The sequence below is a fragment of the Burkholderia sp. AU38729 genome (genome assembly GCF_020419725.1).
Classification (GTDB): Bacteria; Pseudomonadota; Gammaproteobacteria; order Burkholderiales; family Burkholderiaceae; genus Burkholderia.
The window spans coordinates 339,305-740,969 of sequence record NZ_JAIZQO010000003.1 but is presented as its reverse complement, the minus strand read 5'-3'; the positions used below and the strand labels follow the sequence as shown (position 1 = coordinate 740,969).

The 401,665-nt window shown below is 66.8% G+C and carries 361 protein-coding genes, 13 tRNA genes, 1 other RNA gene, 3 pseudogenes and 1 riboswitch (1 of these 379 only partly in view); of the genes and pseudogenes, 168 read left to right on the top strand and 210 right to left on the bottom strand.

Annotated features, from left to right (window positions below; genetic code table 11):
* The 10 genes and pseudogenes from LGM56_RS12320 to LGM56_RS12275 form a co-directional block, all read right to left on the bottom strand.
* Positions 1-591, bottom strand: a pseudogene (locus tag LGM56_RS12320) (c-type cytochrome biogenesis protein CcsB); the annotation flags it as partial.
* A 152-nt stretch (positions 592-743) separates the two neighbouring features.
* On the bottom strand, positions 744-1,496 hold the full coding sequence (locus LGM56_RS12315; protein ID WP_226204753.1) for a c-type cytochrome: 753 nt from the start codon (positions 1,494-1,496) through the stop codon (positions 744-746).
* A 156-nt stretch (positions 1,497-1,652) separates the two neighbouring features.
* Positions 1,653-3,041, bottom strand: coding sequence for a cytochrome C (locus LGM56_RS12310; protein WP_226204752.1), 1,389 nt, complete (start codon positions 3,039-3,041; stop codon positions 1,653-1,655).
* A gap of 158 nt (positions 3,042-3,199) precedes the next feature.
* On the bottom strand, positions 3,200-4,888 hold the full coding sequence (locus tag LGM56_RS12305) for a c-type cytochrome (RefSeq protein ID WP_226204751.1): 1,689 nt from the start codon (positions 4,886-4,888) through the stop codon (positions 3,200-3,202).
* Positions 4,885-5,715 carry a hypothetical protein gene (locus LGM56_RS12300; RefSeq protein WP_089439602.1) on the bottom strand — a complete coding sequence of 277 codons (831 nt, stop codon included), beginning with the start codon at positions 5,713-5,715 and terminating at the stop codon, positions 4,885-4,887. The genes LGM56_RS12305 and LGM56_RS12300 overlap by 4 nt, the downstream gene beginning before the upstream one ends.
* A 5-nt stretch (positions 5,716-5,720) precedes the next feature.
* Positions 5,721-6,560, bottom strand: coding sequence for an outer membrane lipoprotein-sorting protein (locus tag LGM56_RS12295; RefSeq protein ID WP_226204750.1), 840 nt, complete (start codon positions 6,558-6,560; stop codon positions 5,721-5,723).
* Between the two features lie 63 nt (positions 6,561-6,623).
* Positions 6,624-7,127 (bottom strand): hypothetical protein, encoded by a 504-nt coding sequence (locus LGM56_RS12290; RefSeq protein ID WP_089494424.1) that lies wholly within the window; start codon positions 7,125-7,127, stop codon positions 6,624-6,626.
* A complete protein-coding gene (locus tag LGM56_RS12285) occupies positions 7,124-16,015 on the bottom strand; it encodes a choice-of-anchor Q domain-containing protein (RefSeq protein WP_226204749.1) in 8,892 nt (2,963 codons plus the stop codon). The genes LGM56_RS12290 and LGM56_RS12285 overlap by 4 nt, the downstream gene beginning before the upstream one ends.
* A 17-nt stretch (positions 16,016-16,032) precedes the next feature.
* Entirely contained in the window at positions 16,033-17,682 is a 1,650-nt protein-coding gene (locus LGM56_RS12280; protein WP_089455876.1) for a multicopper oxidase domain-containing protein, read from the bottom strand.
* Positions 17,683-17,748: 66 nt separating this feature from the next.
* Positions 17,749-19,332 carry a multicopper oxidase domain-containing protein gene (locus LGM56_RS12275; RefSeq protein WP_226204748.1) on the bottom strand — a complete coding sequence of 528 codons (1,584 nt, stop codon included), beginning with the start codon at positions 19,330-19,332 and terminating at the stop codon, positions 17,749-17,751.
* Between the two features lie 766 nt (positions 19,333-20,098).
* Here LGM56_RS12275 and LGM56_RS12270 point away from each other — a divergent pair.
* From LGM56_RS12270 to LGM56_RS12250, 5 genes are all read left to right on the top strand, one after another.
* Positions 20,099-20,923, top strand: a complete 825-nt coding sequence (locus LGM56_RS12270; protein ID WP_089494421.1) for an IclR family transcriptional regulator — start codon at positions 20,099-20,101, stop codon at positions 20,921-20,923.
* A 254-nt stretch (positions 20,924-21,177) separates the two neighbouring features.
* The gene (locus tag LGM56_RS12265; RefSeq protein ID WP_089494420.1) at positions 21,178-22,539 is read left to right on the top strand and encodes an MdtA/MuxA family multidrug efflux RND transporter periplasmic adaptor subunit; all 1,362 of its coding nucleotides are present in this window, start codon (positions 21,178-21,180) and stop codon (positions 22,537-22,539) included.
* Between the two features lie 15 nt (positions 22,540-22,554).
* Positions 22,555-25,668 carry an MdtB/MuxB family multidrug efflux RND transporter permease subunit gene (locus tag LGM56_RS12260; protein ID WP_226204746.1) on the top strand — a complete coding sequence of 1,038 codons (3,114 nt, stop codon included), beginning with the start codon at positions 22,555-22,557 and terminating at the stop codon, positions 25,666-25,668.
* Positions 25,669-25,674: 6 nt separating this feature from the next.
* On the top strand, positions 25,675-28,983 hold the full coding sequence (locus LGM56_RS12255) for an efflux RND transporter permease subunit (RefSeq protein WP_226204744.1): 3,309 nt from the start codon (positions 25,675-25,677) through the stop codon (positions 28,981-28,983).
* A gap of 103 nt (positions 28,984-29,086) precedes the next feature.
* Positions 29,087-29,470 (top strand): VOC family protein, encoded by a 384-nt coding sequence (locus LGM56_RS12250; protein WP_089494417.1) that lies wholly within the window; start codon positions 29,087-29,089, stop codon positions 29,468-29,470.
* A 78-nt stretch (positions 29,471-29,548) separates the two neighbouring features.
* Here LGM56_RS12250 and LGM56_RS12245 read toward each other — a convergent pair whose 3' ends face one another.
* Positions 29,549-31,048 (bottom strand): NYN domain-containing protein, encoded by a 1,500-nt coding sequence (locus LGM56_RS12245; RefSeq protein WP_226204742.1) that lies wholly within the window; start codon positions 31,046-31,048, stop codon positions 29,549-29,551.
* A gap of 268 nt (positions 31,049-31,316) precedes the next feature.
* Between LGM56_RS12245 and LGM56_RS12240 the strand changes: the two genes are divergently transcribed.
* A complete protein-coding gene (locus LGM56_RS12240) occupies positions 31,317-31,946 on the top strand; it encodes an NAD(P)H-binding protein (protein WP_089439591.1) in 630 nt (209 codons plus the stop codon).
* Positions 31,947-32,026: 80 nt separating this feature from the next.
* Here LGM56_RS12240 and LGM56_RS12235 read toward each other — a convergent pair whose 3' ends face one another.
* Positions 32,027-32,581 carry a peroxiredoxin gene (locus LGM56_RS12235; protein WP_089494415.1) on the bottom strand — a complete coding sequence of 185 codons (555 nt, stop codon included), beginning with the start codon at positions 32,579-32,581 and terminating at the stop codon, positions 32,027-32,029.
* Positions 32,582-32,860: 279 nt separating this feature from the next.
* Here LGM56_RS12235 and cdpA point away from each other — a divergent pair, with 279 nt between their 5' ends.
* Together cdpA and LGM56_RS12225 are read left to right on the top strand one after the other, a co-directional pair.
* Positions 32,861-34,603, top strand: coding sequence for a putative bifunctional diguanylate cyclase/phosphodiesterase (gene cdpA, locus LGM56_RS12230; RefSeq protein WP_206150870.1), 1,743 nt, complete (start codon positions 32,861-32,863; stop codon positions 34,601-34,603).
* Positions 34,604-34,630: 27 nt separating this feature from the next.
* Positions 34,631-36,130 (top strand): HDOD domain-containing protein, encoded by a 1,500-nt coding sequence (locus LGM56_RS12225; protein WP_226204741.1) that lies wholly within the window; start codon positions 34,631-34,633, stop codon positions 36,128-36,130.
* 123 nt (positions 36,131-36,253) lie between these two features.
* Here LGM56_RS12225 and LGM56_RS12220 read toward each other — a convergent pair whose 3' ends face one another.
* The 16 genes from LGM56_RS12220 to hpnI form a co-directional block, all read right to left on the bottom strand.
* Positions 36,254-37,048 carry an ABC transporter substrate-binding protein gene (locus LGM56_RS12220; protein WP_043182082.1) on the bottom strand — a complete coding sequence of 265 codons (795 nt, stop codon included), beginning with the start codon at positions 37,046-37,048 and terminating at the stop codon, positions 36,254-36,256.
* Between the two features lie 355 nt (positions 37,049-37,403).
* Positions 37,404-38,459: a succinylglutamate desuccinylase gene (astE, locus tag LGM56_RS12215; RefSeq protein ID WP_226204739.1), complete on the bottom strand. Its 1,056-nt coding sequence runs from the start codon at positions 38,457-38,459 to the stop codon at positions 37,404-37,406.
* Entirely contained in the window at positions 38,443-39,783 is a 1,341-nt protein-coding gene (astB, locus tag LGM56_RS12210) for an N-succinylarginine dihydrolase (RefSeq protein WP_047850485.1), read from the bottom strand. The genes astE and astB overlap by 17 nt, the downstream gene beginning before the upstream one ends.
* Positions 39,784-39,797: 14 nt before the next feature.
* Complete coding sequence (gene astD, locus LGM56_RS12205; RefSeq protein WP_226204737.1) at positions 39,798-41,261, bottom strand: succinylglutamate-semialdehyde dehydrogenase; 1,464 nt, start codon at positions 41,259-41,261, stop codon at positions 39,798-39,800.
* 7 nt (positions 41,262-41,268) lie between these two features.
* A complete protein-coding gene (gene astA / locus LGM56_RS12200; RefSeq protein ID WP_226204735.1) occupies positions 41,269-42,300 on the bottom strand; it encodes an arginine N-succinyltransferase in 1,032 nt (343 codons plus the stop codon).
* On the bottom strand, positions 42,297-43,349 hold the full coding sequence (gene aruF / locus LGM56_RS12195) for an arginine/ornithine succinyltransferase subunit alpha (RefSeq protein WP_089494410.1): 1,053 nt from the start codon (positions 43,347-43,349) through the stop codon (positions 42,297-42,299). Before aruF ends, astA begins: the two co-directional genes overlap by 4 nt.
* Before the next feature lie 30 nt (positions 43,350-43,379).
* Positions 43,380-44,612, bottom strand: coding sequence for an aspartate aminotransferase family protein (locus tag LGM56_RS12190; protein WP_226204733.1), 1,233 nt, complete (start codon positions 44,610-44,612; stop codon positions 43,380-43,382).
* Between the two features lie 1,036 nt (positions 44,613-45,648).
* Positions 45,649-46,692, bottom strand: coding sequence for a GlxA family transcriptional regulator (locus tag LGM56_RS12185; protein ID WP_089494408.1), 1,044 nt, complete (start codon positions 46,690-46,692; stop codon positions 45,649-45,651).
* Positions 46,693-46,714: 22 nt separating this feature from the next.
* Positions 46,715-47,515, bottom strand: coding sequence for an ABC transporter ATP-binding protein (locus tag LGM56_RS12180; protein WP_089494407.1), 801 nt, complete (start codon positions 47,513-47,515; stop codon positions 46,715-46,717).
* 20 nt (positions 47,516-47,535) lie between these two features.
* Positions 47,536-48,249 carry an ABC transporter permease gene (locus LGM56_RS12175; RefSeq protein WP_011351456.1) on the bottom strand — a complete coding sequence of 238 codons (714 nt, stop codon included), beginning with the start codon at positions 48,247-48,249 and terminating at the stop codon, positions 47,536-47,538.
* The gene (locus LGM56_RS12170) at positions 48,246-48,935 is read right to left on the bottom strand and encodes an ABC transporter permease (RefSeq protein WP_011351455.1); all 690 of its coding nucleotides are present in this window, start codon (positions 48,933-48,935) and stop codon (positions 48,246-48,248) included. The genes LGM56_RS12175 and LGM56_RS12170 overlap by 4 nt, the downstream gene beginning before the upstream one ends.
* 271 nt (positions 48,936-49,206) lie before the next feature.
* On the bottom strand, positions 49,207-49,764 hold the full coding sequence (locus LGM56_RS12165) for a hypothetical protein (RefSeq protein ID WP_011351454.1): 558 nt from the start codon (positions 49,762-49,764) through the stop codon (positions 49,207-49,209).
* Between the two features lie 87 nt (positions 49,765-49,851).
* Complete coding sequence (locus LGM56_RS12160) at positions 49,852-50,901, bottom strand: lysylphosphatidylglycerol synthase domain-containing protein (RefSeq protein WP_226204730.1); 1,050 nt, start codon at positions 50,899-50,901, stop codon at positions 49,852-49,854.
* On the bottom strand, positions 50,898-51,782 hold the full coding sequence (gene hpnK, locus LGM56_RS12155) for a hopanoid biosynthesis-associated protein HpnK (RefSeq protein WP_226204728.1): 885 nt from the start codon (positions 51,780-51,782) through the stop codon (positions 50,898-50,900). Before hpnK ends, LGM56_RS12160 begins: the two co-directional genes overlap by 4 nt.
* 3 nt (positions 51,783-51,785) lie before the next feature.
* Positions 51,786-53,228, bottom strand: a complete 1,443-nt coding sequence (gene hpnJ, locus LGM56_RS12150; protein WP_306426965.1) for a hopanoid biosynthesis associated radical SAM protein HpnJ — start codon at positions 53,226-53,228, stop codon at positions 51,786-51,788.
* A gap of 136 nt (positions 53,229-53,364) precedes the next feature.
* A complete protein-coding gene (gene hpnI / locus LGM56_RS12145; RefSeq protein ID WP_089460647.1) occupies positions 53,365-54,540 on the bottom strand; it encodes a bacteriohopanetetrol glucosamine biosynthesis glycosyltransferase HpnI in 1,176 nt (391 codons plus the stop codon).
* A gap of 641 nt (positions 54,541-55,181) precedes the next feature.
* Here hpnI and LGM56_RS12140 point away from each other — a divergent pair.
* Positions 55,182-56,180 carry an LLM class flavin-dependent oxidoreductase gene (locus tag LGM56_RS12140; RefSeq protein WP_226204726.1) on the top strand — a complete coding sequence of 333 codons (999 nt, stop codon included), beginning with the start codon at positions 55,182-55,184 and terminating at the stop codon, positions 56,178-56,180.
* A 36-nt stretch (positions 56,181-56,216) separates the two neighbouring features.
* Here LGM56_RS12140 and LGM56_RS12135 read toward each other — a convergent pair whose 3' ends face one another.
* Positions 56,217-57,278 (bottom strand): alpha/beta fold hydrolase, encoded by a 1,062-nt coding sequence (locus tag LGM56_RS12135; protein ID WP_089494403.1) that lies wholly within the window; start codon positions 57,276-57,278, stop codon positions 56,217-56,219.
* Between the two features lie 173 nt (positions 57,279-57,451).
* Between LGM56_RS12135 and pdxY the strand changes: the two genes are divergently transcribed.
* From pdxY to LGM56_RS12120, 3 genes are all read left to right on the top strand, one after another.
* Positions 57,452-58,312 carry a pyridoxal kinase PdxY gene (gene pdxY, locus LGM56_RS12130; RefSeq protein WP_039348286.1) on the top strand — a complete coding sequence of 287 codons (861 nt, stop codon included), beginning with the start codon at positions 57,452-57,454 and terminating at the stop codon, positions 58,310-58,312.
* A 278-nt stretch (positions 58,313-58,590) separates the two neighbouring features.
* On the top strand, positions 58,591-60,735 hold the full coding sequence (locus tag LGM56_RS12125; RefSeq protein ID WP_226204724.1) for a phosphocholine-specific phospholipase C: 2,145 nt from the start codon (positions 58,591-58,593) through the stop codon (positions 60,733-60,735).
* A gap of 364 nt (positions 60,736-61,099) precedes the next feature.
* Positions 61,100-62,248, top strand: coding sequence for a branched-chain amino acid ABC transporter substrate-binding protein (locus LGM56_RS12120; RefSeq protein ID WP_226204722.1), 1,149 nt, complete (start codon positions 61,100-61,102; stop codon positions 62,246-62,248).
* Positions 62,249-62,378: 130 nt separating this feature from the next.
* Here LGM56_RS12120 and LGM56_RS12115 read toward each other — a convergent pair whose 3' ends face one another.
* The gene (locus LGM56_RS12115; protein ID WP_089483607.1) at positions 62,379-63,128 is read right to left on the bottom strand and encodes a FadR/GntR family transcriptional regulator; all 750 of its coding nucleotides are present in this window, start codon (positions 63,126-63,128) and stop codon (positions 62,379-62,381) included.
* A 358-nt stretch (positions 63,129-63,486) separates the two neighbouring features.
* On the opposite strand from LGM56_RS12115, the gene gudD reads away from it, so the two are divergent.
* Positions 63,487-64,839, top strand: coding sequence for a glucarate dehydratase (gudD, locus tag LGM56_RS12110; RefSeq protein WP_226204720.1), 1,353 nt, complete (start codon positions 63,487-63,489; stop codon positions 64,837-64,839).
* A 78-nt stretch (positions 64,840-64,917) separates the two neighbouring features.
* Here gudD and LGM56_RS12105 read toward each other — a convergent pair whose 3' ends face one another.
* The 3 genes from LGM56_RS12105 to LGM56_RS12095 all read right to left on the bottom strand — a co-directional run bounded on the left by LGM56_RS12105 (position 64,918) and on the right by LGM56_RS12095 (position 67,530).
* Positions 64,918-65,382, bottom strand: coding sequence for a DUF2214 family protein (locus LGM56_RS12105; RefSeq protein WP_226204718.1), 465 nt, complete (start codon positions 65,380-65,382; stop codon positions 64,918-64,920).
* Positions 65,383-65,421: 39 nt separating this feature from the next.
* A complete protein-coding gene (locus LGM56_RS12100; protein ID WP_226204716.1) occupies positions 65,422-66,228 on the bottom strand; it encodes a hypothetical protein in 807 nt (268 codons plus the stop codon).
* Between the two features lie 237 nt (positions 66,229-66,465).
* The gene (locus LGM56_RS12095; RefSeq protein WP_006476459.1) at positions 66,466-67,530 is read right to left on the bottom strand and encodes a glycosyltransferase family 4 protein; all 1,065 of its coding nucleotides are present in this window, start codon (positions 67,528-67,530) and stop codon (positions 66,466-66,468) included.
* Positions 67,531-68,093: 563 nt separating this feature from the next.
* Between LGM56_RS12095 and LGM56_RS12090 the strand changes: the two genes are divergently transcribed.
* Entirely contained in the window at positions 68,094-69,926 is a 1,833-nt protein-coding gene (locus tag LGM56_RS12090; RefSeq protein WP_089494396.1) for an ABC transporter ATP-binding protein, read from the top strand.
* Between the two features lie 76 nt (positions 69,927-70,002).
* Here the strand turns inward: LGM56_RS12090 and otsA are convergent, their stop codons facing one another.
* Together otsA and otsB are read right to left on the bottom strand one after the other, a co-directional pair.
* Entirely contained in the window at positions 70,003-71,382 is a 1,380-nt protein-coding gene (gene otsA, locus LGM56_RS12085) for an alpha,alpha-trehalose-phosphate synthase (UDP-forming) (RefSeq protein ID WP_089494395.1), read from the bottom strand.
* On the bottom strand, positions 71,379-72,131 hold the full coding sequence (gene otsB, locus LGM56_RS12080) for a trehalose-phosphatase (RefSeq protein WP_089494394.1): 753 nt from the start codon (positions 72,129-72,131) through the stop codon (positions 71,379-71,381). The genes otsA and otsB overlap by 4 nt, the downstream gene beginning before the upstream one ends.
* A gap of 282 nt (positions 72,132-72,413) precedes the next feature.
* On the opposite strand from otsB, the gene LGM56_RS12075 reads away from it, so the two are divergent.
* The 3 genes from LGM56_RS12075 to LGM56_RS12065 are packed head-to-tail and all read left to right on the top strand — an operon-like array spanning position 72,414 to position 74,388.
* Positions 72,414-73,046: an SCO family protein gene (locus LGM56_RS12075; protein ID WP_226204714.1), complete on the top strand. Its 633-nt coding sequence runs from the start codon at positions 72,414-72,416 to the stop codon at positions 73,044-73,046.
* A 12-nt stretch (positions 73,047-73,058) separates the two neighbouring features.
* Complete coding sequence (locus LGM56_RS12070) at positions 73,059-73,505, top strand: copper chaperone PCu(A)C (protein ID WP_226204712.1); 447 nt, start codon at positions 73,059-73,061, stop codon at positions 73,503-73,505.
* Positions 73,506-73,515: 10 nt separating this feature from the next.
* A complete protein-coding gene (locus LGM56_RS12065; protein WP_089439565.1) occupies positions 73,516-74,388 on the top strand; it encodes a cytochrome c oxidase assembly protein in 873 nt (290 codons plus the stop codon).
* A gap of 22 nt (positions 74,389-74,410) precedes the next feature.
* On the opposite strand, the gene LGM56_RS12060 is transcribed toward LGM56_RS12065, so the two are convergent.
* Positions 74,411-74,896, bottom strand: coding sequence for a GNAT family N-acetyltransferase (locus LGM56_RS12060; protein WP_034186526.1), 486 nt, complete (start codon positions 74,894-74,896; stop codon positions 74,411-74,413).
* 126 nt (positions 74,897-75,022) lie between these two features.
* Positions 75,023-75,895: a pirin family protein gene (locus LGM56_RS12055; RefSeq protein WP_226204710.1), complete on the bottom strand. Its 873-nt coding sequence runs from the start codon at positions 75,893-75,895 to the stop codon at positions 75,023-75,025.
* Between the two features lie 109 nt (positions 75,896-76,004).
* Here LGM56_RS12055 and LGM56_RS12050 point away from each other — a divergent pair, with 109 nt between their 5' ends.
* Positions 76,005-76,922: a LysR family transcriptional regulator gene (locus LGM56_RS12050; RefSeq protein WP_069247501.1), complete on the top strand. Its 918-nt coding sequence runs from the start codon at positions 76,005-76,007 to the stop codon at positions 76,920-76,922.
* A gap of 102 nt (positions 76,923-77,024) precedes the next feature.
* Entirely contained in the window at positions 77,025-77,528 is a 504-nt protein-coding gene (locus LGM56_RS12045) for a GAF domain-containing protein (RefSeq protein WP_011351430.1), read from the top strand.
* Between the two features lie 158 nt (positions 77,529-77,686).
* Here the strand turns inward: LGM56_RS12045 and map are convergent, their stop codons facing one another.
* Positions 77,687-78,493 (bottom strand): type I methionyl aminopeptidase, encoded by an 807-nt coding sequence (gene map / locus LGM56_RS12040; protein WP_226204708.1) that lies wholly within the window; start codon positions 78,491-78,493, stop codon positions 77,687-77,689.
* Entirely contained in the window at positions 78,493-78,729 is a 237-nt protein-coding gene (locus tag LGM56_RS12035) for a ParD-like family protein (protein WP_089439561.1), read from the bottom strand. The genes map and LGM56_RS12035 overlap by 1 nt, the downstream gene beginning before the upstream one ends.
* Before the next feature lie 142 nt (positions 78,730-78,871).
* Between LGM56_RS12035 and LGM56_RS12030 the strand changes: the two genes are divergently transcribed.
* Positions 78,872-79,495 carry a helix-turn-helix domain-containing protein gene (locus LGM56_RS12030; RefSeq protein WP_226204706.1) on the top strand — a complete coding sequence of 208 codons (624 nt, stop codon included), beginning with the start codon at positions 78,872-78,874 and terminating at the stop codon, positions 79,493-79,495.
* Positions 79,496-79,551: 56 nt separating this feature from the next.
* Positions 79,552-80,100, top strand: a complete 549-nt coding sequence (locus LGM56_RS12025) for a GNAT family N-acetyltransferase (RefSeq protein WP_089494387.1) — start codon at positions 79,552-79,554, stop codon at positions 80,098-80,100.
* A gap of 102 nt (positions 80,101-80,202) precedes the next feature.
* On the opposite strand, the gene LGM56_RS12020 is transcribed toward LGM56_RS12025, so the two are convergent.
* From LGM56_RS12020 to uvrC, 9 genes are all read right to left on the bottom strand, one after another.
* Positions 80,203-80,766 (bottom strand): TlpA disulfide reductase family protein, encoded by a 564-nt coding sequence (locus LGM56_RS12020; RefSeq protein WP_226204704.1) that lies wholly within the window; start codon positions 80,764-80,766, stop codon positions 80,203-80,205.
* Positions 80,756-81,823, bottom strand: a complete 1,068-nt coding sequence (locus LGM56_RS12015) for a transporter (RefSeq protein WP_226204702.1) — start codon at positions 81,821-81,823, stop codon at positions 80,756-80,758. The genes LGM56_RS12020 and LGM56_RS12015 overlap by 11 nt, the downstream gene beginning before the upstream one ends.
* Positions 81,824-81,974: 151 nt before the next feature.
* Positions 81,975-82,286: a DUF2946 family protein gene (locus LGM56_RS36935; RefSeq protein WP_319000755.1), complete on the bottom strand. Its 312-nt coding sequence runs from the start codon at positions 82,284-82,286 to the stop codon at positions 81,975-81,977.
* Between the two features lie 817 nt (positions 82,287-83,103).
* Positions 83,104-83,177, bottom strand: a tRNA-Cys gene (locus LGM56_RS12005).
* 100 nt (positions 83,178-83,277) lie between these two features.
* Positions 83,278-83,353: transfer RNA gene (locus LGM56_RS12000), tRNA-Gly, on the bottom strand.
* 51 nt (positions 83,354-83,404) lie between these two features.
* Positions 83,405-83,480 (bottom strand) — tRNA-Gly (locus tag LGM56_RS11995).
* Positions 83,481-83,533: 53 nt separating this feature from the next.
* A tRNA-Gly gene (locus LGM56_RS11990) sits at positions 83,534-83,609 on the bottom strand.
* A gap of 135 nt (positions 83,610-83,744) precedes the next feature.
* Positions 83,745-84,332 carry a CDP-diacylglycerol--glycerol-3-phosphate 3-phosphatidyltransferase gene (pgsA, locus tag LGM56_RS11985; RefSeq protein WP_011351424.1) on the bottom strand — a complete coding sequence of 196 codons (588 nt, stop codon included), beginning with the start codon at positions 84,330-84,332 and terminating at the stop codon, positions 83,745-83,747.
* 82 nt (positions 84,333-84,414) lie between these two features.
* Positions 84,415-86,448: an excinuclease ABC subunit UvrC gene (gene uvrC, locus LGM56_RS11980; RefSeq protein WP_089494383.1), complete on the bottom strand. Its 2,034-nt coding sequence runs from the start codon at positions 86,446-86,448 to the stop codon at positions 84,415-84,417.
* Positions 86,449-86,524: 76 nt separating this feature from the next.
* Between uvrC and earP the strand changes: the two genes are divergently transcribed.
* The 3 genes from earP to LGM56_RS11965 all read left to right on the top strand — a co-directional run bounded on the left by earP (position 86,525) and on the right by LGM56_RS11965 (position 90,058).
* Positions 86,525-87,718 carry an elongation factor P maturation arginine rhamnosyltransferase EarP gene (earP, locus tag LGM56_RS11975; protein ID WP_226204700.1) on the top strand — a complete coding sequence of 398 codons (1,194 nt, stop codon included), beginning with the start codon at positions 86,525-86,527 and terminating at the stop codon, positions 87,716-87,718.
* Between the two features lie 127 nt (positions 87,719-87,845).
* The gene (efp, locus tag LGM56_RS11970) at positions 87,846-88,403 is read left to right on the top strand and encodes an elongation factor P (protein ID WP_011351421.1); all 558 of its coding nucleotides are present in this window, start codon (positions 87,846-87,848) and stop codon (positions 88,401-88,403) included.
* 269 nt (positions 88,404-88,672) lie between these two features.
* Complete coding sequence (locus LGM56_RS11965) at positions 88,673-90,058, top strand: sigma-54-dependent transcriptional regulator (RefSeq protein WP_089494381.1); 1,386 nt, start codon at positions 88,673-88,675, stop codon at positions 90,056-90,058.
* Positions 90,059-90,247: 189 nt separating this feature from the next.
* On the opposite strand, the gene nagZ is transcribed toward LGM56_RS11965, so the two are convergent.
* The 22 genes from nagZ to LGM56_RS11855 form a co-directional block, all read right to left on the bottom strand.
* Positions 90,248-91,276, bottom strand: coding sequence for a beta-N-acetylhexosaminidase (nagZ, locus tag LGM56_RS11960; RefSeq protein WP_226204698.1), 1,029 nt, complete (start codon positions 91,274-91,276; stop codon positions 90,248-90,250).
* Between the two features lie 16 nt (positions 91,277-91,292).
* Positions 91,293-91,721, bottom strand: coding sequence for a holo-ACP synthase (acpS, locus tag LGM56_RS11955; protein WP_011351418.1), 429 nt, complete (start codon positions 91,719-91,721; stop codon positions 91,293-91,295).
* A 72-nt stretch (positions 91,722-91,793) separates the two neighbouring features.
* The gene (gene pdxJ / locus LGM56_RS11950; RefSeq protein ID WP_046545252.1) at positions 91,794-92,570 is read right to left on the bottom strand and encodes a pyridoxine 5'-phosphate synthase; all 777 of its coding nucleotides are present in this window, start codon (positions 92,568-92,570) and stop codon (positions 91,794-91,796) included.
* Positions 92,567-93,403, bottom strand: coding sequence for a DNA repair protein RecO (gene recO / locus LGM56_RS11945; protein WP_011351416.1), 837 nt, complete (start codon positions 93,401-93,403; stop codon positions 92,567-92,569). The genes pdxJ and recO overlap by 4 nt, the downstream gene beginning before the upstream one ends.
* The gene (gene era / locus LGM56_RS11940; RefSeq protein ID WP_226204696.1) at positions 93,390-94,289 is read right to left on the bottom strand and encodes a GTPase Era; all 900 of its coding nucleotides are present in this window, start codon (positions 94,287-94,289) and stop codon (positions 93,390-93,392) included. Before era ends, recO begins: the two co-directional genes overlap by 14 nt.
* 60 nt (positions 94,290-94,349) lie before the next feature.
* Positions 94,350-95,576, bottom strand: a complete 1,227-nt coding sequence (gene rnc, locus LGM56_RS11935; protein WP_226204694.1) for a ribonuclease III — start codon at positions 95,574-95,576, stop codon at positions 94,350-94,352.
* Between the two features lie 154 nt (positions 95,577-95,730).
* Positions 95,731-96,624 (bottom strand): signal peptidase I, encoded by an 894-nt coding sequence (gene lepB, locus LGM56_RS11930; RefSeq protein WP_027788005.1) that lies wholly within the window; start codon positions 96,622-96,624, stop codon positions 95,731-95,733.
* Positions 96,625-96,640: 16 nt separating this feature from the next.
* A complete protein-coding gene (lepA, locus tag LGM56_RS11925) occupies positions 96,641-98,434 on the bottom strand; it encodes a translation elongation factor 4 (protein ID WP_089494377.1) in 1,794 nt (597 codons plus the stop codon).
* Between the two features lie 160 nt (positions 98,435-98,594).
* A complete protein-coding gene (locus LGM56_RS11920; RefSeq protein WP_089494376.1) occupies positions 98,595-98,837 on the bottom strand; it encodes a glutaredoxin family protein in 243 nt (80 codons plus the stop codon).
* A gap of 7 nt (positions 98,838-98,844) precedes the next feature.
* Positions 98,845-100,347, bottom strand: coding sequence for a DegQ family serine endoprotease (locus tag LGM56_RS11915; RefSeq protein WP_226204692.1), 1,503 nt, complete (start codon positions 100,345-100,347; stop codon positions 98,845-98,847).
* Between the two features lie 16 nt (positions 100,348-100,363).
* Positions 100,364-101,416, bottom strand: coding sequence for a MucB/RseB C-terminal domain-containing protein (locus tag LGM56_RS11910; RefSeq protein ID WP_059527587.1), 1,053 nt, complete (start codon positions 101,414-101,416; stop codon positions 100,364-100,366).
* A 5-nt stretch (positions 101,417-101,421) separates the two neighbouring features.
* Positions 101,422-102,039, bottom strand: a complete 618-nt coding sequence (locus LGM56_RS11905) for a sigma-E factor negative regulatory protein (protein WP_089494374.1) — start codon at positions 102,037-102,039, stop codon at positions 101,422-101,424.
* A gap of 86 nt (positions 102,040-102,125) precedes the next feature.
* Complete coding sequence (gene rpoE / locus LGM56_RS11900; RefSeq protein ID WP_006490873.1) at positions 102,126-102,725, bottom strand: RNA polymerase sigma factor RpoE; 600 nt, start codon at positions 102,723-102,725, stop codon at positions 102,126-102,128.
* A 91-nt stretch (positions 102,726-102,816) separates the two neighbouring features.
* A complete protein-coding gene (locus LGM56_RS11895) occupies positions 102,817-103,281 on the bottom strand; it encodes a hypothetical protein (RefSeq protein ID WP_089494373.1) in 465 nt (154 codons plus the stop codon).
* A gap of 12 nt (positions 103,282-103,293) precedes the next feature.
* The gene (gene fabF / locus LGM56_RS11890) at positions 103,294-104,526 is read right to left on the bottom strand and encodes a beta-ketoacyl-ACP synthase II (RefSeq protein WP_089494372.1); all 1,233 of its coding nucleotides are present in this window, start codon (positions 104,524-104,526) and stop codon (positions 103,294-103,296) included.
* 164 nt (positions 104,527-104,690) lie between these two features.
* Complete coding sequence (gene acpP / locus LGM56_RS11885; RefSeq protein WP_004197638.1) at positions 104,691-104,930, bottom strand: acyl carrier protein; 240 nt, start codon at positions 104,928-104,930, stop codon at positions 104,691-104,693.
* A gap of 144 nt (positions 104,931-105,074) precedes the next feature.
* The gene (gene fabG / locus LGM56_RS11880) at positions 105,075-105,824 is read right to left on the bottom strand and encodes a 3-oxoacyl-ACP reductase FabG (RefSeq protein WP_006476504.1); all 750 of its coding nucleotides are present in this window, start codon (positions 105,822-105,824) and stop codon (positions 105,075-105,077) included.
* Between the two features lie 36 nt (positions 105,825-105,860).
* Positions 105,861-106,793 carry an ACP S-malonyltransferase gene (gene fabD, locus LGM56_RS11875; RefSeq protein WP_226204690.1) on the bottom strand — a complete coding sequence of 311 codons (933 nt, stop codon included), beginning with the start codon at positions 106,791-106,793 and terminating at the stop codon, positions 105,861-105,863.
* An 83-nt stretch (positions 106,794-106,876) separates the two neighbouring features.
* Positions 106,877-107,866: a beta-ketoacyl-ACP synthase III gene (locus LGM56_RS11870; RefSeq protein ID WP_027788011.1), complete on the bottom strand. Its 990-nt coding sequence runs from the start codon at positions 107,864-107,866 to the stop codon at positions 106,877-106,879.
* On the bottom strand, positions 107,867-108,973 hold the full coding sequence (gene plsX, locus LGM56_RS11865) for a phosphate acyltransferase PlsX (RefSeq protein WP_089494370.1): 1,107 nt from the start codon (positions 108,971-108,973) through the stop codon (positions 107,867-107,869).
* A 129-nt stretch (positions 108,974-109,102) separates the two neighbouring features.
* Positions 109,103-109,282: a 50S ribosomal protein L32 gene (gene rpmF, locus LGM56_RS11860; protein ID WP_006051932.1), complete on the bottom strand. Its 180-nt coding sequence runs from the start codon at positions 109,280-109,282 to the stop codon at positions 109,103-109,105.
* Between the two features lie 98 nt (positions 109,283-109,380).
* On the bottom strand, positions 109,381-110,016 hold the full coding sequence (locus tag LGM56_RS11855) for a DUF177 domain-containing protein (protein WP_226204688.1): 636 nt from the start codon (positions 110,014-110,016) through the stop codon (positions 109,381-109,383).
* Positions 110,017-110,245: 229 nt separating this feature from the next.
* Here LGM56_RS11855 and LGM56_RS11850 point away from each other — a divergent pair, with 229 nt between their 5' ends.
* Complete coding sequence (locus LGM56_RS11850) at positions 110,246-110,878, top strand: Maf-like protein (protein WP_226204686.1); 633 nt, start codon at positions 110,246-110,248, stop codon at positions 110,876-110,878.
* Positions 110,875-111,597 (top strand): SAM-dependent methyltransferase, encoded by a 723-nt coding sequence (locus LGM56_RS11845; protein ID WP_226204683.1) that lies wholly within the window; start codon positions 110,875-110,877, stop codon positions 111,595-111,597. Before LGM56_RS11850 ends, LGM56_RS11845 begins: the two co-directional genes overlap by 4 nt.
* Before the next feature lie 57 nt (positions 111,598-111,654).
* Here the strand turns inward: LGM56_RS11845 and LGM56_RS11840 are convergent, their stop codons facing one another.
* Genes LGM56_RS11840 through LGM56_RS11825 form a run of 4 tightly spaced genes read right to left on the bottom strand, consistent with a single transcriptional unit; the run spans position 111,655 to position 114,727 of the window.
* Positions 111,655-112,647, bottom strand: coding sequence for a S49 family peptidase (locus tag LGM56_RS11840; RefSeq protein WP_089494366.1), 993 nt, complete (start codon positions 112,645-112,647; stop codon positions 111,655-111,657).
* A 12-nt stretch (positions 112,648-112,659) separates the two neighbouring features.
* Complete coding sequence (locus tag LGM56_RS11835; protein ID WP_226204681.1) at positions 112,660-113,061, bottom strand: Rieske (2Fe-2S) protein; 402 nt, start codon at positions 113,059-113,061, stop codon at positions 112,660-112,662.
* A complete protein-coding gene (locus LGM56_RS11830) occupies positions 113,058-113,717 on the bottom strand; it encodes an HAD-IA family hydrolase (protein ID WP_226204678.1) in 660 nt (219 codons plus the stop codon). Before LGM56_RS11830 ends, LGM56_RS11835 begins: the two co-directional genes overlap by 4 nt.
* 5 nt (positions 113,718-113,722) lie before the next feature.
* Positions 113,723-114,727 (bottom strand): RluA family pseudouridine synthase, encoded by a 1,005-nt coding sequence (locus tag LGM56_RS11825; protein ID WP_039348433.1) that lies wholly within the window; start codon positions 114,725-114,727, stop codon positions 113,723-113,725.
* A gap of 724 nt (positions 114,728-115,451) precedes the next feature.
* Between LGM56_RS11825 and LGM56_RS11820 the strand changes: the two genes are divergently transcribed.
* The 6 genes from LGM56_RS11820 to LGM56_RS11795 all read left to right on the top strand — a co-directional run bounded on the left by LGM56_RS11820 (position 115,452) and on the right by LGM56_RS11795 (position 122,675).
* Entirely contained in the window at positions 115,452-118,586 is a 3,135-nt protein-coding gene (locus LGM56_RS11820) for an Rne/Rng family ribonuclease (RefSeq protein WP_226204677.1), read from the top strand.
* 131 nt (positions 118,587-118,717) lie between these two features.
* A complete protein-coding gene (gene moaA, locus LGM56_RS11815) occupies positions 118,718-119,830 on the top strand; it encodes a GTP 3',8-cyclase MoaA (protein WP_071334146.1) in 1,113 nt (370 codons plus the stop codon).
* Between the two features lie 28 nt (positions 119,831-119,858).
* The gene (gene mobA, locus LGM56_RS11810; RefSeq protein WP_226204675.1) at positions 119,859-120,476 is read left to right on the top strand and encodes a molybdenum cofactor guanylyltransferase MobA; all 618 of its coding nucleotides are present in this window, start codon (positions 119,859-119,861) and stop codon (positions 120,474-120,476) included.
* 103 nt (positions 120,477-120,579) lie between these two features.
* A complete protein-coding gene (gene glp / locus LGM56_RS11805; RefSeq protein ID WP_226204674.1) occupies positions 120,580-121,878 on the top strand; it encodes a gephyrin-like molybdotransferase Glp in 1,299 nt (432 codons plus the stop codon).
* A gap of 39 nt (positions 121,879-121,917) precedes the next feature.
* Positions 121,918-122,193 (top strand): hypothetical protein, encoded by a 276-nt coding sequence (locus LGM56_RS11800; protein WP_006401288.1) that lies wholly within the window; start codon positions 121,918-121,920, stop codon positions 122,191-122,193.
* Positions 122,190-122,675, top strand: a complete 486-nt coding sequence (locus tag LGM56_RS11795; protein ID WP_089494359.1) for a GNAT family N-acetyltransferase — start codon at positions 122,190-122,192, stop codon at positions 122,673-122,675. Before LGM56_RS11800 ends, LGM56_RS11795 begins: the two co-directional genes overlap by 4 nt.
* 81 nt (positions 122,676-122,756) lie before the next feature.
* Here LGM56_RS11795 and rmuC read toward each other — a convergent pair whose 3' ends face one another.
* The 5 genes from rmuC to pncB all read right to left on the bottom strand — a co-directional run bounded on the left by rmuC (position 122,757) and on the right by pncB (position 128,727).
* A complete protein-coding gene (gene rmuC / locus LGM56_RS11790) occupies positions 122,757-124,235 on the bottom strand; it encodes a DNA recombination protein RmuC (protein ID WP_089430778.1) in 1,479 nt (492 codons plus the stop codon).
* On the bottom strand, positions 124,232-125,221 hold the full coding sequence (locus LGM56_RS11785; protein ID WP_226204672.1) for a 2-hydroxyacid dehydrogenase: 990 nt from the start codon (positions 125,219-125,221) through the stop codon (positions 124,232-124,234). Before LGM56_RS11785 ends, rmuC begins: the two co-directional genes overlap by 4 nt.
* Positions 125,222-125,302: 81 nt before the next feature.
* The gene (locus tag LGM56_RS11780; RefSeq protein WP_226204670.1) at positions 125,303-126,733 is read right to left on the bottom strand and encodes a sodium:proton antiporter; all 1,431 of its coding nucleotides are present in this window, start codon (positions 126,731-126,733) and stop codon (positions 125,303-125,305) included.
* A gap of 43 nt (positions 126,734-126,776) precedes the next feature.
* Complete coding sequence (locus LGM56_RS11775) at positions 126,777-127,439, bottom strand: LutC/YkgG family protein (RefSeq protein ID WP_089494357.1); 663 nt, start codon at positions 127,437-127,439, stop codon at positions 126,777-126,779.
* Between the two features lie 88 nt (positions 127,440-127,527).
* On the bottom strand, positions 127,528-128,727 hold the full coding sequence (gene pncB, locus LGM56_RS11770) for a nicotinate phosphoribosyltransferase (protein ID WP_089424832.1): 1,200 nt from the start codon (positions 128,725-128,727) through the stop codon (positions 127,528-127,530).
* 320 nt (positions 128,728-129,047) lie between these two features.
* On the opposite strand from pncB, the gene fdxA reads away from it, so the two are divergent.
* From fdxA to LGM56_RS11730, 8 genes are all read left to right on the top strand, one after another.
* A complete protein-coding gene (fdxA, locus tag LGM56_RS11765; RefSeq protein WP_011351384.1) occupies positions 129,048-129,371 on the top strand; it encodes a ferredoxin FdxA in 324 nt (107 codons plus the stop codon).
* A 103-nt stretch (positions 129,372-129,474) separates the two neighbouring features.
* Positions 129,475-129,550 (top strand) — tRNA-Asn (locus LGM56_RS11760).
* Positions 129,551-129,625: 75 nt separating this feature from the next.
* A tRNA-Asn gene (locus tag LGM56_RS11755) sits at positions 129,626-129,701 on the top strand.
* Positions 129,702-129,822: 121 nt separating this feature from the next.
* Complete coding sequence (locus tag LGM56_RS11750) at positions 129,823-130,308, top strand: CreA family protein (protein WP_226204668.1); 486 nt, start codon at positions 129,823-129,825, stop codon at positions 130,306-130,308.
* Between the two features lie 62 nt (positions 130,309-130,370).
* On the top strand, positions 130,371-131,270 hold the full coding sequence (locus LGM56_RS11745) for an AraC family transcriptional regulator (protein ID WP_226204666.1): 900 nt from the start codon (positions 130,371-130,373) through the stop codon (positions 131,268-131,270).
* Positions 131,271-131,363: 93 nt separating this feature from the next.
* On the top strand, positions 131,364-132,131 hold the full coding sequence (locus LGM56_RS11740; protein ID WP_226204664.1) for an AzlC family ABC transporter permease: 768 nt from the start codon (positions 131,364-131,366) through the stop codon (positions 132,129-132,131).
* On the top strand, positions 132,128-132,466 hold the full coding sequence (locus LGM56_RS11735) for an AzlD domain-containing protein (protein WP_226204662.1): 339 nt from the start codon (positions 132,128-132,130) through the stop codon (positions 132,464-132,466). The genes LGM56_RS11740 and LGM56_RS11735 overlap by 4 nt, the downstream gene beginning before the upstream one ends.
* A 161-nt stretch (positions 132,467-132,627) precedes the next feature.
* Positions 132,628-133,413, top strand: a complete 786-nt coding sequence (locus tag LGM56_RS11730; protein ID WP_226204660.1) for a DUF4088 family protein — start codon at positions 132,628-132,630, stop codon at positions 133,411-133,413.
* 123 nt (positions 133,414-133,536) lie between these two features.
* On the opposite strand, the gene LGM56_RS11725 is transcribed toward LGM56_RS11730, so the two are convergent.
* Positions 133,537-133,932 carry a hypothetical protein gene (locus LGM56_RS11725; RefSeq protein ID WP_226204657.1) on the bottom strand — a complete coding sequence of 132 codons (396 nt, stop codon included), beginning with the start codon at positions 133,930-133,932 and terminating at the stop codon, positions 133,537-133,539.
* Positions 133,933-134,202: 270 nt separating this feature from the next.
* Between LGM56_RS11725 and LGM56_RS11720 the strand changes: the two genes are divergently transcribed.
* The 3 genes from LGM56_RS11720 (at position 134,203) to fumC (ending at position 137,495) form a co-directional block, all read left to right on the top strand.
* Positions 134,203-134,421, top strand: coding sequence for an RNA-binding S4 domain-containing protein (locus tag LGM56_RS11720; RefSeq protein ID WP_006486208.1), 219 nt, complete (start codon positions 134,203-134,205; stop codon positions 134,419-134,421).
* Between the two features lie 135 nt (positions 134,422-134,556).
* Positions 134,557-135,945, top strand: a complete 1,389-nt coding sequence (gene norM, locus LGM56_RS11715; RefSeq protein ID WP_089494351.1) for a multidrug efflux MATE transporter NorM — start codon at positions 134,557-134,559, stop codon at positions 135,943-135,945.
* A gap of 155 nt (positions 135,946-136,100) precedes the next feature.
* Entirely contained in the window at positions 136,101-137,495 is a 1,395-nt protein-coding gene (fumC, locus tag LGM56_RS11710) for a class II fumarate hydratase (protein ID WP_226204655.1), read from the top strand.
* A 63-nt stretch (positions 137,496-137,558) separates the two neighbouring features.
* Here fumC and LGM56_RS11705 read toward each other — a convergent pair whose 3' ends face one another.
* Positions 137,559-138,071, bottom strand: a complete 513-nt coding sequence (locus tag LGM56_RS11705) for an acyl-CoA thioesterase (protein WP_039370920.1) — start codon at positions 138,069-138,071, stop codon at positions 137,559-137,561.
* 129 nt (positions 138,072-138,200) lie between these two features.
* Positions 138,201-138,344 carry a hypothetical protein gene (locus tag LGM56_RS11700; RefSeq protein WP_179254789.1) on the bottom strand — a complete coding sequence of 48 codons (144 nt, stop codon included), beginning with the start codon at positions 138,342-138,344 and terminating at the stop codon, positions 138,201-138,203.
* Between the two features lie 193 nt (positions 138,345-138,537).
* Between LGM56_RS11700 and LGM56_RS11695 the strand changes: the two genes are divergently transcribed.
* Both LGM56_RS11695 and LGM56_RS11690 read left to right on the top strand, forming a co-directional pair.
* Positions 138,538-139,245, top strand: coding sequence for an ArsR/SmtB family transcription factor (locus LGM56_RS11695; RefSeq protein WP_226204653.1), 708 nt, complete (start codon positions 138,538-138,540; stop codon positions 139,243-139,245).
* A gap of 162 nt (positions 139,246-139,407) precedes the next feature.
* Entirely contained in the window at positions 139,408-141,963 is a 2,556-nt protein-coding gene (locus LGM56_RS11690; RefSeq protein WP_226204651.1) for a DUF6600 domain-containing protein, read from the top strand.
* Between the two features lie 104 nt (positions 141,964-142,067).
* On the opposite strand, the gene LGM56_RS11685 is transcribed toward LGM56_RS11690, so the two are convergent.
* Positions 142,068-143,039, bottom strand: a complete 972-nt coding sequence (locus LGM56_RS11685) for a thymidylate synthase (protein WP_089494348.1) — start codon at positions 143,037-143,039, stop codon at positions 142,068-142,070.
* Positions 143,040-143,080: 41 nt separating this feature from the next.
* Positions 143,081-144,478: a sigma-54 dependent transcriptional regulator gene (locus LGM56_RS11680; RefSeq protein WP_089494347.1), complete on the bottom strand. Its 1,398-nt coding sequence runs from the start codon at positions 144,476-144,478 to the stop codon at positions 143,081-143,083.
* Between LGM56_RS11680 and LGM56_RS11675 the strand changes: the two genes are divergently transcribed.
* The 3 genes from LGM56_RS11675 (at position 144,479) to LGM56_RS11665 (ending at position 146,082) form a co-directional block, all read left to right on the top strand.
* Positions 144,479-144,697 carry a hypothetical protein gene (locus LGM56_RS11675; protein ID WP_089495254.1) on the top strand — a complete coding sequence of 73 codons (219 nt, stop codon included), beginning with the start codon at positions 144,479-144,481 and terminating at the stop codon, positions 144,695-144,697. It abuts the gene before it with no gap.
* Positions 144,698-144,981: 284 nt separating this feature from the next.
* Positions 144,982-145,308: a hypothetical protein gene (locus tag LGM56_RS11670; protein ID WP_226204649.1), complete on the top strand. Its 327-nt coding sequence runs from the start codon at positions 144,982-144,984 to the stop codon at positions 145,306-145,308.
* A 273-nt stretch (positions 145,309-145,581) separates the two neighbouring features.
* Positions 145,582-146,082 (top strand): dihydrofolate reductase, encoded by a 501-nt coding sequence (locus LGM56_RS11665; RefSeq protein WP_089494345.1) that lies wholly within the window; start codon positions 145,582-145,584, stop codon positions 146,080-146,082.
* 83 nt (positions 146,083-146,165) lie between these two features.
* Here the strand turns inward: LGM56_RS11665 and pmbA are convergent, their stop codons facing one another.
* On the bottom strand, positions 146,166-147,536 hold the full coding sequence (gene pmbA / locus LGM56_RS11660) for a metalloprotease PmbA (RefSeq protein ID WP_039370934.1): 1,371 nt from the start codon (positions 147,534-147,536) through the stop codon (positions 146,166-146,168).
* Positions 147,537-147,663: 127 nt separating this feature from the next.
* Between pmbA and yjgA the strand changes: the two genes are divergently transcribed.
* Together yjgA and mog are read left to right on the top strand one after the other, a co-directional pair.
* Complete coding sequence (yjgA, locus tag LGM56_RS11655) at positions 147,664-148,269, top strand: ribosome biogenesis factor YjgA (protein ID WP_272482667.1); 606 nt, start codon at positions 147,664-147,666, stop codon at positions 148,267-148,269.
* Entirely contained in the window at positions 148,250-148,870 is a 621-nt protein-coding gene (mog, locus tag LGM56_RS11650) for a molybdopterin adenylyltransferase (protein WP_011351366.1), read from the top strand. Before yjgA ends, mog begins: the two co-directional genes overlap by 20 nt.
* Positions 148,871-148,886: 16 nt before the next feature.
* On the opposite strand, the gene orn is transcribed toward mog, so the two are convergent.
* The gene (gene orn, locus LGM56_RS11645; protein WP_089494343.1) at positions 148,887-149,507 is read right to left on the bottom strand and encodes an oligoribonuclease; all 621 of its coding nucleotides are present in this window, start codon (positions 149,505-149,507) and stop codon (positions 148,887-148,889) included.
* A gap of 117 nt (positions 149,508-149,624) precedes the next feature.
* On the opposite strand from orn, the gene LGM56_RS11640 reads away from it, so the two are divergent.
* The 3 genes from LGM56_RS11640 to LGM56_RS11630 all read left to right on the top strand — a co-directional run bounded on the left by LGM56_RS11640 (position 149,625) and on the right by LGM56_RS11630 (position 152,209).
* The gene (locus tag LGM56_RS11640) at positions 149,625-150,884 is read left to right on the top strand and encodes a M48 family metallopeptidase (RefSeq protein ID WP_011351364.1); all 1,260 of its coding nucleotides are present in this window, start codon (positions 149,625-149,627) and stop codon (positions 150,882-150,884) included.
* Positions 150,881-151,822 carry a ribosome small subunit-dependent GTPase A gene (rsgA, locus tag LGM56_RS11635; protein ID WP_226204647.1) on the top strand — a complete coding sequence of 314 codons (942 nt, stop codon included), beginning with the start codon at positions 150,881-150,883 and terminating at the stop codon, positions 151,820-151,822. Before LGM56_RS11640 ends, rsgA begins: the two co-directional genes overlap by 4 nt.
* Positions 151,823-151,888: 66 nt before the next feature.
* The gene (locus tag LGM56_RS11630; protein WP_226204644.1) at positions 151,889-152,209 is read left to right on the top strand and encodes a DUF2007 domain-containing protein; all 321 of its coding nucleotides are present in this window, start codon (positions 151,889-151,891) and stop codon (positions 152,207-152,209) included.
* Positions 152,210-152,273: 64 nt separating this feature from the next.
* On the opposite strand, the gene LGM56_RS11625 is transcribed toward LGM56_RS11630, so the two are convergent.
* From LGM56_RS11625 to rpsP, 6 genes are all read right to left on the bottom strand, one after another.
* Positions 152,274-153,212 (bottom strand): CobD/CbiB family protein, encoded by a 939-nt coding sequence (locus LGM56_RS11625; RefSeq protein WP_011351361.1) that lies wholly within the window; start codon positions 153,210-153,212, stop codon positions 152,274-152,276.
* Positions 153,213-153,332: 120 nt separating this feature from the next.
* The gene (locus tag LGM56_RS11620; protein WP_069247448.1) at positions 153,333-154,019 is read right to left on the bottom strand and encodes a CoA pyrophosphatase; all 687 of its coding nucleotides are present in this window, start codon (positions 154,017-154,019) and stop codon (positions 153,333-153,335) included.
* Positions 154,020-154,106: 87 nt separating this feature from the next.
* Complete coding sequence (gene rplS, locus LGM56_RS11615) at positions 154,107-154,499, bottom strand: 50S ribosomal protein L19 (protein ID WP_006753174.1); 393 nt, start codon at positions 154,497-154,499, stop codon at positions 154,107-154,109.
* 133 nt (positions 154,500-154,632) lie between these two features.
* Positions 154,633-155,427 (bottom strand): tRNA (guanosine(37)-N1)-methyltransferase TrmD, encoded by a 795-nt coding sequence (trmD, locus tag LGM56_RS11610; protein ID WP_226204641.1) that lies wholly within the window; start codon positions 155,425-155,427, stop codon positions 154,633-154,635.
* A 1-nt stretch (position 155,428) separates the two neighbouring features.
* Positions 155,429-156,109 (bottom strand): ribosome maturation factor RimM, encoded by a 681-nt coding sequence (rimM, locus tag LGM56_RS11605; RefSeq protein WP_089424816.1) that lies wholly within the window; start codon positions 156,107-156,109, stop codon positions 155,429-155,431.
* A 42-nt stretch (positions 156,110-156,151) separates the two neighbouring features.
* Positions 156,152-156,406 carry a 30S ribosomal protein S16 gene (gene rpsP / locus LGM56_RS11600; RefSeq protein ID WP_006476550.1) on the bottom strand — a complete coding sequence of 85 codons (255 nt, stop codon included), beginning with the start codon at positions 156,404-156,406 and terminating at the stop codon, positions 156,152-156,154.
* Positions 156,407-156,559: 153 nt separating this feature from the next.
* Between rpsP and LGM56_RS11595 the strand changes: the two genes are divergently transcribed.
* On the top strand, positions 156,560-157,699 hold the full coding sequence (locus tag LGM56_RS11595) for a PQQ-dependent sugar dehydrogenase (RefSeq protein WP_226204639.1): 1,140 nt from the start codon (positions 156,560-156,562) through the stop codon (positions 157,697-157,699).
* Between the two features lie 109 nt (positions 157,700-157,808).
* The gene (locus LGM56_RS11590) at positions 157,809-158,276 is read left to right on the top strand and encodes an NINE protein (RefSeq protein WP_226204638.1); all 468 of its coding nucleotides are present in this window, start codon (positions 157,809-157,811) and stop codon (positions 158,274-158,276) included.
* A 49-nt stretch (positions 158,277-158,325) separates the two neighbouring features.
* On the opposite strand, the gene LGM56_RS11585 is transcribed toward LGM56_RS11590, so the two are convergent.
* Both LGM56_RS11585 and LGM56_RS11580 read right to left on the bottom strand, forming a co-directional pair.
* Positions 158,326-159,507 (bottom strand): PA0069 family radical SAM protein, encoded by a 1,182-nt coding sequence (locus tag LGM56_RS11585; RefSeq protein ID WP_226204637.1) that lies wholly within the window; start codon positions 159,505-159,507, stop codon positions 158,326-158,328.
* A 90-nt stretch (positions 159,508-159,597) separates the two neighbouring features.
* Positions 159,598-160,086, bottom strand: a complete 489-nt coding sequence (locus tag LGM56_RS11580; RefSeq protein WP_011351353.1) for an Lrp/AsnC ligand binding domain-containing protein — start codon at positions 160,084-160,086, stop codon at positions 159,598-159,600.
* Between the two features lie 145 nt (positions 160,087-160,231).
* On the opposite strand from LGM56_RS11580, the gene LGM56_RS11575 reads away from it, so the two are divergent.
* Positions 160,232-161,518 (top strand): D-amino acid dehydrogenase, encoded by a 1,287-nt coding sequence (locus tag LGM56_RS11575; protein WP_011351352.1) that lies wholly within the window; start codon positions 160,232-160,234, stop codon positions 161,516-161,518.
* Positions 161,519-161,725: 207 nt separating this feature from the next.
* On the opposite strand, the gene LGM56_RS11570 is transcribed toward LGM56_RS11575, so the two are convergent.
* From LGM56_RS11570 to LGM56_RS11550, 5 genes are all read right to left on the bottom strand, one after another.
* A complete protein-coding gene (locus tag LGM56_RS11570; protein WP_089494340.1) occupies positions 161,726-162,661 on the bottom strand; it encodes an electron transfer flavoprotein subunit alpha/FixB family protein in 936 nt (311 codons plus the stop codon).
* 16 nt (positions 162,662-162,677) lie between these two features.
* Positions 162,678-163,427: an electron transfer flavoprotein subunit beta/FixA family protein gene (locus LGM56_RS11565; RefSeq protein ID WP_226204636.1), complete on the bottom strand. Its 750-nt coding sequence runs from the start codon at positions 163,425-163,427 to the stop codon at positions 162,678-162,680.
* A 228-nt stretch (positions 163,428-163,655) separates the two neighbouring features.
* Positions 163,656-164,450: a MetQ/NlpA family ABC transporter substrate-binding protein gene (locus tag LGM56_RS11560; protein WP_226204635.1), complete on the bottom strand. Its 795-nt coding sequence runs from the start codon at positions 164,448-164,450 to the stop codon at positions 163,656-163,658.
* 29 nt (positions 164,451-164,479) lie between these two features.
* Entirely contained in the window at positions 164,480-165,133 is a 654-nt protein-coding gene (locus LGM56_RS11555; protein ID WP_011351347.1) for a methionine ABC transporter permease, read from the bottom strand.
* Positions 165,123-166,157 (bottom strand): methionine ABC transporter ATP-binding protein, encoded by a 1,035-nt coding sequence (locus LGM56_RS11550; protein WP_089430771.1) that lies wholly within the window; start codon positions 166,155-166,157, stop codon positions 165,123-165,125. The genes LGM56_RS11555 and LGM56_RS11550 overlap by 11 nt, the downstream gene beginning before the upstream one ends.
* Positions 166,158-166,376: 219 nt before the next feature.
* Here LGM56_RS11550 and LGM56_RS11545 point away from each other — a divergent pair, with 219 nt between their 5' ends.
* Positions 166,377-167,297, top strand: a complete 921-nt coding sequence (locus LGM56_RS11545; RefSeq protein WP_226204633.1) for an alpha/beta hydrolase — start codon at positions 166,377-166,379, stop codon at positions 167,295-167,297.
* Positions 167,298-167,327: 30 nt separating this feature from the next.
* Here LGM56_RS11545 and LGM56_RS11540 read toward each other — a convergent pair whose 3' ends face one another.
* On the bottom strand, positions 167,328-168,251 hold the full coding sequence (locus LGM56_RS11540) for a histone deacetylase family protein (RefSeq protein ID WP_011351344.1): 924 nt from the start codon (positions 168,249-168,251) through the stop codon (positions 167,328-167,330).
* Positions 168,252-168,294: 43 nt separating this feature from the next.
* On the opposite strand from LGM56_RS11540, the gene mltB reads away from it, so the two are divergent.
* Complete coding sequence (gene mltB, locus LGM56_RS11535; RefSeq protein ID WP_226204631.1) at positions 168,295-169,638, top strand: lytic murein transglycosylase B; 1,344 nt, start codon at positions 168,295-168,297, stop codon at positions 169,636-169,638.
* 79 nt (positions 169,639-169,717) lie between these two features.
* On the opposite strand, the gene cysM is transcribed toward mltB, so the two are convergent.
* The 16 genes from cysM to gyrA all read right to left on the bottom strand — a co-directional run bounded on the left by cysM (position 169,718) and on the right by gyrA (position 187,455).
* Positions 169,718-170,620 carry a cysteine synthase CysM gene (gene cysM, locus LGM56_RS11530; protein WP_089494336.1) on the bottom strand — a complete coding sequence of 301 codons (903 nt, stop codon included), beginning with the start codon at positions 170,618-170,620 and terminating at the stop codon, positions 169,718-169,720.
* Positions 170,621-170,832: 212 nt separating this feature from the next.
* Positions 170,833-171,174 carry a ComEA family DNA-binding protein gene (locus LGM56_RS11525; RefSeq protein WP_226204629.1) on the bottom strand — a complete coding sequence of 114 codons (342 nt, stop codon included), beginning with the start codon at positions 171,172-171,174 and terminating at the stop codon, positions 170,833-170,835.
* Positions 171,175-171,248: 74 nt separating this feature from the next.
* Positions 171,249-172,241, bottom strand: coding sequence for an ADP-glyceromanno-heptose 6-epimerase (gene rfaD / locus LGM56_RS11520; protein ID WP_226204627.1), 993 nt, complete (start codon positions 172,239-172,241; stop codon positions 171,249-171,251).
* 63 nt (positions 172,242-172,304) lie between these two features.
* Positions 172,305-173,255: a D-glycero-beta-D-manno-heptose-7-phosphate kinase gene (gene rfaE1, locus LGM56_RS11515; RefSeq protein ID WP_011351339.1), complete on the bottom strand. Its 951-nt coding sequence runs from the start codon at positions 173,253-173,255 to the stop codon at positions 172,305-172,307.
* A 7-nt stretch (positions 173,256-173,262) separates the two neighbouring features.
* The gene (locus LGM56_RS11510; protein ID WP_226204625.1) at positions 173,263-174,663 is read right to left on the bottom strand and encodes a UDP-glucose dehydrogenase family protein; all 1,401 of its coding nucleotides are present in this window, start codon (positions 174,661-174,663) and stop codon (positions 173,263-173,265) included.
* Positions 174,664-174,753: 90 nt separating this feature from the next.
* On the bottom strand, positions 174,754-175,926 hold the full coding sequence (lapB, locus tag LGM56_RS11505) for a lipopolysaccharide assembly protein LapB (RefSeq protein WP_089424802.1): 1,173 nt from the start codon (positions 175,924-175,926) through the stop codon (positions 174,754-174,756).
* A 53-nt stretch (positions 175,927-175,979) separates the two neighbouring features.
* Positions 175,980-176,273: a lipopolysaccharide assembly protein LapA domain-containing protein gene (locus tag LGM56_RS11500; RefSeq protein WP_021157458.1), complete on the bottom strand. Its 294-nt coding sequence runs from the start codon at positions 176,271-176,273 to the stop codon at positions 175,980-175,982.
* Between the two features lie 210 nt (positions 176,274-176,483).
* Entirely contained in the window at positions 176,484-176,807 is a 324-nt protein-coding gene (locus LGM56_RS11495; protein ID WP_006486894.1) for an integration host factor subunit beta, read from the bottom strand.
* 22 nt (positions 176,808-176,829) lie between these two features.
* On the bottom strand, positions 176,830-178,542 hold the full coding sequence (gene rpsA / locus LGM56_RS11490) for a 30S ribosomal protein S1 (protein WP_011544885.1): 1,713 nt from the start codon (positions 178,540-178,542) through the stop codon (positions 176,830-176,832).
* A 141-nt stretch (positions 178,543-178,683) separates the two neighbouring features.
* Positions 178,684-179,370: a (d)CMP kinase gene (gene cmk, locus LGM56_RS11485; RefSeq protein ID WP_039343267.1), complete on the bottom strand. Its 687-nt coding sequence runs from the start codon at positions 179,368-179,370 to the stop codon at positions 178,684-178,686.
* A gap of 13 nt (positions 179,371-179,383) precedes the next feature.
* Entirely contained in the window at positions 179,384-180,688 is a 1,305-nt protein-coding gene (gene aroA / locus LGM56_RS11480; RefSeq protein WP_089494332.1) for a 3-phosphoshikimate 1-carboxyvinyltransferase, read from the bottom strand.
* A 13-nt stretch (positions 180,689-180,701) separates the two neighbouring features.
* Entirely contained in the window at positions 180,702-181,628 is a 927-nt protein-coding gene (locus LGM56_RS11475) for a prephenate dehydrogenase/arogenate dehydrogenase family protein (protein WP_089494331.1), read from the bottom strand.
* A 186-nt stretch (positions 181,629-181,814) separates the two neighbouring features.
* Positions 181,815-182,897, bottom strand: a complete 1,083-nt coding sequence (gene pheA, locus LGM56_RS11470; protein ID WP_069247429.1) for a prephenate dehydratase — start codon at positions 182,895-182,897, stop codon at positions 181,815-181,817.
* Positions 182,898-182,930: 33 nt separating this feature from the next.
* On the bottom strand, positions 182,931-184,013 hold the full coding sequence (gene serC, locus LGM56_RS11465) for a 3-phosphoserine/phosphohydroxythreonine transaminase (RefSeq protein ID WP_089494330.1): 1,083 nt from the start codon (positions 184,011-184,013) through the stop codon (positions 182,931-182,933).
* A 155-nt stretch (positions 184,014-184,168) separates the two neighbouring features.
* Positions 184,169-184,768: a DUF2059 domain-containing protein gene (locus LGM56_RS11460; RefSeq protein ID WP_011351329.1), complete on the bottom strand. Its 600-nt coding sequence runs from the start codon at positions 184,766-184,768 to the stop codon at positions 184,169-184,171.
* Between the two features lie 83 nt (positions 184,769-184,851).
* Positions 184,852-187,455 carry a DNA gyrase subunit A gene (gene gyrA / locus LGM56_RS11455; RefSeq protein ID WP_089439493.1) on the bottom strand — a complete coding sequence of 868 codons (2,604 nt, stop codon included), beginning with the start codon at positions 187,453-187,455 and terminating at the stop codon, positions 184,852-184,854.
* Between the two features lie 539 nt (positions 187,456-187,994).
* Between gyrA and ompA the strand changes: the two genes are divergently transcribed.
* The 4 genes from ompA to ssrA all read left to right on the top strand — a co-directional run bounded on the left by ompA (position 187,995) and on the right by ssrA (position 190,637).
* Entirely contained in the window at positions 187,995-188,666 is a 672-nt protein-coding gene (gene ompA, locus LGM56_RS11450) for an outer membrane protein OmpA (RefSeq protein ID WP_039343284.1), read from the top strand.
* 155 nt (positions 188,667-188,821) lie between these two features.
* A complete protein-coding gene (gene ubiG, locus LGM56_RS11445; protein WP_089424797.1) occupies positions 188,822-189,520 on the top strand; it encodes a bifunctional 2-polyprenyl-6-hydroxyphenol methylase/3-demethylubiquinol 3-O-methyltransferase UbiG in 699 nt (232 codons plus the stop codon).
* Positions 189,521-189,533: 13 nt separating this feature from the next.
* Positions 189,534-190,250 carry a phosphoglycolate phosphatase gene (gene gph, locus LGM56_RS11440; RefSeq protein WP_089494329.1) on the top strand — a complete coding sequence of 239 codons (717 nt, stop codon included), beginning with the start codon at positions 189,534-189,536 and terminating at the stop codon, positions 190,248-190,250.
* Positions 190,251-190,267: 17 nt separating this feature from the next.
* Positions 190,268-190,637: a transfer-messenger RNA gene (gene ssrA / locus LGM56_RS11435) on the top strand.
* 274 nt (positions 190,638-190,911) lie between these two features.
* Here ssrA and LGM56_RS11430 read toward each other — a convergent pair.
* The 3 genes from LGM56_RS11430 to LGM56_RS11420 form a co-directional block, all read right to left on the bottom strand.
* Positions 190,912-191,265: a DUF4148 domain-containing protein gene (locus LGM56_RS11430; protein WP_069247423.1), complete on the bottom strand. Its 354-nt coding sequence runs from the start codon at positions 191,263-191,265 to the stop codon at positions 190,912-190,914.
* 378 nt (positions 191,266-191,643) lie between these two features.
* Positions 191,644-191,913 (bottom strand): hypothetical protein, encoded by a 270-nt coding sequence (locus LGM56_RS11425; RefSeq protein WP_089494314.1) that lies wholly within the window; start codon positions 191,911-191,913, stop codon positions 191,644-191,646.
* A 101-nt stretch (positions 191,914-192,014) separates the two neighbouring features.
* Positions 192,015-193,121 carry a substrate-binding domain-containing protein gene (locus LGM56_RS11420; RefSeq protein ID WP_089472358.1) on the bottom strand — a complete coding sequence of 369 codons (1,107 nt, stop codon included), beginning with the start codon at positions 193,119-193,121 and terminating at the stop codon, positions 192,015-192,017.
* Positions 193,122-193,252: 131 nt separating this feature from the next.
* Between LGM56_RS11420 and LGM56_RS11415 the strand changes: the two genes are divergently transcribed.
* Genes LGM56_RS11415 through LGM56_RS11400 form a run of 4 tightly spaced genes read left to right on the top strand, consistent with a single transcriptional unit; the run spans position 193,253 to position 198,555 of the window.
* Complete coding sequence (locus LGM56_RS11415; RefSeq protein WP_226204623.1) at positions 193,253-193,753, top strand: NAD(P)H-dependent oxidoreductase subunit E; 501 nt, start codon at positions 193,253-193,255, stop codon at positions 193,751-193,753.
* Positions 193,750-195,327, top strand: coding sequence for a formate dehydrogenase beta subunit (locus LGM56_RS11410; protein ID WP_226204621.1), 1,578 nt, complete (start codon positions 193,750-193,752; stop codon positions 195,325-195,327). Before LGM56_RS11415 ends, LGM56_RS11410 begins: the two co-directional genes overlap by 4 nt.
* Positions 195,328-195,344: 17 nt before the next feature.
* Positions 195,345-198,296 (top strand): formate dehydrogenase subunit alpha, encoded by a 2,952-nt coding sequence (gene fdhF, locus LGM56_RS11405; protein WP_226204619.1) that lies wholly within the window; start codon positions 195,345-195,347, stop codon positions 198,294-198,296.
* 7 nt (positions 198,297-198,303) lie between these two features.
* On the top strand, positions 198,304-198,555 hold the full coding sequence (locus LGM56_RS11400) for a formate dehydrogenase subunit delta (RefSeq protein ID WP_226204617.1): 252 nt from the start codon (positions 198,304-198,306) through the stop codon (positions 198,553-198,555).
* 8 nt (positions 198,556-198,563) lie between these two features.
* On the opposite strand, the gene LGM56_RS11395 is transcribed toward LGM56_RS11400, so the two are convergent.
* Entirely contained in the window at positions 198,564-200,207 is a 1,644-nt protein-coding gene (locus LGM56_RS11395; protein ID WP_226204614.1) for an FAD-dependent monooxygenase, read from the bottom strand.
* A 130-nt stretch (positions 200,208-200,337) separates the two neighbouring features.
* Here LGM56_RS11395 and LGM56_RS11390 point away from each other — a divergent pair, with 130 nt between their 5' ends.
* Positions 200,338-202,179 (top strand): tetratricopeptide repeat protein, encoded by a 1,842-nt coding sequence (locus tag LGM56_RS11390; RefSeq protein ID WP_413226772.1) that lies wholly within the window; start codon positions 200,338-200,340, stop codon positions 202,177-202,179.
* 84 nt (positions 202,180-202,263) lie between these two features.
* Here the strand turns inward: LGM56_RS11390 and LGM56_RS11385 are convergent, their stop codons facing one another.
* Positions 202,264-203,559: an MFS transporter gene (locus LGM56_RS11385; protein WP_089495251.1), complete on the bottom strand. Its 1,296-nt coding sequence runs from the start codon at positions 203,557-203,559 to the stop codon at positions 202,264-202,266.
* Between the two features lie 351 nt (positions 203,560-203,910).
* Between LGM56_RS11385 and LGM56_RS11380 the strand changes: the two genes are divergently transcribed.
* Complete coding sequence (locus LGM56_RS11380) at positions 203,911-204,867, top strand: hypothetical protein (RefSeq protein WP_089494308.1); 957 nt, start codon at positions 203,911-203,913, stop codon at positions 204,865-204,867.
* A gap of 76 nt (positions 204,868-204,943) precedes the next feature.
* Here LGM56_RS11380 and LGM56_RS11375 read toward each other — a convergent pair whose 3' ends face one another.
* Positions 204,944-205,636: a DUF2968 domain-containing protein gene (locus LGM56_RS11375; protein WP_089494307.1), complete on the bottom strand. Its 693-nt coding sequence runs from the start codon at positions 205,634-205,636 to the stop codon at positions 204,944-204,946.
* A gap of 115 nt (positions 205,637-205,751) precedes the next feature.
* Positions 205,752-206,942 (bottom strand): gamma-glutamyl-gamma-aminobutyrate hydrolase family protein, encoded by a 1,191-nt coding sequence (locus LGM56_RS11370; RefSeq protein WP_226204611.1) that lies wholly within the window; start codon positions 206,940-206,942, stop codon positions 205,752-205,754.
* 280 nt (positions 206,943-207,222) lie between these two features.
* Between LGM56_RS11370 and LGM56_RS11365 the strand changes: the two genes are divergently transcribed.
* The 8 genes from LGM56_RS11365 (at position 207,223) to LGM56_RS11330 (ending at position 215,252) form a co-directional block, all read left to right on the top strand.
* Positions 207,223-207,903 (top strand): GntR family transcriptional regulator, encoded by a 681-nt coding sequence (locus LGM56_RS11365; RefSeq protein WP_089494305.1) that lies wholly within the window; start codon positions 207,223-207,225, stop codon positions 207,901-207,903.
* Positions 207,904-207,910: 7 nt separating this feature from the next.
* Positions 207,911-209,287, top strand: coding sequence for an amidase (locus tag LGM56_RS11360; protein WP_226204608.1), 1,377 nt, complete (start codon positions 207,911-207,913; stop codon positions 209,285-209,287).
* A 138-nt stretch (positions 209,288-209,425) separates the two neighbouring features.
* A complete protein-coding gene (locus tag LGM56_RS11355) occupies positions 209,426-209,938 on the top strand; it encodes a disulfide bond formation protein B (protein WP_089424765.1) in 513 nt (170 codons plus the stop codon).
* A gap of 632 nt (positions 209,939-210,570) precedes the next feature.
* Positions 210,571-211,587, top strand: coding sequence for a xanthine dehydrogenase accessory protein XdhC (xdhC, locus tag LGM56_RS11350; protein WP_226204606.1), 1,017 nt, complete (start codon positions 210,571-210,573; stop codon positions 211,585-211,587).
* An 18-nt stretch (positions 211,588-211,605) separates the two neighbouring features.
* Positions 211,606-212,631, top strand: a complete 1,026-nt coding sequence (locus LGM56_RS11345) for an adenosine deaminase (protein WP_226204604.1) — start codon at positions 211,606-211,608, stop codon at positions 212,629-212,631.
* Between the two features lie 26 nt (positions 212,632-212,657).
* Positions 212,658-212,984, top strand: a complete 327-nt coding sequence (locus tag LGM56_RS11340) for a hypothetical protein (RefSeq protein WP_226204602.1) — start codon at positions 212,658-212,660, stop codon at positions 212,982-212,984.
* Positions 212,985-213,000: 16 nt separating this feature from the next.
* Positions 213,001-214,317, top strand: a complete 1,317-nt coding sequence (guaD, locus tag LGM56_RS11335) for a guanine deaminase (protein WP_226204600.1) — start codon at positions 213,001-213,003, stop codon at positions 214,315-214,317.
* A gap of 146 nt (positions 214,318-214,463) precedes the next feature.
* Positions 214,464-214,601, top strand: a riboswitch (yybP-ykoY riboswitch).
* A gap of 78 nt (positions 214,602-214,679) precedes the next feature.
* Positions 214,680-215,252: a TMEM165/GDT1 family protein gene (locus LGM56_RS11330; protein ID WP_089494301.1), complete on the top strand. Its 573-nt coding sequence runs from the start codon at positions 214,680-214,682 to the stop codon at positions 215,250-215,252.
* A 66-nt stretch (positions 215,253-215,318) separates the two neighbouring features.
* Here LGM56_RS11330 and LGM56_RS11325 read toward each other — a convergent pair whose 3' ends face one another.
* Positions 215,319-216,017, bottom strand: coding sequence for a DUF4136 domain-containing protein (locus LGM56_RS11325; protein ID WP_089424759.1), 699 nt, complete (start codon positions 216,015-216,017; stop codon positions 215,319-215,321).
* 187 nt (positions 216,018-216,204) lie between these two features.
* Between LGM56_RS11325 and pepN the strand changes: the two genes are divergently transcribed.
* The 7 genes from pepN to LGM56_RS11290 all read left to right on the top strand — a co-directional run bounded on the left by pepN (position 216,205) and on the right by LGM56_RS11290 (position 224,081).
* A complete protein-coding gene (gene pepN / locus LGM56_RS11320; RefSeq protein ID WP_226204598.1) occupies positions 216,205-218,898 on the top strand; it encodes an aminopeptidase N in 2,694 nt (897 codons plus the stop codon).
* A gap of 281 nt (positions 218,899-219,179) precedes the next feature.
* Positions 219,180-220,193: a class 1 fructose-bisphosphatase gene (locus LGM56_RS11315; protein ID WP_089439471.1), complete on the top strand. Its 1,014-nt coding sequence runs from the start codon at positions 219,180-219,182 to the stop codon at positions 220,191-220,193.
* Between the two features lie 208 nt (positions 220,194-220,401).
* Positions 220,402-220,477 (top strand) — tRNA-Thr (locus LGM56_RS11310).
* Between the two features lie 171 nt (positions 220,478-220,648).
* Complete coding sequence (locus LGM56_RS11305) at positions 220,649-221,458, top strand: helix-turn-helix transcriptional regulator (RefSeq protein ID WP_089494299.1); 810 nt, start codon at positions 220,649-220,651, stop codon at positions 221,456-221,458.
* Between the two features lie 165 nt (positions 221,459-221,623).
* Positions 221,624-223,357, top strand: coding sequence for an FAD-dependent oxidoreductase (locus LGM56_RS11300; protein ID WP_226204596.1), 1,734 nt, complete (start codon positions 221,624-221,626; stop codon positions 223,355-223,357).
* Positions 223,354-223,572 (top strand): hypothetical protein, encoded by a 219-nt coding sequence (locus tag LGM56_RS11295; RefSeq protein ID WP_089494297.1) that lies wholly within the window; start codon positions 223,354-223,356, stop codon positions 223,570-223,572. Before LGM56_RS11300 ends, LGM56_RS11295 begins: the two co-directional genes overlap by 4 nt.
* Positions 223,573-223,826: 254 nt before the next feature.
* Positions 223,827-224,081, top strand: coding sequence for a GlsB/YeaQ/YmgE family stress response membrane protein (locus LGM56_RS11290; protein ID WP_089439467.1), 255 nt, complete (start codon positions 223,827-223,829; stop codon positions 224,079-224,081).
* Positions 224,082-224,160: 79 nt separating this feature from the next.
* Here the strand turns inward: LGM56_RS11290 and LGM56_RS11285 are convergent.
* From LGM56_RS11285 to LGM56_RS11275, 3 genes and pseudogenes are all read right to left on the bottom strand, one after another.
* Positions 224,161-224,319, bottom strand: a pseudogene (locus tag LGM56_RS11285) (TlpA family protein disulfide reductase); the annotation flags it as partial.
* Positions 224,320-224,364: 45 nt separating this feature from the next.
* Positions 224,365-226,731 (bottom strand): TonB-dependent receptor, encoded by a 2,367-nt coding sequence (locus LGM56_RS11280; protein WP_226204594.1) that lies wholly within the window; start codon positions 226,729-226,731, stop codon positions 224,365-224,367.
* A gap of 124 nt (positions 226,732-226,855) precedes the next feature.
* Positions 226,856-227,245 (bottom strand): DUF2946 domain-containing protein, encoded by a 390-nt coding sequence (locus LGM56_RS11275; protein ID WP_226204592.1) that lies wholly within the window; start codon positions 227,243-227,245, stop codon positions 226,856-226,858.
* Between the two features lie 197 nt (positions 227,246-227,442).
* Here LGM56_RS11275 and LGM56_RS11270 point away from each other — a divergent pair, with 197 nt between their 5' ends.
* Together LGM56_RS11270 and LGM56_RS11265 are read left to right on the top strand one after the other, a co-directional pair.
* On the top strand, positions 227,443-227,589 hold the full coding sequence (locus LGM56_RS11270) for a hypothetical protein (RefSeq protein ID WP_006756195.1): 147 nt from the start codon (positions 227,443-227,445) through the stop codon (positions 227,587-227,589).
* Positions 227,590-227,812: 223 nt separating this feature from the next.
* Complete coding sequence (locus LGM56_RS11265; protein WP_226204590.1) at positions 227,813-228,406, top strand: chorismate mutase; 594 nt, start codon at positions 227,813-227,815, stop codon at positions 228,404-228,406.
* A 35-nt stretch (positions 228,407-228,441) separates the two neighbouring features.
* Here LGM56_RS11265 and LGM56_RS11260 read toward each other — a convergent pair whose 3' ends face one another.
* Positions 228,442-229,578 carry an exonuclease domain-containing protein gene (locus LGM56_RS11260; protein WP_089494293.1) on the bottom strand — a complete coding sequence of 379 codons (1,137 nt, stop codon included), beginning with the start codon at positions 229,576-229,578 and terminating at the stop codon, positions 228,442-228,444.
* A gap of 141 nt (positions 229,579-229,719) precedes the next feature.
* The gene (locus tag LGM56_RS11255) at positions 229,720-229,923 is read right to left on the bottom strand and encodes a cold-shock protein (protein WP_011351289.1); all 204 of its coding nucleotides are present in this window, start codon (positions 229,921-229,923) and stop codon (positions 229,720-229,722) included.
* A gap of 394 nt (positions 229,924-230,317) precedes the next feature.
* Between LGM56_RS11255 and LGM56_RS11250 the strand changes: the two genes are divergently transcribed.
* Positions 230,318-230,590 (top strand): hypothetical protein, encoded by a 273-nt coding sequence (locus LGM56_RS11250; protein ID WP_089494292.1) that lies wholly within the window; start codon positions 230,318-230,320, stop codon positions 230,588-230,590.
* A 500-nt stretch (positions 230,591-231,090) separates the two neighbouring features.
* Positions 231,091-232,242: a porin gene (locus LGM56_RS11245; protein ID WP_089494291.1), complete on the top strand. Its 1,152-nt coding sequence runs from the start codon at positions 231,091-231,093 to the stop codon at positions 232,240-232,242.
* 83 nt (positions 232,243-232,325) lie between these two features.
* Here LGM56_RS11245 and greB read toward each other — a convergent pair whose 3' ends face one another.
* The gene (gene greB / locus LGM56_RS11240) at positions 232,326-232,889 is read right to left on the bottom strand and encodes a transcription elongation factor GreB (RefSeq protein ID WP_089439460.1); all 564 of its coding nucleotides are present in this window, start codon (positions 232,887-232,889) and stop codon (positions 232,326-232,328) included.
* 128 nt (positions 232,890-233,017) lie between these two features.
* Here greB and LGM56_RS11235 point away from each other — a divergent pair.
* The 3 genes from LGM56_RS11235 (at position 233,018) to LGM56_RS11225 (ending at position 233,375) form a co-directional block, all read left to right on the top strand.
* A tRNA-Arg gene (locus LGM56_RS11235) sits at positions 233,018-233,094 on the top strand.
* 67 nt (positions 233,095-233,161) lie between these two features.
* A tRNA-Arg gene (locus LGM56_RS11230) sits at positions 233,162-233,238 on the top strand.
* 60 nt (positions 233,239-233,298) lie between these two features.
* A tRNA-Arg gene (locus LGM56_RS11225) sits at positions 233,299-233,375 on the top strand.
* 205 nt (positions 233,376-233,580) lie between these two features.
* Here LGM56_RS11225 and LGM56_RS11220 read toward each other — a convergent pair.
* The 4 genes from LGM56_RS11220 to LGM56_RS11205 form a co-directional block, all read right to left on the bottom strand.
* Entirely contained in the window at positions 233,581-235,947 is a 2,367-nt protein-coding gene (locus LGM56_RS11220) for a RelA/SpoT family protein (protein WP_089494290.1), read from the bottom strand.
* A gap of 63 nt (positions 235,948-236,010) precedes the next feature.
* Positions 236,011-236,214 (bottom strand): DNA-directed RNA polymerase subunit omega, encoded by a 204-nt coding sequence (gene rpoZ, locus LGM56_RS11215; protein WP_006025620.1) that lies wholly within the window; start codon positions 236,212-236,214, stop codon positions 236,011-236,013.
* 58 nt (positions 236,215-236,272) lie between these two features.
* Entirely contained in the window at positions 236,273-236,956 is a 684-nt protein-coding gene (gmk, locus tag LGM56_RS11210) for a guanylate kinase (protein ID WP_089494289.1), read from the bottom strand.
* A gap of 6 nt (positions 236,957-236,962) precedes the next feature.
* On the bottom strand, positions 236,963-237,886 hold the full coding sequence (locus LGM56_RS11205) for a YicC/YloC family endoribonuclease (protein ID WP_011351283.1): 924 nt from the start codon (positions 237,884-237,886) through the stop codon (positions 236,963-236,965).
* 173 nt (positions 237,887-238,059) lie between these two features.
* Here LGM56_RS11205 and rph point away from each other — a divergent pair, with 173 nt between their 5' ends.
* The 9 genes from rph (at position 238,060) to LGM56_RS11160 (ending at position 244,583) form a co-directional block, all read left to right on the top strand.
* Entirely contained in the window at positions 238,060-238,791 is a 732-nt protein-coding gene (gene rph, locus LGM56_RS11200; protein ID WP_089472331.1) for a ribonuclease PH, read from the top strand.
* A 1-nt stretch (position 238,792) separates the two neighbouring features.
* Entirely contained in the window at positions 238,793-239,419 is a 627-nt protein-coding gene (rdgB, locus tag LGM56_RS11195; RefSeq protein WP_039343391.1) for an RdgB/HAM1 family non-canonical purine NTP pyrophosphatase, read from the top strand.
* 34 nt (positions 239,420-239,453) lie between these two features.
* A complete protein-coding gene (hemW, locus tag LGM56_RS11190) occupies positions 239,454-240,668 on the top strand; it encodes a radical SAM family heme chaperone HemW (RefSeq protein WP_226204588.1) in 1,215 nt (404 codons plus the stop codon).
* 44 nt (positions 240,669-240,712) lie between these two features.
* Positions 240,713-240,800: transfer RNA gene (locus tag LGM56_RS11185), tRNA-Ser, on the top strand.
* Positions 240,801-240,942: 142 nt separating this feature from the next.
* Positions 240,943-241,338 carry a hypothetical protein gene (locus LGM56_RS11180; RefSeq protein WP_226204586.1) on the top strand — a complete coding sequence of 132 codons (396 nt, stop codon included), beginning with the start codon at positions 240,943-240,945 and terminating at the stop codon, positions 241,336-241,338.
* A gap of 236 nt (positions 241,339-241,574) precedes the next feature.
* A complete protein-coding gene (locus LGM56_RS11175) occupies positions 241,575-241,868 on the top strand; it encodes a hypothetical protein (protein ID WP_089494286.1) in 294 nt (97 codons plus the stop codon).
* 335 nt (positions 241,869-242,203) lie between these two features.
* Positions 242,204-242,695: an energy transducer TonB gene (locus LGM56_RS11170; protein WP_089494285.1), complete on the top strand. Its 492-nt coding sequence runs from the start codon at positions 242,204-242,206 to the stop codon at positions 242,693-242,695.
* A 293-nt stretch (positions 242,696-242,988) separates the two neighbouring features.
* On the top strand, positions 242,989-244,299 hold the full coding sequence (locus LGM56_RS11165) for an MFS transporter (protein WP_089494284.1): 1,311 nt from the start codon (positions 242,989-242,991) through the stop codon (positions 244,297-244,299).
* A gap of 104 nt (positions 244,300-244,403) precedes the next feature.
* The gene (locus LGM56_RS11160; protein WP_089494283.1) at positions 244,404-244,583 is read left to right on the top strand and encodes a hypothetical protein; all 180 of its coding nucleotides are present in this window, start codon (positions 244,404-244,406) and stop codon (positions 244,581-244,583) included.
* Between the two features lie 19 nt (positions 244,584-244,602).
* On the opposite strand, the gene waaC (LGM56_RS11155) is transcribed toward LGM56_RS11160, so the two are convergent.
* A complete protein-coding gene (gene waaC / locus LGM56_RS11155) occupies positions 244,603-245,601 on the bottom strand; it encodes a lipopolysaccharide heptosyltransferase I (protein WP_226204584.1) in 999 nt (332 codons plus the stop codon).
* Positions 245,602-245,770: 169 nt separating this feature from the next.
* Between waaC (LGM56_RS11155) and LGM56_RS11150 the strand changes: the two genes are divergently transcribed.
* Positions 245,771-247,321, top strand: coding sequence for a chloride channel protein (locus LGM56_RS11150; protein WP_226204582.1), 1,551 nt, complete (start codon positions 245,771-245,773; stop codon positions 247,319-247,321).
* A 116-nt stretch (positions 247,322-247,437) separates the two neighbouring features.
* Here LGM56_RS11150 and LGM56_RS11145 read toward each other — a convergent pair whose 3' ends face one another.
* From LGM56_RS11145 to LGM56_RS11125, 5 genes are all read right to left on the bottom strand, one after another.
* Positions 247,438-247,839 carry a YXWGXW repeat-containing protein gene (locus LGM56_RS11145; RefSeq protein ID WP_089460559.1) on the bottom strand — a complete coding sequence of 134 codons (402 nt, stop codon included), beginning with the start codon at positions 247,837-247,839 and terminating at the stop codon, positions 247,438-247,440.
* A gap of 160 nt (positions 247,840-247,999) precedes the next feature.
* Complete coding sequence (gene minE / locus LGM56_RS11140; protein ID WP_006476634.1) at positions 248,000-248,254, bottom strand: cell division topological specificity factor MinE; 255 nt, start codon at positions 248,252-248,254, stop codon at positions 248,000-248,002.
* Positions 248,255-248,266: 12 nt separating this feature from the next.
* Positions 248,267-249,082 (bottom strand): septum site-determining protein MinD, encoded by an 816-nt coding sequence (gene minD, locus LGM56_RS11135; protein ID WP_046545140.1) that lies wholly within the window; start codon positions 249,080-249,082, stop codon positions 248,267-248,269.
* A gap of 59 nt (positions 249,083-249,141) precedes the next feature.
* Positions 249,142-249,927 carry a septum site-determining protein MinC gene (minC, locus tag LGM56_RS11130; protein ID WP_089472323.1) on the bottom strand — a complete coding sequence of 262 codons (786 nt, stop codon included), beginning with the start codon at positions 249,925-249,927 and terminating at the stop codon, positions 249,142-249,144.
* A 169-nt stretch (positions 249,928-250,096) separates the two neighbouring features.
* The gene (locus LGM56_RS11125; protein ID WP_174968547.1) at positions 250,097-250,609 is read right to left on the bottom strand and encodes a GNAT family N-acetyltransferase; all 513 of its coding nucleotides are present in this window, start codon (positions 250,607-250,609) and stop codon (positions 250,097-250,099) included.
* 669 nt (positions 250,610-251,278) lie between these two features.
* Here LGM56_RS11125 and LGM56_RS11120 point away from each other — a divergent pair.
* A complete protein-coding gene (locus tag LGM56_RS11120) occupies positions 251,279-252,439 on the top strand; it encodes an alkane 1-monooxygenase (protein ID WP_089494279.1) in 1,161 nt (386 codons plus the stop codon).
* Between the two features lie 102 nt (positions 252,440-252,541).
* Here LGM56_RS11120 and LGM56_RS11115 read toward each other — a convergent pair whose 3' ends face one another.
* From LGM56_RS11115 to serS, 3 genes are all read right to left on the bottom strand, one after another.
* Positions 252,542-254,077 carry a methyl-accepting chemotaxis protein gene (locus tag LGM56_RS11115; protein WP_089494278.1) on the bottom strand — a complete coding sequence of 512 codons (1,536 nt, stop codon included), beginning with the start codon at positions 254,075-254,077 and terminating at the stop codon, positions 252,542-252,544.
* Positions 254,078-254,591: 514 nt separating this feature from the next.
* Positions 254,592-254,682: transfer RNA gene (locus LGM56_RS11110), tRNA-Ser, on the bottom strand.
* Between the two features lie 115 nt (positions 254,683-254,797).
* The gene (gene serS / locus LGM56_RS11105; protein ID WP_226204578.1) at positions 254,798-256,099 is read right to left on the bottom strand and encodes a serine--tRNA ligase; all 1,302 of its coding nucleotides are present in this window, start codon (positions 256,097-256,099) and stop codon (positions 254,798-254,800) included.
* Positions 256,100-256,362: 263 nt separating this feature from the next.
* Between serS and LGM56_RS11100 the strand changes: the two genes are divergently transcribed.
* Positions 256,363-256,629, top strand: a complete 267-nt coding sequence (locus LGM56_RS11100) for a DUF2164 domain-containing protein (protein ID WP_047850576.1) — start codon at positions 256,363-256,365, stop codon at positions 256,627-256,629.
* Positions 256,630-256,672: 43 nt separating this feature from the next.
* On the opposite strand, the gene LGM56_RS11095 is transcribed toward LGM56_RS11100, so the two are convergent.
* The 3 genes from LGM56_RS11095 to LGM56_RS11085 form a co-directional block, all read right to left on the bottom strand.
* Positions 256,673-257,983 carry a replication-associated recombination protein A gene (locus LGM56_RS11095; RefSeq protein WP_046545133.1) on the bottom strand — a complete coding sequence of 437 codons (1,311 nt, stop codon included), beginning with the start codon at positions 257,981-257,983 and terminating at the stop codon, positions 256,673-256,675.
* A 178-nt stretch (positions 257,984-258,161) separates the two neighbouring features.
* Positions 258,162-258,851: an outer membrane lipoprotein chaperone LolA gene (lolA, locus tag LGM56_RS11090; RefSeq protein ID WP_089424729.1), complete on the bottom strand. Its 690-nt coding sequence runs from the start codon at positions 258,849-258,851 to the stop codon at positions 258,162-258,164.
* 46 nt (positions 258,852-258,897) lie between these two features.
* Positions 258,898-261,207: a DNA translocase FtsK gene (locus LGM56_RS11085; protein WP_226204576.1), complete on the bottom strand. Its 2,310-nt coding sequence runs from the start codon at positions 261,205-261,207 to the stop codon at positions 258,898-258,900.
* Between the two features lie 440 nt (positions 261,208-261,647).
* Here LGM56_RS11085 and trxB point away from each other — a divergent pair, with 440 nt between their 5' ends.
* The 5 genes from trxB to LGM56_RS11060 all read left to right on the top strand — a co-directional run bounded on the left by trxB (position 261,648) and on the right by LGM56_RS11060 (position 265,711).
* Positions 261,648-262,610 carry a thioredoxin-disulfide reductase gene (gene trxB, locus LGM56_RS11080; protein WP_226204574.1) on the top strand — a complete coding sequence of 321 codons (963 nt, stop codon included), beginning with the start codon at positions 261,648-261,650 and terminating at the stop codon, positions 262,608-262,610.
* Positions 262,611-262,747: 137 nt separating this feature from the next.
* A complete protein-coding gene (locus LGM56_RS11075; RefSeq protein WP_226204572.1) occupies positions 262,748-263,527 on the top strand; it encodes a Smr/MutS family protein in 780 nt (259 codons plus the stop codon).
* Positions 263,514-264,137 carry a trimeric intracellular cation channel family protein gene (locus LGM56_RS11070; RefSeq protein WP_039343458.1) on the top strand — a complete coding sequence of 208 codons (624 nt, stop codon included), beginning with the start codon at positions 263,514-263,516 and terminating at the stop codon, positions 264,135-264,137. The genes LGM56_RS11075 and LGM56_RS11070 overlap by 14 nt, the downstream gene beginning before the upstream one ends.
* Positions 264,138-264,314: 177 nt before the next feature.
* Positions 264,315-264,884: a PAAR domain-containing protein gene (locus LGM56_RS11065; RefSeq protein WP_226204569.1), complete on the top strand. Its 570-nt coding sequence runs from the start codon at positions 264,315-264,317 to the stop codon at positions 264,882-264,884.
* Between the two features lie 2 nt (positions 264,885-264,886).
* Positions 264,887-265,711, top strand: coding sequence for a hypothetical protein (locus tag LGM56_RS11060; RefSeq protein WP_226204567.1), 825 nt, complete (start codon positions 264,887-264,889; stop codon positions 265,709-265,711).
* Between the two features lie 359 nt (positions 265,712-266,070).
* On the opposite strand, the gene LGM56_RS11055 is transcribed toward LGM56_RS11060, so the two are convergent.
* The 4 genes from LGM56_RS11055 to LGM56_RS11040 all read right to left on the bottom strand — a co-directional run bounded on the left by LGM56_RS11055 (position 266,071) and on the right by LGM56_RS11040 (position 270,474).
* Positions 266,071-267,189 (bottom strand): ABC transporter ATP-binding protein, encoded by a 1,119-nt coding sequence (locus tag LGM56_RS11055; RefSeq protein ID WP_089472317.1) that lies wholly within the window; start codon positions 267,187-267,189, stop codon positions 266,071-266,073.
* A 112-nt stretch (positions 267,190-267,301) separates the two neighbouring features.
* Positions 267,302-268,159, bottom strand: a complete 858-nt coding sequence (locus LGM56_RS11050; RefSeq protein WP_011544828.1) for a carbohydrate ABC transporter permease — start codon at positions 268,157-268,159, stop codon at positions 267,302-267,304.
* The gene (locus LGM56_RS11045; protein ID WP_089439437.1) at positions 268,149-269,087 is read right to left on the bottom strand and encodes a carbohydrate ABC transporter permease; all 939 of its coding nucleotides are present in this window, start codon (positions 269,085-269,087) and stop codon (positions 268,149-268,151) included. The genes LGM56_RS11050 and LGM56_RS11045 overlap by 11 nt, the downstream gene beginning before the upstream one ends.
* 139 nt (positions 269,088-269,226) lie before the next feature.
* Complete coding sequence (locus tag LGM56_RS11040) at positions 269,227-270,474, bottom strand: ABC transporter substrate-binding protein (RefSeq protein WP_059485260.1); 1,248 nt, start codon at positions 270,472-270,474, stop codon at positions 269,227-269,229.
* A gap of 431 nt (positions 270,475-270,905) precedes the next feature.
* Between LGM56_RS11040 and zwf the strand changes: the two genes are divergently transcribed.
* The 3 genes from zwf (at position 270,906) to LGM56_RS11025 (ending at position 275,050) form a co-directional block, all read left to right on the top strand.
* Positions 270,906-272,375, top strand: coding sequence for a glucose-6-phosphate dehydrogenase (gene zwf, locus LGM56_RS11035; RefSeq protein WP_089439436.1), 1,470 nt, complete (start codon positions 270,906-270,908; stop codon positions 272,373-272,375).
* Between the two features lie 88 nt (positions 272,376-272,463).
* Positions 272,464-273,144, top strand: coding sequence for a 6-phosphogluconolactonase (gene pgl, locus LGM56_RS11030; protein ID WP_226204565.1), 681 nt, complete (start codon positions 272,464-272,466; stop codon positions 273,142-273,144).
* Entirely contained in the window at positions 273,122-275,050 is a 1,929-nt protein-coding gene (locus LGM56_RS11025) for a bifunctional transcriptional regulator/glucokinase (RefSeq protein ID WP_226204563.1), read from the top strand. The genes pgl and LGM56_RS11025 overlap by 23 nt, the downstream gene beginning before the upstream one ends.
* Before the next feature lie 96 nt (positions 275,051-275,146).
* On the opposite strand, the gene LGM56_RS11020 is transcribed toward LGM56_RS11025, so the two are convergent.
* Positions 275,147-276,364 carry a Bcr/CflA family multidrug efflux MFS transporter gene (locus tag LGM56_RS11020; protein ID WP_089494268.1) on the bottom strand — a complete coding sequence of 406 codons (1,218 nt, stop codon included), beginning with the start codon at positions 276,362-276,364 and terminating at the stop codon, positions 275,147-275,149.
* 247 nt (positions 276,365-276,611) lie between these two features.
* Here LGM56_RS11020 and LGM56_RS11015 point away from each other — a divergent pair, with 247 nt between their 5' ends.
* The 9 genes and pseudogenes from LGM56_RS11015 (at position 276,612) to LGM56_RS10975 (ending at position 284,099) form a co-directional block, all read left to right on the top strand.
* Complete coding sequence (locus LGM56_RS11015; protein ID WP_011351244.1) at positions 276,612-277,076, top strand: hypothetical protein; 465 nt, start codon at positions 276,612-276,614, stop codon at positions 277,074-277,076.
* A gap of 177 nt (positions 277,077-277,253) precedes the next feature.
* On the top strand, positions 277,254-278,537 hold the full coding sequence (hemL, locus tag LGM56_RS11010; RefSeq protein ID WP_226204562.1) for a glutamate-1-semialdehyde 2,1-aminomutase: 1,284 nt from the start codon (positions 277,254-277,256) through the stop codon (positions 278,535-278,537).
* Between the two features lie 15 nt (positions 278,538-278,552).
* Positions 278,553-279,674: a bifunctional diaminohydroxyphosphoribosylaminopyrimidine deaminase/5-amino-6-(5-phosphoribosylamino)uracil reductase RibD gene (ribD, locus tag LGM56_RS11005; protein WP_226204560.1), complete on the top strand. Its 1,122-nt coding sequence runs from the start codon at positions 278,553-278,555 to the stop codon at positions 279,672-279,674.
* Between the two features lie 3 nt (positions 279,675-279,677).
* Positions 279,678-279,776, top strand: a pseudogene (locus tag LGM56_RS11000) (riboflavin synthase); the annotation flags it as partial.
* 193 nt (positions 279,777-279,969) lie between these two features.
* The gene (locus tag LGM56_RS10995) at positions 279,970-280,488 is read left to right on the top strand and encodes a DUF1993 family protein (protein ID WP_069247362.1); all 519 of its coding nucleotides are present in this window, start codon (positions 279,970-279,972) and stop codon (positions 280,486-280,488) included.
* Between the two features lie 195 nt (positions 280,489-280,683).
* Positions 280,684-281,826 carry a bifunctional 3,4-dihydroxy-2-butanone-4-phosphate synthase/GTP cyclohydrolase II gene (gene ribBA, locus LGM56_RS10990; RefSeq protein WP_089439431.1) on the top strand — a complete coding sequence of 381 codons (1,143 nt, stop codon included), beginning with the start codon at positions 280,684-280,686 and terminating at the stop codon, positions 281,824-281,826.
* 53 nt (positions 281,827-281,879) lie between these two features.
* On the top strand, positions 281,880-282,395 hold the full coding sequence (gene ribH / locus LGM56_RS10985) for a 6,7-dimethyl-8-ribityllumazine synthase (RefSeq protein ID WP_039371042.1): 516 nt from the start codon (positions 281,880-281,882) through the stop codon (positions 282,393-282,395).
* Complete coding sequence (gene nusB, locus LGM56_RS10980) at positions 282,392-282,829, top strand: transcription antitermination factor NusB (RefSeq protein ID WP_021157083.1); 438 nt, start codon at positions 282,392-282,394, stop codon at positions 282,827-282,829. The genes ribH and nusB overlap by 4 nt, the downstream gene beginning before the upstream one ends.
* 73 nt (positions 282,830-282,902) lie before the next feature.
* Positions 282,903-284,099: a pyridoxal phosphate-dependent aminotransferase gene (locus tag LGM56_RS10975; protein ID WP_226204559.1), complete on the top strand. Its 1,197-nt coding sequence runs from the start codon at positions 282,903-282,905 to the stop codon at positions 284,097-284,099.
* Between the two features lie 100 nt (positions 284,100-284,199).
* Here LGM56_RS10975 and LGM56_RS10970 read toward each other — a convergent pair whose 3' ends face one another.
* Positions 284,200-285,312 carry a transglycosylase SLT domain-containing protein gene (locus LGM56_RS10970; protein WP_226204557.1) on the bottom strand — a complete coding sequence of 371 codons (1,113 nt, stop codon included), beginning with the start codon at positions 285,310-285,312 and terminating at the stop codon, positions 284,200-284,202.
* Positions 285,313-285,908: 596 nt separating this feature from the next.
* Here LGM56_RS10970 and LGM56_RS10965 point away from each other — a divergent pair.
* Both LGM56_RS10965 and LGM56_RS10960 read left to right on the top strand, forming a co-directional pair.
* Positions 285,909-287,465, top strand: coding sequence for a UbiD family decarboxylase (locus tag LGM56_RS10965; RefSeq protein ID WP_089472310.1), 1,557 nt, complete (start codon positions 285,909-285,911; stop codon positions 287,463-287,465).
* A gap of 58 nt (positions 287,466-287,523) precedes the next feature.
* Complete coding sequence (locus LGM56_RS10960; protein WP_089494262.1) at positions 287,524-288,192, top strand: LysE family translocator; 669 nt, start codon at positions 287,524-287,526, stop codon at positions 288,190-288,192.
* A 111-nt stretch (positions 288,193-288,303) separates the two neighbouring features.
* Here the strand turns inward: LGM56_RS10960 and LGM56_RS10955 are convergent, their stop codons facing one another.
* Positions 288,304-288,603: a hypothetical protein gene (locus LGM56_RS10955; RefSeq protein ID WP_089494261.1), complete on the bottom strand. Its 300-nt coding sequence runs from the start codon at positions 288,601-288,603 to the stop codon at positions 288,304-288,306.
* Between the two features lie 515 nt (positions 288,604-289,118).
* On the opposite strand from LGM56_RS10955, the gene LGM56_RS10950 reads away from it, so the two are divergent.
* Positions 289,119-290,048 (top strand): Rossmann-like and DUF2520 domain-containing protein, encoded by a 930-nt coding sequence (locus LGM56_RS10950; protein WP_226204555.1) that lies wholly within the window; start codon positions 289,119-289,121, stop codon positions 290,046-290,048.
* A gap of 71 nt (positions 290,049-290,119) precedes the next feature.
* Entirely contained in the window at positions 290,120-290,683 is a 564-nt protein-coding gene (locus tag LGM56_RS10945) for a YggT family protein (RefSeq protein WP_006488584.1), read from the top strand.
* A 22-nt stretch (positions 290,684-290,705) separates the two neighbouring features.
* Here LGM56_RS10945 and LGM56_RS10940 read toward each other — a convergent pair whose 3' ends face one another.
* The 5 genes from LGM56_RS10940 to LGM56_RS10920 all read right to left on the bottom strand — a co-directional run bounded on the left by LGM56_RS10940 (position 290,706) and on the right by LGM56_RS10920 (position 293,709).
* Complete coding sequence (locus tag LGM56_RS10940; RefSeq protein ID WP_089495250.1) at positions 290,706-291,056, bottom strand: DUF190 domain-containing protein; 351 nt, start codon at positions 291,054-291,056, stop codon at positions 290,706-290,708.
* A gap of 23 nt (positions 291,057-291,079) precedes the next feature.
* Positions 291,080-291,466 carry a fluoride efflux transporter CrcB gene (crcB, locus tag LGM56_RS10935; protein ID WP_011351225.1) on the bottom strand — a complete coding sequence of 129 codons (387 nt, stop codon included), beginning with the start codon at positions 291,464-291,466 and terminating at the stop codon, positions 291,080-291,082.
* Positions 291,467-291,667: 201 nt separating this feature from the next.
* The gene (locus LGM56_RS10930; protein ID WP_089494258.1) at positions 291,668-292,540 is read right to left on the bottom strand and encodes an SIR2 family NAD-dependent protein deacylase; all 873 of its coding nucleotides are present in this window, start codon (positions 292,538-292,540) and stop codon (positions 291,668-291,670) included.
* Between the two features lie 192 nt (positions 292,541-292,732).
* On the bottom strand, positions 292,733-293,113 hold the full coding sequence (locus LGM56_RS10925; RefSeq protein WP_226204553.1) for a DUF4406 domain-containing protein: 381 nt from the start codon (positions 293,111-293,113) through the stop codon (positions 292,733-292,735).
* Positions 293,110-293,709 (bottom strand): NUDIX domain-containing protein, encoded by a 600-nt coding sequence (locus LGM56_RS10920; RefSeq protein ID WP_089439421.1) that lies wholly within the window; start codon positions 293,707-293,709, stop codon positions 293,110-293,112. Before LGM56_RS10920 ends, LGM56_RS10925 begins: the two co-directional genes overlap by 4 nt.
* Positions 293,710-293,790: 81 nt before the next feature.
* On the opposite strand from LGM56_RS10920, the gene LGM56_RS10915 reads away from it, so the two are divergent.
* The 3 genes from LGM56_RS10915 (at position 293,791) to LGM56_RS10905 (ending at position 296,144) form a co-directional block, all read left to right on the top strand.
* Entirely contained in the window at positions 293,791-294,546 is a 756-nt protein-coding gene (locus LGM56_RS10915) for a DeoR/GlpR family DNA-binding transcription regulator (RefSeq protein WP_089494256.1), read from the top strand.
* Positions 294,547-294,948: 402 nt separating this feature from the next.
* Positions 294,949-295,608, top strand: coding sequence for a chromate transporter (locus LGM56_RS10910; RefSeq protein WP_226204551.1), 660 nt, complete (start codon positions 294,949-294,951; stop codon positions 295,606-295,608).
* Entirely contained in the window at positions 295,605-296,144 is a 540-nt protein-coding gene (locus LGM56_RS10905; protein ID WP_089494254.1) for a chromate transporter, read from the top strand. Before LGM56_RS10910 ends, LGM56_RS10905 begins: the two co-directional genes overlap by 4 nt.
* A gap of 118 nt (positions 296,145-296,262) precedes the next feature.
* Here LGM56_RS10905 and scpB read toward each other — a convergent pair whose 3' ends face one another.
* From scpB to LGM56_RS10890, 3 genes are all read right to left on the bottom strand, one after another.
* Positions 296,263-297,072 carry a methylmalonyl-CoA decarboxylase gene (gene scpB, locus LGM56_RS10900; RefSeq protein WP_226204549.1) on the bottom strand — a complete coding sequence of 270 codons (810 nt, stop codon included), beginning with the start codon at positions 297,070-297,072 and terminating at the stop codon, positions 296,263-296,265.
* Complete coding sequence (locus LGM56_RS10895; protein ID WP_226204547.1) at positions 297,069-298,292, bottom strand: CaiB/BaiF CoA transferase family protein; 1,224 nt, start codon at positions 298,290-298,292, stop codon at positions 297,069-297,071. The genes scpB and LGM56_RS10895 overlap by 4 nt, the downstream gene beginning before the upstream one ends.
* A 61-nt stretch (positions 298,293-298,353) precedes the next feature.
* Entirely contained in the window at positions 298,354-299,676 is a 1,323-nt protein-coding gene (locus LGM56_RS10890; RefSeq protein ID WP_226204545.1) for an MFS transporter, read from the bottom strand.
* Positions 299,677-299,843: 167 nt separating this feature from the next.
* Here LGM56_RS10890 and LGM56_RS10885 point away from each other — a divergent pair, with 167 nt between their 5' ends.
* On the top strand, positions 299,844-300,776 hold the full coding sequence (locus LGM56_RS10885) for a LysR substrate-binding domain-containing protein (RefSeq protein ID WP_226204543.1): 933 nt from the start codon (positions 299,844-299,846) through the stop codon (positions 300,774-300,776).
* A 55-nt stretch (positions 300,777-300,831) separates the two neighbouring features.
* Complete coding sequence (locus tag LGM56_RS10880) at positions 300,832-301,476, top strand: LysE/ArgO family amino acid transporter (RefSeq protein WP_226204541.1); 645 nt, start codon at positions 300,832-300,834, stop codon at positions 301,474-301,476.
* On the opposite strand, the gene LGM56_RS10875 is transcribed toward LGM56_RS10880, so the two are convergent.
* The 3 genes from LGM56_RS10875 to LGM56_RS10865 all read right to left on the bottom strand — a co-directional run bounded on the left by LGM56_RS10875 (position 301,462) and on the right by LGM56_RS10865 (position 303,891).
* Positions 301,462-302,622, bottom strand: coding sequence for a mandelate racemase/muconate lactonizing enzyme family protein (locus tag LGM56_RS10875; protein ID WP_226204539.1), 1,161 nt, complete (start codon positions 302,620-302,622; stop codon positions 301,462-301,464). The genes LGM56_RS10880 and LGM56_RS10875 overlap by 15 nt on opposite strands.
* Positions 302,623-302,738: 116 nt before the next feature.
* Positions 302,739-303,203 carry an ion channel gene (locus tag LGM56_RS10870; protein WP_089494248.1) on the bottom strand — a complete coding sequence of 155 codons (465 nt, stop codon included), beginning with the start codon at positions 303,201-303,203 and terminating at the stop codon, positions 302,739-302,741.
* 343 nt (positions 303,204-303,546) lie between these two features.
* Complete coding sequence (locus LGM56_RS10865; RefSeq protein ID WP_226204537.1) at positions 303,547-303,891, bottom strand: cupin domain-containing protein; 345 nt, start codon at positions 303,889-303,891, stop codon at positions 303,547-303,549.
* Positions 303,892-304,184: 293 nt separating this feature from the next.
* On the opposite strand from LGM56_RS10865, the gene LGM56_RS10860 reads away from it, so the two are divergent.
* A tRNA-Gly gene (locus LGM56_RS10860) sits at positions 304,185-304,259 on the top strand.
* Between the two features lie 135 nt (positions 304,260-304,394).
* Complete coding sequence (trmB, locus tag LGM56_RS10855) at positions 304,395-305,162, top strand: tRNA (guanosine(46)-N7)-methyltransferase TrmB (protein WP_089439409.1); 768 nt, start codon at positions 304,395-304,397, stop codon at positions 305,160-305,162.
* Positions 305,163-305,278: 116 nt separating this feature from the next.
* On the opposite strand, the gene LGM56_RS10850 is transcribed toward trmB, so the two are convergent.
* The 3 genes from LGM56_RS10850 to LGM56_RS10840 all read right to left on the bottom strand — a co-directional run bounded on the left by LGM56_RS10850 (position 305,279) and on the right by LGM56_RS10840 (position 307,094).
* Positions 305,279-306,109 (bottom strand): undecaprenyl-diphosphate phosphatase, encoded by an 831-nt coding sequence (locus LGM56_RS10850; RefSeq protein ID WP_046545097.1) that lies wholly within the window; start codon positions 306,107-306,109, stop codon positions 305,279-305,281.
* 80 nt (positions 306,110-306,189) lie between these two features.
* Positions 306,190-306,771, bottom strand: coding sequence for a DUF1439 domain-containing protein (locus tag LGM56_RS10845; RefSeq protein WP_011351198.1), 582 nt, complete (start codon positions 306,769-306,771; stop codon positions 306,190-306,192).
* The gene (locus LGM56_RS10840) at positions 306,768-307,094 is read right to left on the bottom strand and encodes a YkgJ family cysteine cluster protein (RefSeq protein WP_226204536.1); all 327 of its coding nucleotides are present in this window, start codon (positions 307,092-307,094) and stop codon (positions 306,768-306,770) included. Before LGM56_RS10840 ends, LGM56_RS10845 begins: the two co-directional genes overlap by 4 nt.
* 160 nt (positions 307,095-307,254) lie before the next feature.
* Here LGM56_RS10840 and hemN point away from each other — a divergent pair, with 160 nt between their 5' ends.
* The 16 genes from hemN to ureG all read left to right on the top strand — a co-directional run bounded on the left by hemN (position 307,255) and on the right by ureG (position 322,068).
* On the top strand, positions 307,255-308,646 hold the full coding sequence (gene hemN / locus LGM56_RS10835) for an oxygen-independent coproporphyrinogen III oxidase (protein ID WP_226204534.1): 1,392 nt from the start codon (positions 307,255-307,257) through the stop codon (positions 308,644-308,646).
* Positions 308,647-308,726: 80 nt separating this feature from the next.
* Positions 308,727-308,984 carry a hypothetical protein gene (locus LGM56_RS10830; protein WP_006488573.1) on the top strand — a complete coding sequence of 86 codons (258 nt, stop codon included), beginning with the start codon at positions 308,727-308,729 and terminating at the stop codon, positions 308,982-308,984.
* 104 nt (positions 308,985-309,088) lie between these two features.
* Entirely contained in the window at positions 309,089-309,742 is a 654-nt protein-coding gene (locus LGM56_RS10825) for a protein-L-isoaspartate O-methyltransferase family protein (protein ID WP_039367744.1), read from the top strand.
* A gap of 14 nt (positions 309,743-309,756) precedes the next feature.
* Positions 309,757-310,080, top strand: coding sequence for a rhodanese-like domain-containing protein (locus tag LGM56_RS10820; protein ID WP_226204532.1), 324 nt, complete (start codon positions 309,757-309,759; stop codon positions 310,078-310,080).
* A 423-nt stretch (positions 310,081-310,503) separates the two neighbouring features.
* Positions 310,504-311,811, top strand: coding sequence for an urea ABC transporter substrate-binding protein (gene urtA, locus LGM56_RS10815; RefSeq protein ID WP_166957188.1), 1,308 nt, complete (start codon positions 310,504-310,506; stop codon positions 311,809-311,811).
* A gap of 149 nt (positions 311,812-311,960) precedes the next feature.
* On the top strand, positions 311,961-313,580 hold the full coding sequence (gene urtB / locus LGM56_RS10810; RefSeq protein ID WP_089494244.1) for an urea ABC transporter permease subunit UrtB: 1,620 nt from the start codon (positions 311,961-311,963) through the stop codon (positions 313,578-313,580).
* A 1-nt stretch (position 313,581) separates the two neighbouring features.
* Positions 313,582-314,769 carry an urea ABC transporter permease subunit UrtC gene (gene urtC / locus LGM56_RS10805; protein ID WP_089494243.1) on the top strand — a complete coding sequence of 396 codons (1,188 nt, stop codon included), beginning with the start codon at positions 313,582-313,584 and terminating at the stop codon, positions 314,767-314,769.
* Complete coding sequence (urtD, locus tag LGM56_RS10800) at positions 314,766-315,623, top strand: urea ABC transporter ATP-binding protein UrtD (protein WP_089494242.1); 858 nt, start codon at positions 314,766-314,768, stop codon at positions 315,621-315,623. Before urtC ends, urtD begins: the two co-directional genes overlap by 4 nt.
* 4 nt (positions 315,624-315,627) lie before the next feature.
* Positions 315,628-316,320 carry an urea ABC transporter ATP-binding subunit UrtE gene (urtE, locus tag LGM56_RS10795; protein WP_175240613.1) on the top strand — a complete coding sequence of 231 codons (693 nt, stop codon included), beginning with the start codon at positions 315,628-315,630 and terminating at the stop codon, positions 316,318-316,320.
* Between the two features lie 312 nt (positions 316,321-316,632).
* Positions 316,633-317,508, top strand: coding sequence for an urease accessory protein UreD (locus tag LGM56_RS10790; protein WP_226204530.1), 876 nt, complete (start codon positions 316,633-316,635; stop codon positions 317,506-317,508).
* Positions 317,509-317,744: 236 nt separating this feature from the next.
* Complete coding sequence (gene ureA, locus LGM56_RS10785; RefSeq protein WP_006406310.1) at positions 317,745-318,047, top strand: urease subunit gamma; 303 nt, start codon at positions 317,745-317,747, stop codon at positions 318,045-318,047.
* Positions 318,048-318,055: 8 nt separating this feature from the next.
* Entirely contained in the window at positions 318,056-318,361 is a 306-nt protein-coding gene (locus LGM56_RS10780) for an urease subunit beta (RefSeq protein ID WP_046545089.1), read from the top strand.
* A 28-nt stretch (positions 318,362-318,389) separates the two neighbouring features.
* Entirely contained in the window at positions 318,390-320,096 is a 1,707-nt protein-coding gene (ureC, locus tag LGM56_RS10775) for an urease subunit alpha (protein WP_226204528.1), read from the top strand.
* 22 nt (positions 320,097-320,118) lie between these two features.
* Entirely contained in the window at positions 320,119-320,736 is a 618-nt protein-coding gene (ureE, locus tag LGM56_RS10770) for an urease accessory protein UreE (RefSeq protein WP_226204526.1), read from the top strand.
* The gene (locus LGM56_RS10765; protein WP_089495247.1) at positions 320,723-321,403 is read left to right on the top strand and encodes an urease accessory protein UreF; all 681 of its coding nucleotides are present in this window, start codon (positions 320,723-320,725) and stop codon (positions 321,401-321,403) included. The genes ureE and LGM56_RS10765 overlap by 14 nt, the downstream gene beginning before the upstream one ends.
* A 17-nt stretch (positions 321,404-321,420) precedes the next feature.
* Complete coding sequence (gene ureG / locus LGM56_RS10760; protein ID WP_046196649.1) at positions 321,421-322,068, top strand: urease accessory protein UreG; 648 nt, start codon at positions 321,421-321,423, stop codon at positions 322,066-322,068.
* A gap of 63 nt (positions 322,069-322,131) precedes the next feature.
* Here the strand turns inward: ureG and waaA are convergent, their stop codons facing one another.
* From waaA to LGM56_RS10740, 4 genes are all read right to left on the bottom strand, one after another.
* Positions 322,132-323,487, bottom strand: a complete 1,356-nt coding sequence (gene waaA / locus LGM56_RS10755) for a lipid IV(A) 3-deoxy-D-manno-octulosonic acid transferase (RefSeq protein ID WP_089494238.1) — start codon at positions 323,485-323,487, stop codon at positions 322,132-322,134.
* A gap of 37 nt (positions 323,488-323,524) precedes the next feature.
* Positions 323,525-324,409 (bottom strand): Kdo hydroxylase family protein, encoded by an 885-nt coding sequence (locus LGM56_RS10750; protein ID WP_089494237.1) that lies wholly within the window; start codon positions 324,407-324,409, stop codon positions 323,525-323,527.
* Between the two features lie 34 nt (positions 324,410-324,443).
* Entirely contained in the window at positions 324,444-325,439 is a 996-nt protein-coding gene (gene waaC / locus LGM56_RS10745; RefSeq protein ID WP_089494236.1) for a lipopolysaccharide heptosyltransferase I, read from the bottom strand.
* Between the two features lie 175 nt (positions 325,440-325,614).
* Complete coding sequence (locus LGM56_RS10740; protein WP_089445078.1) at positions 325,615-327,009, bottom strand: phosphomannomutase/phosphoglucomutase; 1,395 nt, start codon at positions 327,007-327,009, stop codon at positions 325,615-325,617.
* Positions 327,010-327,272: 263 nt separating this feature from the next.
* Between LGM56_RS10740 and LGM56_RS10735 the strand changes: the two genes are divergently transcribed.
* Genes LGM56_RS10735 through LGM56_RS10715 form a run of 5 tightly spaced genes read left to right on the top strand, consistent with a single transcriptional unit; the run spans position 327,273 to position 332,710 of the window.
* On the top strand, positions 327,273-328,529 hold the full coding sequence (locus tag LGM56_RS10735; protein WP_089494234.1) for a lipopolysaccharide biosynthesis protein: 1,257 nt from the start codon (positions 327,273-327,275) through the stop codon (positions 328,527-328,529).
* Positions 328,526-329,350 (top strand): glycosyltransferase, encoded by an 825-nt coding sequence (locus tag LGM56_RS10730; RefSeq protein WP_089494233.1) that lies wholly within the window; start codon positions 328,526-328,528, stop codon positions 329,348-329,350. The genes LGM56_RS10735 and LGM56_RS10730 overlap by 4 nt, the downstream gene beginning before the upstream one ends.
* Before the next feature lie 51 nt (positions 329,351-329,401).
* Positions 329,402-330,538, top strand: a complete 1,137-nt coding sequence (locus tag LGM56_RS10725) for a glycosyltransferase family 4 protein (protein ID WP_089494232.1) — start codon at positions 329,402-329,404, stop codon at positions 330,536-330,538.
* Between the two features lie 15 nt (positions 330,539-330,553).
* On the top strand, positions 330,554-331,576 hold the full coding sequence (gene galE / locus LGM56_RS10720; protein ID WP_089494231.1) for a UDP-glucose 4-epimerase GalE: 1,023 nt from the start codon (positions 330,554-330,556) through the stop codon (positions 331,574-331,576).
* Between the two features lie 27 nt (positions 331,577-331,603).
* Positions 331,604-332,710, top strand: a complete 1,107-nt coding sequence (locus LGM56_RS10715; protein WP_089494230.1) for an MraY family glycosyltransferase — start codon at positions 331,604-331,606, stop codon at positions 332,708-332,710.
* A gap of 100 nt (positions 332,711-332,810) precedes the next feature.
* Here LGM56_RS10715 and LGM56_RS10710 read toward each other — a convergent pair whose 3' ends face one another.
* The 12 genes from LGM56_RS10710 to LGM56_RS10655 all read right to left on the bottom strand — a co-directional run bounded on the left by LGM56_RS10710 (position 332,811) and on the right by LGM56_RS10655 (position 351,695).
* Positions 332,811-334,685, bottom strand: a complete 1,875-nt coding sequence (locus LGM56_RS10710; RefSeq protein ID WP_089494229.1) for a polysaccharide biosynthesis protein — start codon at positions 334,683-334,685, stop codon at positions 332,811-332,813.
* Between the two features lie 12 nt (positions 334,686-334,697).
* Positions 334,698-335,714: an MraY family glycosyltransferase gene (locus LGM56_RS10705; protein WP_226204524.1), complete on the bottom strand. Its 1,017-nt coding sequence runs from the start codon at positions 335,712-335,714 to the stop codon at positions 334,698-334,700.
* Between the two features lie 5 nt (positions 335,715-335,719).
* Complete coding sequence (locus tag LGM56_RS10700) at positions 335,720-336,685, bottom strand: UDP-glucose 4-epimerase family protein (RefSeq protein ID WP_089494227.1); 966 nt, start codon at positions 336,683-336,685, stop codon at positions 335,720-335,722.
* Positions 336,682-337,527 (bottom strand): glycosyltransferase, encoded by an 846-nt coding sequence (locus tag LGM56_RS10695; protein WP_226204522.1) that lies wholly within the window; start codon positions 337,525-337,527, stop codon positions 336,682-336,684. The genes LGM56_RS10700 and LGM56_RS10695 overlap by 4 nt, the downstream gene beginning before the upstream one ends.
* A gap of 112 nt (positions 337,528-337,639) precedes the next feature.
* Positions 337,640-338,413 carry a glycosyltransferase family 2 protein gene (locus tag LGM56_RS10690; protein WP_089494225.1) on the bottom strand — a complete coding sequence of 258 codons (774 nt, stop codon included), beginning with the start codon at positions 338,411-338,413 and terminating at the stop codon, positions 337,640-337,642.
* 2 nt (positions 338,414-338,415) lie between these two features.
* Entirely contained in the window at positions 338,416-341,583 is a 3,168-nt protein-coding gene (locus LGM56_RS10685; protein WP_226204519.1) for a glycosyltransferase, read from the bottom strand.
* A gap of 18 nt (positions 341,584-341,601) precedes the next feature.
* A complete protein-coding gene (locus tag LGM56_RS10680; RefSeq protein WP_226204517.1) occupies positions 341,602-342,540 on the bottom strand; it encodes an NAD-dependent epimerase/dehydratase family protein in 939 nt (312 codons plus the stop codon).
* A gap of 1,025 nt (positions 342,541-343,565) precedes the next feature.
* Positions 343,566-345,740 (bottom strand): glycosyltransferase, encoded by a 2,175-nt coding sequence (locus LGM56_RS10675; RefSeq protein WP_226204515.1) that lies wholly within the window; start codon positions 345,738-345,740, stop codon positions 343,566-343,568.
* A gap of 13 nt (positions 345,741-345,753) precedes the next feature.
* Positions 345,754-347,808 carry a class I SAM-dependent methyltransferase gene (locus tag LGM56_RS10670; protein WP_089494221.1) on the bottom strand — a complete coding sequence of 685 codons (2,055 nt, stop codon included), beginning with the start codon at positions 347,806-347,808 and terminating at the stop codon, positions 345,754-345,756.
* Positions 347,809-347,820: 12 nt separating this feature from the next.
* A complete protein-coding gene (locus LGM56_RS10665) occupies positions 347,821-350,043 on the bottom strand; it encodes a glycosyltransferase (RefSeq protein ID WP_226204513.1) in 2,223 nt (740 codons plus the stop codon).
* Between the two features lie 179 nt (positions 350,044-350,222).
* On the bottom strand, positions 350,223-350,936 hold the full coding sequence (locus LGM56_RS10660; RefSeq protein WP_089494220.1) for an ABC transporter ATP-binding protein: 714 nt from the start codon (positions 350,934-350,936) through the stop codon (positions 350,223-350,225).
* Between the two features lie 3 nt (positions 350,937-350,939).
* Positions 350,940-351,695 carry an ABC transporter permease gene (locus LGM56_RS10655; RefSeq protein ID WP_226204511.1) on the bottom strand — a complete coding sequence of 252 codons (756 nt, stop codon included), beginning with the start codon at positions 351,693-351,695 and terminating at the stop codon, positions 350,940-350,942.
* 461 nt (positions 351,696-352,156) lie between these two features.
* On the opposite strand from LGM56_RS10655, the gene LGM56_RS10650 reads away from it, so the two are divergent.
* The gene (locus tag LGM56_RS10650) at positions 352,157-354,322 is read left to right on the top strand and encodes a glycosyltransferase family 2 protein (protein WP_226204509.1); all 2,166 of its coding nucleotides are present in this window, start codon (positions 352,157-352,159) and stop codon (positions 354,320-354,322) included.
* A gap of 35 nt (positions 354,323-354,357) precedes the next feature.
* Here the strand turns inward: LGM56_RS10650 and LGM56_RS10645 are convergent, their stop codons facing one another.
* From LGM56_RS10645 to rfbB, 5 genes are read right to left on the bottom strand one after another with little or no spacing between them, the layout of a single operon-like run.
* The gene (locus LGM56_RS10645; protein ID WP_089494217.1) at positions 354,358-355,260 is read right to left on the bottom strand and encodes a glycosyltransferase family 2 protein; all 903 of its coding nucleotides are present in this window, start codon (positions 355,258-355,260) and stop codon (positions 354,358-354,360) included.
* Complete coding sequence (rfbD, locus tag LGM56_RS10640; protein ID WP_089495245.1) at positions 355,254-356,159, bottom strand: dTDP-4-dehydrorhamnose reductase; 906 nt, start codon at positions 356,157-356,159, stop codon at positions 355,254-355,256. The genes LGM56_RS10645 and rfbD overlap by 7 nt, the downstream gene beginning before the upstream one ends.
* A 21-nt stretch (positions 356,160-356,180) precedes the next feature.
* Positions 356,181-356,732, bottom strand: coding sequence for a dTDP-4-dehydrorhamnose 3,5-epimerase (rfbC, locus tag LGM56_RS10635; protein ID WP_089494216.1), 552 nt, complete (start codon positions 356,730-356,732; stop codon positions 356,181-356,183).
* Positions 356,717-357,610 carry a glucose-1-phosphate thymidylyltransferase RfbA gene (gene rfbA / locus LGM56_RS10630; RefSeq protein WP_089494215.1) on the bottom strand — a complete coding sequence of 298 codons (894 nt, stop codon included), beginning with the start codon at positions 357,608-357,610 and terminating at the stop codon, positions 356,717-356,719. The genes rfbC and rfbA overlap by 16 nt, the downstream gene beginning before the upstream one ends.
* 11 nt (positions 357,611-357,621) lie before the next feature.
* Positions 357,622-358,683, bottom strand: a complete 1,062-nt coding sequence (gene rfbB, locus LGM56_RS10625; RefSeq protein WP_089494214.1) for a dTDP-glucose 4,6-dehydratase — start codon at positions 358,681-358,683, stop codon at positions 357,622-357,624.
* 353 nt (positions 358,684-359,036) lie between these two features.
* Here rfbB and LGM56_RS10620 point away from each other — a divergent pair, with 353 nt between their 5' ends.
* The gene (locus LGM56_RS10620; protein WP_089494213.1) at positions 359,037-359,876 is read left to right on the top strand and encodes a symmetrical bis(5'-nucleosyl)-tetraphosphatase; all 840 of its coding nucleotides are present in this window, start codon (positions 359,037-359,039) and stop codon (positions 359,874-359,876) included.
* Between the two features lie 32 nt (positions 359,877-359,908).
* Here LGM56_RS10620 and LGM56_RS10615 read toward each other — a convergent pair whose 3' ends face one another.
* The 8 genes from LGM56_RS10615 to LGM56_RS10580 form a co-directional block, all read right to left on the bottom strand.
* Positions 359,909-360,766, bottom strand: a complete 858-nt coding sequence (locus LGM56_RS10615) for a lysophospholipid acyltransferase family protein (RefSeq protein WP_226204507.1) — start codon at positions 360,764-360,766, stop codon at positions 359,909-359,911.
* Positions 360,767-360,785: 19 nt separating this feature from the next.
* Complete coding sequence (locus tag LGM56_RS10610) at positions 360,786-362,066, bottom strand: dihydroorotase (RefSeq protein ID WP_226204505.1); 1,281 nt, start codon at positions 362,064-362,066, stop codon at positions 360,786-360,788.
* A 52-nt stretch (positions 362,067-362,118) separates the two neighbouring features.
* On the bottom strand, positions 362,119-363,150 hold the full coding sequence (locus tag LGM56_RS10605) for an aspartate carbamoyltransferase catalytic subunit (protein WP_006476735.1): 1,032 nt from the start codon (positions 363,148-363,150) through the stop codon (positions 362,119-362,121).
* Between the two features lie 73 nt (positions 363,151-363,223).
* Positions 363,224-363,736 carry a bifunctional pyr operon transcriptional regulator/uracil phosphoribosyltransferase PyrR gene (gene pyrR, locus LGM56_RS10600; RefSeq protein WP_039361132.1) on the bottom strand — a complete coding sequence of 171 codons (513 nt, stop codon included), beginning with the start codon at positions 363,734-363,736 and terminating at the stop codon, positions 363,224-363,226.
* On the bottom strand, positions 363,723-364,172 hold the full coding sequence (gene ruvX / locus LGM56_RS10595; RefSeq protein WP_011351144.1) for a Holliday junction resolvase RuvX: 450 nt from the start codon (positions 364,170-364,172) through the stop codon (positions 363,723-363,725). The genes pyrR and ruvX overlap by 14 nt, the downstream gene beginning before the upstream one ends.
* On the bottom strand, positions 364,169-364,747 hold the full coding sequence (locus tag LGM56_RS10590) for a YqgE/AlgH family protein (RefSeq protein ID WP_011351143.1): 579 nt from the start codon (positions 364,745-364,747) through the stop codon (positions 364,169-364,171). The genes ruvX and LGM56_RS10590 overlap by 4 nt, the downstream gene beginning before the upstream one ends.
* 182 nt (positions 364,748-364,929) lie before the next feature.
* Positions 364,930-366,231 (bottom strand): hypothetical protein, encoded by a 1,302-nt coding sequence (locus tag LGM56_RS10585; RefSeq protein ID WP_226204503.1) that lies wholly within the window; start codon positions 366,229-366,231, stop codon positions 364,930-364,932.
* 104 nt (positions 366,232-366,335) lie between these two features.
* Complete coding sequence (locus LGM56_RS10580) at positions 366,336-366,506, bottom strand: rubredoxin (RefSeq protein WP_004186709.1); 171 nt, start codon at positions 366,504-366,506, stop codon at positions 366,336-366,338.
* 255 nt (positions 366,507-366,761) lie between these two features.
* On the opposite strand from LGM56_RS10580, the gene LGM56_RS10575 reads away from it, so the two are divergent.
* The gene (locus LGM56_RS10575; RefSeq protein ID WP_089439368.1) at positions 366,762-367,628 is read left to right on the top strand and encodes a hydroxymethylpyrimidine/phosphomethylpyrimidine kinase; all 867 of its coding nucleotides are present in this window, start codon (positions 366,762-366,764) and stop codon (positions 367,626-367,628) included.
* Between the two features lie 188 nt (positions 367,629-367,816).
* Here the strand turns inward: LGM56_RS10575 and groL are convergent, their stop codons facing one another.
* Both groL and groES read right to left on the bottom strand, forming a co-directional pair.
* A complete protein-coding gene (gene groL / locus LGM56_RS10570; protein ID WP_039361154.1) occupies positions 367,817-369,457 on the bottom strand; it encodes a chaperonin GroEL in 1,641 nt (546 codons plus the stop codon).
* 46 nt (positions 369,458-369,503) lie between these two features.
* Positions 369,504-369,797 carry a co-chaperone GroES gene (groES, locus tag LGM56_RS10565; protein WP_039361157.1) on the bottom strand — a complete coding sequence of 98 codons (294 nt, stop codon included), beginning with the start codon at positions 369,795-369,797 and terminating at the stop codon, positions 369,504-369,506.
* A gap of 679 nt (positions 369,798-370,476) precedes the next feature.
* Between groES and LGM56_RS10560 the strand changes: the two genes are divergently transcribed.
* The 6 genes from LGM56_RS10560 (at position 370,477) to LGM56_RS10535 (ending at position 378,241) form a co-directional block, all read left to right on the top strand.
* The gene (locus LGM56_RS10560; protein ID WP_226204501.1) at positions 370,477-371,943 is read left to right on the top strand and encodes a carbohydrate porin; all 1,467 of its coding nucleotides are present in this window, start codon (positions 370,477-370,479) and stop codon (positions 371,941-371,943) included.
* A gap of 64 nt (positions 371,944-372,007) precedes the next feature.
* Complete coding sequence (locus tag LGM56_RS10555) at positions 372,008-373,141, top strand: hypothetical protein (protein WP_226204499.1); 1,134 nt, start codon at positions 372,008-372,010, stop codon at positions 373,139-373,141.
* Positions 373,142-373,152: 11 nt separating this feature from the next.
* Positions 373,153-374,463, top strand: coding sequence for an iron uptake transporter deferrochelatase/peroxidase subunit (efeB, locus tag LGM56_RS10550; RefSeq protein WP_226204496.1), 1,311 nt, complete (start codon positions 373,153-373,155; stop codon positions 374,461-374,463).
* 65 nt (positions 374,464-374,528) lie between these two features.
* On the top strand, positions 374,529-375,563 hold the full coding sequence (locus tag LGM56_RS10545; RefSeq protein WP_089494206.1) for an iron ABC transporter substrate-binding protein: 1,035 nt from the start codon (positions 374,529-374,531) through the stop codon (positions 375,561-375,563).
* Positions 375,564-375,565: 2 nt separating this feature from the next.
* Complete coding sequence (locus tag LGM56_RS10540) at positions 375,566-377,164, top strand: ABC transporter permease (RefSeq protein WP_089494205.1); 1,599 nt, start codon at positions 375,566-375,568, stop codon at positions 377,162-377,164.
* A gap of 27 nt (positions 377,165-377,191) precedes the next feature.
* Positions 377,192-378,241 (top strand): ABC transporter ATP-binding protein, encoded by a 1,050-nt coding sequence (locus LGM56_RS10535; protein WP_226204494.1) that lies wholly within the window; start codon positions 377,192-377,194, stop codon positions 378,239-378,241.
* Positions 378,242-378,327: 86 nt separating this feature from the next.
* Here the strand turns inward: LGM56_RS10535 and LGM56_RS10530 are convergent, their stop codons facing one another.
* The 9 genes from LGM56_RS10530 to LGM56_RS10490 all read right to left on the bottom strand — a co-directional run bounded on the left by LGM56_RS10530 (position 378,328) and on the right by LGM56_RS10490 (position 387,434).
* Positions 378,328-378,843, bottom strand: a complete 516-nt coding sequence (locus tag LGM56_RS10530; RefSeq protein WP_226204492.1) for an SRPBCC family protein — start codon at positions 378,841-378,843, stop codon at positions 378,328-378,330.
* A 44-nt stretch (positions 378,844-378,887) separates the two neighbouring features.
* Positions 378,888-379,520 (bottom strand): LolA family protein, encoded by a 633-nt coding sequence (locus LGM56_RS10525; RefSeq protein WP_226204490.1) that lies wholly within the window; start codon positions 379,518-379,520, stop codon positions 378,888-378,890.
* Positions 379,517-379,948 carry a quinol oxidase gene (locus tag LGM56_RS10520; protein ID WP_413226771.1) on the bottom strand — a complete coding sequence of 144 codons (432 nt, stop codon included), beginning with the start codon at positions 379,946-379,948 and terminating at the stop codon, positions 379,517-379,519. Before LGM56_RS10520 ends, LGM56_RS10525 begins: the two co-directional genes overlap by 4 nt.
* Before the next feature lie 31 nt (positions 379,949-379,979).
* Positions 379,980-380,762: an anti-sigma factor family protein gene (locus LGM56_RS10515; RefSeq protein WP_226204488.1), complete on the bottom strand. Its 783-nt coding sequence runs from the start codon at positions 380,760-380,762 to the stop codon at positions 379,980-379,982.
* Positions 380,759-381,274, bottom strand: coding sequence for a sigma-70 family RNA polymerase sigma factor (locus LGM56_RS10510; protein ID WP_089472250.1), 516 nt, complete (start codon positions 381,272-381,274; stop codon positions 380,759-380,761). Before LGM56_RS10510 ends, LGM56_RS10515 begins: the two co-directional genes overlap by 4 nt.
* A gap of 34 nt (positions 381,275-381,308) precedes the next feature.
* Positions 381,309-381,668, bottom strand: coding sequence for a hypothetical protein (locus LGM56_RS10505; protein WP_226204486.1), 360 nt, complete (start codon positions 381,666-381,668; stop codon positions 381,309-381,311).
* A 295-nt stretch (positions 381,669-381,963) separates the two neighbouring features.
* Positions 381,964-384,852: a beta strand repeat-containing protein gene (locus LGM56_RS10500; RefSeq protein WP_226204484.1), complete on the bottom strand. Its 2,889-nt coding sequence runs from the start codon at positions 384,850-384,852 to the stop codon at positions 381,964-381,966.
* A 484-nt stretch (positions 384,853-385,336) separates the two neighbouring features.
* Positions 385,337-386,581: an NAD(P)/FAD-dependent oxidoreductase gene (locus tag LGM56_RS10495; RefSeq protein WP_226204482.1), complete on the bottom strand. Its 1,245-nt coding sequence runs from the start codon at positions 386,579-386,581 to the stop codon at positions 385,337-385,339.
* A gap of 73 nt (positions 386,582-386,654) precedes the next feature.
* The gene (locus LGM56_RS10490; RefSeq protein ID WP_226204480.1) at positions 386,655-387,434 is read right to left on the bottom strand and encodes an ABC transporter substrate-binding protein; all 780 of its coding nucleotides are present in this window, start codon (positions 387,432-387,434) and stop codon (positions 386,655-386,657) included.
* 379 nt (positions 387,435-387,813) lie between these two features.
* On the opposite strand from LGM56_RS10490, the gene LGM56_RS10485 reads away from it, so the two are divergent.
* From LGM56_RS10485 to LGM56_RS10465, 5 genes are all read left to right on the top strand, one after another.
* Positions 387,814-388,788 carry an ornithine cyclodeaminase family protein gene (locus tag LGM56_RS10485; RefSeq protein WP_089494198.1) on the top strand — a complete coding sequence of 325 codons (975 nt, stop codon included), beginning with the start codon at positions 387,814-387,816 and terminating at the stop codon, positions 388,786-388,788.
* Positions 388,785-389,579, top strand: a complete 795-nt coding sequence (locus LGM56_RS10480; RefSeq protein WP_069247283.1) for a transcriptional regulator — start codon at positions 388,785-388,787, stop codon at positions 389,577-389,579. Before LGM56_RS10485 ends, LGM56_RS10480 begins: the two co-directional genes overlap by 4 nt.
* A gap of 206 nt (positions 389,580-389,785) precedes the next feature.
* Positions 389,786-390,517, top strand: coding sequence for a DsbA family oxidoreductase (locus tag LGM56_RS10475; RefSeq protein ID WP_089494197.1), 732 nt, complete (start codon positions 389,786-389,788; stop codon positions 390,515-390,517).
* Between the two features lie 136 nt (positions 390,518-390,653).
* Positions 390,654-392,090: a DHA2 family efflux MFS transporter permease subunit gene (locus LGM56_RS10470; RefSeq protein WP_226204478.1), complete on the top strand. Its 1,437-nt coding sequence runs from the start codon at positions 390,654-390,656 to the stop codon at positions 392,088-392,090.
* Positions 392,091-392,432: 342 nt separating this feature from the next.
* Positions 392,433-393,221, top strand: coding sequence for a sulfite exporter TauE/SafE family protein (locus LGM56_RS10465; protein WP_226204476.1), 789 nt, complete (start codon positions 392,433-392,435; stop codon positions 393,219-393,221).
* 329 nt (positions 393,222-393,550) lie between these two features.
* On the opposite strand, the gene LGM56_RS10460 is transcribed toward LGM56_RS10465, so the two are convergent.
* From LGM56_RS10460 to LGM56_RS10450, 3 genes are all read right to left on the bottom strand, one after another.
* Complete coding sequence (locus tag LGM56_RS10460; RefSeq protein ID WP_089494194.1) at positions 393,551-395,386, bottom strand: S10 family peptidase; 1,836 nt, start codon at positions 395,384-395,386, stop codon at positions 393,551-393,553.
* Between the two features lie 616 nt (positions 395,387-396,002).
* Entirely contained in the window at positions 396,003-398,093 is a 2,091-nt protein-coding gene (locus tag LGM56_RS10455) for a D-(-)-3-hydroxybutyrate oligomer hydrolase (protein WP_226204474.1), read from the bottom strand.
* Between the two features lie 136 nt (positions 398,094-398,229).
* Complete coding sequence (locus LGM56_RS10450) at positions 398,230-398,595, bottom strand: BON domain-containing protein (RefSeq protein ID WP_089424630.1); 366 nt, start codon at positions 398,593-398,595, stop codon at positions 398,230-398,232.
* Positions 398,596-399,032: 437 nt separating this feature from the next.
* Between LGM56_RS10450 and LGM56_RS10445 the strand changes: the two genes are divergently transcribed.
* The 3 genes from LGM56_RS10445 to LGM56_RS10435 form a co-directional block, all read left to right on the top strand.
* Positions 399,033-400,475, top strand: coding sequence for a TAXI family TRAP transporter solute-binding subunit (locus LGM56_RS10445; RefSeq protein ID WP_226204472.1), 1,443 nt, complete (start codon positions 399,033-399,035; stop codon positions 400,473-400,475).
* A 94-nt stretch (positions 400,476-400,569) separates the two neighbouring features.
* Complete coding sequence (locus tag LGM56_RS10440; protein WP_089439342.1) at positions 400,570-401,208, top strand: 2-hydroxychromene-2-carboxylate isomerase; 639 nt, start codon at positions 400,570-400,572, stop codon at positions 401,206-401,208.
* A 68-nt stretch (positions 401,209-401,276) separates the two neighbouring features.
* Positions 401,277-401,665: the 5' portion of a LysR family transcriptional regulator gene (locus LGM56_RS10435; RefSeq protein WP_011351110.1), read on the top strand. It continues 559 nt past the right edge of the window; the window shows 389 of its 948 coding nt (coding positions 1-389); it begins with the start codon at positions 401,277-401,279; the stop codon falls past the right edge of the window.

Here is a 401,665-nt window from a genome sequence, read left to right as displayed (position 1 = left end):
GTTCGATACCGGAATGTGCCCGACGTCCGCCCCGATCAGGTAGGACTCGTACCAGCGCACCATCAGGCCGGTGAAGCCCATCAGCACGGCGACCCACGTGAGCTTCTGGCCGATCGCGGAGCCCGACGCCGAGCGCGCGAGCAAGCCGATCCAGTAGAAAATCGTTGCGAGCACGAACAGCGCGCTCATCCACAGGATCGCCGACTGGCTCGACAGCAAGTACTTGAGGAAGAACGCCGAATCGGCGCGCGCGAGTTCGCCCTGGTAGATCTGGATCGACAGCAACGCCAGCACGGCGATCGACGCCATCATCAGCCGCGCGGGCTTCCAGCGCCAGCCGAGCGCGATGAGCGCCGGCACGGTGCCGATCATCACCGCCTTGTCGTAGTCATCCATGCGCGCGTGGTAATGCACGAGCGCATGGCCCGCGCCCACCACGAGCGCCAGGGCGAACAGCCAGTCGATGACCGACAGGCGCGCGAGGAACGAACGGTCGTGGTCCGGCTCGCATGCACGCACCGCGGCGGACACGCGTTGTCGCAGATACGACAGCCTGGCGACCGAGGCCGTGCCGCCGCGTGAGGATTGCATCGCTTTCATGGCATTCACCGGAATGGAACTGCGCAGGGTTGGAAGAAAAAGAGGCGCCCCGCCCCGGGGGAGACGAGACACCTAAATGATCACGGTCAGCGCCGGTCGCCTGCCTGCCGCGGCACGTGCGCCGCCGATCAGGCGGGGCGTGCTCATTGGTCGGACGGCGGGCTCGCCGATGGGCCGGCTTCCGGCGGGTTCGCCGATGCGCCGGCTTCCGGCGGGTTCACCGATGCGCCGGCTTTCGCCGGGCTCGCCGGTACGCCGGTTTCAGCCGGAAATGCCTCGACGAATGCCGCGACCGCGCGCATGTCCTGCTCCGTCATGTTCGCGCATACGCTCTTCATGATCGCGCCGCGAGGCCGTGTGTCGGTTTCCCGGAAAATCGCGAGCTGCTTCCGAACGTAATCCGCATGCTGGCCGGCGAGGCGAGGAAAACCGCTCGCGCCTTCTCCATGCTGGCCGTGACATCCGATACACGCCGCAACGCCCTTGTCCGGCAGGCCCCCCACGAAAATCGCCCGGCCCGCGTCGATGAGCGCGCGATCGTCGGCTTCGCCGAGCACGGCGGGCTGACTCGAAAAATAGGTGGCGAGTTCGTCGATCTGCGCGTCGGTCAGGTGCGTGAAGCCCCACATGAACCGCTTCGCGTTCGGGTCGGCACGCGCGTGACTCTTGAAGTCGGTCAACTGATCGACGAGGTATTCCTTGCGCTGTCCGGCGAGCTTCGGAAACATCGGCGACACCGACACACCGGTCGCGCCGTGACAGTTCGAGCACACCTGCAGCGCGATGGTCTTGCCCGATACGGCCGGGTTGTCGACTTGCCGCGACCGCTCCAGGTCGTGGCAACCCGCCCCGGTCAGCACCATCGCGAGCGAGACGATATGGGCCACTTTGTTCATGTCACCGACCTCCCTGCCGCCTTTTCTGCCACCTTCCGATGCGATCCCGTTCGGCGCCGCCGCGCATTCTCATCGACACGCGATGCGAAATGCGCGCTCCTCTCCCATCGCGCGGGGTCCAATCAGCCGGATGCGCGGGAGAGGCCGAACGGGAGGTCAGAAGGAAGCGAGCCATAGATAGAGAAACAACGTATCGTTATCCCTCGCATTGCGCCCGTTGCCGTCGTAGTTGGTCGTCGCGCCGAGGTACTTGGTGAAGTGCGTGTACTGGATGCCGATGCGCACGTGTTGATCCGGCATCCAGAATATTTCCGGCGTCCAGCCCTGGGTATTCGGATGGAAGTTCGCGCTCGCCGCGTAGGCCGTGCTGTCGGCCGTACCCGTCGTATTGAAGAACGACAGGCTGACGCCGTACTTGGCCTGGTAGACGTACGACGCCTTGAGCCGCAGCGAATTCAGGTTCGCGGAGGTGTTGTCGCTCACGACGAAATTGTTCGGATCGTGAATGTTCTCCCGCACGTAGCGCGCCTGCGCGGTGATCGTGTGCGGCTCGAGCAAGTATTCGTATTGCGCGTCGAGACCATAGTCGCGAAAACGCGTGACGCCGGTCCCGAAAATCGGGAAATTGTTCGCGTCGTTCGGGTAGACGTCGACGCTGAAGCCGAATGCGCCGACCATCACGCTATGCGGCCCCCAGTCGTGGGTCAGCGCGATGCGCGCATACGGGTTGTAGCCGCGCAGATAGATTTGCGGGTGATTCGGGTTCCCTTCGTTGTTCCCGTGGCTCAGGAACGACCAGATGCCGTCCGCGGTGCTGTAGGTGGTCAGCTCCGCGTACAGCAGGCTGTTCCAGTACAGGTAGGCGCCGGTGCCGACCGCCTGCGTCGCGAGCGCCCCGCTTTCGAGCAAGGGCAGGTTCGGGATCTTCGCCACCGGGCTGATGGTCGACGAGACGTACGGGTAACCCCATGCCGGCGCGGTGTTGAATACGTCCTGCACGGTCGGGTTGTTGTGCACCGTCAAGCCGACGATCAGGTCGTTCGCCGACGTCATGATCCGGTCGACGAAGCGGAAGTCGGTATTGTCCGACGTCCAGTGGCCTTTCCATCGCCCGTCGCCGTCCTGATGATCGTGGGCGATGTAGGTGAACTGCGCGAAGCCGCCGAGATGGTCGGTGATCTTCCCGGCGAGGAACACGCTCGCGAAGTCGAAGATCGGCAGGCCGTCCTTGGGGTTGATCGGCGCGCCGCTGGAGTCGCTGTTGTAGCGGGTCTTGCTCAGGTCGCCAATCGCCATCGCGGCAAGCGGAATCGTTCGTTCGCCGAACGTGTAGCCGTTCAGCTTGAACATGCGCCCGTACGGCGTGAGTTCCGGAAACTGTCCGCCGGCATGGCACGCGACGCAGCTCTGCCCGGTCTGGCGCGCGAAGATCGGCAACGCGTGCGCGACCGGCAATTGCAGCAACGCGAGCACCGCGAGCGCGGCCAGCCAGCCGCGACGTGCCCGGCGATGTCGAACACCATGGCCGGCCAGGAACGTTGTCATGACGGTTTCCCTCCCCGCATCGTATGCCGCGATGCTCCGGCGCGACATCGCCATGTCGCACGATGTCTTCAGTGTGCGATGCACGCGTCGAAACCGACATGGGGCGACTCCCTCCATACGCGGCCTGTTTCCTACTCCATCCGAAGGCGCGCGACGGCTCAGGGAACGATCCAGTCTCCGTCGGCGGAGATCTTCGTGCGGTCCGGCCCGGCGAACCGGACGATATAGCCGCCCTTCGACGCGAAGCGCTGCCCGGTCGCGAGCGTCAGGCGCGGGTAGTAGCCGGTCAGGATGCGGCGTTCGAGCATGTCCTGGATGCGCTCGACGAGATACTCGCGCACGAACGCGTCGACCATGTGGCTCAGCGTCTCGGCGAGCAGGCCGCACGCGAGATAGGTATCCGCCTGCACCTGCGGCGCGACCATCGGAATCTTGCGGATCGTGAACCAGCCGAACGCGTAGTCGACGCGCACGCGCCGCCCTTCGGGCAAGTCGAACGGATAGGCCACGCGCGTGACGGCGCGCCAGCTCGTCGGCAGCGGCGTGCCGTCGAGCCCGCCGAGCAGCCCCGACATGAACACGGTGTCCACCGTCGGCGGCACATGCTCGAGCGCCGCGAGATCGGGCGGCCTCAGCCACAGCACGAGCACATCGTCGCGCGGCATCCCGCGCAACGCGCGCGCGACGCCGTCGCGCGGTGCGAGCGCATGATTCGACACCGCGATGCCGCGTGCCTTCAGCGCGGCGGCGAGCGCCTGAGCACCGCGCTCGCCGTTGTCGCCCGCGCGATAGACTTGCCTGACCGTCTTCACCGGCCGCGCGCCGACTTCGTCCAGCACGCGCTTCGCGATCAGGTCCGACTCGAGCAGCACGCCGCGCGAGAAGTACACCGAGTAGAAATCGTGCTCGGCTTCGACCGGCACCTCGACGTTCGGAAAGAGGCAGGGCACGGCCTGCGCCTCGCAGAAGTCGTGAACGGGCGCCCAGTTCCTGCCGCCGAGCCCCGACACCACGGCCAGCACCGGCTGTCGGGCGAGCAACTGCGTCAACTGCGCGCGCCACGTGTCCGGCGGACCGTTCAGTTCCCACACGTGCAGTTCCCAGCGGCGATTGACCATGAACATCATTTTTCGCGTGGAACGCAGCGGCGGCGTCGTGCCGAACGGAAACGCGTTCTTGTCCGCGAAGTAATGCTGCAGGACGTCGAGCATGCCCGCCCGTTTCACCGGGTCCGCGTCCGGCGTGACGATCGTCGCGAAATGCAGCACCGTGTCCGTCACGCCCGACGGCGGGCGGCGATCGAGACGCTTCAGATAGCCCGTCAGCGCGGCCATGTCGGCGTCGCCGAGCGCGTATTGCGGCATCAGTCCGCCGAGCGGCCTGCCCTCCGGGTCGATCCCGTCGCGCACGGCGCGCGCGAGCCGCTCTTCCGTGTACGGCTCGCGATCGGTGCGCATGCCGGGAACGTACGGGATGTCGAGATCCTCGGCGGTCTGCGCGCGCGGATGCACCAGGTAGCGCCACGTGATCGGCGGAATGATGTTGCTGCCCTCCTTCGAGCCCAGCCCGCTGCGCCGATGGCAATTGACGCAGGCGGCAGCGGCGCCTTGCAGGCGCACGCCGTCCTGATGCACGGCTTCGAGCGGCGCACCGGAGCCGAGGATGCCACGCTGGAAGAGGGCCTCTCCCGCGTCCGCGGGCACGACGGGTGCCGCCGGCTCGCCGCCGATCGCGTGGCCCGCGCTTGCGCACAGCGCGGCCAGCACCAGCCACCGCGCCAGCCGCCCGCGCGAGACCGGCGGCCACGCCGCCGCGAGGGCGCGCGCTCGCCCCCGGATGCCGTTCATGGCCGTGCCGTCGGCCGGGCCACGCCCGGCGGGGCCGCCGACACGCGCGCATCGATCGACGCCGCCCGGCGTCCGCCCGGCGATACGGGCCGGCCGAAGAGCGCATCGTCGAGCGGCGGATTCAGCGACACCTTGTCGATGATCAGCGTGTCCTTGGTCGGCGAGGCTGCCGTTCCGCTCTCGATCCTGAGCGGGATTTGCAGGCCGTCGATGAGCTTGAAGTTGCCGTAGTTCACCTCCACCGTGAGCGGGCCGCTCGGCCCGCGCACCTGGCGGTCGGCCTTCACGTCCAGGAAGCTCCGCCCGTCGATCCACACATGCCGGACCGCGCCGGACGGCAGCTTCACCGCCAGGCGGTATGCATCGTGCCCGCCGATCGGGTCGACGCCCTCCAGCGTCACGCCGATGCCCTTCGCATCGTGGTCGAACAGCGGGCCGTCGATCACCTGCTCGTCGCGCGCGGACAGCAGCTCGCCCGGCGTATACGGCCGCACGCCGGCGCTGCCGCTCGCGGCCTGTTTCCAGCCTTCGCGGCCATCGAACACCCGCACGGCCTTCTGGTTGAGCACGGTGATCTCGAAGCGCGTCTTGTTCGGGCGCTTCATCGCCAGGACGAACGGCATGTTGCGCACCGGCGCGTTCGGGCTGTCCACATGGCCCGACCAGACCATCGTCTGGACCTTGCGCCACGCGTCGAGCCCGCCTCTCGCCGCGATGTTCTTCTCGACGATCTGGTCCACGCCGAGGCCCTGCCCCGGCAATTGCTCGCACCCGCACAAGGCCGCCATCGCGCAGCCGGCGAGCACCCACGATCCGATCCGTCCCATGGTGGTCACCTCGTCCGGGTCTCGGCGGGGTGACTCGGCGCCTTCGCGAAGGTAAGCGGCGGCTTGCCGAACATCGCATCGTCGGCCGGCTCGTTGAGCGCGACATGCTCGATCGTGATCCGGTGCGCTCCCTTGACGCCGCTCACGACGGTCTCGAGCGTGTGCGGCAAGACGAGGCCGTTCTCCTTCCGGTAGTCGCGATAGAACACGGCGACGCTGTGCGTCTTGCCGTCCAGCACGCGCGGCTCGCCGTCGATCTTCAGTTCGAGAAAGCTCGACGCGTCGACCCACAGGCGGCGCGTCGCGCCCTCCTTCGACGTCAGCTTCAGCACATACGCGCGGTGCCCTTCCACCTGCTCCGTGCCGAGCACCTGGATCGTGGTGCCCTTGGCCGCGTAATCGATCAGCGGCCCGTCGAGTTCGGCCGATGACGCGGCGGACTTGAGTTGCGCCGGCGTATACGGCTCGACATCGTTGCGGCCGAGGTACGGCCGGACCAGCCAGCCCTGCGAGCCGTCGTACACCTGCAGCGCCGTTTGCTGCTCGAACTGGATTTCGAGCCGGCTCTTGCGCGGACGCTTCAACGTCAGCGTGAACGGCAGCCTGACGTTCTTCGTGCCGCCCGCATCGAGCTGCCCCGTCATCCTGATCGACGACACCGCCCGCCACGCCTGCAGCCCGCCACGGGCCGCCGCATTGCGCTCGGCGATCTGCGCGGCGTCCATGTGCGACGCCGACGCCTCCTGCGCATTCCCCGCCGCCGAGGCCGCGGATGCGACCTGGCCGCAAGTCAACAAGCCGGCGGCACATGCCGCCGAAATCGACTTGAAAAGAAACCGGTTCATGACTGCTCTCCCCGCATGCAGGCCGCCCGTTGCCGATGCGCGGCGGCATGCGCATGTATGTGATTACTCGACCACCAGCCCGTCGATGTGCAGCGAATCGATCAGGATGCTGACCCGTTCGCCGCGCTTGATCGGCCCTCCCTTGTTGGAAAACACCATCCAGTATTCGCGTCCGGTCTCGAGCTGACCGGTCTGCCGCAGCGCGCCGATCTGGTCCATCACCGGAATCACGAGCATGGCGTGGCTCGTTTCGCCGTACAGATAGACGGTCGCTTTCGTGTCGCCGAGCAGCCGCGCCTTGTCGGGATCGGTCACGCGGTAGCTGAAACGGATCAGGTTGCCGGACGCGGTGCTGCGCACGTGCAAGTTGTCGATGCCCTTCGCCATCTGGTAGTAGGCCTTCGCCTGCCGCGGCAGGCTCACCGGCAGGTACGGCGAGTGCCGGATGGCCGCGGGCCCGGCCGGCGCATCCTGCCCGGCCGCGGCCGGCTGAGGCCGGACCGCGGCAAGGCAGGCAGCGCCCGCGAGCAGCAGCATCGATGCCGCACGGACGGCCGCCCGTTTCATTGCATCGCTCCCGTGAGCGGCGCGGGTAGCGCCTGCGCCGGGGTCGGCGCCGGCAGCCGCACGGGCGGCTGCGCGCGTGTCTGCGCAGGCAACTGCCCAGGCGTCTGCGTGCGGGCGCGCGGCGTCGTCCGGGCCGGGGCCTGCAGCAGCGCAGCCGATTGCGGCCGCGCCAGCGCCGGAGACTGCGCCAACGCGCCGGCCGGCAGCGGCCGGGTCACCGGCGGAGCCAGCCGCGCCCCTGCCTGCGGCCGCCTCAGCGCCGGCGCCTTGATCGGCGGCAGCGGCACGTTACGGCTGAAGATGGCCGGGATTCCGCCGATCCCCGGGATGCCGCCGATGCCCGGGATACCTCCACCGCCCGGGATACCTCCACCGCCCGGGATGCCACCGACACCCGGAATACCACCACCGCCCGGGATGCCACCGACACCCGGAATACCGCCGCCGCCCGGAATTCCACCGCCGCCCGGGATGCCACCGACACCCGGAATTCCACCGCCGCCCGGAATACCGCCGACACCCGGGATGCCTCCGCCGCCCGGAATTCCGCCGCCTCCGGGGATCAGCGCGGCCAGGCCGGTCGGCTGGCTCCCCAATGCGAGCGGGTCGATCGGCGTACCGCCGCCGAGCAGGCCGCCGAGCAGGCCAGGCGCGACGTACTCGACCGCGCCGATGTCGTAGCCGTTGGCTTGCGGCCGCGGCGTGCCGAAGATGTCGTGATTCGGCGCGCCGTTCGCGGTGGCCGCCCCGATCGCCGGCGACGTGCCCTTGATCGAGTAGTTGCCCATCATCACGTTGTAGCCGGCGCTGCCCGGCTGCAGCGCCTCGTTGGACAGCGACAGCGGCCCGTACGACATGTTGATCCACTGGTTGCCTTCATCGGGCGTGGCCGACGGCATCAGCCCGAACAACGGGTTCGGCAACACCGCGTCGGCGATCCCGGGCGGTACGGCAAAGCCGTTCCCGCCGGCTTCCGGCGGCACCCGCGAGCCGTTGCAGTACTGGCTGGTTGTCTGCGGGTCCGCTGCCTTGTTGGTCGCGGCGTAGCCGGCCGTGCTGGTCATGATCGAGTACTGCGGGTTCATGGTCAGCCCGGACTGGTGATTGGCCGGCCCGGTGTCGCCGTACGCGCCGATATCCCAGTAGAACGGCGGGGTCGCGCCGCCCGTCACGCAGAAGCCTGTCGATTGCCCCTTCTGGTTCAGGACCGGGTTCAGCGTGACCGCGTTCTGCAAGCCGGGTATGTTCGGGTTCGGCTGCGCACTCACCGAGATGTAGAACGAGCGGTTTTGCCAGAACAGGTTGTTGCTCAGCACCGGATTCGAGAACTTCGTGCAGTTCGGCGCGTTCGCGGGACAGGTGACTTGCCCCGTGAAACCCGCGGGCGGAACGAACGCCGCCATCAGGTTCTGCGTATGCGTCGTCGTCTCCAGCCCGGCCGGCTGCTGCGTCGATGTCTCGATGAAACTCGTGCAGGTCGAGTCCGCGCTGGTCGTGCTGCTCGTGCATCCCGGCGGCGCCACGTTCGACTGCGACGCGGCCGGCGTATTGAAGAGCACGCCCGCCGACGCCGTCGCATCGTTCGCGATCACCGTGTTGTTGATGAAGCTGACGCGCACCGCATCCTGCAGCGACACGCCGCCGCCCGACCAGCCGGCCACGTTGTTCGCGATGATGTTGTTGATCACGCGCACCTGGTACCAGTTGTTCGGATTGCCGAGATTGCGTTGCACGTCCGTGCCGTTGACGTTCTGCAGCCGCAGGCCGCCGCCCTTCCCGCTTTCCGCCGTGTTGCCCATGATCAGGTTGCCGTCGATCACGAGATTCGGGCCGATGCCGTCGGACAGCTGCGGCGCGCAATCGACGTCGACGGTCGAGTTCTCGCAGAACGTGCCGTCGGGCGGCACCCCCTGCGCGATGATCCCGCCGCCATACGTCGGCAACGTCGGGTTGTTGCTCTGGTTGAACAACACCACGTTGTGCGACAGGTCGCCGTTGTAGCTGAACCCGAAGTGCGAAACGCCGCCGCCGTCACCGCTGCTCATGTTGCCGCAGACCCAGTTGTAGTTGAAGCGGTAGTAGTCGGCGCCCGAGCACAGGGTCACGCCGCCGGCCGAGGATGGCGTGGTCGAGTTGATCTCGTCGCCATACGACGCGTTTGCCGTGACGGCGTTGTGGTGAACGTTGACGAACGTGTTGTACATGAACGGCAACTGCGTCACGCCGTCCGCGGCGATGTTGCCGTCCGGCACTTCCACCTGGCCGACCGTGATGCCGCCCGACAGCGTGCCGGCATTGCCGGTCACGCGGTTGTTCGATACCTCCGTGTAATGGTTCCAGCCGTGCAGGAAGATCCCGCCGCCGCCCTGCGAGCTGTTGGTGACCGTGACCCCGTCGATGCGCGACGGGTTGCACAGGAAGTTGCCGTAGTTCGGGTTGTTCGGGTCCGTCGTGCAGTCGTGCGCCGTGAGCATCGTGCAGATGCCGTTCGCGGTGCAGTTCGTGCTCGGCTGCACACCCTTGGCCAGTACCGTGATGCCCGCGCCTTCATACGCGCCCAGCAGCGACGGCTCGATCAGCAGCTCGCCCAGGTTGCCGTTCTGCGTGCTGTCCCAACCGACGGTCGGCTCGAACGGAATCGGATCCACGTGCCCCTGCATCTGCACCGGGCACTGGTAGGTGCCTGACGGATCGTACGGGTTGTTGGTCGACGAGATCGGCTTCGTCGGGTCGTACGTGGCCGAAATCACCCCGCCGTTCAGCGACGTGCCGAACAGGCACGCGATCAGCCTGCGCCACGGATCGAGCTTGCCGGACGGATGCGTATTCGCATTGATCGTCACCGACGCTGCGCCCACGCCTTGCAGCCGCACCGGCTTCCACATCACCAGCATCTCGTTGTACGTGCCCGGACCGACGACGATCATGTCGCCCGCGCTCGCATTGTTGATCGCCGTCTGGAGCGCATTGCTCGCGCCGTTCTCGCCGCTCACGTAGGTCGGCGCCTTGCCGCCGATCGTCACCGTGACCGCATCGATCGACCGCTTGCCGTTGCCGGCCGTGATCACGAGCTCGCCGCACTGCGTCGCGGGCGCGCCCATCTGCTGGATCGTGCAGGTCGACGGCACCTTCAGCGACGGGAGCGACGGAAGGCTCAGGTCGGGCGCGAGCACCACGATCTTCGAGTCGCTCCACGACACGACCGTCGCATTGACGCCCGCGATCGTGACCGTGCCGGTGCCCTGCGTCGCGCCGAAGCCGTAGTGGCGCGTGATGAACTTCTGGTTGAACGGTGCCGTGGTCTGGCTCGGTCCGGTATACGCGTGGTTCACCACCTGCTGGTCGCCCAGCGCGTTGATCGTCAGTTGCTTGCCGGGCGCGCTGACCCACGGGCCCGCGCCGGCGCCGATCGCATCGCCGGTCACGCTCGAGATCGCCGGCGTCGCATCCGGATACGCGCAGTCGGGCTGGTTATAGCCGTCCGCGAAGGACTGCACCGGCACCACCGGCGTATCCATGTACTGCGTCTGTCCGGGCATGAACGGAATCTCGTAACAGAACTGGCTGTATGCCGGGTTGTACAGCGGATCGGCAATCGTCTTGCCGGGGTGCTGCGGATCGGGGATCGGGCCCGGATCGTTCATGCAGGCGACCATCATCGTCGGCGCATACCCGGTCGGGTTCGGGGGGTTCACTTCCCAGGTCGAGAACGTCAGCCCGTTGTAGATGCCCCATTGATCCGTATAGGTGCGCGAGGTTTCGTTGCCGGAGAAATCCTTGAACGAGATCGGCACGTTCGGCACGGCGAACTTCTCGCCGAACTGCGGCGAATACGGGTCGAACTCCGACGAGAAGTCGTCAAGCATGAAGCCCGTGTAGTGCGCCGCGACGTGCGTCGAGCTGAAAATCCAGAACTTCGCGAGCACCGATTCCTCGTCGGTCAGCATCACCTCCTTGCGATCGCACAGATGCCGCGATGCACCGGCGAACGGCGCGACTTCCTTCGATCCCGGGAACAGGCTGATGTAGTCCGGCACGATGCGCAGCTCGCCGACGCACGGCCAGAACCGCTCGACGCTGCCGGTGTCGCCTTCGGCATGCGGCGTCGAACCGAGGTTCGTGGTCGGGTTCTGCGGGTTGTTCTTGTTGTACGTCGAGTTCACCGCGGCCTGGTCGGGCAGGATGAAGATCGCGCCGATGCCGGCGAACTGCTGCGTCACCGGAGCGATGTAGTTGTCGCCGATCAGGATGTTCTTGTCTTCCTCCTTCACCAGCTCGTAGCCCGGCGGCACGATGATCTCGACCACGTACTTGCCGGCCGGCAGCATCGGCGTGCCGTCGACGGGGTTCTTCCCGACGCAGATCGTGCAGTTCGACGCGACCGGCTTGCCGTTCGCATCCGTCGCGGTCACGCTCGGGAACTTGTACATCCCGTCATACGGCGCCGGCTGGATCTGGTTGAACGCGTGCATGCCGTCGTAGCACTTGTACTGTGCGTTCGCAGGCAGCTGGCGATGTTGCGGATCGAGCCAGTTGGTGCTGTTCTTCAGCGTGAAGTAGAACGGGTCGTTCGGATCCTGGCCCGGGCAGTTCATGTTCGGCGTCACGCCGTCCGCGCGGAAGCCCTGCGCCCAGTCGTCCCAGCTCGCCGTCTTGGTCGTGTCCACCAGCGTCAGGTTGGTCGTGCCGTCCGTGGCCGTGCCCTCCTGGTACAGGTTGACCGTGACGTTCGGCACGTCGGGGGTCCACTTCGTGTGGATCAGCAGCGTCGGATCGTCGAACGGCCGCGTCGACGCGTAGATCACCTCGCCGCGTATCCCGCCGTTCTCGCCCTTCGCGAACGGCGTCTTGCCGTACTCGATGAACGAGTTCTGGCCGGAGAAGCCCTGCCATGCCTCCGTGCCCGTCCAGGGCGGATCGACCCGCCCGGTCGAACCGCTGCCGGTCGACGCGCAATCCGCGTCCGCGCAATACCGGGCGCCCGGCACATGCAGGTTCGACGGCAGCGGCACGGTTTCGGCCGTGTTCGCGAAGTTCGCGGCCACCGTCGAGTGCCCGCTGCCGGCAGCGCCGGTGCCGTCCACCGGACCGCCCGCGTCGTACACCACGTGCGTGCCGGTCGACTTGAAGCGCGTCAGGTCGTCGTCGACCACGTACCAGTTGAACAGCGGAAACACTTCGTTGAACGGCGCGTAACCATTGCCGTCCGTGTTGTTGAAGTTCGAGAAGCTGCCGTCGCGGAACCGCATGTTGACCGATGCCAGCGCGATGCCGGGGTCGTCCGGATGCGAGATGCCGTCGCCGTGCAGGTCGATGAAGGTCCGCGTATAGAGGTTCGTATGCCACTGCAGCACGGACAGGTCGCCGACGTCGACCGTCGTGCTCCCGTTGGCCGCGGGCAACTGGACCGCCTTGGCCAGCCCGTCGACGATCTGGTCGTTCCATTGATCGAACACGGTGATGCGGGTCGTGCCGCTCGGCAAGCCGCTGATCGTGAACCGCCCCTGGCTATCGCATTTCGTGAAGCCGTAGTCCTCGCTGTCCGGATCGCCGACGCTCACATAGCATTGCGAGAACGCCAGCGAATCGCGCGATCCGCTGCTGTACAGGTTCTCGTTCGGCGGGCGGCTGTAGTGCAGGTTCGTCACGCGGCCCGTGAGCGTGTTCGGGCACGGACCGGTGTCGCATATCCCGGTCTTGGCCGCGTTGGTCCTGCGCGCGTTGATGATCTTCGGATTCGCGAAGCCGATCGACACGTGATAGCCGGCCGGCCCGAACTCCTGGAAGTACGCGGGGCCGCCGACCTTGATGAACGCGTCGTGCGCCTTCTGTCCGTCGAGCGTGTTGGTCTGCAGCCACTCCTCGCCGCGGCCGATCCGGTCGGCCGCCGGTGTCGCGATCACACCGTAGCGGCCCGGCATCAGGTTGGCGATGATGGCCTGGCCGACGAGCGGCGACAGCGTCTTGCCGTCCGATTCGTATTTCGGGCAGGTCGGAATCATGCCGACCAGGCCGTCGGTCGCCGTCGAGATCGGGCACGCATTGAGCCCGGTGAGCGGATCGACGGTGCCTTGCAGCGAATTCGACAGCGGCATGTTGAACATGTCGTAGGTCATCTGTCCGGTCGGGTCGCCGGTGCCGCCCGCATCGTCCCAGAGCTTGATCTCGAATCCGCCGAGCCCCGGCTCGCGTGCGGTGCCGAATCCGTCGGACCCGCCGCTGACATCCACTTCGCCGTTCAGCGGCGCATCGTCCTCGAACACGAACACCGACAGCTTCGCGGTCTGGTACGGCGTTTCCGTCAACAGCACGTTGAGCTGCCCGGCCTGTCCCGCGCCGGTCTGTCCGGCCTTCGCCGCCGCGACCTGCGCGGGCGCAATCGGCGCGCCGCCCATGCTGTGGCCGCACTTGCCGGTGCCCGGCGCGAAATCCGCGCCGCTCGGGCCCGACGGGCAGTCGAGCGCGATGCTGAATGGCCGCTTGCCGTCCGGCGACACGCCGCCGCCGTTCGTGAACGTGTTACCGGCATCGCCCGGCAGGATCGAGATGTAGTAATGCTTGGTCGGATCGAGCGCCACGTACTTCGGATCGACCGGCGCCTGTTGCGAGACGTTCGGGCCGGTACGGCACACGCCGTTGCCGACGTCGCATACGGTCGCCACGTGCGTGTTGGACACCGGGTCGTACACGGTCTGGCCGGATTCGCATGCGACGGTGCCGACGCAGCCCGACGCCACCACCGGCATGTAGCTCGTATGGAAGTTCGTGCCGAGGCTCGGGACCGGCAGCGGCGGGCAGTTCGCCGGCCTTCCCGTCGCGGAATTCACCTGGCAGGCCGGATCGATCTGCATCGTGCGGTCTTCCTCGATGATCCAGCGATAGTCGGCGAGCTTGACCGCCTTGTTCGGCGCGGTCGCATCCGGCGCCATGCTCGGCGCGTCCATCACGTTCACGACCAGCCCGCTGCCGGGATTGAAGGTCACGGTCACCGTCCCTGCATTCGCGCTCGTCTGCATCTGCGTATTGGTGACCTTGTACTGGAACGTCATCGTCTGCGCGGCCGCGCCGTTGCCGACCCGCGGCGTCGACGGCACCGCGGTAAACGAGCCGTCCGGATTCAGCGTCACGGTGCCGTTCGTCGCGCTCGACGCGACGATTTGCGCGGTGAGCGGCAACCCGGCCGGATCGTTCGCGCTGGCGAGCACGCCCGGTGCGCCGACCTGGATCTGCGACGCGATGTTGCTCGCGAAACTCGCATTGCCGGCCGTCGGGACCGACAGGCACTTGTTGCTCGTGGTGCAGGCGGTCAACGTCACTTTCGCCGTCACCGGCGGCGTGCCGTTGGTCGACTGATAGACGAAACTGTCGTTCGCAGTGCTACTCGATAGATACGTGAACGTACCGTCGGTATTCAACGTGAGCGTGCCGCTCGCGGGCGGCGTCTGGACCTTCACGCCGTACACGCCGGAGTCGCTCGCGATCACGCCCTTGGCCGGATCCGACACGGTCAGCGTCGTGCCCGGCACGAAGTAATAGTTCGCGCCCGCGGCGGTCGGCGTTTCGCCGATGCCGGCAGTCGCCGACGGTTGGGCGTTGTTGACCGCGATGTAGCCTTGCATCCCGCCATCGCGCATGTTGTTGGTCGACAGGCTCAACTGCCGGTCGTATACCGGCATCGCACCGGCGGCCGGCGCGTTCAGCATCAGGTCGTAGGTCTTGCCGGCCGCCATGAACACGGCGTTCTGGATGCGCGCGGCGCCGGGAATCACGTTGCCGTCCTCGGCGATCAGCGTGAAGCCGGGAGCGGACGGATTGCCCGTTTGCGCGCCGACCACCGCCGGAACGTGCATGCGCAGCCCGGCATTCACCAGGCGCACGAGCACCTGCCCGGTCGACGGCGGCACCATCGCGCTCGGCGGGAAGGCCGACGCGTTCGGGTTGGTGCGATCGAAGGCCACGCCGTTGATCAGGTAGTAGCGCGGATCGTAGTTCACCACCGGCGGATAGCAGGTGCCGAACGTGACCGACTTCGAGTCGCCGCATCCGCCGGGCTGCCCCGACCACGCGGCGGTTTCGCTGAAGCCCTTGGTCGCGACGGCCGCGGCGACCGCGGCGTTCTGCACCGGATCGATCTCGCTCATCACGAGCGGCACGTCGGCGTCATAGCAGGACACCGAATTCGGATAGGCCTGTTTCGTCGATGCGCACGTCGAGCTGGGGACGCTCGGGCTCTTCACCACCAGCACCCCGTAGAGGCCCATCGGCCCCTGGATCGACGGGTGCGTGCCCGACTCGAGCAGGTAGGTGCCGGGCTTGAGATTGGTCCAGGTGAGCGTCGTGTGCGATTTCGGATCGGTCGACGGCGCCACCTCGGTCCCGAACGACTGGACGCGCGGCCCTTGCGCGGGCGGCACGAACGACGCCATCGGCGCGGTCGAGGTCGCCGTGACGATCGGCCAGGTCGTGGCGGTCTGCGTCGGATGGACCGGGCTCGGCGTGGTCGTCGGCTTGTCGCCCAGACCGCCGCCCAGCTGGCCGACGATGACGAGCGAGGTCGGCACGGGCGCGGGCAGGTTGTTCGTCAGGTTGATCTGCAGTTGCCCGGCCGGCACGGTGACGACCACCGGCGACCAGTTCGCGCCGGCGGCCGGATTCGCCGCCGCGCAGGTCGCATTCGCGGCCGGCACCGTCGCCACGGCAGCCGGCGTGCAGCTGTAGCCCCACATCGGCACGGCCTGCCCGTCCGGCATCAACGCCGTGGACGCCTTCGCCGTCAGATTGACGACCGCTTGCGCGAAACAGGCTTCGCCTGCCGTCAGCAAGATGGATGCCGCGACCCCCGCCTTGAACAGATCAAGGAGCGTCGCCGTGAGCTTGGTGGATCTCATCGTCTTTCTCCCCACCCCTAATTGGATTCGTCGATCGGAAATACCGGAGGATCAACGAGCATCATCATCATCATTCCGCCCGGGAAGATGTTGTTCGTCGTGATCTCGCGCTCGTTATGCGAGTGCCACATGAACGCGAAGCCTGCTTCCGTCGCCGGCGGGTTCAGGATCGTGTTGCTGGGTGGCGACGTGCCGGTCGGCGCCGTCGCACGCACGGTCGCGTCCGGCCCGAGATAAGGACTGCCGCCATACCAGAAACCGTTCGTCAGGATGTTCGAGTCCGGCAACGTGACCGGCCCGCCGCTGGCGACCTTGCCGAACGGCGCCTTCTCGAGCGCCTTGCCGTGGTCCTGGCACCACTCGTAGTAGTTCGGCGCGTTGCGCGGCGCCGGCGGGTTCGACGCCGTCGTGTAGTAGCCGTTCGCGTCGGGCACGCAGACGGAGCCGTCGCCCGGGTAGTGCGCGTAGACGTCCCAGTTCAGGCCCTTGCCGGTCCAGTAGAAAATCCCGTCCATCGTCGCGCCCGGCGTCGTGGTGGTCGTGAACAGCAGCGGGCCGGCCGGCAGCCGCGGGTTCGCCGGGTGGCTCGGGTCGACCGGGCTGAGCAACAGGTTGCCGTCGCGCGCCAGCACGCGCACGTGGTTGCCGTGCTCGTGGAACGGATGCTGCCAGCGGCCGGTGCCGATGATCCGCAGCAGCACCAGTTCGCCCGGATGCATGTGCGGATTGCCGTTGTACGGCTGGTGCGGGTACTGCGGCGCGTAGTTCGGATCCATGTCGTCCGGCATCGAGCGGCCGTTGACCATGAAATAGGCCGGGTGATAAGGCTCGGTCTCGACCGTCATGCAGCCGGTCGGCCTGGTGCACGACGTATTCGCCGCGACCTGCTGCTCCGCCTGCTGATGGATGCGCGGATCCATTTCGGAGAACTGAAAAAGATACTCACGGTCATAGCAGGCGGCGCTGTTGTCGAATGCCGCCGCCGCGTTGCGGAAATCGCGCTGGCCGAACGGCCGGCCCGAATCCGGCAGCGCCATGCAGCCCGCCGTGTTGACCGCCGTATTCGGCAGCACGATGATCGCGCCGTACATCCCCATCTCGATCTGCAGATCGCCCTGCGTGCCGCTGTAGTACGCATGCGTACCCGGCGTCGCCGCGACGAACGTGTAGGTGACCGTCGCGCCGTGCTGCGCCTCCTGCGCCAGCAGCCCGGCAACGCCGGAGGTGCCGGTGCAGGTCTTGCCGTCCGGGCTCAGGGTGCCGGTGCACACGACGAAGCCGGGAAACAGCATCGACGTGTTGCCGGCTGCCGCCGGCAGGTTGTTGGTGAGTGTCACGGTGATGATGTCGCCCTGCCTGACGATCAGCGTCGGACCGGGGATCTGCATCGTCGGACAGGTCGCGCCGGTGATCGTCGACGGCGAGAAGACGAGCGGCGTCGCGCTGGTCGCCGCGCAGCCGTAGCCCCACGAATAGACGCTCGTGCCGTCCGGCTGGGTGATGCGCGCTTCCTGGGCCGTGAGGTTGAAGACCTTGCCGGTGATGCCCGGCGCGGCGGCGTGCGCGTGCACCGACAGCAACGCGGCGAGCGTCGCGACGCCGACGCGTGCGAGCCGTCCGAGACGGGCGAGCGTCGCGGTCCACGCATGATGAGTGATGTGTCCCACGGCTTTTCTCCTCAGGGCAGGACTTCCCGGCCGGGGCCGCCCGATGATGCGGGCGGCCCCTGGTCATCAAAGAGTGCAATGCTTCGTGACCGGGTCCACGGCGCTGCAGATGTGGACCTCGGTCATCAGGCCGCCGAAGTTCTCCTGATCGTTCGACAGGTGATCGAGGTTCGGCGTGTACAGGTAGAAAATCTGGCCGGAGTGGTACTTCGTCTTGTCGCTGGCGTCGAGAATCAGGTCGAGCGACTCGCCGCCCGCGAGCGTGATCGAGTTCGTGTCGTAGGCCATGTTGTTGCCGGCCATGTCGCGCAACATGCGGGCATTGAGCGCGATCACGTGCATCGGGATGCCGAGCGACGCCAGCGTCTGGTATTCGGTCACGTCGAGATCCGAGATCCGCAACAGCGCGCGGCCGCCGGCCGGAATGTTGACCAGCGTCGGCAGCGGTTGCGACGGATGCATCGAGCTGTCCGAAGCGGGCGTCGACATCGCCCCTTCGGTCACCGTGTCCGGATAGCTGCGGCCGTTCAGCAGGAAGAACTTGTCCTTCATGTCGGTGAACGGTTCGGGATTGAACGTCATGCCGACGAAGTGGAAGTTCGGATCGAAGCCATGGATCTGGATCGGATACTCGACGTCGTACGCGGTCGAGCCGTCGCCGTCGTTGTATGCGTAGAGCGACAGCGTCTCCGGCGTGGTCGGCGGAATGTTGACGTTGGCCGCCCGCACGAGGCCGTTGTTCTGCGGCGGCAGCGGCGTCGAGCACAGGATGTCGTTGCCGCAGCGCGTGCGCAGGTCCGACTGCTGCGTCATGAGCGCGTCGTACAGCGACACGCCCTTCGGCACCCGGTCCTGGCGCGGCCGCACGTAGATCTGGCCGACCATGCCCATCTGCAGGTGCTCCGGCGGCGTGATGTGGCAGTGCCAGAAATAGGTGCCCGCATCCGGCGCGAGATAGTAGTACGTGAAGCTCGCGCCGATGTTGATCGCGACCGACGCGTCCGGCACGCCGTCATAGAACGACGACGCGTTCGGATAGCCGTGGAAGTGCACCGTATGCTTCTCGAACAGGTCGGGGCGCATGATCATCCCGACGTTCGTGAGCGTGAGGAAGAACTCGTCGTCCTCGTCGATCGCCATCATCGGCGCGGGCTGGTTGCCGTTCATCACGCCGATGTCCATGATCGGGCGCGGATCGACGTGGCCGGTCAGCGCGCCGCCGGCATCCGGATCGGGCGCGAGCCCGACCGCGCCGTTGTAGGTCGGGTCCGTCCTCGGGTCGCCGACGGTGTTGAACACCGACGCGAGCTCCGTGCCGGGCAGGCCGGCCTTGATGTCCGCGAGCCCGGACAGCGGGCCGAACGCGAACAGATAGGTCTGCACGCCGTTGGCCATCGTGGCATAGCCGTCGCCGCCCGAGATCTGCTGGCACTTGATCGCGCCGTTCACGGTGCCGGTCGACGTGGAATTCTGGCCGGTATAGGTCGGCTTCGTGTAAGCGGGTTCGCCGACACCGGGCGCCAGCGCGGTCGGGTGCGACGGCGTGGTGAACGGGCACTGGACCCGGAACGACTGGGCGAATGAGGGAACGGCGCACATCAGGAGCAACAGTGCCGCCACACTGCTGCAACACGCGCGGGTACTGAACATATGACCTCCATCCAAGGGGTCAACCAGCGATACGGGCTGGGCGTCATGCTGTGCTGCGGACGCGGGCCGGCGAAGTGTTCGCATCGGCCCGTATCTGGATTCTGCAGATGTGCGCGGCTGGCCGGGATGGGTCACCCCCCTACTTTTGCATAGGAGGGCTCCGGCACACGGAGGGGCGACATGCTCCGCACGGATGGGACGTGCGACGTTCGGGCAGACGCGTCGTGGCACTGGATTTGTCCGATGCAAGACGCACGACGACCGGCGACGTATTGCCGAAATTTTCCCGATAGCAGAAATTAATTAAAATCGCGGGGGGTGGCGGTGGATCGTGCAGGACGCGGCAAGCGGTGCCGGCCCCGCTCCAACGAAGCGGACCTTCGATCGCGGCAAACCGGGCGGTCGCCGGAAAACGGGCAAAAAAAAGCGCCACGGAGACCGTGGCGCTAAAAAAGTTCTAGCCATTCCGAGGGCCGTGCTAGAACCTGAGAGACTGCGCGAAACATCGTTGCCGGTTAAACTCTTGAAACGATGTTTCGAAAACGTGAGACATTCTTTCCGTTTCCGCCCGACAAGTCAAGCGGTATTTGCACCGGTTCATGCACTTTCTGGCAACGCTCATTTGAGCGTTTTCCTAATAAACCAAGGGTGAACCCGTAAAATCTCATCCGATGACCGGTTCGCCCGCAGAACATGCATCCTTTGACAATAGTCCTACAATACCAACAAAATTGAAATCGAGTTTCGGAATTAGAGAGAATCCCTCGTGTCGACAACTGTAACCCCTCCCGCGTCGCGGGACCGTGAATCGTCGCCCGACGAGATCACCGCCCTGGCCCGCGGCCTCGCCGTGCTACGCCGCATCGCGGCGGCCGACGCCCCCGTCAGCAACCGCGAGCTGACCGAACTGACCGGCATCCCGAAGCCGACCGTCTCGCGCATCACCGCGACGCTCGTCAGCGCCGGCTTCCTGTTCCAGTTGCCCGACAGCGAGCGCTTCGTGCTAACCGCGTCGGTGCTCGAACTGAGCCACGGCTTCCTGCGCAACTTCGACATCCGCGCGCGTTCGCGGCCGTTCATGATCGAGCTGGCCGAACGCACGTCGCTGTCCGTGCACCTCGCGGTGCGCGACCGGCTCGACATGGTCGCGATCGACGTGATCCGTCCACGCTCGGCCGTCCTCGTCACGCGCCTCGAAATCGGCTCGCGGATGGACATCGCGCGCACCGCGGTCGGCCGCGCGTATCTCGCCGCACTCGAGGACGACGAACGCCGCCTGCTGCTCGAGTCGCTGCGCACCACGGCGGGCGACGACTGGCCGCATGTGTCGGCCCGCCTGACCCCCGCGCTGGACGACGCGATGCGCGACGGCCACGCGATCGCGATCGGCGAATGGCGCGAGGGCCTGAATGCCGTCGCGGCCGGTTTCGTCGGTCCGTCGGGCCAGCGCTATTCGGTGAATTGCGGTGGCGCGTCGCACCAGTGCCCGCCCGAATGGCTGCACGAACACGTGGTGCCCGCGCTGCACGAATGTATCGCGAAAATCACCCGCGAGATCGGCGGCGCACCGGCCCGTCGCATCAGCGTGTAAGCGTTCCGTCATCGCACTGTCGCGTTCTGTAACGACCGTAACCCGTTGAAAGATAGACCACTGGACTGTAACGGGGACGGGACGTAGGATCATGCCCATCGTCGCGCCGCACTCGCGGTGCGCACCGCTCTTTTCCCGCGCAGACCGGCGGGGGCCCGGACCGAGCCGGGCGCCCCCTCCCCGGCACCGCTCGCCCACGCGCAGCCCAGCAGTCCGATTTCCGGCCCGCCGCGCCGTCTTCCTGACAGATCACGATGGATAACGAACAAAAGCCCACGCCCCCTTCGAAAGACCCCGCGTCCCCCGCCGCGCGGCGCCCGCGCCGCACGCTGATGGCCGGCGCGCTCGCGGTCGTCGTCATCGGCGGCCTGCTGTGGTGGCATCCGTGGAACCGCACGCCGGCGGCCGGCAGCACGGCGCAAGGTACCGCGGCCAGCGCCGGCAGCGCAAAGCGCGGCCGCGGCGGCCCCGCCGCGATGGCGAATATTCCGCAGCCCGTGCAGGTCGCGACCGCGACCCAGGGCGAAATGCCGATCGTGCTGTCCGCGCTCGGCACCGTCACGCCGCTCGCGAACGTGACGGTCAAGACGCAGTTGTCCGGCTACCTGCAGTCGGTCGCGTTCCAGGAAGGCCAGATCGTCAAGAAAGGCGACCTGCTCGCGCAGATCGACCCGCGCCCGTACCAGGTCGCGCTCGAGAACGCCGAAGGCACGCACGCGCGCGACTCGGCGCTGCTCGCGACGGCCCGCCTCGACCTGAAGCGTTACCAGACGCTGCTGTCGCAGGACTCGATCGCGTCGCAGACCGTCGATACGCAGGCCTCCCTCGTCAAGCAATACGAAGGCGCGGTGAAGACCGACCAGGCCGCGATCGATTCCGCGAAGCTGAACCTCACGTACGCGCGCATCACCGCGCCGGTGTCGGGCCGCGTCGGCCTGCGCCAGGTCGACCCCGGCAACTACGTGACGCCCGGCGATGCCAACGGCCTCGTCGTGATCACGCAGCTGCAGCCGATGAGCGTGATCTTCACGACGTCGGAAGACAACCTGCCGCAGATCCTCAAGCAGGTGAACGCGGGCCAGAAGCTGTCGGTCACCGCGTACAACCGCAACAACACGGTGCCGCTCGAGACGGGCTCGCTCGCGACGCTCGACAACCAGATCGACACGAGCACGGGCACGGTCAAGCTGCGCGCGAACTTCGATAACAAGGAAGGCATGCTGTTCCCGAATCAGTTCGTGAACACGCGCCTGCTCGTCGACGTGCTGCGCAATGCGACGATCGTGCCGACCTCGGCCGTGCTGACCGGCTCGATCGGCCAGTTCGTCTACGTCGTGAAACCCGACAACACGGTGACCGTGCGCAAGGTCACGATCGGCCCGGTCGACGGCGAACGCACGAGCATCGTCAGCGGCGTGTCGCTCGGCGAGCGCGTGGTGACCGACGGCTCCGACCGCCTGCGCGAAGGCGCGAAGATCTCGATCCCGGCCGACAAGCCGAAAGGCGCGTCGGGCGCACGCGGCGCCGGTGCGGCGTCGGGCGCATCGGGCGCCGGCGGCCATCGCGGCGGGCACAAGCACGGCGCGTCGCAGGCAGCGGCCTCCGCGGCCCAGTAACGCGCGGGCCGCTCGATGAATCCATCCCGCCTCTTCATTCTCCGGCCGGTCGGCACCGCCCTCCTGATGGCGGCGATCATGCTGGCCGGTCTCGTCGCGCTGCGCTTCCTGCCGCTCGCCGCGCTGCCGGAAGTCGACTATCCGACGATCCAGGTCCAGACCTTCTACCCGGGCGCGAGCCCGGAAGTGATGACCTCGTCGGTCACCGCGCCGCTCGAACGGCAGTTCGGGCAGATGCCGTCGCTGAACCAGATGTCGTCGCAGAGTTCGGCCGGCTCGTCCGTGATCACGCTGCAGTTCTCGCTCGACCTGCCGCTCGACATCGCCGAACAGGAAGTGCAGGCCGCGATCAACGCGGCCGGCAACCTGCTGCCGTCCGACCTCCCTGCCCCGCCGATCTACGCGAAGGTCAACCCGGCCGATGCGCCGGTGCTGACGCTCGCCGTCAAGTCGAAGACGCTGCCGCTCACGCAGGTGCAGGATCTCGCCGACACGCGCCTCGCGATGAAGATCTCGCAGGTCGCGGGCGTCGGTCTCGTCAGCCTGTCGGGCGGCAACCGCCCGGCCGTGCGGATCCAGGCGAACCCCACCGCGCTCGCGAAGTACGGGATGAACCTCGACGACCTGCGCACGACGATCTCGAACCTGAACGTGAACACGCCGAAGGGCAACTTCGACGGCCCGACGCGCGCGTACACGATCAACGCGAACGACCAGCTGACGAGCGCCGACCAGTACAACAGCGCGGTCGTCGCCTACAAGAACGGCCGCCCGGTGATGCTCACCGACGTCGCGACGGTCGTCGCCGGCTCGGAGAACACCAAGCTCGGCGCGTGGGTGAATTCGGACCCGGCCATCATCCTGAACGTGCAGCGCCAGCCGGGCGCGAACGTGATCGCGACCGTCGACGCGATCAAGGCGCAATTGCCGAAGCTGCAGGAAACGCTGCCGGCCGCGCTCGACGTGGAGATCGTCACCGACCGCACGACGATGATCCGCGCCGCCGTGCGCGACGTGCAGTTCGAACTGATGCTCGCGGTCGCGCTGGTCGTGCTCGTGATGTACCTGTTCCTCGCGAACGTCTACGCGACGATCATCCCGAGCCTGTCGGTGCCGCTGTCGCTGATCGGCACGCTCGCGGTGATGTACATGGCCGGCTTCTCGCTGAACAACCTGTCGCTGATGGCGCTCACCATCGCGACCGGCTTCGTCGTCGACGACGCGATCGTGATGATCGAGAACATCGCACGCTACGTCGAGGAAGGCGAAACGGGGCTCGAGGCCGCGCTGAAGGGCTCGAGGCAGATCGGCTTCACGATCATCTCGCTGACGGTGTCGCTGATCGCGGTGCTGATCCCGCTGCTGTTCATGGGCGACGTGGTCGGACGCCTGTTCCACGAATTCGCGATCACGCTCGCGGTGACGATCGTGATCTCGGCGATCGTGTCGCTCACGCTCGTGCCGATGATGTGCGCGAAGCTGCTGCGCCATTCGCCGCCGCCCGAGAGCCATCGCTTCGAGGCACGCGTGCACCGGGCGATCGACTGGGTGATCGCGCGCTACGCGGTCGCGCTCGAATGGGTGCTGAACCGCCAGCGCTCGACGCTCGTCGTCGCGCTGCTGACGCTCGCGCTGACCGGCCTGCTGTACGTCTACGTGCCGAAGGGCTTCTTCCCCGCGCAGGATACCGGCGTGATCCAGGCGATCACGCAGGCGCCGCAGTCGATCTCGTACGGCGCGATGGCGGAGCGCCAGCAGGCGCTCGCGGCCGAGATCCTGAAGGATCCGAACGTCGAGAGCCTCACGTCGTTCATCGGCGTCGACGGCAGCAACATCACGCTGAACAGCGGCCGGATGCTGATCAACCTGAAGGCGCGCGACGAACGCACCGAGACGGCCGCGCAGATCATCCGCGACCTGCAGCACCGCGTCGCCAACATCACCGGCATCTCGCTGTTCATGCAGTCGGTGCAGGACCTGACGATCGACTCGACCGTCAGCCCGACGCAGTACCAGTTCATGCTGACGAGCCCGAACTCGGAAGAATTCGCGACCTGGGTGCCGAAGCTCGTGGCCCGGCTGCAGCAGGAGCCGTCGCTCGCCGACGTCGCGACCGACCTGCAGAGCAACGGCCAGTCCGTCTACATCGAGATCGACCGCCCGAGCGCCGCGCGCTTCGGCATCACGCCGGCGACCGTCGACAACGCGCTGTACGACGCGTTCGGCCAGCGCATCGTGTCGACGATCTTCACGCAGTCGAACCAGTACCGCGTGATTCTCGAGTCCGAGCCGAAGGAGCAGCACTATGCGCAATCGCTGAACGACATCTACCTGCCGTCGGCGGGCGGCGGCCAGGTGCCGCTGGCGTCGATCGCGTCGTTCCACGAGCGGCCGTCGCCGCTCTTGGTCGCGCACCTGTCGCAGTTCCCGTCGACCACCATCTCGTTCAACCTCGCGCCGGGCGCGTCGCTCGGCGAGGCGGTCAAGGCGATCGGCGCCGCGGAGAAGGACATCGGGCTGCCCGCGTCGTTCCAGACGCGCTTCCAGGGCGCGGCGCTCGCGTTCCAGGCATCGCTGTCGAACCAGCTGTTCCTGATCCTCGCCGCGGTCATCACGATGTACATCGTGCTCGGCGTGCTGTACGAGAGCTACATCCACCCGATCACGATCCTGTCGACGCTGCCGTCGGCCGGCGTCGGCGCGCTGCTCGCGCTGATGATCACCGGGCACGACCTCGACATCATCGGGATCATCGGCATCGTGCTGCTGATCGGCATCGTGAAGAAGAACGCGATCATGATGATCGACTTCGCGCTCGAGGCCGAGCGCGTCGAAGGCAAGCCGCCGCGCGAGGCGATCTACCAGGCGTGCCTGCTGCGCTTCCGGCCGATCCTGATGACCACGCTCGCCGCGCTGCTCGGCGCGGTGCCGCTGATCGTCGGCTCCGGCGCGGGCTCCGAGCTGCGCCAGCCGCTCGGGATCGCGATCGCCGGCGGCCTGATCGTGTCGCAGGTGCTGACGCTGTTCACGACGCCCGTGATCTACCTCGGCTTCGATTCGCTCGCGCGCCGCGTGCGCGGCTGGTTCGAACGCCACGGCCCGCAAGCCGGCCCGCGCACGGATGCGTAGCAAGCAATGAACCTGTCACGCCCCTTCATCACCCGCCCCGTCGCGACGACGCTGCTCGCGATCGGCGTCGCGCTCGCGGGCCTGTTCGCGTTCGTCAAGCTGCCGGTGTCGCCGCTGCCGCAGGTCGACTTCCCGACCATCTCGGTGCAGGCGTCGCTGCCGGGCGCGAGCCCGGAAACGGTCGCGACCAGCGTGACGAGCCCGCTCGAGCGGCACCTCGGCTCGATCGCCGACGTGTCCGAAATGACGTCGACGAGCACGGTCGGCAACGCGCGGATCATCCTGCAGTTCGGGCTGAACCGCGACATCGACGGCGCCGCGCGCGACGTGCAGGCCGCGATCAACGCGGCGCGCGCCGACCTGCCCGCCGCGCTGAAGAGCAACCCGACCTACCGCAAGGTCAACCCGGCCGATTCGCCGATCATGATCGTGTCGCTGACGTCGGAGACCTCGTCGCCCGCGAAGCTGTACGACGCCGCGTCGACGGTGCTGCAGCAGTCGCTGTCGCAGATCGACGGGATCGGCCAGGTGTCGGTCAGCGGCTCCGCGAACCCGGCCGTGCGCGTCGAGCTCGAGCCGCAGGCGCTGTTCCACTACGGGATCGGCCTCGAGGACGTGCGCGCGGCGCTGGCCTCCGCGAACGCCAACGCGCCGAAGGGCGCGATCGAATTCGGCCCGCAGCGCTACCAGCTCTATACGAACGACCAGGCATCCCAGGCGTCGCAATACCGCGACCTCGTCGTGGCCTACCGCAACGGCTCGGCCGTGCGGCTGTCCGACCTGTCGGACGTCGTCGATTCGGTCGAGGATCTCCGCAACCTCGGCCTGTCGAACGGCAAGCGCGCGGTGCTCGTGATCCTCTACCGCTCGCCCGGCGCGAACATCATCGACACGATCGACCGCGTGCGCGCGGCGCTGCCGCAGCTCACCGCGTCGCTGCCGGCCGACATCACCGTCACGCCCGTGCTCGACCGCTCGACCACGATTCGCGCGTCGCTGAAGGACACCGAGCACACGCTGCTGATCGCGGTCAGCCTCGTCGTGATGGTCGTGTTCCTGTTCCTGCGCAACTGGCGCGCGACGTTGATCCCGAGCGTCGCGGTGCCGATCTCGATCATCGGCACGTTCGGCGCGATGTACCTGCTCGGCTTCTCGATCGACAACCTGTCGCTGATGGCGCTGATCGTCGCGACCGGCTTCGTCGTCGACGATGCGATCGTCGTGCTCGAGAACATCTCGCGGCATATCGAGAACGGCAAGTCGCGCATGCAGGCCGCGTTCGACGGCGCGCGCGAGGTCGGCTTCACGGTGTTGTCGATGAGCATTTCGCTCGTCGCGGTGTTCCTGCCGATCCTGCTGATGGGCGGCATCGTCGGGCGGCTGTTCCGCGAGTTCGCGCTGACGCTGTCGCTCGCGATCGCCGTCTCGCTCGCGGTGTCGCTCACGGTCACGCCGATGATGTGCGCGCGCCTGCTGCCCGAGTCGCACGACCCGCAAAACGAAGGCCGCTTCGGGCGTTTCCTGGAACGCTGTTTCAGCCGCATGCAGCGCGGCTACGAGCGCTCGCTGTCGTGGGCGCTGCGCCGGCCGCTCCTGATCCTGCTGACCCTGTTCGCAACCATCGGGCTGAACGTCTACCTGTACATCGTCGTGCCGAAGGGTTTCTTCCCGCAGCAGGACACCGGGCTGATGATCGGCGGCATCCGGGCCGACCAGTCGACGTCGTTCCAGGCGATGAAGCTGAAGTTCTCCGAGATGATGCGCATCGTGCAGAGCAACCCGAACGTGAAGAGCGTCGCGGGCTTCACCGGCGGCACGCAGACCAACTCGGGCTTCATGTTCGTCACGCTGAAGGATCGCACCGAGCGCAAGCTGTCGGCCGACCAGGTGATCCAGCAACTGCGCGTCCCGCTGTCGGATGTCGCCGGCGCGAGCACGTTCCTGCAGGCGGCGCAGGACATTCGCGTCGGGGGCCGGCAGAGCAACGCGCAGTACCAGTTCACGCTGCTCGGCGATTCGAGCGCCGACCTGTACAAGTGGGGGCCGATCCTGACCGAGGCGCTGCAGAAGCGCCCCGAGCTGACCGACGTGAACTCCGACCAGCAGCAAGGCGGCATGGAAGCCATGGTGACGATCGACCGGGCGACGGCCGCGCGGTTCGGCATCAAGCCCGCGCAGATCGACAATACGCTGTACGACGCATTCGGCCAGCGCCAGGTCTCGACGATCTACAACCCGCTGAACCAGTACCACGTGGTGATGGAAGTCGCGCCGAAGTACTGGCAGAGCCCCGAGATGCTGAACCAGGTGTGGATCAGCACGTCGGGCGGCAGCGCGAACGGCTCGCAGACCACCAACGCGGCGGCCGGCACCTACGTCGCGACCTCCGCCGGCACATCGAGCGCCGGCACGGCCACGCAAAGCGCCGCGGCGATCGCGTCCGACTCCGCACGCAACCAGGCGCTCAACTCGATCGCGGCGAGCGGCAAGTCGAGCGCGTCGTCGGGTGCGTCGGTGTCGACGTCGAAGTCGACGATGATCCCGCTGTCGGCGATCGCGACGTTCGGGCCGAGCACGACGCCGCTGTCGGTCAACCACCAGGGGCTGTTCGTCGCGACGACGATCTCGTTCAACCTGCCGCCCGGCGTGTCGCTGTCGCAGGCGACGCAGGTGATCTACCAGACGATGGCGCAGGTCGGCGTCCCGCCGACCATCGTCGGCAGCTTCCAGGGCACCGCGCAGGCGTTCCAGCAGTCGACGAACGACCAGCCGATCCTGATCCTCGCGGCGCTGCTGGCCGTCTACATCGTGCTCGGGATCCTGTACGAGAGCTACATCCATCCGATCACGATCCTGTCGACGCTGCCGTCAGCCGGCGTCGGCGCGCTGCTCGCGCTGCTGCTGTTCAAGACCGAGTTCAGCATCATCGCGCTGATCGGCGTGATCCTGCTGATCGGGATCGTGAAGAAGAACGCGATCATGATGGTCGACTTCGCGATCGACCAGACGCGCAACCACCAGAAGTCGTCGTTCGACGCGATCCACGAGGCGTGCCTGCTGCGCTTCCGCCCGATCATGATGACGACGATGGCCGCGCTGCTCGGCGCGCTGCCGCTCGCGTTCGGCCACGGCGACGGCGCCGAGCTGCGCGCGCCGCTCGGGATCGCGATCGCCGGCGGCCTGATCGTGTCGCAGGTGCTGACGCTCTATACGACGCCGGTCGTCTACCTGTACATGGACCGCTTCCGCGTGTGGGCCGAGAAGCGACGCAACCGCCGCGGGAATAACGGCGGGCCGGCCGTCGCCGGCGAGTGATGAAGCGGCCGCCTTGTGCGGCCGTTTTTTTGCGCTTGAACCGCGGCGACGATCGGCTATCGTGAGTCCATGCCCACCGCTGCGCCCTTCCCGGGAACCCGCCATGAACGTCCAGCTCAACCACACGATCGTCTGGTGCCGCGACAAGCGCGCGTCGAGCCGCTTCCTCACCGAGCTGCTGGAATTGCCGCCGCCGACCCCGTTCGGCGCGATGCTGGTCGTCCCGCTCGGCAACGGCGTGTCGCTCGATTTTTATGAACGGTCGGGAGCGATCGCGTCGCAGCATTACGCGTTCCTGCTCGACGAAGCAGGCTTCGATCGCGTACTCGCGCGCATTCGCGAGCGCGGGCTGCCGCACTGGGCGGATCCGGCCAAGCGGCAGCCCGATGACATCTACCGCCACAACGGCGGCCGAGGCGTGTACTTCGACGATCCGGACGGCCACTTCCTCGAAGTGATGACGCAGCCTTATGTGCTGAACGGCTAGCTCGACGGGCCGGCGTTGCACCGGCCGGATCCGTGGCGCGGCTGCCGCCCCGCTCGGGACGGCATCCGGCCGACCGGGTTACTCGGCAGCGTCCGCCGCCGTCTTGCGCGGACGTCGCGCGCGCGGGGCGGCCTTGCGGGCCGGCTTCTTCGGCTTGGCAGCGGCCGGCGCTTGCGCAACCGCGTCGGCATGGGCTTCAGCCGGCGCCGCGTCGTGCGATGGCTGCGCGGCGGCACGCTCGCCGCCGGCATCGCCTGCCGCCGGCCCGGCGTGCGTCATCGTGACATGCCGCTCGTCGCCCTGCGCCGCGTCGCGATGCGCGTCGTCGGCATGCTTGCCGTGCGCGTGCTTGTCGTCGCCGTGCTGCGGCGCGCCATGCCCGGCAGCGTCCGGCTTCCCGGCTGCGCTCTTCGCGGCGGTGCCCTTCTTCGCGCCTGCCTTCTTCGCCGCGGTCTTGCGCGCGCGCTTGCGGCCATCCTTCGCGTCGCCATGCGCATCGGCCACTTCGGCCGTCTCCGCCGGCGACATCATCGGTGCAGCGTCCGCCACCTCGGCGACCTCGGCCACTTCCGTCTCGTCCGCTTCGACCGGCACGCTTTCGTGCATGACCGCCTCCGCCCGCTGCCCGCGACGTTGCGCATTGCGTCCGGCCCGCGCCGGCTCGGCCGCGCGCGTACCGTGGTGCGCGCCGCCGTGTCCGCCGCCGTGTCCGCCGCCTTCACCGCCCGCCGTGACGTGCTCCGCGGCCGCCTGCTGGCGTGCCCGCGACACGAACGCGCCCGACTTGTCGTCACGCCCCACTTCGAGCAGGCCGCGCGCCTGCGCCTCGTCGAGCAGGTTGCCGAACGCGCGGAATCCGTAGTACGACTCGTTGAAATCCGGCTTGCGGCGCTTGATCGCGCTCTTGAGCACCGACGCCCAGATCTTGCCGACGTCGTCCCGCTCCGATGCCAACGCGTCGAACGTCTCGACGGCCAGCGCGATCGCCTCGGCCTTGCGCGCGTCCATGTCGTGCTTGCGCGACGACGGCTCGTCGGGTCGCTTCGCGCCGCCGTTGCCCGCGCGCTGCTGCTGTTCGCGCTTCGCGAGCGCGCGCTGCTGCTCGCGCACCAGGTCGTCGTAGAAGATGAATTCGTCGCAGTTCGCGACCAGCAGGTCCGACGTCGATTTCTTCACGCCGACGCCGATCACCTTTTTCGCGTTCTCGCGCAGCTTCGACACCAGCGGCGAAAAATCCGAGTCGCCGCTGATGATCACGAACGTATCGACGTGCGACTTCGTGTAGCAAAGGTCGAGCGCATCGACGACGAGCCGGATGTCGGCCGAATTCTTGCCCGACTGGCGCACGTGCGGAATCTCGATCAGCTCGAAGCTCGCCTCGTGCATCGACGCCTTGAAGCCCTTGTAGCGATCCCAGTCGCAATAGGCCTTCTTCACGACGATGCTGCCCTTCAGCAGCAGGCGCTCCAGCACAGGCTTGATGTCGAACTTCTCGTACTTCGCGTCGCGCACGCCGAGCGCGACGTTCTCGAAGTCGCAGAACACGGCCATGCTGACGTTGTCCAGGGGTATTGCCATGTGTACTCCAACCAGTGGGCCGATGCGTTGTATGACGTAACGGCGAAAAATGCATCGCGCACATGATAGCCGGTCGGCGCGTCATTCCCGCATCCGTGTGAATGAATGGCCGCCGGGATGTCGCTGCCAGTACGCCCGATGCCGGTACGCCCGAAGCCGGTACGTCCCTTAATACACACCCGCCGCATCGGCAAATCGACATTACACTTGAGTTATCGGTCGTCCGTCCCTATCTGGAAGGATGACGCATCGAGCAAGGAGCGGTTTCATGACGACGAAGGTACTGCTGATTGGCGCGACCGGCCGAACGGGCCAGGCCTGCGCGGATCTGCTGCTCAAGCAGCCGGAGTTCGAGGTCACGGCGCTCGTGCGCCGCCACGGCTATGCGCTGGCAGGCGCACGGGTGGTCGAAGCCGACCTGACGAACGATTTCTCGCACGCATTCCAGGGCATCTCGCACGTGATCTACGCGGCCGGCTCGGCCGAATCGGAGGGCGCGGCCGAAGAGGAGCAGGTCGACCGCGACGCGGTCGCCCGCGCGGCCGAATACGCGCTGGCTTACAACGCGCAGAAGCTGGTGGTGATCAGCTCGCTGTCCGCGTACCGGCCCGAGCTCGGCCCGGACGCGCTGCGCCACTATTCGCAGATGAAGCGCGAAGGCGACGATCGCGTGATCGCGTCGGGCGTCGACTACGCGATCCTGCGCCCCGGCCCGCTCACGGACGATCCGGGTGTCGGCAAGATCGCGCTCACCGACGCATGGTTCGATGGCGCCCCACCCGTGTCGCGCCAGGATGTCGCCTGGGCCGCGATCGAGGCGATCAAGCTGGGCATCTCGCGCAAGATCGTCGGCTTCGTCGGCGGCAGCGTGCCGATCGAACAGGCATTGCGCGCATAACGGCCTCTCACGCGCGGCGGCTGCGTCGCTCCGTACCGGCGGCCCGCACGACGGGCCGCTTTGCCGTGCGGGCCGCCCGCTTACTGCTTCTTCGGATGCGCGTCCGCCCACGCCTTCACGGCGGCGAGCGTGTTCTCGACGTGCTTGTCGGGCGACAGGCTCGTGTATTCGTAGAGCACCTTCCCTTCCGGCGAAATCACGTAGGACACGCGGTTCGCCTTGTCGATCGCCGGCAGCTTCGCGTCATATTCCCGGATGATCTTCGCGTCCGGATCGGCCGCGACCGGGAACTTGCTCCGGCACTCGCTCACCGAGAACTTCGTCAGCGTGTCGATCTTGTCAGCCGAGACGCCGATCACCGTCGCACCGTAAGCCTTGTAACGGTCGACCGCGTCCGCGAACGCATGCGCCTCGATCGTGCAGCCCTTCGTGAACGCGGCCGGATAGAAATACAGCACGACCGGCCCCTGCTTCAGCGCGTCCGCGAGCGAGTATGTGTAAGTCTTGCCGCCCAGCGACGCCTGCGTCGTGAAATCGGGCGCCGCGGCACCCGGCTTCAATTCCGCCCGCGCCATCAGCGCATGGCCGGCCACCAGCGCCGCCACGGCGGCGCCCAGCAACAGTTTTCGCTTCATCTGCGTCCTCATTTCTTATAAAGTCAGCCTCAATGTAGGCCCCGCCGGCGTTCGCCTGTCGAACACCCGCGTGGCCGATCCGGTCCAGCGGCAACGCCATCCGCGGCCGGTTCGTTAAAGATTCCGCACAGTCTGCCGTTATTCCTTCCGGACAACCGGTTCCAGCCCTTCACGTCAGCGAGAAACATGGAAGCCAACAGGAAACAGACGTCACGCAAGGGCTCCTGGCGCAGCGCCTTGCATACGCTGCGCCGCTTCGCCTGGTCGGGCGGCGCGCTGATGCCCGCGCGCGCCGGTGCGCCGCGACGCGACGACTCCGTGCGCAACTGGCTGGAACAGACGGTCGGCACGGTGGATTTCCTCGCCCATGTCGACCGCGAGCTGCGCTTTCTGTACGTGTCGGACGCAAGCCTGCGCTTCATCGGCTACCACCGCGACTACCTGCACACGCTGACGCTGCGCGACCTGATCGCCGAACAGGATACCGCGGCGCTCGAAGGCCTGCTTGCACGCGCCGCGCGTTCCGGCCAGGTCGAGAAGGCGACGATGTGCATCGTCAAGTCGCTCACCTACCCGCTGGACGTCGAGATCCGCGCGTTCAAGAGCCGCCATCACGGGGTCGACGGATTCGCGATCGCGGCGTTCGACGTGTCGTCGTGGCGCGCGCTCGAGGCGCGCCTGACTTACGAGATGCACCACGACCCGATGACGGGGCTCGACAACCTGTCCGCGCTCGTGCCAGCGCTGATGCGCGCGCAGCAGGCCGCCGACGGGGACGGCTCGTGCGCGGCGCTGCTGCTGCTCGACCTCGACGACTACCAGCGGATCAACCGCGCGCTCGGCTACGACGCGGGCGATACGCTGCTGCGCGAGACCGCGCAGCGGCTGAAGGCGCTCGTCACGCCGAACGAGCAGCTCGCGCGCGTCGCGAGCGACAAGTTCGCGGTCGTGCTCGGCGCACCGAACCGTACGCAGGCGAGCAATGCGGCGGACGCACTCGCCCGCCGGCTGCAGGCCGCGGTGCGCGAGCCCTACGTGTACCAGGGGCAGACCGTGCACCTGTCCGCGAGCATCGGCATCGCGCTCTACCCTGACGAGCGCTCGGCGCCGCACCGCGCGCAGCACCACAGCCCGCTGCTGCGCCGCGCCGACCACGCGCTCGCGCAGGCGAAGGCGTCGGGCGGCAATGCGCTCGCGTTCCACGCCCCCGTCGACGATCCCGCCGACGCCGAACGGCTGAAGCTCGAGGCCGACCTGTACGACGGCGTGCGCAACGGCGAGTTTTCGCTCCATTTCCAGCCGATCACGCGCAGCCAGTCGGGCGCGGTGGTCGGGGTCGAGGCGCTGATCCGCTGGCGCCATCCGGTGCACGGCCTCGTGCCGCCGGCGACCTTCATTCCGCTCGCCGAATCGATCGGCCTGATCAACTATCTCGGCAACTGGGTGCTCAAGGCCGCGTGCATGCAGCTCGTCGCCTGGGATCGCCAGGGGCTCGCGCTGCAGTACGTGGCGGTCAACGTGTCGCCGCAGCAGTTCCGCGACCCGCGCTTCACGCAGAGCGTGCGCGAGGCGATCGCGCTGACGGGCATCGACCCGCGCCGCATCGTGCTCGAAATCACCGAAAGCCTGCTGATGCACGATCCCGCGCAGGCCAAGGGGCTGCTCGAGGAGCTGACCGATCTCGGCATCCGCTTCGCGATCGACGATTTCGGCACCGGCTATTCGAGCCTCGCGTACCTGCAGCGCTTCCCGCTCGCGAAGCTGAAGATCGACCGCAGTTTCGTCGAGAACCTGCTGACCTCGCGCAACGATCGCGCGATCGTGTCGGCGGTGGTCGGCCTCGCGCAGACGCTCGATCTCGAACTCGTCGCCGAAGGCGTCGAGACCGAGGCGCAGCGCGAATTGCTGACGGAGATGGGCTGCAACCATATCCAGGGCTGGCTCGTCTGCCAGGCGCTGCCGTCCGAGGAGCTCGCGCGGCGCTTCGAGGCGCAGCAGCTGCACCTGCACGCCGCCGCCTGACGCGCGCGGCGAACCGGACAGATCCGTATGTCAATCACCGAACACCTGCCCCGCACCGCATTGCTCGACAAGCTGTGGGCGCGGATGAACGAACGGGGCGATTTCCCGCTGCTGTCGGAATCGCTGCGTGCGACGATGGCCGCGATGAAGAACGACGACCTCGACTTCACCGCGCTCGTGCGCGTCGTGCTGTCGGACTTCGCGCTCACGCAGAAAGTGCTGCGGCTCGCGAACTCCGCGATGTACATGGCGTTCGGCGGCAACATCACGACCGTGACCCGCGCCCTGATGGTGCTCGGCATGGACGCCGTCGGCCACCTGGTCGTCGGGCTCAAGCTCGTCGACCATTTCCACCACAGCACACCGCGGCGCATCGACGCGAAGCTCGAGCTGAACCGCGCGCTGCTGTCCGGCTGCGTCGCGCGCAAGCTCACCGAGCGCGCCGAGCTGCGCTCGGGCGAGGAAGCCGTCGTCTGCACGCTGATGCGCCAGGTCGGCAAGCTGCTCGTGGTCTGCTACCTCGACAGCGAATGGGACCGGATCCGCCGTCGCGCGGCCGAGCTGAATGGCGACGAAGCGGCCGCCTGCATCGATGTGCTCGGCGTCGGCTTCGACGAGATCGGGCTCGAGGCGGCTGCGCGCTGGCGCTTGCCGGACGTGATTCGCGCGGGGATGGCCGATCACGACCACGTGGCCCACGCCGGCGCGTTCGGCAACGACGATGACGATCACGATGCGGGCCGTGCGAGCGATGACGGCCCGGCCGACCGCGTCCGCTGGCTGCGCGCGATCAGCCGCTGCTCGACCGACGTCGCGGGTGCGCTGGTGATGCCCTCGAGCCCGCAGCGCGACGCGCGTATCGCGGCGCTCGCGCAGCACTACGGCGCGGAGCTCGACATGGAATCCGACGCGCTCGTCGAGATCGCCGAGCGGCTCGCACGCGAGGAAGCGAGCGACACCGTGATGCGCGAGATCGTCGAGCTGCGCGCGAACGCCGATGCGATCGCGCGCGCCCAGGCCGCGCCCGAGGCGTGCCTCGAAGCCGGCCTCGCGGACCTGCGTGCGCTGCCGTCCGAGCACGTGCTGACGCCGGTGCTCGCGCTGGCGTCGGAAAGCCTGCTGGCCGGCCTCGCGTTCACGCGCACCGTGATGTTCGTGCGCCACGACGACGGCATGTTCGCCGCGCGCCTCGGCTTCGGCCCCGGCGTCGATACGACGCTCGACCGGCTACGCTTCGACGAGCGCTTCGAGCCGGACGTGTTCCATCTCGCGATCTCGAACTCGGTCGGCATCTTCATCGAGCAGGCGCAGGAGCCGAAGATGCTCAAGCGCCTGCCCGCTTGGTATCTCGACGCATTCGACGACACGCGCGCGTTCGTGCTGCTGCCGGTACGCGTCGGCACGACGACCGTCGCGCTGCTGTACGGCGACTGGGCCGGCGCGCAGCCCGCGCGCAAGATCACGCAGCAGGAGATGGCCGTGCTCAACGAGCTGGCGCGCGAACTGGGCCGGTTCTTTCCGGCCTGACGCCGCCGCCGGCCGCTGCTGCGCGGTTTCCCGTCCGCGGTTTCCCGCCAATTTCCGCCCCAAAAAAACAAACCGGCCGCATCAGCGGCCGGTTTGCTTGCATCGTGCGATCGAACGCCGCGCTTACTTGAGCGTCACGGGCACGCTGAAGTACTTCTTCGCGAGGTTGTCGATCGTGCCGTCGGCCTTCAGTTCCTTCAGCGCCTGATCGAGCGCGGTCTTCAGCGCCGCGTCGTTCTTGCGCAGGCCGAAGCCGACGCCCGAGCCGAGGATCTCGGCGTCGCTCACGGTACCGCCCGCGAACGCGAAGCCCTGGCCTTGCGGCTTCGTCAGGAAGCCCTTCGAACCGGCTTCCGCGTCCTGGAACGTCGCGTCGAGACGGCCCGACTTCAGGTCGGCGTAGGCCAGGTCCTGCGTCTGGTACGGCACGACTTCGACGCCGGCCGGCGCCCACTTCTTCTTCGCGTACGCTTCCTGGATCGTGCCCTGCAGCACGCCCACGCGCTTGCCCTTCAGCGATTGCGGGGTCGGCAGCAGGCCGCTGCCCTGCTTCGCGATCAGCTGGTTCGGGATCGTGTAGATCGCATCGGTGAACGCGATCGCGTGCTTGCGCTGGTCGGTGATCGTCATGTCCGAGTTGATCGCGTCGAACTTGCGCGCCTGCAGCGCCGGGATCAGGCCGTCGAAGTCGTTCTCGACCCACACGCACTTCGTCTTCAGCTTCGCGCACACCGCGTTGCCGATATCGATGTCGAAGCCGGTCAGCTTGCCGTCGGGCGTCTTGTATTCGAACGGCGCGTACGAAGCCTCGACGCCGAAACGGATCTCTTTCAGATCCGCTGCCATCGCGCTGCCTGCCGCCACGGCCGATGCCGCCACCACCGCATGCGCGGCCACTTTACGCCAATCCAACTTCATCAGGTGTTCTCCTCGATACTCGAATGTTCCGGAACTACGGGCGCATGCATCATTGCAGGGTCGGATGACCACGGCAATGCTGCCGCCGCGCCGTGATGCGGCGCAACAGCCGCAAGGCCGCGATTGTACCAATCCGCGCGGCCCGATATGGCAAAGCAGCCGCCGGCCCGCGATGCTGCGCTGCGGGCGCCGACGCCAGCCGGGCGGCCCGTCGAACTTGCAAGACGATGTCGCAAATACGCAAGCGCGACCCGCGGGCCTTCCGCGCGGCGGGTGGGCATTATCTCGAAACAGGAATGGTAGCCGGGCGAGGCGCGGGCCGCGGGCTGCCGCGGCCACGCGCAGTCGGGCACCGTCAGACGAGCGCCGCGACCGTCTCGCGGGTCGTATCGACGACGAGCAGGCCCGCGCGCAACCCCGGCTTCACCGACGGATTCGGGAACACGATGCGCTCCTCGTCGTGCGTCACCGTGTAGCGGTAATCGCCGTCCTGCGCGAGCACCGTGCCGCGTGCGAACGCGGTGAAGTTCGCCACGTCGGCCGCGACGAACAGCTCGAGCGCATCGCTCCGCTTCGTGATCTGGTCGATCACCGTGAACACGCGCGGCAACGGAACGTCGACCTCACGAGCGGCGCCCGACACGAGCTTGCGCACCGCGCGGTCGGCCGGCGCGAAGCGCGCCAGGTCGTTCTGGCCGAACGGGCGCACCTTGCCGAGTTCCAGCGTGCACGCGAGCGCGCCGCAATGCTCGGCCGTGAAATGCGAGTACGTGTTGCCCTTCGCGGTATGCAGCAGCACGGCCGCGATGCGCGCGTCGCCGAGCCATTCGAACATCGCGCGCGTCGGCGGCATGCCCGTGTGCGGCAGCAGCGCGAACTGCTCGAACACCGACGCGCGGATCGCCGTGTGCATGTCGATGTGCCAGCGCGCGGCACCGGCCGGCGCCGCCGCGAAGAATGCAGCGGCGGCCGCTTCGAGCTGCACGGCGCGCGGTGCTTCGCGGCTGTCGGGCACCTGCGCGTGACGGCCGCTGAACAGGCGGTTCAGGTCGTCGTCGAGATAGCGTTCGCCGGCACGCATCGCCGGCACGTTGCCGAGCACGACGAGCAGCCGGCACGCGAGCGGCAGCGCGCCCGAGGCGAGATCGCGCACGAGCATCGACAGCAGCTCGATCGGCGCCGTCTCGTCGCCGTGCACGCCAGCCGACACGAGCACGCTCGCGCGCACCGTGCCGGCGGCCTCGGCCGCCACCGGTTCGAGCGCGAGCAGCCCGTCGCCGCGCCATTGCCAGCGCACGGCGCCGGCGGCGCAGGTGCCGTCCACCGCGGACGGTGCGCGGCCGCCCAGCGTGAACGCGAGGAAGTCGTCGAGCAATGCGCCGGCCATGCGGGAATCAGCGCTGGAAGTCATACAGCGAACCGACGCGCAGGATCTGCGTGAGCTCGTCGAGCGCGGTGCGCGATTCGTCGAGCAGTGCCGGATCGGCGAGGTCTTCCGGTGCGAGGCGGTCGCGATAGTGCCGGTCGATCCACGTGTCGAGCGACGCGAACAGCGTGTCGTTGATCCACACGTTCGACGTGACGGCCGCGCGCTCCGCTTCGTTCAGCACGACGCGCAGGCGCAGGCACGCAGGGCCGCCGCCGTTCTTCATGCTTTCGCGCAGGTCGAACACGAGCACGTCGTGGATCGGGCCGTTGCCGGCCGCGAGTTCGTCGAGATAGGCCGCGACGTTGCCGTTCTCGCGGCATTCCTGCGGCACGACGAGCACCTGCGAGCCGTCCGCGCGCGACAGCAGCTGGCTGTTGAACAGGTACGACGTCACCGCGTCGTTCACGCTCACGGCGGCCTCGGGCACCTCGATCACGTTCAGGCGCGCACCGCGTGCGTCGAGCGCGGCGGTCAGCGTGTCGTAGATCGCCTGCTTGTTGACGAACGCGCGCTCGTGCGTGAACAGCGTGTCGCGGTTGCCGACCGAGATCACGTCGTTGTGGAACACGCCCGCGTCGATCACGTCCGGATCCTGCTGTGCATAGACCGTCGCTTCTTCGGCGAGCCCGTGGCGATGCGCGACCGCGCGGCTCGCCTCGAAGGTCTGGCGCGCCGGGAAGCGCTTCGGCTCGGGGCCGCGGCGGTATTCCGCGCGGCCGTACACGAAGAACTCGATGCCCGGCTTGCCGTATTCGGCGCAAAAGCGCGTGTGGTTCGCCGCGCCTTCGTCGCCGAGTGCCGGCGTGCCGGTCAGCGCTTCGTGCACCGCGAAATGCGCGGGATCGGCGAACAGCGTCGACAGCGTGCGGCGCGTCGCTTCGTGCTCGATCGCGCGATGCAGCTTGCTGCACAGGTTGGCCGGCGTGAAGTGCACGCGGCCGTCGCTCGTGTCGGCCGACGGGCTGACGGTGGCCGCGTTCGCGGTCCACATCGCCGATGCCGAGCTCGCCGCGGCGAGCAGTTCGGGCGCCTGCTTCGCGGCCTTCGCGATCACGTCCGCGTCCTTGCCGGAGAAGCCGAGCTCGCGCAGCAGGCGCAGCGACGGCCGCTCCTGCGGCGGCAGCACGCCTTGCGCGAAGCCGAGATCCGCGAGCTGCTTCATCTTGCGCAGCCCCTGCTTCGCGGCGGCCTTCGGGTTCGCGGCCGACTTTTCGTTGTTGAGCGACGCCACGTTGCCGAACGACAGCCCGGCGTAGTTGTGGGTCGGGCCGACGAGCCCGTCGAAATTGGCTTCTTGTGCGTTCATCGTCGTTCCCTCGATCAGAAATGCAGGCCCGGCGACAGGCTCGCGGGCAAGGTCAGTTGCGTGCTTTCCACCGACGCCATCGGATACGCGCAATAGTCGGCCGCGTAGTACGCGCTCGGGCGATGGTTGCCCGAGCGGCCGGTGCCGCCGAACGGCGCGGCGGACGACGCGCCGTTGGTCGGCCGGTTCCAGTTGACGATCCCGGCGCGAATCGTGCGACGGAAGTGTTCCCATGCGTTCGCGTCGTCGGCCAGCAGGCCGGCGGACAGGCCGAACGCCGTGTCGTTCGCGCGCTCGATCGCTTCGTCGAACGTCGCGTAGCGGACGATCTGCGCGAGCGGGCCGAAATGTTCTTCGTCCGGCAGGTTCGCGACGCCCGTGACGTCGACGATCGCCGCGTTCACGAAGCCGAGGCGCGGATCGCGCTGCGTCATCGCGATGACCGGCTTCGCGCCCTGCTCGATCAGGCGCGACTGTGCGTCGACGAGCTTCGCCGCGGCACGCGCCGAGATCACCGCGCCCATGAACGGCTGCGGATCGGCGTCGAACACGTCGGCCGTGATCTTCGACGTGACGTCGGCGAAGCGCGCGAGGAAGCGGTCGCCGAACGCGCCCTGCGGCACGAAGATGCGACGCGCGCACGTGCAGCGCTGGCCGGCCGACAGGAACGCCGACTGGATCGTGTGATGGACGGCCGCGTCGATATCCTCGACTTCGCCGATCACGAGCGGGTTGTTGCCGCCCATCTCGAGCGCGAGCACGATTTCAGGACGGCCGCCGAACTGCTTGTGCAGCAGCGTGCCGGTATCCGAGCTGCCGGTGAAGAACAGCCCGTCGATCTGCCGATGATTCGCGAGCGCGATGCCCGTGTCCTTCTCGCCCTGCACGAGGTTCAGCACGCCGTCCGGCAGGCCGGCGTCCTTCCACACCTCGACCGTCGCGCGCGCGACGCCCGGTGCGAGTTCGGACGGCTTGAACACGACCGCATTGCCGGCGATCAGCGCGGGCACGATATGGCCGTTCGGCAAGTGGCCGGGGAAGTTGTACGGGCCGAACACCGCGACGACGCCGTGTGGGCGATGGCGCAGCACCGCGACGCCATCGGCCATGTCCTGACGCTTCTCGCCGGTGCGTTCCTGGTAAGCCTGGATCGAAATGCCGACCTTCGCGGCCATCGACGCGACTTCCGTGCGCGCTTCCCACAGCGGCTTGCCCGTCTCGCGGCCGATCGCGGTCGCGATCGCTTCCTTGCGTTCGGCGAGCAACGCGGCGAAACGCTTGACGATCGCGCAGCGCGATTCGAAGTCGAGCGCCGACCAGCCGGCGAAGGCGCGGCGCGCGCTTGCGACCGCGCGATCGACGTCCGCTGCCGACGCGCTTTCACCCTGCCATGCGATCTCGTCGGTGCCGGGGTTGCGCGAAGCGAACACGGGGCCCGAGCCTGCGACCCAGGCGCCGTCGATGAAGAGTTCCGTCATGATTCGTTTATCCCTGTTTGACTTTGAGCGGCAGCACGCGGACCGGATCGCCGGCCTTCACGTCGAGCGCGACGGCATCGTCGGCCGACAGCACGAACGAGCCGTTCGCGACCACGCCCGGCGCGACGCCGACGCGGAAGTCGGTGAGCGACGTGTTCGACACGAGCGACTTCGGGGCGTCTTCCCGCGCATCCGGCACACCGATCGCGACCGGCACGACGGCGCTCTCGCGCACCGTGCGCAGGTCGTTGACGTGGCATTCGAGCACGGGGCCCGCGTCGAAGATGTCGACGTGATTCTGGTAACGCAGCCCTTCCGCTTCGAGCATCTTGCGGGCCGGCAGCGTGTCGCGGTGCGTGAGGCCGACCGCATCCTGCGCGTCCTGCGGCAGCAGGTCGACATACACCGGGTAGCGCGGCATCAGTTCCGCGAGGAACGACTTGCGGCCGTGCGAGCTGAGGTAATCGGCCGCGTTGAAATCGATCTGGTAGAAGTGCGAACCGACCGCGCGCCAGAACGGCGACGTGCCGTCCTCGTCGAAGTGGCCGCGCAGTTCCGCGCAGATGCGTTCCGGAAAGCGCTCGCGGAACTGCGCGATGAACATGAAGCGCGAGCGCGACAGCAGGCCGCCCACGCCGCCCGTGCGATAGCGCGGGCTCAGGAACAGCGAGCACACTTCCGCGTAACCGGTCAGGTCGTGCGAGATGTTCAGCGCGGACATCCGCGTCCACACGCCGAGCTCCTGGCTCGCGTGCACGACCGTGCTCACGCGATAGTTGTAGAACGGCTGTTCGAGGCCGACCTGCGTCTCGATCCCGCACACGCCCGCGATGTCGCCCGTCTTCGATTCTTCCATCACGAAGAAGTAGCCGGCCTCGCCGGCCGCCGCCTCGCCCGCGAGCGTGCGGCGCGTGCGCTCGATGCGCGCGGCGAGCGCGTCGCGGTCGGGCTTGAACGTGGTCAGGCCCGGCCCGGTTTCCTTCGCGAGCGACACGAGCGCGTCGACGTCGCCCGTTTGTACGACCCGAACGACGATCATGCTGCGTCTCCCTTCAAATCTTCATCGTCGCGGCGGTGCAGCGGCACGCAGCGCACGACATCGCCATCCTTCACATCGAGCGCCGCGCGCACGTCGCCGGCCAGTGGCGCGTCACCCGCGTCGCCCGGCAGGTCGGCCAGCACGCAGCGGAACGATTCGCCGCTGCCCGTCGACACCATGTAGGCGACATCGCCCTGCTGGTGCGCGGCCTCGCGCACGGTGCGCTCGGCGCCGTGCTTCACGCACGCGGTGCGGTCGACCTGCGCGGTCAGCACCGGGCCCGCGTCGAAGATGTCGACGAAGCGGTCGGGCTCGAAGCCTTCCTCGAGATGGATGTCGTACGCGAGCAGCGCCGATTCGTTCGGCTCGCCGAGCACGCGCTGCGCGGCTTCCGGCAGCAGCGGCACGTAGAGCGGATACGCCGGCATCACTTCCGCGATGAAGGTCCGGCTGCGGCCGCCCGACGCGATGTCGACGTCGGTGAAGTCGCGGCCGAAGAACTTGCGGCCCACCGCTTCCCAGAACGGCGATGCGCCGTTGCCGTCGCTCACGCCGAGCAGCAGCGTGAACACTTCCGGCGTGAAGCGGCGGCGGTTCGCGGCGATGTACATCATCCGCGCACGCGAGATCAGGTGCGCGGCCGCGTCGCCGCGCAGCGACGGATCGACGTAGAAGCCCGCCAGCCGGCTCTTGCCGGTCAGCTCGTGCGACATCGTGAGCGCGTGGATCTTGCGGTTCACGTGCAGCTCGCGCGACGCGTGGATCAATGCGTCGTTGCGGAACGCGTAGAACGGTTCCGAGTAGCCGGCCGCGGCCACGATGCTCGCCGTGCCGAGCAGCTTGCCGGTCGACGAATCCTCGAGCACGAAGAGGTAGAACTCCTCGCCGGCGAAGTCGACGTCCGCGCGAAACGAATCCTCGGAGAGCGCCACACGCGCTTCGAGCGCCGCGCGGTCGTGCGGCAGCGAGTGCAGGACCGGCTGCGCGGTGCGCGCCATGTGCGCGAGCGCATCGAGATCCGTGAGTTTGCCGGGGCGAACAAATAGCATCGTCGTTCCTGTCTGCGATGGGTGCGCCGATCAGCGCGCGGTGGCTTCCTGGGCGGCGAGCACTTGCTCGACTGCCTTCTCGAAGCGCTTCATGCCTTCGTCGAGCAGGTCGAACGGGATCACCAGCGACGGCACGAAGCGCAGCACGTTCGGGCCGGCGATCAGCATGATCAGGCCGTTTTCCGCGGCGGCGGTGACGAAGTCCTTCGCGCGGCCGTCGAATGCCGCGGTGAGTTCCGCGCCGACGAGCAGGCCCTTGCCGCGTACGTCCTTGAAGATGCCGAAGCGCGCGTTGATGCGCTCGAGCGCGCCTTTCAGGCGCACGCTGCGTTCGCGCACGCCTTCGAGCAGTGCCGGGTCGCTGATCAGTTCGACGACCTTGTCGCCGATCGCCGATGCGAGCGGGTTGCCGCCGTACGTCGTGCCGTGCACGCCGACCTTGAAGTGCGCAGCGAGTTCGTTCGTCGTCAGCATCGCGCCGATCGGGAAGCCGTTGCCGAGCGCCTTGGCGGTCGTCAGGATGTCCGGCGTGACGCCGGAATCCATGTAAGCGTAAAACTGGCCCGTCCGGCCGACGCCCGTTTGCACTTCATCGAAAATCAGCAGCGCGCCGTGCGCATCGCACGCTTCGCGCAGCGCCTTCAGGAAGGCCGGATCGGCCGGGATCACGCCGCCTTCGCCTTGCACGGGTTCGACGATCACGGCACAGGTTTGCGGGCCGATCGCGGCCTTCGCGGCTTCGATGTCGTTGTACGGCAGGTGCTTGATGCCTTCCGGCACGGGGCCGAAGCCTTCCGAGTATTTCGGCTGGCCGCCGACGCTGACCGTGAAGAACGTGCGGCCGTGGAACGACTGGACGAACGACACGATTTCATATTTGTCGGCGCCGTGGCGGTCGAATGCGACGCGGCGCGCGAGTTTCAGGGCGGCTTCGTTCGCTTCCGCGCCGGAGTTCGCGAAGAACGCGCGGTCGGCGAAAGTCAGCGATTCGAGACGCTTCGCGAGGCGCAGCACCGGCTCGTTCGTGTAGCCGTTGCCGATGTGCCAGAGCTTGCGGCCTTGTTCGTCCAGGACTTTCAGCAGTTCCGGGTGGCCGTGGCCGAGCGACGTCACGGCGATGCCGCACGCGAAGTCGATGTACTCGCGGCCGGCCGTGTCCCACACGCGGGAGCCCTCTGCGCGATCCGGCACGAACGGCGCGGGGGAAAATACCGGCACCATCACTTCATCGAATGTCTGGCGGTTCACGGTCGAGGTCGTCATGGTCGTTCCTTTCGGTTTCGTAAGAGGGTTCAACAGGATCAAGTTTAGGTAAGGGTGACGCAAGCGTCTTGCGGAATTGCGACGGGTTCTATCGGAAGCGGATAGTGCGGTTTGTTTTTGCCCTTCCGGGCGGGCGGGGGTTCGGTTTCGGTGGGCGTATTTTGAGGCTTTTTGGGTGGGTCGCTTGCGGTTGGCGTGAAGCACCTGTTGTCTTAGCGGTCTATTAGCGTCGCCCCTGCGCGGGGCGGCGGTTACTTTTCTTTGTCTTGCCAAAGAAAAGTAACCAAAAGAAAGGCGCTCGGAGAACGCATGACCTCCCGGTGCCGTGGCACTCGGAGTGGATCGCGCCTAAGTGTCCGCGCCAGTCCAGAACACGGAGTGGTTCGAGCAATGGTTCTGACACCCTCCACTACCCAACAGAGCGGTATACCGCCCGCTAGCTCCGCCCTCGCTGCGCTCGGCCGACAGGGACACCCCCGCCAGTAACGCTCCAGGTCAATCAGTTCCAGCAATCGCTCGCGAGCCCCCGAATTCAGCGAATCAAGGCATGCCCTCATTCGCCACGAAAAAGGGACGCAGCACGCACTTACGTGCTCACGCCGTTATCCAACACTCACCGATGGCAAGCAGTCCGATCGGGTACGAATGGTGTGAGAAAAGAGGGTTGCGTGCTTTGCTGATGCAGCGCTGGCAGAAGCATGTGAGCGCATGCAACGCGACGTGAAGTACCTTGCAGCCGAGCGTAGCGAGGATGGAGCTAGCGGGCGGTATACCGCTCTGTCGGGTAGTGGGGGGTGTCAGAACCATTGCTCGAACCACTCCGTGTTCGTGACTGGCGCGGACACTTAGGCGCGGTCCACTCCGAGTGCCATGGCACCGGGAGGTCTTGCGTTCTCACAGCGCCTTTCTTTTGGTTACTTTTCTTTGGCAAGACAAAGAAAAGTAACCGCCGCCCCGCGCAGGGGCGACGCTAATAGACCGACAAGATCACAGGTGCTTCACGAAACCCGCAAGCGAACCGCCAAAAAAACCAAAATCAATCCTTCCCCCCGCGCTCGACAAGCGCGCCCCCGCGAGGCTCGCCGCCGCCCCCGGTTTGCTTCTCGAGCCAGGCTCTCCGATCCTCCCGAGGCGTGACTCCAAACCTTTCGCGGTAAGCGTTAGAAAAGTGCGCAGCAGAAGAGAACCCACAGGCAAGGCTAACCTGAACAACCGACTTGCTAGTCCGCTGCAACTGAGTCCGAGCCTTGAGCAACCGAAGATTGAGGTAATACTTGGAGGGCATCGCCCCGAGATACTGTCGAAAGAGCCGCTCCAGTTGCCGGCGTGACACGCCAACGAGCTCGGCGATCTCATCGGTGGTCAACGGATCCTCGACATTGGCTTCCATCAAAAGCAAAGCATCATTCAACCGAGGATGCCGCTCGCCCGGCGCAGTAACAAAAGGAATCCGCTGCCGCTCCTCGCCGCTGCGCAAAGTCCCGGCGCCGAGCGCATCGGCGATCCTCTCCGCGAGATCCGGCCCATGTTCCCGGCCAATCATGGCCAGCATGAAATCAACGGTAGCCTGCCCACCCGCACAGGTAGCCCGATCGCGATCGATCTCGAAGATCTGCTGCGTGACGATCGACCGCTCGAACTGTTCGGCGAACTGCTGATACGTCTCCCAGTTCACGCTCACGCGATACCCGGAAAGCTGCCCGGCCATCGCAAGCCACCACACGCCATGATGAATCCCGGTCACGACAGGCGTGCGCTGCCCCACCCTCGCGAGGCTCGCGAGAAACAACCGATAGTCGGCAAACTGCTGAAACCGCTCCGACACGACGATGACCCAGTCACACGCGATCGCATCGTTGAACGCCGCATCGGCATGCCACTGCGCGCCGCCGGCGAGCGGCACCGGCCGCCCGTCCCACGAACACACCTGCCACCGATACAGCAGCCGCCCGTCGATCTCGTTCGCGAGATTCAGCGCATCGACGATCGGACCCACGCCCGACATCGACACGGGCGGCAATGCAACGATCGCCACCTGCGTCGTGCGGGTGGCGCCTGCGGGACGAGACACCGGTACCACGGTCGAAACCTGCCCTGTCGCGTTACTTGAGACTGCCCGACAGGAACTGCTTCAGCCGCTCGCTCTGCGGGCGGACCAGCACTTCCTTCGGATCGCCCTCTTCCTCGGTCCGCCCCTGATGCAGGAACATCACGTGGTTCGACACGTTGCGCGCAAAGCCCATCTCGTGCGTGACGACGATCATCGTGCGGCCTTCCTCGGCCAGCTTCTGCATCACCTTCAGCACTTCACCGACGAGTTCCGGGTCGAGCGCCGACGTCGGCTCGTCGAACAGCATCACGTCCGGATGCATCGCGAGCGCCCGCGCAATCGCCACGCGCTGCTGCTGGCCACCCGACAGATGCGACGGATACTGCTTCTCGACGCGCGGCGGCAAGCCGACCTTCTCCAGGTACTCGCGCGCCCGCTCCTCGGCTTCCTTCTTCGAAATGCCGAGCACGTGCACCGGCGCTTCCATCACGTTCTCGAGCACGTTCATGTGCGCCCAGAGGTTGAAGTGCTGGAACACCATCGCGAGCTTCGTGCGAATGCGCTGCAGCTGCTTGTGATCGGCGACTTCGAGCGCGCCGGCGCGGTCGGTCTTCGTGCGCACGGCCTCGCCGTCGACGACGATCTGCCCCGCATTCGGCCGCTCGAGAAAATTGATGCAGCGCAGGAACGTGCTCTTGCCCGAGCCGCTCGCGCCGATGATGCTGATGACGTCGCCGGCCTTCGCGTTCAGCGACACGCCCTTGAGCACTTCGTTGTCACCGTAGCGCTTGTGAATGTCGACCGCGGCAAGCTTGGTGGAAGCGGCAGCGCTCGGTTGAGTGATCTCGGCCAACTGGCTCTCCTCGAAGTGATTCAATGACGGGCGGCCGCGAGATACGCAAGCCAGTGGCGCTCCGCGCGGCGAAACGCCGCGACGAGTGCGAACGATACCGCAAGATAGATCAGCGCGGCGATCCCGAACGACTGGAACGCCATGTAGGTCGCCGAATTCGCGTCGCGCGCGACCTTCAGGATGTCCGGCACGGTCGCGGTGAACGCAACGGTCGTCGCGTGCAGCATCAGGATCACCTCGTTGCTGTACAGCGGCAGCGCGCGGCGCAGCGCCGACGGCAGGATCACGCGGCGATACATCGTGAACGGCGACATCCCGTACGCCCGCGCAGCCTCCACTTCACCGTGCGGAATCGCGCGGATCGCACCCGCGAAGATCTCCGTGGTGTACGCGCAGGTGTTCAGCGCGAACGCGAGAATCGCGCAGTTGAAGCCGCTGCGGAAGAACGCGTCGAGCAACGAGTGCGAACGCACGAACTCGAGGCTGTACATGCCCGTGTACAGCAGCAGCAACTGCACGTAGAGCGGCGTGCCGCGGAACACGTACGTGTAGAACCGCACCGGCGTCGACACCCACTTGTTCTTCGACACGCGTGCGACCGCGAGCGGCACCGCGCACACGAAGCCGAGCGAAATCGACGCGACGAGCAGCCACAGCGTCACCGCGAGGCCGGAGAGGCGCTGGCCGTCCCAGTAAAGGAACGCCTGGCCGAATTCCTGGAGAATTTCGATCATAGATCTGCGTGCCGCACGCCCATGGAATAACGCTTCTCGAGCTGGATCAGCACGAGGTTGGAAACGGTCGTGATCGCGAGATAGATCAGCGCCGCGACGAGGATGAAGAAGAACATGTTGAACGTGCTCTTGCCGGCGTCCTGCGCGGCCTTCACGACGTCCGCGAGGCCGATGATCGACACCAGCGCGGTGGCCTTCACGAGCACCTGCCAGTTGTTCCCGATCCCCGGCAGCGCGAAGCGCATCATCTGCGGAAACATGATCCGCGCGAACACCCGGGCGCCGCTCATCCCGTACGCCGCGCCGGCTTCGAGCTGGCCGCGCGGCACCGACAGGAACGCGCCGCGGAACGTCTCGGTGAAGTACGCGCCGTAGATGAAGCCGAGCGTCAGCACGCCGGCCACGAACGGGTCGATGTCGATCTGGTCCCAGCCGACGAAGTCGGTGAACTGGTTCAGCCAGATCTGGATGCTGTAGAACAACAGCAGCATCAGGACGAGATCGGGCACCGAGCGGATCAGCGTCGTATAGCCGGTCGCGATCGCTCGCAGCACCCGGTTGTGCGACAACTTCGCCACCGCGCCGATCAGCCCCAGCGCCACCGCAGTGGCGAGCGACAGCACCGACAGCTCGATGGTCTGCACGGTGCCGGCCCAGAGGACAGGACCAAAGCCGTAAAGGAACACGCGCGTCTCCAGAGTTGGAATGGATGCCGACGCGTCTGCCTGTCCCGCGCCGGGCTGACGCGGATAGTCGCAAGCGAAATTGATTGCCTCAAACCACCTTGCATGTGATTGCTGCGTCGCAACAATCCGTCCCATCATTTGCAACTACGGCCTACGCCGCTGTTTCAAAAGGGAAAAAGCCGCTTCCTGACAACCGGATAACCGGCGGGGAAGCGGACTTTTTGCAATTTTCCGGTCGCTTTTTCGATATAGCGCCGAAGACGGGTTGCGCCTACCGCCCTTTCAGGATGTCGGAGCGCGAAGTCGTATAGACAAGCCCGTCCGGGCCGAAATGGACGTTGAAGAATGCGTCGGTGTTGACGCCGTCCTCGAGCCAGCGCCAGCTCCAGACGATCTCGGGCTTGAGCGGATATTGCGCGATGTCGCCGGGCTTGCCGAGCAGGCGCCGCACCTCGTCCTCGTTCATCCCGGGGCGCACCTTCGCGAAATTCTCGGCGGTCAGCACCTGCGTCGCGCCCGTGTAGCGGCCGTTCGCATCGAGATCGACGAACCACGTCTGGTTGCCCATCGGGCCGCGCGGGTATTCGAGCCGCTTCGAGCCGTCGGTGAAGTCGCGCTCGGTCTCGGGCTTGCCCATCGTGCCGCGCACGTCGGCCTCGGTCGATTCGCCGACCTTCAGCCCCTTCAGCAGCAGCGGCGCGGGCTTGATCGCGTTGAAGAAATCCCTGATACGTTGCACGTCGAGATTGCCTTGCTTGTCGTCGCAGCCGGTCAGCGCCAGCGCGGCGGCCAGCATCGTCACGGGAAGCAGCCGGAAACGGAAATTCATTGGAAGAAATGCGCGTCGAGAAAACACGCGGCAAGGATACCCGCGCAATGCCAAAAGCGCGAGACGGGCGCGCGGCCCGTCTCGTGTTCAATGCATCGTTTCGGTTTCAGTCTCGGCCCGGGTCGTGCGGCTCGTCGCTTGCGGCGCGCGCGGCACGGCCGGCGGCACGCCGATACGGCGGCGTGTGCGCACGAGTTCGGCCAGCTGCCACGAACCGAGCGCCAGGCAGCCGAACAGCACCTCGCGGCCGCGCTTGACCAGCGCGAGCGACAACGCCGTCTCGCGATCGACGCCGAACATCTGCGCGAGCAGCACGACGGTCGCCTCCTGCACGCCAAGGCCGCCCGGCACCATGAACGCCGCATGGCGCACGGCCTGCGCCATCGCCTCGATCGCGATCGCGCCGCCGATCGACACCGGATGGCCGAGCAGCGCGAGCGCCCAGTAGATCTCGAGCGCGCCGAGCACGTAGCCGGCCAGCTGCCAGAAGAATGCGCTGAACAGCAGCCCCGTGCGCGACATCAGCCCGTCGATATCGGCGTCGAGCCGCTTGCCGTCGACGCCCTGCAGCAGCCGGTGCGAATCGCCGAGCAGGCGGCCCGCGAAACGCTCGATGGCATGGAAGATGCCGCCACGGCGCATCAGCACGACGCCGAGCACCGGCAGCGGCAGCGTGAGCAGCAACGCGAGTCCGATCGTGCCGCCGCCCATGCTGTCCGTTGTCGCAAGCAGCAGCACGAGGCCGAGCGCGGCGAACGCATACTGGACGACGATCGTCACGAGCAACTCGACGATCACCGATGCCGTCACGCGGCTCGCGTCGGGCACCTGCCAGCGCGCGAGGCGGATGCCGACGATCTCGCCGCCGATCCCGACCACCGGCAGCAGCCGGTTCACGGCCTCGCGCACGGTCGCGATCCACCACAGGAAGGGCAGCGACGAGCGCTTGTCGAGCAGCAGGTGCCACGCGTAGGCGTCGAGCAGCAGCGGCAGCGCATGGAACGGCACGAGCCACAGCAACGCGTAACCGGCGCGCGCGAGCATCTGCGATACGTCGCCGATGCCCTCGTGCAGCCCCAGCGCGAGCAGGATGCCGATGCCGAGCGGCCAGCCGAGCCATTTGATCCACTTGGTCATGACGGCTGCGCTCCCGGTGCGCGCGACGCCGGCACGGCGCGCCGTGCGGCGGGCTGGCCGAACACGTCGGCAAAGCCGCCGGTCGCGACGCCCGCCGCCTTCAGCGCGGCCGCGACGCGCGGCGACAGCAGCGCATCGAGTTCGTCCACCGGACGGTAGCCGGCCATCGTCGGCGTGATCGGGCCGTCGCCGGCCTCGGCCGGATGGCAGTAGATCTCGCCGACACCCGGCGGCAGCTTGGCGAGCGCATCGAGCAGCACGGCCTCGTCCATCGCGCCCGTATGCTCGATCCCGACCACGTAGTCGTTGTGTGCAAGCCCCGCGCGGTCGAGCCGCGCGCGCACGAGCGCGATCCACGGCTTGAGCAGCGCGGGTGCGCTCGTCTCGTAGGGCAGCCGCACCGCGCGCAACCCGTAGTCGCGGCCGATCTCGATGATCAGCGACAGGACGGTCGGATGCAGGTGGAAATGCTTGTGCGCGTTCACGTGGTCGAGCGGCAAGCCGCTCGCCGCGAACGCGTCGAACTGCGCGCGAATCTCGCGGCGCAGCTGCGCCCGCACGTGCGGCAGGAAGAAGAAGCGGCAGCCGTCCTTCGCCATCGCATCGCCGAACCGCCCGTCGGGGCCGACGAGCGCGGGAATCTCATGGGCGGGCAGCGTGGCCGGCCCGTCCGCGAGGACGAGATGCAGGCCGACCGCGAGCGACGGCAGCCGCCGCGCGCGCTCGATCGCATCTTGCGCGGCGGGCGCACCGACCATCAGGCTGGCGGCGTTCAGCACGCCGTCGCGGTGCGCGCGCTCGACCGCCGCGTTGACACGCGGGTGCAGCCCGAAGTCGTCCGCGGTGAAGATCAGCGCCCGCGCCGCCGGCTGTGTCGCCATGCATCAGGCCTCGTGTGCGCGCAGGAAGCGGAAGAACTCGACACCTTCGCGCAGGCGGCGCTTCATCATGTCCCAGCTCGTCAGCATCTCGCGGACGATCTCCCAGATCTTCGACGGACGGAAGTAGAACTGGCGATAGAACTGCTCGAGGTGGTGATAGATCTCGTCGCGCGACAGGTGCGCATAGCCGATCGCCGCGAGCTGCACGCCTTCCTTGCTCACCAGGTTGATGGTCTTGTTCTCTTCCATCCAGCCGTTTTCCACGGCCTGCTTGTAGAGCGTCGTGCCCGGATACGGTGCGGCGAGCGAGACCTGGATCGTGTGCGGATTGATTTCCTTCGCGTACTCGATCGTCTTCTTGATGGTCTCCTGCGTCTCGCCCGGCAGGCCGAGGATGAAGGTGCCGTGGATCTTGATGCCGAGCTTCTTGCAGTCCGCGCTGAAGCGGCGCGCGAAATCGGTGCGCACGCCCTTCTTGATGTTCACGAGGATCTGGTCGTCGCCGGATTCGAAGCCGACCAGCAGCAGGCGCAGGCCGTTTTCCTTCATGACCTTCAGCGTCTTGTACGGCACGTTCGCCTTCGCGTTGCACGACCACGTCATGCCCAGCTTGCCCAGGCCGATGGCGATGGCTTCCGCGCGCGGCAGGTCGTCGGTGAAGGTGTCGTCGTCGAACATCAGTTCCTTCACTTCCGGCATGTTGTCGCGGATCCACTTCGCTTCCGCGAGCACGTTCTCGACCGAGCGCGTGCGGTAGCGATGGCCGCTGACCGTCTGCGGCCACAGGCAGAAGGTACAGCGCGACTTGCAGCCGCGGCCCGTGTAGATCGACACGTACGGATAGTTGAGGTAGCCGATGAAGTAGTTGTCGATCTTCAGGTCGCGCTTGTAGACGGGCGCGACGAACGGCAGTTCGTCCATGTTCTCGAGGATCGGACGCGCTTCGTTGTGCTCGATCGAGCCGTCCTTCGCGCGCCAGCTCAAGCCCTTGATCTCCGGGAACGGCTTGCCTTCGGCGATTTCCTTGCAGGTGTAGTCGAATTCCTCGCGGCACACGAAGTCGATGGCCTCGCTCGCCGTGAGCGAGTTGTGCGGATCGACCATCACCTTCGCGCCGACCATGCCGACCAGCATCGACGGCTTCATCTTCTTCAGGTCCTGCGCGAACATCGCGTCGGTCGGGAACGACGGCGTGCTCGTGTGGATGATCACGAGGTCATAGTCGTTCGCGATCTTCAGCGTTTCCTCGACCGACAGGCCGTCGGCCGGCGCGTCGACGACGCGGCTGCCCGGCACGAGCGCGGCCGGCTGCGCGAGCCACGTCGGATACCAGAAGGAACGGATTTCGCGCTTCGCCTGGTAGCGCGAGCCGGCTCCGCCGTCGAAGCCGTCATACGAAGGGGCCTGCAAGAACAGCGTTTTCATGAATGCTCCGGTAGCCTGCATAGTTCGATTCGTCACAACGATTCAGTCAAAAAACCGCGGGCCGCCCTGCCGGCGCCCGCCTCTCTGTCATGTCGCGCCGCGCGGCCTCGCCGCGCAGCGCGTCTCGGCCCTCGGGCCGGGTTCGGTCGGAACGGCCCTAGCGGCCGTCCACTGCTTCCACTGCCGCCGTCGCGCGCTCGCCGCCGACGACCGTCATCCTCGCGCCGCGCCACACCACGTGCGTGCCGAACGCGGCCGCGAGCCATTCGAGCGCGAGCAGCGTATCGCGCACCGCGACGAGCGGCAGGTCGCGCCAGAACGCGCGCCAGCCGTCCTCGCCGCGCGCGTGCAGCACCAGCCGCCCGAACGCGCCCACCACGGCCGCCCAGCCCGCCAGCGCGCCGGCGAAGGTGCCGTCGAGGCGCAGCGCGAGCGCCGCGCCGATCGCGAGCCACGGCACGGTAAACGTAATGAACAGGAACGCGAAGCCGGCCGGGTTCAGCGAACGGATCGTGCGCAGCCAGCGGGTCTCGCGGTGCCACAGCGGCCCGAACGACGGTTCGATCACGTCGGTCGCGACCTCGACCTCCGACAGCACGGTGCGTCGCCCGAGGCGGCGCGGCAGCTCGGCCAGCCAGAAATCGTCGGCCAGTTCGTCCTTCAGCGCGGGAAAGCCGCCGATCCGGTCGAGCGTGTCGCGCGTCAGCGCGAGCGTCGCGCCGAAGCCGAAGCGGCTCGAGCGCCCGAGGTGCGTGATCCGCACCGACGGGGCGAACCATGCGTCGACGAATTGCGCGCCGATCCGCGTCCAGAACCCGCCGACGCTGCGCGCATGATACAGGCACGTGACGACACCGACCGACACGTCGGCGAGCGGCGCCGTCACGCGCTCCAGATAGTCGGGCTTCACCGCGATGTCGCTGTCCGCGATCACGATGCGGCCGTACTTCGCGCGCTCGGCGAGGTTGATCAGGTTGCTGACCTTCAGGTTCTTGCCATGCACGCGCGCGTCGATCACGAGCGTGATGTCGCACTCGGGATAATCGGCGCGCAGCCGTTCGACCACGGCAATCGCCGGATCGACCGCCGATGCGACGCCGAACAGCACTTCATACCGCGGATGGCGCTGCTCGCAGAACGTCGCGAGGTTTTCGTACAGGTGCGGCTCCGCGCCGCACAGCGGCTTGAGCACGCTGACCGGCTCGAAGCCGTCGCGCACGGCCGTGCGCGGCGTACGCGGCCGCGGCGCGAACGCGGCGACGAGCGCATAGCCGGCCGCGGCCAGCGTGAATACGATCAGGAGCCAGTCGAGCATCGTTGCGGTGGCCGTCATGCGCGACGCCTCCCGGCGAACTGAACGCCATGGAGAACGCTTGCACATGATTGAGCGTGATTCGGTATTCCGACAACGACGAACGCGGGCACGACCCGACTCCTTGTTCCAGCAGCGCCTGTATATAGGGGGAGGCTCGACCCATCCTTCGGATACGGCCATGCCCGGCTTCGCGTGGTGCATCTCCGCGCGACGCCCGGACGGGATGCGGGAAGATTCGTATGGCTACCTTCGGCACAACATGGGTAGGCGCCGGATTTTAGCAGCCTGCGGCACCCCGCGCTCGGCACTACGAGAAACGGACTGGTGCAATTCCGGCAAAGCTGTGCTGTCGGCGAACCATTTGGGCGCACCCGCGTTCACATTAGCGTAAGCGGTTTGCAGGCGTATTGCAGTCTTGAAAATCATACGTTTCGTGCAAATTTGTACGTCGATGCGGATTCACGTCCAATCGCCGTAAAGATCGGTAATTAATCGGCGATTAGATTGATTTTTGCAACGATCGCCGAATTCGACCCTGCGCCCCTGAAACGCGCATGGGTATCGGGCCACCGCCAGCACGTTCCGGAACCCTTTGGCAAAATCCTTGGCATTTGTTGCGTCAGCGCATCACCGCGCGCGCCCCTTTCGAAGGCCATCCGATGACTCCGTTTTCCGTACTCGATCTCGCCCCCATTCCGGCCGGCGCCGACGCCGCCCAGGCATTCCGCAACACCGTCGATCTCGCGCAGCATGCGGAACGCTGGGGTTACCAGCGCTACTGGCTCGCCGAGCATCACAACATGCCCGGCATCGCGAGCGCGGCCACGGCCGTCGTGATCGGCCATGTCGCGGGCGCCACGCGGACGATCCGGGTCGGGTCGGGCGGCATCATGCTGCCGAACCACGCGCCGCTGGTGATCGCCGAGCAGTTCGGCACGCTCGCGTCGCTGTATCCGGGGCGCATCGACCTCGGCCTCGGCCGCGCGCCCGGCACCGACCAGACCACGTCGCGCGCGCTGCGCCGCGACCTGATCGGCGGCGCCGACTCGTTTCCGGATGATGTCGCCGAGCTGCAGCGCTACTTCGCCGAGCCGGTGCCCGGCCAGCGCGTGCGCGCGGTGCCCGGCGCAGGGCTTGACGTGCCCGTGTGGCTGCTCGGCTCGAGCCTGTTCAGCGCCCAGCTCGCCGCGATGCTCGGGCTGCCGTTCGCGTTCGCGTCGCACTTCGCGCCGGATTACCTGATGCGCGCGCTCGAGATCTATCGCGCGCAGTACCGGCCGTCGGCCGCGTGGCCGAAGCCGCATGCGATGGTCGGCGTCAACGTGTTCGTCGCCGATACCGACGACGAGGCGCGGCGCCTGTTCACGTCGCTGCAGCAGCAGTTCATCAATCTGCGGCGCGGCACGCCGGGCAAGCTGCCCCCGCCGGTCGACGTGCTCGAGGCAAACGAGCTCGAACTCGCGACCGTTGCGCATTCGCTGTCGTTCGCGGCCGTCGGTTCGCGCGACACGGTGCGCGACAAGCTGCGCGACCGCATCGCGCAGACGGGGGCCGACGAGCTGATCGTCACCGCGCAGATCTACGACCACGCGGCACGGCTGCGCTCGTTCGAACTGACCGCGCAGATTCGCGACGAGCTCGCGAGCGAAGCGCGCTGACGGCACGCGCCCGGGCCGCCCGCGGCCGGCCCCGCATCACTGCGGGTGCACGGCCTCCAGCCCGTCGAGCAGCGCCTTGTGGAACGCGTCCGGATCCTGGATCTGCGGCGCATGGCCGAGCGCCGGGAACTCGACGAGCTGCGCGCCGGGAATCGCCGCCTGCGTGCGCTTCGCGAGTTCCGGGTAGCGGCCGAGCTTCGCATGCACGTCGGGCGGCGAAACGTCCTTGCCGATCGCGGTCGTGTCCTTGTCGCCGATCATCAGCAGCGTCGGCACGCGGATCGCGCCGAGTTCGTAGACCACCGGTTGCGTGAGGATCATGTCGTAGATCAGCGCGGAGTTCCACGCGACCGCGTCGCGACCGGCGCCACGGTACATCCCGGCCAGCATCTGCACCCAGCGCTCGTACGACGGCGACCACTTGCCCGCGTAGTACGTGCCCTGCTCGTAGCGGCGAATGCCGTCGGCCGTGGTCTTCAGCTCGCGCGCATACCAGTAGTCGACCGGCAAAGGCGGCACGCCGAGCGCCTTCCAGTCCTCGAGGCCGATCGGGTTCACGAGCACGAGCTGGTCGGTCGCCTTCGGATACATCAGCGCGTAGCGCATCGCGAGCATCCCGCCCGTCGAGTGGCCGACGATCGTCGCCGACTTCACCCCCACCGATTCGAGCAGCGCATGCGTATTGCGTGCGAGCTGCTGGAAGCTGTACTGGTAGCGATCGGGCTTCGACGACTTGCAGAAGCCGATCTGGTCCGGTGCGATCACGCGATAGCCGGCGCGGCTCAGCACGCCGATCGTGTCCTCCCAGGTCGCCGCGCAGAAGTTCTTCCCGTGCAGCAGCACGACGGTGCGGCCGTTCGGGTGGGCCGGCTGCACGTCGAGGTAGGCCATCTCGAGGGTTTCGCGCTGCGACACGAACGTGTAGAGATGCACGGGCGCCGGATAGGTGAACCCTTCCAGGCGCGGGCCATACACGGGCCCGTCGTTGCCGGCGGGCGATGCGGCGGCGGCCATGGCAGGCACGGCGCACGCGACGGCGACACCCGCGCCGAGCACGGCGGCGCGCACGGCAAACAACATCTTGCGAATCGAAAGCATGGCGATCACGGTGATTGGAGACGCACGCGGGCGGCCGGGCCGTCTCGCGCCCCGCGATTCTACGCGGTCGCGCTGACGACGGCGCGCAACACTCCGGCGCCGCGCGACTTCCGCGCGCGCGACGAACTCGGGTATCGTGTGACGTGACCCTGAAACGCGTGCAGGCGCTTCCCATGAAAAACGTCCTCAGCATTCAGTCGCACGTCATCTACGGCCATGCCGGCAACAGTGCGGCCGTGTTCCCGATGCAGCGCCTCGGCGTCAACGTCTGGCCGCTCAATACCGTCCAGTTGTCGAATCACATGCAGTACGGTCACTGGGCCGGCAGCGCGATCGATGCCGCGAAGATGGAGCAGCTCGTCGACGGCATCGCCGCGATCGGCGCACTCAAGCGCTGCGACGCCGTGCTGTCCGGCTTCCTCGGTTCGCCGCCGCAGGCGCGTGCGGCCGTCGAAATCGTCCGCTCGGTGAAGGCGATGAACCCGAACGCGTGGTACTTCTGCGATCCGGCGATGGGCCAGACGGGCGGCATCCGGCCCGAGCCCGGCGTCGAGGAGTTCATCGTCCAGGAGATGCCGGCGCTCGCGGACGGCATGTCGCCGAACCACACCGAACTGCAGAAGCTCGCCGGGCGGCGCATCGAAACCGTCGCCGAAGCCGTCGAAGCCTGCCGCTCGCTGATCCGTCGCGGCCCGCAGATCATCCTCGTCAAGCACCTGCACGACCGCAACAGCCCCGCCGATCGTTTCAACATGCTCGCGGTCACCGAAACCGAAGCGTGGATCGGCCAGCGCCCGCTGTACGCGTTTCCGCGCCATCCGGTCGGCGTCGGCGACCTGACCAGCGCGATCTTCGTCGCGTGCCGGCTGCGCGGCGACTCCGTGCGCGCGGCGTTCGAGCACACGCTCGCGGCCGTGCATGCGGTCGTGAAGGCGACCTACGATGCGCGCCGCTACGAGCTCGAACTCGTCGCCGCGCAGGACGAAATCGCGCGCCCGAGCGAATGGTTCGGCGCGTGGGTCACGGACGCCTGACACGCCGGCATCGCCTCCGCTTCACCGGTGCGCATCCCGCGCCGCATTGCTTTCCCGCCTCGTCCCTGCCGCACCGCGACCACTGGCGACATTCGCCCGACGCCGCTTCGAGATCGCTTCGATGCGGATGCAAACGTTTCCGGACTTCACATGAATGACACCGATTCCCCGCTATGCTCGCGGCGGCACCACCCGGCGCAGCCGCATCCTGCGACCCGGGTGCGCCCTTCCAGCAGATCCCGCCAATCGGCTCCCCCCTTTACCGCACGATAACGACCATGACCCGATCGAACCGTCGTGACTTCCTGCGCGTCGCTGCCGGCACCGCCGGCGCCGCCGCGCTGAACCTGTTCCCCCCCGTGATTCGCGATGCGCTTGCGATTCCCGCGAACCGCCGCACCGGCACCATCCGCGACATCGAACACATCGTGATCCTGATGCAGGAGAACCGCTCGTTCGACCACTACTTCGGCACGATGCGCGGTGTCCGCGGCTTCGGCGACCCGCGTCCGCTGCGCCTCGCGAACGGCAAGTCGGTGTTCCACCAGCCGGTCGGCCCGGCCGAGCTGCTGCCGTTCCATCCGGGCGCGGACAAGCTCGGCCTGCAGTTCCTGCAGGACCTGCCGCACGGCTGGCAGGACATGCACGCCGCGTGGAACAAGGGCCGCTACGACCAGTGGGTGCCGAACAAGGGCACCACGACGATGGCGTACCTGAAGCGCGACGACATCCCGTTCCACTACCAGCTCGCCGACGCGTTCACGATCTGCGACGCGTACCACTGCGCGATCCCGAGCTCGACCGACCCGAACCGCTACTACATGTGGACGGGTTACGTCGGCAACGACGGCACGGGCGGCGGCCCGGTGCTCGGCAACGAGGAAGCGGGCTACGGCTGGACGACCTATCCGGAAGTGCTGGAAAACGCCGGCGTGTCGTGGAAGATCTACCAGGACGTCGGCACCGGCCTGAACGCCGCCGGGTCGTGGGGCTGGACGCAGAACCCGTACATCGGCAACTACGGCGACAACTCGCTGCTCTACTTCAACCAGTACCGCAACGCGCTGCCCGGCACGCCGCTGTACGACAAGGCGCGCACCGGCACCAACATCAGCGCGGGCGGCACGCTGTTCGACATCCTGCAGCAGGACGTGAAGAACGGCACGCTGCCGCAGGTGTCGTGGATCTGCGCGCCGGAAGCATATTCCGAGCATCCGAACTGGCCGGCGAACTACGGCGCGTGGTACATCGAACAGGTGCTGCAGGCGCTCGTGTCGAATCCGGAGGTATGGAGCAAGACCGCGCTCTTCATCACGTACGACGAAAACGACGGCTTCTTCGACCACGTGCAGCCGCCGTTCGCACCGCAGTCGCGCGACAACGGGCTGTCGACGGTCGCGACGACCAACGAGGTGTTCCCCGGCGACGCATCGCACATGGCCGGCCCGTACGGGCTCGGGCCGCGGGTGCCGATGCTCGTCGTGTCGCCGTGGACGAAGGGCGGCTGGGTCTGCTCGCAGACCTACGATCACACGTCGCTGCTGCAATTCATCGAGGCACGTTTCGGCGCGCAATACCCGGTCAAGGCCGGCAACATCTCGCCGTGGCGCCGCGCGGTGTGCGGCGATCTGACCGCCGCGTTCGATTTCGCGACGGCCGATGCCGGCTGGCCGACGCTGCCTGACACGAGCGGCTACGCGCCGCCCGACCGCCTGCGCCATCCCGACTACATCCCCGTGCCGCCGGTACTGCAGAAGCTGCCGAAGCAGGAGGCCGGGCTGCGGCCGGCGCGCGCGCTGCCGTACGAGCTGTTCGTGCACGGCCGCGTCGAATCGGTGAACGGCCTGTTCCGGCTGACCTTCGCGAACACGGGCCGGGCAGGCGCCGCGTTCCAGGTGCAGTCGCGCAATCGCCTCGACGGCCCGTGGGCGTACACGGTCGAAGCCGGCAAGCGGATCGCCGACACGTGGAGCGCCGCGGCGTCGCTCGGCCTGTACGACCTCGACGTGTACGGCCCGAACGGCTTCTACTGCCATTTCCGCGGCCCGTTCGCGACCGGCGTCGGCAGCGCGAACGTGAATCCCGAGGTGATCTACGGCTACGACGTCGCGAACGGCAACATCACGCTGCGCCTGATGAACCGCGGCCACAAGGCCGTGCGGCTCAAGGTCACGAACGCGTACGGCCACGGGCGCGCGCGCACGTTCGACCTCGCACCGGGCCAGCACGTCGACGACTACTGGGATCTGCGCGGCAGCCACGGCTGGTACGACCTGACCGTCAGCGACGGCCGCCTGCTCGGCTTCCTGCGCCGCTTCGCGGGTCACGTCGAAACCGGCCGCCCGAGCACCAGCGATCCGCTGATCCGCACGCACGCATCGCACGACGATGCCGAAGCCGCATCGGACGCCCTGTCCGACTGACGGCATCCCGTGCGCGGCGCGGCCCCGGCGGGCCGCGCCGCCTCCCTGTCTCCCCCTCCTCTCCGCCCGCTCCGTTCGCGACGGGAAACTCCCGATACCGGCTGCCGCCGCACGCGCGGAAGCTATGCGCAAATCCGCACCGAATGCGCGGCGAATCGCCAAGACCCGGGCATATCGGCGACCTATAAATCGAGGCGATCGGGGCGCTTCTTCGCGGCGCCTGACGGGAGATTCTTCCGAGGATAACGATGCCGACCTCCCTGCCCGATTCCGAGAAGCGGTCGAACCGCCCGCCCGTCGCACGCACCCGGCCCGCCCGGGCGCATGCGGTACTCACTCGCAGGTGTCGAACAAGAGGAACAACATGAAATTCCGTCATTCCCTGCTGTCGGTGTCGATTGCATCCGCGCTTGCCCTCCTCTCGCAACAGGCCGCCCAGGCCGCCGATACGACCGACGTGAAGGTCGGCTTCGCCGCGCCGCTCACCGGCGTGAACGCCGGTTACGGCAAGGACCTGCAGAACGGCGTGCAGCTCGCGCTCGATGACGCCGCCGCGCAAAAGGTGCAGATCGCCGGCAAGCCGGCCCACTTCAACCTCGTCGTGCAGGACGACCAGGCCGACCCGCGCATCGGCGTGCAGGCCGCGCAGGCGCTCGTCGACCAGAACGTGTCGGTCGTGGTCGGCCACTTCAACTCGGGGACGACGATTCCGGCATCGGTCGTCTACGACAAGGCCGGCATCCCGGTGATCGATCCGGCCGCGACCAACCCGACGCTCACCGCGCGCGGGCTCGCGAACATGTTCATGGTGATCGCGACCGACGGCCAGAACGCGGGCAACGCGGGCAAGTACGCGGTCGACGTGACGAAGGCGAAGCGCATCGCGATCATCGACGACCGCACCGCGTTCGGCCAGGGCGAGGCCGACGAGTTCGAGAAGGCCGTGAAGGCAGCGGGCGGCAACCTCATCGGCCGCGAATTCACCAGCAACCAGGCGGTCGACTTCCGCGCGCAGATCACGAGCCTGAAGGCGAAGAATCCCGACCTGATCTTCTTCGGCGGCCTCGATTCGCTCGCCGCGAACTTCATCAAGCAGATGCGCCAGCTTGGGCTGAACGCGCAGTTCGTCGGCGGCGGCGGCGTGAAGGACAACGAGTTCATCAAGATCGCGGGCCCGGCCGCCGAAGGCGCGATGGCGTGGGAGTACGGCCGGCCGCTCGACGAGCTGCCGCAAGGGAAGGATTTCGAGGCGCGCTTCAAGAAGCGCTTCGGCGTCGACGTGCTGTCGTACGCGCAGTTCGGCTACGACGCGGCGTGGGCGGCGATCAAGGCGATGCAGGCGGCCGCCTCGACCGACCCGAAGGTCTATCGCCCGGCGCTGAAGAAGATCGACTTCGAAGGCGTGACCGGCCGCATCTCGTTCGCGAACGACGGCTCGCTGAAGAGCGGGATGTCGACGCTGTACCAGGTGAAGAGCGGCGCGTGGAAGACGATCACGACGAAGGGAGGCTGATCGGCGGTGCCGGCGGCGGCAACGCCGCCCGCCCCCGGCGATCGATGAACGGATATCGATCTTGTATGACGACTGATGTTGAGGCGATTCGACCGGGCCGGCGGCACTGTAGGCCGCGCCGCCCGGTGCGTCAGCCGGCCTCGGCCTCGGCCGCCTCGTGCGCGCGGCGCAGCCGCTCGCGGCTGTTGGTGAGGTGCGTGCGCATCGCCGCGCGTGCCGCTTCCGGGTCGTGGCGCGCGATCGCCTCGTAGATATCCTCGTGCTCGTGGTTCAGCCGGCCGACGTAGCGCTCCAGATCGTCGCCGGCAAAGCGGGCCGAATTCACGCGCGTGCGCGGAATGATCGACGTGCCGAGCTGCGTCATGATGTCGACGAAATAGCGGTTGCCGGTGGACTGCGCGATCTGCAGGTGGAACTGGAAGTCGAGCTGCGCCGTGTCGCGGCCGCCGCCCGCCCCCGATGCGATCGCGTCGAGCGCGCGCCGCAGCGCGGCCAGGTCGGTATCGTTCGCGCGTTGCGCGGCCAGGCTCGCGCATTCGCTTTCGAGGCTGATGCGCAGTTCCAGCACCGCGAGCACGTCGCGCAGCGTCGTGATCGTCGCCGGGTCGATGCCGAGCGTCTGGCGGCGCGACGGCTCCAGCACGAAGCTGCCGATGCCGTGGCGCGTCTCGACGAGGCCGCTCGCCTGCATCCGCGAGATCGCCTCGCGCACGACCGTCCGGCTCACTCCCTGCGCCGCCATGACTTCGGTTTCGGTCGGCAGCTTGTCGCCGGGACGCAGCGTGCCGTTTTCGATCTGCGCGGTCAGCGCGTCGACGACATCTTGTGCGAGGCTGCGTGCGCGACGGCGCGGCGCTGCGGGAAGCGTAGGCACGGACATGAGGCCGGTTCCTTTTTGAATGATCGTAATGTGAGCCGAGGGTTTACGCGGGGTTTGAGCGAAAGCCGATGATTCATTATACTGCGTCACAAGTCATCCGACGACTGATGATCGAAACACGGATCTCCTGTCGACTCAAGCGAGCAGTCCTGCGCCGCCTGGTCCCATGTCTTACGATCAGCCAGCGTTCGCGTTCTGTGCTCCGCTGGTCAGGTTGTCGCTCCCACCCCGTTTCGGGTTGCGTCGACCTGCGGGGCTTGCGCGCCGCGCATGTCGGTTGTCGAATGATCGCACCTCCCGTCGCGCGCGGCAAAGCTTTTGCCGCACGGCATTGCCCACCCTTTCGCCATCGCCGCCCATGAACGCCGTCACTGCCTCGCCCTCCCACGACACGCCGCGTATCGTCGACCTGCAAGCGATTCCGGTCGCCGGCCACGACAGCATGCTGCTCAACCTGAGCGGCGCACACGGCCCGTTCTTCACCCGCAACCTCGTGATCCTGAAGGACAGCGCGGGCCGCACCGGCGTCGGCGAAGTCCCGGGCGGCGAAAGCATCCGCCGCACGCTCGACGATGCGCGCGCGCTCGTCGTCGGCCAGCCGGTCGGCAATTACCACGCGGTGCTCAACGACGTGCGGCGCACCTTCGCCGACCGCGACGCGAGCGGCCGCGGGCTGCAGACCTTCGACCTGCGCACGACGATCCACGCGGTCACCGCGCTCGAAGCCGCGCTGCTCGACCTGCTCGGCCAGCATCTCGGCGTGCCGGTCGCCGCGCTGCTCGGCGAGGGCCAGCAGCGCGAGCGCGTCGAAATGCTCGGCTACCTGTTCTACATCGGCGACCGCACGAAGACCGCGCTCGCCTACCGCGACGGCAGCGGCGCGACCGACGACTGGACGCGCGTGCGAGACGAAGCCGCGCTGACGCCCGAGGCCGTCGTGCGGCTGGCCGAGGCCGCGCATGCGCGCTACGGCTTCAACGACTTCAAGCTGAAGGGCGGCGTATTCGAAGGCGCGAGCGAGATCGAGGCCGTGACGGCGCTCGCCGAGCGCTTCCCCGACGCGCGCGTGACGCTCGACCCGAATGGCGCGTGGTCGCTCGACGAGGCCGTGCGGCTGTGCCGCGACCAGCATCACGTGCTCGCCTACGCGGAAGATCCGTGCGGCGCGGAGAACGGCTACTCGGGCCGCGAGGTGATGGCGGAATTCCGCCGCGCGACGGGGCTGCCGACGGCCACCAACATGATTGCGACCGACTGGCGGCAAATGGGTCACGCGGTGCAGCTGCAGGCCGTCGACATCCCGCTCGCCGATCCGCACTTCTGGACGATGCAGGGTTCGGTGCGCGTCGCGCAGATGTGCCGCGACTGGGGCCTCACATGGGGCTCGCATTCGAACAATCACTTCGACGTGTCGCTCGCGATGTTCACGCACGTCGCGGCCGCCGCGCCGGGCCAGGTCACCGCGATCGACACGCACTGGATCTGGCAGGACGGCGAGCGGCTGACGCGCGAACCGCTGAAGATCGAGAACGGGCTGGTGGAAGTGCCGAAACGGCCGGGGCTCGGCATCGATATCGACATGGATGCCGTCGCGGTCGCGCACAAGCTGTACAAGCAGCACGGGCTCGGTGCCCGCGACGACGCGGCGGCGATGCAGTATCTGATTCCGGGCTGGACCTTCAACAACAAGCGCCCCTGCCTCGTGCGCTGAGTGCGGGTGCGGCCGGGCGGCAGGGTCGCCCGGTCGAACTTGGGCCGGGCCTACTCGGCCAGCCCTGGCCGGCCGCACCTACCCGGCCAGCCCAATCCCCCTCGCCATCCCCGACGCGGCGAACACGATGACGATCACCAGCACCGCCTGCCAATGGCCGATCCGCACATAGGTGCGCGCACGGCCGAGATCGGGCATCTGCTGCTGCCGCGCGGCGATGCGCCACCGGATCAGCCCGAGCATCGGCACGACCTCGAGCAGCAGGATCACCACGAGCGCGGTCATCTTCAAGTGAAAGAGCGGTTCGTGCAGGTAATACGCGGCGCCCTTCTCGAAACCGCCGAACGCGCGCATCAGGCCCGTCACGATCAGCACGAGCGCCGCTAGCCCCCACGCGGCATCCGCCTTGAATACGCCGGGCAAGTCGGCCGCCTGCGCCGACGCGATGAGCCGGCGCAACGCGCGGTTACGCCCCGCGATCGCGGCAAACGCGACGCCGAACGCACTCAGGTGAACGGCAGCCAGCAACCAGCGGACGATCATCACGCCTCCTTGTCGCCCGCACGCCGTGCGCGGGACTTGTCAGACGATCTGCTTGAGCGCGGCGTCGAGCGCGAGCACCGCGACGCGGTCGCCCTCGGTCGCGAGCGGCGCACGCATGACGATCTGCCGGTTATGGCCGACGGCCGCCGGGGAATCCCACAGCAGTTCGACCTTCGGTCGATTGAAGAAGCTGCCGCGGCGCGGCGGCACGACGGCCGGCTGCGCGTCCGCTGCACCGTCGCCTGCGGCAGGCGCCGCGCGGCCGGGCCAGCGCACCGACAGTTCGCGCGCATCGTACTGGCCGACCTTGCGGCTTTCCATCCACACGATCGCGGTGCGCGTCAGCACGTCGAGCGAAATCGCATAACGGCCGACCGCGAAGCGGCGCGCGGCCACGTTGGTCCGCCACAGCGGCCGCGGGCGGCAGATCCAGACGATCGCCGCATAAAGTGCCGGTGCGGCGACGAGCCAGCCGTTGGTCGCCGTCACCGCATGCAGCGCGAGGCGCCAGCCGTCCACCCAGACGAACATGCCGATCGACCAGACCGCGAACAGGAAACCGATCAGCGCGAAGACGCGTAGCGCCTGGCGCAGCCACTGCGGCAGCGGATGAAACGGCCGTTCGGCGCGCGCGACGGCGCCCGGCAGCGCGAGCAGCAGGAAGATCAGCAGCAGGTAGATGAACGCCCAGGGCGACGACACCATCGCCGACAGCGACGAGCGATAGCCCATCTGGGACATCGAGAACAGCCAGCGCGCGAGCAGCACGAGACCGATCGCACGCAACGCGAAGATCACACCGGCGCCGGGGGCCGGCGCTGCGCGCGTGGATTTCGTTCTCGCCAAGACTGCTCTCCTCTGGATATTCGTGCGGGGCCGGATTTCACGGCACGGCCATTATAGGGACATTACCGTCTGGACAGACGGACGGATGCCCTGCCGGGCCGCTTCGGGGGCCGTTCGCGGCGTCGGGCGCGGCGAGAATACAACAGATCCGCGCCGTGGATGTGACAACGCCCCGCCGGGAACCCGGACGGGGCGTCGATGGCAAGCCGCGCGCCGCAGCGCGGCGGCGGCCCGCAATCAGCTTGCGTTGACTTCGCGCAGCACCGTGCGGCGCTTCTGGCGCAGCAGTTCCTCGTAGCCCTTCACGTAGTTCTGCGCCATCACCTTCGACGAGAAGCGGGCTTCGAACGCGGCGCGGACCTTCTCGCGCGGCAGCGTATCGAGGCGCTTGAGCGCGGCAACCGCCGACAGCTCGTCTTCGACGACGAAGCCCGACACGCCGTTGTCGATCACTTCCGGCACCGAGCCGCGCTTGAACGCGATCACCGGCGTGCCGCAAGCCATCGCCTCGATCATCACCAGGCCGAAGGGCTCCGGCCAGTCGATCGGGAACAGCAGCGCGTGCGCGTTGCCGAGGAATTCGGTCTTTTCGGACTCGCTGATTTCGCCGATGTACTCGACGTGCGGCAGCGCGAACAGCGGCTTGATCTTCTCTTCGTAGTACGCGCGGTCAGCCTTGTCGAGCTTCGCGGCGATCTTGATCGGCAGGCCGGCCTGCTCGGCGATGCGGATCGCCGTGTCGACGCGCTTCTCCGGCGAGATGCGGCCCAGGAACGCGAGGTAGCTCGGCTTGACGTTCGGGATCGGCGTCAGCAGGTTTTCCGGCAGGCCGTGGTAGACGGTCGACAGCCAGTTCGCCTGCGGCAGCGGGATGCGCTGGTTGTCGGAGATCGACACGACCGGCACGTCGCTGAATGCGTTGAAGATCGGCTGCAGTTCCGGCAGGTCGAGACGGCCGTGCATCGTCGTCAGATGCGGGACCGGCTGGCGCGAGAACAGCGAGAACGGGTAGTAGTCGATGTGGCAGTGCAGGACATCGAACTCTTCCGCGCGACGGCGCACCTGCTCGAGGAGCAGCATGTGCGGGGCCATCACGTCGCGGATCGTCGGGTCGAGGCGCAGCGCCTGCGGCCAGCAGGCTTCGAGCTTCGCGGAGGTTTGCGAATCGCCGCTCGCGAAGAGCGTGACGTCATGCCCCATCTCGACGAGTGCTTCGGTGAGGTAGGACACCACTCGCTCGGTGCCACCGTACAGTTTCGGGGGCACCGCTTCGTGCAACGGAGCGATTTGGGCGATTCGCATGCGTAACTCCTAAAAAATCGGCTAAAAACCAGGTATGGGTCGGCAACCTGCCGGCGGTCCGGGCTGGATGCAGGTCGTCCGAAGATCGGACGAATCAGCCTGCCGGGGGCGTCGAACCCGCGCTGCTCAAGGAGCGTCGGCGACGCGACAGGCATAGAACGTTTGAAACGAAGACCCGTTGACAGGGGTTCGTAAAAAACCTGGAATCGAACCCGGAGCCGATTATCTAGGGTTAATCCCGATACGGCGCACAACATTTCAAACACTTTACTTTGTTACAAAGGTGCAACACTTTGCAACCCGCGGACTTGGGTGTCCGTTCTAGAGTGGAAGGCCCTTTTGGCATTCCTTGACCCCGTGACCGCCGGCAGCGTGATTCCGGCACATGAGGCAGGACGGGATGCCGGATTTTATCTCAAAATCGACCGCGAGCCCCTGGCCAAGGCAAGATTCGCGCAGCGCGACACGCGGGCTTGTTTACAATGCCGGATTATTCAGTCCGGGCGAACGCCGGCCTGCGATCCAGCCGCCACGCTCACTCACCGAATCACCGCACGCATATTTTGGAATCTCTCACCCCTGCCCAGCGCAACGCCCACAACGCGAAGCTGTCGAGCTACGCGCATCGACCGATCGCGTTCCTGTTCCGCTACATCCGCCTGCATCCCGTCGCCCACCTGATCGTGCTCTGCAGCGTGCTGGCCGCCGTCGGCTGCGCGCTCGGCTCGCAATACGCGATCAAGCACCTGATCGACGTGCTGGCGACCGGGCGGCATCACCCCGGCCCGCTGTGGAGCGCGTTCGCGCTGCTCGTCGGGCTGATCGCGGCCGACAACCTGCTGTGGCGCGTCGGCGGCTGGTTCGCCGCGCACACGTTCGTCGCGGTCACCGGCGATCTGCGGCGCGACTTGTTCCAGTACCTGATCGGCCATTCGCCCACCTACTACGCCGAAAAGCAGCCCGGCACGCTGGCGAGCCGCATCACGGCCACGTCGAACGCGGTCTACACGTCGGAGAACACGATGGCGTGGAACGTACTGCCGCCGTGCATCGCGGTGATGGGCGCGATCCTGATGATCATCGTCGTCAATCCGATGATGGCCGCCGGCCTGCTCGGCTGTTCGGCCGTGCTGTCCGTCATCCTGTTCAAGCTCGCCGGGCGCGGCTCGGCCCGCCACCACGCGTTCGCGGCGAAGGCCGCGGCGGTCGACGGCGAGCTCGTCGACGTGATCGGCAACATGGGCCTCGTGCGTGCGTTCGGGATGACGCTGCGCGAGCAGAAGCGCTTCGGCGCGACGGTCAAGGCCGAGATGGATGCGCGCCAGCAGAGCCTGCTCTATCTCGAGAAGCTGCGCCTGCTGCACGCGGTGATCACCGCGATGCTGTCCGCCGGCCTGCTCGGCTGGGCGCTGTGGCTGTGGGACCAGGGCCGCGCGACGTCGGGCGACATCGTGCTCGTCAGCTCGCTCGGCTTCACGATCCTGCACGGCACGCGCGATCTCGCGGTCGCACTCGTCGACGTCACGCAACACATCGCGCGCCTGTCCGAAGCCGTCAAGACGCTGCTCGAGCCGCACGGGATGCCGGACCGCTCCGACGCGCAGCCGCTGTCGGCCACGGGCGGCCGTGTCGATTTCGAGCGCGTGACGTTCGCGTATCCGCACCGCCGCGCGATCCTCGACCACTTCGACCTCCGTATCGAGCCGGGCCAGCGCGTCGGCCTGATCGGCAAGTCGGGCGCCGGCAAGTCGACCGTGCTTGCGCTGCTGCAACGCTTCTACGACACGCAGGACGGCGCCGTGAAGGTCGACGGCCAGGACGTGAAGACAATCACGCAGGACAGCCTGCGCCACGCGATCGCGCTCGTGCCGCAGGACATCTCGCTGCTGCACCGGACGATCTACGACAACATCGCGTACGGCCGCCCCGACGCGACCCGCGACGAAGTGCTCGCCGCCGCGCGCGACGCGCGCTGCGCGGAATTCATCGAAGCGATGCCGGAAGGCTATGACACGATCGTCGGCGACCGCGGCGTCAAGCTGTCGGGCGGCCAGCGCCAGCGCATCGCGATCGCGCGCGCGATCCTGAAGGATGCGCCGATCCTGCTGCTCGACGAAGCGACGTCCGCACTCGACAGCGCGTCCGAGGAAGCGATCCAGAGCGCGCTCGACCGCCTGATGGTCGGCCGCACGGTGATCGCGATCGCCCACCGCCTGTCGACGCTGCGCAACTTCGACCGGATCATCGTGATGAACAACGGCAAGGTGATCGACGACGGCCCGCCCGACGTGCTGCGCAACCGTCCGGGCCTGTACCGCGACCTGCTCGCGAAACAGCACGGCCGGCATCACTCCGCACCGGACGGCAGCACGCCGACCGGCGAACGCGTGGCCTGACACCTCGGCTGCAGCCGACAAAAAAGCCGCAGTGCTTCAGGCACTGCGGCTTTTTTATCGCTCGATGAACCGCCGTTTACGCGTGCTGCAGATCGCGCAGGAAGTTGTCGCGCCACACCGACACGTTGTTCTCGCGAAGCTGCGCGATCATGTCCGTATAACGCGCGCGCCGCTCGGCGAGCGGCATCGTCAGCGCCTGCGACAGCGCATCGGCCATCCCGTCGATATCGATCGGATTGACGATCAGCGCCCCCGTCAGCTCGCGCGCGGCGCCGGCGAAGCGCGACAGCACGAGCACGCCCGGATCGTCCGGATTCTGCGCGGACACGTACTCCTTCGCGACGAGGTTCATCCCGTCGCGCAGCGGCGTCACATAGCCGACCCGCGCGAGCCGGTACAGCGCAGCGAGTAGCTGGCGGTCGTACTGGCGATGGATATAGAGGATCGGCGCCCAGTCGAGCTCGGCGAAGCGTCCGTTGATGCGCCCCGACTCCCCTTCGAGCTGCAGGCGGATGTCCTGGTACGCGCGCAGTTCCGCCCGGGTCGACGGCGCGATCTGCAGGAACGACACGCGATTGCGATGCGACGGCTCGTGCTCGAGCAGCTTCTCGAACGCGCGAAAGCGCTCGACGAGCCCCTTCGAGTAATCGAGCCGGTCGACGCTCATGATCAGCTTGCGGCCGCGCAGCGACGTCGCGAGCGTGCGCACCGCCTTGCCGTGCTCGCCGGCCTGCGCGAGCGACGCGATCTCGTCCGGATGCACGCCGATCGGATAGGCGGCCGCGCGCAGCGTCCGGCCGAATGCGCGCACCGTCGCCAGGTGGCCGTCGCGCTCGATCGTGCCGCCCGCTTCCGACTCGACGTAGTCGCAGAACGCGCGCAGGTCGGGTTCGGTCTGGAAGCCGAGCAGGTCGAACGCACACAGCGACTCGACGAGATCGCGATGCGGCGGCACGCTGACGAGCACCTGCGCAGCCGGAAACGGAATGTGCAGGAAGAAGCCGATGCGGTTCTTCACGCCGGCCGCGCGCAGCGCGCGCGCGAACGGGATCAGGTGATAGTCGTGCACCCAGATCACGTCGTCGTCCTGCAGCAGCGGCACGAGCTGCTGGGCAAGCCACACGTTCACGCGGCCATAGCCTTCGAACTCGTGACGGTCGTACTGGATCAGGTCGGTGCGGTAGTGAAACGCGGGCCACAGCGTCGCGTTCGAGAAGCCGCGGTAATACTGGTCGTAGTCGCGCCGCGACAGGCCGATGGTCGCGAACGTGACCGGCCCGTGCTCCTCGACGCGGATCTGCGGCGCACCGGACGCGACGACCTCGCCGCTCCAGCCGAACCACATGCCGCCCGTCTCCTTCAGCGCATCGTAGACGCCGATCGCGAGGCCGCCCGCTGCCGGTTCGCCTTCCGAAATCGGCGCGACGCGGTTTGAAACAATGATGAGGCGACTCATGCGTCAGGCTGCTCCGCACCGAGCCAGCGCGCGATCTGCTCATGCAGCGCGTCGACCGAATCGAGCCGCGCGCGGGCAGACGTCTCGCCCGCGCCGACCTTGATCGACAGGCCGCCGCGCGCGTTGACCACCGCGAAGCCCTTCTCGTCGGTCAGGTCGTCGCCCGCGAACACCGGCACACGCCCCGCGAACGGCGGCTCGTCGAGGAACGCAGCGAGCGCGCGCCCCTTGTCGACGCCTTTCGGCTTGATCTCGAACACCATCTTGCCGGGCTGCAGCACATACGCATCGGCATAGTCGGCGACGAGGCGCTCGGTGGCCGCGCGTGCAGCCGCCTCGCGCTCGGGCGCGTTGCGGTAGTGCAGCGCGACGGCCGCGCCCTTGATTTCGAGCAGCATGCCCGGATGACGGTCGACGACGGCCGCCAGCTCGCGCTCGATGCGCAGCAGGCGTTCGTCGTTGAAGCCGATGCGCTGCGTGTCGCCGTTCGCATCGCGGCGCTCCGCGCCGTGCAGGCCGGCGATCGGCATGCCGGGCATCTTCAGGAACGTGTCGATATTGTCGATGCCGCGCCCGGACACGATCGCGACCGCGCCGTGCGAGCGGCGCCGCAACTCGTCGAGCAGCGTCAGCAGCGACGGCGGAACATGAATGCTGTCGGGCGTCGGCGCCAGTTCGACGAGCGTGCCGTCGAAGTCGAAGAAGAACGCGGTATCGGTCAGGGACAGGGAAGCCGGAACGGATTGCATCGATTCGATAGTGTGAGGGCCGGCGGGCAAACGCCGGGCGGCCGCTGCGCGAATGGAATTGTGCGCATCTTACCGCGCCTGCGCATCGAGATGGGCGAAACCGGTGCGGCGCCGGCTTCGCGCCGCCGCGCGCGTCAACTGCGACATATTGCCCCGCTCGCCCGCGGCGTACGGGTTTCGAAAGGACGCGGGCGCGCGAATTGCGCTACAGTCGCAACCGCCTGCCGCGCGACGCATGGCGCCGCGCCGGCCGGCCCACCTTCCGTCCGATCGAGCCCCAGGATGTCGTCTCGCACCACGCCGCACCGGCGCTTCTCCCGCCTCATCCGCACGGCCGCGGCTCTCGCCGCCGCCGTGGCGCTCGCCGCGTGCACGCACGACGAGCCGCGCTGGAACCTGACCAACGTCACCGGCCACCTGCCCGACCTGTCGTTCACGCTGACGGGCGGCGACGGCCATCCCGTCGACGCCGATGCGTTCCACGGCCAGGTCGCGCTCGTCTACTTCGGCTACACGCACTGCCCCGATGTCTGCCCCGAAACGATGGCGCGGCTGATGGAAGTGCTGGCGAAGCTCGGCGCGCAGGCCAACAACGTGCGCATCCTGTTCGTCTCGGTCGATCCTGCACGCGACACGCCGCAGGCAATGCAATCGTATGTCGCCGCGTTCGACGCCGCGCATGCGCGCGGCCTGACCGGCACCGACCGCCAGATCGAATCGCTCGCGAAGCGCTACCGCGTCGCCTACCAGATGGAAAAGCGCGATCCGTCCGGCGGCTACGAAGTCACGCACAGCTCGGCCGTCTATATCTTCGACGCGAGCGGCCGCGCCCGCCTGCTGGCGACCGACCGCGACTCGCCCGACGCCATCGCCGCCGATCTGCGCCGGATCATCGACACCGCCTCCACGACCTGAATTCATCCCGACATGAAAACGACAACGACCCTCAAGACGCTCGCCCTCCTCGCCGCGCTGTGTGCCGGCGCCCACGCGTATGCCGCCGGCGCGGTCACCGCGCAGGACGCCTGGGTGCGCTGGCTGCCGAACAAGCTGCCGGCCGGCGGCTACGTGACGCTCGTGAACACGAGCGACAAGCCGGTCGATCTCGTCGACGTCGACAGCCCCGACTACGGGATGGCGATGCTGCACCAGACCGTCTCGAACGGCTCCACGCAGAAAATGGAAATGGTCGACAAGCTGACGATCCCCGCGCGCGGCAAGGTCGACATCGCGCCGGGCGGCTACCACTTCATGCTCGAGGAGCCGAAGCACGCGATCAAGCCAGGCGACACCGTACACCTGCGCCTGAAGTTCTCCGACGGCGAAACGGTCGATGCGCCGTTCGCCGTGAAATCGCCGGCCCAGGCGAAGTGATGCGCGCGCGATGAACCTCCTGTACTGGCTCGATCCGTGGGAACCGTCGCCCACCGTGGTGATCGCGGTGCTGACCGCCGCCGTGCTGTTCGCACGCGGCGTGAAGAAGGCGAAGGTGTCGCCGCTGCGGCAGTTCTCGTTCTGGTTCGGGCTGACGGCGCTCTACATCGCGCTGCATACGCGGCTCGACTATTTCTTCGAGCACGAATTCTTCCTGCACCGCGCGCAGCATCTGGTGCTGCACCACCTCGGGCCGTTCTTCATCGCGCTGTCGTATCCGGGCGCCGCGATGCGCGCGGGCATTCCGTTCCGCTGGCGGCAGCGTTTCGTGCGCCCCGCGCTCGCGTGGGCGCCCGTGCGCGCGACGCTCGACGTGGTGTTCCATCCCGTCGTCGCGGTCGTGCTGTTCGTCGGGCTGATCTATTTCTGGCTGCTGTCGCCGATTCACTTCATCGCGATGCTCGACTGGCGTCTCTATCGCGTGATGAACTGGAGCATGGTGATCGACGGGCTGCTGTTCTGGTGGCTCGTCGTCGATCCGCGTCCCGCGCCGCCCGCGCGGTTGTCGCCGGGCCGCCGGATCCTGATCGTCGTCGCGGCGATCCCGCCGCAGATCGCGCTCGGCGCGCTGATCTTCTTCACGCCGCACGAGCTGTATCCGATCTATTCGATCTGCGGCCGTGCGTTCACATGGCTGAGCCCGCTGCGTGACCAGCAGATCGGCGGCCTGCTGCTGTGGATTCCCGGCTCGATGATGAGCGTGATCGGCGCGCTGATCGCGCTGCGCCACTGGCTGCGGCTGTCCGCGCGCGGCCGCCTGATCGATGAACGTGCCGCGGCACAGCGCGCAGCCCGGCCGCCGGTCGCGCACGCCGCGCACTGACGGCGGCGCGTCGCATCGCGCATTACGCGCGTGCGCTGCTCATCCACACGTGCGGGATGCCGTCCTCGTCGTGCACGTCCGAACTCGGCGTGAAGCCGAATGCGCCGTAAAAACGCTGCAAGTGGGCCTGCGCATGCAGGCTCACCGGCGTATCCGGCCACTGCGCGCGGATATGCTCGAGCGCGCGCGACAGCAGCCCGTTGCCGAGGCCCGCGCCGCGAAACGCGGCGGTCGTCAGCACGCGGCCGATGCGAACATCGGTGTGCTGCGCATCGGGCAGCAGCACGCGCAGATAGCCGGCCAGGCGACCGGCCGGATCGAAGGCGGCCAGGTGCCATGCGGCCTGGTCCGCGTCGTCGATGTCGCGATACACGCAGTTCTGCTCGACGACGAACACCGCGCTGCGTGCTTCGAGGATCGAATAGACTTCGCGCGCCGTCAGCGCGTCGAAGGATTTCCAGCGCCAGTCGAGATCGGCGGCGCTCGGGGATGCAGCGGATGCGTTCATGGTCGGTCCTGATTCGGGCGCGCCGGCCGGCGCGCGGCAATCGACGATTATGCCTCGAAGCGCACGCGCCGCGCGACCGACTGCCCGCGCATATAAACAGGCCCCGCATTGCGCGGGGCCTGTCCGTCATGCCGGCATCTGGCCGAAGCGGCCGCTGTTGAAGTCCTCGATCGCGGTACGAATCTCCGCTTGCGAGTTCATCACGAACGGCCCGTAACCGACGACGGGTTCGTCGATCGGTTCGCCGCTCAGGATCAGCAGCTTCGCGTCGCCGTTCGCTTCGATCTCGACATCGCTGCCATCGCGGCCAAGTTGCACGAACTGCGCTTCGCGGGCGACCGTCTCGCCATTCACCTGCACGGTGCCGCTCAGCACGACCACCGCGAGCGTACGCCCGTCGGCGATCGGGAACCGCGCATGGCCACCGGCCACGAGCCGCACGTCCCACACGTCGATCGGCGTATGCGTGCGGGCCGGGCCGCGCCGCCCGTCGAGCTCACCCGCGATGATCCGCGCGCGCCCCGCGCCGTCCGGCAGCTCCACCACGGGGATGTCGGCGTTCAGCAGCGTCTGGTAGCCGGGCGCGCCCATCTTGTCCGCGGCGGGCAAGTTCACCCACAGCTGCACCATCTCGAGCGGGCCACCGCGCTGCGTGAACCCTTCCGAGTGGAATTCCTCATGCAGGATCCCGCTCGCGGCCGTCATCCACTGCACGTCGCCCGGGCCAATCACGCCGCCCGCGCCGGTCGAGTCGCGGTGCGCAACTTCGCCGTCATAGACGATCGTCACCGTTTCGAACCCGCGGTGCGGATGCTGGCCGACACCGCGCGGTACCGAGGCCGAGCCAGGCTCGAACGTGGTCGGGCCGGCGTAATCGAGCAGCAGGAACGGGCTCAGGTGCGCGCCGTGGGACTGGTAGCTGAACATCGAACGCACCGGGAAACCGTCGCCGACCCAATGGCCGCGCGGCGCACTGTACACACCCTGGATCTTCTTCATTGCCTTCTCCGAATTGCGGCGAAACACGTGTTTCGCATCCTGGGTAGAAATATAGTGGTGGAACGATCGATCCGGTAGACTGCCAAAATCGCACGCAGCGTTCCATTTCATGAACGATAAAGCGCGGGATCTGAACGATCTCTATTACTTCGTACAAGTCGTCGAACACGGCGGCTTCGCGCCAGCCGGGCGGGCGCTGGACATGCCGAAATCGAAGCTGAGCCGCCGCATCGCGCTGCTCGAGGCGCGGCTCGGGATGCGGCTGATTCAGCGCTCGACGCGCCGCTTCACGGTCACCGACGTCGGTCAGACCTATTACGCGCATTGCCGCGCGATGCTCGTCGAGGCCGATGCCGCCGACGAGGCGATCGCGCTGCTGCACGAGGAGCCGCGCGGCATCGTGCGCGTCAGTTGCCCGATCGTGCTGCTCGATTCGCTGGTCGGCACGATGATCGCCGCGTTCATGGTCGCGTGCCCGCGCGTCGAGATTCATCTGGAAGCGACCAACCGGCGCGTCGACGTGGTCGGCGAAGGCATCGACGTCGCGATCCGCGTGCGCCCACCCCCGCTCGAAGACAGCGATCTCGCGCTGCGCGTGCTGGCCGAGCGCGGCCAGTGCCTCGTCGCGAGCCCGGCGCTGCTGCGCGAGCACGGCGCCCCGGCCGTTCCCGCCGATCTCGCGCGCCTGCCGAGCCTCGATCACGGCGCCCCGCAGTCCGCGCACGTGTGGCGGCTGCGCGGGCCCGACGGCGCTCACGCGGAAATTCATCACCAGCCGCGCTTCGTGACGGGCGGCATGCTCGCGCTGCGTGCGGCAGCCGTCGCGGGCGTCGGCATCGTGCAGTTGCCGACGATGATGGTGCGCGATGAGGTTGCGCGCGGCGAGCTGGTGACCGTGCTGCCCGACTGGGCGCCGCGCCGCGAAATCGTGCATGCGGTGTTCGCGTCGCGCCGGGGATTGCTGCCAGCGGTGCGCGCCCTGCTCGATTTTCTCGCGGAGCGGTTTGCCGAACTCGAACCCGATTGAGCGCGCCGCTTCACGCGTGACCGGGCGCTGCAAACCCTGCGCGCGTGCCGTAGACTGCGGTACGCGCATCGCGCATTCCACAACCCTGATCGCTTTCCCGCCATGTTCACGCTGTCCAACGACCCCAACGCCTCCAAGGCCGATCAATACGCGACGCTCGTCGAGCAGGCACGCGCGCTCGTCGAGTCCGAACGCGACCTGACCGCGAACGCGGCCAACTTCTCCGCGCTGGTCTACCACTCGCTCGACCGTCTCAACTGGGCCGGCTTCTACTTCTTCGACGGGACGGAACTCGTGGTCGGGCCGTTCCAGGGCAAGCCGGCCTGCGTGCGGATCGCGCTCGGCAAGGGCGTGTGCGGCACGGCCGCGCAGACGCGCGAGACGCAGGTCGTGCGCGATGTGCATGACTTCCCCGGCCATATCGCGTGCGACGCCGCCTCGGAATCGGAAATCGTCGTGCCGCTGGTGGCCGCCGACGGCACGCTGATCGGCGTGTGGGACGTCGACAGCCCGGTCGCCGCGCGCTTCGACGACGAAGACCGCAAGGGGATGGAAGCGCTGTGCCGCGTGTTCGTCGAATCCGCGTGGCAGAAGGCACGCGGTTGAGGGGCGGCTAAGCCGCGCTCCGCCACCGAGCAGCTGGTCACCGCGTTCACGCGTAAATCGCGCCGCGCTTCGCGACCTCGAACGAAAACGAAACGGGCCCCGCAAAGGGGCCCGCTCCACTATGCCACCGCACCACCGTTCGTGGCGCACTGCAGGTATCAGGCGGCGTGCGTGCCCGACAACACCGGGAACGCCTGAGGCTTCGCGTCCTCGGTCAGCACCTCGAAGCCCGTTTCCGTCACGACGACCATGTGCTCCCATTGTGCCGACAGCGAATGGTCCTTCGTGACCACCGTCCAGCCGTCCGCCAGCATGCGCGTGTCGCGCTTGCCCGCGTTGAGCATCGGCTCGATCGTGAAGATCATCCCCGGCCGGAGCGGCACGCCGGTGCCCGGGCGGCCGTAGTGCAGCACCTGCGGCTCGTCGTGATAGACGTCGCCGATGCCGTGCCCGCAGTACTCGCGAACCACGCTGAATCCTTCGCGATGCGCGACCTGCTGGATCGCGTAGCCGACGTCGCCGAGCGTCGCTCCCGGACGCACCGCGCGAATGCCCGCGTGCATCGCCTCATAGGTCGTCGCGACGAGGCGCCGCGCGAGTTCGTTCGGTTCGCCGACGAAATACATGCGGCTCGTATCGCCGAACCAGCCGTCCTTGATCACCGCGATGTCGAGGTTCACGATGTCGCCGTCGCGCAGCGGCCGCGACGTCGGAATGCCGTGGCACACGACATGATTGACCGACGCGCACACGGTCTTCGGATAGCCGTGATAGCCGATGTTCGCCGGGACCGCGCCGAGCACGTCGACGATGTAGTTGCGGCAGAGCACGTCCAGCTCGTCGGTGGTGACACCCGGCTTCACGTGCTCGGTGATCATCGTCAGCACCTGCGACGCGAGCTTCGCCGCTTCACGCGACTTGGCGATTTCCGCGGCGCCGCGGATCGGGATGTCTCGTTTCGCCATTACGCCACCTGCTCGATGCGGTGCTCGACCGGTTCCGCCGGCCCCGTCTCGCCGCCCCGTGCCTCGGCCTCGATCAGCATTCGGCAGATGTCGCCGTAGGACAGCGCCGGATTGAGTTCCGCCAGCATCCCGACGCGCAGCCAGTGTTCGGCCTGCGCATTGATCGAGCGGCTCAGCGCCGTGCTGGTCGAGCGCAGCCGCTCGTGCATGTGCTCGGAAATCTTGATGATGCCCATATATCCCCAATTAAACGAAACGTAGTCGATTCGTATATTACGCCGCGCACGACTGCCGAGCAAGCCGTTCGAATTCCATCGAGCCGCCTGAGGTCAAACCCCGTTGACATCGAATTCCAGTTTGCTGGAAAATAAATCCATCATGAAAGAATCAGCAACCGCCGTTGCCGACGACACCGGCATCAACGAACGCATCGCCCGGCGCGTACGCGACCTGCGCACCGTGCGAGGCTACACGCTCGATGCGCTGGCCGCGCGCTCCGGCGTCAGTCGTTCGATGATCTCGCTCATCGAACGCGCTTCGGCCAGCCCGACGGCGGTCGTGCTCGACAAGCTCGCGGCCGGGCTCGGCGTGTCGCTGGCCGGCCTGTTCGGCGGCGATCAGGACGACACGCCCGTGCAGCCGCTGGCCCGCCGCGCGCAGCAGGCCGAATGGCGAGATCCGGCGTCCGGCTACGTGCGGCGCAACCTCTCCCCGGCCGGCTGGCCGTCGCCGATCCAGCTCGTCGAGGTGGATTTCCCGCCCGGTGCACGCGTCGCGTACGACAGCGGCGGGCGCGAAAGCGCGCTGCATCAGCAGGTGTGGGTCATCAGCGGCCGCGTCGACGTCACGTTCGGCGACGCGCTTCACGAACTTCACGAAGGTGACTGCCTGGCCATGCGGCTCGACCAGCCGCTGATTTTCAGCAATCCGTCGTCGCAGGCCGCGCGTTATGTCGTCGCGATCTGCGATGCGTCTGCCGCCGCCGGCGTGCGGAATCCCTGATGAACGCGTCGCCGCAATGGCCGCGCGCGCCCTATCCATTGCCCACAGGAGCCGGTATGAATTCCCCGAAACAGCGCGACGACGTGCGCCTGATCGATTGCAGCGAGGCCGAGCATGCGCCGGCCATCCTCGAGATCCTGAACGACGCGATCGCGAACTCGACCGCGCTGTACGACTACAAGCCGCGTCCGCCGGAAGCGATGGTCGCGTGGTTCGCGGCGAAGCGCGCGGGCGGCTTCCCGGTCATCGGCGCGGTCGATGCATCGGGCACCCTGCTGGGCTTTGCGAGCTGGGGCACGTTCCGCGCGTTTCCCGCCTTCAAGTACACGGTCGAACACAGTGTGTACGTGCATCGCGACCAGCGCGGCCGCGGGCTGGGCGAGGTGCTGCTGCGCGAAGTGGTCCGGCGCGCGCGCGAAGCGCAGGTGCACGTGGTGATCGGCTGTATCGATGCGACCAATGCGGGAAGCATCGCACTGCATACGAAACTGGGCTTCGTGCACTCGGGCACGATCACGCAGGCCGGCTTCAAGTTCGGCCGCTGGCTCGATGCGGCGTTCTATCAGCTGACGCTCGACACGCCGGCGCAGCCGGTGGATGGTTGAGCCGAATGATGTCGCGCACAACCCGTGTGCGCGACATGCTGCCGCTCGGCCGGACCGACAGCGGCGTTCACTTCGTTCGCACGCTGCCGGACCTTGGGCCCGCTATTTCCGCAAGCGCGGCGCAACGACGCGCTCGAGGCGCTCGGCAGTCCACGACGGTTGCGGATCGTCCCAGCCATTGTCGACGAGGAGCCCGTTCCGGTCGATCGTGAAGTTCACCGGGATCCGCCACATGCGCCCGTAGCCTCCGGCATAGGCACTACCCAACAGCCCCACCGGAAAGCTCAGGCCGGCCGCCACCTGCCGCACCTCCGCGAGGTTGTCCGCCCCGTCCAGGCTGAAGCCGAGCACGCGCAGGCCGTCCGCCGCATGGCGCGCGGCATACGCCGACAACAGCGGCAGTTCGGTCCGGCAGGGCTCGCACCATGTGGCCCAGAAGGTCAGGATGACGACATAACCCCGCCAATCCTCGCTGGCGATACTTTGTCCGTCGAGCGTATACAGGACGAGGCCGGGCGCCGGACGGCCGACCGTCAGACTGCCGGCCTGCGCCGCCGGCAGCCATCCGCCGACGCCGGCGCCCAGTGCAAGCCCTCCGGCCATGCGCAGCCAGTCGCGCCTCGCCCGGCGACGCCTGCTGCTTCGGCCAAAACCGTCAGAACGCATAGCTCGCCCCCACCGTGCCCGACCAGCGCGGAAACAGCTGATAGCCGCTGAGCCTGCTATACAGCGCCTTCTGGACGAACGCATAGACGTTCAGGTTCTTCACGACGTTCACCGTCACGCCGGGCGACAGATAAACGACCGTGCCGGCCGTGTTGCCGGTGTCGGCGAGCGCCCCCTGGTCCGAACTCTTGCGCGTCACGTTGACCTGGAGCTGCGGCACGATCCTCGGGTTCTCCTCGTAACGCAGGCCGACGCTGACCGTCGCCTGGTTACCGGGCCGGAAGTCCTCGCCGAGGCCGCGAAGATTCTCGACCACCGCAGCCTGGAATTGACCGTTGATGAACGCGTCGAAATTCTGGCTGATCGGCTGATAGTAGTACGCACCGACGATCAGATCGGTACTGCCCGTCCCGGGCTGCAGGCTCGTATCGAGGGCCTGGCCGTTCGCGCTGTTCGGGCCTGACGAGAAAAACACCGGGCTACGCCCGACGTTGGCGCCCGTCAGCACGTTCTGGCCGCCGTACTTTCCCGTCGGCAGCTTGACCCCCAGTTGCACGCCGAGATTGCGGGTCGGCAGGAAGCCCTGATAGCTGGCGATCAGCTTGATGTCGCCCAGCCCCTTGCTGGTGACGCCGCTCAGATTGTCGGATGTGAGCTGGTCCGGCGTGGCATTCCCGTACGTCGAGTGGCCACGATCGACGAACGGCACGATCGCGCTGAAGTTCCACTTGGGATTCGGGCTGTAGCTGATGCCCAGGTTCCAGTAGCGGTTGATCGTCTGGTTCTCGACCTCCTGGCTGCCGCCTGCCGCATTGATCGCCGCCGGTACGACGGCCGAAACCGCATGCGATCCGCTGCGCAACTGGTTCTGCGGGATGAAAGTGTAGTCCAGGCTGATACGCCAGCCCGGCATGGCCGAATACCCCGTCGCGGCATCCGTGCTCAGCGAGCAGCCACAGGTCGCGCAGGCGTGGGCGGCCCCCGGCAGGGTCAAGCCCGTCAGACAGGCGAACGCGGCCAACGCCGCGCCGACGGTCTGCTTCGATTCGATTCGCATCTCGTTCCCCTCTCATGTCGTGTGCATGCACGCGCGTGATCCGCAACATGGCGGACGCGCGGTGCGAGATGACCCGATTGCCGGCTCGTGGCCGCGGGCGTTTCACGCGCCGCGGGGGAGCCTGTCCGGATCAACTGCTGGAGTGCCTACGTCAGAGATAGAACGGCGAATCGCGGGGCCGGCCCGCCCGGGGGATATCCCGAAGGACGAACGGGCGTGAAGCCGCTGGATATGCGACGGCATAGCCGGGAACCGCCAGCCATTGCGGCAAGGACGGTGACGGTGCAGCCGCATGATGCACGAGCAGGTCGCAATACCCGCAAGCCGCGAAATGGTCAGCGGCAAGGGCGTGATTGTCTGCGTCGGGCTGTCCATCGGCCGAACAGATCGATGCGACTGGCGCATTCTGGTCATGGGAGACCAGGCCATGGCTCACGAGCGGCGCAATGACGACGAGCAGCATGGCAAACATGCCAAGCCACGCTGCCAGACGATTGCGGGAACGTGCGGTCATGATGAGCGGCATCGGGACGGTGGCTGGATCTTAGCCGAAGCGAGCCGCGGCAACCGGACAATCGTCGTCGGCACGATGCGGCCCAGCCCTGGACGGTTCTCGTGACGGCGCGCGTTCGAAACCGGCCGCCGGGATCCGGCAGCCGGTTTCGATGACGATCGTGCTGCGGATCGATACGCGCGCACTGTCCGCTCGTCGATTTGACTTCATTGAACTGTCCCCCGCCTGGTCGATTGGCTAGGTGGCGCCGAAGTCGCATGGCGCGCGTTGAGCCTTTCGATTTCTGAATTCGATCATGCAAACGGCGTGCCATATGAAGCAAGCGCCCGCTGTCATTACACGTCAGGCGTATGCCAAAAAAAACGCCACCGTGTTGATCGCATGAAGTGTTTCAGACCTGCAACGCTGTCGTCGACATCGTGACGAACGTGTCGGGCACGACGCGTCATACGGACGTTCTTCCAAGCTGACGTCGAACGGATACGGCCACTTGCCTGCTTTGCGCGAGACACTCAATCGAAGTCGCGCAACACCATCGGTACGATGCGCGCTGTCGCAGACAATTTCGCGTACGACAGGTCATTCTGTCGCATCAAAGAATGCGTTCGTTTCAGCCTCGTAACGCATACGTGAATTTCGCTCCAGACGACTCATGTTCAATCCGCGCGTCGAACGTCGGACGCTTGGCGGTTGCAACGTCGGGGAGTCGGGGAAAGTGGCTCCAGGCGCAGAAAAAAGAAAAGCCCCGCCGAAGCGGGGCTTTATCTGGAGGCGCGAGCCGGAGTCGAACCGGCCTAAACGGCTTTGCAGGCCGCTGCATAACCGCTTTGCTATCGCGCCAAAAGCGGACTGTGCGAATGCCGTGAGGCAAGCGACAGATTTTTTATTCGAGGACGGAAAGTCCATCAAATAAAAAGGGAAGCGTGGCTTCCCCATTACTTGGAGCGGGAGACGAGTCTCGAACTCGCGACCTCAACCTTGGCAAGGTTGCGCTCTACCAACTGAGCTACTCCCGCATTGTCCTGCATCTGCAGCGCTTCGCCGACCAACACGCTGCCAGAAAAATCTGGAGCGGGAGACGAGTCTCGAACTCGCGACCTCAACCTTGGCAAGGTTGCGCTCTACCAACTGAGCTACTCCCGCATGTGTCCTGCATCTGCAGCGCTTTGCCGACCAACACGCTGCCAGAAAAAATCTGGAGCGGGAGACGAGTCTCGAACTCGCGACCTCAACCTTGGCAAGGTTGCGCTCTACCAACTGAGCTACTCCCGCGTATTGCTGCGTTACTGCTTCCCCGTCACACACTTACTTCGTCGTGCAGCGGAGAAGCGAGATTATGTCGAAGGCACATTCGTGTGTCAAGGGCTTTTCCAGCCCTTTTTCCAAAAACCTGCTCGACCGGACGCATCACGCGCCGCCGCGCTCGCGAATCTGCGGCCACGCGAGCTTCATGTAGTACAGCATCGACCAGATCGTCAGCACCGCGGCGAGATACATCAGCCATTCGCCCCACACGCGCGTGTCGATCGTCGCGACGCCGAGCGGCAGCGGCCCGTAGAACAGCAGCATCGGAATCGCGACCATCTGGCATGCCGTCTTGAACTTGCCGAGCTGGTTCACCGCGACGCTCTTCGACGCGCCGATCTGCGCCATCCACTCGCGCAGCGCCGAAATCGCGATCTCGCGGCCGACGATCACGAGTGCGATTGCCGCGTCGACCCGCGAAATCTGCACGAGGATCAGCAGCGCGGCCGTCACCATCAGCTTGTCCGCCACCGGATCGAGAAATGCACCGAACGACGACGTCTGGTTCCACTTGCGGGCCAGATAGCCGTCGAACCAGTCGGTCAGCGCCGCAAGAATGAAGATCGCCGCCGCCGCGAGATTGCGGTGCGCGCCGCCCATCACCGTGTCCGGCAGATAGAACACGCCGACGACGAGCGGAATCAGCACGATCCGTACCCACGTCAGGAAAATCGGGAAATTGAACGGCATGGCATGCGGGACAGTAAAGGATTCGCAATTGTGCCGTGTCGACCGGCCTGCCACAAGAACGGCGGCCGGCCGCACGGCCGCGTCAGTGAAGCTGCTTGTAGATCTGCTCGGCGAGCGCGTGCGAGATGCCCTCGACGCTCGCGAGCTCCTCGACGCTCGCGGCCACCACGCCGCGCAACCCGCCGAACCGCGCGAGCAGCCGCTGCCGGCGCTTCGCGCCGACGCCCTCGAGTTCCTCGAGCCGCGATGTCTGGCGCGCCTTCGCCCGCTTGGCACGCATGCCGGTGATCGCGAAGCGGTGCGCCTCGTCGCGGATCTGCGCGACGAGCATGAGCGCGGCGCTTTCCTTGCCGAGTTCGAGCGGCGTGCGGCCGTCCGCGAACACGAGCGTCTCGAGGCCGACCTTGCGCCCCTCGCCTTTCGCGACGCCAACCAGCATCGACGTGTCGAGACCGAGCTCGGTGAACACCTGGCGCGCGATTTCGACCTGACCCTTGCCGCCGTCGATCAGCACGATGTTCGGCAGCAGGCTCGACGCCTCGGCCTGGCGCGTCGACTCGCCGTCGATGCCGGCCGCATCGTCGGCGGCAGCCGCCTGCGCGGCCTGCTCGACCATCTTCTCGTAGCGGCGCGTAAGCACCTGCCGCATCGCCGCGTAGTCGTCGCCGGGCGTGATCCCGGTGATGTTGTAGCGGCGGTATTCGCCCGACTGCATCTTGTGATGGTGGTAGACCACGCACGACGCCTGCGTCGCCTCGCCCATCGTGTGGCTGATGTCGAAGCATTCGATCCGCAGCGTCGCGAGATCGTCGCATTCGTAGCTGAGCGTCTCCGCGAGCGCACGCGTGCGCGCCTGCTGCGAGCCCTGCTCGGACAGCAGACGCATGAGCGCGATCTGCGCATTCTGCTCGGCCATCGACAGCCACGCGCGCCGCTGCCCCTGCGGCTGCCGCACCAGCGACACCTTGTGGCCGGCCTGCTCGGACAGCAGCTCGAGCAGGTCGCGGCTCGCGGGCGCATGACTCACGACCAGCACCGGCGGCACGCGGTTGCCGAGATAGTGCTGCGCGATGAACGCGTCGAGCACTTCGGCCTCGACCGACGCCCCCGCGTCACCGCCCGTGCGGCCGGGTTCTTCCGCGGGCAGGTCCGGCAATGTATCGGCGGACGCATCGGCCGCCTCCGCCAGCTCGGACTCGTCGCCGATCCCGCCCTCGGCGAGCGTCAGCGCGCTTTCGACGTGCGTCGGGAAATACGCCTTGTCGCCGAGATGCCGGCCGCCGCGCACCATCGCGAGGTTCACGCACACGCGCCCGCCTTGCGCGACGACGGCCAGGATGTCGACGTCGCTGTCGCTGCCGACCTCGATCGCCTGCTGATGCAGCACCGTCGCGAGCGAGCTCATCTGGTTGCGCACGGCCGCCGCCTGCTCGAATTTCAGTTCGGCCGCGAACGCGTGCATCTTCTGCTCGAGTTCCTTCATCACTTCGGACTGCCGGCCGAGCAGGAAACGCGCGGCGTTCGATACGTCGATCGCGTAATCCTCGTCGGAGATCGCGCCGACGCACGGCGCCGTGCAGCGCCCGATCTGGTGCAGCAGGCACGGCCGCGTACGGTTGTTGAAGACCGAATCCTCGCAGGTGCGCAGCTGGAACACGCGCTGCAGGATCTGGATGCTCTCGCGCACGGCCCAGGCGCTCGGGAACGGCCCGAAATACTGGTTCTGCTTGTCGACCGAGCCGCGGTAGTAGGCCATCCGCGGAAAACGGTGCGCGGTGAGCTTCAGGTACGGATACGACTTGTCGTCGCGAAACAGGATGTTGTAGCGCGGCGCGAGCGCCTTGATCAGGTTGTTCTCGAGCAGCAGCGCCTCGGCCTCCGAGCGCGTGACGGTCGTCTCGATGCGCGCGATGCGCGTGACCATCATCGCGATGCGCGGCGACAGCTGCGTCTTCGTGAAATAGCTCGATACGCGCTTCTTCAGGTCGCGCGCCTTGCCGACATAGAGCACGGCGCCCGCCGTGTCGTAATAGCGATAGACGCCCGGCATGTGCGGCAACTGCGCAAGGATCTTCTTCGGTTCGAACGGGGTATCGGAAGCTTCAGGGGATGTCATGCGTGATCCGGGCGCCTTGTAACGCGGAACGGGTCTATTAGAATCGCCAGTTTAGAGCATTCACCGGCCCGCTTCGATGCCCCGCACCACCGCTGCCCCCCGGCCCGCCGCGCCGCTCGCGCCGGGCGAACCGATCGCCTGCGACCTCTTCTGTACGGTGATCGACAATTTCGGCGACATCGGCGTCTGCTGGCGCGTCGCGCGCCAGCTCGCGCACGAGCACGGCTGGCAGGTTCGCCTGTTCGTCGACGACCTGCGCACGTTCGCGCGCCTGCTGCCCGGGGTCGATCCCGACGCGGGGCGGCAGACGGTCGACGCGATCGTGATCGAGCACTGGCATGCGCAAGCCGGCGACGCGCTGGAGATCGCCGATGTCGTCATCGAAGCGTTTGCGTGCGAGCTGCCCGGCGCGTATCTCGCGGCGATGGCGCGGCGCGAACGGCGCCCGGTGTGGATCAACCTCGAATACCTGAGCGCCGAAGACTGGGTCGCCGATTTCCATCTGCGGCCGTCGCCGCATCCGCGCTACCCGCTGCTGAAGACGTTTTTCTTCCCCGGCCTGTCGGCCGGCACCGGCGGCGTCCTGAAGGAACACGACCTCGATGCGCGCCGCACCGCCTTCGACGCCGATGCGGCGGCGCGCGACGCCTGGTGGCAGCGCGCGACCGGCGGCGCGCCGCCGGCCGCCGGCACGACGGTCGTCAGCCTGTTCGCGTACGAGAATCCGGCCGTCGACGCGCTGCTCGCGCAGTGGCGCGACGGCCCGACACCGGTCGTCGCGCTCGTGCCGGCCGGCCGCGTGTCGCCTGCCGTTGCGCGTTTTTTCGGGGTCGAGTCGTTCGGCGCGGGCACGCATGCGCGCAGCGGCAACCTGACTGCCCACGGGCTCGCGTTCGTCCCCCAGGCCGAATTCGATCCGTTGCTGTGGGTGGCCGACCTCAATTTCGTGCGCGGCGAGGATTCGTTCGTCCGGGCGCAGTGGGCCCGCAAACCGTTCGTGTGGCACATCTACCCGCAGGCCGACGACGTCCACCTGCCGAAGCTCGACGCCGCGCTCGCGCACCTGTCGGCCGGCCTCGCCGACGCGCCGCGCGCGGCGCTCGAACGGTTCTGGCATGCATGGAACGGCGTCGGCACGCCCGACTGGGCCGATTTCTGGCAGCACCGCGCCGCACTGGACGCCAACGCGGCCCGCTGGGCCGATGCGCTCGCGGCCGTCGGCGATCTCGCCGGAAAGCTGGCGGAATACGCAAAATCTCAGTTAAAATAAGCGGTTATCCGACGGCTGACCAGGCAAGCGCTCGCTTTTGGCGTCCACCGGAACGCACCGCTTGCGCCGTCAGCCGTTGCGCAACGCTCAGGCACCTATTTATTTGATTTGATCAGGACAGTTTTTTATGAAAACCGCACAGGAACTCCGCGTAGGCAACGTCGTGCAGATCGGCAGCGACGCATGGGTCATCGCCAAGGCTGAATACAACAAGTCGGGCCGCAACTCCGCCGTCGTCAAGATGAAGATGAAGAACCTGCTGACGAACGCAGGCCAGGAAGCGGTCTACAAGGCTGACGACAAGTTCGACGTCGTCGTGCTCGACCGCAAGGAAGTGACGTACTCGTACTTCGCCGATCCGATGTACGTGTTCATGGACGCCGACTACAACCAGTTCGAAGTCGAAGCGGAAATGATGGGCGAAGCCCTGAACTACCTCGAAGACGGCATGGCTTGCGAAGTCGTGTTCTACAACGAGAAGGCAATCTCGGTCGAACTGCCGACGGTCCTGGTTCGCGAGATCACCTACACGGAACCGGCAGTCAAGGGCGACACGTCGTCGGGCAAGGTGCTGAAGAACGCCAAGCTCGCAACGGGCTTCGAACTGCAAGTGCCGCTGTTCTGCAACACCGGCGACAAGATCGAAATCGATACGCGTACGAACGAATACCGCAGCCGCGCGTAATCGCCAGCGATACCCGCATCGAACAAAGCGCCCTTCGGGGCGCTTTTTGTTTGTCCGGCGCCAACAACCGGGCGAGAGTCAGGCTCATGTAAAGCACAAAAGCCACCGGTAAAGATATTCAATTTGTATCATCGGTAACTGTTTTATAGCGCCGGAGAAATATTGCTCGTTACGCGTTCAGCGGGGCATAAAATCAGTTTTTAATCTGACATGCGGCTGCGGTCACGATGGCCGACAGCCCGCCTCTCTTGACTCGACTTGCGTCCACCATGCCACACGCCCTGATTGTCGAAGACGATCCCAACAGTCTGTCCGGCCTCACCGCGCTGCTCGCCGCGGACGGCTTCTCGGTCGACACGGCCACGTCGCTCGCGGAAGCGCGCACGGCGCTCGGCCGCTCGATTCCCGATGTCGTTCTGGTCGACCTGAACCTGCCGGACGGCAGCGGGTTCGACCTGCTCCAGCACCTGCCGCAGCAACAGCCGAACGGCTCGCTGCCCGTCATCGTGCTGACCGGCAATGCGACGGTCGAGAGCGCCATCGAGGGGCTGCGTCACGGCATCTGGGACTACCTGCTGAAGCCGATCAACATCCCGCGCCTGCGCAGCCTGCTCGCGCGGATCCCGCGTCCGTACGAACTGATCGACGAAGTGCAGTCGCTGCGCGCGTCGCTGCGCCATCTCGGCCGCTTCGGCGCGCTGGTCGGCCGCAGCGACGCGATGCAGCACGTGTACGACATGATCGAGCACAACGCGCGCACCGAAACGGCGGTGCTGTTCTCGGGCGAAGCCGGTACCGGCAAGAAGCTGGCGGCGCGCACGCTGCACGACCTGAGCCGGCGCCGCAAGGGGCCGTTCGTGTCGTTCGACTGCCGGACGATCGCACAGGCCGGCCGGCACGGTGCGTCGCTCGACAGCGTGCTGTTCGGCCATGAGCGCGGTGCGTTCGATGGCGCCGAGCGCCGCGAATCGGGCCTGTTCGAACAGGCCGGCGGCGGCACGCTGTTCCTCGACGAAATCACCGCACTGCCGCTCGTGCTGCAGGAAGCGCTACTGCATGCGCTCGATTCGCAGAACTTCATGCGGATCGGCGGCACGAGCTCGATCACGAGCGATTTCCGGCTGATCGCGACCACGCGCCGCCCGGCGCGCGAAGCGGTCGCGAACGGCACGCTGCGCGAGGATCTGTGGCTGCGCCTCGATGCGGCATCGATCACGATGCCGCCGCTGCGCGATCGCGACGGCGATGCGCTCGCGATCGCGGATGCGCTGATCGACGAACTGAATCGCGACGCGCGCGCAACCGGCCGCAGCACGACCGACAAGCGCACGGCGCCGGGCTTCGTCCGTGAATGCCTGTCCTACGAATGGCCGGGCAACGTGCGCGAGTTGCAGGAGCGCGTGCGCTTCGCGTACGACGCATCGGGCGATTTCATCGAGACGCTGCGCGCGGGCGAGCCGAGCTTCTCGGCCGGCGCCGCACTGAACGGCAGCAGCGTGCAGATCAAGGTCGGCACGCCGCTGTCCGACGTCGAGGATCTGCTGATCCGCGCGACGCTCGACGCCGTCGGCGGCACGCGCCACCGTGCGGCAACGCTGCTCGGCATCAGTCCGAAGACGCTGTACAACAAGCTGCAGCGGATGAAGGTGAACTGAGCAGGCGGCGATGCTTGGGGGCTCTGGTAGGGCTTGACCGTTAGTTGCACCAAAGCACACTGCGTCGACCTGCCTGACTCCAGAAGCTGCCGGGTTCGCACCGGCGGGAAGGCATAAAAAAGCCGCGCGATTGCGCGGCTTTCTGTTTTGGTAACCGGAATGGCGCGGGGCGCGCCATTCCCTCCCCGCTCAGGCCAGTGCGCTGCTCAACAGCGCCTGCGCCTGCAGATACTCGGGCTGCGCGATCAGCTTGTCCCACTTGAGCGCCTTGCCGCGCCCACGCATCCGCTTGATGCGTCGCAACGACTCGTCCGTGGCCCGCGCTTTCAGCCCGTTCAGCACGACCTCGGCCGCGTCCGGCTGGTTGCAGACGAGCACCATGTCGCAACCGGCCGCGAGTGCGGCGTCGGCCGCCTGCGTGAGCGTGCCGCCTTCGCGCGCGGCTTCCATCGACAGGTCGTCGCTGAAGATCGCGCCCGTGAAGCCGAGCCGTCCGCGCAGAATGTCCTGCAGCCACACGCGCGAGAAACCGGCCGGCCGCTTGTCGACCTGCGTGTAGATCACGTGCGCGGGAATCACCGCGGACAGCGACAAACCGAGCCAGTCGTACGGTGCGACGTCCTGCTTGAGGATCGCGTCGAGCGTACGGTCGTCGGTCGGCAGCGCGACGTGCGAGTCGGCCTCCGCGAAGCCGTGCCCCGGGAAATGCTTGCCGCAGTTCGCCATCCCGGCGAGCGACAGCCCGTGGTTCAGGCTCTTCGCGAGCAGCGTGACGACGCGCGGATCTCGATGGAACGCGCGATCGCCGATCACTTTCGAGTGCCCGTAGTCGAGGTCGAGCACGGGCGTGAAGCTCATGTCGATCCCGCACGCGCGCAGCTCGGCGGCCAGGACGTAGCCGACGGCCGTGGCGACCTTCGTCGCGAGCAGCACGTCGCGATCCCACAGCTCGCCCAGGCGGCGCATCGCGGGCAGCACCGTGAAGCCGTCGGTGCGGAAACGCTGCACGCGCCCGCCTTCGTGATCGACGGCGATCAGGATGTCTTCGCGCACCGCGCGGATCGAGTCGGTCAGCGCGGTCAGTTGCGCGCGGTTCTGGAAGTGCCGCGCGAACAGGATCACGCCGCCGGTATTCGGATGCGCGAGGCGCCGCGCATCGTCGCGCGACAGGGCCGTGCCGACGACGTCGAGCATGACCGGGCCGGGAGTCGTTTTCATCGAATCGGGAATTCCGTCAGGAGGAGGTTCGGGAAACAGGTGCAGGCGCGGCGTCCGTCTCGGCGACCACGAACGACACCGCGTAGTCGCGTTCGTCGCTGACCGTCACGCGCGCCGTGATGCCACGGGCCGCCAGCCAGTCGGCCAGCTCGCCCGACGCGACCACGTACGGCTCGCCGCTCGGGTGGTTGAGGGTCTGCAGCGCACGCCACGTCATCGGCCAGTGCATGCCGAGCCCGATCGCCTTCGAGAACGCTTCCTTCGCGGAAAAGCGCGTCGCGAGGAACGCGATGCCGCGCGCCTCGGAGCGGGCGCGGCGCGCATGGAACACGCGCAGCTCGTCGGGACCCAGCACCTTCTCGGCAAACCGGCCGCCCGTGCGTTCGAGCACGGCCGCGATGCGGCTCACCTGGGCGATGTCGGTACCGATGCCGTAGATCGCCATGTCAGTACGCGCCGGTACGACCCGGCCGGGCCGGGTCAGGCATGACGCGCGACGCGCGGCGGCATGCCATCTTCAGCGCGCGCCGCCATGCAGCGCGGCAACGCGTGCGGCGACCATGATCGCCTTCATTTCGCGCACCGCGTTGTCCCAGCCCGCGAAAATCGCGTGCGCGACGATCGCGTGGCCGATGTTCAGTTCGACGATGCCGTCGATCGCGGCGATCTGCTGCACGTTCGTGTAGTGCAGGCCATGACCGGCATTGACCTTCAGGCCGAGCTGCGCGCCGGCCTGAACGCCCGCGACGATGCGCTCGTATTCGCGCTGCTGCTCGGCTTCGTCGTGCGCTTCGGCGTAACGGCCCGTATGCAGCTCGATCACCGGCGCGCCCGCTTCGTGCGCGGCACGGATCTGCGTCTCGTCCGGATCGATGAACAGCGACACGCGCACGCCCACGTCGGCAAGCTGCTTGCATGCCGCACGCACGGCCTCGAAGTGGCCGGCGACATCGAGACCGCCTTCGGTCGTCAGTTCCTCGCGCTTCTCGGGCACGAGGCACGCGTCGTGCGGACGCACTTCGCAGGCGATATCGAGCATCTCGGCCGTCACCGCGCATTCGAGGTTCATGCGCGTCTTCAGCAGCGGACGCAGCTTGCGCACATCCGCATCGACGATGTGGCGGCGATCCTCGCGCAGGTGCAGCGTGATCGCATCCGCACCGGCTTCTTCGGCGGCGAGCGCCGCGCGGATCGGATCGGGATAGGTCGTGCCGCGCACATTGCGCAGCGTCGCGACGTGGTCGATGTTGACGCCGAGGTCGATGGCGGTGGGCGTGGTCAGGAAGAAGCTCATAGGTTTTGCAGGTCGATCAGGATCTGACGCGTGGCAAGCGGCGTGCCGCCGAGATAGGTGTTCAGCAGGAAGCGCATCAGCGTCTTGCTTTGCGCAACCGTCTGGGCTCGATGGTAATCGTCCTGCTCCATATCGAGCAACGTCTGTCCGGAAATGACCGGCCAGTGCGACGGGACTTCGTCGTCCGCATTGCGCACGCCACGCTCGGGATCGAACACGTAGCGACGATCAGGCTCGACCGCGCGGCGCGCGACCGTGCGGTTCAACGCCATCGCGTAGCCGGTCTCGCGCAGCAGCACGCGCTCGAACGAGCGCAGCACCTGCACCGCGGGTTCGCCGTGCGCGAGGCGCGTGAGGGTCAGCACGTAATGATTGAAGAGCGGCGGCTGGGGATCTTCGCGTGCGCAGAATTTCACGAGCAGCTCGTTCGCGTAGAAGCCGCACAAGAGCCCGTCGCCGCCGAGCGGCAGCATCCCGCCGACCCACTCGGCGCCCGTCAGCGTGCGCACCTCGGATTTGCCCGACCAGGACAACAGCAGCGGCTGGAAGGTCTGCAGTACGCCGCGCAGCGCGGAGTGCGGGCGCTTCGCGCCCTTCGCGACGAGCGCGAGCCGCCCATGATCACGCGTCAGCACGTCGATGATCAGGCTCGTTTCCCGATACGGATAACTGTGCAGCACGTACGCCGGCTGCTCGGCGACACGGAAATCGGACGTGCGTGACGTCGCGCGCCGCGCCTTGCGCGGCGGTTCAGGCGGTGCCGGCAGCGGCGCGTCGTTCGCGCCGGCCGTCACCGCGTCTTCAGTCGACGTCAGCGCGTCATTCGTACCCATAGGCGCGCAGCCCCGCCTCGTTGTCGGCCCAGCCGCTCTTCACCTTCACGAAGGTCTCGAGGTACACGGGGCCGTCGAACAGCTTCTCCATGTCCATCCGCGCTTCGGTGCTGATCTGCTTGAGCTTCTCGCCCTTCTTGCCGATCACCATCGCCTTGTGCGAATCACGCTCGACGAGGATCGTCGCGAAGATGCGCTTCAGGCGCCCTTCTTCCTCGAACTTGTCGATCAGCACGGTGCTCGTGTACGGCAGTTCGTCGCCGGTCCAGCGGAACACCTTCTCGCGCAGGATTTCGGCTGCGAGGAAACGCGAGCTGCGGTCGGTCAGCTCGTCCTCGCCGTAGATCGGATCGCCTTCCGGCAGGTACGGCTTGATCGTGTCCAGCAGGCGCTTGATGTCTTCCGGCTTCTGCGCCGACAGCGGCACGAGCTCGGTGAATTCGCGCAGCTCGCTCACCTTCTGCATGAACGGGAACAGCGTCGCCTTGTCGTTCACGCGGTCGATCTTGTTCGCGATCAGCAGCGTCGGCATGCCGGGCGGAATCAGGTCGAGCACCTTCTGGTCGTCGGGGCCGAAGCGGCCGGCCTCGATCACGAACAGGATCACGTCGACCGACGTGAGCGTCGACGTGACCGCACGGTTCAGCGAACGGTTCAGCGCGGTGCTGTGACGGGTCTGGAAACCCGGCGTGTCGACGAACACGAATTGCGCGTCGTCGAACGTATTGATGCCGGTGATGCGGTGGCGGGTCGTCTGCGCCTTGCGCGACGTGATGCTGATCTTCTGGCCGACGAGTGCGTTCATCAACGTCGACTTGCCGACGTTCGGGCGGCCCACGATCGCGATCATGCCGCAACGGAAACCGGTAGGAGCGGGAGTGTTCATATCGTTTGGGAGACAGGTTCGGAAACGGCCGCGCGGCGCGCGGCACGATCGATGGGCAATTCAGTGGTCGGCATCGGCCACGCGCGCCTGCGCGGCGGCGAGGCTCGCGCCGCCCGGCGGCGTCTCGGCATCCGGTGCCGCGGCGTCGCGTGTGCGCGCAGCCGCACGCGAAGCGGGGTCGGTACCGGCGGAAGACTTGTCGGCGGACGACGATGCCGGATCGGCGGCCTGGCCAGCCGGCTTGTCGGCTGCGCGTGCACCGGGCGCGGCTTCCGCGGGCTTCTCCGCGGCCTTGTCGGCTCGCTCGGCCGGCTTGTCGACAGCCTTGTCGGCCGCCGGCTTCGCCGCCCGTTCGCCCTTTTCCGCCGCCGCGTCGACATGCGCCGCGCGAATCGCGGCCATCGGCGCCGCGGCCGTCTCGGTGCCGGCCAGAGCGGTTGCCGCAGGCGCCGCACCGGCCGCCCTCGCCTCGCGCGCCGCCGCGCGTTCCTTCCGCTCCGGCGAGCGCAGGTCGAGCGCTTCCTGCACGCCCTTCACGCCCGGCACGATTTCAGGTTCGACGTGTTTCGACCCGCGCGCGTTTTTCGAGCGCTTCGGCTTCGCGGCCAACATCGGCGCGGCCGCCATCACTTCATCGAGCGCCTTCTTCGCGGCAGCCTGCTCGGCTGCGCGCCGGCTCGCACCGGAGCCCGACACCTTCACGTCGAGCTTCGGCACCGTGCATTCGACTTCGAATTGCTGATTGTGCGCCGCACCATGCGTCGCGACCACCGTGTAGGTCGGCAGCGCGATCTTGTGCCCCTGCAGGTATTCCTGCAGCAGCGTCTTCGCGTCCTTGCCGAGCGTGCGCGGATCGATATGGTCGAGAATCGGGATATAGAGGCGCTTGATGACCCCTTGGGCGGCTTCGAAGCCGCCATCGAGGAATACGGCCCCGATGATGGCTTCGAACGCGTCCGCGAGGATCGACGGGCGGCGGAACCCGCCGCTGCGCAGCTCGCCCTCGCCGAGCCGCAGTCCGTCCGAGATATTCAGGGCCTGAGCAATTTCGTACAGCGACTGCTGTTTGACGAGATTGGCGCGGACGCGCGACAGATCGCCTTCGTCCAGCTTGCTGAAACGCTGGAACAAAAGGGCAGCCACCGCGCAATTCAGAACGGAATCGCCGAGAAACTCGAGCCGTTCGTTGTGCGTGGCACTGTGACTACGATGGGTCAAAGCCTGGCGCAACAATTCCGCATTGCGAAATTCGTAGCGCAGCCGGCTTTCCAACTGGGATGAGGGCATGTGCAGGAGTATAACGCGGGCGCCCGGTCGGGCCGAAACGGCACGGCCGGACCCGAAAAGGCGTGACGAGGCGGTGTTACCGCCGGTTCTTAAAGTAGTTCGGCACTACGCGACGCGGCCCGTGCGTCGCGTAGTGCGAGTGAGTCGATTGCGATCAGTTGAAGGAACCGATGCGCTTGAGGTCGCTGAAGTTCATCCAGATGAAGAACGCGCGGCCGACGATGTTCTGGTCCGGCACGAAACCCCAGTAGCGGCTGTCCGCACTGTTGTCGCGGTTGTCGCCCATCATGAAGTAGTGACCGGGCGGCACCTTGCAGATCACGCCGCGGCTGTTGTACGTGCAGTTGTCGCGAAACGGATAGTCGTATGCGCCCATCACGAACGGCGGCACGGCCGGGTTGTTGAGGATCGCGTTCTTCTTGTTGCCGATCGTCTCCTCGAACTGCTTCGCGTAGTTCTGGCGCTCGTCGTCGAAGAAATCGGGCAGCGGCGTTTCGGGCACCGGCTGGCCGTTGATCGTGAGCTGCTTGTCCTGGTACGCGACGGTATCGCCCGGCAGGCCGATCACACGCTTGATGTAGTCGACCGACTCGTCCTTCGGATAACGGAACACGACGACGTCGCCGCGCGACAGCGGGCTGCCCTGCGTGATCTTCGTGTTCGTGACCGGCAGGCGCAGCCCGTATTCGAACTTGTTGACGAGGATGAAATCGCCGACGAGCAGCGTCGGCACCATCGAGCCCGACGGAATCTTGAACGGCTCGACGACGAACGAACGCACGACGAACACCGCCAGGATCACCGGAAAGAAGCTCGCCGTGTACTCGAGCCACCACGGCTGGCGCAGCTTCTCGTCACGCAGCTTCGAACGCGTCTGCACCGCGTTTTCATCCGCGAAGCGCTTGTCGATGCGCGACTGCTGGCGATCGAACTCCTCGATCGCCGAGTCGGCCGCCTTGCGACGCTGCGGCAGGAACACCAGTTTGTCCAGCACCCACGCTACGCCCGTCAAGATGACGAGCACAAAAAGAATCAGCGCAAAATTCATAAAAGGATCAGTCCTGTTATTTGTCTTCGACGCGCAAGATCGCAAGGAACGCTTCCTGCGGGATCTCGACCGAGCCCACCTGCTTCATTCGTTTCTTGCCTTCCTTCTGCTTCTCGAGCAGCTTCTTCTTTCGCGTGATGTCGCCGCCGTAGCACTTCGCGAGCACGTTCTTGCGCAGCGCCTTGATGTTCTCGCGCGCGACGATGTGCGCGCCGATCGCGGCCTGGATCGCCACGTCGTACATCTGGCGCGGGATGATCTCGCGCATCTTCGCGGCCACTTCGCGGCCTCGGTATTGCGACTGCGAACGGTGCACGATGATCGACAGCGCATCGACCTTGTCGCCGTTGATCAGCATGTCGACCTTCACGACGTCCGACGAACGGTACTCCTTGAACTCGTAGTCCATCGACGCATAGCCGCGCGATACCGACTTCAGGCGATCGAAGAAGTCGAGCACGATCTCGGCCATCGGGATCTCGTACGTGAGCTGCACCTGGCGGCCGTGATACTGCATGTTGATCTGCGAGCCGCGCTTCTGCTCGCACAGCGTGATCACCGAGCCCACGTAATCCTGCGGCATGTACAGGTTCACGGTGACGATCGGCTCGCGGACTTCGGCGATGCGGCCCGGCTCCGGCATCTTCGCCGGGTTCTCGACCATGATCGTCGAGCCGTCGCTCTGCACGACCTCGTAGACGACCGTCGGTGCGGTCGTGATGAGATCCATGTCGAACTCGCGCTCGAGCCGCTCCTGCACGATTTCCATGTGCAGCAGCCCGAGGAAGCCGCAACGGAAACCGAAACCGAGCGCCTGCGACACTTCCGGCTCGTACTGCAGCGAGGCATCGTTCAGCTTCAGCTTCTCGAGCGATTCGCGCAGCGCGTCGTACTGGTTCGCCTCGACCGGATACAGCCCCGCGAACACCTGCGGCTTCACTTCCTTGAAGCCCGGCAGCGGCTCGGCGGCGGCCTTGGTTGCGTGCGTGACGGTGTCGCCCACCTTCGCGGCCGTCAGCTCCTTGATGCCGGCGATGATGAAGCCCACCTGCCCTGCCGACAGCGAGTCGAGATTGCGCGACTTCGGCGTGAACACGCCAACGTGCTCGACCGGATACTGCGCGCCGGTCGCCATCATCTTGATTTTGTCCTTCGGGCGCAGCGTGCCGTTGACGATGCGCACCAGCATCACGACGCCGACGTAGTTGTCGAACCACGAATCGATGATGAGCGCCTGCAGCGGCGCGGCCGGGTCGCCCTTCGGCGGCGGCACCTTCGCGATCAGCGACTCGAGCACGTCCTCGACGCCGAGGCCCGTCTTCGCGCTGCAACGCGTCGCGTCGGTCGCGTCGATGCCGATCACGTCCTCGATCTCCTCGATCGCGTTCTCGGGGTTCGCGGCCGGCAGGTCGATCTTGTTCAGCACGGGAACGACCTCGACGCCGAGCTCGATCGCCGTATAGCAGTTCGCGACGGTTTGCGCCTCGACGCCCTGGCTCGCATCGACGACCAGCAGTGCGCCTTCGCACGCGGACAGCGAACGGCTGACTTCGTACGAGAAGTCGACGTGCCCCGGCGTGTCGATCAGGTTCAGGTTGTAGACCTTGCCGTCGCGCGCGCGATAGGACAGCGCGGCAGTCTGCGCCTTGATCGTGATGCCGCGCTCGCGCTCGATATCCATCGAGTCGAGCACCTGCGCTTCCATTTCACGGTCGGCGAGGCCGCCGCATACCTGGATGATGCGATCCGCGAGCGTCGACTTGCCATGGTCGATGTGCGCGATGATCGAGAAATTGCGAATATGATCCATTCAGTGCCGATCAAGCGAAAAAGGCGCGCTCGACGACTGCAGAGCACGCCTTGTGTAAGTCGGTGAAAAAACAGCTTATTTTAGCCGAAAAGGCCTTTGCCGGGCGGTATTTCCAACGCCGGGCCAAGCCCCGTGCGAAACGACGCCCGCCGGCGGCAAGTCAGGCTCGGCGCCGGGCCGCCAGCGCGTCGCGCACCCGCGCGTCGTCGAACCGGTGGCGGCATACCTCCGCCCCGTCCAGCAACAGTACGGGCACGTCCTCGTCGTAGCGGGCGACGAGTGTCGGATCGGTGTCGATGTCGACGTAATCGACCGCGACGCCGAATTCGGCCGCCACCGGCGCCAGTGCGTCGCGCAGGTCGTCGCACAGGTGGCACCAGCCGCGGCCGTAGAGCGTGAACATCGGCGCGTTACTTCTGGCGCGGCCGCACGGGCACGAACTGCGTGTTGTCGCCACGCCGCACCAGCACCGCGACCGCCTTCTGCGGATCGAGCTGCGCGGTCACGTCGGCGAACTGCTTCGCGTTCGTGATGTCGGTGTCGCCGACGCGCAGCACGATATCACCGCGCTGCAGGCCCGCACGGGCGGCCGGGCCGTCGACGCCGTCGATCTGCACGCCGTTCTTCAGCTTCAGCGTCTTCATCTGCTCCGCCGTCAGGTCGCTGACCGTCAGACCGAGCGAATTGGTCTGGCGCGGCTTCTGCGGCGCGTTCTTGCGCTGCTCGGCCTTTGCCGTCGTTTCGGCCGGCGTTTCCGCGATCGTGATCGGCAGATCGCGTGCCTGACCCTTGCGCCATACGCTGACCGTCGCCTTCGTGCCGGGCTTCGTGTCGCCGACCATGCGCGGCAGATCCGAAGCCGTATCGACAGAACGGCCATTGAACTTCAGGATGATGTCGCCCGGCTGGATACCCGCCTTGTCGGCCGGGCCACCCGGCTCGACGCTGCTGACGAGCGCGCCCTCGGCCTTCGGCAACCCGATCGAATCGGCCACGTCCTTCGTCACCTCGCCGATCGCCACCGCGATCCGGCCGCGCGTGACCTTGCCCGTCGCCTTCAGCTGGTCGGCCACGCGCATCGCCTCGTCGATCGGAATCGCGAACGAGATGCCCATGAAGCCGCCGGTACGGCTGTAGATCTGCGAGTTGATGCCGATCACCTCGCCCTGCATGTTGATCAGCGGGCCGCCCGAGTTGCCGGGGTTCACGGCGACGTCGGTCTGGATGAACGGCAGGTAGTCACCCGTATTGCGGCTCTTCGAGCTGACGATGCCGGCCGTGACCGTGTTGTCGAGGCCGAACGGCGAACCGATCGCGACGACCCACTCGCCAACGCGCACCTTGTTCGAATCGCCGATCGCGACGACCGGCAGGTTCGACGCCTGGATCTTCACGACCGCGACGTCCGTGCGATCGTCGACGCCGATCAGCTTCGCCTTGAATTCGCGCTTGTCGGTCAGCGTCACGTAGATGGTGTCCGCATCGTCGACGACGTGCGCATTGGTCATCACGTAGCCGTCGGCCGACACGATGAAGCCCGAGCCGACGCCGCGATTCTGTTCGGTGTCGGGCGGATTGTCCGGCGTCGGCGCGTTCTTCGGATTGCCGCCGCCATTGCCGCTACCGTTGCCCGGCGCCTGCGGCAAAGGAATGCCGAAGAAGCGGCGGAAGAATTCCGACATGTCGCCGTTGTCGAAGCCCGGCGGGAGCATGCCGCGCGGGCCGCTGCTCGTCGGCACGTTGGCGGTGGTCCGGATGTTCACGACGGCCGGCCCGACCTTTTCGACCAGATCGGCGAAGTCGGGCAGACTGGCAGCGGGAGCCGTCACCGCAAACGCGGTATGCGGCACGAGCGGCAGGCAGGCAGACAGCGCCGCCGCCGCGAGCCATTTGCGCAGCGCGAGTTTCATCATGTCGGAAGCCGTAGCGTTACTTGGAAGCCTTGTATTCTATGGCAGACGCGAACTGCTGCAACGTAGCCGGCGGCACTTCTCCGAGTACGGTGATCCAGTAGTCGCCACGGCGCTTCACGAGCACGTTCGTTGCGCCGGTGCTGCCCGCGCCTTCCTTGCGCGTATTCTTTTCGGCCGGCTCGATGAAAACCGAGATCGTCGCGAGACCGTCGGTGAAGACGGCCTGATCGACCGGGATCGGCGGCTCGCCCGCGTCGCGCGCGGCCATCGGCCGGCGCACTTCACGAATCTTCTGGAAACCGGCCACGCTCGGGGCAAGCTGCCAGCCCTGCGCTTCCATGTCGACCGTCGCGACCGGCGGCCGCACGACCGTCCAGCCGCTCAGGTTGCGCATGCCGGCCGCGATCGCGGCCTTGTCGCCGCTTGCACCGCCCGTCTGCAGTTGCGAGAACGCGATCTGCTCGAGCACGTGATCGTTCGCATCGAGCGTCTGCGAGCGCAGCAGCAGCCCCGTGCGCGCGTCCGCCCACAGCTTGTACGTGAAACGGTACGCATCCTTCGGCACGAGTTCGACGACCTGCGCGTCGATCCCTGCCACGCGGTCCTTGCCGAGCGACTTCGCATCGTAGACGGACATCACGTGCTCGCCGCTCGCGCCGAGCAGCGCGGGGAACGAGTCACGCGTCTGACGGCGCTCGACCACGCACAGCTTGCGCTCGGGCACGAACGTGTACAGCTCGTCGTTATGTCGCAGCAGCTTGCGCGGCTTGCCGTCGAGCGTCTCGATGCGCTCGAACTCGCCGTCGCGGGACGCGACGTGCGCGATGCGCGACGACTGCACATACCCGCCGCGCTGGTAGACGAACGTGCCTTCGTAGCTCTGCTGCTGCGCCGCTTGCTGGACGCGGTCGAGCCAGTCGGCGGCACCCTTGCGGGTCGCGACGGGATCGTCCGGTTGCTGGGCGCTGGCAGGAAGGGATTGAACGGACAACAGGGCGGCTGCGCAAAGCAGGAGGGCCGGCAGCCGCTTCCATCCGGAGATGGCGTGATTCAACTGCAATGTCCGCATCGGGTTTATTGGCCTGGCGTGGTGGTCACGGCAGCGCGGATCAGCGGCATCGAACCCGTGACGACGGGCTGCTGCGCGAATTGCTGGTGCGCTTCAAGATATTGGTCGAGGCTGGCGTCGCGGATGATGTTGACGTCCTGCAGGCCCGGCTGGGCCGATGCCTGCGCAACCGTCACGCGCTGCAGGTTGCCGCCTTGCGGCGCACCGGCCGACGCGACCTGGACGGCGCCCGGGGCACCGGCCGTCTGCATTTGCGGGACGACGATCCACGTCAGCGTGGCCGCTGCGGCAGCGACCGCGAACGCGGGCACGACGCGCCGGCGCAGCGACAGAAGCTTGCGCGCAACGGGTGCGGCCGCCGGCGCGAGCAGGTGCGGCTCGCTTTCGAGCGCAGCCGACATGCGCGCGGTGAACGCCACGCTCAGCGCGGGCGACAGCGCGAGTTCGTCCGAGCGCAGCGCATCGCCGATCAGGTGGTAATGGGCCCACGTGGCGCGATCCGCGCGGTTGAGCTCAGCTAGAAACTGCCCGTTGTCCGGGCCCTCGAACATTTCGCCGTCGACCAGCGCGGAAAGGCGCTCGCCGCGCGAGCACGCTTGCGACTGCGTATTGACCGACCCCATGATGCTCCCCATCTTGCACACCCCGTCGTGACATCACGACTCTAACCGTAACTAGACCCCGACCCGCGTCGCTCCGCCTGTCGCGCTTACCAGCGCTTGCCTTCGGGCGTATCGAGCAGCGGACGCAATTTGGCAGCGATTGCCTCGCGTGCGCGGAAGATCCGCGACCGGACCGTCCCGATCGGACAGCCCATCATTTCCGCGATCTCTTCGTAGCTCAGGCCCTCGATCTCGCGCAGCGTAATTGCCTGGCGCAGTTCTTCGGGCAGCAGCGCCATGGCAGCGTTGACCGTCTCGGCAATCTGCTTGCTCATCAACATCGACTCAGGCGTGTTGATATCCCTTAGTTGGTCTGCGTCGGAGAAAGTTTCCGCTTCCTCCGCATCGGCCTCCGTCGAAGTCGGCGCCCGGCGGCCTTGCGTCGCAAGGTAGTTCTTCGCCGTGTTGACGGCAATTCGGTACAACCACGTATAGAACGCCGACTCGCCGCGGAATTGCGGCAGCGCACGATACGCCTTGATGAACGCGTCCTGGGCCACATCCTCGACCTCGGCGGGATCCCGCACGAGGCGCGAAATCAGCCGAATGATCTTGCGGTGGTATTTGGAGACCAGGAGTTCGAACGCTGCCTTGTCGCCCTTCTGTACGCGCTCGACCAGAGCCTGATCGATTTCTTTTTCACTCACCTGACAAATCCGTTAACTAGGGATGCAACGCGGAGCGCTATTGTAGCGTTCCCGCGCCGGCCGCTGGTTACGGTAGGTAACCGTGCCGCCGTCAAACCCGCCCCGCCGCGCCCGCCGTTCTCGCCAGCACGGACAGCGCGCTGAACGATGCGGCGTCGAGCGCATCGGCCGGAATCAGCAGCGGCCGGGCCCGCCGGGCGCCCTGCCCGACCGACAGCACCAGCAGCAGGCTGCTCCAGTGCGCATGCCCCGTCACGCGGCCGCGTGCCAGCAGGCGCCCGGTGCGGCCAAACGCCGCGACTTCCCCGAATGCATCGATCTGCAACTCGGCCGGCAACCGGCGGGCACAGGCCCGCGCAGCGCACACGGCCAGCAGCGCGGCCGTCACGGCCGACACGCCTGCGCCGACGGCCGCGCCCGCGCGCGGCGCCCAGAACAGATAGGCCGACGCGGTAGCCGACGCGACGAACACGGCCAGCACGAAATACGACACGGCCGAGGCCCGCAACGCAAAGCGTTGCGGGCGCCCGGCCGGAGCATCGAATGGACTCGTCAAGCGATTGCGGCGTCAGACGCGCTTGAACACCAGCGTGCCGTTGGTACCGCCGAAGCCGAAGTTGTTCTTCACGGCAACGTCGATCTTCATGTCACGCGCTGTGTTCGCGCAGTAGTCGAGATCGCACTCCGGGTCCTGGTTGAAGATGTTGATGGTCGGCGGCGACACGTTGTTGTGCAGCGCCAGCACCGTGAACACCGATTCGAGGCCGCCCGCGCCGCCCAGCAGGTGGCCCGTCATCGACTTCGTCGAGTTCACGATGAGCTTGTACGCATGCTCGCCGAAGGCCGCCTTCACCGCGTCGGACTCGTTCTTGTCGCCCAGCGGCGTCGACGTGCCGTGCGCGTTCAGGTACTGGACCTCGTCCGCGTTCACGCCGGCGTCGCGCAGTGCCGCGACCATGCAGCGGCGCGGGCCGTCCATGTTCGGCGCGGTCATGTGGTATGCGTCGCCCGTCATGCCGAAGCCCGAGACTTCCGCGTAGATCTTCGCGCCGCGCGCCTTCGCCGCTTCGTACTCCTCGAGCACCATCACGCCGGCACCCTCGCCCAGCACGAAGCCGTCGCGGTCCTTGTCCCACGGACGGGATGCGCTGGCCGGATCGTCGTTGCGGGTCGACAGCGCACGCGCTGCCGCGAAACCGCCGATGCCGAGCGGCGACACGGTCGATTCGGCGCCGCCCGCAACCATCACGTCGGCGTCGCCGGCCTGGATCAGGCGCGCTGCGAGGCCGATGCTGTGCAGGCCGGTCGTGCAGGCCGTCACGGCCGCGAGGTTCGGGCCCTTCAGGCCGAACATGATGCTCAGGTGACCCGAGATCATGTTGATGATCGAACCCGGCACGAAGAATGGCGAAATCCGGCGCGGGCCGCGATCGACGTAGGTCTGGTGCGTATCTTCGATCATCGGCAGGCCGCCGATGCCGGAACCGACCATCACGCCGATGCGTTCCGCATTGGCTTCGTTCACTTCCAGCCCGCTGTCCTTGATGGCCTGGACGCCGGCGGCGATGCCGTAATGGATGAACGTATCCATGCTCCGGGCTTCCTTCGCCGGGATGTACTCCTCGGCGCTGAAACCCTTCACTTCGCCCGCGAAATGGCAGGCGAGGTTCGACGCATCGAACTTCGTGACGGTGGCGATACCGGACTTGCCGGCGACGAGATTGGCCCAGCCGTCGGCAACATTATTGCCAACAGGCGAAATCAGCCCCAGGCCTGTAACAACAACACGACGGCGGCTCACGGTAACCTCTTTTCCATTATTGGATGACAAAAACAAAAGCCACAGAGGCCACAGGAACCAGCCCTGCGAGCCCTGTGGCTGTTAGTCCGTCCGGCGCGAAGCCGGCAGGATGGCGCGTCAATCGCGAAGATCGCGGCGACGTGGCGGACAAGCGCGAAAGGCGCTTACGCCTTGACGTTTGCGCGAGCGTAGTCGATCGCTTGCTGAACGGTCGTGATCTTCTCTGCTTCTTCGTCCGGGATTTCCATGCCGAACTCGTCTTCCAGAGCCATCACCAGCTCGACCGTGTCGAGCGAGTCGGCGCCCAGGTCGTTCACGAACGAAGCTTCGTTCTTGATCTCGGCTTCCGCGACGCCCAGTTGTTCAGCGACGATCTTCTTGACACGTTGTTCGATGTTGTCCATTACCCCTCCGAGGGAAAGTTCAGATTTACAAGTGCGCGCATTTTATCAGGTTTGCTGACGCCAAAACGCGCGGTGGCTTGATGGTCGATCAAGCGCCGATCCGCCTGAAAAACGGGATACGGCGCGGATGGTAAACGAAAATCGTTACGACATGTACATGCCGCCGTTCACGTGCAGCGTCGTACCGGTGATGTAACCGGCTTGCGGCGATGCGAGGAACGCGACGGCATGGGCGATGTCTTCCGGGCTGCCGAGGCGGCCGAGCGGAATCTGGGTCTTGAGCGCGGCCTGCTGTTCTTCCGGCAGCGTCTTCGTCATGTCGGTGTCGATGAAGCCCGGCGCCACGCAGTTCACGGTGATGCCGCGGCTGCCGATTTCACGCGCAAGCGCACGCGTCATGCCCGCCACGCCGGCCTTCGCAGCCGCGTAGTTGACCTGACCCGGGTTGCCGGCCGAGCCGACCACCGACGTGATGTTGATGATGCGGCCGCCACGCGCCTTCATCATCGGGCGGAGCACCGCACGCGACAGGCGGAACACCGACTTCAGGTTGGTGTCGATCACCGCGTCCCAGTCCTCGTCCTTCATCCGCATCGCGAGCTGGTCCTGCGTGATGCCCGCGTTGTTGACGAGCACGTTCAGCGCGCCGAATTCCTTCACGGTCGCATCGATCAGCGCCTCGGCGGCTGCCGCGTCGTTGACGTTCAGCACCGCGCCGCGGCCCGTGACGCCCGCTTCCGCGAACGCCGCGGTAATCGCAGCGGCGCCCGATTCGCTCGTCGCCGTGCCGATCACCGTCGCGCCCAGGCGCGCGAGTTCGAGCGCGATCGAACGGCCGATGCCGCGCGATGCGCCGGTGACGATCGCAACCTGTTTATCGAGAGTCTTGTCCATGAATCGAATATCCGTCTCTTGAGAAAAGGCGCCGCGTCAGGCGGTCACCAGCTTGAGTGCTTCGTCGAGCGAAGCCGGATCGAATACCGACGCGCCCGTCAGGTTGACGTCGATGCGTTTCGTCAGGCCGGCGAGCACCTTGCCCGGGCCGCATTCGATCACGTGCGTGACGCCCGTGCCGGCGATGTGCTGCACGCACTCGACCCAGCGCACCGGGCCCGCGGCCTGGCGCACCAGCGCATCCTTGATCGCAGCCGGATCGCTGACCACGGCGACGTCGATGTTGTTGACGACGGGAATCTGCGGCGCCTTGACGTCGACGTTCGCAAGATAGTCGCGCAGTTGATCCGATGCCGGCTTGAGCAGCGACGAATGGAACGGCGCCGACACCGGCAGCGGCAGTGCGCGCTTCGCGCCCTTCGCCTTCGCGATCTCGCAGGCCTTTTCGACCGCGGCCTTGTTGCCTGCGATAACGACCTGCGCGGGCGCATTGAAGTTCACCGCTTCGACGACGCCCGCTTCCGCTGCTTCGGCGCAGACCGCGCGCACCGTGTCGTCATCGAGACCCAGGATCGCGGCCATGCCGCCCTGGCCGACCGGCACGGCCGTCTGCATCGCCTGCGCACGGAAGCGCACGAGCGGCACCGCGTCCTTGAACGCGAGCGCGCCGGCAGCGACGAGCGCCGTGTATTCGCCGAGGCTGTGGCCGGCGACGATCGCCGGCGCCGGGCCGCCTGCCTGCTGCCACGCGCGATAGCACGCATAGGCTGCGGTCAGCATCACGGGCTGCGTGTTGGTGGTGAGGCTCAGCTCTTCGGCCGGGCCTTCGGCGATCAGCTTGCCGAGATCCTGATTGAGTGCATCGGACGCTTCCTGGAGCGTCTCGCGCACGACGGCCAGATCGGCGAATGCGTTGAGCATGCCGACCGCCTGCGAGCCCTGCCCCGGAAATACGAATGCAAATTTCATATCGTCCCCAATTGAATCGATTCGGACGGCGCGCACGAATGGCGCGCCGATGGGATCCGCGCGCAGCAGTCGCGCGCCGCGGATCAGTAGCGGAAGACCGACGCGCCCCAGGTGAAGCCGCCGCCGACGCCTTCGATCAGCACGTGCTGGCCGCGCTGGATACGACCGTCGCGCACTGCGGTATCGAGCGCCAGCGGGATCGACGCGGCCGACGTGTTGCCGTGCTGGTCGACCGTCACGACCATGCGCTCCTGCGGCAGGCCGAGCTTGCGGCAGGTACTGGTCATGATGCGGATGTTGGCCTGGTGCGGAATCAGCCAGTCGATCTGCTCGGGCGCGAGATTCGCCTTCGCGAGCGCCTCGATCGCGACCTTCTCGAGCACGTTGACCGCGAGCTTGAACACGGCCTGACCGTCCATGTACAGGAACGCGCTGCCTTCGATCACGCCGCGATTGACGTTGCCTGGCGTGCAGAGGATGTGCGAATAGCTGCCGTCCGCGTGCAGCGCGCTGCCGAGCACGCCCGGCTCTTCCGATGCGGACAGGATCACCGCGCCCGCGCCGTCACCGAACAGCACGCAGGTCGTGCGGTCCTTGAAGTCGAGAATGCGCGAAAACGTCTCCGCGCCGACGACGAGCGCCGTGCGGTGCTGGCCGCTGCGGATGAAGCTGTCGGCCGTCGCCATCGCGTACGCGAAGCCCGAACACACGGCCTGCACGTCGAATGCCGCGCCGCCGTTCTTGATGCCGAGCTTGTTCTGCAGCAGGCACGCGGTGCTCGGGAACACGAAATCGGGGGTCGAAGTCGCGACGATGATCAGGTCGATCGACTGCGGATCGATGCCGGCGGCTTCGATCGCGCGACGCGACGCCTCGAGCGCGAGATCGCTGGTCGTGACGTCGGGTGCGGCGAAATGGCGCGCATGGATACCCGTGCGCGCAACGATCCATTCATCGCTCGTCTCGATGCCTTCCTTCGCAAGGCGATCGGTCAACTGCTGGTTCGTGACGCGGTCAGGCGGCAGGTAGCTGCCCGTGCCGAGCACGCGGGAATAGAGAGTCGATTGGGCCATTTATGCTTTAGAGGATTGCGCAGCGGAAGGGTCGGCGTGATGGCCTGCGGCGGGGCTTGCATGGCCCGCACCGCCCGCGTCGTGTTCGCCTTCGCCGAGCGACACTGAATTATCCGCCATCGCGCGCGCGAGGCGCTCCAGCACGCCGTTTTTGACGGCATCATACCCGCGTTTGATCGCCCACTCAAACGCGTAGGCATCGGCCGAACCGTGGCTCTTGATCACGAGGCTTTTCAGCCCCAGCAGCGCCGCACCGTTGTACTGGCGGTGGTCGACGCGCTTCTTGAAACGCATCAGGACCGGCAGCGCGAGCAGCGCCATCAGCTTCGACATCAGCGAACGGCCGAACTCCTCGCGGATGATGTCCGACAGCATCTGCGCGAGCCCCTCGGACGTCTTCAGCGCGACGTTGCCGACGAAGCCGTCGCACACGATCACGTCGACCGTGCCCTTGTAGATGTCGTTGCCTTCGACGTTGCCGCGGAAATTGAGCGTGCTGGCACGCAGCAGTTCGCCTGCGCGCTTGATCGTCTCGTTGCCCTTGATCATCTCTTCGCCGATGTTCAGCAGGCCGATCGTCGGACGCTCCTTGCCTTCGAGCGCCGCTACGAGTGCGTGCCCCATTTCCGCGAACTGCAGCAGGTGCTGCGGCTCGCAGTCGACGTTCGCGCCGAGGTCCAGCATCATCGTGTAGCCGGTCGGGTTCGGCAGCGCGAACGCGATCGCGGGCCGCTCGATGCCGGGCAGCGTCTTGAGGACGTAACGGGAAACGGCCATCAGCGCGCCGGTATTGCCGGCGGAGATGCAGGCCTGTGCCGCGCCTTCCTTGACGTGGTTGAGTGCGACGCGCATCGAAGAATCCTTCTTCTTGCGCAGCGCCACTTCGACAGGGTCGTCCATCGCCACGACTTCGGTGGCGGGAACGATGGTCAGCGCGGGATCGTCGAGGGCTTTCAGCTTTTTCAACTGAGCGCGGATCGCGCTTTCGATGCCGACGAGCATCAGGTGCGCATCGGGATGCGCGCGGACGAACTTGACTGCTGCGGGAACGGTCACGGACGGGCCGTGGTCGCCTCCCATGCAATCGATTGTGAGCTTTACGGTCATGGAATGCGACGAATTTCAGGCACAAAAAAGCGGCAGTTGAATGCCGCCTTTTTGTTGAGCCAGGAAAGTGTCAAGCGAACCAGTTGTCACGCGAACGGCAAGCGTAGCGCGCAACGCGTGACTTGACGCTTAGTCGTTCTTCGTCTTGACGACTTTCTTGCCGCGGTAGTAGCCGTTCGGGCTGACGTGGTGACGCAGATGCACTTCACCCGTGCTCGGCTCGACTGCCAGCGGCGCTGCCGTCAGGAAATCGTGCGAACGATGCATGCCGCGCTTCGACGGCGACTTCTTGTTTTGCTGGACTGCCATGACTAACTCCTAAATAATTTTCCGGATTCTAACACAGCCCGATCCGGCGCTTAACTACCCTGGCCCAAAGCCTTTACGCCTTCCCGCGCCACAACTGCTTAGTGTTTCTTGGTGCCGTCACCGTCCTTCTTCAGCGCTTCCAGCGCTGCGAACGGATTCGGCCGTTTGCCTTCGTCCCCGGCTTCGTCGGACTCTTCGTCCGCCTCTTCCGCGGGACCGCTCGCACCCGACACGAGGCTTTCGTGAACTGCCGGGCAAACCTCGTGCTTGGGCACGAGCGGCAACGAAAGCAGCAATTCCTCTTCGATCAAGTCGACGAGATCGAACTGGCGTGAGCCCACGATCACATCGGCTTCATCGTCGTCGAGCGGAAATTCTTCAGCTTCTTCTTCGGTCGCGACGACCCGGTACGTCATGTCGACGTCGAACGTCTGGTCGTACGAGGTCATGCAGCGCTGGCACGTGAGCCACGCATCGCCGTGCACCGCAAGGCGCAGATACGGCTGCTGCCCGTCGGCGCCGTCGTCCTGCAATTCCTTCTGGGTGAACCCTTCCGCCTGCCATGTGAAGACCGTGTCGCGATCTGGCGCGTCCGCGGGCACTTCGTTTAACATGCGCGGCAGTTGCGAGAGGCGCACCGCACCCGCTGCCTGCCGCCCGCTGCGGGCGAACTCGAACAGGTCGATTGCATGCGGATCAAGCGCCGCAGCCGGCTTGCCAGAAGAAGTGTTCATATGCGCTCCTGCCTACAGGCTGACTTGCGAATCCGGCTTGGTACCGCTCGCGTACGGCTCATCCGCGGATGACGTACTTTACTTCCGAAGACCCGGCAGGCGCCACCACACGGAAGCCTGCCGACGAAAAGCGGGAAAGCATACCTGTTTTACCTTTTGCGGTCAATCACTTAAGCTTGCGTCCGCGCAACGCCGCACAACACCTGACGACTCACCGATCCAACCGACCATGCCGGATACCGTTTGCCGCCCGCCGCGGCTGATTCTTGCCTCCAGTTCACGCTACCGCCGCGCGCTCCTCGAGCGCCTCGGCCTCCCCTTCGACGTCGTGTCGCCCGACCTCGACGAAACCCCGCACGACGGCGAAACGCCGGCCGCGACCGCCCTCCGGCTCGCCAGCGCGAAAGCGCGCGCCGTCGCCGCGACGATCGACGCGCCCGACGGCGTGCTCGTGATCGGGTCGGATCAGGTCGCGACCTTCGACGGGCTCCAGATCGGCAAGCCCGGCACCCATGAGCGCGCGCTCGCGCAACTCGTGTCGATGCAGGGCCGCGCAGTCGAGTTCCACAGCGCGCTCTGCCTGTACGACAGCCGGACGGGCGAAGCGCAGGTCGAGGACGTCGTCACGCACGTGCGCTTCCGCTCGCTGCCCGAGGCCGAACTCGACGCGTACCTGCGCGCCGAAACGCCGTACGACGTCGCCGGCAGCGCGAAGTCCGAGGGACTCGGCATCGCGCTGCTCGACGCGATCGACTCGAATGACCCGACCGCGCTCGTCGGCCTGCCGCTGATCGCGCTCACGCGCATGCTGCGCGCCGCCGACTATCCGTTGTTTGCAACCACCCGTGGAGACCGCGCATGACCGCCGGCACGCTTTACCTCGTCCCGAACACGCTCGGCGAAGGCGACGAATCGATGCTCGCGGCCGTCCTGCCCGCGGCCGTGCAGGCGCGCGCCGGCACGCTCGGCTATTACATCGGCGAGAACGCGAAGACGACGCGTGCATTTCTGAAGAAGATCGGCACGACGCGCCCGATCCAGGAAATCGAGATCAGCGAACTGAACGTCAACACGCCGGCCGGCGCCATCGACCGGCTGCTTGCGCCCGTGCTGGCCGGTGCGGACGCCGGCCTCGTGTCCGAAGCCGGCTGCCCGGCCGTCGCCGATCCCGGTGCGTTGCTGGTGCGCCGCGCGCACGAGCGCGGCGTGAAGGTGGTGCCGCTCGTCGGGCCGAGTTCGATCCTGCTTGCGCTGATGGCATCGGGCCTGAACGGCCAGAGCTTCGCGTTCAACGGCTACCTGCCGGTCGACGCGGCCGCGCGCGCCAAACGCCTGCGCGAACTCGAACAACTGTCACGCAAGGCGCGGCAGACGCAGATCTTCATCGAAACGCCGTACCGGAATCAGGCGATGCTCGACACGCTCGTCGCGACCTGCGCACCGTCGACGCAGATCTGCGTCGCGGCCGACCTGACCCTCCCGACCGAGACGATCGCGAGCCGCACCGTCACGGACTGGAAAAAGGCGCCTGCACCGAATCTGCACAAGCGCCCTGCGATCTTCCTGCTGCTGGCGAACTGAACGCGGCAGGCGAGCCGCCGAGTGAACAGCGGGCCATCGCGGCCCGCCCGCCTCCGGTCAGCGCAGGCTGACCGACGCGCCGCCGGCGGTCAGTGCCTTCATCGCGGCGCCGCCGACGGCCGCGCCGAACTTGCGCGCAACGCGGTTCGTCAGGCTTTCCTTCACCGTATAGTCGACGAGATCCGGCGCCTTCAGGACGTCGCGCGCGACCGTGTCGGTCGTGCCGTAACCATCCGCCAGCCCGAGCTCGACGCTCTTCTCGCCGGTCCAGAACAGCCCCGAGAACATGTCGGGCGTCTCGTGCAGCCGCTTGCCGCGGCCATCCTTCACGGCCTTGATGAACTGCGCGTGCACCTGGTCGAGCAATGCCTGCGCATGCGCGTCCATCTTCGGCGTTTCCGGCGAGAACGGGTCGTAGAAGCCCTTGTTTTCACCCGACGTATGCAGGCGCCGCTCGACACCGAGCTTGCCCATCAGCCCGGTAAAGCCGAACCCGTCCATCAGCACGCCGATCGACCCGACGATGCTCGCCTTGTCGACGAAAATCTTGTCGGCCGCAGACGCGATGTAATAGCCGCCCGATGCGCACATGTCGGTCACGACGACATACAACGGCTTGTCCGGATGCTTCGCGCGCAGCCGGCGGATCTCGTCGTAGACCATCCCGGCCTGCACCGGGCTGCCGCCCGGGCTGTTGATCCGCAGCACGACCCCGGCCGTGCCGTCGTCGTCGAACGCGGCGTCGAGCGCCGTGTTGATGTCGTCGGCGTTTGCATTGACGCCGGCCGCGATCTCGCCGTCGATCGTCACGAGCGCCGTATGCCGCCCGCTCGACGAGAACTTCGAATCGCTCGAGAAATCGATCAGCGCGAACGCGAACAGCACGAATACGGCGAGGAACGCGAAGCGGAAGAAGATCTTCCAGCGCCGCGCCGCGCGCTGCTCCTTGACGGCCGCGAGCGCGATCCGCTCGAGCGCCGCACGCTCCCAGTTCGGTTCACGGCTATCGGGACGGGAGGAAGAATCCGGGGAATTCGGTTGGTCGGCCATGCAGGGTTGTCGTTAGTCGGTCGTGGCGGGAATGGCGGGACGCAGGTCGGCGTCGGGCACCCAGAATACCGCACGCCCGTCGGACGTGTCGCGCTCGTCGACCTCGACCGGCCGCAGGCGGCCACCGCGGCACGGCCCGCCGACGCACTTGCCGGTGTTCGGCGCGTAGATCGCGCCATGCGTCGCGCACATCAGATAGAGGCCCGACGATTCGAAGAACTGCCCTTCGGCCCAGTCGAGCTCCATCGGCACATGCGCGCAGCGATTCAGGTAACCGTATGCCTGGCCCTCGTAGCGCACGAAGAACACGACGGCCTGCTCGCCGCGCAGCGTCGCGTCGACGCGCACGCCGGCGCCGCCGTCGGCCAGCGCATCCGATGCGCACACGCGCACGGCGTCCGGCGCCGCGCTCATGCGTATTCCCGCAGCCACGCGGCCAGCGCGCCGACGTCCGGCGCGACGAAGCGTGGCGCGAGCGCGGCCAGTGCGTCGGCCGTGTGCGCGCCGTACGCGACGCCGACGCCAGCGGCCCCGGCACTCGCGGCCATCTGCAGGTCGTGGGTCGTGTCGCCGATCATCACGGTGCGCGACAGGTCCTGCCCCAATTCCCGCGACAGTTCGTGCAGCATCGCCGGATGCGGTTTCGAGAAGGTTTCGTCGGCGCAGCGCGTCGCATCGAACAGGCTCGTCAGCTTCGACTGGTCGAGCACGCGGTTCAACCCGACCCGACCCTTGCCGGTTGCAACGGCGAGCAGATAGCCCGTGTCGCGCAGTTCGGCGAGCAGTTCGCGCACGCCGGCGAACAACTCGATGCGCTGGTCGTCGAGCAGATAGTGATAGCGGTAGCGCTCGGCGAGCCGCGAATAGTCGGACGGATCGAGGGTCGGAGCCGTAATCTGCAGCGCATCGCGCAAGCCGAGGCCGATCACGTAGCGTGACGCCTCGTCGGACGGCGTGGGCAGGCCGAGATCGCGGCATGCGGCCTGGATGCTGTGCGCGATGTGCGCAGTCGAATCCATCAGCGTGCCGTCCCAGTCGAAGACGATCAGGTCAAATTGCTGTCGAGCCATGCGGTTCAGGCGGTATCGCGCAGTGCGCTGAGTTGATCGAGGAAGCGCCGGCATTCGTCCGGCAGCGGCGCATCGAACTGCAGTGCCTCGCCGGTCAGCGGATGAGCGAGCCGCAGCCGGTACGCATGCAGGAACATCCGTTTCAACGACGGCTGCGCATTCGCGCGCGCCAGCGCCTTGTTCAGTGCGAAATCGCCATACTTGGCGTCGCCGGCGATCGGCAGGCCGAGATGCGCGAGGTGCACACGGATCTGATGGGTCCGACCCGTTTTGAGTTCCGCTTCGAGAAGCGCGTACTCGGGCCACAGGTCGACGAGGTTGAACACCGTATGCGACGGGAGCCCGTCGTCCTGCACTCGCACGCGGCGCTCCCCTTCCGGGGTCGAATACTTGAACAGCGGCGCCTTCACGGCGCGGCGACGCCCCCAGTCGGACTGCCATTCACCGTGGACGCACGCGAAGTAGCGCTTGTCCATCTTGTTCTCGCGAATCTGTTCGTGCAGGCCCACCAGCGCCGTGCGCTTCTTCGCGAGCATCAGGATCCCGGACGTCTCGCGGTCGAGCCGATGCACGAGTTCGAGGAATTTCGCGCGCGGGCGCGCCTGGCGCATCTGCTCGATCACGCCGAACGCGACGCCGCTGCCGCCGTGGACCGCCACCCCGGCCGGCTTGTTGATGACGAGCATCGCGTCGTCCTCGAACAGCACGTCGAAGTGCGCGGGCGGCACGATGGTGGCTTCGGCACGCGCGAGGTCGGCGGCGGCCACGCGCACGGGCGGCACGCGGACGATGTCGCCGAACGCGAGCCGGTACTGCGCATCGACCCGGCCCTTGTTCACGCGCACTTCGCCGCTGCGCAGGATCCGGTAAATATGGCTTTTCGGCACGCCTTTACAGACGCGCAACAGGAAGTTGTCGATACGCTGACCGGCCGAGTTTTCGTCGATCTCGATCATCGATACCTGGCCGCTTGCGACCGAATTCTGGGATATTTTGCCTAACTCGTTCATACTGAATATAATTTTGCCCAGCCTGACGTTGCGGGCGGCCTCACCGGCCGGCCCGGACCAACCGGGCAAGGCGCAAGCGCAAACCGTTATTTTACTTGCGCCGGGGGTCTGCTGCTCGCCCCTAATCAAAGAGATGCAGCAAGTTGCACGCACGGCGCCGCCCGTCGGCAAGGATCGCGCCCACAGGCGGATTCGGTCGGCAAGGCGCCGCGGTAACGGAAAGTTGGTTGAAAAGAATTTGATCGGCAGCCCGACGGCGCGAAGTGCGTCCCGCAGGCTGCCGGTTGCGAAAATTACGGCGTTGCGCCCGATTTGGCTCCGCGAAGCGTGCGGGGCCTGGCGACGTCAAACCAGGGAAGTACACCCCAGGCGGGAAAGTCGGGCTGGATTCGATACTCCCCGCTGCGGCCCGAGCCGCAGCATCTGCCGCCCGTTGGCACGCGCGTCGCATGGCGACGCGCCCCGCGGCAGTGCCCGGCCTCAGGCTTAGCGCGCTTTGACAGCGTGCGGTGTGTGGACGCCGTGCTTTGAAGCCGTGTTCGCAGGTGCCCTATGGCCGCCGGCCCCGTCTTACGGGCCCAAGCGCCTCTTCAGGCAATTCTCCCCGCCATCGTTCCCGCTCCAGCGTGCTCGTGACAACACAACAAGGCGCGGCCTGCCGTCGTTCCCGCCCTCGCGACTGACAACCGCGAGGCGCCGCCAGCAGAGCCGCCTGGAGTCGTTCATGAAACGCATGCTGTTCAATGCGACGCAGCAGGAGGAGCTGCGCGTCGCCATCGTCGATGGGCAGAAGCTCATCGACATCGACATCGAGACAGCCGGGCGCGAACAGCGCAAAGGCAATATCTACAAAGGTGTCATCACCCGTATCGAGCCGTCGCTCGAAGCGTGCTTCGTCAACTACGGCGAGGACCGCCACGGCTTCCTGCCGTTCAAGGAAGTCGCCCGCCAGTACTTCAAGGAAGGCATCGACATGCGCTCCGCGCGCATCCAGGATGCCCTGCGCGAAGGCCAGGAACTGATCGTCCAGGTCGAGAAGGAAGAGCGCGGCAACAAGGGCGCCGCCCTCACCACGTTCATCTCGCTCGCCGGCCGCTACCTGGTGCTGATGCCGAACAATCCGCGCGGCGGCGGCGTGTCGCGCCGGATCGAAGGCGACGAGCGTCAGGAACTGCGCGAGACGATGGCGCAACTGCAGATCCCGGACGGCATGAGCATGATCGCCCGTACCGCGGGCATCGGCCGCAGCGCCGAGGAACTGCAGTGGGACCTGAACTACCTGCTGCAACTGTGGCGCGCGATCGAAGCGGCGTCGCAAAGCGGCAACCCCGGCCAGCCGATGCTGATCTATCTGGAATCGAGCCTCGTGATCCGCGCGATCCGGGACTATTTCCAGCCCGACATCGGCGAAATCCTGATCGATACGAACGAAATCCACGATCAGGCCCGCGCATTCATGGACATCGTGATGCCGGACAACGTCGCGAAGGTGAAGCGCTACCACGACGACGTGCCGCTGTTCTCCCGCTTCCAGATCGAACACCAGATCGAAACCGCGTACTCGCGCACGGTGCCGCTGCCGTCGGGTGGCGCGATCGTGATCGACCACACCGAAGCGCTCGTCGCGATCGACGTGAACTCGGCGCGTGCGACCAAGGGCGCGGACATCGAGGAAACGGCGACCCGCACGAACCTCGAAGCGGCCGACGAAGTCGCCCGTCAGCTCCGCCTGCGCGACCTCGGCGGCCTGATCGTGATCGATTTCATCGACATGGAATCGGCGAAGAGCCAGCGCGAAGTCGAGCAGCGCCTGAAAGACGCGCTCAAGCATGACCGCGCACGCGTCCAGATGGGCAAGATCTCCCGTTTCGGCCTGATGGAACTGTCGCGCCAGCGCCTGCGTCCGGCCCTGTCGGAAGGCAGCCACGTGACCTGCCCGCGTTGTAACGGCACCGGCCACATTCGCGATACCGAATCGTCCGCGCTGCAGGTCCTGCGGATCATTCAGGAAGAAGCGATGAAGGAAAACACCGCGGCGATCCACTGCCAGGTGCCGGTCGAGGTGACCGCCTTCCTGCTCAACGAAAAGCGTCAGGAAATCAACAAGATCGAGTCGCGCTTCAAGGTCGGCATCGTGCTGATCCCGAACAAGCACCTCGATACGCCGCACTATAAGCTCGAGCGCCTGCGCCACGACGACGCCCGTCTCGACGACCCGCGCGCGTCCTGGAAGATGGCCGAGGAAGCCGCCCGCGAACTCGAGTCGGAAACCGGCTACAGCAAGCGCGCGGCGGAAGTGAAGCCGAAGCAGGAAGCCGCGGTCAAGGGCATCACGCCCGAGCGTCCGGCACCGAGCCCGGCACCGCAGCGCCCGGTCGAACCCGTTGCAGCGCCCGCGCCTGTCGCGCCGGCAACCGGCGGCTTCATCGGCTGGCTGAAGGGCCTGTTCGGCGTATCGCCGGCGCCCGCAGCCGCACCGGTTGCTCCGGCCCCGGCGAAGGAGCAGACAGCCCGTCCGGCTCGCGGCGAACGCGCCGAGAAGTCCGAGCAACGCGGCGAACGCGGCGGCGATCGCAACCGCAACCGTCGCGGCGGCGCCCAGCAGGCGCAAGGCGGCCGCGACCAGGTCGCGGCAGGCCGTGGCCAGCCGCAACGCCAGGAGCGCGAAGGCAAGGAAGTGCGCGAACCGCGTGAGGCTCGTGAGCCGCGTGAAGGCCGCGAACCGCGCGAGGGTCGTGAACCGCGTGAAGGTCGCGAGAACCGCGAAGGTCGCGAGGGCCGTAGCCCGCGCGAAGGCCGCGAGCCGCGTGAAAGCCGTGAGCCGCGCGAACCGCGCGAGAACCGCGAACCGCGTGAACCGCGCGAGCGTGTCGAGCAGCCGGACGGCGTTGAAGCTGCGGGTCGTGGCGAGCGCCAGGAACGTCGCGAGCGCCGCAAGCCGACTCAGCATGCGGCCACGCTGGAAACCGTCACCCGCGGCGAAACCCATCCGGACCCGGAAGCCGACAAGGCCGTCGCAGAAGCCCTGCCCGGCGCCGAACTGGCAGCCGACGCGGAAGCCGGCGCGCGTGATGGCGAGGAACGTCGCCGTCGCCGTCGCGGCCGCCGTGGCGGTCGTCGCGAGCGCGAGGAAGACGGCGCAGTCGTCGACCACGCCGAGCAAGGCGCAGAGGGTGAAGTGACGGTGCAAGCCGTGACGCCGGAAGCACCGGCTGCTGCCGAACCGGCCCAAACGGCCGCACCGGCAGTCGTCGTGGCAGCCGCCGCGGCAAGCGCCGTCGTCGCCGAAGCCGTGGTCGAGCACCATGCCGAACCGGCAGCACCGGCCGCTGTCGAGCCGCAGCCGGCACCGGTACACGTCGAAGCAGCGCCGGTCGAAGCAGCAGTGGTCGCCCAGGCAGAGGAAGCGGCACCGGTCGCCGCGGCCGTCGATACGGAAGCCGGTCCGGCTCCGGTCGCGGTTTCGCCGACCGACGCGTTCGAAGTGCCGGCAGCACCTGTCGCCGTCGAGGCGCCGCAGCCGGCCCCCGTCGAGCAAGCCGCACCGGCCGTGACGACCGAAGCCGCTCCGGTGGCTGCGGAGCCGGCCCATGTCGAAGCCGCGCCGGTCGAGGCCGTCGCCGCACCGGCACCGACTCCGGCCCCCGCCCAACCGGCAGCCGCGCCCGCTTCGGCGAGCCTGGATACCGTGCTGGAGCAGGCTGGTCTCGTCTGGGTGAACACGGACGCCGGCAAGTTCGCCGCTGCGCAGGAAGCCGCGTCGCGCCTCCCGCGTCCGGCTCGCGTGCCGCGCGAACGCAAGGCGCTGCCGCCGGTCGATACGGCCCCGATGCAGCAGGTCGAAACGACGCATCACTGATCGACGCATCGTCCGACCAGGAAAAGCCCGCCTCCGGCGGGCTTTTTCATGTCCGCGCTGCGGGTTTCCGCCCACCGGACCGACCCGCCGCTTGCGGCTAAAATAGAGGTCTGGTTCGCACTTCTTTCAACATGTCCCGACGCATCATTCCTCTCGCCGACGTCAGCGGGATGCCGGACGTCTCCGGCGTCGCGCACGCCCCGGACGGCACGCTGGCCGACACGTTCGCCAGGCCGCTGCGCGACCTGCGCATTTCGGTGACGGATCGCTGCAACTTCCGCTGCGTGTACTGCATGCCGCGCGCCGTCTTCGACAAGGACTACCCGTTCCTGCCGCACAGCGCGCTGCTCACGCACGAGGAAATCGAACGCGTGGCGCGACTCTTTGTCGCACACGGCGTCGAGAAGATCCGCATCACGGGTGGCGAGCCGCTGCTGCGCAAGAATCTCGAATTCCTGATCGAGCGCCTCGCCCGCCTGACCACGCACGACGGCCGCCCGCTCGACCTGACGCTCACGACCAACGGTTCGCTGCTCGCACGCAAGGCGCGCGCGCTGAAGGACGCCGGGCTCACGCGCGTGACGGTCAGCCTCGACGCGCTCGACGATACGTTGTTCAAGCGCATGAACGATGCCGAGTTCGCGAGCGCCGACGTGCTCGACGGCATCTTCGCGGCCCAGGCCGCGGGTCTCGCGCCGGTCAAGGTCAACATGGTCGTGAAGCGCGGCACCAACGACAGCGAGATCCTGCCGATGGCCGAGCGTTTCCGCGGCACCGGCGTGATCCTGCGCTTCATCGAATACATGGACGTCGGCACGTCGAACGGCTGGAACATGACCGAGGTGCTGCCATCGGCCGACGTCATCGCACGGATCGCCGAACACTTCCCCCTCGTGCCGCTCGATCCGCACACGGCGGCCGAAACCGCGCAGCGCTGGGGCTATGCGGACGGCGGCGGCGAGATCGGCGTGATTTCCAGCGTCACGCAGGCCTTCTGCGGCGACTGCACGCGCGCGCGGCTGTCGACCGAAGGCAAGCTGTACCTGTGCCTGTTCGCGTCGGCCGGCCACGATCTGCGCGCGCTCGTGCGCGGCGGCGCGAGCGACGCCGAGATCGCGACCGCGATCGCCCGCATCTGGCAGGCCCGCACCGACCGTTATTCGCAACTGCGCGGCAGCGCGTCGGCCGACGCCGTGCCCGACGGCGCCGGCAAGCGGGTCGAGATGTCGTATATCGGCGGCTGACGCACGCCGCCCATCCCGCCCGCTTACCATGCCCGCCTCCGCCTCTCCCTCGATTGCCGGCCTGCTGCTCGCAGGCGGGCGCGCCACACGCATGGACGGCGTCGACAAGGGCCTGCAGTTGCTCGACGGCATGCCGCTCGCGCTGCGCGTGCTGCGCCGGCTCTCGCCGCAGGTCGACGAGACGCTGATCAGCGCGAATCGCCATGCCGATCGCTATGCCGAACTCGGTGCGCCATTCGATGCGCGCATCGTCGCGGACGAAACACCCGACTTCCCCGGCCCGCTCGCGGGCCTGCTCGCCGGCATGCGGGCGGCACGCGCGCCGCTCGTCGCGTGCTCGCCATGCGATACACCCTATCTGCCGGCCGACCTCGTCGCACGGCTACAGGCGGCGCTCGACGCGCAGCAGGCCGACATCGCCATGGCGGTGACCGTCGATGCACAACAAGTGCGCTCGCCGCAGCCGACGTTCGCGCTGCTGCGCACGTCGCTGGCCGACGATCTCGCCGCCCGGCTCGCCGCCGGCGACCGCAAGGTGCGTGCGTGGTACGCACGCCACAAGACGGTCGAAGTCGAGTTTCACGACGAGCGTGCGTTTTACAATGCCAACTCCTGGCAGGAACTCGCCGCGCTGGCCCGCCGCTGACGGCACCCGCGCGGTTCCCGCCCGCCGCGCGCAACCCGCGCCCAGGCACCCTCCTCGCGCCACCGGCCACGAACCCGATACGCCTTGCGGCGCAGTCCGACTGATGATCACGCAATCCTCGCCCGCCCCCCGAACCGCACCCGATTCCGATGCCCCGCTGTCGCTCGCCGACGTGCAGGCGCTCGCGTGCCGCTTCGCGGTGCCGGTCGACGCGTGTGACACGGTGGCGCTGCGCGAGGCACTCGATCGCGTGCTCGCGGCCGACGTGAACGCCCCGTTCGACATTCCCGCGTACGACAACTCGGCGATGGACGGCTACGCGTTCGACGGCAGTACGGGCACGCACGCATCGCCGCAAGCGGAGGTCACGCTGGCGGTCGCCGGCACGGCGCTCGCCGGCCATCCGTTCGACGGCGCCGTGGCGGCCGGATCATGCGTGCGCATCATGACGGGCGCGCCGATGCCGGCCGGCTGCGACACGGTGATTCCGCAGGAACGCGTGCGCGTCGACGGCGACACGATCGACTTCGCCGCGCACGACATCGCGCGCGGCGCGAACTGCCGCAAGGCCGGCGAGGATCTCGCGCGCGGCGCGTGCGCGCTTGCCGCAGGCCGCATCCTGCGGCCGTCCGATCTCGGCCTGCTCGCGTCATTCGGTGTCACCGAGGTTTCGGTGCGCCGACGCGTGCGCGTCGCCGTCTTCTCCACCGGCGACGAACTGCGCGAGCCCGGCGAGCCGCTCGGCCCCGGCACCCTGTACGACAGCAATCGCGGGATGCTGATCGCGATGCTCGAAAGGCTGCATGTCGACGTTGTCGATCTCGGGATCGTCCGCGACGACCCGGCCGCACTCGAAGCCGCGTTGCGCGGCGCGGTCGCCGCGCAGGCCGACGCAGTGATCACGTCGGGCGGCGTATCGGTCGGCGAAGCCGACTTCACGCGTGACGTCATGGCACGGCTCGGCGACGTGACGTTCGCCAGCGTCGCGCTGCGTCCCGGCCGGCCGCTCGCGTGCGGCACGCTCGCTCGCGCGGCCGAAGGCGCCGGTTACGCACTGTTCTTCGGGCTGCCCGGCAACCCGGTCGCGTCTGCCGTAACGTTCTACGCGATCGTGCGCCCCGCGCTGCTGACGCTGGCCGGCGCGCAGGCCCAGCCGCCGGCGATGCATTCCGCACTCAGCACGCAAGCGCTGAAGACGCGCCCGGGCCGCACCGACTACCTGCGCGGCGTCGCGACGCGCGCCGCCGACGGCCGCTGGCACGTCGCACCGGCCGGCTCGCAGAGTTCCGCGTCGCTGAGCGGCCTCGCGGCCGCCAACTGTTTCATCGTCCTGGGCCACGATACCGCGGCAGTCGACGCGGGCACCCCGGTCGACATCCTGCCGCTCGACGGCCTGATCTGAATTCCACTATCGGTATATCTCTACGGGGGCAATCCGCACATGAAGAAACAAATTTCGTCGATCGCAGCGGGGCAGACCGCAAAAGCGCTGATCCTCGTCTACCTGACGTTCAGCGTGCCGATCGTGCTGCTCGGCATTCTCGTCGCCTACGTCCGCTACGGGATGGTCGAACTGAGCACGATCCTGAGCGCGCTGCTGCTGAACGCCATCCTCGGCTTCGTGCTGCTGTGGATCGCATGCCACGCGTACAACTGGGTCGCATCGCGCTTCGGCGGCATCGAGATCGTGCTGTCCGACCCGCCGGAAGAAGCGTGAGCGGCACACCGCTGATCCGCGCGGCTCAGGCACGCGACGTCGGCGCGATCCTCGCGCTGATGCGCGAGCTGGCCGAGTTCGAGAAACTTGCGCACCTGTTCGTCGCGACCGAGGCCAATCTCGCCGACGCGCTGTTCGGCGAGCAGCCTGCCGCCGAGGCAAGGGTGGCCGAGCACGACGGCGCGATCGTCGCGTATGCGCTGTTCTTCCACAATTATTCGACGTTCCTCGGCCGTCGCGGCCTCTATCTCGAGGACCTGTACGTGCAGCCGTCGCAGCGCGGCACGGGCCTCGGCACCGCGATGCTGCGTCAACTCGCTGCCTTGGCCGTCGAGCGCCGTTGCGGACGCTTCGAATGGTCGGTCCTCGACTGGAACCAGCCGGCGATCGATTTCTACGAAAAGATGGGCGCAACCGTGCTGCCCGACTGGCGCATCGTTCGCGTCACGGGCGACGCACTGGATACGCTCGCCGGGCATTGACTGCGAGCCGGCCATCGCGTCAAACGAAAACGGGCGCCGCGGCGCCCGTTTTTACTTTCCAGCCGATCTCGGCCATGTGCGTCATGCGTCGTCCGCATCGGCACCGTCGGCCCCTTCCGCACCCAGCAGCCCTGCCGCCGTATCGCCCGGCAGCGCCTCGACCTGCTTCAGCTTGCGATTCATCACGCGCGTGCGCTGCTCGGCGGCCTCGATCGAGCGCGTGACCGTTTCGAGCTGCGACTTCGTTCGCGCGAGCACGTCGCCGAACTTGCCGAACTCCGTCTTCACCGCCCCGAGCACCTGCCACACCTCGCTCGACCGCTGTTCGATCGCGAGCGTACGGAACCCCATCTGCAGGCTGTTCAACAGTGCGGTGAGCGTCGTCGGGCCGGCGACCGTCACGCGATAGTCGCGCTGCAACAGGTCGGTCAGCCCCGGGCGGCGCAGGATCTCCGCATAGAGCCCTTCGGTCGGCAGGAACAGCAGCGCGAAATCAGTCGTGTGCGGCGGCGCGACGTACTTCTCGGCGATCGTGCGCGCCTCCAGCCGCACGCGCGCCTCGAGCGCGCGGGCCGCTTCCTCGACCGCCACCGCATCGGCACGCTCCTGCGCGTCAATCAGCCGCTCGTAGTCCTCGCGCGGGAATTTCGCGTCGATCGGCAACCATACGGGTGGCGCGTCGCGGGTGCCGGCCTCGCGCCCCGGCAGCCGGATCGCGAACTCGACGCGCTCGCTGCTCTTCGGCACCGTCGCGACGTTCTTCGCGTATTGCTCGGGCGTCAGCATCTGTTCGAGCAGCGCCTCGAGCTGCACTTCACCCCAGGTGCCGCGCGTCTTCACGTTGGTCAGCACCTTCTTCAGGTCGCCAACGCCCGCCGCGAGCGTCTGCATCTCGCCGAGCCCGCGATGCACCTGCTCGAGCCGGTCCGACACGAGCTTGAACGATTCGCCGAGCCGCTGCTCGAGCGTCGCGTGCAGTTTCTCGTCGACGGTGCGGCGCATCTCCTCGAGCTTCGCCGCGTTGTTCGTCTCGATTTCCTTCAGCCGCTGTTCGAGCGTCGCGCGCACCTCGCCGATCCGGCGGTCGTTCGCTTCGGTCAGTTGCGTGAGCTGCCGGTTCAACGTGTCGCCGAACAGCCTGAGCGCGCCTGTCTGCTCTTCGCGCGCCTGCTGCGCCTGGCGCTGCACGCTTTCGCGCATCGCGTCGAACTGCTGCGCGTTGCCGGCGACGAGCTTGCCGAGCTGCTGTGCAAAACCTTCGATCTGGTTGTTCTGCACGGTCGCGACGCTCGTCAGTTGCGCGGCGAGCGTCTGCTGAAGCTGCGCGAAGCTGCCGGCCAGCTCGGTGCGCGAGCCGCGCGCGTTCTCGACGATCTCGCCGCGCAATTCGCGTTCGAGCCGCTCGACTGCGCGCGCCTGCGCATGCGCGGCGTCCTCGATCTGGTCGCCGAGTATCGCCGCATCGTCGTGGCGGCCACCGCCACGCACGAGCGCGACGATCGCCACCGCAAGCGCGACGGCCAGCACGACGACCGCCGCAAGCAACAACGTCATCGTCATGCGCGCGACTTCCCGATCACGTCGGGGTTGATCGGATTCGGCGGCTGCCCAGCGCGCGGCCCTTCGCCCAGCGCGGCGATCAGGTTGTCGGCGGCGAGGTTCGCCATCGCGCGGCGCGTCTTTTCGGTCGCGCTCGCGATATGCGGCGTCAGCACGACGTTCGGCACCTCGAGCAGCGCCGGATGGACCGTCGGCTCGCCTTCGTACACGTCGAGGCCGGCCGCGGCAATCGTCCCAGCGCGCAGCGCGACGGCCAGCGCCGCGTCGTCGACGATCCCGCCGCGCGCGATGTTGGTCAGCGTCGCGGTGGGCTTCATCTTCGCGAGCTCGGCCGCGCCGATCGTGTGATGGTTCTCCTTCGTATACGGCAGCACGAGCACGACGTGATCGGCGCGGGCGAGCAGCGCGTCCTTCGACACGTACTCGGCATTGAGCTCGGCCTCGATCTCGGGCGCGACCCGCGACCGGTTGTGATAGATCACCTGCATCCCGAAGCCACGCGCGCGGCGCGCGAGCGCCTGGCCGATGCGCCCCATCCCGATGACGCCGAGCGTCGAGCCGTAGATGTCGCTGCCGAGGAAACCGTCGTACGCCCACTTCTGCCAGAGGCCGGCCCGCAGCCAGTGCTCGGATTCGGCGATCCGGCGGGCCGCGGCCATCATCAGCGCCCAGCCGAAATCGGCGGTCGACTCGTTCAGCACGTCAGGGGTGTTGGTGCCGAGCACGTTCGCCGCATTGAACGCGGCCATGTCGAAATTGTTGTAGCCGACCGCCATGTTCGCCACGACGCGCAGGCGCGGCGCTGCCGCGAGCTCCGCCGCACCGACCGGATCGCCGGCCGTCAGCGCGCCGTCCTTGTCGGCCAGACGCGCGGCGAGCGCGTCGGGCGCGAGTGCGTCGCCGTTGTTCCAGTCGACGTCGAAATACTGCTTGAGCCGCTCGATCACGTCCGGAAAGATCGGACGCGCGACCAGGATCTTCTGCATCGCCATCTCCGCATGCCACGGACGGATCGCCGCGCGCCATGCGCCGCCGGGACCGCCCGTTCTAGGTTGAAAATCGTCAGCTTACGCCGTGAAGAAGATCCACGACGTGAGCAGGAATACCGGTATCAGCACGACCAGCGCCCAGCCGAGATACGCGAAGAAGCTCGGCATCTTCACGCCGCGCGATTCGGCGATCGCTTTCACCATGAAGTTCGGCGCGTTGCCGATATAGCTGTTCGCGCCCATGAACACCGCGCCTGCGGAAATCGCGGCCAGCGTCGACGCGCCGGTCGTCATCAGCGACTGCGCATCGCCGCCCGCGAGGTTGAAGAACACGAGATAGGTCGGCGCGTTGTCGAGGAACGACGACAGGATGCCGGTCGCCCAGAAGTACATCGCGTCGATCGGCTTGCCGTCCGGCCCCGTGACGAGATGGACGATCTGCGCGAATGCGCCGTCGGCACCGGCGCGCAGGATCACGATCACCGGCGCGATCGTCACGAAGATCCCCGCGAACAGCTTTGCGACTTCCTCGATCGGCGCCCAGTTGAACGCGTTGCCCTCGCGCGCGGAACGCGGCGTCAGCGCGAGCGACGCGAGCGTCACGCCCACGAGCGCGACGTCGCGCACGAAATTCTGCAACGCGACGTGCGTGCCCCACACGTCGAACGTGACGCCCGGCTTCCAGATGCCGCTCATCAGCACCAGGCCGATCACGGCCGCGAGCAGCACGAAATTGATCTTGCCGTCGATCGACAGCCGGTCGCTGTCGGGCGTCGGGTCGAGCGCGACCGGCCGCTCCTCGCCGCCCTTCCGGTAGAAGTACGTATCGAGCGCGAAGAACAGCGTCAGCAGCACCGCGCAGATGAACAGCATCGGCAGCGCAAGGTGCGTGGTCGTCCAGAAGAAGCTCACGCCATTCAGGAAACCGAGGAACAGCGGCGGATCGCCGAGCGGCGACAGCGAGCCGCCCGCGTTCGCGACGAGGAAGATGAAGAAGATCACGACGTGCACGACATGCTTGCGGTTGTCGTTGGCGCGCAGCAACGGCCGGATCAGCAGCATCGCGGCGCCCGTCGTGCCCATCACGCTGGCGAGCACCGTGCCGAGCGCGAGGATCGCGGTGTTCAGCTTCGGCGTGCCGTGCAGGTTGCCGTTCACGCAGATGCCGCCCGCGACCGTATAGAGCGCGGTGAGCAGCACGATGAAGGGGATATATTCCTCGAGCAGCGCATGCACGAGCGTACCGAACGCGGTGCCCGCGCCGAACGCGAACGCGAACGGGACCAGGAACAAGACTGCCCACCCGGCCGCGATCTTGCCGAAGTGGTGATGCCAGAACACGGGGGCGACGAGCGGGAACAGTGCGATGGACAGCAGGATCCCGGCGAACGGGATGCCCCAGAGAGCGGACAGCGTGGCACCGTCGAGCGTTGCGGCCGATGCAAGCGCGGGGACGGCGCCAAGCGCGATCCCCGACGCCATGCCCGCCCAGGCGGCATGTCGTTTCATGCAGAACTTCCTTGTTCGAGTGGTAGTGGATGCAGCGGGCGCGTCATGCGCCCCGTACGACGATCACGTGAACGCGGTACGGGCCATGCGCGCCCAGTACGATGGTCTGCTCGATATCGCCCGTGCGCGACGGGCCCGATACGAAGTTGACCGCGCGCGGCAATTCGCCGCGCTCCGAGCGGATCAGCGCAAAGGCGTCTTCGTGACCGGCGACGATCCGCGACGCGGGAACGATCGCGATGTGCGTTTCCGGCAGCAGGCCGGCCGACGCATAGGTGTCAGGGCCGGACAGCAGCACCAGCGAGCCCGTTTCGGCCGTCGCGCAAAAGCAGCCGGTGAGGCCGACCAGATCGCCGTCGCGCGGCTTGCGGCATTCGACCGACAGGCCTGCGCCCGCCCAGTCGAAATCGGCCAGCGTGCGCCACGCGACGGCCTGCGTCGGCAGGCCGTGGGCGCAAAGGTAGCGAGCCGCGGCGGCCGGTACGTCGGCAAGCGTCGCGACTTCGTCGACCGTCGTCGACAGGCGTACCGCTTCGTCGACGAAGGCCGCGACGAGATCGGCCGGCGCCGGCGGGCGCGGGCCTTCCGGATGACGGGCGAGATAATCGGTAACGCCGTCGCGCTCGGCCGCATCGGGTTCGGCCGCACGCCCCTGCGCCGCGCGAATGCGCGCGAGGATCTGGCGACGGGCAGCGGAAGTGTCCATGAACGGTCCTCGTGACGTTGGCGGGCGATACCGTCGGATTATACCGGCCGACCTCGCCGCCACGCAGTTTTGGCCGTTCGGCCGACGCTTACTTCGACGCGTCTTCCTCGACTGGCTGCGCGATGCCGAACACCTGGCGCAGGTAGGCGAGATACGCCTTGTCGTCGCACATGCTCTTGCCCGGCGAATCCGACAGCTTCGCGACCGGCTGGCCGTTGCAGCGGACCATCTTGATCACGATCTGCAGCGGCACGTAGCCGAGATCGTTGGTGAGGTTCGTGCCGACGCCGAACGCAAGCTTGCAGCGGCCGCGGAAACGTTCGTACAACTGCATGACCTTCGGGATGTCGAGTGCGTCCGAGAACACGAGCACCTTGGTCCGCGGGTCGCAACGGTTCATCTCGTAATGACGCAGCATCCGCTCGCCCCATTCGAACGGATCGCCCGAATCGTGGCGCGCGCCGTCGAACAGCTTGCAGAAGTACATGTCGAAGTCGTTCAGGAATGCATCCATCCCGTAGACGTCCGACAGCGCGATCCCGAGGTCGCCGCGGTATTCCTTCGCCCACATCTCGAAGCCGTAGATCTGCGAATCGCGCAGCCGCGGGCCGAGGGCCTGGCAGGCCTGCAGGTACTCGTGCGCCATCGTGCCGAGCGGCGTGATGCCGTGCTTCATCGCATACAGCACGTTGCTGGTGCCCGCGAACTGCGGGCCGAGGCCGTCGCGCAGCGTGAGCGCGACCTCCTCGTGCCAGACCTTCGAGAAGCGCCGGCGCGTGCCGTAGTCGGCGATCTTGCAGTCGGCGAATTCGGGCTTCGCACCGAGCAGCTTGATCTTCTCGCGCAGCCGCTCGCGGCCCTCGCGATAATCGGGCTCGCGCTGGGTATTGCGGAAATACACTTCGTTGACGATCGCGAGCACCGGGATCTCGAACAGGATCGTGTGCAGCCACGGCCCCGTGATCTCGATGTCGATTTCACCGTTGCCCTTCGGCGACGGCGTGATCGAGATGTACTTCTCGTTCAGGTGGAACAGCGCGAGGAAGTCGACGAAATCGCTCTTGATGAAACGCATCCGCCGCAGGTAGTCGAGTTCGACGTCGGAAAAACGCAGCGCGCACAGGCCGCGCACCTCGTCGCGGATCTCGTCGATGTACGGCACGAGATCGACGCCGGGCGTGCGGCACCGGAAACGGTATTCGACGCTTGCAGCGGGGAAGTGATGCAGGACGACCTGCATCATCGTGAACTTGTAGAGATCCGTGTCGAGCAGCGAAGTGATGATCATGATGACGGCAGCGCCAATATCGTGACAGGGCCCCGGCGCACCGCGCGCCGCCCGGTCTGCCGGCCATGTTACCCGAATGCGGGCCCGACCATCGTGAAACCGCCTGCCGCCACGCTCCGGCCGCACTGCCCGTTCCGGCGTATCGGACACGCACTGCCGCCGGGGCGTCCCTTCAGCGCCCCGTGGACGGCCCCATAAACTAATCACGAAACGATATAAGCCGGATAGCCGACCACGCCATGCGGGTTTTGCGCTTCAGTTACAATGCCGGTTTTGGCGCAAACGCCACCCCATATATACCGCCAAGCAGGAGCGTTTTAATGACTCACGTTGTGACCGAAGGCTGCATCAAGTGCAAATACACGGACTGCGTGGATGTGTGCCCGGTGGATTGCTTCCGTGAAGGTCCCAACTTTCTCGCCATCGATCCGGACGAGTGCATCGACTGCGCCGTGTGCGTCGCCGAGTGCCCGACCAATGCGATCTATGCCGAAGAAGACGTTCCGGGCGACCAGCAGCAGTTCACCGCGCTGAACGCCGAGCTGGCGAAGGACTGGCCGTCGATCACGAAGACCAAGCCGGCACCCGCCGACGCGGACGAGTGGAAGGACGTGCAGGACAAGCTGCACCTGCTCGAGCGCTGATCGCGCAGCGGCCGCAGAAATTTTTTTATGCGCCGCGGCTCAAAAGTATTGACGACCTGATCAACGCTCCATATAATCTCGTTTCTCTGCTGTTGTTGTTTGTTCCCCGATAGCTCAGTCGGTAGAGCGCCGGACTGTTAATCCGTAGGTCCCTGGTTCGAGCCCAGGTCGGGGAGCCAAAAACGCAAAGGCCCGTTGAAAGTGGACGGGCTTTTTGCTGGTAGACAAACACGCATGCAGATGTACCGATTTATTCCCCGATAGCTCAGTCGGTAGAGCGCCGGACTGTTAATCCGTAGGTCCCTGGTTCGAGCCCAGGTCGGGGAGCCAAATAGCGAAAGGCCCGTCATTCGACGGGCCTTTTGTTTTTCCGGCCCACCATTCGGCTTTCGTCGTCCGGTCGCGCGCGCATGCTAGAGTTTCTGTCCCGCATTCGCATCCGGTTCCGTCGATGAAGCACCGCCTCCTCCGCTCAGCCCCCTACGCCCTCCTGCTTTCCGCGTTCGCCGCGGCGCCGCTCGCGCACGCGGAGGAAGTCGGCAGCGTCAACACCCATTTCCGCGTCACGGGCTCCGATCGCGTGGTCGTCGAGGCGTATGACGATCCGATCGTGAACGGCGTGACCTGCTACGTGTCGCGCGCCCGCACCGGCGGGATCAAGGGCACGCTCGGCGTCGCCGAGGATCCAAGCGAAGCGTCGATCGCATGCCGGCAGGTCGGCCCGATCAGCTTCAAGGAGCCGCTCAAGCAGCAGACCGACGTGTTCAGCGAGCGCATGTCGTTCATCTTCAAGACCCTGCATGTCGTGCGCGTGGTCGACACCAAGCGCAACACGATCGTCTACCTGACCTACAGCGACCGCATCGTGAGCGGCAGCCCGAAGAACGCCGTCACCGCGGTACCGATGCCGGCCGGCACGACGATTCCGGTCAAGTAAAGCCCGCGCCTGCCGGGCGCGCGAGCGATACACTGTCGATTCGACCGCTCCCGCGCCCGATCATGTCCGCCACCCGCCTTCCCGACTCCGCACGCTACTGGCGCACGCCGCTGCTGCCGGACGCGGATCTCCTCACGGCCACCTATCGCGATCATGCGTTCGCCCCCCATTGGCACGACGCGTACACGATCCCCGTGATTCTCGAGGGGGCGGAACGCTTCACCTATCGCGGCAGCGGCTATGTCGCCGAAACCGGCTCCGTGCCCGTCATCAATCCCGGCGAGGTGCATACGGGGTCGCGCGCGGCCGATGAAGGCTGGTGCTATCGCGTCAGCTACATGCCGGTCGAATTCATTCGCGAACTCACCTGTTCGATCGCCGGCCGCCCGCAGGACGCGCCGTGGTTTGCGCCCGACGTGATTCGCGACGCCGATCTTGCGGCCCGGCTCACGCTGGCGCACCGGATGATGGAGGCCGGCAGCGAGCGCGCATTGCCGTTGCAGGCTCATGGGCAGCCGGCTCATGATCCGGCGAGCGGCGCACCGCGCGCCTACGATCCGCTCGCCGCCGAAACGGCGATGCTCGATGCGTTGTCGACGCTGATCGTGCGCCATGCTGACGCACAGCCGCGACCGGCGCCGCTCGCGGCGGACGAACCGCGCGTCGACGTCATGCGCGAGCGGCTCGCCGCCGACCTCGTGTGCACGGTGACACTCGACGAAGTCGCGCAGGCGGCCGGCCTGTCGCCGTTCCATGCGGCGCGCCTGTTCACCCGCACGACCGGCATGCCGCCGCATGCGTGGCGCAACCAGTTGCGCTTGCAGCGCGCGCTGGCGCCGCTGCGCGCGGGCGTGCCCGTCGCCGACGTCGCGGCGGCCAGCGGCTTCGTCGACCAAAGCCACTTCACCCGGCATTTCAAACGCATGTTCGGCGTGCCGCCCGGGCGCTGGCAGGCGAGCTGACGCGCAGCGTCCGGCCCGCCACCGCGATACCGCGCTCCCGCAAGCGCAAGAACATACAAGCCGGCACACTCCCTGCCCGCTATCCTCCCGTTCATGGAGGAGCACCCTTTGAATCCGATACCCGCATCGCCTGCCCGCCGCCCATTGAACGAATGGCTCGACGGTGCGCGCGACACGATCCCGATGATGATCGGCGCCGCCCCGTTCGGCGTGATTTTCGGCACGCTCGTGGGCGGCGGCCCGCTCGCCGCATGGCATGGCGCGCTGATGTCGCTCGTCGTGTTCGCGGGCTCCGCGCAGTTCATCGCGCTCGGCCTGATCGCGGGCAGCGCGAGCTTCATCGTCGTGCTCGCGACCACGCTGATCGTGAACCTGCGTCACCTGCTGTACAGCGCGACGCTCGCACCCTATGTCGCCCACCTGCCGCTGCGCTGGCGTGCGACGCTCGGCGCGCTGATGACCGACGAGGTGTTCGCGGTCGCCTATGCGCACTACCGGCATTTCCCGCCGGGCGCGATCGGCCCCCACTACTTCTTCGGCTCGGGGCTCGCGATGTACCTGAACTGGCAGGTCTGGACGCTCGCGGGCATCGGCTTCGGCGCGGCATTCCCGGGCCTGCAGTCGCTTGGCCTCGATTTCGCGATGGCGGCAACCTTCATCGCGATCGTCGTCCCGCAACTCGGCACCCTGCGCTATTTCGCGGCAGCCGTGACGGCCGGCACGCTCGCGTACTTCTGGCAGGGCTGGCCGTACAAGCTCGGGCTGCTCGGCGCGGTCGCCGCCGGCGTCGCGGTCGGTGTCGCGCTCACGTTGCTGCACGAACGCACGCGCGCCGGCTCGCGCACGGAGGCAGCATCGTGAGCTACGCGCTGCTGATCCTCGGGATGGCCGTCATCACTTACGCGATCCGCTCGACGCTGTTCCTGTTCGGCGAACGGCTGACCTTCCCGCCGCTCGTGCGGACCGCGCTCGGCTTCGTGCCCGTCACCGTGCTGACCGCGATCATCGTGCCGATGGTCGTCTCGCCGCACGGCGGCACCGCCGAGCTGACCTGGCGCAATCCACAGCTCGTCGGCGCGCTCGCCGCCGTGCTCGTGTCGGCCGCCACCCGCCGCCCGCTCGTGACGATCGCGGCGGGGCTCGCGGTGTTCTTTTTCTGGCAAGGGGTCGTGCTGCCCCACTGGCTGCCCGCCTGAGTACTCACTCGGTCATTCGTACTCAAGTTTCCGCCCGGCGCGCCGATATAGGGAATGAATACCCGCCACCGGCCTCGGCGCGCACCGGTCAGTCGACGCTGCGCCCGTCCCGGTGCGCCGTGCCGGCCGCCGGCTGGCACGGGCCGCCATCGAGACGATTCATGGGCCAGATCACCCTTTTCCTCAAGGACGACACGCTCGAGTCCCTGCGCAAGGACTATGACGCGTTCGTCCGCGTGTCGCTGAAACTCGACCCGCAGTTCGCGACGCCGTCGTTCGAGGATTTCCTGCGCGCCAAGCTGCTCGACAACATGGTGCCGCTGACCGAGCACGCGGTGCAGCGGATGCTGCAGGGCGGCCAGTACGCGTGGGCAAAACGCACGCTCGACAAAGAATTTCCGGACGTCGTCGCGATCCTGATGCGACAGGCCGGTGAATTCGGCTTCGGCTTCGCGTCACGCTCCGAATGGACCCCCGACGAACTCGCGAAGGCTTGCCGCGACTGGGCGAAAGCGATCGTCGCCGAAGCGCAGGGCGACCCGTCGCTGATCGATCCGCTCGCCTCGCAGATCAAGGGGGCCGCGCAAGATATCCAGACGCTCGAGGAACTGATGCAGACGCCTGCGTGGCGGCTCGCGGAATCGCTGCGACAACGGGTCTACGAGGCCAAGCTCGCATGCGAGATGAGCGTCGGCAGCACCGCGCGCGACAAGCTCGGCGAACTGCGCGGGCTGCTGCGGCTCGGGCTCGCGCACGGCTCGTTCCAGAAGCAGGAAGCGCAGCAGATCATGGAGTACCTGCGGCTGCTGAAGCCGGAGATCTTCGTCGAGGAACCGTACGACGTCTTCGCCCGGCTCGCCGCGTGGCTGCGCAACGTCTTCACCCCGACGGCCGCGCGGCCGGCGCAGGGTCAGCCGGGCCAAGGGCAAAGCCAACGGCGGCCGTAACGGCGCGCCCGATCGCACCGACCAATGAAAGCAGCCCGGTTCGCGCAACGCGAACCGGGCCGTCGGATGGCCGCCGTCGCGACGCGCCGTCGAGGGCGAGCGTCGCGCGGCGCCTGCCGCGCCTTACTGCGTGGCGCCCTGGGCCGATGCACCGCCCTCGGCACCGACCGACGCACCGCCTTCGGTCGCTTCGCCGGCCTTCGCCTTGGCCGAGCCGACATGGCTCTTGGCCGACTTCGCGGCATGCTTCGTGTGCTTCTTGGCCGAGTGGACAGCCGACGACGTCGACTCCTTCGCGCCATCGGCTGCCGCGCCGACCGCATCGGTTGCGCCGCCGACCGCATTACCCGACGCGTTCGCGCCCGCACCGCCCTGCACGCCGGCACCGGCCGCCGGCGTCTGCGCCTGTACGCCGACACCGGCTGCACCCTGCACCGCCGTACCCGTCTGGGCAAATGCGGCCGAAGTGGCGAACGCCGTCAACGCGGCACCGATCAGCATCGTACGAATCTTGGACATGGCAATTCTCCTCAGGAAGTTGTGCGCCCGAACCGCAGCGATGCGGTCCGTTGCGTCCCCCGCCGCAACACGCAGCAGGTACGACAAAAGACCCGCGGCCCGCGCGGCCGGTTCTCGAATCTCTCAGACTGTTACCCACCGTTTCATTTGCTGACGAATGGCTCACACTCCCTCACAACTGAGGGCCGCAGCCGGCCGCGCTCGCGCGCCGGCCCGCGGTGCCGTATGATGCGAGGCGATTCCTCCCGCGCAATGCGCACCTCCTTCGTCATGCCCAATCTGGATTTCACGCTGACCGGCGAATACGTCGAGCTGCACAACCTCCTCAAGATCACCGGCCTCGCGGATAGCGGCGGCACCGCGAAGCTGATCGTCGCGTCCGGCGCGGTGAAAGTCGACGGCGCTGTCGAGCTGCGCAAGACCTGCAAGATCCGCGCGGGCCAGGTCGTCCTGCTCGGCGACACGCGCATTGCAGTGCGCGAAGCCTAGTGCCGACGGTTCCCCCTGCCTGCGACATGGCCATCGGCGCGCGCGTTCGACACCGTTCGAATAAAGCCGTAAGCTAGCCGTCTCTCAAAATAAATACATATAGCGCGGGCCCGCACCCGCGCGAGCGCCCATTCCATGTCGCATTCCGGTCTTACGCGGACGGCCGCCGCGCCGCCGTCCCTGTCCAGTCATGCCGCCGATACCGCGCGCCTCGCCGCGCCGCTCGCGATCGCGCAGCTCTCGCAGATGGCGATGAGCGTCACCGACACGGTGCTGCTCGGCTCGCTCGGCCCCGATTCGCTCGCGGCGGGCGGGCTCGGCGCGAACTTCTTCTTCGTCATCGTGACCGTGCTGCAAGGCGTGCTGTCGTCGGTCAGCGTCAGCGTCGCGCATGCGCGTGGCGCCAAGGCCGACGAGCGCGTCCCGCACATCTACTGGACCGGCTTCGCGCTGTCCGTGCTGCTCGCGATTCCGGCCGTCATCGCGCTGTCGCTGTCCGAACCGATCCTGCTGATGTTCCACGAGCCGCCGCTGCTCGCCCATCACGTCGGCGAATACACCGGCATCCTGCGCTTCGCCGCGCTCGGCAGCCTGATCGGCGTCGGGCTGATGCGCGCGTTCCTGCCGGCGATCGGCGCGGCGCGCCGGCTGCTGTGGGTGTCGATCGGCGGCGTCGGCGTGAACGGCGTGCTGAACTACGGGCTGATCCACGGCGCGTTCGGGCTGCCGCGCCTGGGTTTCCTCGGTTCAGCGGTCGCGACGACGATCACGATCTGGCTCACCGCATTCGCCCTGATCTGGCTGCTGCACGGCCGGCAACGCTTCCGTCATTTCGTCACGGCCGCCCGCCCGAAGCTGCCGATGATGGGCGAGCTGATCGGCATCGGCTGGCCCGTCGCGATCACGTACGGGGTCGAGTCGACGCTGTTTCTCGCGACCGGCCTGACGATCGGCGTGCTCGGCGCGACGTCGCTGGCCGCGCACCAGATCGCGCTGAACGTCGCATCGGTGGCGTTCATGGTGCCGCTCGCGATCGGTCAGGCCGCCAACGTGCGGGTCGGTTACTGGGTCGGCGCAGGGGCGCCCGTCGCCGCGCGGCATGCCGGCTTCGTCGCGCTCGGCCTCGGTGTAGCGTTCATGACGCTGTCGGGCATCGTGCTGATCGTCGCGCCGCATGCGATCGTCGGCCTGTACCTGAACCTCGACGATCCGGCCAACGCGGCCACCGTGTCGCTCGCCGCGTCACTGCTCGGCATCGCCGCGGTGTTCCAGATCGTCGACGGCGCGCAGACCGTCGCGTCGGGTGCGCTGCGTGGCCTGAAGGACACGCGCATCCCGATGCTCGCGGCCACCCTCGGCTACTGGGGCATCGGTTTTCCGACCGGCTACTGGTTCGCGTTCCATGTGGGCCTCGGCGCCCGCGGCCTCTGGTGGGGCCTCGCGGCCGGCCTCGCCAGCGTGGCCGTGCTGATGGCGTGGCGCTTTCATCTGAAGAGCGCGTCGCTCGTGACGTCGCCGCACTGAACGCGACAAGACGCGAAATCCGGGCCGGCGCTATGCTAGTCGGCTGAAGATCTCGAGACGCCGCGCAAGCGGCGCGACTGCCTCACGATACGTCTGATTACGTCTGATGCCGCGCGACCACGCGCGGCCTTTCCCCTTTTCTGGAGGAGTGGATCATGAACGAAGCAGTTCGGATGGAACGCGATACGTTCGGCGAGATCGCCGTGCCGGCCGACCGGCTCTGGGGCGCGCAGACCGAGCGCTCGCTGCAGAATTTCCGGATCTCGACCGAGAAGCAGTCGCCCGAGCTGATCCACGCGCTCGCGATCGTCAAGCGCGCCGCGGCGGCCGTGAACCAGTCGCTCGGCGTGCTGGCCGACGACAAGGCGCGCGCGATCATCGACGCGGCCGACGAGATCATCGCCGGCAAGCATCCGCGCGAATTCCCGCTCGCCGTGTGGCAGACGGGCTCCGGCACGCAGACCAACATGAACCTCAACGAGGTGATCGCGAATCGCGCGAGCGAACTGATGGGCGGCGAGCGCGGCGAAGCGCGCAAGGTTCATCCGAACGACGACGTGAACCGCGGCCAGTCGTCGAACGACGTCTTTCCGACCGCGATGCACGTCGCGACCGCGTACGCGATCGTCAACCACCTGCTGCCGGCGCTGCGCACGCTGCGCACGACCCTCGACGCGAAGTCGAAGGCGTTCGCCGACATCGTGAAGATCGGCCGCACGCACCTGCAGGACGCGACGCCGCTCACGCTCGGCCAGGAGTTTTCCGGTTACGTCGCGCAGCTCGACCAGGGCATCCGTCACGTCGAATCGGCATTGCCGCACCTGTACGAACTCGCGCTCGGCGGCACCGCGGTCGGCACGGGGCTGAACGCGCATCCGGAGTTCGCGGTGCGCGTCGCCGATGAAATCGGCCGGCTCGCGAAGCTGCCGTTCGTGACGGCGCCGAGCAAGTTCGAGGTGATGGCAGCGGCCGATGCGCTGGTGTTCGCACACGGCGCGCTGAAGACGGTCGCGGCCGGCCTGATGAAGATCGCGAACGATGTCCGCTGGCTCGCGAGCGGGCCGCGCTGCGGGCTCGGGGAACTGTCGATTCCTGAAAACGAGCCGGGCAGCTCGATCATGCCGGGCAAGGTGAACCCGACGCAGTCCGAAGCCGTAACGATGCTCTGCTGTCAGGTGTTCGGCAACGACGTCGCGGTCAACGTCGGCGGCGCAAGCGGCAATTTCGAGCTGAACGTGTTCCGGCCGATGATCGCGCACAACGTGCTGCAGTCGGTGCGGCTGCTCGCCGACGGCGCGCAGAGCTTCAACGACCACTGCGCGGTGGGCATCGAGCCGAACCGCTCGCGGATCGACCTGCTGCTGAACGAATCACTGATGCTGGTGACGGCGCTCAATCCGCACATCGGCTACGACAAGTCGGCGCAGATCGCGAAGAAGGCGCACAAGGAAGGCACGACGCTGAAGGCGGCCGCGCTCGCGCTCGGCTACCTGACCGAGGCGGAATTCGATGCGTGGGTACGTCCCGAGCAGATGATCGGGACGCAGTAACGGCAGTTACGGCAGGAAGAGGCAGGATGACGGGCGCGGCGCGATGCGCGGCGCCCGCAGCGGTCAGACCGCGCCCTTCGCGACCTCTTCCGGCTTCATCTCGACGATCTTGTCGAGCGCGGCCCGCACGTCGGCCGCATATTTCGCGAGCACCTTCTGCTCGTCGGTCTCGGGCACGAACGGCGGCACCGGCACCGGGTTGCCGTTCTCGTCGACCGCGACGAACACGACGAGGCAATCGGTCGTCTGGCGCAGCATGCCGCCCTTCGGATCGCCGGCATGCACGGACACATGGATGTGCATGCTGGTGCGGCCCGTCGCGACGACGCGCGCCTTCAGCTCGACCAGATTGCCGACCATGATCGGACGCTGGAAACGGATGTTGCCGACGCTGACCGTCACGCAATAGCGGCTCGACCAGACGGCCGCGCACGCATATGCAACCTCGTCGATCCACTTCATCAGCGCGCCGCCGTGCACCTTGCCGCCGAAGTTCACGGACGACGGCTCGGCGAGGAAGCGGAAGACGGTTTCGGTGCGGTCGAGGGCGGCCGGTACGGGGGACGGTTGGGACATCTTGTTGGCTCCAGGCGGCAGGGGCGCTGTAATCGGGCCATTATACGTTGCACTGCGGCAACGCGTCGCGGGGCGCCCCGTGTGGCGCGGCTTCCGGCGATATGCCCAGCGCGCGCACGGCCGCCTCGGTCAGCGACGCACCGTGATGCCCTGATCGATCGTTCCGTACATCTCGATGCTGCCGCCGCGCTCGCCGGACGCGCCCGCACCGCCTTGCACACAGGCCGCGCAGACGAGCGCGGCCGCCAGCAAACAGAAAATCGTCTTCATCATTGCATCGTGTCCCGTGCGGCCGCCCGCTGCGGCCGCTTTCGGCCATTCTACGCGCGCGCCGCAAGCGGCCGCAGCCGGGGTCCGCCGCATCGCCGACGCCCGCGCTAGTGCATCCGACATTTCAGCCAAAAGCGAAACATCGCATGCGCGCGCCCACTACACTGAAGCTCATCCCGCCTGACGAGACACGACGATGACCGACCAAGACGACCACCACTTTCCGGGCCTGAGCCGCATCGGCTCGCTGATCGCCGACCCGGGGCGCGCCGCGATGCTGTGGGTGCTGATGGACGGCAGCGCGCGACCGGCAGGCGAGTTGACGATGATCGCGGGGCTGTCGCCGTCCGCCGCAAGCGCCCATCTCGCGCGCTTGACCGAGGGCGGCCTGCTCGCGCTCGACGTGCGCGGCCGGCACCGCTACTACCGCATCGCATCGGCCGACATCGCGGCATCGCTCGAGGCGCTCGCGAACGTCGCCCGCGCAGCCGCGCCGCATCGCCCGGTTCCGGCGCCGTCCCGCACGGTTCCGGCCGAGTTGCGCTATGCGCGCACCTGCTACGACCACATGGCTGGCGAACTGGCGGTGCGCATCTTCGACGGGCTCACCGCGCGCGGCTGGCTGCTTGCCGACGGCGATGCGATCGAAACCACCGAGCTCGGCACCCAGGCGCTCGCGCAATGGGGCATCGACGTCGCGCAGCAACGCACGCGCCGGCGCCGCTTCGCATGCGGCTGCCTCGACTGGAGCGAACGGCGCTCGCATCTCGGCGGCGCACTCGGTGCGGCGCTGCTCGATAGCTTCTGCGCGCACGGCTGGATCGAACGCGCCGCACGGCCGCGCGTGCTGCGCGTCACGGTGCCCGGACAGCAGGTTTTCGACGGGTGGCTTACGTCCGCTTGACGCCTGGATTGCGTCTGCACGACAACGGCGCGCGATGGACAGGTTTTGTTACATCGCGTGCCATTCGACTTACAAAACACCGAGCATTGAAACAGGCCGAGCGGATATTGTGAACTCAACGGCACGAATTGACGCGCCGCGACAAAGACGAAGACGCTCACCATGGCCACCCTGTTCACGCTCAAGCGAACCGCCCGCTGCACGCTGGTCGCGTTCGTCGCACTTGCGGCACTGCCCCCCGCATTCGCGCAATCGGCCGGCGCGCCGCCCTATGCGGCCGCAGCACGGCAACCGGGCGGCGATCCACCCAGCCGTGTCGCGCGGCTCAATTACCTGTCGGGCGCCGTGACGACCGAACCGGCCGGCACCGATACGTGGTCGTACGCCGCCGTGAACCGGCCGCTGACGACCGGCGACCAGCTCTGGAACGATGCCGGTGCGCGCTCGGAACTGCACATCGGCTCGACCGCGGTGCGGCTCGGTGAATCGACGAGTTTGTCGGTGCTGAACCTGGACGACACGACGACCCAGTTGAAAGTGGGGCTCGGCACCGTATCGACGCACGTGCGCGATCTGCCGGCCGGTGGATCGTACGAAATCGACACGCCTAATCTCGCGCTCGGCATCACGGGCCCCGGCGACTATCGCGTCGACGTCGCGCCGAACGGTGCGAGCACGACGGTCACGGTGCGCAGCGGCAGTGCGACCGTCTACGGCAGCAACGGCCAGTACCCGCTGTCGCCCGGGCAGCAGGTCGTGTTCACGGGCACCGACCTGCAGGTCGCGCAGCAATCCGCCGCCCCGGGCCCCGATCCGCTCGACCAGTGGGCCGCCAGCCGCGACGCGGCCGAGGAGCGCTCGGTATCGGCCCGCTATGTGTCCCGCGACATCCCCGGCTACCAGGATCTCGACGCGAACGGCACGTGGCGCGAAACCCCGAACTACGGCCAGGTCTGGGTGCCGAACGACACGCCGGCCGACTGGGCGCCGTATCACGACGGCCACTGGATCTGGCAGGCACCGTGGGGCTGGACGTGGGTCGACGACGCGCCGTGGGGTTTCGCACCGTATCACTACGGCCGCTGGGCATACGTGGACGATAGCTGGGCCTGGGTACCGGGCCCGATGGTCGTCAGCCAGCCGCCGGTCTATGCGCCGGCACTCGTCGCGTTCGTGGGCGGGGGCGGGGGCCCCGATTGGAGTGTCGCGCTCACGGTGGGCGGCGTCGCCGCGGCCGGCTGCGCGTGGTTCGCGCTCGGCCCGGGCGAACCGTGGCATCCGGGCTGGGGCGGCTGGAGCCCGCACTACTACGACCGCGTGAACCGCAACGTCGTGGTGAACAACGTCAACGTGAACAAGACCGTGAACGTGACGAACATCACCAATGTCACCAATATCACCAACATCAACAAGACGTACGTGAACTTCCGCGCGCCGCACGCGATCACGGCCGTACCGGCCTCCGCGTTCGTGCACGGCCAGCCGGTCGCGCACTTCTCGCAGCACATCGATCCGCAACAATGGCGCAACGCGCACGTCACGCCGGGGACACCGGGCATTGCACCGGTGCGCCAGAGCTTCACGGGCGGGCTGCGCAATGCGAGCTACCGTCCGCCTGCCGCGATTGCCCAGCACCCGTACGTCGCGACGCGCAATCCCGCCGTGCCGGCCGCGTATCGCGACCATGCGGCGGCCCACCTCGCGCAGCAAGGCGGGCGCGTACCGGGTGCCGGCGCACCTGTCGTGAAGACGAACGTGCCGGCCGACTATACGGCTCGCCCGGTCCGCATTCCGGGCAAGCCGGACGGCGGCGCATGGGCGATGCGCAACGTGCAGCTCGTGAATCCGCACGGCCCCGTCGTGCAACCGGCTCGCGCGCCTCGCGAAGGCCAGCCGGCCGCCGTGCAGGCCGGGCGGCCTGGCACACCGATGCCGGGCATGCCGAATGTCGCGCGGCCGGCGAACGGCGAAACCCCCAACGCAGCGCATTTCGCCAACGGCGGCATGCCGCAGGCGCCCGGCAACCCGGTGCCGCATCAGGCATTCGGCCCCGGTAACGGCGTCCCGCATCCGCCGGTCGCGAACAACGGTCCGGGGGGCATCGGCAATGCACACGCGGCCGAAACGCCGTCACCCGCGTGGATGCAGCCGCACACGCCGATGGAGCGTCAACGCCCTGCGCCGCCGACCGCGCTTCACGCGGCGGGCCAGAATGCGCTGCCGCCCGTGCGAAGCGCGGCGGTACCACATCCGGAAGGTGTGCCGACGCCGCAGGGCGCGCAGCCCGGCAGCCGGAACGAAGTGCCGCGCGCCCTGCCGCAACCGCGGCTCGACAACACCGCGCAGATTCCGCAGCCGCGTCCGCGCCCCGATTTCCAGTCGCCGGCCCAGCATGGGCAATCGCAACCGCACGCCGATTTCGCACAACCGGAGCCGCATCGCGAAGTCGCGCCACCCCGTGTGAACGAGTACCGTCCGCCGGCCCCCGCCGTGCACGACATGCCGCGCCCGCAACCGCAGGCGCCGCGCATGGAGCCTCGGCCGCAACCTGCACCGCGTATGGAGCCGCGACCGCAGCCGGCGCCACGCATGGAACCGCGTCCGTCGATGCCCGCTCCGCGCATGGAACCGCGGCCGCAACCGGCGCCGCACGTCGAGGCGCCCCACCCGAGCAACCCGCCGCCGCAAGGCGGTCACGAAGAGCGGCATCGCCAGTAAAAGCGCCGCAAACGTGAAACAAAAAGGCCCGACCGGGATCAGCCGGTCGGGCCTTTTTTCCACGGGGCGCGGCGCGATGCATCCGCGCGGCCCGGGTTGCTCGATCAGACCGCCATCGGTGCGGTCAGCGGCTCATGGTGGCGGTAGCCGACGAGCGAGAAATCGGACGGCTCGATCTGTTCCAGCCACTCGGGCGCGTAGACGCCCGTCTTCGCGTATTCCGGCACGCGCGCGGCAATCTCGAGCCGCGGGCTCTCGTAAGGCTCGCGCGTGAGCTGGCGCTGCAGCATGTCGAGCTGGTTCTCGTAGATGTGCGCGTCGCCGATGAAATACGTGAACCAGCGCGGCGTGTAGCCCGTCAGGCGGCCAACGAGTTCCAGCAGCGCGGCCCCTTCCGTCAGGTTGAACGGCGTACCGAGGCCGACGTCGTTGCTGCGGATGTACAGGCACAGCGAGATTTCGCGCTTCGTCGCATTCGGCAGGAACTGGTACAGCAGGTGGCACGCGGGTAGCGCGATCTGGTCGAGCACGGCCGGATTCCACGCGTGAAACAGGATGCGGCGGTCGGACGGATTCTCCATGATCGTGTCCAGGCACTGGCGCAACTGGTCGATCGCCTTGTACAGCAGCACCTTCGGCGCGCCGTCTTCGTCGAAACGCGTGACGATCCGGAAGCCGCGGCGCGTCGCATCGGCGATCTGCGCGTCGGCGCCCGCGTCGAGCACCTTGTAGCCCGGCCACTGGCGCCATTGCACGCCGTACACGTCACCGAGATCGTCGACGCCCTGGCGATACGGGTTCGCGAGCCATTGCGCGTTCTCGTTCGCATTCGCATCCCACACCTTGCAGCCGAGCGCGCGGAAATCGGCCGCACTGCGCGTCGCGCGCAGGAAGCCGACCAGTTCGCCGATCGCGGACTTGAATGCCAGCTTCTTGGTCGTCACGGCCGGGAAGCCTTGCTGCAGGTCGAAGCGCAGCATCGCGCCCGGCATGCTGATGGTGCGGATCCCCGTGCGGTTCTCCTGCCAGGTGCCGGTATCGAGAATGGTACGAACGAGATCGAGATACTGTTTCATGCGGGTTCCTTCGGCCGCGAGGGCGGCCGTACCCGCCAATTTTAGCAAGCGTGGTGAGGAAGCTCCGGCAACGGCGCCGAAAACCCTGCCAGCGTGTCGCCGCGATCGCGCATGCCGTGTGCGCACATCAGCCGGTAGAGCGTGACGCGCGACACACCGAGTTCGCGTGCGGCATCCGCGAAACGGCCGCGATGGCGCAGCAACGCCTGCTCGATCGCCTGCCGTTCGGCCGCCTCGCGCGCCTCCAGCAGCGACACGGGTGCGAGCGTCGCGAAGTCGTTCAGCTCGAGATCGGCCGCGGTGATCATCCGGCCTTCCGACATGACGATCGCACGGCGCACGCGATTGATCAGCTCGCGCACGTTGCCCGGCCACGAATAGCCGTACAGCGACGCGACCGCATCAGGGGAAAAGCCGCGCAGGCGACGATGCGCGTCGCCCTTGAAACGCTCGAGCATGTGGCGCGCGAGCACCTCGATGTCCTTGCCGCGCGCACGCAGCGGCGGCTCCTCGATCTTCAGCACGCACAGGCGATGGAACAGGTCCTCGCGGAACCGCCCTTCGCGCAGCGCCGCTTCCATGTCCACGTGCGTCGCGCAGATCACGCGCACGTCGACGGGCACCGACACATGGGCACCCAACCGCTCGATCTTGCCTTCCTGCAGGAAGCGCAGCAGGCTCGCCTGGCTTTCGAGCGGCAAGTCGCCGATTTCGTCGAGAAACAGCGTGCCGCCATTGGCGGCCTCGACGCGGCCGATCTTGCGCTGGTTCGCGCCGGTGAACGCGCCGCGCTCATAGCCGAACAGTTCGGCCTGCAGCAGCGTCGACGGAATCGCACCGCAATTGATCGCGATGAAAGGCGCCTGCGCGCGCGACGAACGTTCGTGAATCGCGACCGCGGTCAGTTCCTTGCCCGTACCCGATTCGCCGGAGATGAACACCGGCGCGTCGGTCGCCGCGACGCGGCGTATCGTCCTGAAGAGCCCGAGCATCGCATCGCAGGTCCCGACCATTTCGCCTTCGCTGCGTCCGGCGCCGACGGGCGGTGCAACGGTTTCGGTCAGCGCGATCATCCCGTGTGCATGGCCGACGGTCTCGACGATCCGCGCCGTCTCGTACGGCATCGTCACGTAGTCGAAACAGTAGTCGCGAATGAGATGGCGCAGCGTAGCGTCCTGCAACTGGCCGCGTCGCGTCGCCGCGATCCAGCCGATGTGCTGAATGCTTAGACATGATTCGAGTTCGCGCAGGTCGGAAGGCTTGAAGCCCGGCGAAAAATCGAGCAGCCCGGCCGTTGCGACACCATGCTGCACGACGCGCCGTACGTCTCGCACGGTCTCCGCGAGATCGACACGCCAACCGCATTCGTCGAAATGGCCGCGCAACGCATCGTTCGGTTCGCGCGAATAGTAGATCACGTGCCGCAGATCGGCGCCCATATGCTCACCCCGTTCATCAACCGTCTAACGATTGCCGTGCACGCCAGGTCACGTGCGAAAAGGATCGAATCGGGTCAGCCGAAGGCGGCTCGATTCGCCATGCCGATGCGTGGCGACGACAAAGCCTCGCATGATGGCGCTTATCTCGCGTCCAGTTATTTTGATCAAGACAGCTTAGTTATAGGCACTGAATACGACAATCCGATTTCAGCGCGGTGAGCGATGCGGCCGTATCGCTCAGGAGGTCGATGCATGTCAATCGTCTGCACATAGCCCCCGGCGCAGCGATACGCTCTGTCATCAACACTTGCGACGATTTTCATCCTTGAAGCGTATCGATTGAATCAGCAGTATTCCCGAGCCCCCTCGTTTCACGCCTGAAACATTTTCAGCGGTTTTTCGAGACAATTCGCAACGCTTGAGCACGAATCGCAGTCTCGACAACGGTCCCGGCGCGATGGCATGCATTTCGCTGAACATGGAAACCGTCGGAGACAGCGACCATGCGAAAACATCTTTTACTTTCTTTCGTGCCGATGGCCATTGCGGTCGCGGCCGCCGGCCCGCCCGCGCCCGCACGCGCAGACGAAAGCACGAATCCGGATCGCGCCATGCTGCTTGCGGCAAACACGCCGAGCATGCAGCACGGCAACGGGTTCGGCATCGTGACCGTGTCGTCACCGCAACCGTTGCCGGCCGGCAGGACGTCGGTGACCCTGTGGGACGAGATCCCGCCACCGCCTCAATTGCCGACGCCACTTCCGGCACCGCAGCAGGGCGATTTGCAGCACGCGATGGAAGGCACCACGCAAGGCAGTACCCACCAGTGATGCACGAGCCGATCCATTTGATCAGGATGACGTATTGATTTGAGCGAGCCGCCAGCCTCGACCCGATGCCGGCATCGTCGTGCTCGCAACACGAAACGGTTCTTGTGCTCCGTCCCCCGGCGGGCACTCTTTTTATTCATTCCGTCGCCGCGACGCCTTGCCTCGAGCGTCGCGGCGCGCAGTGAGGAGAGGCGGACGCGCGCACCCGGAACCGGCGCGTGCCGCCGTTCCGGTAGAATCGGCGCCATTCCGGTTTTCCTTTCCCCGACCTTCATGACGACGTTGACCCTGATCGTCGCGCGTGCCCGCAACGGCATCATCGGCCGCGACAACCAGTTGCCCTGGAAACTTCCCGAGGATCTCGCCTTCTTCAAGCGCACGACGATGGGCGCACCGATCGTGATGGGCCGCAAGACCCACGAGTCGATCGGCCGGCCGCTGCCGGGCCGCCGCAATATCGTGGTCACGCGCGACGCAACGCGTCGCTTCGACGGCTGCGACACGGTCACGTCGCTCGCCGATGCGCTGACGCTCGCCGCACGCGACGGCGTGCCCGAGGCGTTCCTGATCGGCGGCGCGCAGCTCTATACCGAAGGTCTCGCACTCGCCGACAAACTGGTCGTCACCGAGATCGATGCCGACTTCGACGGTGACGCCTCGTTCCCGGCACCCGACGCCGCGCAGTGGCAGGAAGTGTCGCGCGATGCGCACCAGGCGGCCGCGCCGAATACGTTCGGCTATGCGTTCGTCGTCTACGAACGCAAGCGCGGCTGACGCGTCACGCGCCATGAAAAAAGCCCGACCGGTTCATGCCGGTCGGGCTTTTTCGTTTGATGGCGGCCGATGCCGCGCGCCGCTTACTGCCCGGCGATCGTCATCTGCTCGATCAGCACCGAGCCCGTTTCCTTCGTGCCGCGCACGATCGAATCGGCACCGATCGCGACGATATGCCGGAACATTTCCTGCAGCGTGCTCGCGACGGTGATTTCCTCGACCGGATACTGGATCACGCCGTTCTCGACCCAGAAGCCCGCCGCACCGCGCGAATAGTCACCCGTCACGTAGTTCACGCCCTGTCCCATCAGCTCGGTCAGCAACAGGCCCGTGCCGAGCTTCTTCAGCATCGCGTCGAAATCGTCGCCCGCCTGCGTGTTCGAGCTGCGCAGCGCGAGGTTGTGCGAGCCACCCGCGTTGCCGGTGGTCTGCGTGCCGAGCTTGCGCGCCGAATAGGTCGACAGGAAGTAGCCTTCGACGACGCCGTCCTTGACGACGCTGCGCGCACGCGTGCGCACGCCTTCCTCGTCGAACGGCGCGCTGCCCATCGCGCGCGGCACGTGCGGATCCTCGACGACCTGGATGTGCGGCGCGAACACCGGCTTGCCGAGGCTGTCGACGAGGAACGACGTCTTGCGGTAGAGCGCGCCGCCGCTCACCGCCTGCACGAATGCGCCGAGCAGGCCGGCCGCGAGCGGCGCCTCGAACAGCACGGGCACCTTGCGGGTATCGAGGCGGCGCGCGCCCATCCGGGCAAGCGCACGCTCGGCCGCGTAACGGCCCACCGCTTCGGGCGCCGCGAGATCGATCGCGCTGCGCTTCGACGAATACCAGTCGTCGCGCTGCATGTGACGGCCGCTGCCCGCGATCGGCGCGCATGCGATGTAATGACGCGAGTACGGGTAGCCGGACAGGAAGCCGCGCGACGTGGCCAGCACGAACTGCGAATGCTGGGCCGACACGCTCGCGCCTTCCGAGTTGCGGATCTGCGGGCTGACCGCGAATGCGGCGTCTTCCGCGCGGCGGGCGAGCTCGACGGCCTCGTCGGCCGACAGCGCCCACGGGTGGTAGAGGTCGAGGTCACGCGGGTCGGTTTCGAGCAGCTCGGCTTCGGCCAGGCCGGCCGCCTCGTCCTCGGCCGTGAAGCGCGCGATGTTGTACGCCGCGGCGACGGTATCCTTGATCGCGCCCGGCGAGAAATCCGACGTGCTCGCGTTGCCGCGCTTCTTGCCGATGAACACGGTCACGCCGACCATCTTGTCGCGGTTGTGCTCGATCGTTTCGACTTCGCCGCGGCGCACCGACACCGACAGGCCATCGCCCTCGGAGATTTCGGTCGCGGCGTCCGTCGCGCCGAGCGCCTTCGCATGGCGAAGGATGTCCGAGGCGATTTCCTTGAGCTGGTCCTGCGTGTGCGGGAAATAGCGCGCTTGTACGTCGAGATTGGCTGCCATCGTCTTGGTATCCGGTGGCGGGCGGGCGCCCGCATGTTCAAAATGTTGCGTATCCCGCGATCATAGCAAGGTCCGGGGCCGGACACCGACAAGCTTGGGGTGTCCGCGGCGCGATACAATGCCGTCCATGACACGCAAAACCCGAATCCAGCCGATCGAGCATGCCGCCGAAGACGACGACAATGGCTACGATCGCCCCAGCAAATCCCAGTTGAAGCGCGAGATGCACGAGCTGCAGGTGCTCGGCCAGGCACTCGTCGATCTGCCGAAGGACGCGCTGAAACGCATGCCGATGCCCGAAAGCCTCGGCGACGCCGTGCGCGAGGCGCGCCGGATCACCGATCACGAAGGCAAGCGCCGCCAGCTCCAGTACGTCGGCCGCGTGATGCGCTCGCTGACCGACGACGAGACGGCCGCGCTGCGCACCGCGCTCGACGCGCAGCGCGGCGTGAACAAGGCCGCGACGGCCCGCCTGCACTGGATCGAACGCACCCGCGAACAGTTGCTCGCGAGCGACGACGCGCTGACCGAATTCCTGCGCCAGCATCCGGAAGCCGACATCCAGGAAGGCCGCACGCTGATTCGCAACGCACGCAAGGAAGCGCAGCAAGGCAAGCCGCCGCGCTATTTCCGCGAGCTGTTCCAGTGGATCAAGACCGCCGGCGGCACGTCCCATGCGGACGACGAAGCGGCGGACGATGCCGGAGACGACCATGACGACGACGAAGCGTAACCATCCGGACGAGCTCGTCGTCGGCCTCGTGTCGATCAGCGACCGCGCGAGCACCGGTGTCTACGAGGACAAAGGCATTCCCGCGCTGCAGGAGTGGCTCGCCGGCGCGCTGGTGTCGCCGTGGCGCGCCGAAACGCGCCTGATCCAGGACGACGCGCCGACGATCTCCGCCACGCTCGCCGAACTCGTCGACGTCGCGGGGTGCGACCTCGTGCTGACGACGGGCGGCACGGGCCCGGCGCGCCGCGACGTGACGCCCGAGGCCACGCTGGCCGTGGCGACGAAGGAAATGCCGGGATTCGGCGAACAGATGCGGCAGATCAGCCTGAATTTCGTGCCGACCGCGATCCTGTCGCGGCAGGTCGCGGTGATCCGCGAGACGGCCGACCATGCGGCGCTGATTGTCAACCTGCCCGGCCAGCCGAAGTCGATCCGGGAAACGCTCGAAGGGCTCCGCGACGCCGACGGCAAGTCGACCGTGCCCGGCATCTTCGCCGCGGTGCCCTACTGCATCGACCTGATCGGCGGCCCTTACATCGAGACCGACGCCGCGGTGGTCGCGGCGTTCCGGCCGAAAAGCGCTCAGCGCGCACCGCGCTAGGCGCGTGCCGGATCGCTCAGGCGGCCGGCGCGGACTCGCCTGCCGAAGCCGATGCGGCCGGAATCAGGAAATGCTCGCGGTAGTACTTCAGCTCGTCGATCGACTCGTGGATGTCCGCGAGCGCCGTGTGCATTGCCCGCTTCTGGAAACCCTTGTAGATCGCGGGCTGCCAGCGACGGCACAGCTCCTTGAGCGTGCTGACGTCGAGGTTGCGGTAGTGAAAGAACCGCTCGAATTCGGGCATCCAGCGCGCCATGAAGCGGCGGTCCTGGCAGATCGAGTTGCCGCACATCGGCGACTTGCCGGGCGACACGTACTGCGCGAGGAAGGCCTGCAATTGCGCGGCGGCTTCCGCCTCGGTCACGGTCGACGCGCGCACGCGGTCGATCAGGCCCGAGCGGCCGTGCGTCGACTTGTTCCAGTCGTCCATCTTCGCGAGCGTTTCGTCGCTCTGGTGGATCGCGAACACGGGGCCTTCGACGGCGATGTCGAGCGTGGAATTGGTCACGACGACCGCGATCTCGATGATGCGGTCGTTATCCGGGTCGAGGCCCGTCATCTCCATGTCGAGCCAGACGAGGTTCAACTCGTTGCGCACGAGCGCGGGCTGGCTGGCGGAAGCGGCGGTATCGGTCATGAGTCATCCTGGAAAATGGCGGACGGCGCGCGGCGCCGCCCGGGCGGCCGGCATCGCATCAGCGGGGCCGGTCCGCTAGAACATATAATTCTCGCATAGAACCCTTTGGCGCCTTCGATGTCACCCTTTTCGTTCACCCTGCTGTTCGCGCTCGCCGTGCTCGCGATGGTCGTCACCAAGCTGTGGCTCGCGTCGCGGCAGATCCGCTTCGTCGCGGCGCACCGCAACGGCGTCCCCGCGCAGTTCAGCGCAACCATCCCGCTGACCGCCCACCAGCGCGCGGCCGACTATACGGTCGAGCGCACCCGGTTGACGATGCTCGAAATCGTCGTCAGCGCGGCCGTGCTGGTCGGCCTCACGCTGCTCGGCGGCGTCGGCGCACTCGACACGCTGCTCACCGGCTGGATCGGCCGCGGCTACGGGCAGCAGGTCGCGCTCGTCGCCGCCGTGCTCGTGATCACGAGCGTCATCGACGTCCCGTTCGAGTATTACCGCCAGTTCGGGATCGAACAGCGTTTCGGCTTCAACCGGATGACCAAGCGGCTGTTCTTCACCGACATGCTGAAAAACTCGCTGCTCGGCGCCGCGCTCGGCCTGCCTCTGCTGTTCGTCGTGCTGTGGCTGATGAACCAGGCCGGCAGCCTGTGGTGGCTGTGGACCTGGATCGTCTGGGTCGCGTTCCAGATGCTCGTGCTGCTGATCTACCCGACCTTCATCGCACCGATCTTCAACAAGTTCGAACCGCTGAAGGACGACGCGCTGCGCGCGCGCATCGAGTCGCTGATGAAGCGCTGCGGCTTTGCGGCGAAGGGGCTGTTCGTGATGGACGGCAGCCGCCGCTCCGCGCACGGCAACGCATACTTCACGGGCTTCGGCGCGTCGAAGCGGATCGTGTTCTTCGACACGCTGCTCGCGCGCCTGTCCGGCCAGGAAATCGAAGCCGTGCTCGCGCACGAACTCGGCCACTTCAAGCGTCGCCACGTGATGAAGCGGATGCTCGTGTCGTTCGTGCTGAGCCTCGTGCTGCTCGCGCTGCTCGGCTGGCTGGCGCAACGCACGTGGTTCTACACGGGGCTCGGCGTCACGCCATCGCTCGACACGAGCAACGCGGGCGCCGCGCTCGTGCTGTTCTTCCTCGCGATTCCCGTGTTCCTGTTCTTCGCAACGCCGTTCGGCAGCCTCACGTCGCGCAAGCACGAATTCGAGGCCGACGCATTCGCCGCCAGCCAGACCGACGCGCAGGATCTCGTCAGCGCGCTCGTGAAGCTCTATGAGGACAACGCGTCGACGCTGACGCCCGACCCCGTCTACACGGCCTTCTACTACTCGCATCCGCCTGCATCGCAGCGGATCGACCGCCTGATGCAGCACGCATGAGCCGGCCGACCTCCCGCAAGCCGGCCCCGCGCGCGTCGAATGCGCAACGGGTCGAAGGCCGCGTGATCGCGGCACACGGGCGCCACTACATCGTCGCGCCCGACGACGGCGGCCCGATGCTGCAGTGCTTCCCGCGCGGCAAGAAGAGCGACATCGCGGTCGGCGACCGCGTCGTGTACGAACTCGCATCGGCCGACCAGGGCGTCATCGTCGAGATCGGCAAGCGGCGCAACCTGCTGTATCGCTCCGACCAGTTCAAGTCGAAGCTGTTCGCGGCCAACCTCGATCAATTGCTGATCGTGCTCGCGACCGAACCCTACTTCAGCGAGGACCTGCTCGGCCGCGCGCTGATCGCCGCCGAGGCGAACGAGCTGAAGCCGCTCGTCGTGCTGAACAAGATCGACGTCGAAGCCGCGCTGCCGGTCGCGCGCGAGCGCCTCGCGCCCTACCGCGCCCTTGGCTACGACGTGCTCGAGCTGTCCGTGAAGGGCTCACCCGACGACGCGCGCGCACAACTGATGCCGCACCTCGCCGGGCATTCGACGATCCTGCTCGGCCAGTCCGGGATGGGCAAGTCGACGCTCGTGAACCTGCTCGTTCCCGATGCCGAAGCCGCCACGCGCGAGATTTCGGCCGCGCTCAACAGCGGCCGTCACACGACGACGTTCACGCGCCTCTACCCATTGGCGGGCGGCGGCGCGCTGATCGATTCGCCGGGCTTCCAGGAATTCGGCCTCTACCACCTGACGGAAGGCCGTCTCGAGCGCGCCTTTCCGGAGTTCCGGCCGCTGCTGGCCGACTGCCGTTTCTATAATTGCCATCATCTGCACGAACCCGGCTGCGCGATTCTCGACGCTGTCGCCGACGGCCGCATCGCACCGTCGCGGCATGCGCTGTATGCGCAGCTCGTGCACGAGGCGAGCCAGATCGTCCGCTGACCGCACGGCACGCGCGCGGCGGCCAGCCGGCGCCATGCGGGCCGGCGTTCACCGATAGGAGCCGCGATGCGTTTCAAGGCACCCGATCTCGCGACGGCACAGCACTGGGCCAACGTGCTTCAGGTAGCCGGCATCGGTTGCGAGCTGCATAACTGCTACGCGACCGGCGCGCTCGGCGGCCTGCCCGCCGACGCCTGCACGCCCGAACTGTGGCTCGACGACGAACGCGACGACGCGCTCGCGCGCAAGCTCCTCGATGCCGCGTCGCACGGCCCGTCGGCCGGCGCCGCGCCGTGGCGCTGCCGGCAGTGCGGCGAGGCGCTCGAAGCCCAGTTCACCGCGTGCTGGCAATGCGGCGCCGTGCGCGATCCGCTGGAGGACGACTGACCCACAGCAAAAAGGCCGGCTTCAAGCCGGCCTTCTGCCTTTCATCGGGTACCGCACTGCCCCGTCACGACACCCAGACGGCGAGCGTCAGCATCAGCAGCAGAATCATCCACAGGATCACCGCACGCCAGACGAGGCCCACCGCGGATTGCAGCGTCCGCGGCGTGCAATCGTCACCGACCGTCAGCGGGCCGCTGTCGCCGACGGCCAGCGCATCGAGGCTCGACGGTTCCGCGAGCGGCCCCGCGAGGCGTGCGCCGAGCGCGCCGCTGCCGGCTGCCAGCAGGACGCCATCGTTCGGATCGGGCCACTGGCGCGTGTGGTTGCGCCACGCATAGATCGCGTCCTCGAAATTGCCGACGATCGCGAAGCCGAGCGCGGTCAATCGCGCGGGAATCCAGTCGATCACGAAGAACGCACGCTGCGCGAACGTCGAGAACGCCGCCGTGCGGTCGTCGCCCGGCGTCGACCAGCTGCGCGCGAGGTATTCGGAAATCCGGTACAGCACGGCACCGGCCGGCCCGATCGGCAGCACGTACCAGAAGAACACGCCGAACACGTGGCGATGCGATGCGACCACGGCGTGAATCAGCGTATGGCGGACGATTTCGCCGACCGGCATGTCGACCGTGTCGATGCCTGTCCACTCGTGCAGGATTTCGCGCGCACGCGGCACGTCGTCGTTATTGAGCGCGAGGTGGATGTCGGTGAAGTAATGGCTGAACTGACGGAAACCGAGCGTGAAATACACGACGACGACGTTCCAGATGAATGCGAGCACGAAGCTCACCTTGAACAGCAGGAAATAGATCAGCGCGACGATCAGCACCCACGGCAGCACGACCGCGAGCCAGGCGAGGATGCCGTGCTTCTGCTTGCCCGCGTCGAGACCATGCGCGACGGTTTCCGCATGAAACTGGAACAGCGCGAACACCGGATTGTTCGGCGACAACGCGCGGACCTGTTCGATGATGAGAGCGAGGAGAACCGAAAAGAAAGTCATGCGTGGCGCCGTCTTCGGAGTTATGTCATTTTTTGCATAACGATAGCACAGCGTAAGCACCGGATGGCTGCCGGTGCAGTCGCCCGCCAGCCGGCCACGCACGCCGATAATCGTGCACGCCTAGCCGGCGGCCAAGAAGCGGTACAGATTGCGCAACATGCCGGCAGTTGCGCCCCAGATGAAGTAATGCCCGCCGGGTTCGCCATTCGGATAGGGCATCGCAAAAAAACGACGCTCGCCGCCTTCCCAGCGGAACACACGAACCTGATGGTTCGCGGGATTCATCAGGAACGCGAGCGGGACCTCGAAAATCTCGGCCACTTCGAACGTGTCGGCCTGCACGGTGAACGGCGGATGCACGAGGCCGACCACCGGTGTCACGCAAAAGCCCGTACCGGTCAGGTAGTCGGGCAGCGCGCCGAGGATCTCGACACGCTCGTCTGCCAGACCGATCTCTTCCTTCGCCTCGCGCAACGCGGTGGCGGTTGCATCGCGATCGAACGGCTCGCGACGACCGCCGGGGAAGCTGATTTGTCCGGCGTGGTCGTTCAGGTGGTCGGCGCGCTGGGTCAGCAGCATGGTGAGACCGGACTCGCGGACGACGAGCGGCACGAGGACGGCCGCGCTGCGTGGATCGACGCCCTCCTGCAGCCTCGCCTCGCCGGGCTCGACGCTCCATTCGAGCGTGCGCGCGAAACGGTCGCGCAGGCCGGACGGCGTCATCAGGCGGGAATCGATGGCCGGCAGGCCGGCGCCGGTGCCTTCGACCGGCAGGACTTCGGGATCGATGATGGGGCGGCGATTCAATGGGGCTCTCGGGTTCGTGTCGTATCGAGCATATTCTCGCGCCAGAATGAAAAAAGCACCCGGTTGGGTGCTTTTTCCTTACAGCTCTTACTCTTGGGAAGCTGCTGCGGCGCGATCCTTCGACACCAGCTTTTCCTTGATACGAGCCGACTTGCCCGAACGCTCGCGCAGGTAGTACAGCTTCGCACGACGCACATCACCGCGGCGCTTCACGACGATGCTTGCCAGCAGCGGCGAGTACGTCTGGAACGTACGCTCGACGCCTTCGCCCGACGAGATCTTGCGGACGATGAAGTTCGAGTTCAGACCACGGTTGCGAATCGCGATCACGACGCCTTCGTAAGCCTGAACGCGCTTGCGGTTACCTTCAACCACGTTCACGTTCACGATCACCGTGTCGCCCGGGGCGAATTCGGGGATCGTCTTGCCGGCGAGCGCGCGCTCGATTTCTTCCTGCTCAAGTTTTGCGATCAGATTCATTACTGACTCCTTATGCCATCGTGTCGGCGTTCACACCCGCCTGCTTCCAGGCCTGGCCCCGATAGAGGATGGATTCACATCAGGCGCCGCACACGTATGTACGGCACCGCCAATTCCCGCTCGCGCAGCCGCCTCAGGTGGCGTCCTTCGCTTCGCGTGCGAGGTTCGCGAGCCACGCCTCGTCGGCACGGCTCAACAACTTCTCGCGGCGCGCCCGGACGATCAGGTCCGGCCGCTTCCGCAACGTATTTCTCAATGCTTCCTGGCGCCGCCACTTCTCGATCTCGGCATGATGCCCGCCGAGCAGCACGTCCGGTACGCGCACGCCGTCGTATTCCTCGGGGCGCGTGTAGTGCGGACAATCGAGCAGGCCGTCAGCGAAACTGTCCTGCACGGCCGACAGCGAATCGTTCAGCACACCTGGCAGCAACCGTACGACAGCATCCATCATCGCCATCGCCGGCAATTCTCCGCCGGACAGGACGAAATCGCCGAGGCTGATTTCCTCGTCGACGCAACGATCGAGCAGGCGCTGGTCGATCGCTTCGTAGCGGCCGCACAGCACGACGACACCGGGTTCCTGCGCCATCCGCACCGCACGATCGTGCGTGAGCGGCGCGCCCTGCGGCGACATCATCACGACACGCGTGCTCGCGATGCCCTGCTCCGCCTGCGCCGCTTTCGCGGCATCGATTGCGGCTTCGAGCGGCCTGGCCAGCATCACCATGCCCGGACCACCCCCGTACGGACGATCGTCGACCGTGCGGTAGTTGTCCGTCGTGAAATCACGCGGATTCCAGGTGCGCAGCCCGAAGCGCCCTTGCTTGACGGCCCGGCTGGTGATCCCCCAGTCGGTCAGTGCACGGAACATCTCGGGAAAGAGCGTGACGACGTCGAACTGCACCGCGCTCTCGGTAACCTGGTTCATTTCAGTAATCGGCTTCCCAGTCGACGACGATGCGACGCGCCGCCTGATCCACCGTTTTGACGTATACGCCGACGAACGGAATCAACCGCTCGTCGGTAGTCGGCTGACCGTCTTTGCCGGTCGCCGGATACTCGACACGCATGATCGAATGCACGCCATTGTCGATCATCCCGCTCACCTTCCCGAGCGCCACCGATTGCTCGTTGACGACGTCGAGACCGATCAGGTCGACCCAATAGAATTCGTCCGCGGCCAATGCCGGGAAATCTTCCCGGCGCACGAACACGCGAAAGCCGCGCATCGCGTACGCGGCATCGCGGTCGCTGACGCCCGCGGGTTGCGCAACGACGGTGTCGCTGTGCGCCTTCGACTGCACGATGCGGACGGAAAGCCGCTCCGCACCGCGTTCCAGCCACCAGTGGCGCGCCTTGAGCAGCGCATCGCCACCGCGGCCGGCGTCGGCATGCGTCGCCACCTTGACCCAACCCTTCAGGCCATAGGCGTCGACCACCGCTCCGACCTCGACGGCATCGTCGGGCCAGGCTTGCGCCACTTCGAGACTGCCCTGCTGCTCGGCAGCCTGACCGGCGTTCGCGACAGCGTCGCGCTCGACCGGCTTGCGGACGAATGCGCCAAACGACGCACGCCCGCGCCTTGCATTACCGGAATCGTGACCCGCCATCAATGCACCTCACAGCCGGCACGACCGGCACACCGTGCCATGTTAGGCAGCCGGTTGCGCCTTTTGCGCTTCCTTCACGAGACGCTGGACGGTCGGCGACAGTTGCGCGCCAACACCTTGCCAGTACGTCAGACGATCCTGAGCGATACGCAGCGATTCGCCCTTCGTAGCGACCGGGTTGTAGAAGCCGACGCGCTCGATGAAGCGGCCGTCACGACGGTTGCGCGAATCGGTAGCAACGATGTTGTAGAACGGGCGCTTCTTCGAGCCGCCACGAGCCAGACGGATGATAACCATATGATGTCCTTCGGGAAAACCGGGTTCGAAACTACTGAAACACGCGATTATAGCCGGAAACTAGAGGTACAACAAACACTTACGCGGAAAAAATCCGGAGGCGGCCTGTCCGCCGGGCATACAATCGTCGTGTCCGGGAGGTTCCACACCGTCATGCCGCCCCTTCGCGCCGCCTCGATGCGCCGCGCGCAGCACCATTTCGCGGCGCTGCTTGCCGGCCTTGCCTGCCTCGTGTCCGCACTGGCGTTTGCCGCGCCGTTGCCGGTGGGCGAACTCGTCGTGCCGCCCGGCTTCCACGTCGAAGTGCTGGTCGACGCGGTACCGACCGCGCGCGAAATGGCGTGGTCGCCACGCGGCATCCTGTATGTCGGCACCCGGGAAGGCCGCGTTCACGCATTCGTCATGCACGAGGGCCGGATCAGTGCGCGCTATGTTGTAGCGTCCGGGCTCGACATGCCCGTCGGCGTCGCCTACCGTGGCGGCGCGCTCTATATATCCGCCGTCTCACGCATTCTGCGTCTGGATCGTATCGACGACCGGCTGGCCACGCCGCCCGCACCTGCCGTCGTCACCGACGCGCTGCCGACCGAACACCATCACGGCTGGAAATTCATCGCGTTCGGCCCCGACGGCAAGCTGTATGTCCCGACCGGCGCACCGTGCAACGTCTGTCTCGCCGATCGCAACCGCTACGCGATCATCGCACGCATGAAGGCGGACGGCAGCGGGAACGAGGTGGTCGCCCGCGGCGTACGCAATACGGTCGGCTTCGCGTGGCACCCCGATTCGGGCGAGCTTTGGTTTACCGACAACGGGCGCGACATGATGGGCGACGACGTGCCCGACGACAAGCTGAACCGCGCACCGCGCGCCGGCCTCGACTTCGGCTTCCCATACTGCCATGGCGGCGACACGCCCGACCCCGAATTCGGCGGCGCCGACGTATGCCGCCGTTATGTGCCGCCCGTATTGAAACTCGGGGCTCACGTCGCAGCACTCGGCATGCGCTTCTATACAGGGTCGATGTTTCCGGCGTCGTATCGCAATAACGTCTTCATCGCCGAACACGGCTCGTGGAATCGCAGCACGAAGGTCGGATACCGCGTGATGCGCGTCGTCGTCTCGGCGGATGGCAGCCAGTCGCGCCAGACCCCGTTCGTCACGGGCTGGCTACGACCCGACGGCACGGTATGGGGGCGCCCCGCCGACGTACTGCCGCTGCCGGACGGCTCGCTGCTTGTCAGCGACGACTACGCGGGTGCGATCTACCGCGTGACCTATGCGGCACCTTGACGCAGGACAGGGATGACCGGGCCCGACCGGGCATCGTAGAATGCGTGCCGGGCCGCGCGCCCGCGCCGGCCCGCCGGCCGCCCATGCCAACGACAATACGCCGCCATCCATGTCCAGCAGCACCGCACCGTCCCGCCGCTTTCGCTCCAAGACGCTCACCGCCGCCCTCGCGTTCCTGCTCGGATCGCTCGGCGCGCACCGCTTCTATCTGTATGGCTTTCGCGACGTGTTCGGCTGGGCGCACCTGCTCGCGACGATCGCCGGCATTCCGGGCTTCCTCCTGCTCGCCGCAACCCAGCGCAGCGCGGGCCTCGGCTGGTGGCTTGCCGTTCCCGGCGCGATCTCGCTGCTGGCGGCGTTCCTTGCCGCGCTCGTCTACGGGCTGCGCCCCGATGAAAAATGGGACGCGCAATTCAACGCGGAGACAGGCAAGCACAGCAAGTCGGGCTGGACCGTGATCTTCGTGGTGATCTTCTCGCTGCTGATCGGTGCCTTCCTGCTGATGACCGCGCTCGCGCTGTCGTTCCAGACGTACTTCGAGTCACAGGTCGAAGCGGCGAAGCAGATTTCGCAGTAAGCGTAACGGCCGCTACGCACAGGCGCCCTGCTTCGGTTTGGCACGCCGGTCAGAACAGGTTCAATTGCGAGTCGTCACGCGACTGCATCGACCGCGTCGCGGCTGAACGAACAGCAACGCGCGGCGCCGCGGCGGCCGGCGCACCGCGAAACTGCGACAGATCGAGAATCCCGTTCGTGCGCTCGTTCAACCCGAGCCGCTTGACGGCCTGGCGGAAACGCTGCCGCAGCAGGTCGGCCCAGATCCCCTCGCCCTTCATCCGTTTCGAGAAATCCGAGTCGTAGTCCTTCCCGCCGCGCATGTCGCGCACGCGGTTCATCACGCGCTCCGCGCGATCCGGAAAATGCGCGGCAAGCCAGTTCTTGAACAGCGGCGCGACTTCCCACGGCAGCCTCAAGATGATGTAGCTCGCATGCGTCGCGCCGGCTTGCGCGCACGCCTCGAGCACGCGCTCCATGTCGGGCTCGGTGACGAACGGAATCATCGGGGCAATGCTCACGCCGACCGGCACGCCCGCCTCGCTCAGCGCACGAATCGTACGCAACCTGCGCGCCGGTGTTGCCGCGCGCGGCTCGAGCGTGCGCGCGAGATCGGCATCGAGTGTCGTGATCGTGACCGCCGCCATCACCTGCCCGCGTTCGGCCATCGGCGCGAGCAGGTCGAGATCACGCTCGATCAGCGACGACTTCGTGATCGCGGCGAACGGCAACCCGCGATCGTGCATCACCTGGATCACGCTGCGCGTGATGCGCAGGTCGCGCTCGACCGGCTGGTAGGCGTCGGTGTTGACGCCGAGCGCGATCGGCTCCGGCACGTAGCGCTTGCGTGAAATCTCGCGCTCGAGCAGTTCGGCCGCATTGACCTTCGCATAGATGCGGCTTTCGAAATCGAGCCCCGGCGACAGGCCGAGATAACTGTGCGTCGGCCGTGCAAAACAATAGATGCAACCGTGCTCGCAGCCGCGATACGGATTGAGCGATACGCTGAATGGAATGTCGGGCGACTGGTTGCGCGTCAGGATGCTCTTCGCACGCTCCTCGAAGACCTGCGTGCGCAGCGGCGCGGGGAAATCGGTATCGTCCGACTCGTGTGTCCAGCCGTCGTCGACCGCTTCGCGCTGCGCGATCTCGTACCGCCCCTGCAAGTTGTCGACCGCACCGCGCCCCTTGCGGGGCACGGGCGGCGCTATCGGAAATTCGCTGTCGGATCGATCGTCCATGTGCCCACCCATTCGCCTGCACCCAATACTGTATATTTATACAGTATTGGGTGCAGGCTGCCAAGGGCGGGATAAAGGGCCCGACGGGCCGCCGCGGGCGCGTCAGTCGCCTACCGCGATCGTCAGCGTCTCCTTGATTTCTTCCATCACGACATAGCTCTTCGACTGCACGGCGCCGGGCAGCTGCAGCAGGATGTCGCCGAGCAGCTTCCGGTAGTCGGCCATCTCGCCGATCCGCGCCTTGATCAGGTAGTCGAAATCACCGGACACGAGGTGACACTCGAGCACCTCGTCGATCTTCATCACTTCGCGGCGGAACTGCTCGAACATGTTGCCGCCCTTGTGGCCGAGCGTGATCTCGACAAACACCAGCAGCGCGGCATCCAGCTGGTGCGGGTCGACCCGCGCGTGATAGCCGGTGATCACGCCATCGCGCTCCATACGCCGCACACGCTCGATACACGGCGTCACGGTCAGTCCAACCTGTTCCGCAAGGTCTTTCATCGCCATCCGGCCGTCGTCCTGCAGCAGTTTCAGGATGCGTCGGTCGAGCTTGTCGAGCGAGCGTACGGGCTGACGTTGCGTTCTCATTTGTTTATGCTGAAAACCTGAAAAATACGATAACAAAACCTACACATTCGACAATACCATAGCGCAAAAAACTAGATCAGCTAGAGGTTACACGGAGACGCAGGTGCGCCCGGCCTCGATCTGGTCCCTTCCATCTGGAGCAGCTATGCGAGTCGTCATTCTGGGCAGCGGTGTGGTGGGCGTGGCAAGCGCGTATTACCTCGCGCGCGCCGGCCATGAAGTCACGGTGATCGACCGGGAAGCCGGCCCGGCGCTCGAGACGAGCTTCGCGAACGCAGGCCAGATCTCCCCCGGCTATGCCGCGCCGTGGGCCGCACCCGGCGTACCGCTGAAGGCCGTCAAGTGGATGTTCGAAAAGCACGCGCCGCTCGCGATCCGCCTCGACGGCACGCGCTTCCAGCTCCAATGGATGTATCAGATGCTGCGCAACTGCACGGCCGAGCGCTACGCGGTCAACAAGGGCCGCATGGTCCGCCTCGCCGAATACAGCCGCGACTGCCTGCAGGCACTGCGCGCCGATACCGGCATCCAGTACGAAGGCCGCACGGGCGGCACGCTGCAACTGTTCCGCACGCAGCAGCAACTCGACGGCGCGGCGAAGGACATCGCCGTCCTGCAGGAAGCGAACGTGCCGTTCGAACTGCTTTCCCCGGCCGACCTGAAGAAAGCCGAGCCGGCGCTTGCCGCCGTCTCGCACAAGCTGACGGGCGGCCTGCGCCTGCCGGGTGACGAAACGGGCGACTGCCAGCTGTTCACGACGCGCCTTGCCGCGCTCGCCGAATCGCTTGGCGTGAAGTTCCGCTACAACACGCCGATCGATGCGCTCGCGATCGCGGGCGGCAAGATCGCCGGTGTGCAGTGCGGCAGCGAAACGGTGCGCGCGGACGCGTACGTCGTCGCGCTCGGCTCGTACTCGACGAGCTTCATCTCGAACCTGATGAAGATCCCCGTCTATCCGCTGAAGGGCTATTCGATCACCGCGCCGATCGTCAACGAAGCGGCCGCGCCCGTGTCGACCGTGCTCGACGAGACCTACAAGATCGCGATCACGCGTTTCGACCAGCGCATCCGCGTCGGCGGCATGGCGGAAATCGTCGGCTTCGACAAGAAGCTGCGTGCCGCACGCCGCGAAACGCTCGAAATGTGCGTGAACGACCTGTTCCCGGGCGGCGGCGACACGTCAAAGGCAACGTTCTGGACGGGCCTGCGCCCGATGACGCCGGACGGCACGCCGATCGTCGGCCGTACGCCGGTGTCGAACCTGTTCCTGAACACCGGCCACGGCACGCTCGGCTGGACGATGTCGTGCGGCTCGGGCCAGCTGCTCGCGGACCTGATCTCGGGCAAGATGCCTGCGATCCAGGCCGACGACCTGTCGGTGCATCGTTACCTGAAGGACGTGGCCGGCCAGACGCGCCCGGCATACGCATAAGCCGACACAGCCCGCGGCCGTGCAAACGGCCGGCATCAAAAAGAACGGCGCCCTTCGGGGCGCCGTTTTCATTTCATCGAATCGCGTTGTCATGCCGGGCAGCGGCGTGATGGTTCATGAGGTGTCACCCTCTTTCCCCGCTGCCGATGGCGAAAAAAGGGGCGCTCGTCGCGCCCCTCTTCTCGTGTGCTTACCGCTGAAGCGGCTTTAGCCTAGCTCGGCTACGAGCTCCGGCACGAGCGCGAACAGATCACCGACGAGGCCATAGTCGGCCACGCTGAAGATCGGTGCTTCCGGATCCTTGTTGATCGCGACGATCACCTTCGAATCCTTCATGCCGGCCAGATGCTGGATCGCACCCGAGATGCCGACCGCGATGTACAGCTGCGGTGCGACGATCTTGCCGGTCTGGCCGACCTGATAGTCGTTCGGCACGTAGCCTGCGTCGACTGCCGCGCGCGAAGCACCCAGTGCTGCCGACAGCTTGTCCGCCAGCGGCTCCAGCACCTTCGTGTAGTTCTCGCCGCTGCCCAGACCGCGGCCGCCCGACACGATGATGCTTGCGCTCGTCAGTTCCGGACGGTCCAGCTTCGTCACTTCACGGCTCACGAACTGCGACTTGCCGGCATCGGCTGCCGCGTCGATCTTCTCGACCGACCCGCTGCCGCCTTCCGCTGCCACCGGATCGAAACCCGTCGCACGCACCGTGATGACCTTGATCGGATCGCTCGACTGCACCGTCGCGATCGCGTTGCCTGCGTAGATCGGGCGCTCGAACGTGTCGGCCGAATCGACTGCCGTGATGTCCGAGATCTGCGCGACGTCCAGCTTCGCGGCGATGCGCGGCGCGATGTTCTTGCCGTAGGCCGTCGCCGGCGCGAGGATGTGCGAGTAGTCCTTCGCGATGTTCAGTGCGGTCGCTTCGACGTTTTCCGCGAGGCCCGCTTCGAGTTGCGGCGCGTCGGCCAGGAGGACCTTCGACACACCTGCGATCTTCGCTGCTGCGTCCGCAGCCGCTTGCGCGTTGTGGCCCGCGACCAGCACGTGAATGTCACCGCCGATCTTCGCTGCCGCCGCCACCGTGTTCAACGTCGCGGCCTTGATCGACGCGTTGTCGTGTTCTGCAATCACCAGAATCGTCATTTCTTTCCGCTCCCTCTTACAGCACCTTGGCTTCGGTCTTCAGCTTCTCGACCAGCGTCTTCACGTCCGGCACCTTCACGCCGGCGGCGCGCTTCGGCGGCTCGACCACTTTCAGCGTCTTCAGACGCGGCGTAACGTCGACGCCCAGGTCTTCCGGCTTCACGGTTTCCAGCGGCTTCTTCTTCGCCTTCATGATGTTCGGCAGCGTCACGTAACGCGGCTCGTTCAGGCGCAGGTCGGTCGTGATGACGGCCGGCAGCGACAGCGACAGCGTTTCCGCGCCGCCGTCCACTTCGCGGGCGACCGTTGCCTTACCGTCGGCCACCGTGACCTTCGATGCGAACGTCGCTTGCGGCAGGCCAGCCAGCGCAGCCAGCATCTGGCCGGTCTGGTTCGAATCGTCGTCGATCGCCTGCTTGCCGAGGATCACCAGTTGCGGCTGTTCCTTGTCCACCAGCGCCTTCAGGATCTTTGCGACGCCCAGCGGCTCGACGCCATCGTTCGATTCGACGAGGATCGCGCGATCCGCGCCGATCGCCAGCGCCGTACGCAGCGTTTCCTGCGCTTGCGTGACGCCCACCGACACGGCGATCACTTCGGTCGCCACGCCCGCTTCCTTCAGGCGCACGGCTTCTTCAACCGCGATTTCGTCGAACGGGTTCATCGACATCTTCACGTTCGCGATGTCGACACCCGTGTTGTCCGACTTCACGCGGACCTTCACGTTGTAATCGACCACTCTTTTCACTGGCACCAGGATTTTCATGCACACGCTCCAAAGTTACGAATACGACCAGAGGCCATTCTATAGCGAGGCCTCATGACTGCGCGGCCAAGCGGACCCAACCTTCGTGGTTGTCGAGGATACCGCTTCTTGGCGACGCGCCAATGATATCGAACGGTCGTTCTATTTTAAAAGAGAAAAAACCCGGACGCAAAGCCCGGGTTTTCGATCATCGACTCTAATCTCGCCGGGCGCCGCGTGCTTCACCTGTTACCAGGCGGCAATGACCGCGCCGCCGAACTTGCCTTCGATGAACTGCTTCACGTCGGCCGAATGATAGGCCGCGACCAGTTTCGCGACCCACGGCTTGTTCCGGTCCGCCTCGCGGATCGCGAGGATGTTCGCGTACGGGCCGTTCGGGCCCTCGATCGCGATCGCGTCCTGTTTCGGTTTCAACCCCGCTTCCATCGCGTAGTTGGTATTGATCGCAGCCGCGTCGACGTCACCGAGCGAGCGCGGAATCTGCGCCGCATCGAGTTCGACGATCTTCAGCTTGCGCGGATTGTCGACGATATCGAGCGGCGTCGCCTTCAGCCCCGCGTCCGCGCGCAGCTTCAGCAGGCCCTGCTTCTGCAGCAACAGCAGCGCACGGCCGCCGTTGGTCGGATCGTTCGGGACCGCGATGCGCGCGCCCGGCTTCAATTCGGCCAGCGACTTCACGCGCTTCGAATAGATGCCCATCGGGAACGTGACGGTATCCGCGACCTTGACCAGCTTGTAGCCGCGGTCCTTCACCTGCGCCTGCAGATACGGATCGTGCTGGTAGCTGTTCGCATCGAGGTCGCCCGACGCAAGCGCGGCGTTCGGCTGCACGTAATCGGAGAATTCGACGATGCGGATGTCGAGGCCGCTCTTCGCCGCGACCTTCTTCACCGCTTCCATGATCTGCGCGTGCGGCCCGCCCGTCACGCCCACCTTGATGGTTTCGGCCTGCGCGTGTGCGCCCGCGAACAGCGAGGCCGCGCCCAGTACCGCCGCGAATTTCAGCATGAAGCGTCGTTGCATCGTGTGTCCCCTGACGGATCAATCTTGTTTTACTTGTGGCTCAGCCGGCGGACGAGCCAGTCGCCGAACGACTGCACGATCTGCACGAACACGATCAGGATCGCGACCACCGTCCACATCACTTCGGGCAGATAGCGCTGGTAGCCGTAGCGGATCCCGAGATCGCCGAGGCCGCCGCCGCCGATCGCGCCCGCCATCGCCGAATAGCCGACCAGCGACACGAACGTGATCGTCAGGCCCGCGACGACGCCCGGCAGCGATTCGGGCAGCAGCACCTTGAAGACGATCTGCGACGTGGTCGCGCCCATCGATTGGGCAGCCTCGATCAGCCCGCGGTCGACTTCGCGCAACGCCGTCTCGACGAGACGCGCGATGAACGGCGCGGCCGCGAGCGTCAGCGGCACGACCGCCGCGGCCGTGCCGATCGACGACCCCGTGACGAGCCGCGTAAACGGAATCACCGCGACCAGCAGGATGATGAACGGCGTCGAGCGGACGGCATTCACAATGCCGCCGAGCACGCGATTCACCGCGAGGTTCTGCAGCACGCCCTGGCGGTCGGTCAGGTAGAGCAGCACACCGAGCGGCAGGCCGACGAGCGCGCCAACCACCCCGGAGATGCCGACCATGATCAGCGTCTCCCAGAACGACTGGACGAACATATCGAACATCTCACTCAACATACGAAAGCTCCTCTACCACCACACCTTGCTCGCGCAGGAACGCGAGCGCCTGGCCGACCTTGCCCGGCTCGCCGCCCGCGAGCACCGCGAGCGAACCGAATGCCTGCCCCTGGATCTCGTCGATCTGGCCGTGCAGGATGTTGAAATCGAGTTCGTACCGGCGGATCGTCTCGGACAGGATCGGCTGGTCGACACCCGAGCCCGTGAACGCGAGCCGCAGCAGATGCCCGCTGCCCGTCTTCAGCCGCTCGGCCACGCGCACCTTCAGCGCGGGCGGCAATTCCTGCGCGATCACGTCGCCGATCAGCGCGCGCGTCACTTCGTGATGCGGCTGCAAGAACACGTCGATCACGCGGCCTTCCTCGACCACGCGCCCCGCATCGAGTACCGCGACGCGATCGCACACCTGCTTGATCACTTCCATCTGGTGCGTGATCAGCACGATCGTCAGGCCGAGCTCACGGTTGATGCGCTTCAGCAGATCGAGAATCGAACGCGTGGTCTCGGGATCGAGCGCGGACGTCGCTTCGTCCGACAGCAGTACCTTCGGCCGGCTCGCGAGCGCGCGGGCGATGCCGACGCGCTGCTTCTGCCCGCCGCTGATCTGCGACGGATAGCGATCCTTCTGCGCGGACAACCCGACGAGGTCGAGCAGCGGCAGCACGGCGGCCTCGATCTCGGCACGGCTTGCGCCGGCCAGTTCGAGCGGCAGCGCGACGTTGTCGAACACCGTGCGCGACGACAGCAGGTTGAAGTGCTGGAAGATCATGCCGATCTCGCGGCGCGCCTCGCGCAGCGCGCCAGCCGGCAGCAGCGTGAGATCGCGCCCGCCGACGACGACATTGCCTTCGGTCGGCCGCGTGAGCAGGTTGATGGTGCGCACGAGCGTGCTCTTGCCGGCGCCGCTTCGGCCGATGATGCCGAACACCTCACCCTGCGGAATCGTCAGGTTGATGTTGCGCAGCGCCTCGACCCAGCCACCCGGCCCGGGAAATCGCTGCGAAAGATTGCGTAATTCGATCATGTAAACAAAACGGCGGCCCGGCTGGCGAGTTGGCCCGCCAGTCGGCCGCCGATGCATCTGGAATAGCCGTCGATTTTACCGCAAACCCCTCATTCCCCTTAATAATCGATTTCGATCTTTTCATAACCGCACGAAATTAGAGGAGCCCCGCTGGCGCGCCGCGACGGCGCCGCGACTATGATCCGGAACACACATGCCAACCGACAGGGGACACGCCAGATGACCGCCACCACTACGCCGGCCGCCGCACTCGCCACCGCCGGACCGGCGACTTCGTCGCCGCCCGCGCCGACCATGGGCCGGCTGCGTACCGCTGACGGGCTCGAACTGGCGTCGTACCGGTGGCCCGCCGGCGACGGCTCCACGCCGCCGCGCGCGACGATCGCGCTCGTTCACGGTCTTGCCGAACACGCGGGCCGCTATGCTGCGCTCGCCGGCCGGCTGAATGCGGCCGGCATCGACGTGCTCGCGATCGACCTGCGCGGGCACGGCCAGTCACCCGGCAAGCGCGCGTGGGTCGAGCGCTTCGACGGCTACCTGAACGATGCGGATGCGCTTGTCGCCGAAGCCGCGCGCGGCAATTCGCCGCTGTTCCTGATGGGGCACAGCATGGGCGGCGCGGTCGCGGCGCTGTACGCGATCGAACGCGCGCCGACGCGCGGCCACGTGCTGACGGGCCTCGTGCTGTCGAGCCCGGCGCTCGCGCCGGGACGCGACGTGCCGCGCTGGATGCTCGCGGTGAGCCGCGTCATCAGCCGCGTATGGCCGACCTTCCCTGCCATCAGGATCGATGCAGCACTGCTGTCGCGCGATCCGGCCATCGTCGCGGCCAATCGTGCCGATCCGCTCGTGCATCACGGCGCGGTGCCCGCGCGCACCGGCGCGGAGATTCTCGACGCGATGGCGCGCATCGAAAGCGGCCGCGGTGGGCTGCGCGTTCCGGTGCTCGTCTATCACGGGACCGAGGACAAGCTGACCGAGCCCGACGGCAGCCGGGCGTTCGGCGCACGCGTCGGCTCGCCCGATCGCACGCTGACGCTATACGAAGGTGGCTTTCACGAAACGATGAACGATCTCGAACGCGATCGCGTGATCGACGCGCTGATCGCGTGGGTTCACGCGCGCGTGCCGGCGCGCTGAGCACGCGCGACACTGGCGGTCAATCGATAATCAGATACCGGCCAGCACGCGCAGATGCGCGACGACGCTGCGCCCGAGCGCGGACAGGTTGTAGCCGCCTTCGAGGCAGCTCACGATGCGGCCCTGCGCATGCCGGCGCGCCACGTCGACGATCTGCGCGGTCAGCCATTCGAAGTCGGCTTCGACGAGGCCGAGGTTGCCGATATCGTCCTCGCGATGCGCATCGAAACCCGCCGACACGAACAGCATCTGCGGCTTGAACGCATCGAGGCGCGGCAGCCAGAACATGTCGACGGCTTCGCGGATCGCCATCCCGTTGCTGCGCGCTGGCATCGGCAGGTTGACCATGTTCGGCGCCTGGTGATCGACGCCCGAGAACGGGTACAGCGGATGCTGGAAGAAGCTGCACATCAGCACGCGCTCGTCATTCGCGAATGCGGCCTCGGTGCCGTTGCCGTGATGCACGTCGAAATCGATGATCGCGACACGCTCCAGACCGTGTACGTCGAGCGCGTGCCGCGCGGCGATCGCGACGTTGTTGAAGAAGCAGAAACCCATCGCACGCGCCGGCTCCGCATGGTGGCCAGGCGGGCGCACGCCGCAGAACGCATTCGCATAGCGACCTTCGATCACCGCGTCGGTCGCCGCGATCGCGGCACCGGCCGCGCGCAGCGCCGCACGCCACGTATCGCGGTTCATCAGCGTATCGGGATCGATCTCGACGTAGCCGTCGACCGGCGTCATGCTCCGGATGTAGTCGATGTGCGCCTGCGTATGCACCCGGCCCAGCGCCACCTCGCTCGCGAACGGCGCGGTTTCGTGCACGATCAGGTCGTCGATGCGGCTCGCGATCAGTTGATCCTGGATCGCCGACAGGCGGGCCGGGCATTCCGGATGCCATTCCCCCATCTCGTGCAGCATGCAGTCGGGGTGCGTATAGAAAGCGGTTGCCATAAGCTGTCATCCGCGGCGCACGGTGCGCCGCAGGTCTCCATCAATGATGTCCATCGTCTGCCGCGAATTCGCCGCTAACTTACCACAACGGGGGCCCGCCACGCCCCGGCGCGCCGGATCCGTCGGGTATACTGCGCCGAACCCAATCGCCTCGTCCGCCCGCTTCGACATGAATTCCAGCAAGCCTGCCGCCCTTCTCTCCGCGCTGTTCCGTGCTCGCGTGCCGCTCGTCGCGGCCGCTGTGGTCGCGGCCCTCGGCACCGCGCCTGCCGGCGCGCAGACGCAACCCGCGAAGTCCTCGGGCAAGCTCGTCGCACAGGCCCAGCCGCAGCAGCCGACACCGCAAGGCCAGACCTTCGAAGAGGAAATTGTTCCGCAGCGTTACGCGAACAACGCGAAGGTCGATGCGTTCATCGACGAGATGGTCAGCCGCAACGGCTTCGACTCCGCGAGCCTGCATGCGCTGTTCTCGCGCATCAGCTATTCGGCGACGGCCGTCAAGCTCGTGAAGCCGGCCCCGTCGCCGACGGTCAAGAACTGGCGGGTCTATCGCTCGCGCTTCATCGAGCCGATCCGCATCAACGCGGGCGTGAAATTCTGGAAGGCGAACCAGGCAACGCTGCAGCGCGCATCCGCGCAATTCGGCGTGCCGCCCGAGGTGATCGTCGGCATCATCGGCGTCGAGACGATCTACGGCCGCTACATGGGCAATTTCCGCGTGCTCGACGCGCTGACGACGCTCACGTTCGACTATCCGGATACGCCGAATCGCGACAGCCGCCAGGCGACGTTCCGCAAGAACCTCGAGGACTTCCTGGTCTGGACGCGCGACAACCAGCTCGACCCGACCACCGTGCTCGGCTCGTATACGGGCGCGATCGGGATTCCGCAGTTCCTGCCGAGCAGCATCCGCGAGTATGCGGTCGACTTCGACGGCACGGGCCATGTCGACCTGCGCAGCAGTCCTGTCGATGCGATCGGCAGCGTCGCGAACTACCTGAAGCAGCACGGCTGGGAAACCGACCGCCCGGTGGTCTGGCAGATCACGCCCGATACGGGCAGCCTGGGGATCGCACAGGCCGCCGCCGACGGCCAGCCCGAACCGCACTGGGCGCTGTCGCAACTGCTGCGCGCGGGCATGACGCTGAACGAGCCGACGGTCAACATCACGACCGAAGGCGGTACCCCTGTGACGGTGGTCGACCTGCCGTCGCCGGGGCGGGCGACCGAGTACATGCTCGGCCTCAAGAATTTCTATGTGCTGACGCGCTACAACCGCAGCTTCTTCTATGCGCTCACCGTGTACCAGCTTGGCGAGGCGGTGAAGGCGCAGATGGAAGCGAGCGGCGCACTTCAGCCGGCCACCGTCGACACCGAGTCGCAATAAGCACCAACCGCTCAAAGAAAAAGCGCCGCACAAGCGGCGCTTTTTTTATCGCACGCGCGTTGCGCGCACCTGCCTGCGTTCAGGCAGGGAACACGCCCGTGGACAGGTAGCGGTCGCCGCGATCGCAGATGATGAACACGATCGTCGCATTCTCGACCTGACGCGCGATGCGCATCGCGACTTCACATGCGCCGCCCGAGGAAATGCCCGCGAAGATGCCTTCGACCGACGCGAGCCGGCGCGCCATCGTTTCCGCCGCGGCCTGGCTCACGTTCTCGACGCGGTCGACCCGGCTGCGATCGAAGATGGTCGGCATGTACGCTTCCGGCCACTTGCGGATGCCCGGAATGCGCGAACCGTCTTCCGGCTGCGCACCGACGATCTCGATCGCCGGATTCTGTTCCTTCAGATAGTGCGACGTGCCCATGATCGTACCCGTCGTGCCCATGGCCGACACGAAGTGCGTGATGCGCCCTTCGGTATCGCGCCAGATTTCCGGGCCCGTCGCTTCGTAGTGCGCAATCGGATTGTCGGGGTTCGCGAACTGGTCGAGGATCACGCCCTTGCCTTCGCGCTGCATCTGGTCCGCGAGATCGCGTGCGAGCTCCATGCCGCCCTTCACCGGCGTCAGGATGATTTCGGCGCCGTAGGCAGCCATGCTCTGGCGGCGCTCGACCGACAGGTCCTCCGGCATGATCAGCACCATCTTGTAGCCGCGGATCGCCGCTGCCATTGCCAGTGCGATACCCGTATTGCCGCTCGTCGCCTCGATCAGCGTATCGCCCGGCTTGATGCGCCCGCGCGCCTCGGCCTTGCTGATCATCGACAGTGCCGGACGATCCTTCACGGAACCCGCCGGATTGTTGCCTTCGAGCTTCGCGAGCACCACGTTGTTGCGCGCGCGAATTTCATCGTCCGGCAAGCGGACCAGTTGGACGAGCGGCGTATTGCCGATCGTGTCTTCGATAGTTTTGTAAGCCATGGATATACCGTGAGTACGAGGCCGATCAATCGATCGATTGTAAACCAGCACCGCTGCTCACGCCGGCAACCCCATTGCGACGATGGAATACGCGTGCCGTGCAACCCGCCGCCACCTACACCGCGCCCACGCAAAAAAACCCGCGGCATGCCGCGGGAAGCCGTCGCAATGACGGCGACTGAAGGAGCTCGTTGTCGGTCGCGCGCGACGCGTTACTTCTGTGCGGTGCGGGCAGGTGGTGCCGCGGGCTTGCCGGGCGGCTTGCCCGGTGCCGGCGGCGTGGCACCCGTGCCGGCCGCGCCGACCGTCAGGCCTTCCTGCTGAAGCCGCTCGACGGTATGGCCGCCCATGCCGTTCACGCGCGACGCGAGATCTTCCGCATTCTTGAACGGACCGCGTGCGCCGCGTTCGTCGAGAATCGCCTTCGCCCGTGCCGGGCCGATGCCTTTGATGCCGACGAGCGCATCCTCGTTCGCGGTGTTGACGTCAACGGCCGCCCAGGCCGACGCGATCGTGCCGAGCATTACCGCTGCGGCCAACCATTTCCTGATCATGTACTGGATCTCCGATGAAAAACGGCCGGCGGCTGCCGACCGTGAGACCCAGTCTATCGATGCAACGCTTCCGCTTAAACCTGGCCAGATAGCCAACGCACATAGCGGTCGACGCCTTCCTGCACGGTCAGGAACGGTGCGTCGTAACCGGCCGCGCGCAGCTTCGTCTGATCGGCCTGCGTGAAGCACTGGTACTTGCCGCGCAGTGCATCGGGGAACGGCACGTATTCGATCAGCCCTTGCTCGACCTGCTGCGCAAGCGTCAGCGGCGGCTGGTTGTCGAGTGCACGTAGCGTGTTCACGACCGTCGACGCGATATCGTTGAACGGCTGCGCACGGCCCGTGCCGAGGTTGAAGATGCCCGACTTCTCCGGATGATCGAAGAAGAACAGGTTCACCTTCGTCACGTCCTCGACCGACACGAAGTCGCGCGTCTGCTCGCCCGGCGCATAGCCGTTGTACTCGCCGAACAGCTTCACCTTGCCCTCCGCACGGAACTGGTTGAAGTTGTGGAACGCGACTGACGCCATGCGCCCCTTGTGCGTCTCGCGCGGGCCGTACACGTTGAAATAGCGGAAGCCGGCGATCTGGCTCTTCGCGGTCGGCAGCACGCGACGGATCACCTGGTCGAACAGGAACTTCGAATAGCCGTAGATGTTCAGCGGCGCCTCGACCTCGCGCTCCTCGACGAAGCGCGTCGATCCGCCGTAGGTCGCGGCCGACGATGCGTACAGGAACTGCGTGCCCTGCGCGAGGCAGGCGTCGAGCACCGCGCGGCTGTAGCGGAAGTTGTTGTCCATCATGTAGCGGCCGTCGGTTTCCATCGTGTCCGAACAGGCGCCTTCGTGGAAAATCGCGCGTACCTTGCCGAAATTACCGCGCGCGAAACGTTCGACGAATTCCGTCTTGTCCAGATAGTCGTCGATCTCGCAATCGACGAGATTCCGGAACTTGTCCGCACGCGTCAGGTTGTCGACTGCGATGATGCGCGTTTCGCCGCGCTCGTTGAGCGCCTTGACGAGGTTCGCGCCGATAAAACCGGCTGCGCCGGTGACGATGAGGGTCATGATCGTCCTGCCTGAAAAGTGCGAGCCATGCGTGCGGCGCGCTCGTCGCGCCACCGCATGCGCTCAGTGAAACAGTTCGTCGTAGTCCACCGTGGCCGTGCCGAGCTTGCCGACCACGATGCCTGCCGCGCGATTCGCGAGCACGACGGCATCGACGAGCGGCACGCCCGCGCCGAGCATCGTCGCGACCGTTGCAATCACGGTATCGCCCGCGCCCGACACGTCGAACACCTCCCGCGCGAGCGCCGGTGCGTGCAGTTCGCCGGTGGCGGAAAACAGCGTCATCCCTTCTTCCGAACGCGTGAGCAGCAGCGCGTCGATGCCGAGTTCCGCGCGCAGCTTCGCGACGCGCGCGCGCAGATCGTCTTCCGACTTCCACTGCCCGACCACTTCGCGCAGTTCAGCGCGATTCGGCGTGATCAGCGACGCGCCGCGATAGCGTGCCCAGTCGTCGCCCTTCGGGTCGACGAGGACGGACTTGCCAGCCGCACGCGCCTTCTCGATCATCGTCGTGACGTGCGTCAGGCCGCCTTTCGCGTAATCCGACATCAGCACGACGTCGTGCTGCGGCAGCAACGCATCGAAGCGCGCGAGCCCCGCGAGCAGCACCTCGTGCGTCGGCATGGCCTCGAAGTCGACGCGCAGCAGTTGCTGCTGGCGCGCGAGCACGCGCAACTTGATCGTGGTAGGCAGCGCCGGGTCGCGCTCGAGATGCGGCGTCACGCCGCTGCTGCCGAGCAGCTCGACGATCCGCTCGCCGGGTTCGTCGCACCCGACGACGCACAGCAACCCGGCCTGGCCGCCGAGCGTCACGGCGTTGCGCGCGACGTTGGCCGCACCGCCGAGGCGCTCTTCCTGACGCTGCACGTGCACGACCGGCACCGGCGCTTCAGGCGAAATGCGATCGACGTTGCCGAACCAGTAACGGTCGAGCATCACGTCGCCGACGACAAGCACGCGCGAGCGCGCGAGCTGCTCGCGCGGCACCGGAACGACTTCGCGAAGAGTATTCATCGTGTGGTCAGCCACGGGTGGACGACTGGGGATCGACATACGGCCGGCCGATCGCGTAGTAGTCGATGCCCAGTTCGGCCATCGCATCCGGCTCATAGAGATTGCGACCGTCGAAGATCACCGGTGCCTTCAGTTCGGCCTTCAGGCGCGTGAAGTCGGGGCTCCGGAATTCCTTCCATTCGGTCACGATCACGAGCGCGTCCGCCCCCGTCACGGCGATGTCCTGCGTCTCGACGAGATGCAGCCGCGCCAGCGCGTCCGGATCGGCGCCGAAATCGAGCGCAAACACGCGCCGCGCCTCGTCGACCGCGACCGGATCGTACGCACGCACGGTCGCGCCGCGTTCGAGCAGCGCGGCGATCAGGCGACGGCTCGGCGCCTCGCGCATGTCGTCGGTGTTCGGCTTGAACGCCAGGCCCCAGACCGCGAACTCGCGGCCGCTCAGGTCGGCGCCGAAGCGCTGCTCGATCTTGCTGATCAGCACGTCCTTCTGCGCATAGTTGGCCGCCTCGACGGCCTCGAGGATACGCAGCGGCTGGCCATTCTCACCGGCCGTGCGAATCAGCGCCTGGACGTCCTTCGGAAAGCACGAGCCGCCGTAGCCGACGCCAGCGTACAGGAAGTGATAGCCGATGCGCGGATCGGAGCCGATCCCGCGGCGCACGGCCTCGATGTCGGCGCCGACCTTGTCGGCCAGATTCGACATCTCGTTCATGAACGAGATGCGCGTGGCGAGCATCGCGTTCGCCGCATATTTCGCGAATTCGGCCGAACGCACGTCCATGTAGATCGTGCGCTCGTGGTTGCGATTGAACGGCGCGTAAAGCTTCTTCATCTTCTCGCGCGCGATCGTGCCCGTCTCGTCGTCGTCGACGCCGATGATGATCCGGTCCGGACGCATGAAGTCTTCGACCGCGGCGCCTTCCTTCAGGAATTCCGGGTTCGACACGACCGAGAAGCGATGCGCGACGCTGCCTGCCAGACCGCGGGCGGCGAGCGCCTCATCGACCACGCCGCGCACGCGCTGCGCGGTGCCGACCGGCACCGTCGACTTGTCGACGATCACCTTGAAGCCCGTCATGTGGCGGCCGATGTTGCGTGCGGCTTCGAGCACGTACTGCAGGTCGGCCGAGCCGTCCTCGTCGGGCGGCGTGCCGACGGCGATGAACTGGATCTCGCCGTGCGCGACGCTCGCCTCGATATCGGTCGAGAAGCGCAGGCGCCCCGCCGCGCGGTTGCGCGCGATGATGTCCAGCAGCCCCGGTTCGTGAATCGGCATCCCGCCGTTGTTCAGGATGTCGATCTTGCGCTGATCGACGTCGAGACAGAAGACGTCGTGACCGATCTCCGCGAGGCACGCGCCCGTGACGAGACCGACATAGCCGGTGCCGATGATGGTGATTTTCATAGATGTTCCGGTACTTCCCGGTAATTGACTAACTTGGCCGCCGGGACGAGCCCGGCGACAACCGCAGCGCGTTGGCTCCGCGTGCCGGGATCAGCCCGGCATCGCAGGTTCGACGCGGCGCGGCGCATAGGTTTCCCAGCCGCTGCATCCGGGGCACTGCCAATAGAAGAGCCGTGCCCGGAAACCGCAATTCTGGCACGTATACCGTGGCAGATTCTTCGTGCGCTGCTTGATCAGCGCACGCATCATTTCAAGTTCCTTACGACGCGGTTCGTCGGCCGCCGCGATTTGCGCATCGAGCAGATGCAGCATCCCCGACAGGTTCGGTGACTTCTCCATCTGCGTGCGCGCGAGCGTGTGCGCCGCATCCTGGCCGCGCAACCCTGCGATGTGCTGGTATGCGATGTCGAGCAGGTCGTTCGACGGATAGCGGTCGATATACCCCATCAGCAGCTCGGCGCCTTCGGCATGCTTGCCGAGCGCGACATACGCCTTCATCAGCTTGTCGGCGACGAGCGGCAGATACGCGGGATTCTGCGCCTCGACGCGCTTCCAGTGCTCGATCGCGGCCGCGTGGTTGCCCTCCGCTTCCGCCGCGTCGCCGGACAGCACCGTCGCGCGCACGTTTTGCGGGTTCACGGCCAGCGCCAGGCGCAGCTGTTCGGCGGCCGCTGCCGCGTTCTTGCGCTGCAGCGCGTCCTGCGCGAGTTCGCAGTGGAACTGGGCAATTTCGACGCCAAGCGGCTTGTCGCTCATCGACTCGATGCGCTTTGCCGTATCGATCGACTTGTTCCAGTCCTTCTCGATCTCGTAGATCGTCAGCAGCGCCCGCTGCGCGCCGAGCGCGTAATCGCCGTCGGCGAGCTTGTGAAACGCCTCTTCGGCACGATCGAGCAGCCCGGCCTTCAGAAAATCCTGGCCGAGTTCGTACAGCGCGTGGTCGCGCTCGTTGACCGGCAGGTCCGTGCGGCTCAGCAGGTTCTGGTGAACGCGGATCGCGCGATCGGTCTCGCCGCGGCGGCGAAACAGGTTGCCGAGTGCGAAGTGCAGCTCGACCGTCTCGGGATCGAGCTTGGCGACCTCGATGAACGCATCGATCGCCTTGTCAGGTTGTTCGTTCAACAGAAAATTCAGGCCGCGAAAATACGATCGCGGCAGGTTGGCACTCTCCGACAGGAGATTCTTCAGGTCATAGCGTGACGCCGCCCAACCCAGCGCGAACGCGACCGGAATCGCGAGCAACCACCAGAAATCCAGATCCATGCGAAATATCGAAGCAGAGACGAAAACCGCGCGATGATCGCGCGGCGTCCGTGTTAAATGACGGGCGGCATCGGCGGCTGGTCGATGACGGCCGGCGTTTCGCGCGCCGCGCGCAGATCGCGCTTCAGGCGCCCGTTCTCGAGACGCAGGCGGAAGATCGAAGGCAGCGCGGACAGCAAGCCGGCCAGCAGCCCCACGGCGAAGAACGCCAGGCCGATCAGGATCAGCGGCGCTTGCCATGAATAGCCGGCAACGAAATTCAGCGTCGCGGTTTGCGTATTGGCCAGCGCAAGCACCAGCAGCAGTACGAACACCAATACCCGGATCAGCCAGACGATAAACTTCATGAAGCCCTCTCTTTGTTGAGGTTTGCCGCGGCGCGCGACTCCCCTTCGTCGCGCCGAATCGACCCGTATTGTAAAGGATGCGTTTCCGCGGCTGCGCAGATCCTGCGCGCCCCCGTTGCGCGGCGATCGCCGGAAATGAAAAAAGCGCCCGCAAGGGGCGCTTTTCTTTTCAGCCTTCGCCGGATGGGTTCCGGGCAAACCGGATGACGCTTAACGCTCGTCGTCCGGATCATCAGCCTTCAGCGGTTCACCGGCACGGCCGTCGACGCGTTCGCGCAATTCCTTGCCAGGCTTGAAGTGCGGCACGAACTTCTCGGGCACCTGCACTTTCTCCCCTGACTTCGGGTTGCGTCCGACGCGCGCCGGGCGACGGTTGAGGCCAAAGCTGCCGAAACCCCGAATTTCAATGCGATGCCCTTTCGCCAGGGCGTCAGACATCGCATCGAGCATCGTTTTCACCGCGAAATCCGCATCCTTGAGGACAAGTTGCGGAAATCGCGATGCCAGCTGCGCGACCAACTCGGATTTGGTCATACTTCAGCAGACCTCGTGAGGCTTACTGGTTCTGGCCGTCGAGCTTCGCCTTCAGCAGCGCGCCGAGGTTGGTCGTACCGGTCGCAGCAGCGCTGGAGTCCGACTGCAGGCCGCGGATCGCTTCCTGTTGTTCAGCCGAATCCTTCGCCTTGATCGACAGGTTGATGCCGCGCGACTTGCGATCGATGTTGATCACCATCGCGTTGACCTTGTCGCCTTCCTTCAGCACGTTGCGTGCGTCTTCGACGCGATCCTGCGAGATTTCCGACGCGCGCAGGTAGCCTTCGATGTCACCCGTCAGCGTAACGACCGCACCCTTCGCATCGACCGTCTTCACGACGCCGTCGACGATCGAGCCCTTGTCGTTCATTGCAACGTAGTTGCTGAACGGGTCGCCTTCGAGCTGCTTGATGCCGAGCGAAATACGTTCCTTCTCGACGTCGATACCGAGGACGATTGCTTCGACTTCGTCGCCCTTCTTGTACTTGCGAACCGCTTCTTCGCCAGCTTCGCTCCACGACAGGTCCGACAGGTGAACCAGGCCGTCGATGCCGCCCGGCAGACCGATGAACACGCCGAAGTCGGTGATCGACTTGATTGCGCCCGTGATCTTGTCGCCCTTCTTGAAGTTGCGGCTGAAGTCATCCCACGGATTCGGCTTGCACTGCTTCATGCCGAGGCTGATACGACGACGGTCTTCGTCGATCTCGAGGACCATGACTTCGACTTCGTCGCCCAGCTGGACAACCTTCGACGGAGCAACGTTCTTGTTGGTCCAGTCCATTTCCGACACGTGGACGAGGCCTTCGATGCCCGATTCCACTTCGACGAATGCGCCGTAGTCGGTGATGTTCGTGACCTTGCCGAACAGGCGCGTGCCCGACGGGTAACGGCGCGAGATGCCTTCCCACGGATCGTCGCCCAGTTGCTTGATGCCCAGCGAGACGCGGTTCTTCTCTTGGTCGAACTTGAGGATCTTCGCGGTGACTTCCTGGCCAACCGACAGGACTTCGCTCGGGTGACGCACACGACGCCATGCGATGTCGGTGATGTGCAGCAGGCCGTCGATGCCGCCGAGGTCGACGAACGCGCCGTAGTCGGTGATGTTCTTGACCACGCCGTTGACGATCGCGCCTTCCTTCAGCGTCTCGAGCAGCTTCGCGCGCTCTTCGCCTTGGGTTGCTTCGATCACTGCACGACGCGACAGCACGACGTTGTTACGCTTGCGATCGAGCTTGATCACGCGGAATTCGAGCGTCTTGCCTTCGTACGGGGTCGTGTCCTTGACCGGACGCGTGTCGACCAGCGAACCCGGCAGGAACGCGCGGATGCCGTTGACCATCACGGTCATGCCGCCCTTCACCTTGCCGGTGATCGTGCCGGTGACGAGTTCGTTGTTGTCGAGCGCCTTTTCCAGCGACAGCCACGATGCAAGGCGCTTCGCCTTGTCGCGCGACAGGATCGTGTCGCCATAGCCGTTTTCGAGTGCGTCGATCGCGACGGACACGAAATCGCCCGACTGCACCTCAACCTCGCCCTGATCGTTCAGGAATTCCTCGATCGGAATGTAAGCCTCGGACTTCAGGCCTGCATTGACGACCACGAAGTTGTGGTCGACGCGCACGACTTCGGCGGAAATCACTTCGCCGGCGCGCATGTCTTGGCGGGTCAGCGACTCTTCGAACAGAGCCGCGAAAGATTCAGTATTCGGGGTAGAGGTTTGCAGGTCGGACATAAAAATCTGATTGTGCATGGATCGCTGTGCCACGCCGGCCGGAATGGCAGACTGAAAGGGCCAGATCGAGGTCCACACGGGGTTAAGGGTTCGAAACACGCTCCGCACTTACGCACGGAGCACCTACCGCTGCCCGCCTTCTCAGGCCGGCTGGCCGAGCGCCCGGTACCACTGCAGCACCTGGTCGACCGCTTCATCGACCGACAGCGCCGACGTATCGAGCAGCTTGGCATCTGCTGCGGGCTTGAGCGGCGCGGCCGCGCGATTGCTGTCGCGCGCATCACGTTCACGAAGATCCCGGAGCAAGTCATCTATATTAGCAGAAAAACCTTTTTGCATCAATTGCTTATGCCGTCTGGTCGCGCGCGCCTCGGCGCTGGCCGTCAGGAACACCTTCAGCACGGCGTCCGGGAAGATCACGGTACCCATGTCGCGCCCGTCCGCAACGAGGCCCGGCGTCTTGCGGAACGCGCGCTGGCGCGCGACGAGCGCGGTGCGCACCGGCCCGTGCACGGCGATCGCCGATGCGCGGTTGCCGACCGCTTCGGCGCGGATGTCGTTCGACACATCGACGCCGTCGAGCTGCGCGCAGCCTTCGCGGAACGTGATGTGGAGATCGTCGATCAGCTTCACCAGCGCGTCGATGTCCTCAGCCTCGATGCCGTAGCGCACGCTCGCGAGCGCGGCGAGCCGGTACAGCGCGCCGCTGTCGAGCAAGTGGAAGCCAAGATGCGCGGCGACGAGCGCGGCGACGGTGCCCTTGCCGGAAGCAGTCGGGCCGTCGATCGTGATGACGGGAGTCGGGTGAAAGGGTCGGGTCGATTTCATCAGAACAGTGGGGTCAGGCTTTGGCGAGCGCGGCGAAGCGGTCGAAATAGTCGGGGAATGTCTTGCCGACGCACTTCGGATCGTTGATCCGCACGGGCACGCCGCCCAGGCTGACGAGCGAGAAGCACATCGCCATCCGGTGATCGTCGTACGTGTCGATCGCCGCGTTCGGCGTGAGCTTTTCCGGCGGCGTGACGACGAGGTAGTCCGGGCCTTCCTCGACGATCGCGCCGACCTTGCGCAGCTCGGTCGCCATCGCGGCGATGCGGTCGGTTTCCTTCACGCGCCAGCTCGCGATGTTGCGCAGCGTGCTCGTGCCGTTCGCGAACAGCGCCGCGACCGCGATGGTCATCGCCGCATCGGGGATCAGGTTGAAGTCCATGTCGATTGGCTCGAGCTTGCCGTGGTCGTGGCCGATGCCGCGCACGTCGATCCAGTCGTCGCCCATCGTCACGTTCGCGCCCATCTGCATCAGCGCGTTCGCGAAGCCGACATCGCCCTGGATGCTCGCCCGCCCCACGCCTTCGACGCGCAGCGGGCCGCCGCCGAGCGCGCCGGCCGCGAGGAAGTACGACGCGGACGACGCATCGCCCTCGACCATGATCCGCCCCGGCGAGCGGTAGCGGACGCCGGCCGGCACGACGAAGCGCTGCCAGCCGTCGCGCTCGACGGTCACGCCGAAGCGCTCCATCAGCCGGATCGTGATGTCGATGTACGGCTTCGAGATCAGCTCGCCATCGACCTCGACGACGATCTTGCCGTCCTTCGCCTTCACGAGCGGCAGCGTCATCAGCAACGCCGTGAGGAACTGGCTCGACACGTCACCGCGCACGCGGATCGGCGCGTCGACGGAAATGTTCGCCGGCTTGATCCGCAGCGGCGGGTAGCCTTCGTTCAGCTCGTAGTCGATCTGCGCGCCAATTTGCCTCAGGCCGTCGACGAGATCGCCGATCGGCCGCTCGTGCATGCGCGGCACGCCGTGCACGCGATAGTCGCCGCCGTTCACCGCGAGCGCGGCGGTCAGCGGCCGCACGGCCGTGCCCGCGTTGCCGAGGAACAGGTCGGCCGTCTTCGCGGTGAATGCGCCCCGCGTGCCCATCACGACGCAGGTGTCGCCATCGCGCGCTAGCTTCACGCCGAGCTTGCCGAGTGCGTCGAGCATCACGCGCGTGTCGTCGGAGTCGAGCAGGTTGGTGATCGTGGTTTCGCCTTCGGCAAGCGCCGCGAGCAGCAGCACGCGGTTCGAAATGCTTTTCGAGCCGGGCAGGCGCACGGTGCCCGATGCGCTGGAGTACGGGCCGAGATCGAGATAGTCCATGGGAATCGTCCTGTTATTTCTTGACCGGTTCGGCAGCGGGCGTACCGCCACGCTCCTGCCATGCCTTGCGCGCAGCGCGCGAGCGCGTGAACACCGCTTCGAGCGCGGCGCCGTCGCCGGCGTCGATCGCCGCGCGCAGCCGCGTGAGCACACGCGTGTAGCCATCGAGCTCATCGAGCAGCGCCGCGCGGTTCGCGACGCACACGTCGCGCCACATCTCCGGGCTCGACGCCGCGATGCGCGTGAAATCGCGGAAGCCGCCCGCCGCGTATGAAAATTTCAGTTCCGCATCGGCCTCGCCGAGGATCTGCTCGACGAGCGCGAACGACAGCACGTGCGGCAGATGGCTGATCGACGCGAACACGCGATCGTGCTGCTCCGTGCTCATCGTGCGCACGTCGGCGCCGGTCGCACGCCACATCGCGTCGATCCGCGCGACCGATTCGGGGGCGTTCTCCGGCAGCGGGCACAGCACGACGTTGCGGCCGACGTACAGATCCGGCAATGCGGCCTCGACGCCGCTCGACTCTCGACCGGCGATCGGATGCCCCGGCACGAACTGCGCGATCCGCGCGCCGAGCGCTTCGCGCGCGGCAGCGACGACATCGGACTTGGTGCTGCCCGCGTCGGTGACGATCGTCGCCGCTCCAAGCCACGGCGCAATGCGCGCGAGCAACGGGCCCGTCTGCGCGACAGGCGCCGCCAGCAGCACCAGATCGGCGCCAGTCAGCGCGTCGCGCAATTGCGCGTCGTCGTCGAGCGCTGCCGCACGGTCGATCACGCCGAGTGCGAGCGCACGCTCGACCGAAGCACGCGAACGGCCCACGCCGACAACCTCGCCCGCGCCGCCCGGCGCGCGCTCGCGCAGCGCGCGGGCCAGCGATCCGCCGATCAGGCCGACGCCGAAGATGACCAGTTTGTTGAATGCAAAGCCTGACACGACAAGAGCCAAGTTACGCGCACAGGACGACACCCCGCACGCGGAATTCCAGATTCCGGGCCACGGGCCCGCATCCGGCGCAACCTGCGCCGGATGCCGCCCGAACCCGCCTTCGGCAGCGCCGATCGGCCTGCCCTGCCCGCGTGGACCCAACGCCTGCGCGAACAGGCGACGGGCCGCCACGCATCAGCGTGCGCGCGGATACGAACCGAGTATCTTCAGGAACGCGGCCTTCTGGCCGAGTTCCGCGAGCGCGGCCGCAACCGACGCATCGTCCCGGTGCCCTTCGATGTCGATGTAGAAGTAGTACTCCCACGTGCCGACGCGCGCCGGACGCGACTCGAAGCGCGTCATCGACACGCCGTGCCGCGCGAGCGGCTCGAGCAGCTTGAACACGGCGCCCGGCTCGTTCTTCACCGACACGATCAGCGACGTCTGGTCGTGACCGCTCTGCCCGGCCGGCTGCTTGCCGATGATCACGAAGCGCGTGCGGTTGTGCGGATCGTCCTGGATCAGCGAGAACGCGATCTGCAAGCCGTAGTGTGCGGCCGCGCGGTCGCCCGCGATCGCCGCGACGGTCGGATCGGCCGCCGCGAGACGCGCAGCCTCCGCGTTGCTCGCCACCGCCTGCCGCTCGAGCTGCGGCGCATTCGCCGCGAGCCACTGCTGGCATTGCGCAAGCGCCTGCGCGTGTGCACAGACGCGCTTCACGCCGTCGAGCGTGCCGCTCTGCGTCAGCAGGTTGTGATGGATCGGCAGCGCGAGTTCGCCGCTGATCAGCAGTTGCGTCTGCAGCAGCAGGTCGAGCGTGCGCGACACGGCGCCTTCGGTCGAATTTTCGACCGGCGCGATACCGAACGCGGACGCACCGGCCTCGACCGAGCGGAACACCTCGTCGATCGACGGGCACGGCAGCCCTTCGATCGACTGGCCGAAATACTCGAGCATCGCCTGCTCGCTATACGTGCCGACCGGCCCGAGGAACGCGACGTGGATCGTCTGCTCGAGCGCGCGGCTCGCGGCCATGATCTCGCGCCAGATGGCGCTGATATGCTCGCTCGCGAGCGGCCCCGCGCTCATGTCCTGCAGCCGGGCGATCACTTGCAGCTCGCGCTCCGGCCGGAACACCGGCGCGTTGAAATGCTTCTTGACCTCGCCCACCTCCAGCGCCACCGCGGCGCGCTGGTTCAGGAGCGCGATCAGCTGCGCGTCGATCGCATCGATGCGATCGCGCAGCGGTTTCAGGCGGGAATTCAGTTCGTCGTCCATGCGTTTTGCCGTGCTGTTTGAACAGCGCCGCCGTCAGGCGCCGCGCTGCTCGAAGTCCTTCATGTACTCGACGAGCGCTTTCACGCCCTCGAGCGGCACCGCGTTGTAGATCGACGCCCGCATGCCGCCGACGGACTTGTGGCCCTTCAGCTGCAGCAGCCCGCGCGCCTTTGCGCCGGCAAGGAAGTCTTCGTTGCGCGTTTCGTCGGCCAGGAAAAACGGCACGTTCATCCGCGAACGTGCTGCCGGCTCGACCTTGTTCAGATAGAAACTGCTCGCATCGATCGTGTCGTAGAGTAGCTTCGCCTTTTCGATATTGCGGGCCTCGATCGCTTCGAGGCCACCCTGCCGCTTCAGCCACTGGAACACCAGGCCCGCGATGTAGATCGCGTAGGTGGGCGGCGTGTTGTACAGCGAGTTGTTCGCGGCGATGGTCTTCCATTCGAACGCGGACGGGCAGATCGACAGCGCACGGTCGAGCAGATCCTCGCGTACGATCACGAGCGTCACGCCGGCCATCCCGATGTTCTTCTGCGCGCCGCCGAACAGCACGCCGTACTTCGCGACGTCCATCGGACGCGACAGGATGTGCGACGAGACATCCGCGACCAGCGGCACGTCGCCGAGATCGGGAATCTCGAACGTCTCGACGCCGTCGATCGTCTCGTTGGTACACAGATGCACGTAGGCCGGATCATCCGACAGCTGCCATTCGGCGCGCGCGGGTGCGCGCGTGAAGCCGTCTTCCGTCTTGCCGGTCGCGGCGAGATGCGGCGTGCCGTATTTCTTCGCTTCGGTGAACGATTTCTGCGACCACGAGCCCGTGACGACGAAGTCGGCCGTCTTGCGCGACCCGAGCAGGTTCATCGGCACGATCGCGTTTTCCGCGATACCGCCGCCCTGCAGGAACAGGATCCGGTGGCTGGCCGGCACGCCGAGCAGGTCGCGCAGGTCGGCCAGCGCGGCCTCGTGGATCGACATGAATTCCTTGCCGCGATGGCTCATCTCCATCACGCTCATGCCGCTACCATGCCAGTCGAGCATTTCGTCGGCAGCTTGCCGCAGCACTTCCTCGGGCATCGCCGCAGGGCCGGCGGAGAAATTAAAGACGCGCATCGTGAAAACCTCGGAGGGACGCGACCGGCTCGCCGCCGGCAGAACGCGCCAGAAAAGAAATGGCCGCTTGCGCTCGCGCGCAAACGGCCATTATCGCACTGTCGTCAGGCTCCCGCCAAACCCGGCCGACCGGCCGGGGGCGTGCCCGGACGGCTTTACTTGCCCGGCTTGACTGCTGCGACTTCCTTGTCAGCCTGCGTGCGCGTTGCCTGGATAGCTTGCGGCATGTACTTCTGCATCAGGCCGTTGACCACGTCGCGACCGACCTGATCCTGAACCTGGATGAACTTGCGGCCCGTCGGGCTCTTGTAGAACGTCGTCAGATCCTTGATCTCCGACGTGCTGTAGTACTTCGCGTATGCGTCGTACTGAGCCGACATCGCGTCGTTCTGGAACTGCTGCGTACCGAACACCTTGCCTGCGCCGTCGACCAGCTTCGGCACCGCGTTCTTCTGCAGCGTCGGAACGGCAGCCTGCTTCTGCTTGTCGTTCAGCGTCTTGTTTTCCGACAGCGCGTCCGACAGGATCGCCGGAACGAGTTGCTTGGCCTGCATTTCGGCGCTGTTGCCGATTGCCGACACGAGCTTCGGCGCGTCGATCGCGTCGAGCAGATCCTTGATCGCTGCCTTCTTGTCGGCGTCGATCGGCGCAGCTGCTGCCGGAGCTGCCGGTGCGGAATTCGACAGCGCTTGCGCCATCGCGAACGTCGGCACCAGTGCAGCCAGCAGAACCAGTTGCTTGAATTGCTTTTGCATCATCACTCCCTTTTGGAAATATGAATGGTTGCTCGCCGGCCGCGGCGCTTCGCGCCTGCGGCGGCTAGAGTCTCATCCGTTCTTCAGGCTTCGCCGTCCGACGCCTCGTCGGCTTCGCCCTCTCCCTCTTCGGCCTCCGCGATCTGCTGCAGGCCAGAGAGCTTGGTACCCTCATCGAGACTGATGAGTGTAACACCTTGCGTGGCGCGCCCCATCTCGCGAATCTCCGAGACACGGGTGCGAATCAACACGCCGGCCGTCGTGATCAGCATGATCTGATCTTCGGCATCGACGAGCGTTGCAGCCACGACCTTGCCGTTACGCTCGGACGTCTGGATCGCGATCATACCCTTCGTGCCGCGGCCGTGACGCGTGTACTCGGTGATCGGCGTGCGCTTGCCGTAGCCGTTCTCGGTCGCGGTGAGCACCGTCTGCTCCTCGCTGCCGGCAACCAGCATCGCGATGACCTGCTGGCCATCCTCGAGCTGCATGCCGCGCACGCCGCGCGCCTCGCGCCCCATCGGACGCACGTCGTTCTCGTCGAAGCGCACGGCCTTGCCGGAGTCGGAGAACAGCATCACGTCGTGCGCGCCGTCGGTGATCGACGCACCGATCAGGAAATCGCCTTCGTCGAGGCCGACCGCGATGATGCCCTTCTTCATCGGACGGCTGAACGCCTCGAGCGGCGTCTTCTTCACGGTGCCGAGCGACGTTGCCATGAAGATGAACTTGTCGGCCGAGAATTCCTTGACCGGCAGCACGACGTTGATCTTCTCGCCTTCCTGCAGCGGGAACATATTGACGATCGGGCGGCCGCGCGAGTTGCGCGAGCCCTGCGGCACTTCGTAGACCTTGACCCAGTACACGCGGCCGCGGTTCGAGAAGCACAGGATGTAATCGTGCGTGTTCGCGATGAACAGCGTCTCGATCCAGTCGTCTTCCTTCATCTGCGTCGCCTGCTTGCCGCGACCGCCGCGCTTCTGCGCACGGTACTCGGACAGCGGCTGCGACTTCACGTAGCCCGCATGCGACATCGTGACGACCATGTCCTGCGGCGTGATCAGGTCTTCGGTGTTCAGCTCGGTCGCGTTCAGCTCGATCTTCGAGCGGCGCGCGTCGCCGAACTCGGCCTTCACCGAGGTCAGCTCCTCGCCGATCATCGTCGTGATCCGCTCGGGGCGCGCGAGGATGTCCAGCAGGTCGGCAATCTGGGCCATCACTTCGCGGTACTCGCCGATGATCTTGTCCTGCTCGAGGCCGGTCAGGCGCTGCAGACGCATCTGCAGGATTTCCTGGGCCTGCGTGTCGGACAGGCGGTACAGCCCGTCGGCCTGCATGCCGAACGCCGGGTTCAGGCCTTCCGGGCGGTACGCGGAGCGGCCGCCGGCCGCCGCGTTCTCGCTCTCGGCACGCGTGAGCATCTCGCGCACGAGCGACGAATCCCACGGCTTCGCCATCAACTCCGCCTTCGCGATCGGCGGCGTCGGCGCGGCCTTGATGATCGCGATGAACTCGTCGATATTCGCGAGCGCGACCGCGAGACCTTCGAGCACGTGGCCGCGTTCGCGGGCCTTGCGCAGTTCGTAGATCGTGCGGCGCGTCAGCACTTCGCGTCGATGCGACAGGAAGCACTGCAGGATTTCCTTCAGGTTCAGCAGCTTCGGCTGGCCGTCGACGAGCGCGACCATGTTCATGCCGAACGTATCCTGGAGCTGCGTCGCCTTGTACAGGTTGTTCAGCACCACTTCCGGCACTTCACCGCGCTTGAGCTCGATCACGACGCGCATGCCGCTCTTGTCGGACTCGTCGCGGATGTCGGAGATGCCCTCGAGCTTCTTCTCGTTGACGAGCTCGGCGATCCGCTCGAGCAGCGAGCGCTTGTTCACCTGGTACGGCAGTTCGTCGACGATGATCGCCATCCGCTGACCGCGGTCGATCTCCTCGAAGTGCGTGGCCGCTCGCATCACGACGCGGCCGCGCCCGGTGCGATAGCCGTCGCGCACGCCGGCGACGCCATAGATGATGCCGGCCGTCGGGAAATCCGGCGCCGGGATGATCTCGATCAGCTCGTCGATCGTCGCTTCCGGGTTGCCCAGCAGGTGCTGGCACGCGTCGACGACCTCGTTCAGGTTGTGCGGGGGGATGTTGGTCGCCATGCCGACCGCAATACCCGACGAGCCGTTGATCAGCAGGTTCGGGATGCGCGACGGCAGGACCGACGGCTGCATTTCGTTGCCGTCGTAGTTCGGCTCGAAATCGACCGTTTCCTTGTCGATGTCGGCGAGCAGCTCGTGACCGATCTTCGCCATGCGAATTTCGGTGTAACGCATCGCCGCGGCATTGTCGCCGTCGATCGAGCCGAAGTTGCCCTGCCCGTCGATCAGCATGTAGCGCAGCGAAAAGTCCTGCGCCATCCGCACGATCGTGTCGTAGACCGCGGTATCGCCGTGAGGGTGGTACTTACCGATCACGTCACCGACGATACGCGCCGACTTCTTGTACGCGCGGTTCCAGTCGTTGTTCAGTTCGTGCATCGCGAACAACACGCGCCGGTGCACGGGTTTCAGGCCATCGCGGACATCCGGGAGGGCACGTCCGACGATCACGCTCATCGCGTAATCGAGATACGAACGGCGCATTTCCTCTTCTAGGGAGGTGGGCAGGGTCTCTTTGGCGAATTGATCCATGTATCCGTATCGTTTCGGAGCGAAGACGGCGAACGCCTTTCGCGTGGGCGCTGCATGCGCAACGCAACGCGAGATTCTAACATGCGCCCATCAGCCGCCAATTCGCCCCCTCTATATATGAATAGCAAAAATCGCGGCGTCGGCGAATCGACCGCAATTGCACATCGCAATCCTCCCCGACTCGGCATCACAGACGATTGCCACGTCACGCGTTCTTCGCGCACGAGTAAACAACTGCATTCATCGGCGCAATTTCGCCGCCACACTCTTGACAATTTCTAAAAGTTACGGCAGGCCAGTGTTGCGCATGCACCACAAAGTTGAAGCGATCTTGGGGTGGGGAGGATTTTTTTTCGTAGGAAGGGAACGATATGGCAAAATGCCAACGCACTGAAAGTTAGACGCTGCTCGAAGTCTACACAGAGGCGGCGCCGCGTTTTTTGTGCCGCACCAATGTTATACTTCGAGCAATGTATGACTTGTCACCGTCAACAGGCTCGCAGTAAACCTGCGGTAATCTCAATTTCGAGAGGAGAAATATGAATAAACTTTCAAAGCTCGCGTTCATTGCAGCTACCGCAGTTATGGCTGCATCCGCTTCGGCACAGTCGGTGCCGGCGTCGCGCCAAGCCGTGAATGACAACTGGGTCAACGGCACGGGCGAATGGGTGTGGATGAACGGTACGAACGAGCTCTGCTGGCGCGATGCGTTCTGGACGCCGGCCACCGCCAACGCGAAGTGCGATGGCGCACTGGTCGCCCAGGCACCGGCACCGGCTCCGGTCGCTCCGGTCGCTCCGGCCATCACGAGCCAGAAGATCACGTATCAAGCTGACGCACTGTTCGACTTCGACAAGGCAACGCTCAAGCCGCTGGGCAAGCAAAAGCTGGACGAACTGTCGTCGAAGATCCAGGGCATGAACACGGAAGTGGTCGTCGCAACGGGCTACACGGACCGCATCGGTTCGGACAAGTACAACGACCGTCTGTCGCTGCGCCGTGCGCAAGCCGTGAAGTCGTACCTGGTCAGCAAGGGTGTGCCGGCCAACAAGATCTACACGGAAGGCAAGGGCAAGCGCAACCCGGTTACGACTGGCTGCAACCAGAAGAACCGCAAGCAACTCATCGCCTGCCTCGCACCGGATCGCCGCGTGGAAGTCGAAGTGGTTGGTACGCAAGAAGTCCAGAAGACGACCGTTCCGGCAAACTAAGCCGCGGTTTTCGACTGCTTCAAAGCCCCGCTCCGGCGGGGCTTTTTCTTTGACGCCCGCCCAAGGCGCTCGCCGCTTCGCCGCTCGTCCGCTTCTTATATACTCGGGGCTGACGAATCGCAGCACCGCCCTCCTTCCGTAGCCCGTTTGCCGACATGACCAACGCCGATCCGCACGAACTCCAGAAATTCAGCGACCTCGCCCATCGGTGGTGGGATCCGAATGCCGAATTCAAGCCGCTGCACGACCTGAACCCGGTCCGGCTCGGCTGGATCGATGCGCATGCGCACCTCGCCGGCAAGCGCGCACTCGACATTGGCTGCGGCGGCGGCATCCTGTCCGAATCGATGGCCGGACTCGGCGCGCAGGTGAAAGGCATCGACCTGTCGACCGAAGCACTCGGCGTCGCCGACCTGCACAGTCTCGAAAGCGGCATCTCGGTCGATTACGAGGCCATCGCGGCCGAAGCAATTGCCGCGCGCGAACCGGGCACCTACGATGTCGTCACGTGCATGGAAATGCTCGAGCACGTGCCGTCGCCCGGCGATATCGTCGCCGCCTGCGCGACGCTCGTGAAGCCGGGTGGCTGGGTGTTCTTCTCGACGTTGAACCGCAACCTGAAGGCATACCTGTTCGCCGTGATCGGCGCGGAGTACATCGCACAAATGCTGCCGAAGGGCACGCACGACTACGCGCGCTTCATCCGTCCGTCGGAACTGGCCAGCTTCGTGCGGGCAACGGACCTGCACATCGTGGAGATCAAGGGCATCACGTATCACCCGATCGGCAAGCGCTTCGCGCTGTCGAACGACGCCGACATCAACTACCTCGTCGCGTGCCGTCGCGGCGCGTGACCTTCCAACCGGCATGACGACTCCCCTCTCGACCGCGCGGGCGGCACTCGACGAACCGCGCCTGCTGCACTGCGATGCCGTGCTGTTCGACCTGGACGGCACGCTCGCCGACACGGCTCCCGATCTCGCGGCCGCCGTCAACAAGATGCAACGCGTGCGCGACCTGCCCGAGACACCGCTCGACGTGTTGCGGCCGCTAGCCTCGGCCGGCGCGCGCGGCCTGCTCGGCGGCGCGTTCGGCATCGATCCGCACACGCCCGGTTATGAAGCGATGCGCGACGAGTTCCTGGCCAACTACGCGACGGATCTATGCGTGCATACGACGCTGTTCCCCGGCATCGACGACGTGCTCGACGAACTCGACGCGCGCGGCGTGCGCTGGGGCATCGTCACGAACAAGGCCATGCGGCTCACGGCGCCGCTCGTCGACCTGCTCGGCCTCGCGCGGCGCGCCGCCTGCGTCGTCGGGGGCGACACAACGCCGCACCCGAAGCCGCACCCGGCCCCGCTACTGCATGCGGCCGACCAGTTGACGCTCGCGCCTGCGCGCATCGTCTACGTCGGCGACGACCTGCGCGACATTCAAGCCGGCAGCGCCGCCGGCATGGCGACGGTCGCGGCGGCGTACGGCTATTGCGGGGAGGGCGCCGCGCCGGCCGACTGGCAAGCGCAGCATCTCGTCGACACGACGCTGCAACTGCGCGAACTGCTGCGCGATGTTGGGCTATAATGGTCGATCTTATCCGCGGGGGCGACCTGGTTTCGACAGGGGTTGTGAAGCGGCTAGGGCATGTCGAGGACCCGTCACCTCGTTAATCAATGGGAAAATCGTAACTGCAAACGACGATACGTTCGCACTGGCAGCCTAAGGGCCGCCGTCCTCTGCCTAGTTCACTGACGGGCTAGTGTCGCAAGACCGGTAGCAATACCGCCAGAGGTCATTTACGTCAGTTAAGCCCTGTCGGCGTCGCGACGCCAGGGTCGAAAACCTAGCGAATCGCCGTAGTGCAGCGTGTTCGTCCGCGTCGCTGCGGTTAAATCAAATGACTGAACTAAACATGTAGAACTAGTCGTGGAGCGCTTCTGGACGCGGGTTCGATTCCCGCCGCCTCCACCATATTCCGCGCTCGCCGCACGAACCCCGCATGACGCAAGTCTGCGGGGTTTTTTGTTGCCGGCGAAACGCACTCGCCCTCTCCTTCCGAAAAAGCGCCCAGCCACGGGTGGGCCGGGCGGAATGCCACCGGACTTCCGGCGACAGGAGGTGACGGATAGCCTGCCGTGCCCGCGCACTCATCGATTGCGCCAGGCAGCGGCCCGCCCGGGTGCTGCGGCTCCAGGCGCGACGCGTCGTCGCACCCGGCATTCACGCACACCGGGCAATACACGGTTTAGCTGCCGCGATACAGCGACTTCATTTCTTCAGCGGTGGCCGGACGCACGCCCATCGCACGCGAACCCGATGCCGATGCGCCCTGTGCCTGTGCGCCGTAACCGCTGGCGTCGGCGCCTTGCGCTTGCGCCAGCGCAGCGCGCTGCTGCTCTGCAACACGCGCAGTGGCAGCCTGGATCGCTTCCGGGTAGTGCGGATCTTCACCGCGAGCGGAGTTGTAACCAGCTTGCTGCAGCTGGACCAGTTCGGCACGAACCTGCGCGCGGGTGATCGTCGAACCCGACTGGGCGAACGACACGACCGGGGCAACGAGAGCGGCAGCAACGACAACAGCTTGAACGAGCGATTTCATGATGACCTACCTCCAGATTTGTCTGTGTTCGCGGTGAACACCTTGTTCATCGCTGACAATCCGAAGTTTATGTAGGCGGATGCTTAAGAATAAGGCAGGTTTCTGGAAGACATCCTTCCTGATTTACGGGTTAACCCTAAATCACCGGCCGGGCCGGCAATGCACCTCCCCTTCATCGTCCGGCATCGAATCGCATGACGATTCGACGGAAAGCAAAAGCCCCGCGAAGCAGCAACGCATCGCGGGACTCGGACAAAGCCGGAATCGCACGGTAGTCCGGTTGTCGCCGGTCAGCCAGGTCGGCATGCGCGCGCAACCCCCGCCCGTCGAATCGGTGCTGCGGGCGGGCCCCTCGTTCGGACGCGCCCGTCAGCCAGGTTACCGGCTATCCATCGGACACTTCAGATTGCAGCCGTTGGGGTCCCCCAGGTCACCCTTGCGGCGCAAGGCCGACTTCTTGCCGCTCTGGTATTTCTGCGACGGCGCGGACGCTGCGAACGGCATCTGCGGATGCTCGTTCAGGCGAAACTGTTCGCTCAGGATACCGCCAGGCACACCGGGCGAATTCTGCGCGAGCGCAAACGGCGAAACAGCGGCCAGCAGCCCCGCGGTCAACACTGCCGCGGCGAGGGGAACGGAAAATTTCATGGCGGGATGACGCTTGAACGGCGTACTTGTTGGAACGTTGGTCAAGCGGCAAGCGTAGCGTAAATCCCCTGCTGCTGCATCGCGGTTCGATTGCGTCCGCGTTACCGGGCATTGCCCGCCGGCACGCTCGCGCCGTCGCCGCCGGCCAGCCCCGACGCGATGCTCGTCAGCGTTCCACACGCAGCCGGATCGTAGCCGTCGAGATGCGCGACGCGCTCGACGAAGCGCGCATCGCGCAGCAGCGCCAGCACGCCGGCAAGCGGCCGCGCATCGAGCCGCGCGCGCTCACATGCGAAGTAATAGTCTTCGTCGACGACCGGGATGAAATCGAGCCCGAAATGATGGGCGGCCGGTTCGACGCCGAAGCCGAGATCGGCCATCCCGCTCGCGACGAACGCCGCGATCGCCGAATGCGTGAGCTCGGCCGATGCGTAGCCGTCGATGCGCTCGGGATCGATGCCGATCGCGCGCAGCGCGAGATCCAGCAACATGCGCGTGCCCGACCCCGGCTGGCGGTTGACGAAGCGGATGTCATTGCGCGCGAGATCCGCGAGCCCGCGAACCTGCTTCGGGTTGCCGCGCGGAATGAATAACCCCTGCTGGCGCCGTGTCAGGTGGATCAGCACATGGCGCGTGTCGTCGAGCCACGGCCGGTAGATCTGCGCGCACTGCGCGCGAAACGCGCCGCGAGGCAGATGGAAGCCGGCCAGGTCGCACTCGCCGCGGGCAAGCGCCTGCACGGCCTCGACGCTCTCGCGATACTTGATGTCGACAGCCGCCTGCGCATCGACCAGCGCGGAGACGAGCGTCGCGACTGCGTAGCCGTGCGACGCATGGATACGCACGGCGCCGTCGCGCTGCGCGAGCCGCCGGTTCAGGTCGCTCGCCACTTCGGCGGCCAGCGTGCGCAGGTTCCCGTCGAGCCGGCTGCGCGCGAGGCGCTGCGCATCGACGACGGCCTGCCCGAGCGCCGACAGCGTCGAGCCCTTGCCGCGCGCGGTTTCGATCAGTTCCCCGCCGATGCACGCCTCGAGCGCGCGCAGCATGCCCCACGCGTGCCGATAAGACAGCCCTTTCGCTTGCGCGGCCTGCGCAATGCTGCCCGTGTCGGCCACGAGTTCGAGCAACGGCGCGACATCCGACAGGCTGGCCGCACGGCCTTCCGTGTCGCGCACGGTCAGATACGCGTCGCATTCGATGCGAATCAATTATGCACTCCGATTTCCTATTGCGACCGCCAAATCTTCCGCTTATCGTTGGTCAAAATCAATCTGAACGAAGTCGCGATGCGCACTATATGAACCTCGAGCGCATATGAGACTTTGGAGGAGCACAACCGATGTCCCCGAATTCCCAAGCGCCCGACGCGCTCGTCGAGCGCCATGCGCGCGCCGGCCGGTCGCTCGTGGCGATCCTGCACGCGATCCAGGACGACGCAGGTTACGTGCCGCCAGGCTGCGTCGCGCCGCTCGCCCGCGCACTCAACCTGTCTCGCGCGGAAGTGCACGGCGTCCTGACCTACTACCACCACTTCCGCACCGCGCCGCCCGCCCGCGTGACGATCCAGATGTGCCGCGCCGAAGCGTGCCGCAGCATGGGCTGCGAAGCGCTGGCCGCGCATGCGGAAGCCCGCACGGGTTGCCGGTTCGACACGGCGCACGGCGATGCCGCCGATGCGCATGCCCCCGGTGAAGTCGCACTCGAATCGGTCTACTGCCTCGGACTGTGTGCGCAGTCGCCGTCGCTGACGGTCAATGGCGTGCTGCATGCCAAGGTCACGCCGGAGAAATTCGACGCGCTGCTTGCCGACGCCGTCGCCCGCACCCCGGAGGCCGCATGACGACCCGCGTCTATGTCCCGCGCGATTCGTCCGCGCTGGCGCTCGGCGCCGACGCGCTCGCCGCCGCGATCGAGGCGGAAGCCGTACGCCGCGGCATCGCCATCGAACTGGTCCGCAACGGTTCGCGCGGGCTGCTGTGGCTCGAGCCGCTCGTCGAGGTCGGCACGGCCGCCGGCCGCGTCGGCTATGCGAACCTGTCGGCCACCGACGTGCCGGCCCTGTTCGACGCACACTGGCTCGACGGCGGCACGCATCCGAGCGGCGTCGGCCTCGTCGACGCGCTGCCCTATCTCGCGCGCCAGCAACGTCTCACGTTCGCCCGCATCGGCCTGACCGACCCGCTGTCGATCGACGACTACCTGCGATACGAAGGCCTCGCCGGCCTGAAGAACGCGCTCGCGCTCGACGGCGATGCCGCGTGCGAAACATTGATCGAATCGGGGCTGCGCGGCCGCGGAGGCGCAGCGTTCCCGGCCGGCATCAAGTGGCGCACGGTCCGGCAAGCACGCGCCACGCAGAAATACATCGTCTGCAATGCGGACGAAGGCGATTCGGGCACCTTCTCCGACCGCCTGCTCATGGAATGCGACCCGTACTGCCTGATCGAAGGGATGATCATCGCGGGCGTCGCGACCGGTGCGACGGTCGGCTACATCTACGTGCGCAGCGAATACCCGCACGCAATCGCCACGCTCGAAGCCGCGATCGTCCGCGCACGCGAAGCCGGCTGGCTCGGCGAGCACGTGCTCGGCTCCGCGCACGCGTTCGAGCTGCACGTCGCGAAAGGCGCGGGCTCGTACGTGTGCGGCGAGGAAACGGCGCTGCTCGAATCGCTCGAAGGCAAGCGCGGCGTCGTGCGCGCGAAACCGCCGCTGCCCGCGCTCGCTGGCCTGTACGGCCAGCCGACCGTCATCAACAACGTGATCACGCTCGCGACCGCGCCCGTGATCTTCGCGCGCGGCGCCGCGTTCTATCGCGATTACGGGATGGGCCGCTCGCGCGGCACGCTGCCGTTCCAGCTCGCCGGCAACATCCGCCACGGCGGCCTCGTCGAACTCGCGTTCGGGGTCACGCTGCGCGAGTTGCTGTTCGACTTCGGCGGCGGCACGGCCAGCGGCCGGCCCGCACGTGCCGCGCAGGTGGGCGGCCCGCTCGGCACCTACCTGCCCGACCAGCAGTGGGACGTGCCGCTCGACTACGAAGCGTATACGGCGATTGGCGCGGTGGTCGGCCACGGCGGCATCGTGCTGCACGACGACACGTCGAACCTCGCCGAGCTCGCCGAATACGCGATGAAGTTCTGTGCGATCGAGTCGTGCGGCAAGTGCACGCCGTGCCGGATCGGTTCGACGCGCGGCGTCGAGACCATCGCACGCATTCGCCACGGCGATACGTCGGAGCGGCAGGTCACGCTGCTGCGCGACCTGTGCGACACGATGCTGGCCGGTTCGCTGTGCGCCATGGGCGGCATGACACCCTACCCGGTGCTGTCCGCGCTCGACCATTTCCCCGAAGATTTCGGGCTCGCTGCCGGCAAACATGCCGCGTCGGGTCCGGTCAAGGCTGCGGCCTGACCCAGAAGGAGCCCTGCATGTCCCTCGACACGAACAACGTCCGCCAAGGCGGCTGCGGCTCAGGCCAATGCGCGTGCAAGCGCGCTGCGCAGGCGCGTGCCCTCGATCCGTTCGACGATACCGACTACGGCACGCCGCAACGGCATGCCGATACCGACGTCACGCTCGAAATCGACGGCCAGCCGGTCACGGTGCCGGCCGGCACGTCGGTGATGCGTGCGGCAATCGAAGCCGGCGTCAACGTCCCGAAGCTCTGCGCGACCGATTCGCTCGAACCGTTCGGCTCGTGCCGGCTGTGCCTCGTCGAAATCGAAGGCCGGCGCGGTTATCCGGCGTCGTGCACGACACCTGCGGAAGCGGGCATGAAGGTGCGCACGCAGTCGGACCGGCTGCAGTCGCTGCGTCGCAACGTGATGGAGCTGTACATCTCCGACCATCCGCTCGACTGCCTCACCTGCCCCGCCAACGGCGACTGCGAGCTGCAGGACATGGCCGGCGTCGTCGGGCTGCGCGAGGTGCGTTACGGCTTCGACGGTGCGAATCACCTGCGCGACAAGAAGGACGAATCGAATCCGTACTTCACGTACGACCCGTCGAAGTGCATCGTCTGCAACCGCTGCGTGCGCGCCTGCGAGGAAACGCAGGGCACGTTCGCGCTGACGATCGCCGCACGCGGCTTCGAATCGCGCGTCGCGGCCGGCGAAAGCGAATCGTTCATGGCGTCGGAATGCGTGTCGTGCGGCGCGTGCGTCGCCGCCTGCCCGACCGCCACGCTGCAGGAAAAATCGGTCGTGCAACTCGGGCAGGCCGAACACTCGGTCGTCACGACCTGCGCGTACTGCGGCGTCGGCTGCTCGTTCAAGGCCGAGATGAAAGGCACGCAGGTCGTGCGCATGACGCCGCACAAGAACGGCCTCGCGAACGAAGGTCACGCATGCGTGAAAGGACGCTTCGCGTGGGGCTATGCGACGCACAAGGATCGCATCACGAAGCCGATGATCCGCGAGAAGATCACCGACCCGTGGCGCGAAGTCAGCTGGGACGAAGCGCTCACCTACGCGGCAACGCAATTCCGCAAGCTGCAGGACAAGTACGGCCGCGATTCCATCGGCGGCATCACGTCGTCGCGCTGCACGAACGAGGAAACCTACCTCGTGCAGAAGCTGGTGCGCGCCGCGTTCGGCAACAACAACGTCGACACCTGCGCACGCGTGTGCCACTCGCCGACGGGCTATGGCCTCAAGACGACGCTCGGCGAATCGGCCGGCACGCAGACGTTCGCATCGGTCGGCCAGGCCGACGTGATCGTCGTGATGGGCGCGAACCCGACCGACGGCCATCCGGTGTTCGGCTCCCGGCTGAAGCGGCGCGTACGTGAAGGCGCGAAGCTGATCGTGATCGACCCGCGCCGCATCGACGTCGTCGACGGCCCGCATGTAAAGGCCACGCACCACCTGCAACTGCGCCCCGGCACCAACGTCGCGATCGTCAACGCGCTCGCGCACGTGATCGTCACCGAAGGGCTCGCCGCCGACGCATTTGTCGCCGAGCGCTGCGACACGCGCGCATTCGAGCAATGGCGCGAGTTCGTCTCGCGAGCCGACAACTCGCCCGAGGCGAGCGCCGACGTGACGGGCGTGCCGGCCGACCTGGTACGCGAAGCCGCGCGCCTCTATGCGACGGGCGGTAATGCCGCGATCTATTACGGCCTGGGCGTGACCGAACACGCGCAGGGCTCGACGACGGTGATGGGCATCGCGAACCTCGCGATGGCGACCGGCAACATCGGCCGCGAGGGCGTCGGCGTCAATCCGCTGCGCGGCCAGAACAACGTGCAGGGCTCATGCGACATGGGCTCGTTTCCGCACGAACTGCCCGGCTACCGACACATCGGCGACGAAGTCGTGCGCACGCAGTTCGAAGCGGCGTGGTCGGCGAAGCTGCAACCGGAACCGGGGCTGCGCATCCCGAACATGTTCGACGCGGCGCTCGACGGCAGCTTCAAGGGGCTTTACTGCCAGGGCGAGGACATCGTCCAGTCGGACCCGAATACGCAGCACGTCGCGGCCGCGCTGTCGGCAATGGAATGCATCGTCGTGCAGGACATCTTCCTGAACGAGACCGCGAAATACGCGCACGTGCTGCTGCCCGGCTCGTCGTTCCTCGAGAAGGACGGCACGTTCACGAACGCGGAGCGCCGCATCTCGCGCGTGCGCAAGGTGATGCCGCCGCTCGCGGGCTACGCGGACTGGGAAGTCACGCTGATGCTGTCGCGCGCGCTCGGCTACGAGATGGACTATGCGCATCCGTCGGAAATCATGGACGAGATCGCACGGCTCACGCCGACCTTCTCGGGTGTGTCGTACGCGAAGCTCGACACGCTCGGCAGCATTCAGTGGCCGTGCAACGAGCAAGCGCCGGAAGGCACGCCGACGATGCACATCGACGCATTCGTGCGCGGCAAGGGCAAGTTCGTGATCACGCAGTTCATCGCGTCGCCGGAGAAGGTCACGCAACGCTATCCGCTGATCCTGACGACGGGCCGCATCCTGTCGCAGTACAACGTCGGCGCGCAGACGCGCCGCACCGAGAACGTGCGGTGGCACGAAGAGGATCGCCTCGAGATCCATCCGCACGACGCGCAGGATCGCGGTATCCGCAGCGGCGACTGGGTGGGCATCGAATCGCGTGCGGGGCAGACGGTGCTGCGCGCGCTCGTGACCGAACGCATGCAACCGGGTGTCGTTTATACGACGTTCCACTTCCCGGAATCGGGCGCGAACGTGATCACGACGGACAGCTCGGACTGGGCGACGAACTGCCCCGAGTACAAGGTGACGGCCGTGCAGGTGCTGCCCGTCGCGCAGCCGTCCGACTGGCAGCAAGCGTATGCGCGCTTCAACGCGGAGCAGCTCGACCTGCTCGAGCGCCGCGCCGCCGCGACCGCCGGCGTGACGACAGGCAAGTGAGGAAGCGATGGACAACGGACACCTGATCGACATGGCCAACCAGATCGGCGCATTCTTCGAATCGATGCCCGATCAGGACGAAGCGCTGACCGGCATCGCCGACCATATCCGGCGCTTCTGGGAACCGCGGATGCGTCGCGCATTGCTCGCGGCGCTCGACGATCCGTCGAGCGAGGCCGGGCAACGTGCGGCACCGATCGTGCGCGACGCGATCGCCGTTCACCGCGCGTCGCTCGTACCCGCCGCGGCGAGCGCCTGACGGCACCGCTACGCGGACCGCGACATGCCCGCGAACCAGCTTTCGCAATGGCGCAGCAGCGCGTTCGCGTCGGTCGCCGTGCGCCCGCGCACGGCGACGTAACCATCCGGCCGCAGCAGGTAAAACGACGGCCGCGAGCGGCCGTATTCCTGCGCGAGCCCGGCATCGCCGCCTTCGGCATCGGTGACGCGCCAGACGCGCACCGCATCCGGCATGATCCGGTCGAGCCCCTGCACGAGCGCCTGCGCGTCGGTCGGCATCGGCGGCACCGCGCCGGTGTCGGCATTCACCGGCTCTTCCAGCAGCAGCAACGTGAAGCTCGCCGGATCGTGCAGATCGTATAGCCGCGCCGTTCCGGGCGCCTGACCGAGCGGCCCGTCGAGCACCCGCACGCGCGCGTCGGGGGCCCGCTCGCCTGCGCGCGGCCCGCCATCGAGCACGCGCTCGAGCGTCAGCGGGCTCTTCCGGTACTGCACGCCGAGCTCGCTGACCGTGCGCCGCACCGCGTCGCGCATCGGCCCGAACGACGCCAGCACCGGCACGACGTGATCGCGCAGCAGCTTCATCGCGCCGCGCTCGGCTTCAACGATCTGCGTGACGAAACCGGTCTGCCGCAACACGTCGCGCTCGATCGGATGACGCTCCGCGTGATACGTGTCGAGCAACCGCTCAGGCGTGCCCGCGCCGAGCACGCGCGCGAGCTTCCAGCCGAGATTGAACGCTTCCTGGATGCCGGTGTTCATGCCCTGCGCGCCGGCCGGGCTGTGGACGTGCGCGGCGTCGCCCGCGAAGAACACGCGGCCGTGACGCAGCCGGTCGACCATCCGGCTGTGCAGATGAAAATACGCCGACCACGCGAGATCGCTCGGCGAGATCGACGCGCCGGCTCGGGCACGCACGATCGCGTCGCATTCCGCGAGCGACGGGGTCGGCGCATCGGGCGACGCGTCGCTGCCGGGCGGCCGGTCGGCCACGAGCCGGTAACGGCCGCCGCCCATCGGAAACAGGCCGGCGATGCCTTCGGATGTCGTGAACAGGTGGATCTCTTCGTCCGGCCAGTCGGGTATCGCCGCGAAATCGGCGAGCAGGAAGGTCTGCTCGAACGCATGCCCGGCGAAGCCCAGGCCGAGCAGATGCCGGACCGTGCTGTGCGCGCCGTCGGCGGCGATCAGGTACGACGGCGCGAACGATTCGTCGCGGCCGTCGGCGCAGCGGATCGACACGTCGAGCGACGCACCGCCCGCCTCGCACGCGGTCAGCGTCGCACCGCGCTCGACCGTCACGCCGAGCCGGGCCAGATGTTCGGCAAGCAGGCGCTCGGTGACGGTCTGGTCGAGAAACAGCAGGTACGGATAGCGCGTTTGCAACGGATCGAAATCGAGCCGCGCGATCACGCGGCCGTCGGCATGCAGCGCGGCCGCATGGGCACGATGACCGAGCGCGAGAAATGGTTCGACCGCGCGATGCTGCTCCAGCAGTTCGAGCGTGCGCGCCTGGATGCCGATCGCGCGCGAATACGGCGCGGGCGCGGCGAGCCGATCGATGATGCGCACCGGCACGCGGGCTCGCGCGAGGCTCATCGCCGCGGCAAGGCCGGTCGGCCCCGCACCGACGATCAGCACGGGCGGGATATCGGGCAGTGTGTCAGCCATGAGAACCTCGATGACACGCGATCCTGCAAGTCTACGCTGCTCCGCGTGACGGGGCCATATGCCGATCGGCCGACGCGCGGCACCGCCGCGCGGTGTGGGAAAATACCCGCTTTCCGTCAGTTTTCGCGTTATGGATTCCGCATTCGACCGGGCGTATGCCGCACACCGCGCGGGCCGCCTCGCCGAGGCCGAGCACGGCTATCGCAACGCGCTCGCCTCCAATCCCGCCGACGCCGACGCGCTGCATCTGTTCGGCGTGCTGCGGCACCAGCAGGGCCAGCACGCCGAGGCAGCCGATCTCGTCGGCCGCGCCGTCGCGCTGCGGCCGGGCGACGCCGCGCTGCAGCTCAATCTGGGCAACGCGCTGAAGGCGCTCGGCCGGCTCGACGAAGCAGTCGACCGCTTTCGCAATGCGCTGACGCTCGCGCCCGAATTTCCGCTCGCGCACTACAACCTCGGCAACGCGTATGCGGCGCTGCAGCGCCACGACGATGCGATCGATGCATTCGGCCGCGCGCTGCGGCTCACGCCCGACGATGCATCGATCCACAACAATCTCGGCAACGCGCTGAACGCGCTCGGCCGCCACGACGATGCGCTCGCCGCGTTCCATCGTGCGCTCGAGCTGCGGCCCGGGCATGCGGGCGCGCACAACAACCTCGCGATGGCGCTGAACGCGATGGGCCGTGCCGACGACGCAATCGCGCATTTCCAGGCCGCGATCGCCGCGCAGCCGCGCTTCGTCGCCGCCCATTTCAATCTCGGCAACACGTTCGATGCGGTCGGCCGACATGCGGAGGCGGCCGCCGCGTTCGAGGCCGCGCTCGCGCTGCATCCGTCGTTTCCGCTCGCGCTGTTCGGGCTCGCGAACGCCCTGAGCGCGCAGGCCCGCCACCGCGACGCGCTGCCCTACTACGAGCGTGCCGTCGGGCTCGATCCGTCGTTCAGCCTGGCCTGGCTGAATCTCGGCAACGCCCATCACGCGCTCGGTGCGCACGAGATGGCGCTGCGCGCTTTCGACCAGGCACTGCGCGTCGCGCCCGATCTCACGCTGGCACGGCTGCACCGCGCGGTCACGCTGCTGACGCTCGGCGACTTCACGCGCGGCCTGCCCGCCTACGAAGCGCGCCACGACACGCCCGGCGCGACGCCGCTCGGCACGCTGCCCCGCTGGCAAGGCGAGCCGATTGCGTCGCGCACGCTGCTGATCCGCGCGGAACAGGGCTTCGGCGACACGCTGCAGTTCGTCCGTTTCGTGCCGCTCGCCCGCGCACGCTGCGCGCGCGTCGTGCTCGAAGTCCAGCCGGAACTGGTTACGCTGCTGGCGCCGGCCGCGGCGCGCTGGCGCGTGACGCTCGTCGCGCTGGGCGCGGCAAAACCGCCTGCCGCGGATGTCGCGTGCACGCTGATGAGCCTGCCGTTCCTGCTCGGGCTTCAGACGAAGGAGGACATCGTCGCGGGCGCGCGCTACCTCGACGCGCCCGACGGCGCCGGCCGGCGTTTTCGCGGCTCGCTCGGCGGGCAGTCGAAGCGCAAGTTCGGCCTTGCGTGGTCGGGGCGCCGGCAGGCGCAGGAAAACCGTTCGATGCCGTTCGACGCGCTCGCACCGCTGCTCGCGCTGCCGGACATCGACTGGATCGTGCTGCAGCCCGCACTCGACGACGACGAACGCGCGCGCGTCGACGCGCATCCGCGCGTGCATCGGCTCGACGGCCGGCTGAACGACTTTGCCGACACGGCCGCGCTGATCGATCGGCTCGACGGCATCGTCACGATCGATACGGCGGTCGCGCACCTGGCCGGCGCGCTCGGCAAGCCGCTGTGGGTGATGCTGCCGTTCGCGCCCGACTGGCGCTGGTTCACCGGCGACGACTGCCCGTGGTATCCGCAGGCCAGACTCGCCCGCCAGCCCGCGCCGGGCGAATGGCACGACGTGGCGGCCGCGGTCGCCGGCATGCTGCGCGAAGCCTGAACGCAGACGAAAAAAGGGAGCGCGCCGCGCTCCCTTTTTCATTGCATGGTATGCGGCCGGCGCCGCGCGTCATACCGCTGCCGGTCAGGCCGCCTTGTACTGGTTGCGCGCCTCGGTCGTGCGATACAGCACGAGTGTCGCGATCAGCCCGCAAATCGCGGCAACGCTCAGCCACAACCCCGGCGCCGCCTTGTTCCCGGTCTGATGAATCAGCAGCGTCGAGATCGCGGGCGTAAAGCCGCCGATCGTCGTCGCCAGGCTGTATGCAAGCGAGAAACCGGCCGTGCGCACGTCGGCCGGCATCACTTCGGTCAGCGCGACGACCATCGCCCCGTTGTACGACGCGTACAGGAACGACAGCCACAGCTCGACCGCGAGCAGCCGCAGGAACGACGGATCGCCGACGAGCCACAGCACGGCCGGGTAAGCCGTCAGCAGCGTCAGCACCGTGAACGCGATCAGCACCGGGCGGCGACCGACGCGGTCGGACAACGCACCGGACAGCGGCAGCCACACGAGATTGGAGATCCCCACGCAGACGGTCACGACGAGTGCATCGAGCGACGACAGGTGCAGCACTTCCTTGCCGAACGTCGGCGTATAGGCGGTGATCATGTAGAACGACACCGTCGTCATGATCACCATCCCCATGCCCGCCACCACGACGCCCCAGTTGTCGAGCATCGAACGCATGATCTCGCCCATCGTCGGACGATGACGCTTCGCGAGGAACTCGTCGGTCTCCTTCAGCGAGCGACGGATCAGGAACAGGAACGGCACGATCAGGCAGCCGATCAGGAACGGAATGCGCCAGCCCCACGCGGTCATCTCCTCGGCCGGCAGTGCGCGGTTCAGCAGCACGCCGACGAGCGCGGCGAACACGACGGCCACCTGCTGGCTGCCCGACTGCCACGACGTATAGAACCCCTTGTGCCCCTTCGTCGCGATCTCCGACAGGTAGACAGACACGCCGCCGAGTTCGACGCCGGCCGAGAAACCCTGCAGCAGCCGACCGAGCAATACGAGCACCGGCGCGAGCACGCCGATCGTCGCATAGCCGGGTATCGCGGCCACCGCGAGCGTGCCGATCGCCATCAGCCCGAGCGTCAGGATCAGCCCCTTGCGGCGGCCGTGATGGTCGATGTACGCGCCGAGCACGATTGCGCCGACCGGCCGCATCAGGAAGCCCGCGCCGAACACCGACAGCGACAGCATCAGCGACGCGAATGCATTGCCGCTCGGAAAGTAGGTTTTCGCGATGGCCGACGCGTAATAGCCGTAGACCATGAAGTCGTACATTTCCAGGAAGTTGCCGCTGACGACCCGGAACACGGTGCGGACTTTCGATTCCTGCGCGATGGCGTGTGACGCTGTGGACATGTTTTTCTCGCTCAGCTCGGATGGCGCGAATCCGCGCCGCATGGATCCGACGACGCACGCGGCGCCGGGCCGGCGCGCACGGGCATCGCTGCCCGCCGGCGGCGCACCGCGCAACGACGCGCGCACCGGCATGGTTCGCGCATCATGCCACGCCAACCCGACATTTGCCTTGTGTCGCCCCTGCCGGTGCGGCCGCGGCGTTCTCCTCGTACAAGTCGTCCCGAAACGGCAGCAAAAATCAGATTGATCTGATCGACCGGCCTTCGCTGGCTGACGACAATGTCTCGATTTGCGACGACATATCCGCGCCGCACCGGCACGGATGCCCGTGCCGCATGGCGCACCGCCCTCATGACTCCATCGTCCCTCGTCCCCGTTGCAGGCGCACTCGCCCGCCCCCGCGTCGCTCCGCTCGATCACGTGCCGTCGCTCGGCCGCGACTGGACCTTTCGCGGCGCCCCCGGTGCGCGGCCCGGCAAGCACTGCCTCGCGACACTGACGACATCCTGCATCGACGTGGACCGGCCGCACCGCGCATGCCAATGGCAGCCGCTGCCGATCATGGCGTCGGCACCGACACGTGCCGGGTCGCCGGTTGCACGGCCTGCCACTGCGGCCCCGTGCTCCCGCCATATCGCCGGCGGCTTTCGCGACCGGCGTGCGAAGTACGCGATCTGCTGGAGTATCGGCGCGCTCGGCATCATCGGCTGGCTGATTGCCGCATATGAACCGATTGCAGGGTTCGGGCCTCCCTACGCGATTCATGCGGCCGGTGGCGTACGGGATCACGCTACGTCGTCGTCCGGTGCCGTGCGGGTCGCTGCGGGTCAACCGAGTACGTCGACGAGCGCGCCATCGCAGCGCAAGATGGGCGCGCCCGTCGCGACAACGGCCGCATCACCGCCGGCCACGCACCAGGTCGCGCGTCCTCCAGCATCGCTTCGTCCAAAGGCAACATCCGGCGTGCCGCCGACCGCCACTGCCACTGCCGCGTCGCCTCGTTCGAGCGGCAAGCGCATGGCGACGGCGCCGGTCCGAACACCGACCGTGGTGCGAATGGCCACGCTGCCGCCGACCCGCGGCAGCACGGTCGACACCCGCACCCGCGACCGGCTCGCCGCATTGCCGCGTGCAACTGACGACATGCGCGACACGCTCGACGATCCGCTCACGCTGATCGCGATGGCGAGCGCGCTGCGCGCTACCGAGCCTGTCCCTGCAACGCACGCGCCCGCCACCGGCGTGGACTGGACGGCACAGCTGTCCCACCGCCGCCTGACCGATACGCCGGGCGCATTCTCGCGCTGACGGCCCGGCCATAAAAAAACCCGGCGAAGCTTGCTTTGCCGGGTTTTGCTCGTCTCTGCGTCCGTCGGACGATGCGTTACTTGTGCGCGGGCAGCCCCGTCTCGTTCTGCTTCTCGAGCTGTCGCACCTGCTCCTGCAGATCGCGCAGCTGCATCTGTGCAGCCCGCTTCTCGACCTGCAGCGCCTGCGCCTGCTCCTGCGCCGAGCGCTGCCGCTGCGCGACTTCAGCCTGCTGGCTGCGCGCCACGCTCAGGTCGGCCTGCAACTGCTGCGCACGATTCGCCTGCAACGCAATCACGCGCTCGAGAAACGCCTTCTGCGCGTCCAGCTCGGTACGGCGGATCTCGATATCGGCGAGTTGTACGGTTTGTTGAACGAAGTTCGCGTAGACCATCTCCGCGCGGGTCTTTTCCTGCGACCGGATCACGCGCCACAGATGCTTGTCCTGGAACAGCGCGACGTAGTACGTCATCTCGCGCGGGTCGAACATCAGGCTCGCACCGTAGCTGCCGTTGTACGTCGTGCGCATCTCGACGATCCGGCCGTCGTGCAGCATCTGCGTCAGCTCCGCGACGTTGCCTTGTGCGGCGGCATCCGTCGCAGCCGTGGCGGATGCCGCCGTGTCGCCGCGCAGGCTCGTGACCGCCGGACGCGTACCGGCGGTGGGCGCCGTCGCGTCGGCGGACCAGGCCACGCCCGCTTGCGCGCAGGCAGCCAGCGCAACGATCCACGTGGCGCATCGTGCAGGGGAAAAATTTCGGAAAGCCAACGTCAGACTCCGGCAAACGAATCGGAACTCGCGATTATCGTTCAAAACGAAACGGCCGCATCTCGAATTTGTCGGGATGCGGCCGGCCGTCGTACGACGCGAAGCATACGGCTTGCTACAGGCGGGTTTCGCGCGCCGCGCGCAGGAATGCATCGAGCAGCGGCGTGCAGTCGAGCAGCTCCGACCCGCCGGCACGATGGAACTCGGGGTGCCACTGCACGCCGACGACGAACGGCGAACGGCGATGGCGAATGCCTTCGATGATCCCGTCGCCGGCCGACACGGCCTCGATATTCAGATCGCGGCCGAGATCGCGGATCGCCTGATGGTGGATCGAGTTGACGATCGCTTCGCTGCGCCCCGGGAACATGCTCGCAAGCGTCGACGAATCCGGGAAGCGGATCGCGTGACGATGCTGGTCGTAATGCTCGCTCACGTGCGCATTCGCGGTCGGCACGTCGGTGGCGATGTCCTGGTACAGCGAGCCACCGAACGCGACGTTGATCAGCTGGCAGCCGCGGCACACGCCGAGCACGGGTTTGCCGGACTCGACGAACTCGTGCAGCAGCTCGAGCTCGTACATGTCGCGCACGCGATCGCCCGGCCATTCGGGGCGGGCGTCGGACGCGGCATAGGTTTGCGGCGATACGTCTGCACCGCCCTGCAGCAGCAGGCCGTCGAGATGCTTCGCGTAGTCGCGCAGGCGGATGTTGCTCGGATGAATCATGCCCTGATGGCCGACGGTCGGAATCATGAACACGAGCACGTCGCGCGACATCACCCAGTGCGCGATCGATTCCTCGAGGTACTGGAGCGTCTTGCCTCGCAGCCCCTTCGCCCCCGGTTCCGGATGGAAGATCCGCGCCGACACGCCGATGCGCAGCGTGCGCTGCGTGATGCGCTGGCCGGCACGGTCGAACAGCCGGCGGGCGCGGGCGGCCACGATCCGGCCGAATACCGACCACGGCGTGTCGCTCTGCTTCAGATAGGCCGGCGGCGCATTCTGCGCGCTCGCGGGCGGCGGGCGCGGCGTGTCGAAATCAGGCTGCGCGCCGAAACCGGGTGGCGGCGTGCCAGCCTTCGGCGGCGCGGCGGCGGCAGCGCCATCGATGGCAGCGCCGGTCGCCCCGGGCGCGCCCGGCTCGGACGCAGCCGTAACCGGTGACGCGCCGTCGGCAGCGACGTTGCGCGCGGCGGCCTGGGCGGCCGGCGCATCGGGCGCTTTCGCCGGATCGGTACGGGGTGAATCGGAAGAAACGGAGGAGGTGCCGGGCAGACCGGCCGGGGAAGGCGTGTTTTCGCTCATGACGATGGTCTGGTACGTCGCTCACGCGTATGGATAAACGAAGATTCATTATGCTTCAGCGCACGATCGAGCGGCAAACCTGCAACATCCTGTCGATATTGTTGCAAGTCGACGGCAAACTGCGTCGGGGGAGCGCCCCGCCCGCGGGCCGGCCAGGCGGATGCGGCACCGCCCATACTGGACATCAGTGATATATCACAATAATATCCACGCATCGTCCACGCTTCCCGACCGCCTGCGCCATGATCGCGCCCCGTCCGGCTGCCGCGCCGCACCCCGCATGAATGCCCTCGCCGACGTCACCCACGAGCACCCGGCCGCACCGACGGCCAGCCTCGCCGACCGCGCGTATGCGCTGATCCAGCACGACATCATCACGATGCGCCTGAAGCCCGGCGCCGCCCTTAACGAAGCCGATCTCGTCGCCCGCACCGGCATCGGCCGCACGCCGGTGCACCAGGCCGTGCATCGGCTCGTGCTCGAAGGGCTGCTGTCCGTGATGCCGCGCAAGGGATTGATGGTGCGGCCGCTGTCGCTCGACGACATCGTCGCGGTGATCGACGTGCGGCGCATCAACGAAGCGCACTGCGCGGAACTCGCCGCGCGCCATGCAACGCCCGACGATCTCGCGCGCCTCGCCGCGCTGCTCGACGACGGGCAGGCCTGCGTCGACACGCACGACGTCGAAGGCATGATGGAACTCGACCGCGCCTTCCACCAGGCGATCGCCGCGGCCGCGCGCAATGCCGTCCTCGCCGACATCCTGCGCGGGCTGCATGAGCGCTCGCTGCGATTCTGGTTCGTCACGCTGTCCGAACCTCACCATCTCGTCGACGTCCAGCGCGAGCATCGCGAGCTGTTCGATCGGCTGTCCGCGCGTGACGCCGCCGGCGCACGCGCGGCCGTTGAAAGTCATATCGATTCGTTCCGCTCCACGCTTCTTCAACATCTTCGCCCCTGAGCCGCCCATGACCACTTTCACGCCCTTCCCCCCGCTCGCCCAGCTCGCCGCCGACCTCGCCGCCGGCCGGACCACGAGCCGCGCGCTCGTCGACACCGCGCTCGACCGGATCGCCGATCCGTCGGGCCAGGGCGCAGTCGTCTTCACCGAAGTCGATGCCGACAACGCGCGCGCAGCCGCCGACGCGCACGACCGGCTGCGCGCCGCGGGCACCGTGCTGTCGCCGCTCGCGGGCATCCCGGTGTCGGTCAAGGACCTGTTCGACGTCGCGGGTCAGGTGACGCGCGCCGGTTCGCGCGTGCTCGACGGCGCGCCGGCCGCGCGCACCGACGCGGTCGCGGTCGCGCGGCTCAAGCGCGCAGGTGCGGTGCTGGTCGGCCGCACCAACATGAGCGAGTTCGCGTTCTCGGGGCTCGGGCTGAACCCGCACTTCGGCCATCCGCGCTCGCCGTACCACCGTGACGTGCCGGGCGACGCGCGGATTTCCGGCGGTTCGTCGTCCGGCGCGGCCGCGTCCGTCGCCGACGGGATGGCCGCCGTCGCGCTCGGCACCGACACGGGCGGCTCGATCCGCATTCCAGCCGCGCTGTGCGGGCTGACCGGCTTCAAGCCGACCGCGAGCCGGATCCCGACGCACGGCGGCGTGCCGCTGTCGACGACGCTCGACTCGTTCGGCCCGATCGGCCTGACGGTCGCCTGCTGCGCGCTCGTCGACCGGATGCTCGCGGGCCTCGAACCGCACGTGCCGGCCGCCCGGCCGCTCGAAGGCGTGCGGCTCGGCGTGCTGACGAACTACGTGACGGACGGCGTCGATGCCGACGTCGCGGCCGCGCTCGACGCCGCGCTCAAGCATCTCGAAGCCGCCGGCGCGATCGTCACGGAAGTGCGCTTCCCCGCGCTCGACCGGCTGCCGGACGTCAACCGCTTCGGCTTCTCGCCGATCGAGGCCTACGCGTGGCATCGCCCGCTGCTCGCCAAGCACAGCGACCAGTACGACCCGCGCGTGCTCACGCGGATCCTGAAGGGCGAACCCGCGAGCGCGGCCGACTATCTCGACCTGCTCGCCGCGCGCACGGCGATGCTCGACGAAGCTGCGCACACGGTCTGGTCGCGCTTCGATGCGCTCGTCGCGCCGACGGTGCCGGTCGTGCCGCCGCGTATCGCCGACCTCGAAGCGGATGACGATGCCTTCACGCGCACCAACGCGCTGATCCTGCGCAACCCGAGCGCGTTCAACTTCCTCGACGCCTGCGCGTTGTCGCTGCCCTGCCATCCGCGCGACGCGGCGCCGGTCGGCCTGATGCTCGCGGCCGCGCCGCACCGCGACGACGCGCTGCTCGCGATCGGCCAGGCGGTCGAGGCCGTGCTGAACACGATCCGCTAAGCGCCGCCAACCGGGCGCCGACGGGCAGGACGCGCGGTGCGGCAGGTTGCCGCACGCGCGCTGTCAGTTTCGTGCCAGACCGTTCGCGCTAAAATCGCGCGATTGTTTTCCGGACCGACCACGAGGAACCCCGCCGACATGAACGACTACACGCTCGCCATCCGCCGCGAACGCCGCCTGCTGATGCTGCTCGGATGGGTGTGCATCGCCCTGCTGGCCGGTGCGCTCTACCTGCAGTACGTGAAGAACGAAGATCCGTGCCCGCTGTGCATCATCCAGCGATACTTCTTCTGCGCGATCGGGATCTTCGCGTTCCTGGCCGCCGGGATCCGCAACTGGCGCGGGGTCTGGGTGCTCGAGCTGCTGATCGCGATCGCCGCGGCCGGCGGTGTCGGCACGGCCGCCCGGCATCTGTCGATCCAGATGAATCCGGGCTTCAGCTGCGGCTTCGACACGCTGCAGCCGATCGTCGACAGCCTGCCGCCCGCGCAGTGGTTCCCCGGCATGTTCAAGGTCGCCGGGCTGTGCGAGACGGTCTACCCGCCGATCTTCGGCATCCTGCTGCCCGGCTGGGCGCTGATCGCCTTCGCCGTGATCCTGGTCGCGGTCGCCGCGAGCCTCTGGCGCCATCGCCGCAAGCTCGTGGCCTGACCGGCCGGTTTCGCAACGACCTGCGCGCGGCCCGTTCGCCCGGGCCGCACACGACCGCCGGCCCGTGACCGCCCGGCTCCGGAGCGCCCGCCGGCCCAGCCCGGCGAGCCGCATCCGGCCCGTCAAGCGTAAACACCTACCCCGCCGCCGCCCGGGTCTCCGGGCGAACGCGCATCGCGCGAGTTCCGCGCCCAGCCCCGCCACGCCTGCGTTTCGGCCCGATGTGCACGCATCGGCGCCCCGATCCCGCGCGGCGGGCCTATGATCGACATGATCGCCTCCTGATAGCCCGGATCACCGCCCCGCGATGTTCCCGTCGCCTCGCGGTGCTATCTTCGTGACTGGATGGCGATCTACGTGCGCGAGGCCAGGCGGTCTCACCCCCCCTGCGTAACGCGCGCCCGATCCGCAATGTCGACTGGATTCATCATGACAACGCAAACCATCCGCATCCGTCACCCTCATGGCGTCCGCGCATCCGGCGGGGCCGTCCGCGCGCGCCGTTCGCGCGCTGCCGCCGCACTGCATCGGCCGTGCGGCCGGCCCGCCTCGCTCCCGTCCGTCATCGTTGCCGCCACGCCCGCCAGCCCGCGCCGCATGTCGTGCCGCGTCGTCCCGAACGGAGCGTGCTGATGGAAGCCTGGCTCGGCGATCTGCAGCAACTGCTCGCGCACGGCGAAGCGGCCGTGCTCGTGACGGTCGCGCACACCGACGGCTCCGCGCCGCGCGAAGCCGGCACCAAGATGCTCGTCACGCGCGACACGGCCCGCCATACGATCGGTGGCGGTCATCTGGAATGGAAGGCGATCGAGATCGCGCGGCATCTGCTGAAGGATGGCGCGCACGTGCCGCACGCGCGCCGGCTCGAACGGCTCGCGCTCGGCCCGAGTCTCGGCCAGTGCTGCGGCGGCGCCGTGGTACTCGCGTTCGAGCGGCTCGACGTGGGCGATCTCGGCTGGATCATGTCGCTCGCGAAGCGTGTCGCGGCCGGCGTCGCGACCGTGCGTAGCGTATCATTCGGCCCCTCGCCGGGCGCGCCGCTGTTGAGCGAGCCCGAATCGGAAGCCGCGCGTGCCGACTGCCTGCTGTGGGAAACCGGCGGCGTGTCGCTGATGACCGAAACGATCGCGCCGTATGCGTTCCCCGTCGTGCTGTTCGGCGCCGGGCACATCGGCACCGCGCTCGTGAAGGTACTGGCGACGCTGCCGTGCCACGTGCGCTGGATCGACGGGCCCGATGCGGTGTTCCCGCCGGCCGACGCGCTCGCCGGCATCGGCAACCTCGCGATCGAAGCGGCCGCTGCCCCGGCCGACGCGGTCGACGCCGCACCGCCGCAGTCCTACTTCGTCGTGATGACGCACGACCACGCACTCGATTTCGTGCTGGCCGAGCGCATCCTGCGTCGTGCCGACTACGCGTACTTCGGGATGACCGGCTCGCACGCGAAGCGCGCGCAGTTCGATCATCGCCTTGCAGCCATCGGCATCGACCCGGCCCAGGTCGCGCGGATGCACTGCCCGATCGGTGTCGACGGCATCATCGACAAGGCGCCCGAAGTGATCGCGATCTCGGTGGCTGCGCAATTGCTGCAGGCCGTCGAGGCAAACGCGAATGCGAACGCGTCCGCGCAGGCTTCCCCTACCTACTGACCGACCAAGAACGACGCCATGACCCCGACATTCAAGGACAAGATTGCCCGCGCGCCGAAAGCGGAGCTGCACATCCACATCGAAGGCTCGCTGGAGCCCGAACTGATTTTCGCGCTCGCGCAGCGCAACGGCGTGAAGCTCGCGTACGACTCGATCGACGCGCTGCGCGCCGCGTACGCGTTCACCGACCTGCAGTCGTTCCTCGACATCTATTACGCCGGCGCGAGCGTGCTGCTGACCGAGCAGGATTTCTACGACATGACGGCCGCGTACTGCGAACGCGCGCTCGCCGACAACGTCGTCCACACCGAGCTGTTCTTCGATCCGCAAACGCACACCGAGCGCGGCGTGCCGATCGAGACGGTGGTCGCGGGCATCGAGCGGGCACTCGCCGATGCCGAGCAACGCGGGCTGTCGAGCAAGCTGATCCTGTGCTTCCTGCGCCACCTGCCCGAAGAGGACGCGCTCGCGACGTTCGAATCCGCGCTGCCGCTGTTCGAGCGCTATCGCCATCGCCTGATCGGCGTCGGCCTCGACTCGTCCGAGCTCGGCCATCCGCCGAAGAAATTCGCACGCGTGTTCGAGAAGGCGCGCGCGCTCGGGCTGAAGCTCGTCGCGCACGCTGGCGAGGAAGGCCCGCCGGCATACATCTACGAAGCGCTCGACGTGCTGAAGGTCGACCGGATCGACCACGGCGTGCGCAGCATCGAGGACCCGGCACTCGTCGAGCGCCTCGCGAAATCGCGCACGGCGCTCACCGTCTGCCCGCTGTCGAACCTGAAGCTGTGCGTGTTCGACGACATGGCGAAGCACACGCTGAAGGCGCTGCTGGATCGCGGCGTCGCGGTGACGATCAACTCCGACGATCCGGCCTATTTCGGCGGCTACGTCAATGAAAACTACTTCGCGACGGCCGAAGGGCTGCAACTCACGGATGCCGAAGTCCATGCGGTGATCCGCAACGGCTTCGAGGCGTCGTTCATCGAACCGGCGCAGCGCGACGCACTGTACGCGCGCCTCGACGCGTACTGGCAGGCCGCGTGACGGCCGGCATCGAGGAACGCTGACAGATGAAACACGGCAACGGCATCCGCTTCGCGACCACCGGCCCGGCCTTGCGCCGGGACGACCGCGTGCGCGAGTGCGCGGCGACGGCGCTGTTCGTCGTCGCGCGCGCGTGCCTGCCGTCGCGATTTGCCGTTTCGCTCGCCACCGCATCGGCCGTGAGCGCAACGGCTGCGAGGCCCGCCGGCAATCACTCGCTGGCGGCTTCGGCCGCCACGTTCGCCCGCGCAATCGCATCCGCCGTGCCGCACGCAGCGTGCCGCACCCGCTCGCCAGGCACCGCCTTGCCGTCGTGCGGCGTCGCCCGTTTTCCTCTGTTCGCCTTACCTTGATGCAGGACCATTCGTCATGACGCAAACCGCTTTCCGTTCCCAGCTGCTGACCTTCAACGGCGACCCGGCCCAATCGAGCCAGGCCGCGAATTACGAGACCGACGGCCTCCTGATCGTCGACGACGGCAAGGTCGTCGCGGCCGGCCCGTACGCGCAACTCGCCGCGACGCTCGCGCGCGACGCGATCGTCCATGACCTGCGCGACAAGCTGATCGTGCCCGGCTTCATCGACACGCACATCCACTATCCGCAGACGGACATGATCGCGTCGCCGGCGCCGGGCCTGCTGCCGTGGCTGGACAAGTACACGTTCCCCACCGAGCGCCAGTTCGGCGATCCCGAGCATGCGCGCGAAGTCGCCGACTTCTTCGTCGACGAACTGCTCGCGTGCGGCACGACGAGCGCGCTCGTCTACTGCACGGTGCACAAGCAGTCGGCCGATGCACTGTTCGCGGCGAGCGACGCGCGTGACCTGCGGATGATCGCGGGCAAGGTGCTGATGGACCGCAACTGCCCCGAATTCCTGCGCGATACCGCGCAATCGGGTTATGACGACAGTGCCGAGCTGATCGACCGCTGGCACGGCAAGGGCCGCCAGATGTACGCGCTCACGCCGCGCTTCGCGCCGACGTCGACCGAGGCGCAGCTCGAAGCGTGCAGCGAACTCGCGCGCCGCCATCCGGACGTGTTCGTGCAGAGCCACGTCGCGGAAAACGTCGATGAAGTGAAATGGGTGGCCGAGCTGTTCCCCGGCCATCGCAGCTATCTCGACATCTACGACCGCTACGGGCTGCTGCGCCCGCGCGCGGTGTACGGCCACTGTATCCACCTCGACGACGAGGACCGCCGCCGGATGGCCGAGACACGCACCGTCGTCGCGCACTGCCCGACGTCGAACTTCTTCCTCGGCAGCGGGCTGTTCGATTTCGACAAGGCCGGCGAATACGACGTGCCGGTCACGCTCGCGACCGACGTCGGCGGCGGCACGTCGTTCTCGATGCTGCAGACGATGAACGAAGCGCACAAGGTCGCGCGGCTGTCGGGCCACCACCTGACCGCGACGCGGATGTTCTGGCTCGCAACGGCCGGCGCCGCGCAGGCACTCGACCTCGCCGATACGGTCGGCACGCTCGCCCCGCGCACCGAGGCCGACTTCGTCGTGCTCGATCCGCAGGCCACGCCGCTGCTCGCGCGCCGCACGAAGCACGCGGATTCGCTCGAGGAACTGCTGTTCGCGTTCGCGCTGCTCGGCGACGACCGTGCGGTGTACCGCACCTATGCCGCCGGCCAACTCGTCCACGAGCGCGGCGCGGCACGCCGCCCTGCCGCGTAACGACCTGCCGGGGTTCGCCCCGGCACGCGCGGGCCTCCACCGCTACGCGTGCCGGGCCGCCAAGATTGCCGTAGGCCGATCCCGCCCCGACGCCGGGCGCAGCGCCCGCCAACCGCTTTCCCGTGCGCAACGCACCGTGCTAGAATTCGCCGCTCATTGGGGAGTAGCCGCTCCGCTCGATGTCCCGCGCTCCCGGCGCGCATCGTGACGGAGGCGTCCGTCAACAGACTTGGCCGTACGGCCATGGCGGACGCAGCCACCTAGGCCTGGCGAGACCGATGGTTCACAGCGCGCCGCATCAGGGCCCGGCGCGCGGTGGATCGTCGCTCGCACGCACAACATCGGCCCGTGGAACCCCATCCGTGTCCCAAGCCTTCCTGATCTCCACCGGCGCCGTCGCCCTCGCTGAAATCGGCGACAAGACCCAACTGCTTTCCCTCGTACTGGCCGCGCGCTATCGCAAGCCGGTGCCGATCATCCTCGGCGTGCTCGTCGCGACGCTCGTGAACCACGGTTTCGCCGGCGCGCTCGGCGAGTGGCTCGGCGTGCTCGTCACGCCGTCGATCATGCGCTGGGCGCTCGCGTTCTCGTTCATCGCGATGGGGTTGTGGATCCTCGTGCCGGACAAGCTCGATGCCGACGAAGCCAATGCCAACCGCTCGCGGCTCGGCGTGTTCGGTGCGACCCTCGTCGCATTCTTCCTCGCGGAAATGGGCGACAAGACGCAGATCGCGACCGTCGCGCTGGCCGCGCGCTTCCAGGACTACCTCGGCGTCGTGGCCGGCACGACGTTCGGGATGATGCTCGCGAACGTGCCCGCGATCCTGCTCGGCGACCGCTTCGCGCACCGCCTGCCGACGAAGCTCGTGCACGCGATCGCGGCCGTGCTGTTCGTCGTGCTCGGCGCGCTGGCGCTGCTGGGTATCGGGGTCTGACTATCGGGGTCTGACGGAAGGGCATGGCCGGCGCGGCCGGACGGCCGCGCCGAGCGGGATCCCGCGTTATTTCGCGGCGGCGGCACCCGACGCGGGCGCGGCCGGCACCACGCGTTCGTTGGCAGCCGGCGCCGCCGGGCCGCCGCGCTTGTCGACCGGCAGCCGGACCGAGCGAACCGCGCCGTTGGACAGCGGGAAGTCGGCGAGCGCGCTGCGCGCGAGGAACGGCATCGCGTACAGCAGCGTGCCGTTGTCGCCGGTCGTGCGCGCGGACACGTTGTACACCTCCTTGCCCGTCGCGCGCTCAGTGATGCGGATGCCGAGCGTGTAGTCGAACACCTGGTACGTCTGCGCGACGTAGCCGGCCGGCATCGGCCCCCAGGGACCCCACGGGCCCCACGGCCCGCGCCGCCAGTACGGCCCGGGCGCGAACCACGGATCGTAATAGACCGGCTGCGGGACCGTCACGAGATCGCTGCCGACCGCATAGGTCAACCCGACGAGGTACCGCGCCTGCGCCTGCGGCACCTGCCGGAATGCATACGTCGACAGCTCGTTCGCGACGATCGGCTCGTAAGTCGACTGCTCGATGCTGTTCTTCTGCGCCTCGGTGCGCGTGAACGCATAGGTGCGTGTCGCGTCGCTGCCGCTCCAGTCGGAGAAGGCCGTGACCTGGGTCGTCACGTAGCTGGTGCAGCCGGTCAGCAGCGCCACGCACAGCACCGCCGCCCAGCCCGCACCGCGTTGAATCCATTCGCGTTTCATGTTGATCCTCTTCGATCCGTCACCCGTTCGTCGCACCGCGCGAACCGTAATGGGATGCCGATAATACGCGGACTCCCGGAACCGGTAAAAAGTTCGCCCGGCACGCGGCCGCCAGCCTTTGTACAATGGCCCGGTTCGCCCGGCCCGTGCCACGGGCCCGTCCCCCACTCCACCGATCTCGACGACCATGTCCGACAACGCCTCCTCCACCGTGATCCGCCGCGCCGACTACACGCCGCCGGCCTTCCTCATCGATGCCGTCGCGCTCGAATTCGATCTCGCGCCGGCCCGTACGATCGTCAGGAACACGATGCGCGTGCGCCGCAATCCGGACGCCGCGCCCGCGCCGCACCTGGAGCTGATGGGCGAAGCGCTCGAATTCGTCGGCGCCTGGCTGGATGGCGCGCCGCATGGCGCCGTGCGTGCGCACGAACACGGGCTGACGGTCGAGAACGTGCCCGAAGCCTTCGAACTGACGCTCGAAAGCGCATGCGCACCCGACCAGAATACGACGCTGTCCGGCCTCTACGTGTCGAGCGGCAACTTCTTCACGCAGTGCGAAGCCGAAGGCTTTCGCCGCATCACCTATTTCCTCGACCGTCCGGACGTGATGGCGTCGTACACGGTGACGCTGCGCGCCGACAAGGCCGCGTACCCGGTGCTGCTGTCGAACGGCAACCTCGTCGATTCCGGCGACCTGCCCGACGGCCGCCACTTCGCGAAATGGGAAGACCCGTTCCGCAAGCCGAGCTACCTGTTCGCGCTCGTCGCGGGCAAGCTCGTTGCGATCGAGGAAACGATCACGTCCGGCTCGGGCAAGGAGAAGCTGCTGCAGGTGTGGGTCGAGCCCGCCGATCTCGACAAGACGCGTCATGCGATGGACTCGCTGATCCACTCGATCCGCTGGGACGAGCAGCGCTTCGGCCTCGAGCTCGATCTCGACCGCTTCATGATCGTCGCGGTGGGCGACTTCAACATGGGCGCGATGGAGAACAAGGGGCTCAACATCTTCAACACGAAGTACGTGCTGGCGAACCCCGAGACCGCGACCGACACCGACTTCGCGAACATCGAATCGGTGGTCGGCCACGAGTACTTCCACAACTGGACCGGCAACCGCGTGACCTGCCGCGACTGGTTCCAGCTGAGCCTGAAGGAAGGCCTGACGGTATTCCGCGATCAGGAGTTCTCGGCCGACATGGCCGCGGGCGACGACCTCGAATCGGCGGCCCGCGCGGTCAAGCGCATCGAGGACGTGCGCGTGCTGCGCCAGCTGCAGTTCGCCGAGGACGCGGGCCCGATGGCGCATCCGGTGCGCCCGGAAAGCTACGTCGAGATCAACAACTTCTACACGATGACCGTCTACGAGAAAGGCTCGGAAGTCGTGCGGATGTATCAGACGCTGTTCGGCCGCGACGGCTTCCGCAAGGGGATGGACCTGTACTTCAAGCGCCACGACGGGCACGCGGTGACCTGCGACGACTTCCGTCACGCGATGGCCGACGCGAACGGGCGCGACCTCGCGCAGTTCGAACGCTGGTACAGTCAGGCGGGCACGCCGCGCGTGTCGGTGCGCACCGCGTACGACGCGGCCGCGCGCCGCTACACGGTGACGCTCGCGCAGGGCTACGGCGACGCGTCGCCGGCCGCGCGCGACACGCAGCAAGGGCCGCTGCTGATTCCGTTCGCGATCGGCCTGATCGGCCGCGACGGCCGCGACCTGCCGCTGCGTCTCGACGGCGAAGCCGCCGCCGCAGGCACGACGCGCGTGCTCGACTTCACCGACACCGAGCAGACCTTCACGTTCGTCGACGTGCCGGAACAGCCGCTGCCGTCGCTGCTGCGCAATTTCTCGTCGCCGGTGATCGTCGAGTACGACTACAGCGACGACGATCTCGCGTTCCTGCTCGCGCACGACAGCGATCCGTTCAACCGCTGGGAAGCCGGCCAGCGCCTCGCGACGCGCGCGCTGCTGACGCTCGCCGCGCGCGCGGCCGCGAACGAGCCGCTCACGCTCGGCGAGAACTTCGTCGCCGCATTCCGCCGCGTGCTGACCGATGAAAGCCTGTCGCCGGCGTTCCGCGAACTCGCGCTGACGCTGCCGTCGGAAACCTACCTCGCCGACCAGATGGCCGAAGCCGATCCGGCCGCCGTGCATCGCGCGCGCCAGTTCGTGCGCCGCCGGCTCGCCACCGCGCTGCGCGCGGAATGGCTCGCCGCCTACGCGCAGCACCAGACGCCCGGCGCCTACGAGCCGACGCCGGACGCCTCCGGCCGCCGCGCGCTGAAGAACCTCGCGCTCGCGTATCTCGCCGAACTCGAGGATCCGGCCGATGCGGTGCGCCTCGCCACTGCCCAGTACGACGCGGCGAACAACATGACCGATCGCGCGGCAGCGCTCGGTGCGTTGCTGTCCGCCGCGGCCTCCGGCGCGACCGAACCGGCCGAGCACGCGCTCGACGACTTCTATCGTCGCTTCGAGAAGGAAGCGCTCGTGATCGACAAGTGGTTCGCGATGCAGGCGGCACAACGCGGCACGCCCGCGCAGCCGACGCTCGCGAAGGTCCGCAAGCTGCTCGCGCACCCGGCGTTCAACCTGAAGAATCCGAACCGCGCGCGCTCGCTGATCTTCAGCTTCTGCGCGGCCAACCCCGCGCAATTCCACGCGGCGGACGGCTCGGGCTACGCGTTCTGGGCCGAACAGGTGCTCGCACTCGACGCGATCAACCCGCAGGTCGCGGCACGCCTCGCGCGCTCGCTGGAACTGTGGCGCCGCTTCACGCCGGCGCTGCGCGACCGGATGCGCGAAGCGCTCGAGCAGGTCGCCGTCGGTGCGAAATCACGCGACGTGCGCGAAATCGTCGAGAAGGCGCTCGCGTAACGCCATCGCCCGCGTCGCGCCTGCGCGATACAGCCGGTGCCGCCTGTCGCGGCACCGGCTTTTTTATGGTGTGAAGACTGCTGGAACCGCGCGCAATCGCGGAGGGCGACCGCGACGCCTGCCGTTGGCGTCAAGCGCGTCCCGCCGGTTTCCATCACCGGAAAACCGGGCCGGGCTGGCCGCCCGGCCATGTAACCGGACGAAAAAAGCCGGTGGCACGGGAGGCGCGGCGGGTAAAATTGCGGCTATTCAAGGATTCTTTTGGCCTTCTGGAGTCTGTCATGTCCATTGCCCGCCGCACCACGCTGTCGAAGTTCCTGATCGAACAGCAACGTGAGACCAACAACCTCCCCGCCGACCTGCGCCTGCTGATCGAAGTCGTCGCGCGCGCATGCAAGGCGATCAGCTACAACGTGTCGAAGGGCGCGCTCGGCGAAGCGCTCGGCACCGCCGGCAGCGAGAACGTCCAGGGCGAAGTGCAGAAGAAGCTCGACATCCTGTCGAACGAAATCCTGCTCGACGCGAACGAATGGGGCGGCAACCTCGCCGCGATGGCATCGGAAGAAATGGAAACGTTCTTCCCGATCCCGGCGAACTACCCGCGCGGCGAATACCTGCTCGTGTTCGATCCGCTCGACGGCTCGTCGAACATCGACGTGAACGTGTCGATCGGCACGATCTTCTCGGTGCTGCGCTGCCCGGACGGCAAGCAGGCGACCGAGGAATCGTTCCTGCAACCCGGCACGCAGCAGGTTGCGGCCGGCTATGCCGTGTACGGCCCGCAGACAGTGTTCGTGCTGACGACCGGCAACGGCGTGAACTGCTTCACGCTCGACCGCGAAGTCGGCTCGTGGGTGCTCACGCAGAGCAACATGCAGATCCCGGCCGACACGCGCGAATACGCGATCAACGCATCGAACGCGCGCCACTGGTACGACCCGGTCAAGCGCTACGTCGACGAACTGAATGCCGGCAAGGACGGCCCGCGCGGCGACAACTTCAACATGCGCTGGATCGCGTCGATGGTGGCCGACGTGCACCGGATCCTGAACCGCGGCGGCATCTTCATGTACCCGGCCGACAAGCGCACGCCCGATCGTCCGGGCAAGCTGCGCCTGATGTACGAAGCGAACCCGATGTCGTTCATCGTCGAACAGGCTGGCGGCGCCGCGACGACCGGCACGCAGCGCATCATGGAAGTGCAGCCGACGGGCCTGCATCAGCGCGTCCCGGTGTTCCTCGGTTCGAAGAACGAAGTCGAGCGCGTGACGGGTTACCATCAGGAAAAGCAATAAATTTGCACTGCAGCACTAGACAGTGTCGCGCGACGTACGTAGAATCGCGGCTCTCGATGTGACCCCAACGGGTCGCATCGCAGTGAAACGAAGCGGGGAAGTTTGCCGAGTCGATGTGTTTCGCGAAACAGCAGCAGCAAGCTAAAAAAAATTCGCAAAACCTATTGCCAAGGTCTCAGATTTCACCTTATAATTTCATTTCTCTGATGCCGGTGTAGCTCAGTTGGTAGAGCAGCGCATTCGTAATGCGAAGGTCGTAGGTTCGACTCCTATCTCCGGCACCAAGTTATAAAGGGCTGACAAGCAATGCTTGTCAGCCCTTTTCTCATTCCGGGTGCCCAATCGTGCGCTGCCCTTCTTCTCTCCGCGTCCGCTCCGCTTGCGGGCATCACCCGACTCCCGCGCCGCACGCCGCCGATTACAATCGCCGGACCCCTCCGCCCTTTCCGAGCATCATGCGCACCTGGCGTCTCGAGCGACAGAACCTCACCGGGCAACTGGACGTATCGCGTGCGACGCGCCTTGTCGCCGCGATCGGCGGCAACGAGCCCAACGCATTCGCAGCCGAAGTGCTGAAGCTGTTCGACGATGCGTTGTCGGTCACACAATGCACGATCTTCGCGTACGAGCTCGGCAACCGTCCGCGCACGCTATCCGTCGCCGACCACCGCGGCGGCCGCTACCTGCGCGACGTCGCCGACACCTACGCGCGACACTTCTACACGCTCGACGGCAACCAGAAGATCGTGTCGAGCGCACCTCGCGGCACGCGCCGCCACGACCTGGTGCTACACCAGCAGGCCGGCGACGAGATCGTTCATGAAGCGTATCGAGCGGCCTGCTACCGCGGCCCCGACGTGTCCGACCGGCTGTCGTTGCTGATGCAGCCCAACGATGCGAGCTGGCTGTCGATCAATTTGTACCGCGCGCATCGCAGCGGCGCGTTCCAGCCGCGCGAGATCGCGGAGATCGAAACGCTCGCACCGCTGATCGCGCAGGCCGCGAAGCATCACTACGCGCTCGCCGGTGCCGCGCAGATCGGAATCCCGCAACGGATGCTCGCGCGGCTGCGCAGCGCCTGCCCGGCGCTGTCCAAGCGTGAACTCGACGTGCTGCGCGGTGTGCTCGAAGGCCAGACCGCACAAGAGATCGGCGAGACGATCGGCGTGAAGGCGTCGAGCGTCGTCACGTACCAGAAACGCGCGTACCGGCGCCTGGGCATCTCGAGCCAGCGCCAGTTGTTCGCGCTCTGCCTGCAGCCCTGAACCGAACCGGCCTGCGATGACCGAACCGGGGTAAATCCCGGTCGGCTTGCTGTACCCGGAATGGGGACAGCGGACTTCCGCCCGGCTTCCATACTGCTTCGACTGCCTGCACGCGTTTGCCCCGGCGCGCGTGCACGTGGAACCGCCCTCCCCCGGAAGCCAACGATGAATATCGACTTCAAGCCCTACCCGTTCGTCGCCGAGCGCCATCCCGCGCATCTGCCGGCCTGCGACGACGGTATCGATACGCACCGGCATCGCGTAGCGATCGTCGGCGGCGGCCCCGTCGGCCTCGCCGTCGCGCTCGGCCTCGCGAACCATGGCATCCGCAGCGTGCTGATCGAGGCCGACGATGCGGTCTGCCATGGCAGCCGTGCGATCTGCATCTCGCGGCGCAGCCTCGAGATCATCGAGCGGCTCGGCGCGCTCGACGACTTCCTGCGCACGGGGTTGCCGTGGACCGGCGGACGCAGCTTCTACCGTCGCGACGAAGTGCTGCATTTCACGATGCCGCAGGACGAAAACCAGAAGCTGCCGCCGATGATCAATCTCGCGCAGTATCACATCGAGCAATTCCTGCTCGACGCCGCGCTGCGCCGCCCCGAACTCATCGAGATCCGCTGGCAGGCGAAAGTCACCGGCGTGACCCGGCAACCGGACGGTGTGCGCCTGGACGTCGACACATCGCTCGGCAGCTACGCACTCGACGCCGACTGGGTCGTCGCGTGCGACGGCGGTCGCAGCACGATGCGCGAAGCGCTCGGCCTGTCGCTGCAGGGCACGAGCTACGAGGGCCGCTACGTGATCGTCGACATCGCGCTCGACAGCGCCCGGCCGACCGAACGGCTCGCATACTTCGATCCGTCGTCGAACCCGGGCTCGACGGTACTCGTCCACAAGCAGCCCGACAACGTGTGGCGAATCGACTACCAGTTACGCGACGATGAGGATCCCGAAGCGGCCATCAAACCGGAGAACGTGATCCCCCGTGTGCAGAACCTGCTCGACATGATGGGCGAGCACGGCGACTGGTCGCCGATCTGGATCACGATCTACAAGGCGAATGCGCTGACGCTCGAACGCTATCGGCACGACCGCGTGCTGTTCTGCGGCGACGCCGCGCATCTCGTGCCGATCTTCGGCGTGCGCGGTGCGAATTCGGGCATCGACGATGCCGACAACCTTGCATGGAAACTCGCGTACGTGACTCGCGGGCTCGCATCGGACACGCTGCTCGACAACTACTCGGACGAACGCGTGTTCGCGACGCACGAGAACCTGCGCTACGGCACGAAGAGCACCGAGTTCATGGCGCCGCCGTCGTTTGCGTTCGAACTGATGCGCAAGGCCGTGCTGTCGCTCGCGGTCCGGCATCCGGCGCTGCGCTCGCTGATCAATCCGCGCCAGACGACGGCCATCGCGTATGCGACGTCGTCGCTCAACGCAGCCGAACGCGGCACGTTTTCAGCCGGCCCCGCGCCCGGCACGGTGCTCGCCGAATGTCCGCTGATGCGGTACACGGTCCACGGCAGCGACACGCGCCGCGGCCACCTGACCGATCTCGTCGCCCCGCGCTTCACCGCGCTCTGCTTCACGTCCGACGGCGTACCCGATCCGACGCTGGCCGATCTCGAACGACGCCTGCAGGCCAAGCGGATACCGTTCGCGCTCGTCACGCTCGCTCGGCATGCGGTGCCGCAGCAACCGGCCTGCGGCGGGCATGACGAAGGCGGCCGGCTGTTCGACATGTATGGCGCGCGTGAGGGCACCGTCTATCTCGTGCGCCCGGACGGCCATGTACTCGGGCGCTGGCACGACGCTCGCGCCGGCGACGTGGCCGCCGCGCTCGAACGCGCGCTCCATCCGCGCGCATCATGCGATCCTCAGGAGATCGCATGATGACGAATACCGAACGCGACACCCTCTACACCGACCTGTGCCGCGCGATGACGCAGATCGGCGAAGCCGATGCATCGCTCTTTCTCGCCCGCTTCGCACTGCTGTCGATCGAGGCGATCGGCGATGTCGCGACCGTGGCACGGCTGATCGCCGATGCAAGCGACGGATTGCCGGACGCGGGCAGGCAGGCATCGACGCACGAACGCCCATGCTGATGGCTGACCGGCTTCACCAGCGGCCATACATTACAACTTCATTTCACCATGCACCGTTCACGCACGGGCCTCGCCGTATGCAGACGAATTCCCTGGAAAATCCCGCTAAGGGTGCATAACATTACTTAACGATTCCGACCCGTCTATCGCGTTACATTGCGTGGGCGGCGCGGCAGGTCGCGTTGCCGCCTTCATTCAGCTTGCGGCAACGCTGCCGACGTCCGGTCATTCGACAACTCAAGGAGAGGACAACCATGGCTCATGGCTTGATTATGTGGCTCATCATCGGTGCGATCGCCGGCTGGCTCGCCGGCTTGCTCGTCAAGGGCGGCGGCTTCGGGCTGATCGTCGACATCATCGTCGGGATCGTCGGCGCGGTGATCGGCGGCTGGCTCGCCGGGATACTCGGCATCAGCGTCGGCAGCGGCTTCATCGGTTCGGTGATCGTCGCGGTCGTCGGCGCGGTGATCCTGCTGTTCGTGATCCGGCTATTCAAGCGAGCGGCCTGACGCTTCTCTTCACGCGCCTTCGGGCGCGTTTTCGCATCAGGCCGGCGCGCGGCACGCTCGCCGCGCGCCGCCGGCCCGTTCAGCACTTCGCGCGATGCAACCAGCCGTCGGGTATGTCGGCCGTCAGCAGTCCACTGCGCGCTTCGCGTGCATCATCGCGCCCGATCCATAGGGTGCGCGGCATTTCCCCTCCCCCTCCCGCATCGAGCGCCGCGCGCAAACGCTCGGGCATCGGCTGGCGACAGCAACGCGCACCACAGCGCACCGCCTGCCGCGAGCGATCTCACAGCGACCATTTCAGTTCTCCATAGAAAGTACGGCCCGGATACGGGTGGAACACGTAGTAGCGGCGGTCCGTCAGGTTGTCGATGCCGAGCGACGCGGTCCAGTGACGGTCGAAGCGGTAGCGCGCCTTCAGGTCGACGACCGTGAACGAGCTCGTGCCGCCGTAGACGTCCGGGTTCACGTCGCTGTTGTCGAGCGTGTTGAACTGACGGCCCGAGTAGCGCACACCGACGCTCGCGAGCCAGTGCTCGTCGAAGCGATACGACGCGAGCAGGTTCGCACGCATGCGCGGAATCCGCGGAAAGCGCGAGCCGACGTACGCGGGATTCGCGGCGTCGGCGAGGATCTGCGCGTTGCTCGCCGACACGTTCGCGTCGATCGCGAGCCCCTTCAAACCGACGTTCTCGCCGCTGAACGCGAGTTCGACGCCGCGCACGCGCACGCGATCGACGTTCGAGATGTTGGTCACCGTCGTCGCGCCCGACACCGTCGTCTGGCTGTAGATCGAATCGCGCAGGTCGCTCTGGAACACGCTGGCACGCACGACGCCGACACCCACGTCGCGTTCGGCCGTGAAATCCCAGTCGATCGCCTTTTCCGGCCGCAGGTTCGGGTTGTTGTTGACGATCGCGTTGTTCGAGATCGTGCCCTGGAACAGTTCGCCGACCGTCGGAAAACGCGTGCCGGTCGCGAACGACAGCCGGAAGCGCCAGACGTCGGTCGCATCCCATTGCAACGCAACCTTCGGCGACAGCGCATTCGCGCTGCGGTCCGCATAGCCGAGCGTGCCCGTTGCATTGCCGAGCGCACCGCCGTACGCCTCCCAGCGCTCGTAGCGCAGCCCCAGCGTCGCGAGCCAGCCCGGCGCGAAACGCCACGCGTCCTGCCCGAACAGCGCCTGCGTGCGCGTGTCGCCGCGATAGACGCTCGACAGCGACGTGGTCGGCCCCGCCAGCCAGTCGGCCGTGTTGTACGTGACGTTGCGCAGGAAGTAATTGTCGTAGTGATAGCCGAACGTGAACGTGTGGCCCTTCACTTCCGGCGCCTCGGCCTTCAGGTCGAGCGTGCGCCAGCCGGTGCCGTCGCCCTGGAACAGCGTGCCTGCGCCGCCCTGCACGGTCGACGCCGAGCGTTGCACGTCGCGCGACACGTCGTATGCGGATACGACGCCCGACAGGCGCCAGCCGGAATCGAGCCGGCCATTCAGGCCGAGCGCATATAGCCAGTTCTCCTGGTCGCCGCGCTGCGGCGCGAACGCGTTCGGCGCGACGGTCATGTTCCGGCCGCCGATCGACACGTTGCCGCCGTAGACTGGATTGCCGGCCGCATCGCGCAGGAAGGTTTCGCCGTGCTGCCGGTAATGGTTCTCCCAATGCCCGAGCGTGAGCGTTGCGTCGACGTGATCGGTGAACGCATAGCCCATCCGCACCGTCTCGTTGAGCTGCTCGGTCCGCTCGATCGTCTGCGCGCCGACGATCGTCCGCGGCTTGCCATTGGGCCCGATGTCGGTCGCGGCGCCCGTCACGGGCACGGCGGCGCCGAGCTTCGGGTTGTATGCCGAATTGGGGCTCGCATACTGCATCGGCTGACCGTTGTTCTCGAGCCGGTCGAGCGACAGCGCGAACCAGAACCGGCCGACCCGGTTAGCGATCCGCGCGGTCTGGTGATTGCCGCCGAAGCTGTCCGCGAATCCGTAGCCGTCGTGGTAGCGCTGCGTGAAGAACTGCGTCGACAGCGACGCCTCGAGCTTTTCCGGGCGGCGCGTCGTGAGCAGCACGGTCGAGCCGATCGAGTTGCCCGGATACAGCGCTGAAAAGGGGCCATAGAGCACGTCGACGCGCGCGATATCGTCCGGCGGAATCAGCGACCAGCGCGGCGGATACGCGTAGCTCGAGCCGAGCAGGTTCGACAGCAGCACGCCGTCGGCGTAGACGAGCCCGCGCGCGCTCTGCAGTTCGTTGAAGTCGCGGCCGGCGAACACGCTGTTGCGGTCGCCGATATAGCGCTTGCGGACCATCAGGTTCGGCGCGTACTTCAGCGCGTCCTCGGTGGTGACGTTGGTGTGCGACTCGATCTGCTCGCGCGTGATCGACGTGACGACGGTCGGGGTATCCGGATCGACCGGTTGCCGCTGCGCGGTCACGCTGACGGCGGTCAGCGTCTCGCCGGCCGCCGGCGCCGGCGGCGCGATTGCGACGGCCGAAGCGGGAGCGGCGGCATTGGCGGTACGCTCGACGCGACCGCGCGTGGTGGCGCTGCGTGAAGCGTCGGTCGAGGCCGCATGGGCGGCGGGCCACGCGAAAGCGGCCGCGCATGCGAGCGCGAGCCTGCCGCGCGACGGCCGCGCGGCGAAGAGAGAGGACATGAGTGAATTCCTGAAAACGTGATCGGACGCCGCCGGACACGAGTGCGCGCCGCGCACGAACGGCGCGGCACACGGCCCGGCCGCGGACGGCACGCGCGCCACCGGGGCGCGCGGACGACATCAATCAGATCGGAGCGTTTTCAGGCGGGGCGCGAGGCTGCGCGAGACGGATGCCCTTGCGGGGAAAATCGGGAATGGCGGGCGCGGCCGCGCGATAGGCGAACGTCCGCACGAAGCCCGGCAGTGCGGGCAGGCTCGACCCGAGCGCCACGTTCGCCGCAAAGCCGGGGCAGTACACGCAGTGTGGCACGCCGGCATGGTCGAACGACGACGTACCGTGATCGCCGCCCGCCTGCGCGAGCGCGACCTGGCGGGCGCCCGCTGCACTGCACAACTCGAGCGTGAGCTCGCCGGAGCCGCTCGATGCAAGACGCGCATAGCCGATGACAGGCGACAGTACGTTCAGTAACAGCGCCAGCCATACGAGGCCGATCCATCGCGTCGTTCGCTTCATCACGGTCCAAAAAAAGTGCGCGCAAGTATAACAAGCGGCCCGCTTCTTGCCGATTCCACACGACGCAATAGTCGGCATCGCAGCGCGCGCCAGAGCGCATGTGCCGTTAATACAACAGAGACAAAATCTAACGATTCGCCACTGGCATAAATCCAAGCACGAGGTTGATAATCATCGAACCTGCTGGAGAAATGACCATGGACGAAAGACCAACCCGCATGCCACCGCCGGAGCAAGTGATGAGCCCGGATCCGGAACCCGTCGGCGTGGAATTCCTCGCCGAATTGCCTGACCATGTGCGGGCATTCTTCGACGAGCAGCACAAGCTGTACTCGCCGAAGTGAACGCCTGTCCGGTTCTGTAACCGCCACGTGCCGATCCTCGCTATCGTGCGGTTCATCACTGCGCATCGCGCGCAATTCGCCTCGCACCCGGGCCGCAACAGCCTGACGGTGCCGGATCAGCTCGCCTGCTGATTCTCCGGTCGCTGCGCTACGCCGCGCGACTGTCTTCGTCTATCCTTCTGGTTTTCCACTTCCGGCCCGCCCGGCTCTCCCGATCGTTCCGATGAAGCAAGCCATTCGTGCCAGCCTCGCTGTCGCCGCGCTCGGCGTCGCCCTCTTTTTGTCCCCGCGCGTCGCCAATGCAGACGGTGACGACACCGCCCTCACCAATATCGTCGCGCTCGCGTCGCAGCGCCTCGCGCTCGCCGAACCGGTCGCTCGATGGAAATGGGCGAATCACAAGGCAATCGAGGACCGACCGCGCGAAGCGGAACTGCTCGTGTCAGTCGAGAAGCGCGCGGCACAGGCCGGCGTCGATCCCGCGTTCGCACGGACGTTCTTCGAGGATCAGATCGCCGCGAGCAAGGATGTGCAGAATGCGCTGTTCGCGACCTGGCGCACGACGCGGCCGCCGGAAGGCACGCCGCCCGATCTCGCGACCAGCACGCGCCCGGCGCTTGACCGGCTGACGCAGAAAATGCTCGCGGGGCTCGCGCAGGTTGCACCGCTGCGGGATGCGCCTGATTGCCAGGCGCGGCTCGCGCGCAGCATCGCCAACTGGAAGACGCTCACGCGCTACGACGCCACGCAAACGCAGGCACTCGACACCGCGCTGTCGCACGTCTGCTCGGCCGGCGGCGCAAGCGCGATCGGCTGACGGCAGCGGGCGCAGGGCGCGCGAGCTCGCGCTGATTAACCCGCCAGCCCCGCAGGCGTAAGCGCGGCGAGCGGAATCAGCTGCAGGCCGCGGGCGAGATGCGTCTGCAGCAGACGGTGGGTAAAGGGCTCGAACGCACCGTCCGTCCCGTCGGCCGCGAGTTGCGCGGCCGCGTCGAGCGACTCCGCCGCGCCGAGATAGCGCCAGCCGTCGATCACATGAAACAGGCTGCGCTCGCCGCTCGCCTCGAATGCGACCGCACCTTCGAACGGCCAGGGCGCAGCGCCGGCACGGGCATCGGCCGCGAGGCGCCGGTTGTATGACGGCCGCAGCCGGGCAATCCATTGCGCTTCGGCCAGCATCGCCCCCAACTCGTTGCCGGTCTCGCGCCATTCGATCCGCCGCACCTGCTGCGCCAATCGCATTTCCTTCGACGAACGGCGCTCGCCCGTCAGCAGCGCACGCAGCCGCTGCCGCACACGCACGCTGCGGCCGACATACAGCGGCACATCCTCCTCCCCGAACAGTGCGTACGCACCGCAGCCGGGCGGCGCGGTATCGAGCCAGGCTTCGGTCAGGTCGCCGCTCAGACGGAAGTGGCGCGTCGTGCGCGCGATCTGGTCACGCAGCCGCTCGAGCGGCACGATATCGTGCAACAGGCGCCAGAACTGCCACAGCAGGTCAGCATCCGCCAGCGCCCGGTGGCGGGCAGCCGGCACGAGGCCGTGGCGCTCGATCAACGCGTCGAGGCCGTGCCGCGACTCACGCGGGAACAGCGCTTTCGACAGCCGCACCGTACACAGCACATCGGGATTGAACGCGAAGCCGGCCCGCTCGAATTCGGCCCGCAGGAAGCCGCGGTCGAAGCTCGCGTTGTGCGCGACGAAAAGCTTGCCGTCGAGCCGCTCGAACAAACCCGGCGCCAGCGACGCAAATGACGGCGCCTCGCGCACCATCTCGTCCGAAATGCCTGTCAGTTGCTGGATGAACGGCGGAATCGGCTGCCCCGGATTGACGAGCGTCGTCCACGTCGACACGCCGAACGGGCCGATTTCGACCACGCCGATTTCGGTGATGCGGTGTTCGGCGGGCGAGCCGCCAGTGGTTTCAAGGTCGACGAAAACGAGCGGCTGTTCGCTGGCTGGATCGGACGGACGGGGGGAATCAGACATGAAAAGACTGGAAAACGATGCTTCCGTGAGTATGCACCGGCATACGGGTTCGCGGCCAGCCCGAACCGGAATGTTCCGCCCCCGTAAAACAAAAAGCCCCCGCAATGCGGGGGCCGGACGTGATCGGCAATGCGTGGCGCGTCAGACCGCCTGGATATTCGCTGCCTGCTTGCCTTTCGGCCCGACTTTCACGTCGAACGAAACACGCTGGTTTTCCTTCAGCGTCTTGAAGCCGTCCATCTTGATTTCGGAAAAGTGTGCAAACAAATCCTCACCGCCATTGTCCGACGTAATAAAGCCGAAACCTTTAGCATCGTTAAACCATTTCACGATACCGGTATCCATGTCTTCGTTCCCCACTCGATTAGATCCAAAAAAGCTATTTTTATAGCCGTTTCCCGAAATCCCGAAACATTGCGCCAGCACCCACACCAGCACGCCGCCCGAGGACGGAGTGCTGACTTTATAAATTGGACAATCCGGGTGCGTCAAGGAAATTTTTGACGATCGTTTTATCAAAAAAGAGCTAATACCACTGGAATCGGTACACCGACGCCTTTGATTAATTGATTCGCAACAAAAACCTGTCAATATTACCGGGATCAGAACATTAATAATCGCGGCCGTGAAATTCCTACCGGAGACAAATCGGTTCGGTAAATTCCTCGGGTTTTTTCCGGGTTGCGGAAATCCGGGGACATTGCGATGCTCACTTAACGTCGGAAGGAAGGAGAAGGTCATGTGGCTGGACGGAATCAAGCGCTTCGCGAGCCGGCTCGGACGCGTACACCGCAAGTCCCGCGCCCTGGCCGAGTCCGCGTCCTCGCGCGAAGCGCCGTGCGACACCGAATTCGATACGACCTGGCATGGCGATCACTGGCAGAACCTGCTCTCGTCGCCTCTCGATGCCCGTCACTATGTGATGGAAGACTGGACATACACGCCGCCGCCCAACGAAGCCAAGGAGGCCGCACCCGCGGCCAAGCGCAAGCGGCGTTCGTTCGCGCAATAGCGCGCGGACCAACGGGCAAAAAAAAAGCGCGACTGGGAAGTCGCGCCGACAAAGGTTTGGAGATCTTTTCCGTCAACGAAAAAGTCTGCTTCGGAAAGCAGAGATCGCAGTATAGCGAGAGAACAACCTTTCATTAGCCATGCTCCACACAAACCTCTATTGCCGATGTGTCAATAATCGGATGACGACGATCCCCGCCTCCTGCTGACCATCTGTCGCGATCGCGCAACGCCCGTTACGTAGTCCTGATCGCCATTTTTCTTCGCTGCACCGCCGCAAATCCTTGATGGTCAATCGTTTGCGCCATATCGCCGATCTTTGCGGATTCCAAAATATATTATTGCTTAAAGCGCATCCTTCCCCCGCTCCACGCACTCCGTACACTGCAGATGGCTTTTTGATAAGCGCACCGCCGCTCTGCCGGACCGGCCGCAACGTCAAGCACAACATGCCAGTCCGCAGCAGGTTCGATCGACATCATCCTGTTTGGAGACAGATCCATGAAAAAAACCCTGATCGTCACCGCGTTGTCGGGTGTATTCGTTACGGCAGCTCACGCCCAAAGCAGCGTGACGCTCTATGGCCTGATCGATGCAGGCATCACCTATACGAACAACCAGGGTGGCCACAGCTCATGGTCGGAACGCAGCGGCCAGATCAACGGCAGCCGCTGGGGCCTGCGCGGCACGGAAGATCTCGGTGGCGGCCTGAAAGCAATCTTCGTGTTGGAAAACGGCTTCAACATCGCCAATGGCACGCTCGGCCAGAATGGCCGCGAATTCGGCCGCCAGGCGTTCGTCGGCCTGTCTCATGACCAGTTCGGCGCCGTCACCCTCGGTCGCCAATACGATAGCGTCGTCGACTACATCGGGCCGCTGTCGTTGACCGGTACGCAATTCGGCGGCACCCAGTTTGCCCACCCGTTCGACAACGACAACCTGAACAATTCGTTCCGGATCAATAACGCTGTCAAGTACACGAGCGTCAATTACGGCGGACTGAAGTTCGGCGCGTTGTACGGCTTCTCGAACAGCAGCCAGTTCTCGAACAATCGCGCGTATAGCGCAGGCGTGTCGTACACCTACGCCGGCTTCAATATCGGCGCCGGCTACCTGCAGTTGAACAATGACATCTCGGGCCTCACGTCGGCGGCGGTCACCAACGGCGGCGGCGCGGTGGCAGGCGACAATACGTTCGTCGGCAAGCGTCAGCGCGTGTTCGGCGGCGGCCTGAACTACACGTTCGGTCCGGCAACGGCCGGCTTCGTGTTCACGCAATCGCGCGTGAACCGGGCGCTCGGTATCTCCGCGGGTGCGTCGGGCGTGTCGAACGGGCTGGGTCTCGACGGCACGTTTGCCCGCTTCAACAACTACGAAGTGAACGCGCGCTACGCGCTCACGCCGGCCTTGTCGCTGGCCGGGTCGTACACGTACACCGCCGGCTTCCTGGACGGCCGCCACCCGGGCTGGAACCAGTTCAACCTGCAGACCGACTATGCCCTGTCCAAGCGGACCGACGTGTATGTGCAAGGCGTGTATCAGCGCGTCAGCACGGACGGCCTGGGCATCGGCGCCTATGTCAATGGCCTCGGTGGTGCTTCATCGACCAACAAGCAGATCGCGGTCACGGCCGGCCTGCGCCATCGCTTCTGAGCGCCCGGCAGTTCCGCCGCGCGCCGGATGACGAAGCGCCCCATCGGGGCGCTTTTTCTTTGCCGGGTTGCGCCGTGCGCCGCTCAGGCGTTGCCCGGCGCCGGGTAACGGACGTCGAGCACGTCGATCGGCTGCGGGCCGGCCGGCGTCATCAACATGACGGTATCGCCGATCTTCGCCTTGATCAGTGCGCGCGCGACCGGCGAAATCCAGCTGACACAGCCGCGATCGAGATCGACCTCGTCGATCCCGACGATCGTGATCGTGTGATCCTCGCCGTCCGGTGTCTCGTAATCGACCGTTGCGCCGAAAAACACCTGGTCGACATTCTCCTGCCGGCTCGCATCGACGACTTCGGCCAGATCGAGCCGCTTCGTCAGGAAGCGGATGCGGCGATCGATCTCGCGAAGCCGCCGCTTGCCGTAGATGTAGTCGCCATTCTCCGACCGGTCACCATTCGACGCGGCCCAGGACACGAGCCGCACGACCTCGGGACGCTCGACGTCGATCAGGTTCAGCAATTCGTCCCTCAGCCGCTTGTGGCCGGCGGGCGTGATGTAGTTCTTCGAGCCCGCTGGAATCGCTGGCTGGGCCTGGTCCAGATCGTCGTCGTCGCCGTCCGACTCTTTGACAAACGCCTTGTTCATGATGCAGATTCAACATGGATGACTGATGCTCCAAGGGTACACGAAGGGCGCCCCGGTCAGGCCATGCACCTAATTTGCGAATAAGGCTTCCCTTTTTATACAACCCTGCTATAATTTCGCTTCTGCGTGCGGCTGTAGCTCAGTTGGATAGAGTACTTGGCTACGAACCAAGGGGTCGTGGGTTCGAATCCTGCCAGCCGCGCCACTTTTTTCGAGGGCCTTCTGAACCGAAGGCCCTTTCAGTTCGAAGCAGTAGAAGTTTTGTTTTGCGTGCGGCTGTAGCTCAGTTGGATAGAGTACTTGGCTACGAACCAAGGGGTCGTGGGTTCGAATCCTGCCAGCCGCGCCACTTTTTTGGGGACCTTCCCATCGCAGAAGGTTCCGACAGTTGAGAAGTACCGTTTTGCGTGCGGCTGTAGCTCAGTTGGATAGAGTACTTGGCTACGAACCAAGGGGTCGTGGGTTCGAATCCTGCCAGCCGCGCCACCTTAAAAGGGCTTTCCTCCGGGAAAGCCCTTTTTCTTTTCCGCCTCCCCCTCCTTCCCTTGCTCGACGCACGGCAACGTACGGTCGCGTCACGCCCCTTGTCGGAAGAACGCCGGCCACGACACCGCACGCGCTCGCCACCAAACAGCACAAATGAAAACGGCGGCCATTGGCCGCCGTCGATCGCTCGCGCACACGGGCCGCGTCAGTAATCCTGACGCTCGCGTTCGATGCGCATGCCGCCGTCGTGGCGCGCATGCGCACCGTCGTCGGTCGAACGCTCGCGCATGATCCGCATCACGTCCGGATTGGTTCGCACGCGTCGCATCACGTTCGCGAGATGCACGCGGTCGCTGACCTGGATCACGAAGCGCAGCACCGTCGACTCGTGCGTCAGATCCTCGTCCATCGCGATATGCACGATGTTCGCGTCGGCCGACGTGATGTCCGCCGCCACGCGCGCAAAGATGCCCTTCGTGTTCTTCACGAGCGCCTTCACCGCGACATCGAACAGGCGGCCCGGCTGCGGCGCCCATTCGACGTCGATCCAGCGGCCCGGATCGCGGCGATGGATACGCTGCGCCACGCGGCAATCGGTCGTATGAATCGCCATCCCCAGGCCGATGCCGATGTAACCCATGATCGCGTCGCCCGGAATCGGCCGGCAGCATGCGGACAACTGCACGGACATCCCTTCGGTGCCGGTGATCACGACCGGCGGCGCGTGGTGCGCGGAATGCCGCTCGGACTTCGGCAGATCGTCGTCCGCATCGCGGCCGCTCATCAGCACCTCGATGCGCTTGGCCATCACCGCGGCCACGCGGCGGCCAAGGCCGATGTCCGCGAAGATTTCCTGACGGCTCTTGTTGCCCGTCCACTGCACGAGCTTCTCCCACACTTCCGGCTCGACATCGGCCAGCGCGAGACCGTAGCCCTTCAGGCTCTGGTCGACCAGTCGCTCGCCCAGCTGCACCGATTCGTTCAGGCGCATCGTCTTCAGGTAGTGCCGGATCGCCGAGCGCGCCTTGCCGGTACGCACGAAGCCGAGCCACGCAGGGTTCGGCTTCGAATACGGCGCCGTGATCACCTCGACGATGTCGCCGCTCTTCAGCTCGGTGCGCAGCGGCAGCAACTCGTTGTTGATCTTCACGGCCACGCACTGGTTGCCGAGATCGCTGTGGATCGAATACGCGAAATCGAGTGCCGTCGCGCCGCGCGGCAGCGCCATGATCTTCGACTTCGGCGTGAACACGTAGACCGCATCCGGGAACAGGTCGATCTTCACGTGCTCGAGGAATTCGCTCGAATCGCCGGCTTCGCTCTGGATGTCGAGCAGCGACTTCAGCCACTGGTGCGCGCGCTTCTGCACGTCGCTGAGATCCGCGCTGCCGTTCTTGTACAGCCAGTGCGCGGCGACCCCCGCCTCGGCGATCTCGTGCATCTTGCGCGTGCGCACCTGGAACTCGATCGGCGCGCCGAACGGGCCGACCAGCGTGGTGTGCAGCGACTGATAGCCGTTGATCTTCGGGATCGCGATGTAGTCCTTGAACTTGCCGGGTACGGGCTTGTACAGCGCGTGCAGCGCGCCGATGCACGTGTAGCAGTCGAGCGGGCTGTCGACGACGACGCGAAAGCCGTACACGTCGAGCACCTGCGAGAACGACAGCTGCTTGTCGCGCATCTTGCGGTACACGCTGTAGATGGTCTTTTCGCGGCCGGTGATCTCGGCGTCGATCTTCGCATCGGCCATCGCGCGCTGCGCGGCTTCGAGGATCTTGCTGATCACTTCGCGGCGGTTGCCGCGCGCGGCCTTCACGGCCTTCTCGAGCGTCGCGTAGCGATGCGGGTTGAAGTTCGCGAAGCTCATGTCCTGCAGCTCGCGATACGTGTTGTTCAACCCGAGGCGGTGCGCGATCGGCGCGTAGATGTCGAGCGTTTCCCGCGCGACGCGGCGGCGCTTTTCCATCGGCACCGCGCCGAGCGTGCGCATGTTGTGCAGGCGGTCGGCGAGCTTGACGAGAATGACGCGCACGTCGCGTGCCATCGCGAGCAGCATCTTGCGGAAGTTTTCCGCCTGCGCTTCCTCGCGGCTGCGGAATTCCATCTTGTCGAGCTTCGACAGCCCATCGACCAGTTCGGCGACCTTCGGGCCGAACCGTTCGGCCAGCTCGCTCTTGGTCACGCCCTGGTCTTCCATCACGTCATGCAGCAGCGCGGCCATGACAGCCTGCGCGTCGAGCTTCCAGCCGGCGCAGATTTCCGCGACGGCGACGGGATGGGTGATGTAGGGTTCGCCGCTCTGGCGATATTGACCGAGGTGGGCTTCGTCACTGAAGTGGAACGCCGCCTTGACCTCTTTGATTTCTTCCGGAGGAAGATACTCGGCAAGCACGGCCGTCAGTTTCGCGATCGAAACGACGCCGTGCTTGCGGGGCTGCTCCGGTGTGGCGGTCGGCCCGAACAGATGCCGGAAGGACTGTTCGAGGACCGCGTCGATGTACTGGCGCGCAGGCGACTGGGCCGTGGCTTCGGTGGTCGAATCCGCGGAGGCGGACGATGGGGTGGTGCTCATATTCGCCTCCAGGTCGAGTCGTTGCGCGCGTGGATTACATGGCTGGAACGGGCCGGATGCGCGTTACACCGGCACCTTCTTCAGCATCTCGACGCCGACCTGGCCGGCAGCGATTTCGCGCAGCGCGACGACGGTCGGCTTGTCGCGGCTTTCGATCTTCGGCGTATGGCCTTGCGCGAGCTGCCGCGCGCGATAGGTGGCGGCGAGCGCCAGTTCGAAGCGGTTCGGGATTTGCTTCAGGCAGTCTTCGACGGTAATGCGAGCCATGTTGGTAATTCCTTCTGAATATAGTCCTTATTCTACCTTATGTCCCTCGTCCCCCGCGTCATTCCGCGTGGGGCAGATGGATGCCGAGCTCGATGAACAGCTCCGTGTGTCGCGCGTACTGCGAAGCAAAGCGCAGGCGCGTGGCCGCGACGATGCATTCGAGCTCCGCGAGCGCACGCTCGAAGTTCTCGTTGATCACCACGTATTCCGCTTCGGACGCGTGCGCGATCTCGCTGCCGGCGGCCAGCAGGCGGCGCGTGATCACGTTCGGCTCGTCCTGGCCGCGCTTCTTCAGGCGCTCCTCGAGCGCGTCGAGCGACGGCGGCAGGATGAAGATGCCGACCGCGTTGCGGAACTGCTTCTTCACCTGCAGCGCGCCTTGCCAGTCGATCTCGAGCAGCACGTCGTGGCCGTTCCTCATCTGCTCTTCGATCCAGACGCGCGACGTGCCGTAGTAGTTGCCGTGCACTTCCGCGCTCTCGAGGAATTCGTGCGCCGCGTGACGCGCGCGGAAATCCTCGACCGTCGTGAAGTGATAGTGCTGGCCGTCCTGCTCGCCCGGGCGCGGCTTGCGTGTCGTGTACGAGATCGACAGGCAGATGTCGCTGTCCTTCGACAGCAGCGCATTCACGAGCGTCGACTTGCCGGCGCCCGACGGCGCGACGACCATGAACAGGTTGCCGGGATAGACGCCGCCGTGCAGCGAATGCGACGCGTGCGCGTCGCGGGTAGATTCCGTCATGTTGCTTTACTCCAGGTTTTGCACTTGCTCGCGCATCTGCTCGATCAACAGCTTGAGCGCCATCGACGCGTCGGCGAGTTCCTTCGCCGCCGCCTTCGAGCCGAGCGTGTTCGCTTCGCGATTCAGTTCCTGCATCATGAAGTCGAGACGCTTGCCGACGCGGCCGCCCTTCTCGATCACATGGCGCGTTTCGTTCAGGTGCGCGGTGAGCCGCGACAGCTCTTCCGCGATGTCGATCCGGATCCCGTACATCGTCACTTCCTGACGAATGCGCTCCGCGGCTTCCTCGCGCGTGACGATCGTCGAGCTGCCTTCGGGCGCCGCGATGCCGAGCGCCTCCTGCAGCCGTTCGACGATCTTCTGCTGATGCTTCGCGATCAGCTCCGGCACGAGCGGCGTGATGCGCGCGACGATCGCTTCCATCTCGGTGACGTTCGACAGCAGCATCGTCGCCAGTTGCGCGCCTTCGCGCGAACGCACGACGACGAGCTCGCCGATCGCTTCCTTGCCGCACGCGAGCACCGCCTCGCGAATCGCGTCAGCCGACACGCCGCTCTCGGCGATCACGCCGGGCCAGCGCAGGATCTCGCCCGCGCGCAGGCGGCCAACGCCCGGGAACGAGTCGAGCACCGAGCGCTCGAGCTCGGCAAGCTGGCCGAGCGCGGACTGGTTCAGCGCGCCCGCGCCGATACTCTGCTCGCCGCGCTGCAGGTTGATGCGGATGTCGACCTTGCCGCGCGACAGCTTGTTCATCAGCATTTCGCGCAGCGCGGGTTCGCACGCGCGCACGTCGTCCGGCATCCGGAAATTCAGGTCGAGAAAGCGCGAGTTCACGGTGCGCAGTTCGACCGACACGCTGGTGCCGCCGTTACCGGTGGCCGTCGCGAGTTCGCGCGTCGCGCTCGCGTAGCCCGTCATGCTGTAGATCATGGTTCGTCTCGCCGTCTGGGTGCCCTCGCGGGCGGGGATATGTCGAGGCGCCCGGCGCATCGGAAAGCGCGGGGCGGGAAGCGCGCATTATCCCATTTTTGCGGACCACCCCGCCGGGCACGCCCGCCGTTCGGCGCTAAAATCGGGGTTTCCTCTCGTTCCGCGATTCCCACATGACGTCCTCCGTTTCCCGCCCGAGCGGCCGCCGCGCCGACGAACTGCGCAAGGTCGCCCTGACCCGCCACTACACGAAACATGCCGAAGGCTCGGTGCTGGTCGAGTTCGGCGACACCAAGGTGCTCTGCACCGCGAGCGTGTCCGAACGCGTGCCCGACTTCCTGCGCGACCGCGGGCAAGGCTGGCTGACCGCCGAATACGGGATGCTGCCGCGCGCGACGCATACGCGCAGCGACCGCGAAGCCGCCCGCGGCAAGCAGACCGGCCGCACGCAGGAAATTCAGCGCCTGATCGGCCGCGCACTGCGCGCGGTGTTCGACCTCGAAGCGCTCGGCCCGCGCACGATCCACATCGACTGCGACGTGATCCAGGCCGACGGCGGCACGCGCACGGCGAGCATCACCGGCGCGTTCGTCGCCGCGCACGACGCCGTGTCGAAGCTGATCGCGGCCGGCAAGCTCACCCGCTCGCCGATCACCGACCACGTCGCCGCGATCTCGGTCGGCGTGTACCAGGGCGCGCCCGTGCTCGACCTCGATTACGCGGAAGATTCGCAGTGCGACACCGACATGAACGTCGTGATGACGGGCGCCGGCGGTTTCGTCGAAGTCCAGGGCACGGCCGAAGGCGTGCCGTTCTCGCGCGCCGAGATGAACGCGCTGCTCGACCTCGCGCAAGGCGGGATCGCCGAACTCGTGCAGCTTCAGAAAGACGTGCTGGGCGCCTGACATGCCGGACGACCACACCACCGCGCCGCTGTCGCGCATCGTTCTCGCGTCGAACAACGCGGGCAAGCTGCGCGAATTCACCGCGCTGTTCTCGACGGTCGGCATCGAGATCGTCCCGCAGGGCGACCTTGCCGTGCCGGAAGCGGAGGAACCGTTCGGCACCTTCATCGAGAATGCGCTGACGAAGGCACGCCACGCGTCGCGGCTCACCGGGCTGCCGGCGATCGCTGACGATTCGGGCCTGTGCGTGCGCGTGCTGCGCGGCGCGCCGGGCGTCTATTCGGCACGCTACGCGCAGCGCGCGGGCCGTGACAAGGGCGACGCGGCGAACAACGCGTATCTCGTCGAGCAGCTGCGCGGCGTCGACGACCGGCGCGCATACTACTGCTGCGTGCTCGCGCTCGTGCGCCATGCGGACGACCCCGAGCCGCTGTTCGCCGAAGGACGCTGGGCGGGCGAGATCGTCGACACGCCGCGCGGCGAGCACGGATTCGGCTACGACCCGTATTTCTACCTGCCGTCGCTCGGCGCGACGGCCGCCGAACTCGAGCCGGCCGTGAAGAACACGCACAGCCATCGCGCGCTGGCGCTGAAGGCGCTGCTGGCGCGGCTCGCGGAGGAAGCATGAGCACGCCCGATACCCGTTCGCCAGCGGAGGTCGCATGAGCCAGGCCGCGCAAACCGGCGCGCGCGTCGTCGCGACCTTCACGTCGCCCGGCCAGGTGCGGCTCACGTCGCTGCCGCCGCTCGCGCTGTACGTGCATTTCCCGTGGTGCGTGCGCAAGTGCCCGTACTGCGATTTCAATTCGCACGAGTGGAAGGGCGAACGGTTTCCGGAAACCGAGTATCTCGACGCGCTGCGCGCCGATCTCGAGCAGGCGCTGCCGCTCGTATGGGGCCGCCAGGTGCATACGATATTCATCGGCGGCGGCACGCCGAGCCTGCTGTCGGCGGCCGGCCTCGACCGGATGCTGTCCGACGTGCGTGCGCTGCTGCCGCTCGACGCCGATGCCGAGATCACGCTCGAGGCAAATCCGGGCACGTTCGAGGCCGCGAAGTTCGCGCAGTTCCGCGCAAGCGGCGTGAATCGCCTGTCGGTCGGGATCCAGAGCTTCAACGAGACGCACCTGAAGGCGCTAGGCCGGATTCACGATACCTCGCAGGCACGCGCCGCGGTCGAGATCGCCGCGAAGAACTTCGACAACTTCAACCTCGACCTGATGTTCGCGCTGCCGAACCAGACGCTCGACGAATGCCGCACCGACATCGAGACCGCGCTGTCGTACGCGCCGCCGCATCTGTCGCTGTATCACCTGACGCTCGAGCCGAATACGCTGTTCGCGAAGTTCCCGCCGGTCGTGCCCGACGACGACGCGTCGGCGGACATGCAGGAATGGATTCACGCGCGCACGGCCGAGGCCGGTTACGGGCGCTACGAAGTGTCCGCGTATGCGAAGCCGAATCATCAGTGCAAGCACAACCTGAACTACTGGCGCTTCGGCGACTATCTCGGGATCGGTGCGGGCGCACACACGAAGCTGTCGTTCCCGAACCGGATCCTGCGGCAGGCACGCTACAAGCATCCGGCGACCTTCATCGAGCAGGCGATGGCGGGCACGGCCGTGCAGGAAGAGCGTGAAGTCGGCGCGCGCGACCTGCCGTTCGAGTTCATGCTGAACACGCTGCGGCTCGTCGAGGGCTTCCCCGTGCACAGCTTCGCCGAACGCACGGGCCTGCCGATGAGCACGATCGAGCCGGCGCTGCAGGAAGCGGAACGGCGCGGGCTGATCGCGCGCGATTTCGCGCAGATCGCGCCGACGCCGCTGGGCCAGCGTTTCCTCAACGACCTGCAGGAATTGTTCCTGCGCGACGATTGAAGGGATGAACCACGCGGCATTTCGGTTACAATGCCGCCTCGTGTGGAAGCGTGGCCGAGCGGTTTAAGGCACCGGTCTTGAAAACCGGCGACGGGAAACTGTCCGTGAGTTCGAATCTCACCGCTTCCGCCAGGAAGTTCGCCAAACCCCGTCCATTCACCGAATGACGGGGTTTTTTGTTGGTCCGCACACGCCCTTCCCTCACGTTCCGACGTGTCACGCCGGATGCCGTTACAATCCGGCGCTCCGATTCGCGAAACGGGAAACCCACGTCATGAAGCCCTTCATCGTCTCGTCGCTCGCCGCACTGCTGGTTGCCGTCAGCACGCCGGCGACGGCCGACACCGCCGCCGGCAGCGACGCGCAAGCGTCGTGCGCGATCGCCTACGTGACGGGCGTCGGCGGTTCGCCGCGCGGCCTGAGCGAATACCTCGCAAGCCCGTCGCCCTACAATTACGTGAAGGACAACGACCTCCAGTGCAAGGTGGGCGACGATGGACGCACGTCGAACTGCACCGGCGTGACCTACCTCAGGAACGAACAGGTCAGCGTGTACGACGATTCCGATCCGGCGACGCTGACCGTCGTGGCGCGCGTGGAGCTCGATCACGGCCAGAAATACCCGGTGATCATCGTCGTGCAGCGCAAGGACGCGCGCTGCAAGCAATGATGCAGCGCCGCGCGCGAGCCCGTCCGCCGAAACGGCACGGGCGTTCGCGCCGGCCCTCGCGCGGCCCCTGAGCTGCGGGCACCGGCAGCGGCCCGCCATCGCATCGCAGCGCGCCGGAAGCCACCCTCCCGGCCGGCCGCTCGATCACCTAGAATTCGATCATCACGGCGACACGACCGCCGCCGCGTACTCGATGCCGCGCGCGCCACCCCTGCGTGCGGTACACGGAGATCGCCATGACCGAACTGTCGACACCGGCGGAACACGTCGATTACGAAGGCTTCGAGATCCATGTCGTGCCGGCCGTCGTGCCCGGCAGCGACACGCGCTACACCTATACCGGTTACGTGTGCCATCCGGGCGCGAATCCCGCATTGCCCGGCCACGCGGTGCCCTTCCATGCGGACGGCGAGGAAAGCTTCGCGAGCCTCGATGAAGCCGTCCACGAAGCCGTGCACATCGGCAAGAGCATCATCGACGGCACGCACCCCGACCTGTCGATCCTGTCACTCGTCACGCACGGCTTCTGAACCGGGCCGCACGCATCGCCGAAGATGGCGCGGGCGCGCCCGTGGTGCTGCCTGCCGCGATCCGCTGCACACGCGCCGGCTCCTCGCCACGCGCCTGCGTGCCACTCGCGTTCCTCGCGTTTCTTTCAACCTTGCAACACGCACGCCGAGATGCACACGTGCGGCAGCCACGCGAGCGTGCTGTCATATGTCACGTCACACCGCGCTGCGCGAGCGCACGCCGTCTCGTCATCAGCGATCGCAACATCCGGCATCGCCCCTTATGCGTTTCTCCCGATATCGGCCCGCGTCCGTGCGCCTATCATTTTTTTATAGTCACTTCCGGCTAGCCTCCCATGCGCCCTCTTCCCCGTTTGCATGTCGACCGGCTGCGTGCAGTTGCGCTGGCCGTCGTCGCCATGCTCGCGGCGTGCACGATCACGCCGCCTCCGTCGCTGCACTCGATCCTGACGGTTCCGTCGATCACCCGCAGCGGCAGCCTCGACCAGTACCGCGTCGAAGTCGCGCAGCGTGTCGCCGAACGCAATCCGTCCGGCATGCTGCACGGCATACCACAGGCCATGCTCCGCTCGCTCGTCGTCGTGGCCTTCACCGTCGATGGCAGCGGCCGGCTCGTCAACGCGTCCGTCTATCGCAGCAACGGCGACAGCGAAGCGGAAGCACTCGCGCTCGCGTCGCTGCGCCGCTCGGCGCCGCTGCCACCGCCACCGTCGCGACTGCTCGACGGCAACGGCCGGCTCGAATTGATGGAAGGCTGGCTCTTCAACGACGACGGCCACTTCCAGTTGCAAAGCACCGCGTCGGCGCAGGCGCAATCGATCGACTGACCGGTCGCCGCCCCGCGATTGCCGGTGCGCGGCGGCGCTGGCTATAATTTTCCGCAATCGCGCGGCCATCACGCCGCGCGCGCGTTCGCGCGCCGCACCCGGCATGCGAGCCGACCACGCCGGCACCGGGCGGCGGCGACGTACCTGTCTCCATCGTCGACCGGCGGGTGACGTCCGCGCCACGGCGCGCGTCCACGCCGCCACCGCATCATCCGCTCGGCTGCCCCCGGCAGGCATCCGCCTGCCCGACCGCATGCTCAGCCGACCGCCCCAACGACAAAACGGAGACATCCATGTCCGCATCCCCCCCGACCGTTGCACACGCAACCGGTTCGGCCGGCGCCGTCAGCCACCGGCGCATCGTGTTCGCCAGCTTCATCGGCACCGCGATCGAGTTCTACGATTTCTACGTATACGCAACGGCCGCCGCGCTCGTCATCGGCCCCGTGTTCTTCCCGCACGGGTCCGCGACCGCCCAGGCGCTGTCCGCCTTCGTCACGTTCGGCATCGCGTTCATCGCTCGCCCGATCGGCTCGTTCCTGTTCGGGCACTTCGGCGACCGCATCGGCCGCAAGTCGACGCTCGTCGCATCGCTGCTCGTGATGGGCGTATCCACCACCGCCATCGGCTTCGTGCCCGGCTACGACGCGATCGGCGCGCTCGCGCCGGTGCTGCTGTGCGTGCTGCGCTTCGGCCAGGGGATCGGCCTTGGCGGCGAATGGGGCGGCGCCGCGCTGCTCGCGACCGAGCACGCGCCGCAGGGCAAGCGCGGCTGGTTCGGGATGTTCCCGCAGCTCGGGCCATCGGTTGGCTTCCTGATGTCGAACGGACTGTTCTTCGCGCTCGCGCTGTCGCTGTCGGACGAGCAGTTCCGCAGCTGGGGCTGGCGCATCCCGTTCCTGGTCAGTGCGGTGCTCGTCGCGCTCGGCCTGTACGTGCGGCTCAAGATCACCGAAACACCCGCATTCCAGGCCGCGCTCGATCGCAACGAGCGCGTGCGCGTGCCGGTCGCGACGCTGCTCACGCAACACTGGCGGCCGACGCTGCTCGGTGCGCTCGCCATGGTCGTCTGCTACACGCTGTTCTACATCTCGACGGTGTTCTCGCTGTCCTACGGCGTGTCGGCGCTGCATATTCCGCGCCAGAGTTTCCTCGGCCTGCTGTGTTTCGCGGTCGTGTTCATGGGACTCGCGACGCCGCTGTCCGCGTGGGCATCGGACCGCTTCGGCCGCAAGCCGGTGCTCGTCGTGGGCGCGATCGCCGCACTGCTGTCGGGTTTTGCGATGGAGCCGCTGCTTGGCAGCGGCTCCATGCCGCTCGTCGCGTTGTTCCTGACGATCGAGCTGTTCCTGATGGGCGTGACGTTCGCGCCGATGGGCGCGCTGCTGCCGGAGCTGTTCCCGACCAACGTCCGCTACACGGGCGCGGGCGTCGCGTACAACCTCGGCGGGATCCTCGGCGCGTCGATCGCGCCGTATATCGCGCAACTGCTGGCGGCGCGCGGCGGGCTGTCGTGGGTCGGCGGTTATGTATCGGTTGCGGCGGCAATCAGCCTGATCGGCGTGCTGCTGATGCGCGAGACGCGCGACGCATCGCTCGTCTGAGACTCCGGGGCGACCCGGGTTGTGCGCAGGCCGGCGCTGCCTATACTCGATCCTGGGTGCGCCGCTGCGCGCCCCCGGGATCCCGCCCCGAAGGAGCCGCCGCCATGCACATCCGCCTCGGCAATGCCGATCTCGTCCTGATCCTCGCACTCGCGCTGGGTGGCGCGATCCTGCTCGCGATGCGCTTCCGGCCGCAGACCTGGCGCGGCCTCGTGTTCGAGGCGCTGCTGGCGAATCTGGCGGCCGTCGCCGCCGTCCTCACGGTCGAGGCGCTGCTCGCCTGAACCACCGCGCCCCACCTCGTCAGGCGGTCAGCCGCGCGCGCAGCGCGCCATAGGCCGGGCTGACCGTATCGATCGCGTCCAGCGCCTCGTCGACCGACGGCATCGTGCCCGGCTCGCCGATCGACAGCGCATTCGGCGCGCCGCCGATGCCGCAATGATGGCGCGACGTCGCGACGAAAATCATCACGGTCGGCCGCTGCAGCGCGTGCGCCATATGTACGAACCCCGTATCGACCCCCACCACGAGCGCAGCCCGGCCGAGCGCCGCGCCGAGCTCGCGCACCGTCATCGCGGGCAGCACGACCGTACCCGGCGCGCGTGCGGCGATGTCCTGCGCATCGTCATGCTCGGCAGCCGATCCCCACGGCAACAGCACGCGTACGCCACGCGCCATCATCTGCGTGGCGAGCGCGGCCCAGTGGTCGGCCGGCCATTTCTTGTCGGGGTTGGACGTCGCATGGAACAGCAGCATGAATGGGGCGCCATCGGTCACGGCAGCCGGCAGGTTCACGTCCCGGGGCGGAACGATGCCGTACGTGGCGATACCTTCAGGCACATAGCCGAGCGCCTCGCCGGCGCTCACGCGCATCCCGTGCCACGCGTCGCAGTCCGGCCGCGGGCCGAAACGATGCGAATACGCGAAGCGTGCGCCCGTTTCGCCGAGATCCTGCGTCTGGTAGCCGACGCGGCGCGCGGCGCGCGCGAGCGCCGAAATGATCGCGCTCTTGTAGACGCCGTGCAGATCGATCACCGCATCGTAGCGATGCGCCCGCAGCGCGCCGATCGACGCCGTGATCGCCTTCAGGTCGCCACGATTGCGCATCTTCTTGAAACGGCGCAGCGGCGCGCACAGGACACGGCTGACGCCCGGATGCCAGCGCACGACCTCCGCGCACGATTCATCCACTGCCCAGTCGACCGTTACGCCGGGAAAGGCGCGATGCAGATCCGCGACGACGGGTAGCGTCTGGACAACGTCGCCGAGCGACGTCACTTTCACGATGAGAATACGTTTCACGATGTGTGGAGATAAGCCAGTCAATTTGGCATGCTCACGATGGTTACATGCGCAGACATTACGTGAAATTACTTTTGCAACAAAATGCATCTCCTTTCAGGAACATTCTCGCTCCCCGCCCGCATCCGGTTCTTTTTATAATTCGATCTTTGCCTCCCGGCCCGCGCCGATGCCACGCCCCGCTCTTCCCGCCCTGTTTCCCGCCCTCACCCGTCGTTCGCTGAGGATCTGGCGCCAGTATGGCGTTTTCTGGCTCGGTGCGATCGTCGTCGGCCTCGCGGCCGTACTTTACGCGCGTCTGATCGACTGGGGTTACGAAACCTTCCGCACGATGCGCGATCACGCCGCGTGGCTGCCGCTGCTGCTGACGCCGGCCATCGCCGCGCTGTCGGTATGGATCACGCGGCGCTTCTTCCGCGGCGCCGAGGGCAGCGGCATCCCGCAGGTGATCGCGACGCTGCATGCGCGCCCGAGCGCGTTCGGCTCCCGGCTGCTGACGCTGCGCATCCTGTTCGGCAAGGTGCTGGTGTCGTTCCTCGGCATTCTGGGCGGCTTCACGATCGGCCGCGAAGGGCCGACCGTACAGGTCGGCGCGGCGCTGATGTTCAACCTGCGACGCTTCTACCCGCGCTCGAACGCGCAGATCGAACGCCAACTGGTGCTCGCCGGCGCGGCGGCCGGGCTGTCGGCCGCGTTCAATACGCCGCTCGCCGGGATCGTGTTCGCGATCGAGGAGCTGACGCGCAGCTTCTCCGCGCGCGCGAGCGGCGTGCTGATCACCGCGATCATCCTCGCCGGCGTCGTCGCGCTCGGCCTGAACGGCAACTACACGTACTTCGGCACGATCGATGCCGGCCCCCATTTCCCGAAACTGCTCGCGCTCGCCGTGCTGGTCACCGCGATCGTCACGGGGATCGCAGGCGGCGTGTTCTGCTGGCTGCTGCTCAACACGGGACGCTGGCTGCCCGCGCAGTTGCTGGGCCTGTATCGCGAGCGGCCGATAACGTTCGCCGCACTGTGCGGCTTCGCAATCGCCGTCGTCGGCCTCGTATCGGGCGGCACGACCTTCGGCAGCGGCTATGCCGAGGCGCGCGGCCTGCTCGACGGCAGCCAGCACCTGTCGGTTTTCTATCCGTTCCTGAAGATGATTTCGATGGTGGCGTCGTACCTGCCGGGCATCCCGGGCGGGATCTTCGCGCCGTCGCTGTCAATCGGCGCCGGGTTCGGCAACCTGTTGCATATCGTGTTCAGCAACATGAGCCTGCCGATGCTGATCGCGCTCGCGATGGTCGGCTACATGGCGGCCGTCACGCAGTCGCCGATCACGTCGTTCGTGATCGTGATGGAGATGATCAACGGTCACGCGCTCGTGATTTCGCTGATGGCCACCGCGCTGGTGTCGAGCCGCGTGTCGCGCTTCTTCGCGCCGCCGCTCTACGAGACGCTCGCGCTGCGCTATCTCGCGCCGCCCGTCACAGCCGCCGAACCGGCTGCGGCGAGCGCGACGGCGGCAACCGGCATCACCGAGCCGCAGGATGCGGCCGCGGCGCCCGCCGATCCGCTCGACACGCTGCGCGACGAAGGCGGCAAGGGCGACGAAGCGCCCCCCGCCACCGCGCCGGCCGAGGACGCAGCCCATGCACCGGCGCTGCACGACGACGAGCCGGCCGCAGCCGGGACGCACGCCCCGGCACAGCCCGGCCCGCGCGACGCTCAATAGATCACGACGGGCGCCGGCCGGTAGTACACGGGCCGCGCCGGCACGACGATGCACCCGGCCAGCGTGATCGCGACGAGCGCGATGGCGATTGCGGTTCGTTTCATCGTCCGCCTCCATCACGCCCAGTGGCCACGAGTCCAGAACCAGTTCGGACCGCGCTGGTCCCAGTGGCCCGGCACCCATTGCATGCCGACGCGCTCGGCTTCCCAGTGGCCGCCGATCCACACGTAGCGGCCATGCTCCCAGTGCCAGTGCCCGCGATCCCACACGTAGCCCACGCGCGAGGCCGGCACGACCTCGTAGCGCACCGGCGGCGGTGCGTTCGGCGCGACGATCACGACTTCCTCGGTGCGCACGGCGACCGGCTCGGCGACGACCATGCGGCCCTGCGGCACGATCACGGGGGTGCCGACGAGAATCTCGTCCGCGTGTGCGGCAAGCGGCGCGACGACGGCTGACAGGCTCGCGGCAAGCAATGCGAGCGAAACGATACGACGTTGAACGGTAGAGACAGCCATCACAACCTCCTGGTTGAACAAGTTACGCGAGCGTATTCGTTCAATGCGGGAGGCGCGGTAACGGCCGACAGACGCCGTGTTACGGCATGCCCGAAAGTGCAACAGGGCGTAAGACGCGCACGGCGGCGAGTGCCGCCGTGCGGAGGGATACCCGCAACGGTCAGGCTTGCGGAATCTCGATCTTCACTTCGAGGACTTCGAGATCGTCCTGGCGCTCGAGGCTCACGCGGATGTCATCGTCCGAAATATGGACGTACTTCGAGATGACCGCGACCAGCTCCTTCTGCAGCGCCGGCAGATAATCGGCCGGCGGCCGGCCGCCGACGCGCTCGTGCGCGATGATGAGCTGCAGGCGCTCCTTCGCGACCGATGCGGACTTTTTCTTCTCGCCGAGGAGAAACGAAAGGATGGACATGGGCGGCCTCCGTTACTTGCTGCCGAAGAGGCGCTGCAGCAGGCCCGGCTTCTGGTAATCAGTGAAGCGCAGCGGCTTGTCTTCGCCGAGGAAACGCGCGACGACGTCCTTGTACGCTTCCGCCACGTCGGTACCGTCGATATGGACGGCCGGCAGACCCTGGTTCGATGCATGCAGCACGGCTTCCGACTCGGGCACCACGCCGATCAGCTTGATGCGCAGGATCTCGCTGATGTCCTCGAGCGACAGCATCTCGCCTTCGCTGACGCGCTTCGGGCTGTAGCGCGTGATCAGCAGGTGTTCCTTGATCGGATCCTTGCCTTCGGTCGCGCGCTTCGTCTTCGACGACAGGATGCCGAGAATGCGATCCGAGTCACGCACCGACGACACTTCCGGGTTCGTGACGATCAGCGCTTCGTCCGCGAAGTACATCGCGTGCAGTGCGCCCGCCTCGATACCGGCCGGCGAATCGCAGACGATGTATTCGAAGTCCATCGCGACCAGATCGTTCAGCACCTTCTCGACGCCGTCACGCGTGAGCGCATCCTTGTCGCGCGTCTGCGACGCGGGCAGGATGAACAGGTTCTCGCACTTCTTGTCCTTGATCAGCGCCTGGTTCAGGTTCGCTTCGCCCTGGATCACGTTCACGAGGTCGTACACCACGCGGCGCTCGCAGCCCATGATGAGATCGAGGTTGCGCAGGCCGACGTCGAAGTCGATCACGGCCGTCTTGTGGCCGCGCAGCGCGAGACCGGACGCAAAGCTCGCGCTCGTCGTCGTCTTGCCCACGCCGCCCTTGCCCGAGGTCACCACGATGATTTTTGCCATTTACCCAATACCCTGTGTTCGTCAATGAGAGCCGATCGATCCGGAGCGCTCCGCGTGTTTTACGTCAGGCGCAGCGGTTCGATCATCAGTTTTTCCTCTTCGAGCCGGATCTGCACCGATTTGCCCAGTACTTCGGCGGGCAACGGGTTCTCGGTTGTTCGATAGATACCCGCGATCGAAATCAGTTCCGGCTCGAGACACGTGCAGAAAATGCGCGCGTCGTGATTGCCGTGCACGCCCGCGAGTGCGCGGCCGCGCAACGGCGCGTAGATGTGGATATTGCCTTCCGCGATGATCTCCGCGCCGTGACTGACCGGCGCGAGCACCACGAGGTCTCCTTTCGCGTAAATCTGCTGCCCCGAACGCAACGGCCGGTCGATCACGAGCGTCTGGCCGCCGGCCTGCACGGGCGTCGGCGCGGGCTCCGACGGCTGTTCGGGCGCCGCTGCGGCTGCCGCAGCGGTGGCGGGCTCGACGGCTGGCACTGCCGCCGGTTCCGCTTCGTCGGCAGGTTTCGCGGCCGGCGCGCGGCGATCGCGCGCCTCCAGCAACGGCAGGCCGGCTTCCCCCGCCCAGCCCTGCGTTGCCAGTGCGACGACGCCCACCGGACGCATCCGCACGTCGTTCAGCATCTGGCGGATGTCCGCGAGCGCGACGCGTTCGCCGTCAGCCAGGCGGCGGACGTCGATCGCGACGACATCGTCGGCGAAAAACTCGGGAGTCGCTTCGAAGCGCTTGACCAGTTCGGTACGCAACGCATCGAGATCGGTCGTCTTCACGGTGAACAGCAACGTATCGACCGATCCGCTGCGCAGCTCGAAGAATGGCGATTTTTTAAGCGACATGGACACTCTGCAAAAATTTTTTGCGTATTTTACAGGCGTCCACGCGCGCGGCCATTATTTTTGGGGAACCGGGTGGCGGCGGCCCGGGCGGGCGCGCAACCGGCAGGCGGGCAGGCAAGCGGGCGCCCCGATCCTCATCGCGCCGAACGGCCCGCGTTCTGACGTCACGTCAGTGCTTCATCTGCGATACGTACAGCGATTTCATCGCGCCGGGCATCCGTGCGATCGGCGCGTGTTCGCCGGTATTGCCGAACCCCGCCCGCTCGTAGAAGCGGATCGCGTTGCGGTTCGCATCGGCAATCCACGCGTAGACGTCCTGGGCACCGCGCTCGGCGAGCCAGGCGGTGGCCGTCTCCAGCAGCAGCACGCCGCCGCGCAGATGACGCACCGCATGCGCCACCCACAGCTCGCTGACGAACGCGCGCCGATCGGGCGTATTGTCGAAATACGCGCCGATCATGCCGGCCGGATGGCCTTCGGTATACAGCAGGAAAGTCGTCGACTCGTCGGACACGGCGCGCTGCGCGGCAATCGCCGACGCCGCGTCCGTTTCGACGTTCAGCAATTCGGCCTCCGGCGCTTCGCCGGGCGCGTAGGGCTCGCGCAGCGATGCGGCGCGGAGTTCGCGATACACGCCGCCCTGGTCGGCAACGATACGACGAACGGTCAAGGTCGAACTCATGCAGGCACAGCCCCCTTCGGACAGCAAGCTACTAGCTTCAACCGAAAGCGGGGCATGAGTCAAATCGTTATTTTCAAATGACAGCGCGAATCGAAAGGCAGCCCGCACCGCCGGCGGCCAGTCGGCCCGTTCGTGTGCAGGTGCAGCATCGCCATGCCGACACGTGCCGCCGAAAGACGGTTGCGGCAGCCTCGTTCGACGCATGCCGGCACTCGCCTTGCGACATGCGGCAGTTGCCCGTCAGACCCCGTGGATTTCAACGCGAAAGCCGTAATGATCCGTAAGATTGGCGACCCCGGAAATAGATATCACGAGCACCTGCCGTCCTCTCAATATTGCATTGCAACATTTGTTGCGGACCCGTGGCGCCGACATCCGCACGCGTCACGACACGCCATCCGTCTGACGAACCGCTCGGCCGTACGGGTCGATCCGGCGTTCGCCGCATGTTTCAATCAGCGTGCGCGGGCCCTTCCCTGCCTGCGCCGCACACGCCCGTCCGTTTGGAGCCGCGCGCCTAGTGCCGGAGTTTGGCAAGCGTGCGCATGGGTCGTATAACAGGCAGAACCGGGTGACGATCCGGCTCGACCGCGCGTGCTTCGCGGGCCCACGAGAATTCGAACAACCGTACCGGCGGCCGCCCTCGGGCGGGCCGGCAGGAGGGAGACAATGGCAATGACCCACGGATCGGCTTCGGGCTGGTCGGATGGCAAGCGTTACCTGTGGCTGCTCGGCGCGCTGACGATCACGCTGCCGATCCTCGCCGCCCAGCTCGCGCTGTCGACGGGCCTGCACGTGTTCTGGTGGTTCGGCCCGCTGTTCGCGTTCGGCGTGATCCCGATCCTCGACACGCTGATCGGCGACGATCGCGACAACCCGCCCGAGGACGTCGTGCCGCACCTCGAACGGGAGCGCTACTACCGGTTGATCGTCTATCTCGCGACGCTCGTCGAATACGTCGCGTTCTTCGCGTGCGTCTGGATCGTCGGCACGCATGCGCTCGCCTGGTACGACTACGTCGGCTTCGCGCTGTCGCTCGGCGCCGCGACGGGCATCTCGATCAATACCGCGCACGAACTCGGGCACAAGACCAACCGCTTCGAGCGCTGGCTCGCGAAGATCACGCTCGCGCCGGTCGCATACGGCCACTTCTATGTCGAGCACAACCGCGGGCACCACGTCCGCGTCGCGACGGCGGAGGACCCGGCGAGCGCGCGCTACGGCGAATCGTTCTGGGCCTTCCTGCCGCGCACCGTGACCGGCAGTATCCGCTCGGCGTGGCGGCTCGAGAAGGCCCGCCTCGAACGGCTCGGGCATTCGCCGTGGACGTGGCGCAACGAGGTGCTGCACGCGTGGGCGATGACCGTCGTCGTGTGGGGCATCGCGATCGCGATGGCCGGCAAGGTCGTGATTCCGTTTCTCGTGATCCAGGCCGTCTACGGCGCGTCGCTGCTCGAAGTCGTGAACTACGTCGAGCATTACGGGCTCGGCCGCCGCAAGCTGCCGAACGGCCGCTACGAACGCTGCACGCCGCAGCATTCGTGGAACAGCAATCACGTCGTCACCAACCTGTTCCTGTACCAGTTGCAGCGGCACGCCGACCATCACGCGAATCCGACGCGCTCGTACCAGGCGCTGCGCCACTTCGACGATGCGCCGCAACTGCCGGCAGGCTACGCGACGATGATCCTGTTCGCGTACGTGCCGCCGCTCTGGTATCGCGTGATGAATCCGCGCGTCGTCGCGCACTATGGTGGCAACATGGCGCAATCGAACATCAAGCCGTCGATCCGCGCCCGCGTGCTCGCGCAATATCCGGCCGCGGCGTGACCGCGGGGGACGGGCCGCGGTCGATCGGCGCAGGTGCGCCGCTGAAAGCCGGCGCTGCGGCGGCCCCGGTTCCATCGAAGACCGGCGCGACGGCGGCCGCCGTCACGCCATTTCCGGCAGCCTGAACACGGCCACCGCATGCCGCAGCGCGCTCGCCTGCTCGGCCAGCGCCTGCGTCGCGGCCGAGGCCTGCTCGACGAGCGCCGCGTTGCGCTGCGTCGCTTCGTCCATCTGCGTCACCGCGATGTTCACCTGCTGGATGCCGCCGCTCTGCTCCTGCGACGCGGACGAGATCTCGCCGACGATCGTCGTGACGCGCTGCACCGCGCCGACGATCTCGTGAATCGATTCGCCCGCCCGGCCGATCAGCACGGCGCCCTCGTCGACCCGCCTCGTCGACTGCTCGATGAGCCCCTTGATCTCCTTCGCCGCGGCGGCGCTGCGCTGCGCGAGCGTGCGCACCTCCGCTGCGACGACCGCGAAGCCGCGCCCCTGTTCGCCCGCGCGAGCCGCCTCGACCGCTGCGTTCAGCGCGAGGATGTTGGTCTGGAACGCGATGCCGTCGATCACCGCGATGATCTCGCCGACCTTGGCGGAGCTGTCGGCGATGCCGTTCATCGTGCCGACGGCATCCGTCATCACGCCGCCGCCCGCCGCCGCGATGTTCGACGCATCGTGCGCCAGTTGCGCCGCGTGCTGCGCGTGCTCGGCCGACTGGCGGACGATGCCGGTGAGTTCGGTCATGCTGGCGGCCGTCTCCTCGAGCGACGCGGCCTGCGCCTCGGTCCGCGCCGACAGGTCGTGATTGCCCGACGCGATCTGGGCGCTCGCCGTCGCGACGGCTTCGGCATGCGTACGCACTTCGAGCACGACGCCCGACAGGCTCGTCTGCATCGTCTGCAACGCGCGCAGCAGATCGGCGATCTCGTCGCGGCCGGCCGCGTCGACGTCGCGCGTCAGGTCGCCTTCGGCGACGGCCTGCGCACACGCCACCGCACGGTCGAGCGGACGCAGGATCGCGCGGCTGAACAGGAATGCGCCGACCATCGCGACGCCGAGCACGACCAGCATCAGCACGAGGCTCGCGGTCGTGGCGTGCTGCGCATCGCGGCTTGCCTGCGCCGACACCGCGGCACTCTCGTCGGCGATCGACTTCGCGGCCCGCTCCAGCAGCGCCGCCGGCTCGCGGTCCACGCCCGCCACCGCGGCATCGCCCGCCGACGGCTCGAAGCCGGCCGCCTTGAACGCGTCGAACCCGCGCCGGTAGCCGTCGCCCATCGCCGTGTGCGCGCGCATGAACTGCTCGACGAGCGAGCGGCTCTCGCCAGGCGGCAACTGGTGAACGAGCTGCGCGGCGAGCGTATCGACCGTCCGCTCGCGCGTCTGGAAAGCCTGCCAATACTTGTCGAGCTTGTCGGGCTGCTTGCCGCGCAACAGCGTGTCCTTCCATTCCTGAACCTGCAGCTTGAACTGCACGAGCGTGGCCGACACGAGCCGTTCGTCGCCGACGTTCGTCTGCACGTCTTCGGCGAACGTATCGATCGATCGATTGAGAATGTGGATACCGTACAGCGCGCCACAGAACATCAGCAGCAGCGCGACGGCGAATGCGAGGGGAATCTTGTAGCTCAGCTTCATGGAACCTTGAATCGACGGGGAACGATGCGATCCGGCACGAGCGCCGGCCGCCGCCCCGTGTTAACGGCGCGGCAAGCGCGGGCTTAAAGCAGAGGAAAGCGGCAAAGGCCGGACGCACGTATCGTGGCCAGCCAGTGCGCTGAGATGCGTGGCGCGCGGCCCGATTGTCGCGCCCCTGCGCGGGCCCGCCATCCAGCGGCGCACGACGACGATCGACGGCACGCCGAGTACGATCCTCGCGATCACGTGGGACAGGTAGCGGAGCGGCCACCTCGGGTCGGCGTCGGCACGATCATCGCGGCATTCAGCACGATCGATGCTGCGTTTGCCATTCAGCGCGGCTGTATCGAGGACGTGGCACGATCATGCATGCGGTGGGCGCCCCCGCATCCGCACGATCCGAGTTGCCGAAGGTCGAGCTGTTGCCACTACAACGGCTTGCGACTCGACGCACGCACCGCGAGCCCAAAACGAAAAACCCCTTGATCCTTCCGGATCAAGGGGCTTCGTATTTTGGCGGAGAGGGTGGGATTCGAACCCACGGTACGGGGAAACCGTACGCCTGATTTCGAGTCAGGTACATTCGACCACTCTGCCACCTCTCCTTCCTTGCTGCATCTCGCGGCTGGTCGTTTCCGCGAGAAAAAGATTATAAGACGATCGCTTCGCAGCTGACAAGCCCTTTCTGCAATTTTTTTTGCGAGGGCTTTGAAGGCCGCGTTACGACGCCTGTGCCGGCGCGTCGATACGCTCGATGCCGCCCATGTACGGAAGCAGTGCTTCCGGCACCGTGACCGAGCCGTCCGCGTTCTGGTAGTTCTCCAGCACCGCGACGAGCGTACGGCCGACGGCGAGACCCGAACCGTTCAGCGTATGCACGAGCTCCGGCTTGCCCTGCGCGTTGCGGAAACGCGCCTGCATCCGGCGCGCCTGGAACGCTTCGGTATTCGAGCAGCTCGAGATCTCGCGATAGGTGTTCTGCGCAGGCAGCCACACTTCGAGGTCGAACGTCTTCGCGGCCGAGAAACCCATGTCGCCCGTGCACAGCGTGATCACGCGGTACGGCAGGCCGAGCTTCTGCAGGATCGCTTCCGCGTGGCCGACCATCTCGTCGAGCGCGGCGTACGACGTTTCCGGCGCGACGACCTGCACCATCTCGACCTTGTCGAACTGGTGCTGACGGATCATGCCGCGCGTGTCGCGTCCGTACGAACCGGCTTCCGAGCGGAAGCACGGGGAATGCGCGGTCAGCTTGATCGGCAGTGCGGACGCGTCGACGATCGACTCGCGCACGGTGTTCGTCAGCGAGATTTCCGACGTGGAGATCAGGTATTGCGTGACCGTGTTGTCCTCGCCGCCCTTCTCGACGCGGAACATGTCGTCCGCGAACTTCGGCAGCTGGCCCGTGCCATACAGGATCTCGGGGTTCACGATGTACGGCGTATACGTCTCGGTATAGCCGTGCTGCTGCGTGTGCGTGTCGATCATGAACTGCGCGAGCGCGCGGTGCAGGCGTGCGATCGAGCCGCGCAGCATCGTGAAGCGCGCGCCGGCGAGCTTCGCGCCGGTCTCGAAATCGAGGCCGAGCGGCGTGCCGACGTCGACGTGATCCTTCACCTCGAAATCGAACTGGCGCGGCGTGCCCCAGCGGCGCACCTCGACGTTGTCGGCTTCGTCCTTGCCGACCGGCACGCTTTCATGCGCGACGTTCGGCATGCCCAGCATCAGGTCGGACAGGCGCGCCTGGATCTCGCCGAGCTTGGCTTCTCCCGCCTTCATTTCATCACCGATCCCGCCGACCTCGGCCATCACGGCCGACGTGTCCTCGCCCTTCCCCTTCATCGCGCCGATCTGCTTCGACAGGCTGTTGCGGCGCGCCTGGAGCTCTTCGGTGCGGGTCTGGATCGCGCGGCGTTCCGCTTCGAGCGCGGAGAAGGCGGCGATGTCGAGGGTGTAGCCGCGATCGGCGAGGCGCTGGGCGACGCCGTCGAGGTCTTTGCGCAGCAACTGGATGTCGAGCATGGGAGGACTTGGAGAATCGTTGTGTAAGACGGGAATTCTAACGCACCGCGAGGCCGCCACGGCACTGGCCGGACGGACAATGCTGCAAACGGGCGATGACCGCGGCGCGACGGCCATGGCAGTATCGCATTGCCGGTCCGCCCGTCGGCGCCCGCGAAATCGCGCGGCATCGACGCGCCGCGGTTCGCGAAACACCCGGGCGTGCCCGCCGCAACGCATCGAACGCGGCACGCGCCCCCCGTCACAACGACTCAAGGACCCCGATGGCCATCGAACTGGAGAAGGACGTACGCGACCGCGCGATCGCGTCGCTGCAACGCTATTTCACGGAAAACATGGATGAGCCGATCGGCAACATCCAGGCGGGTGCCCTGCTGCACTTCTTCGTCGAGGAAATCGCGCCCGCGATCTACAACCTCGCGATCGCGGATGCGCAGCAGAGCCTGCACGCCCGCGTCACCGAACTCGACATCGAGTGCCATCAGGAGCCGTTCGGCTACTGGAAGAAGCAGCCGGCCCGCAAGCGCTGACGCGTTCGCGGCACCGGCGCAGGCCGCGCCGGACGGTGCCCGCTCAGTCCTTCTTGCCGGCCTCGCGGTCGAGTTCGCGCAGCCACGCGAGCTTGTCGGCGATCTTCGATTCGAGCCCGCGCGGCACCGGCTTGTACCAGCGCGGCTCGCGCATCCCGTCCGGCAGGTACGTCTCGCCGGCCGCATACGCATTCGGCTCGTCGTGCGCGTAACGGTAGGCGTGACCGTAGCCGAGCTCCTTCATCAGCTTGGTCGGCGCGTTGCGCAGATGCACGGGCACCTCGCGCGATTTGTCCTGTTTCACGAACGCCATCGCCTGGTTGAACGCGTTGTAGCCCGCGTTGCTCTTCGCCGCGCACGCGAGATAGATCACCGCCTGCCCGAGCGCGAGCTCGCCTTCCGGCGAGCCGAGGCGCTCGTAGGTTTCGGCCGCGTCGTTCGCCATCTGCAGCGCGCGCGGATCGGCGAGGCCGATGTCCTCCCACGCCATCCGCACGATCCGCCGCGCGAGATACTTCGGATCCGCGCCGCCGTCGATCATCCGGCAGAACCAGTACAACGCGCCGTCCGGGCTCGAACCGCGCACCGACTTGTGCAGCGCCGAGATCTGGTCGTAGAAGTTGTCGCCGCCCTTGTCGAAGCGCCGTGCGTTCAGCGTCATCGCGCTGCTGACGAATTCGGCGTCGATCGTCGCGGTGCCGGCCGACGTGGCCGCCGTCTGCGCCTGCTCGAGCAGGTTCAGGAAGCGCCGCGCGTCGCCGTCCGCATAGCCGACCAGCGTATCGACCGCCTTGTCGTCGAACGACAGGCCGTCGAGTGCGATTTCCTGTGCGCGCTTCAGCAATTGGCGCATCTCGTCGTCGTCCAGCGACTTCAGCACGTACACCTGCGCACGCGACAGCAACGCCGAGTTGACCTCGAAGCTCGGGTTCTCGGTCGTCGCGCCGATGAAGGTCACGAGCCCCGACTCGACGAACGGCAGCAACGCGTCCTGCTGCCCCTTGTTGAAGCGGTGGATCTCGTCGACGAACAGGATCGTGTGGCGGCCGGTGCGGTTCAGCGTGTCCTTCGCCTGCTCCATCGACTCGCGGATGTCCTTCACGCCGCCGAGCACCGCCGACAGCGCGATGAACTCGCAGTCGAACGCGAGCGCGGTGAGCCGTGCGAGCGTCGTCTTGCCGACGCCGGGCGGCCCCCACAGGATCATCGAATGCGGCTTGCCCGATTCGAACGCGAGCCGCAGCGGCTTGCCTTCGCCCAGCAAATGCGTCTGGCCGATCACCTCGGCGAGCGTCTTCGGCCGCAGCGCCTCGGCGAGCGGGCGGCGCGGCTCGACTTGAAACAGGTCGGACATGAACCCTCGCTCCACATCAAACAATGGCGGCCGAACCGGCCGCCGACCCGACATTATGACAGCCGCGCGAAAGCACCGCCGCGCCCGGTGCCCGGCGCCTGGTGCCCGCGCCCAGAAACAACAAGGGCCTGCCGTCGCCGGCAGGCCCTTCGGTGAAACAGCGGCGCGCGGACGCCGGTCAGCCGGTAATCACGTCGGCGCCCTTCGGCACGACGAACTTGAACGTATCGCCCTTCAGCGGCGGATTGGTCTGGATGTTCGTGAACGTCAGCAGCGTGACGTTGCCGAACACGTCGTGCAGTTCCATCGCGGCGAGCGTGCCGTTCTTGAAGCCGATGCCGATCCGCTGGAACTGCGTGTCCTGCGCCTTCGGCAGCATTTCGAGCCACTCGATGCCGCCCTTTTCACCGGCATCGCGCAGCGTGTAGTTCTTCTCCAGATCGTTGCTGCCGAACAGGATCGCGGCAGGGCTCGCGCCCAGCGCGCCGTTCAGCTTGCGCTCGGTGACCTGGTTCAGGTCGCGGTCGTACACGTAGAGCTTGTCGCCGTCGGCCTGCAGCACCTGCTGGTACGGCTTCTGGTACGTCCAGATGAACTTGCCCGGACGCGCGAACACGAACGTGCCGCTCGAATTGTCGGTGGGCTTCGGCACGGCCTGCGCAGCGCTCGCGCCCTTCGCCGGAGCCTTGACGATCTGCTGCGTGAAGTCGCCCTTCGCCGAACGCACCTGCGACACGAACGCCTTCAGTTGCTCGGTGCCGCCCGCGAACGCGTGCGTCGCCGCGAGCATCAGCGACGCGCCGGCGAGCGCCGCGCCGAGCCAGCGCCGCGTCGAACGAAGGGACATTGCGAACGAATGTTGCTGCATATTGCGGTTTTCTCCCTGGGTGGCCGGCGCTGCGAACGCCGCGGACTCATTCCGCGTCGCGCGCCGGCACAAGAATTTCGCGGTTGCCGCTCGACGACATCGCCGACACGAGCCCCGACTGCTCCATCTGCTCGAGCAGCCGCGCCGCGCGGTTGTAGCCGATCCGCAGGTGGCGCTGCACGAGCGAGATCGATGCGCGGCGGTTCTTGATGACGATCTCGACCGCCTGGTCGTACAGCGGATCAGACTCCTCGCCGCCTTCGCCGGTTCCCGTGCCGGCCGAGCCCTCGTCGCCGTCGGCGGTGCCGCCTTCGAGCAGGCCCTCGACATAGTTCGGCTCGCCCTGCTCCTTGAGCTTCTCGACGACGCGGTGCACTTCGTCATCCGCGACGAACGCGCCATGCACGCGCACCGGCAGCCCGGTGCCCGGCGCCAGATACAGCATGTCGCCCATCCCGAGCAGCGATTCGGCGCCCATCTGGTCGAGAATCGTGCGCGAGTCGATCTTCGACGACACCTGGAACGCGATCCGCGTCGGCACGTTCGCCTTGATCAGGCCCGTGATCACGTCGACCGACGGACGCTGCGTCGCGAGGATCAGGTGGATGCCGGCCGCGCGCGCCTTCTGCGCGATCCGTGCAATCAGTTCCTCGACCTTCTTGCCGACGACCATCATCAGGTCGGCCAGCTCGTCGATCACCACGACGATGTTCGGCAGGCGGCCGAGCGGCTCCGGATCGTCCGGCGTCAGGCTGAACGGATTCGGCAGCTTCTCCTCGCGCTTCGCGGCCTCGTCGATCTTGTTGTTGTAGCCCGCCAGGTTGCGCACGCCGAGCTTGCTCATCAGCTTGTAGCGGCGCTCCATCTCGGCGACCGTCCAGTTCAGCGCGTGGCCGGCCTGGCGCATGTCGGTGACGACCGGGCACAGCAGGTGCGGAATACCCTCGTAGACGCTCATTTCGAGCATCTTCGGATCGATCAGGATCAGGCGCACCTGGTCAGCCGTCGCCTTGTACAGCAGCGACAGGATCATCGCGTTGATCCCGACCGACTTGCCCGAACCGGTCGTGCCGGCCACCAGCAGGTGAGGCATCTTCGCGAGATCCGCGCACACCGGCTTGCCGCCGATGTCCTTGCCGAGGCTCAGCGTGAGCGCCGACGACGCGGCCGCGTACACCTCGGAACCGATGATCTCGGACAGGTGCACCGTCTGGCGGCGCTGGTTCGGCAGCTCGAGCGCCATGTAGTTCTTGCCGGGAATCGTCTCGACGACGCGGATCGACACGAGCGACAGCGAGCGTGCGAGATCCTTCGCGAGGTTGACGATCTGGCTGCCCTTCACGCCGGTGGCCGGTTCGATCTCGTAGCGTGTGACGACCGGCCCCGGATAGGCGGCGACGACGCTCGCCTCGACGCCGAAATCCTTCAGCTTCTTCTCGATCAGGCGCGACGTGAATTCGAGCGTGTCGGCCGAAATCGCCTCCTGCGCCTTTGGCGCGGGATCGAGCAGCGATACCGCGGGCAACGTCGAATCGCCCGGCAGGTCGGTGAAGAGCGGCACCTGGCGCTCACGCTCGACGCGCTCGGACTTCGCCGGCGTGACGACCGGCGGCACGATCGTCACCGGCTCGTGATCCTCGATGCGCACGCGCTCCTCTTCGACCTTGCCTTCGCGGCGCACGGCCGCGGCCTCGCCGAGCTTGCGGTCGCGCTCGGCCTCGCGGCGCAGCTTCGCGACGTTGACGGCGGACAGGATCGCGCCGCCGACACGCTCGGCGACCGACAGCCACGAGAAACGGAAATACAGCGACAGGCCGATCGCGAGCGCGATCAGCAGCAGCAGCGTGCCGCCCGTGAAGCCGAACGCGTGCGACATCGCACCCGCGACGGCCTCGCCGACGACGCCGCCCGGCGCGCGCGGCAACTGCACCTTCAGCGACCACATGCGCAGCGCCTCGATGCCGTCGCACGCCAGCACGACGAGCACGAACGCGAGGATTTCGGTGAGCCAGCCGATCGGCCGCTCGGGTTCGTCCGAGACCGCCTCGTGGCGCGTGATGCGGCGATAGTTGACGGCGATGCGCCGCGCGAGCGGCACGATCAGCCAGTAGGCCGACAGGCCGAACAGCAGCAGGATGATGTCGGCCGTCCACGCGCCGACGCGGCCGGCCCAGTTCGTGATGTGATCCACCTGGGCGGCGTGCGTCCAACTCGGATCGCGCCGGCTGTAGCTCAGCAGGGCCATCACCAGAAATGCGCAGAGCGCGACCTGGAGAATCCAGCGGATCTCCGTGAGGAGCTTCGACATCCGGTGCGGCAACGCCTGTGCCTGGGCGGAATAAGGAGCTTTTGCCATGAATCCGTATAAAGAGGACGGGCCGTGCGCCCGCCTGTCGTTCGATCCCGCTTATTGTAAACGCTGCACCGGGCCGCCAAGTGTAAATGACGGTTACATAACAGGGCCGGGGCGCCGACGCCCCCGCGGGTGCATTTCCCGGCAGACCTTTCGCCGTGGTACGGCCGCCCCCGTCGGGCACCGCCGCGACGCCCCTCGAGCCGGCGCCGGGCCCCGCTGCACACGTGCGGCAACGCGCCGCCGAGTGCCCTGCCCACCCCGCGTGCGCGGCCGTTGCACTGCCCGACACTATCGGGACGATTGAAACTCTCGTTCGGCAACGCAGCAACGGGGCCTTTATAATGCGCGTCTGATACCCATCTATGACGGCATCCCGGTCAACCCGGATCGTACGGCAAGCCCTACCCCGCCCGCCGCGGCCGCCTTTTACGGATTCGCACATGTCCACGCCCAAACACGCCAAAGTCCTGATTCTCGGTTCCGGCCCCGCCGGCTACACGGCTGCCGTCTACGCGGCACGCGCCAACCTGTCCCCGGTGCTGATCACCGGCATCGCGCAGGGCGGCCAACTGATGACCACGACCGACGTCGAAAACTGGCCGGCAGACGCGAAAGGCGTGCAGGGTCCGGAGCTGATGGCGCGCTTCCTCGAGCACGCCGAGCGCTTCAACACCGAAATCGTGTTCGACCACATCCACACCGCGAAGCTGCACGAGCAGCCGATCCGCCTGATCGGCGACTCGGGCGAATACACGTGCGACTCGCTGATCATCGCGACTGGCGCGTCCGCGCAGTATCTCGGCCTGCCGTCCGAAGAAGCGTTCATGGGCAAGGGCGTGTCGGCCTGCGCGACCTGCGACGGCTTCTTCTATCGCGGCCAGGAAGTCGCGGTGATCGGCGGCGGCAACACGGCCGTCGAGGAAGCGCTCTACCTGACGGGCATCGCGAAGAAGGTCACGGTGATCCACCGTCGCGACAAGTTCCGCGCGGAGCCGATCCTGATCGACCGCCTGCTGGAGAAGGAAAAGGAAGGCGCGGTCGTGATCAAGTGGGATCACGTGCTCGACGAAGTGACCGGCGAGGATTCGGGCGTCACCGGCCTGCGCATCAAGAACGTGAAGACCGGCTCGACCGAAGACCTCGCCGTGCAGGGCGTGTTCGTCGCGATCGGCCACAAGCCGAACACCGACCTGTTCCAGGGCCAGCTCGAGATGAAGGACGGCTACATCCTGACGAAGAGCGGCCTGCACGGCAACGCGACGTCGACGAGCGTGCCGGGCGTGTTCGCCGCGGGCGACGTGCAGGACAACGTGTACCGCCAGGCGATCACCAGCGCCGGCACGGGCTGCATGGCCGCGCTCGACGCGCAGCGCTACCTCGAAAGCCTGCACGACAAGAAGTAAGCCGCGAGACCTGTCGCGCCGGGCGCTACAATGGCGTCCGCTGCCGCGAAGCGGGTCTGGCCGGACAAGCCGCTGCCGCCGTGCAGCGGCTTTTTTTTGCCCGCGCGCCCGAACGCGCCTGCCCTGCGTACCGAATCATGGCGAAGAACCAGCCCCATCCGAGCGATCCCGCAAAGCGCCAGATCGCCGCCCGTCCCGCGAACCCCGCGCCCGTCGCGCCGGCGCCCGCGCCCGATCCCGCCGCGTTGCGCGGCCAGGGGCTCGCGGGCCTCGGCGCGCTGCGCAAGTCGCTGCAAGGCGAAGCCGATCGCCGCGACCGCGAGCGCATCGAAACGGCCAAGGCCGAGCGCAAGGCGGAAGCCGACGCGAACCTGTTCCGCAACGAGATCGGCGCGATCCGCCCGCTGAACGCACCGCCGCGCGCGGCGGCCGGCCGCACGCCGCCCGACCCGGTGCCGAAGCAGACGCAGCGCGACGAGGAGGCCGTGCTGAACGCGACGCTGTCCGACGAATTCGATCCCGAGACGCTGCTCGACAGCGACGACTCGCTGTACTACCACCGCCCCGGCATCAGCCGCGACGTCGTGCGCAAGCTGCGCCGCGGCGCGTGGATCGTGCAGGCGCAGATCGACCTGCACGGGATGCGGCGCGACGAGGCGCGCGACGCGCTCGCCGAGTTCATCCGCGAAGCCGGCAAGAAGGGGCTGCGCTGCCTGCGCGTGATCCACGGCAAGGGGCTCGGCTCGATCGGCAAGGAACCCGTGCTGAAAGGCAAGGTGCGCGCGTGGCTCGTGCAGAAGGAAGAAGTGATCGCGTTCTGCGAGGCGCGCGGCAACGACGGCGGCGCGGGCGCGGTGCTGGTGCTGCTGCAGCCGTTCGCGGCGCCGGGCGACCGGGGGCCGCGTGCCGCATCCTAGGCTGACGCTCGCGATCGCGGTACTGGAGGCGATCGCCACGCTGGCCTTTGCGATCTCGGGCTTCATCGAGGCGCGCAAAAACCGCCTCGACTCGGTCGGCACGTTCGTCGTCGCGCTCGCCACCGCGTTCGGCGGCGGCACGCTGCGCGACATCCTGCTCGAGCGCCGGCCGTTCTACTGGGTCGTGCACGACGACTACGTGATCGCGATCTTCGTGCTCGCGCTGTTCGCGCCGTTCGTGCTGCGGATGCTGTCGCGGCTGTCGGCCGAGCGATTGCTGCTCGTCGCCGATGCGATCGGGCTCGGGATCTTCAGCATCTCGGGCACGGCGATCGCGCTCGATGCCGAGATGCCGCGCTTCATCGCGGTGATGATGGGCGTGATCACGGGCGTGGTCGGCGGGATCGTCCGCGACGTGCTGTGCAACGACATCCCGCTGATCCTGCGCGATTCGCGGCCCTACGCGACCTGCGCGTTCGTCGGCTGCTGGTTCTACCTGCTGCTCGTGTGGCTGCAGTTCGATTCCGTCTACAGCGTGCTGCTCGCGACCGGCTTCATCCTCGTCGCGCGGCTCGCGACGTTCAAGTTCGACGTAAGGCTGCCGCACTGAGGCCAACGATTCCCGGAAACTCAAGGGGCTGCTGAAGCAACCCTTTGCCGTTGCCCGCCCGTGATTCAGGACCAAAGCGAGCTATTGCATACGGACACGATTTCTTACAATTGCCTTTCATTGCTCGACGAAGCCATGCTACGTTCCGCACCATGATTTCAAACGGATGGCAAGGGCATGGTCATCTTTTACGCGGTAGTCGAAGACGATCCGCTGGACAGTGGCGGCTACGTACTCGACGGAGGCGAATGCGGAACGATCGTCGGCGACGACGGCAAGCGCCGCAGAATCACATTCGTCGGACAGCGGGCTTGGTGCAGTACCTGCGAAAGCATCGGAACGATTGAAGCAGCGCCCGGTACGCCGAACAAAAGGCGACTGCGCGACTTCACCTCTGCAGGACGAGTTCAAGCCCTCAGTGGTGATTGGGTCCGATGCCGCTGTGAACGTCCTCCACGCATCAACTCGCGGTACGGGCGCAAATGGAAAATAGCCGAAACCGAGCTCGATACCGGGATACCGGCCGCAGTCGCTGCAATGCCCGGCACCCCGGCAACTGCGCTGCCCACCTATGACGATCGCTTCGTCCTTCGGGACGCTGACGGCAACCCTCTGAGCTACACCGGTTATGCGCTGCGGCGTGACACGGGAACATTCGAATACGGCAGAACAGATGCGTCCGGACAAACGCACCTGCTCGCCGCTACGCCGCATGCTGAAAATATCACGATCTATCTCGCCGAATAGCCATGCCGGAAAATACTCACGTCTCCCCTAACGGTAACCGATACAAGCTGGTCGCGGCACGCACGACCACGCCAACGAGTGATGCTTCACCTAAGCCGGTCACTGTCCGCTCCAAGACATTCTGGAAATCGATCCGTGAATGGACTGATACCGACATCGCTGAATATCACCGCACCGTCCCACAACTCGCAGCGCAGATCCAGGCCGAAACGTACTGGGATCGAAATGGAAGCACGCGCGCAAATCGATTTACGTGCGAGGACTTCGCGCTACGGTTGCTCATCCAGTTTTCCGCATTGCGAGGACTGCCGCTCAACGTGACAACCGGCGTGCGAAGCTATCGGAATGAGGAAATCTACGGCGAACCCGAGCACCGACAATACGATTCGACAATGTACGGTTTCGCCGACATGGTATCGCTGACTTTCGGTGCACCAGACGTACAGCGTACAGGTTCGAATACCACACAACTCCAAACACCGGAGTCGCTCCTGCCCGGAGACATGCTTGTACAGGCCAATGATCGTGCGGGTATTGGACACCACGTTCAAATGGTCACGAGGGTCTCACCGTCTTCCATTGCGATCATGCAGGGGAATTCGAGTGGCGTGATCGTTCGTCCGTTCACAACAATCATGCGAATATTCGGCCGCAATCGCGCGGACCCGCAAAGCGCCAGCTATGCAGGCATGGGCGTCGAAAACGGACATTACACGCCCGGCGAAGATGGGTGGGACTACAGAAACGAGACGACCGGAGCCGAGGTCAAAAACTTTCTGAAGCAGTTTCAGCTGTATCGCTGGAATTTCACTGCATTCAACCAGTAACCCGCGGAGCGGACATGCGTGCGTTTTTTTCAGTGATCGCGGACAGCGATCTATTTGGTGCACTCGCGACCGTATGCTTGCTTGTCGCAGTGGGCGGCTTGTTTCCCAGGGTGCGTCACTCGAAGCATTATTTTCCGGCCGTCTTCGCGTGTCTCCTGTTCATGCCGGTGCTACATGCAATCGGCTCGTATTTTTTGTCACTGCCGAGTCCATGACTGCAACCTCCGGCCGTCAGGCATCGAGGGAAAGGCGATAACTGCAGCGAATGCAGCGACCCCGCTTGCGCCGGAGCAATCGACGCGCCGCCAAAAGCCACGTGTGGCCCGGACACCTCATCGATCGCCCCAAGCGACTTTGCATCACGCGATCCGCTCCTCCGACGCCGGATCGAACAGCACCGCCTTCGACACGTCGAACAGCAGCGACAGCGTCTGGTCGGGCTGCGGGTTCGCGGCCGGATGCACGCGACTCACGATGCGCTTGCCGTTCACCTGCGCGAACACGTGCGTATCCGGCCCGGTCGGCTCGGTCACGTCGACGCGCACGTCGAACGGCTGCAGGTGCGACGCGTCGCCGTTGTGCGCGTGGCGCACGTCGGTGATGCGCTCCGGGCGCAGGCCGAGGATCACCTCGCGGCCGACGTGCGACTTCAGCTTCGCCGCATCGAACGGCAGGTTCAGCACGCCGCGCTTGACGCCCGTGTCGACTTCAAGCGCGATCCCGCTGCCCTGCTCGACCAGCTTGCCGTTGATGAAGTTCATCGGCGGCGCGCCGATGAAGCCCGCGACGAACAGGTTCGACGGCGAATCGTAGATCTCCTGCGGCGCGCCGAACTGCTGGACCACGCCGTCCTTCATCACCGCGATCCGGTCGCCGAGCGTCATCGCCTCGATCTGGTCGTGCGTCACGTAGACGATCGTCGTGCCGAGGCGCTGGTGCAGCAGCTTGATTTCCGCGCGCATCTCGATGCGCAGCTTCGCGTCGAGGTTCGACAGCGGCTCGTCGAACAGGAACAGCGACGGATCGCGCGCGAGTGCCCGGCCCATCGCGACACGCTGGCGCTGGCCGCCCGACAGCTGGCCCGGCTTGCGGTCGAGCAGGTGCTGGATCTGCAGCATCTGCGACACGCGGTCGACGATCTGCTGCTGTTCGCTCTTCGGCACCTTGCGGATGTTCAGGCCGAACGAGATGTTCTCGCGCACCGTCATCGACGGATACAGCGCGTACGACTGGAACACCATCGCGATGTCGCGATCCTTCGGCGACAGGTCGTTGACGACCTTGCCGTCGATGCAGATCTCCCCGCTCGTCACGGTCTCGAGCCCGGCGATCATGTTGAGCAGCGTCGACTTCCCGCAGCCCGACCCGCCGACCAGGATCAGGAACTGTCCGTCCTCGATCTCGATGTCGACACCCTTCAGGACCGGCACCCCGTTCGGGTAGGTCTTGTACACGTCACGGATGGAAAGGCTTGCCATGCTGTGAATCCTCTGTCTCGTCTCGCGCGGCGCACTCCGGCGCCGCGTCGGGTTCGTTTCGATGCGCCGCGCGCGAGGCGCGGCCGGTTCGTCGTATCGGATGAAGCCGCGCTTACCCCTTCACCGCGCCCGCCGTCAGCCCGCGCACGAAGTAGCGGCCGGCGACGATGTAGACGAGCAGCGTCGGCAGCGCGGCGATGATCGCGCCGGCCATGTCGACGTTGTATTCCTTCACGCCCGTCGACGTGTTGACGAGGTTGTTCAGCGCAACCGTGATCGGCATCGAATCGACGCCGGAGAACACGATCCCGAACAGGAAGTCGTTCCAGATCTGCGTGAATTGCCAGATCAGGCACACCATGAAGATCGGCAGCGACACGGGCAGCAGGATCTTCGTGAAGATCGTGAAGAAGCCCGCGCCGTCGATGCGCGCGGCCTTCACGAGCTCGGCCGGCACGCTCACGTAGAAGTTGCGGAAGAACATCGTCGTGAACGCGATGCCGTACACGACGTGCACGAACACGAGGCCCGGAATCGTGTTGGCGAGGCCGAGCATCCCCTGCAGGCGCGCCATCGGCAGCAGGATCACCTGGAACGGGATGAAGCAGCCGACCAGCATCATCGTGAACAGCGCGTCGGCGCCGCGAAAGCGCCAGTGCGTGAGCACGTAGCCGTTGAACGCGCCGATCAGCGACGAGATCAGCACGGCCGGGATCACCATCTGCAGCGAGTTCAGGAAGAACGGCTTCATGCCGTCGCAGCGCACGCCGGTGCATGCGCCGCTCCAGGCTTTCACCCACGGGTCGACGGTCCACGTGGTGGGCGGCGTCAGCAGGTTGCCGGTGCGCAGCTGGTCGAGATCCTTGAACGACGTCGACAGCATCACGTAGATCGGGAACAGGAAATACAGCGCGAACAGGATCAGTGCCGCATAGATCACTGCCCGGCTGATCGTCATCTTAGGCTGCATTGCGGGTGCTCCTCGATTCCATATACATCAGCGGCACCAGCACCGCGACCACGGTCGCGAGCATCATCACCGAGGACGCCGCGCCGAGCCCGAGCTGGCCGCGGTTGAACGAAAACGTGTACATGAACATGGCCGGCAGCGACGACGACGTGCCCGGGCCACCCGCCGTCAGCGCGACGACGAGGTCGAAGGTCTTGATCGTGATGTGGCAGAGGATCAGCAGCACCGAGAAGAACACCGGGCGCATGCTCGGGATCACGATCTTGCGGTAGATGGTCGGCAGCGTCGCGCCATCGACCTGCGCGGCCTTGAAGATCTCCGCGTCGACCCCGCGCAGCCCCGCGAGGAACAGCGCCATCACGAAGCCGGTCGACTGCCACACGGCCGCGATCACCACGCAGAAGATCGCCTTGTCCGGATCGTCGAGCCAGCCGAACGAGAAGCTCGTCCAGCCCCAGTCGTGCATCACCTTCTCGAGGCCGAGGCCCGGGTTCAGGATCCACTGCCACGCGGTGCCGGTGACGATGAACGACAGCGCCATCGGGTACAGGAAGACCGCGCGCAGCGCGCCTTCGTTGCGGATCCGCTGGTCGAGCAGGATCGCGAGGAACAGCCCGAGCGCGACGCAGATCACGATGAACGGAATCCCGAACCAGCCGAGGTTCGCGGCGGAGGTCCACCACACGTCGTTCTGGAACAGGTCCGAGTAACGGCCGAAGCCGTCGAATTCGTAGTTCGGCAACAGCCGCGAACGGGTCAGCGACAGATAGCCGGTAATCAGGATGAAGCCGTAGATGAACACCACGGCGATCGCGACGCTCGGCGCAAGCACGAGCTTCGGGATCCAGCGATCGGCGAAGGCCGACATCGGCGACGTACGCCGTGCGGCGGCAGCGCCGGATCCGTTTCCGCTAAGAGGGGCAGCCACTTGATTCGACTCCTGGAACGAGGGCGACGCAGGCCGGGCCGGCGCCGGGTACGGCACGGGCTTCGCGGGCGAGCCCGTTTGCTGCACATGCAAAAACGCCCGGCCGATGAAGCGTTTCCGGCCGGGCGCCTGGCGCGCGTTACTTGACCTTCGCGGCCTTCGCGAGCGCGGCGACCGCGCTCTTCGAATCCTGCTGCGAGTTCATGAACTTCGTCACGACGTCCGTGATCGCGCCGGCGGTCGCGTCGCTCTGCGCCATCCCGTGCGCGAGCGACGGCACGAAGCCGCCCGACTTGATCGCGGTCTGCTCGTCGGCATACGACTTCTTCGCGCAGTCGTCGAACTTGTCCATCTTCACGCCGAGGCGGACCGGCACCGAACCCTTCAGCAGGCTGAACTGCTCCTGGAAGTCCGGCGTCATGATCGTCTTCGCGAGCGCGAGCTGGCCCGGCGTCGCGTTCTTCTCGCCCTTCTGCTGGAAGAACACGAACGAATCGACGTTGAACGTATAGGCATTCGCCGTGCCCGGCACTGCCGCGCAGATGTAGTCCTTGCCCGCCTTCTTGCCGGCGTTCTCGAACTCGCCCTTCGCCCAGTCGCCCATGAACTGCATGCCGGCCTTGCCGTTGATCACCATCGCGGTCGCGAGGTTCCAGTCGCGGCCGTTACGGCCGGTATCGAAGTAGCCCTGGATCTTGCGCACCGTGTCGAACACGGACAGCATCTGCGGCGAGGTCAGCGTCGCCTGGTCGAGGTCGACCAGCGCCTTCTTGTAGAACGCCGGGCCCTGCGACAGCACGACGTCTTCCCACAGCGTCAGGTCCTGCCACGGCTGGCCGCCCATCGCGACCGGCTGGATGCCCGCGGCCTTCAGCTTGTCGGCCACCGCGAAGAATTCAGGCCAGGTGGTCGGCACCTTCGCGCCGACCTTGTCGAGCGCGGCCTTGTTGATGTACAGCCAGTTCACGCGGTGCACCGAGAACGGCGCCGCGACGGTGTGGCCCTTGTACTTGATGATCTTGTCGATTTCCGGCGGCAGGTTCTGCTTCCAGTCGCCGGCAGCGGAATCGATGTTGACGAGCACGCCCTGGTCGGCCCAGTCCTGGATCAGCGGGCCCTTGATCTGCGCGGCCGACGGTGCGTCGCCGCTGATCACCTTGGTCTTCAGCGCGGTCATGGCCGCGGCGCCGGCGCCGCCCGCGACCGCGAAGTCCTTCCACACGTAGCCCTGCTTCTGCACGTCGTCCTTCAGCACGCCGACGGCCTTCGACTCGCCACCCGAGGTCCACCAGTGCAGCACCGTCACATTCTCGGCTGCCTGCGCCGCCACGGCGCCGGCCATCAGACCTGCGGCGCAGAGCGCGCCCATGATCGAGCGAACTTTCATTACTTATCTCCTCCAGACTGAATCAACTCGTGAGGTTCCCTGACAGGGAACCGGCTTCTTGATAACGACGGGGAAATCGAGCCGCGGGACGCATGCAGCGTACGGGGCCGATGACCGGCCGGGCTCTTACAGAAAGCGTGAATCGAGATTCAACGGCGTGTCTCCTCTTGGTGTTTCTGGCCCGCCGCGATGATGCGGCGCGAGCCCGGGGCCGACGCCGCGCTGACGATGCGCGCCGTCAATGTCCGATAACATTCGGCACAAGGCGTTCCCGAAGATGAAGCTCGCGCAGTTCATCGACCGCACTTCTTTTTTTCTTCACCCAGGTGCTACCCCTTGCGGCGGATTGTAGTTAAACTACAATTCAGTGTCAAAAATATTTTTATCGCACTACGGATCGCTTCCGAGCACCCCAAACCCGGCGGAGACACATGCATACCGATTCCAGCTTTACCTTCGTACTTTTCGGCGGCACCGGCGATCTGTCGATGCGCAAGATCCTGCCTGCGCTGTTCGAAGCGCACCGTGCGAACATGCTGGCGGAGAGCGGCCGGATCGTCGCCGTGGCGCGTCATGAGTCGGATCGGGCGTCCTATCTCGAATGGGTCGACACGCACGTGAAGCCGCACGCGGCCAAGGCCGCCGGCAACGCGTTCGACGAAGCTGCGTGGAAGTCCTTCCTCGATCGCATCGAGTACGTGCACCTCGATCTCGGCCGCGCGGAAGACTACGTCGTGCTGCGCGACGCGGTGGCATCGCTGCCCGGCATCCGCGTGTTCTATCTCGCGACGGGCCCGTCGCTGTTCGTGCCGATCTGCAAGGCGCTCGCGTCGGTCGGCCTGAGCGAAGGCTCGCGCATCGTGCTCGAGAAGCCGCTCGGCTACGACCTGAAGTCGTCGAACGCGATCAACGACGCGGTCGGCGAGATCTTCGCGGAAGACCAGATCTACCGGATCGACCACTACCTCGGTAAAGAACCCGTGCAGAACCTGCTTGCGCTGCGCTTCGGCAATGCGCTGTTCGAGCCGCTGTGGCGCCGCGAATGGGTCGAGAGCATCCAGATCACGATCGCCGAGGAGCTCGGCGTCGAGGCACGCGGCGATTTCTACGACAATACCGGCGCACTGCGCGACATGGTGCAGAACCACCTGCTGCAGCTGCTGTCGATCGTCGCGATGGAGCCGCCGCATTCGATGGATTCGGATTCGGTGCGCGACGAAAAGCTGCGCGTACTGCGCGCGCTGAAGCCCGTCGATCCGCGCGACATCGGCAAGGTGGCCGTGCGCGGCCAGTATCATGCGGGCGTGATCAAGGGCGCGCAGGTGCCGGCCTACGCGACCGAACCGGGCGTGAAGCCCGACAGCCAGACCGAAACCTTCGTCGCATTGAAGGTCGAGATCGAGAACTGGCGCTGGGCCGGCGTGCCGTTCTTCCTGCGCACCGGCAAGCGGCTGGCCGATCGCGTCGCGGAGATCGTCGTCAATTTCCGCCCGGTGCCGCATTCGGCGCTCGGGCCCACCGCGCTGCGTCCCGGTTCGAACCGCCTCGTGATCCGGCTGCAGCCGAACGAGACGATCCGCCTGTACTGCCTCGCGAAGCAGCCCGGCGAAGGGATGAACCTCGCGAGCGTGCACCTCGACCTCGCGTTCGACCAGTTCTTCAAGGAAGGGCAGATGGAGGCGTACCAGCGCCTGCTGCTCGACGTGATCAACGGCCGTCTCGCCCTCTTCGTGCGACGCGACGAACAGGAAGCCGCATGGCGCTGGGTCGAGCCTATCCTGAACGAATGGGCGCGCACGCTGAAGCCGCCGAAGCCGTATGCGGCGGGCACGTGGGGGCCGGCCGCGGCGAGCGCGATGCTCGCGCAGCACGACACCTGTTGGCTCGAAGAAGAGAACTGATGCAAACCGTTGCCGCGCACGCCACCGTACGCGGCAACGTGCCCCACGATTCGTACGATTTGAACAGACAAAGCAGTCCGGAGGAGATGTGATCGAGATTCACGCTTTCGACACCCAGGAAGCGCAAAGCGAAGCGCTCGCGCGCGCCGTCGGCGATGCGCTGCGCGCCGCGCTCGCCGGCCCCGCGCGCCCGACGCTCGCGGTGTCCGGCGGCACGAGCCCGCGCCCGTTCCTGCACACGCTGTCGCACACGGCGCTCGACTGGGCCGGCGTCGACGTGACGCTGGTCGACGACCGCTGGGTGCCGGAGGACGATGCAGCCAGCAACGCGCACCTCGTGCGCGAGACGCTGCTGCAACACGCCGCCGCCCCTGCCCGCTTCCTGCCGCTCGTCGACACGCGCGCCGCGCTCGACGCGCACGTCGCCGCGCTGAACGCGAACGCCGACTACCGCGTGCCGAGCGTCGCGGTGCTCGGCATGGGCGAGGACGGCCATACCGCGTCGATCTTCGCCGATGCGCCCGAATGGGATCACGCGATCACGACGCCCGAGCGTTTCGTCGCCGTCCATCCCGGCACCGCGCCGCATGCGCGCGTGAGCTTCTCGCTCGATGCGCTCAAGCGCGTCGACCGGCTGTTCCTGCTGATCGCGGGCGAACGCAAACGCGCGGTGCTCGACGCCGCGGCCGCGTCGCTGCAGAAGAACGCGATTTCCCAACTGGCCAACGACAAGGGGACCCAGCTCGATGTCTACTGGTGCGCAAAGTAAGGCGGTCGTCGCGGGCCAGCATGCCGACGGCCCGCGCCTGCTCGCGGACGTCGGCGGCACCAACGCGCGCTTCGCGCTGGAAACCGGCCCGGGCGAGATCACGCAGATTCGCGTCTATCCCGGCGCCGACTATCCGACGATCACCGACGCGATCCGCAAGTATCTGAAGGATGTGAAGATCAGCCGCGTGAACCACGCGGCGATCGCGATCGCGAACCCGGTCGACGGCGATCAGGTCACGATGACCAACCACGACTGGAGCTTCTCGATCGAGGCGACGCGCCGCGCGCTCGGCTTCGACACGCTGCTCGTCGTCAACGATTTCACCGCGCTCGCGATGGCGCTGCCAGGCCTGACCGACGCGCAGCGCGTGCAGGTCGGCGGCGGCGCGCGCCGCCAGAACAGCGTGATCGGGCTGCTCGGGCCCGGCACCGGGCTCGGCGTGTCGGGGCTGATTCCGGCCGACGACCGCTGGATCGCGCTCGGCAGCGAAGGCGGCCACGCATCGTTCGCGCCGCAGGACGAGCGCGAGGATCTGGTGCTGCAGTACGCGCGCAAGAAGTTTCCGCACGTGTCGTTCGAACGCGTGTGCGCGGGCCCCGGCATGGAGATCATCTATCGCGCGCTCGCCGCGCGCGACAAGAAGCGCGTGGCCGCGACCGTCGACACGGTCGAGATCGTCGAGCGCGCCCATGCGGGCGACGCACTCGCGCTCGAGACGGTCGAATGCTTCTGCGGGATTCTCGGCGCGTTCGCGGGCAGCGTCGCGCTGACGCTCGGCGCGCTCGGCGGCGTGTACATCGGCGGCGGGGTCGCGCTGAAGCTCGGCGAACTGTTCACGCGCTCGTCGTTCCGCGCGCGCTTCGAGGCGAAGGGCCGCTTCACGCACTACCTCGAGAACATCCCGACCTACCTGATCACCGCCGAATACCCGGCGTTCCTCGGCGTATCGGCGATCCTCGCGGAGCAGTTGTCGAACCGCTCGGGCGGCGCGTCGTCGGCCGTGTTCGAACGGATCCGCCAGATGCGCGACGCGCTGACGCCGGCCGAGCGCCGCGTGGCCGATCTCGCGCTGAACCATCCGCGTTCGATCATCAACGATCCGATCGTCGACATCGCGCGCAAGGCCGACGTGAGCCAGCCGACCGTGATCCGCTTCTGCCGCTCGCTCGGCTGCCAGGGGCTGTCCGACTTCAAGCTGAAGCTCGCCACCGGCCTCACCGGCACGATCCCGATGAGCCACAGCCAGGTACATCTCGGCGACACGGCCACCGACTTCGGCGCGAAGGTGCTCGACAACACGGTGTCCGCGATCCTGCAGTTGCGCGAGCACCTGAATTTCGAGCATGTCGAGAACGCGATCGAGATCCTGAACGGCGCGCGGCGCATCGAGTTCTACGGGCTCGGCAACTCGAACATCGTCGCGCAGGACGCGCATTACAAGTTCTTCCGCTTCGGGATCCCGACGATCGCGTACGGCGACCTGTACATGCAGGCCGCATCGGCCGCGCTGCTCGGCAAGGGCGACGTGATCGTCGCGGTGTCGAAGTCGGGACGCGCGCCCGAGTTGCTGCGCGTGCTCGACGTCGCGATGCAGGCCGGCGCGAGGGTGATCGCGATCACGTCGAGCAACACGCCGCTCGCGAAGCGCGCGACCGTCGCGCTCGAAACCGACCACATCGAGATGCGCGAGTCGCAGCTGTCGATGATCTCGCGGATCCTGCATCTGCTGATGATCGACATCCTCGCGGTCGGCGTCGCGATTCGCCGTGCGTCGACGAACGGCGAACTGCCCGAGGCCGTCGCGCAGGCGAGGGCACGCGCGAGCGACGACGAAACGGCGGACGTGCTCGACTGGCTGAGCCACGGTGCGTCGCCGGCGGCGAAGGACGTCGCGCGGGATTGACTCGGTGCGGCGGCAGCCGCTTCCCGCGTTCGAAACGAAAACGCCACCGGCGCAGCGCGCGCGGTGGCGTTTTTCATGCTGCTGTCAGGCCGCGGATCAGGCGCCCGCCTTAACGGGCCGCCCGTGCCAGCGCAGCACGAGGTAGCGGCCGGCGAAACACAGCACGCCTGAAACGCCGATCGTCACGCCCATCGCGAACGGCGTGCCGTCCGCGAGTGCGCCGATCGCGACGCTCGCGAGCGCGCCGAGCGCCAGCTGCATCGCGCCGAACACGGCCGCCGACGCGCCCGCGTTGTGCGGATAGCGATGCATGAGGTCGGTCGTGCAGTTCGCCGACAGGATCCCGACCACGCCGACGACGAAGAACAGGCACACGACGATCGACCACAACCCGCCCCACCCCGTCAGCGCGACGAGCGCGACCGCGAGCGACGCGATGGAGCTCACGAGCGACGCGGCCGCGATGATGCGCAGCGAGCCGAGGCGGCCGACGAGCCGCGTGTTCGCGAAGTTGCCGATCATGATGCCGACGACGTTCAGGCCGAACAGCAGCCCGTAGTGCTGCGGCGACACGTGGAAATACTCGATGTACACGAACGGCGTGGCGGTGATGTACGAGAACATCGACGCGAACGCCATCCCGCCGCACAGCATGTGCCCCCAGGCGACGGGATCGGACAGGATGCGCCCGTACGACGCGAACGACGCGAGCACGGCCGCGCTCTTGCGTCGCTCCTTCGGCCAGGTTTCGGGCACGCGCAGGTACGCGGTCGCCGCGCATACCGCGCCGAACACGGCCAGCACGACGAACACGCCGCGCCAGCCGGAGAAGCGCAGGATCTGCCCGCCGATCAGCGGCGCGAGCAGCGGCCCGACCGCGGTGACGATCGCCACCATCGACAGCACCTTCGCCGCGTCGGTCGGCTCGTGCGCGTCGCGGGCGATCGCACGCGACAGCACCGACGCCGCGCCGGCGCCGAGCGCCTGCAGGAAGCGCACGAGGATCAGCATGTCGATCGATGTCGACACGAAGCAGCCGATGCTCGCGAGCGTGAACAGCGCGATGCCGCCGAGCAGCACGGGGCGGCGGCCCCACGTGTCGGACAGCGGGCCGTACAGCAGCATGCCGATCGAGAAGCCGGCCATGAAGCTCGTCAGCGTGCGCTGCGCGGCGCCGGCGCTGACGGAGAAGCCGGCGGCGATCGACGGCAGGCTCGGCAGGTACATGTCGGTAGCGATCGGCCCGCAGGCGGCGAGCGCGCCGAGCAACAGGATCAGCCGGGCATCGGGCCGGCGTCGGATGACGTGAGACATGGGTATCCGGAATGGAGCCCGCGCGCATCGGGGCGCGCGTGGCGGTGAAGACGGGAGGCCGCGCCGCGAACGGCACGCCCAGGCCCATGATTGTACGCGCAACTTTTTTACGTGCTGGCGGCGTGAATGTGCAGCGGGCCGAAAGGTACCGGCGTGGCGCCCGACACGCGGGATCGCACGCGGGAATTCGATTAAGCTTGCAGCGCCTCCCCTTCTTGTCTGACCAATCCGACGCCCGACCGAACCGATGACCGCTTTCCTGTTGATCTGGAGCCCCAAGAAATGGCCGTGGCCCGAACTGCCCGACGTCGCCGCGCGCGTGAAGGCCGGCGAGGCCGTGCATGACGTGTGGGGCTGCGGCTTCGCGCGCGGCATCCTGCCGGGCGACCGCGTGTTCCTGCATCGCGTCGCGAAGGAGCCCAAGGGCGTGTTCGGCTCCGGCTACGTGACGCGCGCGCCGTACGAGGTGCCCGATCCGTCGACGAAGCGCGGCTACCGGCTGTGCATCGACTTCGTGTACGACTGGCTGGTCGACGCGCACCAGGACGTCGTGATCGCGCGCGACGCGCTGCGGGTCCATCCGTACTCGGTGCAGACCTGGGATGCGCAGAGTTCCGGCACGGTGATCAAGCCGATGGTCGAAGGCCCGCTCGAGAAGCGCTGGGCCGAGCTGACCGGCAAGCGCAAGCCGCCCCCGTTGCCGGATCGATAACGGGGCCGAATCACCCCCTCTTCCTTCCCCGGCCCGCGCGATCCCGCGCGCGCCGATACGCCGCAGACCGCGCCGCGGGCTCGCCGCGCGCGTCTCCGGTACAATCGGACGATCGTTCCGCCCAGGCGCCGCGGCCCGTGCACAGGCCCCCGCGCCCTTCTCTCGCAGGTTTCGCTCATGTCCAACAATCAGATCCTCTTCGAACGCGCCCAGAAGACCATTCCCGGCGGCGTCAACTCGCCGGTGCGCGCATTCCGTTCGGTCGGCGGCACGCCGCGCTTCGTCGCACGCGCGCAAGGCCCGTATTTCTGGGATGCCGACGGCAAGCAGTACATCGACTACATCGGCTCGTGGGGCCCGATGATCGTCGGTCACGTCCATCCGGAAGTGCTGTCGGCCGTGCAGAACGTGCTCGCCGACGGCTTCTCGTTCGGCGCGCCGACCGAAGCCGAGATCGAGATCGCCGAGGAAATCTGCAAGCTCGTGCCGTCGATCGAGCAGGTGCGGATGGTGTCGAGCGGGACCGAGGCCACGATGAGCGCGCTGCGTCTCGCGCGCGGCTTCACGGGCCGCAGCCGCATCGTCAAGTTCGAGGGCTGCTACCACGGCCACGCGGACAGCCTGCTCGTGAAGGCTGGCTCGGGCCTGCTGACGTTCGGCAACCCGACGTCGGCCGGCGTGCCCGCCGACATCGCGAAGCACACGACCGTCCTCGAATACAACAACGTCGCCGCGCTCGAAGAAGCGTTCGGCGCGTTCGGCGACGAGATCGCCGCCGTGATCGTCGAACCGGTCGCGGGCAACATGAACCTCGTGCGCGGCACGCCGGAATTCCTGAACGCGCTGCGCGCGCTGTGCACGAAGCACGGCGCCGTGCTGATCTTCGACGAAGTGATGTGCGGGTTCCGCGTCGCGCTCGGCGGCGCACAGGCGTACTACGGGATCACGGCCGACCTCACCTGCCTCGGCAAGGTGATCGGCGGCGGGATGCCGGCTGCCGCGTTCGGCGGCCGCCGCGACATCATGGCTCACCTCGCGCCGCTCGGCGGCGTCTACCAGGCCGGCACGCTGTCGGGCAACCCGATCGCGGTCGCCGCGGGCCTGAAGACGCTGCAACTGATCCAGGCGCCCGGCTTCTACGACGCGCTCACCGCGCAGACCAAGCGCCTCGCCGACGGCCTCGCGGCCGAAGCGCGTGCGGCCGGCGTGCCGTTCGCGGCCGACTCGATCGGCGCGATGTTCGGCCTCTACTTCGCCGAACGCGTGCCGACCAGTTTCGCCGAAGTGACGAAGAGCGACGCCGAGCGCTTCAACCGCTTCTTCCACCTGATGCTCGACGAAGGCGTGTACTTCGCGCCGTCGGCGTATGAAGCCGGCTTCGTGTCGAGCACGCACGACGACGCGGTGATCGACGCGACGCTCGCGGCCGCGCGCCGCGCATTCGCGGCACTCGCTGCCTGACCCGGGGCCGCGCGCATGTTCTCGGACATCGATTTCGCCCACATGCAGCGCGCGCTCGCGCTCGCCGCGCGCGGCATGTATACGACGGCGCCGAACCCGCGTGTCGGCTGCGTGATCGTCAAGGACGGCGACGTGATCGGCGAAGGCTTCACGCAGCCGGCCGGCCAGGATCACGCGGAAGTGCAGGCGCTGAAAGATGCGCGCGCACGCGGCCACGACGTCGCGGGCTCGACCGTCTACGTGACGCTCGAGCCGTGCAGCCACTTCGGCCGCACGCCGCCGTGCGCGAACGCGCTGATTGAAGCGCGCGTCGCGAAGGTCGTCGCCGCGATGGAAGACCCGAACCCGCAGGTGTCGGGGCGCGGCCTCGGCATGCTGCGCGACGCGGGCATCGACGTGCGCTGCGGGCTGCTCGCGCATGAAGCGGGCGAACTGAACATCGGCTTCGTGTCGCGCATGACGCGCGGCCGCCCGTGGGTGCGGATGAAGACCGCCGCGTCGCTCGACGGCCGCACCGCACTGCCGTCCGGCGAAAGCCAGTGGATCACCGGCGAGCCCGCGCGCCTCGACGGGCACGCATGGCGTGCGCGCGCCTGCGCGATCCTCACCGGCATCGGCACCGTGCGTGAAGACAACCCGCTGCTGACCGTGCGCGGCATCGACACGCCGCGCCAGCCGCAGCGCATCCTGGTGGACAGCCGCCTCGACCTGCCGCTCGACGCGCGGCTGCTCGAAGGCGCGCCGCTGCTGATCTTCTGCGGCCAGCTCGACGCCGCCGGCGAAGTGCGCGCGAACGTGCTGAAGTCCCGTGGCGCGGAAATCGTGCCGATCGCGAATGCGCAAGGCAAGGTCGACCTGCCCGCGATGCTGGCGGCGCTCGGCGCGCGCGGCGTCAACGAGCTGCACGTCGAGGCCGGCCACAAGCTGAACGGCTCGCTGCTACGCGAGCAGTGCGTCGACGAATTGCTCGTCTACCTCGCGCCGAGCCTGCTGGGCGCCGATGCGGCCGGCATGTTCGACCTCGCCGCGCCGGCGAACCTCGACGCGCGTACGCGGCTGTCGTTCCACGGGTTCGAGCGGGTCGGCGACGATCTGCGGATCCTCGCGCGCTTCGCGCCACCCGACGCCGCGCACTGAACGGGATCGATCACGGTCGACGGCGTAAGCCTGACCGTCAACACGATCGACGATCGCGCGGGCGGCTGCGCGTTCTCGATCAACCTGATCCCCCATCCCATTTCGCGCCGCGCGTCGCCGGTCGAAGCCCCGACGCGTGCGCTCGTCGCGCGCCCACCTGCCCCGACAGCTGGCCGAATGGCCAACGACGCGCACGGGCCATGCCGCCGCGCTAAGATGCGACGACGGCGGTTCCGGCGCCGCAACGCACGGCGCGGCCGCTATTGGTCACCCTCTTCCTCAAGGAGTCGTCCCCATGTCCATTTCGATGTATCAGGCCTCGGTGCCTGTCCTGATTCGTGGCCTGACCAATCTTCAGCACATTCTCGGCAAGGCGCAGGCGCATGCGGCCGAAAAGCAGATCGATCCGTCCGTGTTCGTCGGCGCCCGCCTGTATCCGGACATGCTGCCGCTCGTCCGCCAGGTCTATATCGCGACCGACACGGCCAAAGGCTGCGCCGCGCGCCTCGCCGATGTCGAAATCCCGAGCTACCCGGACGTCGAGCAGACCTTCGACGAACTGCACGCCCGCATCCAGAAGACGATCGACTACCTGAAAAGCTTCGACGCCGCTCAGATCGACGGCAGCGAGGCGCGCCAGATCGTGCTGAAGATGCGCGTCGGCCCGATCGAGTTCACCGGCCAGTCGTACCTGCTGAACTTCGTGCTGCCCAACTTCTTCTTCCACGTGACGACCGCATACGACATCCTGCGCCACAGCGGCGTCGAGCTCGGCAAGCTCGACTACCTGGGCGGGCGCGACCAGCACGCGTGACGCGCGGCCGGGCAAAGCCCTGCCCGCGCCACCGTCCGCACGCGCATGCAGCCAATGCGCGGCGGCCCCGCCAGGCCTGACGCGCAGGCCGGCCGCAGCGCTTTCCGGAGCGCTCGCCGGGCGCGCGCGGTCCCCGCCAGCCGAAACGTCGTCCGGCTGGCGTAAAATACGCACTTTCCTCTTTCACGCCCCCTTATGACGCTCGCCTCCACGCTCGACATCATCGCCGAGCTGAAAGCCGGCCGGATGGTGATCCTGGTCGACGAAGAAGACCGCGAAAACGAGGGCGACCTCGTGATCGCCGCCGAATTCGTCACGCCGGAAGCGATCAACTTCATGGCCAAGTACGGCCGCGGCCTGGTTTGTCTGACGTTGACGCAGGAACGCTGCAAGCAGCTGCACCTGCCGCTGATGACCTACCGCAACGGCACGCAGTACGGCACCGCGTTCACGGTCAGCATCGAAGCGGCCGAAGGCGTGACGACCGGCATCTCGGCCGCCGACCGTGCGCACACGATCGCCACGGCGGTCGCGCATGACGTGCGCCCCGAGCACATCGTGCAGCCGGGCCACGTGTTCCCGATCATGGCGCAGCCGGGCGGCGTGCTCGTGCGCGCGGGCCACACCGAGGCCGGTTGCGACTTCACCGCGCTGGCGGGCCTCACGCCGGCCGCGGTGATCTGCGAGATCATCAAGGACGACGGCACGATGGCGCGCCTGCCCGACCTGATCGAGTTCGCGCAGGAACACAACCTGAAGATCGGCACGATCGCCGACCTGATCCAGTACCGCAGCCGCACCGAATCGATCATCGAGCGGATCGCCGAGCGCACGATGCAGACCGCGCACGGCACGTTCCGCGCGGTGCTGTACCGCGACCAGCCGAGCGGCTCGCCGCACATCGCGCTGGTGCGCGGCACGCCGTCGCCGGACGTCGATACGCCGGTGCGCGTGCACGAGCCGCTGTCGGTGCTCGACCTGCTCGAGACAGGCGTGTCGACGCACTCGTGGACGCTCGACGCCGCAATGCGCGAGATCGCGGAGCGCGACCTCGGCGTAATCGTGCTGCTCAACTGCGGCGACACGAAGGAACACCTGATCGACGTCTTCAAGGCGTTCGACGAGGAAGAAAAGGCCGCTGTGCTCAAGCGCCGGCCGGTTGATTTCAAGACGTTCGGCATCGGCGCGCAGATCCTGCGCGATGTCGGGGTCAGCAAGATGCAGGTGCTGTCGAATCCGCGCAAGCTGGGCAGCATGTCCGGCTACGGCCTGGAAGTCACGGGCTTCATTCCGATGCCCGGCGGCGAAGCCAAGTCCTGCCCGGCGTCCAACGCGTAACCCGCCACGGCGCTTTCGCCCTATAACCGTTCATCCACACCACGGACAAGATCATGGAAATCGGACAATACCAACCGAATCTCGAAGGCGACGGCCTGCGTATCGGCATCGTGCAATCGCGCTTCAACGAGCCCGTGTGCAACGGCCTCGCCGACGCGTGCGTCGAGGAACTGGAACGCCTCGGCGTCACCGGTGAAGACGTGCTGCTCGTGTCGGTGCCCGGCGCGCTGGAAATCCCGCTCGCGCTGCAGAAGCTCGCGGAAAGCGGCCAGTTCGACGCGCTGATCGCGCTCGGCGCGGTGATCCGCGGCGAGACCTACCACTTCGAACTCGTGTCGAACGAGAGCGGCGCGGGCATCACCCGCATCGGCCTCGACTTCAACCTGCCGATCGCGAACGCGGTCCTGACCACCGAAAACGACGAGCAGGCCGTCGCGCGCATGACCGAAAAGGGTCGTGACGCCGCACGCGTCGCCGTCGAGATGGCCAACCTGACGATGGCCCTCGACCAGCTCGGCGATGACGACGAGGACGAAGAAGAGGAAGACGACGAAGAGGAGCGCGCATGAAGAAGAGCGCCCGCCGACAATCGCGCGAGCTGGCGACGCAGGGGCTGTACCAGTGGCTGCTGTCGAACGCGTCCTCCGGTGAGATCGACGCGCAACTGCGCGGCGCGCTCGGTTACGACAAGGCCGACAAGGAGCTGCTCGACGCGATCCTGCACGGCGTGATCCGCGAGCACGCCACGCTCGTCGAAGCGCTGACGCCGTCGCTCGATCGCCCGATCGACCAGTTGTCGCCGGTCGAACGCGCCGTGCTGCTGATCGCCACGTTCGAGCTCACGCACCACGTCGAAACGCCGTACCGCGTGATCATCAACGAAGCTGTCGAACTCGCGAAGACGTTCGGCGGCTCCGACGGCTACAAGTACGTGAACGGCGTACTCGACAAGCTCGCCGCGAAGCTGCGCCCCGCCGAAACGCAGGCGCGCCGCAACGGCTGAACCCGTTGGTCCGGAACGGGCGCGCATGCGCCCGTTTTTTCTTTTGCCCCGCGTCCCTCGCCCTGCCCGCCCGATGAATACCGCCACCGATTCGCTCGTCAGACTCGCCGCACGCGTCGACGCGATCCAGCCCTTCTACGTGATGGAACTGATGAAGGAGGCACAGCGTCTCGAGTCCTCCGGGCGCGACGTTATCCACATGGGCATCGGCGAGCCGGATTTCACTGCGCCGGAGCCGGTCGTCGAAGCGGCCGCGGCCGCGCTGCGCCGTGGCGTCACCCAATATACGAGCGCGCTCGGCATCGCACCGCTGCGCGAGGCGATCGCCGCGCACTACGCACGCGCGTACGGCCTCACGATCAGTCCGGAACGGATCGTCGTGACGGCCGGCGCGTCGGCCGCGCTGCTGCTCGCGTGCCTCGCGCTCGTCGGGCGTGACGACGAGGTGCTGATGCCCGACCCGTCGTATCCGTGCAACCGGCACTTCGTCGCCGCGGCCGAAGGCCGCGCGGTGCTCGTGCCGAGCGGCCCGGATGCGCGCTTCCAGCTCACCGAGAACGACGTCCGCGCACGCTGGGGCGACCGCACGCGCGGCGTCCTGCTCGCGTCGCCGTCGAACCCGACCGGCACGTCGCTCGAACCCGACGAACTGAAACGGATCGTCGAAGCCGTGCGCGCACGCGGCGGCTTCACGATCGTCGACGAGATCTACCAGGGGCTCAGCTACGACGCGGCCCCCGTGTCGGCGCTGTCGTTCGGCGACGACGTCGTCACCGTGAACAGCTTTTCCAAGTATTTCAGCATGACGGGCTGGCGGCTCGGCTGGCTGGTGGTGCCGCCCGCGCTGGTCGGCACGTTCGAGAAGCTGGCGCAGAACCTGTTCATCTGCCCGTCCGCGCTCGCGCAGCACGCGGCGCTCGCGTGCTTCGAGCCGGCCGCGCTCGACATCTACGAAGCCCGCCGGCTCGAATTCAAGCGCCGCCGCGATTTCATCGCACCGGCGCTCGAACGGCTCGGCTTCACGGTGCCCGTGATGCCGGACGGCGCGTTCTACGTGTATGCGCACTGCGGCGGCGTCGCCCACCCGGCGGCCGGCGACAGCGCCGCGCTCACGACGGCGATGCTGCACGACGCGGGCGTCGTGCTGGTGCCCGGCATGGACTTCGGTGTCCATGCACCGCGTGACTATATCCGCCTGTCCTATGCGACGGCCTACTCGCGGCTCGAGGAAGCGGTCGACCGGCTCGCGACGCTGTTCGGGCAGCGCTGACACGCGGCCGGCGCGGCGGCCATTCCGCACCCCGCAAAAGCAAAAAGGCACCCGACTCGGGTGCCTCTTTCATGTCTTGCCGGCTGGAGCCGTGCGTGAGTTACGCGCCAAGCTCCGAACGATCGCCATGCGGCTGCTTCGCGGTATCGACGCTCGCGTCGTCCTGCGACGTGGCTTCCTTCGATGCCGTCGACTTCGCCGCCGTTTCGAGCGTCGCATGCACGCGCTTCGCGCCGCCTGCGGCTGCCGTCACGGCGGCGGCCGTGACGATCGGCTTCGCCGGCGCCTGCGGCGCATTGACGGGTACGCTACGACCCCGCGCGACGTCACGCAGACGACCGCGCTCGGCCATCACCTTCGAACCGTAGCCGTTGTCGTCGGGGTTCGTCGAGCCGTTGTACAGGCGCAGGCCGTTCGCAAGCGAGCCGCCGCGCGCGATGCAGTCCTTCAGCACGAGCGCGCCGACCTGGAGGTTCGCGAGCGGCTGCAGTGCGGTATCGGTGCCGCCGAAATACTCGAACTTGTCGGAATGAACCTTCGACATGACCTGCATCAGGCCCTTCGCACCGACGCCGCTCTCGGCGTACGGATTGAAGCCCGATTCGATCGCCATCACGGACAGCAGCAGCAGCGGATCGAGGCCGACGTCACGGCCGGTCTGGAACGCAGCCTTGACGAGCTGGCCGAGCGGCTCCTGCGCAACGCGGTAACGGCGCGACAGGTAGGTCGCGACGAGCGCCTGTTCGCGATTCGATGCGAGCGCACGGTCGTCACGCGCATCGGCCGCCACGCGTTGGGTCGGGATCAGCTTCGCCAGCGCGACGGGCGACGGGCCGTTGCGGGCCGGATCGGACGCATCGCCCTGCGCGGCGGCGGCTTCCGGTGCGACGTCGAGGCCGACCGCAAGTGCGTCCGTTTCGGGGCTGTTCTCTTCCTGCTGCGACTGCGCGCCGGCGGGCGCGAAGTTCGGCAGCGGATGGCCGGTCAGCAGACGGGCCGGGCCGGCTTGCACGGCGGCGGATACGACCGGCATCAGCTTCGCGGCGAGCGTGCCGCGGACGGTTGGCAGCAGCCACAGTGCAAGCGCAACTGCGACGGCGAGACAGCCGACAACGCTGAATAGATGGTGACTGACACGCGTCCCGCGACGCAGCATGCTGCGCACGAATTGCGCATGCTGCTCACTAGGACGCCACGATAACCAAGCGTTCATTCAGATCATCTCCCATGAACATGACTCGTGCGGCTCGCTCAGCTCGATGGCGAGACAGGTAACGCGCCGCGGAATCACGACGCCGCACGCTTTGGTTGGGGCGTGCAGACATCGGGGAAACGGTATAAGTACCGTTCGAGGCCACGGTGTAAGAGGGCCGGCACCTTCGCACATTGGGCGAGGCGGGCATACGCGGTGGCACCCACGCAAAAAACCAGCGTCTGGTGGCGCTGGCCGGGACTACGACTAAGGCCGTCGGATACGCCGTGCAGGATTCGGCGGACGGTGACGCGCTGCGTCAAAGATCGGTGATTGGCGGCTCGAAGCCTTTTACCCTGCAGCCAATGTGAGCGGATTCTAGCAGGGTTTTATAGATCGTCAACACTATAAAACATTGAAATCATAACAAAAAGTAATTTACCGGCACTCTTCAGAACGCAATCCCCGTGCCGTAGGGGGTTTGCGCGCGGTCGACTTTTTTCTCCGCCGGGCGGGCATGCGGCCGCGCGGGTAAAATCGTCGGTCGAATCGGGGTCGCAGCCGGCCGCTGCGCCCACCCATCGCTGCCCGCTTGGCGGGTGGCCCGGACCCTCTTCATGAAATACAAAGACTTACGCGATTTCATTCAGCGCCTCGAGGCGCTCGGCGAACTGCGGCGCGTCACGCAGCCCGTGTCGCCCGTGCTCGAAATGACCGAGCTGTGCGACCGCGTGCTGCGCGCCGGCGGCCCTGCGCTGCTGTTCAACGCGCCGACCGGCTACGACTTCCCCGTGCTCGGCAACCTGTTCGGCACGCCGCGCCGCGTCGCGCTCGGGATGGGCGTCGATGCGGGCGACGACGCCGCGCTCGATTCGCTGCGCGATCTCGGGCGCCTGCTGTCCGCATTGAAGGAACCCGATCCGCCGAAGAGCCTGAAGGACGCCGGCAAGCTGCTGTCGCTCGCGAAGGCCGTGTGGGACATGGCGCCGAAATCGGTGTCGTCGCCGCCGTGCCAGGAGATCGTCTGGGAAGGCGCCGACGTCGACCTGAACCGGCTGCCGATCCAGACCTGCTGGCCCGGCGACGCGGGGCCGCTCGTCACGTGGGGCCTGACGGTCACGCGCGGGCCGAACAAGTCGCGGCAGAACCTCGGAATCTACCGCCAGCAGCTGATCGGCCGCAACAAGCTGATCATGCGCTGGCTCGCGCATCGCGGCGGCGCGCTCGACTTCCGCGAATTTGCGCTGCAGAACCCCGGCAAGCCGTACCCGGTCGCGGTCGTGCTCGGCGCCGATCCGGCCACGACGCTCGGCGCCGTGACGCCAGTGCCCGATTCGCTGTCCGAATACCAGTTCGCCGGCCTGCTGCGCGGCAGCCGCACGGAACTCGCGAAGTGCCTGACGCCCGGCGTCGACACGCTGCAGGTGCCCGCGCGCGCGGAGATCGTGCTCGAGGGCTTCATTTATCCGCAGGAAGGCAGCCCTGCCCCGGCTCCGGCCGGCGCACCGCCGCGCCCGGCCGGCAATGCGTCCGCCAAGTACGAGCACGCGCTCGAAGGCCCGTACGGCGACCACACCGGTTATTACAACGAGCAGGAGTGGTTCCCGGTGTTCACCGTCGAGCGCATCACGATGCGCCGCGATGCGATCTACCACTCGACCTACACGGGCAAGCCGCCTGACGAGCCCGCAGTGCTCGGCGTCGCGCTCAACGAGGTGTTCGTGCCGCTGCTGCAGAAGCAGTTCACCGAGATCACCGACTTCTACCTGCCGCCCGAAGGCTGCAGCTACCGGATGGCCATCGTCCAGATGAAGAAGAGCTACGCGGGCCACGCGAAGCGCGTGATGTTCGGCGTGTGGAGCTTCCTGCGGCAGTTCATGTATACGAAGTTCATCGTGGTGGTCGACGAGGACGTGAACATCCGCGACTGGAAGGAAGTGATCTGGGCGATCACGACGCGCGTCGACCCCGTGCGCGACACCGTGATGGTCGACAGCACGCCGATCGACTATCTCGATTTCGCGTCGCCGGTGGCCGGCCTCGGGTCGAAGATGGGCCTCGACGCGACCAACAAGTGGCCCGGCGAGACCAGCCGCGAATGGGGTCGCCCGATCGAGATGGATGCGGCCGTGAAGGCGCGCGTCGACCGGCTCTGGCAGGAGATCGGTCTCTGACGCCCTGCGGCCGGCGCCTGCCGGCCCGTGGACTGTCGCCGCTACAAGAACAACGCAGATGACCTTTCCGCCCGCCTCCATGCTGTCCGACGGCTTCTTTCTGTCGCTGTCGCTGTGCCTCGACATCGGCCTCGTCAATGTCGCGATGCTGTCGCTGACGCTGTCGCACGGCTTCCGGCCGGGCTTCTGGCTCGGCATCGGCTCGTGCGTCGGCGATCTCGTCTATGCAGCGCTCGCGCTGGCGGGGATGGCCGTGCTGCTGCAGTTCGAGCCGGTGCGCTGGATCGTGTGGATCGGCGGCGGCGCCGTGCTGCTGTTCCTCACGTGGAAGATGGCGCGTGAAGCGCTCACGCCGACCAAGGCGGCCGGCGACGATGCCGCGGACACGCCGCCGCCGCGCGCCAGCGCACGGCGCAGTTTCCTGCGCGGGATGCTGCTCGCGATGTCGTCGCCGAGCGCGATCCTGTGGTTCGCGGCGGTCGGCGGCGCGCTGATCGCGAAGGCCGGCGCGACCACGCCGGCCACCGCATCGGTATTCCTGTCGGGCTTTTTCCTCGGCGGCCTCGCGTGGACACTCTTCATGTGCACGCTCGCAAGCCAGGGCCGCAAGCGCGCGGGCGCCGGGCTGATGCGCGCGTGTCACATCGCGTCGGCGCTGCTGTTCGCGTATTTCTCGTACAGCGTGATCGTCGGCGGCTACCGCGACCTGATCGTGCACGCGGTGTAATCGGAGTCGGCCTACCGACGTCTGGTGGCGGCTCCCAAGAAAAAACGGCGCAGCGTCCCTCGCGGGACGTTGCGCCGTTTTGCCACGCGCGGCCAGGCCGCGCGGCACGAATCAGCGACGCCAGCCGTGATGGCCCCAGCCGCCACCATAGTAGCCATGATGCCAGTACGGTCGGCCATAGTAGCCGCCGACGACCACGGCGGGCGGCGGCGCATAGTAGGCCGGCGCCGGAGCGTAATAGACGGGCGGAGGCGGCGGCGCGTAGTACACGGGCGGCGGCGGTGCATAGACGGGATACGCGGGCGCGACCGGGATACCGATGCCGACCCCGATCGACACGTGAGCCTGCGCAACGCTTGCGGCACCCAGGCCCAGCGCGGCGGCGGCGATGAACGGAATGAGCTTTTTCACTTCGATTCTCCTGCTGGAGCGGTAATTTATGCGCCCCTGTCGGCAACGGCGGGCGTGCACGTCGCATGGAAGCAATGTAGCGAAAACCCGCCCCGCGCGTGTCGTGCATTTGTTGCAAATTGCAATTGCACGCGGGCGAGGCCGCCGTGCGGCATGGCTCGCGGCGCCTGCGGCGACCCTTGCCGGTCGCGCGATTCCGTCCGACGAGTCGGGTCGCAACATCATCGCCGGTCAGTCTTACCGGATACGGCGCGCGCAGCGGGCACGCAACCGTAATGAACGATTACAAATTTGAGACAAGATGCCGACATTTCAAGCCGGATACAGGGACGATATGTTTCGGGGTCAGGTTCCGCGATCTTGAATCGACGGTGTGCCGGGCGGTGAAACACTTGCCGATATAGCGCGCATGCCGTTAAGCCAGCCACGTGCGCGCACAGAAACTGCCCTTTCGCGGCCCGGCTGTCATTCCTGCGATACTGGCGGCTGCTTCGTTTTCGCTTACACCCGCCGCCATGTCCGCTCCCGACACACCCCGCCTCGGCTTTATCGGCGCCGGCCGTCTCGCGCGCTGCGTCGCGCAGCGCTTCGCGCAGGCCGGCTTTCCGGTCGTCGCGATCGCGAGCCGCACGCCCGCGTCGGCCGCGGCGCTCGCCGCGCGCCTCGACGGCTGCCAGGCGGTCGACACCCCGCAGCAGGTTGCCGACGCCGCCGACCTGATCTTCCTGACCGTGCCCGACGACCATCTCGCGTCGGCCGCCGCGACGCTGCGCCTCGACGCGTCGCGCGCCGCGCAGCAGGCCGTCGTTCACTGCAGCGGCGCGTCGGCGGTCGCCCTGCTCGACCCGGCGAAGCGACAGGGCGCGGCCACCGGCGGCTTCCATCCGCTCTACCTGTTCGGCGGCACCGACGCCGACCTCGCCCGCATCGACGGCTGCTCGGTCACGATCGAAGCCGACGGCGCGTTGCACGCGACGCTGCTGCGACTTGCTGCCGCACTCGGCTGCCATCCGCTGTCGATTCCGGCCGGCGGCCGGATGCTCTATCACGCAGCCGCGCACTACGCGGCGAGCTTCGCGCTGTGCGGGCTGGCGGAAGCGGTCGAGCTGTGGCGCGGCCTCGGTTTCGACGAAGACGCCGCGCTGCGCGCGCTGCTGCCGATGCTGGCCGGCACGATCGAAACCGCGCGCGACAAGGGGCTCGCGAACGCGCTCTCCGGCCCGGTATCGCGCGGCGACACGGGCATCGTCGAACGCCAGTTGGCACTGCTTGAAACGCGCGGCGGCGATCACGCGACGCTGTACGCGCTGCTGACCCGCCGCGCGATCGCGCTCGCGGCGCAGCGCGCCACGCCGCCGGCATCGCTGCCGGCGCTCGCCGACGCCGTCGAAACGTCGCTCGCGCGCACCGCCGCACCCCCCTCCCCGTCGCAAGACGAGGCGTGATAATGTGTCGGCCGATGCGCCGCCATCCGGCGTTGGCGGCCGCACGCTACTGACTAAAAAGGATGCCAACGATGTTCGGCGAGATCGCCCGTTTTCTGCTCAATACCGTCTTCACGCTGTTCGGCGCCGCGCTGATCCTGCGCGTCTGGATGCAGGCCGTCCGCGTGCCACCGTACAACCCCGTCACGCAGGCCGTGCTGCAGGCGACCAACTGGCTCGTGCTGCCGCTGCGCCGCGTCATCGCGGGCGTGCGCGGCATCGACTGGGCCAGCGTCGTCGCCGCACTGCTCACCGCGCTCGTCTACGTCGTGCTGATGGTGGTGATGGCCGGCTTCGATCCGGCGGCGGTGATCGCGACGCTCGTCGTGGTCGCGCTGCTCACCGTCGTGAAGTGGGCGCTCAACCTCGTGATCTGGATGACGATCCTGATGGCACTGCTGTCGTGGCTCAACCCGCGCTCGCCGGCGATGCCGATCCTCTACCAGCTCACCGCGCCGTTCCTGAACCCGCTGCGCCGCGTCATTCCGAACCTCGGCGGCATCGACCTGTCGCCGATCCTGCTGTTCGTGATCGTGCAGGTGCTGCTGATGATCGTCACGCGCGCCGCCGTGTCGCTGACGATGTTCGGCATCTGACGCGAACGCTAGCGTCGCCCCCCTACGCCGCCGGCCCCTGCGCCGGCGGTCCGCCGAGCGTGTCGATCACGCCGAAGCGCGCCGGCATCATCGCGTAGCACACGCGCACCTTCTCGTGCGACAGCCGCTCGAGCAAGCGCTGCGCCTCGTCCTCGGTGACGATGAATTCGATCTCGATCGCGAGCGACCCCTGCAGTTCGAAGAAGCGGTCCTCGTGCAGCACGCGATGCTGGCCGAACCCGGCCATCGCGCGAAACGCGGAACCGCCCGCGACGCCCATCCGGTTCGCTTCCTCCAGCAGCCATTCCCACAGCGGCTTCCAGTGCAGCCGGTGCTTCTCGTGCACATAGAAGCGCAGGAAGATCTTGTCCATCGCACCCTCCGATGGCGGCGCGCTCAGGCCGCCGCGAGCCACGCGCGCGCGGTCCACATGCCGAGCGCCGTCAGCGCGAACGATCCAGTCAAGTGTAGGGCAGCCACCGCAAACGCCCATCCGAATTCGCCCTGCACCGCATGCGTCATCACTTCGACCGAATAGGTCGAGAACGTCGTGAGGCCGCCGAGAAAGCCCGTGATCACGAACAGCCGCCACTCGGGTGGCAACCCGACGCGGGTCGTGAACACGACGGCGGCGATGCCGATCACGTAGCCGCCGATCAGGTTCGCGGCGAGCGTGCCGAGCGGCACGGCGGGAAAGAATTCGTTGAGCGCGAGACTCAGGAACCAGCGCAGCAACGCGCCGAGCCCGGCGCCGACGAAGATCGCGACGATCGAATAGAACAAGGGCGCTCCGGGTCGAAGATGCGGCTGGAGTCAGCCGCCGGCCCCGGTTGCCCGGGGCGAGGTCCGCTCCCGGACGCCGATGGCGCGGGCGCGGGCGGCACACGCTGAACTGTATGCGGATTCGCCGCGCACCTGCAACGGCGACCACCTGCGGGACGCCGGCCCGTTCGGGACGTTCGGGTCGTGAGTCCGCCCGCAGGCTCACGCGCGTTGCCAGGCTGCGTCGAGCACGCTCAGCGTCGCCAGCGCACCGCCCTTCAGGCCGATCACGTCCGCCCGGCGGGCATGCGCTTCGCGTGCGTTGATGCGGATCACATCGGCGCCGAGTCGTTCGCTCAGCAGGCGCACGGTCGGAATCGCGGTGCCCGCACCGATCTCGACCACGGCGACGCGCCCGGCCTGCGCGAGCCAATCTTCCAGCGCACGCTCCTGCGCGTCGTAGCGCGCGCCGAGCCAGCCGGTGTCGCCGAACATCAGGATGTTCGGCCGCGCGAGGCCACCGCAATGCGGGCAGCGCGGCATGTCGCCGACGAGGCGGCAGGTGGCTTCGTCGACGTCCGGCACGAACGGCGCCGCCTCCCACGTGTCGTCCGAACAGGGGCGCAGGCACTGCATCGCGTGGATCGAACCGTGGATCTCGACGATCCGTGCCGGATCGAAGCCGGCTTTCTGGAACTGGCCGTCGACGTTGCTCGTCAGCACGAAGCCGCCGTTCGGCATCGCGTCGATCCAGCGGCGCAGGATCGCGAAGCCCGCATGCGGCTCCGTCGCGCGGTAAAGCGCGAGACGGTGCCCGTAGAAGCCCCACGCGAGCGGCGCGCGTGCGCGGAATGCGTGCGGCGAGGCGATCTCGTGGAATTCGAAACGCTCGTGGCGCAGCGCCGGATACGCACGCCAGAAGCCGTCCGTGCCGCGAAAATCGGGCAGCCCGGAATCGACGCCGATACCGGCGCCGGCCGTCACGAGCAAGGCATCGGCACGCGCGAGCGCGGCGACGGCGGCAGCGACGAGATCGGCGGGCAATTGCGCGGCGGCAGCCGCAGCGGTGGCGTCAGCGGAATCGGAGAACGGCATGATGGGGCGGCGGTAGCGTCGGGCGGTGCGCGGGTGGCGTCGCGATCATACGCCGGTTCGCGTGCGGCGCGGCGTGCGCAATGCAACGGCTTGACCTGCTGCTTGCCCCGCCGCGACGGATGCAGTCAGCCGGCCGATGCCGGGGGCGGCGGGCGGCGCTTCGGCTGGCCGCCTGCCCGCCTGCCCGCCTGTTCAGCTATCCGGATCGTCCTGCGCGACCGGAATGTCGTCGGCCGCGAAATAGACCGGCTTGGCGAGCTGCCGTGCAAGACCGACGTCCATGTCCGCCCCGCGCGACGCACCGTCGATGCGCAGCACCGCATCGCAGCGGCGCAGCAGCCGGTGCGCGGCCGGATACAGGAACGTCTCGCTGATCGCGTCGCCGACCTGTCGCGACCCGGCCGCGACGGCGAGCGGCAGCGACACCCATTCGCCGATCATCGGCACGTGCCCGCGGCGATACACGGCAAGCGCCGCTTCCTCCAGGCGGTGCAGGTTAGCGGCGATGCGCGCGGGGTCGCCGTCCGTGCCGCTGCGATAGGGGCCAGCGACCAGCACGAGCAGCGGCGTCATGCCGTGCGCGCGCCGGCGGTTTCCCGCAGCGCGACGTACTGGAGCAGCATGATGGTCTTCGCATCGACGATCTCGCCGCGCTCGATCGCGTCCAGCGCCGCCTGCAGCGGCATCTCGACGACCTCGAGATCCTCGCCCTCTTCCGCGACGCCGCCACCGTCGCCGGTGCGCAGCGACGCATCGTATTCGCCGACGAAGAAATGCAGCTTCTCCGTCACCGAGCCGGGGCTCATGAACGCCTCGAACACCTTGCGCACGCCGCGCACGCGGTAGCCGGTTTCCTCCTCGGCCTCCGCGCGGATGCGGGCTTCGGGCGTCGCGTCGTCGAGCAGGCCGGCGGCGGCCTCGAGCAGCATGCCGTCATGCCCGCTGACGAACGCCGGCATCCGGAACTGCCGCGTCAGCAGCACGTCGCCCGTCCCGGCATTGCGCAGCAGGATCGTCGCGCCATGGCCGCGATCGTAGGTCTCGCGGCTCAGGCGCTGCCACGTTCCGTCGCGGCGCAGGAAATCGAACGTCACCTTCTTCAGCACATACCAGTCATCGGACAGCACCGTCGTATCGACGATGCGGACACGGTCCCGCGTTGCAGCCATCCCAGCCTCCGGTTCGACAAAAGACGGCGCTCATGGTAACGTGCATATTCGTGCAACTTCAAGAAAATTCGTGCAAACGCGATGCTGACGACACAACGCAAGAAAGCGATCCTCGACACACTCGCGCGCGACGGCCAGGTGCTGGCGGTCGAACTGAGCACGCAATTCGGCGTGTCCGAAGACACGGTCCGCCGCGACCTGCGGGAACTCGCGTCCGAGGGGCTGCTGCAGCGCGTGCATGGCGGTGCGCTGCCGGCATCGCCCGCCGTTGCGCCGTTCGCGCAGCGCGAGGCGCTCGAGACGGCAGAGAAGCGGCGCATCGCGCGGCGGGCCGCGGAGATGATCGCGCCCGGGCAAGTGGCGATCGTCGACGGCGGCACCACCTCGGCGCTGCTCGTCAGCCAGTTACCGTCCGACCTGCGCGCGACGATCGTCACGCACAGTCCGAGTGTCGCGGTGGCGCTCGCCGCGCATCCGTCGATCGACGTGATCCTGATTGGCGGGCGGCTCTACAAGCATTCGATCGTGGCCGTCGGCGCGGCGGCGATGGAGGGCATCGCGCGCATCCATGCGGACCTGTACTTCATGGGCGTCACGGGCGTGCATCCGGTCGCGGGGCTCAGCACCGGCGATTTCGAGGAAGCGGCGATCAAGCGCGCGCTGGCCGAACGCGCGGCCGAGACGGTCGTGCTCGCGTCGCAGTCGAAGCTGCGCGCGGCGTCGCAGTTCGTGATCGGCGAGCTCACGCTGGCGCATACCGTCGTGGTCGAAAAGGAAACCGACGCCGCACTGACGAAGCCGATCGAGGCGGCGGGGGTGACGGTCGTGCGCGCGTAGCGGCGACGGGATGCACCCGCGAGGGGAGTTGCGGATCACGCTGACGCATATCGTGGCGATCGAAAAGGAAACCGACGCCACGTTGACGAAGCAGATCAAGGCGGCAGGGGTGACGATAGTACGCGCGTAGCGGCGACGGGGTGCGGATGTACGGCGGTGCCGGAAGTGCTGAAGGAATGCATCGGATGTGCCGGATGTCCCGGATGCGCGAATGTGGTGGATATGTGGCTGTGCCGGAACGCCGGAGCGCATCGGATGCGCGGGTACATCGATCGTGCCGGAACACCTCCGTCGACTCGGCCTCGAGCGCGGATCGTGTCACCACCGAGCCCCTGTCAGCGTGCTGACAGGGTCCGCTTGCTAACATGAGCGACCGCCCAACCGTCACGCGCCGCCCGCCCGATGCCCCCGCCCTCCGCCGCCCCCTCCGCCGCCCCCTCCGCCGCCCCCTCCGCCGCCCCCTCCGCCGCCCCCTCGCCGGCACCGCCTGCAGGCGCCGCGCCGCCGCCCGGCGTCCTCGCGCTGTTCATCGCGTTCTCGCAGATCGGCCTGACCAGCTTCGGCGGCGGGCTCAGCGGGCGAATGATGCGCGACTTCGTCTACGAGCGGCGCTGGCTCGACGAGGAAGCCTTCCTCAACGGCCTCGCGCTGTCGCAGGCACTGCCGGGCGTCAACGTGAAGAACCTCGCGATCTGGATCGGCTACCGGCTCGCCGGATGGCGCGGCGCGGTGGCCGGCTTCACCGGCATCATCGCGCCGCCGGCCGTGCTGATCGTGCTGTTCGGCATCGCGTTCTCGACCCTCACGCGCTTTCCGCTCACGCATGTCGCGCTCGCCGGCGCGGCAGCCGCGGCGATCGGGCTGTCGATCTCGATGGCGATCACGGCCGTGCGCCGGCTGCCGCGTCGCGCGCTGCCGTTCGCGGTGATGGCGCTCACGTTCATATCGGTCGCCGTGCTGCACTGGCCGCTCGTGTGGACCGTGCTGGTCGGCGGCACGCTGAGCGTCGCGCTCGAATACCGCCGCGCGGCCGCGACGCCGGCCGGGAGCGACACGCGATGACCGCATCGCAACGCTACGCCGCGCTGTTCGGCGTGTTCGCGCCGCTGTCGATCGCGACGATCGGCGGCGGACAGGCGATCATCGCCGACATCCAGCGCCAGGTCGTCGACGTGCATCACTGGATGACCGCCACGCAATTCTTGAACGACTTCGCGATCGCGCGGATGGCGCCGGGCCCCGGCTCGCTGCTCGCAACATTGATCGGCTGGCAGGTGGCCGGCTTCTGGGGCGCGGTGATCGCGACGCTCGCGCTGTTCGGCCCGACCGCGTTCCTGATCTACGGCGTCGCGCATCTGTGGCGGCGGCACCAGGGCGCACGCTGGCAGATCGCGCTCGAGGCCGGCCTGCGCCCGGTCGCGGCGGGCATGATCCTCGCGTCGGTGTGGGTGCTGTTGCAGGCGCTCGACGGCGGCTGGGCCGCGCGCGCGATCGCGGTTGCGTCGACGCTGTGCGTGATTTACACGCGCATTCACGCGCTGCTGCTGATCGCGATCGGCGCGCTGTTGCTCGTCGGCGTGCACGCACTCGGCATGTGATGCACGGCGACGCGGCACGCGACGGCGGCCGCGCCTGACACAACCGCTACCTGCACAACGACACGAGCGCGTCCGTACGCTTTTTACCGCTTGCGCGCCCGCTCGCACACCCCATCGCCTAGACGCCGCGGAACACCGGCGCGCGGCGTTCCGAAAACGCACGCAGCCCTTCGTCGAAATCCGCGCCTTCGCACGCTCGCCGGCGAAGCTCGGCAATCCGTTCGAACGCATCGGCCGGCAACGGCCGCGCGTCCTGCAGCACGCGCAATTGCTCCTTCACCGCGTACACCGCGAGCGGCGCCTTCGCGGCGATCGTGCGCGCGACGTCGAGCGCCGTATCGTCGACGCCGCCCGCGTCGGCCAGCCGGTTCACGAGCCCGTGATGCGCGGCGCACTCCGCATCGAGCGGCTGCGCGCAGAAGAACATCTCCTTCAGCACGTGGATCGGCAGGTTGTCGTAGAAGCGCAGCAGGCCGCTCGTCGAATACGGCAGGCCGATGTTCGCGGGCGTCATCGCGAAACGCGCGTCGCGCGCCGCTACCACCAGGTCGCAGCTCATCACGAGATCGACCGCCCCGCCCCACGCCGAACCCGACACCGCCGCGATCACCGCACCCGGATAGGTCCGCACGCGCCGCAGCGCCCGTTCGAGCGGCTTGCCGTAGGCGAGCGGATCGCGATCGTCGGCCAGCTCGCGCAGGTCATGCCCCGCGCTCCAGACATCGCCGCTGCCGTCGTTCGACAGGATCACCACGGGTGGCGGACGGTGTTCGGCCAGTGCATCGAGGTGCGCCACAAGTGCATCGAGCAACGGTGCGTCGAGCGCATGCCGTCGCGCCGGATTCGCGAACCGCACGCGCGCGATCCGCTCGCCGATCATGTCGACCGACACGTTCGACGCCCCTTCGTGTTTCGTCGTGTCGCTCATTGCACGGCCTCCGCCAGCGCTTCCGCCTGGAAGATCGCGCGCTCGGCCAGCAGCGCGTCGATTGCGTCGTCGCCGTAGCCCGCTTCGCGCAGCACGTCGACCGTATGCTCGCCGAGCAGCGGCGGCGCATGACGCGTGCGCGGCGCGGGCATGTCGTCGCCCATCCCGCCGAGCGGCGTGACGACCTGGCGCAGCGTGCCGAGCGTCGGATGCGCGACCGGCTCGACCAGCCCGCAATGCGCGAGCTGCGGGTCGTCGAACACTTCGTCGAGCGTGTTGATCGGCCCGGCCGGCAGCCCGGCGTCGACGAAACGCTGCGTCCATTCGCGCTTGCTGCGCGTGCGCAGCCGGCTTTCGAGCAACGCTTTCAGTGCGTCGCGGTGTGCGACGCGCGCATCGTTGGTCGCGAAGCGCGGATCGTTCGGCAGCTCGGGCAGGTCCAGCAACTGGCACAGCCGCAGCCACATGTCGGTCGTGATCGGCGCGAGGTTGAGCGGCCCGTCGGCCGTCTCGAACACGCCGTACGGCGCGATCACCGCATGCGCGTTGCCGGTGCGCCGCGGCACGTCGCCGAGGCTCAGGTAGCGTTGCCCGTGCACGCTCAGCAGCGAAACGAGGCTTTCGAGCAGCGACGTGCCGACATGCTGCCCGCGCCCGGTGCGCTCGCGCTCATAGAGCGCGGCCATCACGCCGGTCGCGACCCACATCCCCGAGCTGAGATCGCCGATCGCGGTGCCCGTGCGGATCGGCTCGCCGTCGGGAAAACCGGTGAGGCTCATCAGCCCCGCATAGCCCTGCGCGATCTGGTCGAAGCCCGGCCAGTCGCGCAACGGGCCGCGCGGGCCGAACGCGGTGACGCTGCCCATCACGAGCCGCGAATCGCGCGCACTCAGCGCGGCATAGCCGAGCCCCATCGCGTCCATCGTGCCCGCCTTGAAATTCTCGATCACGACGTCGGCCTGCGCGATCAGCCGGCGCACGACGTCGAGGCCGGCCGGCTGCCGAAAATCCACGCAGATGCCGCGCTTGTTGCGGTTGCAGGACAGGTAGTACGTGCTCACGCCGCGATCGAACGGCCCCCATGCGCGGCTCATGTCGCCGTGCGGCCCCGACTCGACCTTGATCACGTCGGCGCCGAGATCGGCGAGCACCATCGAGCAGAACGGCCCCGACAGCGCGCGGCTCAGATCGACGACCCTGATTCCTTGTAATGCCTGCATTCCGGACTCCTGATATTGATGACTGGGTGTGGCTGGATGGCGAGCGTTCGCGGCGCGCCGCTCATTCGGGCAGCGTCTGGTGACGCGTTTCGACCGCGAACGGCAGGATCAGGATGCCGAGCCCGAACACGGCCGCGGTCCATGCGACCGGCACGCCGAGCGATCCGTAGCCGTGTATCGCGGCGCCGAGCAGGAAGTTCACGCCCGCGCCGATGAAGCGGCCGACCGACGCGTTGAACGCGAACGCGGTGGCACGCACGCGCGTCGGGTACTGCTCGGGCAGCCACAGCGAGAAAATCGCGAAATTGCCGCCGAAGAAACCGAGGAACGCCAGCGACACCATGAACGCCGCGAGCCCGTTCGGCTGGTAGAACGCCCAGCCGAACGCGAACACGATCGATGCGGCCATGCCCGCGAAATACACGCCGAGCGCGGTGCGCCGGCCGAGCCGCTCGGACAGCCACGGCGCCACCAGGCAGCCGCCGATCGTCGCGCACGACAGGATCGCCGCGCCGATCGATGCAAGCCGCATCGCGCCGATGTGGTCGATGCCCGCACGCGCCGCCAGCGTGCTGACCGCACTCGCCTCGTAGACGGAGCCGGCCCACAGCCCGACGATCGCGACGCCGACGAGGCTCGCGCTCGTCAGCGTGCGGCGCAGAAAGGCCGGCGCGAAGATCTCGCGCAGCGGATGCGCGCGCCGCGCGTCGGCCACGTCGCCGTCGCGGGCGTCATGCCGGCGCCACTGGCCGGGCTCCTTCACGCGCATCACGGTGAACACCGCGAGCAACGCGGGCGCGAGGCCGCACAGGAACATCGCGCGCCAGCCGTAGGTCGCACCGATCGTGTAGTTCAGGCACGCCGCGATGAAGAAGCCGAAGTAGTAGCCCGTCTGCAGGTAGCCGGCGCCCATCTTGCGGCGGTCTTCCGGCCAGCTCTCCGCGACGTAGGTACCCGCCAGCGCCCATTCGCCACCGACGCCGATCCCGGCGATCAGCCGGCACGCGGCCAGCGCCCACACGTCGTGCACGAACGCGGCCGCGCCGGTGAACACCGAGTAGATCAGGATGCTCGCGGCAAGCGTACGAACGCGGCCGAAGCGGTCGGCGAGCGGCCCCCAGATGAACGACAGCCCCCAGCCGATCAGGAACAACGCGAACAGGATCGAGCCGTACATCCCGAGATTCGCGGGCGTCGCCGCGATGCCGGATGCCGGCAGCAACTCGGTCAACGCGGGAATCAGCACCAGTGCATAGATCACCGAATCCACGCCGTCGAGCACCCAGCCTGCATACACGGCCCAGAAGCCCTTGACCTGCTCGCGCGTGAGCGGCGTACGCCGCGGCTTCGCGCCGGCCGCCGGCGCGTCGATCGCCTTGAACATCTTCGTCTCCTTGCCGGCGGGGCCGGCGCTTTTGCCGCGTCCGGTCCGGGATGGCCGGGAGGCTGGCTCTTTTGTGAGACGAGTATAGAAACACCATCGATCGGGGAAAAATATGATATTCATCTTGCTCGATCGGATTGGCTTATGGCTCGAATCGGGAGACGGCGATGGACTTGAGGCAGTTGCGCTATTTCGTGAAGGTCGTCGAATGCGGCAACGTCACGCATGCGAGCGAGGCGCTGCATGTCGCGCAGCCGGCGGTCAGCCAGCAGATGCGCAATCTCGAACAGGATCTCGGGATGCAGCTGCTCGAACGCAGCGTGCGCGGCGTTGCGCCCACCGCCGCCGGCCGCACGCTGTACCAGCACGCGCTCGAGCTGCTGCGCCAGGCCGACGGCACGCGCGAGCTGCTGCGCCGCGATGCCGACACGCCGCAGGGCCGCGTGACGGTCGGCATGCCGTCGAGCACCGCGCGCGTGCTGGCCATCCCGCTCGCCCGCGCGGTGCGCGACCGCTACCCCGGCATCATGCTGGAACTGATCGAGGCGCCGAGCGCCGATCTCGACACGCTGCTCGAACGCACGCGGCTCGATCTCGCGATCGTCGTCGACGCGGTCGACACGCGCGGCATCGCGGTCCACCGGCTGCTGACGGAAACGCTGTACCTGATCACGTGGCCCGGGTTCCCGGTGCCGGACGATCCCGTGCCGCTCGACGCGATCGCGCGGATGCCGCTCGTGCTGCCGAGCGCGCCGAACACGATCCGCAACCGCGTCGACTGGGCGATGCGCGAGGCCGGGCTGTCGTACGAGATCAGCTTCGAGGCGAGCTCGACCGGGCTGCTGTTCGCGGCCGTGATGGCGCAGCTCGGCGTGACGATCCTGCCGTGGACGGCCGCGCACGTCGAGATCGAGGAGCGCAAGCTCAAGCTGTCGACGGTCGCGCACCGGCTGTTCGTGCGCGACCTGTCGCTGTGCTGGCACGATACGGCGCTCGTCAGCAACGCGGTGCAGAAGGTGAAAGCGGAGATCGTCCGGCTGTTCGACACGCTCGGGCAGCGGCCCGAGTGGGCATTGACAACGCCCCCGGGCGCCCCTTAACGTTTCGTTCATCGTAACCATCACCGGTTCAGCTTAAGAGGTTGTCGGCCCGCTCGTGCTCGACACCTCTGCCTTCACCGAAGGCCTGCTGCTTGGCGCCGGACTGTTCACGTCCGTCGGCCCCAAGGACGCTTTCGTCATCAAGCGCTCGATCTCGAGCCCCTATCTGCTTTCCATCGCCCTCGTCTGTGCAGGCAGCGACGCGCTGCTGATCGCGCTCGGCGCGCGCGGGTTGTCGTCGTTGCTGTCGCGACATCCTGGCGTGGTGTCGGCCGCGCTGTGGACGGGCATCGCGTATCTCGCCGGCTATGGCCTGCTCGCGCTGCGCTCGGCGATCCGGCGACGACGGCCCGAGCACGTCGACGGTCCGCGCACGGGCAGCGAACCCACGCGCTCGCGCACGGTGCTCGCGACCGCCGCCGTCTCGCTGCTCAATCCGTATGCGTGGATCGATACCGTACTGCTGCTCGGCACCGTGATCGTGAGCCACACGCCCGCCGCGCGCGCGCCGTTTGCGATCGGCGCGATGACGGCTTCGCTCGCCTGGTTCCTGATGCTTGCGTATGGCGCCCGCGCATGCCGCGCGTGGTTCGCCCGCACGCTCGCATGGCGCATGCTCGATTGCTTCGTCGCGGTGATGATGCTGGGCTTCGCGGTGCGTTTCGCGATCGATGCACTGCGGGCGTCAGCGGCTCGATAACGTGCGAAACACGTCGTGCGCGCCGGCGTGCAGCTCGAAGCCGATGCCCGGCGCTTGCGGCACGCGTGCGTATCCGGCGTCGACGCTTGCGCCATCGGCCAGTCCGCTGAACGGATGAAACGCGAACGGACTGACTTCCGCGCCGCCGAGCCCGAGCGCCGCGACGACGTGCAGCGAGAACAGGTGGCCGCCATGCGGCCAGAACGCATCGCGCCGCCAGCCGCGCGATGCGAAGTGGTCGACGATCTGCAGATAGCCCGGCAGCCCGTAGCCATGCACCGGATCGAATACGAGCACGTCGCGCTCGGGGCGCAGGCCGCCGTAGCGGTCGAGCAGCTTCGCTTCCGCGAGCGAGAACAGCGCCTCGCCAGCCGCGATCGGCGGTGCGTAGCGCGCGGCGATGTCCGCCTGGAGCGGCAGGTCGAGCGGATCGCAGATGTCCTCGAACCACCAGAGATCGAACGGCGCGAGCATCGCGGCGGCGGCTTCTACGGTCGTCGCGTCGTACGTGTTCATCGCGTCGACCGCGAGGTGCGAACTGTCCGCCAGTTGCGTGGCGGCCGCTTCGATGCGCCTGCGGTCCTGATCGAGATCCGCGCCACCGATCTTGATCTTCGCGTGCGTGTAGCCGAGATCGGCGATGCGGCGCATTTCGTCCGACAGACGCGCGAGATCGTCGTGCGGATAGCGGTAGCCGCCGCCGGCGTACACATGCACGCGTGGGGCGGCCGTGCGTTCAAGTCGGTCGGCGAGAAAGCGGGCGAGCGGCAGGTCGGCGATCTTCGCGGCGGCATCCCAGATCGCCATGTCGAGCGTGCCGACTGCGACGCATCGTTCTCCGTGCCCACCGGGCTTTTCGCCGGCCATCATCGCGCGCCACGCGCGGAACGGGTCGAGGTTCGTGCCGGCTTCGTCGGCGAGTGAGTCGGCGGCGGCCAGCAGGCGCGGCGCGAACCGCTCGCGAATCAGGCAGCCCTGCGCGAAACGGCCGATCGACGCGTAGCCGTAGCCTGTCACCGGGCGGCCATCGCGCACGACGTCGGTGGTGACCGCGACAACGCTCGTCGTCAGGCCGCCGGACGGGATCGCCGGATCGGCATAGCTGGACACGGGAATCGCTCGTTCGTGGATCGCGGTGATGCGCATGGTCGGGGTTCCGAAGGTGGCAGCCGACGCGCTGGCGCATGAGGCACGCGATGCGGCCGTAACAGTGGACGGACCGCTGCATCATAGGCGCTGTCGCCGCAGGCTGCAGGCGAGCGTTACCGTGGCGGACGATCGCGCTGCAGCCGCTGGGTGAGCGCCGAGAAGTCGGCCTGGATCACGGCAAAGATGAATGCAGTGGACATCCCGAACAGCAGCACGCCGCACGACGATTCGATCGCGCCGAGCATTCGCCAGTTCGCGGCGGGCACGATGCCTGACGCGCCCCGCGTCGACATCGTGTCGATCGAGAAGAACAGCGCATCGCTGAATGAACCGATCGCACCGACCTGCACGAACGTCGCGCCCCACGCGATCGCCTCCAGCGTATGCAGCAGCCCGAGCGCGATACAGATTAGCGCGATGATGCCCGTCACCTGGCGCAGTTGTTGGTGGATGTCGTCGCGGCGCACGTCGAGCGCTTCGCGAAGCCGGCGCGCGACGACCGCCAGGCCGACCATCGCCGCGGTGTGCACGAGGATCGTGGTCATGCCGAGCAGGATGCCGATCGTCCAGCTTTCCATGCGAGGCCTTTGGGGTCGGGGGCGGCAGCGGGGGATGGGCGGAAGATTAACACCGGCGCCGCGCAATGGCGCGGGCGGGTGGCAATGGGTTTCCGGTGGCGGCACCAAGCGCGACGTCAGGCCATGCAATCGGCACGCTCGGCACTTCCGACCCTTTCGGGAACGAAGCTTGATATGTGCGCGTGCTCAGCCTCGCTGAAAGAAACGCGATCACGCTCGGCGAGCTGTTTCCGAACCGGAACGCGTTCTATTGAGCCGAAATCCTCCGCCTGCCCTCCCGGCTCCGGGAACCGGGAAGGGATCCGGCGACGCAGGGATGCGTCGCTCGAATCGACCGGCCCGCTCAGGCAAAGACGAAGTACTTGCGCACCGTTTCCACCACTTCCCACGTGCCTTTCATGCCGGGTTCGATCACGAACACGTCGCCGGCCTTCAGGTGCACCGCCTCCTCGCCTTCCGGCGTGACGATGCAGTAGCCGTCGAGGAAGTGGCAGTACTCCCATTTTTCGTAGTTCACCTCGAACTTGCCCGGCGTGCAGATCCAGGTGCCCATGATCTTGCTGCCGTCCTTCGAGAGGTAGGCGTTCAGGTTCACGGTGTGCGGATCGCCGCCGATGCGCTTCCACTTGGTCGCATCGAGGACGGGGGTCGGGCAGGTTTCGCGCAGAACGGTGATGAAATCGGACATGTCGGCTCCAGACTAACGATCGTGTAAGAGGCCTGTCACGTTAGTTCGAAAGCGCCGTGGGGACTTGCATGCTTCCGACGCGGAGTCGTCTATTTTCGACACGGGCCTGCGGGCGGGCACGCCGTCGTTCGGTTCCGCGTTGCGCCGACGAACCGCTTCCAGCCGATCCCTTTCTGACGACCATTTTCAGCGGTGCCACCGCACCTCCGTCGAGCGTTACCGGCATCGAAGCCACCACCCAAAACACGCACACTTGCCACATCTCGGCCAAACCCTGTAGAATTGCGCGTTCTGCGGGCGTCGTATAATGGCCATTACCTCAGCTTCCCAAGCTGATGACGTGGGTTCGATTCCCATCGCCCGCTCCACTTTCCGGCTGCATCGCAGCCTGCGCATGAGCCGCCTCGTCGAAGGCGGCTTTTTTGTACCATGTGCCGGTTCCCCCGGCGCACTGCTGCGCGCAACGGGCCCCTCGCCCGCAACCGAGCCTTTCTCTGTCACCGATGATGCACGACGATCCGAACGAAGCCGGCCTGCCGCCGCACGACGACGCCATTCCCGATGAAGCCGCCGAAGGCGCCGACGCAGTCAATCCGCTGCACCACCGCCGCATCCGCAGCTTCGTGACGCGCGCCGGCCGCGTGTCGACCGGCCAGCGCCGCGCGATGGACGAACTCGGCCCGCGCTTCGTGGTGCCGTATGCGCCGGAACTGCCCGACTGGAACGCCGTGTTCGGCCGCAGCGCACCGCGCATCCTCGAGATCGGCTTCGGCATGGGCGCATCGACCGCGGAAATCGCCGCGAACCGCCCCGGCGACGACTTCCTCGGCGTCGAGGTGCACGAGCCGGGCGTCGGCGCGCTGCTGAAGCTGATCGGCGAGCAGGATCTGTCGAACATCCGCATCATCCAGCACGACGCGGTCGAAGTGCTCGAGCACATGCTCGCGCCGGAAAGCCTCGACGGCGTGCACATCTTCTTCCCCGACCCGTGGCACAAGGCGCGCCACCACAAGCGCCGGCTGATCCAGCCGCCGCTCGTCGCACATCTCGCGTCGCGCCTGAAGCCCGGCGCGTACATTCACTGCGCGACCGACTGGCAGAACTACGCGGAACAGATGCTCGACGTGCTCGGCGCGGAGCCGACGCTCGAAAACACGGCCGCCGACTACGCGCCGCGCCCCGACTACCGCCCGGTGACGAAGTTCGAACGGCGCGGGCTGCGGCTCGGCCACGGCGTGTGGGATCTGGTGTTCCGCAAGCGCGCTGGCTGAGCCCTCCCGCTGGGTCGGGCGCACGCCGCCCTGCTCCGGACAAGCAAAAGCCCGACCGGCCTACGCCGATCGGGCTTTTGCTTTTCATGCGAGGCGCGCCCGCCTTCGTGTTCGCGTCACGCCCAGTTCAGCCAGCCGCTGTACCCGACCAGCAGCACGAACAGCCCGAACGCGATCCGGTACCACGCGAACACCGTGAAATCGTGCGTCGCGACATAGCGCAGCAGCCAGCGCACGCACACGAACGCGCTGACGAACGCCGCGACGAGGCCAAGCGCGAACAGGCCGAGCGAATCGACGGTGAACGCCTGCCAGTCCTTGACGGTTTCATAGAGCGTCGCGCCGAAGATGATCGGGATCGCGAGGAAGAACGAGAATTCGGTGGCGACGCGCCGGTCGAGGCCGAACAACATCCCGCCGATGATCGTCGAGCCCGAGCGCGACATGCCGGGAATCAGCGCGAAGCACTGCGCGATGCCGACCTTGAGCGCGTCGAGCGGCGTCAGCGCATCGACCGACACCACGCGCGGCGGCTCGCTGCGTTCGCGCTGCCGCGCCTCGGCCCACAGGATGATCGCGCCGCCCACGACGAGCGCGAACGCAACGGGAACCGGCGAGAACAGCACGGCCTTGATCTTCTTCTCGAACAGAAGGCCGAGCGCAATGGCGGGAATCGTCGCGATCACGACGTTCAGCGTGAAGCGCCGCGCGTCGGGCCGGCTGGGCAGTCCGGACACGATGGACGCGATCCGTTGCCGGTATTCCCAGCAGACCGCGAGGATCGCGCCGAACTGGATCACGACGTCGAACGTCTTCGCGTGTGAATCGTTGAAATTCAGGAAGCTGCCCGCGACGATCAGGTGACCGGTGCTCGACACCGGCAGGAATTCCGTCAGCCCCTCGACGACGCCGAGGATCAAAGCCTTGCAGATCAGGATCCAGTCCATCCGTGGCCCAACTCCGAAATGGTCGAATGAATGAGCCACTCTTCCACGCGCGGCCCCCTCCGGCCGAGCGCGGTGCGTCGTCACTTTTCGACGATCGCCACGCGTATGCCGTTTGTAAGAATCGTAATTGTACCGGGTTCGTAGTTCACCCCGGCAAATTGCAGCTGTTCGGGCTTGAACGTGTAGATCGGATAGTTGGTCAGCAACTGCGTCGCGAGCAGGCCCGCGGCCGCGCCGACCTGCTGCGCGTACATCTGCGCGTCGCCGTCGAGCGCGAGGCTGTCGACGGCCGGCGACTTCAGCACGACCGAGCGGCTCGGCGCGTCGTAAGCCAGCTGGCCCGACACGGTGAACTTGCCGCTGACGGGCGCACGCAGGAACGGGCTCACGAAATGCGCGTCGAGCTGCACGGCCACGCGGTTCTGGTCGGGCAGCAGGTTGACGGCCGGGTTCGCGAGCGACACGTCGACGACCTGCGCGACCGTCTTCTGGTACGGGAACTTGCGCGCGACGGCTTTCTGCACGTCACCGCGCGAGAACGTGTAGTGATCGGGGATGAACGGGAACGTCGACGCGCACGCGGCGAGCGACAGCGTCACGCCGATGGCGCCGACGGTTGCGGCGAGAAAACGGCGCCGGCCGGGCGCGCAAGGTGCGGTCATACTGAACACTCTCCTGGTTGCGACGGCCGCGTCGCGGCCTCGAGACGCGTGAGCCACGCGAGCGCGTCGTCGCGCGACGCGCCGCACATGTCCGCGGCCGGCTGCAGCCCGGAGCAGCACGCGGGCCGCTCGGGTCGGCCGAAGATCCGGCAGCGCAGATCGTCGCCGAGCTGCACGCAGCGCACGCCGGCCGGCTTGCCGCCGGGCATGCCCGGAATCGGGCTGGAAATCGACGGCGCGATGCAGCACGCGCCGCAGCCCTCGCGGCACGCATGCGGCGGCGGGACGGCTGACGCCGGGCGGACAGGCAATTCGACGGACACTCGGCTCTCTCGAACGAACAACAAAAAACGGTGCGGCAACCGGACGCGGTGCCGGCAGCCCTACCCCGCATTGTGCCATCGCCTGCTGCGACGTTATTACACAATGCAGCCGAATCACGCGTTTATATACTCGAAAGCATCTAAAAAGCGCGAGACCGTCATGCATTCTGGTTCTGCCGACACACTGTTCCGTCCCGATTTGCTCGCGAAATACGGCGCGAACGGGCCGCGCTATACGTCGTACCCCACCGCGCTGCAGTTCCGCGACGATTTCGACCCGGCCGACTACGTGCGCGCGGCAACCGACCCCGGTGCATTGTCGAGCGAGCTGTCGCTGTACTTCCACATCCCGTTCTGCAACACCGCGTGCTTCTACTGCGGCTGCAACAAGATCGCGACCAACAACCACCGGCGCGCGCGCCCGTATCTCGACCAGCTCAAGCGCGAGATGGCGCTGCAGGCCGCATTGTTCGATCCCGCGCGCCCGGTCACGCAGCTGCACTGGGGCGGCGGCACGCCCACCTTCCTGTCCGATGACGAAACGGCCGAGCTGATGGCGGCCACCCGCGAGCACTTCGCGCTCGCGCCGGATGCCGACGCCGAATTCTCGATCGAGATCGACCCGCGCACGGTCACGCCCGCGACGCTCGTCCACCTGCGCAACATCGGCTTCAACCGGCTGAGCCTCGGCGTACAGGATTTCGATCCAGTCGTGCAGCAGGCGATCAACCGCATCCAGCCGCTGGCGATGACGGCCGACCTGCTCTCCGCCGCGCGCACGACGGGCTTTCATTCGGTGAGCGTCGACCTGATCTACGGGCTGCCGCACCAGACCGTGTCCGTGTTCGCGCGCACGCTGGAAACGATCATCGAACTCGCACCCGACCGGCTGTCGGTGTTCGGCTACGCGCACATGCCGCATCTGTTCAAGATGCAGCGGCAGATCGACGACGCGACGCTGCCGCCGCCGGAAACGCGCATCGCGCTGCTCGGCCTCGCGATCGACATGCTGACGTCGGCCGGCTACGTGTACATCGGGATGGACCACTTCGCGCGGCCGTCCGACGAACTCGTGCGGGCGCAGAAGAACGGCACGCTGCAGCGCAATTTCCAGGGCTACAGCACGCGCGCGGATACCGACCTCGTCGGCTTCGGCGTGTCGTCGATCGGCAAGATCGGCGACGTCTACGCGCAGAACGCGAAGGACCTGCCCGCGTACGGCGCCGCGCTCGACGCGGGCCGGCTGCCGATCGCGCGCGGCGTGCGGCTCACGCCCGACGACCGGCTGCGCCGCGACGTGATCACGCAGCTGATGTGCAACCTCGACCTGCCGTTCTCGCACGTCGAGGCCGCGCACGGCATCCGCTTCGCCGAACACTTCGCGCGCGAACTCGACGCGCTGCGCCCGTTCGAGCGCGACGGGCTGCTGACGGTCGCGGCCGACCGCCTGACGATCCATCCGGCCGGCCGGATGGTCGTGCGCAACATCGCGATGGCATTCGACGCGTATCTCGGCCAGACGCCGCAGCAGCGCTACTCGCGCACGGTCTGAGCCTGACGGGCCCGGCCGGCCGCATGCGGGCGGCCGGTTTGATACAGTGTGGGGCTTACCGCCCCGCCAGAATCCGCACGATGCGCACCACCAAAGCGACCCACGCGGTCGAACGCCTGAAGACCCGCTCCGGCAACCCGCAATTCGCGGCCGTCGCGATGGCGGGCGGCCTGTTTTATCTCGTCGACCGCTCCGGCGGCACCGCCGAGAAGCGCTGCGAGCCGCTGCCGCTCGACGAGTTCGTCAAGTTCGTCGACGAATTCGGCCCCAAAAAACCGCGCAAGGCGAGCAAGCTCGACCTCGCGTTCGAGGCGCAGATCAAGAAGAGCAAGGGGTAAAGGTCTGTTGCAGGCCGCCTGAAGGCTTCGCGGCCGCCCCGTTTGGTACAATTACGAAGTTTCTCTATCCCCGCTGATGGCCGACGAGGCTGCGTGACCACACCATGAATATCGAAAACGCGCGTTTCAACATGATCGAACAACAGATCCGGCCGTGGGACGTGCTGGATCTCGACGTCCTGGGCCTGCTGTCGATCGTCAAGCGTGAAAACTACGTTCAGGCCGAATACCGCGATCTCGCATTCGCCGATCTCGAACTGCCGCTGCCGGGTGGCGGCAAGATGCTGTTCCCGCGCGTCGAGGCACGCGTGCTGCAGGAGCTGACGGTCAAGAAGCACGAGAACGTGCTCGTGATCGGCGCCGGCTCGGGCTACCTGGCCGCGCTGTTCGCGCACCGCGCGCAGCACGTGACGGCCGTCGAAATCGACCCGACCAACGCGAAGTTCGCGGAAGACAACCTGCGCAACGACGGCGTGACCAACGCGGAAGTCGTCCTCGGCGACGGTTCGCGCGGCTGGGCCGGCAAGGCGCCGTATGACGTGATCTGCGTCGCGGGCGGCCTGCCCGTCGTGCCGCAGGAAATGCTCGAACAGCTGAAGGTCGGCGGCCGCCTCGCGGCATTCGTCGGCGGCCGTCCGGTGATGAAGGCGCAGATCATCACGCGCATCGACGACAAGCAGTACCGCGTCGCCGACGTGTTCGAAACGTACATCGACCACCTCGTCAACGCGATCGAGCCGTCGCGCTTCAAGTTCTGAGCGGCGGAGCCACCATGCAGATCCTGACGGCCGCGATGCTCGCGGAATGGCTCGGCGACAAGGCGCGCCCCGCGCCGGTCGTGCTCGACGTGCGCGAACCGTGGGAAATCGCGACCGCGCAGATCGCCGGCAGCGTATCGATCCCGATGCAGCAGATTCCCGCGCGCAGCGAAGAGCTCGACGACGAAGCGGAAATCGTCTGCGTGTGCCATCACGGGATGCGCAGCGCGCAGGTCGCGATGTTCCTCGAATCGCGCGGCTTCACGAAGCTGTACAACCTGCAAGGCGGGATCGACGCGTGGTCGCGCGACGTCGATCCGGCCGTGCCGCGCTACTGATCCTGCCCGCGGCGCATCACGCGCCGCCGCGCCGATCGGCACCCTGCCGCCGGCCGCACTGATCCCCCGAACGGGCACGCATCGCGTGCCCGTTGCTCTTTTCCGCTCCGGTCAGCCACCTCAACAGCGCTGCGCCCGCGCCCTGCCTGCGTGGTGCGAAGTCATGGTGCACGACGGCTCCCACACCGCGTGCAGGTGCAGGCACCGGAACGGGGAACCCTGACCGTGCACCATTTGCGCCCGTGAACCTGCACCGCGACGGACCGCGGATGCTGCACGACGCGTCATGCGCACCGCCCCGACGCCCCGCACCGCCCCGCGCAGGCACGCCGGACGTGCATCCGCACGACTGGCACATGCCTTGCGTTACTCGTTGGCCGACGCCTTCACGGCGCGCATATCCAACACGACAAGGGGATCCCGATGAAACGTCGCAGTCTGTTGAAGTTCGGTTCGATGGCCGGCGCACTCGCGCTCGCGGGCAAGAGCCCGTTCGCTCATGCGGCTGACGCGGGCACCGGCCCGATCAAGGTCGGCATCCTGCACTCGCTGTCGGGCACGATGGCGATCTCGGAGACGTCGCTGAAGGACACCGCGTTGATGACGATCGCCGACATCAACAAGAGCGGCGGCGTGATGGGCCGCAAACTCGAACCCGTGGTGGTCGATCCCGCGTCGAACTGGCCGCTGTTCGCGGAGAAGGCGCGCCAGCTGCTCACGCAGGACAAGGTTGCCTGCGTGTTCGGCTGCTGGACGTCGGTGTCGCGCAAGTCGGTGCTACCGGTGTTCGAGGAACTGAACGGCCTCCTCTACTACCCGGTGCAGTACGAAGGCGAGGAAATGTCGCGCAACGTGTTCTATACGGGCGCCGCGCCGAACCAGCAGGCGATCCCGGCCGTCGAGTACCTGATGGGCGCGGAAGGCGGCGGCGCGAAGCGCTTCTTCCTGCTCGGCACCGACTACGTGTATCCGCGCACGACCAACAAGATCCTGCGCGCGTTCCTGAAATCGAAGGGCGTGAAGGACGCGGATATTCAGGAGGTCTACACGCCGTTCGGCCATAGCGACTATCAGACCATCGTCGCGAACATCAAGAACTTCTCGCAAGGCGGCAAGACGACCGTGATCTCGACGATCAACGGCGACTCCAACGTGCCGTTCTACAAGGAACTCGGCAACCAGGGGATCAAGGCGACCGACGTGCCCGTCGTCGCGTTCTCGGTCGGCGAGGAAGAGCTGCGCGGGATCGACACGAAGCCGCTCGTCGGCCACCTCGCCGCGTGGAACTACTTCATGTCGGTGAAGAACCCGACCAACACGAAGTTCAAGGACCAGTTCGCCGCGTGGGTGAAGGCGAACAACCTGCCGGGCGGCGCGAAGCGCGTGACCAACGACCCGATGGAAGCGACCTACGTCGGCATCCATATGTGGAAGCAGGCCGTCGAGAAGGCGAAGAGCACCGACGTCGACAAGGTGCGCGTCGCGATGATCGGCCAGACGGTGGCCGCACCGTCGGGCTTCACGCTCGCGATGGACGGCAACCATCACCTGCACAAGCCGGTGATGATCGGCGAAATTCGCGGCGACGGGCAGTTCAACGTGGTGTGGAAGACCAAGACCGCGGTGCGCGCGCAACCGTGGAGCCCGTTCATCGCGGGCAACCAGGGCAAGCCGGACATCGTCACGTCGATCCCGGCCTTCCTGCGCCGGCAGCGCGCGGCGCTCGCCTGATGCAGCGCAGTACGTCGCGTGTCACGCGCGACGTACTGCTCGCACGCCGATGCCGACCCCGCTGCACGGGCCGCGCTTGCCGTGACGAACCGCACGCGCCCGCGCATCGCCGCACGCATCCGCTTTCCCACGCCCGACAGGATTTCCCGATGCCTACACGCTTTCGCCGAGCCGCCGCCGCGATCGTCGCGTGCGCTGCCCTCGCGGGCGGGTTGCCGCACACCGCGTTCGCGCTGACGGCCACCGATACCGCCGCGCTCGCCGGCGACGACTTCGATGCGAAGACGGCCGCGATCGAACGGCTCGCCGCCGACGCCGATCCGCGCGCCGTCGCACTGCTCAACGCGCTGTCGACCGGCGACGCGCTCGCGACCGGCGACGGCCGCCTGCTGATCCAGACCGGCGACACCGCACACGACGCGCTCACGCAAGCCGCGACGCCGGCCGGCGACGCGCAGCCCGTGATGCTGAACAACCTGCTGCGCACGAAGATTACGGGCGCGCTGTCGGGGCTCGCGCTCGCGTCGCCCGACGTCGCCGCACGCCGCGACGCGATCGATGCGTTGCTGAAATCGCCCGACCCGGCGCTCAAGCCGATGATCGACCGCGCCCGTGCAAAGGAAACCGATCCCGCACTGAAACGCCGTCTCGATGCGTTGTGGGCGATCGCCGCGCTGCACGACGCCGATCCGGCGAAGCGCCTCGAAGCCGCGCAGGTGGTGGCCGCGCGCCAGGACCTCGACATGATCGAGCAGTTGCGCCCGCTCGTCGCGAAGAACGCCGACGGCAGCTATGCGGAGCCCGACGCGCGCGTGCGCGACGCCGCGCAGCAAGGTCTCGACACGTTGCACGCGTTGCAGCGCCGCGGCGAGATCGTCGGCACGCTGTTCGCCGGACTGTCGCTCGGCAGCGTGCTGCTGCTCGCCGCGCTCGGCCTCGCGATCACGTACGGATTGATCGGCGTGATCAACATGGCGCACGGCGAATTCCTGATGATCGGTGCGTACGCAACCTATGTCGTGCAGACGCTGATCCAGCGCTATGCGCCCGGTGCATTCGACTGGTATCCGCTGGTCGCGGTGCCCGTGTCGTTCGTGACGGCCGCGCTCGTCGGCATCGTGCTCGAACGGCTCGTGCTGCGACACCTGTACGGGCGCCCGCTCGAGACGCTGCTTGCCACCTTCGGCGTGAGCCTGATCCTGATCCAGGCGACGCGGATGCTGTTCGGCGCGCAGAACGTGCAGGTCGTGAACCCGTCGTGGATGAGCGGCGGCGTGACCGTGATGCAGAACCTGATCCTGCCGTACAACCGGCTCGCGATCCTCGCGTTCGCGCTCGCCGTCGTATTCGTCGCGTGGGCCGTGCTGACGAAGACGCGGCTCGGCCTGTTCGTGCGCGCGGTCACGCAGAACCGCCGGATGGCCGCGTGCGTCGGCGTGAAGACCGCGCGCGTCGACGCGTATGCCTTCGCGTTCGGCGCGGGCATCGCGGGCCTCGGCGGCTGCGCGCTGTCGCAGATCGGCAACGTGGGCCCCGACCTCGGCCAGAACTACATCATCGATTCGTTCATGGCGGTCGTGCTCGGCGGCGTCGGGCAGATCGCCGGCACCGTGCTCGGCGGCTTCGGGCTCGGCCTCGCGAGCAAGGCGATCGAGCCGTTCTGGGGCGCCGTGCTCGCGAAGATCGCGGTACTCGTGATGATCGTGCTGTTCATCCAGAAACGTCCGCAGGGCATGTTCGCCCCGAAGGGCCGCAGTGCGGAGGCTTGACGTGACTTCATTCACCCACTCCCTGTCGAACCCGGCTGCCGACTCGCCGCAGCCGGCTGCCGCCGCACGCACGGCAGACGGTTTCGCGCTCGGCCTGCCGCCCCGCCCCGCCCTGCTGTCGCGGCGTGCGTGGCTCGCGCTGATCGCGCTATGCGTCGCGATCGGCATCGGCGTGCCGCTCGCCGCGCTCGTCGCGCCCGAGTCGAGCGCGTTCCATCTGTCCGCGTACGCGATGACGCTCACCGGCAAGCTGATGTGCTACGCGATCGCCGCGCTCGCGCTCGATCTCGTGTGGGGCTACTGCGGGATCCTGAGCCTCGGCCACGGGTTGTTCTTCGCGCTCGGCGGCTATGCGATCGGCATGTACCTGATGCGCGAGATCGGCCGCGACGGCAAGTACGGCAGCGACCTCCCCGACTTCATGGTGTTCCTCGACTGGCACCAGTTGCCGTGGTACTGGAGCGGCACGCAGCATCTCGCGTGGGCGCTCGCGCTCGTCGTGCTCGTGCCGGCCGTGCTCGCGTGGGTGTTCGGCTTCTTCACGTTCCGCTCGCGCGTGAAGGGCGTGTACCTGTCGATCATCACGCAGGCCATGACGTTCGCCGCGATGCTGCTGTTCTATCGCAACGAGACCGGCTTCGGCGGCAACAACGGCTTCACCGACTTCAAGCGCATCGCGGGCTTCGCGATCACGTCGCCCGGCACGCGCACGGTGCTGTTGCTGCTGACGTTCGCGACGCTCGTGCTCGCGTTCATCGCCGCGCGCGCGATCGTCACCAGCAAGCTCGGGCGTGTCGTCACCGCGGTGCGCGACGGCGAGACGCGGCTGATGTTCCTCGGCTACAGCCCGCTCGCGTACAAGCTGTTCGTGTGGACGGTGTCGGCCGTGCTGTGCGGCATCGCGGGCGCGCTGTACGTGCCGCAGGTCGGCATCATCAACCCCGGCGAGATGTCGCCCGGCAACTCGATCGAGATGGCGATCTGGGTCGCGGTGGGCGGACGCGGCACGCTGATCGGGCCGATCGTCGGCGCGTTCGCGGTGAACGGCGCGAAGAGCCTGTTCACCGCCTACTTCGCCGAATACTGGCTGTTCTTCCTCGGCCTGATCTTCGTGCTGGTGCCGCTGCTGCTGCCGCGCGGGATCATGGGCCTCGTCGAAACCGTGCTCGCGAAGGGGAAACGCGCATGAACGGAACGGCCCTCTACCAATTCACGCCGCCGCCCGAGGACGAAGGGCGGGCCGTCAGCGGCACCGCGTCGATGGGGCGCGTGGTGCCGGCCGGCATCGACACGTCGCACGGCACGATCCTCTACCTCGAGGATATCGAGGTGAGCTTCGACGGCTTCCGCGCGCTGAAGAAGCTGTCGCTCGCGATCGACGCGGGCGAGCTGCGCTGCGTGATCGGCCCGAACGGCGCGGGCAAGACGACGATGATGGACGTGATCACCGGCAAGACGCGCCCCGATGCGGGCAAGGTGTTTCTCGGCCAGACGATCGACCTCGCGCGGATGAACGAGCCCGAGATCGCGCGCGCGGGCATCGGCCGCAAGTTCCAGAAGCCGACCGTGTTCGAACAGCATCCGGTGTGGGAGAACCTCGAGCTCGCGATGCAGACCGACAAAGGCTGGCTCGCGTCGCTGCGTGCAAAGCTCGATCGCACCGCGCAGGCGAAGATCGAGGAGACGCTCGCGCTGATCGGCCTCGAAAGCCAGGCCTTTCGCGCGGCCGGCGAGCTGTCGCACGGGCAGAAGCAGCGGCTCGAGATCGGCATGCTGCTGATGCAGCGCCCCGCGCTGCTGCTGCTCGACGAGCCGGCGGCCGGGATGACCGACCACGAGACGATGGAGCTCGCCGAGCTGCTGAACACGCTGCGCGGCACCTGCTCGATGATGGTCGTCGAGCACGACATGGAATTCGTCGCGGCGCTCGCGGGCGACACGGGCCGCGTGACGGTGATGGCCGAAGGCGCGGTGCTCGCGCAAGGCACGCTCGACCAAGTCAAGCGCGACGACGCGGTGATCGAGTCTTACCTTGGACGATGATGCGATGCTGAAGATCGATGCACTGAACCAGTACTACGGCGGCAGCCACATCCTGCGCAACGTGAGCCTTGCCGCCGACGACGGCAAGCTCACCGTGCTGCTCGGCCGCAACGGCGTCGGCAAGAGCACGCTGCTGCGCTGCCTGATGGGCGTCGTCGCCGCGAAGAGCGGCAGCGTGTCGTGGCGCGGCACGGCGCTCGGCGCGATGCCGCCGTATGCGCGCGTCGCGGCCGGGCTCGCCTACGTGCCGCAGGGCCGCGACATCTTTCCGCGGCTGACCGTCGAGGAAAACCTGCTCGTCGGCGCGGCGAGCCGGAAGGCGCCGTCCAAGGTGCCCGATCGTATCTACGACCTGTTCCCGGTGTTGAAGGACATGCGCGCGCGACGCGGCGGCGACCTGTCGGGCGGCCAGCAGCAACAGCTCGCGATCGGCCGCGCACTGATGAGCGAGCCGCAGTTGCTGATCCTCGACGAGCCGACCGAAGGCATCCAGCCGTCGATCATCCAGGACATCGGTCGCACGCTGCGCCAGCTCGTCGACGAATCGAAGATGACCGTGCTGCTCGTCGAACAGTATTACGATTTCGCCCAATCGATCGCCGACCGCTACTGGGTGATGAGCCGCGGCGAGATCGTCGCGGGCGGCGACGCGCAGGACATGGAAGCGAACGGCGTGCGCGAGCTGATCGCGGTGTGACGTGCAGAGATTCCGACCTCGCGATCCTTGCGTTGATTCTTTGCGGAACATCAAATGAAGTCGCTATTTTCCGCAAACACTCAACGCGTATCCGACCAGGAACATGCGCCGGCTGACGCGGTGACCGACACCACGCCAACAAACCAGGTGTAGCGGCGCCAGCAACGTGGCGTCATTTCCACACCACTTCCCCGAGCGCGCACGGAGCGGATTCGCGGCTCTGCCGCATCTGGCGCTTTCACGGCGCGCGGCATCTGCATTATTGTTGCGGTAGCATCCTCGTTCCCCGCGCCCGCCCCCTGCTTCCCGCCGATGTCCGCCCCCGATTCCCACGCCCCGCTGTCCCGCCCCGCCGTCGCCAAGTCGTGGCGCGGCCGCCTCGAACTCGGCTTCGAGCGGCACGGCGCGCGCACGACGCTCGCGCACCGGCTGCACGACGGCCCGCTGCGCGTGCAGCGGCCGCTGTACCCGGAAGGCGAAGCGATCTGCCACGCGGTGATCGTCCACCCGCCGGGCGGCGTCGCGGGCGGCGACCGGCTCGACATCGACATCGCGCTCGGCGACGGCACGCACGCGGTGCTGACCACGCCCGGCGCGACCAAGTGGTACAAGTCGAACGGGCTGGACGCGACACAGCGCATCGGCATCACGGTCGGCGAACACGCGAAACTCGACTGGCTGCCGCAGAACAACCTGTTCTTCGACGCGGCGCATGCGTCGCTCGCTTTCACGGTCAAGCTCGGCGCGGGCGCCAGCGCGATCGGCTGGGACGCAACGCAGCTCGGCCGGCAGGCGGCCGGCGAAACCTGGTCGGCGGGCCGCATCGCGTCGACTTCGGCGCTCGTCGATGCCGACGGCCGGCCGCTGTGGACCGAACGCGCGCTGCTCGATGCGCACGACCCGCTGCGCGGCGCGCTGCAGGGTCTGGCCGGCTTTCCCGCGTACGGCACGCTGTGGGCCGCCGGCGCCGTGTGCGACGCCGCGCTCGCCGAATCGCTCGCCGCGCGGATGCCGTTCGACGGCACGCTGCGCGCGGGCGCAACCTGCGTGACGCCGGGCGTCGTGCTGATCCGCGCGCTGTCGACGTCGATGGAAGCGCTGCAACGGCACTTCACCGAGTGCTGGCTGCATCTGCGGCCGATCGTGCACGGCGTCGACGCACGGCCGCTGCGTCTCTGGCAAACCTGAGCACGGTCATACCACGCACCGTTTCGGCGCAGCGTCACGGCGGATGCTGCACGTTGCTCATGCATCGCGCACCACAAGCGCGCATTGCACTGCGTTCCATGCACATGGCACGCGCCTTGCTCCTTACATAACCGATACACGACGCACGCAAAACAGCGCGGTGCTACGATGAACCGCGCGTTCGCCCCGTTGCGCACGCACCGATAACAATTACGTTTTCCTGAACGTTTGCCTTCATGAAACTGACTCCCCGCGAGAAGGACAAGCTGCTGATCTTCACGGCGGCGCTGCTGGCCGAGCGCCGTCGCGCACGCGGCCTGAAGCTCAACTATCCGGAGGCGGTCGCCTTCATCACCGCCGCGCTGATGGAAGCCGCGCGCGACGGCAAGACGGTCGCCGAAGTGATGCATTACGGCACGACGCTGCTCACGCGCGACGACGTGATGGACGGCGTGCCGGAGATGATTCCCGACATCCAGGTCGAGGCGACCTTCCCCGACGGCACGAAGCTCGTGACCGTTCATCACCCGATTCCGTGAGGCCCCGCATGATCCCCGGCGAAATCCTCACCGACGACGGCGAACACGAACTGAACGCGGGCCGCGCGACGCTGACGCTCGTCGTCGCGAACACCGGCGACCGCCCGGTGCAGGTCGGTTCGCACTACCACTTCTTCGAGGTCAACGACGCACTGTCGTTCGATCGCGCGGCCGCGCGCGGCTTTCGCCTGAACATCGCGGCCGGCACCGCGGTGCGCTTCGAGCCGGGCCAGACGCGCACCGTCGAACTGGTCGCGCTCGCGGGCGATCGCGCCGTCTACGGTTTTCAAGGCAAGGTGATGGGGCCGCTGTAAGCCGCGCCCCGCTCTTCAGGAACAACACATGACACTACGCTTGAGCCGCCGCGCGTACGCGGAAATGTTCGGGCCGACGACGGGCGACCGCGTCCGGCTCGCCGATACCGAGCTGCTGATCGAGATCGAACACGACTTCACGACCTATGGCGAGGAAGTGAAATTCGGCGGCGGGAAAGTGATCCGCGACGGGATGGGCCAGTCGCAGCGCGTGGCCGCCGACGTGCCCGACACGATCATCACGAACGCGGTGATCCTCGATCACTGGGGCATCGTGAAGGCCGACATCGCGATCAAGCACGGCCGCATCGCCGCGATCGGCAAGGCCGGCAACCCGGACATCCAGCCGGGCGTGACGATCGCGATCGGCGCCGCGACCGAAGTGATCGCCGGCGAAGGGCTGATCGTGACGGCCGGCGGCATCGACACGCACATCCACTTCATCAGCCCGCAGCAGATCGACGAGGCGCTCGCCTCGGGCGTCACGACGATGCTCGGCGGCGGCACGGGGCCGGCCACCGGCACCAACGCGACGACCTGCACGCCGGGCCCGTGGCACATGGAGCGGATGCTGCAGGCCGCCGACGGCTGGCCGATCAATCTCGGCTTTCTCGGCAAGGGCAATGCGAGCCTGCCGCAGCCGCTCGTCGAGCAGATCGCGGCCGGCGCGATTGGGCTGAAGCTGCACGAGGACTGGGGCACGACGCCCGCGACGATCGACAACTGCCTGTCCGTCGCCGACGACACCGACACGCAGGTCGCGATCCACACCGACACGCTGAACGAAGGCGGCTTCGTCGAATCGACGGTCGCCGCGTTCAAGGGCCGCACGATCCACACGTACCACACCGAAGGCGCGGGCGGCGGCCATGCGCCCGACATCCTGAAGGTGTGCGGCGAGGCGAACGTGCTGCCGTCGTCGACCAACCCGACGCGCCCGTACACGATCAACACGCTCGACGAGCATCTCGACATGCTGATGGTGTGCCATCACCTCGATCCGTCGATCGCCGAGGATCTCGCGTTCGCCGAATCGCGGATCCGCCGCGAGACGATCGCGGCCGAGGACATCCTGCACGATCTCGGCGCGCTGTCGATGCTGTCGTCCGACTCGCAGGCGATGGGCCGCGTCGGCGAGGTGATCATCCGCACCTGGCAGACCGCGCACAAGATGAAGGTGCAGCGCGGCGCGCTGCCGGAAGACAGCACGCGCAACGACAATTTCCGCGCGAAGCGCTACGTCGCGAAGTACACGATCAACCCGGCGCTCACGCACGGCATCGCGCATGAAGTCGGCTCGATCGAGCCGGGCAAGTGGGCCGACCTCGTGCTGTGGGAACCGGCGTTCTTCGGGATCAAGCCGACGATGATCCTGAAGGGCGGGATGATCGCGATGGCACAGATGGGCGACCCGAACGCGTCGATTCCCACGCCGCAGCCGGTCCACTATCGCGAGATGTTCGCCACCCGCGGCGGTGCGCTCGCGCGCACGTCGCTGACCTTCGTGTCGCAGATGGCCGCCGACGCGGGCATCGCGGAGCGCTACGGGCTCGCGAAGCAGATCGTGCCGGTGCGCAACTGCCGCAACGTGACGAAGGCCGACATGATCCACAACGCGTGGCGCCCGTCGATCAGCGTCGACCCCGAAACCTACGACGTGATCGCCGACGGCCAGTTGCTCACCTGCGAGCCGGCCACGATGCTGCCGATGGCGCAGCGCTATTTCCTGTTCTGACCTGATTGCCTGCTTTCGATTCATGCGCACCCTCGACAAACGCATTGCCCCGAACGTGAAACTCGCCGCGTCGCTCGTCGCGCGCGCGCCGACGCTCACGCTCGCCTATGACGCCCGCTGCAAGAGCCGCCTCGCGGCGACGCTCGACACCGGCGAGGACGTCGCGGTCCTGCTGCCGCGCGGCACGATCCTGCGCGACGGCGACGTGCTCGTCGCCGACGACGGCGCGCTCGTGCGCGTTGCCGCGGCGCCCGAGACCGTGCTGCGCGTGCGCGCCGCCGACCCGCTCACGCTGATGCGCGCCGCGTACCACCTCGGCAACCGCCACACGCCGGTCGAGATCGGCGACGGCTACCTGAAGCTCGAAGCCGACCCGGTGCTCGCGGACATGCTGCGCCGGCTCGGCACGCAGGTCGAGGAGACCGTTGCGCCGTTCCAGCCGGAAGTCGGTGCGTACGGCGGCGGCCACAAGCACGGGCACGACGCGACCTTCGCCGAGGACTACGCGCTCGCGCAGCAGGTGTTCGGCGAGCATCACGGCCACGCGCATTCCCATTCGCACGACCACGACCACGACCACGACCACGACCATCAGCATGGTCCCGGTTGCGCGCACGGCCACGGCCATGACCACCACTGAACTCGTCGCGCTGCTGCACCTTGCATCGCCGGCGCTGCCGATCGGCGCGTTCAGCTATTCGCAGGGGCTCGAAGCGGCGCTCGACGCGAACCTGATCCACGACGCCGATACCGCGCGCGACTGGATCGCGAGCGGCCTGACCGACGTGCTCGCGCACGGCGAGCTGCCGTTCCTCGCGCATCAACTCGCGCGCTGGCACGCGCACGACGCGCCGGCGCTCGTCGCCGAGAATGCGTGGTTCATCGCGAGCCGCGAATCGGCGGAACTGCGCCGTGAAACCGAACAGATGGGCTGGTCGCTCGCGCAGCTCTGCGCGTCGCTCGAATGGGGCGATGGCGCGCGCCGCGCGACGCTCGCGGCGATTGCGCCGATCGCGCTGCCCACCGCATTCGCGTACGCGGCCGCCGCGCACGACGCGAGCGCCGACGCCGTGCTCGCCGCGTACGCATTCGGCTGGGTCGAGAACCAGACGTCCGCCGCGCTGAAGGCCGTGCCGCTCGGCCAGCTCGCCGGGCAACGCATCATCGTCGCGCTGCGCGACGCGATCGACGCGGCCGTGCGCCGCGCGCTCGCGACGCCGCCCGACGCCGTCAACACGTTCGCGCCGCAGCTCGGCATCCTGTCCGCGCGGCACGAAACCCAGTATTCGCGGTTGTTCCGCTCCTGAACCCGACGCTACCCGCCATGAACGCACCTGCTCCCTCCTCCGCCCGCCGCACGAAGAAACTGCCGCCGCTGCGCGTCGGCATCGGCGGCCCCGTCGGCTCCGGCAAGACCACGCTGCTCGAAATGCTGTGCAAGGCGATGCGCGACAAGTACGACCTCGTCGCGATCACCAACGACATCTATACGAAGGAGGATCAGCGGCTGCTGACGGTCGCGGGCGCGCTGCCCGAGGAGCGCATCATGGGCGTCGAGACGGGCGGCTGCCCGCATACGGCGATCCGCGAGGATGCGTCGATCAACCTCGAGGCCGTCGACCGGATGCTGTCGCGCTTTCCCGACGCCGATATCGTGTTCATCGAATCGGGCGGCGACAATCTCGCGGCGACCTTCAGCCCCGAGCTGTCGGACCTGACGATCTACGTGATCGACGTCGCGGGCGGCGAGAAGATTCCGCGCAAGGGCGGCCCCGGCATCACGAAGTCCGACCTGCTCGTGATCAACAAGACGGATCTCGCGCCGCTGGTCGGCGCGAACCTCGACGTGATGGCGTCCGACACGAAGAAGATGCGCGGCGAACGGCCTTACGTGATGACGAACCTGAAGGCGCTCGAAGGCGTCGCGGACGTGATCGCGTTCATCGAGAAGAAGGGTTTGCTGACGGTCTGAGCGACGCGGCGGCGCCTCCCGGTGCCGCCACGCGGGCTTCCGGCGGCATGGCGCCGCCTTCGTCTAGTCGTCGGACGGGTCCTGCACGTCCTGCAGCGCGCGCACGCCGCGTTCGGCGGGCGGCAACAGTGCCGCGAGCACGTCGACCGTGCGCGCGGTCGCGCCGCGGTGCCGCGATGCGAACGCCGCGCCGGCCGCGCCCATCGCGATGCGCCGCGCCTTGTCGGCGAACAGCGCGTCGAGCACGTGCGCGAGATCGAGCGGATCCTCGACCTGCAGCGCCGCGCCGGCCGCGACCGCGTCGGCGGTCGCCTGCGTGAAGTTGAACACGTGCTTGCCGATCAGCACCGGCACGCCGACCGCGCATGCTTCGATCAGGTTCTGGCCGCCGAGCGGCAGCAGGCTGCCGCCGATGAACGCGATGTCGGCCGCCGCGTAATATGCGCCGAGCTCGCCCATCGAATCGCCGAGCAGCACCGTCACGTCATCCGGCAGCGGCTCGGCCGCCGGCCGGCCGGACGCGAGCGCGGCCTTGTCTGCCGCCCACGCCGAGCGTCGCACGCACTTGAGGCCGCTGCGCTCGACGAGCGCCTCGACCTCGGCGAAACGCTGCGGATGACGCGGCACGAGCACCAGCAACGCGCCGGGCGTGCGCATCGCCGCGAATGCGTCGAGCACCAGCGCCTCCTCGTTCTCGCGCGTGCTCGCGGCCACCCACACGGGCCGCGTGCCGATCGCCTCGCGCCACGCATGGCCGCGCGCCGCGAGCTCCGGGGGCGTCGTCATGTCGAACTTCAGGTTGCCGAGCACGGTCACGTTGCGCGCGCCGAGCGACGTCAGCCGCTCCGCATCGGCCGGGCTCTGCGCGAGCACGCGCGAGAAGCCGCCGAACACGTCGTGGGTCGCCGCGCCGAACTTCGATGCCCGCCGGAACGAACGCGCGGACATGCGCGCATTGGTCAGCACCAGCGGCACGTCCGCACGGCGGCACTCGTCGATCAGCGTCGGCCACACCTCGGTTTCCATCACGAGGCCGAGCGTCGGCCGCCACGCGCGCAGGAAACGCCGCACCGCGCCGGGCATGTCGTACGGCAGGTAGCAGCGCAGCACGCGATCGCCGAAGATCTGTTCGCCGGTCGCGCGGCCGCTCGGCGTCATGTGCGTGAGCAGGATGCGCGCATCGGGACGCGCGTGCATCAGCGCGTCGATCAGCGGCTGCGCCGCGCGCGTCTCGCCGACCGATACCGCATGCACCCAGACCAGCGGCGCACGGTCGTCGCGCGAGCGGCCGGCCACGTGGCCGAAGCGTTCGCCGATATGTTCGCGATAGCCGCGCTCCTTGCGCGAACGCACGTATAGCCGGATGACGGCGATCGGGGCGACGAGCCACCACAGCGCGCGATAGATCACCCTCAGCATGCCGCGTCCCTTGTCTTGCTTCGACGAAAATGCGCGCTCAAACCAGCGCCCTGCCCGTCAGGCGTTCGAGAATGCCGAGCGGCGCGCATTCGCGGCGCACCATCGCGTCGACCGGCAGGAAGAAGGTCTGTTCGAGCATGAACTGGCCGGACATCACAGCGTGCGAAGTCTGATCGGAGAAACATATCCACACGCAGCCCGGCGGAAACGGCATCGTCTCCTGCGGGCTCGTCTTCTGGTAGTCGAGATCGGCCTTCATGCTGTCGTGCAGGTTCAGCATCAGGTGGTCGTACGCGCTGCGCGGCGACTTCGTCACGTGCAGCAGGTTCAGCAGCCACGCGGCGCCCGGCAACTGCGGCTTGATGTGCGGCAGGAAGCGCTTCGCGACGTCCTCGAACGGCTCGCCGACGCGCCACACGCGCGGCACGCCGGCCGGGTTCACGTTCGTGAACACGCGCAGGATGCGCTCGCCGTAGTTGGGCCGCGATGGGAACGCGTCGACGTGCAACCGGCTGTCGTCCTTGCGCCACGACGTCTGGCGCGTCTCGACCTGCATCAGCCGCAGGCTCGTCGGCGCGACGCGCAGCTTGCCGCGATACTCGGGAAAGAGGCCGTCGACGAGCGTGCCGGCCTGCTGCTGGAAGCGCGCGACGAGCGCGCGCACCGCCGACTGCGTGACGCTGTCGCCGAGCACGCCGGCGAGCGCGCCGCCGTTCGGCGCGAGGCTGATGTTCTTGCGTTTCGGGTCGGCGAGCGCCGGATCGAGCAGCGCTTCCTCGCCGCCCTCGATCGCGAAGCGCAGGTGCGGAAAATACAGCACCTTGCCTTCCTCGACGGCGGCCAGCAGCTGCTCGCGCGGCGCCGACAGGTTGTGTCCGCTCCAGTCGGCGGACGGGACTTCGATGATCTGGGATTCGCTCATGTTCGGTTCGCGTGGGTTCGCGCGTGTGACTGCGTTACAGGAGACCGAAGCCCGCGAGCGCCGACTTCACCTGCGCGATCGACGGGGGCTGCCCCGCCGTGCCGAGATTGACGACGTTCGGCGACCAGTAGCCGCCGGTCCGCCAGGCCGTCGCGAAATTGTACAGTTCGACCGTCGGACGCTTCAGCGCGGCCGCGATGTGAACCAGACCTGTATCAACCCCGACGGTGGCGGCCGCGCCGTCGATCAGCCCGACCACGGCCGGCAGCGACAGCCGCGGCGGTACGATCGCCGCCGCGCCGAACTCTTTCGCGAGGCGCTCGCTGGTCGCGCGCTCCGCATCGTTGCCCCACGGCAGCACGAGCGACGCGCCGCGCCGCACGAGCGCCTGGCCGAGTTCGATCCACGCGGCGTCCGGCCACTGTTTGTCGGCACGCGACGTCGCATGGACGAACACCACGTACGGCACCGGCAGGTTCAGCCCGAGCGCGGCCACCGCGAGCGCCGCCGCGCGCGTATCGAGGCCGAACTCGACCGGATCGGCCGGCGTCGGCACCGGGTCGCCCAGCGCGGCCGCGACGAGTTGCCGCGAGCGCTCGACGACGTGCGTGCGCGGCGCGATCGGCACGCGCTTGCGATAGAAGAAGCGCACGGGCCACTCGTAGCCGGCGCCGTCGGTGCGGTTGCCGAGCCCGACGAGCGGGCCACGCGCCCAGCTGGCGACCCACGCCGTCTTGATGAGGCCCTGGCAGTCGATCACGAGGTCGTACTGCTCGGCCGCGAGGCGCTGGCGGAACGCGCGGATCTCGCGCCACGTGGCGCCCGAGAACGGCTTCTTGCGCCAGCGGCGCAGCGAGAACGGCAGCACGTTGCGCACGCCGTCGACGAGCTTGACCAGGTCGACGAAGCTTTCCTCGACGAGCCAGTCGATCTGCGCATCGGGATGGCGCCGCCGGATATCGGCGATCACCGGCATGTTGTGCACGACGTCGCCCAGCGACGACACGCGTACGATCAGGATCTTTTGCACGCTGAAAAAACGCCGGCAGGCAGCCGGCGACAAGCAGAAAGGAGGGATTTTATCGCGCCCGGGGGGCCAGACAGACAAAAAGCGGCCGCACGCCGGTAGCGTGCGCCGCTTTTCGGGGATGGCGCGACGATCGGACTCACCGTCGCGCCGTGGGCGGCCGGCAGGCCGCCGACGCTCAGAACGGCAGCTTGACGTCCGGCTTCGCGGCCGTCAGCACACGGCGGAAGTCCTCCTGGATGCGCTTGAGCCCTTCCTGCGTCTCCGACTCGAAACGCATCACGACGACCGGCGTCGTGTTCGACGAACGCGCGAGGCCGAAGCCGTCCGGGTACTCGACACGCAGGCCGTCGATCGTCACGACTTCCTCGGCGCCGTCGAACTTCGCCTCTTTCTGCAGCTTGTCGATCAGGCGGAAGTTCTCGCCTTCGTCGAGCCACAGCTGCAGCTCGGGCGTGCTCATCGCGTCAGGCAGCCCGTTCAGCAGCGCGCTCGGGTCGGCCGTCTTCGCGAGGATCTCGAGCAGGCGCGCGCCCGTGTAGAGACCGTCGTCGAAGCCGTACCAGCGATCCTTGAAGAACACGTGGCCGCTCATTTCGCCGGCGAGCGGCGCACCCGTCTCGCGCAGCTTCGCCTTCACGAGCGAGTGGCCCGTCTTCCACATCAGCGGCTCGCCGCCCTTCGACTTCACCCATTGCGCGAGGTGGCGCGTGCACTTCACGTCATAGATGATCTGCGCGCCCGGGTTGCGCGACAGCACCTCTTCCGCGAACAGCATCAGCTGGCGGTCCGGATAGATGATCTTGCCGTCCTTCGTGACGACGCCGAGGCGGTCGCCGTCGCCGTCGAACGCGAAGCCGATCTCGGCGTCGGTGTCCTTCAGCGCCTGGATCACGTCCTGCAGGTTTTCCGGGTGGGCGGGATCGGGGTGGTGGTTCGGGAACGTGCCGTCGATGTCGGTGAAGCGCTCGACGAGCTCGCAGCCGAGCGCCTTGAACAGGCGCGTCGCGAGCGGGCCGGCCACGCCGTTGCCGGCGTCGACGACGAGCTTCATCGGGCGGGCCGGCTTGATGTCGCCGACGATGCGCGCGATGTATTGATCGGCCACGTCGAACTGTTCGTACGAGCCGCTGCCCGTCTCGAAACGCTCGTCGACGATGCGCTGGTACAGCGCCTGGATCTGCTCGCCGTAGATCGCGGCGCCGCGCAGCACCATCTTGAAGCCGTTGTAGTCGGGCGGGTTGTGGCTGCCCGTGACGACGATGCACGAATCGACGCGGCGCTCGCCGCCCTTCAGCGCGAGCGGGACGTTCGCCGCGAAATAGCCGACCGGCGTGGGCACCATGCCGACGTCGACGACGTCGACGCCCGCCGCCCGCAGGCCGTCGGCCAGCGCGCCGACGAGGTCCGGCCCGGACAGGCGGCCGTCGCGCGCGACGACCACAGCATCGCCGCCCTGCGCACGCACTTCGCTGCCGAATGCCCGGCCGATCCCGCGTGCGGTGTCGGTGTCGAGCGTCTTGCCGACCACGCCACGAATGTCATATGCCTTGAAGATGGATTGGGAGATCATCGATTCTCTTCTCTCAGTTGCGTGCATGGAAAATTGTCTGGCTTGCCTGGCCGCCGCTCGCCGGTGCCGCGCATGATACAGGCTGGCCCGGCACGGCGTGAAACCGCTGGTGCGGAACGGCGGGAGCGACCCCGATCCCACTTATAATCGCGGGTTTTGATGACGCGCATGCCGCCCATTTTAATGCCTAGCCGCCCCGTCGCCGCCAACCTGCAGCCCCCGGGCGCCCTGCCGGCCGCCTCGCGCGCGCGCCGCTGCCGCGCATGCTGAAGCGCTTCGGCAACCCGGATGTCGCGAAGGCCGTCGCGAATCTCGTCTGGCTGGGGCTCGAACGGCTCACGCAGATCGGCGTCGCGATCGCGATCAGCGGCCTGCTGGCCCGTTATTTCGGGCCAGATGTGTTCGGCAAATGGCAGTATGCGAATACGCTCCTCCTCGTACTGGCGCCGCTCACTTGGGTGTGCGGCGCGGAAATCCTCGTCCCGACCATCGTCCAGCGCCCGCCCGCCCAGCTCGGCGCGGTGCTCGGCAGCGCATTCGCGCTGCGCATCGCCGTCTCCGTCGCCGCGCTCGTCGCGACCTGGATCGCGATCGCCGCGGGCGCCTTCGATCCGCTGGTCGGCGCGATGCTCGCGGGCCTCGCGGTCACGATGGTGTTCCGCGAGCCGTTCGTCGGCGTCATCAACGCGTGGCTGCAGAGCATGACCTACAGCAAGCCGCAGCTCGTCACCAGCATGGTCACCGCGCTGGTGAAGGCGCTGCTCGTCTGGCTGCTGGTTCGGGCGGCCGCGGGCCCCGCCCGCTTCGCGTGGCTGTGGGCGCTCGAAGCCGCCGCCATCGGCTTCGCGCTGCTGCTGTACTACCGGCATCGTAACGGCGGCGCGCTCGGCTGGACGTTCGACAAACCGCTGTTCAGGCACTTTGCGACGGCCGGCACCGTGTTCTGGCTCGGCCTCATCTGCATGTACCTGTTCCTGAAGCTCGACCGCCTGATGCTCGAGCGTCACGTGTCGTTCGCCGATCTCGGCCGCTACTCGGCCGCGCAGCAGCTCAACGAGAACTGGATCACGCTCGCGCTGATGCTCGCGCAGACGATCGCGCCCGCCTTCGTCTACCGCGTGCAGGACGTCGTGCGGCTGCGCCGCAACATCGTCCGGCTGATCGCGATGACGGCCGGCCTGATGACGGCCGGCGCGCTCGTGCTCGACGCCGCCGCCCCGCTGATCGTCGGCAAGGTGTTCGGCCACGGCTACGAGGCCTCGGTCGACATCTTCCGCTGGGCGGTCTGGCTGTCGGTGCCCGCCGGCATCGAGGCGATAGGCAATCTTATCGTTCTCAAATATCAAGCAAAATTCGTGTTGCTGTCGAAATGGCTGCTCGCGCTCGCGATCGCGGCGCTCGTCAACCTGTTCGCGATCCCGCGGCTCGGCCTGTACGGCGCGCTCGTCGGGCTGGCGGCCGGCTACCTGGCCGCCGCCGCCGTCAATTTTTATTACATCCGTTTCAAGCTCCGACCATGACGTCCCCTGATTGCCCGACCCCGCTCGACGACGTGGCCGTGCTGATGCCGGCCTACAACGGGCACGACGACGTCGTTCGGACCCTCGCGTCGTTTCGCGAGGACACGCCCGTGCACGTGCTGATCGTCGATGACGGCAGCACGCCGCCGATCGTCGCGCCCGATCTGCCCGGCCTCACGATCGACGTGCTGCGCATGCCGCAGAACGGCGGCATCGAGCGTGCGCTCGCGGCCGGCATCGACGCGCTCGCCGCGCGCGGCTTCCGCTATGCGGCGCGCATCGACGCGGGCGATCTGGCCGCGCCGCAGCGCCTCGCGAAGGAGCGCGCGTATCTCGGCGCCCACCCGCGCGTGGCCTGCGTCGGCATGTGGACGCAAGTCGTGTCCCGCGCCGGCGAGCCGCGCTTCATGCTGACCCCGCCCGCCGATCCGCGCACGCTGCGCCGCACGCGCTTCCTGCGCTCGCCGCTCGTGCATCCGTCGGTGATGCTGCGCATCGACGCCGTGCGTGAAGTGGGGAACTATCGGGCGAAATACCGTGCGGCCGAGGATCTCGATCTTTTTTTACGGTTAATGCAACGCTACGATTGCGCGAACCTGCCGGAACTCGGTCTCTATTACGAACTGAACGAGGGCGGGATCAGTGCGACCAAGCGCCGGCGCCAGCTGGTGTCGACGCTCACGCTGCTGTTGAGCCACTTCAACGCGCTGAACCCGTACGACTGGGCCGGCCTCGCCAAGAACCTGCTGCATTTCGTGACGCCGTACCGAACGTTGCAGCGGATCAAGCAGACGCTGTTCGCCGGGCGGCCGTCCGCCTGACGCACATCCGGCCCTTTCGGCAATTTCGACGCTTTATTTATTCTTTTTTTCATGTCCGCCACCTCCCCGCTGCGCATCGCGCTCGTCTGCAACACGGCCTGGGCGATCTACACGTATCGCCACGGGCTGATCCGTGCGCTCGTCGCGCGCGGCGCCGAGGTCATCGTCATTGCGCCGCACGACCGCACGGTGCCCTTGCTCGAGCAGATGGGCTGCCGCTACGTGGCGCTCGCGGTTGCCTCGAAAGGCACGAGCCCGCGCGAGGATCTCGGCACGCTCGCGGCACTCGTGCGTCACTACCGTGCGCTGAAGCCCGATCTCGTGTTCCATTACACGATCAAGCCGAACATCTACGGCTCGGTCGCCGCGTGGCTCGCACGCGTGCCATCGATCGCGGTGACGACCGGGCTCGGCTACGTCTTCATCCAGAAGAGCCGCGCGGCAAGCGTCGCGAAGCGCCTGTACCGGTTCGCGTTCCGCTTCCCGCGTGAAGTGTGGTTCCTGAACCGCGACGATCTCGCGACCTTCACCGACGAACAGTTGCTCGCGCATCCCGATCGCGCGCGGCTGCTGCACGGCGAAGGCGTCGATCTCGAACAGTTCGCGCCGGTGCCGCTACCGGCCGGCGACGCACCCGTCTTCATCCTGATCGGCCGGCTGTTGTGGGACAAGGGCGTGCGCGAATACGTGGAAGCCGCGCGCATCGTGCGCGCGCGCTTCCCGAATGCGCGCTTCCAGTTGCTCGGGCCGCTCGGCGTCGACAATCCAAGCGCGATCGGCCACGCGGATGTCGATGCGTGGGCCGCCGAAGGCGTGATCGAATATCTCGGCGAAGCGCACGACGTGCGCCCGCACATCGCGGCGGCCGACTGCGTCGTGCTGCCGTCGTACCGCGAAGGCGTGCCGCGCACGCTGATGGAAGCGTCGGCGATGGGCCGCCCGATCGTCGCGACCGACGTGCCGGGCTGCCGCGACGTCGTCGCCGACGGCGAAACGGGGTTCCTGTGCCGCGTGCGCGACAGCGCGAGCCTCGCGGAGCAGTTGCTCCGCATGATCGAACTCGGAACGGCCGGACGCGACGCGATGGGCGCACGCGGCCGGCAAAAGGTCACGGCGGAATTCGACGAACAGCAGGTCGTCGAACGCTACCGGCGTACTATCCATTCGTTAACCGGTATCACCCTCTGAAGGAGCGCATCAGCAATGACCGCTAAAGGCACCATCCTCGTCACGGGCGGAGCGGGCTATATCGGCTCGCACACGACCGTCGAGTTGCTCGACAACGGCTACGACGTCGTGATCGTCGACAACCTCGTCAACAGCAACGCCGAATCCGTGCGGCGCATCACGCAGATCACGGGCAAGACGCCCGCGTTCCATCAGGTCGACGTGTGCGACGAAGCCGCGCTTGCAAAGGTGTTCGACGCGCACCCGATCACCGGCACGATCCATTTCGCGGCACTCAAGGCCGTCGGCGAATCGGTGGAGAAGCCGCTCGAGTACTACCAGAACAACATCGGCGGCCTGCTTGCCGTGCTCAAGGTGATGCGCGAGCGCAACGTCAGGCAGTTCGTGTTCAGCTCGTCCGCGACCGTATACGGCGTGCCAGAGCGCTCGCCGATCGACGAATCGTTCCCGCTGTCCGCGACGAACCCGTATGGCCAGTCGAAGCTGATCGCCGAGCAGATCCTGCGTGATCTTGAAGTCTCGGACCCGTCGTGGCGCATCGCCACGCTGCGCTACTTCAACCCGGTCGGCGCGCATTCGAGCGGGCTGATCGGCGAGGACCCGGCCGGCATCCCGAACAACCTGATGCCGTATGTCGCGCAGGTCGCGGTCGGCAAGCTGGAAAAGCTGCGCGTGTTCGGCTCCGACTACCCGACGCCGGACGGCACGGGCGTGCGCGACTACATCCACGTCGTCGATCTCGCGAAGGGGCACATCGCCGCGCTCGACGCGCTCGCGAAGCGCGACGCGAGCTTCGTCGTGAACCTCGGCACGGGCCAGGGCTACAGCGTGCTGGAAGTCGTGCGTGCGTTCGAGAAGGCGTCGGGCCGCCCGGTGCCGTACGAGCTCGTCGCGCGCCGCCCGGGCGACATCGGCGAGTGCTACGCGAACCCGCAGGCCGCGGCCGACATCATCGGCTGGCGCGCGACGCTCGGCATCGAAGAAATGTGTGCCGATCACTGGCGATGGCAGGAGGGGAACCCGCGCGGTTTTGTATAATCCGCTGTCCATTTTTCGAGCGATCCCATGCTCAGCTTCGCGTCCGGCTTCATCGTCTCCCTGCTCGTCACGCTGTTCATCGTGCGCTACGCGCACCTTCACGAGAAATTCTCGATCGACAGCGACCTGGCCGGCGTGCAGAAATTCCACGTGCGGCCCGTGCCGCGGGTCGGGGGCATCGGGATCCTCGCGGGCGTCGTCGTTGCCGCGCTGGTGCTGTCCCGGCGCTATCCGACGATCTCCGGCAGCATTCTCGGGATCGCTGCCTGCGGGCTGCCGGCCTTCCTGTCCGGCCTCGTCGAGGACCTGACCAAGCGCGTGTCGCCGCGCGCGCGGCTGCTCTGCACGATGGGCGCGGCCGCGCTGGCATTCTGGCTGCTGGGCATCGCGGTCAAGCGCATCAGCGTGCCGCCGCTCGATTTCCTGCTCGGCTACGTGGCCATCTCGGCGTTCATCACGGTGCTCGCGGTCGCGGCGCTTGCGAACGCGATCAACATCATCGACGGCTTCAACGGGCTCGCGTCGATGGTCAGCTTCATGATGTTCGCGTCGCTCGCGTATGTCGCGTTCCATGTGAACGACCCGGTCGTGATGTCCGCGTCGATCATCATGATGGGCGCCGTGCTCGGCTTCTTCCTGTGGAATTTCCCGGCCGGGCTGATCTTCCTCGGAGACGGCGGCGCGTATTTCATCGGCTTCATGCTCGCGGAGCTCGCGATCATGCTCGTGATGCGCAACCGCGAGGTGTCCGCGTGGTACCCGGTGCTGCTGTTCATGTACCCGATCTTCGAGACCTGCTTCTCGATCTACCGGAAGAAGTTCATTCGCGGGATGTCGCCCGGCATCCCGGACGGCGTGCACCTGCACATGCTCGTGTACAAGCGGCTGATGCGCTGGGCCGTCGGCACGAAGCACGCGCACGACCTGACGCGCCGCAATTCGCTGACGTCGCCGTACCTGTGGCTGCTGTGCCTCGTCGCGGTGATACCCGCGACGCTGTTCTGGCGGCACACGGTGCACCTGTTCGTGTTCGTCGTGCTGTTCGCGCTGACTTATGTGTGGCTGTATCTCAGCATCGTGCGGTTCCGCGTGCCGCGGTGGATGGTGGTGCGCAAACACCGGCCCAGTCGCTGAGCCGTTCTCGGCCCGGCATGAAAAAAGCGCCCTGCGGGGCGCTTTTCTTTTTGGCCGGCCGGCTGGTCGCTGCGTGGCGCAACCACACGGTTCTCAGCGTTCAGCGGTTCGACGCGACCCGTACGCTCTTCAGCGCCGGAACGGCAGCCGTTTGATACTCGGGCACCCAGCGGCGCAAGTCGCGCCGCACTTCGTCGTCGGGCAGGACACGATGCTGCATCAGCCACGGCAGCAGTTCGTCGAGGAAATTGTCCGGCACTTCTCGCGCCCGCGCGATCCGCAGCTTCGGATGCGGCGTGCGCGTCGTCGCCTCGTCGTCCGCCAGCAACTCCTCGTAGAGCTTCTCGCCGGGCCGCAGCCCGGTGAACTCGATCCGGATCTGCTCTTCCGAGAAACCGTACAGGCGGATCAGGTCGCACGCCAGATCGACGATCTTCACCGGCTCGCCCATGTCGAGAATGAAGATCTCGCCGCCATGCCCCATGCTCGACGCCTGTAGCACCAGCTGCGACGCTTCCGGGATCGTCATGAAGAAACGCGTGATCTCGGGGTGCGTGACCGTGACCGGGCCGCCCTTCGCGATCTGCTGCTGGAACTTCGGGATCACGCTGCCCGCGCTGCCGAGCACGTTGCCGAATCGCACGGTCTCGAACTGCGTACGCCCGCTCGTCTGCTGCAGCGCCTGACAGGCCATTTCGGCGAGACGCTTGCTCGCGCCCATCACGTTGGTCGGATTGACGGCCTTGTCGGTCGAGATCAGAACGAAGTGACGCACATCGTGGCGAATCGCCGCGCGGGCCACGCGATAGGTGCCGAGCACATTGTTGCGCAGCGCCTGCCACGCGTTGTGTTCCTCCATCAGCGGCACGTGCTTGTAGGCGGCCGCATGGAACACGATGTGCGGCGCATGACGCGACATCACCTGGTCGAGCAGCAGCGAATCCTTTGCATCTCCGATGATCGGCACGACCGGTAGGTCCGGGAAGCGCTCGTGCAACTCCTCGGTCAGCCGGTACATCGCATACTCGGACAGGTCGAACGCAACGAGTTGCGCGGGCGCGAAGCGCAGGATCTGCCGGCAAAGCTCAGAGCCGATCGAGCCGCCCGCGCCGGTCACCATCACGACGCGGCCGCGCAGCAGCGCCTCGACGTGCGGCGTGTCGATCGTCACGGCATCCCGGCCGAGCAGATCCTCGAGATCGATGTTCCGCACCTGCGACAGGAAGCCCTGCCCCGGCATCAGCGCGGTCAGCGACGGCAGCACCATCGCCTTCACGCCGGCCCGCACGCACAGCGTCGCGACGCGACGCTGCGTCTCGACCGACGCCGATGGAATCGCGATGATCGCGTATTCGACCTTCATTGCGTCGGTCCAGTGCTTGAGGTCGTTGAACGAGCCCAGTACCTTGTAGCCGTAGATTTCGCGACCCTGCTTCGTGACGTCGTCGTCGAGCAGGCCGACGAGGCGCCACTCGCCCGAGCGTGAAAGTTCGCGTGCGAGGCTCGCGCCTGCCGTGCCGGCGCCGAGCACCAGCACTGGTTTGCCCTTCCCGACGAGCCCGCCGTACAGGTAGTATTCCTTCGTCGCGCGATAAAGCGCACGTGCGCCGCCCATCGCGAGGAACAGCATCAGCGGCGACACGAGCAGCACCGAGCGCGGGATGATCGGGTGTGGCTGGAACATCACGGCGCCGATCATCACGATCACGCCGCCGCCCACTACTGCTTTCGAGATACGCATCAGATCGGGCAGGCTCGCGAATACCCACAGCCCGCGATACAGGCCGAACCCGCGAAACATCAACGCGTAGACGGGCAGCACCCACGTGAGCGCCATCAGTGCGCCGCTCAGGAAATCATGCGGAACGCTGCCATTGAATCGAACGAGATACGCGAACAACCATGCGGCGGCGACCGCCGTCAGGTCAAACAGGAAAGCGCTCAGCGAAAGCCATGATGCTTTGGATCGCAACATCGGCAGGAAACCTCAAGAGTTATTTTTGGCGGCCGACTGAAACCGACGCCAACGCATGTCGATCACCAGTCCGATACACGCCAGGACGCCGTACCACGCGAAAAACGACAGCCATTGCTGCAGTTCCGGGCGGCCCTTTGCCCACGCGGCGACAATTATGCCTGCGAGCATGACGAGGTACCAACAAAGAGCAGTCCGGCGGTGACCTACGCCCGCCCGAACCATCCTTTGATAATAGTGCTCCCGGTGGGCCTGCCAGAACTTTTCGCCTCGTAACAGACGTCTCAAAAGTGTTACAGATGCGTCGGCAATAAAGGGCGAGAACACCAGCGCCGGGAACCAGATCGGCCACACGCCCGCACTCCAGCCCCAGTAGCCAAGCGCTCCCGCCAGGAATCCGAGCGGAATCGAGCCGGCATCGCCAAGAAACAGCCTGGCCGGATGGAAATTCAGTAGCAGGAACCCGAGCGCGGCGCCTGCGACAGTCGAGCCGGCCACAACTAGATCCGGCGATGGCGTCGGGCTGGTCAGCGCGGCGATCGCATACGCGCCGAAGCCGAACAGCGCCATGCCGCCCGCGAGGCCGTCCGCACCGTCCATGAAGTTGTACAGGTTCGTCAGCCAGACCATCACGAAGCCAACGCCGACCAGGAGCCACCACGGTACGTCGGCCGGAAACGCGACGATCAGCCCGACGACCGCCGCAAGGTGTGCAGAAAACCGCACACGGGCGGGCAGCCCGCGCCGATCGTCGATCTGAGACATCGCTGCAAGCCCGGCTGCAGCGAAGACGATCAGCCACAAATGCGGCGCGAGCGCGAGCAGCGCGATGACGCAGACCGGTACGATGCCCCAGCCGCCGACGCGCGGCGTCGGCCGCGTATGGAGCGAACGGTCGTTCGGCATGTCGGTGGCGAGACGCCACGCAAGGCCGGTCGCGAGCAGTACACGCAGAATGGTCGTCGACGCGATGGCAGCGGCGAGCGCCACCGCAGCCGCTTGGGGCCACGTGGATATCGGGTAATGCATGTCGACTATTGTTGTGTATCGCGCGAACGATACCATGCGGCGGTCGCTTCGAGGCCCTGCCTTGTCGTATAAGGCGGATGCCAGCCGAGCACGCGCTTGATCCGGCCCGTATCGAGTTCGAGGCTGCCAGTCAGGCGGTCGATCGCCGCGCGGCGGCCGGTGAGCGTGCCGAGCGCGCGCAGCACGGGGGACGGAACAGCAATCAGCCGGGCCGGCTTGCCGAGCGCCTCGCCTACCAGGCGTAACAGGCCCGTAACCGAGGGCGCATCGTCGTCGGCAACGTGAAAACACTCGCCGGCCGCACGCGGAGCGACCGCGCATTGGAGCAGGGCGTCGGCCAGGTTATCGACGTAGACGATACTGCGGCGTGCCGTGATGGAGCGGAGCGGCAGCGGCATCCCGCGTGCAACCGCGTCCATCATGCGCAGGAAGTTGGCCCGAACGGCCGGACCGTAGACCAGCGGCGGGCGAACGACCACGACGTCGAGCCCGTTCGACGCACCGAATTGTGCGAGTTCGCGCTCCGCGCGCAGTTTCGAGCGACCGTAGGCGTCCTGCGGGTCGGGGCTCACCGCTTCCGACAACGGCACGCCGCCGTCACTCTCGCCGACCGCCTTGATGCTGCTTGCATAGACGATGCGGCACACGCCATGCTGGCGCGCGGCTTTGGCGAGACGCAAGGTACCAGCGACATTGGTCGCGTCGAACGCGGCGTCGGGATTCGGCGACTCATCGCGCATCACGTGCACGCGCGCTGCGAGATGGATCACGCAGTCGACCTCGAGGTCGTCAGGCCATGTGTCGCCCAGACCATCAAAATCGGGCGCATCGTGCACCCATTCGCGCACGCCTGAAATGCATCCGTGGGGCCGGCGCACTAGGCCGATGACGTCATGCCCCGCCGCGAGCGCGAGCCGGCACACCGCGCGGCCGACGAAGCCATTCGCGCCGGTCACGGCGATGCGGCTCACCACCACCTCCAGCCAAAGCGGTTGTAGAACTTGAAAGCCGATGCCGCGAACATCCGGATATGTGCGAAGCCCTTGCGGGACGCTCCACCGCCGTGGTGAACCACGCGAACCGACGGGACATATGCGACACGGGCGACGTCCCGCGTTCTCAGACTCAGATCGTAATCTTCGAAGTACAGGAAGTAACGGGGATCGAATCCACCCAGCTTTTTCAGGACATCGGTACGGAACAGCATGAAGCAGCCGCTGATGATCGGGGGGTCCCATACGATGTCGCGATCATTGATGACGTCGCGCATTTCGTAGCGGGCAAGGCGCTTCCTGAATGGCTGCCGGAACCGCGCCGGCAGGAAGCCACGCACGAGCAGGTCGAAGAGCGTTGGATAGCGGCGGCAGAGATATTGCGGGCCGCCGGATTCGTCGCCGATACGGGGCGCGAGCGCACCTGCATCGAAATGCGAATCGAAGAACTTGCGCGCGGCAACCAGGGCATGTGCGTCGAGATCGATATCTGGATTCAAGATCAGATGGAGCGGACGCGTCGATAGATCGATCGCGAGATTGTGCCCTCGTCCATAGCCGACATTGCCGTGCCCCGTCAGAACCCGGCATGTGACGCCCTGCGCTTCGAGCCCGCGCGTCACCGCGCCGACGTCGCCAAGGCCACCGTTATCGACCAGATACAGGTCGACCGGACACCCGGGAGACGCAGCGCGCAAATGCGCGCAGGCCGCGCCCAAGCTGACGAGCGTCTGCTCGAGTTGGACAGCGTCTGGACGGTATACAACGATGGAAACCGACAAGCCGTCGGCATTTCGAGACGGCACGCTTGTTACATTCATCCGTGGTTCGACATCGCGCTCGCATGACGAAGCGCCAGTTGTATAGGGCAGCCCATTCTGTGCATCTGGATACACAAAGGCTGTTGCAAGCGGATCGCGTTCATATCGTGCATTAATCCGCTTGCTCGGAACGCAGTCGCTCACTCTCCATGCCCGCCCGGTTTCGGATCGCATTGCGAAACAGGTCAGAGGGCCTCGGGATGCAGCCCGCAGCCGTCGTCTGCTTCACGAGCGACGTGTGCCGAGTCCGGATGGCATGCGACGTACCCGGAACGATCTTGTGGATACCGCCACTATTAATGACGGAAATGTTCCATCCCCAATCTTCATATCCGATGTTGTTCTTGAAATCGGTGCCCGTATAGGGCACCGACCTCAAAAAATCCGTGGACGTGAATACGAGGGACGTCCACGCATTGGTAAATGCCAGCTGCGCCACATGGAAGCTGGGATCTTCCATATCGACGTGCAGGTAGATGTTCGGGGTAGCGCCAAAGCACACATTTACTTCCGGGTGCCATGCGACGTTACGCGGATCGGCCTCGGCGGCCTTGTGCGCCGCGACGAGCCAGTCGGTACACCATATGTCGTCCGCATCGAGAAACCCGATCCATTTCCCGTTTGCTTCGTCCGCGGCGGAATTGCGCGCATAGCCGAGGTCGCCATGCTCGACCGTTACGATTCGCAAATCCTCGCGCCGCGACGCGTATTCTTCAAACACCTGCAGCGTCAGCGCGTTCGGCTTGTCGAGAACGGCGAGCATTTCGACACGTAGTCCGGCCGCAGCCGCGGCATCCGCGCTGCGCGACAAGCTGTTGAGCGAGGCGTGCGCAAGCAGCCCTTCGGCATGGCCATTGATGACTGCAGTAATATCGAACTTCGTCATGGTCAGTTGATAAACGACGGAGATACGCGGAGGGTTGTGCAGAACTGCTCCCACGAGTGCTCGCTTTGCACCCAGTCAATCATGCGCTCCGCACGCTGCCTGGCTTCATCGGGACGGCGGGCAATGTCTTGCAACGCTGCAACGTACGGATCGGCCTCCTTGTATGACTGGATCAGCCACCCTGTCTGTTCCGTCACGAGATCCGGAATCCCGCCCACTGCGGATGCAACCATGGGAATACCCGTGCACGCGATATCGGCCAGCGTCAGCGGCAAGCCATCCCAGAGCGAGGTATATAGAAATGCATTGTAATCGTTGATCGGCAGGCTCGCCGTCGATGGGAACGGTCCCTTGACGGTCAGGTTGTCGAGCACACGCTGCGCGTCCGCCAGCTTCGACGCGTATGCATCATCCCCGTAGCCGTAAACGTCGAAGTGGAAGTCTGGCGCACGACGAGCGATCTCGATCAGGAGATCGACATTCTTCTGCTTGCAGAAACGACCGGCCCACATCACCCGGTTGCCCTCTTTCGGGCCGCCCTTGTATGTCCCGACCGCCACGTTGCCGACTGGCTGGTGAAGCGTGACCAGCCTCGATCGCATGCTCTCAGGAACACCATAATCCGCCGCCAGTTCGTCCACAAAACCGGCGTTGTCGAAATAGACCTTCGTCAGATACGGTACGCTGTCCCGAAAGTGTGTATCGGCATAGCCAGCCGCGCGGCCGTCCGGCGTATAGTCGCGGCAGAACAGGCACGCATACAGCTCGGTCAACTTGCTCAATGCGGCGCCCTTCTTCGCGATGGCGTCCCAGCAAGCACCGCTATTGACGTTCATGACCGACTTCGGACGCAACGCCAAGATCAGTGACTCCACCAACTGGATTCGGTCCGCGCGTGTCAGTGATGGCTCAATTTCGGACAGCACCCGCACGTGCGTGCCGGCCGGCAGCCATTCGATTGCATCGGTACGGTCGTAATCGGTCAACACGATCAGTGTAGAGTCGATGCCGTTTTCCTGGATGCTCGCACGAACGACATTCGTCGCAGCGAGGTCGGCACCTCCGCGCACGAGCCATGGCACGAACACGATATGCTCGAACGCGCAGGGCAACGAATCGAAAAGCCTTTGCCATGCACCGATACCGGACCACGACTGTCCGCCGTAACTGATTCCGAGCAATGCCGGCTCCGCAAAAACGGAGTCGAGCAGAATTGTGGGCTCCAGTTCACCGGCTTCGGCGACCATTTTCTCGATGGTGCCAAGGACGTGAGCGGGCAACCCACCGTGGCGCCCTTGTGGTTGGCCAATCCTCATGTAATGGACGAGCGGATGCATTCCGCTCGCCGCAACGTCCGGGTAGGCCCACGTGTACCAGCGCCCGTCGAAGAAACGATGGGCACGCCGCCCCTCGAATCCCCCGTGCCTAACGTAGTGCTCGAGTGGGTCGGGCAGACTCGCCAGATCGGGATTGAGCCTGCAATAAAGTTCGAGGTCGAACAAGCCGGACTGCTCGATGATCTGCCGGGTTTCCTGCGGGGAATATTGCCCATTGCCCGCGACGGAATCGCGCGGCTCCACATCGGAATTCGCCAGACCCGTCGCGCGCCCCGTCACCGGCGTGAAATGGCGTCCCTCTTGCTTGCCGAATGCCAAGTAATGGACGAGCGGATTGACGCCGGCGGCCCGGACGTCAGGGTAGTCGTCGAGATAGCGGTTACCGTCGAACGACATGCTCGGCTGCCGCGCTTCCCTCCACCCGAACGTCAGGTAATGAACAACAGGATCGATGGCCGCATCCGCTACGTCAGGATAGGTCGCCAGATAGTATGCGCCATCGAACAATGGCGATGTGCGAAGCAATCCGCCTTCGTCTACCGATACGTCCGATGATTCAGTGAAGCGTCTTGCAAGCCTCCCAACGCGCCGACGCGCAGCCCGATATCGATCAATTAGCATAGTTGATGTACCGCGCCCCGACTGTGGAGACCGACGAGGGATGAGCCTGATCTCTGCCTTCTGTTGCGCGAGCGATACCGTCAGATTCTGATTGTCCCGCTCGGTGGCAGCATTGATTCTGCGACATTCGTCCAACCTTTTCTCTAGCCATTGCTTCCCGGTAGTGAGTTCACTGATATCGCTCTTGAGCTTGCGCGTCATTGCCTCGAGCCGTTCGATCTCCGACTGGTGGTCGGCAAGCGCTGCGCTCAGTTGTTGCTTGTCCTGCTCCATGGCGATGTTGGCCGCCTTATAGTTGCTCCACTGCTCTTCAAGCCACTGCTTGCCCCGCATCAGAGATCCGATATCGTCTTTGAGTTGGCAGACAATCCCTTCGAGACGCTCGATCTCCCGTTCGTGTTCCCGCTGCGATCCAATCAGGCGCAGCCGTTCCTGCTCGAGGGCGACATTAGTCGAGTAGATCTCCGCCGACGTCTGTATGAGCAATTGCATTGCGCCGGCCAGTTGTTGGGGAAACGCGGCCATGTTCTTCGCGAGCGTCGCCTCCGCCGTCGAGCGCATGTGCGCAGAATCCTTGCTCATCGACTGACCATGGAGCCGGTAGTAGCCGAGTTCTCGCGGCACGAATCGCGCCGTGAATCCAGATGCCACAATCCGGATCCACAAGTCCCAATCGCAGCACCCTCCGAGCGACTTATCAAATCCACCCACTGTGTCGAGGGCGGACGCGCGTACCATCACGCAGACCGGCGGGAAGTATCCGCCGAGCATGAGCGACGGCAAGATATTGCCATTCAGTTCGGCTCGCGCATGTGCAACTTTATGCGTATCTGCCACTTCACCCTGCTCATTGACGCGGACGATGTCGCCGTAAGCCAAACCGGCATCCTTGTCGCCGATAAGCGCCTGTGACAACTCTTCGATCATCGTGGGCGCAAGCCAGTCGTCGGCATCCAGGAAGACCAGAAACTCCCCGCTGCTGGCCGCAATCGCGTTATTACGTGCGATCGCAACCCCTGCATTCGCTTGCACGATCAACGTGATGCGAGGGTCACCCAATGCCCGCACGAGTTCCGCTGGATCTTCCGCAGAGCCATCGTTCACGAGCAGAACTTCGATGTCCTCAAACGTCTGCTTCAGTACACTCTCCAAGCATTGCCGGAGATACTTCGCCTGATTAAAAAAGGGGACAATAACCGAAACGGTAGCCATCGAAGTCCTTCAGTCTGATCACGGCTGCAGGGCCGTGTTCTTTGAAAAGCGAGCAATCGTCTCGCTCATGCCGTCCCGGAAAGAGGTCTTCGGCCCCCAGCCAAGCACCTGTTTGGCAAGCGATACATCGAGAATACTGACCGGTACGTCAAATGAGCGCGCAGCGTCGTACTTGACGCAAATTGGCGTACCGAGAATCCCCCCGATCGTCTCGACAATCTGCTTGAGCGACGTGCCTTCTCCTGAGCCAATGTTGAAGACGGGATCCACGTGCCCGAACGCTGCGCTCGGGGCGCCCATTGCCGCGACGAACGCGTCCACCGCATCGTCGATATACAGGTAGTCGCGGACGACCGAGCCATCGCCCCATATCTGAATGTCGAGACCGGCCAATGCGCGCCAGGCGAAGATCGATGCAGCTCCTAACTGGCCCTCGACATTCTGTCCGGGGCCGAATGGATTGCTGACACGCAAGATGCGCGCGTCCACATTGAACTGCCGGCGATAGAGCATCGCATAGCCTTCAACCGCCGCTTTCGACGCGCCATATACACCGAGAGGCCGCAGCGGATGCGATTCAGGGACCCGATCGGCTTCCGGCACCCCATAGACGGTCCCGCCCGACGAAGCAAAGACGAACGGAATACCCGGGTGCTGCCGCATCGCCTCGAGCAGCGCAACGGTACCCATGACGTTGGTGGCCACGTCGTCGAGCGGCGCACTATTGGCCGTTCGCGGCACGGTCGACCACGCAAGATGAAAAACACCGTCGACACCTTCGATGGCGTTGAGCCAGGTATCGACCGACGCGCCAAGCGGGCACTCGACGTCGTTTGCGCCATCAACAACCCTTCTCATTGCACATCGCACGACGTGGCCATTCGCTCGTAGCCGCTCGACGAGCGATCGACCGATAAATCCTGACGCACCGGTCACCAAATAAGTTTTCTTTTCCATTTACGCGCAGAAATCGCCTACCAAGCGCCGGCAACTGTAGGTGTGCCCGCAAGTGCTGTCAAACGCCGCCCCATACCTGCCCACATCGATCGATGCTTCGCCGAAACCGAACCGATCTGCCACGAAATTCGGGCTCCTCGTTAGCGACACGAATGTATCGCACCCACCCGATCATTACTCACGCTCGCCTCGGTCCGTCGGCATTCTCACCCGCCGCCTCAAAGGTCAGGCAAGCGCTGCGAAGGCGGGATAGTCGCCCGCGAGCTTGTCGTATCGAGTGAAGACGCGATCGAAATGTCCGATGCGTTTGAAGAAACGTCGACGATGCTTTGAGTTCGGTACAGCTCGTGGCTACGGCGACGCCTGGCCTTTCGATTCGAACGTGGCGAGATGGCAACCTTGGCGTGCGCTGCACGAGTTCTCGAGGGCATCCAAGCGTAGCATCTGTCAGCCCCCGCGCTTGCGCGCAGATGCTCGACCGATCCGTACGCGCAGGACCTTTGGACAACCCGTCCCTTGGCAATGCTCGTCCGCGGAGGACATCCGGCTTCATCGACAGCCACGTAGGTTGGCAGTTGGCACCGTCTTTTTCGAGCGTGAGCCGAATCCCGATGCTCATGCACGACGGTCAAGTACAAGTGAAGCAAGAAAAATTATCGCGACAGCATTGTAGCCGATGAGTTTGGCGTCAGGGTTCAAGGAAGGTCATACGCGCCTCGCAGATGAGAATGGAGCGCATCGGAAGTGCAACAAACAGTGTTCGAACACCTCGCGGCTTGGACAGAGACCGCGGACGCCGACATCCATGCTCATCCCGGGATACGGTGGATCGGATAAGGGTAACTGTGCAACCCAGGCCCTGCCTTTTATAGGGTCATATATAGAGCTGCCAGACCCAGAGACATGTCACGAGCCGGGTCCATCGGTCCCGCAACGAGGGTTGCTTCTCCCCTAGCCCCGTGCGGCCCTCCCCGTACTCCGCGATGGACCAATTTCTAACCCGGATGGTGGGCAACGGAAGGCCATTACGAGCGCAGCCGTCTGCGCGCACGCCATAGGGTTTGCAACCCTTGCCGCGCCAGTTTGATCGCCCACGGCGCCTTGGCCTTGAGGTACTCCACGATCTTCCGCGTCGCAAAAACGGCCCTGCTGTTCTGATAGAAGGCGAGCTGACTTCGCAATGCGTGGAGTTCCTCCTCCAACGCACCGGGCGCTGCATGTGCTGCCTGCCCTCCTTCAAGAACATACAGCGGGAGCCTCACCTCCCCCGCCTCGACCATCTTGCCCGTCAACAACGCGTGGTACAACTCACGATGGCGCGCGACACGCTCCGGCGTGTGATACATCGAATTCGCCCGACGCCGATAGAAGAAATGTATGCCGTTCGTCGCAATGAAGCGCTTCCCGGTGGCGAGTGCGCGGGAATAGATATCCCAATCCTCATACGCTTCGAGTTCTTCGCGATACTTCAGCTCGCGCATCACTGCCGTACGCGCCATGCAGGTTGCGGTCGAAAAGCGGTTTTCATACATGCCGAGCGCCCGCGCTTCACCATAGAACACCGCGTAGTCGGCAAATGCCGCCTGTCGACCGATCTGCCCTTCCTCCCGATCCAGGAAGAATCCGGTTTGCGGCACGACGAAATCGAATGCAGGATTCCATTGCAATGCATTTACCGCCAGTTCGATAAACTGGGGACCAATCAGATCGTCCGCATCAAGCGTGAGTATGAACTCTCCGCGCACGTGCTGAAGCGCGACATTTCTGGTTGCCGCCAGCCCGAGATTCATGGGATTCCGAATGATACGTATGCGCCCGCGCAACGTCTGAATGCGTTCGATCGTGAGGCAGCTCAACGCGTCAGTCGAACAGTCGTCAACGACGACGATTTCAACGTTCTCGTAAGTCGACGCCAGGATCGAATCAAGCGTGCGCGGAAGATACTCGCCCAGATTGAAATGCGGCACGACTACCGATACGAGCGGGCGACTCGCGACCGACTTCGGAGCAGGCCGTGCCTGCAGCATGTCCCACGGCGACGGATCGGCGGGCGTTTTCACGACTTCCCGTACGCCACGCGCATAAGCAACGGCAAGTGCGGCGGCAAGCCCTTCCGCGGTACCGTCGAACTTGCAACAATTGAGACCATCACGCCATGGCGAACTGTCACCGAATGCCGGATTGTTGCCATTCAGCACGCAAATGGCACCGGCGAGCGAAGCCTCGTATGCCGACAAACAGAATGACTCGAACTGCGAAGCGGTCACGCTGATCGACCGGGACAGCAGATGTGCGCGCTCGATCGGGCTGGCGTTGTCGAGAAAGACAAAGCGCGCCGCCAGATCAGGCGGAACCATCCGCTGCAGCCGCGCCATGGCATCCGGCGACGAATGTGCGGCAAATACGATGTTGCCGCGATATTCCTGATGCGCACGCAAGAATCCACATGCACCTCGAAGAAAGAGATCCGGCCGCTTCAGATACTGGATTTTGGACGGAAAAACGATCGGCGTATCTGCGCAAGCCCTGATCGGCACTCGCACAACATCGCCGAAATCAAGTGTCACGGGCGGCGCGTGGACATGCATTCGAGGCAGCCATTCTTCATCTGAAAAGCCGAAGAACGCCTTGATCGCGTGTCCGACTTCCGGAATCTGCGCGATGACGTAATCAGAATCGGCCAGCGCCTTGCGCTCGAGATCATAGGTCGCAAGTGCCTGCTTGTCGACCAGCCGGCTATCGACGTCGGCAAGCAGGCTGTCCACCGTATGCAAACGGACCGCGACGACACTGTCGTCGAACTCCCGCCCCAGGAGTTTTTCCTGCGTCGTCGCGAAACCGAGTCCACCCCAGTCGGGAAATTCAATATAGTCCAGCTTGCCGACTTCGCTTGCGAGCTTGCGAAGTCCCTGGAGAGCACGCACCGACCGCCAGTGCCACTCCGTATCCGTGAATGCCCATTCCGGCGGGTAGCAGACCCCGCTCTCGTCGACGAGCTCGTAATCGAGCTTCGATACAACGACAAGCTTGATCTGCGGATATACCGACGCGAATCGATTCGAATCGAGATCGTCACCGACCCAAACAATAGCCGTTTGCGCCGCCTGCGCGGGATCGAGCGACGACAACATGTTGGCGATGGCGCGACCAATCCCCCCGTGCGTAAACGGAAACAGCTCGGTGGTTACAAAAACTTTCATTGGCCCCTCGTCCTCAAATTGCCAGGAATTCGGCATAGCGTTGCGTCGACAGTTCGTGAAGCTGACGCTTGTAGTCATCCATCATGCCGATGAGTTCGCCTTCGTTCGTAGCGAGCACCTGCCCGATACAATGCGCGACGTCTTCGACATTCATCGGATTGTCGACAGCAGTGAGACGGACGTACGGATGATTTTCGAGACCATCGAGAAACAGCGGCCCGCGTACACATGGCGTGCCCACCGACATGGCTTCGAGGTCCACCATCGGATGGCAATCGATTGTCGTCACGTTCAATACGATGTCCATCGTCGCCATCAGTTCGAGCATGCTTGCGTGATCGCGATATCCCACCTTCTTCACTTTCGTGGAAAGCCACTTCGGCAATTCGAAGTCCTTCGCAACCACATAGATCGAATCTACCGAATTCACGGTCTGCGCAGCGAGCACGTTCGTTGCCAGGTTCTTCCGCAAATCATTCCATGACGGCGCGAGCGCACTGTAGCGCCCCGAGCGCGGCGGCCGCCGCCGCACTTGAATGCTGTTGACCCTGGGCGGCATGTTGACCAACTGCGGCGCGAAATTGCGCTCCCCGACGATCGGCCCAAGGCCGCGACGAATCGCGCTGAAGCGTTTGACCCTGCCTTCGCGCGCCATGCGAATCGCCATCTGCGCGTAACGCCGCTCGTCCTCCCATACCCATTGCGCCGTCGTGCCGTGCCAGACGAGGTACTGGTCGCGGAATCCGTTGTCTGCAAGCGCGCGCGTCAACGCGTACATGGAATCGGAAATGCCGTGCAGAACGATCTTTTCGATCGCGTGATCGTGCAGTCGTTGCATGATCACCTCGATTTCGTGCACGGGAATGCCCGTCGATGACGGAATCGCCAGCTTGTAACCGGGCAGCGCACCGACAGCCGAGCGGATACCCATCCAGTCGTTATGAAAGATATGGCATACGCGGTCGAATCGCGTGTCCGCGTTCGCGTACATCGTATCGCGCGACGCCTGCCATTCCAAGATCCGCACGTCCGGAAATGCGTTCGCGAAATTGCTTTGGGGGGCGTCGCTCGTCGCAACAGGCACCACATGAATCGGCGCGATTTCGCGGTGCGCGTCGGTCATGACACGATGCAGACGTTTGCGTAAGTCCTGCACTTCGCGCAGGTCGGCGCACTCCTTGCGCAATCGTTCGATCTCGATCTGCTGCCTTTCCAGCGCACGTTCCTGCCTGTCGATGAGTCGCTGCTGGTTTTCGGTCGTTTCAGCGAAGTCGTGAAGTCGACCTTCGAGCGCCGCAACATCGCTCTGCTCCAACTCACCCGCGAGTCCTTGAAGAGCGACCTTCAGTCTGGGCAGACTCATTCTCATTCGCTCACTCTCGTCGAGAGGCTGAACCCGGCCATCGGATTGCATGATCGAAACCAGGCGACCATTCGCACCAGCCGGCTCGATCTTGTAGACGCCGTGATCTTGAATCGCATCGTGAAAAACCAGCACGTTGCTGTCGGCGGCCAGATCACCGACGTAATCATGCACCCAGCAGCCGCCATGCCAATTGTTCTCGCGAAGATCAAACGGCACGAGCTGATTCTCGATCAGCAACAGATAACCTTCTGCGTCCAGCAGACGCTTCATCTCCGCGAGCAAACGTGCGGCATCCTCACGCGTGTTGTGAATCAGCACCGACACCGTGAAGACAACGTCAAACGTGGCTCCTGCAAACGCCTCCGTCACGCTTGGCGCGACGCGAACGCGGCGACCGGCATCCGTCAACGTCGCTGGCGGCTCGTCGAGCAACTGCCGGATCATCGTTTCAGAAAAATCGTAGCCATGGTAGTCGACGAACGGGTACGCCGACAGAACACGCGCCATGCGCCCGAAACCGCAACCGAAGTCGAGCACACGCACCGGTCGACCGAGTTGTTCGCTGCGATCGCGCAGGTGGTCGATCAACCAGGTCTCCTGCGCTCGGTATGCGGCGCGCCCTTGCTCCGCGCGCCAGATCTGCTGACGCTCGTAATCCGCCCCTGACTGATGCAGCCAGTAGTTCTGATTTGCCTTTTCCATTGATGACCTCACCTACCTGTCGGCGCGCGCGCCAATGATGCGCTCACGCCTTGCCCTTCTACAATGCATCATCCAGTGCGCCATCCGTTTCAACGCTACCCGCATCCAGGGCGGAAGCCGATTCAGACGAACCTGCAGTGCCAGCGCTGCCGCAACGGCCGCGCTTCCTTCGTACGCCGCGAGCTTTGCGCGCATGGCCTCGACGGACTCCCCATGCGTCGTGCCGCTCATCCCCTCGAGCACATACATCGGCAGCGTCATACTTCCGAATGTGACGCGCTTCTTGCGCAGGATGTCGTGGTAATACAGTCCGATCCGGCGCGTCGCGGCGTCGGAATGTATCATCGAGTGCGCGCGCCGACGGTAATAAAAATGAACAGCGTTCGTGACAACGAAACGGCTACGCGCCATCACTGCCCGCATGTACAGATCCCAGTCTTCGTAAGCGCTCAGCGATTCGTCATATCCAAGGGAGCGCAGCATTTCCGTGCGGCCCATCATGGTCGCCGTCGAGAAGCGGTTCTGACACAACCCGGACGATCTCGCCTCGCCCACGAACGTGATGCACTGGGTCCACACGTCCGCCGCCGGGTCCGCGTCGGGGCGATCGTCGAAATAAGCCGTTTGCGGCACAACGAAGGACACATCGTCGTTAAGCGTCAGCGCATCCACCCCGATCGACACAAACCGGCCATCAATCAGGTCATCTGCGTCAAGCGTCAGCACGAACTCGCCGCGCGCGTGTGAAAGTGCCAGATTCCGCGTAGCAGCCAGCCCCCGATTCTGTGTCGACCAGACAACCCTTATCCGCTCGTCGTTTCTCGCCTGCAGCCGAAGCAGGGCGTCCCGGCTTTCGGGATCGGTCGATGCATCGTCGACGACAATCAACTCGATATTCGGATACGCGGACTCGAGCACGCTATCGACCGTCTCCTCGACGTAGTCGCCAAGGTTATGGTGTGGAATCAGAATGCTGACAAGTGCCGCACCCGATGCCCGTTCGGCCGGGCGCGGGTGCTTCGGCAATGTCCATGGCCTCGGTCCCGTTGGAACGACAACGGAGCGCAACGCTTGCGGCGCGTCAAACACCCTGGACAACGCTTGGGCCAAGCCACTTGGCGATCCGTCGAACTTCATGCAGTTGATGCCGTCCTGCCACGGTGACGCATCCCCGAATGCCGGATTCAAGTCCGCCAGTACGCACAATGCGCCGGAAAGCGACGCTTCGTATGCCGCGAGACAGAATGACTCGAACGTCCCCGGAAACACGCATACCGACTCGCTGACGATGCGATGGCGTTCGGCCGCGTCGGCATCGGTCGCAAAGTGAAATCGATCGAGCAAATCGCCCGGGATAAGGCGGCGTACTTCTGCGAGGTAGTCCATATCCGTCGCCATCGCGATCAGACGAATCTGCCCGCAATAGCGTGGATTGAGCCGGAGAAAATCGCAGCATCCGCGCACAAAGATATCGGGACGTTTGATGCGTTGGATCTTCGACGAAAAGACGATCGGCGTATCCCACGCAACCGTGATCGACGCCTGCACTGGCGTGCCGTGATCCAGCATGACGGGCGGCGCGTCGATATGCAATCGTGGCAACCATTCCGCATCGTCGAAATCGAAGATCTGCTGCATGGCGGTCGCCGTTCCCGACACCTGCCCGATGATCAGATCGCAATCGGCCAGTGCCTTGCGTTCCAGGTCGAGCAGCGAAAGCGCGGCCCGATCGACAAAGCGCGCCTCCATCGAGTTCAGCACGCTGTCCGACGTGTGCAGGCGCACGGCGATCGTGGCCTCCTGGAAAGCAAGACCCAGTCGCTTTTCCTGCACCGTCGCGAACGCAGCCGCGCCCCAGTCCGGGAACTCGATGTAGTCGAGCGGACCCTGCTCGCGTTCGAGCCGCCTAAGCGCTTGCATTGCCCTCACGGAGACGGCGTGCAACGGATGCGTCGTGTAGAGATCCGGATGAACGTAGCGAAAACCGGTATCACCGTCGCGTTCGACATACGTTCGCGGCGTCGCGTCAACAAACAGCACGCCTGGGAAACGGGCGTTGAATCGCGCCTCGTCGAACGACTCGCCCGTGAAGACGACAGCGACCGCCGGTTTGCCCCTGCAATCGCCAGCACCGGAAAACTCTGGCAGATCGAGCAGATTAGCTATGACGCGGCCGATTCCACCATGCGTAAATGGAAACAGCTCACTTGTAACGAAGACCTTTAGCAGCGACATGTATTCCCCGCGCAAGCGATTCTCCGCGCGATTGCCGACAAGCGCGCGAAGCCCGCGCCGTCGCGCCGATTGACAGCAGAACGACCGCAAACGATCGCGCGCGACGTCGCGCCGCACACAATACGTTGCTGAAATGCAATGGCAGCGTGAGCCAGATTCACGGAATGCATGCCGCGAACTCAGACCCGCCGCACTTCCTTGACGGCTCCCGCCTCCATCTCGACGATCACATTGCAAAGATCATCGATGATGTTCCAGTTGTGCGACGCAAGCACGAGAATGTCGGCCTTGCCCACGAAATCCATCATGTGCTTCTCAGCCTTCTTCACGAAATCCGCGTCGCCGACACTCAACCACTCGTCCATCAGCAGCACGTCGGCATGTACGCTCGTTACGATCGCGAACGCCAACCGCAAAACCATACCGCTCGAGTAGGTGCGCACCGGCATGTTGAGGTAATCGCCCAGCTCCGAGAATTCCGCGATCTGGGGCGTGAGACGCTGCATCTCGGTTTTGGAAGAGCCGAGAATCAGCCCGCGCAGCACGATGTTCTCGTAGCCGGTCGCCTCGTAATCGAGGCCGAGCGTGAGATCGAGCAGGCTGGTCACGCGGCCCTGGCTTCGGAACACGCCGGCCGTCGGTTCGTAGATGCCGGCGAGCAGACGCAGCAGCGTCGTCTTGCCGGCACCGTTGTGACCGATCAATCCAACACGGTCGCCAGCGCGAATGTCGAGCGACACGCCACGCAACGCTTCGACCACGGTCAACTTGTGGCTGTCCGAGGCGATCCGCCCGCCGGTCACGGACGACAGCATCATTTGCTTCAGCGAGCGGTTGCTTGCGCCATACACCGGCAAGTTGAGGCTGCAGTTGTCGAGATTAAGAAATGCCATGACTCAGATCCAGAACGCGATACGGGAACGAAAACGGGTGAACAACGGAATCGCCAGCGCGAACAGGATCACCGTCGTGATGCCGGCGCCGGCGTAAACCGACGCGTCCGGCATCGTCCCGTACAGCGGCCCGCGCACGAGTTCGAGAAACATGTAGAGCGGGTTGTAGTGCGCAACGTATGCGCGATGGCCAAGCGCGCTGGGCTTCCAGAAAATCGGCGTCAGAAAGAACGCGAGCTGGACGATGCTGCCGACGATGGGCTGCATGTCGCGGAACCGCGCACAGAAAATGCCAAGCAGGATCGATAGCGGCACGGCGGCGATCACGATAATCAGCAGGCCGGGAATGACCATCAACCACTGCAGCGTCGGCACGATCTTCGCGTACAGCATCACCGGCACGAACGCGAGAATGTTGTGCGCGAAGAACAGCACGTTCCGGTAGACCGAGCGGAATATATGCAACGAGAGGGGAAGCCGTACCGAACGCACGATGCTGTCCGAGCCGATGAACGCATTGCACGCGTCGAGGATCAGCGTCGAGAGCAGCCCCCACGTGATGATGCCGAGCGCGAGATAGGGAACGAACTCTTCCGTCTTGATATTGAGCAACGCACCGTAGAGCGGCCCCATGCCAGCGATCGTGACGACCATCGTCAGTGTGATCCAGAACGGCCCCAGCACCGAACGCCGATAGCGCTGGCGAATATCCTGCCACGCGAGTGTCGTCCAGATCGGGTACGCCTTGATCCCGTCCATCACGTCCCGCATCGCAAGCGTCGCTCTGCTTTCGCCGCCTCGTACTGCAGATAACTGTTGCATGTTTCGTGTGACCCTTTAATCTCAAAAAATAACAATCCACCTACGCTGGCGTGCGTGTACCCGTCGCATCACCGGCATCTCCGTCCTCCACCGCACGCCACGAAAGCAGACTGCGTCGCAGGTTGCCACCCCATGTCGTGGCGGCGCCCATGCCCGCCTGGTTTCGAGGCCGTATTGTAATGGCCCCACCCTCGAAGTTCCATCCTCCGCCACTCAATGGGCCGCATACAACCATGAATTCATTGAATTTTTTCTCGTTTCACGCCACCGCCTCGCCTCCACCACTCGTGCCGCCCAGCGGGGTGTCGGCGCATGCCTCCGCTATAATCGATCGCTTCACACAGTGACCGCATGTCTGCACGGTCGCGGTCCGTACTACCCGTCGAATTCTCACGATCATGCAAATTCCCAGCGATTCGCCCAACACCGACCGAGAGACGGCATCCCCAGACCCGGTCACCATGGGAAGCCAGCATGCCGATGCGCGCATCGCCGCGCTCGAAGCGAGCGTCGCCGATCTGCAGCAAAAGCTCGCCGCCGCGGAAACGCGCGCGCAATCGAGCGCGAACAACCAATCCATCATCGACCAGCTCTCGGCTGATCTTGCCGCCGTTCACACGTCGGCATCATGGCGCATCACCGCGCCGTTGCGCGCCGGCGTCAATGCGACGCGTCGCGCCGGACACTCGGCCCGCTCCGTGGCTGCCCATCTGCGCGCGCGCGGCGGACTCCTCACCGCACTGCGTCATTACTACGCGATCTGGCGCAAAGAAGGCGTGCAGGGCATCCGCCGTCGCGCCAACCGGATTCTCGCGCGCGATACGTTCGAGGACAGCCCCGAAGCGTACGCCAGCTGGATCGCGCAATACGACACCATCGACGAAGGCAAACGCGTCGCGCTGCGGACAGCCGTCGCGAAATTGGCGCACCGTCCGCTGATCTCGATCGTCGTGCCCACCTACAACAGCGACATCGCACTGCTGCACGAGATGATCGAGTCGGTGCGCGCCCAGATCTATCCGAACTGGGAACTCTGCATCGCCGATGATGCGTCCACGATCGAAGCGGTACGCACCACGCTTGCCGATTACGCCGCGCGCGACGCCCGTATCAAGGTCGTGCTGCGCGATCAGAACGGCCATATCGCCGAAGCCAGCAACAGCGCGCTCGCCTGCGCGTCCGGAGAATACGTCGCGCTGCTCGATCACGACGACACCCTTCCGGAACACGCGCTCTACATGGTCGTCAAGGCGATCAACGAACATCCCCGCGCTCGCCTCTTCTACAGTGACGAAGACAAGCTGACACCGGAAGGCCAACGGATTGCCCCGTACTTCAAGAGCGACTGGAACCCGGAGCTGTTTCTCACACAAAACCTGTTCTCTCATCTCGGCGTCTACGAAACGGCGCTCGTTCGCGAGGTCGGCGGTTTCCGAAAAGGCTTCGAAGGAAGCCAGGATCACGACCTTGCCATGCGCTGCATCGAAAAGGCCGGCCACGATGCGGTTCACCACATACCTCACATCCTCTACCACTGGCGCATCGTTCCCGGCAGCACAGCGGCCTCCGGCGCGGAAAAGCCATACGCGCTGACCGCCGGCATTCGCGCCGTCGAAGCACACTTGCAACGCATCGGAGTCGAGGCAACCGTCTCGCAAGCCGCGAGCGACATCGGCCTCATTCGCGTGCGCTACGCAATGCCGGCACCGGCGCCGCTCGTCTCGATCGTGATTCCCACGCGCGACGGGGTCGAATTGCTTCGGCAATGCGTCGAGAGCATCTTCGATCGCAGCACATACCCCGACTTCGAGATCGTCATCGTCGACAACGGCAGCGTGAAGCCGGAAACGCTCGCATACTTCGATTCGCTGCGCGTGCGCCCGAACGTCCGCGTGCTGCGCGACAACCGTCCATTCAACTTCTCGGCGCTCAACAACGTCGCAGTCAGCCAATCGCGCGGCGAATACGTCTGCCTGCTCAACAACGATATCGAAGTCATCACGCCCGACTGGCTCGAGGAGATGGTGTCCCTCGCCGCGCAGCCCGGCAACGGCGCGATCGGCGCTTGCCTCTGGTATCCGAACGACACGCTCCAGCACGGCGGCGTGATGCTAGGTGTAGGCGGCGTGGCGGGCCACATCCACGCCCGGCTGCCACGCGGCGCATTCGGTTACTTCGGGAGGGCCGTCTCCACGCAGAATCTGTCCGCCGTCACTGCCGCCTGCCTGCTGATTCGCCGGTCGATCTACGATGAAGTGCAGGGACTCGACGAGGAGCTCGCTGTCGCCTTCAACGACGTCGACTTCTGCATTCGGGTGCGCAATGCCGGCTATCGCAATGTCTGGACACCCCATGCCGAGCTGTACCATCACGAATCCGCGACGCGTGGCTCCGATCTGTCGCCGGAAAAGGCACAACGCTTCCTGCGAGAAATACGCTTCATGGAACAACGCTGGGGTGCGGCACTGTTCAACGATCCCGCCTACAACCCCAATCTCACGCTCGATGCGTCGAAGCATGCCTACGCACTCGCCGATGAGCCGCGCATTGGCCAATTCGATTGACGCGCGTCTGCGTCGTTCGGCATTCTCACAATTCGTTACAGCATCCCCATCCGGCCGGCCAGCCCGTGCCGGATGCCACGCAGCGCCATCGTCAGGTGCGCACGCGCATCCGGTGCATACAACGCGTAAATGGCCAGCCGCACGGGAAGCTTGACCAGCTCCGTCGACTTCCACGTCCACGGGACATACCTACGCTTCAGCAATGCCACGGCGTTGCGAAACAGATAGTAGTGACGCACCGGGCTGTGCATCGGATAACTGCGGCCGAACGCACGAATCGGCTCTTCGCCCAGCTCGTGCTGCATTCTCAGCCACGGTATGCCGACTACGCGGTAACCGCGTGAGCGCGCGCGGATGCACCACTCGGTGTCGACGAAATCGATGAACAGGGAATCGTCCATGCGTCCTACGTCGGACCAGCATCCGAGATTCACGCACGAACCCGACGTGATAAGGAAGTCCACGTCGATCGGCACGTCGCCCTGCGGCGCGATTCGCTTCAGGCGGAAATAGCCGAATCGCACGAACGGCGCCACACCCCGAAGTCGCGCATCTTCATAGGCCGGGCCAACCACCGCAACTGCTTCGCGTCGCGCAACACATTCACTCATCACGCGCACCAGCTCGCGCACCAGCGCTTCGGTTGGCTCGCTGTCCTGATCAAACAGCAGCGCGTACTTGCAGCCCTCCGCAATCAGGCGCTCCAGCCCCTGATTGAGCGCAGTCGCAATGCCGACATTGCGCACATTCGCCACATAGTCGATGCGCGCATCGAGCGCACGCTCGACCTCCGGCGAATGCGCGTCCGCCGGCGTGTTATCGACGACAACGCAGCGACACAGGTTCGCGATCCGATTGGCACGCTCGATACAGGCGCGATCCGGGTTGTAGAAAACGACGACTGCGCCGACTTCGTCGCGGCCGATACCGCTCAACATGCGCCACCGAGACAGAGGTCGAGCGCATCACGCCAGTCAGGAGGCGTGATGCCGAACACCTCGGTCAGCTTCGACGTATCCAATCGTGAATTCGCAGGACGCTTCGCCGGCAACGGATACTCGGCTGCCGGGATGGGCACGACACGCGGCGCCGATGCTAGATCCGCGCGTTGGAAAATCGCTTCAGCGAATCCAGCCCACGATGTGCTGCCGGTCGCTGCCAGGTGGTACACGCCGCTTCGCGGCGCCGCCCATTCGTGCACGTCGCCCGATGCGCCGCACCCCTGCGCCAGTATGTGCGCGGTCAAGGTCGCAACGGTTGCCGACCAGGTCGGCGCGCCGACCTGGTCGGCAACCACGCGCAGCTCGGGTCGCTGCTCGGCAAGACGCAGCATTGTCAGTAGAAAATTTTTACCTCGCCGCCCATACACCCAGCTCGTGCGAAAAATGAAGTGCGCACAATCCGCAGCCGCAATCGCCCGCTCTCCTTCAAGCTTGGTCGCGCCATAGACGCTCTGCGGCCCGGTCGCATCGCTCTCGACATACGGCCCTGCCTTGCTGCCGTCGAACACGTAGTCGGTCGAGTAATGGACGAACACCGCCCCCAGCCGCTTTGCCTCTTCGGCAAGGACGGCCGGCGCTTCGGCATTGATCTGCCGTGCCGTTACGGTGTCCGTTTCCGCTTGGTCGACCGCAGTATACGCGGCCGGGTTGACGATGATCGATGGGCGCGCTTCGCGCACGAGCGTCCGGATCGCATCGGGACGTCGTAGATCGAGTGCACCACGATCGATCGCGATCACGCGCCCGAGCCCCTGCAATGTGCGCAGCAGTTCGAAACCGACCTGACCGTTGACTCCCGTGACGAGAATCGTGCGATTACCGTTTGCGGCAACCATCATTCGCCCCTCTGTAACGGGTCACGCATATACGTCGGCATCGGCAAGACGCTTGCCTGCCGCGTCTTTGGCGGCCAGCACCGGCTCGTCGTCGATCGGCCATACGATTCCGATATCCGGATCGTTCCAGACGATGCTGCGTTCATGCTCGGGAAACCAGTAGTCGGTCGTCTTGTAGAGAAATTGCGCCGACTCGGACAGCACGACGAAGCCATGCGCGAATCCGGGCGGGACCCATAGCTGCCGGTAGTTGTCGGCAGACAGATTCACGCCGGCCCATCGGCCGAAATTCGGCGAACTGCGGCGCAAGTCAACCACAACATCGAACACGTCGCCCTCAACCACACGGACAAGCTTGCCCTGCGCATGCTGAATCTGATAATGCAGACCGCGCAGCACACCCTTCGCCGATCGCGAATGATTGTCCTGCACGAATTCGACGCCGGGCGCGACAAGTTCAGCAAACTCACGCGCATTGAAACTCTCGTAGAAGTATCCGCGTGCGTCGCCGAACACTTTCGGCTCGATGATTTTGACTTCCGGCAATGCCGTTGCCGTTACCTGGATGGCCATGCGACTTGGTCAGAAAGAATGTTCTGGAGATACCGCCCGTAGCTATTTTTCGATAGCGGTGCGGCGAGCTTGCACAGTTGATCGGCGTCGATCCACTTCCTGCGGAAGGCAATTTCTTCCGGGCAAGCGACGACGAGCCCCTGGCGCTTTTGCAGCGTCGCGATGAACAGCGCCGCATCGATCAATGAGTCGTGCGTGCCGGTGTCGAGCCACGCATAGCCGCGCCCCATGATCTCGACATCGAGTGCCCCGTCTGCCAGATAGCGCGAGTTCACGTCGGTAATCTCGAGCTCACCGCGATCGGACGGCTTGATGTCGGCGGCGATATCGCACACACGGTTGTCGTAGAAATACAGGCCCGTCACCGCATAGTTCGAGCGCGGTTTGGTCGGTTTTTCTTCGATCGACAGCGCACGAAAGTTTTGATCGAATTCCACCACGCCGTAGCGCTCGGGATCGTGCACGTGATACGCGAATACCGTCGCCCCGGCCGCTTTCTCGTTCGCCCGGTCGAGCTGTTTCACGAGATCGTGCCCGTAGAAGATGTTGTCGCCGAGGATCAAGGCCGACGGATCGTTGCCGACGAACTCCTTGCCGATGATGAAGGCCTGCGCGAGACCGTCCGGCGACGGCTGCACCGCGTACTGGATGTTCATCCCCCACTGGCTGCCGTCGCCGAGCATCGATTCGAAGCGCGGCGTGTCCTGCGGTGTCGAGATGATCAGGACATCGCGGATGCCTGCGACCATCAGCGTCGACAGCGGGTAGTAGATCATCGGCTTGTCGTACACCGGCAGGAGCTGCTTCGATACGACGTGCGTGATCGGATACAGCCGCGTGCCGGACCCGCCGGCGAGAATGATGCCTTTACGTGCCATCGCTTCTCTCCTCAAGCGCGTTTCGCGTAATTCGTCTCGACCCACTTGCGGTATTCACCCGATGCGACCTCATCGGCCCACACCTGATTGTCGAGATACCAGTCGACCGTCTTCGCCAGACCAGTCTCGAACGTCTCCGCAGGCTTCCAGCCGAGCTCGCGCTCAAGCTTGCGCGCATCGATCGCATAACGGCGATCGTGCCCGGGGCGATCCGTCACATAGGTGATTTGGTCGCGATACGAACCGGCTGCCTTCGGGCGAGCCTTGTCGAGCAGATCGCACAGCGTGTGCACGACCTCAAGGTTCTTCTTCTCGTTCCAGCCGCCGACGTTGTACGTCTCGCCGGGCACGCCACGCGCGAGCACTTCGCGAATCGCACTGCAATGATCGCCAACGTACAGCCAGTCGCGAACGTTCTGACCATCGCCATACACCGGCAACGGCTTGCCCGCGAGCGCATTCGCGATCATCAGCGGAATCAGCTTCTCGGGGAACTGGTACGGGCCGTAGTTGTTCGAACAGTTCGTCGTCAGCACCGGCAGACCGTACGTATGATGGTACGCGCGCACCAGATGGTCGGAACCCGCCTTCGTCGCCGAATACGGGCTGTTCGGTGCGTACGGCGTCGTCTCGGAGAATTGCGGATCGGTTGCGGACAGCGAACCGAACACCTCGTCGGTCGATACGTGCAGGAAGCGGAACGCGGCCTTGTCGGCATCGCTCAGGCCGTTCCAGTATTGACGGGTTGCTTCGAGCAGCGTGAACGTGCCGACGACGTTGGTCTGCACGAAATCCGCAGGTCCATGGATCGAGCGATCGACGTGGCTTTCCGCTGCGAAGTGCAGCACGGCGCGGGGCTTGTGCTCGGCAAGCAATGCGTCGAGCGCTTCACGATCGCAGATGTCGACGCGCGCAAACACGTGCTTCGAGTTCCCGTCCAGCGACTGCAGTGTGCGCAGGTTCCCTGCGTACGTCAGCTTGTCGACGTTGAGCACGGCTTCGTCGGATGCGCGCAGCCAATCGAGTACAAAATTTGCGCCGATAAAACCCGCGCCGCCCGTAACCAGGATCATGAGGCTCCCTCTAGTAATGCAATGCGCGGCGAACGCTCTCGGGGCGCTCGCCGCATCAGATTCACAAGTGCTCGTAACCGGTAACTTGTGACCGCTACGTCAGACCGCGAATTTTAACCGGTCGACATGGCCTCCAAAGTCATGAAATGCTAATTTTGTTGGGGAGAACCATAATTATAGGAAGCCGCAACACGCAAATGCCATGCCGCTAACAACTTGATACAGCGCTCGCAAGCTTCCCGGCAATGAAATTTCATACCATTTCACGGGCTTTTTCTCAAAAAAATTGCGCAAAATAATGCCAACCAGACCAATCCTACCGCGAAGCCGAAACACGTAACCCACGTCGCCCCATGACCCATACCCCCATCGCCATCGGCGACATCCAAGGCTGTCATTCTGCTTTCCAGTCCCTACTCGACAAACTTTCAGCCCCCGCCGACACCCCGCTGTGGATCGCCGGCGACGTCGTCAACCGCGGCCCGGACTCCCTCGCCTCGCTGCGCGCACTCGTCGACCTCGGCCCGCGCGCGACCGTCGTACTCGGCAATCACGACCTGCACCTGCTCGCGGTCTCCGCCGGCCTGCGAACCGAACGCCCGGGCGACACCATCGGCGAGATCCTCGACGCGCCCGATGCCGATGCGCTGCTCGACTGGGTCCGCCACCGACCGTTCGTGCATGCGGAGAACGGGATGCTGCTCGTCCATGCGGGCGTGCTGCCGCAGTGGGATGCGACGCTCGTGCTGGAGCTCGCCGACGAACTCCAGCGCGCGCTGCGCGCGCCCGACTGGCGCGACACGCTGCAGAAGCTGTACGGCAACGAGCCGAATCAATGGAGCCCGGATCTGAAGAAACGCGACCGGATGCGCGTCGCGTTCAATGCGTTCACGCGCGTGCGCTTCTGCACGCCCGACGGTGCGATGGAATTCAAGGCGAATGGCGGCCCCGACAGCGCGCCGCCCGGCTACCTGCCGTGGTTCGACGTACCGGGGCGCCGCACCGAGGACGTGACGATCGTGTTCGGCCACTGGGCCGCGCTCGGCCTGATGGTGCGCGAGAACGTCGTCGCGCTCGATTCGGGGTGTGTGTGGGGTAACCAGCTGTCGGCCGTGCGGCTGACGGCCGACCCGGCGCAGCGCACGGTCACGCAGGTGCAGTGCGAAGCATGCCGCGCGCCGGGCGGCGAGTGATTAAAGGCTGAGTCGCGTCGCCGGGAAGCGCGTCAACCCTCACGCCCCGGCACCGGTGCGTCGGTCGCCTCATGCCCTGCCGCGCCGGCGCCAACCTCGGTCGCCGGATACGCATGTTTGGCCAGTTCCGCGAGCGACTCGGCCGTCGGTTTGCCAACCTTCGCCTGCAACTTCACGAGCGCAGCCCCGATCGCATCACGCGCCGCCGCGGACGTCGCCCGCCGGTCGCCACCCGGCGCGATCGGCTCGCACACGTACAGGTGCGCGACGAGCGGGCCGCCGCGCAACACCATGTCGAGCGACGTGCCCAACGCCAGTTCGCCCGTATAGGCCGGCGCAACCGACTGCCGCCCCTGCGCATCCTCGTACATCAGGCAGATCGGTTGCACCGCGCAGCCGGCCGACACCGCGGCCTGGAACAGGTTCGCGTGGAACGGCAGCAGTTCCTGCCCGTCGGTCGTCGTCCCTTCCGGGAACACGCACATCAGCCCGCCGTTGCGCAGGCGCTCGGCCATCTCGTGCATGACGCGCATCGCCTCGGTGCGCTTCTCGCGCTGCAGGAACACGGTGTCGAGCTTCTCGGCGAGCCAGCCGACCACCGGCCACTGCCGCACCTCGGCCTTCGACACGAACGGCGTCGGCCGCCACGCGTTGACCGTGTAGATGTCGAGCCACGACACGTGATTGCCGACCACGAGCGCGCTCGCGTCGAGCCGTGCGCTGTCGTTGTGGACGACGAGACGCATCCCGCAAATCCGCAGCAGCTTGAGCGACCAGCGGCGTATCAGCTCGGCGCGGCGCGCGGGCGTGACGTGCGAAAAACGCAGCGCGACGATCGCCATGCCGCGCAACAGGTGAAAGACGAGACGCAGCTTGCGAATGGCAATCATGGCGATAGTCCGGCGTGGTTCAGTGGCGCTCGAACGCGACCTGCCCGGCCACGAGCGTCGCGCGCACGGTGGCCGGCAGTTCGTAGCCGAGGAACGGCGAGTTGTGGCCCTGGCTCTTCAGCGCCCGCGGCTCGACGCGCCAGTGCGCGCGCGGGTCGAACACGCACAGGTCGGCCGCGCCGCCTTCGGTGAGGCGGCCGGCCGGCAGCTTCAGCACATCAGCCGGTGCGGACGTGATGCGGCGCAGCGCCTGCGCAAGCGGCGTACGCGTCTCGTCGGCCCACTTCAGCGTCAGCGACAGCAGCAGCTCGAGCCCCGTCGCGCCCGGCGTCGCTTCGCCGAACGGCAGCAGCTTCTCGTCGTCGTCGACCGGCGTATGGTCGGAACAGATCGCATCGATCGTACCGTCGGCGAGCGCCACGCGAATCGCTTCGCGATCGCGCTCGCTGCGCAGCGGCGGATCGAGCCGGAACTGCGAATCGAAGTAGCCGATGTCGACGTCGATCAGATGCAGGTGATTCACGCCGACGTCGCAGGTCACGGGCAGCCCCTCGGCCTTCGCTTCGCGCACGAGCGCGAGGCCGGCCGCCGACGACAGCCGCGCGAGGTGCACGCGTGCGCCCGTCACGCGCATCAGTTCGAAAATCGTGTGCAGCGCGATCGTCTCGGCCGCGACCGGCACGCCGGACAGCCCGAGCCGCGACGCCAGCGCGCCGCTCGCGGCGACACCGCCGCGGCCGATGAAGGCGTCCTGCGGGCGCAGCCACGTGGTGTAGTCGTAGGTACTCGCGTACTGCAGCGCACGCAGCAGCACCTGCGTGTCGCGCACCGGCACGTTGGCGTGCGTAAACCCGACGCAGCCGGACTCGGTCAGCGCGACCATCTCGGTGATCACCTCGCCCTTGAGGCCGACCGTCAGCGCGCCGAGCGGATGCACGTTCGCCTGGTGCAGGTTGCGCGCGCGGAACTTGAGCATCTCGACGAGGCCCGGCTCGTCCAGCACGGGGTCGGTATCCGGCGGGCACACGAGGGTCGTGACACCGCCCGCGACGGCCGCGGCCATCTCGGACGCGAGCGTTGCCTTGTGCTCGTAGCCGGGCTCGCGCAGCCGCGCGCACAGGTCGACGAGGCCGGGCGCGACGATCATGCCCGCGGCGTCGATCGTATTGTCCGCGTTGAAACCGGCCGGCGCCGCCGTGCCGAGCGCGGCGATCTTGCCGTCCGCGACGAATACGTCGGCCTGCTGTTCGGTGCCGGCGACCGGATCGATCAACGTGCCGCCTTTGATATGAATCTTCATGCGCTGTCAGTGAATGCGTTGATTGCGTGAATAAGGATGCGCGAAAGCGGGCTCAGTCGCTGTTGCCGGCGACGATGCCCATCACCGCCATCCGCACGGCGATGCCGAACGTGACCTGGTTGAGGATCACCGACTGCGGGCCATCGGCGACCTGCGAATCGATCTCGACGCCGCGGTTCATCGGGCCCGGGTGCATCACGATCGCGTCGGGCGCGGCGAGCGCGAGACGCTCGGGCGTCAGGCCCCAGGTCTTGAAGTATTCCTGCGCGGACGGCAGCAGCGCGCCGCTCATCCGCTCGTTCTGCAGGCGCAGCATGATGATCACGTCGACGCCCTTCAGCCCTTCGTCGAGGTTGTGGAACACCTTCACGCCCATCTGCTCGAGCCCGCCCGGCAGCAGCGTGCGCGGGCCGATCGCGCGCACTTCCGGCACGCCGAGCGTGGTGAGCGCGTGGATGTCGGAGCGCGCGACGCGCGAATGCAGGATGTCGCCGACGATCGCCACGCGCAGCTTCGTGAAGTCGCGCTTGTAGTGACGGATCGTGTACATGTCGAGCAGGCCCTGCGTCGGGTGCGCATGGCGGCCGTCGCCGGCGTTGATCACGTGCACGTGCGGTGCGCAGTGCTCGGCGATCAGGTACGGCGCGCCGCTCGACGCATGGCGCACGACGAACAGGTCGGCATGCATCGCCGACAGGTTGTTGATCGTGTCGAGCAGCGATTCGCCCTTGCTCGTCGACGACGCATTGATGTTCAGGTTCAGCACGTCGGCCGACAGGCGCGTCGCGGCGATCTCGAAGGTCGTGCGGGTGCGCGTCGAATTCTCGAAGAACAGGTTGAACACGGACTTGCCGCGCAGCAGCGGTACCTTCTTCACTTCACGGTCCGTCACACTGACGAACTGCTCGGCGGTATCGAGGATGTGGTTGACGATCGAGCGCGGCAGGCCCTCGATCGACAGCAGATGCTTCAGCTCGCCGTTTTTCGTGAGCTGCGGGTTGCCCTTCAGGAAGCCGTAGCGGAACCGGTCGGGGCTCGCGGCCGCGGCGGGATTGCCGGTGCGGCCAGTGGTGTCGGTGGTCATGGTGTGCGTGATTCCAACTATGCAAACGGGCCGCGGTGCAAACCAGCGGCCCGGGATACGGTTCGCGTGTCGTTCAGGCGCCGTGTGCCTCGACGCGCAGCGTGAACTGCGCATCGTCGCGTGCGAGCACGAGCGTCGCGCCGGCCGGCACGTCGAGCGCGCCGCCCGCGAAGCGCGCGGCGACCGGCAGCTCGCGGCCGCCGCGATCGGCAAGCACCGCGAGCTCGACCGCGGCCGGACGGCCGTAGTCGAACAGCTCGTTGAGTGCCGCGCGCACGGTGCGCCCGGTAAACAGCACGTCGTCGACGAGCACGATGCGCGCGCCGTCGATCTCGAACGGCAGCGACGTCGGGCTGGCCTGGCTGTGCAGCCCCTTCTTCGCGTAATCGTCGCGGTGCAGCGCGACGTTCACGACGCCGAACGCCGGCGCGCCGAGATCGCGCGCGAGGCGCTCCGCAAGCCATGCGCCGCCGCTGTGAATGCCGGCGAGCCGCGGGCCACCCGGTTCGGCGAAAGCCGTGCCGTACGCGGCGCGGATCTGGTCGAGCAGGACGCGGTAAAGCGCCTCGGCGTCAATGGTGCTCATGGTCGGACAATTGATCGAGATACTGTTGAAGGATGACGCGCGCGGCCTCGGCATCGAGCATCTCGGCCCGTGCGCGGCCGCGCACGTTGCGCTCGCGCAGCCCGGCCTCGGCCTCGACCGACGAATAGCGCTCGTCGACCCACGTGACGGGCAGCCCGAAGCGGCCGTTCAGCTGGTTGCCGAAGCGCTTCGCCTGCTGCGTCATGTCGTGCGGCGTGCCGTCCGGATGCATCGGCAGGCCGACGACGAGCGCGTCCGGCCGCCATTCGGCCAGCAGGTCGCCGACCGCCTTGAAGCGGTGTTCGCGATTCAGGTTCTGGATCACGACGAGCGCACGGGCCGAGCGCGTCAGCGCATTGCCGACCGCGACGCCGATACGTTTTTCGCCGTAGTCGAACGCGAGGAGCGTCGCATCGCGCGCGCTCGCGCCACTCATGCGTGCCCTGCTTCGCCGGACAGCATCGACGAGCTGACGCCGAGCAGGCCGAGTGCGGCTTCGAAGCGCTCTTCGGCCGGCGTGTCGAACACGATGCGCGGATCGGCGGCGACCGTCAGCCAGCCGTTGCGGGAAATTTCTTCCTCGAGCTGCCCTGCTCCCCAGCCCGCATGGCCGAGCGTCAGCAGGAAGCGTTTCGGGCCGGTGCCCGTCGCGACCGCCTCGAGCACGTCCTTCGACGTGGTCATCTCCAGCCCGCCCTCGACGGACATCGACGAGTTGTAGCTCGCGCCCTCCACCGGCTCGTGCAGCACGAAACCGCGCTCGGTCTGGACCGGGCCGCCGAAGTACACCGGGATGTGCAGCAGCGGCTCGATGTCGAGCTTCAGGTCGATGCGGTTGAACAGCGATTCGAGGTCGATGTCGGTAGGACGATTGATGACGAGGCCGAGCGCACCGCGCTCGCTGTGATCGCAAAGATAGACCACCGTTCCCGAGAACGTCGGATCGGCCATGTTCGGCATGGCGATCAGGAACTGGTTGGTGAGATTGATGCGATCGGAAGGCTTTGACATGGTTTGAATTTTAGCAAAGACGCCGCAGCCTGACCGGGCCGCGATCAACAAGCAACGCCGCACCGCGCTGGCAACGGCGCGCACGGATCACACGGCACTCTAACACGCGCGCGGGCGCTGTCGGCAGCGTGTTGCGGGCCCGCGCGGCAAGGGCCGCCGGCGCGTGTTCGTCCCCTTCTTCGTCAGGCCCGGCCGAGCGCCGCGCCGAGCGCGCTGGACGCCGCCGTGAGATCCGGCGGCGCAACGCCGGCTGCAATCTTCAGCAGCGCCGCGCGCAGCATGTCGGACGCGTGGCCGTGCGCATCGAGGCCGCCGTCGGCGAGCGGCACGCCGTGCGCCGCACGCCGCCACGCGAGGCCAAGCGTGTCGGCCAGCAGCGCCGCATGGCCGAGCCCCAGCGCGCACGCGGCCGTGCCGACCCGGTAGGCGGCGCCGGACGCATGCCATGCTGCACCCGCGTCGGCTCTCGCCGGATCGGCCGCGAGGTCGACCATCGACGCATCGGCCGTCTGCAGGAAATCCTCATAGGCATGCGCATTGACCGTCACGACGCCGAGTGCGCGGGTCGGCGCGGCGGCAACCGCGTCATGCTCGGCCCGGGCGGCATCGGCCTCCCACAGCGCTTCGGACGCGGGCGTGCCGGCGACGTGCCAGTCGACCGTCAATCCGTAGTCGTGCAGCACGTCGACGAGCGCGACATCCTCGGCCGCGGCGCCGAACAGCGCGAAATCGCGCCACAGCAGCGCCACCGTCTCCCGCACGAGTTCGGGCGGCGCACTGCGCCGGCCCTGCGCGTGCTCGCCGAGCAGCAGGTTCGTCCGCGCGAGAAAGCGCTTCAGCTCGGGTGCGCCGCTGGCGCGCAGCGCCCGCACGCATGCGGCCGCGAGCCGCCAGAAATCGTATGGATCATCGCTGGCGAGCGCGGCCAGCATCGCATCGAGTTCGTCGAGTGCCGCATCGGGCGCGCCGTGTTCCGCGCGCAGCACGCCAAGCAACGCCTGTTCGTAGCGGGCACGAATCCGGGTCGCGAACGCGTCGGGCAGCGCGCGCAGCGTGGCGGGCGGCACCGCACGGCCGACGAGCGCGAGCGCGTCGAGCGGCGCCTGCGCGCGCAGGTCGGCGGCGCTTTGCGCACGCAAGGCACGGAAATGTTCGAAGAGAACCGGCGAGCAGGCGAGCTCGCGCAGGTTGTGGCGTGCGACGGCCGCGCGGAAATCGCGCAGCGCGGCACGCCAGCCGGCCGAGGTCGGCTCGGCGGCGACGAGCGGCACGGCGGCCGACAGCTGCCCCGCGAAACGCGCGGCCGGCAGCCAGCCGGCCTCCGCCAGCACGGCCGCAGCAGCGGAGAGCGGTGCGGCCGCGTCGTCGCGATGCTCGAAAGCGTCGGCGGCCGCCGCAAGCCATGCGTCGGCCGCGCGCACGGCCCCGCCGCGCGGGTTGGGCAGTGCGTCAGGGTGGGGAACGTTCGCCGGTTCTGGCCTCATGGACACGCGCGCCTGTCGTCGTCAAGTCGCTCGCGCGAGCCTCGACGCATGAGCGCCGGGTCGATGCGAGGCCTGAGCGGTGTGTCCGTGGGCCAAGGGTCCGGTCAGATCTGGACCATCTCGAAGTCTTCCTTGCGGGCGCCGCATTCAGGACACGTCCAGTTGATCGGGACGTCTTCCCAGCGCGTGCCCGGGGCAATGCCCTCTTCCGGCAGCCCGGCTTCTTCGTCGTAAATCCAGCCACAAATCAGGCACATCCAGCTCTTGTATTCCATCTTAAGCCGCGTCGGGAAAGTCGGTAAAATTCGGGAGCCATGATGGTACCGTGTCGGGGCCGGACTGCCTAGCAATCGCGCTGGAGTAACGCGACTACGTTGCGCTGCGCTAAAAAATCCGTCGTGCGGGCCGGATTCCGCCGCATAATGGCTGAAAAGTGCGGCCTGCCGGGCAACACAGGGCCGAAAACGCCCATTTCGCCTCGCCGTCCGCATGCCCGTCGCTTTCCCGTTTTTCTCTTGCCCCATTTTTACATGTCCAGCAACGCCCCTCCGATCGTCCTCACCTTTGGCCTGTCCGACCCCACCGGCGGCTCTGGCATCCAAGCCGATCTGTTGACCCTGGCGAGCATGGGCTGTCACGGCGTGTCCGTCCTGACGGGCTACACCGTGCGCGACTCGGCCGCCTGCGACGAAGTGACCGGCCTCGATCCCGACGTGGTCGCCGCCCAGGCGCGCATGCTGCTCGAAGACATGCCGGTTGCGGCGTTCAAGATCGGCGCGGCGACGCGCGCGGAAGTCGTGAGCGCGATCGCCGAGGTCGTCGCCGACTACGACGGCGTGCCGCTCGTGCTCGCGCCCGACTTCACGCTCGACGACGAGCACGTGCTCGCAGCCGACGACCTGCGCGAATCGATCGCCGATCTGCTGGCGCCGCAAACCACGCTGCTGGTCGCCGACTACGCGACGCTGATCGCACTCGCGCAGCCGGACGGCGACGCCGAGGCGCCGAATCTCGACGCGGCCGTCTCGCACCTGCTGTCGCAGGGCTGCGAGTACATCCTGTCGTCCGAGACGGGCTCGCACCGGCTCGTCAACACGCTGTACGGCGAGGAAGGCCAGCTCCGCGAGGACATGTGGGATCGCTCGCCGCACCGGCTGATGGGCATCACCGACACACTGGGCGCGGCCATCGCGGCGTTGCTTGCGAACGGCCAGGAGCCACCCGAAGCGGTTCGCGAAGCGCAGGAATACCTGTACCAGGCCACGCGCGACGCGTTCCGGCCCGGCATGGGGGCGTACCTGCCCGACCGGTTCTTCTGGGCGCGCAGCAACGAGGATTCGGATACGCCGCCGGCCGTGAAGGCCGACGCGGTGCCGAGGACGTCGCATCGGCATTGACGCACGTGCGGCGGGGCATGCCCCGCCGTCGCCCCCAATGTCACGCCCTGTGGGCGCGACATCTCCGGCCGCCCCGCGCACGCATCGAAATCCGCGCGCCCATAAAAAAAGACCCGCATCGCTGCGGGTCTTTTTTATGGCTGGAGCACGCATCGCTGCGCGCTCCGGACACCATCGACCGAAGTCGATTACATGTCCATGCCCATGCCGCCCATGCCGCCGGGCATGCCGCCCGGCATCGGTGCGTCTTCCTTCGGCAGTTCAGCAACAGCTGCGTCCGTCGTCAGCAGCAGGCCTGCAACCGACGCTGCGTTCTGCAGTGCGGTACGCGTGACCTTGGTCGGATCAACCACACCGGCTTCGACCATGTCGACGTACTCGCCCGTCGCTGCGTTGTAGCCGTAGTTGCCCTGGCCTGCAGCAACTGCCGCCACCACGACGCTGGCTTCTTCGCCGCCGTTCGTGACGATCTGGCGCAGCGGCTCTTCCATTGCGCGCAGCACGATCTTGATGCCGGCGTTTTGATCGGCGTTAGCGCCGGTCAGGCCTGCGATCGCGGTGCGAGCGCGGATCAGCGCAACGCCGCCACCTGCCACGATGCCTTCTTCCACAGCCGCGCGCGTTGCGTGCAGTGCGTCTTCGACACGTGCCTTCTTTTCCTTCATTTCGACTTCGGTCGCGGCACCAACCTTGATCACTGCAACACCGCCAGCCAGCTTGGCCACGCGCTCTTGCAGCTTTTCACGGTCGTAGTCCGACGTCGCTTCTTCGATTTGCGCGCGCACTTGCTTCACGCGTGCTTCGATGTTCACGGCTTCGCCTGCGCCGTCGATGATCGTCGTGTTTTCCTTGCCCACTTCGATGCGCTTCGCCTGGCCCAGTTCTGCCAGCGTTGCCTTCTCGAGCGTCAGGCCGGTTTCTTCAGCGATCACCTGGCCGCCGGTCAGGATCGCGATGTCTTCCAGCATCGCCTTGCGACGGTCGCCGAAGCCCGGCGCCTTGACCGCAACGGTCTTCAGGATGCCGCGGATGTTGTTGACGACCAGCGTTGCGAGCGCTTCGCCTTCGATGTCTTCAGCGATGATCAGCAGCGGACGGCCAGCCTTTGCGACTTGCTCGAGTACCGGCAGCAGATCACGGATGTTCGACACCTTCTTGTCGTGCAGCAGCACGAACGGGTTGTCGAGGACAGCGACTTGCTTTTCCGGGTTGTTGATGAAGTACGGCGACAGGTAGCCGCGGTCGAATTGCATGCCTTCGACGACGTCGAGTTCGTCAGCCAGCGACTTGCCGTCTTCGACGGTGATGACGCCTTCCTTGCCGACCTTGTCCATCGCTTCAGCGATGCGATCGCCGATCGACGTGTCGCTGTTCGCCGAGATCGAGCCGACCTGTGCGATTTCCTTGTTCGTCGTGCACGGCTTGCTGATCTTCTTCAGCTCTTCGACAGCCGCTGCGACTGCCTTGTCGATGCCGCGCTTCAGGTCCATCGGGTTCATGCCCGATGCGACGTACTTCATGCCTTCGCGAACGATCGATTGCGCAAGGACGGTTGCCGTCGTCGTGCCGTCGCCTGCGTTGTCGCTGGTCTTGGAAGCGACTTCCTTGACCATTTGCGCGCCCATGTTCTGGAGCTTGTCCTTCAGCTCGATTTCCTTCGCGACCGACACACCGTCCTTGGTGACCGTCGGGCCGCCGAAGCTGCGCTCGAGCACCACGTTGCGGCCCTTCGGACCCAGCGTGACCTTGACTGCGTTGGCGAGAATGTTCACGCCTTCGACCATCTTCGAACGGGCGGAATCGCCGAATACGACGTCTTTAGCTGCCATCTTCTAACTCCTTGAATTCTTGGGAATATGTACCGTCGGTGGACGCTTACTTCGCGTTGACCACGGCCATGATGTCTTCTTCGCGCATGACCAGCAGTTCGCTGCCGTCGACCTTCACGGTCTGGCCTGCGTACTTGCCGAACAGGACGCGATCGCCGACCTTCACGTCGAGCGCGATCGGCGCGCCCTTGTCGTCGCGCTTGCCCGGGCCGACGGCCAGGACTTCACCCTGGTCCGGCTTTTCAGCAGCGGCGTCGGGGATCACGATGCCCGAGGCGGTCTTGGTTTCCTGATCCAGGCGCTTGACGATCACGCGATCGTGCAAAGGACGAAGGTTCATATTCACTCCTCTCTTGACTGAGATTGAAGAACGCTTAGGGAATCTGCCCGGCTTATCGCCTGGCAGAGAATTGTTAGCACTCTCGTGCAGCGAGTGCTAATTATATGGACGGGTTTTGACAAATTCAAGAAGGGGAGCCGGACGAATTTTCGGGGCGGGGACGAGGCGAAAAAAGCACGCGGATCCGACAAAAAACCATTTAAAAACAAATCATTACAAGCTCAACCCAGCCTTGCAGGCGGGGCCGCGCGGCCCCGGAATCCCATCCAGCCCCGTTTGGACACCGGGAAAGCACGGAGTTCCTTCGATCGGCGGCATCACTCGATAAATGCCGCAGCGGCGTCGATTCCCTCCGCCGGCACGCGCCCTCCCGCACCCGCCGGTTGCCGCCTGCGCCCGCGCCGCGGTTCCATCGATCCGCATCGAAGCATTCATTTTCATTACAACGATATTTACGGTTTACCTCGTCAGTAAACCCGTGTCGGGCCCCACCCGTAAGGACGCGGATTACATTCAGTAATTTAGATGCGAATCATTCTCGTTTACATTGACATTCCCATTCGACACTCCTACGATGCGCCGCGTTGCATTCATCTTCATGCCCTGGCCGATCGGTGCCGAGCGTCCGGGCAGCGACCGACAAGCAGGACTCCAGACTAAATAGAACCAGGGATTTGATATGAAGTTTGCGTCGTTCCAGGGAGACAGCGCCCGTGCCCGGATGCGCCCCGCCGCCTGCGCGGCCATCCTCGCGTGTGCCTCGTTCGCGAGCGGCGCGGCGTTCGCCGACGTGCCGGTCGACGCCCAGCCGGAAGCCCCCGAGGCCGACCTGGCGATCCAGGCGAAACCGACCAACATGTGGACCGGCATCTGGACGCGCCAGAGCCTGCTCGGCGACATGGGCGGCATCCGCCCGTGGCTCGGCAAGTACGGCGCGACGCTGCAGATCACCGAAACCAGCGAATACCTCGCGAACCTGCGCGGCGGCCTGAACCGCGGCGGCGCGTACGACGGCTTGACGACGGCCACCCTGACGGTCGACACGCAGAAGGCAATCGGCCTGCCGGGCGGGACATTCAACGTCAGCGCGCTGCAGATCCACGGCACCAACCTGAGTGCGCGCAACCTCGGCACGCTCAACACCGCGAGCGGCATCGAGGCGCAGGGCACGACGCGCCTGTGGGAGCTGTGGTACCAGCAGTCGTTCCTCGACAAGCGCGTCGACATGAAGATCGGCCAGCAGAGCCTGGACCAGGAATTCATGGTCAGCACGTATGCGAACACGTTCGTCAACACGATGTTCGGCTGGCCCGCGCTGCCGTCCTACGACCTGCCGAACGGCGGCCCCGCGTATCCGCTCGCGGGCCTCGGCGTGCGCGTACGCGCGCAGATCACGCCGAAACTCACCGCGCTCGCGGGCGTGTTCGACGGCGATCCGCTCGGCAACAACCCGAACAACCTCAGCGGCACCAACTTCAACCTGCACAACGGCGCGCTCTATATCGGCGAACTGCAGTACGCGCTGAACCAGCCGTCCGACGGCGAAATGGATACCGGCCGCTCGAACGGGCTGCCGGGCACCTACAAGATCGGCGTCTGGTATCACAACGGCCGCTTCGCGGACCAGAACGTCGGCAGCGACGGGCTGTCGCTCGCAGATCCCGCGTCGAACGGCGACGCGCAGCAGCGTCATGGGAACTACAGCTTCTACGCGGTGGCCGACCAGATGATCTGGCGCCCCGACCCGACCGGCCCGCGCAGCCTCGGCGTGTTTGCGCGCGTGATGGGCGCGCCGGGCGACCGCAACCTGGTGAGCTTCTCCGCCAACGCGGGGATCGTGCTGAAGGCGCCGTTCGCCGGCCGCGACAACGACAGCGTCGGCCTCGGCGTCACGTACATCCAGGTGGGCAACCACGTGACCGACCTCGACCAGACCGCGCGAGCGTTCGCGACCGGCCCGTACGGCGTGCGCACCCGCGAGACGACGCTCGAGGCGACTTACCAGTACCAGGTCAACCCGTGGTGGATCGTCCAGGCCGACGCGCAGTACACGTTCAATGCCGGCGCCGGCCAGAACCCGAGCGACGCGACCCAGCCGCTGCGCAACACGTTCGTGCTCGGCGCACGGACGACGATCACGTTCTGAGCGACGCGCCCACGCTGCCCATTTTCGCGCGCCGCCCGGACGGCGCGCTCCCCAGGAGATTCACATGATTCGATCCGCCCCGCTTCGCCGCCTCGCGACGGGCGCGCTGGCCGCCGCCGCGCTGACGGCCGCCGCCGGCGCACTCGCCGAGCCGCAAGGTTTCCTCGAGACCGTGCATCGCCACACCACGCTCGTCAACACGGTGCCGGACAACGGCGACCAGAACCCGTACGCGATCGCGGTCGCGCCGGTGTCGGCCGGCACGATCCAGGCGGGCGACGTGCTCGTCGACAACTTCAACAACGCGGCGAACCTGCAGGGCACCGGCAGCACGATCGTCAACTACCGCCCGTCGACGAAGCAGCTGAGCCTGTTCGCGTCGATCCCGCGCGACCTGAAGGCCTGCCCCGGCGGTGTCGGCCTGTCGACGGCGATGACGATGCTGAAATCCGGCTGGGTGATCGTCGGCAGCACGCCGAGCAACGACGGCACGACCAACACCAAGGGCGCCGGCTGCCTGATCGTGCTCGATCCGCAAGGCAAGATCGCGTCGACGTGGTCGACCCCGAACATCAACGACCCGTGGGGCAACATGGCCGTCGTCGACCGCGGCGACAGCGCGACGCTGTTCGTCAGCATGGCCGGCTTCGGCGTCGGCGGCGCGGACGGCAATCCGCCCGTCTACAAGCAGGCGACGGTACTGCGTCTCGACCTCGACGTGCCGGCCGGCAAGCCGCCGGTGATCAAGCAGGAAACGGTCGTCGCGAGCGGCCTCGGCGCGCAGGCCGACAAGGGCGTGTTCCTGGTCGGCCCGACCGGCCTCGCGCTGTCGGGCGACCAGAAGAAGCTGTACGTGTCGGACGCGATCGGCAACCGCATCGTCGAAATCGACGATCCGCTCACGCGCGACACCAGCGCGGGCGTCGGCCGCCAGGTCACCGCCGACGGCTTCCTGCGCCGCCCGCTCGCGCTTGCCACCGCGCCGAACGGCCACCTGCTCGCGACCAACGCGCAGAACGGCCAGGTCGTCGAGATCGACCCGGTTGCCGGCAAGCAGATCTACGCGCGCTGGATCAATACCGACAAGGCGCAGACGCCTCCCGGCAACGGCAACCTGTTCGGCATCGCGATGACGCCCGAAGGCGACGGTTTCTACTACGTCGCGGACGACGTCAACACGCTGTTGCTCGCGAAGTAACGGAACCCATCATGGCAGACGATTCCAACCAGCCACCGCGCCCCGCACGGCGCGGCTTCCTGAAGGCGGGCGGCGCCGCGGTGGCCGCCGGCCTCGCGGCGGCGTCGATCCCGGCCGCGCAGGCCGCGGATGCGCCGGCAGCCGCGCCCGCACCCACGCCCGCTTCCGCGCATGACGGCGTCGAGCCGTTCTACGGCAAGCACCAGAGCGGCATCACGACGCCGCAGCAGCGCCACGCGTATTTCGCGGCGCTCGACCTGACGACAGCCCAGCGCGCGGATGTCATCGCGCTGCTGAAAACCTGGACCGACGCCGCCGCGCGGATGGCGCGCGGCGATACCGCGCAACCGCTCGCCACGACGGGCAGCGACGAAGTCGCGCCGGCGGACGGGGGCGACGCGCTCGGCCTCGGCCCCGCACGCCTGACGATCACGTTCGGCTTCGGCCCCGGCATGTTCGCGCTCGCCGGCAAGGACCGCTATGGCCTCGCCAAGCATCGCCCCGCCGCGCTGGTCGACCTGCCGCGTTTCAACGGCGACCAGTTGCTGCCGGAAAAGACTGGCGGCGACCTGTTCATTCAGGCGTGCGCGGACGACGCGCAGGTCGCGTTCCACGCAGTGCGCCAGCTCGTGCGCCTCGGCGCGAAAGCGGCGCAGATGCGCTGGGGCCAGGCCGGCTTCACGTCGGGCAAGCCCGGCGAAACGCCGCGCAACCTGATGGGCTTCAAGGACGGCACGATGAATCCGCCGATGTCCGATCCGGCCGCGATGAACGAATTCGTGTGGGCCGGCAGCGAAGGCCCGGCATGGATGAACGGCGGCACCTACACGGTCGTGCGCCGGATCCGCATCACGCTCGAGCACTGGGACAACACGGAGCTCGGCTTCCAGGAGCAGGTGGTCGGCCGTCACAAGTACAGTGGGGCGCCGCTCGGCCAGAAGCACGAGTTCGAGGCGCTCGATCTCGACGCGGCCGACAAGGACGGCAACCCGGTGATCCCCGACAACGCGCACGCGCGTCTCGCGTCGCCGCAGTTGAACAACGGCGCGCAGATCCTGCGACGCGCGTACTCGTACAACGACAGCACGAACTTCTACATCGAGCGCTGGCCGCCGTGGCGCCAGCAGACCGAGTACGACGCGGGGCTGATGTTCGTCGCGCACCAGCGCGACCCGCGCAAGGGCTTCATTCCGATCAACGAGAAGCTCGCGAAGCTGGACATCATGAACCAGTTCACCACGCACGTCGGCAGCGCGATCTTCGCGTGCCCGCCGGGCGCGCAACCGGGTTCGTACATCGGCGCCGCGCTGTTCGAGGCATGACGACGCACAACGCAAGGCAACGCACACCTTCCCGGCCCGGCCGGGTGCAACCTGCTGAAAACCACATGAACACTTCACCCGTTAGCCGCCCGCTGCGGCACCTGATTTCCGCGGCGGCCGCCGCGCTGATGCTGACCGGCGCGCTGCACGCGGCGCGTGCGCATGCCGCGACGCTCACGCTGTACAACGCGCAGCACGAGCAGGTCGTCAACCAGCTCGTCAAGGACTTCGAAGCGCAGAGCGGAATCACCGTGAAGGTGCGCTCGGGCGAAGGCCCGGCGCTCGCCGCGCAGCTCGTCGCGGAAGGCGACCGCACGCCGGCCGACGTGTACTTCACCGAGAACTCGCCGGAGCTCGTGCTGCTCGACCGCAAGGGCCTGTTCGCGAAGACCGACGCCGCCACGCTGCAGTCGGTGCCCGCGCGCTTCAACCCGGCGGACGGCAACTGGGTCGGCGTGCTCGCGCGCGAGAACGTGCTCGTCTACAACACCGCGAAAATCCAGCCGCAGCAGCTGCCCGCTTCGCTGCTCGATCTCGCGAAGCCGGAATGGAAGGGCAAGGTCGGCGTCGCGCCGAGCGACGCGGACTTCCTGCCGCTCGTGAGCGCGGTGCTCGCGCTGCACGGCGAAGCCGCGACGCTGCAATGGCTGAAGGGCCTGAAGGCCAACGCGCAGATCTTCGACGACGACGAAGGCGTGACGGCGGCCGTCAACCGCGGCGGCGTGCTGACCGGCATCGTCAACAACTACTACTGGGACCGCCTGCACGCCGAACTCGGCGACAAGTCGACCCGCAGCGCGATCTACCACTTCGGCAAGGGTGACGTCGGCGGAGCCGTCAACGTGTCCGGCGCCGCGGTGCTGAAGGCGTCGAAGCACCAGCCGGAAGCGCAGAAGTTCGTCGCGTATCTCGTCAGCGAGCGCGCGCAGAAACTGATGGCCGGCGGCCACATCAGCTTCGAGTATCCGCTGCATCCGGGCGTCGCGCCCGACCCGATCCTGAAGCCGTTCAACGAACTGAGCCCGCCGGCGCTGACGTTCGAACAGCTCGGCGACGACAGCCAGGCCGGCAAGCTGCTGCGCCAGGCCGGTCTGCTCTGACCATGAGCGACGCCGTGTCCCGCACGGCACGCAGCGCACGCGACGGCGCGCCCACCGCGACACGGCGCCGCCCGCCACGCGCGCTCGTCGCCGCGGCCGCGTGCGGGCCGCTTGCGATCCTGCTGCCGCTCGGCTTCACGCTGTACCGCGCGGCCACCTTCGGCGTCGACGATGCGATCGAGCTGCTGTGGCGCCCGCTCGTCGGCGAACTGCTGGTCAACACGCTGTCGATCACGCTCGCCGCGACCCTCGCGTGCACGCTGCTCGGCACGGCGCTCGCATGGTTCATCGAGCGCACCGACCTGCCCGCCCGGCCGCTGTGGACCGCGCTCGCGGCCGCGCCGCTCGCGGTGCCGCCGTTCATCACGAGCTATGCGTGGGTGTCGCTGAGCCTCGACCTGCAGGATTTCCTCGGCGCGCTGATCGTGCTGACTTCCGCATACTTCCCGCTCGTCTACCTGCCGGTGGCCGCCGCGCTGCGCGAGCTCGACCCCGCGCTGGAGGAAAGCGCGCGCACGCTCGGCTGCTCGCCGTGGCATACCTTCTTGCGCGTCGTGCTGCCGCAGCTGCGCCCCGCGCTGTGCGGCGGGATGCTGCTCGTCGCGCTCGGCGTGCTGTCCGAGTTCGGCGCATTCCAGTTGCTGCGCTTTCGCACCTTCACCACCGAGATCTATGCGGAATACCGCACCGCATTCGACGGCGGCGGCGCATCGCTGCTCGGCTGCGTGCTGATCGCGCTGTGCCTGCTGTGCCTCGCGATCGAGGCACGCGCACGCGGCCATGCGCGCTATGGCCATACGCACCGTGCCGCGCGCCGCGTCGCGATGCGTTATCCGCTCGGCCGTCTGCGCGGCCCCGTCACCGTCGCGTTCGCCGCGCTCGCAGCGGCGACGCTCGGCGTCCCGCTCGCGATGATCGGCTACTGGCTCACGCAACAGGGCGCGGCCGCCGTCACGCCGGCCGACGTGTCGCCCGAACTGCTGTGGCAGGCCACGCTCGCGTCGTCCGGCTACGGCCTGATGGCGGCAGCCGTCACGACGCTGCTCGCGCTGCCGCTCGCGTTCCTGCTGGTTCGCTATCCCGGCCGCGTCGCGACGCTCCTCGAGCGCACCGCGATGACCGTGCAGGGCGTGCCGGGCATCGTCGTCGCGCTGGCGATCGTGTCGATCACGGTGCGGCTGCTGCAGCCGCTCTACCAGAGCGCACCGGCGCTCGTCGGCGCATACGCGATCCTGTTCCTGCCGCTCGCGGTCGTCAGCGTGCGCGCCGCGCTGTCGCACGTGCAGGTCCGGCTCGAGGAAACCGCCCGCTCGCTCGGCCTCGGCTGGCGCGCGACGCTCACGCGCGTGGTGCTGCCGCTCGCGGCGCCCGGCCTCGGCGCGGCCGCGACGATGGTGTTCATCTCGGTCGTGACGGAACTCAACGCGACGCTGCTGCTGTCGCCGATCGGCACCCGCACGCTCGCGACGCAGGTGTGGAGCGATACGGCGACGCTTGCGTTCGCCGCCGCGGCGCCCTACGCGGCGCTGCTCGTCGCGCTGTCGCTCGGCGCGTCGGGACTGCTGTTCCTGCTGCTCGGCCGCGCGTCGGTGCGTGACTGAGCGCCGCCCTTTTCCCCGGAACCGCCCATGAGCGAACTACGCATCCACGGCCTGTCGAAATCGTTCGGAGCGCATACCGTCCTGCACGACATCGACCTCACGGTGCGGCGCGGCTCGCGCCTCGCGCTGCTCGGCCCGTCCGGCAGCGGCAAGACCACCCTGCTGCGCGTGCTGTGCGGCTTCGAGCGCGCCGAGCGCGGCACCGTCGAAATCGACGGGCGCCGCGTGGCCGCGCCCGACGTGCACGTGCCGCCCGAACAGCGCCGGATCGGCTACGTGCCGCAGGAAGGCGCGCTGTTTCCGCATCTGTCGGTGGCCGACAACATCGCGTTCGGGCTGCCGCGCGCGGCGCGGCGGCGCCATCATCGCGTCGACGAACTGCTCGAGATGGTCGGGCTGCCCGCGTCGTATGCGAGCCGTGCGCCGCAGCAACTGTCCGGCGGACAGCAGCAGCGCGTCGCGCTCGCTCGTGCGCTCGCGCCCGAGCCGTCGCTCGTGATCCTCGACGAACCGTTCTCCGCGCTCGACACGTCGCTGCGCCACGAAACGCGCAGCGCGGTCGCCGATGCGCTCGCCGCGGCAGGCGCGACCTCGGTGCTCGTCACGCACGACCAGCCCGAGGCGATGACGCTCGGCGACGAAGTGGCAGTGATGTGGCACGGCCGGCTCGTGCAGACGGCCGCGCCGCAGACGCTGTACCGGCAGCCCGTCACGCGCGACGTCGCGTCGTTCGTCGGGCAGGCGGTGCTGCTCGCCGGCCGCGTGCACAACATGCGCATCGCCTGCGCGCTCGGCGACCTGCCGCTCGTCGCGCCGCTGCCCGACGGGCCGGCCGATGCGATGCTGCGTCCCGAGCAGATCGGCATCGTGCCGGTCACGCACGGCGACGCGGCGCGCGGCCATACGGCGCGTGTCGAAGCCGTGCAATTCGCGGGCCAGGACGCCGACGTGCTCGTGCGCCTCGATGCCGATGGCGACGTGCGCGTGCGCGCACGCGTGCCGGGACACCGGTGTCCGGCCGTCGGCGAACGTGTCGCATTGGTGGTGGATGGCGCGGTGATGGCGTACGCGCGCTGAGCGGCGCGGGCCGTCGCGGCGCGCGCTTACTCGCACTTACTCGCACTTACTCGCGTTCAGTCGCGTTCAGTCGCGCTCGCCCGCGTTCAGGCATCGGCGCAGCCCGCCTCCGACAACGGGCGGAAGATCCGGCCCTCCGTCTCGACCGTCGCGCCCAGCAGCCGCGCGAGCCCCTTTGCGCCTTCGCGCATCACGACGTCGTGATTCCAGCGGAACAGCGGGCGACCGAGCGGCTCCAGCCGGTTCATCCAGCGCACGTGCGTGCGGATGTGCCAGTCGTAGCGCACGATCGTACGTGCGCCGTCGGCGACGAACGACCAGCATCCGTCGCCTTCGATCGCGCCGCTCGCGCGGCCTTCGAGCACATGCGGCGGCTCGACGCGCCGCACGCGCATGTCGAAGGTCAGCCGGTACGGCAGCGCTCCCTTCCATGTGTAACGGTGCAGCGCGCCGACGCCGCGCGCGTCGCCCGGTTCGATCTCGACGGTGCGCACGGCACCCTTCCACCAGACGGGCCAGCGGTCGACCTGGTAGATCGCGTCCCACACCGCCGCGAGCGGCGCGTCCACGCGCCAGGTCGTCGAGAACCGGTATTCCGCCATGCAGCCTCCGGCATGCCCGTCACGGGCATGAGTCAGCGCACCGCTCAGGGCGCGAAGAAGCGTTCGGGAAACGCGACATCGATTTCGATATCGTCGAGCGTCACGGTTTCGAGCGGCACGTCGTCATCGTCCGCGAAGCTGACGACCTTCAGCGGAAAGCCGTCCTCGGTATCGAGCCACAGCCGGTAGCGATGCACGCCGTCGACCACATGCGCGGGCGCGCCCGTGACCGACACGCGCAGCGCGGTCCGGCCGCCGACGGCCTCCTCGCCTTCGGTCACCGTCGCGCCGCCTTCCTGCAGCGCATGGACGTTGCGCAGCAGTTCGCCGACGTCCGACCGGTCGACCCGGTGGCCGCTGCGGTCGCGCACGAGCGGATTGGACGGCGACAGCGTCAGCGCGGGCGGCGCATGCACGCCGAACGGACGCAGCCGCACCTTGCCGTCGTCGGGATCGTACGCGAGCACCGCGCCGTGATGCGGCGACACGAAATCCATCCGGACGAAGCCCGGTTTCAGGTACGCGTAATGGATTTCGGTGCGCTCGCCGCTGCGGGCGGACGAGCGGATCGTCGCGCGGTACGAGCGGACGTGGTCGAAATGCGCCTGCGCGACGGTCACGGGATCGGCGGTCATGCTCGCTCCTATCAGGCTCGCGGCCAGCAACGCGGCGATCACGGCGCCGCCTCGACATCGAGCACGCCTTCCATCCCGCGCTCGCGATGGCTCCTGAAAAACAGCAGCCGATGCGTGCAATAGTAGGCGAACCGGCCCGGCTGCGCCGGCGTGAAGCGAAACGTCTTCGGCGTCGTGCCGAGCTCGGCGCGCACCGCGATGCCGGCCTGCGGCGCATCGATTTCGAAGCTGTGCGGCACCAGGCCGGGCTCGGCCGCCACGGTCAGCTCGACCGGCACGTGCGCCCGCACGATCACGTGGTTCGGTCGGAAGAAATAGCTGCCGCCGACGATCGCCACCCGTTGCACGCCGTCGGCGTCGACGGGCACGCGCAGCGGCGCGTCGCCGTCCGCCTGCGCAAGCGCCGTGCCCACGGCGAGCGCCGCGAGTACCAGCATCGGCACGCGCCGCTTCGTCATCGTCGTCTTCATCACCTGCTCCCTGCCGGCGGCGGCGCGCGCGTCACCCCTTCCACGCGTCGGTCGGGCCGCCTAGCGCGCCGCACGCGTCGATCGCGAGTTCGCGCAGGCGCCGTTCGTCGCCCTGGCCGGACAATGCGTAGCCCATCCCGCGATCCGACCAGAAATACGTGTAGCGGCCACCGGCCGACATCGCCTGCGGCGCGAGGCGCCGTGTGTCGTAGGCCGTCATGTACAGCGTCACGCGCGCGCCGTCCGCGCGCTGGTACATGAGTTGCGCGGCCGGCCCCGCTTCGCCGGGGAGCAGCCGGCCGCCGAGCAACCGGTAACCGTATTCGTCGAGCGACGGCGCACGCACGGGACGCCCGAGACGCGCGGACAGCCACGCGACGAGATGGTCAGGATCGCCCGCACCGACCTCGACCGGATGGTCGTGGTCGGCCACGTACGTCGCATAGGCGGCATCCGCGCGTGCGGCGAACGCCGGCTCACCGCCGAATGCCACCCAGCCCGCATGCAGCGCGACACCGATCAGCAGCCCGGCCGCGAGCGCAGCGAATGCATAGGCGATCCCGCGCCGGCGCGGCGCACGGCGTTGCACGAACAGCGCGGGCGCGGCGGCCGGCAGCGGGAACAGCGCCTGCAGCGCGTCGCGCTGCGCCCGGTAATGCGCGAATCGTTCGGCCTCCTGCGGATCGGCCAGCACGCGCTCGAGCACCTCGCGACGCTCGTGCCCGGACAGCTCGCCGTCCAGCAACGCGGACAGCAGTTGCGCCGACGCATCGTCGTCCCGCTCGTTCGAAGGCTTGTGCGGATCGTCCATCATGTCTTCCCGATCACCCGTAATGCCGCCGTGCCGTGCGCCGGCGGCTCGTCGGACAACAGCGCGCGCATCTGCCCGCGCGCCCGTGCAAGCCGCGACATCACCGTGCCCACCGGGACGCCGAGCACCGCTGCGGCATCGCGATAGCTCAATTCCTCGAGCGCGACCAGCAGCAGCACCTCGCGCTGTTCGACCGGCAGCCGATACAGCGCGCGCTGCACGTCGCGCAGCACCAGCCCGCCGATTTCGCCGGCCGGTGCGGCCATCGTCTGCCACGGCGCCGTCGCATCGTCGACCGCGATCTCGTGCCGTGCGCGCAACTGGTCGATGAAGCGGTGCCGCAGCAGCGTCAGCAGCCACGCGCGCAGGTTGCCGCCGTCGCGCGGCGGGCGGTTCAGCGCCCGCTCGAGGGTGTCCTGCACGAGATCGTCCGCCCAGGCCCGGTCACCCGTCAGCGCGCGCGCATAACGCGTGAGATGCGGCAACCACACCAGCAGATCCGATTCGTAGCTCATCAGGATGCCTCGCGCACCGCCCCACCGCCCGTCGTCACGGACGCGCGACGTGCCACATGCCGCCGACCCCGTCGCCGCCCGTGTCGCCGGGCTTGTGATCGAGCTTCCAGCGATACAGCGGGCGCCCGCGGTACGCCCATTGCTTGCTGCCGTCGTCACGCGCGACGAGACTCAGCGCACCCACTGGCTTGTCGTACGCGTCGGCGCGCGCAGGCGGCCAGTTGGCCGCGCACGCGCTGTCGCACGCGCTCTTGCCGGGCGCATCGCGATCGAACACGTACAGCGTCATGCGATCTTCGTCGACGAGCTTTCCATCGCCGGCTCGTGGTGGTTCCGCGGCGGCCGGCCGCACGATTGACGCCGTCAGCGCGGCGGCGACGAGTATCCGTTTCATGCCCTTTCTCCTTGACACGGCATCGCGACACGGCGGCACCGGCCGGGACGATCGGCTTCGTCACGACCATTATCCCGCCGGCCGGCGCTGCCGGGATTCGGTAGGTAAACGGATGGAGGCGACCGGTTATTCCACGCCGGCCGGCGAGCGTCGTTGGCGGCGGCGGCAGCCATTCGTGCGACGCAGGAAAAAAGGGACACCAAAAGACAACGCGGCATGACATCGCTGCCATGCCGCGTTGTGCGGCCCGTTGCGCACGGCGGCCGATCCGGCTCCGCCGTGCGAGCGCGGCCGGTTACTTCGGCAGTGCACCCGTCAGCGACTGGAGCAGCGACGACACCGGCGCGAGCGGGTTGCCCGGCGCGCTGTTGCCCGAATGCGGCGTGACCGACAGGCCCGGCGCGGAGCCGAGCGCCGTGCCCACCGTCGTACCGACTGCGTTGACGACCGTCGCCGTCGCGTTGGCGCCCGTCGTCAGCAGCGAGCCGACTGCGCCCGCCGTGCCGCCGGCCGCGTTCGCGCCCGAGCCGAGCAGGCTGCCGCCCGCCGCCGCCGTCGAACCGGCCGCGCCCGACAGCGCGCCGGCCGCCTGCCCGAGGGCCGCCGGACCGTTCGCGAGTGCGCCCGTCACCGAACCGAGCGCACCGGTCAGTGCGCCGGCCGGGTTGCTGCCGCCCGTCAGGCCGCTCACGAGGTTCGTGATCGGTGCGATCGGGTTGCTGCCCGCCGCGCCCGACAGCGTGCCGACGACCTGGTTGACGACGCCTTGCACCGGCGCCAGCGGGTTCGAGCCGCCGAGGTTGCCGAGCGTGCCGACCACCTGGTTCACGACGCCCTGTACCGGCGCCAGCGGGTTCGAGCCGCCGAGGTTGCCGAGTGCGCCCACGACGGAGCCGACCGCGTTACCCAGGGCATTCGTGGCCGTGCCGACCGCGTTGCTGTTGCCGAGCGTGCCGACCACCTGGTTCACGACGCCCTGCACCGGCGCCAGCGGGTTCGAGCCGCCGAGGTTGCCGAGTGCGCCCGTCACCGAGCCCAGTGCGCCGGTCAGCGCGCCGGCTGCGTTGCCGCCCGTCGGCAGCGCGTTCTGCAGGCCGTTGACGAGGTTCGTGATCGGCGTGATCGGGCTACCGCCACCGGCGCCGGACAGCGTGCCGACGACCTGGTTCACGACGCCTTGCACCGGCGCCAGCGGGCTCCCCGCGCCGCCAAGCGTGCCGGCGAGCTGCGTGACGACGCCCTGCACCGGCGCCAGCGGGCTTCCCGTGCCACCGACGTTGCCGAGCGTGCCCGTGATCGTGTTGACCGCGTTGCTCAGTGCGCCGGCCGGGTTGCCGCTGCCGAGCGTACCCGTGACCTGGTCGACGACGCTCTGGATCGGCGCCAGCGGGTTCGAGCCGCCACCGATACCGCCCAGTGCGCCCGTCACCGTGCCGAGTGCGCCGGTCAGTGCGCCTGCCGGATTGCCGCTGCCGAGTGCGCCCGTGACTTGATTGACGACACCTTGCACCGGCGCTAGCGGGTTCGAACCGCCGCCGATACCGCCCAGTGCGCCCGTCACCGTGCCGAGGGCACCGGTCAGTGCGCCGGCCGGATTGCCGCTGCCGAGTGCGCCCGTGACTTGATTGACGACACCTTGCACCGGCGCCAGCGGGTTCGAACCGCCGCCGATACCGCCCAGTGCGCCCGTCACCGTGCCGAGGGCACCGGTCAGTGCGCCGGCCGGATTGCCGCTGCCGAGTGCGCCCGTCACTTGGTTCACGACGCCTTGTACCGGTGCCAGCGGGTTTGAGCCGCCACCGATGCCGCCCAGTGCGCCCGTCACCGTGCCGAGGGCACCGGTCAGTGCACCGGCCGGGTTGCCGCTGCCGAGTGCGCCCGTCACTTGATTGACGACACCTTGCACCGGCGCCAGCGGGTTCGAACCACCGCCGATACCGCCCAGTGCACCCGTCACCGTACCAAGTGCCCCGGTCAACGCGCCAGCCGGGTTGCCGCCACCGAGCGCACCCGTTACTTGATTGACGACGCCTTGCACCGGCGCCAGCGGGTCCGCGCCACCGGCGATGCCACCCAGTGCGCCCGTCACCGTACCGAGTGCGCCAGTCAATGCACCTGCCGGGTTGCCGCCACCGAGCGCACCCGTCACTTGATTGACGACACCTTGAACCGGCGCCAGCGGGTTCGAGCCGCCACCGATACCGCCCAGTGCGCCAGTTACCGTGCCGAGAGCGCCCGTCAGTGCACCTGCCGGGTTGCCGCCACCGAGCGCGCCCGTCACTTGATTGACGACGCCTTGTATCGGCGCCAGCGGGTTCGAGCCGCCGCCGATACCGCCCAGTGCGCCGGTGACCGTGCCGAGGGCGCCGGTCAGTGCGCCTGCCGGGTCGCCGCCACCGAGCGCACCCGTCACTTGATTGACGACGCCTTGAACCGGCGCCAGCGGGTTCGAACCACCGCCGATACCGCCCAATGCACCCGTCACCGTGCCGAGAGCGCCGGTCAATGTACCTGCCGGGTTGCCGCTACCCAGCGCACCCGTCACTTGATTGACGACGCCTTGCACCGGCGCCAGCGGGTTCGAGCCGCCGCCGATACCGCCCAGTGCACCCGTCACCGTGCCGACGGCACCGGTCAATGCACCTGCCGGGTTGCCGCCACCGAGCGCACCCGTCACTTGATTGACGACGCCTTGAACCGGCGCCAGCGGGTTCGCCCCACCGCCGACATTACCCAGTGCCCCCGTTACCGTGCCAACCGCATTGCTCAGCGTCCCCGTCGCCGTATTCAGCGCACCGGTCAACGCACCTGCCGGGTTGCCGCCGCTCAGCGCACCCGTCACCTGATTCAGCACACCCTGGACCGGCGCGAGCGGCTGCACCGTGCCGCCGCCACCGCCGAGTGCGCCCGTCACCGCCCCCACGGCGCCCGACAGTACCTGGCCGGGATCGCCCAGCGACGTCTGGATCGCGCCTGCCCCGCCTGCCGCCACGGTGACCGAGCCCAGCGGCGACGTCCCCGTCGCGACCAACCCGACCGACACGCTGTTCGTCGGCGGGTTGACGATCACTTGCGGAATCGGCAGCGCATCAAGGGCCCCCGCCATCGCGGAACCCGAAGCCAGTACCCCGAACACCGTCGCGACCGACAGCGCTACACCCGTCAATTTCAAATTGTGTCCCATCTTTATTTTCCCCATCTCGGTTGGCACAACGTTGATAAAGCATGGGGACGGATTGCACGAAGTGTGCCAATTCGAAAAACAGGATTGATTCGTCTGTCTATTGACGGGCAATAACGCTTTTTTAATCGATTTCAGACGAAATACACGGCCCTGGCGCCGCAATCATCTGACGAAAAAGGCCGGCGGAACGCGGATGTAACGTAACGTTTGCGAGCCCCGTGGTAACGTGTTCCGGTACATTCCACGTAACACCGGAACGTCCGCCGCAACGACGTGCCACATCATCACGAGCAGTTGGCCGTTACGCATTTCATCAATATGAAAATGCATTGATAAATCGCCGATTTGCTGATTTTCTTTATTTCGCGATTATCTTTCTTGCCGATTACGCAGATCATTTCCGATTGCGTGATTTCCGATAATTCGGATAGCAGACTGAAACATTGTGAAGACCGGCGCGCGCGACGCAGCGCGCGCCGCCGGATCAGCCGAAGCGCGCGGGCCGGTACGGATGGGGATCGATATAGGTCGGCGCGCCCGTCATCATTTCGGCGAGCAGGCGTCCGCTTGCGGGGCCGAGCGTGAGCCCGTGATGGCAATGGCCGAACGCGAACCACAGGTGGCGATGGCGCGGCGCGGGCCCGATCACCGGGCGCATGTCGGGCGTGCACGGCCGCATCCCGAGCCACGGCTCGGGATCGAGCCGCTCGCCGATGCCGAACGCGTCGCGCGCCAGCGGCTCGGCGCGCGCGAGCTGCACGCCGGTCGGCGGTGCGCCGCGCAGCGCGATCTCGACGCCGGTGGTGAGCCGCAGGCGGCCGCCTTCCATCGGCGCGACGACGAAACCTGCCTCGGTATCGCACACGGGCACGTTCAGCGGCGCGCGCGTCGGCCGGTAGTGCATGTGATAGCCGCGCTTCGCGCGCAGCGGAATCCGGTAGCCGAGCGGCTCGAAGACGTGATCGGACCACGGCCCGAGCGCCACCACGGCCGAGCGCGCCGAAATCGGCCCGTGCTCGGTACCGACCTGCCAGCCGTCATCCACCTGCACGAGCGTCCTGGCATCGCCGAGCGCGAACGTGCCGCCGTCGCGCTCGAACAGCCGCGCGTAGGCCTTGGTCAGCCCGCCCGGGCTCGACACGGTCTTCGGGTCCTGCCAGTGGAACGCGCCGCAGAACGCGTCGCCGATACCGGGCTCGCGCGCCCGCAACGCACCCGCGTCGAGCACGGTCATCCGCAGCCCGTGCGCGTCGGCCACGCGCTGCTGCGCGCGCGTTTCCGCATCGAACAGCGCGGGCGAACGGAACGCCTCGATCCACCCGCCGTCGTGCACGAGCGGCTGCGCATCGGTGCGCGCGAGCAGCGCGTCGTGCTCCACGACGCTCGCCGCGACGAGCGGCAACAGGTCGCGCGCGGCGGCCGCGAGCCGCTGCGGCGACGATTCGCGCCAGAAGCGCGCGAGCCAGCCCGCATATGCGGGCAGCGCGCGGTAGTCCCAGTAGAGATCGACCGAGCGGTTGCGCGCATAGCGCAGCAGCGTGCCGAGCCGGCGCGGAAACGCATACGGCACGACCGACGAGCGCTCGATCAGCCCCGCATTGCCGTGGCTCGTTTCCTCGCCGGGCGCGCGCCGGTCGACGAGCGCGACGCGCAGCCCGCGATCCTGCAGATGCAGCGCCGACGACACGCCGACGATGCCGGCCCCCAGAACGATGACGTCGAAATCCATGGTTCCCCGTACTGCGTCGAGATTCGATGCGACACGCGCCGGCGCGGCGGCCGGCGCACGGCGGTGATTGCGATTACTTCGAGACGATGTCGCGCTTGAAGTACTTCTGCGACAGCGCGCTGAGCGTGCCGTCCTTCTTCAGCGCGTCGAGCGCGCCGACGACCTTCGCCTGCAGCGCCTTGTCGTTCTTGCGCATCCCGAAGCCCGTGCCTTCACCGAGCGTCGCCGGATCCTTCAGCGGCTCGCCGACGATCTGGTAGTCGCGCCCGGCCGGCTTGTCGAGGAAACCGTCCTGCGCGGTCTGCGCTTCCTGCACGGCCGCGTCGAGACGCCCCGCGACGAGGTCGGCATAAATCTGGTCCTGATCCTGGCACGACACGACGGCCACGCCCGCGTTGGCCCAGTGCGCCTTCAGGAAATCCTCCTGCGACGAGCCCTGCAGCACGCCGACGTGCTTGCCGCGCAGGCTCGCGACGTCGGGCCGCAACGGCGAACCGTGCTTCGCGATCATCACGATCGGCACCACGTAGATCGCCGGCGTGAAGTCGATGCTCTGCCGGCGCTTCGACGTGATGTTCATCGCCGAGTTGATCACGTCGAACTTGCGCGCCTGCAGCGCCGGGATCAGGCCGTCGAACGCATTCTCGACCCACACGCATTTCATGTTCAGCTTCGCGCACACCGCGTTGCCGATGTCGACGTCGAAGCCCTGCAGCTGGCCGGCCGGCGTCTTGCTCTCGAACGGCGGATAGGCGGCTTCGATGCCGAAGCGCAACGTGGTCTGTTCCGCATGGGCCGTGACGGCCGCGCAGGCAAGCGCCGCAGCGGCGCAAAGGGAGAGCTTCCAGTTCATGACGGTCCTTCCGTTCCGGATTGAGGCGATGAAGATCGGTGCACGACGCCCCGGGCCGGGCGCCGGGTCGGCATTCGAAGCAGGCGGCCGCCATGCGGCGACGTGTCGAGTCCTGCACGCGAAATATAGACTCAAAGTCTACTATAGACTATAGGGGATACGAGAATCGTGCCCCGATACGCGACATCGAATATTCGACACCCATCGCTAACCCCCTTGATTTACCTAAAATTTTTCCTAACCACGCGACGGCACGGCGTCTCGAAAAGAAAAATTCTCCCGACTTCGTTTGTCTATATTAGACTTTTCGTCCATCACGAACATTGCCGGACACCGTCGATCGAGACTGTCCTGTCCGGCCCCGACCGGAGATGTCCCCATGACGCAAACCGCCCCGACCCTGCCGCTGACCGTCGACGAAGCCGCGGTGCGCGCGGCCCTGCCGTCGCTCGACGTGCTCGGCACGCTGCGCAGCATGTTCGCGTCGCTCGCCGCGGCGCGCGCGGTGCAGCCGCCGCAAACGCTGACGCTGTTTCCCGACCAGGCCGGCGACTTCATCACGTATCTCGGCGCGCTCGCCGACGCGCAGGTATTCGGCGCGAAGCTGTCGCCGTATGTCGTGACGGGCGGCAAGCCCGACGGGAAACCGATCGTCACCGCCTGGACCGCGCTGATGTCGATGCGCACGGGCCAGCCGCTGATGTGGTGCGACGCCGGCCTGCTGACCGTCGAGCGCACGGCCGGCACGACCGCGCTCGCGGTCGACTGCCTCGCGCCGCGCGCCGCACGCCATCTCGCGATCGTCGGCGCAGGCGCGGTCGGCCTCGCGCACCTGCGGCACACGGCGGGCTTGCGCGACTGGGAGACGATCCGCGTGTACTCGCCGTCGCTCGCCGGCGACGCGGCGCAGCAGGCGGCACTCGCGCAGCTCGATCCGCGTGCGCGCGCCGCGGCGAGCGTCGAAGCCTGCGTGCGCGACGCGGACGTCGTGATGCTGTGCACGTCGTCCGGCACGCCCGTGCTCGGCGACGGGATGCTCACGCGCCCCGCGCTCGTCACGTCGATCAGCACGAACGTCGCGCGCGCCCACGAGATCCCGCCCGCCTGGCTGCCCGACATGGACGTGTACTGCGACTACCGGCACACGACGCCCGCGAGCGCCGGCGAGATGCAGATCGCGGCGGCCGAACACGGCTGGGACACCACGCGGATCGCCGGCGACCTGCCCGCGCTCGTCGCCGGCACCTGCCCGGCACCGTCGTATGCCCGTCATGCGTTCTTCCGCTCGATCGGCCTCGGGCTCGAGGACATCGCGATCGCGCACGCGCTGTACACGCATCTGGCACGCGCATGAGCGGCACGCGCGCGCGGGGCCGATACAATGGCGCAACCGCCGCGGCGGCCGCGCGCGGGCGCACGGGCATGCCGGCCAACGGTGCGCCGGCACGCCGGCCCGATGCGCTGCCCGGCCCCCGCCCACCCGAGATGGCGAACCCGATGCGCAAGAAGAAATCCCCCGTCAAAGACCTGCTGCTCACCCGCTATGCGCCGATCGCCGACGGTATCGCCGCACTGTTCTTCCCGTACGCGGAAGTCGTGATCCACGACCTGCACGACCAGACCGTGCTGTATCTCGCGAACAACCTGTCGAAGCGCGAGGTCGGCGACGATTCCGCGCTCGAGGAAATCGATCATTCCGCGCGCGAGCGCGTGATCGGCCCGTACGAGAAGCTGAACTGGGACGGCCGGCGGATGCGCTGCGTGAGCAACGTGCTGTTCGACGACGAAGGCCGCCCGGCCGGGATGATGTGCATCAACTTCAACATCGCGGTGTTCGACGAGGTGCGCGCGACGCTCGACCTGTTCATCAAGGGCGCGGGTGTCGTCGCGCAGCCGGACGAGCTGTTCCGCGACGACTGGCAGGAGCGCATCAACACGTTCCTGCACGGCTGGCTGCGCGAGCGGCAGGTCGGGCTGAACGGGCTCACGCGCGAGCACCGGCGCGAGCTCGTCGAAGCGCTTTACGCGGAGGGCGCGTTCCGCGGCAAGAGCGCGGCGAACTACGTCGCGAACGTGCTCGGGATGGGCCGCGCGACGGTCTACAAGCACCTCAAGCACCTGAAGGAAACGCAGGGCGACGCGTAAGCGCCTCCCCTTCGGGCCGGTTCGCCGCCGCACGCGGCGACGGCCGGGCCTCGGCATTCGCTATCGGGACGCCGCTTCCGTGTCTATGCTTCGTGATACGCCGGGCGCCCGTTTCATATGACCGCATGGCCGCCCGGCCAGGACGAAACGTCGAAGTACAAAATGATATAGTCCCGGTTACATTTTTTTGCTGCCCGGAATTGCCCATGACGACCGCTCCCGCCCCGACTGCCCGCCCGACCCTGACCGTCGAAATCTGGTCCGACCTGATCTGCCCGTGGTGCTGGATCGGCAAGCGCCGCTTCGACGAGGCGCTCGCCGCGTTCGCGCACGCCGACCGCGTCGACGTCGCGCTGCGCGCGTACCGGCTGATGCCCGGCCAGCCCGTCGAGCCGGTCGAGGCGATGCTCGCCGGCAAGTACCGGATGTCGCCCGCGCAGGTCGACCAGATGCTGCGCCAGGTGACCGATGCGGCCGCGAGCGTCGGGCTGCGCTACGACCTGCCCGGCACGCTCGTCGGCGATACGCTCGACGGCCACCGGCTCGTGAAGCTCGCGGAAGCGACGGGCCGCGCGCACGCGCTGACCGAGCGGCTGTACCGCGCGTATTTCTGCGAGCACGGCTCGCTGTTCGATCACGCCGAGCTGACCGAATTCGCGGTCGAAGCGGGGCTCGAGCGCTCGGCCGTCGAAGCCGTGCTGCGCAGCGACCTGTACCGCGCCGACGTCGAGGCCGATGCCGCCCGCGCCGCGCAGATCGGCGGCCGCGGCGTGCCGCTGTTCGTGTTCGGCGGCCGCTATGCGGTGTCGGGCGCGCAACCGGCCGACGCGTTCGCGCAGGCGCTCGACCAGGCATGGCGCGACGGCATCGTCGAACTCGACGGCGGCGACGCAGCCGCGTGCGGCCCCGATGGCTGCGAACTGCCGGCGCGCTCGTAACGCCCGTCGCATCCATCGCGCGCGTCCCGCGCGGACGCGCGACTACGCATCGCTGCTGCCACAAACCGGCAGGAAGCCCGCGCCGAGGGGGTCTACAATGCAGCCTTTCAAATAACTATCAGAAGGCGGCAAGCCCATGACCCACGGGATTCACGGCGAGAAGCGCTGGTACGCGCTGATCGTCCTCTGCCTCGGCGTGCTGATGATCGTGCTCGACAGCACGATCGTGAACGTTGCACTGCCGTCGATCAGCACCGACCTCCATTTCACCGAGACGGCCCTCGTGTGGGTCGTCAACGCGTACCTGCTGACGTTCGGCGGCTGCCTGCTGCTCGGCGGACGGCTCGGCGACCTGTACGGCCAGCGGCGCATGTTCCTCGCCGGCCTCGTCGTCTTCACGCTCGCATCGCTCGCGTGCGGCCTCGCGCAATCGCAGGCGATGCTGATCGCCGCGCGCGCGGTGCAGGGCATCGGCGGCGCGGTCGTATCGGCCGTCGCGCTGTCGCTGATCATGAATCTCTTCACCGAGCCCGGCGAACGCGCCCGCGCGATGGGCGTGTACGGCTTCGTCTGCGCGGGCGGCGGCAGCATCGGCGTGCTGCTCGGCGGGCTGCTGACGAGCTCGCTGTCGTGGCACTGGATCTTCCTCGTCAACCTGCCGATCGGCATCGCGGTCTATGCGATGTGCGTCGCGCTGCTGCCGCGCCTGCGCGCGCCGGCCGGCAACGCGCGGCTCGACGTCGCGGGCGCGATCACCGTCACTGCATCGCTGATGCTGGCCGTCTACGGGATCGTCGGCGGCAACGAAGCCGGCTGGCTGTCGACGCAGACCGTCGCGCTGATCGGCGCGGCCGCCGCGCTGCTCGCGCTGTTCATCGCGATCGAGGCGCGCGCCGCACATCCGCTGATGCCGCTCTCGCTGTTTGCGTCGCGCAACGTCGCGCTCGCGAACGTGATCGCCGTGCTGTGGGCGGCCGCGATGTTCGCGTGGTTCTTCCTGTCCGCGCTGTACATGCAGCGCGTGCTCGGCTACGGGCCGCTGCAGGTCGGCCTCGCGTTTCTGCCGGCGAACCTGATCATGGCCGCGTTCTCGCTCGGGCTGTCCGCGCGGATCGTGATGCGCTTCGGCATCCGCGGCCCGATTGCGGCCGGCCTGCTGATCGCGGCCTGCGGCCTCGCACTGTTCTCGCGTGCGCCGGTGGACGGCGGCTTCGTCTGGCACGTGCTGCCCGGCATGACACTGCTCGGCATCGGCGCGGGCGTCGCGTTCAATCCGGTGCTGCTCGCCGCGATGAGCGACGTCGATCCGGCCGATTCCGGGCTCGCGTCGGGGATCGTCAACACCGCGTTCATGATGGGCGGCGCGCTCGGCCTCGCCGTGCTCGCGAGCCTCGCGGCCGCCCGCACCGACGCGCTCGCGGCGGCGAATGCGCCGCTCGACGCGCTGAACGGCGGCTACCATGCGGCCTTCGCGTTCGGCGCGGCATTCGCTGCCGTCGCCGCGCTGATCGGCCTCGCGCTGCGCATCCGGCAGCAGGGTGCGGTCGAAGGCGTCGGCTCCGCAATGCACTGACCGCTAGCCGGCGGCGGGTGGCATCGACCGCTGCCCTCGAACCAGGGCGCGTACTGTCGCGCCCTTTTTAATGCGTGCCGGGCCTGGCACCCGCTCTCGCTTCACCGGGCGTTTCGGGCGGATCAGTCGCGAGGAGAACAGCCATCACGCCCCTCGCTCCGCTCAAACGACTGTTTTACTTCGGGCCAGATGCCCGCCCCACGGGCTTCCCCCGCCGATTTTTAACGCAGTCGTACATCGACGCGCCACATTTGCGACAATGGCGGACTTTGACGCGCGCGCCGCGGCCACGCGCCGCCGCCGAACATCGCATAACCGTCGCCGCATAACCGTCCGCTTCCGATGTCGCTTCCCCATATCGATCTGCTGTACTCGTTGTCCGGCCTGTTCGTCGGCATCCTCGTCGGCCTGACGGGCGTTGGCGGTGGTTCGTTGATGACGCCGATCCTCGTGCTGCTGTTCGGCGTCCACCCGGCCACGGCGGTCGGCACCGACCTGCTGTACGCGGCCGCGACCAAGGCTACCGGCACGCTCGTCCACGGCCTGAACGGCTCGATCGACTGGCGCATCACGGGCCGGCTCGCGGCGGGCAGCGTCCCGGCCGCGGCCGTCACGCTGTGGTGGCTGCACACGCACGGGATGAACGCGCCGGGCACCGCGCGGATGATCCAGCTCGTGCTCGGCATCGCGCTGCTGCTCACGTCGCTCGCGCTGATCTTCCGGCCGCAGCTCACCGCGTTCGCCGCACGCAACCCGCTCGCGCCGAGCCCCGCGCGCACGCTGTGGTCGACCGTGCTGACAGGCGCCGTGCTCGGCGTGCTCGTGTCGATGACGTCGGTCGGCGCCGGCGCGATCGGCGTGACCGTGCTCCTGCTGCTGTATCCGATGCTCGCGACCACCCGCATCGTCGGCTCCGACATCGCGCACGCGGTGCCGCTCACGCTCGTCGCGGGCATGGGCCACTGGCTGCTCGGCTCGGTCGACTGGTCGATGCTGCTGTCGCTGCTGCTCGGTTCGCTGCCCGGCATCGTGATCGGCAGCCTGCTGTCGGCGCGCGCGCCTGAACGGCTGCTGCGCAACCTGCTCGCCTCGACGCTCGTCGCGGTCGGCGTGCGGCTCGTGCTGGCGTAAGCGGCGCGGAAGCCGCCGCGCATCGATACCATTCCTCTTCCTGACGAAACACACCGTCCCGTCACCCGACCGCCACTTTACGGAGATGTTCTGGCGAATCCTCAATAGAGGGCCACTCATCCCCCTTTTGAGGATTCAGCAACACCTCGCGGGCGGCTTCCGCGGTGACTCGCCTAGTTCCCACAAGACGATGCCCCGGAAGTCCATGACTCACGGGGCATCTTGGAGCACGCCAGCACTGCCTTCAACACACGCCACGTGAAGTGCTGGAGCACGTAGCAAGGCAGTGCCTCTTTCTCACGTCAGGCGGCGCAAGCCGCCCACAGCGCTTACTGCCCCTGCTGCTGCAACTTCTGCTGCTTGAGCTGCTGCGTGCGCATCTGCAGCTTCAGCACGCGCTGCAGCGCAGTGCGGTTGGCGAGGATGCCGTCGTAGAAGTTGGCGAGATCGCCCTTCAGCGCGGTCCGCGACGCGTCGTTCAGGTAGATCATGTGGCCCGACGGGTAGTTCTTGATCGTCAGGTTCTGCGCCTTGAGCGTCGGGTCGAGCGGCATCTGCGCGAGCGTCAGCTCCGTCTGGTGGAACGGCGTGACGGCGTCGAAATAGCCGTTGGCCGATAGCACCTTCAGGTCCGGGTTCACGCTCATCGTCGACGCCAGGTCGCCGGCCGTGTACAGCGTATTGCCGCCGCCCTTGTTCGCGCCGGTCGGATCCGTGTGGCTGAAGTCCCAGTTGTTGAAGACCTGGTCGTTCAGGTCCACGAACGACGACGTCGACGTGTACTTGAGGTCGGTGTTGATGTAGCTGTTCCACAGCACCGTGTACGCGCCGCCGACGTTCGTGATCGACGGATCGTTGCTGCCCGAGTTCGGCAGGATGTACGGCGCGATGCCCTTGCCCGTGAAGTTCGCGCGACCGTCGTACTGGCCGATCTGCGTGCCCGGCACGAGCGTCAGGAAGAACGTGTACGGCGGGTTGTCGTTCGACGACGGCACGTTGCCGAGCGCGGCCGGATTGCCGAACGTCTGGATCAGCGACGTCGGATCCGTGCCGATGTACGCGCCCATCTGCTGCGCGGTCTGCAGGTTCAGGTTCAGGCGCACGTTCACGAAGCCGCCGTCCTGCGGGTTCGGCTTCTGCGCGAGCGGCGCGAGCGTGTTGTCCGCGTAGTTGCGGGCCTGGACCATGTACGCGTCGAGGTCGGTCGGCGTCGGGTTGAGCGTCGTCTTCTTCCAGTAGAACGCATCGGCCGCGAGCGTCGGGAACGTGCCCGGCGCGGACAGCGCGTTCGCGTAGTCGAGGATCGACGACTGCAGCGTGATCCCGTTCAGGTCGATGCCGTCCTCATGCAGCACCCACGACACGACCGCGCTGCGCGCGGTGCCGTACGACTCGCCGTACAGGAACTTCGGCGAATTCCAGCGCGAGTACTTGGTCAGGTAGCGCTGGATGAAGCGGTCGATCGAGCGGGCGTCCTGGTCGGTGCCCCAGAAGTCCTTGTTCTTCGCCGGGGCGATCGCCGCCGAGTAACCGGTGCCGACCGGGTTGATGAACACGAGGTCGGTACGGTCGAGCAGGCTGTCCGGGTTGTCGAGCAGCTTGTACGGCGCGGGCGGCGTGAAGTTCGGGAACGACGACTGCAGGCGCTTCGGCCCGTACGAGCCGAGCAGCAGATAGACCGACGACGAGCCGGGGCCGCCGTTGTAGAAGAACGTGACCGGGCGCGGCTTCGACGGGTCCGGATTGTCCTGCGTGTACGCGACGTAGAACATCTTCGCGTTCGGCGCCGACGTGACCGGATCGATCGTCGTCAGGTGGCCCGTGGTGGCCGTGTACTTGACGGTCTTGCCGCCGATCGTGACCGTGCGGTGCACGACGGCCGCCCCTTCCGTGGAATCCGTGACCGCGTCGTTCGGCCCGGTGCCGTACACGTCGTTGTCGACGTACGGCTGGTCGGCCGCGGCGGCGGTTGCGGTGGTGTTGGCCGACGTGCTGGCGCCGGCCGACGTCGCGGCGGCGGCCGCCGCCGATGCGGCCGGGCTCGACCCGTCGTCGCCGCCGCACCCCGTGACGAGCAGCGCCGCGGCCGCGGCCGCGGCGAGCGGCACGCTCAGTGTCGTTCCGAATAGCGCGAAACCGTCTTTCAAGGACTTCCGTGTCGTCATTATTGCCTCTCGAACAGAACGATAAATACCGCCGGTCGCAAAGGATCATTTGCGCCGGCGCTCCGCACCGGGAATGCATTCGTTATGCGACGCACTCCGAGTTTTTTACCGGCTCGGCGAATACCGACCGGCATGATTTACCCCACCCATATTTTTTGCGACCGCACAATGAAATCAATTCCATTGCGAACGACAATTCGATAATCCGCAGCAATACAGATTCATTCGGCGCATTTGCACACGCACAAAATCGACAGCAAAAGCGCGCCCTTGCCAGGCCAGCCCTGACAAGGGCGCCTCGCTTCGAACAGACGAACAATCCCCCTCGGCGAGATGCCGATTAATCGCAAAACGACGATCAATCGCGACTCGAGCCGATTTAATAAAATCGAAAGGATCGATTAACTAAACGGAAAGAAATATCTCGTATCTGGAATTTATTAAATTAAGTGAAAATACCGGCGCATATTAGGGTCCCGATTTATCGCCGTAAAGTAATAATTTGTTACGGCGCTCGCCAATCCGATAAAAGGCAGTGCGGGACCGATTCCAGAGCACCCAAAAAGAAAAAGCCGGACGACTGTCCGGCTTCGTGAGGGCGGCGCGGCGCGCGCCGTCAGAGCGGCACGTCGATCGCGCCGGCGCCGGTCGCGATCGCATTCGCGCCCGGCGCGGCCGAGATCGGCGGCAGGTTCGCGCCCGTCAGCGCGGGCGCGGCGCCCGGCGTGCCGCCGCGCGGCACCGTGCGGATCACCTGCGACGGCGGCAACGGCGCGCCGTTCTTCAGGTGCTTCCACATCAGGTTCAGCGCCTGCAGGTTGTAGTAATGAACCGGCACGAAGCGCGTGTCGAAGCCCGGCACCGGCAGGAACGCGTCGAAGTGCTGGCCGTTCGTCACCTCGTAGAACACGAGCTGGCTGCGCCCGCCTTCGCTGATGGCGTTCTGCGCGACGTACGCGCGCGACGCGTGATTCACGGGCACGAGCGCATCGCTGCGGCCCTGCACGATGATCGCCGGCTTGCCCTGCAGGTTCGCGTTCACGCGCACCGCGTCGACGTTCGCGGGCATCCCGAGCATCCCGTTCGTCCAGAGCTGGCGCAGGCACAGCGCGCCCGCGAAGCTCCCGTCGGGCGTCGCGAGCCGGTGGTCGACGCCCGCGCCCGTGTTGAACACGAGGTTGATGCCGGCCGTCGGCGGCACGCCGTTGCCGACGCCGAACACCGCCGGCATCGGCGACGTGGCGGGCGCGGCGACGGCGCCCGTCGCCGGGTTCGTCGTCGCGAAGCTGAAATTGCACAGGTTGTCGGTGACGCGCGAGCGCGTGTACGCGTTCGCATACGTGACCGCGATCGCCGGAATCGCCTGCGAATCCCACATCGGCGCCTGCAGCAGGTCGGAATCGGCGAGGTAGCCGGCCGCGTGGAGCTGCGCGAGCGCGTCGGCGGCCTGACTTTGCGTATCGGCGCCCGACACGAGCCCGGCCGCGGCGAGCGTCGCGCAGCGCTGGGTGCGGATCGACTGCGTGGTCGCCGCCGGCAGCGCGCTCAGGGACGGCGCGTCGGCAAGCGACGCCGACGCGGCCGCGCACGGCTCCAGCAGGTTCGCGAGCGTCGCGTAGTCGGCCAGCGGCCGGCCGAACGACGGCACGGGCTGGCCGCCCGAGCGCACAACCGCGTTCGGCGCCATCCGCACGTTGATCTGCGGCTCGCCGACCACGACCGCGGTGATCCAGCCGCGGTTGTCCTGTTCGGCCGCCGCGAGCGACGCGCCGCCGCCGTTGCTGACCGACGCGGCGATCGTCGTGATGGCGCCCGCACGATAGCGCACGCCGTGATGCGAGCCGTCGACCAGCGGTCCGAACTGCTCGTTGAGCGCCCAGTACGCGAACTCGACCGACTGCAGCGTCACGCGCCCCCAGTCCTGCTCGGGATTCTGCTGCGAATGCGCGTGCTTGAACGCATAGCGGTTGGGGAAGCGGGAATTGAACGTGGCGAGATCGCCGCTGGTGACGTTCGCGGTGAACAGGCTCGCGGCGCCGGCCAGCACCGCGTTGGCGAGCGTGCCGTCGATCAGCGTGATGGTGTCCGACATCAGCTCGTGCGCGCCGTTGCCGCCGCCCTTGTCGTTGTAGGCGACCGCGCAGCCGCGCTTGAGCGCCCATTCGCCGGCCGCGGAAATCGCGCCGTACACGCCGCGCGAGCCCGACGACGTCGCGGTGACGATGCACGGCTGCGCGGGATTGAAGCTGGCGGGCACCTGCACGAGCAGCGTGACGTTCTTGCTGCCGCTGCCGTCGTCGGCGTACGCGAGATATTCGGTGCCGGGAATCTTGCCTTCGCCGAGCGTGTCGTTGCCGTCGAGGTCGACGTTCGGCCCCCAGAAGCGGCCGTAGCCGCCGTTTGCGCTCATGTCGACGAGCGCGCGGTAGTTCGACCAGATCGCGAGACGGCGCAGCTCGGCGCCCGTCGGCCGGGCGGCATTCGCAAAGCCGGGGGCGCTCGCCGAGCCAAGGCCCGTCTTGCCGAGGCCGGCCGTCAGCAGGTCATCGCTCGCGCCGTCATAGGCCGTCGTGCGCACGCTGCCGGACACGAAACCGGGCAACCGGTTGCGCTCGGCCGACTCGTCGCCGTTACAGGCGCCGAGTATCGCGACCGCGGCCAGCGCCGCGCCGAAAACCATCCGCCTGCCCCACCCGAGTCTCGTCATCGCCGCCCTCTCGATATCGTTATCGGTCCGCCGCCGCTTCGTGCGGCTTGCGGCCTCTCAAGCGCAAACGGGCCCCGGCATGCCGGGGCCCGCCTGAAAACGGGCGCACGCGGCGCTCGCGCGCCGCCGCCCGGCGTCACTGCTGCTGAACCGTCAGCTTGTTCGACACCGACGTCACGCCGCTCACACCCTTCGCCGCCTCTTCCGCCTTGTCGATCTGGGCCTGGTCGGGCACCGTGCCCTCCAGCGTGATCGCGCCGCCCTTCGAGCGCACGACGATGTTCGCCACGTCGATGCCGCCCGCCTTCGTAATGGCCTTGCGCACCGCATAGCCAAGCTTGCGGTTCGCCTTCTTCGCGGTCTTCGCGGCGGCCTTCGGCGCGCTGGTCGCGGCCGCGGGCGCTTCCGTTGCCGCGGCATCGCTCGACTGCGCATACACGCTGCCCGACAGACAGGCCGCCACGGCGGCAACGCCCAACGCTCTCAACACGATCGACTTCATGCTATCTCCTTATCACTCCGGAACGGCCGTGCACAGTACGGCCGATTACCCCCAAAAACAGCCGGCCCGCGCGCGAACGGGCGGGACAGCCGGTGTTTTCCACGGCGATACGAGAGAGGCGAGACGGGCTGGCGGCCGGCGCACGCGAAAGCGGGCCGGCCGGGCCGGACAGCCGCCGGCCGAACGCGCCCGGTCTCATTGCGTGCCGGGTCGCGCGCAAATCGGGCGCGGCTGCGTCGCACAATGTAATCCAGCGCCCGCGGAAGCGCAAAGCTTTTGCGCGGGGGCGCCCGCCACTGTCGCCGCTGGGCCGCGCCAGGCCGCCCCACTCGCGCACGTCCGGTGAAACCGGGTACCATCGCCGCGAGCATCGGCGTCGTCCATGACCACCGTCCGATCGTCACCGATACGTCACGCCAGCGTCATCCGCCGCCCCCATGAAGCCAGCCCGCCCTCGCCCGCCTCGCCGCATCCTCGCCCGCTTCGTCGCGGTGTCGTGGCGCGACCTCGCGCTGTCGATCGGCCCGACCGTGCTGCTCGCCGGCGCGGCCGTCTGGCTCGCGGTCAAGCTGATCCAGCCGGCCCCGCCGTCCACGCTCGTGATCTCGTCCGGGCCGCCCGGCAGCACGTACTGGAACGCCGCGCAGAAATACAAGACGATTCTCGCGAAGAACGGCGTCACGCTCGACGTCCAGTCGTCCGAAGGGTCCGCCCAGAACCTCGCGCGGCTGTCGAACCCGAACGCGCCGGTCGACGTCGGCTTCGTGCAGAGCGGCATCGGCCCGAAGGAGCGCGACGAACACCTCGTGTCGCTCGGCAGCATCGGCTACGTGCCGCTCGCGATCATGTATCGCGGCCCGGTCGTCGCGCGCCTGTCCGACTTCAAGGGCAAGCGGCTCGCGCTCGGCGCGGAGGGCAGCGGCGCGCGCGAGCTGAGCCTCGCGCTGCTGAAGATGAACGGCATCGTGCCGGGCGGCTCGACCGAGCTGCTGCCGACCGCCGGCGAGGACGCAGCCACCGCGCTGCTCGACGGCAAGATCGACGCGGCGTTCCTGTCCGGCGACTCGACGCAGATCCCGGTGATGGCGAAACTGTTCCGCGCGCCGGGCGTGCACGTGTATTCGTTCACGCAGGCCGAGGCGTACGCGCGGCGCTTTCCGTACCTGACCGCGATCACGCTGCCGATGGGGGTCTACGATCTCGGCCGGAACCTGCCGCCCGCCGACATCCACACGGTTGCGCCGACCATCGAACTCGTCGCGCGCGACTCGCTGCACCCCGCGTTGTCCGACCTGCTGATCGAGGCCGCGCGCGAGGTGCACGGCCACGCGACGATCCTGCAGCACGCGGGCGAATTCCCGTCGCCCGTCACGCGCGGGTTCCCGCTCTCCGACGACGCCGCGCGCTACTACAAATCAGGCAAGACCTTCCTGTACCGACGGCTGCCGTTCTGGGTCGCGAGCCTCGTCGACCGGCTGCTCGTCGTGGTCGTGCCGCTGATCGTCGTGCTGATCCCCGGGCTGCGGCTCGTGCCGTCGCTGTACGGCTGGCGCGTGCGCTCGCGCATCTACCGCTGGTACGGCGCGCTGATCGCGCTCGAGCGCAGCGCGCTCGGCGAGCACACGGCCGAGGAGCGCGTGCAGTTGCTCGACGAGCTCGACGACATCGAGGAAGCCGTGAACCGGATGAAGATGCCGCTGGCCTATGCCGGGCAGTTCTACGTGCTGCGCGAGCACATCGGTTTCGTGCGCGAACGGCTCACCGCGCACGACCATGACACGCCGGCCAGCCCGCCGGGCGCCGGCGGCCCGCCGCAGGCACGGGCCGAAACCGCGCCGCCGGCCGGCACGCCCCCTCGGGCGACTCCCGGTTCCGCGTGAGCGGACGATCCGCGATCATTGCCGCATGCGCGCGCCGCCGCGTAACATGGAGGCCGCCGCCAGGCGCCGCTCGCCCCACCCTCTGGAGATCGCCATGACAACCGGCCTCGACACCGCCCAACCCGCCTGGTTCTACGACTTCGTGTCGCCGTTCTCCTACCTGCTCCTCGAACAGCTCGACAAATGGCCGGACGTGCCGTTCGAGCCCGTCGCGGTGTCGCTGCCCGACCTGCAGCGCCACTGGGGGCAACGCTCGAGCGCGGACGTGCCCGCCAAGCGCGTGTTCACGTACCGTCACGCCCTGTTTCGCGCGGAGCAGCTCGGCATCCGCTTCAAGATGCCGCCCGCCCATCCGTTCGATTCCGACAAGGTGTTGCGCCTCGCGATCGCGCTGCGCGCCGACATCGCGACCGTGCTGGAAATGTTCCGCTTCATCTGGCATGACGGCAACGACCCGTCGACGCCGGAAGGCTTCGCGGCACTGTGCGAGCGTGTCGGCGTCGGCCACGGCGACGAGCTGATCGAATTCGAGGAGACGAGCGCGCAGTTGCGCCGCAACACCGACGACGCGATCGCGCTCGGCGTGTTCGGCGTGCCGACCTTCTGGATGAACCAGCAGCTGTTCTGGGGCGAGGACGCGCTGCCGATGGTGCTGTACTGCGCGCGCACGCCGAACTGGCTGGAATCGCGCGAGGTCAAGCGGATCAGCGTGCTGCCGAAGGGCCGTGTGTGATGGCCGGTATCACGCACGCCAATGCGCGGCTGCGGTAAGGTTACGCTTCCCCGCAATCCCCGCCTACGATGGAAGAAGACGACCGTACCGCCTCGCTCGATATCTGGCTCGTGCGCGTGTTGCGCACGCTGCTGCTCGAGCGCAGCGTCACGCAGGCCGCGCTGCGGCTGAACCAGACCCAGCCGGCGATCAGCACCGCGCTGCGCAAGCTGCGCGAGACGCTGAACGACCCGATCCTCGTGCGCGGCAAATCCGGCATGGTGCCGACCGAATACGGCGCGTCGCTGCTCGAGGCCGCGCAGCGCGCGCTGCGCGAGGTCGACTTCATCGCGACACCGCACGGCGATTTCGATCCTTCGTCCGCGCGGCGCACGTTCCGCGTCGCCGCCCCCGATTACCTGAACGATTTCTTCATGCCGACGCTGATCGAGCGCTTTCGCGACGCGGCGCCGCATGC

Bases quoted from the DNA above. Each gene is read 5' to 3' on its own strand.
- LGM56_RS12315 (WP_226204753.1), bottom strand. From the start codon at position 1,496: ATGAACAAAGTGGCCCATATCGTCTCGCTCGCGATGGTGCTGACCGGG.
- LGM56_RS12310 (WP_226204752.1), bottom strand. From the start codon at position 3,041: ATGACAACGTTCCTGGCCGGCCATGGTGTTCGACATCGCCGGGCACGT.
- LGM56_RS12305 (WP_226204751.1), bottom strand. From the start codon at position 4,888: ATGAACGGCATCCGGGGGCGAGCGCGCGCCCTCGCGGCGGCGTGGCCG.
- LGM56_RS12300 (WP_089439602.1), bottom strand. From the start codon at position 5,715: ATGGGACGGATCGGATCGTGGGTGCTCGCCGGCTGCGCGATGGCGGCC.
- LGM56_RS12295 (WP_226204750.1), bottom strand. From the start codon at position 6,560: ATGAACCGGTTTCTTTTCAAGTCGATTTCGGCGGCATGTGCCGCCGGC.
- LGM56_RS12290 (WP_089494424.1), bottom strand. From the start codon at position 7,127: ATGAAACGGGCGGCCGTCCGTGCGGCATCGATGCTGCTGCTCGCGGGC.
- LGM56_RS12285 (WP_226204749.1), bottom strand. From the start codon at position 16,015: ATGAGATCCACCAAGCTCACGGCGACGCTCCTTGATCTGTTCAAGGCG.
- LGM56_RS12275 (WP_226204748.1), bottom strand. From the start codon at position 19,332: ATGTTCAGTACCCGCGCGTGTTGCAGCAGTGTGGCGGCACTGTTGCTC.
- LGM56_RS12265 (WP_089494420.1), top strand. From the start codon at position 21,178: ATGGATAACGAACAAAAGCCCACGCCCCCTTCGAAAGACCCCGCGTCC.
- LGM56_RS12260 (WP_226204746.1), top strand. From the start codon at position 22,555: ATGAATCCATCCCGCCTCTTCATTCTCCGGCCGGTCGGCACCGCCCTC.
- LGM56_RS12255 (WP_226204744.1), top strand. From the start codon at position 25,675: ATGAACCTGTCACGCCCCTTCATCACCCGCCCCGTCGCGACGACGCTG.
- LGM56_RS12250 (WP_089494417.1), top strand. From the start codon at position 29,087: ATGAACGTCCAGCTCAACCACACGATCGTCTGGTGCCGCGACAAGCGC.
- LGM56_RS12245 (WP_226204742.1), bottom strand. From the start codon at position 31,048: ATGGCAATACCCCTGGACAACGTCAGCATGGCCGTGTTCTGCGACTTC.
- LGM56_RS12240 (WP_089439591.1), top strand. From the start codon at position 31,317: ATGACGACGAAGGTACTGCTGATTGGCGCGACCGGCCGAACGGGCCAG.
- LGM56_RS12235 (WP_089494415.1), bottom strand. From the start codon at position 32,581: ATGAAGCGAAAACTGTTGCTGGGCGCCGCCGTGGCGGCGCTGGTGGCC.
- cdpA (WP_206150870.1), top strand. From the start codon at position 32,861: ATGCCCGCGCGCGCCGGTGCGCCGCGACGCGACGACTCCGTGCGCAAC.
- LGM56_RS12225 (WP_226204741.1), top strand. From the start codon at position 34,631: ATGTCAATCACCGAACACCTGCCCCGCACCGCATTGCTCGACAAGCTG.
- LGM56_RS12220 (WP_043182082.1), bottom strand. From the start codon at position 37,048: ATGAAGTTGGATTGGCGTAAAGTGGCCGCGCATGCGGTGGTGGCGGCA.
- astE (WP_226204739.1), bottom strand. From the start codon at position 38,459: ATGACTTCCAGCGCTGATTCCCGCATGGCCGGCGCATTGCTCGACGAC.
- astB (WP_047850485.1), bottom strand. From the start codon at position 39,783: ATGAACGCACAAGAAGCCAATTTCGACGGGCTCGTCGGCCCGACCCAC.
- astD (WP_226204737.1), bottom strand. From the start codon at position 41,261: ATGACGGAACTCTTCATCGACGGCGCCTGGGTCGCAGGCTCGGGCCCC.
- astA (WP_226204735.1), bottom strand. From the start codon at position 42,300: ATGATCGTCGTTCGGGTCGTACAAACGGGCGACGTCGACGCGCTCGTG.
- aruF (WP_089494410.1), bottom strand. From the start codon at position 43,349: ATGCTATTTGTTCGCCCCGGCAAACTCACGGATCTCGATGCGCTCGCG.
- LGM56_RS12190 (WP_226204733.1), bottom strand. From the start codon at position 44,612: ATGACGACCTCGACCGTGAACCGCCAGACATTCGATGAAGTGATGGTG.
- LGM56_RS12175 (WP_011351456.1), bottom strand. From the start codon at position 48,249: ATGATCGAAATTCTCCAGGAATTCGGCCAGGCGTTCCTTTACTGGGAC.
- LGM56_RS12165 (WP_011351454.1), bottom strand. From the start codon at position 49,764: ATGAATTTCCGTTTCCGGCTGCTTCCCGTGACGATGCTGGCCGCCGCG.
- LGM56_RS12160 (WP_226204730.1), bottom strand. From the start codon at position 50,901: ATGACCAAGTGGATCAAATGGCTCGGCTGGCCGCTCGGCATCGGCATC.
- hpnK (WP_226204728.1), bottom strand. From the start codon at position 51,782: ATGGCGACACAGCCGGCGGCGCGGGCGCTGATCTTCACCGCGGACGAC.
- hpnJ (WP_306426965.1), bottom strand. From the start codon at position 53,228: ATGCAGGCTACCGGAGCATTCATGAAAACGCTGTTCTTGCAGGCCCCT.
- hpnI (WP_089460647.1), bottom strand. From the start codon at position 54,540: ATGACGGCCACCGCAACGATGCTCGACTGGCTCCTGATCGTATTCACG.
- LGM56_RS12140 (WP_226204726.1), top strand. From the start codon at position 55,182: ATGACTCCGTTTTCCGTACTCGATCTCGCCCCCATTCCGGCCGGCGCC.
- LGM56_RS12135 (WP_089494403.1), bottom strand. From the start codon at position 57,278: ATGCTTTCGATTCGCAAGATGTTGTTTGCCGTGCGCGCCGCCGTGCTC.
- pdxY (WP_039348286.1), top strand. From the start codon at position 57,452: ATGAAAAACGTCCTCAGCATTCAGTCGCACGTCATCTACGGCCATGCC.
- LGM56_RS12125 (WP_226204724.1), top strand. From the start codon at position 58,591: ATGACCCGATCGAACCGTCGTGACTTCCTGCGCGTCGCTGCCGGCACC.
- LGM56_RS12120 (WP_226204722.1), top strand. From the start codon at position 61,100: ATGAAATTCCGTCATTCCCTGCTGTCGGTGTCGATTGCATCCGCGCTT.
- LGM56_RS12115 (WP_089483607.1), bottom strand. From the start codon at position 63,128: ATGTCCGTGCCTACGCTTCCCGCAGCGCCGCGCCGTCGCGCACGCAGC.
- gudD (WP_226204720.1), top strand. From the start codon at position 63,487: ATGAACGCCGTCACTGCCTCGCCCTCCCACGACACGCCGCGTATCGTC.
- LGM56_RS12105 (WP_226204718.1), bottom strand. From the start codon at position 65,382: ATGATCGTCCGCTGGTTGCTGGCTGCCGTTCACCTGAGTGCGTTCGGC.
- LGM56_RS12095 (WP_006476459.1), bottom strand. From the start codon at position 67,530: ATGCGAATCGCCCAAATCGCTCCGTTGCACGAAGCGGTGCCCCCGAAA.
- otsA (WP_089494395.1), bottom strand. From the start codon at position 71,382: ATGAGTCGCCTCATCATTGTTTCAAACCGCGTCGCGCCGATTTCGGAA.
- otsB (WP_089494394.1), bottom strand. From the start codon at position 72,131: ATGCAATCCGTTCCGGCTTCCCTGTCCCTGACCGATACCGCGTTCTTC.
- LGM56_RS12075 (WP_226204714.1), top strand. From the start codon at position 72,414: ATGTCGTCTCGCACCACGCCGCACCGGCGCTTCTCCCGCCTCATCCGC.
- LGM56_RS12070 (WP_226204712.1), top strand. From the start codon at position 73,059: ATGAAAACGACAACGACCCTCAAGACGCTCGCCCTCCTCGCCGCGCTG.
- LGM56_RS12065 (WP_089439565.1), top strand. From the start codon at position 73,516: ATGAACCTCCTGTACTGGCTCGATCCGTGGGAACCGTCGCCCACCGTG.
- LGM56_RS12060 (WP_034186526.1), bottom strand. From the start codon at position 74,896: ATGAACGCATCCGCTGCATCCCCGAGCGCCGCCGATCTCGACTGGCGC.
- LGM56_RS12055 (WP_226204710.1), bottom strand. From the start codon at position 75,895: ATGAAGAAGATCCAGGGTGTGTACAGTGCGCCGCGCGGCCATTGGGTC.
- LGM56_RS12050 (WP_069247501.1), top strand. From the start codon at position 76,005: ATGAACGATAAAGCGCGGGATCTGAACGATCTCTATTACTTCGTACAA.
- LGM56_RS12045 (WP_011351430.1), top strand. From the start codon at position 77,025: ATGTTCACGCTGTCCAACGACCCCAACGCCTCCAAGGCCGATCAATAC.
- map (WP_226204708.1), bottom strand. From the start codon at position 78,493: ATGGCGAAACGAGACATCCCGATCCGCGGCGCCGCGGAAATCGCCAAG.
- LGM56_RS12035 (WP_089439561.1), bottom strand. From the start codon at position 78,729: ATGGGCATCATCAAGATTTCCGAGCACATGCACGAGCGGCTGCGCTCG.
- LGM56_RS12030 (WP_226204706.1), top strand. From the start codon at position 78,872: ATGAAAGAATCAGCAACCGCCGTTGCCGACGACACCGGCATCAACGAA.
- LGM56_RS12025 (WP_089494387.1), top strand. From the start codon at position 79,552: ATGAATTCCCCGAAACAGCGCGACGACGTGCGCCTGATCGATTGCAGC.
- LGM56_RS12020 (WP_226204704.1), bottom strand. From the start codon at position 80,766: ATGCGTTCTGACGGTTTTGGCCGAAGCAGCAGGCGTCGCCGGGCGAGG.
- LGM56_RS12015 (WP_226204702.1), bottom strand. From the start codon at position 81,823: ATGCGAATCGAATCGAAGCAGACCGTCGGCGCGGCGTTGGCCGCGTTC.
- LGM56_RS36935 (WP_319000755.1), bottom strand. From the start codon at position 82,286: ATGCTGCTCGTCGTCATTGCGCCGCTCGTGAGCCATGGCCTGGTCTCC.
- pgsA (WP_011351424.1), bottom strand. From the start codon at position 84,332: ATGCCGTTCAATTTCCCGATTTTCCTGACGTGGGTACGGATCGTGCTG.
- uvrC (WP_089494383.1), bottom strand. From the start codon at position 86,448: ATGACATCCCCTGAAGCTTCCGATACCCCGTTCGAACCGAAGAAGATC.
- earP (WP_226204700.1), top strand. From the start codon at position 86,525: ATGCCCCGCACCACCGCTGCCCCCCGGCCCGCCGCGCCGCTCGCGCCG.
- efp (WP_011351421.1), top strand. From the start codon at position 87,846: ATGAAAACCGCACAGGAACTCCGCGTAGGCAACGTCGTGCAGATCGGC.
- LGM56_RS11965 (WP_089494381.1), top strand. From the start codon at position 88,673: ATGCCACACGCCCTGATTGTCGAAGACGATCCCAACAGTCTGTCCGGC.
- nagZ (WP_226204698.1), bottom strand. From the start codon at position 91,276: ATGAAAACGACTCCCGGCCCGGTCATGCTCGACGTCGTCGGCACGGCC.
- acpS (WP_011351418.1), bottom strand. From the start codon at position 91,721: ATGGCGATCTACGGCATCGGTACCGACATCGCCCAGGTGAGCCGCATC.
- pdxJ (WP_046545252.1), bottom strand. From the start codon at position 92,570: ATGAGCTTCTTCCTGACCACGCCCACCGCCATCGACCTCGGCGTCAAC.
- recO (WP_011351416.1), bottom strand. From the start codon at position 93,403: ATGGGTACGAATGACGCGCTGACGTCGACTGAAGACGCGGTGACGGCC.
- era (WP_226204696.1), bottom strand. From the start codon at position 94,289: ATGAACACTCCCGCTCCTACCGGTTTCCGTTGCGGCATGATCGCGATC.
- rnc (WP_226204694.1), bottom strand. From the start codon at position 95,576: ATGCCCTCATCCCAGTTGGAAAGCCGGCTGCGCTACGAATTTCGCAAT.
- lepB (WP_027788005.1), bottom strand. From the start codon at position 96,624: ATGAATTTTGCGCTGATTCTTTTTGTGCTCGTCATCTTGACGGGCGTA.
- lepA (WP_089494377.1), bottom strand. From the start codon at position 98,434: ATGGATCATATTCGCAATTTCTCGATCATCGCGCACATCGACCATGGC.
- LGM56_RS11920 (WP_089494376.1), bottom strand. From the start codon at position 98,837: ATGTTCACGCTCTACGGCCGCGGCTGGTGCCACCTGTGCGACGACCTG.
- LGM56_RS11915 (WP_226204692.1), bottom strand. From the start codon at position 100,347: ATGATGAAACTCGCGCTGCGCAAATGGCTCGCGGCGGCGGCGCTGTCT.
- LGM56_RS11910 (WP_059527587.1), bottom strand. From the start codon at position 101,416: ATGCGGACATTGCAGTTGAATCACGCCATCTCCGGATGGAAGCGGCTG.
- LGM56_RS11905 (WP_089494374.1), bottom strand. From the start codon at position 102,039: ATGGGGTCGGTCAATACGCAGTCGCAAGCGTGCTCGCGCGGCGAGCGC.
- acpP (WP_004197638.1), bottom strand. From the start codon at position 104,930: ATGGACAACATCGAACAACGTGTCAAGAAGATCGTCGCTGAACAACTG.
- fabG (WP_006476504.1), bottom strand. From the start codon at position 105,824: ATGGACAAGACTCTCGATAAACAGGTTGCGATCGTCACCGGCGCATCG.
- fabD (WP_226204690.1), bottom strand. From the start codon at position 106,793: ATGAAATTTGCATTCGTATTTCCGGGGCAGGGCTCGCAGGCGGTCGGC.
- LGM56_RS11870 (WP_027788011.1), bottom strand. From the start codon at position 107,866: ATGGCCCAATCGACTCTCTATTCCCGCGTGCTCGGCACGGGCAGCTAC.
- plsX (WP_089494370.1), bottom strand. From the start codon at position 108,973: ATGACCGTAAAGCTCACAATCGATTGCATGGGAGGCGACCACGGCCCG.
- rpmF (WP_006051932.1), bottom strand. From the start codon at position 109,282: ATGGCAGTCCAGCAAAACAAGAAGTCGCCGTCGAAGCGCGGCATGCAT.
- LGM56_RS11855 (WP_226204688.1), bottom strand. From the start codon at position 110,016: ATGAACACTTCTTCTGGCAAGCCGGCTGCGGCGCTTGATCCGCATGCA.
- LGM56_RS11850 (WP_226204686.1), top strand. From the start codon at position 110,246: ATGCCGGATACCGTTTGCCGCCCGCCGCGGCTGATTCTTGCCTCCAGT.
- LGM56_RS11845 (WP_226204683.1), top strand. From the start codon at position 110,875: ATGACCGCCGGCACGCTTTACCTCGTCCCGAACACGCTCGGCGAAGGC.
- LGM56_RS11840 (WP_089494366.1), bottom strand. From the start codon at position 112,647: ATGGCCGACCAACCGAATTCCCCGGATTCTTCCTCCCGTCCCGATAGC.
- LGM56_RS11835 (WP_226204681.1), bottom strand. From the start codon at position 113,061: ATGAGCGCGGCGCCGGACGCCGTGCGCGTGTGCGCATCGGATGCGCTG.
- LGM56_RS11830 (WP_226204678.1), bottom strand. From the start codon at position 113,717: ATGGCTCGACAGCAATTTGACCTGATCGTCTTCGACTGGGACGGCACG.
- LGM56_RS11825 (WP_039348433.1), bottom strand. From the start codon at position 114,727: ATGAACGAGTTAGGCAAAATATCCCAGAATTCGGTCGCAAGCGGCCAG.
- LGM56_RS11820 (WP_226204677.1), top strand. From the start codon at position 115,452: ATGAAACGCATGCTGTTCAATGCGACGCAGCAGGAGGAGCTGCGCGTC.
- moaA (WP_071334146.1), top strand. From the start codon at position 118,718: ATGTCCCGACGCATCATTCCTCTCGCCGACGTCAGCGGGATGCCGGAC.
- mobA (WP_226204675.1), top strand. From the start codon at position 119,859: ATGCCCGCCTCCGCCTCTCCCTCGATTGCCGGCCTGCTGCTCGCAGGC.
- glp (WP_226204674.1), top strand. From the start codon at position 120,580: ATGATCACGCAATCCTCGCCCGCCCCCCGAACCGCACCCGATTCCGAT.
- LGM56_RS11800 (WP_006401288.1), top strand. From the start codon at position 121,918: ATGAAGAAACAAATTTCGTCGATCGCAGCGGGGCAGACCGCAAAAGCG.
- rmuC (WP_089430778.1), bottom strand. From the start codon at position 124,235: ATGACGATGACGTTGTTGCTTGCGGCGGTCGTCGTGCTGGCCGTCGCG.
- LGM56_RS11785 (WP_226204672.1), bottom strand. From the start codon at position 125,221: ATGCAGAAGATCCTGGTCGCGCGTCCGATCTTTCCGGACGTGATCGAG.
- LGM56_RS11780 (WP_226204670.1), bottom strand. From the start codon at position 126,733: ATGAAACGACATGCCGCCTGGGCGGGCATGGCGTCGGGGATCGCGCTT.
- LGM56_RS11775 (WP_089494357.1), bottom strand. From the start codon at position 127,439: ATGGACACTTCCGCTGCCCGTCGCCAGATCCTCGCGCGCATTCGCGCG.
- pncB (WP_089424832.1), bottom strand. From the start codon at position 128,727: ATGATCATCACTTCGCTGCTCGACACGGATCTCTACAAGTTCACGATG.
- fdxA (WP_011351384.1), top strand. From the start codon at position 129,048: ATGACTCACGTTGTGACCGAAGGCTGCATCAAGTGCAAATACACGGAC.
- LGM56_RS11750 (WP_226204668.1), top strand. From the start codon at position 129,823: ATGAAGCACCGCCTCCTCCGCTCAGCCCCCTACGCCCTCCTGCTTTCC.
- LGM56_RS11745 (WP_226204666.1), top strand. From the start codon at position 130,371: ATGTCCGCCACCCGCCTTCCCGACTCCGCACGCTACTGGCGCACGCCG.
- LGM56_RS11740 (WP_226204664.1), top strand. From the start codon at position 131,364: ATGGAGGAGCACCCTTTGAATCCGATACCCGCATCGCCTGCCCGCCGC.
- LGM56_RS11730 (WP_226204660.1), top strand. From the start codon at position 132,628: ATGGGCCAGATCACCCTTTTCCTCAAGGACGACACGCTCGAGTCCCTG.
- LGM56_RS11725 (WP_226204657.1), bottom strand. From the start codon at position 133,932: ATGTCCAAGATTCGTACGATGCTGATCGGTGCCGCGTTGACGGCGTTC.
- LGM56_RS11720 (WP_006486208.1), top strand. From the start codon at position 134,203: ATGCCCAATCTGGATTTCACGCTGACCGGCGAATACGTCGAGCTGCAC.
- norM (WP_089494351.1), top strand. From the start codon at position 134,557: ATGTCGCATTCCGGTCTTACGCGGACGGCCGCCGCGCCGCCGTCCCTG.
- fumC (WP_226204655.1), top strand. From the start codon at position 136,101: ATGAACGAAGCAGTTCGGATGGAACGCGATACGTTCGGCGAGATCGCC.
- LGM56_RS11705 (WP_039370920.1), bottom strand. From the start codon at position 138,071: ATGTCCCAACCGTCCCCCGTACCGGCCGCCCTCGACCGCACCGAAACC.
- LGM56_RS11700 (WP_179254789.1), bottom strand. From the start codon at position 138,344: ATGATGAAGACGATTTTCTGTTTGCTGGCGGCCGCGCTCGTCTGCGCG.
- LGM56_RS11695 (WP_226204653.1), top strand. From the start codon at position 138,538: ATGACCGACCAAGACGACCACCACTTTCCGGGCCTGAGCCGCATCGGC.
- LGM56_RS11690 (WP_226204651.1), top strand. From the start codon at position 139,408: ATGGCCACCCTGTTCACGCTCAAGCGAACCGCCCGCTGCACGCTGGTC.
- LGM56_RS11685 (WP_089494348.1), bottom strand. From the start codon at position 143,039: ATGAAACAGTATCTCGATCTCGTTCGTACCATTCTCGATACCGGCACC.
- LGM56_RS11680 (WP_089494347.1), bottom strand. From the start codon at position 144,478: ATGGGCGCCGATCTGCGGCACGTGATCTACTATTCGCGCGAACCGAAC.
- LGM56_RS11675 (WP_089495254.1), top strand. From the start codon at position 144,479: ATGCTCACCCCGTTCATCAACCGTCTAACGATTGCCGTGCACGCCAGG.
- LGM56_RS11670 (WP_226204649.1), top strand. From the start codon at position 144,982: ATGCGAAAACATCTTTTACTTTCTTTCGTGCCGATGGCCATTGCGGTC.
- LGM56_RS11665 (WP_089494345.1), top strand. From the start codon at position 145,582: ATGACGACGTTGACCCTGATCGTCGCGCGTGCCCGCAACGGCATCATC.
- pmbA (WP_039370934.1), bottom strand. From the start codon at position 147,536: ATGGCAGCCAATCTCGACGTACAAGCGCGCTATTTCCCGCACACGCAG.
- yjgA (WP_272482667.1), top strand. From the start codon at position 147,664: ATGACACGCAAAACCCGAATCCAGCCGATCGAGCATGCCGCCGAAGAC.
- mog (WP_011351366.1), top strand. From the start codon at position 148,250: ATGACGACGACGAAGCGTAACCATCCGGACGAGCTCGTCGTCGGCCTC.
- orn (WP_089494343.1), bottom strand. From the start codon at position 149,507: ATGACCGATACCGCCGCTTCCGCCAGCCAGCCCGCGCTCGTGCGCAAC.
- LGM56_RS11640 (WP_011351364.1), top strand. From the start codon at position 149,625: ATGTCACCCTTTTCGTTCACCCTGCTGTTCGCGCTCGCCGTGCTCGCG.
- rsgA (WP_226204647.1), top strand. From the start codon at position 150,881: ATGAGCCGGCCGACCTCCCGCAAGCCGGCCCCGCGCGCGTCGAATGCG.
- LGM56_RS11630 (WP_226204644.1), top strand. From the start codon at position 151,889: ATGCGTTTCAAGGCACCCGATCTCGCGACGGCACAGCACTGGGCCAAC.
- LGM56_RS11625 (WP_011351361.1), bottom strand. From the start codon at position 153,212: ATGACTTTCTTTTCGGTTCTCCTCGCTCTCATCATCGAACAGGTCCGC.
- rplS (WP_006753174.1), bottom strand. From the start codon at position 154,499: ATGAATCTGATCGCAAAACTTGAGCAGGAAGAAATCGAGCGCGCGCTC.
- trmD (WP_226204641.1), bottom strand. From the start codon at position 155,427: ATGAACCAGGTTACCGAGAGCGCGGTGCAGTTCGACGTCGTCACGCTC.
- rimM (WP_089424816.1), bottom strand. From the start codon at position 156,109: ATGGCGGGTCACGATTCCGGTAATGCAAGGCGCGGGCGTGCGTCGTTT.
- rpsP (WP_006476550.1), bottom strand. From the start codon at position 156,406: ATGGTTATCATCCGTCTGGCTCGTGGCGGCTCGAAGAAGCGCCCGTTC.
- LGM56_RS11595 (WP_226204639.1), top strand. From the start codon at position 156,560: ATGCCGCCCCTTCGCGCCGCCTCGATGCGCCGCGCGCAGCACCATTTC.
- LGM56_RS11590 (WP_226204638.1), top strand. From the start codon at position 157,809: ATGTCCAGCAGCACCGCACCGTCCCGCCGCTTTCGCTCCAAGACGCTC.
- LGM56_RS11585 (WP_226204637.1), bottom strand. From the start codon at position 159,507: ATGGGTGGGCACATGGACGATCGATCCGACAGCGAATTTCCGATAGCG.
- LGM56_RS11580 (WP_011351353.1), bottom strand. From the start codon at position 160,086: ATGAGAACGCAACGTCAGCCCGTACGCTCGCTCGACAAGCTCGACCGA.
- LGM56_RS11575 (WP_011351352.1), top strand. From the start codon at position 160,232: ATGCGAGTCGTCATTCTGGGCAGCGGTGTGGTGGGCGTGGCAAGCGCG.
- LGM56_RS11570 (WP_089494340.1), bottom strand. From the start codon at position 162,661: ATGACGATTCTGGTGATTGCAGAACACGACAACGCGTCGATCAAGGCC.
- LGM56_RS11565 (WP_226204636.1), bottom strand. From the start codon at position 163,427: ATGAAAATCCTGGTGCCAGTGAAAAGAGTGGTCGATTACAACGTGAAG.
- LGM56_RS11560 (WP_226204635.1), bottom strand. From the start codon at position 164,450: ATGCAACGACGCTTCATGCTGAAATTCGCGGCGGTACTGGGCGCGGCC.
- LGM56_RS11555 (WP_011351347.1), bottom strand. From the start codon at position 165,133: ATGTTGAGTGAGATGTTCGATATGTTCGTCCAGTCGTTCTGGGAGACG.
- LGM56_RS11550 (WP_089430771.1), bottom strand. From the start codon at position 166,157: ATGATCGAATTACGCAATCTTTCGCAGCGATTTCCCGGGCCGGGTGGC.
- LGM56_RS11545 (WP_226204633.1), top strand. From the start codon at position 166,377: ATGACCGCCACCACTACGCCGGCCGCCGCACTCGCCACCGCCGGACCG.
- LGM56_RS11540 (WP_011351344.1), bottom strand. From the start codon at position 168,251: ATGGCAACCGCTTTCTATACGCACCCCGACTGCATGCTGCACGAGATG.
- mltB (WP_226204631.1), top strand. From the start codon at position 168,295: ATGATGTCCATCGTCTGCCGCGAATTCGCCGCTAACTTACCACAACGG.
- cysM (WP_089494336.1), bottom strand. From the start codon at position 170,620: ATGGCTTACAAAACTATCGAAGACACGATCGGCAATACGCCGCTCGTC.
- LGM56_RS11525 (WP_226204629.1), bottom strand. From the start codon at position 171,174: ATGATCAGGAAATGGTTGGCCGCAGCGGTAATGCTCGGCACGATCGCG.
- rfaD (WP_226204627.1), bottom strand. From the start codon at position 172,241: ATGACCCTCATCGTCACCGGCGCAGCCGGTTTTATCGGCGCGAACCTC.
- rfaE1 (WP_011351339.1), bottom strand. From the start codon at position 173,255: ATGAATACTCTTCGCGAAGTCGTTCCGGTGCCGCGCGAGCAGCTCGCG.
- LGM56_RS11510 (WP_226204625.1), bottom strand. From the start codon at position 174,663: ATGAAAATCACCATCATCGGCACCGGCTATGTCGGTCTCGTCACGGGC.
- lapB (WP_089424802.1), bottom strand. From the start codon at position 175,926: ATGGATCTGGATTTCTGGTGGTTGCTCGCGATTCCGGTCGCGTTCGCG.
- LGM56_RS11500 (WP_021157458.1), bottom strand. From the start codon at position 176,273: ATGAAGTTTATCGTCTGGCTGATCCGGGTATTGGTGTTCGTACTGCTG.
- LGM56_RS11495 (WP_006486894.1), bottom strand. From the start codon at position 176,807: ATGACCAAATCCGAGTTGGTCGCGCAGCTGGCATCGCGATTTCCGCAA.
- rpsA (WP_011544885.1), bottom strand. From the start codon at position 178,542: ATGTCCGACCTGCAAACCTCTACCCCGAATACTGAATCTTTCGCGGCT.
- cmk (WP_039343267.1), bottom strand. From the start codon at position 179,370: ATGAAATCGACCCGACCCTTTCACCCGACTCCCGTCATCACGATCGAC.
- aroA (WP_089494332.1), bottom strand. From the start codon at position 180,688: ATGGACTATCTCGATCTCGGCCCGTACTCCAGCGCATCGGGCACCGTG.
- pheA (WP_069247429.1), bottom strand. From the start codon at position 182,897: ATGGACGACGAACTGAATTCCCGCCTGAAACCGCTGCGCGATCGCATC.
- serC (WP_089494330.1), bottom strand. From the start codon at position 184,013: ATGCGCGTCTTTAATTTCTCCGCCGGCCCTGCGGCGATGCCCGAGGAA.
- LGM56_RS11460 (WP_011351329.1), bottom strand. From the start codon at position 184,768: ATGCAAAAGCAATTCAAGCAACTGGTTCTGCTGGCTGCACTGGTGCCG.
- gyrA (WP_089439493.1), bottom strand. From the start codon at position 187,455: ATGGATCAATTCGCCAAAGAGACCCTGCCCACCTCCCTAGAAGAGGAA.
- ompA (WP_039343284.1), top strand. From the start codon at position 187,995: ATGAATAAACTTTCAAAGCTCGCGTTCATTGCAGCTACCGCAGTTATG.
- ubiG (WP_089424797.1), top strand. From the start codon at position 188,822: ATGACCAACGCCGATCCGCACGAACTCCAGAAATTCAGCGACCTCGCC.
- gph (WP_089494329.1), top strand. From the start codon at position 189,534: ATGACGACTCCCCTCTCGACCGCGCGGGCGGCACTCGACGAACCGCGC.
- LGM56_RS11430 (WP_069247423.1), bottom strand. From the start codon at position 191,265: ATGAAATCGCTCGTTCAAGCTGTTGTCGTTGCTGCCGCTCTCGTTGCC.
- LGM56_RS11425 (WP_089494314.1), bottom strand. From the start codon at position 191,913: ATGAAATTTTCCGTTCCCCTCGCCGCGGCAGTGTTGACCGCGGGGCTG.
- LGM56_RS11415 (WP_226204623.1), top strand. From the start codon at position 193,253: ATGTCCCCGAATTCCCAAGCGCCCGACGCGCTCGTCGAGCGCCATGCG.
- LGM56_RS11410 (WP_226204621.1), top strand. From the start codon at position 193,750: ATGACGACCCGCGTCTATGTCCCGCGCGATTCGTCCGCGCTGGCGCTC.
- fdhF (WP_226204619.1), top strand. From the start codon at position 195,345: ATGTCCCTCGACACGAACAACGTCCGCCAAGGCGGCTGCGGCTCAGGC.
- LGM56_RS11400 (WP_226204617.1), top strand. From the start codon at position 198,304: ATGGACAACGGACACCTGATCGACATGGCCAACCAGATCGGCGCATTC.
- LGM56_RS11395 (WP_226204614.1), bottom strand. From the start codon at position 200,207: ATGGCTGACACACTGCCCGATATCCCGCCCGTGCTGATCGTCGGTGCG.
- LGM56_RS11390 (WP_413226772.1), top strand. From the start codon at position 200,338: ATGGATTCCGCATTCGACCGGGCGTATGCCGCACACCGCGCGGGCCGC.
- LGM56_RS11385 (WP_089495251.1), bottom strand. From the start codon at position 203,559: ATGTCCACAGCGTCACACGCCATCGCGCAGGAATCGAAAGTCCGCACC.
- LGM56_RS11380 (WP_089494308.1), top strand. From the start codon at position 203,911: ATGACTCCATCGTCCCTCGTCCCCGTTGCAGGCGCACTCGCCCGCCCC.
- LGM56_RS11370 (WP_226204611.1), bottom strand. From the start codon at position 206,942: ATGAGCGAAAACACGCCTTCCCCGGCCGGTCTGCCCGGCACCTCCTCC.
- LGM56_RS11365 (WP_089494305.1), top strand. From the start codon at position 207,223: ATGAATGCCCTCGCCGACGTCACCCACGAGCACCCGGCCGCACCGACG.
- LGM56_RS11360 (WP_226204608.1), top strand. From the start codon at position 207,911: ATGACCACTTTCACGCCCTTCCCCCCGCTCGCCCAGCTCGCCGCCGAC.
- LGM56_RS11355 (WP_089424765.1), top strand. From the start codon at position 209,426: ATGAACGACTACACGCTCGCCATCCGCCGCGAACGCCGCCTGCTGATG.
- xdhC (WP_226204606.1), top strand. From the start codon at position 210,571: ATGGAAGCCTGGCTCGGCGATCTGCAGCAACTGCTCGCGCACGGCGAA.
- LGM56_RS11345 (WP_226204604.1), top strand. From the start codon at position 211,606: ATGACCCCGACATTCAAGGACAAGATTGCCCGCGCGCCGAAAGCGGAG.
- LGM56_RS11340 (WP_226204602.1), top strand. From the start codon at position 212,658: ATGAAACACGGCAACGGCATCCGCTTCGCGACCACCGGCCCGGCCTTG.
- guaD (WP_226204600.1), top strand. From the start codon at position 213,001: ATGACGCAAACCGCTTTCCGTTCCCAGCTGCTGACCTTCAACGGCGAC.
- LGM56_RS11325 (WP_089424759.1), bottom strand. From the start codon at position 216,017: ATGAAACGCGAATGGATTCAACGCGGTGCGGGCTGGGCGGCGGTGCTG.
- pepN (WP_226204598.1), top strand. From the start codon at position 216,205: ATGTCCGACAACGCCTCCTCCACCGTGATCCGCCGCGCCGACTACACG.
- LGM56_RS11315 (WP_089439471.1), top strand. From the start codon at position 219,180: ATGTCCATTGCCCGCCGCACCACGCTGTCGAAGTTCCTGATCGAACAG.
- LGM56_RS11305 (WP_089494299.1), top strand. From the start codon at position 220,649: ATGCGCACCTGGCGTCTCGAGCGACAGAACCTCACCGGGCAACTGGAC.
- LGM56_RS11300 (WP_226204596.1), top strand. From the start codon at position 221,624: ATGAATATCGACTTCAAGCCCTACCCGTTCGTCGCCGAGCGCCATCCC.
- LGM56_RS11295 (WP_089494297.1), top strand. From the start codon at position 223,354: ATGATGACGAATACCGAACGCGACACCCTCTACACCGACCTGTGCCGC.
- LGM56_RS11290 (WP_089439467.1), top strand. From the start codon at position 223,827: ATGGCTCATGGCTTGATTATGTGGCTCATCATCGGTGCGATCGCCGGC.
- LGM56_RS11280 (WP_226204594.1), bottom strand. From the start codon at position 226,731: ATGTCCTCTCTCTTCGCCGCGCGGCCGTCGCGCGGCAGGCTCGCGCTC.
- LGM56_RS11275 (WP_226204592.1), bottom strand. From the start codon at position 227,245: ATGAAGCGAACGACGCGATGGATCGGCCTCGTATGGCTGGCGCTGTTA.
- LGM56_RS11270 (WP_006756195.1), top strand. From the start codon at position 227,443: ATGGACGAAAGACCAACCCGCATGCCACCGCCGGAGCAAGTGATGAGC.
- LGM56_RS11265 (WP_226204590.1), top strand. From the start codon at position 227,813: ATGAAGCAAGCCATTCGTGCCAGCCTCGCTGTCGCCGCGCTCGGCGTC.
- LGM56_RS11260 (WP_089494293.1), bottom strand. From the start codon at position 229,578: ATGTCTGATTCCCCCCGTCCGTCCGATCCAGCCAGCGAACAGCCGCTC.
- LGM56_RS11255 (WP_011351289.1), bottom strand. From the start codon at position 229,923: ATGGATACCGGTATCGTGAAATGGTTTAACGATGCTAAAGGTTTCGGC.
- LGM56_RS11250 (WP_089494292.1), top strand. From the start codon at position 230,318: ATGTGGCTGGACGGAATCAAGCGCTTCGCGAGCCGGCTCGGACGCGTA.
- LGM56_RS11245 (WP_089494291.1), top strand. From the start codon at position 231,091: ATGAAAAAAACCCTGATCGTCACCGCGTTGTCGGGTGTATTCGTTACG.
- greB (WP_089439460.1), bottom strand. From the start codon at position 232,889: ATGAACAAGGCGTTTGTCAAAGAGTCGGACGGCGACGACGACGATCTG.
- LGM56_RS11220 (WP_089494290.1), bottom strand. From the start codon at position 235,947: ATGAGCACCACCCCATCGTCCGCCTCCGCGGATTCGACCACCGAAGCC.
- rpoZ (WP_006025620.1), bottom strand. From the start codon at position 236,214: ATGGCTCGCATTACCGTCGAAGACTGCCTGAAGCAAATCCCGAACCGC.
- gmk (WP_089494289.1), bottom strand. From the start codon at position 236,956: ATGACGGAATCTACCCGCGACGCGCACGCGTCGCATTCGCTGCACGGC.
- LGM56_RS11205 (WP_011351283.1), bottom strand. From the start codon at position 237,886: ATGATCTACAGCATGACGGGCTACGCGAGCGCGACGCGCGAACTCGCG.
- rph (WP_089472331.1), top strand. From the start codon at position 238,060: ATGACGTCCTCCGTTTCCCGCCCGAGCGGCCGCCGCGCCGACGAACTG.
- rdgB (WP_039343391.1), top strand. From the start codon at position 238,793: ATGCCGGACGACCACACCACCGCGCCGCTGTCGCGCATCGTTCTCGCG.
- hemW (WP_226204588.1), top strand. From the start codon at position 239,454: ATGAGCCAGGCCGCGCAAACCGGCGCGCGCGTCGTCGCGACCTTCACG.
- LGM56_RS11180 (WP_226204586.1), top strand. From the start codon at position 240,943: ATGAAGCCCTTCATCGTCTCGTCGCTCGCCGCACTGCTGGTTGCCGTC.
- LGM56_RS11175 (WP_089494286.1), top strand. From the start codon at position 241,575: ATGACCGAACTGTCGACACCGGCGGAACACGTCGATTACGAAGGCTTC.
- LGM56_RS11170 (WP_089494285.1), top strand. From the start codon at position 242,204: ATGCGCCCTCTTCCCCGTTTGCATGTCGACCGGCTGCGTGCAGTTGCG.
- LGM56_RS11165 (WP_089494284.1), top strand. From the start codon at position 242,989: ATGTCCGCATCCCCCCCGACCGTTGCACACGCAACCGGTTCGGCCGGC.
- LGM56_RS11160 (WP_089494283.1), top strand. From the start codon at position 244,404: ATGCACATCCGCCTCGGCAATGCCGATCTCGTCCTGATCCTCGCACTC.
- LGM56_RS11150 (WP_226204582.1), top strand. From the start codon at position 245,771: ATGCCACGCCCCGCTCTTCCCGCCCTGTTTCCCGCCCTCACCCGTCGT.
- LGM56_RS11145 (WP_089460559.1), bottom strand. From the start codon at position 247,839: ATGGCTGTCTCTACCGTTCAACGTCGTATCGTTTCGCTCGCATTGCTT.
- minE (WP_006476634.1), bottom strand. From the start codon at position 248,254: ATGTCCATCCTTTCGTTTCTCCTCGGCGAGAAGAAAAAGTCCGCATCG.
- minD (WP_046545140.1), bottom strand. From the start codon at position 249,082: ATGGCAAAAATCATCGTGGTGACCTCGGGCAAGGGCGGCGTGGGCAAG.
- minC (WP_089472323.1), bottom strand. From the start codon at position 249,927: ATGTCGCTTAAAAAATCGCCATTCTTCGAGCTGCGCAGCGGATCGGTC.
- LGM56_RS11125 (WP_174968547.1), bottom strand. From the start codon at position 250,609: ATGAGTTCGACCTTGACCGTTCGTCGTATCGTTGCCGACCAGGGCGGC.
- LGM56_RS11120 (WP_089494279.1), top strand. From the start codon at position 251,279: ATGGCAATGACCCACGGATCGGCTTCGGGCTGGTCGGATGGCAAGCGT.
- LGM56_RS11115 (WP_089494278.1), bottom strand. From the start codon at position 254,077: ATGAAGCTGAGCTACAAGATTCCCCTCGCATTCGCCGTCGCGCTGCTG.
- serS (WP_226204578.1), bottom strand. From the start codon at position 256,099: ATGCTCGACATCCAGTTGCTGCGCAAAGACCTCGACGGCGTCGCCCAG.
- LGM56_RS11100 (WP_047850576.1), top strand. From the start codon at position 256,363: ATGGCCATCGAACTGGAGAAGGACGTACGCGACCGCGCGATCGCGTCG.
- LGM56_RS11095 (WP_046545133.1), bottom strand. From the start codon at position 257,983: ATGTCCGACCTGTTTCAAGTCGAGCCGCGCCGCCCGCTCGCCGAGGCG.
- lolA (WP_089424729.1), bottom strand. From the start codon at position 258,851: ATGCAGCAACATTCGTTCGCAATGTCCCTTCGTTCGACGCGGCGCTGG.
- LGM56_RS11085 (WP_226204576.1), bottom strand. From the start codon at position 261,207: ATGGCAAAAGCTCCTTATTCCGCCCAGGCACAGGCGTTGCCGCACCGG.
- trxB (WP_226204574.1), top strand. From the start codon at position 261,648: ATGTCCACGCCCAAACACGCCAAAGTCCTGATTCTCGGTTCCGGCCCC.
- LGM56_RS11075 (WP_226204572.1), top strand. From the start codon at position 262,748: ATGGCGAAGAACCAGCCCCATCCGAGCGATCCCGCAAAGCGCCAGATC.
- LGM56_RS11065 (WP_226204569.1), top strand. From the start codon at position 264,315: ATGGTCATCTTTTACGCGGTAGTCGAAGACGATCCGCTGGACAGTGGC.
- LGM56_RS11060 (WP_226204567.1), top strand. From the start codon at position 264,887: ATGCCGGAAAATACTCACGTCTCCCCTAACGGTAACCGATACAAGCTG.
- LGM56_RS11055 (WP_089472317.1), bottom strand. From the start codon at position 267,189: ATGGCAAGCCTTTCCATCCGTGACGTGTACAAGACCTACCCGAACGGG.
- LGM56_RS11050 (WP_011544828.1), bottom strand. From the start codon at position 268,159: ATGCAGCCTAAGATGACGATCAGCCGGGCAGTGATCTATGCGGCACTG.
- LGM56_RS11040 (WP_059485260.1), bottom strand. From the start codon at position 270,474: ATGAAAGTTCGCTCGATCATGGGCGCGCTCTGCGCCGCAGGTCTGATG.
- zwf (WP_089439436.1), top strand. From the start codon at position 270,906: ATGCATACCGATTCCAGCTTTACCTTCGTACTTTTCGGCGGCACCGGC.
- LGM56_RS11025 (WP_226204563.1), top strand. From the start codon at position 273,122: ATGTCTACTGGTGCGCAAAGTAAGGCGGTCGTCGCGGGCCAGCATGCC.
- LGM56_RS11020 (WP_089494268.1), bottom strand. From the start codon at position 276,364: ATGTCTCACGTCATCCGACGCCGGCCCGATGCCCGGCTGATCCTGTTG.
- LGM56_RS11015 (WP_011351244.1), top strand. From the start codon at position 276,612: ATGACCGCTTTCCTGTTGATCTGGAGCCCCAAGAAATGGCCGTGGCCC.
- hemL (WP_226204562.1), top strand. From the start codon at position 277,254: ATGTCCAACAATCAGATCCTCTTCGAACGCGCCCAGAAGACCATTCCC.
- ribD (WP_226204560.1), top strand. From the start codon at position 278,553: ATGTTCTCGGACATCGATTTCGCCCACATGCAGCGCGCGCTCGCGCTC.
- LGM56_RS10995 (WP_069247362.1), top strand. From the start codon at position 279,970: ATGTCCATTTCGATGTATCAGGCCTCGGTGCCTGTCCTGATTCGTGGC.
- ribBA (WP_089439431.1), top strand. From the start codon at position 280,684: ATGACGCTCGCCTCCACGCTCGACATCATCGCCGAGCTGAAAGCCGGC.
- ribH (WP_039371042.1), top strand. From the start codon at position 281,880: ATGGAAATCGGACAATACCAACCGAATCTCGAAGGCGACGGCCTGCGT.
- nusB (WP_021157083.1), top strand. From the start codon at position 282,392: ATGAAGAAGAGCGCCCGCCGACAATCGCGCGAGCTGGCGACGCAGGGG.
- LGM56_RS10975 (WP_226204559.1), top strand. From the start codon at position 282,903: ATGAATACCGCCACCGATTCGCTCGTCAGACTCGCCGCACGCGTCGAC.
- LGM56_RS10970 (WP_226204557.1), bottom strand. From the start codon at position 285,312: ATGAACGCTTGGTTATCGTGGCGTCCTAGTGAGCAGCATGCGCAATTC.
- LGM56_RS10965 (WP_089472310.1), top strand. From the start codon at position 285,909: ATGAAATACAAAGACTTACGCGATTTCATTCAGCGCCTCGAGGCGCTC.
- LGM56_RS10960 (WP_089494262.1), top strand. From the start codon at position 287,524: ATGACCTTTCCGCCCGCCTCCATGCTGTCCGACGGCTTCTTTCTGTCG.
- LGM56_RS10950 (WP_226204555.1), top strand. From the start codon at position 289,119: ATGTCCGCTCCCGACACACCCCGCCTCGGCTTTATCGGCGCCGGCCGT.
- LGM56_RS10945 (WP_006488584.1), top strand. From the start codon at position 290,120: ATGTTCGGCGAGATCGCCCGTTTTCTGCTCAATACCGTCTTCACGCTG.
- LGM56_RS10940 (WP_089495250.1), bottom strand. From the start codon at position 291,056: ATGGACAAGATCTTCCTGCGCTTCTATGTGCACGAGAAGCACCGGCTG.
- LGM56_RS10930 (WP_089494258.1), bottom strand. From the start codon at position 292,540: ATGCCGTTCTCCGATTCCGCTGACGCCACCGCTGCGGCTGCCGCCGCG.
- LGM56_RS10925 (WP_226204553.1), bottom strand. From the start codon at position 293,113: ATGACGCCGCTGCTCGTGCTGGTCGCTGGCCCCTATCGCAGCGGCACG.
- LGM56_RS10920 (WP_089439421.1), bottom strand. From the start codon at position 293,709: ATGGCTGCAACGCGGGACCGTGTCCGCATCGTCGATACGACGGTGCTG.
- LGM56_RS10915 (WP_089494256.1), top strand. From the start codon at position 293,791: ATGCTGACGACACAACGCAAGAAAGCGATCCTCGACACACTCGCGCGC.
- LGM56_RS10910 (WP_226204551.1), top strand. From the start codon at position 294,949: ATGCCCCCGCCCTCCGCCGCCCCCTCCGCCGCCCCCTCCGCCGCCCCC.
- LGM56_RS10905 (WP_089494254.1), top strand. From the start codon at position 295,605: ATGACCGCATCGCAACGCTACGCCGCGCTGTTCGGCGTGTTCGCGCCG.
- scpB (WP_226204549.1), bottom strand. From the start codon at position 297,072: ATGAGCGACACGACGAAACACGAAGGGGCGTCGAACGTGTCGGTCGAC.
- LGM56_RS10895 (WP_226204547.1), bottom strand. From the start codon at position 298,292: ATGCAGGCATTACAAGGAATCAGGGTCGTCGATCTGAGCCGCGCGCTG.
- LGM56_RS10890 (WP_226204545.1), bottom strand. From the start codon at position 299,676: ATGTTCAAGGCGATCGACGCGCCGGCGGCCGGCGCGAAGCCGCGGCGT.
- LGM56_RS10885 (WP_226204543.1), top strand. From the start codon at position 299,844: ATGGACTTGAGGCAGTTGCGCTATTTCGTGAAGGTCGTCGAATGCGGC.
- LGM56_RS10875 (WP_226204539.1), bottom strand. From the start codon at position 302,622: ATGCGCATCACCGCGATCCACGAACGAGCGATTCCCGTGTCCAGCTAT.
- LGM56_RS10870 (WP_089494248.1), bottom strand. From the start codon at position 303,203: ATGGAAAGCTGGACGATCGGCATCCTGCTCGGCATGACCACGATCCTC.
- LGM56_RS10865 (WP_226204537.1), bottom strand. From the start codon at position 303,891: ATGTCCGATTTCATCACCGTTCTGCGCGAAACCTGCCCGACCCCCGTC.
- trmB (WP_089439409.1), top strand. From the start codon at position 304,395: ATGATGCACGACGATCCGAACGAAGCCGGCCTGCCGCCGCACGACGAC.
- LGM56_RS10850 (WP_046545097.1), bottom strand. From the start codon at position 306,109: ATGGACTGGATCCTGATCTGCAAGGCTTTGATCCTCGGCGTCGTCGAG.
- LGM56_RS10845 (WP_011351198.1), bottom strand. From the start codon at position 306,771: ATGACCGCACCTTGCGCGCCCGGCCGGCGCCGTTTTCTCGCCGCAACC.
- hemN (WP_226204534.1), top strand. From the start codon at position 307,255: ATGCATTCTGGTTCTGCCGACACACTGTTCCGTCCCGATTTGCTCGCG.
- LGM56_RS10830 (WP_006488573.1), top strand. From the start codon at position 308,727: ATGCGCACCACCAAAGCGACCCACGCGGTCGAACGCCTGAAGACCCGC.
- LGM56_RS10825 (WP_039367744.1), top strand. From the start codon at position 309,089: ATGAATATCGAAAACGCGCGTTTCAACATGATCGAACAACAGATCCGG.
- LGM56_RS10820 (WP_226204532.1), top strand. From the start codon at position 309,757: ATGCAGATCCTGACGGCCGCGATGCTCGCGGAATGGCTCGGCGACAAG.
- urtA (WP_166957188.1), top strand. From the start codon at position 310,504: ATGAAACGTCGCAGTCTGTTGAAGTTCGGTTCGATGGCCGGCGCACTC.
- urtB (WP_089494244.1), top strand. From the start codon at position 311,961: ATGCCTACACGCTTTCGCCGAGCCGCCGCCGCGATCGTCGCGTGCGCT.
- urtD (WP_089494242.1), top strand. From the start codon at position 314,766: ATGAACGGAACGGCCCTCTACCAATTCACGCCGCCGCCCGAGGACGAA.
- urtE (WP_175240613.1), top strand. From the start codon at position 315,628: ATGCTGAAGATCGATGCACTGAACCAGTACTACGGCGGCAGCCACATC.
- LGM56_RS10790 (WP_226204530.1), top strand. From the start codon at position 316,633: ATGTCCGCCCCCGATTCCCACGCCCCGCTGTCCCGCCCCGCCGTCGCC.
- ureA (WP_006406310.1), top strand. From the start codon at position 317,745: ATGAAACTGACTCCCCGCGAGAAGGACAAGCTGCTGATCTTCACGGCG.
- LGM56_RS10780 (WP_046545089.1), top strand. From the start codon at position 318,056: ATGATCCCCGGCGAAATCCTCACCGACGACGGCGAACACGAACTGAAC.
- ureC (WP_226204528.1), top strand. From the start codon at position 318,390: ATGACACTACGCTTGAGCCGCCGCGCGTACGCGGAAATGTTCGGGCCG.
- ureE (WP_226204526.1), top strand. From the start codon at position 320,119: ATGCGCACCCTCGACAAACGCATTGCCCCGAACGTGAAACTCGCCGCG.
- LGM56_RS10765 (WP_089495247.1), top strand. From the start codon at position 320,723: ATGACCACCACTGAACTCGTCGCGCTGCTGCACCTTGCATCGCCGGCG.
- ureG (WP_046196649.1), top strand. From the start codon at position 321,421: ATGAACGCACCTGCTCCCTCCTCCGCCCGCCGCACGAAGAAACTGCCG.
- waaA (WP_089494238.1), bottom strand. From the start codon at position 323,487: ATGCTGAGGGTGATCTATCGCGCGCTGTGGTGGCTCGTCGCCCCGATC.
- LGM56_RS10750 (WP_089494237.1), bottom strand. From the start codon at position 324,409: ATGAGCGAATCCCAGATCATCGAAGTCCCGTCCGCCGACTGGAGCGGA.
- LGM56_RS10740 (WP_089445078.1), bottom strand. From the start codon at position 327,009: ATGATCTCCCAATCCATCTTCAAGGCATATGACATTCGTGGCGTGGTC.
- LGM56_RS10735 (WP_089494234.1), top strand. From the start codon at position 327,273: ATGCTGAAGCGCTTCGGCAACCCGGATGTCGCGAAGGCCGTCGCGAAT.
- LGM56_RS10730 (WP_089494233.1), top strand. From the start codon at position 328,526: ATGACGTCCCCTGATTGCCCGACCCCGCTCGACGACGTGGCCGTGCTG.
- LGM56_RS10725 (WP_089494232.1), top strand. From the start codon at position 329,402: ATGTCCGCCACCTCCCCGCTGCGCATCGCGCTCGTCTGCAACACGGCC.
- galE (WP_089494231.1), top strand. From the start codon at position 330,554: ATGACCGCTAAAGGCACCATCCTCGTCACGGGCGGAGCGGGCTATATC.
- LGM56_RS10715 (WP_089494230.1), top strand. From the start codon at position 331,604: ATGCTCAGCTTCGCGTCCGGCTTCATCGTCTCCCTGCTCGTCACGCTG.
- LGM56_RS10710 (WP_089494229.1), bottom strand. From the start codon at position 334,685: ATGTTGCGATCCAAAGCATCATGGCTTTCGCTGAGCGCTTTCCTGTTT.
- LGM56_RS10705 (WP_226204524.1), bottom strand. From the start codon at position 335,714: ATGCATTACCCGATATCCACGTGGCCCCAAGCGGCTGCGGTGGCGCTC.
- LGM56_RS10695 (WP_226204522.1), bottom strand. From the start codon at position 337,527: ATGAATGTAACAAGCGTGCCGTCTCGAAATGCCGACGGCTTGTCGGTT.
- LGM56_RS10690 (WP_089494225.1), bottom strand. From the start codon at position 338,413: ATGACGAAGTTCGATATTACTGCAGTCATCAATGGCCATGCCGAAGGG.
- LGM56_RS10685 (WP_226204519.1), bottom strand. From the start codon at position 341,583: ATGGCTACCGTTTCGGTTATTGTCCCCTTTTTTAATCAGGCGAAGTAT.
- LGM56_RS10680 (WP_226204517.1), bottom strand. From the start codon at position 342,540: ATGGAAAAGAAAACTTATTTGGTGACCGGTGCGTCAGGATTTATCGGT.
- LGM56_RS10675 (WP_226204515.1), bottom strand. From the start codon at position 345,740: ATGAAAGTTTTTGTAACCACCGAGCTGTTTCCGTTTACGCACGGGGGG.
- LGM56_RS10670 (WP_089494221.1), bottom strand. From the start codon at position 347,808: ATGGAAAAGGCAAATCAGAACTACTGGCTGCATCAGTCAGGGGCGGAT.
- LGM56_RS10665 (WP_226204513.1), bottom strand. From the start codon at position 350,043: ATGTCGCTGCTAAAGGTCTTCGTTACAAGTGAGCTGTTTCCATTTACG.
- LGM56_RS10660 (WP_089494220.1), bottom strand. From the start codon at position 350,936: ATGGCATTTCTTAATCTCGACAACTGCAGCCTCAACTTGCCGGTGTAT.
- LGM56_RS10655 (WP_226204511.1), bottom strand. From the start codon at position 351,695: ATGGACGGGATCAAGGCGTACCCGATCTGGACGACACTCGCGTGGCAG.
- LGM56_RS10650 (WP_226204509.1), top strand. From the start codon at position 352,157: ATGCAAATTCCCAGCGATTCGCCCAACACCGACCGAGAGACGGCATCC.
- LGM56_RS10645 (WP_089494217.1), bottom strand. From the start codon at position 355,260: ATGTTGAGCGGTATCGGCCGCGACGAAGTCGGCGCAGTCGTCGTTTTC.
- rfbD (WP_089495245.1), bottom strand. From the start codon at position 356,159: ATGGTTGCCGCAAACGGTAATCGCACGATTCTCGTCACGGGAGTCAAC.
- rfbC (WP_089494216.1), bottom strand. From the start codon at position 356,732: ATGGCCATCCAGGTAACGGCAACGGCATTGCCGGAAGTCAAAATCATC.
- rfbA (WP_089494215.1), bottom strand. From the start codon at position 357,610: ATGGCACGTAAAGGCATCATTCTCGCCGGCGGGTCCGGCACGCGGCTG.
- rfbB (WP_089494214.1), bottom strand. From the start codon at position 358,683: ATGATCCTGGTTACGGGCGGCGCGGGTTTTATCGGCGCAAATTTTGTA.
- LGM56_RS10620 (WP_089494213.1), top strand. From the start codon at position 359,037: ATGACCCATACCCCCATCGCCATCGGCGACATCCAAGGCTGTCATTCT.
- LGM56_RS10615 (WP_226204507.1), bottom strand. From the start codon at position 360,766: ATGATTGCCATTCGCAAGCTGCGTCTCGTCTTTCACCTGTTGCGCGGC.
- LGM56_RS10610 (WP_226204505.1), bottom strand. From the start codon at position 362,066: ATGAAGATTCATATCAAAGGCGGCACGTTGATCGATCCGGTCGCCGGC.
- LGM56_RS10605 (WP_006476735.1), bottom strand. From the start codon at position 363,150: ATGACCACCGACACCACTGGCCGCACCGGCAATCCCGCCGCGGCCGCG.
- pyrR (WP_039361132.1), bottom strand. From the start codon at position 363,736: ATGAGCACCATTGACGCCGAGGCGCTTTACCGCGTCCTGCTCGACCAG.
- ruvX (WP_011351144.1), bottom strand. From the start codon at position 364,172: ATGAGTGGCGCGAGCGCGCGCGATGCGACGCTCCTCGCGTTCGACTAC.
- LGM56_RS10590 (WP_011351143.1), bottom strand. From the start codon at position 364,747: ATGTCAAAGCCTTCCGATCGCATCAATCTCACCAACCAGTTCCTGATC.
- LGM56_RS10585 (WP_226204503.1), bottom strand. From the start codon at position 366,231: ATGAGGCCAGAACCGGCGAACGTTCCCCACCCTGACGCACTGCCCAAC.
- LGM56_RS10580 (WP_004186709.1), bottom strand. From the start codon at position 366,506: ATGGAATACAAGAGCTGGATGTGCCTGATTTGTGGCTGGATTTACGAC.
- LGM56_RS10575 (WP_089439368.1), top strand. From the start codon at position 366,762: ATGTCCAGCAACGCCCCTCCGATCGTCCTCACCTTTGGCCTGTCCGAC.
- groL (WP_039361154.1), bottom strand. From the start codon at position 369,457: ATGGCAGCTAAAGACGTCGTATTCGGCGATTCCGCCCGTTCGAAGATG.
- groES (WP_039361157.1), bottom strand. From the start codon at position 369,797: ATGAACCTTCGTCCTTTGCACGATCGCGTGATCGTCAAGCGCCTGGAT.
- LGM56_RS10560 (WP_226204501.1), top strand. From the start codon at position 370,477: ATGAAGTTTGCGTCGTTCCAGGGAGACAGCGCCCGTGCCCGGATGCGC.
- LGM56_RS10555 (WP_226204499.1), top strand. From the start codon at position 372,008: ATGATTCGATCCGCCCCGCTTCGCCGCCTCGCGACGGGCGCGCTGGCC.
- efeB (WP_226204496.1), top strand. From the start codon at position 373,153: ATGGCAGACGATTCCAACCAGCCACCGCGCCCCGCACGGCGCGGCTTC.
- LGM56_RS10545 (WP_089494206.1), top strand. From the start codon at position 374,529: ATGAACACTTCACCCGTTAGCCGCCCGCTGCGGCACCTGATTTCCGCG.
- LGM56_RS10540 (WP_089494205.1), top strand. From the start codon at position 375,566: ATGAGCGACGCCGTGTCCCGCACGGCACGCAGCGCACGCGACGGCGCG.
- LGM56_RS10535 (WP_226204494.1), top strand. From the start codon at position 377,192: ATGAGCGAACTACGCATCCACGGCCTGTCGAAATCGTTCGGAGCGCAT.
- LGM56_RS10530 (WP_226204492.1), bottom strand. From the start codon at position 378,843: ATGGCGGAATACCGGTTCTCGACGACCTGGCGCGTGGACGCGCCGCTC.
- LGM56_RS10520 (WP_413226771.1), bottom strand. From the start codon at position 379,948: ATGAAGACGACGATGACGAAGCGGCGCGTGCCGATGCTGGTACTCGCG.
- LGM56_RS10515 (WP_226204488.1), bottom strand. From the start codon at position 380,762: ATGATGGACGATCCGCACAAGCCTTCGAACGAGCGGGACGACGATGCG.
- LGM56_RS10510 (WP_089472250.1), bottom strand. From the start codon at position 381,274: ATGAGCTACGAATCGGATCTGCTGGTGTGGTTGCCGCATCTCACGCGT.
- LGM56_RS10505 (WP_226204486.1), bottom strand. From the start codon at position 381,668: ATGAAACGGATACTCGTCGCCGCCGCGCTGACGGCGTCAATCGTGCGG.
- LGM56_RS10500 (WP_226204484.1), bottom strand. From the start codon at position 384,852: ATGGGACACAATTTGAAATTGACGGGTGTAGCGCTGTCGGTCGCGACG.
- LGM56_RS10495 (WP_226204482.1), bottom strand. From the start codon at position 386,581: ATGGATTTCGACGTCATCGTTCTGGGGGCCGGCATCGTCGGCGTGTCG.
- LGM56_RS10490 (WP_226204480.1), bottom strand. From the start codon at position 387,434: ATGAACTGGAAGCTCTCCCTTTGCGCCGCTGCGGCGCTTGCCTGCGCG.
- LGM56_RS10485 (WP_089494198.1), top strand. From the start codon at position 387,814: ATGACGCAAACCGCCCCGACCCTGCCGCTGACCGTCGACGAAGCCGCG.
- LGM56_RS10480 (WP_069247283.1), top strand. From the start codon at position 388,785: ATGAGCGGCACGCGCGCGCGGGGCCGATACAATGGCGCAACCGCCGCG.
- LGM56_RS10475 (WP_089494197.1), top strand. From the start codon at position 389,786: ATGACGACCGCTCCCGCCCCGACTGCCCGCCCGACCCTGACCGTCGAA.
- LGM56_RS10470 (WP_226204478.1), top strand. From the start codon at position 390,654: ATGACCCACGGGATTCACGGCGAGAAGCGCTGGTACGCGCTGATCGTC.
- LGM56_RS10465 (WP_226204476.1), top strand. From the start codon at position 392,433: ATGTCGCTTCCCCATATCGATCTGCTGTACTCGTTGTCCGGCCTGTTC.
- LGM56_RS10460 (WP_089494194.1), bottom strand. From the start codon at position 395,386: ATGACGACACGGAAGTCCTTGAAAGACGGTTTCGCGCTATTCGGAACG.
- LGM56_RS10455 (WP_226204474.1), bottom strand. From the start codon at position 398,093: ATGACGAGACTCGGGTGGGGCAGGCGGATGGTTTTCGGCGCGGCGCTG.
- LGM56_RS10450 (WP_089424630.1), bottom strand. From the start codon at position 398,595: ATGAAGTCGATCGTGTTGAGAGCGTTGGGCGTTGCCGCCGTGGCGGCC.
- LGM56_RS10445 (WP_226204472.1), top strand. From the start codon at position 399,033: ATGAAGCCAGCCCGCCCTCGCCCGCCTCGCCGCATCCTCGCCCGCTTC.
- LGM56_RS10440 (WP_089439342.1), top strand. From the start codon at position 400,570: ATGACAACCGGCCTCGACACCGCCCAACCCGCCTGGTTCTACGACTTC.